This is a genomic window from Cytobacillus sp. FSL W8-0315, assembly GCF_038002905.1.
GTDB lineage: Bacteria > Bacillota > Bacilli > Bacillales > Cytobacillaceae > Cytobacillus > Cytobacillus pseudoceanisediminis.
Window position 1 is genome coordinate 3,916,560 of sequence record NZ_JBBOOC010000001.1, and the last position, 461,373, is coordinate 4,377,932.

General features: G+C 40.5%; 485 protein-coding genes, 1 tRNA gene, 2 pseudogenes, 2 riboswitches and 1 other annotated feature (2 of these 491 running past the window's edge). Of the genes and pseudogenes, 69 read left to right on the plus strand and 419 right to left on the minus strand.

Annotation, left to right across the window (positions count from 1 at the left end; all coding sequences use genetic code 11):
- The 27 genes from MKY20_RS20025 to MKY20_RS20155 all read right to left on the minus strand — a co-directional run.
- A protein-coding gene (locus MKY20_RS20025; protein WP_341002657.1) for a phage tail tape measure protein crosses the window boundary here: on the minus strand, nt 1-2,663 show its 5' portion. 367 nt of this gene lie to the left of the window's left edge; only the first 2,663 of its 3,030 coding nucleotides appear in the window; it begins with the start codon at nt 2,661-2,663; its stop codon lies off the left edge, out of view.
- A gap of 15 nt (nt 2,664-2,678) precedes the next feature.
- A complete protein-coding gene (locus tag MKY20_RS20030) occupies nt 2,679-2,975 on the minus strand; it encodes a hypothetical protein (protein WP_341002658.1) in 297 nt (98 codons plus the stop codon).
- A 26-nt stretch (nt 2,976-3,001) separates the two neighbouring features.
- Entirely contained in the window at nt 3,002-3,379 is a 378-nt protein-coding gene (locus MKY20_RS20035; protein WP_341002659.1) for a hypothetical protein, read from the minus strand.
- A 52-nt stretch (nt 3,380-3,431) separates the two neighbouring features.
- Nucleotides 3,432-3,968, minus strand: a complete 537-nt coding sequence (locus MKY20_RS20040; RefSeq protein WP_341002661.1) for a hypothetical protein — start codon at nt 3,966-3,968, stop codon at nt 3,432-3,434.
- Nucleotides 3,969-3,983: 15 nt separating this feature from the next.
- Nucleotides 3,984-4,388, minus strand: coding sequence for a minor capsid protein (locus MKY20_RS20045; RefSeq protein WP_341002662.1), 405 nt, complete (start codon nt 4,386-4,388; stop codon nt 3,984-3,986).
- Nucleotides 4,389-4,397: 9 nt separating this feature from the next.
- Complete coding sequence (locus MKY20_RS20050) at nt 4,398-4,850, minus strand: HK97 gp10 family phage protein (RefSeq protein WP_341002664.1); 453 nt, start codon at nt 4,848-4,850, stop codon at nt 4,398-4,400.
- Nucleotides 4,843-5,160 carry a hypothetical protein gene (locus tag MKY20_RS20055; protein ID WP_341002666.1) on the minus strand — a complete coding sequence of 106 codons (318 nt, stop codon included), beginning with the start codon at nt 5,158-5,160 and terminating at the stop codon, nt 4,843-4,845. The genes MKY20_RS20050 and MKY20_RS20055 overlap by 8 nt, the downstream gene beginning before the upstream one ends.
- Entirely contained in the window at nt 5,157-5,522 is a 366-nt protein-coding gene (locus MKY20_RS20060) for a hypothetical protein (protein ID WP_341002667.1), read from the minus strand. Before MKY20_RS20060 ends, MKY20_RS20055 begins: the two co-directional genes overlap by 4 nt.
- A gap of 9 nt (nt 5,523-5,531) precedes the next feature.
- Nucleotides 5,532-5,723, minus strand: a complete 192-nt coding sequence (locus MKY20_RS20065; protein ID WP_341002669.1) for a DUF7210 family protein — start codon at nt 5,721-5,723, stop codon at nt 5,532-5,534.
- 61 nt (nt 5,724-5,784) lie between these two features.
- Entirely contained in the window at nt 5,785-6,894 is a 1,110-nt protein-coding gene (locus tag MKY20_RS20070; RefSeq protein ID WP_341002672.1) for a major capsid protein, read from the minus strand.
- Between the two features lie 62 nt (nt 6,895-6,956).
- A complete protein-coding gene (locus MKY20_RS20075) occupies nt 6,957-7,331 on the minus strand; it encodes a head decoration protein (protein ID WP_341002674.1) in 375 nt (124 codons plus the stop codon).
- A 21-nt stretch (nt 7,332-7,352) separates the two neighbouring features.
- Nucleotides 7,353-8,114, minus strand: a complete 762-nt coding sequence (locus MKY20_RS20080; protein WP_341002677.1) for a scaffolding protein — start codon at nt 8,112-8,114, stop codon at nt 7,353-7,355.
- Between the two features lie 353 nt (nt 8,115-8,467).
- Complete coding sequence (locus MKY20_RS20085; RefSeq protein WP_341002679.1) at nt 8,468-9,511, minus strand: phage minor capsid protein; 1,044 nt, start codon at nt 9,509-9,511, stop codon at nt 8,468-8,470.
- A 29-nt stretch (nt 9,512-9,540) separates the two neighbouring features.
- Nucleotides 9,541-9,855, minus strand: a complete 315-nt coding sequence (locus tag MKY20_RS20090) for a hypothetical protein (RefSeq protein ID WP_341002681.1) — start codon at nt 9,853-9,855, stop codon at nt 9,541-9,543.
- A gap of 19 nt (nt 9,856-9,874) precedes the next feature.
- Nucleotides 9,875-11,371 carry a phage portal protein gene (locus MKY20_RS20095; protein WP_341002682.1) on the minus strand — a complete coding sequence of 499 codons (1,497 nt, stop codon included), beginning with the start codon at nt 11,369-11,371 and terminating at the stop codon, nt 9,875-9,877.
- Nucleotides 11,372-11,575: 204 nt separating this feature from the next.
- Complete coding sequence (locus tag MKY20_RS20100) at nt 11,576-12,907, minus strand: PBSX family phage terminase large subunit (RefSeq protein ID WP_341002684.1); 1,332 nt, start codon at nt 12,905-12,907, stop codon at nt 11,576-11,578.
- Nucleotides 12,879-13,787, minus strand: a complete 909-nt coding sequence (locus MKY20_RS20105; RefSeq protein ID WP_341002686.1) for a terminase small subunit — start codon at nt 13,785-13,787, stop codon at nt 12,879-12,881. Before MKY20_RS20105 ends, MKY20_RS20100 begins: the two co-directional genes overlap by 29 nt.
- A gap of 86 nt (nt 13,788-13,873) precedes the next feature.
- A complete protein-coding gene (locus MKY20_RS20110; protein ID WP_341002688.1) occupies nt 13,874-14,044 on the minus strand; it encodes a sporulation protein Cse60 in 171 nt (56 codons plus the stop codon).
- Between the two features lie 66 nt (nt 14,045-14,110).
- A complete protein-coding gene (locus MKY20_RS20115; RefSeq protein WP_341002689.1) occupies nt 14,111-14,443 on the minus strand; it encodes an ImmA/IrrE family metallo-endopeptidase in 333 nt (110 codons plus the stop codon).
- A 111-nt stretch (nt 14,444-14,554) separates the two neighbouring features.
- The gene (locus MKY20_RS20120; RefSeq protein ID WP_341002691.1) at nt 14,555-15,091 is read right to left on the minus strand and encodes a sigma-70 family RNA polymerase sigma factor; all 537 of its coding nucleotides are present in this window, start codon (nt 15,089-15,091) and stop codon (nt 14,555-14,557) included.
- A gap of 60 nt (nt 15,092-15,151) precedes the next feature.
- Nucleotides 15,152-15,370: a hypothetical protein gene (locus MKY20_RS20125; protein WP_341002693.1), complete on the minus strand. Its 219-nt coding sequence runs from the start codon at nt 15,368-15,370 to the stop codon at nt 15,152-15,154.
- Entirely contained in the window at nt 15,370-15,552 is a 183-nt protein-coding gene (locus MKY20_RS20130; protein ID WP_341002695.1) for a hypothetical protein, read from the minus strand. Before MKY20_RS20130 ends, MKY20_RS20125 begins: the two co-directional genes overlap by 1 nt.
- Before the next feature lie 16 nt (nt 15,553-15,568).
- A complete protein-coding gene (locus tag MKY20_RS20135; protein WP_341002697.1) occupies nt 15,569-15,931 on the minus strand; it encodes a hypothetical protein in 363 nt (120 codons plus the stop codon).
- Between the two features lie 22 nt (nt 15,932-15,953).
- On the minus strand, nt 15,954-16,232 hold the full coding sequence (locus MKY20_RS20140) for a hypothetical protein (RefSeq protein WP_341002699.1): 279 nt from the start codon (nt 16,230-16,232) through the stop codon (nt 15,954-15,956).
- Nucleotides 16,233-16,252: 20 nt separating this feature from the next.
- On the minus strand, nt 16,253-16,648 hold the full coding sequence (locus MKY20_RS20145) for a hypothetical protein (RefSeq protein ID WP_341002701.1): 396 nt from the start codon (nt 16,646-16,648) through the stop codon (nt 16,253-16,255).
- A 1,088-nt stretch (nt 16,649-17,736) separates the two neighbouring features.
- A complete protein-coding gene (locus tag MKY20_RS20150; RefSeq protein WP_341002703.1) occupies nt 17,737-18,252 on the minus strand; it encodes a DUF5651 domain-containing protein in 516 nt (171 codons plus the stop codon).
- Nucleotides 18,253-18,281: 29 nt separating this feature from the next.
- Entirely contained in the window at nt 18,282-18,551 is a 270-nt protein-coding gene (locus MKY20_RS20155; protein WP_341002705.1) for a hypothetical protein, read from the minus strand.
- A gap of 76 nt (nt 18,552-18,627) precedes the next feature.
- On the opposite strand from MKY20_RS20155, the gene MKY20_RS28725 reads away from it, so the two are divergent.
- Nucleotides 18,628-18,711, plus strand: a complete 84-nt coding sequence (locus MKY20_RS28725) for a type I toxin-antitoxin system Fst family toxin (RefSeq protein WP_445293103.1) — start codon at nt 18,628-18,630, stop codon at nt 18,709-18,711.
- A gap of 98 nt (nt 18,712-18,809) precedes the next feature.
- Here MKY20_RS28725 and MKY20_RS20160 read toward each other — a convergent pair whose 3' ends face one another.
- The 24 genes from MKY20_RS20160 to MKY20_RS20275 all read right to left on the minus strand — a co-directional run bounded on the left by MKY20_RS20160 (nt 18,810) and on the right by MKY20_RS20275 (nt 31,738).
- On the minus strand, nt 18,810-19,034 hold the full coding sequence (locus MKY20_RS20160; protein WP_341002707.1) for a hypothetical protein: 225 nt from the start codon (nt 19,032-19,034) through the stop codon (nt 18,810-18,812).
- Between the two features lie 14 nt (nt 19,035-19,048).
- Complete coding sequence (locus MKY20_RS20165) at nt 19,049-19,201, minus strand: DUF3983 domain-containing protein (protein ID WP_341002709.1); 153 nt, start codon at nt 19,199-19,201, stop codon at nt 19,049-19,051.
- A gap of 168 nt (nt 19,202-19,369) precedes the next feature.
- Nucleotides 19,370-20,077 carry a hypothetical protein gene (locus tag MKY20_RS20170; protein ID WP_341002711.1) on the minus strand — a complete coding sequence of 236 codons (708 nt, stop codon included), beginning with the start codon at nt 20,075-20,077 and terminating at the stop codon, nt 19,370-19,372.
- Between the two features lie 27 nt (nt 20,078-20,104).
- Nucleotides 20,105-20,476, minus strand: a complete 372-nt coding sequence (locus MKY20_RS20175; protein ID WP_053436357.1) for a hypothetical protein — start codon at nt 20,474-20,476, stop codon at nt 20,105-20,107.
- Nucleotides 20,473-20,898 (minus strand): RusA family crossover junction endodeoxyribonuclease, encoded by a 426-nt coding sequence (locus MKY20_RS20180; RefSeq protein WP_341002716.1) that lies wholly within the window; start codon nt 20,896-20,898, stop codon nt 20,473-20,475. Before MKY20_RS20180 ends, MKY20_RS20175 begins: the two co-directional genes overlap by 4 nt.
- Nucleotides 20,898-21,512, minus strand: coding sequence for a dUTP diphosphatase (locus tag MKY20_RS20185; RefSeq protein WP_341002719.1), 615 nt, complete (start codon nt 21,510-21,512; stop codon nt 20,898-20,900). The genes MKY20_RS20180 and MKY20_RS20185 overlap by 1 nt, the downstream gene beginning before the upstream one ends.
- Before the next feature lie 58 nt (nt 21,513-21,570).
- Nucleotides 21,571-21,828 carry a hypothetical protein gene (locus tag MKY20_RS20190; protein WP_341002721.1) on the minus strand — a complete coding sequence of 86 codons (258 nt, stop codon included), beginning with the start codon at nt 21,826-21,828 and terminating at the stop codon, nt 21,571-21,573.
- Nucleotides 21,800-22,030: a hypothetical protein gene (locus MKY20_RS20195; protein ID WP_341002723.1), complete on the minus strand. Its 231-nt coding sequence runs from the start codon at nt 22,028-22,030 to the stop codon at nt 21,800-21,802. The genes MKY20_RS20190 and MKY20_RS20195 overlap by 29 nt, the downstream gene beginning before the upstream one ends.
- Nucleotides 22,031-22,102: 72 nt before the next feature.
- Nucleotides 22,103-22,306, minus strand: coding sequence for a hypothetical protein (locus MKY20_RS20200; protein ID WP_341002726.1), 204 nt, complete (start codon nt 22,304-22,306; stop codon nt 22,103-22,105).
- Between the two features lie 12 nt (nt 22,307-22,318).
- Entirely contained in the window at nt 22,319-22,501 is a 183-nt protein-coding gene (locus MKY20_RS20205; protein ID WP_341002728.1) for a hypothetical protein, read from the minus strand.
- Nucleotides 22,502-22,684: 183 nt separating this feature from the next.
- Entirely contained in the window at nt 22,685-23,575 is an 891-nt protein-coding gene (locus MKY20_RS20210; RefSeq protein WP_341002729.1) for an ATP-binding protein, read from the minus strand.
- Nucleotides 23,463-24,347: a phage replisome organizer N-terminal domain-containing protein gene (locus tag MKY20_RS20215; RefSeq protein ID WP_341002731.1), complete on the minus strand. Its 885-nt coding sequence runs from the start codon at nt 24,345-24,347 to the stop codon at nt 23,463-23,465. The genes MKY20_RS20210 and MKY20_RS20215 overlap by 113 nt, the downstream gene beginning before the upstream one ends.
- A gap of 94 nt (nt 24,348-24,441) precedes the next feature.
- Nucleotides 24,442-24,711 (minus strand): AbrB/MazE/SpoVT family DNA-binding domain-containing protein, encoded by a 270-nt coding sequence (locus tag MKY20_RS20220; RefSeq protein ID WP_341002732.1) that lies wholly within the window; start codon nt 24,709-24,711, stop codon nt 24,442-24,444.
- A gap of 240 nt (nt 24,712-24,951) precedes the next feature.
- A complete protein-coding gene (locus MKY20_RS20225) occupies nt 24,952-25,653 on the minus strand; it encodes an MBL fold metallo-hydrolase (protein ID WP_341002734.1) in 702 nt (233 codons plus the stop codon).
- Nucleotides 25,653-26,786, minus strand: coding sequence for a hypothetical protein (locus MKY20_RS20230; protein ID WP_341002736.1), 1,134 nt, complete (start codon nt 26,784-26,786; stop codon nt 25,653-25,655). Before MKY20_RS20230 ends, MKY20_RS20225 begins: the two co-directional genes overlap by 1 nt.
- Before the next feature lie 108 nt (nt 26,787-26,894).
- Nucleotides 26,895-27,029 carry a hypothetical protein gene (locus MKY20_RS20235; RefSeq protein WP_341002737.1) on the minus strand — a complete coding sequence of 45 codons (135 nt, stop codon included), beginning with the start codon at nt 27,027-27,029 and terminating at the stop codon, nt 26,895-26,897.
- Nucleotides 27,029-29,032 (minus strand): hypothetical protein, encoded by a 2,004-nt coding sequence (locus tag MKY20_RS20240; protein ID WP_341002739.1) that lies wholly within the window; start codon nt 29,030-29,032, stop codon nt 27,029-27,031. The genes MKY20_RS20235 and MKY20_RS20240 overlap by 1 nt, the downstream gene beginning before the upstream one ends.
- On the minus strand, nt 29,016-29,339 hold the full coding sequence (locus MKY20_RS20245; protein WP_341002741.1) for a hypothetical protein: 324 nt from the start codon (nt 29,337-29,339) through the stop codon (nt 29,016-29,018). Before MKY20_RS20245 ends, MKY20_RS20240 begins: the two co-directional genes overlap by 17 nt.
- Nucleotides 29,340-29,450: 111 nt before the next feature.
- Nucleotides 29,451-29,603 (minus strand): hypothetical protein, encoded by a 153-nt coding sequence (locus tag MKY20_RS20250; protein WP_274577882.1) that lies wholly within the window; start codon nt 29,601-29,603, stop codon nt 29,451-29,453.
- A gap of 1 nt (nt 29,604) precedes the next feature.
- Entirely contained in the window at nt 29,605-29,808 is a 204-nt protein-coding gene (locus MKY20_RS20255; protein ID WP_341002744.1) for a hypothetical protein, read from the minus strand.
- Between the two features lie 85 nt (nt 29,809-29,893).
- Nucleotides 29,894-30,301 carry a hypothetical protein gene (locus tag MKY20_RS20260; RefSeq protein WP_341002746.1) on the minus strand — a complete coding sequence of 136 codons (408 nt, stop codon included), beginning with the start codon at nt 30,299-30,301 and terminating at the stop codon, nt 29,894-29,896.
- Nucleotides 30,302-31,153: an ORF6N domain-containing protein gene (locus MKY20_RS20265; protein WP_341002748.1), complete on the minus strand. Its 852-nt coding sequence runs from the start codon at nt 31,151-31,153 to the stop codon at nt 30,302-30,304.
- Nucleotides 31,154-31,173: 20 nt separating this feature from the next.
- Nucleotides 31,174-31,443, minus strand: coding sequence for a group-specific protein (locus MKY20_RS20270; protein WP_341002749.1), 270 nt, complete (start codon nt 31,441-31,443; stop codon nt 31,174-31,176).
- Between the two features lie 67 nt (nt 31,444-31,510).
- Nucleotides 31,511-31,738 (minus strand): helix-turn-helix domain-containing protein, encoded by a 228-nt coding sequence (locus MKY20_RS20275; protein ID WP_341002751.1) that lies wholly within the window; start codon nt 31,736-31,738, stop codon nt 31,511-31,513.
- Between the two features lie 167 nt (nt 31,739-31,905).
- On the opposite strand from MKY20_RS20275, the gene MKY20_RS20280 reads away from it, so the two are divergent.
- The 3 genes from MKY20_RS20280 to MKY20_RS20290 all read left to right on the plus strand — a co-directional run bounded on the left by MKY20_RS20280 (nt 31,906) and on the right by MKY20_RS20290 (nt 34,154).
- Nucleotides 31,906-32,298: a helix-turn-helix domain-containing protein gene (locus MKY20_RS20280; protein ID WP_341002753.1), complete on the plus strand. Its 393-nt coding sequence runs from the start codon at nt 31,906-31,908 to the stop codon at nt 32,296-32,298.
- Nucleotides 32,299-32,371: 73 nt separating this feature from the next.
- A complete protein-coding gene (locus tag MKY20_RS20285) occupies nt 32,372-32,971 on the plus strand; it encodes an ImmA/IrrE family metallo-endopeptidase (RefSeq protein ID WP_341002754.1) in 600 nt (199 codons plus the stop codon).
- Nucleotides 32,958-34,154, plus strand: a complete 1,197-nt coding sequence (locus tag MKY20_RS20290; RefSeq protein ID WP_341002755.1) for a tyrosine-type recombinase/integrase — start codon at nt 32,958-32,960, stop codon at nt 34,152-34,154. The genes MKY20_RS20285 and MKY20_RS20290 overlap by 14 nt, the downstream gene beginning before the upstream one ends.
- Before the next feature lie 65 nt (nt 34,155-34,219).
- Here MKY20_RS20290 and glnA read toward each other — a convergent pair whose 3' ends face one another.
- The 4 genes from glnA to hflX all read right to left on the minus strand — a co-directional run bounded on the left by glnA (nt 34,220) and on the right by hflX (nt 38,797).
- A complete protein-coding gene (gene glnA / locus MKY20_RS20295) occupies nt 34,220-35,554 on the minus strand; it encodes a type I glutamate--ammonia ligase (protein WP_009330568.1) in 1,335 nt (444 codons plus the stop codon).
- Nucleotides 35,555-35,659: 105 nt separating this feature from the next.
- Nucleotides 35,660-36,067: a MerR family transcriptional regulator gene (locus MKY20_RS20300; protein WP_009330569.1), complete on the minus strand. Its 408-nt coding sequence runs from the start codon at nt 36,065-36,067 to the stop codon at nt 35,660-35,662.
- Between the two features lie 188 nt (nt 36,068-36,255).
- Nucleotides 36,256-37,527, minus strand: coding sequence for a methionine gamma-lyase family protein (locus MKY20_RS20305; RefSeq protein ID WP_071156576.1), 1,272 nt, complete (start codon nt 37,525-37,527; stop codon nt 36,256-36,258).
- Nucleotides 37,528-37,540: 13 nt separating this feature from the next.
- Complete coding sequence (gene hflX, locus MKY20_RS20310) at nt 37,541-38,797, minus strand: GTPase HflX (protein ID WP_341002757.1); 1,257 nt, start codon at nt 38,795-38,797, stop codon at nt 37,541-37,543.
- Between the two features lie 238 nt (nt 38,798-39,035).
- Here hflX and MKY20_RS20315 point away from each other — a divergent pair, with 238 nt between their 5' ends.
- Nucleotides 39,036-39,653 carry a trimeric intracellular cation channel family protein gene (locus MKY20_RS20315; protein WP_009330572.1) on the plus strand — a complete coding sequence of 206 codons (618 nt, stop codon included), beginning with the start codon at nt 39,036-39,038 and terminating at the stop codon, nt 39,651-39,653.
- A gap of 17 nt (nt 39,654-39,670) precedes the next feature.
- On the opposite strand, the gene MKY20_RS20320 is transcribed toward MKY20_RS20315, so the two are convergent.
- From MKY20_RS20320 to MKY20_RS20330, 3 genes are read right to left on the minus strand one after another with little or no spacing between them, the layout of a single operon-like run.
- Nucleotides 39,671-40,951: a TRAP transporter large permease gene (locus MKY20_RS20320; protein WP_071156580.1), complete on the minus strand. Its 1,281-nt coding sequence runs from the start codon at nt 40,949-40,951 to the stop codon at nt 39,671-39,673.
- 19 nt (nt 40,952-40,970) lie between these two features.
- Nucleotides 40,971-41,543, minus strand: coding sequence for a TRAP transporter small permease (locus MKY20_RS20325; protein ID WP_009330574.1), 573 nt, complete (start codon nt 41,541-41,543; stop codon nt 40,971-40,973).
- A 19-nt stretch (nt 41,544-41,562) separates the two neighbouring features.
- Nucleotides 41,563-42,558, minus strand: a complete 996-nt coding sequence (locus MKY20_RS20330; RefSeq protein WP_019381823.1) for a TRAP transporter substrate-binding protein — start codon at nt 42,556-42,558, stop codon at nt 41,563-41,565.
- A gap of 413 nt (nt 42,559-42,971) precedes the next feature.
- Here MKY20_RS20330 and MKY20_RS20335 point away from each other — a divergent pair, with 413 nt between their 5' ends.
- Nucleotides 42,972-44,036, plus strand: coding sequence for a YeiH family protein (locus MKY20_RS20335; protein ID WP_009330576.1), 1,065 nt, complete (start codon nt 42,972-42,974; stop codon nt 44,034-44,036).
- A gap of 157 nt (nt 44,037-44,193) precedes the next feature.
- Nucleotides 44,194-44,889, plus strand: a complete 696-nt coding sequence (locus MKY20_RS20340; RefSeq protein ID WP_009330577.1) for a FadR/GntR family transcriptional regulator — start codon at nt 44,194-44,196, stop codon at nt 44,887-44,889.
- Between the two features lie 68 nt (nt 44,890-44,957).
- Here the strand turns inward: MKY20_RS20340 and MKY20_RS20345 are convergent, their stop codons facing one another.
- The 8 genes from MKY20_RS20345 to miaA all read right to left on the minus strand — a co-directional run bounded on the left by MKY20_RS20345 (nt 44,958) and on the right by miaA (nt 51,902).
- Nucleotides 44,958-46,043, minus strand: coding sequence for an Ldh family oxidoreductase (locus MKY20_RS20345; RefSeq protein WP_341002762.1), 1,086 nt, complete (start codon nt 46,041-46,043; stop codon nt 44,958-44,960).
- A gap of 74 nt (nt 46,044-46,117) precedes the next feature.
- Nucleotides 46,118-47,275, minus strand: coding sequence for a UxaA family hydrolase (locus tag MKY20_RS20350; RefSeq protein WP_009330580.1), 1,158 nt, complete (start codon nt 47,273-47,275; stop codon nt 46,118-46,120).
- 2 nt (nt 47,276-47,277) lie between these two features.
- Nucleotides 47,278-47,622, minus strand: a complete 345-nt coding sequence (locus MKY20_RS20355; RefSeq protein ID WP_251175376.1) for a UxaA family hydrolase — start codon at nt 47,620-47,622, stop codon at nt 47,278-47,280.
- Between the two features lie 111 nt (nt 47,623-47,733).
- Nucleotides 47,734-48,684 carry a hydroxyacid dehydrogenase gene (locus tag MKY20_RS20360; protein WP_251175375.1) on the minus strand — a complete coding sequence of 317 codons (951 nt, stop codon included), beginning with the start codon at nt 48,682-48,684 and terminating at the stop codon, nt 47,734-47,736.
- Between the two features lie 317 nt (nt 48,685-49,001).
- Complete coding sequence (locus MKY20_RS20365; protein WP_009330583.1) at nt 49,002-49,235, minus strand: glutaredoxin family protein; 234 nt, start codon at nt 49,233-49,235, stop codon at nt 49,002-49,004.
- Nucleotides 49,236-49,313: 78 nt separating this feature from the next.
- The gene (gene spoVK / locus MKY20_RS20370) at nt 49,314-50,264 is read right to left on the minus strand and encodes a stage V sporulation protein K (RefSeq protein WP_251175374.1); all 951 of its coding nucleotides are present in this window, start codon (nt 50,262-50,264) and stop codon (nt 49,314-49,316) included.
- A 414-nt stretch (nt 50,265-50,678) separates the two neighbouring features.
- Nucleotides 50,679-50,912, minus strand: coding sequence for an RNA chaperone Hfq (gene hfq / locus MKY20_RS20375; RefSeq protein ID WP_009330585.1), 234 nt, complete (start codon nt 50,910-50,912; stop codon nt 50,679-50,681).
- A 27-nt stretch (nt 50,913-50,939) separates the two neighbouring features.
- Nucleotides 50,940-51,902, minus strand: a complete 963-nt coding sequence (miaA, locus tag MKY20_RS20380) for a tRNA (adenosine(37)-N6)-dimethylallyltransferase MiaA (RefSeq protein ID WP_217025387.1) — start codon at nt 51,900-51,902, stop codon at nt 50,940-50,942.
- Between the two features lie 276 nt (nt 51,903-52,178).
- On the opposite strand from miaA, the gene mreBH reads away from it, so the two are divergent.
- Nucleotides 52,179-53,186 (plus strand): rod-share determining protein MreBH, encoded by a 1,008-nt coding sequence (mreBH, locus tag MKY20_RS20385; RefSeq protein WP_009330587.1) that lies wholly within the window; start codon nt 52,179-52,181, stop codon nt 53,184-53,186.
- Between the two features lie 474 nt (nt 53,187-53,660).
- Here mreBH and MKY20_RS20390 read toward each other — a convergent pair.
- Together MKY20_RS20390 and MKY20_RS20395 are read right to left on the minus strand one after the other, a co-directional pair.
- Nucleotides 53,661-54,343: pseudogene (locus MKY20_RS20390) on the minus strand (DUF421 domain-containing protein).
- 346 nt (nt 54,344-54,689) lie between these two features.
- Complete coding sequence (locus MKY20_RS20395; RefSeq protein WP_341002767.1) at nt 54,690-55,277, minus strand: CBO0543 family protein; 588 nt, start codon at nt 55,275-55,277, stop codon at nt 54,690-54,692.
- 192 nt (nt 55,278-55,469) lie between these two features.
- Between MKY20_RS20395 and MKY20_RS20400 the strand changes: the two genes are divergently transcribed.
- The 6 genes from MKY20_RS20400 to MKY20_RS20425 all read left to right on the plus strand — a co-directional run bounded on the left by MKY20_RS20400 (nt 55,470) and on the right by MKY20_RS20425 (nt 59,611).
- On the plus strand, nt 55,470-56,066 hold the full coding sequence (locus MKY20_RS20400; RefSeq protein WP_341002769.1) for a DUF421 domain-containing protein: 597 nt from the start codon (nt 55,470-55,472) through the stop codon (nt 56,064-56,066).
- 313 nt (nt 56,067-56,379) lie between these two features.
- On the plus strand, nt 56,380-57,435 hold the full coding sequence (locus tag MKY20_RS20405; RefSeq protein WP_341002771.1) for a Ger(x)C family spore germination protein: 1,056 nt from the start codon (nt 56,380-56,382) through the stop codon (nt 57,433-57,435).
- An 82-nt stretch (nt 57,436-57,517) separates the two neighbouring features.
- A complete protein-coding gene (locus MKY20_RS20410) occupies nt 57,518-57,781 on the plus strand; it encodes a hypothetical protein (protein ID WP_341002773.1) in 264 nt (87 codons plus the stop codon).
- A gap of 317 nt (nt 57,782-58,098) precedes the next feature.
- Nucleotides 58,099-58,332, plus strand: a complete 234-nt coding sequence (locus MKY20_RS20415; protein ID WP_341002774.1) for a hypothetical protein — start codon at nt 58,099-58,101, stop codon at nt 58,330-58,332.
- A gap of 92 nt (nt 58,333-58,424) precedes the next feature.
- Complete coding sequence (locus MKY20_RS20420; RefSeq protein ID WP_009330603.1) at nt 58,425-58,721, plus strand: helix-turn-helix domain-containing protein; 297 nt, start codon at nt 58,425-58,427, stop codon at nt 58,719-58,721.
- Between the two features lie 8 nt (nt 58,722-58,729).
- Complete coding sequence (locus tag MKY20_RS20425; RefSeq protein ID WP_009336806.1) at nt 58,730-59,611, plus strand: IS3 family transposase; 882 nt, start codon at nt 58,730-58,732, stop codon at nt 59,609-59,611.
- A 583-nt stretch (nt 59,612-60,194) separates the two neighbouring features.
- Here MKY20_RS20425 and MKY20_RS20430 read toward each other — a convergent pair.
- From MKY20_RS20430 to MKY20_RS20575, 30 genes are all read right to left on the minus strand, one after another.
- Nucleotides 60,195-60,923, minus strand: coding sequence for a hypothetical protein (locus MKY20_RS20430; protein WP_341002776.1), 729 nt, complete (start codon nt 60,921-60,923; stop codon nt 60,195-60,197).
- A 330-nt stretch (nt 60,924-61,253) separates the two neighbouring features.
- Entirely contained in the window at nt 61,254-61,943 is a 690-nt protein-coding gene (locus MKY20_RS20435; protein WP_341002777.1) for an N-acetylmuramoyl-L-alanine amidase family protein, read from the minus strand.
- A gap of 123 nt (nt 61,944-62,066) precedes the next feature.
- Nucleotides 62,067-62,333 (minus strand): phage holin, encoded by a 267-nt coding sequence (locus MKY20_RS20440; RefSeq protein ID WP_341002779.1) that lies wholly within the window; start codon nt 62,331-62,333, stop codon nt 62,067-62,069.
- A gap of 2 nt (nt 62,334-62,335) precedes the next feature.
- Complete coding sequence (locus tag MKY20_RS20445; protein ID WP_341002781.1) at nt 62,336-62,605, minus strand: hemolysin XhlA family protein; 270 nt, start codon at nt 62,603-62,605, stop codon at nt 62,336-62,338.
- 37 nt (nt 62,606-62,642) lie between these two features.
- Nucleotides 62,643-62,843 carry a hypothetical protein gene (locus MKY20_RS20450; protein WP_341002782.1) on the minus strand — a complete coding sequence of 67 codons (201 nt, stop codon included), beginning with the start codon at nt 62,841-62,843 and terminating at the stop codon, nt 62,643-62,645.
- Nucleotides 62,821-66,423, minus strand: coding sequence for a phage tail spike protein (locus MKY20_RS20455; RefSeq protein ID WP_341002784.1), 3,603 nt, complete (start codon nt 66,421-66,423; stop codon nt 62,821-62,823). The genes MKY20_RS20450 and MKY20_RS20455 overlap by 23 nt, the downstream gene beginning before the upstream one ends.
- Nucleotides 66,424-67,170: a distal tail protein Dit gene (locus tag MKY20_RS20460; protein ID WP_341002787.1), complete on the minus strand. Its 747-nt coding sequence runs from the start codon at nt 67,168-67,170 to the stop codon at nt 66,424-66,426.
- Nucleotides 67,167-69,506 (minus strand): phage tail tape measure protein, encoded by a 2,340-nt coding sequence (locus MKY20_RS20465; RefSeq protein ID WP_341002788.1) that lies wholly within the window; start codon nt 69,504-69,506, stop codon nt 67,167-67,169. The genes MKY20_RS20460 and MKY20_RS20465 overlap by 4 nt, the downstream gene beginning before the upstream one ends.
- Nucleotides 69,507-69,510: 4 nt before the next feature.
- Nucleotides 69,511-70,113 (minus strand): Gp15 family bacteriophage protein, encoded by a 603-nt coding sequence (locus tag MKY20_RS20470; protein ID WP_341002789.1) that lies wholly within the window; start codon nt 70,111-70,113, stop codon nt 69,511-69,513.
- 5 nt (nt 70,114-70,118) lie between these two features.
- Nucleotides 70,119-70,502 (minus strand): hypothetical protein, encoded by a 384-nt coding sequence (locus MKY20_RS20475; RefSeq protein ID WP_341002791.1) that lies wholly within the window; start codon nt 70,500-70,502, stop codon nt 70,119-70,121.
- Nucleotides 70,503-70,537: 35 nt separating this feature from the next.
- Nucleotides 70,538-70,990, minus strand: a complete 453-nt coding sequence (locus MKY20_RS20480; protein WP_341002792.1) for a phage tail tube protein — start codon at nt 70,988-70,990, stop codon at nt 70,538-70,540.
- A gap of 12 nt (nt 70,991-71,002) precedes the next feature.
- Nucleotides 71,003-71,401: a phage tail terminator protein gene (locus MKY20_RS20485; RefSeq protein WP_341002793.1), complete on the minus strand. Its 399-nt coding sequence runs from the start codon at nt 71,399-71,401 to the stop codon at nt 71,003-71,005.
- 20 nt (nt 71,402-71,421) lie between these two features.
- Entirely contained in the window at nt 71,422-71,772 is a 351-nt protein-coding gene (locus MKY20_RS20490) for a minor capsid protein (protein ID WP_341002796.1), read from the minus strand.
- Nucleotides 71,769-72,107 carry a putative minor capsid protein gene (locus tag MKY20_RS20495; protein ID WP_282171808.1) on the minus strand — a complete coding sequence of 113 codons (339 nt, stop codon included), beginning with the start codon at nt 72,105-72,107 and terminating at the stop codon, nt 71,769-71,771. The genes MKY20_RS20490 and MKY20_RS20495 overlap by 4 nt, the downstream gene beginning before the upstream one ends.
- Nucleotides 72,101-72,475 (minus strand): hypothetical protein, encoded by a 375-nt coding sequence (locus MKY20_RS20500; protein ID WP_341002803.1) that lies wholly within the window; start codon nt 72,473-72,475, stop codon nt 72,101-72,103. Before MKY20_RS20500 ends, MKY20_RS20495 begins: the two co-directional genes overlap by 7 nt.
- A gap of 2 nt (nt 72,476-72,477) precedes the next feature.
- On the minus strand, nt 72,478-72,681 hold the full coding sequence (locus tag MKY20_RS20505; RefSeq protein ID WP_341002806.1) for a hypothetical protein: 204 nt from the start codon (nt 72,679-72,681) through the stop codon (nt 72,478-72,480).
- 17 nt (nt 72,682-72,698) lie between these two features.
- Nucleotides 72,699-73,679, minus strand: a complete 981-nt coding sequence (locus MKY20_RS20510) for a major capsid protein (RefSeq protein WP_341002809.1) — start codon at nt 73,677-73,679, stop codon at nt 72,699-72,701.
- Nucleotides 73,680-73,692: 13 nt separating this feature from the next.
- The gene (locus MKY20_RS20515) at nt 73,693-74,277 is read right to left on the minus strand and encodes a phage scaffolding protein (RefSeq protein ID WP_341002811.1); all 585 of its coding nucleotides are present in this window, start codon (nt 74,275-74,277) and stop codon (nt 73,693-73,695) included.
- Between the two features lie 99 nt (nt 74,278-74,376).
- Nucleotides 74,377-75,477, minus strand: coding sequence for a phage minor capsid protein (locus MKY20_RS20520; protein WP_341002813.1), 1,101 nt, complete (start codon nt 75,475-75,477; stop codon nt 74,377-74,379).
- Complete coding sequence (locus MKY20_RS20525; RefSeq protein WP_341002815.1) at nt 75,477-76,979, minus strand: phage portal protein; 1,503 nt, start codon at nt 76,977-76,979, stop codon at nt 75,477-75,479. The genes MKY20_RS20520 and MKY20_RS20525 overlap by 1 nt, the downstream gene beginning before the upstream one ends.
- Nucleotides 76,980-76,992: 13 nt before the next feature.
- Nucleotides 76,993-78,294 carry a PBSX family phage terminase large subunit gene (locus MKY20_RS20530; RefSeq protein WP_341002816.1) on the minus strand — a complete coding sequence of 434 codons (1,302 nt, stop codon included), beginning with the start codon at nt 78,292-78,294 and terminating at the stop codon, nt 76,993-76,995.
- Complete coding sequence (gene terS, locus MKY20_RS20535; protein ID WP_341002818.1) at nt 78,275-79,009, minus strand: phage terminase small subunit; 735 nt, start codon at nt 79,007-79,009, stop codon at nt 78,275-78,277. The genes MKY20_RS20530 and terS overlap by 20 nt, the downstream gene beginning before the upstream one ends.
- Before the next feature lie 82 nt (nt 79,010-79,091).
- A complete protein-coding gene (locus MKY20_RS20540; RefSeq protein ID WP_341002820.1) occupies nt 79,092-79,418 on the minus strand; it encodes a hypothetical protein in 327 nt (108 codons plus the stop codon).
- A 327-nt stretch (nt 79,419-79,745) separates the two neighbouring features.
- Complete coding sequence (locus MKY20_RS20545; protein ID WP_341002821.1) at nt 79,746-79,940, minus strand: hypothetical protein; 195 nt, start codon at nt 79,938-79,940, stop codon at nt 79,746-79,748.
- 78 nt (nt 79,941-80,018) lie between these two features.
- The gene (locus MKY20_RS20550; protein WP_341002823.1) at nt 80,019-80,531 is read right to left on the minus strand and encodes a hypothetical protein; all 513 of its coding nucleotides are present in this window, start codon (nt 80,529-80,531) and stop codon (nt 80,019-80,021) included.
- Complete coding sequence (locus MKY20_RS20555; protein WP_341002825.1) at nt 80,532-80,912, minus strand: hypothetical protein; 381 nt, start codon at nt 80,910-80,912, stop codon at nt 80,532-80,534.
- Nucleotides 80,913-81,143: 231 nt separating this feature from the next.
- Nucleotides 81,144-81,614: a LuxR C-terminal-related transcriptional regulator gene (locus MKY20_RS20560; protein ID WP_341002827.1), complete on the minus strand. Its 471-nt coding sequence runs from the start codon at nt 81,612-81,614 to the stop codon at nt 81,144-81,146.
- 82 nt (nt 81,615-81,696) lie between these two features.
- Nucleotides 81,697-82,887: a spr1629 family repressor/antitoxin gene (locus MKY20_RS20565; RefSeq protein ID WP_341002830.1), complete on the minus strand. Its 1,191-nt coding sequence runs from the start codon at nt 82,885-82,887 to the stop codon at nt 81,697-81,699.
- 25 nt (nt 82,888-82,912) lie between these two features.
- Nucleotides 82,913-83,683: a spr1630 family ClpXP-sensitive toxin gene (locus MKY20_RS20570; RefSeq protein WP_341002833.1), complete on the minus strand. Its 771-nt coding sequence runs from the start codon at nt 83,681-83,683 to the stop codon at nt 82,913-82,915.
- 94 nt (nt 83,684-83,777) lie between these two features.
- On the minus strand, nt 83,778-83,990 hold the full coding sequence (locus MKY20_RS20575; RefSeq protein ID WP_341002836.1) for an XtrA/YqaO family protein: 213 nt from the start codon (nt 83,988-83,990) through the stop codon (nt 83,778-83,780).
- A gap of 330 nt (nt 83,991-84,320) precedes the next feature.
- Between MKY20_RS20575 and MKY20_RS20580 the strand changes: the two genes are divergently transcribed.
- Complete coding sequence (locus MKY20_RS20580) at nt 84,321-84,482, plus strand: aspartyl-phosphate phosphatase Spo0E family protein (RefSeq protein ID WP_341002838.1); 162 nt, start codon at nt 84,321-84,323, stop codon at nt 84,480-84,482.
- A 587-nt stretch (nt 84,483-85,069) separates the two neighbouring features.
- Here the strand turns inward: MKY20_RS20580 and MKY20_RS20585 are convergent.
- The 10 genes from MKY20_RS20585 to MKY20_RS20630 form a co-directional block, all read right to left on the minus strand.
- Nucleotides 85,070-85,267: a hypothetical protein gene (locus MKY20_RS20585; protein WP_341002841.1), complete on the minus strand. Its 198-nt coding sequence runs from the start codon at nt 85,265-85,267 to the stop codon at nt 85,070-85,072.
- A 170-nt stretch (nt 85,268-85,437) separates the two neighbouring features.
- Nucleotides 85,438-85,523, plus strand: a riboswitch (cyclic di-GMP riboswitch).
- A 523-nt stretch (nt 85,524-86,046) separates the two neighbouring features.
- Nucleotides 86,047-86,241 carry a hypothetical protein gene (locus MKY20_RS20590; protein ID WP_341002844.1) on the minus strand — a complete coding sequence of 65 codons (195 nt, stop codon included), beginning with the start codon at nt 86,239-86,241 and terminating at the stop codon, nt 86,047-86,049.
- Between the two features lie 4 nt (nt 86,242-86,245).
- Nucleotides 86,246-87,208 carry a hypothetical protein gene (locus tag MKY20_RS20595; RefSeq protein ID WP_341002846.1) on the minus strand — a complete coding sequence of 321 codons (963 nt, stop codon included), beginning with the start codon at nt 87,206-87,208 and terminating at the stop codon, nt 86,246-86,248.
- A 174-nt stretch (nt 87,209-87,382) separates the two neighbouring features.
- Nucleotides 87,383-88,312 carry a recombinase RecT gene (locus MKY20_RS20600; protein ID WP_341002848.1) on the minus strand — a complete coding sequence of 310 codons (930 nt, stop codon included), beginning with the start codon at nt 88,310-88,312 and terminating at the stop codon, nt 87,383-87,385.
- The gene (locus MKY20_RS20605) at nt 88,312-89,256 is read right to left on the minus strand and encodes a YqaJ viral recombinase family nuclease (RefSeq protein WP_341002851.1); all 945 of its coding nucleotides are present in this window, start codon (nt 89,254-89,256) and stop codon (nt 88,312-88,314) included. The genes MKY20_RS20600 and MKY20_RS20605 overlap by 1 nt, the downstream gene beginning before the upstream one ends.
- A 99-nt stretch (nt 89,257-89,355) precedes the next feature.
- Nucleotides 89,356-89,577, minus strand: coding sequence for a YqaI family protein (locus MKY20_RS20610; protein ID WP_341003398.1), 222 nt, complete (start codon nt 89,575-89,577; stop codon nt 89,356-89,358).
- 372 nt (nt 89,578-89,949) lie between these two features.
- The gene (locus MKY20_RS20615) at nt 89,950-90,213 is read right to left on the minus strand and encodes a helix-turn-helix domain-containing protein (protein WP_009330644.1); all 264 of its coding nucleotides are present in this window, start codon (nt 90,211-90,213) and stop codon (nt 89,950-89,952) included.
- A gap of 142 nt (nt 90,214-90,355) precedes the next feature.
- Nucleotides 90,356-91,057, minus strand: coding sequence for an ORF6N domain-containing protein (locus MKY20_RS20620; RefSeq protein WP_341002856.1), 702 nt, complete (start codon nt 91,055-91,057; stop codon nt 90,356-90,358).
- A gap of 14 nt (nt 91,058-91,071) precedes the next feature.
- Nucleotides 91,072-91,341 (minus strand): group-specific protein, encoded by a 270-nt coding sequence (locus MKY20_RS20625; protein WP_282140297.1) that lies wholly within the window; start codon nt 91,339-91,341, stop codon nt 91,072-91,074.
- Between the two features lie 13 nt (nt 91,342-91,354).
- A complete protein-coding gene (locus tag MKY20_RS20630) occupies nt 91,355-91,606 on the minus strand; it encodes a helix-turn-helix domain-containing protein (protein ID WP_341002863.1) in 252 nt (83 codons plus the stop codon).
- A gap of 157 nt (nt 91,607-91,763) precedes the next feature.
- Here MKY20_RS20630 and MKY20_RS20635 point away from each other — a divergent pair, with 157 nt between their 5' ends.
- The 4 genes from MKY20_RS20635 (at nt 91,764) to MKY20_RS20650 (ending at nt 94,414) form a co-directional block, all read left to right on the plus strand.
- The gene (locus MKY20_RS20635; protein ID WP_284522161.1) at nt 91,764-92,111 is read left to right on the plus strand and encodes a helix-turn-helix domain-containing protein; all 348 of its coding nucleotides are present in this window, start codon (nt 91,764-91,766) and stop codon (nt 92,109-92,111) included.
- Between the two features lie 85 nt (nt 92,112-92,196).
- Nucleotides 92,197-92,730, plus strand: coding sequence for a hypothetical protein (locus tag MKY20_RS20640; protein WP_341002869.1), 534 nt, complete (start codon nt 92,197-92,199; stop codon nt 92,728-92,730).
- Between the two features lie 65 nt (nt 92,731-92,795).
- On the plus strand, nt 92,796-93,287 hold the full coding sequence (locus tag MKY20_RS20645) for an ImmA/IrrE family metallo-endopeptidase (protein WP_284522163.1): 492 nt from the start codon (nt 92,796-92,798) through the stop codon (nt 93,285-93,287).
- A 14-nt stretch (nt 93,288-93,301) separates the two neighbouring features.
- On the plus strand, nt 93,302-94,414 hold the full coding sequence (locus MKY20_RS20650; RefSeq protein WP_341002871.1) for a site-specific integrase: 1,113 nt from the start codon (nt 93,302-93,304) through the stop codon (nt 94,412-94,414).
- 47 nt (nt 94,415-94,461) lie between these two features.
- Here the strand turns inward: MKY20_RS20650 and mutL are convergent, their stop codons facing one another.
- The 6 genes and pseudogenes from mutL to MKY20_RS20680 all read right to left on the minus strand — a co-directional run bounded on the left by mutL (nt 94,462) and on the right by MKY20_RS20680 (nt 101,874).
- Nucleotides 94,462-96,384, minus strand: coding sequence for a DNA mismatch repair endonuclease MutL (gene mutL, locus MKY20_RS20655; protein WP_252246200.1), 1,923 nt, complete (start codon nt 96,382-96,384; stop codon nt 94,462-94,464).
- Nucleotides 96,385-96,402: 18 nt separating this feature from the next.
- Complete coding sequence (gene mutS / locus MKY20_RS20660; RefSeq protein ID WP_341002876.1) at nt 96,403-99,003, minus strand: DNA mismatch repair protein MutS; 2,601 nt, start codon at nt 99,001-99,003, stop codon at nt 96,403-96,405.
- Nucleotides 99,004-99,380: 377 nt separating this feature from the next.
- Nucleotides 99,381-99,998, minus strand: a complete 618-nt coding sequence (locus tag MKY20_RS20665; RefSeq protein WP_341002878.1) for a PH domain-containing protein — start codon at nt 99,996-99,998, stop codon at nt 99,381-99,383.
- A gap of 117 nt (nt 99,999-100,115) precedes the next feature.
- Nucleotides 100,116-100,565: a VOC family protein gene (locus MKY20_RS20670; protein ID WP_372675451.1), complete on the minus strand. Its 450-nt coding sequence runs from the start codon at nt 100,563-100,565 to the stop codon at nt 100,116-100,118.
- A gap of 288 nt (nt 100,566-100,853) precedes the next feature.
- Nucleotides 100,854-101,165, minus strand: a pseudogene (locus MKY20_RS20675) (VOC family protein); the annotation flags it as partial.
- Between the two features lie 163 nt (nt 101,166-101,328).
- Nucleotides 101,329-101,874: an outer spore coat protein CotE gene (locus MKY20_RS20680; protein ID WP_019381802.1), complete on the minus strand. Its 546-nt coding sequence runs from the start codon at nt 101,872-101,874 to the stop codon at nt 101,329-101,331.
- A gap of 316 nt (nt 101,875-102,190) precedes the next feature.
- Here MKY20_RS20680 and MKY20_RS20685 point away from each other — a divergent pair, with 316 nt between their 5' ends.
- From MKY20_RS20685 to MKY20_RS20695, 3 genes are all read left to right on the plus strand, one after another.
- Entirely contained in the window at nt 102,191-102,565 is a 375-nt protein-coding gene (locus MKY20_RS20685) for a hypothetical protein (protein ID WP_009330658.1), read from the plus strand.
- Between the two features lie 44 nt (nt 102,566-102,609).
- Nucleotides 102,610-102,906 carry a hypothetical protein gene (locus tag MKY20_RS20690; protein ID WP_009330659.1) on the plus strand — a complete coding sequence of 99 codons (297 nt, stop codon included), beginning with the start codon at nt 102,610-102,612 and terminating at the stop codon, nt 102,904-102,906.
- A 65-nt stretch (nt 102,907-102,971) separates the two neighbouring features.
- Nucleotides 102,972-103,322, plus strand: coding sequence for a hypothetical protein (locus tag MKY20_RS20695; RefSeq protein WP_009330660.1), 351 nt, complete (start codon nt 102,972-102,974; stop codon nt 103,320-103,322).
- Between the two features lie 101 nt (nt 103,323-103,423).
- On the opposite strand, the gene MKY20_RS20700 is transcribed toward MKY20_RS20695, so the two are convergent.
- From MKY20_RS20700 to dpaA, 31 genes are all read right to left on the minus strand, one after another.
- Nucleotides 103,424-103,849, minus strand: a complete 426-nt coding sequence (locus MKY20_RS20700) for a RicAFT regulatory complex protein RicA family protein (RefSeq protein ID WP_009330661.1) — start codon at nt 103,847-103,849, stop codon at nt 103,424-103,426.
- On the minus strand, nt 103,849-105,399 hold the full coding sequence (miaB, locus tag MKY20_RS20705; protein WP_180321087.1) for a tRNA (N6-isopentenyl adenosine(37)-C2)-methylthiotransferase MiaB: 1,551 nt from the start codon (nt 105,397-105,399) through the stop codon (nt 103,849-103,851). Before miaB ends, MKY20_RS20700 begins: the two co-directional genes overlap by 1 nt.
- Nucleotides 105,400-105,859: 460 nt before the next feature.
- The gene (locus MKY20_RS20710; protein WP_009330663.1) at nt 105,860-106,726 is read right to left on the minus strand and encodes a 2-oxoacid:ferredoxin oxidoreductase subunit beta; all 867 of its coding nucleotides are present in this window, start codon (nt 106,724-106,726) and stop codon (nt 105,860-105,862) included.
- Nucleotides 106,727-108,463, minus strand: a complete 1,737-nt coding sequence (locus MKY20_RS20715) for a 2-oxoacid:acceptor oxidoreductase subunit alpha (RefSeq protein WP_341002886.1) — start codon at nt 108,461-108,463, stop codon at nt 106,727-106,729.
- 300 nt (nt 108,464-108,763) lie between these two features.
- Nucleotides 108,764-109,720: a dipeptidase gene (locus MKY20_RS20720; RefSeq protein ID WP_445293100.1), complete on the minus strand. Its 957-nt coding sequence runs from the start codon at nt 109,718-109,720 to the stop codon at nt 108,764-108,766.
- 121 nt (nt 109,721-109,841) lie between these two features.
- Entirely contained in the window at nt 109,842-110,102 is a 261-nt protein-coding gene (gene spoVS, locus MKY20_RS20725; RefSeq protein ID WP_009330666.1) for a stage V sporulation protein SpoVS, read from the minus strand.
- Nucleotides 110,103-110,382: 280 nt separating this feature from the next.
- Entirely contained in the window at nt 110,383-111,180 is a 798-nt protein-coding gene (locus MKY20_RS20730) for a TIGR00282 family metallophosphoesterase (RefSeq protein ID WP_009330667.1), read from the minus strand.
- A 129-nt stretch (nt 111,181-111,309) separates the two neighbouring features.
- On the minus strand, nt 111,310-112,872 hold the full coding sequence (gene rny / locus MKY20_RS20735) for a ribonuclease Y (RefSeq protein WP_019381799.1): 1,563 nt from the start codon (nt 112,870-112,872) through the stop codon (nt 111,310-111,312).
- Between the two features lie 774 nt (nt 112,873-113,646).
- Nucleotides 113,647-114,687, minus strand: a complete 1,041-nt coding sequence (gene recA / locus MKY20_RS20740) for a recombinase RecA (protein ID WP_009330669.1) — start codon at nt 114,685-114,687, stop codon at nt 113,647-113,649.
- A gap of 271 nt (nt 114,688-114,958) precedes the next feature.
- Nucleotides 114,959-116,209, minus strand: a complete 1,251-nt coding sequence (locus MKY20_RS20745; RefSeq protein ID WP_009330670.1) for a competence/damage-inducible protein A — start codon at nt 116,207-116,209, stop codon at nt 114,959-114,961.
- A 27-nt stretch (nt 116,210-116,236) separates the two neighbouring features.
- A complete protein-coding gene (gene pgsA, locus MKY20_RS20750; protein ID WP_009330671.1) occupies nt 116,237-116,815 on the minus strand; it encodes a CDP-diacylglycerol--glycerol-3-phosphate 3-phosphatidyltransferase in 579 nt (192 codons plus the stop codon).
- Between the two features lie 120 nt (nt 116,816-116,935).
- A complete protein-coding gene (locus MKY20_RS20755) occupies nt 116,936-117,856 on the minus strand; it encodes a helix-turn-helix domain-containing protein (protein WP_019381798.1) in 921 nt (306 codons plus the stop codon).
- A 21-nt stretch (nt 117,857-117,877) separates the two neighbouring features.
- Nucleotides 117,878-118,669, minus strand: coding sequence for a YmfK family protein (locus tag MKY20_RS20760; protein ID WP_009330674.1), 792 nt, complete (start codon nt 118,667-118,669; stop codon nt 117,878-117,880).
- Between the two features lie 233 nt (nt 118,670-118,902).
- On the minus strand, nt 118,903-119,160 hold the full coding sequence (locus tag MKY20_RS20765) for a DUF3243 domain-containing protein (RefSeq protein ID WP_009330675.1): 258 nt from the start codon (nt 119,158-119,160) through the stop codon (nt 118,903-118,905).
- A gap of 116 nt (nt 119,161-119,276) precedes the next feature.
- The gene (gene ymfI, locus MKY20_RS20770) at nt 119,277-119,999 is read right to left on the minus strand and encodes an elongation factor P 5-aminopentanone reductase (RefSeq protein ID WP_019381797.1); all 723 of its coding nucleotides are present in this window, start codon (nt 119,997-119,999) and stop codon (nt 119,277-119,279) included.
- A gap of 58 nt (nt 120,000-120,057) precedes the next feature.
- Entirely contained in the window at nt 120,058-121,347 is a 1,290-nt protein-coding gene (yfmH, locus tag MKY20_RS20775; protein WP_019381796.1) for an EF-P 5-aminopentanol modification-associated protein YfmH, read from the minus strand.
- Nucleotides 121,347-122,627: an EF-P 5-aminopentanol modification-associated protein YfmF gene (yfmF, locus tag MKY20_RS20780; protein WP_019381795.1), complete on the minus strand. Its 1,281-nt coding sequence runs from the start codon at nt 122,625-122,627 to the stop codon at nt 121,347-121,349. The genes yfmH and yfmF overlap by 1 nt, the downstream gene beginning before the upstream one ends.
- 589 nt (nt 122,628-123,216) lie before the next feature.
- The gene (locus MKY20_RS20785; RefSeq protein ID WP_009330679.1) at nt 123,217-124,176 is read right to left on the minus strand and encodes an ABC transporter permease; all 960 of its coding nucleotides are present in this window, start codon (nt 124,174-124,176) and stop codon (nt 123,217-123,219) included.
- A complete protein-coding gene (locus MKY20_RS20790) occupies nt 124,177-125,223 on the minus strand; it encodes an ABC transporter permease (protein WP_019381794.1) in 1,047 nt (348 codons plus the stop codon).
- Nucleotides 125,216-126,751, minus strand: a complete 1,536-nt coding sequence (locus tag MKY20_RS20795) for an ABC transporter ATP-binding protein (RefSeq protein WP_009330681.1) — start codon at nt 126,749-126,751, stop codon at nt 125,216-125,218. Before MKY20_RS20795 ends, MKY20_RS20790 begins: the two co-directional genes overlap by 8 nt.
- Nucleotides 126,752-126,989: 238 nt before the next feature.
- Entirely contained in the window at nt 126,990-128,096 is a 1,107-nt protein-coding gene (locus tag MKY20_RS20800; protein ID WP_009330682.1) for a BMP family lipoprotein, read from the minus strand.
- Nucleotides 128,097-128,164: 68 nt separating this feature from the next.
- Complete coding sequence (locus MKY20_RS20805; RefSeq protein WP_009330683.1) at nt 128,165-128,890, minus strand: GntR family transcriptional regulator; 726 nt, start codon at nt 128,888-128,890, stop codon at nt 128,165-128,167.
- A gap of 427 nt (nt 128,891-129,317) precedes the next feature.
- Nucleotides 129,318-131,645, minus strand: a complete 2,328-nt coding sequence (locus tag MKY20_RS20810) for a DNA translocase FtsK (protein WP_251266685.1) — start codon at nt 131,643-131,645, stop codon at nt 129,318-129,320.
- Between the two features lie 164 nt (nt 131,646-131,809).
- Nucleotides 131,810-132,031, minus strand: a complete 222-nt coding sequence (locus MKY20_RS20815; RefSeq protein ID WP_009330685.1) for a YlzJ-like family protein — start codon at nt 132,029-132,031, stop codon at nt 131,810-131,812.
- Nucleotides 132,028-132,780 (minus strand): ClpP family protease, encoded by a 753-nt coding sequence (locus tag MKY20_RS20820; RefSeq protein ID WP_019381791.1) that lies wholly within the window; start codon nt 132,778-132,780, stop codon nt 132,028-132,030. Before MKY20_RS20820 ends, MKY20_RS20815 begins: the two co-directional genes overlap by 4 nt.
- 127 nt (nt 132,781-132,907) lie before the next feature.
- Nucleotides 132,908-134,575 carry a ribonuclease J gene (locus tag MKY20_RS20825; protein ID WP_251266686.1) on the minus strand — a complete coding sequence of 556 codons (1,668 nt, stop codon included), beginning with the start codon at nt 134,573-134,575 and terminating at the stop codon, nt 132,908-132,910.
- Between the two features lie 461 nt (nt 134,576-135,036).
- Nucleotides 135,037-135,903, minus strand: coding sequence for a 4-hydroxy-tetrahydrodipicolinate synthase (gene dapA / locus MKY20_RS20830; protein ID WP_009330688.1), 867 nt, complete (start codon nt 135,901-135,903; stop codon nt 135,037-135,039).
- Nucleotides 135,904-136,029: 126 nt separating this feature from the next.
- Nucleotides 136,030-137,274, minus strand: a complete 1,245-nt coding sequence (dapG, locus tag MKY20_RS20835; protein ID WP_009330689.1) for an aspartate kinase — start codon at nt 137,272-137,274, stop codon at nt 136,030-136,032.
- 41 nt (nt 137,275-137,315) lie between these two features.
- Nucleotides 137,316-138,365, minus strand: a complete 1,050-nt coding sequence (gene asd, locus MKY20_RS20840) for an aspartate-semialdehyde dehydrogenase (RefSeq protein WP_019381789.1) — start codon at nt 138,363-138,365, stop codon at nt 137,316-137,318.
- Nucleotides 138,366-138,656: 291 nt separating this feature from the next.
- Nucleotides 138,657-139,256 carry a dipicolinate synthase subunit B gene (gene dpaB, locus MKY20_RS20845; protein ID WP_019381787.1) on the minus strand — a complete coding sequence of 200 codons (600 nt, stop codon included), beginning with the start codon at nt 139,254-139,256 and terminating at the stop codon, nt 138,657-138,659.
- Nucleotides 139,253-140,155 (minus strand): dipicolinic acid synthetase subunit A, encoded by a 903-nt coding sequence (dpaA, locus tag MKY20_RS20850; RefSeq protein ID WP_009330693.1) that lies wholly within the window; start codon nt 140,153-140,155, stop codon nt 139,253-139,255. The genes dpaB and dpaA overlap by 4 nt, the downstream gene beginning before the upstream one ends.
- Between dpaA and MKY20_RS20855 the strand changes: the two genes are divergently transcribed.
- Complete coding sequence (locus MKY20_RS20855) at nt 140,127-140,429, plus strand: hypothetical protein (protein ID WP_157380159.1); 303 nt, start codon at nt 140,127-140,129, stop codon at nt 140,427-140,429. The two genes, dpaA and MKY20_RS20855, sit on opposite strands and share 29 nt — an antisense overlap.
- 93 nt (nt 140,430-140,522) lie before the next feature.
- On the opposite strand, the gene MKY20_RS20860 is transcribed toward MKY20_RS20855, so the two are convergent.
- From MKY20_RS20860 to MKY20_RS21360, 101 genes are all read right to left on the minus strand, one after another.
- Nucleotides 140,523-140,777 (minus strand): YlmC/YmxH family sporulation protein, encoded by a 255-nt coding sequence (locus MKY20_RS20860; protein ID WP_009330694.1) that lies wholly within the window; start codon nt 140,775-140,777, stop codon nt 140,523-140,525.
- Nucleotides 140,778-140,925: 148 nt separating this feature from the next.
- Nucleotides 140,926-142,161, minus strand: coding sequence for a M16 family metallopeptidase (locus tag MKY20_RS20865; RefSeq protein ID WP_217025416.1), 1,236 nt, complete (start codon nt 142,159-142,161; stop codon nt 140,926-140,928).
- Between the two features lie 40 nt (nt 142,162-142,201).
- Complete coding sequence (locus MKY20_RS20870; RefSeq protein ID WP_251175175.1) at nt 142,202-143,218, minus strand: polysaccharide deacetylase family protein; 1,017 nt, start codon at nt 143,216-143,218, stop codon at nt 142,202-142,204.
- Nucleotides 143,219-143,398: 180 nt separating this feature from the next.
- On the minus strand, nt 143,399-145,519 hold the full coding sequence (pnp, locus tag MKY20_RS20875) for a polyribonucleotide nucleotidyltransferase (RefSeq protein WP_009330697.1): 2,121 nt from the start codon (nt 145,517-145,519) through the stop codon (nt 143,399-143,401).
- 317 nt (nt 145,520-145,836) lie between these two features.
- The gene (rpsO, locus tag MKY20_RS20880) at nt 145,837-146,106 is read right to left on the minus strand and encodes a 30S ribosomal protein S15 (protein WP_009330698.1); all 270 of its coding nucleotides are present in this window, start codon (nt 146,104-146,106) and stop codon (nt 145,837-145,839) included.
- A 122-nt stretch (nt 146,107-146,228) separates the two neighbouring features.
- Complete coding sequence (gene ribF, locus MKY20_RS20885; protein ID WP_019381782.1) at nt 146,229-147,179, minus strand: bifunctional riboflavin kinase/FAD synthetase; 951 nt, start codon at nt 147,177-147,179, stop codon at nt 146,229-146,231.
- Between the two features lie 65 nt (nt 147,180-147,244).
- Complete coding sequence (gene truB, locus MKY20_RS20890) at nt 147,245-148,162, minus strand: tRNA pseudouridine(55) synthase TruB (RefSeq protein WP_009330700.1); 918 nt, start codon at nt 148,160-148,162, stop codon at nt 147,245-147,247.
- 63 nt (nt 148,163-148,225) lie between these two features.
- Nucleotides 148,226-148,606 (minus strand): 30S ribosome-binding factor RbfA, encoded by a 381-nt coding sequence (gene rbfA / locus MKY20_RS20895; protein WP_009330701.1) that lies wholly within the window; start codon nt 148,604-148,606, stop codon nt 148,226-148,228.
- A 16-nt stretch (nt 148,607-148,622) separates the two neighbouring features.
- Nucleotides 148,623-148,904 (minus strand): DUF503 domain-containing protein, encoded by a 282-nt coding sequence (locus tag MKY20_RS20900; RefSeq protein ID WP_009330702.1) that lies wholly within the window; start codon nt 148,902-148,904, stop codon nt 148,623-148,625.
- Entirely contained in the window at nt 148,904-151,141 is a 2,238-nt protein-coding gene (infB, locus tag MKY20_RS20905; RefSeq protein WP_009330703.1) for a translation initiation factor IF-2, read from the minus strand. The genes MKY20_RS20900 and infB overlap by 1 nt, the downstream gene beginning before the upstream one ends.
- Nucleotides 151,142-151,160: 19 nt before the next feature.
- Nucleotides 151,161-151,463: a YlxQ family RNA-binding protein gene (locus tag MKY20_RS20910; protein WP_009330704.1), complete on the minus strand. Its 303-nt coding sequence runs from the start codon at nt 151,461-151,463 to the stop codon at nt 151,161-151,163.
- Nucleotides 151,460-151,744 (minus strand): RNase P modulator RnpM, encoded by a 285-nt coding sequence (rnpM, locus tag MKY20_RS20915; protein WP_009330705.1) that lies wholly within the window; start codon nt 151,742-151,744, stop codon nt 151,460-151,462. The genes MKY20_RS20910 and rnpM overlap by 4 nt, the downstream gene beginning before the upstream one ends.
- 17 nt (nt 151,745-151,761) lie before the next feature.
- Nucleotides 151,762-152,919, minus strand: a complete 1,158-nt coding sequence (gene nusA, locus MKY20_RS20920) for a transcription termination factor NusA (protein WP_251175174.1) — start codon at nt 152,917-152,919, stop codon at nt 151,762-151,764.
- Between the two features lie 259 nt (nt 152,920-153,178).
- Entirely contained in the window at nt 153,179-153,646 is a 468-nt protein-coding gene (rimP, locus tag MKY20_RS20925) for a ribosome maturation factor RimP (RefSeq protein ID WP_009330707.1), read from the minus strand.
- A gap of 412 nt (nt 153,647-154,058) precedes the next feature.
- Nucleotides 154,059-158,369 (minus strand): PolC-type DNA polymerase III, encoded by a 4,311-nt coding sequence (locus MKY20_RS20930; protein WP_019381779.1) that lies wholly within the window; start codon nt 158,367-158,369, stop codon nt 154,059-154,061.
- A gap of 440 nt (nt 158,370-158,809) precedes the next feature.
- Entirely contained in the window at nt 158,810-160,513 is a 1,704-nt protein-coding gene (locus MKY20_RS20935; RefSeq protein ID WP_019381778.1) for a proline--tRNA ligase, read from the minus strand.
- 139 nt (nt 160,514-160,652) lie between these two features.
- Nucleotides 160,653-161,915 carry an RIP metalloprotease RseP gene (gene rseP / locus MKY20_RS20940; RefSeq protein ID WP_019381777.1) on the minus strand — a complete coding sequence of 421 codons (1,263 nt, stop codon included), beginning with the start codon at nt 161,913-161,915 and terminating at the stop codon, nt 160,653-160,655.
- 81 nt (nt 161,916-161,996) lie between these two features.
- Nucleotides 161,997-163,139: a 1-deoxy-D-xylulose-5-phosphate reductoisomerase gene (locus MKY20_RS20945; protein WP_009330711.1), complete on the minus strand. Its 1,143-nt coding sequence runs from the start codon at nt 163,137-163,139 to the stop codon at nt 161,997-161,999.
- A 132-nt stretch (nt 163,140-163,271) separates the two neighbouring features.
- On the minus strand, nt 163,272-164,066 hold the full coding sequence (locus MKY20_RS20950) for a phosphatidate cytidylyltransferase (RefSeq protein WP_009330712.1): 795 nt from the start codon (nt 164,064-164,066) through the stop codon (nt 163,272-163,274).
- 17 nt (nt 164,067-164,083) lie between these two features.
- The gene (locus MKY20_RS20955; protein ID WP_009330713.1) at nt 164,084-164,863 is read right to left on the minus strand and encodes an isoprenyl transferase; all 780 of its coding nucleotides are present in this window, start codon (nt 164,861-164,863) and stop codon (nt 164,084-164,086) included.
- A 350-nt stretch (nt 164,864-165,213) separates the two neighbouring features.
- Nucleotides 165,214-165,771 carry a ribosome recycling factor gene (gene frr / locus MKY20_RS20960; RefSeq protein WP_009330715.1) on the minus strand — a complete coding sequence of 186 codons (558 nt, stop codon included), beginning with the start codon at nt 165,769-165,771 and terminating at the stop codon, nt 165,214-165,216.
- On the minus strand, nt 165,771-166,496 hold the full coding sequence (gene pyrH / locus MKY20_RS20965) for a UMP kinase (RefSeq protein WP_009330717.1): 726 nt from the start codon (nt 166,494-166,496) through the stop codon (nt 165,771-165,773). Before pyrH ends, frr begins: the two co-directional genes overlap by 1 nt.
- A 119-nt stretch (nt 166,497-166,615) precedes the next feature.
- On the minus strand, nt 166,616-167,497 hold the full coding sequence (gene tsf / locus MKY20_RS20970; RefSeq protein ID WP_009330719.1) for a translation elongation factor Ts: 882 nt from the start codon (nt 167,495-167,497) through the stop codon (nt 166,616-166,618).
- 190 nt (nt 167,498-167,687) lie between these two features.
- Entirely contained in the window at nt 167,688-168,389 is a 702-nt protein-coding gene (gene rpsB / locus MKY20_RS20975; RefSeq protein WP_009330721.1) for a 30S ribosomal protein S2, read from the minus strand.
- Between the two features lie 147 nt (nt 168,390-168,536).
- Complete coding sequence (locus tag MKY20_RS20980) at nt 168,537-169,136, minus strand: DUF6115 domain-containing protein (protein ID WP_009330724.1); 600 nt, start codon at nt 169,134-169,136, stop codon at nt 168,537-168,539.
- Nucleotides 169,137-169,145: 9 nt separating this feature from the next.
- Nucleotides 169,146-169,457, minus strand: a complete 312-nt coding sequence (locus MKY20_RS20985) for a hypothetical protein (RefSeq protein WP_019381776.1) — start codon at nt 169,455-169,457, stop codon at nt 169,146-169,148.
- 56 nt (nt 169,458-169,513) lie between these two features.
- Nucleotides 169,514-169,873 (minus strand): hypothetical protein, encoded by a 360-nt coding sequence (locus MKY20_RS20990; protein WP_236888016.1) that lies wholly within the window; start codon nt 169,871-169,873, stop codon nt 169,514-169,516.
- A 151-nt stretch (nt 169,874-170,024) separates the two neighbouring features.
- Nucleotides 170,025-170,186, minus strand: coding sequence for a hypothetical protein (locus MKY20_RS20995; protein WP_019381775.1), 162 nt, complete (start codon nt 170,184-170,186; stop codon nt 170,025-170,027).
- Nucleotides 170,187-170,223: 37 nt separating this feature from the next.
- The gene (locus tag MKY20_RS21000) at nt 170,224-170,979 is read right to left on the minus strand and encodes a FliA/WhiG family RNA polymerase sigma factor (protein ID WP_009330732.1); all 756 of its coding nucleotides are present in this window, start codon (nt 170,977-170,979) and stop codon (nt 170,224-170,226) included.
- 210 nt (nt 170,980-171,189) lie between these two features.
- Nucleotides 171,190-171,687, minus strand: a complete 498-nt coding sequence (locus MKY20_RS21005) for a chemotaxis protein CheD (RefSeq protein WP_009330734.1) — start codon at nt 171,685-171,687, stop codon at nt 171,190-171,192.
- The gene (locus MKY20_RS21010) at nt 171,680-172,321 is read right to left on the minus strand and encodes a chemotaxis protein CheC (protein WP_009330735.1); all 642 of its coding nucleotides are present in this window, start codon (nt 172,319-172,321) and stop codon (nt 171,680-171,682) included. Before MKY20_RS21010 ends, MKY20_RS21005 begins: the two co-directional genes overlap by 8 nt.
- Nucleotides 172,318-172,794, minus strand: a complete 477-nt coding sequence (locus MKY20_RS21015; RefSeq protein WP_009330736.1) for a chemotaxis protein CheW — start codon at nt 172,792-172,794, stop codon at nt 172,318-172,320. The genes MKY20_RS21010 and MKY20_RS21015 overlap by 4 nt, the downstream gene beginning before the upstream one ends.
- Before the next feature lie 32 nt (nt 172,795-172,826).
- Nucleotides 172,827-174,863: a chemotaxis protein CheA gene (locus MKY20_RS21020; protein ID WP_019381773.1), complete on the minus strand. Its 2,037-nt coding sequence runs from the start codon at nt 174,861-174,863 to the stop codon at nt 172,827-172,829.
- 19 nt (nt 174,864-174,882) lie between these two features.
- Nucleotides 174,883-175,980 carry a protein-glutamate methylesterase/protein-glutamine glutaminase gene (locus MKY20_RS21025; RefSeq protein WP_009330738.1) on the minus strand — a complete coding sequence of 366 codons (1,098 nt, stop codon included), beginning with the start codon at nt 175,978-175,980 and terminating at the stop codon, nt 174,883-174,885.
- Between the two features lie 6 nt (nt 175,981-175,986).
- On the minus strand, nt 175,987-176,859 hold the full coding sequence (locus tag MKY20_RS21030) for a MinD/ParA family protein (protein ID WP_251266688.1): 873 nt from the start codon (nt 176,857-176,859) through the stop codon (nt 175,987-175,989).
- Nucleotides 176,856-178,004, minus strand: coding sequence for a flagellar biosynthesis protein FlhF (gene flhF, locus MKY20_RS21035; protein ID WP_019381770.1), 1,149 nt, complete (start codon nt 178,002-178,004; stop codon nt 176,856-176,858). Before flhF ends, MKY20_RS21030 begins: the two co-directional genes overlap by 4 nt.
- Entirely contained in the window at nt 178,001-180,037 is a 2,037-nt protein-coding gene (flhA, locus tag MKY20_RS21040; RefSeq protein ID WP_009330741.1) for a flagellar biosynthesis protein FlhA, read from the minus strand. The genes flhF and flhA overlap by 4 nt, the downstream gene beginning before the upstream one ends.
- Before the next feature lie 192 nt (nt 180,038-180,229).
- Nucleotides 180,230-181,315 carry a flagellar biosynthesis protein FlhB gene (flhB, locus tag MKY20_RS21045; RefSeq protein WP_019381769.1) on the minus strand — a complete coding sequence of 362 codons (1,086 nt, stop codon included), beginning with the start codon at nt 181,313-181,315 and terminating at the stop codon, nt 180,230-180,232.
- Nucleotide 181,316: 1 nt separating this feature from the next.
- Entirely contained in the window at nt 181,317-182,093 is a 777-nt protein-coding gene (gene fliR / locus MKY20_RS21050) for a flagellar biosynthetic protein FliR (protein ID WP_019381768.1), read from the minus strand.
- 4 nt (nt 182,094-182,097) lie between these two features.
- Nucleotides 182,098-182,367 carry a flagellar biosynthesis protein FliQ gene (gene fliQ / locus MKY20_RS21055; protein WP_009330744.1) on the minus strand — a complete coding sequence of 90 codons (270 nt, stop codon included), beginning with the start codon at nt 182,365-182,367 and terminating at the stop codon, nt 182,098-182,100.
- 17 nt (nt 182,368-182,384) lie between these two features.
- On the minus strand, nt 182,385-183,050 hold the full coding sequence (fliP, locus tag MKY20_RS21060) for a flagellar type III secretion system pore protein FliP (RefSeq protein WP_009330745.1): 666 nt from the start codon (nt 183,048-183,050) through the stop codon (nt 182,385-182,387).
- Nucleotides 183,043-183,729, minus strand: a complete 687-nt coding sequence (locus MKY20_RS21065; protein WP_019381767.1) for a flagellar biosynthetic protein FliO — start codon at nt 183,727-183,729, stop codon at nt 183,043-183,045. Before MKY20_RS21065 ends, fliP begins: the two co-directional genes overlap by 8 nt.
- A 26-nt stretch (nt 183,730-183,755) precedes the next feature.
- Entirely contained in the window at nt 183,756-184,118 is a 363-nt protein-coding gene (locus tag MKY20_RS21070) for a response regulator (RefSeq protein ID WP_009330747.1), read from the minus strand.
- Nucleotides 184,119-184,136: 18 nt separating this feature from the next.
- A complete protein-coding gene (fliY, locus tag MKY20_RS21075; protein ID WP_009330748.1) occupies nt 184,137-185,435 on the minus strand; it encodes a flagellar motor switch phosphatase FliY in 1,299 nt (432 codons plus the stop codon).
- On the minus strand, nt 185,425-186,423 hold the full coding sequence (gene fliM / locus MKY20_RS21080) for a flagellar motor switch protein FliM (protein ID WP_009330749.1): 999 nt from the start codon (nt 186,421-186,423) through the stop codon (nt 185,425-185,427). Before fliM ends, fliY begins: the two co-directional genes overlap by 11 nt.
- A gap of 40 nt (nt 186,424-186,463) precedes the next feature.
- Nucleotides 186,464-186,892 (minus strand): flagellar basal body-associated protein FliL, encoded by a 429-nt coding sequence (gene fliL, locus MKY20_RS21085; protein ID WP_019381766.1) that lies wholly within the window; start codon nt 186,890-186,892, stop codon nt 186,464-186,466.
- A complete protein-coding gene (locus MKY20_RS21090) occupies nt 186,879-187,103 on the minus strand; it encodes a flagellar FlbD family protein (RefSeq protein ID WP_009330751.1) in 225 nt (74 codons plus the stop codon). Before MKY20_RS21090 ends, fliL begins: the two co-directional genes overlap by 14 nt.
- A gap of 54 nt (nt 187,104-187,157) precedes the next feature.
- Complete coding sequence (flgG, locus tag MKY20_RS21095; protein WP_009330752.1) at nt 187,158-187,964, minus strand: flagellar basal body rod protein FlgG; 807 nt, start codon at nt 187,962-187,964, stop codon at nt 187,158-187,160.
- Nucleotides 187,965-188,041: 77 nt separating this feature from the next.
- Nucleotides 188,042-188,431 (minus strand): TIGR02530 family flagellar biosynthesis protein, encoded by a 390-nt coding sequence (locus tag MKY20_RS21100; protein ID WP_019381765.1) that lies wholly within the window; start codon nt 188,429-188,431, stop codon nt 188,042-188,044.
- A gap of 14 nt (nt 188,432-188,445) precedes the next feature.
- Nucleotides 188,446-188,898 (minus strand): flagellar hook assembly protein FlgD, encoded by a 453-nt coding sequence (flgD, locus tag MKY20_RS21105; protein WP_251266689.1) that lies wholly within the window; start codon nt 188,896-188,898, stop codon nt 188,446-188,448.
- 12 nt (nt 188,899-188,910) lie between these two features.
- A complete protein-coding gene (locus tag MKY20_RS21110) occupies nt 188,911-190,164 on the minus strand; it encodes a flagellar hook-length control protein FliK (RefSeq protein WP_009330755.1) in 1,254 nt (417 codons plus the stop codon).
- A 29-nt stretch (nt 190,165-190,193) separates the two neighbouring features.
- On the minus strand, nt 190,194-190,805 hold the full coding sequence (locus MKY20_RS21115) for a MotE family protein (protein ID WP_009330756.1): 612 nt from the start codon (nt 190,803-190,805) through the stop codon (nt 190,194-190,196).
- Between the two features lie 8 nt (nt 190,806-190,813).
- Nucleotides 190,814-191,257: a flagellar export protein FliJ gene (fliJ, locus tag MKY20_RS21120; RefSeq protein WP_009330757.1), complete on the minus strand. Its 444-nt coding sequence runs from the start codon at nt 191,255-191,257 to the stop codon at nt 190,814-190,816.
- Nucleotides 191,258-191,260: 3 nt separating this feature from the next.
- Complete coding sequence (gene fliI / locus MKY20_RS21125) at nt 191,261-192,577, minus strand: flagellar protein export ATPase FliI (protein WP_251266690.1); 1,317 nt, start codon at nt 192,575-192,577, stop codon at nt 191,261-191,263.
- A complete protein-coding gene (gene fliH / locus MKY20_RS21130) occupies nt 192,574-193,359 on the minus strand; it encodes a flagellar assembly protein FliH (protein ID WP_009330759.1) in 786 nt (261 codons plus the stop codon). The genes fliI and fliH overlap by 4 nt, the downstream gene beginning before the upstream one ends.
- Nucleotides 193,343-194,359 (minus strand): flagellar motor switch protein FliG, encoded by a 1,017-nt coding sequence (fliG, locus tag MKY20_RS21135; protein WP_019381762.1) that lies wholly within the window; start codon nt 194,357-194,359, stop codon nt 193,343-193,345. The genes fliH and fliG overlap by 17 nt, the downstream gene beginning before the upstream one ends.
- 12 nt (nt 194,360-194,371) lie before the next feature.
- The gene (gene fliF / locus MKY20_RS21140; protein WP_251266691.1) at nt 194,372-195,973 is read right to left on the minus strand and encodes a flagellar basal-body MS-ring/collar protein FliF; all 1,602 of its coding nucleotides are present in this window, start codon (nt 195,971-195,973) and stop codon (nt 194,372-194,374) included.
- A 152-nt stretch (nt 195,974-196,125) separates the two neighbouring features.
- Nucleotides 196,126-196,431: a flagellar hook-basal body complex protein FliE gene (fliE, locus tag MKY20_RS21145; RefSeq protein ID WP_341002942.1), complete on the minus strand. Its 306-nt coding sequence runs from the start codon at nt 196,429-196,431 to the stop codon at nt 196,126-196,128.
- Nucleotides 196,432-196,443: 12 nt separating this feature from the next.
- Nucleotides 196,444-196,896: a flagellar basal body rod protein FlgC gene (gene flgC, locus MKY20_RS21150; protein WP_009330763.1), complete on the minus strand. Its 453-nt coding sequence runs from the start codon at nt 196,894-196,896 to the stop codon at nt 196,444-196,446.
- Between the two features lie 2 nt (nt 196,897-196,898).
- The gene (gene flgB / locus MKY20_RS21155; protein WP_009330764.1) at nt 196,899-197,294 is read right to left on the minus strand and encodes a flagellar basal body rod protein FlgB; all 396 of its coding nucleotides are present in this window, start codon (nt 197,292-197,294) and stop codon (nt 196,899-196,901) included.
- Nucleotides 197,295-197,724: 430 nt separating this feature from the next.
- The gene (gene codY, locus MKY20_RS21160) at nt 197,725-198,504 is read right to left on the minus strand and encodes a GTP-sensing pleiotropic transcriptional regulator CodY (RefSeq protein WP_009330765.1); all 780 of its coding nucleotides are present in this window, start codon (nt 198,502-198,504) and stop codon (nt 197,725-197,727) included.
- A gap of 136 nt (nt 198,505-198,640) precedes the next feature.
- A complete protein-coding gene (hslU, locus tag MKY20_RS21165) occupies nt 198,641-200,044 on the minus strand; it encodes an HslU--HslV peptidase ATPase subunit (RefSeq protein ID WP_009330766.1) in 1,404 nt (467 codons plus the stop codon).
- 18 nt (nt 200,045-200,062) lie between these two features.
- Nucleotides 200,063-200,605, minus strand: coding sequence for an ATP-dependent protease subunit HslV (gene hslV / locus MKY20_RS21170; protein ID WP_009330767.1), 543 nt, complete (start codon nt 200,603-200,605; stop codon nt 200,063-200,065).
- 72 nt (nt 200,606-200,677) lie between these two features.
- Nucleotides 200,678-201,580: a tyrosine recombinase XerC gene (gene xerC / locus MKY20_RS21175; RefSeq protein WP_019381760.1), complete on the minus strand. Its 903-nt coding sequence runs from the start codon at nt 201,578-201,580 to the stop codon at nt 200,678-200,680.
- A 64-nt stretch (nt 201,581-201,644) separates the two neighbouring features.
- Nucleotides 201,645-202,952, minus strand: coding sequence for an FADH(2)-oxidizing methylenetetrahydrofolate--tRNA-(uracil(54)-C(5))-methyltransferase TrmFO (gene trmFO / locus MKY20_RS21180; protein ID WP_251266692.1), 1,308 nt, complete (start codon nt 202,950-202,952; stop codon nt 201,645-201,647).
- Nucleotides 202,953-203,199: 247 nt separating this feature from the next.
- On the minus strand, nt 203,200-205,275 hold the full coding sequence (gene topA / locus MKY20_RS21185) for a type I DNA topoisomerase (RefSeq protein WP_009330770.1): 2,076 nt from the start codon (nt 205,273-205,275) through the stop codon (nt 203,200-203,202).
- 499 nt (nt 205,276-205,774) lie between these two features.
- Nucleotides 205,775-206,650, minus strand: coding sequence for a DNA-processing protein DprA (gene dprA, locus MKY20_RS21190; RefSeq protein WP_009330771.1), 876 nt, complete (start codon nt 206,648-206,650; stop codon nt 205,775-205,777).
- A 114-nt stretch (nt 206,651-206,764) separates the two neighbouring features.
- Complete coding sequence (gene sucD, locus MKY20_RS21195; protein ID WP_009330772.1) at nt 206,765-207,667, minus strand: succinate--CoA ligase subunit alpha; 903 nt, start codon at nt 207,665-207,667, stop codon at nt 206,765-206,767.
- A gap of 133 nt (nt 207,668-207,800) precedes the next feature.
- The gene (sucC, locus tag MKY20_RS21200; RefSeq protein ID WP_009330773.1) at nt 207,801-208,961 is read right to left on the minus strand and encodes an ADP-forming succinate--CoA ligase subunit beta; all 1,161 of its coding nucleotides are present in this window, start codon (nt 208,959-208,961) and stop codon (nt 207,801-207,803) included.
- A gap of 304 nt (nt 208,962-209,265) precedes the next feature.
- Entirely contained in the window at nt 209,266-209,562 is a 297-nt protein-coding gene (locus MKY20_RS21205; RefSeq protein WP_009330774.1) for an EscU/YscU/HrcU family type III secretion system export apparatus switch protein, read from the minus strand.
- The gene (locus tag MKY20_RS21210; protein WP_341002952.1) at nt 209,559-211,418 is read right to left on the minus strand and encodes a hypothetical protein; all 1,860 of its coding nucleotides are present in this window, start codon (nt 211,416-211,418) and stop codon (nt 209,559-209,561) included. Before MKY20_RS21210 ends, MKY20_RS21205 begins: the two co-directional genes overlap by 4 nt.
- Before the next feature lie 11 nt (nt 211,419-211,429).
- Nucleotides 211,430-212,209 carry a ribonuclease HII gene (locus tag MKY20_RS21215; RefSeq protein ID WP_251266693.1) on the minus strand — a complete coding sequence of 260 codons (780 nt, stop codon included), beginning with the start codon at nt 212,207-212,209 and terminating at the stop codon, nt 211,430-211,432.
- Between the two features lie 86 nt (nt 212,210-212,295).
- Nucleotides 212,296-213,168, minus strand: a complete 873-nt coding sequence (gene ylqF, locus MKY20_RS21220) for a ribosome biogenesis GTPase YlqF (RefSeq protein ID WP_009330777.1) — start codon at nt 213,166-213,168, stop codon at nt 212,296-212,298.
- A gap of 42 nt (nt 213,169-213,210) precedes the next feature.
- Nucleotides 213,211-213,762 carry a signal peptidase I gene (gene lepB / locus MKY20_RS21225; protein WP_009330778.1) on the minus strand — a complete coding sequence of 184 codons (552 nt, stop codon included), beginning with the start codon at nt 213,760-213,762 and terminating at the stop codon, nt 213,211-213,213.
- 199 nt (nt 213,763-213,961) lie between these two features.
- Nucleotides 213,962-214,306, minus strand: coding sequence for a 50S ribosomal protein L19 (rplS, locus tag MKY20_RS21230; protein ID WP_009330779.1), 345 nt, complete (start codon nt 214,304-214,306; stop codon nt 213,962-213,964).
- Nucleotides 214,307-214,443: 137 nt separating this feature from the next.
- Nucleotides 214,444-215,181, minus strand: a complete 738-nt coding sequence (gene trmD, locus MKY20_RS21235; RefSeq protein ID WP_026041703.1) for a tRNA (guanosine(37)-N1)-methyltransferase TrmD — start codon at nt 215,179-215,181, stop codon at nt 214,444-214,446.
- The gene (rimM, locus tag MKY20_RS21240; protein WP_009330781.1) at nt 215,181-215,702 is read right to left on the minus strand and encodes a ribosome maturation factor RimM; all 522 of its coding nucleotides are present in this window, start codon (nt 215,700-215,702) and stop codon (nt 215,181-215,183) included. Before rimM ends, trmD begins: the two co-directional genes overlap by 1 nt.
- Before the next feature lie 12 nt (nt 215,703-215,714).
- Nucleotides 215,715-216,101 carry a YlqD family protein gene (locus tag MKY20_RS21245; RefSeq protein WP_009330782.1) on the minus strand — a complete coding sequence of 129 codons (387 nt, stop codon included), beginning with the start codon at nt 216,099-216,101 and terminating at the stop codon, nt 215,715-215,717.
- A gap of 442 nt (nt 216,102-216,543) precedes the next feature.
- Nucleotides 216,544-216,774 (minus strand): KH domain-containing protein, encoded by a 231-nt coding sequence (locus MKY20_RS21250; RefSeq protein WP_009330783.1) that lies wholly within the window; start codon nt 216,772-216,774, stop codon nt 216,544-216,546.
- An 11-nt stretch (nt 216,775-216,785) separates the two neighbouring features.
- A complete protein-coding gene (gene rpsP / locus MKY20_RS21255; RefSeq protein ID WP_009330784.1) occupies nt 216,786-217,058 on the minus strand; it encodes a 30S ribosomal protein S16 in 273 nt (90 codons plus the stop codon).
- A 110-nt stretch (nt 217,059-217,168) separates the two neighbouring features.
- Entirely contained in the window at nt 217,169-218,521 is a 1,353-nt protein-coding gene (ffh, locus tag MKY20_RS21260; protein ID WP_009330785.1) for a signal recognition particle protein, read from the minus strand.
- 12 nt (nt 218,522-218,533) lie between these two features.
- Nucleotides 218,534-218,866, minus strand: coding sequence for a putative DNA-binding protein (locus MKY20_RS21265; protein ID WP_009330786.1), 333 nt, complete (start codon nt 218,864-218,866; stop codon nt 218,534-218,536).
- Nucleotides 218,867-219,129: 263 nt separating this feature from the next.
- A complete protein-coding gene (locus MKY20_RS21270) occupies nt 219,130-221,910 on the minus strand; it encodes a VWA domain-containing protein (protein WP_251175169.1) in 2,781 nt (926 codons plus the stop codon).
- Nucleotides 221,894-223,666: a vWA domain-containing protein gene (locus MKY20_RS21275; protein ID WP_251266694.1), complete on the minus strand. Its 1,773-nt coding sequence runs from the start codon at nt 223,664-223,666 to the stop codon at nt 221,894-221,896. The genes MKY20_RS21270 and MKY20_RS21275 overlap by 17 nt, the downstream gene beginning before the upstream one ends.
- 7 nt (nt 223,667-223,673) lie before the next feature.
- On the minus strand, nt 223,674-224,540 hold the full coding sequence (locus tag MKY20_RS21280; RefSeq protein WP_341002954.1) for a DUF58 domain-containing protein: 867 nt from the start codon (nt 224,538-224,540) through the stop codon (nt 223,674-223,676).
- A complete protein-coding gene (locus MKY20_RS21285; protein ID WP_251266696.1) occupies nt 224,540-225,544 on the minus strand; it encodes an AAA family ATPase in 1,005 nt (334 codons plus the stop codon). Before MKY20_RS21285 ends, MKY20_RS21280 begins: the two co-directional genes overlap by 1 nt.
- A 5-nt stretch (nt 225,545-225,549) precedes the next feature.
- Nucleotides 225,550-227,136: a hypothetical protein gene (locus MKY20_RS21290; protein ID WP_341003402.1), complete on the minus strand. Its 1,587-nt coding sequence runs from the start codon at nt 227,134-227,136 to the stop codon at nt 225,550-225,552.
- A gap of 56 nt (nt 227,137-227,192) precedes the next feature.
- Nucleotides 227,193-228,041 (minus strand): ABC transporter permease, encoded by an 849-nt coding sequence (locus tag MKY20_RS21295; RefSeq protein WP_009330793.1) that lies wholly within the window; start codon nt 228,039-228,041, stop codon nt 227,193-227,195.
- The gene (locus MKY20_RS21300; RefSeq protein WP_009330794.1) at nt 228,038-228,973 is read right to left on the minus strand and encodes an ABC transporter ATP-binding protein; all 936 of its coding nucleotides are present in this window, start codon (nt 228,971-228,973) and stop codon (nt 228,038-228,040) included. Before MKY20_RS21300 ends, MKY20_RS21295 begins: the two co-directional genes overlap by 4 nt.
- Complete coding sequence (locus MKY20_RS21305) at nt 228,970-231,345, minus strand: hypothetical protein (RefSeq protein ID WP_251175164.1); 2,376 nt, start codon at nt 231,343-231,345, stop codon at nt 228,970-228,972. The genes MKY20_RS21300 and MKY20_RS21305 overlap by 4 nt, the downstream gene beginning before the upstream one ends.
- Nucleotides 231,346-231,636: 291 nt before the next feature.
- The gene (ftsY, locus tag MKY20_RS21310) at nt 231,637-232,644 is read right to left on the minus strand and encodes a signal recognition particle-docking protein FtsY (RefSeq protein ID WP_251266698.1); all 1,008 of its coding nucleotides are present in this window, start codon (nt 232,642-232,644) and stop codon (nt 231,637-231,639) included.
- A gap of 71 nt (nt 232,645-232,715) precedes the next feature.
- Entirely contained in the window at nt 232,716-236,282 is a 3,567-nt protein-coding gene (smc, locus tag MKY20_RS21315) for a chromosome segregation protein SMC (RefSeq protein ID WP_341002957.1), read from the minus strand.
- 43 nt (nt 236,283-236,325) lie between these two features.
- Nucleotides 236,326-237,066, minus strand: coding sequence for a ribonuclease III (gene rnc / locus MKY20_RS21320; RefSeq protein WP_009330798.1), 741 nt, complete (start codon nt 237,064-237,066; stop codon nt 236,326-236,328).
- 615 nt (nt 237,067-237,681) lie between these two features.
- On the minus strand, nt 237,682-237,915 hold the full coding sequence (locus MKY20_RS21325; protein ID WP_009330799.1) for an acyl carrier protein: 234 nt from the start codon (nt 237,913-237,915) through the stop codon (nt 237,682-237,684).
- A gap of 90 nt (nt 237,916-238,005) precedes the next feature.
- Nucleotides 238,006-238,749: a 3-oxoacyl-[acyl-carrier-protein] reductase gene (gene fabG / locus MKY20_RS21330; protein ID WP_009330800.1), complete on the minus strand. Its 744-nt coding sequence runs from the start codon at nt 238,747-238,749 to the stop codon at nt 238,006-238,008.
- On the minus strand, nt 238,746-239,693 hold the full coding sequence (fabD, locus tag MKY20_RS21335) for an ACP S-malonyltransferase (RefSeq protein ID WP_217025452.1): 948 nt from the start codon (nt 239,691-239,693) through the stop codon (nt 238,746-238,748). Before fabD ends, fabG begins: the two co-directional genes overlap by 4 nt.
- Nucleotides 239,694-239,719: 26 nt before the next feature.
- Nucleotides 239,720-240,724, minus strand: a complete 1,005-nt coding sequence (gene plsX, locus MKY20_RS21340) for a phosphate acyltransferase PlsX (RefSeq protein ID WP_009330802.1) — start codon at nt 240,722-240,724, stop codon at nt 239,720-239,722.
- Between the two features lie 20 nt (nt 240,725-240,744).
- Entirely contained in the window at nt 240,745-241,305 is a 561-nt protein-coding gene (gene fapR, locus MKY20_RS21345; protein ID WP_019381743.1) for a transcription factor FapR, read from the minus strand.
- A gap of 263 nt (nt 241,306-241,568) precedes the next feature.
- On the minus strand, nt 241,569-243,617 hold the full coding sequence (gene recG, locus MKY20_RS21350; RefSeq protein WP_217025453.1) for an ATP-dependent DNA helicase RecG: 2,049 nt from the start codon (nt 243,615-243,617) through the stop codon (nt 241,569-241,571).
- 232 nt (nt 243,618-243,849) lie between these two features.
- Nucleotides 243,850-245,526 (minus strand): DAK2 domain-containing protein, encoded by a 1,677-nt coding sequence (locus MKY20_RS21355; RefSeq protein WP_251175161.1) that lies wholly within the window; start codon nt 245,524-245,526, stop codon nt 243,850-243,852.
- Nucleotides 245,527-245,542: 16 nt separating this feature from the next.
- Nucleotides 245,543-245,905 carry an Asp23/Gls24 family envelope stress response protein gene (locus MKY20_RS21360; RefSeq protein WP_009330806.1) on the minus strand — a complete coding sequence of 121 codons (363 nt, stop codon included), beginning with the start codon at nt 245,903-245,905 and terminating at the stop codon, nt 245,543-245,545.
- A gap of 448 nt (nt 245,906-246,353) precedes the next feature.
- Here MKY20_RS21360 and rpmB point away from each other — a divergent pair, with 448 nt between their 5' ends.
- Nucleotides 246,354-246,542 (plus strand): 50S ribosomal protein L28, encoded by a 189-nt coding sequence (gene rpmB, locus MKY20_RS21365; protein ID WP_019381740.1) that lies wholly within the window; start codon nt 246,354-246,356, stop codon nt 246,540-246,542.
- A gap of 146 nt (nt 246,543-246,688) precedes the next feature.
- On the opposite strand, the gene spoVM is transcribed toward rpmB, so the two are convergent.
- From spoVM to MKY20_RS21450, 17 genes are all read right to left on the minus strand, one after another.
- The gene (gene spoVM / locus MKY20_RS21370; protein WP_019381739.1) at nt 246,689-246,769 is read right to left on the minus strand and encodes a stage V sporulation protein SpoVM; all 81 of its coding nucleotides are present in this window, start codon (nt 246,767-246,769) and stop codon (nt 246,689-246,691) included.
- A 177-nt stretch (nt 246,770-246,946) separates the two neighbouring features.
- Nucleotides 246,947-247,594, minus strand: coding sequence for a thiamine diphosphokinase (locus MKY20_RS21375; protein WP_019381738.1), 648 nt, complete (start codon nt 247,592-247,594; stop codon nt 246,947-246,949).
- 70 nt (nt 247,595-247,664) lie between these two features.
- Nucleotides 247,665-248,315, minus strand: coding sequence for a ribulose-phosphate 3-epimerase (rpe, locus tag MKY20_RS21380; RefSeq protein WP_009330809.1), 651 nt, complete (start codon nt 248,313-248,315; stop codon nt 247,665-247,667).
- 3 nt (nt 248,316-248,318) lie between these two features.
- Entirely contained in the window at nt 248,319-249,200 is an 882-nt protein-coding gene (gene rsgA / locus MKY20_RS21385) for a ribosome small subunit-dependent GTPase A (protein ID WP_009330810.1), read from the minus strand.
- Between the two features lie 15 nt (nt 249,201-249,215).
- Nucleotides 249,216-251,210, minus strand: coding sequence for a Stk1 family PASTA domain-containing Ser/Thr kinase (gene pknB / locus MKY20_RS21390; RefSeq protein ID WP_251175181.1), 1,995 nt, complete (start codon nt 251,208-251,210; stop codon nt 249,216-249,218).
- Nucleotides 251,203-251,967 carry a Stp1/IreP family PP2C-type Ser/Thr phosphatase gene (locus tag MKY20_RS21395; RefSeq protein ID WP_019381735.1) on the minus strand — a complete coding sequence of 255 codons (765 nt, stop codon included), beginning with the start codon at nt 251,965-251,967 and terminating at the stop codon, nt 251,203-251,205. Before MKY20_RS21395 ends, pknB begins: the two co-directional genes overlap by 8 nt.
- A gap of 4 nt (nt 251,968-251,971) precedes the next feature.
- A complete protein-coding gene (gene rlmN / locus MKY20_RS21400) occupies nt 251,972-253,057 on the minus strand; it encodes a 23S rRNA (adenine(2503)-C(2))-methyltransferase RlmN (RefSeq protein WP_019381734.1) in 1,086 nt (361 codons plus the stop codon).
- Nucleotides 253,058-254,413: a 16S rRNA (cytosine(967)-C(5))-methyltransferase RsmB gene (gene rsmB, locus MKY20_RS21405; RefSeq protein ID WP_009330814.1), complete on the minus strand. Its 1,356-nt coding sequence runs from the start codon at nt 254,411-254,413 to the stop codon at nt 253,058-253,060. It lies immediately after the preceding gene.
- On the minus strand, nt 254,410-255,360 hold the full coding sequence (gene fmt / locus MKY20_RS21410; RefSeq protein ID WP_019381733.1) for a methionyl-tRNA formyltransferase: 951 nt from the start codon (nt 255,358-255,360) through the stop codon (nt 254,410-254,412). Before fmt ends, rsmB begins: the two co-directional genes overlap by 4 nt.
- Nucleotides 255,357-255,842, minus strand: coding sequence for a peptide deformylase (def, locus tag MKY20_RS21415; protein ID WP_009330816.1), 486 nt, complete (start codon nt 255,840-255,842; stop codon nt 255,357-255,359). Before def (MKY20_RS21415) ends, fmt begins: the two co-directional genes overlap by 4 nt.
- 187 nt (nt 255,843-256,029) lie before the next feature.
- Nucleotides 256,030-258,444 (minus strand): primosomal protein N', encoded by a 2,415-nt coding sequence (gene priA / locus MKY20_RS21420; RefSeq protein ID WP_251175160.1) that lies wholly within the window; start codon nt 258,442-258,444, stop codon nt 256,030-256,032.
- A complete protein-coding gene (gene coaBC / locus MKY20_RS21425; RefSeq protein ID WP_009330818.1) occupies nt 258,441-259,649 on the minus strand; it encodes a bifunctional phosphopantothenoylcysteine decarboxylase/phosphopantothenate--cysteine ligase CoaBC in 1,209 nt (402 codons plus the stop codon). The genes priA and coaBC overlap by 4 nt, the downstream gene beginning before the upstream one ends.
- 196 nt (nt 259,650-259,845) lie before the next feature.
- Nucleotides 259,846-260,067, minus strand: coding sequence for a DNA-directed RNA polymerase subunit omega (gene rpoZ, locus MKY20_RS21430; RefSeq protein WP_009330819.1), 222 nt, complete (start codon nt 260,065-260,067; stop codon nt 259,846-259,848).
- A gap of 2 nt (nt 260,068-260,069) precedes the next feature.
- Nucleotides 260,070-260,684 (minus strand): guanylate kinase, encoded by a 615-nt coding sequence (gmk, locus tag MKY20_RS21435; RefSeq protein WP_009330820.1) that lies wholly within the window; start codon nt 260,682-260,684, stop codon nt 260,070-260,072.
- A gap of 10 nt (nt 260,685-260,694) precedes the next feature.
- Nucleotides 260,695-260,958 carry an extracellular matrix/biofilm regulator RemA gene (remA, locus tag MKY20_RS21440; protein WP_009330821.1) on the minus strand — a complete coding sequence of 88 codons (264 nt, stop codon included), beginning with the start codon at nt 260,956-260,958 and terminating at the stop codon, nt 260,695-260,697.
- A gap of 60 nt (nt 260,959-261,018) precedes the next feature.
- The gene (locus tag MKY20_RS21445; RefSeq protein WP_009330822.1) at nt 261,019-261,891 is read right to left on the minus strand and encodes a YicC/YloC family endoribonuclease; all 873 of its coding nucleotides are present in this window, start codon (nt 261,889-261,891) and stop codon (nt 261,019-261,021) included.
- 178 nt (nt 261,892-262,069) lie between these two features.
- Nucleotides 262,070-264,748: a calcium-translocating P-type ATPase, SERCA-type gene (locus MKY20_RS21450; RefSeq protein ID WP_019381730.1), complete on the minus strand. Its 2,679-nt coding sequence runs from the start codon at nt 264,746-264,748 to the stop codon at nt 262,070-262,072.
- Nucleotides 264,749-265,207: 459 nt separating this feature from the next.
- On the opposite strand from MKY20_RS21450, the gene MKY20_RS21455 reads away from it, so the two are divergent.
- Nucleotides 265,208-266,923, plus strand: coding sequence for an Rqc2 family fibronectin-binding protein (locus MKY20_RS21455; RefSeq protein WP_019381729.1), 1,716 nt, complete (start codon nt 265,208-265,210; stop codon nt 266,921-266,923).
- A gap of 54 nt (nt 266,924-266,977) precedes the next feature.
- On the opposite strand, the gene pyrE is transcribed toward MKY20_RS21455, so the two are convergent.
- The 24 genes from pyrE to spoIIGA form a co-directional block, all read right to left on the minus strand.
- The gene (pyrE, locus tag MKY20_RS21460) at nt 266,978-267,610 is read right to left on the minus strand and encodes an orotate phosphoribosyltransferase (protein ID WP_019381728.1); all 633 of its coding nucleotides are present in this window, start codon (nt 267,608-267,610) and stop codon (nt 266,978-266,980) included.
- A complete protein-coding gene (gene pyrF / locus MKY20_RS21465; protein WP_009330826.1) occupies nt 267,600-268,316 on the minus strand; it encodes an orotidine-5'-phosphate decarboxylase in 717 nt (238 codons plus the stop codon). The genes pyrE and pyrF overlap by 11 nt, the downstream gene beginning before the upstream one ends.
- Entirely contained in the window at nt 268,288-269,229 is a 942-nt protein-coding gene (locus tag MKY20_RS21470; protein WP_251175159.1) for a dihydroorotate dehydrogenase, read from the minus strand. Before MKY20_RS21470 ends, pyrF begins: the two co-directional genes overlap by 29 nt.
- Nucleotides 269,226-270,002 carry a dihydroorotate dehydrogenase electron transfer subunit gene (locus MKY20_RS21475; protein WP_308937094.1) on the minus strand — a complete coding sequence of 259 codons (777 nt, stop codon included), beginning with the start codon at nt 270,000-270,002 and terminating at the stop codon, nt 269,226-269,228. The genes MKY20_RS21470 and MKY20_RS21475 overlap by 4 nt, the downstream gene beginning before the upstream one ends.
- Nucleotides 270,002-273,214 carry a carbamoyl-phosphate synthase large subunit gene (gene carB / locus MKY20_RS21480; protein WP_251175157.1) on the minus strand — a complete coding sequence of 1,071 codons (3,213 nt, stop codon included), beginning with the start codon at nt 273,212-273,214 and terminating at the stop codon, nt 270,002-270,004. The genes MKY20_RS21475 and carB overlap by 1 nt, the downstream gene beginning before the upstream one ends.
- The gene (locus MKY20_RS21485) at nt 273,193-274,299 is read right to left on the minus strand and encodes a carbamoyl phosphate synthase small subunit (protein ID WP_019381725.1); all 1,107 of its coding nucleotides are present in this window, start codon (nt 274,297-274,299) and stop codon (nt 273,193-273,195) included. Before MKY20_RS21485 ends, carB begins: the two co-directional genes overlap by 22 nt.
- Nucleotides 274,296-275,582: a dihydroorotase gene (locus tag MKY20_RS21490; protein ID WP_251175156.1), complete on the minus strand. Its 1,287-nt coding sequence runs from the start codon at nt 275,580-275,582 to the stop codon at nt 274,296-274,298. The genes MKY20_RS21485 and MKY20_RS21490 overlap by 4 nt, the downstream gene beginning before the upstream one ends.
- Nucleotides 275,545-276,483, minus strand: a complete 939-nt coding sequence (locus MKY20_RS21495; RefSeq protein ID WP_071156636.1) for an aspartate carbamoyltransferase catalytic subunit — start codon at nt 276,481-276,483, stop codon at nt 275,545-275,547. The genes MKY20_RS21490 and MKY20_RS21495 overlap by 38 nt, the downstream gene beginning before the upstream one ends.
- Before the next feature lie 150 nt (nt 276,484-276,633).
- The gene (locus MKY20_RS21500) at nt 276,634-277,938 is read right to left on the minus strand and encodes a solute carrier family 23 protein (RefSeq protein ID WP_009330833.1); all 1,305 of its coding nucleotides are present in this window, start codon (nt 277,936-277,938) and stop codon (nt 276,634-276,636) included.
- 139 nt (nt 277,939-278,077) lie between these two features.
- Nucleotides 278,078-278,623: a bifunctional pyr operon transcriptional regulator/uracil phosphoribosyltransferase PyrR gene (gene pyrR / locus MKY20_RS21505; RefSeq protein ID WP_009330834.1), complete on the minus strand. Its 546-nt coding sequence runs from the start codon at nt 278,621-278,623 to the stop codon at nt 278,078-278,080.
- Between the two features lie 209 nt (nt 278,624-278,832).
- Nucleotides 278,833-279,744, minus strand: a complete 912-nt coding sequence (locus MKY20_RS21510) for an RluA family pseudouridine synthase (RefSeq protein WP_019381722.1) — start codon at nt 279,742-279,744, stop codon at nt 278,833-278,835.
- A complete protein-coding gene (lspA, locus tag MKY20_RS21515; RefSeq protein ID WP_009330836.1) occupies nt 279,716-280,213 on the minus strand; it encodes a signal peptidase II in 498 nt (165 codons plus the stop codon). The genes MKY20_RS21510 and lspA overlap by 29 nt, the downstream gene beginning before the upstream one ends.
- Before the next feature lie 79 nt (nt 280,214-280,292).
- A complete protein-coding gene (locus tag MKY20_RS21520; RefSeq protein ID WP_009330838.1) occupies nt 280,293-280,580 on the minus strand; it encodes a hypothetical protein in 288 nt (95 codons plus the stop codon).
- A 201-nt stretch (nt 280,581-280,781) separates the two neighbouring features.
- The gene (ileS, locus tag MKY20_RS21525) at nt 280,782-283,553 is read right to left on the minus strand and encodes an isoleucine--tRNA ligase (RefSeq protein WP_009330839.1); all 2,772 of its coding nucleotides are present in this window, start codon (nt 283,551-283,553) and stop codon (nt 280,782-280,784) included.
- A gap of 95 nt (nt 283,554-283,648) precedes the next feature.
- Nucleotides 283,649-283,911 (minus strand) — a binding site (T-box leader).
- Nucleotides 283,912-283,962: 51 nt separating this feature from the next.
- On the minus strand, nt 283,963-284,481 hold the full coding sequence (locus MKY20_RS21530) for a DivIVA domain-containing protein (protein WP_009330841.1): 519 nt from the start codon (nt 284,479-284,481) through the stop codon (nt 283,963-283,965).
- A 252-nt stretch (nt 284,482-284,733) separates the two neighbouring features.
- Nucleotides 284,734-285,507: a YlmH family RNA-binding protein gene (locus tag MKY20_RS21535; RefSeq protein WP_009330844.1), complete on the minus strand. Its 774-nt coding sequence runs from the start codon at nt 285,505-285,507 to the stop codon at nt 284,734-284,736.
- 62 nt (nt 285,508-285,569) lie between these two features.
- Nucleotides 285,570-285,833, minus strand: coding sequence for a YggT family protein (locus tag MKY20_RS21540; protein WP_009330847.1), 264 nt, complete (start codon nt 285,831-285,833; stop codon nt 285,570-285,572).
- Nucleotides 285,834-285,839: 6 nt separating this feature from the next.
- Entirely contained in the window at nt 285,840-286,283 is a 444-nt protein-coding gene (locus MKY20_RS21545; RefSeq protein ID WP_009330849.1) for a cell division protein SepF, read from the minus strand.
- Between the two features lie 4 nt (nt 286,284-286,287).
- Complete coding sequence (locus tag MKY20_RS21550) at nt 286,288-286,974, minus strand: YggS family pyridoxal phosphate-dependent enzyme (protein WP_217025465.1); 687 nt, start codon at nt 286,972-286,974, stop codon at nt 286,288-286,290.
- Nucleotides 286,975-287,802 (minus strand): peptidoglycan editing factor PgeF, encoded by an 828-nt coding sequence (pgeF, locus tag MKY20_RS21555; RefSeq protein WP_251175155.1) that lies wholly within the window; start codon nt 287,800-287,802, stop codon nt 286,975-286,977. It lies immediately after the preceding gene.
- Between the two features lie 69 nt (nt 287,803-287,871).
- A complete protein-coding gene (locus MKY20_RS21560; protein WP_251175154.1) occupies nt 287,872-288,138 on the minus strand; it encodes a YlmC/YmxH family sporulation protein in 267 nt (88 codons plus the stop codon).
- 94 nt (nt 288,139-288,232) lie between these two features.
- Nucleotides 288,233-289,012: an RNA polymerase sporulation sigma factor SigG gene (gene sigG, locus MKY20_RS21565; protein ID WP_026041699.1), complete on the minus strand. Its 780-nt coding sequence runs from the start codon at nt 289,010-289,012 to the stop codon at nt 288,233-288,235.
- Nucleotides 289,013-289,179: 167 nt separating this feature from the next.
- Complete coding sequence (gene sigE / locus MKY20_RS21570; protein ID WP_009330857.1) at nt 289,180-289,899, minus strand: RNA polymerase sporulation sigma factor SigE; 720 nt, start codon at nt 289,897-289,899, stop codon at nt 289,180-289,182.
- Between the two features lie 44 nt (nt 289,900-289,943).
- Nucleotides 289,944-290,882, minus strand: coding sequence for a sigma-E processing peptidase SpoIIGA (spoIIGA, locus tag MKY20_RS21575; RefSeq protein ID WP_251175668.1), 939 nt, complete (start codon nt 290,880-290,882; stop codon nt 289,944-289,946).
- A gap of 392 nt (nt 290,883-291,274) precedes the next feature.
- On the opposite strand from spoIIGA, the gene hmpA reads away from it, so the two are divergent.
- Entirely contained in the window at nt 291,275-292,504 is a 1,230-nt protein-coding gene (hmpA, locus tag MKY20_RS21580; RefSeq protein ID WP_251175667.1) for an NO-inducible flavohemoprotein, read from the plus strand.
- 113 nt (nt 292,505-292,617) lie between these two features.
- Here the strand turns inward: hmpA and ftsZ are convergent, their stop codons facing one another.
- The 24 genes from ftsZ to MKY20_RS21700 all read right to left on the minus strand — a co-directional run bounded on the left by ftsZ (nt 292,618) and on the right by MKY20_RS21700 (nt 319,273).
- Entirely contained in the window at nt 292,618-293,763 is a 1,146-nt protein-coding gene (gene ftsZ, locus MKY20_RS21585; protein WP_009330863.1) for a cell division protein FtsZ, read from the minus strand.
- A gap of 151 nt (nt 293,764-293,914) precedes the next feature.
- Nucleotides 293,915-295,201 carry a cell division protein FtsA gene (gene ftsA / locus MKY20_RS21590; protein WP_009330865.1) on the minus strand — a complete coding sequence of 429 codons (1,287 nt, stop codon included), beginning with the start codon at nt 295,199-295,201 and terminating at the stop codon, nt 293,915-293,917.
- A 122-nt stretch (nt 295,202-295,323) separates the two neighbouring features.
- Nucleotides 295,324-295,692, minus strand: coding sequence for a small basic family protein (locus MKY20_RS21595; protein WP_019381715.1), 369 nt, complete (start codon nt 295,690-295,692; stop codon nt 295,324-295,326).
- On the minus strand, nt 295,692-296,423 hold the full coding sequence (locus MKY20_RS21600; RefSeq protein ID WP_251175666.1) for a DUF881 domain-containing protein: 732 nt from the start codon (nt 296,421-296,423) through the stop codon (nt 295,692-295,694). Before MKY20_RS21600 ends, MKY20_RS21595 begins: the two co-directional genes overlap by 1 nt.
- 74 nt (nt 296,424-296,497) lie before the next feature.
- Nucleotides 296,498-297,229: a DUF881 domain-containing protein gene (locus tag MKY20_RS21605; RefSeq protein WP_009330872.1), complete on the minus strand. Its 732-nt coding sequence runs from the start codon at nt 297,227-297,229 to the stop codon at nt 296,498-296,500.
- On the minus strand, nt 297,177-297,968 hold the full coding sequence (locus MKY20_RS21610) for a cell division protein FtsQ/DivIB (protein WP_009330874.1): 792 nt from the start codon (nt 297,966-297,968) through the stop codon (nt 297,177-297,179). Before MKY20_RS21610 ends, MKY20_RS21605 begins: the two co-directional genes overlap by 53 nt.
- 287 nt (nt 297,969-298,255) lie before the next feature.
- Nucleotides 298,256-299,164: a UDP-N-acetylmuramate dehydrogenase gene (murB, locus tag MKY20_RS21615; protein ID WP_251175665.1), complete on the minus strand. Its 909-nt coding sequence runs from the start codon at nt 299,162-299,164 to the stop codon at nt 298,256-298,258.
- A 66-nt stretch (nt 299,165-299,230) separates the two neighbouring features.
- Nucleotides 299,231-300,334, minus strand: coding sequence for an undecaprenyldiphospho-muramoylpentapeptide beta-N-acetylglucosaminyltransferase (gene murG, locus MKY20_RS21620; protein WP_251175664.1), 1,104 nt, complete (start codon nt 300,332-300,334; stop codon nt 299,231-299,233).
- A gap of 302 nt (nt 300,335-300,636) precedes the next feature.
- Nucleotides 300,637-301,737 carry a stage V sporulation protein E gene (gene spoVE, locus MKY20_RS21625; protein WP_009330880.1) on the minus strand — a complete coding sequence of 367 codons (1,101 nt, stop codon included), beginning with the start codon at nt 301,735-301,737 and terminating at the stop codon, nt 300,637-300,639.
- Between the two features lie 170 nt (nt 301,738-301,907).
- A complete protein-coding gene (murD, locus tag MKY20_RS21630) occupies nt 301,908-303,260 on the minus strand; it encodes a UDP-N-acetylmuramoyl-L-alanine--D-glutamate ligase (RefSeq protein ID WP_251175663.1) in 1,353 nt (450 codons plus the stop codon).
- The gene (gene mraY, locus MKY20_RS21635) at nt 303,261-304,235 is read right to left on the minus strand and encodes a phospho-N-acetylmuramoyl-pentapeptide-transferase (protein WP_009330885.1); all 975 of its coding nucleotides are present in this window, start codon (nt 304,233-304,235) and stop codon (nt 303,261-303,263) included.
- A gap of 2 nt (nt 304,236-304,237) precedes the next feature.
- Complete coding sequence (locus tag MKY20_RS21640; RefSeq protein ID WP_251175662.1) at nt 304,238-304,687, minus strand: hypothetical protein; 450 nt, start codon at nt 304,685-304,687, stop codon at nt 304,238-304,240.
- 1 nt (nt 304,688) lies between these two features.
- Nucleotides 304,689-306,149, minus strand: coding sequence for a UDP-N-acetylmuramoyl-L-alanyl-D-glutamate--2,6-diaminopimelate ligase (locus MKY20_RS21645; RefSeq protein WP_251175661.1), 1,461 nt, complete (start codon nt 306,147-306,149; stop codon nt 304,689-304,691).
- Between the two features lie 236 nt (nt 306,150-306,385).
- Nucleotides 306,386-308,302, minus strand: coding sequence for a stage V sporulation protein D (locus MKY20_RS21650; RefSeq protein ID WP_009330892.1), 1,917 nt, complete (start codon nt 308,300-308,302; stop codon nt 306,386-306,388).
- Nucleotides 308,303-308,399: 97 nt separating this feature from the next.
- A complete protein-coding gene (locus MKY20_RS21655) occupies nt 308,400-310,622 on the minus strand; it encodes a penicillin-binding protein (RefSeq protein WP_019381709.1) in 2,223 nt (740 codons plus the stop codon).
- The gene (ftsL, locus tag MKY20_RS21660) at nt 310,622-310,984 is read right to left on the minus strand and encodes a cell division protein FtsL (protein WP_217030328.1); all 363 of its coding nucleotides are present in this window, start codon (nt 310,982-310,984) and stop codon (nt 310,622-310,624) included. The genes MKY20_RS21655 and ftsL overlap by 1 nt, the downstream gene beginning before the upstream one ends.
- A gap of 54 nt (nt 310,985-311,038) precedes the next feature.
- Nucleotides 311,039-311,971, minus strand: a complete 933-nt coding sequence (gene rsmH / locus MKY20_RS21665; protein ID WP_009330901.1) for a 16S rRNA (cytosine(1402)-N(4))-methyltransferase RsmH — start codon at nt 311,969-311,971, stop codon at nt 311,039-311,041.
- A 111-nt stretch (nt 311,972-312,082) separates the two neighbouring features.
- On the minus strand, nt 312,083-312,514 hold the full coding sequence (mraZ, locus tag MKY20_RS21670; protein WP_009330903.1) for a division/cell wall cluster transcriptional repressor MraZ: 432 nt from the start codon (nt 312,512-312,514) through the stop codon (nt 312,083-312,085).
- A 277-nt stretch (nt 312,515-312,791) separates the two neighbouring features.
- Nucleotides 312,792-314,426: a bacillithiol biosynthesis cysteine-adding enzyme BshC gene (bshC, locus tag MKY20_RS21675; protein WP_251175660.1), complete on the minus strand. Its 1,635-nt coding sequence runs from the start codon at nt 314,424-314,426 to the stop codon at nt 312,792-312,794.
- Nucleotides 314,427-314,570: 144 nt separating this feature from the next.
- The gene (locus tag MKY20_RS21680) at nt 314,571-314,957 is read right to left on the minus strand and encodes a DUF3397 domain-containing protein (protein ID WP_009330907.1); all 387 of its coding nucleotides are present in this window, start codon (nt 314,955-314,957) and stop codon (nt 314,571-314,573) included.
- A gap of 24 nt (nt 314,958-314,981) precedes the next feature.
- A complete protein-coding gene (locus MKY20_RS21685) occupies nt 314,982-315,866 on the minus strand; it encodes a 2-dehydropantoate 2-reductase (RefSeq protein ID WP_009330908.1) in 885 nt (294 codons plus the stop codon).
- A 187-nt stretch (nt 315,867-316,053) separates the two neighbouring features.
- On the minus strand, nt 316,054-317,595 hold the full coding sequence (locus MKY20_RS21690; protein ID WP_251175659.1) for an acyl-CoA carboxylase subunit beta: 1,542 nt from the start codon (nt 317,593-317,595) through the stop codon (nt 316,054-316,056).
- A 106-nt stretch (nt 317,596-317,701) separates the two neighbouring features.
- Nucleotides 317,702-317,914 carry an acetyl-CoA carboxylase biotin carboxyl carrier protein subunit gene (locus MKY20_RS21695; RefSeq protein ID WP_009330910.1) on the minus strand — a complete coding sequence of 71 codons (213 nt, stop codon included), beginning with the start codon at nt 317,912-317,914 and terminating at the stop codon, nt 317,702-317,704.
- A gap of 15 nt (nt 317,915-317,929) precedes the next feature.
- Complete coding sequence (locus MKY20_RS21700) at nt 317,930-319,273, minus strand: acetyl-CoA carboxylase biotin carboxylase subunit (protein WP_251155915.1); 1,344 nt, start codon at nt 319,271-319,273, stop codon at nt 317,930-317,932.
- A gap of 263 nt (nt 319,274-319,536) precedes the next feature.
- Between MKY20_RS21700 and MKY20_RS21705 the strand changes: the two genes are divergently transcribed.
- The gene (locus tag MKY20_RS21705) at nt 319,537-320,010 is read left to right on the plus strand and encodes an N-acetyltransferase (RefSeq protein WP_009330912.1); all 474 of its coding nucleotides are present in this window, start codon (nt 319,537-319,539) and stop codon (nt 320,008-320,010) included.
- A gap of 77 nt (nt 320,011-320,087) precedes the next feature.
- Here the strand turns inward: MKY20_RS21705 and MKY20_RS21710 are convergent, their stop codons facing one another.
- The 4 genes from MKY20_RS21710 to MKY20_RS21725 all read right to left on the minus strand — a co-directional run bounded on the left by MKY20_RS21710 (nt 320,088) and on the right by MKY20_RS21725 (nt 322,571).
- Complete coding sequence (locus MKY20_RS21710; protein WP_217030318.1) at nt 320,088-320,720, minus strand: RsfA family transcriptional regulator; 633 nt, start codon at nt 320,718-320,720, stop codon at nt 320,088-320,090.
- Nucleotides 320,721-320,854: 134 nt separating this feature from the next.
- Entirely contained in the window at nt 320,855-321,613 is a 759-nt protein-coding gene (locus MKY20_RS21715; protein ID WP_251175658.1) for an enoyl-CoA hydratase/isomerase family protein, read from the minus strand.
- A 141-nt stretch (nt 321,614-321,754) separates the two neighbouring features.
- A complete protein-coding gene (rpmF, locus tag MKY20_RS21720; protein WP_009791160.1) occupies nt 321,755-321,928 on the minus strand; it encodes a 50S ribosomal protein L32 in 174 nt (57 codons plus the stop codon).
- Between the two features lie 118 nt (nt 321,929-322,046).
- Nucleotides 322,047-322,571: a YceD family protein gene (locus tag MKY20_RS21725; protein WP_009330916.1), complete on the minus strand. Its 525-nt coding sequence runs from the start codon at nt 322,569-322,571 to the stop codon at nt 322,047-322,049.
- Nucleotides 322,572-322,773: 202 nt separating this feature from the next.
- Between MKY20_RS21725 and MKY20_RS21730 the strand changes: the two genes are divergently transcribed.
- Nucleotides 322,774-323,988, plus strand: a complete 1,215-nt coding sequence (locus MKY20_RS21730; protein ID WP_251175657.1) for a nucleotidyltransferase — start codon at nt 322,774-322,776, stop codon at nt 323,986-323,988.
- A 115-nt stretch (nt 323,989-324,103) separates the two neighbouring features.
- Here the strand turns inward: MKY20_RS21730 and MKY20_RS21735 are convergent, their stop codons facing one another.
- Both MKY20_RS21735 and MKY20_RS21740 read right to left on the minus strand, forming a co-directional pair.
- Nucleotides 324,104-325,114: a SepM family pheromone-processing serine protease gene (locus MKY20_RS21735; protein WP_009330918.1), complete on the minus strand. Its 1,011-nt coding sequence runs from the start codon at nt 325,112-325,114 to the stop codon at nt 324,104-324,106.
- Nucleotides 325,111-325,902 carry a patatin-like phospholipase family protein gene (locus MKY20_RS21740; protein ID WP_019381699.1) on the minus strand — a complete coding sequence of 264 codons (792 nt, stop codon included), beginning with the start codon at nt 325,900-325,902 and terminating at the stop codon, nt 325,111-325,113. Before MKY20_RS21740 ends, MKY20_RS21735 begins: the two co-directional genes overlap by 4 nt.
- Nucleotides 325,903-326,240: 338 nt before the next feature.
- Between MKY20_RS21740 and ylbJ the strand changes: the two genes are divergently transcribed.
- Entirely contained in the window at nt 326,241-327,458 is a 1,218-nt protein-coding gene (gene ylbJ, locus MKY20_RS21745; protein ID WP_009330920.1) for a sporulation integral membrane protein YlbJ, read from the plus strand.
- Between the two features lie 82 nt (nt 327,459-327,540).
- Here the strand turns inward: ylbJ and coaD are convergent, their stop codons facing one another.
- The 4 genes from coaD to MKY20_RS21765 form a co-directional block, all read right to left on the minus strand.
- Complete coding sequence (gene coaD / locus MKY20_RS21750) at nt 327,541-328,020, minus strand: pantetheine-phosphate adenylyltransferase (RefSeq protein ID WP_009330921.1); 480 nt, start codon at nt 328,018-328,020, stop codon at nt 327,541-327,543.
- Nucleotides 328,021-328,080: 60 nt separating this feature from the next.
- Complete coding sequence (gene rsmD / locus MKY20_RS21755; RefSeq protein WP_251175656.1) at nt 328,081-328,635, minus strand: 16S rRNA (guanine(966)-N(2))-methyltransferase RsmD; 555 nt, start codon at nt 328,633-328,635, stop codon at nt 328,081-328,083.
- Nucleotides 328,636-328,980: 345 nt separating this feature from the next.
- The gene (locus MKY20_RS21760; protein WP_251155910.1) at nt 328,981-330,393 is read right to left on the minus strand and encodes a stalk domain-containing protein; all 1,413 of its coding nucleotides are present in this window, start codon (nt 330,391-330,393) and stop codon (nt 328,981-328,983) included.
- Nucleotides 330,394-330,571: 178 nt separating this feature from the next.
- Nucleotides 330,572-330,886 (minus strand): hypothetical protein, encoded by a 315-nt coding sequence (locus MKY20_RS21765; protein ID WP_226280704.1) that lies wholly within the window; start codon nt 330,884-330,886, stop codon nt 330,572-330,574.
- Between the two features lie 130 nt (nt 330,887-331,016).
- Between MKY20_RS21765 and MKY20_RS21770 the strand changes: the two genes are divergently transcribed.
- Nucleotides 331,017-331,406: a DUF7147 family protein gene (locus MKY20_RS21770; RefSeq protein ID WP_009330925.1), complete on the plus strand. Its 390-nt coding sequence runs from the start codon at nt 331,017-331,019 to the stop codon at nt 331,404-331,406.
- A gap of 40 nt (nt 331,407-331,446) precedes the next feature.
- Here the strand turns inward: MKY20_RS21770 and MKY20_RS21775 are convergent, their stop codons facing one another.
- The 5 genes from MKY20_RS21775 to MKY20_RS21795 all read right to left on the minus strand — a co-directional run bounded on the left by MKY20_RS21775 (nt 331,447) and on the right by MKY20_RS21795 (nt 333,614).
- On the minus strand, nt 331,447-331,722 hold the full coding sequence (locus MKY20_RS21775; protein ID WP_009330926.1) for a YlbG family protein: 276 nt from the start codon (nt 331,720-331,722) through the stop codon (nt 331,447-331,449).
- A gap of 122 nt (nt 331,723-331,844) precedes the next feature.
- Nucleotides 331,845-332,285 (minus strand): YlbF family regulator, encoded by a 441-nt coding sequence (locus tag MKY20_RS21780; protein WP_009330927.1) that lies wholly within the window; start codon nt 332,283-332,285, stop codon nt 331,845-331,847.
- Nucleotides 332,286-332,344: 59 nt separating this feature from the next.
- The gene (locus tag MKY20_RS21785; protein WP_019381695.1) at nt 332,345-332,773 is read right to left on the minus strand and encodes a hypothetical protein; all 429 of its coding nucleotides are present in this window, start codon (nt 332,771-332,773) and stop codon (nt 332,345-332,347) included.
- 178 nt (nt 332,774-332,951) lie between these two features.
- The gene (locus MKY20_RS21790) at nt 332,952-333,194 is read right to left on the minus strand and encodes a YlbE-like family protein (RefSeq protein ID WP_009330929.1); all 243 of its coding nucleotides are present in this window, start codon (nt 333,192-333,194) and stop codon (nt 332,952-332,954) included.
- 12 nt (nt 333,195-333,206) lie between these two features.
- Nucleotides 333,207-333,614, minus strand: coding sequence for a YlbD family protein (locus tag MKY20_RS21795; protein WP_009330930.1), 408 nt, complete (start codon nt 333,612-333,614; stop codon nt 333,207-333,209).
- Between the two features lie 162 nt (nt 333,615-333,776).
- On the opposite strand from MKY20_RS21795, the gene MKY20_RS21800 reads away from it, so the two are divergent.
- Both MKY20_RS21800 and MKY20_RS21805 read left to right on the plus strand, forming a co-directional pair.
- Complete coding sequence (locus tag MKY20_RS21800; protein ID WP_009330931.1) at nt 333,777-334,274, plus strand: PaaI family thioesterase; 498 nt, start codon at nt 333,777-333,779, stop codon at nt 334,272-334,274.
- Nucleotides 334,275-334,288: 14 nt separating this feature from the next.
- Nucleotides 334,289-334,669: a hypothetical protein gene (locus tag MKY20_RS21805; protein ID WP_217027496.1), complete on the plus strand. Its 381-nt coding sequence runs from the start codon at nt 334,289-334,291 to the stop codon at nt 334,667-334,669.
- A gap of 13 nt (nt 334,670-334,682) precedes the next feature.
- On the opposite strand, the gene MKY20_RS21810 is transcribed toward MKY20_RS21805, so the two are convergent.
- The 3 genes from MKY20_RS21810 to MKY20_RS21820 form a co-directional block, all read right to left on the minus strand.
- Entirely contained in the window at nt 334,683-335,780 is a 1,098-nt protein-coding gene (locus tag MKY20_RS21810) for a CAP domain-containing protein (RefSeq protein ID WP_374940712.1), read from the minus strand.
- 235 nt (nt 335,781-336,015) lie between these two features.
- The gene (locus MKY20_RS21815; RefSeq protein ID WP_009330934.1) at nt 336,016-336,447 is read right to left on the minus strand and encodes a CBS domain-containing protein; all 432 of its coding nucleotides are present in this window, start codon (nt 336,445-336,447) and stop codon (nt 336,016-336,018) included.
- Nucleotides 336,448-336,450: 3 nt separating this feature from the next.
- Nucleotides 336,451-337,092 carry a CAP domain-containing protein gene (locus tag MKY20_RS21820; RefSeq protein ID WP_009330935.1) on the minus strand — a complete coding sequence of 214 codons (642 nt, stop codon included), beginning with the start codon at nt 337,090-337,092 and terminating at the stop codon, nt 336,451-336,453.
- Between the two features lie 235 nt (nt 337,093-337,327).
- Between MKY20_RS21820 and MKY20_RS21825 the strand changes: the two genes are divergently transcribed.
- Nucleotides 337,328-337,687, plus strand: coding sequence for a YugN family protein (locus MKY20_RS21825; RefSeq protein ID WP_009330936.1), 360 nt, complete (start codon nt 337,328-337,330; stop codon nt 337,685-337,687).
- 100 nt (nt 337,688-337,787) lie between these two features.
- Here MKY20_RS21825 and MKY20_RS21830 read toward each other — a convergent pair whose 3' ends face one another.
- Nucleotides 337,788-338,138 carry an Asp23/Gls24 family envelope stress response protein gene (locus tag MKY20_RS21830; protein ID WP_019381692.1) on the minus strand — a complete coding sequence of 117 codons (351 nt, stop codon included), beginning with the start codon at nt 338,136-338,138 and terminating at the stop codon, nt 337,788-337,790.
- Between the two features lie 158 nt (nt 338,139-338,296).
- Between MKY20_RS21830 and ytvI the strand changes: the two genes are divergently transcribed.
- Complete coding sequence (gene ytvI, locus MKY20_RS21835) at nt 338,297-339,355, plus strand: sporulation integral membrane protein YtvI (protein ID WP_009330938.1); 1,059 nt, start codon at nt 338,297-338,299, stop codon at nt 339,353-339,355.
- Nucleotides 339,356-339,427: 72 nt separating this feature from the next.
- Here the strand turns inward: ytvI and MKY20_RS21840 are convergent, their stop codons facing one another.
- The 8 genes from MKY20_RS21840 to cyoE all read right to left on the minus strand — a co-directional run bounded on the left by MKY20_RS21840 (nt 339,428) and on the right by cyoE (nt 347,519).
- The gene (locus tag MKY20_RS21840) at nt 339,428-340,600 is read right to left on the minus strand and encodes a GNAT family N-acetyltransferase (RefSeq protein ID WP_019381691.1); all 1,173 of its coding nucleotides are present in this window, start codon (nt 340,598-340,600) and stop codon (nt 339,428-339,430) included.
- 130 nt (nt 340,601-340,730) lie between these two features.
- Nucleotides 340,731-341,198, minus strand: coding sequence for a DUF420 domain-containing protein (locus MKY20_RS21845; RefSeq protein WP_009330940.1), 468 nt, complete (start codon nt 341,196-341,198; stop codon nt 340,731-340,733).
- A 235-nt stretch (nt 341,199-341,433) separates the two neighbouring features.
- Complete coding sequence (gene ctaG / locus MKY20_RS21850) at nt 341,434-342,336, minus strand: cytochrome c oxidase assembly factor CtaG (RefSeq protein ID WP_009330941.1); 903 nt, start codon at nt 342,334-342,336, stop codon at nt 341,434-341,436.
- 191 nt (nt 342,337-342,527) lie between these two features.
- On the minus strand, nt 342,528-342,863 hold the full coding sequence (gene ctaF / locus MKY20_RS21855; RefSeq protein WP_009330942.1) for a cytochrome c oxidase subunit IVB: 336 nt from the start codon (nt 342,861-342,863) through the stop codon (nt 342,528-342,530).
- Nucleotides 342,864-342,867: 4 nt separating this feature from the next.
- Entirely contained in the window at nt 342,868-343,497 is a 630-nt protein-coding gene (locus MKY20_RS21860) for a cytochrome (ubi)quinol oxidase subunit III (protein ID WP_009330943.1), read from the minus strand.
- Nucleotides 343,497-345,365: a cytochrome c oxidase subunit I gene (ctaD, locus tag MKY20_RS21865; RefSeq protein ID WP_009330944.1), complete on the minus strand. Its 1,869-nt coding sequence runs from the start codon at nt 345,363-345,365 to the stop codon at nt 343,497-343,499. The genes MKY20_RS21860 and ctaD overlap by 1 nt, the downstream gene beginning before the upstream one ends.
- Nucleotides 345,366-345,392: 27 nt before the next feature.
- Entirely contained in the window at nt 345,393-346,469 is a 1,077-nt protein-coding gene (gene coxB / locus MKY20_RS21870; protein WP_019381689.1) for a cytochrome c oxidase subunit II, read from the minus strand.
- 111 nt (nt 346,470-346,580) lie between these two features.
- Nucleotides 346,581-347,519: a heme o synthase gene (gene cyoE / locus MKY20_RS21875; protein ID WP_251175651.1), complete on the minus strand. Its 939-nt coding sequence runs from the start codon at nt 347,517-347,519 to the stop codon at nt 346,581-346,583.
- Between the two features lie 648 nt (nt 347,520-348,167).
- On the opposite strand from cyoE, the gene MKY20_RS21880 reads away from it, so the two are divergent.
- Entirely contained in the window at nt 348,168-349,145 is a 978-nt protein-coding gene (locus MKY20_RS21880) for a COX15/CtaA family protein (protein ID WP_009330947.1), read from the plus strand.
- 193 nt (nt 349,146-349,338) lie between these two features.
- Here the strand turns inward: MKY20_RS21880 and pyc are convergent, their stop codons facing one another.
- The 4 genes from pyc to glsA form a co-directional block, all read right to left on the minus strand.
- Nucleotides 349,339-352,779 (minus strand): pyruvate carboxylase, encoded by a 3,441-nt coding sequence (pyc, locus tag MKY20_RS21885; protein WP_019381686.1) that lies wholly within the window; start codon nt 352,777-352,779, stop codon nt 349,339-349,341.
- A gap of 180 nt (nt 352,780-352,959) precedes the next feature.
- On the minus strand, nt 352,960-354,162 hold the full coding sequence (locus MKY20_RS21890) for an FtsW/RodA/SpoVE family cell cycle protein (RefSeq protein WP_009330949.1): 1,203 nt from the start codon (nt 354,160-354,162) through the stop codon (nt 352,960-352,962).
- A gap of 258 nt (nt 354,163-354,420) precedes the next feature.
- Nucleotides 354,421-354,702, minus strand: coding sequence for a YlaN family protein (locus MKY20_RS21895; protein WP_019381685.1), 282 nt, complete (start codon nt 354,700-354,702; stop codon nt 354,421-354,423).
- A 127-nt stretch (nt 354,703-354,829) separates the two neighbouring features.
- A complete protein-coding gene (glsA, locus tag MKY20_RS21900) occupies nt 354,830-355,762 on the minus strand; it encodes a glutaminase A (protein WP_019381684.1) in 933 nt (310 codons plus the stop codon).
- Nucleotides 355,763-355,900: 138 nt separating this feature from the next.
- On the opposite strand from glsA, the gene MKY20_RS21905 reads away from it, so the two are divergent.
- A complete protein-coding gene (locus tag MKY20_RS21905; protein ID WP_019381683.1) occupies nt 355,901-356,398 on the plus strand; it encodes a hypothetical protein in 498 nt (165 codons plus the stop codon).
- A 460-nt stretch (nt 356,399-356,858) separates the two neighbouring features.
- Here MKY20_RS21905 and MKY20_RS21910 read toward each other — a convergent pair whose 3' ends face one another.
- Nucleotides 356,859-358,190 (minus strand): PhoH family protein, encoded by a 1,332-nt coding sequence (locus tag MKY20_RS21910; protein ID WP_180321099.1) that lies wholly within the window; start codon nt 358,188-358,190, stop codon nt 356,859-356,861.
- A 337-nt stretch (nt 358,191-358,527) separates the two neighbouring features.
- Between MKY20_RS21910 and MKY20_RS21915 the strand changes: the two genes are divergently transcribed.
- A complete protein-coding gene (locus tag MKY20_RS21915) occupies nt 358,528-359,133 on the plus strand; it encodes a YhcN/YlaJ family sporulation lipoprotein (RefSeq protein WP_217027488.1) in 606 nt (201 codons plus the stop codon).
- Nucleotides 359,134-359,225: 92 nt separating this feature from the next.
- Here MKY20_RS21915 and MKY20_RS21920 read toward each other — a convergent pair whose 3' ends face one another.
- A complete protein-coding gene (locus MKY20_RS21920; RefSeq protein ID WP_019381680.1) occupies nt 359,226-359,681 on the minus strand; it encodes a pyridoxamine 5'-phosphate oxidase family protein in 456 nt (151 codons plus the stop codon).
- 237 nt (nt 359,682-359,918) lie between these two features.
- On the opposite strand from MKY20_RS21920, the gene MKY20_RS21925 reads away from it, so the two are divergent.
- The gene (locus tag MKY20_RS21925) at nt 359,919-360,119 is read left to right on the plus strand and encodes a YlaI family protein (protein WP_009330956.1); all 201 of its coding nucleotides are present in this window, start codon (nt 359,919-359,921) and stop codon (nt 360,117-360,119) included.
- A 140-nt stretch (nt 360,120-360,259) separates the two neighbouring features.
- Here the strand turns inward: MKY20_RS21925 and MKY20_RS21930 are convergent, their stop codons facing one another.
- Genes MKY20_RS21930 through typA form a run of 3 tightly spaced genes read right to left on the minus strand, consistent with a single transcriptional unit; the run spans nt 360,260 to nt 362,745 of the window.
- Nucleotides 360,260-360,550, minus strand: coding sequence for a hypothetical protein (locus tag MKY20_RS21930; protein WP_009330960.1), 291 nt, complete (start codon nt 360,548-360,550; stop codon nt 360,260-360,262).
- A 15-nt stretch (nt 360,551-360,565) separates the two neighbouring features.
- Nucleotides 360,566-360,880, minus strand: coding sequence for a YlaH-like family protein (locus MKY20_RS21935; protein ID WP_009330961.1), 315 nt, complete (start codon nt 360,878-360,880; stop codon nt 360,566-360,568).
- Between the two features lie 26 nt (nt 360,881-360,906).
- A complete protein-coding gene (gene typA, locus MKY20_RS21940; RefSeq protein ID WP_009330962.1) occupies nt 360,907-362,745 on the minus strand; it encodes a translational GTPase TypA in 1,839 nt (612 codons plus the stop codon).
- Between the two features lie 214 nt (nt 362,746-362,959).
- Between typA and MKY20_RS21945 the strand changes: the two genes are divergently transcribed.
- Nucleotides 362,960-363,145 (plus strand): YlaF family protein, encoded by a 186-nt coding sequence (locus MKY20_RS21945; protein ID WP_019381679.1) that lies wholly within the window; start codon nt 362,960-362,962, stop codon nt 363,143-363,145.
- A 38-nt stretch (nt 363,146-363,183) separates the two neighbouring features.
- On the opposite strand, the gene MKY20_RS21950 is transcribed toward MKY20_RS21945, so the two are convergent.
- From MKY20_RS21950 to MKY20_RS21960, 3 genes are all read right to left on the minus strand, one after another.
- The gene (locus MKY20_RS21950) at nt 363,184-363,654 is read right to left on the minus strand and encodes a GNAT family N-acetyltransferase (RefSeq protein ID WP_019381678.1); all 471 of its coding nucleotides are present in this window, start codon (nt 363,652-363,654) and stop codon (nt 363,184-363,186) included.
- A complete protein-coding gene (locus tag MKY20_RS21955; protein WP_009330965.1) occupies nt 363,641-364,441 on the minus strand; it encodes an inositol monophosphatase family protein in 801 nt (266 codons plus the stop codon). Before MKY20_RS21955 ends, MKY20_RS21950 begins: the two co-directional genes overlap by 14 nt.
- 225 nt (nt 364,442-364,666) lie before the next feature.
- Entirely contained in the window at nt 364,667-364,861 is a 195-nt protein-coding gene (locus MKY20_RS21960) for a hypothetical protein (protein ID WP_009330966.1), read from the minus strand.
- Between the two features lie 195 nt (nt 364,862-365,056).
- Here MKY20_RS21960 and MKY20_RS21965 point away from each other — a divergent pair, with 195 nt between their 5' ends.
- Nucleotides 365,057-365,677, plus strand: coding sequence for a YktB family protein (locus MKY20_RS21965; RefSeq protein WP_009330967.1), 621 nt, complete (start codon nt 365,057-365,059; stop codon nt 365,675-365,677).
- Between the two features lie 78 nt (nt 365,678-365,755).
- Here the strand turns inward: MKY20_RS21965 and MKY20_RS21970 are convergent, their stop codons facing one another.
- Both MKY20_RS21970 and MKY20_RS21975 read right to left on the minus strand, forming a co-directional pair.
- On the minus strand, nt 365,756-366,031 hold the full coding sequence (locus MKY20_RS21970) for a UPF0223 family protein (protein ID WP_019381677.1): 276 nt from the start codon (nt 366,029-366,031) through the stop codon (nt 365,756-365,758).
- Nucleotides 366,032-366,088: 57 nt separating this feature from the next.
- Entirely contained in the window at nt 366,089-367,048 is a 960-nt protein-coding gene (locus tag MKY20_RS21975) for an NAD(P)H-dependent flavin oxidoreductase (protein ID WP_009330969.1), read from the minus strand.
- Between the two features lie 329 nt (nt 367,049-367,377).
- On the opposite strand from MKY20_RS21975, the gene MKY20_RS21980 reads away from it, so the two are divergent.
- On the plus strand, nt 367,378-368,847 hold the full coding sequence (locus MKY20_RS21980; protein WP_009330971.1) for an aminotransferase class I/II-fold pyridoxal phosphate-dependent enzyme: 1,470 nt from the start codon (nt 367,378-367,380) through the stop codon (nt 368,845-368,847).
- Nucleotides 368,848-368,888: 41 nt separating this feature from the next.
- Here MKY20_RS21980 and MKY20_RS21985 read toward each other — a convergent pair whose 3' ends face one another.
- Both MKY20_RS21985 and MKY20_RS21990 read right to left on the minus strand, forming a co-directional pair.
- Nucleotides 368,889-369,023 (minus strand): GapA-binding peptide SR1P, encoded by a 135-nt coding sequence (locus MKY20_RS21985; protein WP_019381676.1) that lies wholly within the window; start codon nt 369,021-369,023, stop codon nt 368,889-368,891.
- 211 nt (nt 369,024-369,234) lie between these two features.
- A complete protein-coding gene (locus MKY20_RS21990) occupies nt 369,235-369,534 on the minus strand; it encodes a DUF3055 domain-containing protein (RefSeq protein ID WP_009330973.1) in 300 nt (99 codons plus the stop codon).
- 171 nt (nt 369,535-369,705) lie between these two features.
- Between MKY20_RS21990 and MKY20_RS21995 the strand changes: the two genes are divergently transcribed.
- The gene (locus MKY20_RS21995) at nt 369,706-370,143 is read left to right on the plus strand and encodes a DUF1885 family protein (protein WP_251175671.1); all 438 of its coding nucleotides are present in this window, start codon (nt 369,706-369,708) and stop codon (nt 370,141-370,143) included.
- A 38-nt stretch (nt 370,144-370,181) separates the two neighbouring features.
- Here MKY20_RS21995 and MKY20_RS22000 read toward each other — a convergent pair whose 3' ends face one another.
- Nucleotides 370,182-371,039 (minus strand): polysaccharide deacetylase family protein, encoded by an 858-nt coding sequence (locus tag MKY20_RS22000; protein ID WP_251266705.1) that lies wholly within the window; start codon nt 371,037-371,039, stop codon nt 370,182-370,184.
- Nucleotides 371,040-371,411: 372 nt separating this feature from the next.
- Between MKY20_RS22000 and MKY20_RS22005 the strand changes: the two genes are divergently transcribed.
- Nucleotides 371,412-372,938 carry a glycine betaine uptake BCCT transporter gene (locus tag MKY20_RS22005; protein ID WP_019381674.1) on the plus strand — a complete coding sequence of 509 codons (1,527 nt, stop codon included), beginning with the start codon at nt 371,412-371,414 and terminating at the stop codon, nt 372,936-372,938.
- 50 nt (nt 372,939-372,988) lie between these two features.
- Here MKY20_RS22005 and MKY20_RS22010 read toward each other — a convergent pair whose 3' ends face one another.
- Entirely contained in the window at nt 372,989-373,234 is a 246-nt protein-coding gene (locus MKY20_RS22010; protein WP_009330977.1) for a hypothetical protein, read from the minus strand.
- Between the two features lie 288 nt (nt 373,235-373,522).
- Here MKY20_RS22010 and MKY20_RS22015 point away from each other — a divergent pair, with 288 nt between their 5' ends.
- On the plus strand, nt 373,523-373,909 hold the full coding sequence (locus tag MKY20_RS22015) for a hypothetical protein (RefSeq protein ID WP_009330978.1): 387 nt from the start codon (nt 373,523-373,525) through the stop codon (nt 373,907-373,909).
- Between the two features lie 47 nt (nt 373,910-373,956).
- On the opposite strand, the gene lpdA is transcribed toward MKY20_RS22015, so the two are convergent.
- The 5 genes from lpdA to MKY20_RS22040 all read right to left on the minus strand — a co-directional run bounded on the left by lpdA (nt 373,957) and on the right by MKY20_RS22040 (nt 380,174).
- Nucleotides 373,957-375,366 (minus strand): dihydrolipoyl dehydrogenase, encoded by a 1,410-nt coding sequence (gene lpdA, locus MKY20_RS22020; RefSeq protein WP_009330979.1) that lies wholly within the window; start codon nt 375,364-375,366, stop codon nt 373,957-373,959.
- Nucleotides 375,367-375,372: 6 nt separating this feature from the next.
- Nucleotides 375,373-376,719: a dihydrolipoamide acetyltransferase family protein gene (locus MKY20_RS22025; RefSeq protein WP_009330980.1), complete on the minus strand. Its 1,347-nt coding sequence runs from the start codon at nt 376,717-376,719 to the stop codon at nt 375,373-375,375.
- Between the two features lie 87 nt (nt 376,720-376,806).
- A complete protein-coding gene (locus tag MKY20_RS22030) occupies nt 376,807-377,784 on the minus strand; it encodes an alpha-ketoacid dehydrogenase subunit beta (protein ID WP_341003000.1) in 978 nt (325 codons plus the stop codon).
- A 3-nt stretch (nt 377,785-377,787) separates the two neighbouring features.
- The gene (pdhA, locus tag MKY20_RS22035; RefSeq protein WP_009330982.1) at nt 377,788-378,903 is read right to left on the minus strand and encodes a pyruvate dehydrogenase (acetyl-transferring) E1 component subunit alpha; all 1,116 of its coding nucleotides are present in this window, start codon (nt 378,901-378,903) and stop codon (nt 377,788-377,790) included.
- 602 nt (nt 378,904-379,505) lie between these two features.
- On the minus strand, nt 379,506-380,174 hold the full coding sequence (locus MKY20_RS22040; RefSeq protein ID WP_019381672.1) for a YkyA family protein: 669 nt from the start codon (nt 380,172-380,174) through the stop codon (nt 379,506-379,508).
- A gap of 264 nt (nt 380,175-380,438) precedes the next feature.
- Between MKY20_RS22040 and MKY20_RS22045 the strand changes: the two genes are divergently transcribed.
- Nucleotides 380,439-380,573 (plus strand): YjcZ family sporulation protein, encoded by a 135-nt coding sequence (locus MKY20_RS22045; RefSeq protein ID WP_019381671.1) that lies wholly within the window; start codon nt 380,439-380,441, stop codon nt 380,571-380,573.
- Between the two features lie 169 nt (nt 380,574-380,742).
- Nucleotides 380,743-381,294 carry a peptide deformylase gene (gene def / locus MKY20_RS22050; RefSeq protein ID WP_009330984.1) on the plus strand — a complete coding sequence of 184 codons (552 nt, stop codon included), beginning with the start codon at nt 380,743-380,745 and terminating at the stop codon, nt 381,292-381,294.
- Nucleotides 381,295-381,361: 67 nt separating this feature from the next.
- Here def (MKY20_RS22050) and MKY20_RS22055 read toward each other — a convergent pair whose 3' ends face one another.
- Nucleotides 381,362-382,138: a Cof-type HAD-IIB family hydrolase gene (locus MKY20_RS22055; protein WP_009330985.1), complete on the minus strand. Its 777-nt coding sequence runs from the start codon at nt 382,136-382,138 to the stop codon at nt 381,362-381,364.
- A 614-nt stretch (nt 382,139-382,752) separates the two neighbouring features.
- Between MKY20_RS22055 and MKY20_RS22060 the strand changes: the two genes are divergently transcribed.
- The gene (locus MKY20_RS22060) at nt 382,753-382,965 is read left to right on the plus strand and encodes a DNA-dependent RNA polymerase subunit epsilon (RefSeq protein ID WP_009330986.1); all 213 of its coding nucleotides are present in this window, start codon (nt 382,753-382,755) and stop codon (nt 382,963-382,965) included.
- Nucleotides 382,966-382,968: 3 nt separating this feature from the next.
- On the plus strand, nt 382,969-384,636 hold the full coding sequence (gene rnjA, locus MKY20_RS22065; protein WP_009330987.1) for a ribonuclease J1: 1,668 nt from the start codon (nt 382,969-382,971) through the stop codon (nt 384,634-384,636).
- A gap of 91 nt (nt 384,637-384,727) precedes the next feature.
- On the opposite strand, the gene MKY20_RS22070 is transcribed toward rnjA, so the two are convergent.
- From MKY20_RS22070 to MKY20_RS22080, 3 genes are all read right to left on the minus strand, one after another.
- Entirely contained in the window at nt 384,728-385,387 is a 660-nt protein-coding gene (locus MKY20_RS22070; RefSeq protein WP_009330988.1) for a potassium channel family protein, read from the minus strand.
- Between the two features lie 133 nt (nt 385,388-385,520).
- The gene (locus tag MKY20_RS22075; protein WP_341003005.1) at nt 385,521-387,344 is read right to left on the minus strand and encodes an ABC transporter ATP-binding protein; all 1,824 of its coding nucleotides are present in this window, start codon (nt 387,342-387,344) and stop codon (nt 385,521-385,523) included.
- Nucleotides 387,345-387,355: 11 nt separating this feature from the next.
- Nucleotides 387,356-389,110: an ABC transporter ATP-binding protein gene (locus tag MKY20_RS22080; RefSeq protein WP_019381670.1), complete on the minus strand. Its 1,755-nt coding sequence runs from the start codon at nt 389,108-389,110 to the stop codon at nt 387,356-387,358.
- Nucleotides 389,111-389,447: 337 nt separating this feature from the next.
- Between MKY20_RS22080 and MKY20_RS22085 the strand changes: the two genes are divergently transcribed.
- Nucleotides 389,448-390,308: a mechanosensitive ion channel family protein gene (locus tag MKY20_RS22085; protein WP_019381669.1), complete on the plus strand. Its 861-nt coding sequence runs from the start codon at nt 389,448-389,450 to the stop codon at nt 390,306-390,308.
- Nucleotides 390,309-390,416: 108 nt separating this feature from the next.
- Here the strand turns inward: MKY20_RS22085 and MKY20_RS22090 are convergent, their stop codons facing one another.
- The 8 genes from MKY20_RS22090 to MKY20_RS22125 form a co-directional block, all read right to left on the minus strand.
- Nucleotides 390,417-391,541: an N-acetyldiaminopimelate deacetylase gene (locus MKY20_RS22090; protein ID WP_009330992.1), complete on the minus strand. Its 1,125-nt coding sequence runs from the start codon at nt 391,539-391,541 to the stop codon at nt 390,417-390,419.
- Between the two features lie 120 nt (nt 391,542-391,661).
- Nucleotides 391,662-392,372, minus strand: coding sequence for a 2,3,4,5-tetrahydropyridine-2,6-dicarboxylate N-acetyltransferase (dapD, locus tag MKY20_RS22095; RefSeq protein ID WP_009330993.1), 711 nt, complete (start codon nt 392,370-392,372; stop codon nt 391,662-391,664).
- A gap of 92 nt (nt 392,373-392,464) precedes the next feature.
- On the minus strand, nt 392,465-393,361 hold the full coding sequence (locus MKY20_RS22100) for a LysR family transcriptional regulator (RefSeq protein WP_019381667.1): 897 nt from the start codon (nt 393,359-393,361) through the stop codon (nt 392,465-392,467).
- 151 nt (nt 393,362-393,512) lie between these two features.
- Entirely contained in the window at nt 393,513-395,012 is a 1,500-nt protein-coding gene (locus MKY20_RS22105; protein ID WP_341003409.1) for an MDR family MFS transporter, read from the minus strand.
- A gap of 145 nt (nt 395,013-395,157) precedes the next feature.
- The gene (gene cbpB, locus MKY20_RS22110; protein ID WP_009330996.1) at nt 395,158-395,604 is read right to left on the minus strand and encodes a cyclic-di-AMP-binding protein CbpB; all 447 of its coding nucleotides are present in this window, start codon (nt 395,602-395,604) and stop codon (nt 395,158-395,160) included.
- Between the two features lie 71 nt (nt 395,605-395,675).
- Complete coding sequence (locus tag MKY20_RS22115) at nt 395,676-395,819, minus strand: hypothetical protein (protein ID WP_019381665.1); 144 nt, start codon at nt 395,817-395,819, stop codon at nt 395,676-395,678.
- Nucleotides 395,820-395,870: 51 nt separating this feature from the next.
- Nucleotides 395,871-396,020 (minus strand): hypothetical protein, encoded by a 150-nt coding sequence (locus MKY20_RS22120; RefSeq protein ID WP_019381664.1) that lies wholly within the window; start codon nt 396,018-396,020, stop codon nt 395,871-395,873.
- 104 nt (nt 396,021-396,124) lie between these two features.
- Complete coding sequence (locus MKY20_RS22125) at nt 396,125-396,361, minus strand: YkuJ family protein (protein WP_019381663.1); 237 nt, start codon at nt 396,359-396,361, stop codon at nt 396,125-396,127.
- 184 nt (nt 396,362-396,545) lie between these two features.
- On the opposite strand from MKY20_RS22125, the gene MKY20_RS22130 reads away from it, so the two are divergent.
- A complete protein-coding gene (locus MKY20_RS22130) occupies nt 396,546-397,496 on the plus strand; it encodes an MBL fold metallo-hydrolase (protein WP_019381662.1) in 951 nt (316 codons plus the stop codon).
- A 59-nt stretch (nt 397,497-397,555) separates the two neighbouring features.
- Nucleotides 397,556-397,798: a glutaredoxin family protein gene (locus tag MKY20_RS22135; RefSeq protein ID WP_009330999.1), complete on the plus strand. Its 243-nt coding sequence runs from the start codon at nt 397,556-397,558 to the stop codon at nt 397,796-397,798.
- 85 nt (nt 397,799-397,883) lie between these two features.
- Here the strand turns inward: MKY20_RS22135 and MKY20_RS22140 are convergent, their stop codons facing one another.
- The 3 genes from MKY20_RS22140 to MKY20_RS22150 all read right to left on the minus strand — a co-directional run bounded on the left by MKY20_RS22140 (nt 397,884) and on the right by MKY20_RS22150 (nt 400,382).
- Entirely contained in the window at nt 397,884-398,591 is a 708-nt protein-coding gene (locus MKY20_RS22140) for a DUF3993 domain-containing protein (protein ID WP_019381661.1), read from the minus strand.
- A 255-nt stretch (nt 398,592-398,846) separates the two neighbouring features.
- The gene (locus MKY20_RS22145) at nt 398,847-399,086 is read right to left on the minus strand and encodes a hypothetical protein (protein ID WP_019381660.1); all 240 of its coding nucleotides are present in this window, start codon (nt 399,084-399,086) and stop codon (nt 398,847-398,849) included.
- A 78-nt stretch (nt 399,087-399,164) separates the two neighbouring features.
- On the minus strand, nt 399,165-400,382 hold the full coding sequence (locus MKY20_RS22150) for an EAL domain-containing protein (protein ID WP_009331002.1): 1,218 nt from the start codon (nt 400,380-400,382) through the stop codon (nt 399,165-399,167).
- Nucleotides 400,383-400,562: 180 nt separating this feature from the next.
- Between MKY20_RS22150 and MKY20_RS22155 the strand changes: the two genes are divergently transcribed.
- Nucleotides 400,563-401,345, plus strand: coding sequence for a C39 family peptidase (locus MKY20_RS22155; protein ID WP_009331003.1), 783 nt, complete (start codon nt 400,563-400,565; stop codon nt 401,343-401,345).
- Nucleotides 401,346-401,390: 45 nt separating this feature from the next.
- Here the strand turns inward: MKY20_RS22155 and fadH are convergent, their stop codons facing one another.
- The gene (gene fadH / locus MKY20_RS22160) at nt 401,391-402,155 is read right to left on the minus strand and encodes a 2,4-dienoyl-CoA reductase (RefSeq protein WP_009331004.1); all 765 of its coding nucleotides are present in this window, start codon (nt 402,153-402,155) and stop codon (nt 401,391-401,393) included.
- 248 nt (nt 402,156-402,403) lie between these two features.
- Here fadH and MKY20_RS22165 point away from each other — a divergent pair, with 248 nt between their 5' ends.
- From MKY20_RS22165 to MKY20_RS22185, 5 genes are all read left to right on the plus strand, one after another.
- The gene (locus tag MKY20_RS22165) at nt 402,404-403,279 is read left to right on the plus strand and encodes a metallophosphoesterase (RefSeq protein WP_019381659.1); all 876 of its coding nucleotides are present in this window, start codon (nt 402,404-402,406) and stop codon (nt 403,277-403,279) included.
- Nucleotides 403,280-403,403: 124 nt separating this feature from the next.
- Nucleotides 403,404-403,901, plus strand: coding sequence for a L,D-transpeptidase family protein (locus tag MKY20_RS22170; RefSeq protein WP_009331006.1), 498 nt, complete (start codon nt 403,404-403,406; stop codon nt 403,899-403,901).
- 136 nt (nt 403,902-404,037) lie between these two features.
- On the plus strand, nt 404,038-404,652 hold the full coding sequence (locus MKY20_RS22175; RefSeq protein ID WP_009331007.1) for a helix-turn-helix transcriptional regulator: 615 nt from the start codon (nt 404,038-404,040) through the stop codon (nt 404,650-404,652).
- Nucleotides 404,649-405,923: an MFS transporter gene (locus MKY20_RS22180; RefSeq protein ID WP_009331008.1), complete on the plus strand. Its 1,275-nt coding sequence runs from the start codon at nt 404,649-404,651 to the stop codon at nt 405,921-405,923. The genes MKY20_RS22175 and MKY20_RS22180 overlap by 4 nt, the downstream gene beginning before the upstream one ends.
- A 96-nt stretch (nt 405,924-406,019) precedes the next feature.
- A complete protein-coding gene (locus tag MKY20_RS22185) occupies nt 406,020-406,487 on the plus strand; it encodes a YkyB family protein (protein WP_009331009.1) in 468 nt (155 codons plus the stop codon).
- Nucleotides 406,488-406,870: 383 nt separating this feature from the next.
- Here MKY20_RS22185 and MKY20_RS22190 read toward each other — a convergent pair whose 3' ends face one another.
- The 4 genes from MKY20_RS22190 to MKY20_RS22205 form a co-directional block, all read right to left on the minus strand.
- Nucleotides 406,871-407,776, minus strand: a complete 906-nt coding sequence (locus MKY20_RS22190) for a chemotaxis protein (RefSeq protein ID WP_009331010.1) — start codon at nt 407,774-407,776, stop codon at nt 406,871-406,873.
- A gap of 269 nt (nt 407,777-408,045) precedes the next feature.
- Nucleotides 408,046-409,365 carry an MFS transporter gene (locus tag MKY20_RS22195; protein ID WP_341003016.1) on the minus strand — a complete coding sequence of 440 codons (1,320 nt, stop codon included), beginning with the start codon at nt 409,363-409,365 and terminating at the stop codon, nt 408,046-408,048.
- A gap of 403 nt (nt 409,366-409,768) precedes the next feature.
- Nucleotides 409,769-410,233, minus strand: a complete 465-nt coding sequence (locus MKY20_RS22200; protein ID WP_019381656.1) for a DinB family protein — start codon at nt 410,231-410,233, stop codon at nt 409,769-409,771.
- A 395-nt stretch (nt 410,234-410,628) separates the two neighbouring features.
- On the minus strand, nt 410,629-411,168 hold the full coding sequence (locus MKY20_RS22205) for an RDD family protein (protein ID WP_019381654.1): 540 nt from the start codon (nt 411,166-411,168) through the stop codon (nt 410,629-410,631).
- 277 nt (nt 411,169-411,445) lie between these two features.
- On the opposite strand from MKY20_RS22205, the gene MKY20_RS22210 reads away from it, so the two are divergent.
- Both MKY20_RS22210 and MKY20_RS22215 read left to right on the plus strand, forming a co-directional pair.
- Nucleotides 411,446-411,649: a hypothetical protein gene (locus MKY20_RS22210; protein WP_009331014.1), complete on the plus strand. Its 204-nt coding sequence runs from the start codon at nt 411,446-411,448 to the stop codon at nt 411,647-411,649.
- A 109-nt stretch (nt 411,650-411,758) separates the two neighbouring features.
- A complete protein-coding gene (locus MKY20_RS22215) occupies nt 411,759-412,910 on the plus strand; it encodes an aminotransferase A (protein ID WP_009331015.1) in 1,152 nt (383 codons plus the stop codon).
- A gap of 120 nt (nt 412,911-413,030) precedes the next feature.
- Here the strand turns inward: MKY20_RS22215 and MKY20_RS22220 are convergent, their stop codons facing one another.
- The 13 genes from MKY20_RS22220 to MKY20_RS22280 all read right to left on the minus strand — a co-directional run bounded on the left by MKY20_RS22220 (nt 413,031) and on the right by MKY20_RS22280 (nt 424,849).
- Nucleotides 413,031-413,210 carry a hypothetical protein gene (locus MKY20_RS22220; protein ID WP_009331016.1) on the minus strand — a complete coding sequence of 60 codons (180 nt, stop codon included), beginning with the start codon at nt 413,208-413,210 and terminating at the stop codon, nt 413,031-413,033.
- A gap of 74 nt (nt 413,211-413,284) precedes the next feature.
- On the minus strand, nt 413,285-414,163 hold the full coding sequence (locus tag MKY20_RS22225) for an NAD(P)-dependent oxidoreductase (RefSeq protein WP_009331017.1): 879 nt from the start codon (nt 414,161-414,163) through the stop codon (nt 413,285-413,287).
- A gap of 196 nt (nt 414,164-414,359) precedes the next feature.
- A complete protein-coding gene (locus tag MKY20_RS22230) occupies nt 414,360-414,821 on the minus strand; it encodes a hypothetical protein (RefSeq protein WP_009331018.1) in 462 nt (153 codons plus the stop codon).
- A 501-nt stretch (nt 414,822-415,322) separates the two neighbouring features.
- Complete coding sequence (gene ptsP, locus MKY20_RS22235; protein WP_009331019.1) at nt 415,323-417,038, minus strand: phosphoenolpyruvate--protein phosphotransferase; 1,716 nt, start codon at nt 417,036-417,038, stop codon at nt 415,323-415,325.
- On the minus strand, nt 417,038-417,304 hold the full coding sequence (locus MKY20_RS22240; RefSeq protein ID WP_009331020.1) for a phosphocarrier protein HPr: 267 nt from the start codon (nt 417,302-417,304) through the stop codon (nt 417,038-417,040). The genes ptsP and MKY20_RS22240 overlap by 1 nt, the downstream gene beginning before the upstream one ends.
- 454 nt (nt 417,305-417,758) lie before the next feature.
- On the minus strand, nt 417,759-418,049 hold the full coding sequence (locus MKY20_RS22245; protein ID WP_009331021.1) for a hypothetical protein: 291 nt from the start codon (nt 418,047-418,049) through the stop codon (nt 417,759-417,761).
- 85 nt (nt 418,050-418,134) lie between these two features.
- Nucleotides 418,135-418,932, minus strand: coding sequence for an ABC transporter permease (locus MKY20_RS22250; RefSeq protein WP_009331022.1), 798 nt, complete (start codon nt 418,930-418,932; stop codon nt 418,135-418,137).
- A gap of 11 nt (nt 418,933-418,943) precedes the next feature.
- A complete protein-coding gene (locus MKY20_RS22255; RefSeq protein WP_009331023.1) occupies nt 418,944-419,603 on the minus strand; it encodes an ABC transporter ATP-binding protein in 660 nt (219 codons plus the stop codon).
- Nucleotides 419,604-419,717: 114 nt separating this feature from the next.
- A complete protein-coding gene (locus tag MKY20_RS22260) occupies nt 419,718-420,956 on the minus strand; it encodes a hypothetical protein (RefSeq protein WP_009331024.1) in 1,239 nt (412 codons plus the stop codon).
- The gene (locus MKY20_RS22265) at nt 420,953-422,149 is read right to left on the minus strand and encodes a DUF58 domain-containing protein (RefSeq protein ID WP_341003021.1); all 1,197 of its coding nucleotides are present in this window, start codon (nt 422,147-422,149) and stop codon (nt 420,953-420,955) included. Before MKY20_RS22265 ends, MKY20_RS22260 begins: the two co-directional genes overlap by 4 nt.
- A 1-nt stretch (nt 422,150) precedes the next feature.
- Nucleotides 422,151-423,089, minus strand: coding sequence for an AAA family ATPase (locus MKY20_RS22270; protein ID WP_009331026.1), 939 nt, complete (start codon nt 423,087-423,089; stop codon nt 422,151-422,153).
- A 673-nt stretch (nt 423,090-423,762) separates the two neighbouring features.
- Complete coding sequence (locus tag MKY20_RS22275; RefSeq protein WP_009331027.1) at nt 423,763-424,506, minus strand: SDR family oxidoreductase; 744 nt, start codon at nt 424,504-424,506, stop codon at nt 423,763-423,765.
- 148 nt (nt 424,507-424,654) lie between these two features.
- Nucleotides 424,655-424,849 carry a hypothetical protein gene (locus MKY20_RS22280; RefSeq protein WP_009331028.1) on the minus strand — a complete coding sequence of 65 codons (195 nt, stop codon included), beginning with the start codon at nt 424,847-424,849 and terminating at the stop codon, nt 424,655-424,657.
- A 275-nt stretch (nt 424,850-425,124) separates the two neighbouring features.
- Here MKY20_RS22280 and MKY20_RS22285 point away from each other — a divergent pair, with 275 nt between their 5' ends.
- On the plus strand, nt 425,125-425,313 hold the full coding sequence (locus tag MKY20_RS22285; protein WP_009331029.1) for a YkvS family protein: 189 nt from the start codon (nt 425,125-425,127) through the stop codon (nt 425,311-425,313).
- 200 nt (nt 425,314-425,513) lie between these two features.
- On the opposite strand, the gene MKY20_RS22290 is transcribed toward MKY20_RS22285, so the two are convergent.
- Nucleotides 425,514-425,624, minus strand: coding sequence for a DUF6254 family protein (locus MKY20_RS22290; protein WP_019381647.1), 111 nt, complete (start codon nt 425,622-425,624; stop codon nt 425,514-425,516).
- Nucleotides 425,625-425,876: 252 nt separating this feature from the next.
- Between MKY20_RS22290 and MKY20_RS22295 the strand changes: the two genes are divergently transcribed.
- Entirely contained in the window at nt 425,877-426,488 is a 612-nt protein-coding gene (locus MKY20_RS22295) for a CPBP family intramembrane glutamic endopeptidase (protein ID WP_019381646.1), read from the plus strand.
- Nucleotides 426,489-426,686: 198 nt separating this feature from the next.
- Nucleotides 426,687-427,370 carry a hypothetical protein gene (locus MKY20_RS22300; RefSeq protein ID WP_019381645.1) on the plus strand — a complete coding sequence of 228 codons (684 nt, stop codon included), beginning with the start codon at nt 426,687-426,689 and terminating at the stop codon, nt 427,368-427,370.
- A gap of 49 nt (nt 427,371-427,419) precedes the next feature.
- On the opposite strand, the gene MKY20_RS22305 is transcribed toward MKY20_RS22300, so the two are convergent.
- Entirely contained in the window at nt 427,420-428,478 is a 1,059-nt protein-coding gene (locus tag MKY20_RS22305) for a YkvI family membrane protein (RefSeq protein ID WP_009331032.1), read from the minus strand.
- Between the two features lie 197 nt (nt 428,479-428,675).
- On the opposite strand from MKY20_RS22305, the gene MKY20_RS22310 reads away from it, so the two are divergent.
- Nucleotides 428,676-430,820, plus strand: a complete 2,145-nt coding sequence (locus tag MKY20_RS22310; RefSeq protein ID WP_251175669.1) for an ATP-dependent Clp protease ATP-binding subunit — start codon at nt 428,676-428,678, stop codon at nt 430,818-430,820.
- Nucleotides 430,821-430,871: 51 nt separating this feature from the next.
- Here the strand turns inward: MKY20_RS22310 and MKY20_RS22315 are convergent, their stop codons facing one another.
- From MKY20_RS22315 to MKY20_RS22325, 3 genes are all read right to left on the minus strand, one after another.
- Complete coding sequence (locus MKY20_RS22315; protein WP_009331037.1) at nt 430,872-432,566, minus strand: M3 family oligoendopeptidase; 1,695 nt, start codon at nt 432,564-432,566, stop codon at nt 430,872-430,874.
- 135 nt (nt 432,567-432,701) lie between these two features.
- Nucleotides 432,702-433,157, minus strand: a complete 456-nt coding sequence (locus MKY20_RS22320) for a MarR family winged helix-turn-helix transcriptional regulator (protein ID WP_009331038.1) — start codon at nt 433,155-433,157, stop codon at nt 432,702-432,704.
- Between the two features lie 102 nt (nt 433,158-433,259).
- On the minus strand, nt 433,260-434,843 hold the full coding sequence (locus MKY20_RS22325) for a bifunctional metallophosphatase/5'-nucleotidase (RefSeq protein WP_251175749.1): 1,584 nt from the start codon (nt 434,841-434,843) through the stop codon (nt 433,260-433,262).
- 130 nt (nt 434,844-434,973) lie between these two features.
- Between MKY20_RS22325 and MKY20_RS22330 the strand changes: the two genes are divergently transcribed.
- On the plus strand, nt 434,974-436,476 hold the full coding sequence (locus tag MKY20_RS22330; protein ID WP_009331040.1) for a PAS domain-containing sensor histidine kinase: 1,503 nt from the start codon (nt 434,974-434,976) through the stop codon (nt 436,474-436,476).
- A gap of 37 nt (nt 436,477-436,513) precedes the next feature.
- Here MKY20_RS22330 and MKY20_RS22335 read toward each other — a convergent pair whose 3' ends face one another.
- Entirely contained in the window at nt 436,514-437,506 is a 993-nt protein-coding gene (locus tag MKY20_RS22335) for a phosphotransferase enzyme family protein (RefSeq protein ID WP_251175748.1), read from the minus strand.
- Nucleotides 437,507-437,652: 146 nt separating this feature from the next.
- On the opposite strand from MKY20_RS22335, the gene MKY20_RS22340 reads away from it, so the two are divergent.
- Nucleotides 437,653-438,888: an MFS transporter gene (locus MKY20_RS22340; protein WP_251175747.1), complete on the plus strand. Its 1,236-nt coding sequence runs from the start codon at nt 437,653-437,655 to the stop codon at nt 438,886-438,888.
- A 178-nt stretch (nt 438,889-439,066) separates the two neighbouring features.
- Nucleotides 439,067-439,387, plus strand: coding sequence for a hypothetical protein (locus MKY20_RS22345; RefSeq protein WP_009331043.1), 321 nt, complete (start codon nt 439,067-439,069; stop codon nt 439,385-439,387).
- Between the two features lie 445 nt (nt 439,388-439,832).
- Here the strand turns inward: MKY20_RS22345 and MKY20_RS22350 are convergent, their stop codons facing one another.
- From MKY20_RS22350 to MKY20_RS22395, 10 genes are all read right to left on the minus strand, one after another.
- Nucleotides 439,833-440,117 (minus strand): ferredoxin family protein, encoded by a 285-nt coding sequence (locus MKY20_RS22350; protein ID WP_019381639.1) that lies wholly within the window; start codon nt 440,115-440,117, stop codon nt 439,833-439,835.
- Nucleotides 440,117-441,412, minus strand: coding sequence for an FAD-dependent oxidoreductase (locus MKY20_RS22355; RefSeq protein ID WP_019381638.1), 1,296 nt, complete (start codon nt 441,410-441,412; stop codon nt 440,117-440,119). Before MKY20_RS22355 ends, MKY20_RS22350 begins: the two co-directional genes overlap by 1 nt.
- A complete protein-coding gene (locus MKY20_RS22360) occupies nt 441,405-442,430 on the minus strand; it encodes an electron transfer flavoprotein subunit alpha/FixB family protein (protein WP_251157591.1) in 1,026 nt (341 codons plus the stop codon). The genes MKY20_RS22355 and MKY20_RS22360 overlap by 8 nt, the downstream gene beginning before the upstream one ends.
- A 24-nt stretch (nt 442,431-442,454) precedes the next feature.
- The gene (locus MKY20_RS22365) at nt 442,455-443,273 is read right to left on the minus strand and encodes an electron transfer flavoprotein subunit beta/FixA family protein (protein ID WP_009331051.1); all 819 of its coding nucleotides are present in this window, start codon (nt 443,271-443,273) and stop codon (nt 442,455-442,457) included.
- Between the two features lie 250 nt (nt 443,274-443,523).
- Nucleotides 443,524-443,757 (minus strand): aspartyl-phosphate phosphatase Spo0E family protein, encoded by a 234-nt coding sequence (locus MKY20_RS22370; protein WP_009331053.1) that lies wholly within the window; start codon nt 443,755-443,757, stop codon nt 443,524-443,526.
- A gap of 304 nt (nt 443,758-444,061) precedes the next feature.
- Nucleotides 444,062-444,604, minus strand: coding sequence for a 1,2-dihydroxy-3-keto-5-methylthiopentene dioxygenase (locus MKY20_RS22375; protein ID WP_009331055.1), 543 nt, complete (start codon nt 444,602-444,604; stop codon nt 444,062-444,064).
- Between the two features lie 53 nt (nt 444,605-444,657).
- Nucleotides 444,658-445,293: a methylthioribulose 1-phosphate dehydratase gene (locus MKY20_RS22380; RefSeq protein ID WP_009331057.1), complete on the minus strand. Its 636-nt coding sequence runs from the start codon at nt 445,291-445,293 to the stop codon at nt 444,658-444,660.
- A complete protein-coding gene (locus tag MKY20_RS22385; RefSeq protein WP_009331059.1) occupies nt 445,290-445,952 on the minus strand; it encodes a 2-hydroxy-3-keto-5-methylthiopentenyl-1-phosphate phosphatase in 663 nt (220 codons plus the stop codon). Before MKY20_RS22385 ends, MKY20_RS22380 begins: the two co-directional genes overlap by 4 nt.
- Complete coding sequence (gene mtnW / locus MKY20_RS22390; protein WP_251157594.1) at nt 445,945-447,177, minus strand: 2,3-diketo-5-methylthiopentyl-1-phosphate enolase; 1,233 nt, start codon at nt 447,175-447,177, stop codon at nt 445,945-445,947. The genes MKY20_RS22385 and mtnW overlap by 8 nt, the downstream gene beginning before the upstream one ends.
- A gap of 86 nt (nt 447,178-447,263) precedes the next feature.
- Nucleotides 447,264-447,367: riboswitch (SAM riboswitch) on the minus strand.
- Between the two features lie 92 nt (nt 447,368-447,459).
- Entirely contained in the window at nt 447,460-448,632 is a 1,173-nt protein-coding gene (locus tag MKY20_RS22395; protein ID WP_341003036.1) for a pyridoxal phosphate-dependent aminotransferase, read from the minus strand.
- Between the two features lie 143 nt (nt 448,633-448,775).
- Here MKY20_RS22395 and MKY20_RS22400 point away from each other — a divergent pair, with 143 nt between their 5' ends.
- A complete protein-coding gene (locus tag MKY20_RS22400; protein WP_251157595.1) occupies nt 448,776-449,561 on the plus strand; it encodes a carbon-nitrogen family hydrolase in 786 nt (261 codons plus the stop codon).
- A gap of 36 nt (nt 449,562-449,597) precedes the next feature.
- Here the strand turns inward: MKY20_RS22400 and MKY20_RS22405 are convergent, their stop codons facing one another.
- The 4 genes from MKY20_RS22405 to MKY20_RS22420 form a co-directional block, all read right to left on the minus strand.
- Nucleotides 449,598-450,179: a DUF2087 domain-containing protein gene (locus MKY20_RS22405; RefSeq protein ID WP_009331068.1), complete on the minus strand. Its 582-nt coding sequence runs from the start codon at nt 450,177-450,179 to the stop codon at nt 449,598-449,600.
- A gap of 124 nt (nt 450,180-450,303) precedes the next feature.
- On the minus strand, nt 450,304-450,804 hold the full coding sequence (locus MKY20_RS22410; protein WP_217030177.1) for a methylated-DNA--[protein]-cysteine S-methyltransferase: 501 nt from the start codon (nt 450,802-450,804) through the stop codon (nt 450,304-450,306).
- On the minus strand, nt 450,801-452,636 hold the full coding sequence (locus MKY20_RS22415) for a PAS domain-containing sensor histidine kinase (protein WP_251157589.1): 1,836 nt from the start codon (nt 452,634-452,636) through the stop codon (nt 450,801-450,803). Before MKY20_RS22415 ends, MKY20_RS22410 begins: the two co-directional genes overlap by 4 nt.
- 165 nt (nt 452,637-452,801) lie before the next feature.
- A complete protein-coding gene (locus MKY20_RS22420) occupies nt 452,802-454,607 on the minus strand; it encodes a methyl-accepting chemotaxis protein (protein ID WP_251157583.1) in 1,806 nt (601 codons plus the stop codon).
- A gap of 507 nt (nt 454,608-455,114) precedes the next feature.
- On the opposite strand from MKY20_RS22420, the gene MKY20_RS22425 reads away from it, so the two are divergent.
- Entirely contained in the window at nt 455,115-456,155 is a 1,041-nt protein-coding gene (locus tag MKY20_RS22425) for an acyltransferase family protein (protein WP_251175745.1), read from the plus strand.
- A gap of 254 nt (nt 456,156-456,409) precedes the next feature.
- Nucleotides 456,410-456,483, plus strand: a tRNA-Arg gene (locus tag MKY20_RS22430).
- A gap of 407 nt (nt 456,484-456,890) precedes the next feature.
- Here the strand turns inward: MKY20_RS22430 and MKY20_RS22435 are convergent.
- The 5 genes from MKY20_RS22435 to MKY20_RS22455 all read right to left on the minus strand — a co-directional run.
- Nucleotides 456,891-458,147 (minus strand): amidohydrolase, encoded by a 1,257-nt coding sequence (locus MKY20_RS22435; RefSeq protein ID WP_019381627.1) that lies wholly within the window; start codon nt 458,145-458,147, stop codon nt 456,891-456,893.
- Between the two features lie 229 nt (nt 458,148-458,376).
- A complete protein-coding gene (locus tag MKY20_RS22440) occupies nt 458,377-459,372 on the minus strand; it encodes a type II asparaginase (protein ID WP_019381626.1) in 996 nt (331 codons plus the stop codon).
- 46 nt (nt 459,373-459,418) lie between these two features.
- Nucleotides 459,419-460,522, minus strand: coding sequence for a threonine synthase (locus tag MKY20_RS22445; protein ID WP_019381625.1), 1,104 nt, complete (start codon nt 460,520-460,522; stop codon nt 459,419-459,421).
- Nucleotides 460,523-460,586: 64 nt separating this feature from the next.
- On the minus strand, nt 460,587-460,961 hold the full coding sequence (locus tag MKY20_RS22450; RefSeq protein ID WP_019381624.1) for a RidA family protein: 375 nt from the start codon (nt 460,959-460,961) through the stop codon (nt 460,587-460,589).
- Nucleotides 460,962-461,108: 147 nt separating this feature from the next.
- A protein-coding gene (locus tag MKY20_RS22455) for an ornithine cyclodeaminase family protein (protein ID WP_251175744.1) crosses the window boundary here: on the minus strand, nt 461,109-461,373 show its 3' portion. 752 nt of this gene lie beyond the right edge of the window; the window shows 265 of its 1,017 coding nt (coding positions 753-1,017); its start codon lies beyond the right edge, outside the window — the gene reads right to left on this strand; it ends in the stop codon at nt 461,109-461,111.

Sequence of the window (461,373 nt, forward strand, 5' to 3'; positions counted from 1 at the left end):
ACAATCCCTCCTGTATGATAAAGCCCTTCTGGAACCCTTCCTGACTGTCCTGGTGTAGTCACAAGGGCATATCTTTTTTCTCTTATAACTATATCCTTGTAAATGGTCGATCCGATTGTCCGATTCATGCTTTGAGCCTGTCCGGTGATTTCCGAGATTCTACTCTTGACGGAATTCAAATTATCTATTTGTGATTGGATTGCTGAAACAGATCGACGATATTCCTCAGTGTTCCTTTGTGCAACAGGAGTGTTGTTTTGCAGTTTTTGTTTCTGGGTTTCCAGTTTAGAAATAGCCGAATCTAACGCTCTCATTTCTTCGCCTCGTTTAGCGTTGATCCCAACTTGTTTCAATTCGATATCAACCATCTTGCGTTTTACTTCATCCAGCTTGCCAATTTGAGATTGAATTTTATCAAGCTGTTTGGTTTTGCTCAGGATTATCTGAGCTTCATCAGCCTGCTGCTTCTTTATACCTTCAAGTTTCCTGTTTTCCATCTCGATGGTTTCAGTTAGCCTTTCCTGCTCAGCAATGTCGTTGTTAGCTTTTGCTGTTGCAAGCTCCTGCTGTAAACCTCTAAGTTTTTCCGACTGGTCTATTTCTTGTTGATTTAAGAGATTTATTTTTTCCTGTGTGCTATGGATTTTATCTTTAATTTTGCTCTCTTCTTCTAGATACTCAGCCATATTAGCTTCTGCTTTGGTCTTTTGAGCCTCAAGTTCCAGACGAATCATTTCCATTTGCTGCGCATTATATTCTTTTGCTTTGTTTGTATTTTCAGCAATAGCGTTACCTTGGTCTGTGAATGTCGCATTTGTCTCAGGAACTTTTTCTATTAGCTCCTGATTTAACTTCAGCATTTCATTAAATTCCTCATTGGACAGTCCGGATTTCTCTCTGAGCTTTTCTTGTTCATCCTTTAGCCTGGCAATCACATTTGGATCAGCAGTTTTAGCTATTTCTGAATTGATGTCAAGAAATCTTCCCAACTCATCAGTTGAAAGCTTAGATTTTTGACTAAGCTGATCGTATTTATCAATAGTGAGACTTAATGCATCAGCGTTTTCGATCATAGTATTTGCTGTCTCTAAAGTTACTTCTTTCATGTCTTCTTGGTGTACCTTTGCTGCTACAAGCGCACCGCCTAAAAGTGAAAGACCTGTTATTAACCAGCCTGCTGGCCCCATTGATGCCATTAATCCTTTTGTTGCAATTGCAAGCTTTCCAACTGTGGAGATGACGAGCGCAATAGCTGAAGCCGTTCCAGCAAATGCAACACCTGTTTTCACAGCAGAAGTGTCCATCTCCCCAATTGCGCTTAAAACTTCAGCACCTTTTTGGGTTACATCAGTTAGCATGGGCAGAAATTCATTCCCCACGTTAATACTAAGTGTCTCAAAGGCTCCAGTCAGTTCATCTACCGCACCTCTAAGATTATCCTTCATAATGTCTGCAGCTTCTTTGGATGCCCCGGCTGAATTCTGCAGGGACTTTGTAAACTCATTTAATTGGTTGACCCCGCCATCCATTACTGCCAGCATACCCGCTGAGGCTTCGGTACCCACAAGCTTAGCGACCGTTGCAACTTTTTCTGCTTGAGTCATGTCTTTTGTAGACTCTGCCAAATCTCCAAATATTTCAGCGAGACTTTTTGCCTCTCCATTACTGTCCTGCATAGAAAACCCAAGATTTTTCATCATTTTCTCTTGTTCCTTAGCAGGATTATTTAATGCAAGAAGTGCCGCTCTTAATGCAGTACCTGCATTGGAACCATCAAGTCCCGCATTTGTCATTATTCCAATTGCGGCTGATACTTCTTCTATGTTTAAACCTAAAGAGTTTGCTACAGGTCCGACATATTTAAATGCATAACCCATATCATCGACACTGGCTGCTGAAATGTTCGCTGCCGTAGCTAAGATATCTGCAACTTTTGAAGCCTCCGCTGCTTCCATTTGGAACCCATTCAAAGCAGAGGCGACAACATCAGCAGTAAGTGCCAAATCACTTCCTGATGCCTCAGCTGCAGCAATAACACCCGGCATAGCCTCGATAATTTGGTTAGCATTAAACCCTTTTGCGGCCATATCCTCGAATGCGATTGCTACTTCGCTTGCAGATTTGCTCGTAGACGCTCCTAACTCAAGTGCTGTTTCATTTAAACTTTGAAATTCTTCCTCGGTAGCACCAGAAATAGCTTTTACTCTGGTCATTTGGAATTCAAAATCAGCTGCTTGCTTAACACTAACACCCACACCAGCTACAATTGCTCCGCCGATGGCTAATGATGCCTTTTGTATTGTTGAAAGCATTTCCTCAATGCTGGCAGCTGCAGAGCCGGCTCCTTCTTCTGCTGCCGGTCCGAGTTCTTCTACAGCGCCGCCTAAATCTGAAACGGTATTTGCTGTCTCTCCTGATAATTCATTGACACTTCCAATTCGATCCTCTAAATCGCCGGCCAATTCAGTTGCGGGAACAATTCCATTTCGTGCAGCTTGACTTAAAGAAGAAGTGGAAGAACTTAGACTACTCATTGCGCGGCTCGTGGCTCTAGTGGAATTCGCCGTTGATAACAAGGAGGTTCTGGTTTGCTGTATCCCCCGCTGAAATTCTTGAGCCTGTAGTGTTAATTTGGCACGCAATTCACCCAGTTCAGTTGCCATTCAATTACCTCCTTTCTATTTGGTTTTGTTTGCTCCAAAATTGGTCATGATACGAAGCTCTTCCATTTTGTCTCTATTGAATTCTAATCCTGGCTGTTTCTTTAAGCCCTTGGTTAGGTTACTCATGAATTTCTTATAATCATCCTCGGCTAGAGTTCGATGGTTGGTAGCCAGCAGTATTAAAATCTGCTCCAGGATTTTTTCATTTTTCTCTTTGGCTTTTTCTTCGAGAAGCTGTGGCAAATCCTTAAAATAATATTGCGTCTCGAGCACCTTAGGAGGAACATCAAGGATAAAAGAAGCTCTATTCATAAATTCTTCAAATGGGATTTTGCCCTCTACACTTCCGTCTTTTGAGGTAGAAGGCTTTTGAGGTTTTTTGCCATTTCGTCTAATTTGTTTCTCTGAACCGTTTTAGTAAGGAATTCAATAATTTCGTGCAGAGCGACATTCTTTCGAATATAATCCACTTCTACCTCGCTTAATAAGGCAACAATTTCAGTCACTTCATCCAGCGCTAATTGGCAAGCCGAAACAACAACAGTGTAAAAATCTTTTTTGGGAGCAAGCAGCACTTGCACGATAAGACCTGGAAGCATATCCACTTTCTCAAATAATTTCTTCCAGCGATCAGGTGTTAACTTTGGTATTTCAACTTTTTTCTCATGTAGATACATCTCGTTTCCCGTTAAGGAATTCTTAAAGATATTTAGCATAGGGAACCTCCAAATAAATGAGAGAGTGCATTAGCACCCTCTCATTTCAAAATTATTCAGGAATGACAACAGACTCGTCTCCGAGGAAATACAGAAGGCCAGTGCTGTCCGGATAACCGACAAATGTGATATTACATACACGCTCATTATCAGAATTATAGGTCCATTCTACATCCGCAATTGGGGAGGCAAGGGGAATGGTAATATAATCATTTGCTGTTGTGCCTTCAGATGTAGGCTTAATAACCAGTTGATCTGCATCACCCAGAAGGTTATAGCCAGCATTTGCATAGACATTCAACCTCTTTTTAATCGCTTCTGGATTAGTGGCATCTTCGCCATATTTACTATCTGGAGTCACGATTCCAAGCTTTTTTAAATCATGTAAAGCAAACGGAACAACCGCCTGACATGTGCGGCCTTTAAGTATTGATTTCACGGGGGTATCGCCATATTGATCCACTGTAACATCCTGTTTTGAAGTATTAGCACTGAAGACAATACCTCCTTTAGTGATATCAAATACCGTAGGCGTTGTGGTGCCAAATTCAACCTCTGCAGGCCCGATAGGTACGTCAATTACTGGCATTTATAACTCTCCCTTCTAAGTTACAGGCTGAATTCTCAACCTGAAATTCGTTGAATAAACTGGTCTATCGAAAGTGTCCAGCCCAATTGGGATGGGATTACTCTGCATTGACCTGATGAAATAAACAAAATTAGCACCGATAATTTTGTGATTTATCTCGTGCATCCGATTAATCAGCTTCTTTGCTAGCTGCTCTGTCTCATCCATCTGGGATGAATCAGCTTTATAACTCTTTCCTTTGACAATCACCTGGAATGTTGGAAATTCCATCGGCAGTTCCTCATCCGGCTCACTTCCTCCAGAACCAAAAACAAAGAGAGCCGGCAATTGGCTCTCTTCAACATCAGGTATAAAGTTAGGATCAGGAAAAACATTAAATCCTTCTTTTGTGAGATAATCAATAAATTCCTTTGCCCTCACATTATCACCTCAAAATCTTAGAGCATTGCTCAATTCCTGGATGATAAGCCGTTCATTTATTTTGATGGCATTTTCTAAATACTTGGCGCCAGGCATATACCCTTTATGAGGTCCTTTGCTTCTAGTTTTCTCTCCAGGAGACAAGCTGACAACATTGCCGCCTTTTGTTCTTCGAAATCCTTCATGCTGAACGACTGCATAATCATCCACTTCTGGGCTGGTGCCCAATTCGATAAACATCCGTGAGATTCTCTTTTTGACTTCTCCAACCACTAAAGCCGCTTCAAGATCACCAGAATCCAGAGGTGCAAGCCTTTTAGCATCTTCAATTACTTTCTGAGCTAATTTGGTGAGTATCTGATCCATCTTTCGTTCCATTTCCTGTTCAATCCGGTCAAGTGTCAGTATCATGGCATCAATACCCTCAATATCAAAACTGTATACATTACGGCTGCTAGCCATAGACAATCACCTTCTTAACCTCATCTGTACCCATTTGCTTTTTTATTTCGATATGCTGCACATCATACCTGACAGTCCGGGCCAGTGCGTTTACATACTCAAAATAATCATTAGAAGTGATAAGATGAGCACCTTCCAAATGAATTTCGGCATTGGATTGAACCTCTTCACCCTGGCCGTTCTTGATTTCCTTTTGTTCCTCAACTACTTTTGCTGATTTAACTTCAGGAATATAACCGGTTACACGATTCCAGTTATCTGATTGAGCCTTGTAATGGGTAACGATTGCAGGGTAACCAAATAGACTCATATCAATCGGCCGCCTTCAAGAATCACAGGAGCTTCTTCTATCAACTCAAAGGCAGGAGGTCCAAGGATTTCCCTTACATCGGGAGAAACCTTATCCCTTGAAGCATAATCAATGCGATCGCTGCCTTCACTGACTGATTTGACACCCTGCTTTTGGAACTTAAGCGCGGGATCCATTCCCTGTAGTTCCCAAATGGACTGATATGCAACCGTCTCATCAGTTAATTCTGCATCAGGATACCAGCGAACAAGATTTCGTGATGCTTGAGTAACAGCAATTTCCTTCTCTTCGGAACCGACCCACGCTTTCCGGTCTAAAATGTTCCTGAGAATCCAAAGATCAACGTTTTCAAGAGTAGGCATTTATATCACCTACTCTTTTTCTTTTTTAGATTTCTTCTTATCGCCACCAGTGTCTTCGTCGCTTTTCTTTACCGACTCAATTTCTTCTGCTGCCCCCATCTTAACCAGGCGCTCGCCTTCTTCTTGCTTCACTTTAATTGTTGCATCCGCATCATACCATTTGCCGTTGTGCTTAACTTTTCCTTTTAATTTCAATTCCATTTGAATCATCCTTTCAGTTATTGTATTGGGCACCAGCTTCAAGCCGATGCCCTGTCTCCGATTAAAGAACAGTCGCAGTGACGATGGAGTCATTAAGTCCAAGAGAAGGGAAAGCAAGATTGACACCGATTGTTTCAACTCGGATCGGATGCTCATTCACCTTGCGGAAGACATAGATTCCATTGCTATCAGTCTTCTCTGCTTGAATATCGGCCATCATTTCTTCTGTCGTCTCTGCCCATAGATAATGTCCTAATGGACCTTCTGGCAACATAACGAAACGATTCTGAGGCGCCATCCGAACATTTGTAAAGGATAGATTGCCGTTATCTAAAGCTCTGTTTTCTACACGTGCCTGCGCATCGTACGCAATAACCTTCGGCAACCCCTGAGAAGTAAACAATTCATCCAACTGAGCCTTATTAAGCTGTGGCGGATTTGCAGAACCTGAAGGATCACCGTGGTAAGCAATGCGGATATTCTTATTCTGAAGAAGATAAGAAATAACCTGACGAGATGCAAGAGCACGTGGCAGAACAATGCCTTTATCAGCAAAAGTATTTGTCCAAGTCATGATGTCATCAAGTGGGTTTGAGTTTACTGTATCACTCCAAAGATCAGTGCCACTAAGAACTGGTTTTTGTTCGTTAGTAAATCCGAAATCGACTGTGAATTTAACTCCACCCTCAGCGTAAGTAACGCCGCCAGTAGTTACAGACTGGATTGCGATCCATTCTTTACGAGCTTTGATCGCATCCACTGCATAATCTGCATCATTCAGCTGCGTGCGGCGAATTTCTGCGACTTCATTGTTTCGAAGGCCGCCTTGAAGGAGGATTCGAACCAGCTTTTCATCCATAGCACGTCCTCGCTGAATTTTAGGAATTGTAATGCGCTGTCCTGTCATCCCCTCGCGGCTGCCGTATTCAACTTGCGACCCCAGTTCAGCGATTTGCGCCATCACCGGAAGACGGGAACCTTCACGAACTACATCCACTGTCAATTCAGACGTTTCACGTGCCGGGAACAGCAGCTCGTGTAAGTAGTTATTTGGTGTTGCCAGGTTTCGGGAATAAACAATCAGCTCTTCGCCGGATAATGCTTGCTCTAGCCCTAACAGTTCAGGACCGGCAAAGGTTTGGATATCGAGTTTTAACAAGAATTTAGACATTCATGGATCATCCTTTCAAATTGTGTTAAATAAAAAAGCCATCCCTAAAGAATAGAAATGACTTAAGCGAATTGAATTAATGGCATTTTATCTTTTAATGCTTGATCGACGGCTACTGGAATACGATCTGTAATGACTTTAGCCATTTCATATCCTCCAACAACATGATCTCCGTCAGAAACATCAACTGTTTGCTTCAGGATGACTGAAGGGCTCTCACTGCCATTAGTGCCAGCTGCGTTGTATGGAACGTATTTCCCATTTGCCAGCTTGCTTAAAGGCATGCCCTTTAAAATGACTTTCTTTCCATCACCACTAGCTGTCACGGCTGCTGAATCGATGGTAATTCCATTAACAACTTCCCTGATCGCTTCATAGGAAGCCAGGATTTCATAAGAATCTTGCACTTCAAAACTTGTAACTGGTTGTAAACGCATAAATGATTCCTCCTTTAAATTTTAAGCCCACGGGTTATTAGCTGCGGTTTGTTGAGTGCCGCGGTTTGTGGCCATTTTCTTAATGTTTTCCAGTGATTCCTTTTGACGCTGCTGGTTGTTCGGGATTGGAGCGCCGAACTGACCGTTCTTTGACTGTTTAAGAAGGTGTGGTTTCTTCTTGCTAAGAGCTTCCAGAGCTTCTTTGACCCCAACGATATTGCCTTTGTCATCTTCTTTTACTTCAGTAAGTTCAGCAAGGGCCAGGGCATCTTCCCAATCTGCGAACCCGAGTTCATTCGCTAATACTTTAACCTCGGCATTTACCAGGCGTTTAAATGTCTTGTCTCTCTCTTCCTTCAGCTTTGCTTCAACAACTGCATCTACATTGACTGGATCAGGATCTTTTTCTTTCCCCTGGCCAGTTTTTGTAGCTGGAGGTTCTTTTGTCTTTAGAGCCTCCTGCATTGCTTCTACTGACTCAAAACCAAGAGATGTGGCTAATTCCTTTTGACCTTTCTTTTCGGCACGGGAGAGACGCTTGTTTAAGTCTTCCTGCGTTTTAAAGGTGGCAAAAGCTTCTTCACCCGTTCCACCCTCTGCTCCAGCACCGGCGGCTCCTCCTGGATCAGCTCCGGAACCACCGGCACCACCAGGATCACCTGCAAAGGTTTGAAGACATCCAACAGATAACAGAAACGGCTTTTTAACTTCAACTTTCCTTACCTCTTTTTCCTTGGCAAAGAGTAGCCAGATCCAAGTAAATAATGTGTATAGATATTTCATAACTTCCTCCTAATTTTGAGCCTCAGTAGGCTTTTTCCGTGATGTTCTTTTACGCCTGCAGCACGTAAAAAGGCAAAGTAAAAAAGAGCCTATAAAAAAGCTCTTTTCCCAAGTAGTGTATCTATTTCATTGTCCTAGGGGCCTTCTCCTAAAAGTCTCCTTCATTTTAGAGATTCTCTATTCACCATGACTGTAGTAAATTTATCCATCCTTTAAAAGCCATTATTATAATTGCCCATGGGATGATTATCACGCCAGACCATGCCAATAAAGTTCTCATGATCAAAAAAGTACCTCCTAAAAATCTTCTTCAATAATAACTATTAGGGGTTTCCTGGAAATATCCTTACTTTTCAACTTCGCTTCTTGATTTCTCCGCCAATCTTACGGTAATCTTCTATCCATTCTTGATACAGCTTAGTGTTTCGGGATTTCTGGCCCGCAAATGTTTTTAAATCAGGAAGATCAGGCATCCTGGCTTTGTAGCGAATCCATTGTTTCCTGGCTTTATTCTTTTTGGATTTTTCATGCTGTATCTTTTCATACTTCCGGATATTAGCTTCAGTACGGCTGTCAATAAACGGCTTATTTGAATCCTTTAAAGCCTTTTTCACATCCAGTTCATCCTGATACTCTTCCACCCAAGCAGCTGTACTGTGAACACAATGCCCGTGATAGGGGGGCTTCACAGTTAGTTTTGGGAAACGTTCATCATTTCCGCTGATGCTATACACTCTGCCTTGGTATTTAGCGCAGATATCACAGGTTATCCCAACTGAATTGACATAAACCAAATCCTGGCCGGTCTCTGCAAGCCGATTCAGATTTCCTTCAACATGAGCCTGGCGCTGATGATACTGGATCACATTCGCCATGTACTTATCGATGGGAATCTGAGCTCCGTTCTTTGCAGTGATGCCGGTGATGCCCTTTGCAGTCATTTCAGCTATAGCATCCTTTGTTGCTTGTCGTCTAGAGACACCTTCAATCAATGATCTCCTGTTTGCCCGGAATACAACTTCCTCGATTCTTTCTTTCACATCAGCAGTCGCATTATCGTTTGCTTCCAGGATCCTATAAAAGGTTTCATCGACAATAGCCTGAACCGCTCTTACATGGATGACTGTTTTTAAAGTTGGTTCGATAGCTTCTTCAGCAATGCCTTGGGCTATCAACTGCCGAATAGCTTCAGTTGAACCAGCTTTATACGATTCCTCAATAATCTCCCTTGCCGTTTCAGCAGCATTCTCTGAAAGGTTCGCGATGATCTCACGTATCTGCCTGAGAAGCTGCTCCTTTCTCCTTTTGGTTGGTCCTTCTTCTAATGAACGGATAAGACCAAGCAAGTAAAAGTTGGCTTCTTGATACATTTGGATAAGCTTTTCATTTTTGTCCATTATTCATCATCACCAAAATAAAAAGCCGCTCATTTAGCGACTTCTTTTAGTTTCTGTATTTCCTGTTTGATATTTTTTTCTAACTCTTCAATTTTTGCATGCAGCTTATTGTGCTGTTTAACAGTAGTGGCAGACTGTAACTTTCTCCAAAGCATTTTCATTTCTGCTTGCTTTGTTCTAATACTTTGATTAATTATAAATGCAACATATTCTTTGCCGCAGTTCGGGCAAACAAAGAAGTTTTTCTCACTGCCATCCTCTGTTATTTTCATTTGCATGGAAACTTCAAATTCTTTATTACATTCATCGCAAACGGCATTAGTAGGTTGTGACATTTTTATCACCTCTCCCTATAAGTATATCTTATTCATCATCGCCGATTGAAGTCTTAGGTGGCTGATTAAGAACAGGAGATAAGCCGTCCACCGCTTGGAGCTCCAAAATCTTTTCGATTTCAGCAGTAATAGCCTCTTCAGACCAATCAGGATGGAGATTCCGAATAGTTGTCTCAAGCGACTGAACGCCGCCTTCAAATTTCTTGATTTCCTCTTCATCCTTTTCACTGTCTGCTTTCGGCAGCATATCCGCCCACTCTACTACAGGCTCAACGTCTTTAAAGGCTGTGCCGCCCAATGCATTCTCAAGAATGATACATTTTCTGATGGCTTCTTTAATAGCTGAGTCGAACTTATCCTGAATAGCTTCAGCTTTGATTACTGATTGAATCCATTCATAAAGAATCGCAATAGCAGAACGGCCTCCATTTTCAGTATCCATACCGGTAGCCTGGGCAGAGGTTTTAGATACAGAAAGCATTTTCTGTATGAGCCGCTCAACATGCTTAAAAGAGTGTTCTATCTTAGCATCCCATGTAATGTACATTGGAACTGCACCGTTCTTTTCATCATAGCTAACTACTTCAAGGTCAGCATTTCGAACAAAGCGTTCACCGTAATAGGTTTTATTTTGACCTGCAACAGAATCCCACAATCTGCTGGGTATCGCGAGTTTTGGCTTTCCGTGCTTTTCAAAGACTATAGAGTCTCGGGTGATTGTCCAGTTGATTTCCTCTTGAATACCATCGATATTCCGAAGACCTGAACGTCCCCGGGGGGTTAATAGAGTTTCATCATTTGGAATATAGCCACACATCAGCTCTGTGATTCCTTCGAGCCCCTGGTCGTCTGGGATAACGATGCTAAATTGCTGGGCGTATTCCTGAATATCCTTTTCCTCTTTGACCGTTTCCCCGTCCATTTTGAAAACCAGCTGCTTGATAATCAATTTGTTTTCCTCAAGCCTTTGACGTTCTACTCTCAGGAATTTTTCGTCCCCGTGTTCTTCAACCCAGGGGATGTCTGCGCCAAGATCATCATCATGTTCATAATACATGTCTGCAGGCTTCCATTCGAACCAGGTTCCTTTCGCATCTCTTCGGATACGGTAAGCTACTCCACCATCAACCTGGTGCTGAACAACTGCCGCCCAAATCTTTTGGTTTATCTTCGAAGTCTTTGCTACTTGCTGCACAAAATCCAGCAGCTGTTTATCCTTTTCAGTATCAGCAGAAATGTTTCCCAAGGATCTGTTTATCAAGTCTGCAGGAAGCTCTGCAATAACAGAAGAAAAATTCACAACCACATAATGGTGCTGTGCTGCTTTCTCCACCTGCTTTCTCAGATAAGCTTTTCTTGGCTTCCTGATGTACCTGGTGACTTGTGTTTCTTTTGCCAGCTCCTGAGCTCTCGGAAAAATGTTCTCGTGATTGCCGTCGTATAAATCCCGGAAGTATTGGATCTGCTGCACTTCCTCGTCAAATGGAGGAGGCGGGAACCTCTCCTTCAGATAAACAATTGTCATGATTTCACCTCGCTTTTATGCAGTTTTTTATTCAAGAAACTTGGGAAATTTAAGTCAGAGACAAAATAAAAACACCGTCAAATCAACGATGTATAAAATCCTACATATTCGATTATTTTAGAGTGTCGATATATCAATGTTTCTGAGTAATCTAACTTCCTGAAATTACTATTATGTTAACTGTGATTGTATAACGTATTCACATTACCAGCCTGATGGCCTTTCATTTGACCAAGCAAGGACTTTACCAAGACTAGAATGTACTGCATATCTCAATCCATCAAGGCAATGGTCATTCTCTTTTATCGGCTTGTCCTCTCCCCGCTGCTGGGCTTTTTCATCCCATACATACGAGGATAATTCCCTTAATGTTTCTACACAGCTCTCATGAACAAATAACCGTTTGTTCTCGAATAGATTACTAATGCTCTGGATTCCATCCAATACCGCATTATCTGCATGAACTGGATAAATGCCATCCTCTTCTAGCTGTGCAATTAAAGGGGTAGCCGACGGGTCAACGTATACCGTTACATAAAGGTTGCCGATAAACTCTTTTAAATCCTTAGAATATGCACTAACGGTTTTTTGCTTATTTTGTTTTCTCCCGTTGTAATAGTACTCCTTCAGTACATAGTAATTTTCACCTGAACGTCCAATGAGCAGGAAGGTTGTCGGGTTATTTGTACCAAAGTCAATGCCTATGAGATATTCATCAATTCGTTCTTGCAGCTCTTGAAATGTATGCTCATCACGATTAAACATATCATAAATAATGCCTTCAGCAAGAACCCACAATCCAAGTATAAAGCGCTGGTAGAAAATGCCCTTATACATTCTCTTATAACGTTCTTTTACTTTTTGAGATAAGGATAGATTATCATCCATTGTAAAATGGATATGCAGCATGTTCTTATCATTTAATTGATCCAGGTACTCAACTTTAAACCAATGGTGTGGCCCAGCAGGGTTACAGTTAAACCAAAACTTTGCACCCTCAACTGAACAACGCGCAGTTGCTTGGTTAACAAACGATTTCGGCATTAATGCCACTTCATCAAAGAACATACCAGCTAAAGTGATACCCTGAATTAGATCCTGTGAACCTTCATCCTTACCGCCAAAAACATAAAAGTAATTTGTTTTACCTTTATAGGTTATGGTCAGGAAGTTATCTGCCCTATGATCTTTAACTGCGTAGCCTCTTGCTTTCAGCATCCGCTTTAGTGGAGTAATAACATTCCTCCGGAAAGAACCAATTGTTTTACCGGCCATGCCAAGGTTCATTTCATGAAAGGTGTCCATCGCCCACATAACATAGGAAAGGGACATTACGACTGTTTTCCCACCACGGACTGAACCGTCGCAGATGATGCCATCCTTCTCCTTTACCGGCGAACCTTCTCGCCACCAAGTAAGAACCTTCTTTTGCTTTATAGAAAAAGGTTTGAAGGTAAAAGGAGCTGGCTTTTTTCTTTGGGGTTTAACAGACAGAAAAGAAAATTGCTTAACTTTCTTCTTCGGTAGAGTGATCATCTTTCCACACCTCCGAAGTTGTAGCATTTAAAGCAGCTTCAAAGCCATCATCTTCATACTCTTCCTCTTCATTGGCTCCAAATGCTTTATGATGAGCAATTTTGAGTTTTTCTTCCTCAACACGGCGTTTAAAATGATCAGGTAACAAATCAAAGTACCTATCCAATTTATCCAATGCCCACTTGCGATCTTCGAGCTTAATTGAAACACCATCTTTCCCTTGCTTAACCTCTGAAATAATGGTGCCATCAACAAAGCCTGAGTCCTTGAAATCAACGTAATTAACTTCCTTCATAACCTGGCTACCTTCTTCATCTTTCACTGGCCCAAATGGACCCATGACAGGCACTTCCCTTTGCCCAAAAGTTAGGTAGTCCGTGATATCGGAGAAGGCAATCTTAATGTACTTATTAAGCACGTCCACGGCATCAATAAAGAGCTCGTTTGTCATGTGCTTCTTAACCCGTTTGATTTCTTCCCGAACCTTAACATTTCCTAACAGCCTTGGACCTTGAACATGTGCAGTCACTTTTGAATATCCCGCATTAATGGCAGACTGTGTTGCATTGAAGCTTCTCACATAATAAAGACAGAAAAGCCTTTGTTTCTCAGTAAGTTCACTATCTTCGAGAAAGTTATCCAATGTTACTTCCGATGCAGCATACTCATTTAAAACTCTTTCTTTTTTGGTTGCATCTTTTTGTTTTGGGGTTGCAACCTTTTTCTTTTTGGTTGCATCCTTTTTAGTTGGATCCCTTGACCATCCTTCACGGCTTTTCCTGCTTTTTAAGGTACCGATCTTGACATCATATCTTTCAGCAAGTGCGTTTAATGTGATCTTAGAAGTCTCAAATTCTCTTCTTATTTCATCCCAGTTCATTACATGGCACCTACCCCCTGTCTAAATTACCCCAATAGAAAAAGCACCCTCGAAAGGATGCTAATATTTTTATCTAATATATTCATTTAGGTTTTATAGAGAATCATTGCTGTGTAGGTTTCCATTTCTGTTAATGGTTCATTATTTACAGCAAGTTTCACATCAATAATTTCATGATTACTTAAATCACTTAACGCTTTATTAAGACTTTCTTGGAATTCTTTACGATATTCTGAGACAACATGGGTTTGAATCATATAAAATACCTCCTTTCGTCTACTAAATTCGACACAAGGAGATATTCCCCTGCAAAAGAACAAAGCTCAATAATTCATAGTCATTTTCATACCAGAATCTGTTTCAATAATTGTTTTTCCAAAATGCAGCTGGTTATCCTTCATTACTTGGTAAAGTATTGCAGAGACACGATCGATCATATCCTCGTCTTGTTCATCGAATCCTGCTTCTTTAAAGCATGCATGCAGAAGTTCGTGGACAAAGGTTTGTTCTTTTCTATCTGCAGCCATGCTATCATCTATTTCGATTATTCCTTTAAAATAATTAATCTGTCCAAGATTGTTAAACTTTTCTAAATTCCCTTCAACCTCTTTGACCTGGTACTCTATGCCTGCCACTTTCACTTTGCTTGGAATCAAATTTCATACACCTCTTTTCTATAATTCAATAACTGAAACTTATGTAATTACCGATTCACAATAAGTACTCCTTATATATATAGGTGGCATTCGGAGGACAAAAAAGCCTCTTCAACATACACAGAAGAGGCTTTCGGTTATTTGCTGAGAAATTTTTGCTTCAGCTCTTTTTATATTTGTCTTTACAGTTCCTATCGTAATCCCTAAATATTTCGCAATTTGGCTATATGGTATACATTGTCCTCTAGACATGAGATATATTTCTTTTTCTCTTTTTGTAAGGACTGAGAGGGCATCTTCAATTCGTTCTTTATCCCAGCTGGTGATGCTGTCTTCTTGAATATGATCATCCCATTCAAATAACTGCTCATCCATGTTGCGAAAATACTTTTGCATGAGGACTGGATCAAAAGGCCTTTCACGCTGATATGCTGCTAATCTTTCTATTCCTCGCTTATTCCCTGGCCGTCGTCCTGTTTCCATCCACGAAATAGCAAACTCTAAATCTTCTATGATGCCTTCAATTATTTTTTTATCTGATTTTAATTGATCGTCTAAGGTGTAACAATCATCTGCACGTTCAAGGAGTTTGTGAGTATCTTTTAAAGTTTCTTTATATTGACTGAGTAAAAAAGCTAAATCCTCCAACAAGACCCCTCCCATGATATAATAATTGTAGGTTGGCCGGGAGAAGTCCTGGCTTTTTCTTTATTCATTTGCAGAGTATATAAAAGCCGACTTACAGTTCTCATGTTCAGTCCACTTAACACAGTCAATTTCTAAGCTGCCCACAATGCGTTCCATCGTTCCGTACTGTTTTGGATTATCGCATTGGACAATTGTTTGCAAGGTTAATCCTGGATAGTCATTCATATTTCCGCCCATTTGCCCTTTTCTTGTATCCGCTGGAGTAAAAATCTTTAACATTATTTATTTCCTCCCCAACGAGCTTCTGCACCTTTACTGCTTCTCCATCTATAATCCGTTCCAAGGTTTGCAAAGCTAGTATCTGACTTTTTCACATTCTTTGCGGGCTGGATAGGATGCTTCTCGATATATGCCAGGCGCTCTTCCTCTGTCATTTTCCATTCGTGCACTTTCCCGATCATCCTTAATTTACTCCCTCTATCTTGTATTTCCTAAAGCATTGTTTTCTTCTTTCCAGGCAGCGTATTCACGTTTTTGCTGTTCAAATTTCTTAAGGAGTTCATCAGAGTTTGATAATTGAGAAATCGCATCAAGTAAGCAAAGGTGACTTTCCTCGCATGCATTTAGTCTTTCAATTTCCTGTTGCTGTTCATAGATTTTATCTTTGAATGTCATAACGGCCCTGATATGATCCCAATCGGATAGGTTTCCTGTATCAAATTCAATTTCATATTGATAATCTGAAAGTTCTGCATCAGTCATTAACGTTAAATCAGCCACATCACGAGCAGAATATTGATCGGGATTCCCTGTTAATTTCATAAACTTTTTAAGATCCAAATTAACTCCTCCTACCTTGTGTTTAATAAACAGATGAAGCTATTACTCTTGGTAAGTTTTCGTTCTTACACTCTTGCAATATGTCATTCAAAGACACATATTTTTTATTGCTTTTTTGGTCCTCTGAATTATTAATAAATTCCCTGTTCAACTCTTCTTCTTTGCAAATATGGAAATCGTAATCCTCAGAGCTGTCATAGTCTGAATAATCCTTTTCAAAATACTGTTTTGCCTGCATTTCGCTTTCGGCAGCAATCCAGTGGTTTTCTCCATCATTAAAAAAGAATACTTGGCAATCCATCCTCTTTCCCTCCTAATCAATTAATTTATAACACCGTTCATTTCGCCAACTATCCAATCATCAAATTCTTCAATCGGTGGCATTTCACCTAATCGCTCGAATGCCAGCTGTTTCATACATGAGATATGATCATCAAAATCTTTTGCACGTTCTATAGCTTGTTTTAACTTTTGACCGACTTGTTTGAAATACTCGATTGAATCTTCTTTTGATACTGTTACCATCATGATTTCTAACGTCATTGGAATATTTAAAACTTTCGCTCCTGATGTTACTTCCGAAATATTGAGCACGCTGCTTAATGGAATGGCACAAAATCGGTATTTACCGACTTTAATCTCATGGCCGACAGCTGGCTGCCATTTATCAAATGCTAAATAAAATCGTTTCGCTTGCTCGGATACTGTAACTTCCAAATCTTCCCCTCCTAATTAACTGATCTATCATTTTGTTTCCTGCAGAACATGTTCGAATTGCGCAGTATCTTAATTGTAAAAAAACCTATACATCGTCAGATAAATAAACATTCCACCTACAAATAAATTATCAATCATTAGATTCAGACCAACGAATAAGAGACACAATACAATAAAACCTTTTAATATTTGTGTTAGATACATTTTGTAGGCTCCTTGTTCGAACTCTGAATTAGTTTTTCTCAATCCTTACAACAGTTTCACATGCAATACAATATCCACTTACATTATTTTTGTTTAGATAAACACCTTCGCAACGTTTACATAATTTACGCTTCATTCGTTGTTCTCCTTCGCAATTTATGTCAAGAATGCATAAAGCAATTTATCCAGGACATACTATCTGCACGAGCAAGGGCGCACTCCACCTTTTAAACTCCATTTTGATTACGCTCCTTGCTCGCACCCTTTTTAATTTATGGGCATATAATGCAGGGCACACATTCAAACACCTTATCAACATGCCGCTATTTTGCGGCTTTTTTTGCGTATTAGTTTTAATTTGCTGGGCAAATTATCTATGTGAGCAAGGGCTCTTCCACTTCAGACTCCATATTTCTGACCCTTGCTCAATCCAATATAGGTTCGTGCATTATAGAGTAAGGGCAAATCAATTTCTCCTGCAGCATTGAAAAAGTTTCAGCCCTTACTCGCAACATAATGCTTATTAAGTTTCTTTAAAAATCCTTTTGTGGCAATCCCGACAATAAGCACATTTTCCATCCTTATATGTTAGGGAGTCGTGTACATGACCGTTATCCTCTTCATCGTAACTGCCATCAAATTTATACCTAAAGTCAGTCGCCCCCCTTATTTGTGTTTTGACATAATAACCTGTTTCAGAATGACAATGAGGGCAACTGTCTAAATCCATATTCTCCAAATTAATCACCAGCCTTTAATTAATGTTTTTACTCTAATGTATATAACTGTAATTAAATGGAAATTCTATTTATACCGAGCAAGGACAACCTTATCAACTTACACCCACCAAAATTTGCTCCTTGCTCGCAACACACAACGCAGCTTCAGTCTAACTTGTATGCAAACTTGCAGTTCTTACAGTTAAACCCACTTTCCGGAATAAAGTTATCTTCAAAAACCTGATGCAAATTACAGGTCTTCCAGTCCTTTGTACAGCCATTGCACTTAACGTTCATTATCTCCTCGGACCAATTATTAAATTGTTCTCTAGGCACTGCTGCATTGACAAAACGATCAGCAATATTTCTATTTACCTGCTTTAATGTATAGTCATCCACAAGTTTGAAATCATAATTGGATATTTTTTTCTTAATAACATCTTGTTCTTTTTTACCTAATCGCTCATAAACGGATGCTAAATACTTTCTCAGATACGTTTCAGCTGTTTTTAAGCTTCGGTGCTCATCCTTTGTCATGTTTCCTCTTGCTGTCCATTCCTCCAGCATGCTTGTTAATTTTGGCCCATTTACTCCGGAATTCCTCAGCCCATCTATCATCTGGACAATGGATTGGAGTACCATAAACTGATTACGCTCATTTGCATTGAGATAGTCCCTCACATTACTCCCTCCTAACCTGATAAACTTATTTATTCTTTTGTTTCCTTCCAACCTCTACCAGCCAGCCACCGTTCAATACTTGCTGCAAAGATATCTAATCCACCAGATATACCTTTTTTATCAATGTGAAGGGCATAACCAGAGAAGTCTGGGCCCTGATAAAAACAAACACCCTTGTACTTGTCATGCTTCCGGAACAGCAGCCGTTCCTTCCCTCTGAAAAACTCCATCTCCTCGCCCTGTTTTAGATCGATGATTTGATCTTCCAGGGCGAAGGAGAATAAGTCTAACTGCTTCATTCCCTCACCACCTGAGGATTTTTGAATATTATAGTGATTGCAGGCTCCCATTCTATTTTGAAATGGGGAATGCCTAATGGAGATAATTCTTCAAATTCTTGTTGGTGTTTTTATTGGAATAACTGTTAATCTCTTTAGTCACTGGCTTAACAAACGGTAACTTTTCAAGGGGTCTGCCAGATCGTCGTTATTGGGGCGGTCTGCACCTCAAAGTTAAAAAATAAAACATTTTATTATTATCTTTAAACTCCAAATCAATTAAATACGTTTGATTTCCGCGCCTAAACCATTTCCCAAATGTTCTGTATGGTGTATTGAAATTGCCTTAGCTTTGAAATTCCCATACTTAGTGCCATGCCATCCAATTTCTTTTTCTAGTGCTTTCCAGGCTTTACTTTTTGAAGGCTCCTGTATGCCAAAAATGAAACGTTTCTGAGCAAAACTCCAAACCCCGTACATGCCTGTTTTGTTTTCAGACTTCAATATTTTTAGTCCTCCTATCTTTTTATTGTTGGAGGTTCATCATTCAAGATACCTGCCCTAACCCAATAATTGCGCCAATTCCTGGCTGCCCGTTCCTCTTCAACTTCCTTCCGCCGTTTAGAAAGAGCCTTTCCTAATCTTCGCTTTTGCTTTGCTTTATTCTTCAAGGAATCACCCTCTTATTTTAGGAATCTCAGATCCTCCGAGTTTTTTACAATCAGTCCCGAACTTGGATGAACATCTTTTGTATAAGGAGCAGTGTGCCGAGCACACTGCCCTCCTGTCCTCATCCTTCATCCACTTAGGGCGATCATCAGCAATGATGACATTTTCCATTAGGCGATAATGATTATCTTCCCTGCTTCAATTTCAGTGGACAAAGCTTCCTGAAGATAAGTTTTGATATTGTTCATCGCATTTAGCTTCCAGGCTCCTCCATCAGCTTCAAACAAGGCACACTGCGGGCCCTTTTGCATCCGGAAGATGAAATCTGATTCAGGCTGCTGAACTTCAACAAACGTTCTGTATGGGGCTAAAACAACTGGATTAGGAACAAGTACATTCCCAACGGATGCAACTCCTGTTTTAGCAACAACCGACTGACTTACACCATCATCTCCAACTGTCTGCACAGACTCCTCTTTGATATTGCCGACGACTTTTAGCATGATATCCCTATCCTCATTCTTTACAAAAGCTGATTGAAGCTTAATGTTGAAATTTTCCGAATCATAATAGCGATCAAAGGTGAAGGACGGCAGCATTGCTGTGGCCTGGATATATTCATTTCTGTTTTCATTTGAATTTAACGAGCTAAATGCTAAAACTTCTGTAGGACTGCTAACATGGACCATCATGGTTTCCTTGACATCAAAACCTGACTTTAGGTATTCAACCAATCCTGAAAGACTTCTTACTTCCAAAGCACGTGCAGTAGCTTCCTTAAGAAGGTGAAGTTGTTGACTTGAGTAAACCTGCCCGTTTTCTTTAAACGTAGTTACATTTCCTAGCCCGACAATATATTGGATTGCTTCTTTAATCATTTTCCATTCCTCCAATTTAATAATTTTTTAGTTTTTAAAGTTTACAATTTTTGTTCCGCGATCATCCTGAATTTCACCAGTTTCAGTATCGTAATAGGTCTGGCCCTTTACTCCTGATTTCAATTCAGCACCGGTGATTTTCCCTTGGCTATCCATATCCATAATCAGCTTGGCTTCAATTTGTTTGGCTGGAGCAAGCGTGCTTTTTGCTACCACGTTTGTTAAAACAACATCCCGCTTATCATCAGCAGATAATGTGATAGTGAGGGTTAATTTTCTGACTTTCTTTGCATCTGTATTTGGATCTGCAATGTTTTCTAGGATTTTTTGAAGCTCCACATTAGCTCTCTCAGCTAGAGCTCCTTCTGCAAATGTGTTTAGATCAATAATTTTATTCATTTTTGGCTTCCTCCAATTTCCTCAATAGTGATTTCAATTCGCGGATTCTCGCTGTACCACTTGCCAATATGTAGATCCACGACCTGGCTGTCGTCTTTCCATATGACTGACTTCAATGCATCTTTGACACCTTTGACGTAGTTATCAACATCCGGCTTGGTTAATGGCCTTAACTCACCCCTTTCAGCTGCTAATGCTTTTTTCTTACTAAAACTCTTCAGCGATGGTTTGAAGATTTCCACTTTCATAGATATTGGACCATCTATTAATTGGGGTGGTCGGTGCTGAGAAGCAACGAGCTTTACATATTTTTTAAAGTCCTTGGACTTTGCCGGGTCATACATCCTTACCTGTCCATTGATTGTTGAAGCACGAGGGCGACCTTGTGCGACTGGTTCACCATAAACAGTGAAAGTAATCATCAGTAGCCCTCCTCTTGCCGTTTTAGATTTATTTCACGCTTTGCGCTATATGCCTGCTCAATTTCTACCCAGTGGAAACCAAGCATTTTTCCAAGACCGAGATACTGTGATACCAATTCTGAGTAGGTCATAACATCATAATCCCGGGAAAAATCAGCAATCTCTCTATACACAGTTTGAAACTGCTCAATAATCGACTGTGCATCATCCGTGGTAATCCAGTAAGTGGGATAATTTTCATCGATCAGCCATTCCTCTGAAAGTTCTAATCCGATTTCTAGAATAAAGCTGAGCCCGTCCACATATTCTTCAAGGAGTGGGTTATCAGGACTTTCAATTCCTTCTCCATTGCAATGTGGACAAATGAATTGAATTCCATTGATAGGATGATATACTTCGCCGGTACCATTACATGCGATGCAAATTATCTTTGTTCTTGGCTTTTGGTCCTTACTCCAATGCTTCCAGCTGCGTTGTTCATTTGCCAGTTCTCCCAATTCCACTTGAAAGGCTAAGATTAATCCAGGCATGAGATCCTGCTCCTGCAAGTTGTGCTGATTTATGATTTTCTCCCGAAGTGGAAGTTGCTTCTCAAACAGATTACTTAGATTCAAACAGCTCAAGCCTCCTTATTAGTTTGCAATGAATAGCATCTTACCTAAGCCCGCTTTACTATTGTCCAAGCAGCAGGCCTCCTTTTCTTTGCGAAATGCGATCACTTCTCGCAAGATGCATAAGAGCCAAAATGATTTCATCCGGATCACGGTCAAAGTATTCGGAAATATCCTGAATGCCTTCTCCTTTCATCCACATATCAGCCACCTCAGCAAGCTCTGGGGCATCCCACAAAAAATTCAATTCCTCTAACACTATCACTCTCTTTTTTCTTGAATCCCGAAGTTTATACTCCATATAGGGTGAGTGACTCATTTTCATGTCCTCCAGTGTTCTTTACATGCTTTTGTATGACGGGGTTCTTAGCCATACCTTTGCTCCAAATAACACTTTCTACAAATCTTTTCTTCAGTAGAATGGTTAGGCTCTTTGCATTTATCGCAAATCTTCGAGATGGTTTTCCAGGTATATTTACAGGTGTTACAGCCCAGTGTGATAATCCCTTTATGATGTCCAATGGTTTCTCCTTTGGTATGACACTTCGGACAATCAGAGACTATTTTTGCATTGCTCAAAAATGCCACTCCTTTCAAAACCATTTTTCTGAATCACATTCTGAATCAATTTTCCTGAATTCAGATAAAACATATTCGTATTTGAGTTCATCGTAGCTAAGTTGGTCAAGAGGGATTCCTTGCTGACTGACTGTGATGCCCTTCTTTTGCAATTTTTCCAGGATAAAATTATGCTTTAATTGTTTTTTAGCTACCGCAGCTTTATAAAGAATCCCCAACCCCTACACTCCTTAAGTGGCTTTTAGCAAAGCCTCATATTTTTGTTTGGTTAAATCTAATTCTTTTTCCACTTCCAGTTTTTCTTTTTCCAGTTCGATCTTTTCTTTGGCCTGGCCAATCAGCCAGTTAATATCCTCAATCTCCATGCGACCTCTACCAAAAGCCTTTTCAATTTGCTGTAACCGCTCTTCCACGTTTCTTTCTCCTTTCATCTAGTTGATCACGAAGTTGTTGCATATCAGCTCTCCATTTTTCCTCTGGCATGGGGCCGCATTCAGGACAGCATTCGATGCTCACATAAAATGCTCCCTGGTGTGCAACCCGGTGTGTCCCTTTGCATAATTGGCACATATAAACCTCCCAAACTATGACTCTATTTATTTTTTTAATCGATAATCGGTACCTTCAGCCTCAACCAAGTACAGTCCGCATTGTCCGATTAAACGACTCGCTGCTGCATATCCAATCTTTTCTGCAAGAGTTCCGCGATCTTCGTTTGAACTGAATACAATAGGACGTTGTTTACGGTACCTCTCGTTAATGATTTGGTAGTACAGAGACTCTTTAGCCTCTGACCATTTTGACTTGCCTATGTCGTCCCAGAGAAGCACGTCAGCTGATATTGCATTCCTTAACAACCGGTTCAGCATTTCACCTTCATCATTCATCCTCTTGGCCTGGATAAGTTCATCCATTAGAACAACATCAGAAACCACTAACACATTAAATCCATCTTTTATGAGTCGTTTAGCCATCGCTATTTGCAAATGCGTTTTTCCAAGCCCAAAGCTATTATGCTTTTCCTTTAAGGCTGAACGTTTAGAGGATTCTAACTCCTTAAGGCGCTGTTCTCCGAAAACAGCTATGAATCCAAGGTTGCTATCGGGAATTGTTTTTTTAGGTCCCTCTTTTTTATAAAGAGCTAAGTAATTTACTGCAGTATCATAGAGCATGCTGTGAATCTCCTCAGTGCTGCTATAATTATCAAAAGTGGCATGGGTGAATTCATCTGGGATTAAAGCGTTTTTAAATCTGCGCTTCCAGGCTTTCCTCTCCCGGCATTCACACGGTCTACCGTACTCATATGAAAAACCATTTGTACTAACTTGGTTATAAGTTACAAGTTCAGTGTCTCTGCAAATTTCGCATTCATATTCAACTACCGCCCCATGCTCTTCTTGCTGCTTCTGCCTCTCGCTCAATCTCTTCGATTGTTTTGCTTGAAGATCGGCCATAACCTCGCCTATGCTGGAAAACCTTTTTCCCATCTTCACCCTCCTCCCCAGAATTATTTTCGTGATATTTATCTAGAATGTAGCCCACACAATAACTAAGACTGTTAATACGGTCTCTAGAGTGTTTAGGTGTATAACTCTGGAACTTTTCTTCAAGCCAATAAATGGCGTTTTCTAAAGGTATTTCAGAAGCAAGAAGTTCTTCTGCAGCTTGCTCATCCTTTGGAGAATGATCAAACCCATAACCTCGAAGTGAAACATATGTTTCGAGAAGAGACTTTTTATAAGCAGCTGCTGCTATTACTTCTTCTTTATCTTTATCTATATCTTTATCTACTTCTTTATCTATATCTTCTTCTACTTCTGTTGCGTGACTTGGTGTGACTGTCACGTGACTGTCTTTTTTTGGTGAGTTTAACTTTTTTTGCTTGCGCTCTTTTTGTTTTCTTAATCTGTTTTGCTCCCTGATCTTTTCAAGCCCATCAAGATTTTGATGCTTCTCCCAATTCGCAATGCTAATTAAATTGTTATCGTTTATTTCAATCATTCCAAACTGTTCAAATGTCTTAAGGGCTAGCCTTACTGTTCCTATTGGTCTATTAAAAATAGTTGCCAACATTTCATCTGTGAAAGGAATGTTCTCATTCAGATAAATGTATCCAGATGCATTAGTTTTTCCGGCTTGAGCAAGTAACTTAACCCATATGATTAGGATTGTGTCCGCTTCAGGCAACGCTTCTATTAAACGAATTTTTTCATCCTCGAACATACTGGTACTAAGTTTGATCCATTTAACTTCGGCCATTTTTTCACTTCCTTGGTATAAAACTTTTCTAAGGTGATAAAATATATACAAGTAGGATTCCTATGGAGCCTGATGGTGCGCATCAGGCTTTTTCCTATTGCTTTTTGATATACTCTATAGCCTCTTTAAGTGCATTCTTTTGTTCTTCATCCACCAAGCGAGTACCTAACCCGTATAAACCCTCCAGGACAACTAACTTGTTATTATCCATAGGCTTGTACTTACGAAGAAGGAGCCCTTCGTCCGTTTCCAGCATTTCAAGTGGATCTGCAGCCTTTAAGCCCATTGTTCTTCTGATTTCAATTGGAACTACAACTCTCCCTAAATCATCCAACTTCCTAACAATTCCAGTTGCTTTCGCCATTGTTTCCCTCTCCTATGCTAAATGTATTTTTTTATTCACTAATTCCTTCCTCAAATTTCGCCAAAGGGATAAATTTAAGGTAATTTTTCTAGCGCCCATCCAAGAAGTTGTGTGAATCCGACTATTGTGACAAACCCCATACATAGCAAGGCATATACAGCAAACCCACTACTCAAAGTCATTTCTAATTCACTTAAAAATTGGAGTATTTTCAATAAATTCATTCCTTCGCTATTTTTTCTAAGGAATAAAAACAAGCTTTCCAGTTACCTGCTGGATCTCTCTTTTGAACAGTTCCTCATTGCTATTGGTGTCAGATAGATGCAGCAGCCATATCTCCCGAATCTTTGATAAATCATTAGCCTTTAAGAATTCCTTCAAATTTTCGATGCTGAAATGTGACTTCAGTAATCTTTTTCGCATTACTTGAGGAACCCGACCAGTCAGGATGTTCTCATCAAGTATCTTTTCAGAGAAATTACACTCCACCATTAGGTGTGTAAGGCCTTTAAATTTATATTTGATGTAATATGTGTCTGTAGCGAATAGAAGCTTCTCTCCGGCCTGATTTGCAAGCAGATAGCCCATAGGTTCAGATACATCATGCTGCACATCAAAAGGTAATATCGTCCATGTCCCGATCTGCAATTGTTCTTTGGCCCTTACTGTTTTTATCCGGTGATGCTGAACATTTAATTCCTGGGCAGTGCCTGTAGACATGTAACAATTGATTCCCGCCTTCAAGACATCCTTAATACTTTTACAATGATCTTTATGCTCATGTGTGATTAGGCATCCAGCGACCTCAGACATCCGAAATTCAAAGCCTTTTTGAATGTCTCGATAGTTGATACCACATTCTAGAAGAAGGGTCGTATGACCATCTGTAACGCGGTAACAGTTCCCCTTGCTTCCAGTTGCTAAAGTGGTAATCTCAATCATTAGAAAACAGGTCCTTCTTGAGCCGTTACAGGTTCTGCATCAATAATCACTGGATCTTTATCCGGAACTGGCTTTTCTGTTTTGTTAACCTGCTCTTCATTTGAACCATCTTCCGAATAAGAATCGTTTTTGGATTCATCAGCATTGCTTTCAGGTTCTTCGAAATCAAGGATTTCTTGATTGGCATTCTCGTTTATTTCTTTTCGAATCCTGGAGTAGCTTTCATCCTCTGCCTGGTCATATGTCATCTCTACAAAAGCATGGCCGAAGTCTTTAGGAATCTTTTTGACAACGTTATTTCTCATCTTCCGGATAATCATAGATTCACGACTTTGTGAATCCTTCCAAGCAGGGCTGATGTAGGCATCCAGTGATTCATCATCTAATGCATTGAGACCCTGCTCCTCAATCTTTTTAATGATTTCTTTTTTCTTCGCATCAATTTCTGTTTTCTGCTTTGCAGTAGCTTTATATCTTGATTCAGCAATCCCAAAGGTTTCATTCATCAAGTTGTTTTTGACATGAGCGATTAAATTTTTCACTACATCCTCTCGCTCACCAATAAAGTACTCCACTCGGCCGCCTTTTTTTGTAATCGGATAGACAACTCTTACTACCTCACCTTTACCAGTCGGGGCCCATTCCGGAGGTGTCATTTCAATACCTTTATATTTTGGATATTCAAAATGATCTCCTGATCTAACCAGCCAATATTGATGAACTTCCTCGACTCCCCGGCCAAAATTCGAAAGAATGGCATCGTTTCCGTCTCCCTCAATGCCCATCTCAACTTGTTTCATCCAGACATCGTTTCCGTCTTTTTGCATTTTGATATTTCTTGTCTGGAAATACACTTCACGGGGGCTTGCAGCTGCATTGAGCTTTAGGGCAGCAGTTGTAAGTAAAATCTGTGTGATGTTATTTTTATCTAATCCTGCATCTGTCCACTTAATCCCCTTAACATCCAACACAGAGTTGATTGAGGAAATAGCATTCATGACGCACTGTTTTTGATAGTGATCCATGTCAATTCCATTACCGCTTAATTGCTTTTCGATCATCGGGAAAAATGTATTGCTAATCTTGGTTAAACCCGTTTGAAAATCCGCTTGAGTGGCTACTTGATTACTCATCTTCTTCCTCCTCTTCTTCATATACAAATTTCACTTTTTTTCCTTTATGCTCTAATAAAAAGGATTTTAAAAGGTCAGCAAAGTCTGATGGGCCATAAAGATCTCGTTCTAGAATGGCATCTTCAGGACACTCAGAAAGTGGCCCGGATACATTACTTCCTGTTCATTAATGTAAAGGGTCTCCCGGCGAAGACCTTCCCAACCTTCGCCAGCAACCACTTTCACAGTTACAAGTTCACTCATCAGACCACCTCGTTATCAACTGTGAGCAATTCAGCATATCGACCAGGATATTCAACTCTCAGTTGCTTATCTGGTTCAGAGACAACCAAGCTGACGGTCTGGGCAGTCGTATCGATTAATTTAGTTACAGCCTCACTGTTATCGATAAAGATCGGAGCCGAAAAACCATAGTGCTCAGAAAGCGTATTGATGATATCCAATCCAACATTGATTTTGGCAGCATTGTTTAGGCCGCTTGCATATGGAACGCCGTTATAGGTTGTGTCGCATATTTCTTCAAGACCACCGTTAATGTTCTGCTTGAAAAGATTGAATCGGGCATATTTAAACTGGCTATTGATTTTCTCTTCCAGAAGTTTTACTTTTGTACGAACAAACTGTTCTGTCAGATAAAGCTGGTGTTCAAGCTTTTCATATTCAGCAGCAAGATCCTTTTCTTGCTCTTCAAGTTCCGCAATCCTCTTTTCTGACTGATCAGCTAGGGCAAACTTACTGTGGTCAGCTTGAAACTGGTCTCGTTTTGACCTAAGCCCGACAATTTCACTTTGAATATCCTGAACCGCACTTTCTGACATATCTCGAAGGTTTTTAATTTCATTTTCAATAGATTGCTTTTCCTGAAGCTTAGAAACATAAGTAGGATTGTCCAAAATGTCTGTTACAAGGCTTTCTTGCTGTTGAAGCTGCCCTTGCAGTTTTACTAAACTTTCTTGTTTCTCTTGAATCTGTCCGTTTAATTTCTCGTATTCTTTAGCAAGATTTTCGTTATTTTGGATGAACTCTTGCTTACGCTCGGCACCCTCTTTACCTTTTTTATTGATTTCATCCAATTTGTTGGATTTGTTAAGGTTGAATTGAGAGAGCGCCTTTTCACGTGCTGATGTTACTTGCTCCTCTGGTAGCGATTGACCACATGTCGGACATTCGCATTGGTCGTTATGGCTAAACTCCTGATTATTGACCTCATGCCATTCTGTGCGTAATACAACCAGATTATCTTCAATAGATTTAATGCTCTGATCGTTGTAACGTTTTTGGTTTTTGACATTATCAAGCTTTGAATTAAGGATGGAGATATTGGATTGCTCTTCCTGAATTCTCGCTTTTATCTGATACAACTGATCTTTTGATTCAGAGTCATGGTCACGCCTAATTTGAATGAGCTCCATCTCAATTTCCTGAATAGCTTTTTGTTTGTCTGAAATGGCCTTCCCATTGCGAATACTGCTGATCTGAGTCATCTTTTCATCAATATCTGCATTTAATTGAGTGATTTCCTGCTCTAGACTGAATTTATTCAATCCTTCTAATTGAGGAAGGCCTCTCTTCACCTCGCTAATGCGTACGGGAATCTTATCGAGCTCTTTATTTATCTCTGCACGACGAGCAGTAATTGCCTTTTTAAGTTTTTCGATAGTTAGGCCATTCAAGATAGTAGGTAGTTTTGATAAGGCACTATCACTATCTATAACGTCTTCGTCGCTGATATCCCCGCAAACTTCCATGAGGATTTTCCGACGCTCTTCTTTCTTTAGTTGTTCATTGAAATACGAGGGTGAAGTAAGAAGTTTGAAAATGTCTTCCTGTACGATGGAATCTACCAAGTCCATATAGTCCTTTTTCTTTTCTGGAACGCCGTTAATAAAATAATTTGTAGTGTGGCCGGTGAATTCAGCAGTTGCTGATCCTCGCTTTTGTGTCCACTTTTCTGTATAAACTTTACGAAGAGATAGTTGATTTCCATCTAGTAAGAAAACCCCTTCAACCTCATGCTCCAGGTTATGAAGGACCTTTCCGTCCTTTAGCGTTTTTATCCCGAACTCTTGCTTGTTTTGGCTATCCTTATCAAATAGCAACCAGATAAACGAATCGAATAATGTTGTTTTTCCAGTGGCATTATCACCAAAGACTTTTACATTTTCACCGCGAGCATCCAATGTGAACTCCTCAACACCCTTGAAATTTCTCAACTTCAGTTCCAAAAGTTTAATTTGCTTTTTCAATTGCATCGTCCCCTTTCGCTAGTTCAGCATTCATGCGATTTAATTCCTGGAGAAGTCTTTCTTTTTCTTCTTCCATACTCAACTTGTAAAACACTGTGCAGTTGACTGGTGATTCAAAATAGTCAAGCTGGAAAGTAGTAGAGCCATCCTTAACAGCAGCTCCAGTAAGTGAGGACATTTCGTTAATGATCTTGAATCCTTCTTCACGTGAATTGATTCCATGAAAATTTAATGTGATGTCAGCACCCATTACTAAAGCTTCGCGAATAATTTCCAACTGTTGATCAATTGGCATATTGTTTTTCATCGTTATTTCCTCCTCAGTTTGATTTTTGGAGGGTTTCGCGCTACAATTTATGTAACTTCATTAGCAAAACCCCTGAAGATCCATGTTGCTGCATGGGTCTTTTTTTATTTTTCAAGGTAACTTAATAACCTGCTGATTTCTCAGCTCTTTCAGCTCAGATTCCACTTCACAGATGATCTGAGGAACTTCAGCATAGCTAACACTGTGATCAGCTAGTGTCTGGATGATTTTCTGAACAACTGCTGCCTTTTGTTTTTGATTCACTTCACTCACCTCCTTGAGATCGAAGTACACAAGGAGCAGGCATTTTCATTGCTGTAAAAGATTCTTTTAAATGAAGTTGCTTAATAAGATCAATTGCATTTAGCAGTTCGACATCATTCATGCCTTCCTTCTTTGCTAATTCGATAATTGAAGTTGCATTCGTTAAAGTATTTTTAATCTGAAGGCGCTTGTCTGACTGATTCACTTTGCTCCTCCTTTTTTTGCGTTCATGTCACCGACTATAACCCCGAATATAAAAGCTAGGTACACGTAACCAATGTAGGCAATAATCATTGGATATCCTCCTGATAAGTTGGAGAGAACTCTCCAACGATTTTCAGATAAAGTTCCTTTTGTTGAATCAATCCCATTTTTCTTTCTAAACCTTCCTTAGATAGGAATATGGCTGGATACTTCTGTTCTAATCGTTCTAATTTAGTAAAGAGGTTGTCATGAACTTTGCAGTATTGGTCAACTGCATTTTGATAACTTTCTACCGCTTCGCCATCAACTTTGAATAAACGATTACCACTTGGCTGCAAAGAATTTATTTCTTCTGCTGATAAGTTCGAAGTCAATTGCAATGATGCTTTTTGCACATTTTTTTCCGCTGCCACAATCTTATCTAGCCAGAACATAAAACGTTTGTAATCGGCTGACTTGCGAAGGTCTGTATATTCGTTTAATATAGCGTCCATTTAGGCAATCTCCATTTGCACGTTGTATTTGATTGCCATTTCTTTTACAACCGCAAGATAAATTTCAAGCAAACGCTTATCTTCATCGATTACATCAAGTTTGGATACTTTATCTATCTTTGATTTGGCAGCACCTTCTAAGGCCATCTTCTTCTGTTTGTTGGTAACTCGGATGCTTAACTTCGCATTTGCGCGTTGTTCTAAAATTTCATAGCTTTCATTCCGTATATTTCGGTATTGATCATATCCACCGGTTTTCATTGCTATTCTATTCAAGATAGTCGTTGTATCTTTGCGCCAATCGGCTGAATTCAGAGCGACAATCTCACTAATGTTGTCAACTTTCTGTTCAGTTGCTTCCACCTTCTTCGCAAGCCGTTTCTGCTCCAATTGCTGCTCTGCTACAGAGTTAAATATCTTTTGGAACATCTGCAATTCAGGACTTAATTGTGTGGTATCAAGTTTTTGCCGCATATCGAAGTAACCGTCTACTAATTGGTCATAAAGTTCCCAAGCTTTGTCATCTTCAAGGATTTTTAGTAACTTGGCGTAGCCTCTTTCAGATAAAATATAAATGTTATTGGCGTTTGCAACTGATTGTTTAGTAAAACCAAGTTGTTCTAAACTCAGTCCGTTTAACGGACCCACTTTTAAATCGATAATATCTACTCCATCAATAAATCTTTTTCGGTTTTCATTGATACGGAGGTTAATGTGCTTTTGCTCTTTACCGTGGATTTCTGCAATATCCTTAACCAGCATTGCTTTTTTACCTTCGCTAAACCCACCCTCTATTCCAGTAAATTCGATCCCCGCTACATTTTGTTTGCCGATTACTTTTAGTTCGTTCATTTCTCCATCTCCTTCTCTATTTAATTTTTGGGTTGTTCAGCCAGCCATAAGAGCAAAAACTTCTTAGTTTCCTCAGCTGGAAAAAGCCATTTTTTACCCACTCGGTATTTAGGAAACCTTGGATCAAAGAAAAATCTTTCCTGAATAAAATTCCATGACATGCATGTTCTTCTTATTAGTTCGTTACGATCCCAGAAAACTAAGCTCTTATCGATTTCTTTGAGCCTTTCTTCTAGCTTTTCAAGATATAGCTGCTTAACTTCTTGTTCATCGATTTGTACATTTAACATTTTTTCACTCCCTTCATGAATGAGCATCCAATTGGGAAAGGTAATAAAGCTGAAAAATTACATATCATTAGTTGATACATTTCGTATCAACATAGACCTGAAAAAGGTCAGGAAAAAGATTTTTAGAATCCTGATTGTATAACTTTTCAAACTTTAACATTGTTGTCCTTCCTGGATGTGCATCTGAATTTTCAATTTTTCTAACATACACTTCTGAAATCCCTAATGCTTCAGCTACTTGTCGTTGAGTTAAATTCAGCTTTTTACGTTGTTCTATAAGTTGAGTTCTTTTCATTTTTTTCACCTCACTTATTGATACATATCTTATCGATAATTAAACTATAAACGATAAGAATCGTATCGTCAATATATTTTGATACATTTTTTATCTTTTATTCAAATCGATACAAATTTTATCTATAATATAAAATAATTAAATACATATGGTAAGGATGAACTAATATGCTAGGTCCCAGATTAAAGGAGCTAAGAGGGAAAAGATCACAAGAAGAAATCGCTGAAAAGATTGGTATTTCGCGAGCTAGATTATCCCATTATGAAAATGAAAGAAGTCAACCTGACCACGAATTGCTTACTAAGTTAGCTGATTTTTATGAAGTAGGGATAGATTATCTTCTAGGAAGAACAGACAAAAAAGAACCAACCCAATCAAAAATAATCAAACATGATGATAAAGACAAAGAAATCGAAGAAATGCTTAATGATCCAGAATTCGGCTTATGGTTCAAGGAATTGAAAGGTTCACCTGAAGAGAATCGGGAAAAGGCGCTGGAGTTCCTTCGGTTCTTAAATGACAACGAAAAAGACCGTAAGCCAAGGGACAAACAAAAATAATCAAATAATGAGCCACAAAGGCTTATTATTTTTACCACTAAACAGAACATATGTTTCATCAGGAGGAATTGCAGTGACGTACAAACTAACGCCGCTCGAAAATGACATTAAAAATTTATACCTCTCTATGGGGATTCAAAGACCTGATCAAGTGGATATGGATGATATTGCATTTAAGCTAGATATCTGGATTCATGAATGGAAATTTAAAAGTCGTGCTCGATCTTTTAAAGGGATGCATTCTATCTTATTGGATTCAAGAATATCAGATCAGGAAAAGTGGCAGGATTTCGGCCATGAATTATGTCACATTCTTAATCATGAAGGAAACCAAATTTATATGCCCCCTGCCTTCTTGGAATTACAAGAAGTAAAAGCAAATAATTTTGCAAACCATTTTTGTGTTCCTACTTTTATGATCTTAGACGCCGGCATACCTTGCACCTGGAATGAAGCCACTCTTTTTGTAATGGAGACATTCAATGTAACTGAATCATTTGCGAGGAAACGACTGCTTCACTTCAACAACCAGGTAATAGGTTTTGAATTTTATGAAGCACTCAGGCGGCAATGGCGTGTAGAAGAGAATAAATTTACAGTAAATTACACAACAACTAATAAGGATTATGCAACTTCATTTTTTCGAAAGGGGTATCTCAATGGCGAGTTTTAAAAAAATTGGGAAAGATAATTGGATGTTTCGCTGGAAGTATAAAGATAAAACAACGGGGAAACAAAGGGAGGTTAAGAGACAGGGATTTAGAACAAAACCTGAGGCTACAGCTGCATACGAAGAACTTAAAAGGACCATAGAATTAGGCTATGATTCAGCCCAAAATGAAAAAATAGTGGAGTTTTTAGAGTTTTGGCTATCTGAATATAAAAAAGACAAAGTGGCTGTCAATACTTATCGACTCCACGAAAGGAATATTCAAAATCACATAGCTCCCTATTTCAAAAATATGCTGCTAAGGGATTTGACACATCCCCTTTATCAGAAATTTATTAATCATTTAATAGCCATAGGATATAGCAAAAGAACTGTAGAAATAATTCACGGTACCATGTTCAGTGCCATGAAAAAAGCAAAAACGGCAAAGAAAATTCAAACTAACCCATGCGAAGATATCACTATATATTCAACAAAGGAAAAGCGAGAAAAAGATAATTTAAGCTCAAGGGTTAAATTTATTCCATATGATAAAATTGGTGATTTTTTAGATGCCGCATTATTGGATAACCCTTTATACTATCTTTTCTTTCGGTTTTTAATTGAAACAGGAGTGAGGAAAGGTGAAGCTCTTGCTTTGCAATGGGGCCACTTGGATTTAATAAATCAACGGGTGAAGATTGAACAAACCATAGATTATGAAGCTAAAACTGATGACGAGCTCTTTGGTGAAACGAAAACCTATCATTCAAAACGGGAAATTCCAATTACCAAAAGATTGGCCGCAGAATTAAAAGCACATAAGGTCCGGCAAAACGATAATAAGCTGCGTTTTAAAGATGCTTATAAGCATGAACTTGATCTGGTGTTCTGCCGGCAAAACGGCACTACGATTCCAAAATCAACATTATTTAATGCTTTTCGACGTATTCTTAATCGTGTTGGATTGCCCAATTTAGATATCCATTCTCTGCGACACACTCATGCAGTTTTACTCCTGGAATCTAAGGCGGAAATGAAATACATTCAGGAAGCTCTGGGGCACAGCTCCATGAAAATTACTTCTGATGTTTATTCTCATGTAAGTAAAAAAATCGAAAGTGACGCGATTGCCAGTTTCGAAAAACATACTGAGGAAATTTTTAAAGAGGGGGCAGAATGGGGGCGTAATAAAAAACCCCAATAAAGCACCTCCCCTTTGCCCCCAAATAAAAAACCCTCAATACCAATGGTATCAAGGGTTCATCCTTCTTAGTACATGCTCAAGTACTGCTCGCGCTCCCATGGATGCACTTGCGTACGGAACATATCCCACTCAATTTCTTTCGCTTCAATGAAGTGTTCGAAGATATGGTCGCCTAGTGCGGATACGATGACTTCATCCTTCTTAAGCTCATCAAGGGCAGCAGCCAATGTAGCCGGAAGATCCTTGATGCCTTCTTCTTCACGTTCCTGCTTGTTCATTACATAGATGTTGCGGTCTACAGGTGCCGGTGGAGTCAATTTGTTCTTGATTCCGTCAAGACCAGCTTTTAGAAGTACAGCCATAGCAAGATATGGGTTAGCAGCAGGGTCAACGCTGCGAACTTCAACACGTGTGCTTACACCGCGTGAAGCCGGGATACGGATAAGCGGTGAACGGTTTTGAGCAGACCATGCAACATAGCAAGGTGCTTCATAACCAGGAACCAAGCGCTTATAAGAGTTAACGATTGGGTTTGTTACAGCAGTAAATGCTGTCGCATGGTTAATGATACCTGCGATAAAGTGGCGAGCATCTTCACTTAATTGAAGATCGCTTGTTTCGTTGAAGAATGCATTTTTGCCATCCTTAAATAATGAAACATTACAGTGCATACCTGATCCGTTAACACCGAACAGCGGTTTTGGCATGAATGTCGCGTGCAGGCCGTGCTTGCGGGCAATTGTTTTAACAACAAGCTTGAATGTCTGGATCTGGTCACAAGCTGTTAATGCATCCGCATATTTGAAGTCGATTTCGTGCTGTCCAGGTGCAACCTCATGGTGGGAAGCTTCAATTTCAAAGCCCATTTCTTCAAGCTCAAGCACGATATCGCGGCGGCAGTTTTCACCAAGGTCAGTTGGCGCAAGATCGAAGTATCCGCCATTATCGTTCAGTTCAAGAGTTGGCTCTCCAGCCTGGTCAAGCTTGAATAGGAAGAATTCCGGCTCAGGCCCTAAGTTGAAATCAGAGTATCCTAACTCTTCCATCTCTGCCAAAATACGTTTTAAGTTGCTGCGCGGATCGCCAAGGAAGGGAGTTCCATCCGGATTGTAAATATCACAGATCAGACGTGCAACTTTTCCTTTTTCTGCTGTCCAAGGGAATACCACCCATGTATCAAGGTCTGGATATAGATTCATGTCTGATTCTTCAATACGCACGAAACCTTCGATTGAAGATCCGTCAAACATCATTTTGTTATCAAGCGCTTTTTCAAGCTGGCTGATCGGAATTTCTACGTTCTTGATTGTTCCAAGAATATCCGTAAACTGTAAACGGACGAATTTTACATTTTCCTCTTCTGCAATACGCTTAATGTCTTCTTTAGTAAACTTTGCCACTGGTAGTTCCTCCCTTAAAAAATTACATGAGTGATTTATTTTTTGCTCTGTTAATGTTTCTCTCAGAAATCCAAGACAATATCAACGAGCTTAAAAACGGCGTTTTTAATGGAAAAAGCGGTGCATGTTGCCTTGCCTCAATGATGAGCGATTAAACCGGCCTGCCTGCACAATTTCCTTGCGAAGAAGTTTCCGGATTTCTTCATCTGATAGATCGCGTCTCGCTTTTTCTGCCTGCTTATTCAAGTTTTCAGTTATCGCTTGCTGTTCTTTCACGAAAAATAGCTGCTTGATCCCAGCCATGTTCACGCCTTGATCAATCAAATCTTTGATTTCCAAAAGGACATCGATGTCGTTTAAGGAAAAAAGCCTTCTATTTCCGTCAGTTCTAGCTGGAGAAATTAATTGGTGCTCTTCATAGTAGCGAATCTGCCTGGCGGTCAGGTCAGTCAGCTGCATGACAGTACCAATCGGGAAAAGCGGCATGGAACGTCGAATTTCGCTTCCAGTCAACTATTTCTCCCCCTTTTCAATTACTTCTTGAGATTATTATATGTAATGTCAGATAATCTGTCAACTATATGTTAGCTTTTATAACATGATTTTTTCAAAAAATTTTTGCCTTTCATATTTTCATATAATTCTCTGTAAAGCAACAGAAAAGGACAACTAACTATGTAGCTGTCCTTTTTAATATTCACCTAATTTATTTGGACTAAACCTTTTTCCAGCAATTGGTCCAGCGCGATGCATACAGCCATTTTCACATGTGAATAAGTCAGCCCGCCCTGAACATAAGCAACATAAGGCGGCCTGATAGGACCATCAGCGGTCAGTTCAATGCTTGCACCCTGAATAAAAGTCCCAGCTGCCATGATTACATCGTCTTCATATCCAGGCATATAAGCAGGATAGGCAGTTACATGTGAATTAACAGGAGATGCAAATTGAATTGCCTGGCAAAACGCCACCATTTTTTCTTTATCATCAAATTGAACAGATTGGATTAAATCAGTTCTATTACTGTCCCACTTTGGGTTGGAATTCATGCCAAGCCGTTCAAGAAGCGCTGCTGTAAAAACAGCCCCTTTCAGCGCCTGGCCGACAACATGGGGAGCCAGGAAAAAGCCCTGATACATTTCCTGAAGGCTGTAAAGGGACGCACCCGCTTCTGCACCAATTCCCGGTGAAGTCATTCGGTAGGAGCAGGCTTCCACCCATTCCTTCAACCCGACAATATAACCGCCCGTCTTTGCAATCCCGCCGCCAGGGTTCTTGATGAGCGACCCGGCCATCAAGTCTGCCCCAACATGGCAAGGCTCACGGTCTTCAACAAACTCACCATAGCAATTGTCAACAAACACAATCGTATCCGGCTTAACTTCTTTTACAAACTGGATCATTTCTTTAATTTGTTCAATTGTAAAAGAAGGTCTTGTCGCATATCCTTTGGAACGCTGGATACCAATCATTTTCGTGTTCGGCCTGATTGCTTTTTCAACGGCAGGATAGTCGATGCTTCCATCTTCGTTCAGCGGGATGCTATTGTATCCAATGCCGAACTCTCTCAGCGAACCGTTACCTGTTCCCCGAATCCCAACAATTTCTTCCAGTGTGTCATATGGCTTGCCGGTGATATACAGCAATTCATCACCTGGCCGCAGTACGCCAAAGAGTGCAATGGAAATGGCATGCGTGCCTGATATTATCTGCGGGCGGACCAATCCTGCTTCCCCGCCGAAAACTTCTGCATATATTCCCTCAAGCGTATCCCGGCCGATATCATCATAACCATAGCCGGTTGAAGGATTGAAATGCGAATCGCTGACTTTGAAATTTTGAAAGCTCTTTAAAACACGGAATTGATTCTCATCAATCCGCTCATCAATGCTCTTTAATACCTCTGAAATTTGCTGCTCCACTTCTTTTACAATCGGCTGGAGCTTTTCCCCTTGTGATAACTGTTGAAACATGATGTTCTCCTAACTATACGGTATATTTCATTAAAGGCCCTGAAATCTGATGGTCTTCGAGGTAATAGCCCTTGCAAACATAAAGTTCTTTGTCTTCGTTGAAAGTCAATTCCCGCAGGATGGTTTCGTTCTTGAGCTGCGACAGCAGCTTTCCTTCTGTTGACGGCACCTCCACATGGTAATGCTTCATCATTCCCAGAATCATCTGCTCGATTTTCCGTTTCAGCTCATTGCGGTCATCTTCTTCAAAGGCACTGATCTGAATCGTTTCTGTTCTGGCAGTCGGGACAAAATCAGGATGCTTTAAATCTCTTTTATTATATACCGTCAGCTGCGGTATTTTATCATTTTCCAAATCTTCTATCAGTTTATTGACTGTCTGCTCATGCTGGTAATAATCCGGATTGGACATATCGACCACATGAAGAAGAAGATCTGCTTCATTAACTTCTTCCAGAGTGGAACGGAAGGCTGCAATAAGAGTAGTCGGCAAATCCTGAATAAAACCGACCGTGTCTGTCACAAGTGTAATAAATCCGCTTGGCAAAATCAGTTTGCGGGTCATCGGATCAAGTGTGGCAAACAACTGGTTCTCTTCATAGGATTCCGCCTCAGACAGCCTGTTAAAAATGGTGGATTTACCTGCATTTGTGTAGCCGACAAGTGCAATTTGAAATGCTTTGTTTTTCTTCCTTCGTTCACGATACCTGTCACGGTGCTGCACAATGACGGAAAGCTGGGTTTTAATATCATCAATACGGCGGCGGATATGCCTGCGATCTGATTCAAGCTTGGTCTCACCTGGTCCCCTTGTGCCGATTCCCGCTCCAAGTCTTGAAAGCTGAACACCCTGGCCTGACAGGCGCGGCAGCAGATACTGCAGCTGTGCCAATTCGACCTGCAGCTTCCCTTCTTTAGAGCGCGCCCTCTGCGCAAAGATATCTAAAATCAGCTGTGTGCGGTCAATGATCCTGGCATCCAAATCTGCTGATAAGTTGCGCACCTGGCTTGGTGAGAGCTCATCGTTAAAAATGATAATATCTGCTTCCATTTCTTCCTGAAGTGCAGCCAGTTCCTCCACTTTCCCCTTTCCTATATATGTAGACGGATGAACTCGTTCCCTTTTTTGAGTAAGCGAAGCTAAAACTTTTCCGTTTGCCGTTTCAGTCAGCGATTCCAATTCTTCCATTGAATATTCAAACCGCTGGTCATCTTCATCAGTATGGCAGCCGACAAGAATGACTTTTTCATAATCTGGCTTACGTTCCAACCAGCATCCCTCTTTCATATGCTTATTTTAATTGATAACATCATAACAAAAATCATATTCAAATACTAATTTTTACCGCTAATCACAGGCCTTTGCACCGTCCATTTGAAATGATAAAAAAAATGGTTGTATTTCTTTTTTTCCGTGTTAAAATCATATTGTTTGGAAAGAATTTACGTTTTTAAATAACTTAAACTTAAATAGATTTATAGATCTGCGTCAAGAGGAGAAATGGCATATGACATGGGAAGTTTTAAGTATGATCGGCACTGTTGCTTTCGCTGTCAGCGGTGCAATTGTGGCGATGGAAGAAGAATATGATATTTTAGGTGTATATATCCTTGGGATTGTCACCGCTTTTGGCGGCGGAGCGATCCGAAACCTGCTAATCGGTGTTCCTGTCTCTGCCCTTTGGGAACAGGGTTTATTTTTTCAGATTGCCCTTTTATCAATCACAGCAGTAATGCTGTTCCCGAACAACCTGCTCAAACACTGGCAAAGATGGGGCAATTTCACTGACGCAATCGGGTTATCCGCCTTTGCCATCCAAGGAGCACTGTACGCAACGGAAATGAACCATCCTTTAAGCGCCGTAATTGTGGCTGCTGTATTGACTGGAAGCGGAGGGGGCATCATCCGTGACCTTCTTGCAAGAAGAAAACCGCTTGTATTGCGGTCTGAAATCTATGCGGTCTGGGCTATCCTTTGCGGTTTTGGAGTCGGACTCGGAATCGCCTCAGCACCATTTGAACTTTACACTTTGTTCATTATTATTACAGCTTTACGGGTTTTATCTTACACATATAATTGGAAGCTTCCGGTTAAGAGGCTGGGAACAAGTAAAAGCATCGGCTAGCCGATGCTTTTAAATATTTATAGGGTTGTTAAAAACATTGATATAGCAGGGAAATAAGTAATAATAAATAAATCAAAAACCATTACAGCAATAAAAGGAATTACAGCCTTTATTAATTTATCATAGGAAACTTCAGCTATTCCCTTCACTATAAACAAATCCAATCCAACTGGAGGTGTAATTAAACCGATTGATAAGTTAACAACCATGATTAATCCAAAGAAAACCGGGTCAATGCCTGCTCCGAGAGCAATCGGGAGAAGCAATGGCGTTAGGATTGTAATCGCTGCTGATGCGTTCAGGAAGCACCCTGCAATAAAGAAAATAATATTGAAGATAAATAGTATCAAATATTTATTTTCTGTTGCGTTCATGACAAGCTGTGCAAGCTGCTGCGGAATTTGTTCAGCCGTTAATAACCATCCGAATAAATTTGCCCCGGCTATAATAAAGACAACCATCGCAGACATTTTTCCTGCGTTTATAAACGCTTCGGGTATATCCTTCCAATCCATATCTTTATAAACAAACTTATTAATGATAAAAGCATATGCAGCTGCTACTGCACCGGCTTCAGTAGGAGTAAAGATCCCTCCCCTGATGCCGAAAATAATGATTAACGGCAAGAGCAAAGCCAATATCCCTTCATATAAAGTTTTCCGGAATGTTGTGAATTCGAATGTCCTTTTTTCTTCAGAATAATTGTTTTTCCTGGTTAACCAGTAATTTAACATCATTAAAGACAAGCCTATTAATATCCCGGGTATGATGCCTGCTGTGAACAGGTCTCCTATGGATACTCCTGCGGTTACACCGTATACAATCATGGGAATGGATGGAGGTATAACCACAGCTATTGTTCCTGCACTTGCAACAGTGGCAGCTGCAAACCCTTTATCATATCCCTTTGACTCCATCATCGGTATCATCATTTTACCTACAGCAGCTGTATCTGCAGCACCTGAACCGGATATCCCTGCAAAAAACATACTTGTTAAGGTTGAAACCTGTGCAAGACCTGCCCTTACCCAGCCCACAGCAGCAAAAGCAAATGCTGCTATTCTTTTCCCCATGCTTCCTGACATCATAAATTCCCCTGTAAGCATGAAGAATGGAATTGCCAGCAGCGGAAAGGAATCAACTGATGTAATCAAACGCTGTGGAACCACTTCAAGAGGAATATAATATATGCTTGATATAAATCCGGAAATGGAAGCTATAATTAAAGATATTGCAATTGGCACACCCAGAATCATTAATAAAAACAATACAACCAATACTATTATTGCTACCGTCATCAATTTCCCTCCCTTTCAACTAACCCATATTTGTATTTTGGGATTCTGCTTGAACGACCACTCTTTCATCTCTTTTTGCAGTGCGGAGCTCCAAAATATTGACCGATGAGTGAACAAAACAGACAATTGAACTGACTAGGACTGCTCCGTAAATAAAAGTCATATTCAGCCCAAGCGAAGGAGAAATCTGCTGAATGGAGAACTTCAATATTCTTGATCCATAAATAATGAGAAACAGAAAAAGTGCACTGTTAATACATTCAACCAGCAGCATTACTTTACTTTTCCATTTTTCAGATAAATAATGATGGAGAATTTCTACTTGTGCATGCCCTTTGCTTTTATATACGATTCCGATTCCTAAGAACACGATCCATACAAACATGTACCTGATAAGTTCTTCAATCCAGGTTAAGTTGAAAATACTGAAATCTGCAAAAGGGAGTATACTTTTTGCAAACGCACTTTGCAGGACGTATCTTGAAAATACTTGATACACTGTGGAGATAAAGGCAATGACAAAAAATAAGATAACAATTTTTTTCGATATCTTATCCGCTTTGTCACTCAATTTCCTGAAAAATTCACTCATTTTTCTACACCCCCGTCATTTATTTTAAGCTTTCTATCTTATCAAACAGTTCCTTTCCTATCGTTTCTTCATATTCCTCATAAACCGGCTTTACTGCTTCTCTAAATGAATCCAAATCTGGATTTTCTTCAATTTCTATCTCCGTCTTTTTAAGGTCCTCCAACAGTTTTTTCTCATCCTCCATTGCTACTTTGCGTTCATAATCAACTGCTTCTGCAGAGGCTTCAGATACTGCCTTTTGCAGTTCTTCAGGCAATGTGTCGAATGTTGTTTTACTCATAAGAAAAACAGCAGCATCATAGTTATGGGCAGTTAATGTCAAATAGCTCTGCACCTCTTGAAATTTATTTAAATAGATTTGCGCAAGGGGATTTTCCTGGCCGTCGACCACTTTCTGTTCCAAAGCAGTATATAGTTCACCGAATGGAACAGGAACAGGAGTTGAGCCAAGAGCTTTAATGAATGAGATGTATGGAGGTGACTCCTGGACCCTCAATTTTAATTTCGCTGCATCGGCACTTGTCTTAATGGGTTTCTTATTATTCGTCATATGCCTCCAGCCGTTCTCCATATAGCCGAGGTTGATAAGGCCCCTGTTCTCTAAATCAGAAGCTATCTCTTTGCCGATCTCCCCATCCAGGACCCGAAAAGCATGCTCCCGGCTTTCAAATAAATATGGAAGGTTAAGCAAATTAAATTTAGGGGCGAAATTGGTTACTGGTGCTACTGAGCCAATATGAAAATGGATGGAGCCAATTTGCGCTCCTTCTATTTGGTCTCTTCCATTTCCTAATTGGCTGCTTGGAAATATATCGATTCTTATCCGCCCGTTAGATTTTTCTTCCACCAGTTCTTTAAACTTCAATGCCCCTTTGTGGTAAGGGTGAGTTTCCGTTTGAAGATGGCCCAGTCTCAAAACATATTCTGCATCCCGCTCTTTGCCATTAACATTGCTGGAGCAGCCGCTCACAAATATTAACAATAGGATTGATAAGATAGACAGGTATACTCTCATATAATTCGCCTCCCGCACTATATTGTAAGCCCTTACAAATACATGATTGAAAAACTGCTAATATCCTCAGATTTACCGCCGCCAGGTCTACACAAATAAGTTGTTAATATTGTTAATTGATTAGACTAAATTGATTTTCACTTAAAATTCCTCCTTTTTATTCACTAGCCTGCTGATCTATTAAAATCTTTATGGACTGACTTTTCTTAAAGGAGAATACTTAAGTTATGGTACAGTCACCCAACCACTATCCATATTCTATTTATAATTTTCTAAAAAATCAATACTTTCTAAATTTTTTTGTTTAATTTTTATATTTTTCTTGATAACTCTTTTTAAAAATGCTTAAATGAGATTATATTGGTTGGGTCTCCTGACCATTGGACCAATTTTGCGGAAAAGGAGGCAGAAGATTGAGCAATGCTGGAGCAACAAAACTGCATAAAGCAAAAACAGTTCCCCTTCACACAAGAAAAAAAATTAAAACCCTAAAGCTGCAAAAGGGCTGGCTAAAAGGAGTCCTGCTAACTTTAATACTTGCTGTATTAGCTGGTTCCATAGCGAAATTGCCTGTTTTTTCAGTAATGGGAATTATGATTGTTTCCATACTGCTTGGCATGAGCTGGAAAGGAATAATGGATGTACCAGCCGATGCATCTGCAGGGATCACATTCAGCAGCAAGACTCTTCTTCGTGCGGGTATTATTCTGATGGGATTAAGACTGAATGTTGAACAAATCTTTGCCGCTGGTTTCTCTCTTATTATTGTCGATATCCTTGTAATCGCTTTCACTCTTGTCCTTATGATGTATATCGGAAAACTTCTCTCGATCGACCGCCATTTATCAGCACTGATTGCCGTTGGAACAGCAATATGCGGGGCTGCTGCCATAGTTGCTGTTGCCCCCCTGATCCGGGCTAAAAATGAGTTTACTGCAATCTCCGTAGCTTTTATTGCCATTGTGGGTACTATTGTGACAATCATTTATACTTTTTTGTTCCCCGTACTGGGCCTGAGCCCTTATGATTATGGAGTTTTAACAGGGGCAACCTTGCATGAGCTTGCGCATGTCATTGCAGCTTCTGCTCCAGGAGGAGATGTGAGCAGTGATACTGCCATTCTGGTAAAACTGGGACGTGTAGCATTATTAATTCCTGCAGCGATTATACTTGGAGTGATATTTAATAAGAACAGCTTAAAGAAACAAAAAACAAGATTCAGAGATTTGCCGGTCCCCTGGTTCATCTTCGGCTTTCTGATTATGTGCCTGGTTAATACGGCTGGCATATTATCTGATAGAATGACCCAAATGCTGATCGCACTAAGTATCTTCTTATTATCCATGGCCATGGCAGGCTTAGGTTTAGGAGTTAATTATACTGAATTTAAAAAGTTAAACAGCAAGGTGATTTTTACTGGAACTTTCGGAGCTGCCGCCTTAGCAGCCTTGGGATTTTTAATCGTTTATTTCATTTAAAGCTGCCTATGAAGGCAGCTCTATTTACCTTTTTGAGAAAATTAAGATAGCGGTGTTGATTACTTGACCCGTTAATGATTTAATAAAATAGGTTGGGCCATTGAACCATTTTTCCTATATAAAAAGCCCATCAGTAAATTTGCTTGGAGGGGTATATTTGGACATTAATAGAAAAGGAATTTCGGAGCAGGTAGCCGATAGTATAAAGAAAAAGATCCACAATGGCGAATACAGAGCAGGTGAAAAAATCCCCGGCGAAAGAGAAATGGGGATGGAGCTTTCTGTCAGCAGAAATACAGTAAGGGAAGCCTATAAAATACTCGAAGCATATGGTTATTTAACCGCCAAACATGGAACAGGGGTCTTCGTCGCTTCTCCTGAGCAGCAGATACAAAAAATGACTGAAGCTTTTTTTGTATCCTCTGATCAATTTAAGGATTTCTTCTCCGTCAGAAAAATTCTTGAGGAATGGACAGTAAAATGGTCCATAGAGAATTCAAGCCCGGATCTTATTCAGCAATTAGATCAAATCCTAAAGGAAGCAAACGAAATTGTAAGCGGTGACCAGGATTTTGACCGTCTGGCTGAGTTGGACCATAAATTTCATATGACGCTTGCTGATCATTCAAATAATGTGGTTCTAGTAAGGATTATGCACTTTTTAATCGATCTTCTGTCAGAGTCACGTACAAAATCAATTAACATTCCGGGCCGTGCTTTAAAATCTGTCCAGGAGCACGAAAGGATTCTTGAGGCAATAAAACAGAACAACATTGAGTTGGCTCAGGAACGTATGATTGACCATATTGAAAGTGTAGAATGTTCGATTTCTCAAAATACATTATCCAGCTAAAAAAAGCTGTTATGGTGTTTATATGCCTCATCCAATTGGATGGGTCAATAATCACCATACAGCTTTTATTAAAGAGAAAGGCTTTTACTGGAATGATCAAGTGACCTTGCCTCAGGAAACGGGATATTGAACTTCTCCCCCAAATCTTTTAATTCCTGTTCAACATTGCCTGATAATTCAATACCTGTTAATAGCCTGCTGGCACTTTCTCTTTTTCTTCTTTCTCCCGGATAGCGTATTTCACTTACATCTGGTTTCTTAGGAACTTCTTTCATTTCCTGCAGCAGATTTTGTATAGAGGTAAAGAACAGTGTTAAATCCATAAATTTTTTAATATCTAATAACAAAAAGAAGTGTCCAACATTCGCATTCTCTGTTTCATTGTCATCATAAAGATTTTTCACATGGGGGCCAAATGCTGCTCCTGAAAGTACACCAGTTAATATCTCAACAGCAAGCGCGAGTGCAGCCCCTTTTGCTCCTCCAAGCGGTAATACAGACCCTCTTAAGGCAGCCGCCGGATCCTTGGTGGAATTCCCATCTTCATCAATTGCCCAGTCACCCGGTATTTCATTCCCCTGCTTTGCGGCCAATATGATTTTCCCTCTGGCCACTATACTGGTTGATAAATCAATAATTACAGGCTGATCGTTGCCAGTTGGAAAGCCAAAGGCGATTGGGTTGGTGCCAAAGAAAGCTTCCTTCCCTCCCCAGGGTGCAATCCCTGGCGGGGAATTAGTAAAGCCTATACATGCGAGATTCTGCTCGCATGCCATTTGGCAAAAATACGCAGCAGTCCCAAAATGATTGCTATTACGAATTGCGATTGCTGCTGTGCCATTTTCTTTTGCAGCTTCCATGCCTTCTCTAATTGCCTTCCAGCTGACTACATGGCCCAGGCCATTATCGCCATCAATCTGGAGCACGGATGGGGCTTTTTTTGTTACTTTTATATCCGGATTTACATTTATTCTTTTATCCATAAATCGTTTGGCATAAATGGGAAGTCTACTGATCCCGTGGCTATCCGTGCCTTCTAGGTTTGCTTTTACCAGTGAATCCGCGACAACTTCATAATAATCTTTGGGCATTCCCATTTTTTCAAGAACTTTTTCACAGAATTCCTTTAGATCCGACTCATTATATGTGTTCATGTCTAAACTCCTTTTTTTGTACTCTCTTTAAAAAAGGATTCTCCCTGCTCAAAAATGTGCAGGGAGAAATTGAATCAGGCGCTTCGGTATAGTTTTGTCATGACAAATTCACGATGTCCCAAAGCTTCAGCACTGGTCAAGCGGCCATTTACCGTGCGGCAAATAACTTCCATTAATTTGTCGCCTGCTTCTTCCAGGGAAATCTGACGGGACAATAATCCCTGTACATCTACATCAATATGCTCGCTCATTGTTCCTGCAGTTATGGGATTTGCGGTAATTTTCACAACAGGCTCAATTGGATTTCCGATAATGTTCCCCTGCCCTGTTGGGAAAAGATGGAGTACTGCTCCGCCAGCTGCCATTAACGTAATGCATTCTGCGGCTGCAGAAGAAGTATCCATAAAATACAATCCATTGCCATTATCTGGATTTTCCGCCGGATCAAGGACCCCAATTACTTCCTTTGTACCTGTTTTGGCGATATTACCAAGAGCCTTTTCTTCTATAGTTGATAGGCCTCCTGCAATATTTCCCTGTGTTGGCTGTGAACCTAGCAAATCTACTCCTTTGGATTCGATTTCACCAACATAATCTTCATAAATAGCCATAAACTTTTCATGAAGTTCAGGAGTTGCCATTCTTTGTGCGATTAGATGCTCCCCACCAGTCAATTCAGATGTTTCCCCAAAGAATACCGTCGCACCGGCATCAACCAGGCGGTCAACTGCCTGAGATACTGTTGGGCATGATCCCAGTCCTGTAGTCGTATCCGATTCCCCGCACTTAATGCTGATCGTTAAATCTTTTAGTTCAATCGGTTCTCTCTGCAGTTCAGATGCCCATTGAACATACTCTTTTGCTTTCCATGATGCTTGACGGATGGTTTCAAAGTCGCCATTTCCCTCGATAGAAAAATAGGATACAGGTTTGCCAGTTTCTGCAATACCTTCCGCGATCTTCTTGGACCAGTTTTCTTCAATGCCGATGACAATAACCGCTGCCACATTTGGATTTGAGCCGGTTCCTATCATTGTTCTGAAATGAAGATCAAGGTCCGGTCCATACTGGAGTCTTCCATATGCGTGTGGAAGTGCCATCGTTCCTTGAACTTGTCTTGCAACAGCCTCACAGGCAGCATTTGAGATATCATCAACAGGCAAAATGATGACATGATTGCGTATTCCAACTTTTCCATTTTCTCTGCGGTAACCCATTAGTGTATTATTCATTTCTACCACCTCGCCGTTTTAATATTATGAGTATGGACATAATCTCCTACAGCCCATTCTGTTGTAGTTAAGCCAATTTGAATTCCGTATTTTAAGACTGGCTGATTACTCTTTAAGTCTACTAATGAAATTTTATGCCCTAAAGGAATATCCCCACGAGACTTTACAGACACCTCAGAATTATCATCCATAAAGATTCCGATAACCTGTTCTCCTTCTTTTATTGGACTAGTCGCTACCCCTACATGATCTCCCTTATGATGAATTAAAAACTTATGTGTGCTAACCTCTTTAGACTCAGGAGAATGCGTGTCTGCCAGAGTTGTAGTTTGACTGTTATTACTCATTCAATTGCCTCCTTTTGTATTTGGTTGGGTGACCCAACCACTATTTATAGGTTAATTAAACCACTCCCAAATGTTAAAGTCAATTATTTATTTAAATTTTCGGAAACTTTTTTAAATTACACATAATGACGGCTGATTTTTCATAACCTTTGCTACTTCTTTTGCCACCAATAAGGAAGTTCTAATTTGTGATTCTTCAGTTAAACCAGCAATGTGCGGAGTAATAACAGCATTCGAGCATGTCAATAGTTTGTTCGACGGAAGGATTGGTTCTGTCTCAAGCACATCCAGAAACGCTCCTGCAATCGCACCATTGGTTAAAGCAGCTGCAAGATCACGTTCATTTATAATACCGCCTCGGGAGGTATTAATAATATAGGAAGAAACCTTCATTGATTGAAGTTCTGACTCGGAGATTAAATACTTGGTTGAAGGTGTAAGCGGAACATGCAAGGAAATAAAATCAGATTCAGCAAGCAGATCTGCTAATGATTCTATTATTTGAACCCCTGTTTCAGAAACAATGTGATCATAATCCGCAATAAAGGGATCATAACCAGCCACTTTCATTCCAAACGATATTGCTCTTTTAGCAACGCGATGAGAGATTTCCCCTAATCCTATAAGGCCCAGCGTTTTACCCGCAAGTTCCATGCCGGTGTATGTTTTTCTATCCCAATTGCCGTTCCTGACATCATAATCAGCAAGATGAAGAGGCCGGGAAACACTTAACATGGCCATCATCACATACTCGGCCACCGAAGTAGCATTGGCATTTTTAGCATAAACCACTGGGATTCCCATTTTCTTTGCTGATGCTGTGTCTATATTATCAAGTCCAACTCCAAGCCTGCCTATAACCTTTAATTGAGGACCAGCTGCCATTAATTCCTGATCTGCAATTGTTTGATTTCTTACAATTAAACCATCGTAATTGTTAATTTTTCTTAATAATTCTTCACGGTTACTCCATAGATTCTCGTCATAATCCACTTGGAAGCCATTGTTTATTAACTCTTCAATTCCTTCTTTCCAGATTAATTCAGTAATTAGGATTTTCATTTTCTCAAGCTCCTTCCAGAATAAATGGTTAGGTGACCCAACCACTATAATTATTAAAACACCCCCGGGAAGTTCGGTCAATGTTTTTAGAAAATTCTTTCTTTAAAATCAAAAACATCAGATTATCCTGATGTTTTTTTAAAGATGTTTATTTGCCGGTTTAAGCTGTTTGTTTGCAAGTTCATGCACTTTCTTTGCAAAATTTCCTATTAGTTTGCGAATACAGCTGCTTTTTTTGCTAGTATGCAATTTTATTTGCAGAGTTCACAATTCAAAAAAAAAAGACCTGCTCAATCCACGAGCAGACCCCCTTTATATTATTGCTTCACATTCGCCATAATCGTATTTGGATCAAAGCCAATGACCCAATTGCCATTCACATTGATCTGCGGCACTCCCATTTGTCCGGTGGTTGCAACCAGTTTTTGTGCCTCTCGCTGGTCATTCTGCACATTAACCTCTTTATACTCCAGCCCTTTCTCATCCAGAAAATTCTTCACCATCGTACAGTAAGGACATGTATTGGTCGTATAAACCGTAATATTATTCATTTTATATTCCTCCTTCAGTAAAAAGACAATGCCAATGTTCTTTGACACTGTCTTTTTTATTACAATATCAATATCCCCTTAATCGGCTTCTTCAAACAACAAATCATTGCTTCTGATGGTCATCAGATCATGTTTGTCATAGCTGTTTTGCATTAATAGGCGCATGGCCTGTGCCCGGATTGATTTTTCAATGATATTCCGGATATAGCGCCCATTCGAAAAACTGTTTGGACTGAGATTATTTTTCACAAAGTGTAAGTGCTCTCTCAGCTTCTTTTCAGATTCGTGGCTTAATGTATATTCCCGTTCCTTCAGCATCCGCTCGCCGATTTCCATCAGCTGCTCAATCGAGTAGTCAGGGAAGTCAACAACCAGGGGGAACCGGGAATGAAGACCAGGATTCAGCGTCAAGAAGTGATTCATTTCTCTTGAGTAGCCCGCCAGTATCAGAATAAATTCATGCTGGCGGTCTTCCATATGCTTTACGAGAGTGTCAATGGCTTCCTTGCCAAAGTCTTTTTCTCCGCCTCTTCCTAAAGAGTATGCTTCATCGATGAACAGGATCCCGCCTATCGCTTTTTTCACCAGATCCCTTGTCTTCTGGGCAGTATGACCAATATATTCACCGACAAGATCAGCCCGCTCAGCTTCAATCAAATGGCCTTTTGACAGTACATTCATTTTTTGAAAAAGCTTGCCTATTAATCGGGCAACCGTTGTTTTACCGGTGCCGGGATTGCCTTTGAACATCATATGCAATGCCTGCTTTCCAGCTTTGAGACCGGCTTCCTCCCGCTTTTTATTCACATAAATCCACGCATAGATCTCCTTGATCATTTTCTTCATCTCTTCCATTCCCACAAGAGCGCCAAGTTCTTTTTCAATTTCTTTCAGAGCTGTATGCTCAGGCGGAATGGCTTTTGGAGCCGCTTGGGATTCGGGAAGCTCTTTTGTGTATGTTTTTCTCTTTTGTGAATTGAGCACGATGCTGATCTGTCCGTTATTCTTCAGGCGAATCGGCTGGTCCAAAAGCTATCACCTCACATTCTTAGCACAGTATACGCATAGAAGTAATCGTTGTGACAAAAGCCTATATGCATCCGCGAGATTACGGTTATTAGGCTAAAATCCGACAAGTTCCCGTGCGTTTCAGCAATCACTGATGCAGGAGTGTCGGTTCATGCGGTTTCCCGAGAAATAAGGTGAAATTTTCACCTCTTCGGGCTTTCCTCCGCTTTAGATGCTGCTGATACCTGGGAGCATACTGCCTGTTCATGGGAAACAAGGCCAGCAGTCAGGCTCCCTCATATCTACAATAAATTCTCATATCTATATGTATTCAGCCAACCTCCATTTCATTAAAAATATTTATGCTGTCTTTTCATAAGAAAATAGCCCGCTTCAATCAAAGCGGGCTTTTCTTCTGAATGTGCAACTTTTATATTATTGCTGGTTTTCCATATCCAGCTGAACATTGCGCTGTGGAACGAAGGTAGAAATGGCATGCTTATAAACGAGCTGCTGCTTGCCTTCTGACTCGAATAATACCGTGAAATTATCAAAGCCTTTGATTTGGCCTCTAATTTGGAATCCATTTAACAAAAATACAGTACAATTAATATTATCCTTGCGTAGCTGATTAAGAACCTGATCCTGAATATTGATTGCTGATTTCATTATAATCCTCCTCTTTTATCTCTATCATTATGTATTCGATTTTATTTTCAGCTTTCCTTCAATATGAGCAGAAATTTCAGCGAATTTTTTTTCAAACTCATGAGGGTCGGCTGTATCGGACATATCAAACCATTCCACATTCATCTTGTTTCGAAACCATGTTAGCTGCCTTTTTGCATATCTTCTTGAATTTTGCTTCAGATTTCCTACGGCATCCTCCAGTGATACACGTCCATTAAAGTATTCATACAGTTCTTTATATCCGATGGCCTGTATGGACTGGCAATCCTTTAATCCCAGATCATACAGGGCTCTCACCTCTTCAAGCAAGCCTTCCTTCATCATGATCTCAACCCGGAGATTGATGCGTTCATATAAGGTATCCCGGTCCATGGTCAACCCAATCAGCGCCGTATCATAAAGAAGTGCTGGATCCTGATTCTCCTGATACTGAGACATCGTTTTCCCTGTGCAATGGTAAATTTCCAATGCCCTGACCACTCTTCGAATGTTATTGGGGTGAATTTTTTCCGCACTTTCAGGGTCTATGGCCAAAAGCTCCTTGAAAAGGGCATCGTTCCCTTCACTTTCTGCGCGTTCCTCCAAAGTTTTTCTGAATTCTTCATCTGAAGGGGCATCAGAAAATTGGTAATCATAAATAACGGATTGAATATACAATCCAGTGCCTCCAACGATCATTGGAAGTTTGCCTCTTGAAGTGATCTCTGTGATTTTGCTGCGGACCAGTTCCTGAAATTCAGCTGCCGAAAAGGGATCTTCAGGATTTTTGATGTCAATTAGATGATGCGGAATTCCTTCCATTTCTTCTTCTTTAATTTTTGCCGTGCCGATATCCATGCTTTTATATATTTGCATAGAATCTCCGCTGATGATCTCAGCATTAAATCTTTTCGCCAGAAGAATGCTTAATTTTGTTTTTCCAACAGCTGTAGGGCCAATCAGCACTGCAAGCTTTTCTTTTTCACTCATCTGTTCACTGCCTTTACTGACATTCTAATTATTATCCCTACCATATAGCAGGAAAATTTTTCAGGTATCATCTTACCATTCTTTTTATAAAAACAGAACATTTATGCATTATGAACAAGTTTCACCTTTCCTATTCGACAAGTTTCCTAAAATTTTCTTATAAAATTACATTTTATTAACGATTCCATAACAAACAAAGGGTAACCCCCAAAATCATGTTAATTTATTAGAAGGTTATATTGTTACAATATAAATTTGAAATTGGGTGAAGAATTCATGTTAAATACATCTGAAATTGGAATTGACTTAGGAACTGCTAATATACTTGTATACAGCAAAACAAAAGGCATCATCCTTAATGAACCTTCTGTAGTAGCAATTGATACAGAAACGAAAAAAGTGTTAGCTGTTGGTAAAGAAGCAAAGGAAATGATCGGGAAAACACCAGGCCGCATCGTTGCCATCCGTCCGCTCAAAGACGGGGTTATTGCCGATTATGACACCACTACTGAAATGCTTCGCCAGGTTATGCGAAAAGCATCGAAAAAAGTAGGATTTGCAATCAGAAAGCCGAATGTCGTTGTTTGTACGCCATCTGGTTCGACAAGTGTTGAAAGAAGAGCCATCCATGATGCTGTCCGCAATGCGGGGGCGAAGAAAGTACATCTGATCGAAGAGCCTGTGGCAGCAGCAATTGGTTCAGGAATGCCTGTCGATGAGCCTGTCGCGAACGTGGTTGTTGACATTGGCGGCGGCTCAACAGAAGTAGCCATCATCTCTTTCGGCGGAGTGGTAGCCTGCAATTCCATCCGGATTGGCGGCGACAGACTTGACGATGATATTATTCAATATGTACGTAAAGAATACAACGTTCTGATCGGAGAGAGAACAGCCGAACATATTAAAATGGAAATCGGCTACGCGCTGGTTGACCATGAAGAACTGACAATGGAAGTGCGCGGCCGCGACCTTGTTACCGGCCTGCCTAAGACGATTACTCTAACTTCCTATGAAATCCGTGATGCAATCAAAGAATCATTGCTTCACATTCTTGAAGCAATCCGCGCAACATTAGAGGACAGCCCGGCTGAACTCAGCGGAGACATCGTAGACCGAGGTGTGATTCTTTCCGGCGGAGGTGCCCTTTTAAACGGCATGCAGGAATGGCTTTCACAGGAAATTGTAGTCCCTGTACACCTTGCACCTAGCCCGCTTGAATCTGTAGCGGTTGGAACAGGAAAAGCCCTGCAATTTATTGATAAGCTGCATACGGCAGTGAGATAAGCTATAAGAAAAGCATCCATTCCGCGAAATGGATGCTTTTTTGTTTTGTATATTGACATTTTGAGCGAAATAAAGTTTTATGAGCGAAAAAAGAAAAAATTATGGGCCAAACACCACTTAGTTTACATAATAAAATTATCGTCGTCTATGAATAAAAAAACGCCGAACCACTCTGGTTCAGCGTCGTTCTTTTCTACATTACCCTCTTAAACATTTTCTCCATCTCATAAGTGGAGTAATCAGTCTATATAATAGAAGAAAATAAAAAAAATCAAACTTTGATATATTGATATTTTTACATTCTATTCGAAATATGAAGAAGTGAAAATATGGGCAAAGATGGGCAAAAAGTGGGTAAGTTAAATCAGACTTTCCCATACCATATTGCTTCATGCTAGGATCGAACCAGCGACCTCTACCCTGTCAAAGTAGCAAACAATTATGGATTTAAAGTAGATGTTACTTTTTGAAAGTTTAATTCTTAAAAGGCTGTACAAAGAGACCGTCGCCTTCAAGCCATTCGGCTATAAAAACTTCTTTGTAGTCAGTAATATTTTGAGTATTTAATTCTGACTTTAACCAAGATTCATTAAAGCCCAAATCAATAATTTCATCCCATAAAACTTCACCGTCTCTTATTATAGTCACTGGAACTGAAACCATTTTTGAAGTCATATTAAAATCTTCCTGAGTAGTTTTTTGATACTTTGATTTCTTTAAAATGCTAATTGAACCATTTGCCTCTAAATAACAAAAGGCAACCTCACGAAGTGAAAAGGTTTCACTCTGTCGCAATAAACTTTGTAACTGGTTAATATTCATCCTATTTTTTCTTAATGCTTCTCGGTCTACAATTCCATTTTTAATTAGTGCAGAGGGTTTTCCTTCAACAACTCCTCTGAATGTAAGGGATTTTTGACCAAGATATTCAACTGAAAAGAGTAATGCTCCCCAAATGGTCATCGAAAAAACAATATAAAATACTCCTATATTATGATCGTATAAGGCATTTCCTAATAGTTCTCCCAATACAATAGCTGCGATAAAAGTAAACGGAGATATTTGATTAATGATTTTTTTGCCTAAAAACTTTACCATTATAAAAATAGAAAAAAAAAGCCAACTATTAATTCAATTGTTAAGTACAATAATTTCATTTATTTGTGAACCCCATTCATCTTTTAGGACTTAAAAGTATATTCTCAACTATTTTTTACTGTTTCAAAATGAGAACTCATTGAAATATTATCACCACTTATTTTGAAAATATAAAATGACTGCATCACACGGCGTTGTAACAGGAGTTAAGTAAGTAAAACGAATATTCATTAGGGGAATTAGATGAAATAACCTCATCTTCCAATAAATAAAAAAATATTGCCAAACATACTTAGATTAATCAAACTACCCTGCCTCTTTTATGGAATAAGAAAAGCTGCCTGATTAGCAGCTGACCTTAAACATAAACAGCTATTAGTTGAATTAAAGAACTTCTATCTATATTCATTTTTCGTATAAACTCCATTTTGTTGTTCTACTCAAAAAAATAAAAAAGTCGGTTAACCATTTAGAAATAATGGCGACAAACACATATCCCGCGAAAAGCAATAAAAAGTTCTCTTTCTCCCGAAAATGAAACAAGCCAATACCAACCATAAGCGGCTTAAGAACAAACGATAAAGCTAAACTGAGTAAGAACATCCAAATATAATAATTCTTCCCTTTGATAAGTATGTATTGGTAACAAAGCATATAAATTACAGGTATTAATGAAGCATCCAGAGTGAAATTAGAAGGAAGTAGCGGGAGAAGTTTATATGGATAATTCCAAATTCCCCTTTCTGTACCAATTATATCTGTATAGGCGAAGAACACATGCACACTGTACCCATAAAATCCAATATGAAATGCTTTCTTTCGATCAATGAAGAGAACCAATAAGATAAGAGGGATAACAAGCATTGCAAGGACAACCCAAACTTGCCAATTTGAGAAGTTAGAAAACTCTTGCCAATAGTTCATCAATCTGGTGTTTTGTTCAATTTCTGCTTCCATGATTTTTTTAATCATATCCAGTTGATTTTTTTCCACAGTTATCCTCCAGTTTTTTATTGTTAGTTTTAATTTATCCATGGTGTTTTATACGTTTAACGGTTTTGTTTTGAATCAAAAAGAAATTCATGGACCACTTCTTTCTCATGGAACCTTTTCCTAAAGCTGAATATAAGAATTTCACTCTGCAAATAATAGTTTCAACTAGGCTACTCATCGAGGTGAATAAATATGGATATAAATCTTATATGGCAAACCCTTCTTATTTTTTTGATTGGTAATATCCTCTTAAGAATTAGTGGGAGGAGATCGATCTCCCAAATGACTATACCTCAAACGGTTATAATGATTGGAATCGGGACACTTCTTATTCAGCCTGTTACCGGAAGGGGGCTTTGGGCGACCTTTGGTATTGCACTTTTACTAATCTTAAGCCTTATTGTCACCGAATACATCCAATTAAAGTTTGATGGCGGCGAGACCATAATTTCTGGAAAAGCAGTTCCTGTCATTGAAAACGGAACTTTAAACGAAAAGAACTTGAAAAAGTTACGCCTGCCTGTAGATAAGTTAGAGGCTCGGCTTCGTCAGTCGGGAATTACAGCTATCAGTGACGTAGAATTTGCAACTCTTGAATCCAGCGGACAATTGGGGTATTTATTAAAACAACAAAAACAGCCTGCCACCAAGGAAGATATTCAAAACCTTATTCAGCTAATCCAAAATGGTCAGCCCGTGAATCGAAGCAGTCAGCCACTACATCAAGATAACATTTTTATTGAAACAGTAACGAAAAATTCACCTAATGTACCTAATCACCTACAATAAAACCAACAAAAAAGTGGTCATGAATTATTTGTGACCATTTTTTATTTATGGCACCTACCCGATATTGGAATTTTTTTACTGATGGCATCAAATTAGGCGATAAAATAATCCGTACAGGTGACGAGGAAGTCATTGTTGCCGTTGGCATGGAATTTGTCTGTATTCCATTAGAATTACTTCTTGGCATTTTAAAAGGATTTTATCTTCCGTCAAAAAGTGGGAATATGGAAAAATACGGGTTAGCTTTACCTTTATCTATATTCCAATACTATTCGCTGCTTTCAAGATTCCAAGCAAGAAGAGGGTGAAAATAATGAAAAAGCTTATCATAATATGCCTGTCTTTGCTGCTTTCAGGCTGTTTGAACAAAGAAATAATTGATGATATCAATATTGAGGTAGGAGTCGGCTATGACTTCGCAGAAGGTGAGAAAGAAAAATATAGAGGAACCCTCTTATTCCATGAATTCCAGCCTGATCAAAGCGTAATTAACAGTACATTTTCTGGAAATGGAAACCTAATTCAGGACATTCGTCTAGATGGTACTAAACAATCATCAGAACCAATAGCCACTGGCGGATTAGAGCTGGCTATACTCGGTACTGAAATTTCCAGAAAAGGGATTTACGATATTATAGATTCATTTCAGAGAGATCCAAGTATTGGGTCACGCGTACTTGTTGCAACCGCGGAGGGAACTGCAGAAGACTTGGTAAAAGGCGAGTATGGAACCAGAGGAAATTCAACCTATATCCATAATCTTATACAGCATAATATTGACAATCGGGATATCCCCAAAACCAACTTACACATTTTTGTCCGTGATTACTTTCAAAAAGGCAAGGATCCCTTCCTGCCCCGCCTAAAGAAAATCGGGAACGATAAAGTGGAAATAGATGGAATTAGCCTTTTCCAAAATGATAAAGAAGTAGACATACTCCCTGTAAAGGATATGTTCTTTTTTAAATTGCTGGTAGATAAATATAGTGAAGGTAACTTCGATGTTAAGTTTCAAAAGGAAGAAAAAGCTGCTGTGAAGAGTATAAATTCAAGGCATAAAATCAGGATAACTGATAATCAGGCTTCCATATCCATTAAAATTGAAGGCATTATTCGTGAGTATACAGGCGATGCTTTAGCCCCTGTTGTGGGAGATATTGAAAAGAATCTGGAGAAAAAAATTGAAAAGGAGTGCACAAGATTATTAAAACAATTTCAGGATCTCGGAATAGATCCTGTTGGCTTGGGTCAAAAGAAAAAAACTCTGAATCGGAACTTTGACTTCAAAAAATGGAAAGATGAATATAAAACTTTAAGCTTTGATGTTAAATGCAATGTAGTAATAGAAGAAACGGGAGTTATTGAATAAGAGCAGGCATAAGGTCCTCTCTAAACTCGTAGACAAAGAACAAACGTTCGTGTACAGTGAAATTAAAAAGGAAAGTTATAAAATGAGAATAGTAATTGAAACAATGCTAAATATTGAAGGCAATAGAGGTTCAAGCCGCGGAGAGTTTTTCGTTCAAGACAGAGATTTTAAGGATGATCCAAACTTTGCGGTTGCTGTTGTAGCATACGAATGGATCCAACAACAATGGAGGGAATCTGGCTGTAGGGTTATGATAATTGAGAAGGTTACCTGGAATGAAGAGAATGATATTACTGAGGATGTAAAGCAGATTAGGCCGGTTGTGAAAGATGACCTTCCTTTTTAATAAAAAAAAGTCAATAATTAAATTGACTTCTTCAATCCACAATTACTGTACTCTCTAAGGAATTCACCATTTCCAACTTTTGACTTAAAATGAGAATTACCGCATTTGTCGCAACGTCCAGCTTGTTTATCAGGAAATTCTTTATAAATGTAGATTTTACCCAGATCAATATTGTCGTAATCGTATTCCATGTAGTCACCTCAGAAGATAAATATATCAAACATTGTGGGATAAAAGAAGGCTATTTATTTTTCACAAATTAGACACAAGGACTTTGAGCCTATTTGCGTAATATTTAGGTGAAAGGGAGTGTGGAAATGAAGGTTGGTGACAAATTTTCAGCTGTTTATGTGCCAAGATTAGGTTTTGTAAAGGCAGGCAGTACCATGGATGAAACCATGGAAAACATTAAACGCGCAGAGGTTGAGAAGGAGATCAAAGAAAAGAAAGAAAGAAAAAGATTAGAAAATCAGTATCCCGGATGTAAAATCACCAAAATAGGTGCCGGGTGGTTTATTGAGAATAAAGATGCTCCTTTGGATCATTTATGATTTATAAAGCCCCTCTCGATTGTTATGATCCCCTGATAGTAGACAGAAAAAAGAAAGCATACTAATCTGTCTACTATGGAGGGGATTTTTTTATGGGAAAAATACGTAAAACATATGATATGAACTTTAAGAAAAAAGTTGTTGATCTTCATCTCAAAGATGGGATGGGTTATAACATAATAGCTAAAGAATTGAGTATCGATAAAAATCAAGTAAGGAGATGGGTTAACTATTTTAATGCGGAGGGGATTAAAGGGCTAGAGGATAAAAGAGGTAAGAGGAAAGGACCTGGTAAAGGTAGACCAAGAACTCGACCTGAAGATCAGGAAGTCAAAATTAAACGTCTTGAAGCTGAGAACGAAATGCTAAAAAAGCTCTTAAAGATGTGAAAGGGGGAATGAAAGAAGTATCCACACAAAAGAAATACCAGGTAATCAAAGAAATGTCCCAGGGGGACTATTCTATTGTATTGTTATGTAAGATCGCAGAAGTATCTAAAAGTGGCTATTACAAGTGGTTAAAACGACAAGAGTCACCCACTGAAAAGCAGTTAGAGGATGAAGAAATCAAAGAAAAAATCATGGAGTGCCATGAAAAACTTAAAGGGATATATGGGTATCGGCGAGTACAGATATGGTTAGAAAAAAACTACGAAACACATATAAATCACAAGCGTGTCCAGCGTCTTATGGGGGAATTGGGGATCAGGGCAGTCATCCGAATGAAGAAACCATATTACGGGAAGAAAGAAGCATACGTTGTTTCAGACAACTATCTTAATCGAAACTTTGTCGCTTCTAAACCTAATAAAAAATGGGTAACGGATGTTACTTATTTAATTTTTAATGGCCAAAAGCTGTATTTGTCCGCCATTTTAGACTTATACAATAATGAAATTGTTGCTTATCATGTTAGTCGGAGAAATGACCTGAAACTGGTTATCGATACCCTCAAAAAGGCAAAGAAAAAACGGAATGTAAAAGGAATCCTCCTGCATAGCGACCAGGGTTTCCAATATACATCCCGCCAATATAACAACCTAATTAAAAAATATCAAATGAAAGCGAGCATGTCTAGAAAAGGTAACTGTTGGGACAATGCTTGCATGGAAAACTTCTTTAGTCATTTTAAGACTGAATGTTTTTATCTATATTCATTCAAAACAGCTCAAGAGGTTAAAGACGCATTAAATCAATACATGAGGTTCTATAATCATCAACGTTTTCAAAAGAAATTGAATTACCTGAGCCCATATCAATACAGGACTCAGGCTGCATAATTGTGCATTTTTATTACTGTCTACTTGACGGGGGTCACTACAAATTGAGAAGGGCTTTATAAATCATTTTTGAACTATTAGTTAAGAAGTAGTCCTTTTGTGGCTTTGAAAAGTTTAATCAAAGATCCTGTATGAGATGTAGAAATTCTTGTTCAGCAAACGGGCCAGTGGAACATCTTGGTTTGTCATTTATGCTTAAATTAAGATGATGATTTTTAAATAAACAAAGCAGAATTGCTGAACAAGTATGAAGAAAAAAATGCAAAAAGGAAAATTAAACATAGTGGTTTTACTTAATCTAGGAAGTTTCGTACTTGTACTAATTGCTTGGACACTTCTAGTTGTTGTTCCTTGATATGACACTTCCATTATTAGATCAAAATGAATTAAAGAGCGTGACTTATAAGCTTAATTAAAAAACCAGCAGTAATTAGCTGCTGGCCATGGAACACCTTTATTTATATCTATAAAGAGTTAACTGTTAATGCTCCTAGTATAACTGCTATTAGTAGGGCGATTAAGATTCCAACTATAATATTTCTTAGTCTCTTAGATTTAAACATTCTGTTTGCCCCTTCACTACTCATAGTTTAGTTACACTTCCTCCCGATTGGTTTTTGTAGTTACCCCACACTCTAACCTCATGGTTTGCATAAACAATTCCTAATCCACTATAAATTGCACTCCATTTTACCGAGGCAGTTGCCCAAGCTTGGGAGCTACTATGATTTCTGATACACCTTCCCCACTCATAATCTACAGTCGGGTTTAGATTGCGGGAAGTATAGGCATCACATCCATATGTAGATAGAACCTTACTTCCATTATGAGTATAATTTACTTGAGCGTATACTTCAAGGACTGTAAGTCCTAAAAAGCTTACCCCCCTTTTGTACCAAGCTTTTTTATAATAGGTAGTGGCTAAGGGTTGAATGTTCCCTTCTTCTAGGGCTGGTGCCTCAACGTCAGATTCTTCATATGTAGCCGATAACACAATGTCACCATTTTTTAGTGCCTTTGTTTCACCTGGTTCAACTTCAGATATTGATTCTGCAATGGTGCTTGTTACCTCTGGATCAAACATGTAACTAATAAACTTCTTTTTATCTTCTTTTGATAGTTTTTTGAATTTTGCTAAGTCAGTTTTAAGCTTTTCCTTTTCATCACCTTTAGCAGACTTAATTGAATAATTAAAGCTTTCTTCTACCATTTTTTCCTTCTCTTTGAACGATTGATTTGCAGCAGAGGCCATTGTCCCAAAGGAACTGAGAACAAGCAAAAGGGTCATAAATAAGGATACAAACTTTTTCATTTACTTCACTACCTTTCTTGGTATTATTCTGACAATTTTAATAATACTATATTTTTCAAAAAAAGTAAAATATAGTAAAATATTTATATGTAAACGTTTTTAACATTTTGCTCATTCTATGCTATATCCTGTTAGCTCGTAATTAGATTAAGTGAATTTTGTTTTACAATATAATTAGGTGACAGGTATGTATTTTGAACCAATTCTACTGAAATCAACGGAAAAGGGCGCTATTCTTGAATAAGAATTAGCGCTCATTTTTCATTTTTACGTCGTATTAGCTTAATAGAATTACTTAAGCCCCTCTTGTATGAGAAGGGCTAATTCAATTTATTTTACACGAAGCATTTGCCCTACATAAATCGTATAATTTTCATCAAGGTTGTTCCAATCCTTAATTTGCTGTACAGTGCTTCCGTAAGTTCTGCTCAGTGAATAAACAGTATCACCAGACACAACAGTATGATAAACAGCTGAACTTTTCCGTGGAAGATTGAAGCTTTTCACAATACCGTTAACATGGCCACGTGCCAAATTCTCAATAAAGCTGCTTGATTTTAGCTTTGCTGCATCATTGGCATTATCAATAAAACCATTTTCAGTTAGCAATGCCGGCATCCGTGTTTCACGGAGCACATGGAAGTTTGCCTGCTTTTTGCCACGATCATTAAAATCAACTAGCTTCAATACCTCTGAATGGATATTGTTTTGAAAAGTTGTAGTTGGTACCCCAACTCCTGGATAAACATAATCTTCATATCCTGTTCCCCCACCAGCGTTAATATGGACTGACAAAAAGAAATCAGCCCCCCATGCATTAGCAGCATTTGTGCGCTCAGATAAAGATACCGTTTGGTCACCAGTTCGGCTCATGCGGATTGAAACATTATCATATTCCAGGGTCAAAATGTCTTTAATACGTGTTGCGATTTGAAGTGTTAAATTCTTTTCCTGAAGACCATTTCCTACTGCACCTGGATCCGTGCCGCCGTGACCTGGATCAATAAAAAGTTTGACCATATTTAATCACCTCTACTAATATTTTTATTGACAAAATCTATTAATTGCTTGTACTGCTGTCCTTCCTTTCACATGAGAATCCCCCCTTTCAAAAAACAAGAAAAGCCACCCTCGGAGGGTAGCTTATTTTGGCCATTGATAACGTTTTGCTTGTTGACTATCCTCTATTCCTCTTGTTGTGGGATCATTTAAGGCATTCCACACACTTACCACTATCAGCAATAAAACATATGGATTAGATAAAGCTGAGATCAGCAAATTAAAAACAGAACCCCAAGTAGTGAGGTCCTGTGCAGTTAAGCCATAGTAACCTAGTATTGGTGCAAAAAAAGCCAGAAATAATTGTGCTAGAAATACAGAATTTTTAAAGCGAATCTTCCAGTTGATCATATTCATTGTCCCCCTCTTAAAACATTATAAAAAATAGCAATCGCTCCCCCAATGATTCCAGTACTGATTGCTGTAATAAGGGCAGCTGTAATTGTTCTTTTAATCCATGTTGTATTTTCGTCAATTTTATTGAGCTTTTCATTTATAGAAGTAATCTGCTGATCATGCCGATCTGTTATTCTTTCCAATTTGTTAACACGGAGCTCAATATCTTTTATATCACCCTTCAATTCAGCAAGTTCTTGATTAACTGGTATGGTCTCTTGCGTCACCTAAATTCCCTCCTTTGAAGGCAATAAAAAAGAACCCTTAATTTTTAGGTTCTTCTACATCCTTGACTTCCTTGGATTCAATAAGTTTGTTTTCAAGTTCTTGAACTTTTTGCAATAACTCCTGATTCATTTTCGTTGCATAATCAAGCCGAGCTTTTAAAAGTATATTTTCATAGTTGAGCCGTCCCATTTCATTTTGAATAAACGGATTTATGTTAATTTGTTGGTTTTGCTCCACTTAAATTCATCCCTTCATAAATTGCTTTTAGTTCATTAATTCCTGCTTTAGCATCCACAAGCATTGCATGAAGTTCCTGAATGGCTTTAAAAGACATTACGTCCATTGCATACCCGTCCAATGACTTTTGTGGTGTAACAATGTCCACAGGCGCTTCTTGATACATGATACCTAGACGCTTTTGATCAACTCCTGGAACATCACCTTGTAAGTAATACTGTTTAATAGGAGTTGCAAGGATTTCTTTTAGTGCAGATTTGGTATACAATTCAATTTCACTTTTTAGTTCTTCATCAGAAGTATAAGTGGTTGAACGTACTTTCAAGTCATTGCTCGGAATATTAACAATCCCACCAGATCCGGCTACAAGGGTCAGTTCCCCGCCTGATATTTGATTTCTGAGCGTGAAACCGTTGCTTGAAGCACTTCCGAATCCCATATATGCGCTTCTTGAAAAGTGATCTTCTTTAAAAAATTCAATATAACAATGCGTACTTCCGACAAGCTGCAATAAATCGGAATCAGCATTTATAACAGTTTTATTGTGCATTTCAATGTATTTCTGATTAGTCCCAATCAACCTGAAGTGCATCGAGTTTTGTCCTGATATCACAACATCGCTCATGTTTGCACTTGAAGCTCCTCTTATGTCAAGCAAAAGTTCACTATTTGGATCTAATGGGCTTAGATCTCCTATGCCCACCCTGTCAGCTCTTAAATATAACGGGTATGCCATGTAGGTTTCATCGTGTGATCCGTTCAATCTCGGAACCGTTTCCGCTGCAATTCCTGAAAAATCAACTCCCGAATTATCAATCAATCCGGGCATTATCTTTGTCTCTTTCGGATAATACTTGTATTCATATGGTAAATCTCCAAATATCACTGTATCTCTCAAAGTCGCTTCTAAATCTGGAGAAATCTTTGAATTAATGTATCCATTGAACATTGTTGTTTCTCTGTATGAAGATCTATCCCCGGCTGTATAGTAATTTGACTGCCTAATATACCCATTGTTTACTACAGCTTCTTCTTCTACATTTACCCCATCGGTACATTCAAGCCTTGAATACATTCCAACAAGTTTTATCTTCCCTGAATTGATATTTGGGGAATTGATTTCAACCCCGGCAGTCAAAGAACCTGAAAAACTAACATTTCCGTTTATATCGACAATAAACTGATTATTGACGTTCAAACCTTCCCAGGCTGTCAGGTTCTTGGCTTCTATATCACCTTGAACAATTAAGTTCCCTCTAAGCCTGATTCTTACGTCTGTTTCCCGGACATATAGCTTAGTGGCAGAAGTAGAAGTGTAAAAATAAACTTCCCAATAGGTAGGTTTTTTACCTGAGTAAGCATTTTCAGGAATCTTTCTTGAAAATTGACACCGTTTTGCTGTATTAGCTGGAACAGAAACAATACTGCTTAGTGAGAAAGTTTGTATATATGAAGTTCCATCTTCAAAATAAACTCTGATTGTCATTGTTAGGCTTGGCGCTGTTCCTGAGTTTTGTGCATATAACATGAAATCAAATGCAACTTCATCCCCATCATTTGGAACCGGCCTGTTATATTGGGCTTCATCCGTATTTTCCATAAGATAAATCCAAGTATTTAAAGCGCTCCATTGGAACCACGTTTCCCCATTTAATGTGACGGGCCTCATATACCCATATAATCCTTCTTCTGCTGTTGAAATGTTGGCCCCAAGTTGCGCCCTAACATCAATTCTTGCAACGTTTAAATAATCTGAAGTGATTTTAGATGCGCTTATATCGCCAATTTTTGCATTTGTAACGGCCAAATCCGCTATTTTGGCAGTATCAATAGCTAAATTTGCAATTTTCCCATTCGTTACAGCAAGATTCTGTATATGCCCGGTTCCGACGGCTAAATCTGCAATGGCCGCTGATCCAACTGCAGCTTTCTTAATATCTGCTGAATCAATGACAATCTTGTTTGCTGAAGTTCTATCAAGCTTGTTATTTCCAACCGCCCCTTCTGCTAACTTTTCGGCTGTCACAAGTAAGTCAGCAAGATCAGAAGAACCAATCCGGGCTGTTGTCGCTGACTTTTCGTCAGAGAATGGCCCTTTTGCATCTGCCCTGTTTACCCCTCTAACTCTCACATAATATTGCTGATTTGGTGCGCCTTCATATGTGAATACACTGGCGACAGTCCGGGCCACAAGGTTTGAATCATCAGGAGTAAAGCCAGGAACAGTTGAAACAAAAACCTCATATTCTTTGATATAGCTTCTAAACTCTGCATCCCATTCAATAATGACTTTAGAAAATGCTCCCGTTGCTGTTACGACAGGTTTTTTTGGTGTAATATCGGCAAAGTCAGAATCATTAATTTCCCCGACACCATCATCCCAAACCCCGGTTCTCCCATCTACCTTGCTTTCTATGCTTTTCAATCTTGAAGCAAGATCAGTAAACAACGGAAGGAAGTTCCCAAGGATAATTTCTGTGTTTTCAGGGTTTACTAAATCCCGTTTGATTTCTATCACTCTGGATTCAACCCTTAAAGCTGGCGTGAATTCTTTATCAATAACAAGGACAGTATCACCCAAGCGCACTTTCTCATGTGAAAGTCCTGTGATTTGCTCCAAATCTAAAACATTCATTTCATAAGTGATTCTTGGTGTATTTGTGCCTTGAAGGGCATTCCATGTTTTATCCAATAAAGCTTCAGGATCTGTTTCTTCTCCATCCTCAAAGACTCCGAACCTGTGCACTTTCTTGCCTGTGTCTGGATCAATGCGCCCAAATTGTTCAAGGGCCACCGGATCCCCAACCCATTGTTGGCCTAAAGGTTTATCAACAGGATCAAGCCCGGAACCGTTCCAAACAACATCTGCAAAGGTTAAACGCCTTGTATAGCCTCCTGTTTCTGTCTGTTCGCCTTTCCCACGCCCATATAAGGCCGTTTTAATGTTAGAAGCATCAACAGTCCTTTTTACAGAAACCAAGTCTTTTGTGAAATCAAACCGTTTCCCGGTATCAGCTCCCCGCCTTGCAAGGAGATCCACAAAACGCCCTATAATGGCTGAACCGTCAAAGTTTATGCGTTTCTTTAGTTCCCCGCCCCATGTACTGATGATCTTCTGAATTGAAGAAATGGCAGATTCATAGTAAAAATTTGTTGTTCTTAGGCCGAGATCCGCAACAGTTCCTTTTTTGAACCGGCTCTTAGAAAGGGCATCAGTCATAGCGCTGTCTGCTGTTCCGTCAACGGTTCGCAAGTCCTCGATAATATCATCATTCATTTCAAAGAAAGCATGTTCAGCATAAGCTTTTGTGACAATTTCAATTCCGTTGTGTTCTTCTTCGATTTTGTAAATCTGGAATAACTGAAAATCTCCATCTTCGTCTTTGAATGTGACAAGATTGTTTTCTTTCACGTGTGCAGTCGCTTCATGATCTGCGGGAACTGAAAACTCAAAAGTATGATCTTTATTTAATTGCTCTGTGTGAATGGCATCAAAAAAAGGGCATTTGTTGCTGTTGTCATTTTGTAACACAGCAAGAAGCCCTTCAGATTGTCCATCCAATATAAAAAGTTTGTTCATTTATAGCCACCTTCTTACATAAACAAGGCTTACTGTACTAACCCCAGCAGGCGTAACAGTTAATGTTGTATCTCCTGGATCCAAAGAGAAAAAATCTGAATTAATATCAAGTGCAGTAATTAAGTTTGTTTTGCCGTTATAAGTAATTGTGCCAACTTGACAATCAATCACAACTTCATCGCCAGCCACAAAATTACGCACAATCCGTAGAAATTCATTAAAATTCTTTTCAATCTTTAATTCAGTAGCTGAAGCTGAAAAATCGACAGTGATTATAGGAAATGCTTCTGCCGTTCCTGTATTATTTATTGTTGCAGAATCGTTTGAAATCGTTGCAGAACTTTCTGTTATGGAATAAGCAAATGGATCCGGGCAAAGGAATTCAATTTCTGCCACCCGCTTTGCAAATATCCCTTCAAAATCTGTATTTTCGGTTACAACCGCATAATATTTCTTATCAGTTTCATCATCGAAAATCAGTTCTTGTGGTCCATTTTTGGGATTCAGCCACGAAGCCAAATCCCTTATTTTTGTTCTGAAATCAAAAAGAGAAGCACCGAAAAGGTTAATTTCAACCGTTATTCTCCGCTCCATAAACCGAAAACCAAAGTAATGAACCCCATTTTTTGATGGAGCTTGTGCCGTTCGGCTTTCAATCTCAGGGAGTGTATCACGACCTTGTATATTCGAGATTCTTATCCCTTTTGATGTTGAATGAATCCCATTAAAGGAAAATCCCCAACTCATGGGCTAACACCCCCTACACGTAAAGACCTGCTTTCTAAGCTTGCTAGTTTTTGAGAAATGCACCTTGCATCATTTTCAGTTCGGACATTAGGCATAATTAGCTGAATGGTTTTATTGACCACTCCTGTTGCAGCACTTGAAGCAGTTTGTGCAGAATGAACTTTCTGCTTGGAAATGTCTAACCTGGCATCTTGCAAAGGTTTCCTTGTGCCGATTGCAACAGTTTCCCCTACTTGGGTTGCTGCTTTCATCAGCTGTTTTGCCCTTGCTAAAAGCCCATCCTCTAAACCTTCCGTAAAGAATGAACCTAATTCAATAGCTACCCTTGAAGGGCTATGAATATCTAGAGCACTCTGGATCTTGTTTGCTATGCTTTTCGCAATGCTTCTGGCTGTGTCCATTAGGCTTCCAAACATGCCCCACAATCCACGAATAAGACCGCTTATGATGTTTCGCCCTATCCATTCAAGATCAACACCTTCTAGCCAATCTTGGGCCTGATTCCATATGTCCATGATCTTCTGTTTGACTTCATAAAGCTTTTCTTGAACCCCTTGCCTTAAAGCAACAAATTTTTCAATAGCAGTTCTGCGTATGGCTTCAGCTGTGTTTTGGACAATTCCCTTTGCTTCATTCCAAGTATTTTGTATTTTGGTTTTTATGGAATTGTATATTTCATTTGTTTTGTCCTTTAACGCTTGCCATTTTCCAGAAACATAGCTCCTTATATTCTCAGCTACATTATTTGCAGTGTTTTTCATGGCCAGCCAAGTATTGGAGAAAAATGTTTTTATTCCTTTCCACGTATTTTCTGTTACTGTTTTAATAGCTTTCCAAGTTTTATCTATGAAATCAGATATGAACTTTAGGGATTGCTCAAATAAAATCTTGGTTAAACTCCACATGTTAGAAAGGAAGTTTTTTACCTGTCCCCATTTTTCAGTTGTCCATTTGCTTATAGAATCCCAATTTTCATAGATTAAGAGTGCTAAAGCTACAACGATTCCCGAAATAATACCAACCGGGCCTGTGAGTGCAAGCATTGCTGTTCTGATTAACGGGAATATCGCCTTTACTTTAGATAACCATTGCCAGGCTGTTGTTAGTGGACCAATCATTGCCCCTAATACGGTTAAAAACGGGCCTATTGCAGCTGCTATTAGTCCGATTCCAACAGTTATTGCCTGCATAACAGGATCCATTTTTGCAAAGGCATCAGAAACAAATTGGATTGCTTGGGAGACATACGGGAGAACTGCCATGGCAAAGTCTAAAAGAACTTTCCCTAAAGGCTCCAGGGCAATCAAAGCTTCCCTTGTGAATTGCTTCCACTTGGTTCCAAAGGATTCTTCAGTTACCCGGTTCATTTCATCCATGGAACCTTTGACTCCTTTGACCCCTCCATCAATATTCCCAAGGGCATACATGGCATCTGCTTCAAGATCTTCCCACTTAGTCCCGTACAAGCCAACCCCTATTTCATTGGCCTTAACCTGATCATCCATTCCTTTTAATTCCGCTATGACTGCATTGTGAACGTCTTTAACCGTACCCTTACCGGCTAGGAAATCCTTCCATACCTTCTGTGTACTTTTGGACATTTGGCCCATAGCATCAGAAGTTGATTTGGATCCGTCTTTAATTTTGATTTGAAATTCCTTCATTGCATCATTGATGTAATCGAGGTTATACACTCCAGCTTTACTGCCTTGTTCTAACAGCTGAAAGTATTCAGAAGCAGAAAAGCCCATTTCAGCAAACAAAGGCGCATATTCGCTGAGATTATCGAACATTTCATTAGAGAAGTTCAGTCCGTTCTGCGCCCCATGTGCCATGAGATCAAATGCCTCTTCTGCAGAAATTCCAAACCCTTTTATCAGGTTTCCTCCAGCCCTTGTAACCTCATTTACATCTGCATCAAAGGTTTGGGCCAAGTTCATGGCTGATTTTGTTACGGTTTCAAGTTCTTCTTGATCTAATCCCTTGATATTTTGCCGGGTTTGAATCAAGGCGTTTGAAACATCATCAAGGCTTTCACCAAATCCCGCTGTATAAATGTTTTTGGCTGTTTGGGTTAGTTTTTCAGCCTCTCCTTTGGTAAGTCCCAAACTATTTCTTATTTTCGCTTGTGCATCACTAACGGAAGTTGCAGCAGCAATCCCAGCAGCTCCCATTGCAGTAAGAGGAACCGTTACGGCCTTGGACATGGTTTCCCCAATGGATCCCATTCTGTCAGCTACATCTTGTACCCGGTTTTCAATCTGCTGAAGCCCTGATTCCACGTTATTAGTGTTTATTTCTGTATTGATGACAATGCGCCCATCACTCGAAGCCATGTTTTCACCTACCCTTTTTGTAGGATTTCTTTAACGCGTTACCTATCGCTGTTAAAGTTGCATCAGCTTCTTCAAGGGAAGGCCTTTCATTTTTGAGCCTATAGATCCGCTTCAATTCAATAATCCTGTTCCGTTCTTCCTGGTTGTATTTAGTAGGTGCAGGGATATTCTGCGCTCTAATTGCCACAACCTCTTTAAATTTCGTATTATCAGATAAGCTATCTAATAATGCCAAAAACTTCTGCCAATGCAGTTTGCCTTGCATTTCAAAAAGGTCAATCTTGTAATCTTGGAGGAACGAAGCATAAATAAAGGCAGCATCTTGTTCAAAATCAAAATAGCTTTTACCACCGTTTTCAGTTTTCTTAGGAAATAGAATTTCGTCAAAAAGAAAGCCTATCAATTGACTTATCTCGAAAATAGAGAGTTCCAATTCATAGGCATTTTTCACAAGCATTTCAAATAGAATTTCAAGCTTTTCTATTTCATAAAACGTTTCATCAGATAGGAGTTCAGAAACCCGTAGAACATTATCAAAGGCAAGATTTAGCTTAATTATTTGGCCTTGAAATTCTGTTTCATCTATAAATCTTTCCGTAAGTTTCATAAGCTTTATTTCCCTGTGTAATAGGCTTTTTCTCTCTTTTTAAAGGCCTGCATTCTCTTTCCGACTACTTCCATCAGCTGCATGATTATATCAGCCATAACAAGCAATGATTTCCCGGTATCTGCATACACCTTTTCAAAGGATCCTTCACCCAAAAGAAGTTCCACAACTCTAAACATAATTTCGTAATTCTCTTTTTCTGCTGCTTTTTGTTCTTTATCCGTCATTTTGGAATAATCCCTTTCGCTCATTTTCAGGGACTCTTTACGGAACTTTCTAAAGACCTTGTCATATTCCCTCAGTTTCTCATCATTGAGATACATTCTATAAATCTTGTCTGCAATCTCAACTTCTTCATATGTTTTTTGAACATCAATTTTGATTGCCATTGTTTTGCTCCCTTTTGTCAGGTAGTTTTGATTAATTAAGCACCTGTTGTTGGAGGCATGTAAGTTGGTTTTCCATTGAAATGCACCTCAAAGCTGAATGTACTTTTTTCATTAGCAGCTCCTGATCCTGCAACTATATTTGCAATAGTTGCCCAACCTTCAAAGGATCCCCCGTCAGGTTCAGTCCAACGGAAATTAGTTTTTCGTGCTTCTCCCATTTCAATTTGAAGGCCAGCAATAAAATCTTGTGCAGCATCACCATATTTTCTGTGGCCCTCAAAGGCAATTACTAATTGTGCGCTTGTTACATCAGAAGAACCGAACCCATCACCATCAAAATAAGGAGTTTGGTCAATTTCTTCATTCCATTGTGGATCGAATGTGTTGATACCAGCTGCAACCCGCTCATAAGTTGAAGCAGTTCCGCTTATATCCTGTGCTGTATCAATTTCAAATTTGTGTGCTGAATTGAGTTCAAAACCCGCCATTCATAATCCCCCCTAATTTTTAGTTATAGTGGCATTAAATAATGCTGAATAGATATAACTGCCCCGGCTGTCTTTCTCAACCAAAATAGGCATTGTATAAATCTCTGACTTAATAAATTGATAGGATCCATCAGCAGGAATAATTGCATTTGGCACTAATTCATCGAGATATACGGTTAATTCGGTTATGGTATCAATGGCTTGCCCCTGGTTTTGGTGCTTCACCAATATTTGAAAGGCAATTACCCATTCTCTTGAACTGTCCAGATATCGCCCAATTGGTGAAGAAGGCGTTCGCCTAATGGTAATTGCATTCAGTTCTTCTGGCAGAACATCAACAGTCAAAGAATCGAACAAGGTAAATTTTGATTCTATATGATTTGCCATGTCATCAATGAAATCTGAAGGCATAGGGGAAATCCACCCCTTTCTTACAAGTGCCGATTAACGGCCTGCTGTGTCAAGTGCACCCAATCACTAAAGAACCTGGCTTTTGCAGCTTCAAACCAAAGGCCCTGTGCATTTGGGTTTGCATCTTTGGAAAAGTTATATTGTGGATTGTAATAAATCTTTCTGGCATATGGCTGATCCCAAATAATCTTCCCTTTTCCGATTTGTGAAGCCCGAACCCCTGAACGTTCAAGTTCGCCGGTATCTTTAGGAATGAAATAGTTTGAACCCTTTAAAACTTCTTGATCCAGCTGTTTCTGCCCAGCACCTACCGCTTCTTCAACCCGTTGTTGGATATTCCCCAAGTCCAAATTCACGCTGAAACTGATCATATTAACTCCACCTCATAATGATGAAGGGTGTCGGTATATAGAGGATTAACCCGCTGAACTTGCATTGTTTCGCCCTGGAATATCACCTTTGATTTTTCCTTAAATTCGAATTCACCTGTTGCGCTTGAATTTCTTCGGTCAAAAAACATTAAGGCTTTAACATTTTTGCTTTCAGTATCAGTTGAACGGTTAAAACTCTTTTCAAAGTTGATTCTAATGTTTTTTAGGGTAACGGCAGGCAAATAGGTTTCACCATACCGCCCATTTGCTTCAAACTGTTCATAAATAGCTTCATGAATTAAGAGATTCCTGGGAATCGGTCGGATTCTTAGCATCTAACCTCAACTCCCATGTACAGCAATCCCGTTGGCCTTAAATAGCTGCGGGCCATTTCAGAAACTACTTTCACACCGGATCCTTCTGTATAACTAAAACCGCCTATACTAACTGAAGAAGGGGAACCGCCATGAACTGACAATTCCCCACCTTCTGAATACATATATTCAATTTGGGCTGCAACCGCCTTTTTAATATTGGTTCGAATTAGTTCTGGCTTATGTGAAAGGTCTACCCCGGCTAAGCGATAATTTGTTAGCACATCAACGACATCTGAAGCCCTTTTTTCTAGCATTGTGAAGGTTTCAGTATCCATTGGAATACCTTTGTATATATCATTATAAAAATCCTGATCAATATAAGGCACGACTACTCATCCTTCTTACCATCAGGCTTTTTAGCTTCCGTTTTTCCGGAGTTCTTTTTAGGCTCTTTAGATTCCTCAACCGTATAACCTTTATTCTTAAACCACTCGATCAACCAATTATTATCGGTTTCAGTTTCTCCATTAATAAATAGAAGGGAAGCGCTATTCCCGTTGTAATTAGGATTCGGGCTTTTAATTTTAGCCATAAAAAAAGCTCCCTTCTTTATTGAACTTTAATGTTACGAAGAACACCGGCTTTTCGAGTAGCCTTAAGGGCAACAGCTGCCACCATTTCAACCTCGCCAGTCTTAACCGCTCCTGGAGAGTTAAAATCAGGCAAGAAAGTACGAATCACTTTATTACCAGTAGGTGAAACTCCATGGAATCCATCCATTCCAAGAGAAACAGCATAAAGATCTGTTAACCCTGTTTGCTCAGTACCAACCGTACGGTTAACGATTGGAACAACTGGAATGGTTGAAGTACCGTCATAGAAATACTCAAGATCAATCAGTGGGATTCCATCATACCCTGTTACTGTGCGTCCAAAGCCATCCTCTGTCTTAGTCGCGTAACCAGCCCGGCGAGCCACCGATTTGATTTTGGTGATTAATTTGCTGTTCCCCATCAGAATAGTTGGCCGGCCATCAAGTTCAGCTAAGAAATTATCGATTTCATCCAATAAAGCAAACTTCTTGCTGTCTAAGCCTGCTTCATCTGAAAGATCAATAACAGACTCAGTATTTAATTCTGTATTAGAACCAGTAAGCGCCTTGTCTAATCCATCAAATGCTTTGGAATCGACAGCTGAATCTCCATTAATTACAGTGTAATGAAACAGATTGGCAGCCCCTTTAATCTTTTGCTGCATTTGGAAGTTCATTTCGTTGATTTGACCACTTGTATCTTGAATTACACGGTCAATTTTAAACGCTCCCCCAAAGATTTTAAGATTTACGTAGTGATTCTCGCGGTCTGCTTCGTTTGCTGTGTATTCGCTGTTAATCTCACGGAATCCAGCAGTTGAAGGCGTTTTTAAACGGGTGTAACCGTATGTTAAAGTTGATCCACCTGTACCAGGTGAAACAGCATTATCGAATGTTAGCTGATCTAAAAGGAAGGAAGCACGACGAAATTCATCGATAACCTGTTGGTCAATATGGTCTGCCATTCCAACCTTTGCTTGCTCTAAAGTAATTGGCATGAACAATCATCTCCTAATCTTTATTATTCGTTGTTGAAAACCTTTGATTTAATGCATCTAAAAGGGTGCTAGGCTCACCAGCTGGAGTCGTTTGGTGCTGGCCATGAGAAAATGTTGGCTTACTTGGCTGCTGCTCTGTTTCAAATAAATAAGCATCGCTTTTCTGCAATGCTTTCAACTGATCTTCCAAGCCCAAGAGCTTATCTCCATCCAGCTTGATAGAATCCTTATTTAAAAGAGCTTCAACTGCTTTAGGGTTCTTGGCCTTAGCACCCGTTAATGCCGTTTTAAGGGCAAAATTAAAAGCCTGATCTTGGATCTTGGCTTCATAGTCTTGAACAGTCTTTTTATTTAAGTCGGTAAGTTCTTGAATCTTGGCTGTTAATTCCTCATTGCCTGTAGCTTTGGCTTTAAGATCTTCAAGCTGAGAGTCGCGATCTTTTAGCTGTTTTTTAAGATCCTTTGCGTTACCAAGGGCATCATCAAACTTGCTTTTCGGGATCCAATTTCCATCAGAAACAATCGCAATCTTGTTATCTCCCACTTTTTCCATGACTTTCTTATAAAGTTCTTCACCAAGTAATTCTTTTAAATCCATCTATATTAATCTCCTTTTTAATGTTTTTTAACGTGTCACACCTCACGCAAAAGGTTCCGTTTCTTTATGGCGTCTAACCTTTAAAAAGACGCACTACTATTAATAAGCCTTTTCTCGCTCATACCGCCTTGTTCGGCCAGTATCGTCAATAAAATCTCTCATGTTAGCTTGTCGCTGCCGTACTTTCTTTTTAGCAGCATCAATGGCTTCAGATTCACCCAGGGCTTCAGCAACGGCTAATTGTCTTTTAGCTTTCCTGATTTTCCTCTCCAAGTGCCTCTGTCTCTGGCTTTCTTCGTAGATCTTCCTGTTTTCTGCAGCTGGGTAAGGCCTATAGACACGCTTTGAAAAACCTTCAATATAGGGATAAAAAACATGTCGGCAATTAATCCCCTTTAGTCCATCGGGTTCGCCATAGCTAGTAGATGAAAGAGGAGGGTATTTATTACTGCTCCCTGATCTTGAAAAGATTTTCCCCTGGTACTTTGCACATTTTGGCCTTGCTCCCATATGGGAACTGACTTCAACTAAATCTGCCCCGTATTCATCCATTCGAGCAAATTGCATTTCATTGGCAACACTGTTTGACATAGACCTAGTAACCATTGATACATAGGCTTCGGTTGACATCTTGGCCCCATCTTTTCGAATAAGAGCAGGAACCCCGTGTTCTGCCCACCTTGCAGCTGTCTCTGCTAGCGCTTGTCTTGGCGTCTTTGTGCCTGCCAGGATTTTTCCTGTTGTTTCATTCAAGATATTTAAATATATTTGCTGTGATTGATCTAACATGGTTGTATTGATCAGGTTGAAAGTTTCCCTTGCTTGCCTTTGAAAAGACACTAAGACCGCTTCAAGAACAGGGCTTTCTTTTGGTAAAGGAGGTTGCAGCAAAATTCCTTGGGCAACAGCTTCAATCAGTTCCATTTCTGAATCAGTGACAGAATCGTATCCGGCTTCTTCAAGCATAGCTGTCACTGTTTCAATCGATAGTTCCGCATATTTAGCTATAGTTATAATATTTTGTTGTGTTAATTTTCCTAATTGACCAAGCTTCTCGGTTTGCCACCTTTCTACATCTTCTTCCAGCAGGCTTTTTCCTTGTTTTAGGATTTTGGCAATGTTTATGAGAATTTCTTCCTCGATGGATAGAAAGACTTCGATAACAGGCATTGTTAATTGCTGTTGCCTTAGTGGTTCCATTAAGTCTCACCCTGGTCTTTTCTATTTTTATTAAGACCAAAGAAATCAATTGCTTCAGCCGTTGCTGTTGCATTTTCTTCTGCAATTTCCTTCAGTAGCTGCTCAGCTTCTTCTTCTGAAAAGCCATGGATTTTCATAATCGCCTTTTTCTTAGAAGTCAGCTGATTGGTAACCAACTGAACTTGCTTTGCAATCTCTGCATTCAGGTCTTCAGCTATAGAATCATCAAAAGCAACTGTAACTTCATATTCTCCTTCTGGCCGACTAAATAACTGATATAGCTCAGCGACCTGAATGATACATTCGACTAGTTCCTGAATGCCTGCTTCAATGAGGTTTTCATGACTTTGCTTCGTACGGAAAGTCTTAGAGTTTTCCGAAACAACCTCTGTTGCTGTCTTAACTCCCTGGCCATCAAAAGTGAATGCACCTGAAGAGAAGCCTATTTGCATTGCCAAGACATTGAGCAAGGAATTGATAGCTGAAATATGTTCCTCTACTCGAAGTGTTGCTGAAATGTCTGCTATTTTATTGGCGTCCATATCGCCAAGAGCCATTGCCTGGTAAACTTCATCTTCGGCATCAAAATAACGGTGCATCTGACCAGTTAGTGGGTCAATAACGGTTTGAATAGCTGTATCCGGTACTAAGATCCTCTTTTTCCCAAGCTTGAATTCCCGTTGATAGGAGTCAAAAGCGATATCCAAGGAGTGCAGCGTATCAAGTGCATTAGCGAAAATAGATATTCCCAATGGGCTTGCAGTATCCAAGTTATTGGCTATGTTTGGCTTAAAGTAGACAAAACCCGGTCGCTTGTAATTGGATATCCTAATCTCCTCTTCAAGATTCGGGAAAAATTGCTTCAGTGGAACCTTAACCCCTAATTCCTCACCTGGATTATTTTCATAGACTTCATTCCGGATTAGATAGGTCTCCCCATCCCACAGGTGCCATTCCAGGTGAGTGTATTTCTTTCCTTTCTTAGAGAATTCATTTATGAAAACAGCCTCTCGAATGGTGTTATGGTCCCAGCTAATCGGGATAAAACAATCAGCTGTTACATAGGAGAGCTTTAATTTTCCATCCTCTACATAAGGCTTGATCAGCATGCCACCCATAGCAAACTGGTATTCTAAGTAATCCTGAAATTTCTTAACGAAATTATTATTCTTAAAGACATCATGAATGTTCTCAGACAAAGTCTTGTCTGAAATATTTATCTCGCAGCGCTCATTAAAGATTAATGTGGCTAGCTCCTGTGAAACCACCTTCGGCATGTTCAAGGAAGCCATACGGCGTTTTTTCTGCCCAGAAATCGTTGTATATTTGATATCATGCCATTCGCTAAAATACCCTTTATAGAGAGCTTTCCAATTCCCAATATTTTTATAGAAATCCTCATTAATCTGGATGTCCTTGTGATCAGCCAGCTTTTTAATGCCTTTAATTAATCCCACTCTGTACATCACCTGCCTTATGCGGGCCAGCATGTTTTTAAACATTGGTCTCACCGCCTTAATATTTCAATCCAAGCTTCCTTAAATTATCCTGAACATAGTACTGGAAGGCATCGCATGTATGATCATCAATCTTTATGACCTTAGGATCATCGCTCTGCAAGGTATCAGCATCCCATTGATATTTCTTATGTTCAGTAAGGAAAATCTCATTGGCTGCTGTTTTAAGCACAAAAAAACGCCCCTGAGCTAATAAGTCTTGGACGTTATCAATCATATCTATTTTCTTTTTCTTGGCTACTGGGTGAAGCCTAATGCCATAGTCTTTATAGAACTGGTTCCTCAGAGCTCCCTCAGCAGAATCAATGGTTTGTTGATCAAAGTGCCGATTATAGGTTTGCTGGATTTTATCCATCCATTCTTTTAAATCCTTTGAAAGCTCGCTTGGAGCCTTTTTTTCGACTTTGTTTTCCGGGCTATAGTAAAAGGTATCAAGTAAAATTACATTTCGTTTTTTCGTAAATCCGAAGGCCAGGTATGTTGTAGCAGAGACCTGATGCCCGGTATCAATAGCAATATCGATAAGAACAATATCATCATCTTTCGGCAGCTCATCAATCTCTTTAAAATGAGCCATGTTATAAACCATGTCACCAAGACCAATAACCTCACCGGCATACATCCAACGCCAGTAATCCTCATCATTTTCTTTGTACTTCTCAATCTTCCGGATCATCTGCTCGGATAAGAAACCTTTTTTATCATCCAGATAGGTTGAATGATGAATGAAATAATCATCATCCCCGGCTTTAGTATCCAACCACTCATTAATCCAGCTGTATGGATTTCTGGGAGGGTTGTAGGAGAAATAGACCTTAACCTCTTTTCCTTCAATCTCTTGCCTGATAAATGTATCTTCTACAATATCAATATCTTCCACACCAGCAAATTCTGCTGCTTCCTCAAACCACAGTGCCATGACATAGCCTTTTGCTATTTTGGCTGACTTAATCTTCATTGGATCGTCAACACCATAAAAATAAAAGGCTGTATTCGTGGCCTTATGACGAATTATGAGAGGAGACTTTCCGAAATAGAACTCATCCTCAGCACCCAACATGTATATGGCCCATTTAATTTGCTCGTAAATAGATGTAGAAAGATATTTTCCTACTTTCCTTAAACAAACTACATTGCCTAAGTCATCTTCCAAAAAATCGACTACAAGCTTTAGACTAATTACTGAGGATTTCATGGAGGAACGGCCGCCTTTAGCGACTATATGGGACTGTTCAGCAATCCATAGGGAAAAGAAATTGACGTTCATTAATTCCATGACATTAATTGTTTTGACTGTCATTTTCTAACGCCTTCCTCATTGCCTCTTTGTCATTAACGATAACGACCTTGCTGGCATCTCCGCCCTCTTGTTTGATTTCAGCTTTTGTTTTCTCAATATTAGCCCTCATAAGTTCAAGTTTCAGCCTGCGCTCATCATGCATGTGTGCCATCTCATCAAATTGCTTAATAAGGGATCGCAGCTCTCCCATTGCCCTGGACTGAGCATTTAAAAAGTTAGCATGTTTATCCCAAGCAAATTGATACTCCCATTCTCTTTCTTCACAAAAATTTGAGTCCTTTTTCTTTTTTAAGACCTTTGTTATATCTTCTTTATTTTCAACAAACATAATTCTCTGTGCTCGAATAATGGCAGCATATTGAATCTGTATTTGATCCCAGATTAAATCAGCTGGAGAATACTCCTGCATATGGTTCATGATTTCTAATGATTCTTCTGGAAGGAACTTAGAGAACAAACCATGTGTAACTGCATTTGAATTCCCTTTTGGTGCAGCTCCTCCTCTATTTCCTTTTGCATTAATATTACCTTTAGGAGCACCCCTCTTTTTTGTGTGCACACCTTTTTCTTTGGGTGCACCCCTATCACGATTCCATCCATATCGTTTTTTCCAGGACTTTACGGTATTCAGTGATACTTGATATTTATCAGCAATATCCTTGTACTTCATGCCTTTGACATAATCTTTCTCTGCTTGGATATATTTCTCAGCCATGCTACATCACCTGCCACCTCCATGTAATTGTGTTTGATTTGGAGCAAATAAAAAGAGCACCCCGAAGGATGCTTGATGTTCCTTATAACCAATCCAATAATGCCTGAGCTGTATTGTCAGGTTCTTGGGACTCGTTATTCGTCTTAACTTTATTCCTATCAGGATGATTCTCTTCTACAAAATCAATACCTGACACAGTTGGTTTAATAAAGAGTTGAGACCCTTGACGATCTACATGTATCAAATTTTTGTTCTCTAAATATTGGTAAGCTAAATCCACTTCTTTATTTTCCTGGAGATTTTCTCTTGTAAGCTTTTTAGATACTCCATTATTTTGATAGTAATATTCGTATAGATTAAATAAAAGCTGTATTCTTAATTCTTTCCGTTCCCTTATAGTAATTGTCATTTACACCCACCTCCTTTTAAACAATCATTCGACAAAAGGAGATATTTTCCTGCTTAGTATACCATTTATTAACTTTTTATGTTACTATTTTACTAACCTCAGATATACCACGTAGTGTGTGCCTAGCACTCGCATGGGTGACTTTTATTTGAGGTGATGCTATATGTTTACGTTACAGTTAACTATGGAAGTCGTTGTAAATTTGGAAGTTCAGTTGACAGTTGCCGCTGGTCTGACTATATCATTTTTATATACGGCGAAGAAAAATCCTCCTGCAAAGTGAGGGTTTTTCTCTTTGTTCATAAAAATGAGTATTCTAAAGGACGATTAATCAAAGTATGTTATCTCTCTTTCCCATTCCCATCCGCAATGTTTACATTTCAATAATACCTCAGCATGAAATTCACTTGTGTAGCTAATCTTATGAGTTCCCATTGAATAACTTCCACAATCAGCACAAACATATTCTTTCTCTTCTTTTTTAATATACAAATGAAAGTTTCTCTTGTGTTCTGTATCCATACAATCATCTCCTATAATGATATTTCGACAAAAGGAGATATTTTCCTGCAAATAAAAAAGCATCCAATTGGGATGCTTTTAATGAGCGTATCGTTTAAGAATAGTCTCATATTCTGCATGATCTTTCATTAGGTCACTAATAGAATTGAAAGTTTTCTTAAAAATACCAATCATTCCTATCTTATCAATAAGACTTTCCTTACTTATTATGTGTTTACGAACCATTTTACGGTCGTATTCCACTGCAAATTTAACAAGAATAAGTATATTATCCTTTGGGGTGAGAATATCAAGAATTCCTCCACCAATTACAATAAACTTAAAATATCTACTGTTAATTTGCTTTTTTAAGTAAGCATATTGTTTTTCGCTTAGCTTTAAGTCCTTTTTAGATTTTTCCAACAAGGAATAACGCTCTCTATATAATTTATAATGCGCCAAAAACAAAATAAAAGGCATTAAATAAAGAATGAAGGAATAAGATATCGCTCTATTTGAGGCTATACCTTTGTTTTTAAGTACAGCAACAACACCCATTTGCATTCCGACTATGGAAGCAATACTTATAACAATTAAAAATGATAGCATCATTTAAGCCCCCTTCTTCTTTGGGAATTTTTTAACATTATTAGCACTATCTTCCTCTTCTATACTAAAAACCCATTCTAATCCAGCAAATAGCGCAGCTTTTACTGCCATAATGCCAAACAACAAATGCACGTTTATAATCCCTGCAGATCCTAATCTCATTGAATCAGAGAACGATACAAAAAATTGATTCTCGATTTCTCGGATTGTAAAAAAATCCATTATTCCTAAAATACTAATTCCCGAAAATAGCATCATCATAAACCTTGCAAATCTCAAGAAGGAGTTAGTGAATTTATAAGCTTGATTGTAATAATCCAATAACAACATGGCATAGAATACCCCAGTTGAACTGAACAACCCTTTTGGATCACCAGTATCCATAACTCCTTTATACATTATACATAAGCTAATCAATATTAAGAACAATTTCAACTTGTACACCGCCACGTTATTAAAATCCACTAAATAATACCATATTATATGGCGTTTTCGATTTTTTGTTATATTCTGATATTAATAACATTCGTCAAAACAATGTAAATATCCTTCTAATATTAAGGTTTATTGTAGTGGATATATATGTTTACCCGCCTCCCCGTCCTGCCTTCAATTTTAGCAAGCAGATTTATGCTTTAGCAATTTCGTATCATTTGTCCCGATTGTCCCATTTGGAACATATTCACTCATTTTCTTAACAATCGAATCTTTAATACGTCCGATTTGGGTATGAGACAGTCCCATATGCATAGCAATCCATCGATAACTTTTCCCCTCAAGTAACCAATGAAGTACCTCTCCTTCCCTTTCATCAGTAATAACGTGCATCCTATCTTGAATGACCGAAATCTTATCCTCGTACTTCCGAATAATCGAGTATCTTCTTTCCCTCCGTACAACCTCTCTATATACAGGATCACTTGTGCTTCCTTGAGCCTTAGGCATCCCAGCTGCATCTCCATATTGGGCTGTGAGCCCATTTCCTCCATCTTTCATTGAGTGTCGAAGTACTTTAATTGATTTTATCATCCAATGATAATCCTTAAGAATGGATTCAATTTGTTCTTTGCTGGCAGCTTCTTTCATTGAAAACACTCCTTTTAATAAAAAAAGGACACCAAACAAACGCCAAAGCGTTCATTCAGTGTCCTCCAGATGACTGGTAGGATTATTTAACATTTTTTAGTCCTAACTCACTTACAGAAAATCTTTTGGTTTCCTGCTTTCGATGGTTGTAAAAGAAGTTTTCTTCGATTCCAGTTAAATCAGAGAAAAAACTTATGTCTACTTTTAATTCATCCATTAAGCCTGAAACTGAATAAATATTTTTATCGAAAAGTAATTGCAGAATGCTTTTTATCTTCATTGGATGCTCTATTGGTATTTCGTTATCTAAAGGCTCCTGAAACTTATAACCTTTCCTATTAATAGACATAAAAAAATAACGATATTGTTGATAATCAATAATTTCTAACCTAAAGGCTCTAATTGCAATAGCTTGCAAAGAAACCTGCCATTTCTGCTTAATATCTATATAAGCATCTGGATTTGAGACCTTGGCTATACCTTTACAGTCTTCTTTAAATTGTTTCTCCGGTAACAAAAATTCTGAAGCAAATAAATTTGCTTCATCTTCAAGGGTTTTATAGGATTTCTTATCCTGCCTTAAAAACTCAACTTTATAATGCAAAAGTAAATGACCTAATTCATGTGCTAAATCAAAATTCCTTCTTACAGCAGATTTTTTTAAAGACCCCAACATAATATATGGTCTATCATCTTCAGTCCATAAACTATAAGCATCAATTGTATTACTAATTTCTTTTTCTAATACAAAAGCCCCGGCCTTTTCAAGTAAAAAAAGTAAGTTTTTATTCGAATCTTCGTCTAAACCAATTCTAATTCGTGCTATTTTTGCAATATTTTTAATCTGAATATCCCTATCCATTTCAGAATTTTCTTTTATGAATGAGATAATGTCATTTCGCAATCCTACAAGATAATTTTTGGGGTAAGCAATTTTTTCTTCAACTTTTTTTAAGAAAACGTCAATAAATCTTATATGCATTAATTCACTTTGAGTTTTATTTAAGGAATTAATTGCCTCTGAACGATACGCAATATTTTCCACATTTATATTGGTTAAGTCAGCTTTAGATACAAGATCAGAGTTATAAAAATAAGACGACTTTACGTTAAAAATTGTTTTTAATTTATTTACCACTTCTAGTTTCGGAGACATATATCCATTCTCATATTGCCAAATAGCCTGCTCAGTTACACCAAGCTTTTCTGCCAATTGATTCCTACTTAAATCATTGAGGACTCGAATATTGGTCAAACTTTTACCGATAAACACAGGCTATACCTCCTTATTTAAAGACCTAATTATCCTTCTCCTTTACATCATCTAATACAATACCAAATGCATGTGCATCTGGATAAGATTCTGACTCCCCAGAATTTGATAAAACAGTTTTTAAATCACTATCAATTTCAATTGTATGTGACACATTAATATAGGTCGTTAAATCTTCGATTAGATATGCTTTATTATTAACAGGATTAGGCATCCATAGTCGTATTTCTTCAATTTGTTGACCTTCATCGATTTTATATGTAATGATATAAAATCTATCATAATTAGATTTAATTTTTGATATTTCTTTATTCTCACTTTCATTTAGGCGAACATCTTCTATTAATTCCAACTCAAGCTGTGTAGAAGTTTCATATAAATCAGATGGAATATAATTAAAATCAACTTCAGAATTAATTTGCATTAATTCCTCCATATAAGAAATTTTTTTAGTACGAGTTCTCCCCATTGCATCTCTGCCATGATCTACTTGTTCTGCATTAAAATATCGAGCGTTTTTTACAATGAACAATACATTCTCGTCTTCATGTATGAATTGAAGGTATTGCCAGGTTAGTCCTGCTTTTGCTAGAATACTTTCTACCCCATAGGACTCACAAGAAAGGGCTACATGGTGATCTATATGGTTCCCTTTAACCCAAGCATATGCACCACTAACCTTTAAAGTTTTAGCTTTTTCACGACGAACATCTAAGTATTCGCGGTAGCCGTCGAAAATGCCATCCACCAGTTTTTGATTTAATTCCTTTGCTAATTTATATTCCATCATGTTCATATACACCTCCATATTTTCTAAGGATAATCCTTTTTATAATTTTATTAAAGAAAATATGATTTGTATATGTTTTTTTTAAAGTAATTGTAATTATTTAGTACTCTTCACCTTCTTCTTTTCTCATTCTTTTAACCTTACCTTGGTGAGTAATTATTTTATATTCTCCGTAATTTGGTAATTTTCGCACTTTAGCTTTACCTTCACTAATAATTACAACGTAGCTTCCTGGACAGTTCGTTATATCTATTTCTAGTCTGTTTGTCTTAGGGTTTATTTCAATTGTTTTTAGCCTAGCAGCTTCTTTCATTCAGATTCCCTCCCATAATATAATTTAAGCTGGGAGAAATCCTGGCTTTTGTCATTTCTCCTCTACTTCTGTTATTAAAAATTCACTGAAAGTTCACTGTTTTCACCTCGAGAGGCATCTTATAATTAAATAGATGGTTTACTCCATCTCGCTGGACCCATGAGTTAACCGCCGGGACCGAACTCATGGGTTTTACTATTTTTACTGAATCTTTATTTTGTCCCACTAATGATTTGTCGTTTTTTGAGAACTTTTGTCGAAATCATTCTTTTTTCATCCATAATTTGTAATAATTATTCTAGGTCTTTTATCATATAAAGGAGCAAGTTAATGTGTCATTACTGTCATGGACTTAGAAAAAAGATTCAATTTTATAGAAAAGCACTTATTGAAACCGGTATTAATAAAGGATTGAAACATCCAGAGACAATTAAACATAGTCAGATACTGGACGAGCTAATTTTTAGGTTCCAGTCCAAATGTAAGAAGTAATATTTAAAGAACTTAATTTATCTGACCCCAATTAGGGGTTTATTTTATTTCTTAACACATCTATCATTTTGTTTCTCAACATTTTTCGCGTTTCAATATTACACTGATTAATATTCATGCAATATTTCTTACATATTGGTTAAGATAACTATAAATTGACTAATAAAAGGAGTTTTTTATTATGAGATTTTCCAAAACCACAGGGAATATTACATATTTAGGATATACAGCTATCGCATTAACCACAGTTTATACATTGATTATTACAATATTGGGGTTAAGAACTATGCAAATGGTTAAGTACATTTACAATTCTAATTCAAACAGAAATAAATCTTAGGAGTACAATTTATTTTGGGTTTTTTATTGAAAAGAGCAAGGCCAATCCTCCACATCCAAAAATCCTTAGATTAGGCCCTTGCTCGCATGTAAATGAGGTGACCCCGTGCTTCACTGGATTGACCAATATACTTTAAAAAATGTATATTTCGTAACGCTTGGAGTTCCAAGCATTTTGATAGCTTTTTGGCTTATAGTAATTGCTTGGACTTTTCGAGCTGAGAAAAAAGGTAAATGAAACTACCTGCTTATTTGGTTTCATTCCAACTTCCGTTTTCCAGCCAACTATCGATTTTTGATACAAAGGTATCTAATCCACCAAATAAACCCTCTTCATCAACATGAAGCACGTAACCGGAGAAGTCAGGTCCCTGGTAAATGCAAACGCCCTTATATTTCTCATGCTTACGGATCCACAGCCGTTCCTTCCCTCTGAAAAACTCCATCTCTTCACCCTGTTTTAGTTCAAAGATTTGATCTTCAAGGGTGATGGAGAATAAGTCTAATTGCTTAATACTCTCACCACCTAATAATGCTATCTTCCCTTTTGTAAATATCGTTTCATTATTATTACAAATTCCAACAAATTACGACATTGCACCTAAATTATGGTAGTATTTCCTCTGGGCAAATTTTACGAAAGTAAAAGACGCACAGCTACGGGCCTAAAACATGATTTGTCATGGCAGCCGGGTTGCAAAAGTATTTTTTATCAATACATACCTTTCTAGTTTGCCTGTATTTTAGCTAAGAAGGGTTGGAAGTCATGATTTTCCCAACAGTTTACAGTAAAGGGACCGGTATAAGACATGTAGTTAAGGACCGAAACACATGTATATGTGGTTTTAGGTATCATGTGTTTTCTACTTTTACAAAAAGTGATTTTAAGAAGATTCAATTTAAAAAAGTAGATAATGTCACCTGCCCTAAGTGTAAAGCCATTATATCTGCTCATCACTCTAAAACTTCTGCATACCGATTTTATTAACTTCAAACGGCATTGTGTTTTTCTGAATAACATTTAACGCAGGGACCTTCAACGTAGAAATAATTTGGCTTTCCACAAACCTTGCAGGTTTTTGAGTAAGTATTCCAACGTTTGTTGCAGTCCCTGCATTCAAGTAATAAGAGATTATTTCGATGTCCTATCACTGTCCCCTTGGCCAGACATTTAGGGCAACGGGTAACCGGCTTAACATTAGTAATGCTCATGTTTATTCTCCTTTCAAAACCAGGTGTTTTCGGTAGCCTCTGAGTCAATATCACGAAAAGATGCAAGTACAAGTTCATATTTCAGTTCCTCGTAATCACATTCATCAATGCTTTTTCCGGATTGAGCTCTAGAAATATTCAATTCTGCTAATCTCCTGATGAGGATATTCCTTTTCTGCTGCATAACGGATTCATAAAGGATCCCCATAGTATCAACTCCCCGATCTTAATAGTTTTAGTTTTTCCTTCAAAGCTGCTTTCTTCTTAGCAAATTCCTGCTGCTCATTCTTTAAAAGTTTAGGCTTTTCATGCTGTTGGTCCTCATCCTCAAACCAATCTGGCAGCATTTCCGTACGTATCGGCTTGGCTCGGATACCCTTTGACTTAAAAGAATTATTATTTTTAAAAGGCTTAACGTTTTTAGCTACTTCTTTTGCCTGTTCTCTTGCTACTAAGGCTTCATAATGATCCATGATGTATTTTTCGCAGTACCCAAATGCTTTAATGGCTCCATTTGGCTGACGTTCTTTGTATTCAGCAAAACACTGTTCAAGCAATTTGATTGTTTGTGGCAACGGCATACCACGGGCGACAATCCGGGCGATTGCTTCATAATCTTTTGTTGTTGGGTAAACAGAACGTCCTTCAGCAGCTGTTCGTAAATCAATAAATTTTTCTGCAATGACATCCACTGGATCCTTAGTAGAAGTATTAAATTCTTTAATTCTTAAATTCTTTAATTCTTGTTCTTGTTTCGATAACGTTTCGATAACGTTTCGATTTCGTTCGGATAAAGGTTCATTATCCGTTTCGATTGGCGTTTCGCTATCATCGTCAAACCCTTGGTATTCGTGGTATTTAAGGATGGTGAACACCGTTCCGTAATCCGTTTCGTTAACGGACACTATTCCTTCATCAACTAATTTCTTAACCGAACGTAAAACCGTGCTTTTTGAAACTTTTTTAAACCCTCTTTTTTCTTTGTATTCGAGATCTTCGGCTAACTTTGAATAGGAACGGAGGTACTGACCTCTCTTTAACTCAATGCCTTTTACTTTAACTCCATCCTTATGAACAGCTTGCAAAAGCAGCAATGTAAAAAGTCGAAAAGTGGTGACATCATGCCATATCTCGTTCTCAAGTATCTTCCTGTGAAGCTTTATCCAGCCTTGCACCTTTGTACCTCCTCCCCATTAAATTAACTTCTCTCACAAACGGCAAATCCGTTCTTTACACCTTTTACTTTGTAATCCGGATACCGCCGCATATACTCTAAAACAAGCATTTTCAAGTGTTCTTTATCTTTAGCCTCCTCCCAGATCCATGCTGGAAGGAGGATATTTGTTTCGTTACTCTGCATCTTCAAAATCTACGTCCAATGATTCCTGGGCGGACATATTTTTGCTAGTTTTTTTCTTCTTTTGATCCGTATCAATAATTTCAGGATCTTCATCTGATACATGGTCTTCCTTGCTTGGAGAGTCGTACTGAATTGGCTCATCATACTCATTGGCCTCATCCGTAATATCTTTTACCTCACGCTCCTGCTCGTCTTCTGAGAATGCTTTTTGCATATCGATGGACAAGATACCCCATTTGCCTAACATGTTCCTCAGAACTGTTTTCATTGCCATGGCATCGTAATCAGAACGCCAAACATTATTAAGAGATTTCTTGTCTTTTGCCTTGTTGTGCTTTATCCTGTGTGCCTCTACTTCATCTCGGGTCCAATAGACCGTTTTTTCAAAGCCATTGACCAACCTAAAGTAGCCACAATAACCGATAACCTTATCAATTTTCCTGGCATTCAAATCAAGGTCAATTTCCTCCGTTAGACGATTCCACTTTAGGAGTTCTCCTTCGTAGACCGGTATTACATTTATGGCCTTGTACTGGCCACTTCTTAGTGCCAGCTGAATGTATCCTTTGTATCCCAGCTGGAACTGTGCTGCCTTATACCCCTTTTTAGAATCATAAAAAGCAACAATCCAGGCGTAGCCTAAGTTTTTATCAACTGGTAAATCGAGAGATGCAGCAACCATTGCACTGGACACTATGGACATAGGCTCAGCTTCTCTTAGGCCAGGATCTCCGTTATACAAATTAAGAACAGAAGCCATAAATTGCGGAGCTTTATTGGCCAATACCTGCTCAAATTTCTTTTGCATTGTTGGCGTATTTAGTAGACTTTTAAGTCCAAGTGATTGAGCTGATACTTGCTTTGCTGCTGTCTCCTGTCTATTAGCTAATTGATTTTTCAATTCTATATTGGTCGCCATCAATTAATCTCCTTTACAGCAAATTTTCGGAACGAGGATTCTTTCAAAACTTTTTTGAAAATGTCCGGAAACTTTTCTTTCAGTGCTTTCGAATCCACACTTTTTCTACTCTGATTCTTCCATGTGACTATAAATTGATCAGTAATACCTGTTTCAGCATCCTTCAATACTTCTTTTAATTTGTTTTCAATTTCAGTTTTAGCTGATTTAATCAGTTTTTCATCGGACTTCACTTTCTCATATTGCACAAGCAAATCTTTATAATCAGATGGAAGGACAATTTCTTTATCCTTCACAGCGCGATCGTATTTCTCTTTCAAATACTTCTCAGCTGCACTTGATCCATCTAACTCAGGAGCTCGCCCTTGAAGAACGTGGTATTCCCAAAAGTGCTTCTCAGCATTGAAAATCATATCAATAAGCTCCTGGTCTCGCTCTACTTCCTTCCAGATGAACTTGTTACCACCGACAAGAACAGCGATATAACCCTTTTCCTTGTCAGTTACTCCGAGATAATGCTGGAGCTGTACAAGGTAGCTTGCCGGAACTTCTTCACCTTCCCACTCTTTAGTGAGATACGCACTGGCTGTCTTACATTCCAAAACAGCTGATTCTCCAACAACTAAACGGTCTACGTTTGCTTTTATAAAAGGATACTTGGAATGGCTGTACATGAAATTTGTTCGGCGGACTTTTTTACCTGTACGCTTTTCAAACTCCTTGGCAACCACATTTTCCATTTGATTTCCCCAGTAAATTGCTTCATTATCGGTTTCCTGTGGTTCGACCTGTCCTGTTTTTTCTAGCCAAAGTTCAAAAGGTGTACGAAATTGATTAACTCCAAGTATGATTCCAGCATCACTCCCACCGATTCCTTTAGCCCGTTCTTGCAGCCATTCATAACGGCTCATATCTTTTGTAGGAACTGCATTATTTAATGCCATTTCTAGTCCCCCCTTTACCGTCAAGAGCCTATATGCTAAAATGACGGTACAAAATAATTAGCCAAAATTACCGACTCCTGCGCCAACAGGAGTCATTTTTTATGCTGTTCTAAATTCAAATTCCATGACTTCTGTTAAGAACCGATCCAAGTTGTCCTTCAAAATGATTTCACCGTCATATTCCACTATGTCGTCACCATCAAGGATCTCGTCACCAAAATAATCAATTCCTACATGTTCAGGCTGTGCTACCATATTCGGATATCCGGATCGCTCTATTTGGTCAATCATAGGGTGATTCATTTTTATCCTCCTCTCTATGTATTAGGTGCTTTATTCACACCGCGATAAGCCGAAACGTAGATGATGGGGGAATGGTAGATATTTGTTCCGACTTATCGCGGCAGGAACAAAGATTCTTGCCGCCCTATTCTAGTGGTGGTAGAATAAGCTTATCGATATTTAGTGGCAGTGAGCTGTGGTGAGCTTACTGCTTTTCTTTTTGATTTGAAGTAAAATCTCCAATTAAAATTCCCATGATAAAAATAAAATAGGTTCCAAAAATCATAGCTAGGACATAACCCAAGTCCACTTATGAGCCCTCCTTTGAAGTACGGATTCTAACTGCCCACTCAATCTTGACTCCTTTGCTCTTTAATTTCTTAATTAATTGTTCCAGCTTCTCTTTTCTGGTTAAAACCATTGGATTATTCCTCCTATCAACGGCATTAACTGCTGTAAAATCATCACTGGATCTACCCCTGTCACAATGGCACATGCCACATCTTTAGCTGAGGTAACATCTGCCCACTTAATTAAAGTAGCAACATCCAGTGTTTTTTTATCTGTTTCAAATTTTGAAATACAACTCCGTGAACGATGAAGCTTTTCTGCGATTTCCTCCTGTGTAAGACCTGCTCGCTCCCGGCATGCTTTCAATACCGCGCCGAAAGTCAATCCATTCTCCCTCCCTTCTTTGTTCCAATTTGGAAACGTTCCAGTATGGAACCGACAAATTAATAGATTGCTATTAAAATTAATAGATGAAAGGAAGTGCACCGAATTTTTTGAGCCTGGCAGCTTCGTTCGGTGCCTTCGCTCATGAAACTTTTCTAGGAAACCAGTTTTCTATGTAGCTGAGAGCTAATTGAAGTTCCTTTCTCTTAATATCTTTGTAGCTTGCTACACCAAAACGGTCCTTGATTTCTCGATGTAGTTCCCTGAATAACCTTGACCGGAACTCTGGATTACTTTCGAGCTCATAAACCTTTTGAGCGATTCCTTTTTGCACACGTCTTTGTTCGTCACTGGTTAAAGTGATATGCTCTTCGACTTTATGGTCAATCTCATAGACTAGCTTTCTGATTTTATGTTGTTCAGCTTTAATGGTTTGAGTATCCTCCATAAGATCTGCAGTTGTTCTCAGCACCGTGACAAGAGCCTGATCTTTTGAAAGAGGAACAATGTCTTCTTTAATGGAGTAGTATTCATCGACCAGCCTTTCGTAAGCACCCCATGCCTGTTCAGTATTAAGTGATTTAGCGTGAAGCCAGGCTCCTTTTTCGGTCCAAAGATATAGGATAGAAGTAAATTTAAGGCTGTCGTCAAATTGACGTGACCCTTTGAATTCCCTTAATTCTTCTCCGGATAAGGCAAAATAATGTTTGCCTTGAACATACCGATCAGCATTTCTCTGGAAGTTTCGGTTTATGATTTTTGCTTCTGTTCCAAAAACTTCAGCCAATTGGATAGTAGTTAAAACTCGCTTTCCTCCCTGGCTAATTGGTTGAAGATGATTCATAACATCAGCTCCTTTTAATAGTGAGGTTGTTCTTTTAACCATTTGATTAAAAAATCTTCTGTTTCCTTTGCTGGGAATAACCATTTCCGTCCAACCCTGAATTTTGGGAAACGAGGATCGAAAAAGAATTGCTCTTTAATGAATGGTTCACTCATGCATGTCTGTTGACATAGCATTTTCATGTCCCAAAAAACTGTACGATATTGAATTTCATTTAGGTGCTTGCGTAACTCTTCATGAAACTGCTGTTCAATTGTTTGTTTATCAACCTGCACACTTAACATTTGAAATACCTCCTTATGCACTTTGATTTTTTGCCATTTCGGCAATTTTATCTTCAAAAAAAAGTTCTGTTATAGGGACTTTTAAGATTTCCGAAACTCTGGCTAATGTCTCGGCTGGGAACTTGCCACGACCAATTTCAAGATAATAGTATCCATTTGGGCTCTCGTACCCCAAAAGCTTTGCCATTTCTTCAAGTGACAAATTATGTTCTTTTCTTAATTTTTTTATTTTTACTAGATCCACTTTCAACACTTTCTGTTTCATTGTTTCACCTCCGATTTTGCCATATCGGTAACTCATGTTTATAATATATTACCATTACGGCAAAGTCAATCAGAAAATTACCTTTTTGGCAAAAATATTTATTACCATATTGGTAAATGATATGATTTAATCAGTTGATAATTAGAGGGGTTTTTTAATGTCATCTTTTGGAAATCGAATTAGGAAATTAAGAGAGAAAAGTGGAATTAATCAAAAAGATATGGCGAAAAAATTGGAACTTTCCAATGTCCAACTATCGCGATATGAATCAGATGAACGTAGACCTGACTTCGAGACATTAAAAAAAATCTCGGAAATATTTGATGTTTCAATTGATTATTTGATTACTGGTAATGAAAAAAACAGCTCTAGCGATGAAATGTGGAGAGAGATACTTAATCCTAAAACACAAATCTTTTTTAAAGATTTAATGGATGCTCCAGAGGAAAAGATAGAAGAACTCATCAAGTTCTGGGAGATTATCAGAGATAGAGATAAAAAATAACACGCGCTTGCGTGTTTTTATTTGAGGATATAATGGGTTATTTACCCATAAATACATAAATTTATTAAAAGGGAGATTAGATAAGATGAAGTACAAATTTTTACTAGTTATCTCTGTTCTATCTCTAAGCTTTATCTTAGGGGGATGTTCAGGTACAGAGGAAACTAAAGAGCCGGTAGACAAGCCTGTTGAAGAAAATACAAAATCAGAAGAACCGAATGAAACTGAAAAACAAATATCCGATCAACAACAGAAAACTATTGATTCTTTAAATAATTTTCCAGAGTTCATTAACAATTATAAAGAACTTGGTGAAGACAAAACACCAACTTGGGATAATTATCTATACGGACAAGAGGTAACTTGGTCAGGAACTATACTGGAAATAGGTTCTTCACAAATATGGGTATTAGGTGCAGGAGAGTACACCGGTCAAACGTGGGATGATGTTAATACATCAGGTAATGAAGCTTACAATGTTTTTGTTGCAGATTTTACGAGTAATCTTCTAACCGATCTAAAACCAGGTGATAGTGTTACAGTCAAGGGTACTTTAGAATCACGCGGGGACTTCGATTTGAATTACCATTGGAAAATTTATAATTCAGAGATTCAATGATTAGCCCTTTTGGGCTTTTCTTTTCAAATTAAAACAGAACATACATTCCCATCCGGAGGTTCAAAATGAATTACCGCACAACTTTGCTAGAAGATTGGATAAAAGACTTTTATTACGATATTGGAATCTTACATCCCCATCAAATTGATATGCACGATATCATTTATCGCTTAGGGATGTCCGTGAAATATATGAATATATCAAGTCGTATCTATGAAGATGAAGTAATCATTGATGAAAGACTTAGTAAGGAAGAACAGTGGGAAGAATTTGGACACGAATTTTGCCATTTTAAAAGGCACTTTGGAAATCAACTAATTATGCCTGAAGAATTTTTAAAACTTCAAGAATTCCAAGCCAACTATTTTTCTTACCATTTCTGTGTCCCAACTTTTATGTTAATACAACTGACATTTCCTCCCACAAGAGGAGAGGTTATTAAACAAGTTGCACAAATGTTCAAGGTAACTTATAAGTTTGCTGAAAAGAGATTTGTAATGTTTGAGAATAGAATCAATTCAATGATATTTTTCAAAAAATTACATACTTACATATAGAGGTGAAGGTATTCATGGCTAGTTTCAGAAAAAGGGGTAATTCATGGCAATACAGAATTAAATATATAGACCCTGCTACAGGAAAACCAAAAGAAAAAAGTAAAAGTGGATTTAGAACTAAAAAAGAGGCACAGATTGAAGCAGCTGAAGTGGAGAAAAAGTTTTATCTCCGGCAACATTCTGTTATTGCAAATAGCGAAACTATACTAAAGGATTGGCTTACCGAATGGTTAGAAATTTATGGAGCCCAATGCGCAGAAAGAACATTATTTAATCGATTTTGGTATATCAATAATCATATTATCCCAAGTCTCGGAAATTATAAAATGAATCAGTTAACACGGATGGAATATCAAAAATTTATTAATACATTAGTTGAAAAAGGATACGCTAAAAAAACCATCCAGACGATTCATTCTATTTTTTGTACTGCAATCAATAAAGCTGTTGAACTAGAAATGGTTACACATAATAAGTATCAAGGGATATCTATAAAAGTTGAGGAAGAAGAAAAAATTAATTATTTATCAAGAGATGAAGTAGAAATCTTCATGGATGCAGCTAAAAAATCTCCATATCATCATTATATTATCGCATCAATTTTACTCCGAACAGGAATTAGAAAAGGTGAAATGTTAGCCTTAAAATGGGAGGATATTGATTTTGAAAATAAAACTATTTCCATCACAAAAACGAGAAGTGACAAAGGTGTAAAAAAACCAAAAACCAAATCAAGTAACCGCACAATTGGAATTGATAATACTTTAATTGCTGATTTAAAACAGTATCAGTTATGGCAAAAGAAAAATAAAATGAAACATGGTGCCGATTACCATAAATCAGAGTTCTTAGTAAGGTGCCCAAACGGAAAAGAAATTGGAGAATATGGAGTCAACAAGACGATTGATTCTATTTTAAAAAAAGCTAAAACAAACCTCCCCCACATTTCCCCGCATGGATTGCGTCATACTCACGCAATTATGCTGCTGGAAAGTGGTGCAGATATAAAGTTTGTTAGTGAACGATTGGGGCATTCAACTGTCAATATGACAGCCGATGTCTATGTTCATATTACAAAAAAATATGAAACTGAAAATTTACTAAAATTAGAGTCATATTTAAGATAAATGGGCAAAAAGTGGGCAAGGAGAAATTCCCCTTGCCACAAATCCCACTACATCACACGTTTGAACATCTTTTCCATTTCATAAGTGGAGTAATGTATGATGATCGGCCGTCCATGCGGGCATGTGAACGGATCGGAAGACCTCCGCAATTCATCAAGCAGCGCCTGGATTTCATCATTGCGGAGATGGTGATTCGCTTTAATGGAAGCTTTACAGCTCATCATAATGGCAGCTTCCTCACGCAGCTTTTTAATATCGACTCTCTTCATGGCTAAGAGCTGTTCAATCATATCCTCAATAATTTCCTGTTCTTCGCCTTTAGGCAGCCATTGCGGATGAGAACGGACAATAAAGCTGTTATGTCCGAACTGCTCCAGAAATACCCCCACTTTTTCAAGCTCGCCTTTGTATTCATCAATTTTAATATAATCATCCGTTGAGTATTCAAATGTCAGCGGTATAAGCATTTCCTGCAATTCACTTTCAACCTGGCCGACTTTCTCCCTGAAATACTCGTACTTGATCCGCTCCTGGGCGGCGTGCTGATCAATGATATAAAGGCCCCGGTCATTTTGGGCAAAAATATATGTCCCATGCATTTGCCCAATCGGATAGAGCGGCGGCACCCGGGATGGCTCCTCCACTGTGGCGGTCTCTGCCAAAAACTGTTCCAGTCCTGCAGCTCTCGGCTCTTCGGGCTGGAATATGTGCTGATCTGCTTCAGGCAATTCTTCAGCTGAGGGGCTTAAATCTATGAGAGGAGCATCCTGCAAATCAGGATATTCAGCTGCTGCCGGTTCACCTGGTAGACTTTGCGGGCTTTGCGGATCTGCCCCATTCGGGTACTGCCGGATAGCATCCTCCCTCGCTTCACGAACAAAAGAAGGCACATGCTCCCGATGCTCAGGCAAATGATCCAGTTCAAGAGCCGTCTGTTCTGACTTAGGCTTCATGGTCTTCGGCTGTGTAAATCCGGATGGGATCAGTTCCTCTTTTTTAAATGCAGCCTTCAAAGCACCTGATACAAGCTCATTCAATTCATGTTCCTTGCTTAAGCGTACCTCCATTTTCGACGGATGGACGTTCACATCGACAAGGAGCGGATCCATTTCAATGTTCAGGAGCACAATCGGGTAGCGGCCGATTGGCAGCAGAGTATGATACCCCTCCTGAATGGCTTTGGCCAAAGAATAATTCTTGATGAAGCGGCCGTTGATCATGGTAGAAATGTAGTTTCTTGATGCTCTTGTAATCTCCGGCATTGCTGCATATCCGCTGATTTTAAAATCAAGTGAGCTTGCTTCAATCCGAACCATCTTCTTCACAATATTGAGCCCATAAATAGCTGCAAGCACCTGCCGGACATCCCCGTTTCCGTTCGTCTGCAGGAGCTTTCGCTCATTATGGATCAGGCGGATGGCGACCTCCGGATGGGCGAGCGCCAGCCTGTTAACCACATCTGTAATATTGCCAAGTTCTGTGTGAATCGTCTTCATATACTTAAGCCTTGCCGGCGTGTTGAAAAATAAATCCGTCACGGTCAGGTCAGTCCCTTTTCTGCCGGGTGCCTTTTCCATCACTTCCACTTTTCCGCCTTCTATGACAACACGTGTGCCGTCATCCCCAGTTGAGGTTTTCATTTCAATCCTCGATACCGACGCAATACTTGGCAATGCCTCGCCGCGGAATCCGAGCGTACGGATGCGGAAAAGGTCATTTTCGTCTTTAATTTTACTGGTGGCATGGCGATGAAAGGCATTCAGGACATCATCTTCCTCAATGCCATCGCCATTATCGATAATGCGGATTTTGGCCAGGCCGGCTTCTTCCGCTTCAATTTCAATAATAGTACTTCCGGCATCGATCGAATTCTCCATCAATTCTTTTACCACCGATGCTGGCCGCTCCACCACCTCGCCGGCAGCAATTTTATTAGAAAGCGCATCATCCAGCTGAATGATTTTCCCCATCTCGTCACCCCCTGTTTATTAATTCTTTAATTTTCTGTGCAGTTCATATAATGTATTTAATGCCTGCATTGGCGTCATATCAAGGATATCGAGCGCTTTGACTTTATCAATAATCTTTTTTTCCTTAGAGCTTATTGAAGGTTTCTTCACATCTTCAGAATCCTCAAAGAAAGATAATTGGGCAGCAGGCTCTGCCATTTTTTCTGCGGCAGGAATCTCTTTTTTCACAGGAGCGGGATCGTTCGATTCCAGTCCCGTTAAAATTTCATATGCCCTTACAATTAGTTCATTAGGGAGCTCTGCAAGCTGGGCAACATGGATTCCGTAACTCTTATCTGCCGCTCCTTCCTTAATTTTATGAAGGAACACAACCCGTCCATTTTGCTCGACTGCGCTGACATGGATGTTTTTCACCTTCTGCAGTTCTTCTTCAAGCACCGTCAATTCATGATAGTGCGTGGAAAATAAAGTCTTCGCACCAATCCGGTTGTGAATATACTCAATGATTGCCTGCGCCAATGCCATCCCATCATAGGTGGATGTTCCGCGCCCGATTTCATCGAACAGAATCAAACTGTTTTGAGTGGCATTCACAATAGCATTTCGCGCTTCAAGCATCTCGACCATGAATGTACTCTGGCCGGAAATAAGGTCATCGGCGGCTCCGATTCTCGTAAATACCTGGTCAAAAATCGGCAGCACGGCTTCAGAAGCAGGTACATAGCAGCCGATTTGGGCTAAAATCGCAGTCAGGGCGATTTGCCGCATATACGTACTTTTACCGGACATATTCGGCCCTGTAATCAGCAGCACTTCCCGGTCCGCATCCATATAACAGTCATTCGGCACATATTCTTGTGCGTTCAGCACTTTTTCAACGACTGGATGGCGGCCGTCTTTGATATAAACCCGTCTTTCATTTGAAAAACTTGGCTTTATATAATGCCTTTGCTCGCTGACAGCGGAGAAGCACTGAAGAACATCTAGCTCACTTACCGTTTTCGCCAGCTTTTGCAATCTCGGAATAAATTCTTTTACATGTTCGCGGACATTCGTAAATAATTCATACTCGAGCTCCACACACTTTTCCTGTGCTTCCAGTATGAGTGATTCTTTTTCCTTTAATTCAGGCGTAATAAATCGTTCGGCATTGGTCAGGGTCTGTTTGCGCTCATATTGCCCTTCTTTTAGAAGATGAAGGTTAGCGCGAGTAACTTCAATATAATAGCCAAACACACGGTTAAAACCGATTTTCAATGATTTAATGCCTGTTTTTTCACGTTCCTGCTTCTCAAGCTGGGCAATCCAGGTTTTCCCGTTGCGGCTGGCATCACGGTATTTATCCAGCTCTTCATGATAGCCGTCCTGAATGATGTTTCCATCCTTCAATGACAGCGGCGGATTTTCCATTATCGCGCTTTCCAAAGTATCCGTGACTTCTTCACACGCATCCAGGCGCTCAGCAAGCCTCACTGCTTCCTCATTCGGCAGATTTGAGACCATTTCTTTTAGAACAGGTATCTGCTGAAGAGATTTCTTAAGCTGCACAAGGTCGCGGGCATTTACATTTCCAAACGCCACTCTTCCTGCAAGGCGTTCCAGATCATAGACTTCCTTCAGTTTTTCCCGGATTTCTTCCCGTTCAAAGAAAGAGTGAATAAGCGTTTCAACCAGCGAATGGCGGCGTTTGATTTCCTGTTCATCAATAAGCGGCCTGTCAATCCATTGCTTTAAAAGCCTGCCGCCCATGGCAGTCTTCGTTTCATCCAGGAGCCATAACAGCGAGCCCTTCTTGCCTTTGCTGCGGATGGTTTCTGTCAGCTCAAGATTCTTTTTTGAAAAATAATCGATTTTCATGTATTGATTAATCTGATAAGTAGCCACCTTTTGAAGGTGATCCAGGCTCCTCTTCTGCGTACGGTACAGGTAATTAATCAGTCTGCAAGAAGTTGTCCTGAGCTTGTCCTGATTTAAATCAGCCAGAAGTCCCTCGAAAGAGTCCCGGACTCCGCAATCATCCTCGAATGAAATCGCCATGACGGAGCGTTCTTTCATTCTCCTCTGCCATTCTCCATCAAAGTCGGAAGAGATGACTACTTCCTTTGCACCTGACATAGACAGCTCGTTTAAGACCTCATCAAACCCGCTGCTTAACATCGTTACCTTCGTCTCACCTGTTGATAAATCATTGGTGGCAAATCCAAAGGTTTCATCTTCAAAGACCGAAATCGATGCAATATAGTTGTTTTCTTTTTCCTGAAGGCCTTTGCCTTCCATCATTGTTCCAGGTGTGATAAGCTGAACGACTTCCCGCTTCACAACTCCTTTTGCCTGTTTCGGATCTTCTGTTTGCTCGCAGATTGCGACTTTGTATCCTTTTTCAATCAATTGTTCAATATAAACCGGTGCTGAATGATACGGCACCCCGCACATGGGAATCCTTTCTTCCGTGCCTCCCTCGCGGCTGGTTAATGTGATTTCAAGCTCCTGTGATGCTTTAAGTGCATCATCGAAAAACATTTCGTAAAAGTCTCCAAGGCGAAAAAATAAAAAGGCATCCTGATATTCTGCCTTTACCCTTAAATATTGCTGTATCATAGGCGTGTATGCTGCTGCCATAACTTCCTCCAACGATCCATAATCTATTATTTTATAATCCTTTTTTAGAGATTTCCTCTAAAAACGTCTTTTTCATTATATCATAGATTATTGGCTGACTCAGAGGTGCAATATTTGCCTTGGCTATTCTCTTATATTGATAGGCTTATATATTATGCCGTTGATTTCAGCACGGGACACTTGCTTTCCGCGGGGAGGTTCCCGAGCCTCCTTGGCTTTGCCTGCGGGGTCTTCCACTTCCCTCTCCTCCCGCTTGAGTCAAATATCCTCCGCTGCAATCAAAGCAGTGGTTAAACTATACTTGCGTTTAATGAGCAGTAGAAAGTCTTGCCACAAAAAAAAACAGCAGCCCCCAAATGGAGAGCTGCCAGGATTTCTTAGTTATTTATGTATTTTTCAAACACATATCCGAAGTCTTTCACATTATATTTCTTGCGGCTGTTCATCAGCCAGTTGAAGGCTGTTTCATTTAGTACACGGAAATTGTCCACCACATTGGCGTCCTGATTGGACACTGAACGTCCAAGAGTGCTTGATGCCAAATTCAGGCTTTTTTCAGCATACTCCATGGACACTTCATTTTCGCGGCAGATTTCGGAAATGCGGATCAGTGCTTTATATAAATCTTTCAATTCTTCGAGATGCTTTTTATGTACGTCAATAGAGAATGCCTGAGATCCAATCACGAATTTGATTTCCACATCCAAATCGACTGTACCAGCTGTTTCCAGCATCACATTTGAAATGCTGTATTCGCGGTAGCTGTAGCGCTTTAGAGTTCGTTTTTTGCTGACAGCACTTGTACCATCCAGATGAATTAGCGCCTTATTCGTAAAGCAGTATTCATCCGATTTGGACTTAATCAGGAAGTAAATTTTCTCATTATCTTCGTGAAGGACGTAATCGTCAGCATCAACTTTGTCATAGTCAGCCGGCTGGATGACGCTTCCCACATCGCTTAATCCCAGCACATCAGAGGCAACCTTTTTAAACATAACCCCTCAACCTTTCTGCATTCATTTTACTACTTTGCTATTTTAACATATTTAGGAAAACGATGGCTTATTCAATTAAAAATTTACGCTGGAAAAGCTCCCGGCAAACCGGAAGCTTCATATTCCTGGCGTATTCATTAATACAATCGGCCATCCATCTGGATCTTCTATTGTCACTCCGCCTCTGCCCCAATATGGATTTTCCGGTTCTGTTTCCATATACCCATAAGCAGCAAGCCTTTCGGCAATGTTATCACGCTCCAGGCGGTCTCCCACATAAAAAACTAATAGATGCTCCTTTGTCGGCTGCGGAAGCTCCATTTTTTCCTTAGATTGAGTAAATTCAAGATGGTATTGGCTATCAGGCAGACCAATCATAATACCATCATAGCCTTCATGATTCCAAAACTCGCCAACTCTCTTCAGACCCAGTCCTTTTTCATAAAAGGAAATGAGTTTATCAAGCTGGTTTGTCGGACGTGCAATGCGAAATTGCACAGCCGGGATGCTCCCTTCCCATTCCTTCCTCACAATCACTTCATAAGGATATTCCTGATGCTGAAACATAACATCCCTTGGTCCTGATGCAAATACTTTAATTGGTGAAATAACGGAAGCCCTTTCTGTTGGATACCAGTTCCGCCCTTCCTTTACAAGCACAAAAACCCCTTTCCTGTCTCCGTAAAAAGCAAACGTCTCACTGGAATCCATCTGTTCATTGTACAGATACTGATCTAATTCCTGCTCCATTGCAGCTACATCATTGACTGGCAAGCCAACTTCCCCAACATCATGCCAGCGGAGACCATCCTTTTTCACACCATCCAAAGGCCGCTCGAGCATCTCCATAATATTTCCGTCCGGATCGATAAAATATGCCTGCTTTCCTTTCCAAAACATACTGTACTCGCCGCTCTCATTTGGCAGCAGCACACTTTCAGCACCTAATTTCTGATACATATGTTCAAAGTATTCAGCATTAGTCCGGAAACACACATGATAAAAGGGGATTGCTGCATCTTTCTCAAAAAGAATCTTTGTTGAACCGGCCATAATCGTAAAATAACTCTGAGTCTCCGTCAACAGTTCCATCTCCAGCACATTTGTATAAAATTCTTTCATCCTGTCTAAATCATGGCACTTCAAATTCAATTGAAATATTTTCATCCTCGCCTCTCCCCTTTACATCTTATACCTCCATTCTAAGGTAAGGCTCTGCAGATGCATTCAGACTAAAGGCGGAAGGTGCTGTCATTAATTCGCTTGAATTTGGCTGACATTATGAAAATATAAAAAGAAAAACTAGGAAGCAAAACCTCCTAGTTTGTCATTACTCTTCTTCAGTTCCCACCAAGAAATCCGGATTTAAATCCTCGAATTCTTCATCCTCCACATCAAGTCCCCAAGCGTCATCATCGCACTCGCACTTGTCTGGATGAACAGCTACACAAACTTTTGTTTCGCCGATCACCTCGACCATGAACTCTCTTTCCACAGTGACGATGATTTTGTTGCCATTTGGAGAAATGACTGCTTCACAGCAGCTCGGCTGCTGCAGAACACGGGCGATGACATCATGATCATCCAAACAGTCCGGATCACGGTACTTCAATTTAATGACATCTTTATACTCAACCCGTTCGGTAACAACTTCGGTTTTTGTATTATTGTTGAAAGAGTACCAAACGTTAATGTCATAATGGCCGCAGATTTCCACTGTTTTTCCAGCTTTTTTCGCCTCGTACGTATGGTTTATGATCCAGCAGCCAAGTATGCTTGACGGATGGTGTGACGGGCAGATCGTATGATTGGACTGTGTGAATTTACGTCCTTTCGCAACGACCGCTTTCGTTATAATCTCTCTGTAATCTCCCATTGCGAGCGAACCCTCCTCATTCATTTTCAATTCATCCTATGCGGGATATTAGACTAGTGTGCGATAATTTTTATGAATGTTAGGCAAAAGTATTGGCATGATTTATAGTATGCCGGGAGCGGGCGAATGTTCCGGTCTGAACAAATCCAGCAGGAGAATTCTCTATATAAATAAGGAAACTGCCTGCCTATGGTAAGGACTTAAAACTCACTAATAGGTATGTAATTGAAAAATGCACGTTTGTCCTACTGCATTTGCGGAGACAGCTTGGCTCTTGAATCAATATAATAAACTATCGATAAGGAGGTGAACAGGAATGGCAGACAAGGAGAACTCCAACTATAAAGTTTCAATCAATGGCAAAGAGATGACAGGGGAAGAAGCAAAACAATATGCAGAAGAAATGGTGGCCAAGTTTACGGAAACATTGGGCGGATTCTATACAAAAGGATTAGAAAAAATTCAGTCTGAAGAGTTAAAAGGAAATCTTATGGAATCTCTTAAGCCGTTGAGAAACTTAGAAGGGCTCTTCACAAAAAATTCCTCCGGGATCGGGAATATGATTCCTGCATTAAAAAATCTGCTGCCTGTTGTGGAAACATCCGAGGATTATAAACAGGTGAAACTATCTGTAAACGGTAAGAAACTTCTGGATCTGGATCTTTCAGACATGATGAAGAAAGACTCATAATCTGGAAAACAGCCACTTCAATCAATTGAAGGAGGTGAAAAAATATGCTATCAAGATGCTATGATGATTACGAAAAAGACAATGGCGTATTGCCGAGCGGCGGAGCAGTAAATGGAGCAGACAGCGGCAATGAAGCGGAAGCTTTTACTTTCGCTGCACAAGCAAACCTTCCTCAAACAAACCTAAACGGCCAATTGCCGATTTCTGGTGGAGGATTTGCTGTTAACGCTGCACTGATCAACATTCCAATTCTTTCAGCCCAATACAATATTGCAAATGGAGGAGACTCCACAGCCATTTCTGTGAACACTACAACTCAGCAGCAAAGCAACAAAGCGTAATTAAAGATAAAGCAATTCTTTCTATGCAGAGTCTAAAAATGTCCAAAAAGAAGGGAGGGAGTACCATGCTAAGTCAAAATATGCAAAAGCTGGATCTGGATCCGGAAGTCCTCAAGCAGCTGGGTATTCCAAAGGAGTTTATTGATATGGCTGCAGAAGCCGGAATACCGTCGATTAATAACCATGCTGCCGGCGGAAAGGGCGGACGGGCCATCAATCTCACATATGTGGATAATTACTCGACATTGCTTCTTGTGTATACTTTTCTCCTCAACTTTTTGGACAAAAAATCTGATGATGCAGGGACTAAAATGCTGAATCAATCCCTGCTGTCAACGTTAAATGCAGCAATCATCGAACAGCAGGAGTACAGAAAAGAATTTTTAAAGGCAGTAGAACTATTGCGAAACCAATAAAAGGCCCCCCACAACCCATGGCCAATACCAATTCCTCCCTTAAATATAGAACGTAAAAACACCCTGCACCAATTGGTGCAGGGTGTTTCACTATCTGTTTATTAATGTGTACAGCTGCTGTTGCTGATTTTTGATCCTGTTTCGCCGCTCAGGAGATTTCCGCCTGTAGAAGTAATGACTTCGTCTGTTACAGTGTTGGAAATCGTATTAGCCACAATCTGCAGCAATTCATTAACATCCACCTGGGATTGCTTGAATTCCTGAACAACCGGGATTTCATCCAGCTGCTGTTCCAATTGGGCAATTTTTTCTTCCGTTTTCTTTAATGCTTCAGCTTTACCATAGTGCTGAAGATTCACAGCCTGCTTTTGCAAGCCTTTGATTGTTGTAATGGTAGCACTAACCTTATCGTTTTCATTAATCTGTGCTTCAGCACGCTTGAAGAAATCCACTTCTTCTGTCTCTGCAATCATGCGTGCCAATTCCTTAGCACGTTCTACAATCTCATCTTTTGTGTATTTAGCCATTACTGCTTCACCTCAACCGCGTCTAGTTCTTCTACCATTTCTCCGTTTAGGGACCAAGTCTTCGCATCAGTTACTTTGACATTCACAATTTTGCCGATCGCTGTTTTCGGTCCCTTAAAGTTTACCAGCTTGTTCTTTCTTGTGTACCCTGCAAGAATTTCAGGATTGTTCTTGCTTTCCCCTTCCACAAGAACTTCGACAGTCTGGCCTTTATATTTTTTCATTGCTTCTGCCGATAATTCATTAACAACTGCATTCAGGCGCTGAAGACGTTCTTTCTTCACTTCCATTGGCACATTATCCACCATTTTGGCCGCTGGTGTGCCTTCACGAGGTGAGTAAATGAATGTATAAGCAGCTTCAAAGCCTACCTCCCGATACAGGGATATTGTTTCTTCGAATTGCTCTTCTGTCTCATTAGGATAGCCGACGATGATATCAGTTGTGAAAGTAGCCTCTGGAATAGCCGCTTTAATCTTGCGAACAAGTTCCAAGTATTGTTCCCTTGTATATTTACGGGCCATGATTTTCAGTACATCTGTTGAACCCGATTGAACTGGAAGGTGAATATGCTCTACCAGATTGCCGCCTTTGGCCAGCACTTCAATCAGATGATCATCAAAGTCGCGCGGATGACTTGTTGTAAAGCGGACTCGCGGAATGTCTATTTTGCGCATTTCATCCATTAAATCGCCAAGACCGTAATTCATATCCTCAAAGTCTTTTCCATACGCGTTTACGTTTTGCCCAAGCAGGGTAATTTCCTGGTAGCCCTGTGCCGCTAACTGGCGCACTTCCTGAATGATATCCTCAGGACGTCTGCTCCGCTCTTTTCCTCGTGTATAAGGTACGATGCAGTACGTACAGAACTTATCACAGCCATACATAATGTTGACCCATGCTTTAATATTGCCGCGGCGCACTTTTGGAAGGTTTTCAATAACATCCCCTTCCTTAGACCATACTTCTATAACCATTTCCTTCGACATATACGCTTCTTGAAGAATGTTAGGAAGACGGTGGATGTTGTGTGTTCCAAATATCATATCTACCTGGTTATATGTTTTAAGAATCTTGTTAACAACAGATTCTTCCTGTGACATACATCCGCAGACACCAATTAGAAGATCGGGATTTTCCTTTTTTAAATGTTTAAGATGGCCAAGTTCGCCAAATACTTTATTCTCCGCATTTTCACGGATGGCACATGTATTAAGCAAAATGACATTTGCATCTTCCACTGATTCTGTATGCTCATAGCCAAGACCAAGGAAAATACCAGCCATAACTTCGGTATCATGCTCATTCATCTGGCAGCCGTAAGTGCGGATATAGAATTTGCGGCCATTCCCCATTCCATGAAATTCTTCTGGAATGTTAAAGTCTTTATGATATTTCACTTCTTCTTTACCGCGTTTTTTCGCTTCCTTTAAGGAAGGTGCAGTATAAACAGTTTCAAAGTATTTGCTGTAATCCTTGACGGATTTTTTGTCCGAAGGATTTGCTGTTTGCACTTGCTGGCTTTCTAAACGCTGTTTTTCGTTCATCATGTATCCCCTTTCTCTTTCTCCTGAGCAGCATCTATCATTTAAACTCATTTTTCAGCTATTATTGGTGTGCATTTTATATATGTGCACATTATTATAGTATAAGGCTTTCTTATAGTTAAAACAATAGAAAACCGCACTCAGCCTCTTATCAGCAGCTATTACTTGTATGTACGTTCTGGTAAAGTTTTAACCCTTCACAACCACTAATACTAGACTAAAATTAACATTTTGTGTGTGATAAGTGTCACATTATATTCAATCTCCCTAAGCTTCGTCTCTGGTGGAATGCTTTCCCCATTTTGCAGATTTTTATCCCGGATTACTCTAAACTTTCCCTATTTTTCTGATTGCTACTTCAATCCTGCTTTCATATCCCCAGTTTTTACATATTATTCGCCAAATTCACAATAGCCGTATCTGCCTCAAAAAAAGAAGCCCGGGAGCCCCGAGCTTCTTTCCATTACATAAATTCAGCTGCAAGTTTATCAAAGTGAGCTTGATCTAGTTCAAGATCTGCTTGTGATAAAGGAGTTTCAGAGTAACCTGAAAGCAATTCCTGATAAGACTTCCGCTCTGTGTCCTGATAGATTAATCCAGTTACAAGGCCGCTGTGCTTCATAAGAGTCTGCATGGCCATTTCACGGCTTGAATTATCATAGCCTTCCACATCGCTAAGCTTTGTCAGATTTTCTTTAAACCAGTCATATGTGTTTACTTTATTGTATGTAACACATGGGCTGAACACATTAATTAAAGAGAAGCCATCATGCTTAATGCCAGCTTCGATTAACGCAGTCAGATCTTTAAGGTCAGTTGAGAAGCTTTGTGCCACGAAAGTCGCACCAGCAGTTAATGCCATTTCCATTGGAGAAATCGCCTGCTCAATAGAACCTTGAGGAGTGGACTTAGTTTTGAAGCCAGCCGCAGAACGCGGTGAAGTCTGTCCTTTTGTTAAACCATAGATTTGGTTATCCATGACGATATAAGTGATGTTCACATTACGGCGGATCGCATGGATCGTATGGCCCATACCGATCGCGAATCCATCTCCGTCACCACCGGATGCGATAACTGTTAAATCGCGGTTTGCCATTTTCACACCCTGGGCGATTGGAAGTGAACGCCCATGAATGCCGTGGAAACCGTAAGAATTGATATAGCCGGAAATACGTCCGGAACATCCGATGCCTGATACAACAGCTAAGTTCTCAGGCTCTAAACCAACATTTGCTGCCGCACGCTGAATCGCAGCCTGCACGGAGAAGTCTCCACAACCTGGGCACCAGTTTGGTTTTACATTATTACGAAAATCTTTAAATGTGGCCATTTAGAACAACTCCTTGCATTTTGTGTGAATTTCATGCGGCAAGAATGGATTTCCGTCGTACTTTAATAGCTTATGTACTTTCTCAGCATGTCCGACGTTCATCTTCATGATGTTCGCTAATTGTCCTGTAGCGTTGTTTTCAACTACAGCGATTTTCTTAGCTGATTTCACAAGCGGCAATAACTCATCAGTTGGGAAAGGATGAATCAGGCGAACTTGTGCATGGTTCACTTTAATACCGTCCTGTTCCAGTCTGCTCATTGACTCCTCAATTGCACCGCGTGTTGAGTTGAAGCCGACAATCAGCAAGTCTGCTTCTTCATGAGGAGCATGCTTGTGAACAGGTGTATTGAATTTAATATTTTCAATCTTGCGGAAACGCTTATCCATTTGCGCATTCCGGTTTGCAGCTGATTCTGAAGGTTTTCCAGTTTCATCATGTTCCACACCTGTCACATGGTGAATTCCGTTCTTCATACCTGGGATTACGCGAGGTGAAACTCCATCTTCTGTAACCTCAAAGCGCTTGAAGTAGCCTTTGTTTTCAATTTCAGGAAGATCTTCTGTAACAAGCTTTCCACGGCGGATTTCCACTTTGCTGAAATCAAGCGGCTCCACTGTCTGCTTTCCAAGGGAAAGCTGCAAATCTGAGAGAACAATAACCGGGCACTGATATTCTTCCGCAAGGTTGAAAGCTTCAGCCGTATCATAGAATGCTTCCTGTACCGTACTTGGAGCAAGCACGATTTTTGGAATTTCGCCATGAGTTCCGTAAATCATTGCCATTAAGTCAGATTGCTCCTGCTTTGTCGGAAGTCCTGTAGAAGGGCCGCCACGCTGCGTATCAACGATAACAAGCGGTGTTTCAGTAATCCCTGAAAGGCCTATCGCTTCCATTTTAAGGGAAAGTCCCGGACCAGCAGATGCTGTAAGTGAGCGGACACCTGCGTAGTTTGCACCTATTGCCATAGTAACTGCGGCAATTTCATCTTCTGTCTGGATGACAGATCCGCCAAGTGCCGGAAGCTTTTTAATCAGATATTCCATGATTTCGGATGCAGGTGTTATTGGGTAAGCGGCCATGAAGCGGCATCCGCCTGCCAGCGCACCAAGAGCGATTGCATCGTTTCCAATCATGAATAAACGCTTCAGCCCGTCAGCTTTTTCAAGCTCCATTAATTCCACATCATCACTAAGCTTTACTTTCATGAAATCAAAGCCAGCCTGAATGGCTTCCATGTTCTTATCGACAACCTGCTGTCCTTTTCGCCCAAAAATCTCTTGAACTACTTCTTCAAATACTTTAATATCTAAATTTAGAACCGCACATGTTGCACCAACAGCAACCATGTTTTTCATCAGGGATGTTCCAAGCTCTGTAGCAATCTCTGTAAAAGGGACTGCAAACAAAGCTGCATTCGTATCTTCTGGCTGTTTAGGATCAAACTTTGCATCTGCAATCATGATCCCTTTATCGTGTAGTTCTTTGTAGTTTAAATCGATTGTTTCCTGGTCAAAAGCTACCAGAATATCTAAATCGTCCGAAATAGAACGAATTTGTGACGTGCTGACGCGAATCTTGTTGTTCGTGTGCCCGCCCTTAATACGTGATGAAAAGTGGCGGTAACCGTACAGGTAGTAGCCTAAACGATTTAGCGCAATGGAAAAAATCTCCCCGGTACTTTCAATACCTTCCCCTTGCTGTCCTCCAACTTTCCATGAAAGTTGATTGATCATGTCTTACACCCCTTTAGATACGTTAAGAAATTATGTAAAAACGTTTATTTAATATAAGTGTAGTACTTGTCCAGTCAAACCGGTCATTCAACATGCCTTTAAGGCTATATTTTTGGAAGATGGATGGGTACTAAACGCTTTCAATTCTAGACCTATGCGTCTAAAAAAGCAACCCTTTCTGAATATTTATTGGCTAAAAGATGAATATTTTTTTATTTTTTGAAAAATACTAAAAAGATCATTCTATTTTGGATTCAATAGGTCTCTAACAACCCTTGATATACAGTTTTTTCACCATTTTCACCTTGGAAATCTGCTATAAAAACTCCGAAATAGAAAATTTTCAGCTTGTATATCAGAATAATATTTTATTAGTTCATTTATCAGGCTGTCGTATTTTCTTGCATCCTCCAAACCTGTAACTCTTCCATCGGTGCCGTCAAAATCCGAACCAAATCCAACATGATTTTCTCCTCCAAGTGAACAAACATGTTCAAGATGTCTTAGGATATCAGTAATTGTGGCTGATTGTTTTCCTGATAAAAACTCCGTCACAAATGTAATGCCCATAACACTGTCCCGGTCAATCAGGGCTTCAATCTGTTCGTTTGATAAATTGCGGGGATTTGGGCACAGCGAATAGCAGTTCGAGTGAGAGGCAAAAGGATAATCCGCCCATTCCATCACATCCCAGAACCCGCGTTCAGAGAGATGGGATACATCGCACCATGCTTTGCTGGCATTTAATTCATAAACCACTTGTTTGCCAAACGAGGAAAGCCCTGCCCCCCTCTCTTCAAGCACTCCATCAGCAGCACAGTTTGCATAATTCCAGGTCAGTCCCACTGAAGACACCCCCAGCCTGAGAAGCGTCTTTAATTTAAGCAGATCGCAGCCAACGGCATCACATCCCTCCAGTGTCAGCACTGCCCCTATTTCATCATCCTGCAGCAGGTCGATGTCCCGGCTGCTTCTAATGAGCTTTAATTGAGGGCTGGGCTTAAGCACTTTGTCGTAAAACAGATCGGCCATATATAGGGCCGCGTTGAACTTCATTTCCGGATGTACAGTTTCAGGAACATATATGGCAAAGCACTGAACTTTGAAACGGGAGGCCTGCAGACCTTCCATGTTTACCTGAAGACTTCCTGAATTTTTAAAATCAACCTCTCTGTTCAAAAACATTTTATATAGGACATCACAATGTGCATCAAATATTTTCACGCTGTCTTCCTCCCTTTTTCTGTATAGCTTCATCTTATTAAAAAAAGAACCTGTTTGCCTATGATGCAAACAGGTTTTAATATTTTTTCACGAATTTATATTTTGCTGACTTATGCATATGACAATGGATGATTTCCCATTCTGAAGCTTTTGGCTAACGCGGCTCCACAATCAGCTTAATGGCAGTCCGCTCTTCGCCGTCAATCAGAATATCCGTGAATGCAGGGATACAAATTAAATCCACTCCGCTAGGCGCTACGAATCCTCTTGCGATCGCTACTGCCTTAACAGCCTGGTTCAATGCACCCGCACCAATTGCCTGGATTTCTGCATTTCCTCTTTCGCGAAGAACTCCAGCAAGCGCACCAGCTACAGAATTAGGATTAGATTTTGCTGAAACTTTTAATATTTCCATTCCTAGCTCCTCCTCGTTTTACCCCTCCTGTATGCATTGCTCAAAGCGCTGATTCGCCTTCTGCAAAGGCCGAATGCCTTCAGAGAGGCAATTACTTTCCGTTCATGTCATACTGCTTTGATGGAATTTAGCACCAGGTCTATATATCATTCCATTGCTACTATATTCAGCTTGGAATTCACATATTCCGGCTTGGACAAAAAAAGCAGGGTTTCAGGCTGATTTTCATGAAAAAAACTAAAAACTGCATTCGGACATCCGAATGCAGTTTTTTATCTGTTTATGTGTAAAAAGGGTGGTCATCGTTAATTAAGATCCGGTCAATTTTTTTTGCGAGCCCCGTTTTTGGGTTCAGCTCAATGAATGCTGCACTTAATTGGGTCCTGCCTTCTTTCGGAACCTCAAATCGAACCGGTAATCCAGTCAAAAACCTTTTGATCACAGCTTCTTTTTCAACACCAAGGATACCGTCATAAGGGCCTGTCATTCCTACATCAGACATAAAAGCTGTCCCGCCAGGCAAAACACGGTTATCGGCTGTCTGCACGTGCGTATGCGTACCTACTACTGCTGATACTTTTCCATCCAAATACCAGCCCATTGCCTGTTTTTCACTTGTTGCTTCCGCATGAAAATCAACAAAAATGAACGGAGTCCTTTCACGGGCTTCCTTTATCAGTTCATCCGCCTTTTGGAAAGGACAATCACTTGTATTCATAAAAGTCCTGCCCTGAAGGCTGATAACCGCTACTTCCTCTGTATTGAATTTTAAAAACACCATGCCTTTGCCAGGATTATTTGAAGGAAAATTGGCCGGACGGACCATGTATTTAGCGCGGTCAATGAATTCAAAAATCTCCCGGTTATCCCATGTATGATTACCGAGCGTTACCGCCTGAGCACCGGCCTCCAGAAATCCCCGGTATATCTTTTCTGTTATTCCCTTTCCCCCTGCTGCATTTTCCCCATTAATAATCGTGATATGCGGGCGGTATTTTTCTTTTAGCTTCGGTACATATTCAGTGATCATATCACGCCCCTGGGATCCCACTACATCTCCGACAAACAATATATTCATGTCATATCCCTTTCTGTTTTTAAAGATATATGTATGCTTTTCCAGTCTTTTTTATTAGTTTAACACAGTTTCCTGCATCAATATAAAGCACACCCCGAAAAAGAAATAAAGCGATGCATGTGCATCGCTTTATTTTGCATATTCAACGGCCCTCGTTTCACGGATAACCGTGACCTTGATGTGGCCCGGGTAATCAAGTTCCTCTTCAATCTTCTTACGGATATCCCTTGCCAAACGATGAGATTCAAGGTCATCAATTTGTTCAGGCTTAACCATAATGCGAATTTCCCGTCCTGCCTGAATGGCAAATGATTTTTCAACGCCATCATAGGATTCTGAAATCTCTTCAAGCTTTTCCAGACGTCGAATATAATTTTCAAGAGTCTCTCTTCTTGCTCCAGGTCTTGCTGCTGATAAAGCATCAGCTGCAGCGACAAGCACGGCAATGATCGAAGTAGGCTCTGTGTCACCATGGTGGGAAGCAATACTGTTGATGACAACAGGATGCTCCTTATACTTAGTGGCAAGTTCCACACCGATTTCAACATGGCTTCCTTCCACCTCATGGTCGATTGCTTTTCCAATATCATGAAGCAATCCAGCACGGCGTGCCAATGTTTCGTCCTGTCCTAATTCGGCCGCCAGCAAACCTGAAAGCTGAGCCACTTCCATTGAATGCTTTAACACATTCTGACCGTAGCTTGTACGGAATTTTAAACGGCCAAGAATTTTGATTAAATCTGGATGCAGACCGTGAACACCAACTTCGAAAGTAGTTTGTTCACCAATTTCGCGGATGTGTTCATCCACTTCACGGCGGGCCTTATCAACCATCTCCTCAATCCGAGCTGGATGGATGCGTCCGTCCTGAACCAGTTTGTCTAAAGCTAAGCGTGCAGTCTCACGGCGAATCGGATCAAAACCGGATAAAATAACCGCTTCCGGCGTATCATCGATTATGAGATCAATTCCAGTCAGAGTTTCAAGAGTACGGATATTACGGCCTTCACGGCCAATAATGCGCCCTTTCATCTCATCATTTGGCAGGTTGACAACTGATACTGTAGTTTCTGCTACATGATCAGCTGCACATCTTTGGATAGCCAGTGACAAGATTTCCTTCGCTTTCTTATCTGCGTCCTCTTTCGCTCTAGTCTCGCTCTCTTTTACCATAATAGCGACATCGTGAGCCACTTCCTGCTCCGTGCGCTCTAAAATGATGGACTTTGCCTCTTCACGAGTCAAGCCTGAGATGCGTTCCAGCTCAGCTTGCTGCTCTTTAATCATCTCGTCCACTTTGCTTTCCATCTCTTCAATATGCTGTTGTCTTTTGCTAAGAGAATCGTCCCTCTTTTCTAAAAGCGCTTCACGTTTATCTAACGTTTCATCTTTGCGATCAAGGTTCTCTTCTTTTTGCATTAAGCGATTTTCTTGTTTTTGCAGTTCATTTCTTCGATCACGAATTTCACTTTCCGCATCTGTGCGAAGCTTGTGAATTTCATCTTTCGCTTCAAGCAGGGCTTCTTTCTTCGTAGCCTCAGCTTCTCGCTTTGCGTCTTCCAAAATCTGCTCAGCAGCATCTTTAGCTCCTGCAATTTTTGCTTCGGCAATAGATTTGCGAACAAAATAGCCAACAATAGCACCGACGATTAGGCCAAGCAAAATGGAGATGATTGCTGTTACTAGATCCATCATTTCACCTCCTCTTGCTATGAACTTGTTTGTGTTACGTTTTTTAAAGTGTCGGCATGTACATTGTCCAATTCAACATACAGCACTAAGGCTTTTAAACGTTTCAATCTCAATAAAGCACTGGGCATCCATTTGAGGGCTGGCATAATATTAACGTATGAATAGCCAATGGAGCCTGGAGAAAGACAAAGTCTAACTCAGTAAGAATTTCTTTACATATAAAATGTAAAATATACATTTTTAATTGTAAAGCTGTGGAATTTCATTGTCAAGGGTTTGTCCTATAGGCTTTTCTTAATATTTCGATTGGTTTGAACACTTTTGATCATTTAGTCAATTCATTTTTTTATGTCTTAAGATTACAACTGGTTACAATTAAGATTTTGTTTAGCGTCCGTTGAATATGGGTGTTGATTTCTGATGCAGTCACTCAGCGGCCGAGGGCGGTCCGGGAGCCTCCTCAGCGCATTCGCGCCAACGGGGTCTCCCGTTTACCGCACTCCCGCAGGACATTGAGTAAGCTCCTCTGTTAAACACCGCACGAAGAAAATGCGTTAGCATTTTCGAGGATCTCGCGCCTTCCACTACAATCAGCATGTACTAATTAAGTAATTTTAGTTATCAAAACCCTTAAACCGATATTTCAAAGGATATTTTCAATACTACTGATGAACTGTCGTACCATGAGCTCAAATCCACATGTAACCTTCCCGTTTACATAATTTCATACCTATAAGAAAAGCAAAGCCGCCCGGGCTTTGCTTTTGCTTTGTATTAATCGATCAGCTCGAATTCTTCCTGCTCTTCGTCTCCGCTGATTACTTTATCTCCATCAAGTCCATAGTGTTCACGGATTTGTTTTTGGATAGTGAGGCGGATTTCAGGGTTTTCTTTTAGGAATACTTTGGCGTTTTCACGGCCTTGGCCAAGGCGCTCTTCATTGTATGAGTACCATGAGCCGCTCTTTTGGACAATATCCAGTTCAGAGCCAAGATCGATGATTTCGCCTTCCTTAGAGATTCCTTCACCGTACATGATATCTACTTCCGCCACTCTGAACGGAGGAGCGACTTTGTTTTTGACAACTTTGATCTTTGTCTTATTACCAACCATTTCATTGCCCTGCTTAAGAGTTTCTGCACGGCGCACTTCAAGACGGACAGAAGAGTAGAATTTCAAAGCGCGTCCGCCAGGAGTGGTTTCAGGGTTTCCGAACATAACTCCGACTTTTTCACGGATCTGGTTAATGAAAATCGCAATGGTTTTAGATTTGTTGATTGCGCCTGATAGTTTACGAAGTGCCTGGGACATAAGGCGGGCCTGCAAACCAACATGGGAATCACCCATTTCCCCTTCAATTTCAGCCTTTGGCACAAGGGCTGCAACAGAGTCAATTACCAGAATATCAACAGCTCCGCTTCGAACAAGTGCTTCTGCAATTTCAAGCGCCTGCTCTCCTGTATCCGGCTGGGAAAGTAAAAGCTCATCAATATTCACACCAAGATTTTGTGCATAAACAGGGTCTAGAGCATGTTCAGCATCGATAAAAGCAGCTTGTCCGCCGCTTGCCTGAACCTCTGCAATTGCATGCAGGGCTACAGTTGTTTTACCTGAGCTCTCAGGTCCATAAATTTCAATAATGCGTCCTCTTGGATAGCCCCCTACCCCAAGAGCTGCATCAAGGGCAAGGGATCCGCTTGGTGCAGTGGAAATTTTCCGGTCAGTCTGTTCACCAAGCTTCATAATAGAACCTTTACCAAATTGCTTTTCTATTTGTTTTAACGCCATTTCAAGAGCTGCTTGACGATCACTCACTAATAGTTCCTCCTTTTATATAGACGAATCTATCTTTTGATTAGATTCGTTTTGTCTCATCTCAAAACCTAACTCTACTATAAACCTTTTCAATGCATTTGTCGAGCAAAAAGTCGAACATCCATTCGATTTTTTTCACCAGGACATTTTGCCCGAAAATATCAATTCATGCTGTGGAAAATGTAATTTTCAGATGTGAATCAATAGAAGAAATGGCATTTCGATAAGAATTCTGTCTATTTTTCAGGCTATTAAAAAATCAGAACGCTTTTCAGGCGCTCTGACATTCTTTTAATGCTTTTATAAGAAAATGGCAGCCATATTTTACCGTACGGACACGGTTTGCCGCCCTGGTTCCCCCAAGGTTCAGCTTTTCAGTCTGGACAGGCTTACCTTTTATCCAGATGCCTATATATACGGTTCCCACCGGGTTGCCTTCCAGTTCGTCAGGACCAGCAACACCTGTGAAGCTGATTCCGATATCTGAGTTAGTCAGACTGGCGACATTCTCAGCAAGCTCTGCTGCACACTGAGCACTGACGACCCCCTCGTTATCAATCGTTTCTTTGCGAACTTTTAAAACCTCAGCCTTAACTTCGTTTGTATAGCAAACCACTCCGCCTTTTAGAAGTCCGCCTGCTCCCGGAATGGATGTAAACTCCTGCTGAAACATGCCGCCTGTTAAACTCTCAGCAGCGGAAATAGTCATATTGTTTTCCTTGATCAGCTTGGTGAGCTCATGCATCAAGGAAGTGTCATCGTAGCCATAGAAGAATTCGCCGACACGGCCGAGGATTTTAGCTTCAGTTTCATCCATCAGCATCATTGCCGTGTTAGGCTGGCTATGCTTTGCCGTAAGCCTTAGCGTGACTTCTCCGTCAGAGGCAAGCGGAGCAATTGTTGGATTACTCTGCGCATCGATAATATCTTCAATCTCAGTTTCAAGCATGGCTTCTCCAATCCCGAAAAAGTGCAATACCCGGGAAACAATCACATCATCTGTGCCCAGCTTGGATTGCAGGGCCGGAAAAGCATGTTTCAGGAACATAGGCTCCATTTCATTTGGAGGTCCCGGAAGTAGCATAAAAACATGCCCGCCATTATCGGAAATCATTCCAGGAGCCATTCCATGCTCGTTAGGAAGTACTTGTGCATCCTCAAGTACAAGTGCCTGTTTTTTATTATTCTCAGTCATCTCTCTGTTGGTCCGTTTAAAATACATCTGTATGGATTCAAGCGCCTGCTCATCCATGACAAGCTCTTTGCCTAGATGGCGGGCAATCGTTTCTTTCGTCAAATCATCCTTTGTCGGCCCCAGCCCGCCAGTGAAAACGATCAGATCTGATCGATCTTCCGCAATTTTGATCACAGACTTCAGGCGCTCAGGGTTATCGCCAACCACTGAATGGTAAAAAACATTAATGCCCAGTTCAGCAAGCTGCCGGGAAAGAAAGCGGGCATTTGTATTAACGATTTGTCCAAGTAAAAGCTCAGACCCGACAGCTATAATTTCTGCATTCATTCAAAAGCCCCTTTCTGGCTAAAAAAATTATTTTGAGTTAATGAAGGCCTGCTTGTTTTTTGCAAAATAGTCCCAGCCGGACCAGATGGTAAAGAACATCGCAACCCAAAGGGCAATCAGATCAAACGGAATTGAAACCATTTCAAAAATAATATTATGTAAAAGCAGTGAAGAAATGGCCACAATTTGAGCCCATGTTTTGATTTTGCCTAGCTGATTCGCTGCGACTACTTCTCCTTCCCCCGCCAGAACAAGCCTTAAACCTGTTACGGCAAATTCACGGCTAATGATAATAATCACAATCCAGGATGGAGCCAGCTCAAGATCAACAAGGACAATCAATGCTGCAGAGACAAGGAGCTTGTCTGCAAGCGGATCAAGAAACTTACCTAAATTTGTAACCAGATTGTATTTGCGGGCAAAATAGCCATCAACCCAATCGGTAACTGAAGCAATGATAAAGATAAGAGCTCCAATCAGGTGGGTTACCGGCATTTCCGCTCCAAGGAATTCTATATTTCCCCACGAAAAAGGAACAAGCATTACGAGCAGAAATACGGGTATCATCATGATACGTGACACTGTAATTTTATTTGGCAGATTCATGTTTTACCTCCAAGTATAGTAAATGAAGCTTCTTGCAGAAAAAGGTGTCAGACATTCGCTGCAAACCTTTTAATGATAATTTTTACATAAAAAGCGAAAATAGTCATCTAAAGAAGATGACTATTCGGTCTTCGGCGCGTACTTAATGGTTATATCCTGCTTGACGGATTGTGAAGGCGGCACCTTATACTCAATTTTTTCGCCGTTTACATAGATTTCAGTTTGAGTCGAATTTCCGACTACAATAGAAGCTTCCGTTTCCTTTGAAAAGTCTACCTTCTGGCTTTTCGTGCCATCAGCTGTCAGCATTCCCTGGTAGAAGGAATTTCCTTTGCCGTTTTTGATATTCACCCAAGTTTCTCCTGTAGACACAACTTCCAGTTCAAACTTGTCCGCATTTTTCAATTCATAAACCGTTCCATTTCCGCTGGATTGCACCACAGCAACCTCCTGCTTTGGCGCTTCCTCGGCTTCTTGATCCTCGGCAGTTTCCTCAGCAGAGTCTTTGTCAGCAGATTCTTCTTTCTCTCCTGCTGATTCATCTTTATCATTTTCATCTTTTTTACTATCTGAAAGGTTTTCAGACTCTTCTATGACCGTCTGCCCATCTGTCCGATCAGATGGCTGCTCTTCATTATCCGCCTGATCTTTGGCACCCAGGAAATTATAAAGGACTGCGATGAGACCAATTATAAAGACACCAATAAGTACCTTTGGGAGAATATCGAATACCTTTGAAGTCCTGCCAGAAAGATCTTTTCTGGATTGAACACGGGATAGCTTTTCCGGAATATCATCATTCATCTGTGCCGGAATGTCATTTTTATACTGCTCGAAAATTTCTTCAGGCTCAATTCCCACCGCTTCAGCATACTGCTTTATAAATGCCCTGACATAAAACTTCCCGGGCATCATGCTATAATCGCCCTCTTCAATACCCATCAAATAGCGCTTTTGTATTTTTGTGACCTTTTGCAGATCGTCAAGGCTCATATCCTTAGCCAGCCGCGCTTCTTTTAAACGATTTCCTAGTTCTGTCAATTTACAACACCTTCCAACTTACTAAAAATCAAAGCCTCCAAAATCAGATTCAGAGAACATACTGTTTTTCTCTACTACATCATAAGTAATCTCTTCCTCAGGATCGTGTCGGAGCTCAATAATATAATCGAAATCATTAAGGGAGTATTCAGTGTTTTGCACAAAGATATCCGGATGCTCTACTACTTTTACTGCAGGAAGGCGCATAATTTCCCGCACAAGCTGCCAGTGACGTTCATTTGCACGTCGGGTTGAGACAATTCCGTCTATTATGAACAAATTGTTTTCATTATATTCATCCTCGATCAGCTGGTTGCGTATCGTCTGCTTTAGCAGAGTGGATGAAACAAATAGCCATCGTTTGTTGGCACAAACACTTGAGGCCACAATGGATTCAGTTTTTCCAACCCTTGGCATTCCCCTGATCCCTATAAGCTTGTGCCCTTCCTGTTTAAATAATTCCGCCATGAAGTCGACTAATAAACCAAGCTCGTCCCTGACGAACCTGAACGTTTTCTTGTCGTCGGCATCCCTTTGAATGTATCTTCCATGGCGCACAGCAAGACGGTCTCTAAGTTTAGGCTCCCGGAGCTTAATCACTTTAATTGTATCCATAGTATTTAAAATCGATTTTAAGCGTTCAATCTGTTCGTGGTCTTTAGCCAGAATCAGCAATCCTCTTCGGCCTTCATCCACACCATTGATGGTAACGATATTTATGGAAAGCATACCCAGCAGGGAAGAAATGTCACCAAGCAAGCCGGGACGATTCTTTTGGATTTCATATTCCAAATACCATTCTGTTTTCTCCACCGGAAAACCTCCTCCTGCATGATGCGCGGCTCATTGCGCATTTTATATGTATATGTATATCTTTTATTAATGTAAATTTTTATTAAACCTACCCTGAATTTTCATCTAGATTCTATAATATATGATTTTTTACCAATATGAAAGGAAAAACCCGTCTGGCTGTGGAGGAAATTCTTTTTGGGGAAAACGAAAAGAGAGGATTTCCTCTCTTTTCGCTGATTTACATTAAATTCTTATTGAGAGCCGTCGTTTTGAACAAGCTTTACCATCATATTTGCAATGGCATGCTGCTCATCCGGGCTTGCTACAGACCAAAGATCAGCCAGGATTTTTTCCTGGTCATTCTTCGGCTCCACTTGCTTGGCTAAATAATCGCCGATTTGGTAAGCAAGGTCATTTACAGTTTCCTTATTCATCCCCTGGTTCTGTCCCTGATGAAGACGATCTCCAAGGAAGTCTTTCCACTGCTGCCAGTTATCTAGTACAGACATAATTATTGCCTCCTTTAAATGTTGTACAATTATATTGTGCTTAGGGGCTGAATAAAATATGCATGCACTAATACACATGAACAAAAAATATGTGAAACTTCAATGAACGATAGGAGTTACGTATACCAGCCGCCATTTACAGCCAAGACCTGTCCGGTAATATACGAGGCCCTTTCTGAAAGAAGGAAGGAAACGGAGTTGGCAATGTCAGCAGGCAAGGCAAGCCTGCCCATAGGAATATCGCTTTTTACGGCATCCAGCTCCTCTTCAGTAAAATCATTCAGCATAGCTGTCTCGACTGCACCTGGGGCAACCGCATTAACCCTCACTCCGCTTAGGGCAACTTCCTTGCTTAAAGCTTTTGCAAAAGCAATTTGGGCGCCCTTAGCTGCCGAGTAAGCAACTTCACAAGCAGCACCCGTCTGGCCCCATATAGAGGAAATAACGATGACATTCCCGCTGCCCTTTGAAATAAGTTTTGGCAGAAGCTCTTTGGTCAGCAGAAGAGGTGAGGTCACATGAAGGTTCATCAGCGCCTCAGTTTCCGCTTCCGGCAATTCCGTCAGAAGTCCGTATTGTGCTGACCCGCTATTATGGATAATGGCATCAAGCGAAAAGATATTTGGTATAATTTTTTTATAGCCGCCTTGTACAGACAGGTCTGCCTGGATTGGAATATATTCTCCATCAAAGGCCTGCAGGCGGTCCAGCAGACTGTTTATACTTCGCTTATTTTGATTGTAATGCAAATAGAGCGAATAGCCTTCCTCCGCCAGTTTAATGCTGATTTCCTGGCCGATTCCTCCGCTGGCTCCAGTTATTAACGCAAATTTCCTCATTTCATACACTCCCGAAAAAAGCAAAGCGCCTTTTATGGCGCTCTGCTGAAACAGCTTTTTATTTTTTAGGCACAACCTGACAAACCGTAAATCGTTCTTCGCTAATCAAATGACCAGCCGCATTTTCCACATCCTCAAGTGTGATGCTTTCAAGCGTCGGCACAACATCAAACAAATCCATCTCATTAAAAGCATACCGGGTAAATTGATTGGCTATATACTCAGGTGAATTGACAGCACGCAGGAATGCACCTATTTTCTTCTTTTTTGTCCGATCAAGTGTTTCCTGTGAAATAGCTCCCTTTTCCCTTGCATCCAGCAGCATCTTTTGCAATGTATCAGCTAAACGGTCAGGATCATTTGTGTCCCCGCCGACCATGGCAAATCCAAAGCCCTGTTCCTGTGTATAATCAAAGGAGAATGTGTCATCAATTAACCCTTCATTATACAGTGAGCTGTAGTGCTCAGAGCTTTTACCGAATAAGATATCCAGCAGCACATTCAGACTCAGTTCATTTTTGAGCATTTCTTTGCCGGACTGATTTGCATTACTGCTCTTTATCCCAACAAGGCACTTTGAGGTCTGAACATTCATCTCAAGAACCTTTTTCTTTTCGGCCGCTTCAGCAGGCTCTTCTTCGAATTGGCGTTTAATTTCCTGCATCTCTTTATAATCCTTCTTGCTTTGATTCGTTCGAACCTGAGACATAATCTGATCCGGATCAACGGGTCCAACGATGAACAGCAGCATGTTGCTTGGGTGGTAGAAGGTTTCATAGCATTCATACAGCATATCTTTTGTAATATGGGAAATGGACTCGATCGTACCTGCTATATCGATTTTAACCGGGTGGTTTTTATACATATTTTCGATCAGTCCAAAATATAAGCGCCAGTCAGGATTGTCATCATACATGGTGATTTCCTGGCCGATGATGCCTTTCTCTTTTTCAACAGTCTTTTCTGTAAAATAAGGGTCCTGCACAAAATCAATCAGAGTCTCAAGGTTCAACTCTACGTTCGATGTGCTGGAGAATAAATAAGCAGTCCTCGTAAAAGAAGTAAATGCATTGGCTGATGCTCCCTGCTTGCTGAATTGCTGGAATACATCTCCGTCTTCTTTTTCAAAAAGCTTGTGCTCCAAAAAATGGGCAATCCCATCAGGAACATTTACAAAATCATCTTTCCCGGGGGGCAGGAAATGATTGTCGATCGAACCATATTTCGTTGTAAACGTGGCATAGGTCTTGTTAAATCCCTTTTTCGGCAAAACATATACATCCAGCCCATTTTCAAGGTTTTCATAATACAGCTCTTCCTGAAGCTGGTCAAAAGTGATTTTTTCCATTACTTGCCCGCCTCCTTTCCTGTCAGGAAATACACTGTATCCAAACTGACCTTCTTAGCTGTTTCGGCAATTTCCTCTTTAGTTACCTTATTCATTTCATCCATCCAGGTTTGAAGCGTAATTTCTTTGCCTGACACAACATTATGATAGAGGACTTCGACAATCCCGCGGGCTGTATCAACAGTCTCCAAAAGCTGATTTTTTATGACAGCTTTGGTCTGCTCCATTTCCTGTTCCGTAAAGTCCCCGTTTTTCATGGCTTCCAGCTGTTCTTTAATAATATTAACTGCCTGGTCATAATTACTATTATCGATCCCCGACATAACCATCATTAAGCCTTTATGGCTTTCAAGGCGGCTGGCTACATAGTATGCGAGACTGGCTTTTTCGCGGACATTCAAGAACAATTTTGAGTGTGAAAAGCCTCCAAAAATTCCATTGAATACCTGCAGGGCATAATAATCAGAATCACCGTAAACGACTTTTGTCCGATAGCCGATATTTAGTTTCCCCTGCTTCACATCCTGTTCTTCCCTGACTTCGTTAACAGATTCTCTGATTCTTCCTCTAGATGCCGGCGCTGCCTGCGGGGTTCTTTCCTCTAAAGATAAAAGCTCCCTTGCGTAGGATTCGGCATCTGCCTCGTCCACATCACCTATTACATATAAATCAAGTTCATCCTGCGCCATTGCCTGCTGATAATATTCATATAGACTTTCAGGCGTAATTTTATCCACATCTTCTTTCTCGCCATGCACATGGAGCGCATATGGCTCATCCTTGCACATTTCCTGTACCAGCCGAAAATTGGAATAGCGCATTTTATCATCATAAACGGATTGAATCCGCTGTTTCAGCGTCCTTTTTTCTTTTTCAACCGTATCCTGGTCAAAAGCCCCGCCTTGCACATTTGGCTTAGTCAGGATCTCCGATAAAAATTGGAACGCTTTTTTCAATAGAGGCGTTGGGTCTGAAAGAAACTTCTCATTTGCAATTTCAACAGAAATGGTAATGACATGATACTCACCCTTTTTCGCCAAATCGACAAAAAGAGTTGCACCATATAATTCATCTAGATAAGAGCGCAGCTTTCCGGTTGCAGGGTATGACGAACTGCTGCTTTGCAGGACATGCGGCAATAAAGATCTTAATGTAACAGTATCCTTTTCAAGCGGAGCTTTCATTTTCCAGACCAGTGTATTGGTTTTATATTTCTCTGTTTTAACTACATGAAGCTTAAAGCCATTCATGGCTTTTACGGATTCAGAGATTACAGCCATTTCTTTTCCTCCTGTCGGTAGATTGATGAGTCCAAAGTACGGTCAGTATTAAGAATAGGGATCAACACCTATATGTAAACACTTTGCTGCTATCTTCTATAATATCCTTTGTATTAAATCATATTCTTACTATACCTTGCCCTATTTCTTTATTTCAAGTTATTGGCTGTCTTGGAAGGTTATAGAACAAAATAAAAACCCCTTTTAGGGGTTAGCTTACAAAGACTGACTTAAGTTTAGTATCATGATTTTTCATCACTTTTCCGCATTCAAAATGCACCTGGTTTTTCCCGGTATTCTTCGCCTGATACAGATACTAAACGATTCACTATTCCATCGTAAAGTGCCGGAAAGTACCGGCAAATAAAACAACAAAGCCGCAGCGGCCAAAAAAAGCCAGCGCAAATAGGAAAAAATCTTTTCTGTTTCATAATCATCTATATATAAGGAAAAACGCATAATCAAACCTCTAATCTCTTATCTAATTAACAAAATATTAACACATTTGCCTCAATGAATCACAAATTAAAATAGGATAAGATTTGCGCTGAAAAAAGCCCCATTTCTAAATGAAATGAGGCTTTGCTGTTTAGCGCTTTCCTTTTATATATGGAGTACCAGATGCTTTTGGAGCATCGGCGCGTCCTATGAAACCAGTCAATGCCAGAATCGTTAAAACATATGGTGCTATGAGAAGATATACATTTGGAATATTCTCAAGGAATGGAAGGCTCGAGCCGATGATACTCAAGCTTTGCGCAAACCCAAAGAATAAAGCCGCCCCCATAACACCAAGCGGATGCCATTTACCAAAGATCAATGCTGCCAATGCCATAAATCCCTGGCCGCTGATCGTTGCATGGCCGAAATCTGAAGAAATGGATTGTGCATACACACCGCCGCCGATTCCTGCTAGGGCACCGGAGATTAATACCCCAATGTATCTCATTCGGGTAACATTAATACCCATTGTATCTGCAGCCATTGGGTGTTCACCAACCGCTCTCAGCCTTAGCCCGAATGGAGTTTTAAACATCACAAACCAGGCAAGAAATGCCACGGCAATCGCTGCAAATGAAGTATAGTATGTGTTTGAGAAAAACAGTTTTCCTATTACGGGTATATCGCTCAAAAATGGTATATCCACCTTGCTGAACCCTTTTTGAATAATATCCGTCTGGCCTTTTCCATAAATGAATTTAACCAGGAACAGTGCAGCTCCAATTGCCAGAAGGTTAATCGCAACACCTGAGACTACCTGGTCTGCTCTAAACGTAATGGAAGCAACAGCATGCAGGATGGATAAAAGTGCTCCTACAACCATAGCTGCCAATAATGCTACCCATGGGGTCATGCTGCCAAATACATCTACGAACGTAAGGTTAAAGACTATGGCAGTGAATGCTCCAATTACCATCAATCCTTCTAAACCAATATTTACAACACCGGAGCTTTCTGAAAAGTTTCCGCCCAAACCAGTGAAAATAAGCGGGGCTGCCCAAAGCAATGTTGATGGAATAATAATTAATAGGATCTCCATTAAGCCCACTTACTTCACCCCCTTTTTGCTGATACGGTCAATAAAGATGCGAATCATATAGCTTGCTGCAACAAAGAACACAATAAGAGCAATGATAATATCCACCAGTTCATTTGGAACTCCAGCTTCAAGCGGCATGTTTAAGGCGCCGACCTTCAAGCTTCCGAATAGCAATGCTGCAAAAATAATTCCGATTGGACCGTTACCGCCCAGAAGGGCAACCGCAATACCATCAAACCCTACTCCGGTAAATCCGCCTTTGATGGCTGCGTATCCGAATGTACCCAAAGCTTCCATCGCACCTGCAAGACCAGCAAATGCTCCTGAGATTACCATTGAAAGAATAATGTTTTTGCTGACGCTCATGCCTGCATATTCAGATGCATGCTGGTTAAAGCCTACAGAGCGCAATTCGTATCCCTTTGATGTTTTTTCTAATAGGAACCACATTATAAACACACAAGCTAAAGCAATTAAAATTCCCCAGTGCAGACGGGAATAGTCAGTTAAGCCCTCAAGAAATGGGGAACGCAGTGATGCAGAGTCTGCAATCATCTCCGTACGGTCACTTTTGTCTGAAAGGACCGTACGGATTATATAGTTCGTTACATGCAATGCCACATAGTTCATCATGATCGTGACAATTACTTCATGGACTTTAAACTTGGCTTTCAGCAATCCCGGAATAAATGCCCATAGTGCACCCGCTGCTGCAGCTGCAAGAACAGCCAGCGGCAGATGGATGAACTTTGGAAGTTCAAATGCAACCCCTACCCAAACAGCAGCAAGCCATCCGACGATTAGCTGCCCTTCAACACCGATGTTAAATAAGCCTGTACGGAAAGCAAATGCAACTGCCAATCCGGCAAGAATATAAGGTGTGACCTGTCTGACGACTTCACCAGTGTAGTAGATTTCTCCAAAAGCACCGTTCCATAGGGCATTAAATGCAGATCCGGCATTATACCCTGTTGCTATCATTATGATTGTACCTACTAATACGCCGAGCAGAACGGCAACTAGAGGCACGACAATATTCTTCATGCGATTAGACATGGTTTTCGCCACCCGCTTCCTTCCGTTTAGAACCGGCCATCAATAAACCTAATTCTTGTTCAGTTGTTTGTTTCGGGTCAACTACTGCTACAATTTCACCCTCATAAATAACAGCAATACGGTCGCTGACATTCATGATTTCATCCAATTCAAATGAAATAAGCAGCACAGCTTTCCCCTGGTCACGCTGTTCAATCAGACGCTTGTGAATGTATTCAATTGCTCCGACATCCAATCCGCGTGTCGGCTGAGCAGCGATCAGGAGATCTGGATTGCGGTCAATTTCACGTCCGATTATGGCTTTCTGCTGGTTACCTCCGGAAAGTGCCCTAGCAAGTGTATATTCACTTGGGGTTCTGACGTCGAATTCTTTAATCAGCTTTGTTGCTTTGCTGTAGATTTCTTTAAAGTTCAGAACACCTTTTTTAGAGAATGGAGCTTTGTAATAGGTTTGCAGAACCATATTCTCTCCAATTGGAAAATCAAGTACAAGTCCATGCTTATGACGGTCCTGAGGGATATGCCCTACGCCCGTCTCCGTTACTTTCCGCGGTGACATATTAATAATTTCTTTGCCATTCAATTTAATTGAACCGCTTTCAGACTTCCTCAAACCTGTAATAGCTTCTATTAACTCAGACTGTCCATTTCCATCTACACCGGCAATACCGACAATTTCCCCGGCCCGTACATTAAGGTTAAGCTTATTAACCACGCCAAGCCCCCGGGAATCTTTTACATTTAAATCCTGAATTTCAAGCACTTGCTCCTGTGGCTTCGATACTGTTTTATCCGTTTTAAAAGTAACTTCCCTTCCCACCATTAAACTGGCAAGTTCATTAGGATTCGTCTCGCTGACATTAACCGTACCGATGCCGACCCCTTTGCGGATGACCGTTACTCGATCACAAACTTCCATTATTTCCTTCAGCTTGTGGGTGATTAAAATAATAGATTTGCCTTCCTGGATTAAGGTTTTCATGATCTGAATAAGCTCTTTAATTTCCTGTGGAGTAAGAACTGCAGTAGGCTCATCAAAAATAAGGATTTCTGCTCCCCGATAAAGGGTCTTTAAAATCTCTACCCTCTGCTGCATTCCTACAGAAATATCTGAAATTTTCGCCTGCGGGTCAACAGCAAGTCCATATCGCTCAGAAATTTCCCTGACTTCCTTCTCAGCCTTTTTAATATCTATTTTTCCGCCTTTAGTCGTTTCTTTTCCTAGAATAATATTTTCAGTGACGGTGAAACGGTCTACTAGCATGAAATGCTGGTGGACCATCCCGATGCCCAAGTCGTTTGCTATATTTGGATCGGTGATGCGCACCGGCTTTCCTTTAACTTTTATTTCACCCTTTTCAGGCTGATATAAGCCAAAAAGGACGTTCATTAATGTTGATTTGCCCGCACCATTTTCGCCAAGCAGCGCATGAATTTCACCTGGTTTCAGCTGAAGCGTGATATTATCATTTGCTACGATTCCAGGAAACTCCTTGCGGATGTTGAGCATTTCAATAACATAATCCATTTGTTTCACTCCTTGCTCAAAATATATGGAAATCATTAGTAGTAAGAGGTCAGACCTTGGCAATTCTTAGAAAAACCTGGCCAAAATGCCAAGCTCATCTTAATGAATAGAAAAATATGATTATTGCATTAAAAATCTAAGTGAAATACAGAATTTTTTCTGTCCTTCAATTAAACTTTTAATTTTAAAAAAAGGAATAAGAGGCCGCAGTGCAACCTGCTTATTCCTTGTAAGTAAATTATTCAGCTGAAAAAGAAGCCAGTTCATCTTTTGTAGATGGAACAGTCAGGTCACCATTCTTGATCTTTTCCTGCCATTCTTTAACTGCACCTTCGATTTCTGCTTTAGTAGATACTTCCGGATTGATAGTAGCAAGGCCTACACCGTCTTCAGCCAATCCGTAAGTAGTCGTTTCTCCGCCAGGGAAGCTGCCGTCTTTTGCCTTTGTAGAAAGGTCCTTAACAGCATTGTCTACACGCTTAAGTGCAGATGTAAGGATTACATTGTGCTCTTTGCCATCGATTTCAACTACACCTTCAGCTGTCTGGTCTGAGTCAACACCAATTGCCCAAAGTTCTCTTGCCGGGTCTTTCTTTTTAAGGTCACGAGCTTCCTTGAATAGACCGTTGCCTGTTCCGCCAGCAGCGTGGAAGATTACGTCTACGCCAGAAGAGTACATTTTAGAAGCAATTGTCTGACCTAATTCAGCTTTATCAAATGCTCCAGCATATTGAACTTCTACTTTAATATCAGGGTTTACCGCTTGAACACCAGCAAGGAATCCAGATTCGAATCGCTCGATAACCGGAATCTCCATTCCGCCGATGAAACCAATTTTGTTTTCTTTAGTTGCTTTTGCTGCAGCAACACCTGCAAGGAATGCAGCTTCCTGCTCTTTGAACATGATGCTTGCTACGTTTGGCTGATCAACAACCGCGTCAACGATTCCGAAATGCGCATCCTTTTGCTGCTGGGCAATCTCATTGATTGCACCTTCCATTAAGAATCCGATACCGAAAACAAGATCAAAATCTTGACGAGCTAATGTATTAAGGTTTGTAGAATAGTCAGCATCTGACTGTGATTGAAGATAGTCAAATCCGCCTTTTCCTTTTTCAAGTCCATTCTCTTCACCAAATGCCTGTAATCCTTCCCAGGCAGATTGGTTAAATGATTTATCATCTACACCGCCGACATCTGTTACCATCGCTACAGAGAATGCTTTTTCTTTTTCGTCTCCGCCAGCTGTTTCTCCGCCTTTTTCTTCGCTTTTGCCGCAAGCACCCAGAATCGTTCCAGCAGCAAGAACTAAAGATAGCGCCAATCCGAATTTACGCTTTTTCAAGGTTGGTACCCCCTAAGAAATTGTTTTTGCATTAGCGGAATAATTGTGTTTTCGTATATCCCCAAAAGCTAGATTCTCTTTCTGAGGACATGGAAACTGAACTTATCAGCTCTGAAATAATTGACCGAATAGAGAATCGGTGTATCCGCTTCATCGAAATGCATCTGCTTTAATACCAGCAATGCAGTTTCAGGGTCACATTCCAGAATAGGTGAAATTTTCTCGTGATAGCCAATAGGCTCGATTTGGGCAACAGCATAGGTGATTTTCCGGTTTGCCTCTTCTTCAAGCATGTTGAGGAGCGACTCTTGTTCGTGGGAAAATGTGTCCGGGAGAATATCCTCAGGAACTTTATCCACACAATAAACGACCGGTTCACCATTTGCAGTTCTCACCCGCTCAATCACGGCAATCTCCTGGTCTAACGAACATGAGAATCTGCGGATATCATCTTCAGTCGGTCCCATAGTTACAGAACTTAAGAAAACGGTTCCCGGCTTCATCCCTGCCTGCAAAATCATATTTGTGACACTATTAAGCTGTTCGATGCCTGATGTGAAAAGCGGCTTTGCATTGACAAAGGTGCCTACACCATGACGGCGGATAATTACGTTTTCTTCTTCAAGAATGCGCAATGCCTCCCTCAGTGTAGCTCTGCTAACACCAAGCTGTTTGGCAAGATCAAATTCAGACGGAAGTTTTTCTTTTTCTTTATAAACTCCATCTTCAATGTCTTGTTTTAATCGATCGATGACTTGCAAATATAAATGCCGGTTATCTGACTTAATAGACATGCAGGGTTCCTCCAACTTCAGTTCTCAAGACATCAGACCTCTGATGTTCAATCATTCCTACTAATCGAAAATACTATAACACTTTTTACCCAATAAAGAAATAGAAATTTATCAATTTGTCGAAAAAAGGTGAAAAGAACAAAATGTTTGTGAATCCCTCTGTACCAATTCCTTTTTTCTGGTATAATACTACTTTGAAAACGATTACATTTAAGATTTCTGCTAAAAAAGTAACTGACAATGAATCCTATTTTGTGATGAGTTGAAAGTACCATACCTCTTCATTTTATGTAAGCGTTTTTAGTAGTATGGCATATTCCCATACCTTTTTTTATTGACGTCATTTTTTTGCCCTATATCTCTCAAATACATTAAAAAATGGCCGTCCGAAGACTGGCCATTTTTTAATGTGTCATTCTTATAAAGTTTAGGAACTTGCTTCTTCCGAAGGCTTGCCCTGCAGCACAGCTCTTGGCTTGCTGCCTTCATATGGACCGACAATGCCCCTTGCTTCCATTTCATCAATCAGCCTTGCAGCTCTGGTATAGCCGATCCTGAATCTCCTTTGAAGCATGGATACAGAAGCAGTCTGCATTTCCAGAATCAATTCAACAGCTTCTTCATAAAGATCATCATCCACTTCTCCTGACGCTTCAGGGATATCCTCTGGAATCATCTCTTCCTGATATTGTGCCTTCTGCTGACCAATGACGAAATCCACGATCTCTTCTACTTCTTCATCAGACAGGAATGCACCCTGTACACGGACTGGCTTGGAAGCACCTACAGGCAGGAAGAGCATATCGCCTCTTCCCAGAAGTTTTTCAGCACCGCCCATATCTAAAATGGTTCTGGAATCCGTCATGGATGAAACGGCAAATGCAATCCTTGATGGTATATTCGCTTTGATCACACCTGTGATAACATCTACTGACGGACGCTGGGTTGCGATGATTAAATGGATGCCCGCTGCCCTTGCCATTTGAGCAAGGCGCGTGATGGCATCTTCGACATCGGAGGACGCTACCATCATTAAATCTGCAAGCTCGTCCACTATAACTACAATGTACGGCAGAAGGGGCTGCTGTGCTTCCTCTTCGGCATTATGCCTTTTTACATACTCATTATAGCCTTCGATATTTCTTGTCCCGGTATGGGAGAAAAGCTCATAGCGCCTTTCCATCTCATTGACGACTTTTTGCAGCGCCTGAGCTGCTTTCTTCGGATTTGTCACTACCGGCGCCAGCAAATGCGGCACCCCGTTATATACATTCAATTCCACCATTTTTGGATCGATCATCATTAATTTTACTTCATGCGGTTTTGCCCTCATCAAAATGCTGGTAATGATTCCGTTAATGCACACACTCTTCCCGCTTCCTGTTGCACCGGCAACAAGAAGATGGGGCATTTTGTTGAGTTCTGCAAGGACAGCCTCTCCGGTAATATCACGGCCAAGCCCGATTAATAGCTTCGAGTCCGGTTTGTCGTTTTGCTTGGATTCAATAACTTCCCTAAGAGAAACCATGGCTACTTCAGAGTTAGGAACTTCTATTCCTATGGCGGATTTTCCGGGAATTGGTGCTTCTATCCGGATATCCTTGGCTGCCAGTGCCAGTGCCAAATCATCATTCAGACTAACGATTTTGCTTACCTTTACCCCAACATCGGGATGAACCTCATATTTTGTAACAGCGGGTCCTAAATGAACCTGTGTCACTCTCGCTTTTACCCCAAAACTCTGAAATGTTCTTTCGAGCTTAGCAGCATTCGCATGGATAAGCTCATACTCACCACTTTGATCCGTCTGCCTTGGCAATTTCAATAGTCTGATTGGCGGCAGCTCATAGTCTTTGTTTTCCACTTCAGTAAACGTAATTGGCGGCGCATTCTCATCCTCCGGTTCAGTCTCTGCTGCTTCCTGAACCTGATTAGAAGCCGCTTCCTGAGGATCCTCCTGATAAGCTCTTTCGGCAAAGCTTGAAATAATCGGTTCTGGCGCCGGTTCAGCAGTATTATTGATGGTAATAACAGTCTCTGGTTCTTCTTCGTGCTGGAGAGCCTGCTGTTCTTCTTCTCTTCTTGACTGTCTTTCTTCTCGTCTTGCTCTGCTATTTTGTTTCCATTCTTTCATATCATCTATAAAAGCAGCCCATTGTTTTTTACAGAAATTCAGCATTGCGGCCATCATTTTTCCGGCAGCATCTCCGAACGTTTTTCCTGTAATGAGAACGAAACCGATAATAATTAATAAAAAGGCCACAATCTTTGAACCTGCTTCATCAAAAAGATAATAAAACAGTGCGAAAAAAATTGCCCCCAGCATTCCGCCGCCTAAATCGGTTGTGCTTGTTTCTCCCCGGACCTCCATCCGGAATAGTTCCCATGTATTGGCTATCACACTTGGATCATCAAACTTCCCGCCATTTGAGAGAAGCTGAAATAATGTGACATGGCTTAACAGCAGCAGGGAGCTGATAATGAGATAAATGCCAATTAATTTTGTGTGGAATAGATAGGGAAGAGATCTCTTCCACATCAGGTAACCTGAAAATATGACTAATCCTATCAGGCTGAGCATGTACCATTCTCCCATAAAGAAACGGAAAAAAAGCACGGTTGCTTTGCCGACCGCTCCCAGTTTAGCAATTGATATTACAGCAAGTGCCAGTATGATCAGCGCAATAAGTTCAAATTTCATTGTCCGTTTCAGTGTTTCGCTCTTTTTAGATTTTCTTTTCTTTCTTTTGGCCATTTTATCACCTTATCATTGTTCTTATTAACAGCATCATCAAAAATCCATTATGTAATACATCATGTCTGCTATGAAAGAAGAAGCAGCCATTTTTTGGCTGCTTCTAAAGTTACTTTTATTATATCATATCAATTCTTAATTAAGTTGTTTTTTGAATGTATTTCTCAGCTTAACTGCGTCAAGGTGATCATGGACCCGGGAGTATATCTTTCATCCATATAATGGGTGGGGTCGCTGCTCATGATTCTTAAGATTCGGCATTCCTGTCCTGCGTTCATTTCAACTAAGAGCGGGATTCCTTCATAAGACACAATTTTCTGTTTGCCAAAATCATCCTGCTCATTTTGGTAAATGAGCTCTTGGGGCATCATTGTATAAAGGATCATTGAACCATCACTTCTTCTTTAGGTTTATTCATATCTATCAGCTCATTCAGCTTTGCCAGCGCAGGCCCTACCCCGCCAACTTCATCAATCAGGCCATATTCAACAGCATCCCTGCCGACCACGTTTGTCCCAATATCCCTGGTTAGGTTGCCTTTATCAAACATCAGGTCTTTAAATTTCTGTTCGGAAATATTTGAATGCTTTGTTACAAAATTAATGACCCGATCCTGCATTTTATCCATATACTCAAAAGTTTGCGGCACACCGATTACCAGGCCGGTCAGTCTGATAGGGTGGATGGTCATCGTAGCCGTCTCTGCAATAAATGAATAATCGCATGAAACAGCAATAGGCACACCAATGGAATGGCCTCCTCCAAGGACAATGGAGACGGTTGGCTTTGATAAAGATGCCAGCATTTCTGATATTGCCAGTCCGGCTTCCACATCACCGCCTACTGTATTCAAAATGACCAAAAGACCTTCTATCTTTGGGTTTTGCTCAATCGCTACAATTTGAGGAATTAAGTGTTCATATTTTGTTGTTTTATTTTGCGGCGGCAGCTGAAGATGTCCTTCTACTTGTCCGACAATGGTCAGGCAATGAATTTTGGAATCCTGAGACAGCTGAGGCACATTCGTTTGTCCAAGCTGCTGAATCTTCTCCATAAGAGCAGATGGTTTATCCTCTTTTGGCTGTTCTTGCCCTTCCCCGCCCTCATTGCGGTTATTTTTCATATCGTTTTCCATCCTTATTTCTCCCTTCAAGCAATATATTGTTAGTATGAACGCGGGATTCTTTTTCATGCGTTTTATTGCTGAAGACAGAAGGCAAAAAACACAGCCTGGCATTGAATTCCAGGCTGTGTTTTATTTGTTATCCCTCCATCAGAATTGGAAGGATCATTGGTCTGCGTTTTGTTTTTTCATACAGATACTGATTCAGGCTGTCACGCATATCCTGCTTAATGCCGGACCAGTCAAAGGATTCTCTGGCAAGGTTTTGCTCTACCGCTTCCTTTACTATTTTTACAGCTTCCTCCAGAAGCTTTTCTGATTCCCTGACATATACAAAACCTCTTGTAATGATTTCAGGGCCAGCTGATATTTTCTTTTCCTTTTTATTAAGAGTGACCACCACTAATAAGATTCCATCCTGCGAAAGCAGCTTTCGATCCCTTAATACGATATTTCCGACGTCGCCGACACCGATTCCATCAATCAGCACATTTCCTGAAGGGATTTTTCCTCCGGGAACGATTACACCATCTTTAATTTCTGCTACATCGCCTTTATCAGGGATGAAAATTTGTCCGCTTGATATTCCGCAGTCCTTGGCAATTTTAGCATGCGCTTTCAGCATACGGTATTCCCCATGAACTGGAATGAAGAATTTCGGACTCATCAGATTAATCATAAATTTAAGTTCTTCCTGGCTGCCATGGCTGGAGGTATTAAAAGTTCCCTTTCCAGGGATGACTTCAGCACCAGCTCTAAACAGCATATCAATCGTTTTAAAAATTAATACCTCTGTTCCCCTTAATGGAGATGCGGCCAGTAAAACGGTATCATCCTTCTTGATATTCACCTGTCTATGAGACTGCTTCGCCATTTTTTGAAGGGCTTCAATCGGCTCCCCCTGATTACCTGTGGTAAGAACAACGATCTGGTCATCACTGTATTTGCTGATTTCAGCGACAGGTATTATCACATCTTCTCCGACCTGCAAGTATCCAAGCTGCATGGCAATATCAAAGATCTTTTGCAGACTTCTCCCGACCACTGCCACTTTTCTGCCCGTTTCCATGGCCGCATCAAAAATATGCTGTATGCGGATTAAGTCAGAAGCAAAGGAAGCTGCAATGACTCTCCCCTTAGCAGCATAGAATGCAGCTGTCATCTCTTTGGCCACTTTCGATTCTGAGTTGGTGTACCCCGGCTTTTCTGCTTCTGTACTGTCAGATAGCAGGCAAAGAACCCCCTCTTCCCCTAAGCGCGCCATTTTGCCGATTTCAGGTTTGTATAAGGCAGTCGCTGCCTGATCAAATTTGAAGTCTCCTGTATATACAATCGCACCTTCGGAAGTATGGATAGCCACTCCGACACTATCCGGTATGCTATGGCCAGTCCTGAAAAAAGTTACATCTGCCGAATCAAATTCAACCTTGGTATCTGAATTTATTTCAATAAACTTTGCTTTGCCTCTGTATTCCTGTTCCTTCATTTTGGCTTTGGCCAGCGCCAGAGTCAGCTTTGTCCCATAAACAGGAACATTGACCTTTGTCAGCACATAAGACAGGCCGCCAATATGATCCTCATGCCCATGTGTCAGAAAAATTCCTTTCACTCTTTCCTTGTTTTGAACTAAATATGTAATATCCGGTATCACGATGTCAATTCCGAGCATTTCATTTTCAGGGAACATTAATCCGGCATCGATTACATATATGTCCTCGTCCACCTCTGCCAAATACATATTCTTCCCAAGTTCTCCGACTCCTCCGAGTGCTGCTAGCTTGATGCTTTCATTCTGTCTCTTTTTCAATGTACGTATCCTCCCATGCATGTTCAGCCGATCAAGATCAGTTATCCATATTATACTTGAAGTCATAAAACCATGACAACCAAATTTATACATAGGGCTTAATAGGGCGGGCAAGATACTTTTGCCTTCTCATAAACTTACAGAGTTTCATTGTAGAAAAATGTTGGCTCTGGTTTAGGGTACTTGGAAGACCCATGACGACCATTTCCACTTTCAGCTTTTGATTTTGGGCTTTATGCGGGCTCACTGGCGACCGTTTCCTCTCAACGCTTTTGGTTTTGGGCTTCATGCGGGCTCCATGACGATCGTTTTCTCTCAAGGCTTTTGATTTTAAAGCTTCATGCGAGCTCCATGGCCATTCATCTCAAGGCATTATATTTCTGGTTTCATGGAAGCTCGAAAGACGGCTTATTGACAAAAATAAAAACCAACCAGCAAAACACTGGTTGGCAAGCACGGAATTATTTAAATAGGGCAGCAACTGCGCTGCGTTCCTGTTCTGTTAACGGAACCATAGGAAGACGGACGGATCCGACATCCAGCCCTCTAAGCTGCAGCGCTGTTTTTACAGGCACTGGGCTTGGGGCAGCAAAAAGGCCTTCCATGATCGGAAGAATTTTCTGATGGATTTTTGCAGCCTTTTCATTTTCACCATTCAGGTAAGCTGTGATCATTTCCTGCATTTCATTGCCAATCACATGGGAAGCCACAGACACGATTCCAGTTCCCCCAATTGCCATGCATGGAAGAGTAAGCCCGTCATCACCGCTATAAAGCATAAAGTCCTCATCCGTATTGGCAATGATTTTTGCCATAGCATTCAGATCTCCGCTTGCTTCTTTAACTGCCGCAATGTTTGGAATTTCCGAAAGGCGGATGATCGTTTCAGGCAGAATATTGACCGAAGAGCGGCCAGGAATATTGTAAACCATTACTGGGAGGCTCGTGTTTTCTGCAATTGCCTTGAAATGCTGATAAAGCCCTTCCTGATTTGGCTTATTGTAATAAGGTGCAACGATCATGATGGCATCTACACCAATTTGCTCTGCTTTTTTCGTTAATTCAATGGATTCGTACGTATTATTGCTCCCAGTGCCTGCAATTACAGGCACACGTTTGTCAGCCACTTTCACTGCGTGTTTGAATAATGCCAGCTTTTCCTCTTTGGTCAATGTTGGCGACTCGCCGGTAGTTCCGGCAATTACCAATGAATCTGTACCGTTTTCAATAAGATGATTGATAAGCTGTGTTGTTTTAGGGAAATCAATATGTCCCTTATGATCGAATGGCGTTACCATTGCTGTTGATACTCGGCCAAATAGAACCATGTTTACACTCCTTGCAGATGTTTAAAAGACCGGAAGAAACGGGCGGATCTGCCGAATAGGATGCAAATCCGTCGTTAACCGCTGAAGGGCTTTCTTCCCCTTTTTAAACATGATATTTTTCTTAGATTAAATGTCTGTTCTCTCATATTCTGCCAAATCTTCTTCCAGGCGAAAAGCATCGTGCAATGCATTAACAGACTTTATCAAATCTGCCTGCTTCACCAGAACCCATATTGTTGTATGGCTGTCTGCAGATTGCAAGATACGAATTCCCTGCTCGGACAATGCTGTCACAATTCGTGAAGCCACACCAGGAACACCCTGCATTCCTGCACCTACAACCGAAACCTTTGCGCACTCTCTTTCAACCAGTGGATCGTGACCCAGGCCCTTTAGAATACTAATCGCTTTATCAGTCATTTCTTCCGTAACCGTGTAGTTGACGCCATTTGGATATATATTGATAAAGTCGACGCTTATCCCCTGGTTTGCCATCGCTTTAAAGACCTCAGACTGAAGATCATATTGATCTTTCTTCGCAAGAACCTTTATTTGAGTCACATTGGATACGTGGGCAATTCCTGTTACGGAGCGCTCTTTAATATCTGTCCCGCGCCTGTTCTTATTCAAAGTTGTGACAAGTGTTCCGAGACTATCGGAGTATGTTGAGCGGATTCTGATCGGAATCTTGGCCTGCATGGCAATTTCGACAGCACGAGGGTGAATAACCTTAGCACCCTGATACGCCATATTGCAGACTTCCGTATAAGTGACAACTGATAATGGGCGTGCATTTTCGGCTATGCGCGGATCAGCAGTCATGATGCCTTCCACATCAGTAAAGATATCAATCCACTCGGCATTTAGGGCTGCGCCAAGAGCCGCTGCGGAGGTATCACTGCCGCCCCTTCCGATCGTTGTGACATCACCGGTTTTAGAAGAACCCTGAAAACCTGCAACGACGATGACATCTTGATTCTCAAGCTCTTTCAATAGTCTGTCGCACTTCATATCGATAATTTTTGCATTTGTATGATCATTATTTGTTCTAAATCCTGCCTGTGCCCCTGTTAAAGCTGCTGCTGTGATTCCATGTTCATTCAGCATGTTTGAAAAAACGACACTTGAGATGACTTCACCGCAGGATAAAAGCAGATCCGTTTCGCGTTTGCTGATCTTGCTGTTATTGCCTTCTACAAGCGAAAGCAGTGTGTCTGTTGCATAAGGATCGCCTTTTCGGCCCATCGCTGAAACAACAACAACAACCTTATATCCGTCAGCCAGCGCTTTTTTTATGTGCTTAAGCGCATGTTCGCGGCTATTTTCATCGCGAACTGATGTGCCTCCATATTTTTGAACGATGATATTCATTAAAACACCTCTAACCTCTCAACATAAAGAGAATACGTTAACTATTTCACTATTCCAAGTTTAATTAAGCTTTCGGCGATCTGCACGGAATTCCATGCAGCCCCTTTAAGAAGATTATCAGAAACCACCCACATATGGAAGCCTTTATCCTCATCCAAATCTTTGCGGATACGGCCGACAAACACATCATTTTTACCGACACAATCAGCAGGCATTGGGTAAATCTGATTATCCGGATCATCCTGCAGGACAACACCTGGTGCACTTTCAAGAAGGCTCTTTATTTCATTTGCAGCAACGCCGTCTGTATCCACTTCAAAATAAAGGGACTCTGAGTGTCCGGTTGCCACCGGGAGACGCACACATGTAGCAGCCACTTGCAGCCCTGGCATATGCATGATTTTCTTTGTCTCATTGATCATTTTCATTTCTTCAAAAGTGTAGCCATTATCCTGAAACTTATCAATTTGCGGAATCGCATTGAAAGCAATCTGATAGTGTTTTTTATCGCTCTTAACAGGAAGAATTGCAGGCTCATACTCTTCATTATTTATAATGGCTTTTGTCTGCTCATTCAGCTCTTGAACTGCAGCTGCTCCTGAACCTGAAACAGCCTGGTAAGTAGAAACAATCACTTTTTTCAAACCGTATTTTTCTTTAACCGGCTTTAGTGCTACAACCATTTGAATCGTAGAACAGTTTGGATTGGCGATAATGCCATTATGTGTATGAAGGTCGTCTTCATTTACTTCAGGTACGACAAGAGGCACATTTGGATCCATACGGAATGCACTTGTGTTGTCTACCACAATGGCACCATGTTCAACCGCATGTGGAGCAAGTTCCTTGGATACGCTTCCGCCGGCACTGAATAATGCGATGTCCACGCCTTTAAAGCTCTCTGGCTTTGCTTCCTGAACCGTATACTCCTGTCCATTGAATGTTACCTTCGAGCCTGCAGAACGGGCTGATGATAAAAGTGTTAATTCAGAGATTGGAAATTCTCTATTTTCAAGTGTTTGAATCATTTGCTGACCAACTGCACCTGTTGCTCCAACTACCGCGACATGAAATCCTTTTTTCTGTTCCAAATTTCTTTTCCCCTTCCAGTACCATTATATTTTTCTAGCAAAATTAGTTTTTTAGTGAAAAAGCAATATGCCCAAAATTCAATAGAACGGCAGCCAAATACAATTGGCAGCCGTTTTCCTGCCTGATTTTGAAGATGGCAGGCTTCCATTTATATTATCAGCATATTGTCATTACTCCAAGGTGTTAATATTAAATTAAACACAGCTTGGAGGTTGGTTATCTTAATAACCTTTATTCTAACATATTCGTTCACTAAAGGACTAAAAATTTTTGCTAGAAAAAATAGGGGGCTAACTTTCGTCTTTATATCTTTCCACTAAAACAGGCTGCAGCTGCTTGCCTTCCATGGCATGAATCACTGTGTCAGATAATGCTGTCATTCTTGCCACCATTGAATTTGGCTTCTTTACAGGATCGTCCTGGCCATATGGAATAAAATAAATATTTTTCGTAGCCATTAGTCTCATTAAGTTTACCCCGTTTAAACCCAATGCATCATTGGTGGATATTCCGAGCACAACTGGTTTGCCGTTTCTTAAAGTTGCCTTTGCTGCCATCAGGACGGGCGAATCGGTCATGGCATTGGCAAATTTGCTCATGGTATTTCCAGTTAGCGGGGCAATCACCATACAATCCAGAGGTATCTTAGGTCCCAGCGGTTCCGCTTTCACAATTGAATCGATCACTTTATTTCCAGTCAGATCTTCAATTCTTTGAACCCAGTCTTCCCCTTTCCCGAATCTAGTCTCAGTGCTCTTTACCGTAAAGGTTACAACCGGAAGCACTTCAGCCCCTGCAAGAACGAGCCTTTCTATTTCCGGAAACACTGCATCGTATGTGCAATGTGATCCTGTTAAACCAAATCCGATTCTTTTTCCTTTCAAACTCATTTTGTATTCCCCTTTCTCTTTTGCAAATCTTCCATAATCAATTGAGAAAGAACATTCGCCAGTATCTGCCCCGCTGTTTTCGGAGCAACGATTCCAGGCAGGCCTGGTGCGAGCAGCGCTTTCACTCCCCGTTTTTCCGCATAGCGAAAATCGGTTCCTCCGGGCTTTGAAGCCAGGTCAATGATAAGCGTATGTGTAGGCATTTTCGAAATGACGGACGCTGTTACAACTAAATGAGGAGCAGTATTTATGCAAATATCAACATCTTTTACAGCATCTTCAATCTCTTTCAGGTTGAATGGGGTAAGACCCATTTCTGTTATCCGGGCAATGTGTTCACTTTTTCTCGCGCCTACCTTTACTTTTGCACCCAGTGCACGAAAGGTTCTTGCTACACTCATTCCAACTCTGCCAAGGCCGATTACGGCTATATTAGATCCATGAATGGTGAAATCAGTATGCTGGATCGCCATCATGATAGTTCCTTCTACTGTTGGAATTGAATTGTAAATGGCTACATCATCTCTTTCAAATAATTGAACAAGACGGCGGTCTGCCGACTTGGTAACTCCTGTTAAATACGAGTTGGTTATGCCGGAATAAACTGTACAGTGTGCTGGAGTCTGCGAGAGAATTTCCTCTTCAAGAGTCACCTTTTCATTGGAAAAAATTGTTTCAATCTGCCCCTCAAGGCCCGTGCCGGGAACAGGCAAAATAATCGCGTCTATATGGGAAAAATCCACTTCATCTATTTTTTCTTTTACCGCACCAGAGAACGCATGATCCAGCTGCTCAAATCCGATTAATGAGAGCTTTGCATCAAGCTCAGTCAGTTTCCGGATGATTTCGAGCTGCCTTGCATCACCGCCGATGACTGCTATTTGGGTTCCTGTCAGCATGCAACACTCACCTTCTTTTTTCTTTCTTTTTAAGAAAGCATTTATTTTTGAAGCCAATGACCGCATGACTCCTGGTAAAAAATATCCTCGCACCGGCATCGCCACTATACAACAGCTGCGGCACGAGACAGCAATTGCACAAGCAGATTTATCTTATACGAAATGTGGCGTTTTTTTGGCCGGCAATTCATCTAATAACCATAAGGGAATTGTTGTATTGAACTACTTCAACATCTTATGTATGAAGGGGGCAATAGGTGAGTTTTCCATTTAAAAGAAAATGGATCAGCGTGGAAAGAAATTTTTAGACATTAAGGAGATGAGATTCCAAAAAACAAAAAGGACCTAATCGGCCCTTCTTTCAAGATTATTCCTGCTGACCATCATTTTCCGGAATATCAATAATGATCATGTCATTGCCTATCTTTCTTATATGCTGCCATGATACCCGAATTTCGTCTCCTTGCCGCTTGAAGCCGAACCACTTTAATGAAGGAATGAGCAATGCCTGGATCTGTCCACTTTTTTCATTTATTTCAAGATCTGTCTGCCCAAGCACCCCAAGCCGTTCCGCACGCTTCACATCCACGATTTCCTTTCCGCTCAGCTCACTTAATCTCATCCTCTGCCCTCCTCTTTTCTCTTTCTCTATATTTTTATCGTTCTGGGAGAAGTTTTAGAAGTCCAAGACAAAAGAAAACAGCCTGCAGAATACAGGCTGTTTCTCTCATGTTGATTTCCGGTTTTGCAATCGGGACACAACAAACTTATTAAAGGTTTTTCGGAAGTTCTCCCTCCGGGCTGATTAAAGCCACAGAGTAATGCTCTGTGAAAATGGACTTCGCCATGTCATTCACGCCTTGCATGGAAACTGCATCGATTTCTTCTACAATTTCATCCATAGAACGATGGCGGCCCAGCAGCAGTTCGTTTTTGCCATTCCGGCTCATTCTGCTGTTTGTACTTTCAAGGCTAAGCATCAAACTTCCTTTAAGCTGTTCTTTACTGTTATTCAGCTCTTTATCTGTGATGCCTTCTTTTTTAAGAGTGGCAAGAGTTTCCTGAATCGTATCAAACAGTACATCCAGCTGTTTAGCGCCTGTTCCGCCGTATAGCGTCACTATACCGCTATCCTGGAAGGCAGAATGATAAGAGAAAACAGAATATGCCAATCCTTTTTGTTCCCTGACATCCTGGAATAAGCGGCTGCTCATGCTTCCGCCCAAAATATTATTTAAAACAATCAGATTGTATATATCCTCATGCCCTACCTGCAGCCCCTCGAACCCCAAGCAAAGATGTGCCTGCTCGGTATCCTTTTTACGGGCAAGATGGTTTGAATGGAATTCTGGCTTCTGCTCTGAGCGTTCTCTATTTCCGCCTTCATAGGATCCAAAATATTTTTCTACTTCTTTGATGAAAGACTCATCGATATTTCCGGCAATGGAAATCACAACGTTTTCAGGTGTATAGGTTTCATGCATATACTGCTTTAATGTTTCACCATTAAACGTGGCTAGCGTTCCCTCAGTGCCAAGGATCGGATAGCCAAGAGAGTGGTTCTCATAGATTGCCTTACTCAAAAGATCATGTACAATATCATCAGGCGTGTCTTCATACATTTTGATTTCTTCATAAACAACATTCTTTTCTTTGTTCAGTTCCTCATCCACAAACGTGGAGTTAAAAAACATATCAGAAAGGACTTCAAGAGCAAAGTCAGAATGGGTATCGAGTACTTTTGCGTAATAACATGTATATTCTTTTGAGGTGAATGCGTTCACCTGGCCGCCAATGCTATCAAAGCTCTCGGCAATTTCCCGGGCTGATCTTGTTTTCGTTCCCTTAAAAAACATGTGCTCGAGGAAATGAGAGATTCCATTATTTTCGGGAATCTCGTTTCGTGAACCTGTTCCGATCCATACTCCGATCGCAACAGAACGGACGGTTGGAATGTTTTCTAGTACGACTCTTACTCCGTTTTGGCATGTATATTTCTTGATCAAGTAAATTCCTCCTGTTCTGAAACCCAAAGACATACGTCCATTAGTTTATATTATTATTGTTATTTTTTCCAAAATCCTGATTATTATTTTCCCGATTCTGGATTCTCTTCTCGCTTAACAATTCGGATACAGTTCCAATCTGAAGGTTCTTTTGCTTAAGCCCCGTAATAAGTCTATCGAGTGCTTTTTCGGTGGAGTCAGTAGGGTGCATCAGAATCAGTGCTCCATTATGAACCTTTGATAACACCCTATTTATCAGCACATCCGGGGATGGCTTTTTCCAATCCACTGTATCAACAGTCCACATAACAGTGCCGAGGTTCTTCTCAGCAGCAATCTTCACTGTTTCATCTCTATAGCTGCCACTTGGAGGAGCAAACCATGTAATGGGCTTACTCAGTTTTTCATCCATCGTGGCTTCAATCACATCATTTGTCTTTTGGATTTCTTCCCTTGTTTTAGCAGAAGAGATCACCTTCATATCCGGATGAGTGTACGAGTGGTTGCCCACTTCATGTCCTGCATCCATAATCATTCTGGCAAGTTCCGGATTATTCTTTACCCATCTTCCTTCAAGAAAGAAACTTGCTGACACATTATGTTCCTTTAAAGTTGCCAGCATACCGGACAAATATTCATTTCCCCATGCCACATTGATAATGAAACTGACCATCGGTTTATCGGGATGGCCTTTATATACAGGTGACGGAGGGAGGTCCTTTAGCTTCACCTTCGGTTCAATTTGTTTAAATACAAGCTTATCTTCATTGAACCTCTTCTCTGATTTCATCTTTTTATAAGATGCCTCAACATCTACTTCAATTCCGTTAAGCCCTGGAATGGCTTTCCATACACGGTCTATTTTTGCATCCTGTGCAGGAATGCTGTATTCATCTTTTTTTGCTGTAATCTCTTCATAAAGTAAATCCTTAGACTTGGAAACAGGTACGGCTCCCGTCTCCTGTTTGAGGCCAGATACATACTGATCAGTAAAAGGATTATTGATAAAAGCAAGTGCCATAACAAACATGATGGCGATATGGATAAACTTTCTCATTCTTCATGCCTCCTTCAATTCATAGTATGATTCAAAGGGACAAGGTAGAACGGAAGCAAATTACAAAGGTATAGGGCAAACGCCCCCATGGATATTCGTATATGTAAAAAGCCAGGGTTTCCCCTGGCTTCTAGGAAATTCAGCCCAGCAAAATGCTTCTCTTCTAAATAGAGGTTAGTATTATTGCTGTGCTTTTTCCTTTTGCTCACGCTGTTCACGCAATACGGCTTTGCGGGAAAGGTTTACGCGGCCTTGCTTATCGATTTCAGTAACTTTTACGAGAAGTTCGTCACCGATGGATACAACATCTTCCACTTTTCCTACACGCTCTTCAGCAAGTTCAGAAATGTGAACCAAACCATCTTTACCGGAGAAGATTTCAACAAATGCACCGAATTTTTCAATTCGTTTCACCTTGCCAAGATACATTTGTCCAACTTCCACTTCACGTACGATATCTTCAATAATCTTCTTCGCTTTTTGATTCATCTCTTCATCTACAGATGAGATGAATACTGTGCCATCTTGTTCGATATCAATCTTAACGCCTGTTTCTTCAATGATCTTATTGATCTGCTTTCCGCTTGGCCCAATGACATCACGGATTTTATCAGGGTTAATTGACATCATCAGAATCTTAGGAGCATATTCAGACAGCTCTTTTCTTGGCTGCCCAATAGTGCTCAGCATGGAATCAAGAATCTGCATGCGGCCTTTTTTCGCCTGCTGCAATGCTTCCTCAAGAATCTCACGAGACAAACCTTCAATTTTAATATCCATTTGCAGGGCAGTAACACCCTTGGATGTACCCGCCACTTTGAAGTCCATGTCACCCAGGTGGTCTTCCATACCCTGAATGTCTGTCAGGATTGAATAATGCTCGCCTGATTTAATAAGACCCATTGCTATACCGGCAACTGGCGCTTTAATAGGCACACCTGCATCCATCATTGCCAATGTACTTGCACAAATACTTGCCTGTGATGTTGAACCATTGGACTCTAATACCTCTGATACTAGACGGATTGTATAAGGGAAATCCTTTTCAGATGGAATGATCGGCTCAAGAGCGCGTTCTCCAAGAGCTCCATGTCCGATTTCGCGGCGTCCTGGCCCTCTAATTGGCCCAGTTTCACCTACACTGAAGTTAGGGAAATTGTAGTGGTGCATGAATCTCTTTTCTTCTTCAATGCCCAGACCATCAAGAATCTGTACATCTCCAAGAGCTCCTAATGTACAAATGCTCAGAGCCTGAGTTTGTCCGCGTGTAAACAAACCGGAACCATGTGTGCGCGGCAGAAGGCCTACCTCTGATGATAGCGGGCGGATAACATCCAATCCGCGTCCATCCGGGCGAACTTTATCTTCTGTGATTAGACGCCTCACTTCAGCTTTAACAATTTTATCAAGAATCTGCCTGATTTGCTTCAGCTTGTCATCGTCTGCTTCTTCACCTTCATATTTAGCTGTAATTTGTTCTTTAACGGCTTTAATGGCAGCTTCTCGGGCATGCTTCTCCTGCACCTGGATAGCTTGAATCATATCTTTCTCACAGATGCCGCGTACTTCAGCCTCAAGGTCCTGATCAACCTGGTATAGAACAATTTCCATTTTCTCTTTGCCGATTTCAGACGCAATTTCTTCCTGGAAAGCAATAAGGCGTTTGATTTCCTCATGGCCAAACATAATCGCCTCAAGCATTGTTTCTTCAGGCACTTCATCTGCACCTGCTTCTACCATGTTAATTGCATCCTTTGTACCGGCTACAACCAGGCTGATATCGCTCTTTTCAGCCTGATCCACAGATGGATTAATGATGAATTCTCCATCGATGCGCCCTACGCTGACTCCTGCAATCGGTCCGCCGAAGGGAATATCCGACACAGAAAGAGCTAATGATGACCCAAACATTGCAGCCATTTCAGATGAGCAGTTTTGATCCACACTCATCACCATGCTTACAACCTGTACATCATTTCTGAAACCGTCAGCGAATAATGGACGGATTGGCCTGTCAATCAAGCGGCTGGCCAAAATCGCTTTTTCACTTGGACGTCCCTCTCTCTTAATAAACCCGCCGGGAATCTTACCAACAGCATATAAACGTTCTTCATAGTTAACTGTCAGCGGAAAGAAATCCAGATTTTTCGGTTCTTTTGATGCTGTAGCAGTACTTAATACTACAGTATCGCCATAGCGCACTAAAACCGCACCGTTAGCCTGTTTTGCAAGCTGGCCAATCTCAACGGTCAATTTGCGCCCAGCCCACTCAAGGCTGTAGACATGTTTATCTTGTCCCATATTTGTACCCCTCTCTGCTTTCACTTAAGGACAGGCGTCTATTCTGCCTGGTCCGTTCAATTGTTATTTATCCTGCATTAGCTGCAGATAATCCTGCCATGACATCAGCATAGACTGATATCCTCTGCATTGCCAGCAGTCCAGTTTTATATAAAAGCATGAAATGCTCTTTAATCATAATAAAATTAGGCATCTTATAGTATGCACAATTTTTCCGTTTGCTAAAATAAGAATAACTTATGTATGTACATGATTAGGAACAAAATTCAAGTTTTTAAAGCTAATAAAAAAGCGGGAAAAAATCCCGCTTCTGTTGATTATCGACGTAAGCCAAGCTTATTAATTAACTCACGGTAACGAGCAACGTCTTTGTTGCGAAGGTAAGTTAATAGGTTACGGCGCTTACCAACCATTTTCAAAAGACCGCGACGTGAATGGTGGTCTTTCTTGTGAGTACGTAAATGGTCGTTCAAATTGTTGATTTCTTCAGTAAGGACAGCGATTTGAACTTCTGGAGATCCAGTGTCGCTTTCATGAGTTTTGAACTCATTGATTAGCTCATTTTTACGTTCTTTAGTGATTGCCATCCGGTTCACCTCCTAAATTTTCAATCCCCTGTTACTGAGCAAGCGTCGGTGACTCGACTTGCCAAGCAAAGGTTCATTTGGTACGTTACTTAGAATACAACTTTTTATGACAAAAAGCAAGGCTAAACCCTGTTTTTCTCAAAATATTGCTCAGTCTGCTGTTTATCCTTCGCAATTTGGGCGATTAATTCCTGAACGCCAGCAAATTTCCTTTCGTTTCTAAGATGTTTATGCCATTCAACCGTAACTTTCCTGCTATAAATATCTGAAGAGAAATCAAAAATATGGACTTCAACCGATGGCCTGTCCCCCTTTTCCTTATTAAAGGTAGGTTTGTAGCCAACATTGCATACCCCTTCATACCAGCTGCCATCTACTAAGAATCTCACAGCATATACACCTGGCGGTGGGATGATACAGTCATCCGAAACATCCACGTTCGCAGTAGGAAAGCCGATTGTACGGCCCCTCTTATCGCCATGGATAACGGTACCTGATGTTTTATAATATCTTCCTAAAAGGTCGGGAAGCTCAGCTGTTTTCCCTTCCCGGATGTATTTCCTTATAAGCGTAGAGCTGATTTTTTCGTCTTCTTTTGCAAGCTTTGCAACGACCGAATAATCAAATTGATCCCTTGAATGGAACAATAGTGTTTCCATTGTACCGCGCCCCATTCTCCCATAGGAATAATCAAAGCCTGCTACAACATGCTTTGCATTAAGACCAATCAGGTATTGATCAACAAACTCCTGCGGCAGGAGATTTGCAAACTCCCTTGTAAAATTGATGATAAACAAATAATCTATGCCCAAATCAGCCATGATAGCAATTTTATCCTCAAGAGGCGTAATATACTCCACATGCTGAACGCTTTTCCCCAAAACAACCGATGGATGCGGGTCAAATGTCATAACAGCACTTTTTAATCCTTTTTGTTCCGCTATTGATTTTGCTTCACGGATGACTTTCTGGTGACCCAGATGAACACCATCAAAATATCCAAGTGCTATTGCCATTTCAGGCAATACGGTTCTATCCATTCGATGGGGATGATTTATATGAATAACTTCCATATTATTGATTCACCTTTTTCTACAGAGCCTGGACCTATAAAAATGCACAGCTTTTTAACGAGTGCTTATTGATCATTTCTTAACACCTTTACTGGCTTCATCATCCCAGGTTTGCGCGGATGATGCTCATAGATAGCCAGCACGAGGCCTGCCTCTGTTTCCACTGCAATTGGCCCTTTAGTGTTATGCAAATGATCAGGGATAGTTAATACAGCCCCATTTTTTACTTTCTCTGCTACTTTATCACTTATTTGAAATTTCGGCAAATGAGAAAGCGCGGCTTCCATAGGACGAAGAACCTCGTCCATTGTCCCCTTCTCCACTCTTTCTTCTATTTCTTCAAAAGTCAGGCAATCATCAAGTGTCAATGAGGCAGACTGGATTCTGACCAGCTCAGACATATGAGCAGGGTATCCAAGTTCACTTCCAATCATGACAGCAAGAGTACGTATATATGTTCCTTTGCTGCAGGCTACACGGAAACGGAAGGTAATATTCTCACCCTCAAACATTTTTCTGCCATCGAGCAGTTCGATAGAGTAAATAGTAACTTTCCTGGACGGTCGTTCTACTTCTATTCCCTGTCTTGCATATTCATAGAGGCGTTTCCCATTCACTTTTACTGCTGAAAACATAGGAGGTGTCTGAGTAATTTCCCCGGTCAGACTTTGAAGTGCATCCATTATTTGATTTCTGGCAATAGGTGCTGTAACATCTTTTCTCTCCACGACTTCTCCTGATGCATCTTCTGTTGTCGTAGAAAAGCCTATTGTGACTTCTCCCTCATATGACTTTCCAGCATCTGTTATGTATTCAGCCACCTTTGTTGCCCTCCCAAGGCAGATTGGGAGTACACCAGTTACGTCTGGATCGAGTGTGCCAGTGTGGCCGATTTTTTTCATCCGCAAAATCTTCCGAAGCTTAAAGACACAATCATGGGATGTCATTCCTTTAGGTTTAAAAAGCGGCAAAATTCCTTCCATATCATGTACCACCTTGTCTTGTAATTAGAAAAAAATGGATAGACAAAATGTCTATCCATTCCATTATTCTTCTTCATTGGAGCGATCCTCATCTTTGGAACGGCCTTCGTCCTGAATTTGATGGAGCAATGATTCTATACGGTTTCCGTAGTCGATTGATTCATCAAATTCGAAAAGAATTTCCGGCGTTTTTCTCAGCCGGATTCGCTGGCCAATTTCAGATCGGATAAAGCCTTTTGCTTTAGCCAGACCCCGAAGCGTATTTTCCCTTTGTTCCTCATCACCCAGAACTGAGATAAATACGGTTGCCTGCTGGAGATCCCCAGTAACTTGAACATCGGTGACTGTTACAAATCCAACCCGCGGGTCCTTTATTTTCCTGCCGATGATTTCGCCCAGTTCTTTTTTCATTTGTTCTCCAACTCGATTTGCTCTAAGGCTCATTCTATATCACCTCTTCTTAAAGCCACTCTAAATCTGTAATTGTCCGTTCTATTTCCGGGAACGAATCAATCATCTTAAGCGCATTTTGCAGCTCGTGTTCCGTTGAAACCTGGGTGGACGAAACGGCCACAATGGCAATTTTTGTCCGCTGCCATAGGTCCTGATAGTCCACCTCAGATACAGATACATTGTATCTTTGCTTCAGCCGGGTGAGAATCCGCTGCAAAACAGCCCGTTTCTCTTTCAAAGAATGTGTGTCATAAATGATACATTCACAGGCTGCAAGCCCAATTATCATTAACGTTCCACTTCTTCCATAATATATGCTTCGATAACGTCGCCTTCTTTAACGTCATTGAAGTTTTTGATGGTAATACCGCATTCATAGCCTTGAGCTACTTCTTTAGCGTCATCTTTGAATCGCTTAAGAGCATCAACTTCCCCTTCAAAAATAACAACTCCATCGCGGATTAAGCGGACACCGCTGTCACGAGTGATTTTTCCGTCTGTGACATACGAACCTGCAATGGTACCGATTTTTGAAACTTTGAATGTCTGGCGTACTTCGGCCTGGCCGATGATTTTTTCTTCGAACTCAGGGTCAAGCATACCCTGCATCGCCAGTTCAATTTCCTCAATTACTTTGTAGATGATGCGGTGCAGACGGATATCCACATCTTCAGCTTCTGCTGCACGTTTTGCATTATTGTCAGGACGTACATTAAATCCGATGACAATAGCATTGAAAGCTGCAGCTAAAGTGATGTCAGACTCATTAATGGCACCGACACCTGTATGAAGGATACGAACATTAACACCCTCTACATCTATTTTATGAAGCGCAGCAGTTAATGCTTCCGCTGAACCTTGAACATCCGCTTTAACAACGATGTTTAAGTCTTTCATTTCCCCTTGTTTCATATGTTCAAACAAGTTATCAAGACTTACGCGTGTTTTTTCGTTTCTTTGGGCCTGTAATGCCTGCTGGGCACGAGCTTCACCAATCTGGCGGGCTGTCTTTTCATCATCAAGTACAGCAAAGCGGTCACCAGCTTGAGGAACATCGTTAAGACCTGTAATTTCAACAGGTGTTGAAGGTCCGGCAGTTTTCACCCGGCGGCCAAGATCATTAACCATTGCACGGACACGTCCAAATGTGTTGCCGACAACGATTGGATCTCCTACTTTCAATGTACCGTTTTGCACAAGCAGAGTCGCAACTGAACCGCGTCCTTTGTCAAGCTGTGCTTCGATAACTGTACCAACGGCATTGCGGTCAGGATTAGCCTTGTATTCTTCCACTTCACCTACAAGAAGAATCATTTCAAGCAGTTCATCAATTCCATCGCCTTTTATAGCAGAGATTGGAACAAAAATTGTGTCTCCGCCCCATGCCTCAGGAACTAGGTTATGTTCAGTCAGTTCCTGCATGACACGGTCAGGATTTGCTGCTTCCTTATCCATTTTGTTAACAGCCACAATGATTGGCACTTCTGCTGCTTTTGCATGGTTGATTGCTTCAACCGTTTGCGGCATAACACCATCATCTGCTGCAACAACGAGAATTGTAATATCGGTAATTTTCGCACCGCGGGCACGCATAGTCGTAAACGCTGCGTGTCCAGGAGTATCAAGGAAGGTTATCTTTTTGCCGTTCTCTTCAACTTGATAAGCTCCGATATGCTGTGTGATCCCGCCAGCTTCTCCCGCTGTTACTTTCGTGTTGCGGATGGAGTCTAGCAATGTTGTTTTACCATGGTCAACGTGTCCCATGATGGTTACAACAGATGGACGTTCCACTAGTTCGGCATTTTCATCTTCTGTGAAGTATACTTCAAGATCGGTTGTATCAACCAGCACCTCTTCTTCTACTTCTACACCATATTCACCTGCAATCAGCTCAATGGCATCTTTGTCAAGATCCTGGTTAATGGTTGCCATAACACCCAGCATGAATAACTTTTTAATGATTTCAGAAGGTTCGCGGTGAAGCTTCTTTGCCAGTTCCGCTACAGTCAGTGATTCGCTGAAAGTAATTTTTGAAGGAAGCTCCTTCACTTTTTTAGGAGCTGGGGCCACAAAAGTCTGCTGCTGTTTGCCTTTGTTGTTTTTATTCTTATTGTTGTTTCGGTTATTGTTTCGGTTGTTGTTATTGTTGCTTCTATTGTTGTTATTATTGTTTCTATTGTTGTTGTTATTGCCCCGGTTATTGCTGGACTGGCTGCCCTGCCCCTGGTTTCTGTTTTCACCTGGTTTATTCTGGGGCTTGCCTTTAACAGCTGTTGAACTGGCAGCACTATTATTTGAAGCTGGTTTTTGATTCCCTTGCGGTTTTTGCTGGTTTTGAGGTTTGCTCTGTTTTTGAGACTGGCTGTCATTCTTGATAAAGATGCCGTCAAGTTTCTGGACTGCAGCCGGCTCAATCGTAGTCATATGATTGGAAACCTCAATATTCATGTCTTTTAATTTTGTAATAACATCCTTGCTTGAAATGTTATGTTTTTTCGCATATTCATATACGCGCATTTTACTCATACTTTCACCCCCGCTAGTATTAATCGAGCAACGTTAACAGCTTTTTTGCAAATCCGGCATCTAACACTGCCACAACAACGCGGGCTTCCTTCCCTATAGCCTTACCAAGCATTTCCCGGTTTTGAATCAGCTTATAAGGAACCCCGAATGATTTACATTTATCTGTAACTTTTTTTGCCGTATTTGCGGATGCATCTGCAGACAGCAAAACAAGCTTTGCTTTGCCATTTCTGATCTCTTTAACAGCAAGCTCTTCTCCCGAAGTAATTTTCCGTGCCCGATTGGCTAAGCCAAGCAATGACATCCATTGATTTGAGTTCATTTGGATTGCCGTTTCTCCTTCTCTATTAACTCCAAGAGTTCTTCATAGATAGCATCATCTATGGAAACTTCTAAATGATTGGCTAAGATATTCTTTTTCTTTGCTAATAAAACTGCTTCCTTTTCTTTGGAAAGATAAGCCCCGCGCCCTGATTTTTTTCCGGTCGGGTCTACAGATACTTCCCCTTCTTTGGAGCGAACGATGCGAACGAGTTCTTTTTTCGGCCTCATTTCACCGGTAGCGACACATTTTCGCAAAGGAACTTTTTTACGATTGTTCACGATCATTCACCTCTTCCCTATTCTTTTCCCTCTAAAAGATTATCCTGAAAATCGAAGTCTGCATCATTTTCGTAGTCTTCGTTTTCGTAACCATCATTATCAAAGTTCAACAGTGTTTCATCCCGCGGATAAATTCCGGCTTCACGGGCATCTGTTTCTGATTTGATATCAATTTTCCAGCCTGTAAGCTTGGCTGCAAGTCTTGCATTCTGGCCGCGCTTTCCGATTGCCAGGGATAGCTGATAATCCGGGACTACAACTGTTGTTGCTTTGTCAACTTCATTTACGATTACGTCAAGCACCTTTGAAGGACTAAGTGCATTTGCAACGAAAACTACCGGATCTGAAGACCACTTTACAATATCAATTTTTTCGCCCTTAAGCTCATTTACTACCGCCTGTACACGTGTTCCCTTAGGGCCTACACATGAACCTACCGGATCTACTTCTTCATTGTCTGAATGTACGGAGATCTTAGAACGGTCCCCTGCTTCACGCGCAACAGATTTGATTTCAACAGTTCCATCATAAATTTCTGGAACTTCAATTTCAAATAATCTCTTCAGCAGACCAGGATGCGTTCTGCTAACAAAGATTTGTGGTCCTTTTGTTGTCTTTTCTACTTTTGTAATAAAGACTTTAATGCGGTCATGGGGCTGATAACGCTCATTTGGCATTTGTTCGTTCGCCGGAAGGATTGCTTCAATCTTTCCAAGGCTCACATAGATGAACTTAGGATCTGTACGCTGAACAATTCCCGTCATGATATCTTCTTCACGGTCGATAAATTCAGAATAAATGATGCCTCTCTCCGCTTCACGGACACGCTGTGTAACAACCTGTTTGGCCGTTTGGGCAGCAATGCGCCCAAAGTCCTTAGGAGTTACTTCCATTTCGACGACATCTTCCACCTGGTAGTTCGGGTTGATCTTTTGAGCATCTTCAACTGAAATTTCAAGACGCGGATCAAATACTTCATCCACTACCTCTTTGCGTGCAAAGACTCTCATCGTTCCGTTTCCTAGGTTTAAATCAATGCGCACATTCTGTGCCTGGTTAAAGTTTCTGCGGTAGGCTGACACCAATGCAGCTTCAATTGCTTCGATAATCACATCGCGAGAAATGCCTTTTTCTTTCTCAAGCAATGTCAGAGCATCCAAAAGTTCACTGCTCATGAGATTTATATCCCCCTTTATTTCTCTTATAAAAATGATCAACTCTAAAGTAGCAATTTGCTTTAATTAATAAGACAAGTAAGTATTGGTTTTTGAACGTCAATAACTGTCTAGCTCAAGCTGCCTCCCCCCTCGAGGTGAGGCCCCAGGATGAGGGTCATGCAGACGTTGCCACAGGACACGGCGCTCTTAGTCTGCGTTCCTTCGTGGGCAAGACGCTTCCGCTTTTCTTAATAAGCAAGCCCGCAATCAGCCGTCATTAGAAAACAACGGCTAAACGGGCATTCGCTACCTTCTCATAAGGAATTTCGATCCTTTTCTTCCTTGTTTTGATTGTCACTTCAACCGTAACGGTCTCCCCGTCAAATTGGGTTAATACACCTTCGAACGTCTTTTCTCCATCAATCGGCTCGTATGTTTTTATGAAAACATTCTTGCCGACTGCCTTAACAAAATCACTGTCTTTCTTTAGAGGGCGTTCAGCTCCCGGCGATGAAACTTCCAAGAAATAGTTGTAAGGAATCGGATCTTCAGCATCAAGCTTTTCACTAAGCCTTTCACTGACCGTTCCGCATTCCTCGATATCAACACCAGTTTCTTTATCAATAAATACGCGAAGGAACCAGTCTTTCCCTTCTTTTACATATTCAATGTCGACTAATTCTAAATTAAGTTCATCCACAATAGGGGTGACCAGTTGTTCCACCGTTTCAGTCACTTTGCTCATTCATTTCCCTCCTTTTTACTGGATTCTTAGCTCTTGTTTTACAAAAGTTTTATTTTGATATACAGGAAGACTTTTTCGGATATATTGTTGTTTTTCATCTATCTATATTGTCCTTTGATTTTCGCTCCAGGCTGCTCAGCGAACCGCGTGGCGGGCGGTGAGCCTCTCCCGCATAAGTCTTCGCACCTTCCGCTACAATCAACTCAGCAAATAATATACAAAAAGCAACAAAACTTACGAAAACAATCTTCAGGAAAAAACCGTACACAACACGAAAGAGTGGGTTGCCCCACTCTTCCTTTTGCGAGAGTTATTCTTAGTATTTCCAATAAAACTATACCATAACCAATTTTTTTATGCAAATGGAATAGCTGTCAGCAGAAGGGGGCGGACCATTTGCCTGCCCTCTTTTTTAGAATAGTGAAAGCTGATTTTGTTCAGGAAGAGATTCAAGGCAGCCGTGATTATCCAGATACTCGATAATCGTCTTGGACACTTTTCCGCGCTGCTGCAAATCTTCTTTGGATAGGAATTCTCCTTCTTCCCTTGCTTTAACAATATTGAATGCTGCGTTTGTACCCAATCCTGGAATGGAATTAAACGGCGGTATCAAAGAATTTCCATCAATGATAAACTCATTTGCGCTAGAGCGGTATAAGTCCACCTTTTGGAAGTTAAAGCCCCTTTCGTTCATTTCCAAAGCCAGCTCCATTACAGTTAATAGATTTTTTTCTTTCGTAGAAGCATCAAGTCCCTTTGCATTGATTTCTTCGATGCGGGAACGTATCGCCTGGGATCCTTTAACCATGGCATCAACGTCAAAGTCCTCTGCACGAACAGTGAAGTATGCTGCATAGTAAAGAAGCGGATGGTGCACTTTAAAATATGCAATCCGGACTGCCATTAATACGTAGGCTGCCGCATGGGCTTTAGGGAACATGTATTTAATCTTTTTACAGGAATCAATATACCATTCCGGCACTTCATTCTTTCTCATTTCAGCTTCCATTTCATCGCTCAGGCCTTTACCCTTACGAACCGATTCCATAATTTTAAAAGCAAAAGCAGGCTCAAGCCCCTGATAGATTAAATAAACCATAATATCATCGCGGCACCCGATTACTTCACTTAAGTTACAAATATTATTATGGATCAATTCCTGGGCATTCCCGAGCCAAACATCTGTACCATGAGAAAGACCCGAAATCTGGACAAGTTCTGAGAAAGTGGTCGGCTTTGTATCTTCAAGCATCTGGCGGACAAATCGTGTACCAAATTCCGGTATGCCTAGTGTTCCAGTTTTACACATGATTTGCTCTTCTGTCACACCAAGTGATTCCGGCCCGCTAAAAATTTTCATTACTTCAGGATCATCTGTCGGAATCGTTTTTGGATCAATACCGCTAAGATCCTGAAGCATCCTTATGACGGTTGGGTCGTCGTGCCCCAGTATATCGAGTTTTAATAGATTATCGTGAATTGAATGGAAGTCAAAATGAGTCGTTTTCCATTCAGATGTCCGGTCGTCAGCAGGGAACTGAATAGGCGAAAAATCATAAATATCCATGTAATCCGGCACAACAATAATACCGCCAGGGTGCTGTCCAGTTGTCCGCTTTACTCCTGTGCAGCCGGAAGCAAGCCTGTCAATTTCGGCACCCCTGATTTGAAGATTATTATCCTGCTGGTATGCTTTGACATAACCATAAGCTGTTTTGTCTGCCACAGTACCGATTGTTCCTGCACGGTATACATATTCCTCCCCGAATAGCACCTTTGTATAGTTATGTGCCCTCGGCTGGTATTCCCCCGAAAAGTTCAAGTCAATATCGGGAACCTTATCTCCCTTGAAACCAAGGAACGTTTCGAACGGGATATCATGTCCATCTTTTTTATATTTTGCTCCACAGTTCGGGCAGTCTTTATCAGGCAGGTCAAAACCGGAGCCAACTGACCCGTCATTGAAAAACTCGGATGTCTTGCATTCCGGGCAAACGTAATGGGGAGGCAGCGGATTTACTTCAGTTATTTCGGTCATCGTCGCAACAAAAGAGGAGCCGACTGATCCACGGGAACCAACAAGATAGCCATCATCCAGTGATCTTTTTACAAGCTTATGTGAGATCAGATAGATAACCGCGAACCCATGCCCGATAATACTCTTAAGTTCTTTTTCAAGGCGGGCTTCAACGATCTCAGGTAGCGGATCACCATAGATTTTCCTAGCCATTCCGTAACTCATGCTGCGCATTTCTTCATCTGCGCCTTCAATTTTTGGTGTATACAAATCATCTTTAATCGGCTTAATTTCTTCAATCATATCCGCTATTCTGTTCGTATTCTCTACCACAATTTCCTTCGCTTTGTCTTTGCCAAGGAATGAAAAAGCATCAAGCATTTCATTAGTAGTCCTGAAGTGAACATCCGGGAGCTGATGGCGATTCAAAGGATTTGCTCCTCCCTGTGAATTAACAAGGATTTTCCGATAGATTTTATCATTTGGATTCAAGTAGTGTACATTGCCTGTCGCGACAACCGGCAGATCAAGCTTTTCTCCCAGCTTTACAATATTGCCGATAATCTCTTCCAGCGCTTTTTCATCTCTTACAAGTTCAAGCTCCAAAAGGTGTGCATAGACAGCTTTCGGGTGCACTTCAAGATAATCGTAGAATTGCGCTGTATCTTCCACTTCATCTGGAGATTTCTGCATCATGCCTTCAAAAACTTCGCCTTTGTCACATCCCGATCCAACCAGAATTCCTGCACGATGTTTTTGCAGGACTGACCTCGGAATGCGGGGCACTCTGTAAAAATATTCAAGATGCGAGATGGATACGAGTTTAAAGATATTTTTCAAGCCTTCTTCTGTCTGAGCAAGCAGGGTGCAGTGCGCTGGTCTTGCACGCTGATAGGCATTTCCCTGACCCATATTATCATTGAATTGATCATGATATTCGATCCCTTTTTCATCTGCATGCTTAAGCATCTTAAGAAGCAGATAACCTGTGGCTTCCGCGTCATATATAGCACGGTGATGCTGGGTGAGTTCAACGTCGAACTTTTTGGCAAGCGTGTTCAGACGATGATTTTTCATGTCCGGATATAGAAAGCGTGCAAGTTCAAGAGTATCTATTACAGGATTAGACGCTTTGCCTATGCCCATTTTTTTATAGCCTACATTTAGGAAGCCCATGTCGAAGGATGCATTATGAGCTACTAAAACAGCATCTCCTGCCCATTCATGGAACTTCTTCAGTACCTCTTCCACTTCCGGTGCATTCTCCACCAGATCATCGGTGATTCCAGTCAGATTGATCGTTGTTGCCGACAAAGGGTGATGAGGGTTTGCAAAGGATTCAAACCGATCAATGATTTCACCATCATGAATCTTAACCGCGGCAAGCTCAATGATCGTATCATATACAGCTGATAAGCCTGTTGTCTCAACGTCAAATACAACATACGTATCTTCAGTAAGCTTGCGATGCGCATCATTATAGGCAATCGGCACACCATCATCCACAAGGTTCGCTTCAATTCCGTATAAGATCTTTATATCATTCTTTTTCCCGGCACCATAGGCTTCAGGGAATGATTGAGCAACAGCATGATCAGTAATGGCAATAGCTTTGTGTCCCCACTTTTTCGCCTGTGAAACAAGTGCACTGACAGATGAAACTGCATCCATTTGGCTCATCGGTGTATGAAGATGAAGTTCAACCCTTTTTTCTTCAGCAGGTGATGTATCCTGTCTTTGAATAGGTTTAATTTCATTGATATCGTTCCCGATCATTACCAGGTCACGTACAAATGTATCGTTTTGTATGCTGCCTCGGACCTTTAGCCACATACCTTTTTGCACATGCTGAAATAAAGCAGCATCCTCTTTGTCCCGCGAGAACATTTTTACAAGAATGGAGCTGGTATAATCAGTAATTTTGAAAGTTAAGAGTGTCCGGCCGCTGCGGAGTTCTCTCGTTTCAGCAGCAAACACATAGCCTTCAACGGCTACTCTGCGCTCTTCATCAACTATATCAATCAATTTGCGGTAATCTGCATCATCCTTAATGGTAAGACCGATTGTAAGCGGCCCCTGAGGTGCTGAAGGATCTGCTGATTCAGCTTCTGCTTCTTTCTTCTGCATCTCGATTGCTGCCTGGAGACCGCGCTCCTGATCTTCTTTGCGTTTGGCCTCCATGAATTTTTCATATTCTTCATTGGATCCTTCAGAAGATACTTCTGTATCAACTGTTAAGGCCGGAAAGCCAAAAACTTGAAAAACATCTGAAATAGTGCCGGCATACTTTTTCTTGATAGACAATCCTTCCAATTCATTTCGGACCTTAATGATAAGTTTGTTGCCCTGAACAGAAGGAACCTGTTCATTCAGAAGCTTTATGAGCGGGGGCGCCATGCCATCCATTTCTTTGATGCAGTTGTGCCAGTATTCAAGAACAAGCTGTTCAGTAAAATCCTGATTTTTCACAGATATGCTGTAGGAAATTTCTGCAATATGGGAAAATGTCTTTTCCAGCTGATCTGTGAAGCGGCTATATACACTGCAAGGCACAATCTTTGGAAAAGCAAAATAAAAATGCCATTTCCGTGACTGTCTTTCGACTATGACCCTTTCGATCTGGGCATCATGAAAGTGCTGCACAAAGGCATCTTCAGTTAGCTGCATCTGCTGGAGCAAGAGCTGAAATCTAGAAGGTTCGCTCATCTTTCTCTCTCCCATCTAATAAACTTGGTTTCTATGTTTTACACTTTTGTTATAATCCTTGTTTTAATTCAATATTCTGCCCGTTGATTTCATCACGTGGCACTTGTTTCCCGCGGGGAGGAACAGGGCTCCTCGGCTCCGCCTGTGGGGTCTCCCACTCCCTCTCCTGCCGCAGGACTTTGAATAATCATCCTGACTTAGCACCGCACGAAGAAAATGCGAAAGCATTTTCGAGGATCAAGTACCCTCCACTCCAATCAACTCAGCATTAGAAATATTGTTATAATGTTAGAAAACTGAAAATAAATAAGCACCGCCATATTTAGAAATGGACAGACGGACTTAATTATAACATATCGAATCAGATAGTGAATGAAAAAACGGATTCCATTTTGGAACCCGTTTTTTCGTCTAAATCAAAATGAACACTGCCCATATTTTTATATTGCAGACATCATTTCAGCAATTTTATCTGCAAGCTGATCTTTGTGAATTTCCTGCATTTCACCTGTTTTTCTAACTTTCACTTCGACGATGCCTTCAGAAGCTTTTTTGCCCACAGTTATGCGGATTGGCAAACCGATAAGGTCGGAATCTGCAAATTTGACACCGGGACGTTCCTGGCGGTCATCCATTAATACTTCATAGCGATCACGCTTTAGCATTGTATATAATTCCTCAGCAACTGCAGACTGAGTTTCGTCCTTCATGTTAATAGGGATGAGATGCAAGTCGAATGGAGCCAGGGAGCGCGGCCAGATAAAGCCGTTCTCATCGCTGAACTGTTCGGCAACTGCAGCCATAGTACGGGAAACTCCGATGCCATAGCAGCCCATAATCATTGGCTGTGTTCTCCCATTTTCATCTAAAAAAGTCGCTTCCATTGCCTCACTATAGCGGGTGCCCAGCTTAAAGATATGTCCAACTTCAATTCCTTTGGCAAATTGAATCGTTCCTTGTCCATCTGGTGAAGGGTCGCCCTCTTGAATGAAACGGAGATCTGCATATCGGGTTACATAGAAATCACGATCTGGATTAGCATTGACATAATGAATTCCTTCTTCATTTGCGCCACATACACCATTCACAATGGCTTCCACTGCATGATCTGCAATGATCTCAATATCCTTCACTCCAATAGGTCCCAAAGAACCAACAGCACAGCCAAGAATTTGCTTAGTCTCTTCGGCATCAGCTAGCTCAACGGCAGCGGCTTCAAGCAGATTTTTAAGCTTGATGTCATTTACTTCATGGTCACCGCGGACAAGAACAAGAACATATTTTTCATCAGCTTTAAAAAGAAGCGTCTTTATGCACTGCTCTTTAGCCACGTTTAGGAAAGTTGAAACTTCTTCAATTGTTTTTTTGTTTTCTGTTGCTGCCTTTTCCAGTTCCTGAGGCTCCTCATTGCTCTTTGAGTATTGTGCAAGAACCGGAGCCATTTCAATATTGGCAGCGTATTCGGAAGTATCTGAGTATGCGATAGTATCTTCTCCAACTTCTGAAAGAACCATAAACTCATGTGTGTCTTTACCGCCCATTGCACCCGAGTCAGCAATGACAGCTCTGAAATTCAGGCCGCAGCGTCTGAACACATTAGAATAAGCTGTAAAAAGTTTATCATACATTTCATCAAGGCTTTCTTGATTTGAGTGAAAGGAATAGGCATCCTTCATGATAAACTCACGCCCGCGAAGAAGCCCAAAGCGAGGACGCTTCTCATCACGGAACTTTGTCTGAATCTGATAAAGAGCCAATGGTAATTTCTTATATGATTTTACTGCATCACGAACCAGGCTGGTAATCACTTCTTCATGAGTGGCACCCAAAGCGAACTCTCGCTCATGGCGATCCTTCATTCTCATCAGTTCAGGTCCGTATGTATACCAGCGCCCGGATTCCTGCCATAGTTCAGCCTGCTGAAGGGCTGGCATCAGAAGCTCGACAGCCCCTGCATTATCCATTTCTTCTCTGATAATAGCTTCAACCTTTTGCAGAACTTTTTTCGCTAAAGGCATATAGCTATAAATTCCGCTTGCGTTCTGGCGGATAAAACCAGCCCTCAGCAATAATTGGTGGCTTCTGGTTTCCGCATCTGCAGGCACTTCTTTTAATGTAGGAATAAGCGTCATGCTCTGTTTCATTTATTTGCACCTCAATTAAAAATATGTAATGAATCTGCTTCCTCAACAAAAGAAGGGTCTCCCGGTCTTCAGAAAAAGCTAATAGCTTCCTAAAGACCAGAGCCCTCATCCTTCTTCTGCATGCAGCTCTGCTAAGTTTTTACAGGAAAAATCTCTGAATATCATTCCAAGTGACCACGAGCATTAATAGCATTAAAAGGGCAAACCCAATAAAGTGGACCATTCCCTCTTTATGGCGGTCAATTGGCTTCCCTCTTACAGCTTCAACAGCAAAGAACATTAATCTTCCGCCATCGAGAGCCGGAATTGGAAGCAGGTTCATAATTCCCAGATTTATGCTTAGGATACCTGCCCATTTCATTAAGTAATAGATACCTGATTTGGCTACTGTATCTGTTGAAACATAGATACCTACCGGGCCTGATAATGCATCAATTGAGAACTGTCCAGTGACAAGCTTGCCTAGCATGACAAAAATCTCTTTAGTCCAGAAATAGGTTTCCTTAGCTCCATAGGTAATGGCCTTTAAAGGTGATTTCTCCATTGGACTATATACTCCAATGATTCCAATCTTTTCGCCTTCAACATCCTGAACCTTCGGAGTAACCGGTATTGTATGTTCCTGGCCGTTTCTTTCCACCAAAAACTCCAATTCTTCACTTGGGTTTTGTCTAATGATTTCTACTACATCTGACCAGCTTGAAATTTCTGCTCCATCGACACTTTGAACCAAATCGCCTTCCTTAAGCCCAGCTTCATAAGCTGCACCATCAGGGGTCAGCTTGCCTAGTGCAGGTTCATTAGTCGGAATACCCTGCAATAAGGCTATTAGTACAAAAACAATAAAAGCCAGAACAAAATTCATCATCGGGCCTGCGAAAATCGCCATTGTTCTCTGGCCCAATGTCTTTGATGCAAATTGACGGTCATACGGGGCAATGAGCGTCTCTGTTCCATCCTCAACCAGCACAGCTGAACGGCTGATTTTAAAAACTTGGATTGACTCTTCCTCTTCACCCTCAACATACCCTTTTATTTCAAGGGCATGCTCAATGTCAGCATCTTCAACTTCAACTATTCTTGCATCTGGATATTTATCCTTATTGTTTAAAATAATTTTGCTTACTTCCTCGTTATCATCAAGGATCAGGCCGATGCGGTAGCCAGGTTTAATTTCCACCATCTCGGGATCTTCACCGGCCATGCGCACAAACCCGCCTATTGGCAATAGACGAATCGTATAAACTGTTTCATCTTTTTTAAAGGAAAACACTTTAGGGCCGAATCCAATAGCGAATTCGCGGCAGAGAATTCCTGCTCTTTTTGCAAAAATTAAGTGTCCCAGTTCATGGAAAAATACCAGTGCCCCGAAAATAACAATAAAGGCTATTACTGTACTCAAGTTTTAACCACCTTTTTTTAGAGGTTGTTCAAATGTGCTGGTGAGTGTTAATAAATTTATTGCAGCCATTTGAACGCAAGCTTATAGAAGCGAGTTAACATATTTCCTCGTTTCCAAATCTGTTGCCTGGATCTCATCAAGACTTGGATTTGAGATAATATTATGGCTGGCCAGTGCTCTTTCGATGAAATCTTCTATTTGCAGGAAGGTAATCTTTCCATCTAAGAATGCAGCAACAGCAGCTTCATTTGCAGCATTTAATACAGCTGGCATTGATCCGCCAGCTTTTCCGGCTTCATAGGCAAACTTCAGGCAGCGAAAGCGCTCAAAGTCCATTTCTGCAAAATGGAGCTTGCCAATTTCAGCAAGATTCAGCCGGTTTGCTGTTCGGAGCGGGAGCCTGTCAGGATAAGTTAAAGCATACTGAATCGGTACTCTCATATCCGGGGTGCCAAGCTGTGCGATTACACTGCTGTCATGAAATTCAACCATGGAATGGATAATACTTTCTTTATGAAGAAGGACGTCAATTTTACTGTAATCCATGGAGAAAAGCCAATGTGCTTCAATTACTTCAAGTCCCTTATTCATCATGGTAGCAGAATCGATGGTGATTTTTGCTCCCATTGACCAATTCGGATGATTAAGTGCCTCTTCAACTGTCACATTTTCTAATTCCTTGCGTGAGCGGTCTCTGAAGCTTCCTCCAGAAGCTGTCAAAATGAGCCTTTCAATATTTTTCTCTTTTTCCCCCTGAAGGGATTGAAAAATAGCCGAATGTTCACTGTCTACAGGAAGAAGCATAACACCGTTTCGCTTTGCTGCTTCCATGACCAGATGGCCGGCAGTCACAAGGGTTTCCTTATTTGCGATGGCGATTGTCTTTTTTTCCTCAATCGCCTGCAATGTGGAATCAAGTCCTACGCTGCCTAAAACTGCATTAACCAGTATTTCAGATTTTGGATAAACAGCTACTTCTATCAAACCTTCATGTCCATATGTAAATGTTATGCCGGGAAACTCAGCTTTAAGAATATCTGCAGAACTTTTTTCTGATAGTGAGACAAGTTCCGGCTGAAAGTCAGAGATAATTTTCCGGGCAAGGTCTATATTTCTGCCTGCAGACATGGCTGCTAGCTTAAATTCTTCTGGGTGTTCCTTAATGATATCAAGGGTCTGTGTCCCAATCGACCCTGTTGCACCCATTAAACTGATATGTTTCATAGTCTCCTCCTAAAAGAAAAGCGGAAGCGCCTTGCCCACCTCCGAATATTGGTTTGACACCATTAGGGGGCAGGCGCTGGAGCTAGACAGTTATCTATTAATCAAATGCGGACTGCTCCCTGGCCACCAGCTTTAGAGCAAGTGAAAAAAGTGCAGCAATGGCAGGACGAATAATAAGCTGTCAAAGCGGTCCAGAATTCCGCCATGGCCAGGCAGAATATTTCCTGAGTCTTTTACATTATAATGACGCTTTAATGCTGATTCCACTAAATCCCCTATTTGCCCGAACACTGACAAGATTGCTGTAATCACTAATAATCCCAGCATGGACTCATCAATATCTGTGAAGATAATAAATAATACCGCAACGGCAAGAGCACAGACCACACCACCAAGTGACCCTTCCACAGTCTTATTCGGGCTGATTTCAGGCCAAAGCTTCTTCTTTCCCATTGCTTTTCCTATAAAGTAGGCACCTGAATCTGTTGCCCAAATAAGAAATAATGCAAAAAAGAGATATGTCAAACCCTGATCTGCGAAGCGGGTCTCAATAAAATAGAAAAACCCAATGCCAACATATAAAGTAGACATAATCGAAAAAGCCACATCATCAAAAGTAAATTTATTTTTTGTTGCAACAGTATACGTTAGGAAAAGAAGCACCCCAAAAAGAGCTACCTCAATTTTTGTATAATTCAAATCATCCAGGATTGACTGAAATTCTTTAGGCAATAGGAAAACCCACAATAATAGTAAAGAAATAATGCCTGGAATCGAGAATAAACTTAAATTTCTCATTTTCAATAGTTCATATAGTGCAATGGATGCCAGCAAGTATGCCAGGATGATTATTGGCATGCCTCCAAAGATAATGACTGGCAGGAGGACTGCACCGAATATAATTGCTGTGATAATACGCTGCTTCATTCAATTTTTCAACACCTTTATTGTACTCCCCCAAAACGCCTTTGGCGGCTTTGGAATACTTCGATTGCTTCGAGCATTTGCTCTTCATTGAAATCCGGCCACAATACATCTGTAAACCAGAATTCCGTATACGCAAGCTGCCAAAGCATAAAATTGCTTAATCTGATTTCACCGCTTGTACGAATCAGCAGATCAGGATCCTGCAGTCCGCCCGTCATGAGGTAGGATGAGAATTTTTCTTCATTCAATTCATTTTCATCCATTATACCACTTTTGCAATCATTTAAGACATGCTTGACGGCTTCGAGTATTTCGGCTCTGCTTCCATAATTAAGTGCAAAGTTCAACACTAGGCCTGTGTTATTTTTTGTCTCTTCCATCGCTTTGGAAACTGCATTTCGGGTATGGGCAGGCAGGTGGTCAAAATAACCAATCATTCTTACTTGCACATTCTCTTCTACCAGCTCTGGCAGGAAAGTTCCCAGAAATTCCTCAGGCAGTTTCATAAGAAAGTCCACTTCCATTTTAGGCCTTTTCCAATTTTCAGTAGAGAATGCATATAGAGTTAAGGTCTTTACTCCAATATCGCTTGCAAATCTGGTAATTTTTCGGACAACTTTCATTCCCTCATGATGGCCGGCAACTCTTGGAAGAGCTCTTTTCTTCGCCCATCTTCCATTTCCATCCATAATGATGGCAACATGCTCAGGGATTTGCAATTCTTTTATTTTTTCAACTCTCTCTCGGAGATCGGAAGAACTGTTTTGGGACTTCCATAACTTCATTTTATCAAACATAAGTCTGCTCCTTTAAAATAGGTTAATCCTCCGATAAAAGATAAGTGAAACTTCAATCAGCAGGGGCTTGATCCCGGATGATTGATAGCTGATATTCATTCATAGTATCTTTTAGAGATTATTCTAATGGTAAATTATGATATTGCCTCTTTCCGCATGATAATATCATACCAAAAATAAAAAAATATATCTCTATAAAAGAGTATGTTACCAGAAACTAAATTCAGGATAGGAATACTGGCTTCTATACATATTCCAGCGAAGTCAGCATGCAAATACACAAACTGATTATGTAGCTCCCAAAGAGTAAAAGAACCCCCTATTGATAGAGGGTTCTCAGTATAGAGTCATTAGACTGCAAGAATTTCTTTTTCTTTTTCTTTTGTTAATTCGTCAATCTTACTGATGTGATCATCAGTAAGTTTTTGAATGTCATCAGAAAAACCGCGAAGATCATCTTCTGTGATATCTCCATTTTTTTCAAGCTTTTTAAGGTCATCATTGGCATCGCGGCGAACATTGCGGATAGCAACTTTTGCGTCTTCCGATTCTTTTTTGACAACCTTCACGAGGTCTTTGCGGCGTTCCTCAGTAAGCTGAGGAATAGCCAGTCTGATAACACTGCCGTCATTAGACGGATTTAAGCCGATATCAGATTTAAGGATGGCTTTTTCAATTTCTCCAAGAATGGATTTGTCATAAGGAGTAATGACTAAAAGGCGCGCTTCTGGAGCAGATACCCCGGCTAGCTGATTTACAGGAGTCGGTGCACCATAGTAATCAACAGTAATGCGATCAAGCAATGAAGCATTTGCTTTACCTGCTCGGATGCTCGCAAGCTCCCTTGTATAAGCTGAAATTGCTTTAGTCATTCTTTCTTTTGCATCTGCAATAACTTGTTTTGGCATTATTTTTTCCCCCTAACGATTGTTCCGATTGTTTCACCCATTACGGCGCGGTTAATATTGCCTTTTTCCATAATCGAGAACACAATTAATGGAATGTTGTTATCCATGCATAAAGATGAAGCTGTAGAATCCATAACAGCCAATCCTTCTTTCAAAACATCAAGATAGGAAAGCTCATCATATTTTTTAGCATTTTTATCAATGCGAGGGTCAGCTGAATAGACGCCATCCACATTGTTTTTCGCCATTAGAATTACTTCTGCTTCAATTTCTGCAGCTCGCAATGCTGCTGTTGTATCAGTAGAGAAGTAAGGATTTCCGGTTCCTGCAGCAAAGATCACAACCCGCTTTTTCTCAAGATGGCGGATGGCTCTTCTGCGGATGTACGGCTCAGCGACCTGCCTCATCTCGATTGAGGTTTGAACTCTCGTCTCCACTCCGAGATTCTCGAGGCTATCCTGCAGCGCCAATGAGTTCATGACAGTAGCAAGCATTCCCATATAGTCGGCATTTGCCCTGTCCATACCCATTTCTTCTCCAATCTTTCCGCGCCAGATGTTTCCTCCGCCGACAACAACGGCAACCTCAACACCTAATGCAGCCAGATCCTTAACCTGTGCAGCAATTGATTTAATCACTGAAGGATTAATTCCAAATCCTTGCTCCCCTGCTAAAGCTTCTCCACTTAATTTCAAGACCACGCGTTTGTATTTAGGGCTGCTCATAAGAACCTCCATATGTAGTATAAAAACTCACCATTGCTTTTTAATTTTATCTCATTCTTGAAAAACAGGGAACACAAAGTGTTCCCTGAATCATAGCTGAATTAATTAATATTAAAAAATTACTTCTTAACTTGGTTCATTACTTCTTCAGCGAAGTTGTCTTCACGCTTTTCAATACCTTCTCCAACTTCGTAGCGAACGAACTCACGGATTTTTCCGCCTTTAGATTCAACGAATTTCCCTACTTTTTGATCAGGGTTTTTAACAAAAGCCTGGTCATTTACGCAAACATCTTCGAAATATTTGCCAAGGCGTCCTTCTACCATCTTAGCAACGATGTTCTCAGGCTTGCCTTCGTTAAGAGCTTGCTGAGTCAATACTTGACGCTCGCGCTCTACTTCGTCCTGTGATACTTCATCACGAGATACATATTTTGGGTTTAGGGCAGCAATATGCATTGCAACATCTTTCGCTGCATCCTCGTCAGTTGTTCCTTCAAGAACTGTTAGCACACCAATGCGTCCGCCCATGTGAAGGTACGCACCGAAAGCATCGCTGTCAGTTTTTGTTTTGATTTCGAAGCGGCGAAGAGAAAGCTTTTCTCCGATTTTAGCAATCGCACTGTTGATGTGAGATTCTAATGTTGCACCGTTAGCCATTGTCTGGCCAGCTGCTTCTTCAACAGAAGCAGGCTTTACAGAAAGCAAATGCTCTGCGATTTCTTTAACAAGAGTTTGGAACCCTTCGTTTTTGGCAACGAAATCTGTTTCAGAGTTTACTTCAAGGATAACAGCTTCGTTTCCGTCTACTTTAACAGAAGTAAGACCTTCTGCAGCAATACGGTCACCTTTCTTAGCAGCTTTAGCGATTCCTTTTTCACGAAGGAAGTCGATTGCTTTTTCCATATCACCTTCAGTTTCCTGAAGTGCTTTTTTGCAGTCCATCATGCCTGCGCCTGTTTTTTCACGAAGTTCTTTAACCATTTGAGCAGTAATTGCCATTATGAGATCCTCCTTAATGAGTTATGTAATAATATCTTTACCATTTATAGCTGTATGGAAAACTAAACTTTGCCTTTTCTTTAAAAAAAGGTGATAAAGGGTGCTCCCTCTTATCACCTTCTTTTAAATCAAGAAAAAAGCACCTTAGAGCAGTTCAGCTCCAGCGCTCCAAGGCGCCTCCGCTTTTCTATTAAGCAGTTGTAACTTCTTCACCTTGTTTAGCTTCAAGGATAGCATCTGCCATTTTGCCTGTTAACAATTTAACAGCGCGGATAGCATCATCGTTTGCAGGAATGACAACATCAATTTCATCCGGATCACAGTTAGTGTCAACGATACCAACGATAGGGATGTTTAATTTATGTGCTTCTGCAACAGCGATGCGCTCTTTGCGTGGGTCAATGATGAATAGAGCATCCGGAAGGCTCTTCATATCTTTGATTCCGCCTAAGAACTTCTCTAAGCGCTCTTGCTCTTTCTTCAATTGAACAACTTCTTTTTTAGGAAGAACTTCGAAAGTTCCGTCTTCAGACATTCTTTCGATATCCTTTAAACGCGCAATACGCTTTTGAATTGTTTCAAAGTTTGTTAAAGTTCCACCCAACCAGCGCTGGTTCACATAGAACATACCAGAACGGATTGCTTCTTCTTTAACAGAATCTTGAGCTTGTTTCTTAGTTCCTACGAAAAGGATTGTGCCGCCGTTACCAGCAAGCTCCTTAACGAAGTTATAAGCTTCTTCTACCTTCTTAACAGTCTTTTGAAGGTCGATGATGTAGATGCCGTTACGCTCAGTGAAGATATATTTCTTCATCTTAGGGTTCCAGCGGCGAGTCTGGTGTCCGAAGTGTACACCAGCTTCAAGCAATTGCTTCATTGAAATTACTGACATTTGTGTTTCCTCCTAATGGTTTTTAGTTCCTCCGCCCATATCATTTTCAGCCGGCAACTGCATTTGAACAGCACCATCCGGCTAAATCCATAAGCGTGTGTATTAACACCATTTGTTAATATAGCATAAGTGTTTTTCACAATCAAGCTATTCTTGCTGATTTTGACGAAATTTAAGCATTAACTCGATTTCTGTCTTCCCTTTTCCTAATTTCTTTGCAATATCTTCCACATTCAGTCCCTGTTTTTTCATCATAAGCACTTGATCTTCCATTGATGAAGGAATCTCTTCTTTAACCCGCTGACTGTTATCTGACTGCATTACAGATTCAGGTACCTTTAAAGATGCTAAACCTTCTGATTCATTCGATTCTTCCTCCGCAGCCCTCAAGTTCTTTTTGTAGGCTTTAGATGCCTGATATACGGATGCTCTGGCTAATCGCAATGATTTCTCAGCAGCTTTAGCTATATTTTCATCACTTTTTCTTTCGGGATTTACCCTGATGCTTTTTTCTTTTACAAATGATTGGTTTTTAGCATTTATCTGCGAAAATTTGTTAATAAAGTCATCGTTTTCTTCCTTCATTTGAATTAGGTAAGAAGATATGACTTCTTCCATTTCAACAAGCATTTTTTCCTGTTTTTTCTCTGTTTCCATTAATTTGTTCTGACGCAGAAACAGCAAGATAATGGCTAATAACGCTACAATATTCAGCAGCAGGCTAATAGCTAATAGAAAAGCTGTCATGATATCCCTCTATCCGCTGTAGTCAATAACCTTCCCTTTGTATGGATGGTTCTGTATGTCATTGCTGTCTTTTTTCTGATTATCTTTCCGTTCATGTCCCCCGGCATCATTTTGGCTTTCGCTGTCATCATTGCCAAGATTGACATTTTGTTTTTGCTCATGTTTGATCACGGTCTTCCGCTGCTTCTCAGCATTTTCCCGTATACTCTCGGCAGCAAACCCGCTTATTGTCTGTCCCCTCTGCTGAAGCTGTTCCTGGATTTTACCTGCGTCAAACGTTCTCGGCAGTGCTATCTGCATTTCTATTGATTTTAAACTCATCCCGGATCACTTCCTTAATAAAGGATCGTTTCTCCCTGTTTCTAAAGGATTACTTCTTATTTCTCCCTTTGAAAAATGGAACTTTGAAGATTTGAACTGTCTGGCGAATCACTTTTGAATATTTTCCAAAATGCATAGAAGTGTTTGGATAGACCTTCCCATAAATAACAATCGAAGCTTTCATTTTTCATCTTTATCTTTTTCCAGTTCGGTAGCTCTTCATTTATTTTGGTCAATTTAACCTGCAAATGAGCTTTGGTTGCCCTTTGTTTGAGAATAATGATTCTATGTTCTTCCGACAGCTTTCCTGTAAGCCTTGCCATTTCTGTCAGTCTTCCATCAATACTATCCAGCTTTTTGATTGCTTCCTGCAGTTTGGCTGATTCGTTTAGGAGAGCTTTATCGGCCTTATCCAAATCGGTGTCCATCCCTGTAAAAAGCTCCGTTTTAGTAAATAGGTGATTGCCCAGCTTTTAATTTTAACAGATATGCATCACTGCCGTTTTCTGCAGGAATTCCTTTTGATAATAGAATGGGGTATTCCACTGAGAAAGGATTTCTGCAGATTCACTGGATTACTTCTTCGCTCATACCAAATGTGATTTTTTCGTCAGCAAGCAGTTTGTACAAATCTTCAGGGTGGACGGCTCTATCAAGTTTAATATCTGACGGCTGAATCAATGCAGCTAAACGTTGAGCATCAACTAAAATTTGAAATTGGCTTTTCATGCTGATTCCTTCCTTTGCAGAAAGAAATGACACAAGATTATATTGCTTTTTCCAGCAGCTGCCTCAGCTTAAAAATTGACTTTGAATGAATTTGAGATATACGGGAGGTAGATAGGCCCATCACTTCGCCAATTTCTGTCAGTGTTAATTCCTCTTTATAAAATAAACTTAGCACCATCTGCTCTTTTTCATTTAATTGTAAGATTTTTTCAGCCATTTCTTCCAAAAGTTCATTCTTTAATACCTTTTCTTCTGGAATAATTGCTTTTTCATCCTTAATGGAGTAGCTGCCATCCTTTTCGTCAGCATCGGGCTGTTCATCAATTGAAAGGATGTTTGCGTAAAAATGTTCATTCATAACAGAATACACTTCATCTTCCTGCATCTCTGCTTCTTCAGCAATTTCATGCACAGTTGCATTGCGCATCAGCCGCTGCTCCAGCTTCTCAATGGCAGCATCTATTTTTTTCGCTTTATCCCTCGTACTTCGCGGAAGCCAATCTTCCTTCCTTAATCCATCCAGAATTGCACCGCGAATGCGAAAAGAAGCATATGTATCAAATTTCAAATCTCTTGCAGGATCAAATTTTTCCAGAGCGTCATATAACCCCATTAGCCCCAGGCTACGAATATCATCTCTTGAAACATTCTTCGGCAGGGTAGCGGATATCCGCTGTACATGATAGCTTACAAGAGGCAAATATTTTTTCACAAGAAAATTCCCCGCTTGAGCATCACGAGAGTCGACCCATTTAGCCCAGTATGTGCTTTCTTCGGTTATCAGGTCTGTCATGGCCATCCTCCTCAAACGTTTCCATTTCTATTAACTATTGTTAGTATATCAAAATGTTTCCTATAAAAATATTAACTTCAGCCTTCACCGCTCGCTTTTAACCCATAAAGAGGGGACGTGTTCTTCGGAGAGGTTATTGGAGAGATTTATAAAAAAGCCGGAAAAAAAAAGCTGATTCTCTAAAAACTGCACATAATTAAAAACAGGAACTTAAATAATCATTTGGCCTTTGTTTACAGTCCGAATCATCAATTCACCTGATTGAGGGTTGAATTCGATTGTTCTGCCGCTGTGGCCCCCAACATCTTCACCTAAAATGGCAATTTTCAAGAATGAAAGTTCCTGTTTTACTGCCTCTACGTTCCTGGGACCAATCCTCATTAAATCACTTCCGGAGGAGTACTTAAACATTTGGGCTCCACCGGCAATCTTCGCTTTTAATCCTGAAGGCCTTGCCCCGCCTTTCGCCAGAAGGCTCACTAAGTCCCTGATTGCAGTATCAGCATATTTAGCTGAATTAAAGCTTGCACCTTTGGCAAGAGAGGAGTCAGGCAGCATAATATGTGCAAGTCCGGCAATTTCTGCGCTAAGGTCATAAAGAACCACACCTACACAGGAACCAAGTCCTGATGTCCTGATTAAGCTGGGGGTTTTAACAATATTCATATCTGCGATGCCTACTTTTACAACTTCAAGAAGATTATTCATGATCCGGGACTCCCAAGGCCTTAAAAATGATTTGAAATGATTCAGGATCGGGAAGCAAAAAAAAGTGGCCATTTACAGCATCCGTATTTTGAAATTCTTCATTTAAAGCTGTATCAATTACAATCGCGTAATCGCTCAACTGTGAAATTTCCAGCAGCCCCGTGCCAATTATTGCTCCCACCATATCAATGCTCAGCATTGGCACAGAGGGGAAAAGTGATAGTTTGGTAAAATCAGATAAAGAAGATAAATAAGAGCCTGAGAGAATGTTTCCAAGCTCCTGCAGTGCCGATAGGGCAAGCTCATCATATGGCAATTCATCTGCACAGAAAGGTATGTTTCCAGGCAGTTCCCGAATGAAGATTTCAGCCTGTTCAAGAGGCAGTACAAAAAACATGCTGCCTGGGGCGTCTCCGTCTATCCTCAGAAACACCCCGGCCACTACATTGTCTGCCCCTCCAGCCATATCGATCATTTCATCAAAAGAAACAATTTTCACATCCGGCACAGACATATCAATTTTTTTATTGAGAAGCGTTGATAATGCAGTCGCCGCATGCCCAGCTCCAATATTCCCGATTTCTTTAAGAATATCCAATTTCAAGCTGCTGATATTCTTGTCTAGAAAACTCATCCCGCTATCCCTTGTCCATCATGGGCTGTCAACTCTTCAGGATTCAGGACTCTTTCCAAATCTATCAGAATAAATAATCGCTTATCGATTTTCGTTACACCTTTGATAAAATCGGCCTCTTCAGTACCGATTACCTCCGGCGGGGGTTCAATAGATTCAAGGTCCACATCAATGACATCATTTGCAGAATCTACAATCAGGCCAACTTCCATATCATCCAATACCGCGATAATTACTCGTGAATGCTCATTATATTCAGCCTCTTCCAGATTAAATCTGCTTCTGAGACTAATAATCGGCGTTACAACCCCCCGTAAATTGATTACTCCTTTTACAAAGCCTGCTGTTCGTGGAACCCGGGTTATATGCTCAACCTTTTCAATTGAACGCACCTGATTCACCGGAATTGCATACTCTTTCTCTTTCAGCTGGAATACAATCAATTTTAAATCTGCGGCTGCCGTTTCACTCATCCTGTTCACTCCTTTATAAACGTCAATCTTAATTATTTAATCAATGCATTGCAGTCCACTATCAGGGCGACCTGTCCATCACCTAAAATGGTTGCACCGGAAATGGCAAATACGCTGGTTAAGTAGTTTCCAAGGGATTTTAAAACCACTTCCTGCTGTCCAATAAAGGAATCTACAACAAGCCCTGCCATCTTTTCCCCTTTTCTGACGATGACAACGGAAATGAATTCTTCTTCATGATTCTCAGATGGCACTTCAAAGATTTCCTTCAAAGATAGGAGCGGAACCACTTTTCCTCTGAAATCAATCACCTTTTGATTATGCGCACTTAAGATGTCTTCTTTTCTGATAATAGCTGTTTCAATAATAGACGATAGAGGGATTGCATATTTTTCCTTCTCAATCTCAACGAGCATGACTGAAATAATGGATAAAGTTAATGGCAGCTGTATGGAGAAAATGGAACCCTGCCCCATTTTTGAATCAATTGAAACTGATCCTCCCAATGACTCGATTGTATTCTTTACAACATCAAGCCCCACACCCCGTCCGGAAACATCTGAGATTTTATCCGCAGTCGAGAAGCCAGAAGCAAAAATCAGTTCATAAGCCTGTTTGTCCGTTAGAGCAGAAGCTGTTTGCTCTGTAATGATGCCGTTTTTCAGTGCTTTCTTTATAACCTTATCTTTGTTTATACCTGCACCATCGTCCTCTATTTCAATGAACACATGATTGCCGCTGTGATATGCCTTTAATACGACATTTCCTTCTTCACTCTTTCCGTTTTCTTTGCGGACTTCCGGCGTTTCAACCCCATGGTCCAGTGCATTTCGAATTAAATGAACAAGCGGATCGCCAATTTCATCAATAACAGTCCGGTCTAGTTCGGTTTCTGCCCCGACTATTTCGAGATTGATCTTTTTATTTAAATCTCTTGCCAATTGTCTGACCATTCTTGGGAAACGATTAAATACCGTTTCTATTGGGACCATGCGCATATTCAGAATAATATTCTGAAGGTCTCCTGAGATCCTTGACATATGCTCAACCGTTTCATGCAGTTCCTGATTGTTTAATTCCTTGGATATTTGTTCAAGCCGTCCCCTGTCAATCACCAATTCTTCAAACAAATTCATAAGGATATCCAATCTCTCGATATTTACCCTAATCGTTTTATTGCTAACCTGCTTTACTGTTGGGGCTTTTTTGTCCTCTTTTGGCATATCTGAAGCAGCCTCTGCGGCCACTTCCGCGGCAGGCGGTGCAGCTTCTGCCTCTTTCAAAGCTTCCTGAGTGCTGTAGTTCTCCATAGATAGCCGCAGCACTTCAATTCTTTCCACTTCCGATACCTTCAAAAGTTTTTGACGGATATCTTCAGGCGTTTCTTTGGTAACAATTGTTACAGAAAATTCCTGATCAAATTGCTCTTCTTCAAGCTGCTCAACTGAAGGTGTGGCTTTGATCACTTCCCCGCTCTTCTCAAGTACTTCAAAAACCATAAATACTCTGGCGGCTTTCAGCAGACAATCTGCCCGCAATGCTATTGATATTTCATAGGATTCAAAGCCCTGCTCCTTGGATTGCTGAATAACTGTCCATTCAAAATCATCATATGTACTCTTGATCATTCCTTGCGGTTCTGCAATTGCTGCTGCCGTTTCGGCTCTTGCTGCAGACTGCACCGGACTTTCCCCTTTTTCGATCAGCATTAATTTTTCTACAGCTTCGGAAACATCCCTTTTGCCGTCACCGCCTTCTGCAATTGACTGGACCATTGCTTCAAGATCATCAACAGCCAGAAAAACGACATCCAGAATTTCAGCATTCACTTTTATTTTCTGATTTCTGATTGCATCAAGCACATTTTCCATTTGATGGGTTAGATTTGCGAGATCTTCATACCCCATAGTGGCTGACATGCCTTTTAGCGTATGCGCTGATCTGAAGATCTCATTAACTATTTTGATATCCTCAGGATTTTTCTCTAATTCCAGAAGCTGCTCATTGCACGCCTGCAAATGCTCCTTGCTTTCTTCAATAAATACCTCTAAATATTGATTCATCTCCATGTGCCTGCACCCCTCGGCTTTAAACAAATTTCAATATGGATTCTGCTATATGTTCAATATTCTGCACATCATCTGCCAGACCGGATTCAATCACTGCTCTTGGCATTCCAAATACTATCGATGTTTCTTTTGATTCAGCAATAGCCTTTACTTCACCGTTTTTCTTCATTTCCATCAGGCCATTTTTTCCATCTGCACCCATTCCTGTCATGATGACAGCAATTTTTTGAATCCCTTTGATTTCACCTAAGGACTCAAACATCACATCAACTGAAGGCCTGTGTCCGTTCCTTGGCGGTGAATCATCCAGATGGACAACAAGATCCTTGCCTAATCTTGCAGCTGTCAGATGAAAGCCTCCTGGAGCTATATATGCCGTGCCGTTCTGAAGAATATCACCATCCTCGGCTTCCTTTACCGATAAATCTGATAAACCATTAAGTCTGCTGGCCAGCGATTTCGTAAATCCGGCAGGCATATGCTGAACAATGAGTACCGGCGCATTCAGATTTCCAGGGAGGTCACACAGCACTTTTTGAAGAGCCCGCGGTCCGCCTGTGGAAGTACCTATGCAAATTAACTTTCTGAGATTTGAACTCGATACGGAAGAAGAACGGCCGATCTGCATAAATTGACATGGTTCTATTTTACTAAATTTTTGCTGTAATACAGCAGTTTTTTTTCCTTTAGCCGGAAATTTAACCAGCCCTTTCATATTTGCATTGCTCGCCTGCACTATTTTTTCTGTTAATTCAGTTTTTATTTTATGCAGGTCCAGTGAAATGGGACCTGATGGCTTGGCAATAAAATCTACTGCACCATATTCCATAGCTGTGAAGGTGTTTTCAGCACCTTCCTTCGTGGTGCTTGAAAGCATCACTACAGGGACCGGCATGGTCTTCATAATAATTTTTAGAGCTTCCAGGCCATTTAGAACCGGCATTTCAACATCCATGGTTACTACATCAGGATTTAATTCTTTTATCTTCCTTAGTCCCTCTTCCCCATTTCTGGCTGTCCCGACAACTTGAATTCTGTCATCTTCAGAAAGGAAATCCCCAATCAGTTTTCTCATAAAGGCTGAATCATCTACTACAAGCACTTTGACTGTCTTCATGCTGGTTCACCCCCTATTAAAAAGAAATTCTTTCAGTTTTGATATAAATTGGACAGAATGGTGTTCACCAGTATGTCCGATAGGCCTGCCGCCAACTTTCTCAGTCATATTCCGAATTGCTTTTGAAGCAGCTGAATTCCCTTGATGCAAAATGAAAGGGATTTGCCGTTTAACAGCCTGCTGTACGCTGCGATCATCCGGAATGATTCCTAAGAGGTCAGCCTTTCTCCCTAAAAATCTTGATAAGACAGCTGAAATCCTCTTATACGTTTCCTTCCCTTCTCTCTCTCCTTCAGATCGATTAATGACCAAATGAAATGGGATTGTCCCATCCAAAAGATGTATATGTTTCATTACAGAGTATGCATCAGTGATAGACGTTGGTTCAGGTGTCGTAATAACTGCAACTTCCTGGACCGAGAGTATGAACTTAGCCGATTCCTCTGTAATGCCTGCACCCATATCAAAGATGATATAATCATAGTTTTGGATGAGATCAGCAAGTTCGTCTGTGAATCTTGAAATTTGCCCAGCATCCAGTTTCACAAAATGCGAAAGGCCAGTCCCTCCGCCAATATAGTCAAGTCCAAAAGGACCCTCAGAAATAATATTTTTCAATGGGATATTCTTTTCTAAAAAGTCAGCAATCGAATATTTAGCCGACCTTCCCATTAGAATTTCAAGATTCCCCATACCAATATCCAAATCGAATAACAATACCCTGTGGCCAGTTCTGCATAGGGAAATGGAAAAATTTAATGAGAAATTGGATTTGCCTACTCCCCCTTTTCCGCTTACAACTGCTATTGTTTTAACTTGATGATTTCGGCTGTCTTCTTCTTTCAGCCTGGTTCTTAGCCTTTCTGCCTGATCGTTCATTTCTTATTCCCCATTAGTTGTTTTACAATAGCCTCTGGCCCTGCCATCAGAATATCATCAGGAACATCCTGTCCATTTGTAATATACGCAGCACCTTTTTTATATTTATGAATTATGTTGTACATGGAACCATAAGTTGACGTTTCATCTGCCTTTGTAAAGATAAGCTTATCAATGTCTATAATTGAAAATTGATTATAGATCTCTTCCATATCCTTTTGTTTCGAGGTTAGTGAAAGCACTAAAAAGGTTTCCATTTCATTTTCAAAATCAATGACATTCTTTAAATCTTCTACATACTGTTTGTTTCTGAAATTCCGCCCTGCTGTATCAATTAAAACCACGTCAAATTCTTTCAGTTTATCGGCAGCCTGTCTGAAATCTTCTATTGTATAGCAAACTTCCAAAGGCATGTTCAGGATACTTGCATAGGTTTTTAATTGATCGATCGCTGCTATCCTGTAAGTGTCGGCTGTGATAAATGCAGCCTTTTTTCTATGTTTAATAACACACTCTGCTGCCATTTTCGCCAATGTAGTGGTTTTTCCAACTCCTGTTGGGCCTGCTACATTGATATATTTTTTGCTGAAAGAAATCCCTTCGAATGGAATATCCTCTATTTGCTTTATAAGTTCTTCGTGCAGCCAGGCCTCTATTTCAGAATCCTTAGCATTCGCACCGCGCAGGTACCATTTTTCCAGCAATGCTTGAAGAACATGATCCTGAACGGACTTATCAATTTCCTGTTCATCAAGAATGAACTGGGCTTTTCTTATCGCTTCGGGATGAACAGGAATTGCCTGGTTTGAACTGGCCAAAGAGGACATCATCTGTTTCAGGCTGCTTATCTCCCTAATCAGCTCATCTGAAGTTTTCAAGCTGGAAAATTGAGCATCTTCTGTATTCCCCTTGTAATCGTCTGAATGATCTTGGACAGCTGCCGGCTTTACCGAAGGCTTTTGTTCTGATTCCTGATTTGCATCCAGCGCGGCCATTACTTCAATATTCCTTTTTTTAAAAAAGCCCAGAACTCCGCCGGTATATACTACTCTTGAATTTAGAATTACAGCATCCTTGCCTAGCTCCGTCCGGATTTGTTTCATCGCATCAGGCATCGATGCTGCCATAAACTTTTTTACCTTCAATCAATATTCACCACCCCGACACTCTGAACTTCCGCATTTGCTTCCAGTTCGTTATAGGAAAGAATCGGTATTTGCGGAAAATACCTTTCTGTTAATTGCCTGACGTACATTCTGACTGCTGGAGAACAAAGGACAATTGGCGTCTGCTCCATCAGTGAAAGCTGTTCCACCTGCGAAGCAATGGATTCCAGGATATTCTGCGATACTGTTGGGTCCATGGATAAATAATTGCCATGCTCTGTCTGCTGAACACCTTCTGCAACCAATTTCTCGACTTTCCCTGATAGGGTTACGACTTTTATGGAGTCACCCTGCTGTGAAAACTGGTTAGTAATTTGTCTGGCCAAAGCCTGACGGGCATACTCGGTAAGCAGGTCTGTATCACTTGTAGATTTTGCGAAATCAGCAAGTGTTTCAAAAATAACCGGCAAATTCCGGATTGAAACGTTTTCCCTTAATAATTTCGCAAGCACCTTTTGAACTTCCCCCACTGACAATGGGTTTGGGGTCACCTCTTCAACAAGGATTGGATAGCTTTCCTTGACATGGTCAATCAGCTGTTTTGTTTCCTGGCGGCCTAATAGCTCATGGGCATTGCTTTTTATTACTTCTGTAATATGAGTAGAAACAACAGATGGAGGGTCAACGACTGTATAGCCAAATATTTCTGCCTGCTCTTTCATTTCTTCTGTTATCCATTTTGCCGGCAGACCAAATGATGGCTCAATCGTATCAATACCTTCTATGCTATCATCTTCAATACCAGGACTCATGGCTAAATAATGATCGAGCAGAAGCTCGCCGCGTGCCATTTCATTTCCTTTTATCTTCAGCCTATATTCATTCGGCTGCAGCTGAATATTGTCACGTATCCTTACCACAGGTATGACAAGTCCCAATTCGATCGCCAGCTGTCTCCTGATCATAACAATCCTGTCCAGAAGGTCACCGCCCTGATTCGTATCGGCAAGAGGAATCAGCCCATAGCCAAACTCGAATTCAATTGGATCTACATTTAAAAGATTAACCACACTCTCAGGACTTTTCATTTCATCGGTTTCAATTTCTTCTTCCATCTCCAGCAATTGTTCCTTATCAGGCTGGGGAGTCTTTGCAATCGTGTAACCTCCGAAAATCATTAAGCCGCCAATCGGCAAAGTTAGCACTAGCCCTATTGGTGTCAGTAAACCTAAAAGAATAATAGTACCGCCAGTAACATATAACATTTTCGGATAAGCAAACAGCTGGGAAGTAATATCTTTACCAATATTTCCATCAGATGCTGCCCTTGTAACCACAATACCTGTTGCAGTGGAAATTAACAGTGCCGGGATTTGGCTGACAATTCCGTCACCAACCGTAAGCGTCGAATATTTCATGGCTGCCTCTCCAAACGGAAGCCCAAGCTGCATCATCCCGATGACCACTCCGAACAGAAGGTTTATTAGAGTTATGATGATCCCAGCAATGGCGTCACCTTTAACAAATTTGCTCGCACCATCCATTGAACCGTAAAAATCAGATTCACGGCTGATTTTTTCGCGGCGTTCCCGGGCTTCATGCTCTGAGATCATACCTGCATTCAAGTCTGCATCGATACTCATTTGTTTACCCGGCATCGCATCAAGTGTAAAACGCGCAGCTACTTCGGAGACCCTCTCAGATCCCTTCGTAATAACGATAAACTGGATAATGATGAGTATTAAGAAAACTACAAGACCAACAATGACGTTTCCTCCGGTTACGAAAGAGCCAAAAGTTTCAACAACTTTACCGGCTTCCCCTTCTGATAGAATGGATCTGGTCGTAGAAACATTTAACCCCAGCCTGAATAATGTCATTAACAATATTAACGAAGGAAAAATGGAAAATTCGAGCGCTTCCTTCATATTCATGGCTGTCAGCAAAACCATAAGTGCAAGCGCAATATTAATGATGATCAGTACACTTAAAAGCCATGGCGGAAAAGGTATAATAAGCATGGCTACTATTAAAATTACACTCATCAATACTGATAAGTCTCTTACTTGCATCGAAACTCTCTCCTTACAAGAAAAGCGCAAGCGCCTTGCTCACCCCCGACACCTCGAGGGGCTAGGCGCTGGAGCTAGACAGTTATCGCAGTTCAAAGATCAATACTTTCTTATTTTACAAAAAGCGGAAACGCCTTGGCAGCCATTCAACAGCTTCCTAAGACCAGCTATTTCTAATAAATATTTATCTGGTTAAATTTTGTTTTTGGTTCTGTACACATAAGCTAAAATCTCTGCAACAGCTTTAAAAAATTCTTCAGGGATGGCCTGGCCAATTTCCGCCTGGCTGTATAGAGCCCTTGCAAGCGGCCTGTTTTCAACAGCAATCACATCATGTTCCTTTGCGATTAATTTAATCTTTTGGGCAACAAAGTCAACACCTTTTGCCACTACGATGGGGGCATCACTCTTGGTTTCATCATAGCTCAGAGCTATCGCGAAATGAGTTGGATTGGTGATGACCACATCCGCTTTAGGAACTTCCTGCATCATCCTTCTCATCGCCATTTCCCTCTGCCTCTGCTTCATCTTGGATTTTATTAATGGATCCCCTTCAATATTTTTGTACTCATCTTTAATATCCTGTTTTGACATTCGGATGTTCTTTTCAAAATCATATTTTTGATATAGATAATCCAGGACGGATAAAAACAGGAGTGCCGCTGAAGCAATTAAACCCATTTGAACGGTCAGGCTGGCAAGTGTGGCCATCGCTGTTCCAACCGATTTTTGAGAAAGAATTAATATTTCATCTATCCTTAACCATAAAACAGCAAACGCAGCGACACCTACGAAAGCAATTTTGAGCATCGACTTCAGCAGCTCCACAATCGCTCTCATGGAAAAAATCCGCTTGAATCCTTTTATTGGATCCATTTTCTCCAATTTAGGCTGTATAGCTTCTGTTGAAAAAAGAGTGCCCACCTGCATAAAGTTTGCAGTAATCCCCGCCAGCATAGCAACCAGCATAATTGGACCTAAAAAAAGAACCAATTCTTTTAAGACATCGAGAAAGATTACCTGTATATTCGCCTCTGTCAGCGGCATCAACATATAATCATTAAATGAGTGCGTAAAAATATATAAGATGATATTCTTCAAATACGATCCCGCAAACAGCAGAAACAGAAACACTGCAAGAAGGACGATGGCTGTATTAACATCCTGGCTTTTTGCTACTTGTCCTTTTTTTCTGGAATCCTGCCTCTTTTTCGGTGTGGCTTTTTCTGTTTTTTCTCCGGAAAAAAGCTGAAGATCTAAAGAGAGCAATAACTTCATTCTATGACCCCCCCATAAGTTCCATGAGCCCTCTCATTGTCTGCAGCATCGTTTCAAACGCAAGGGAAACAGCATACATTAATACGCTCATAACAATGACTAGAACAATAAAACTAACGCCAATTTTCAAAGGAAGGCCGACGACAAAGACATTTAGCTGCGGAACTGTCCTGGCAACAATCCCTAATGCGACATCTACAAGAAATAGACTGCCGACAACAGGAATGGACATCTGAAAGGCAATAACGAACATTGTATTCAGGGCTTTTATGACATATTCAGCCATATCCTCATCTCCAAAAGAAATCCATGCCTGATCCAGAGGAATAAAATCGTAGCTGTAGAACACTCCATCAAGCATTAAATGATGCCCATTGACAGTTAATAGAAAAAAGAGCGCTATCGTATACAAATACTGTCCCATTAATGGACTTTGTGCGCCTGTTTGAGGATCAATCACATTTGCAATGGCAAAACCCATCTGGAAATCAATGAATCCCCCCGCAATTTGAATCGCAGAAAGAATCAAATACGCTATAAATCCGACCATCAGCCCTACTAATGCTTCTTTAATTATTAAAAGAAAATATGTGCCGTCAATTTCTAGCATTGGCACATCCATTCCCAGGAACATTATCCATGCCAGAAAGAAGCCAAGGCCAATTTTATGTGCGGCCGGGATGGATCTGTATGAAAAAAGGGGCATCATTAAAAAGAAAGATGTCACCCTTACAAAAATAAGTAAAAAGGCAGGAAAAGAAGGCAGAAAATCTAACATGTCATCAGCCAACAAACCTGGTCAAATTAGAAAATATTTCATTTGCATAAGAGAGCATATGACTAAGCATCCATGGCCCAAAGAAAACAACACCTACAAGGACCGCTACAATCTTAGGAATAAATGCCAGAGTTTGTTCCTGAATTTGTGTTGTTGCCTGAAAGATACTGACAACCAAGCCTACTACTAGAGCCAGAATTAGCAAGGGACCGCAAATCATAAGTACGGTGATAATCCCTCTTTCTGCAATGGATATAACTGTTTCTGGAGTCATTCTGAATGTTCACCTGCTTAAAAGCTTTGTAAAAGGGATTTAACTACTAAATACCAGCCGTCTACAAGTACAAATAATAATATTTTAAACGGCAAAGAAATCATAACCGGAGGAAGCATCATCATCCCCATGGACATTAATACACTGGCTACAACCATGTCGATAACGAGAAATGGAATAAAAATCATAAAGCCAATTTGGAAAGCTGTTTTGATCTCACTTATGGCAAATGCTGGAACAAGACTTGTAAGCGGAATATCTTCAATGGAAGATGGCGCTTCCGCTCCGGAATATTGAAGAAATAAAGCCAAATCTTTCTGTCTTGTGTGGGCACTCATAAACTCTTTAAAAGGGATTGAAGCTTTTTCATAAGCTTCTTCCAGATTAATTTCTTCATTAAATAAAGGTGTTAAAGCCTGTTCGTTCACTTCTTGCATCGTCGGTGCCATTATAAAAAATGTCAGGAACAAGGACAAGCCGATTAAAACTTGATTCGGCGGCATTTGCTGAGTAGCCAGCGCCGTTCTGACAAAGGAAAGAACGATGATAATCCTTGTGAAGCACGTCATTAAAATTAGAATACTGGGCGCGAGAGAAAGTACCGTCAGCAATAAAAAAAGCTTCACAGATGTAGATACATTTTCAGGAGAACTGCTATTAAAAAACTCCATGAATTCATTCATCTTTCTTCTGGCCCTTTCTTTCTAACTCATCAAACAGTTTCTTTCTGCCCTTTTTGATATCGTCCAGCTGCATCCCGAGCAGCGAGCTGAAGTTTGGGCTGCTTTGCTTGCTTCCTTCTGTTTGCTGTGTTCTTTTCATCACCTTTGTCACAATATCGCTTGGACGGATAAGCTGTTCCAGTTTGTCATTATGCTCTTTGATGATTTGACTGTATTCTTCCGAATCGTCTATTTCTTTTAACAGCTGAATATTTTCTCCTACCCCTACTACAAAAATGCGATTCCCCACTTTTATCAGCTGAACTGATCTGTTCGCACCCAAAGCTGTACCCCCGAGGTTTTCAACTAACTGCGACCTGTTATATACCTTACTTTTTTTGTTAATGAACTTTAGAAGAGCGTACAAAAGTCCGATAGTAAAGCCTGTTGCTAAAATCATCTTTATAAAGTCCCAAAAAGTAAGACCAATTTTGCCGCTTTTATCCTGCTGAATCTGCCCTTCGTCTGTCTTTAAATCTTTTGATTCCTTTGTTTCCTGCTTCTCGCATTCCTTAGGATTTTCCATACATTCTTTAACACTATTATTCAATTGCTCTGCCTGGGCCAGCGGCTGCAAGCCCAGCAGAACAATTGAAAACAACAGCAGCAAAGAAATCACTTTCTTTACATTCAACACCATTTTGCACCCTCTAAAAAGAATAATCACTAGCCCAAAGTTTTGCCGATTGCCTCAAGCACTCTATCAGCCTGGAAAGGTTTTACGATAAAATCCTTGGCGCCAGCCTGAATGGCATCTATGACCATTGCCTGCTGGCCCATAGCAGAACACATAATGACTTTTGCACTCGGGTTTAATTTTTTGATTTCTTTTAGAGCTGTAATTCCATCCATTTCCGGCATGGTAATATCCATTGTGACAAGATCAGGCTGAGTTTCCTTATATTTTTCAACTGCTTGTGCACCGTCAGCAGCTTCACCCACTATCTCATAGCCATTCTTGGATAAAATATCTTTTATCATCATTCGCATAAAAGCTGCATCATCAACTATTAAAATTTTATGTGCCATTTTAATAACCCCCGCTTATCATCTTAGTTTTTTTATTCGGTCGCTCTGGCTGATAATATCTGTAACCCTCACACCAAAGTTTTCATCAATGACAACCACTTCACCCTGGGCGATTAATCGATTATTCACCAGAATGTCAACAGGTTCACCTGCCAGTTTATCCAGTTCAATAATCGATCCTGAAGACAGTTCAAGAATTTCCTTAACGGAACGTTTGGTCCTTCCAAGTTCGACCGTTACCTGAAGAGGTATATCCAAAAGCATATCTAAATTCTTTGTTTCATGATCCTGCATGTGGTATGGTTCAAAGCTCGAAAAGGCTGCCGGCTGCACATTCGGCTGTACTCCATTTGCATAAGAGCCTCCGAAATGCTGTGGACCGGATTGCTGAGCCTGGTTTTGAGCCGGTATATAGTTTTGAGGGCTTGATGCCTGATTCATAACCGGCTGTGAATATGCCGGCTGCTCTCCGGAAAAACCTGTTTGAGTGTAAGACTTGTCTAATCCGCCTGTTTGTACTTCAGGTTTCTTATCAAACGGAAGCTGGCTTTCCTGATAATCGGGCTGTCCTTGCGCTGCTTGATTCTCTCCTGAAACAGCGCTATCTGCCGGAAGATCCTGACCCGGATTCAATAATTCATTTACTAGGCTTTTGCCAAATTCCAGAGGAAGCAGCTGCATAATATTCGAGTCGATCAGACTTCCTATTTTTAGTCGGAATGAAATCCTTATAAGCATGTCATCAGCAGGAACCCGATCAGCCCCTTCTCCCTGCGGCAAATCAAGTATATCAATTGCCGGCGGTGAAATATCAACCTTTTTTCCAAAGATGGTTGACATCGAAGTTGCTGCAGAACCCATCATCTGGTTCATTGCCTCCTGAACCGCGCTTAACTGAATTTCACCCATTAGTTCAGCCGGGTTGGTTCCATCTCCCCCAAGCATCAAGTCAGCAATGATGGCTGCATCCGATTGCTGAATTACAAGCAGGTTGCTTCCGAAGAAACCTTCCGTATAATTCACTTGAATTGCTACATAAGGATGCGGGAATTCCTCAGCTAATTTCTGACGCAAAACAACTGAAACAGCTGGAGTTGTGATATCAACTTTCTGATTCAATAATGTAGACAATGCTGTTGCAGAGCTCCCAAATGAGATATTGCCGATTTCCCCTAACGCATCCTGCTCCATATGGGACAGATAATCTTCAGTTTGAAAAAATGCCTCATTATAACTTTCTGTTTCATCGCTGTCGTCAGCTGCTCCCCTTAATAGAGCATCAATTTCATCTTGCGAAAGCATATCATCACTCATCATCCTCATCTCCCCCTTTCACAGTGTCTAAAATTTGCACGGCCATTTTTTTATTCATTTTCCCAGGCTGTCCGATGAATTTAGGAATATTACCGACTTTTATTATGAGCGCCTGGTCAATTCCCTGATTTAACTCAATGACATCACCAATATCAAGAGATAAGAAATCCTGAATGGCTATGTCAGAACTGCCGAGTTCACATATGACTGGAACTTCCGCCTTATGAATATTTCGTTCTAGCCGGGCAATGACCTCCGGCTCCCTTTCCTTTTTGTCCGTCTGCATCCAATAATGTACAGACAGCTTTGGAATAATGGGCTCGAGAACGACGTGAGGTATACATATATTAATCATCCCGCTTGTTTCCCCGATAGTCGTGTTTAATGAAATAACGACGACTGTTTCATTTGGAGAGACCATTTGCAGAAATTGCGGATTCACCTCAAAATCAGCCAAAAGCGGATCAATATCCGCGATTGTGCTCCAGGCTTCCCTTAGGTTTTCAAATGCCCTTTCAAATGTAGCAGACATGATTTTTGTTTCAATTTCTGTTAAATTGTCAACCTTATTTATGCTTGTCCCCCTGCCGCCCATCAGTCTGTCCATCATGGCATAGGCGACATTTGGATTCACTTCCATAAGAATTCTTCCATCCAGAGGCGGCACTTCAATTACATTAAGTATTGTCATTTTCGGGATGGACCGGATAAATTCCTCATATGGTATCTGATCCGCAGAAGCAACCGATATCTGCACATAGGTCCTCAGCTGGGCAGAAAAAAAGGTGGTTAAGAGCCTGGCAAAATTCTCATGTATTCTTGTTAAGCTGCGAATCTGATCTTTAGAGAATCTTAATGCTCTCTTAAAATCATAAACTTTTACTTTTTTCTCTGTTTGTTCTTTTTTCAGCTCATCTGCATCCATTTCTCCTGTAGAGAGAGCGGAAAGCAGTGCATCAATCTCGCTTTGCGATAAAACCTCACCTGACATGAATCCTCACCTCCATCTATTGCAGTTAGTTATTTGGTTATCACTGGAGGAGAGATTCAGTAATGTACACCTGAACGATCTTTCCTTCTTGCATTAAACCGTTAATCTTGGTTTTCAAATCTTCCTGCAGCTTGATTTGGCCTTCTTTTCCCTGTATATCCTCTGCTTTCATTTCAGACAATTCCTGAATGATGAGGTTTTTCACCTGAAAATCTCTTTTCTGCAATTCCTCTTTAGCTTTTTTGTTTTCAGTCTGGATTTTAAAGGAAATCCTTATATAATCATCACTCGCTAAATTGGCTGTAATTTGCGGGATATCAACAGAGGCTTCCAGTACATCATCAATGGTCGGCTCTTTTGTTTCATCCTCACCCGAAAATTTCATCACAATCACCAGAGCAATAGCTCCTACAAGTGTGATCGCTACAAGCATCATCAACATTATCATTAACAGCTTATTGTTCTTCATTTTCATTTCCCTCCGCCAGCTGCTGCCCCAGAAGATTAACAGATTGATAGAATCCTAGTATCGATTGCATGACTTGATCTTCAGATTCCTTTACAACATACTTCTTTCCATTTGTGAGCGTTATCGTCGTATCTGGAAAAGATTCCACTGTTTCTATGTACAAAGCATTTAATATAAAAGTTTTGCCGTTCAGACGAGATACTTTAATCAATGTTTATTCTCAGGGCTAAAGATTCTTTGCCTTCAGCCCTGACCCTCCTTTAGATTATCGTTTTAAATTAACAAGCTCCTGCAGAATTTCATCTGATGTTGTAATAATGCGAGTATTTGCCTGGAACCCGCGCTGAGCTGTAATCATTTCAGTGAATTCTTCTGAAAGGTCTACGTTGGACATTTCCAGGGTTCCGGAAACGAGTATTCCTGCACCGTCTTCTCCTGGGGTTAATGGGACTGCATCACCTGAGTTTACAGTGTCCTTATATAGATTGTCTCCAATTTTTTCAAGACCGCCATTATTATTAAAGCGTGCTATTCCAATTGGTCCGGCAGCCTGCAATGTATCGTTACCATCTATTAAGAAGTTTATAGTTCCGTCATTCGATATACTTAAGCTTTTAATTACGGTAGCATCCCCTCCATTTAATTGGATAGCTGCCCCATCAGCTCCTTTTATTTTATCTCCTGATGCCGTAACAAGGTTTGCATCATCATCAAGATACAAATTTCCAGCGCGGGTATAATAGGTGTTATTCCCTCGCTGAACCATCAAGTAGCCATCACCTTGAATCCCTATATCCAATACACGGCCAGTGGTTTGCAGGCTCCCCTGTGTATCAATTGTATCTATAGATGATAATTGCGAACCAAGACCTACCTGCTTAGGATTGATACCGCCCGAATTTTCTCCGCTTCCTGTTGCACCTGAAATAGTCTGACTCACCATATCTTTAAAATTCACGCGACCTTTTTTATATCCAAATGTATTAACATTCGCAATATTATTCCCAATAACATCCAGCTTCGTCTGAAAGTTTTTCATCCCGCTTATACCTGAATACATTGAACGTAGCATTAATTTTTGCTCCTCTCTTTAATGCTGCTTCTGTCAGTCGGCAGCATAGGCTTCCTTAAAAGGTCCAGCCCTTATTTTTATTGATCCAGAATTATGGTTCCGTCAATATTAGTGAATATTTGTGTTCGAGTTTCCTTACGATCCATCGCAGTGATTACTTTATTATTCTTAGCACTGACTACAAGTGCTGCGTTATCGAGCAATACCAAGGATTCTTTAACACCCATTGCCTTGGCTTCCTTTACCTTTTCTTCAATTTGCTTCCACCGCTCTGCACTTATATGTATACCTCTCTGTTCAAGTCTCTGCTTTGCATGTTTGCTGACAATTAAATCGCCCTCAGTCTGCAAGGCTGTTTGGAGGTGGTCAGAGAATTTATTATGTGATTGCTTAGAAGTTTGAACAGCATTCCCCTTTGGTGTTATTACCGGCTGGGTGTGGATCGGACGAAAAATAAGTTTATCCACCCACTCACTTCCTTTTATTCATTTAGTTGAGAAATATTTGCAGGTTCAAGCTTTGTTCCATCATCCAAAATAAATACTGCTGTATTATTCTTATACTGGATAGAAACTACTCTTCCAGTTCCCTCTTCAATAATTGGCTCCTCGTTTGGTTCACTTGATTCAGTCAATTTATGCCAGGTGACATTTTTGCCTAAAAAGTTATTGTAAGTCATTAGCTGGTTCTGTTCCTGAAAAGCCACTAACTTCTCCATCGTCTTATTCATATTAGTCATCTGCTCCAATGATGAAAAGGTTGCCATCTGTGCAATAAAGTCCTTGTCCTGCATAGGGTTCATTGGATCCTGGTTTTGCAGCTGTGTCATTAGAATTTTTAGAAAATCATCTTTGCCTAATATATCTGAGCCCGTTTTTCGGGGTTGGCTTTGGTAGTTTGATAGCATTAGGGAAGAATCTATTGTGTTTGCCAATTACTATCACTCCTATGCTTCTGTATTAAGAAGTGCTTCTTCAAAAGAGCTGTTAAATTCGCTCTCAGGCTGCAGATCATTCTCATCCTTGTTCTGCTGCTGCCTCTGTTCCTGCTGCTGGGGGTCCCTGTTAAAGGAGCGATCCTGCTGCGTCATTTGCTGAGAGATTTCAATTCTCTCAATCTGAATGTTTTGTGAACTGAAGGCCTGCTTTAGACCATTAATATGTGAATCAAGAATTTCTTTGGCGGAGCCAGTTGATGTAAGTATCCTGGCAATCATTGCAGAGTCCTTTTGAATAAGCTCTATGCGCAGCGCTCCAAGATGTTCAGGATTCAGCTTGATAAATAACTTTTGTGTTCCTCCCGTTTTGAGAAAGCTGCTCTTGGATAATATGTTTTCAAATTGCTGCATAAGCTGATCTGGACTTACTGTCCTTCCCTGCGGATTCAGCAGAGCCATCTGTTCCGGTTTTGAAAATGATTGGACCTGAACGAATCCCTGCAAAGCAGTTTCCGGTCTGTTAATGATTTTATAGGCTCCCTTACCCAAATTTTCATTAGCAGAGCTATTTTGTTGTTTTGCAGTGTTTAATTCGTTTGCAAGCGGGGTAAAAACCTTTTGTATCATACTGCCTTTATCAACAGAAGTACTGTTTATTAACCCATCAATTTTTACTTGGACATGATTTAGAAATTCCTTCAGATTGATTTTGCTGCTGAAAAAATCCTTCTTTGCAGACAGAATATCAAACAATTTCAAAGCTTTTAATGCTCCGCTAAAATCTTTTCCCTGCAGGATCATGCCTTCTTTCTGATCAAAATTTGAGATTGCTGAAATTAATAATTGGATTTTGCTGACACCATCTAAATCTTCTACAGAATATACATCTTCAAGCTTTACACCCGGCAGAACCTGGTCCATAAAACCCTCCAGCATCTGCACCAATTCTTCCTGTGAAAGATTTAGCTGCTCTGAAATGACCACTATAATGTCAGATTCTGTTTGCAGGGAAATCTTCTCCAAAAGCCCACTTCCGTTTTCTAATTCGGTGATCTCACTCACTTTAAGAAACTCCATTAATTCTTTTAACTGTTCGATCTTCTCCTCATCAGCTGCTGCAGGTAAGCTTTCTGCTTGCGGTTTGGCAGTTCCGGTTAAAGAAAAGAAAAGACTCCCAAAACCAGTGCTGCTCATATCTTGAAGAGATCTTTTATCTTCCGATGAATATTGTGCCTGAATAAATCCTAATCCTCCGATTTGCACTTAAATTCACCTCCTCTTAAGACTTTTTGTTAATTATTCGAACCGCTTTTTTCTTTGGCAGCGGTCAGGAGTGCTGTATACCGTGCTGCATCCTCCGGGTTCATCTTCTCCATAATGGCAGCCAGCGTGTCAGAATTAACATTTGATAATATTTTTACAGCTTCTTCATCCTTCATCTCTGTTAAAATGGGTGCTGCTTTTTTAGCGGAAATATTTTCATAGGTCTTTACGATATCTTTAAATGCTCGCTTGTTTTCTTCCTTTATTGCCGTAAGCTCGTTGATTTCTTCTTCCAGCCTCTGCTTTTCGAGCCCTGCTCTTTCTAATTCCAGGTCTTTGCTGTCAAGCTGGCTTTCCAGTTGAGATATCCTTGCTTCTCGATCCTTAACTTCTGCCTGCAGTCCGATGAGCTCCTCCTCCATCACTTCCTGTGAATGGGATTTCTTGTCATCAAAAACGGAAGCTAAAAATGGCACCTTTTGGCTATATTCTCTGGCTGTTTCAAAAATATTGTTTCCTGATAATGTAAAAACCAGCAGGGCTACAGTTATTCCGAAAAGGATCGGAATCAAGAAAACGAATATAAACCATTGAAACCTGCTTGTTTTGGGTGTCTCTTGTTCTTCTGGCATTCTTTCCATTTAACCACCTAATTTCCTCGATTCATATACAGCTGAATCGAGATATCATCCATTTGCCTTCCTTCTGCTTGTTTCATGCTTTCCAAAAAGCCAGTTAAATCTTTTTCCTGCATTTTTTCATATTTCTTTACTTCAATATTCTTTTCCATTAGTTTTTCCTGCTGGAAATTCATTTGGGTTCGCGCATTGGCGACCATTTTTTGATAATGGTCAATGGTTTTTTCAAGGCTGCTCACAAAATGCTGGTGATGCCTGATTTCCTGAACCGGAAGACCTTCAGCCAGTCTTGATTGCTGATATTCCTCCAGATCCTCTTTCTTTTTCAGAAGATCGTACAGTTTCCTGGCAGTTTCTTCAAATCGTTTGACAGCCTGATTGTATACATCAAACGCCTGATCTTTTTCTCTTTCTTTTATCTTCAAGATTTTATTGAACTTAAATTGATACTGCAATTTTTATTCCCCTTTTCCAGCTAATCCTTTTAATTGGCCAATGCTTTCCAAGATAGAAATTTTTTCATTCGTTTCTTGTTTCAAGAAAGAGATAATCGAAGGATATAATCGAATGGCTTCGTCTATTTCCATCGATGATCCGCGCTTGTAGGCTCCAATATTAATCAAATCCTCTGCATTTATATATGTGCTAAGCAGTTCCCTTACTTTTTCTGCTGATTTAATATGGGAGGCATCTGCAATATGGTTCAGAACCCGGCTTACACTTTTCAGGACATTAATAGCCGGATATTGCCCTTTGTTCGCTAACGCCCGATCCAGAACAAAGTGTCCATCCAGGATTCCCCTGACTGTATCAGCGATTGGTTCATTCATGTCGTCACCGTCGACCAATACGGTATAAAATGCAGTTATAGAGCCATATTCATTTGTTCCTGTTCTTTCAAGCAGCTTAGGAAGAACAGCGAAAACCGAAGGTGTATATCCTTTTGTTGTTGGCGGTTCACCGACTGCGAGGCCGACTTCACGCTGCGCCATAGCCACCCTGGTTACTGAATCCATCATTAACATGACATTTAAGCCTTTGTCCCTGAAATACTCAGCAATTGCTGTGGCAGTGTATGCACCTTTAATTCTCATGAGTGCCGGCTGGTCTGACGTAGCTGCCACCACGATGGACCTTTTTAATCCTTCCGGGCCGAGATCCCTCTCAATAAACTCCCTAACCTCTCTGCCCCTCTCACCAATAAGTGCTATCACATTTAAATCTGCATTAGTATTGCGGGCTATCATTCCAAGAAGTGTACTTTTTCCGACACCGCTTCCGGCAAATATCCCGACCCGCTGCCCGTTTCCAACTGTCAGCATGCTATCGATCATCCTTACTCCTACTTCAATAGGTTCAGAGATTGGCGGTCTTTTCAAAGGATTAGGAGGCGTTTGTTCGGTTAGTACTGGCGTTAAACCCTTTGGCAAATTCCCCCCATCAAGAGGCTGTCCCAGTGAGTCTATTGCCTTTCCTATAAGAGCAGGACCAATTTTCACCTCAAGAGGTCTCGAGGTTGTCTCGACAAGAGAGCCTGGTGAAATATCCTGTACGTCTGTATAAGGCATAAGAATCACATTCTCATTCTTGAAACCGACTACTTCAGCCTGGATCCTTCTTGTCCGTCCTTTGCCAATATGAATAATGCATACATCCCCTATTGAACTTTCCGGACCTTGAGACTCAATCATCAAACCGACTACTCTTTTTACTCTGCCAAAACGCTTAAAGCTATCAATTTTATCCACCTCGTGGATCAGCTGTTCAAGTTTCAATTGAGTTCACTCTCCAGCATCTCAAAGAGTTTTCTTTTTATTTCTTCTAACTGGCTGTCAACACTGGCCTCAATTCGTCCATTTGCTGATTCAATAATGCAGCTTGTGTTGCTTAGTTCCTCATTTGGATATATATATAAATCTGTCTCTTTTGGAAATACCCTGGTTAGTTCATCCTTATGGGATAGAATCATATCATAATGCATAGGGTGTACATGGAGCTGAATCTCAGTGTATTCTCTCGCTTCCTTTATTGCTCTTTTTACAATGGAAAGGAATTTGTCACTATTTTGTTCAAGAACTTCTCCAAGAATTCTTTCTGCAACCTTTAACCCCAAATTTAGAATGGTCTGTTCTGATGATTCGATATGCTGCTGATAATCATGTTTGGCTGAGTTTACAACTTCTCTTGCCATATGAATCAGTTCGCTGTATTCCCGGAGACCGCTTTGTCTGCCTTCATCAGCTCCAGCAGCAAATCCCTCAGAGCGGGCTTCCTCAAGAACCTTTTGTTTTTCCTTTTCTAGCGCTCCTAGCTGCTCCTCAATTTGCCGTGTCATATTTTCTGAATCTACTCTCGCAGTATTCACAATCCTTTCAGCTTCCTCACGGGCACTTTTCAGCATGGCCTGAAGTTCTTCGTCAGTTCTAACCGCGTTTTGCTCCATTGCATCAGCAATTTGATTTGAATTGCTTTGCAGAAGTCTAATAGAAATGACTTTCTTTTCTTCTTTCGGCACTGCGGAAGAATATGATTTAATAAGCCTAGACAATAATATCATCCCCTCCGCCGCGAGCGACGATGATCTCTCCTGATTCTTCTAGTCTTCGGATAATGCCGACTATTCTTGATTGAGCTTCCTCAACATCTCTTAATCTTACAGGACCCATATATTCCATCTCGTCCTTAAAGGTTTCAACCATTCTGGATGACATATTTTTAAAGACGATTTCCTTAACTTCATCACTGGACACCTTCAATGAAAGCATGAGGTCCTCACTTTCACAGTCGCGGATAACACGCTGGATGGCGCGGCTATCAAGCGTTACGATGTCCTCAAATACAAACATTCTCTTCTTAATTTCCTCAGCAAGCTCTGGATCCTGAATCTCCAGTGCATCCAGAATAGTCCTTTCTGTCGCCCGGTCAACCCCATTAAGAACATCGACAACTGATTCAATTCCGCCAGTCTGAGTATAATCCTGTGTTACAGTAGAAGACAGCTTTCTCTCGAGAATCTGTTCAACTTCATTGATAATTTCCGGAGATGTACTATCCATAACGGCAATCCTTCTTGCAATATCCGCCTGCATTTCCTGCGGCAGCTCTGACAGGATTTGCCCGGCCTGCGCTGGATCCAGATAGGACAAGATCAATGAGATTGTTTGCGGATGTTCATTTTGTATGAAATTCAAAATTTGTGCCGGATCTGCCTTTCTGGCAAAATCGAATGGCCTTACCTGAAGGGAAGACGTCAATCTGTTAATAATGGCTGAAGCCTGCTCGGTGCCAAGTGCTTTCTCGAGAACTGTTTTCGCATAACCAATACCGCCCTGAGAGATATAGTCCTGTGCCAGTGCAATTTGATGGAATTCTTCAAGTATTTCTTCTTTAGCAAACGAATCAACTTTTCTGACCCCGGAGATTTCCAGTGTAAGCTTCTCAATTTCATCCTCGCTTAAATGTTTATAAACAGAGGATGCAACATCAGGACCAAGTGAAATAAGAAGAATTGCCGCTTTTTGTTTACCTGTTAGTTCTCTTTGCTCTTTTTTTGGCATTTTTCATCCTCCTTAGTCTTCTGCGATCCAAGTGCGAAGCAGTTTTGCAAAGTCTTCAGGCTTTTCCTTCGCCATTTTTTCCAGCTGCTTGCGTCTCACTGTACTTTCTGTTTCATGCTCTTCATTTACATCCGGAAGATTGAATGTCTCTGCAGTTTGTACTTCCATCTCTTCTTCTTGCTTCTGCCTCTTTCTCGCTTTAACAAAAAGGAAGATTAATAGAACAATGATTAAAAGCAGTACTCCTCCGATTGCATAAATCCACCAAGGAATGCTGGTGCTTGTCTCATTTGTGAACTCAACTTTACCATTGAAAGGCTGTACTGAGACGACAATCTTATCCTGAATTGCCTCATCTGTTAATTCTGCATCAGCTGCAGCATCCTTATTAATGGTTGTACGAACAACAGTCCCAAGTATCTGGGTAATATCATTAATTCTTTCCTGCGGAAGTGATGCAGGATCATCTGCCGTCGGCGGCTCCACCATTACCTGAATGCCTAGGTCTCTGACTTTATACGGGCTTTCGACAATTTCCCTGCGGATTTTATTTACTTCATTATTAATAGTCTCTTCTATCCGTTCATAATCACCGCTTGAATCCCCGGTCGCTACATATGAATCTGTCCCAACTGGTTCATCGTTTCCTCCCAGCGCCGGAGTTCCTCCTGCCCCTTCGCCATTGCCGGTAAAAGTCTCCGTAATCTTTTGAGCACTGATAGCTATACCTTCCATATTTTCTTCATCAACAGGCGTAACCAGGTTTTCTTCCCTGTTTTCCTGTGTGAAGTCAATATCAGCGGTTACAGATACAACAACCTTATCCTGCCCCATTAAAGTGCCCAGCATATTTTGCACCTGGCGCTGTACATCGCGTTCTATTTCTTTTTTAATTTCGTGCTGTGCTGCAAAAGTGCTTTCTGATGAAGAATTTTGTTTATTTTTTAAGTCAAAATACTCAAAAAACTGATTGGTAATGACGATATTATCAGTGGGAAGATTTGGTATACTTTTCGCAGCCAGGTGATAAAGCGACTGGATTTGCGATTCTTCAAATTGATAGCCTGGCTTGGTGTTAAGAACAATAGAGGCAGATGCTTCCTCCGAAGAATCATTTACAAAGATGCCTTTCTCCGGAAGGTTAATCATTACCTTGGCATCGTTTACTCCATCGATCCCTTTCATCAAATTCGCAAGCTCAGTCTGCATTGCTTCAAGCTTTAGAACATTAAATTCGTTTTCAGTCATACCGATGCCGGCATTCTGGCTGAAAAATGAGTAATCAATGCTTCCGGATTTCGGAATTCCTTCAGCTGCCAGTTCTACCTTCAGAGTATCCACTACCTCTTCAGGTACTTTGATCGTTGTTCCCCCATCTGCAATTTCAGATACAACGCCCCTGGTATCGAGACTTTCTTTGATCGTCCCAGTCTCCGAGGGAGTTAAATTGCTATAAAGAGGAACTAGAGTAGTCCTAGTACTTAGGAATGCGGCAGCCGCAATCAGCAATATACATATCGCAGCGGCACCAATCATAACCGTCTTTTGTTTTTTTGTCCTGCTGCTCCAGTATTCTTTCACTTTACCTATATATCTCTGTAGTGTCTCATTCATTACAATCCTCCGGTTATTCTGTCTAAGCTAATAACCGCCATAACTAGTTTTTAGCTTTAATCATTTTCATTCATGAAAAAATTGAAAAAATCTCACCATAAGTGGATCCTTTCAATTTTTTTAATTTTTATTCCAAGGGAACAGCTGTAAAATTAAACTTGCATTCTCATCGCTTCCTGATAAGCTTCAATTACTTTATTTCTGATTTCCAGTGCAGCCTGCATTGTAATGCCCGCTTTCTGTGATGTAATCATCACCTGGTGAAGATCGACATTTTCTCCCTTTGCTAGCTTTTCAGTCATAACATCTGACTGAATCTGTGCATTATTAATTTTTTCAATTGATTGCTTTAAAACGGACGAAAAACTTTGCTGAGCATCGAATGCTGTATATGTATGAGTCTTTTGATTTTCAGCAGGCTTTAAAGCATTCACTGGCATAAAAGTTACATTATTCATTTAACGTTCTCCTTATTTGCCGATTTCCAAGGCTTTCATCATCATGCCTTTAGAGGCATTAAAAACAGTTACATTGGCTTCATAAGATCTTGTCGCACTAATTAGATCCGTCATTTCTCTTAAAGGGTCCACATTTGGCATTTCAACATATCCATCCTCATTAGCATCGGCATGGGTGGGATCATAAACCATTTTAGTTGGCGTCTCCCGATCTTCTACAATTCTTGATACCTTTACACCGTTTCCTGCAGAGCTTTCGCCTCTTCGGCTCATTGCCATATTTAAAAAAGATGAAAATTGTCCTTCTTTCGGTTCCAATACTACTGATTTCCTTCTGTAGGGTCCATCTCCATTCACACTTCTGGTAGAGTCCGCATTGGCCATATTAGAAGAAATTACATCCATGCGGAGCCTTTGGGCAGTAAGTGCCGATGCTGTGTTATTCATACTATGAAACATAGACATTACTATTTTCCTCCCCGCAATACATTCTGCAGACTAGAAAACTTGCCGCTAACCCGTTCAATCACTGCATTATAGTAAATCTGATTTGTAGCTAATTCCGCCATTTCCTTATCTACATCTACACTATTGCCATTATGATTGTAAGAAGCATTGCGTTTTGTAATTACACCTTGCGCTGAGGATAATCCATTCTTAAAATCGTAATGCCTGATGTCACTTTTGTTTGCTTCCATTGATCCTTCTAGAGCGCTCTGAAAAGCTTCTTTAAAGCTTGCATCTTTTGCTTTATAGTTTGGAGTGTCTGCATTTGCAATATTTTGAGATATTACCTTTTGCTTCAGCGAAGAGTAATCCAATGCTTTTTCTAAAGTTGATATAGTGCCTGAAAACAGTTTCAATCATAACACCTCATATAAAAACAATTTTTATCATGGTAATTATTGTAGAAATTTGGTGATAATGGACAAATTATGTCATCATAAACATTATTGTAATGAATATGAAATAATATGTCTATGAACATAAGGTTAATTTTAATGATTCTTTTGTCCTATTTTCCGCAAATCCTTTAAATATGCTGAAAGTTATATTGATTTATTTCTATTAATTACCAATGGCACATGATTCTTTCTCCCAACTGAAATTCACCTACATCCTCTTCGTGGTTCTTTTGAACTATTTATTTTAAACATGGCAAATGCTTATAATGTAAAATAAGTCTAAAATCCTTATAAAAAATGATAAAAATGCATAAATTTACCAACAGCTTATGTAATCTATTTGTAATAAAAAAACCCGTCATTTAAGGACGGGTTTTAGAGGACTATATTAGTTAGATTTAAGTTTTTCTAATTCAACCAGAAACTTATCGTTTAGAACTTTGATATAAGTACCTTTCATACCTAAAGAGCGGGATTCAATAACCCCTGCACTTTCCAGTTTTCTTAGAGCATTTACGATTACTGAACGCGTAATGCCTACACGATCAGCAATTTTTGATGCTACAAGAAGCCCTTCGTTGCCATTAAGCTCTTCAAAGATATGCTCGATCGCTTCCAGCTCACTGTATGAAAGTGAACTGATTGCCATTTGTACAACAGCCTTGCTGCGTGCTTCTTCTTCAATTTCTTCAGCTTTTTCACGAAGGATTTCCATACCAACTACAGTAGCACCATATTCAGCAAGAATTAAATCATCATCATGGAACTGTTCCTGTAATCTGGCAAGAATTAATGTACCCAGACGCTCACCGCCGCCGATGATTGGAACAATAGTAGTCAAACCGCTTGCGAAAAGATCCTTGTTTTCAACCGGGAATGCAGTATATTCGCTTTCTACACCCAGATTTGATGAAGTTTCCTGGATGTTAAATAAATTTTTAGTATATTCTTCAGGGAATTGACGATCTGCAAGCATTTGCTTCATACGCTCATTTTCAATTTGCTGGTTTACAGCAAATCCAAGCAGTTTGCCTCTTCGGCTCACTACGAAGATATTTGCTTCGATTACATCACTTAGTGTTTCTGACATTTCTTTGAAGTTAACCGGTTTTCCGGCCGCTCTTTGGAGCATTGCATTAATTTTTCTTGTTTTTGTTAATAAATCCATTGTATTTCCTCCTATTTGCTACAACCATAAACATATATTTTGTTAAGATTAAATAACTTATTACTTCTTGAAGATTCGTAAAAAATTTAAGATTCATTCCTCGTGTACCCTATGACATGGTTCTTTAAACAATGGGTCATAGAATAAACTGGCTTAAATCCTTATTGCGGGAAATGGCTCCCAGTTTCTCCTCAACATACTGAGGGGTAATTGTGATTTTTTCCATTGTGACATCCGGTGCTTCAAATGATAGATCCTCAAGCAGTTTTTCCATGATCGTATGAAGACGCCTAGCACCAATATTATCTGTATTTTGGTTAACTTCGAAAGCAAATTGAGCAATCCTACGAATAGCATCGTCAGAAAATTCAATTTGTATACCTTCAGTTACCAATAATGCTTCATATTGTTTTATTAATGCATTATCGGGCTCAACGAGTATTTTGTAGAAATCTTCAACGGTTAGTTTCGTGAGCTCCACACGGATCGGAAAACGTCCCTGTAATTCAGGAATCAGGTCGGAAGGCTTAGCCATATGGAATGCCCCGGCAGCAATAAACAATACATGGTCTGTCTTTACAGAACCGTATTTGGTTACTACTGTTGAACCTTCTACCACCGGCAAAATGTCTCTTTGAACCCCTTCCCTTGAAACATCAGCTGAAGAACCTCCGCTGTTTTTGCTAGCTATTTTATCGATTTCATCAATGAAAATAATTCCTGACTGTTCAGCGCGGAATACAGCCTCCTGGCCGACTTCGTCCATATCAATCAGCTTTTGGGCTTCTTCATTTGTTAAGATCTTTCTTGCTTCCCGTACAGTCAGTTTCCTTTTCTTCCTTTTTTTCGGCATAAGGCTGCTGAGAGCATCCTGCATATTCATGCCCATTTGCTCCATACCAGAGCCCTGCAGCATATCAAACATGGAAGGCTGCTGCTCCTCTACTTCAACGGTAATTACTTCATTTTCCAATTCGCCAAGAGCAAGCTTCTCTTTTACAATCTTGCGTTTTTCCTGGAGGTTTAAATCTTCTGTCTGATACGTATCCTGCTGCTGATCATTACCTCCGCCAAATAGCATTTCGAGAGGATTTTTATAGTTAGCTGCCTTTTTGGCACCCGGTACAAGCAGTTCAAGTATGCGGCGGTTGGCACTTTCTTCTGCTCTTTCCTTTACACTGGCCATCTTCTCTTCTTTAACCAAACGGACTGATGTTTCTACAAGGTCCCTGACCATGGATTCAACATCCCTGCCCACATATCCGACCTCGGTGAATTTGGTTGCCTCCACTTTAACAAATGGTGCACCGACCAATTTAGCCATTCTGCGCGCAATTTCAGTCTTTCCTACACCAGTCGGGCCAATCATCAGTATATTTTTAGGATTTACTTCATCCCGTAATTTTTCTTCAAGCAAGCTGCGGCGATAGCGATTTCTAAGTGCAACAGCGACTGCTTTTTTTGCATCTTTTTGACCGATGATAAATTGATCCAAACGCTCAACAATTTGGCGGGGAGTTAAATTTGTTCCTTTACCCATGCAACAGCACTCCTTTTATTAGAGTTCTTCCACAATGATGTTGTGGTTTGTATATACACATATTTCCGCAGCCATTTCAAGCGAGGCCTTCGCAATTTCTCTTGCTGACAGGTGTTCGCCTGCAAATCTCTTTAAAGATCTTCCAGCTGCGAGGGCATAGTTGCCTCCTGATCCAATAGCCAGAATTCCATCATCCGGCTCAATCACTTCACCTGTACCGGAGATAAGCAGCAGACTATCCGTATTCATAACAATAAGCATTGCTTCGAGCTTGCGCAAAACCTTATCGCTTCTCCACTCTTTTGCAAGCTCAACAGCTGCTCTCTCAAGGTTTCCATTATACTCTTCAAGTTTTCCTTCAAACATTTCGAATAATGTAAATGCATCGGCTACTGAGCCTGCAAATCCAGCCAGCACCTTACCATTAAATAGCTTTCTGACTTTTCTTGCAGTGTGTTTCATCACAACTGCATTTCCAAAGGTAACCTGGCCGTCGCCGGACATTGCACATTCTCCATTATGATGCACAGCAAATATTGTTGTAGCATGAAATTCGGACATGAAAGACTCCTCCTTTGGAGCATATTGCCTTTGATTTTTTTCTGCAGACTAGTTGGTATTGACTTTCTTTTGCTAAGCCCGCGGATGATGGGCCATATAAGTTTTTTTCAAGTATTCATTCGTAACATGTGTATATACCTGGGTTGATGATAGAAATGCGTGTCCAAGTAATTCCTGAACTGTTCTCATATCAGCCCCATTTGCCATTAAATGCGTCGCAAATGTGTGGCGAAGCATATGGGGATGAATTTTGCCTGTTAAGGAGGATTTCTCGATTATTCTATCCAGTATAGTCCTGATTCCCCTTGCTGTAAGCGGACCACCCCGGGCATTCAGAAACAAATTTTCCTGCACGTTCCCATTGGCAAGCAATTTTTTACGTCCATGGTTTATGTATGTGTCAAGTGCATCCTGGGCAAAGCTTCCGAAAGGGACATACCGCTCTTTACTGCCCTTGCCGCGGACTAGAACCGTTGATAGATACATATCCAGGTCTTTTAAGCGGATTTGGCTGCACTCGCTGACGCGGATGCCGGTTGCATACAATAGTTCAAGAAGTGCCTTATTTCTTTGCCCTAGAGGAGTGCTGGCTTCACAAGCATTGAAAAGCTGCATCATTTCCGCCTCATAGAAAAATTCCGGCAGCTTTTTCTGCGCTTTCGGAATCGAAACAAGTGCAAAAGGATTTTCAGCGACTTTTTCTTCTCTGAGCAAAAATTTAAAAAAGCTCCTTAAGCTTGATATTTTCCTGGCAACTGACTTACGGGACATTTTTTTATCGTAAAGTTCAGTAAGATATATCCTGACATCCTGATATGCGACTTTGGTTAAATCAGCAATGGCTTGTTCAGCCATGAACATAAAAAATTCACTAATATCATGCTGGTAATGCTCAATAGTATATTGTGAATAATTTTTCTCAATTTGTAAATATTCAATAAACAACTTTAAAGAAACGTTCACATTTTCAGACATTAAATGTTCACCTCGCAAGGGCTACTAAATAGTATCACAACTCAGCAGCCCAACGCAACATAATTTACAAATTTTTCACAAAGTTCTGAATTGTTCCTAATGCTCTCTCCGCATGCTTCTCATTTCTTTCTTTTTTTCCTCTGATTTTTTCAGGAAGTTCAGGAAACAAACCAAAATTAGCGTTCATTGGCTGGAAACTTTTCGGGTTAGCAGTGGTAATATAACGCGCCATGCTTCCAATCGCTGTCTCATGAGGAAACTCTATAGGATCTTCTCCTTTAACAAGCCTTGCAGCATTGATGCCTGCCACAAGTCCGCTGGCAGCAGATTCAACATACCCTTCAACCCCTGTCATTTGCCCTGCAAAGAACAAATCATCCCGGTTCTTGAATTGATATGTTGCGCGCAGAACTTTTGGAGAGTTGATAAATGTATTCCGGTGCATAACGCCATACCTTACTATTTCAGCATTTTCGAGACCAGGAATCAAGCGTATTACTTCTTTTTGCGGCCCCCATTTCAAATGTGTCTGGAAACCTACAATATTATAAAGAGTTCCGGCAGCATCATCCTGTCGAAGCTGAACAACTGCATATGGCCTTTTTCCTGTTTTCGGATCTTCTAAACCTACTGGCTTCATCGGGCCAAAGAGCATTGTTTTCTTTCCCCTGTTTGCCATGACCTCTATTGGCATACAGCCCTCGAAAAAGATTTCCTTTTCAAATTCCTTTAATGGAACTGTTTCGGCCGTGGTAAGAGCCTCATAAAAACGGTCGAATTCTTCTTCTGTCATAGGGCAATTCAAATATGCCGCTTCTCCCTTATCATACCGTGATTTCAAATAAACTTTATTCATATCGATTGAGTCTTTTTCTAATATTGGAGCAGCCGCATCATAAAAATATAAATAATCTTCTCCGGACAGCTCTTTTAATTTTCCGGATAGGTCTTCACTTGTCAGCGGTCCAGTAGCAATTACAGTTGGCCCTTCCGGAATATCTGTCACTTCTTCGTTGATTACCGTTACATTCGGATGATTTTTGACTTGCTCTGTAACACGAGCGGCAAAATCATGCCGGTCAACTGCCAATGCGCCCCCAGCAGGAACGGCACTGCTGTCAGCTGAATGAATGATAACAGAATTCAGCTTCCGCATTTCTTCTTTTAATACACCAACTGCATTTGTTAAAGTATTTGCACGCAGAGAGTTGCTGCAGACAAGTTCTGCAAATTTATCTGTGTGGTGGGCAGGAGTCTGCCTTACTGGCCTCATTTCATAGAGCTTTACTTTTATTCCCCTGCTGGCCAGCTGCCACGCGGCCTCACTGCCTGCTAATCCCGCTCCTATTACATTTACTGCTGTATCTTTCATAAAATGAACCTCCATATATACTTATGATGACGATGTCATGATTAATTTATATTTTTTAAAAACAGTCTCTCTTACTTTACCCTGTTCTTATTCATTTTGCCATTTTACAATACGATTTAAAAATAAAAAAGTTTCGTGAACGATTTGAAGCTAATATACTTTGAAACAAACCAAAAGGAATACACCGGCTGGAAGTATTCTGGATACACATCCCGCAATAGAAAAGAGTGAGCATTTAAGCCCACCCTTAACTTTGCTTTTCTTCCTTATAGTCGCATTCAACACACTGAACCTGGACACCTTTTTTGAGTTTTTTCTCAACTAGAAGGTTATCGCATTTAGGACAGCTTCTTGGCAGCGGCTTATCCCATGAAATAAAGTCACATTCAGGGAATCTGTCACAGCCGTAGAAGATCCTGCGTTTTTTGCTTTTTCTTTCTATAATATTTCCTTCTTTGCACTTCGGACACTTCACACCAATATCCTTTACAATTGGTTTGGTATTGCGGCAGTCAGGGAAATTGCTGCATGCCATGAATTTTCCATAGCGCCCCATCTTGAACACCATTGGATTTCCGCATTGCTCACAATCTTCACCTGCAGGTTCATCCTTAATTTCTACTTCCTGCATTTCTTTTTCCGCTATCTCAAGATTCTTTTCAAAATCTTTATAGAATTCATCAATGATCTGTACCCAATTGACCTTGCCTTCTTCAACATAGTCCAGGTCCTTTTCCATCTTTGCTGTAAACTCGATATCAAGGATTTCAGGGAAGAATTCCATGATCAGCTCAAGAACAATTTCCCCCAGTTCAGTCGGAATAAAACGTTTGTTGTCCAGAGCAACATAACCCCGTTTTTGAATTGTGTCAAGAGTCGGAGCAAAAGTGGATGGCCGCCCAATTCCCTGTTCTTCAAGTGTTTTTACCAGCCTCGCCTCAGTATACCTTGGAGGAGGCTGAGTGAAGTGCTGTTTGGGTTCGATGTCTTTTTTAAGGACTTCATCCCCTTCTCTCAGGTCTGGGAGCATATTATCTTTTTCCTCTGACTGATCATCTGTACCTTCAACATAGACTTTCATAAATCCAGGGAACTTCACTTTTGAGCCTGTTGCCCTGAAGATCACTTCTCCATTCTTTAAATCTACACTCATTGTGTCCATAACAGCTGGTGCCATTTGGCTTGCAACAAAGCGTTCCCAAATGAGCCTGTATAATCGAAGCTGATCACGCGACAAGTATTCTTTTAAACTTGCAGGCGACCTTAGTGTGCTTGTCGGGCGGATGGCCTCATGGGCATCCTGGGCGTTGCTGTTTTTCTTTTCTTTTTTCTTTTCACCCTGCAGGAATTCTTTTCCGTAAGAATTTTGAATATAATCTGCTGCTTCATTTTGCGCAATTTCAGATATGCGTGTTGAATCAGTTCTCATATAAGTAATTAAACCAACAGTTCCTTCTTTGCCGAGGTCAATTCCCTCATAAAGCTGCTGTGCAAGCATCATGGTTTTCTTGGCACGGAAATTTAATTTCCTTGCAGCTTCCTGCTGAAGTGAGGACGTAGTAAAAGGGGCGGCAGGATTCCGCTTTCTTTCCTTCTTGGTAACCGATGCCACCTTAAATTTATTGCCCTTCATTTTACTTAATATATTTTGAACATCGCTTTCAGACTTCAATTCCACTTTTTCATTCTCCAGCCCGTAAAAAGCTGCATCAAAGGCTGTTTTTCCTTTTAGGAACTCTCCGTCAATGGACCAGTACTCTTCTGGTATAAAGTCCTTAATTTCCTTTTCGCGGTCGATAATCAAACGGACTGCAACAGACTGTACTCTGCCCGCACTTAATCCTTTTTTCACTTTCTTCCATAATAATGGGCTGATATTATAACCGACTAACCGATCAAGCATCCGTCTTGCCTGCTGGGCATCAACAAGATCCATGTTGATTGGCCTTGGATGCTTAAAGGATTCTTTAATGGCATCTTTCGTAATTTCATTAAAAACAACACGGCAGTCCGAAGTAACGTCCATATCCAGGCTATGTGCCAGATGCCATGCAATTGCTTCCCCTTCTCTGTCGGGGTCAGCCGCGAGATAAATTTTCTTGGCTTTTTTGGCCGCTGACTTAAGTTCCTTTAAAACTGGGCCCTTTCCACGAATGGTTATGTATTTTGGTTCAAAATTATTTTCCACATCTATGCCCATTTGGCTTTTAGGAAGATCCCTGACATGTCCCATGGAAGCTTTAACTTTATATTTTTTTCCTAAATAACGCTCAATCGTTTTTGCCTTTGCAGGTGACTCAACGATTACAAGAAACTCTGACATCAGTAGTCCTCCTTGAGAGGGATTTTTAAACATTCAGGCAAAATCATCTTTGAATGCTGCATTTTTTACATGCTAAACTTGCCTGCTTTCATTTATCACTAACCTATATTAAACAGCCTCTGGGTTGGATATTTACATCCTGAGGAGCGGCTTAAGTGTCTTATAGCATAATTGAAGTAATATTGCTTATTCTTCGCCAGCTTGCTGATATCATCAGCTTTACTGCTTGAGTATTGAAATATTCATTATTATTCTACATTCTATTCAAGTTTGTCAAACTTAAGCGGATTATTTCCGCAACCGTTTCCAAGAAAATATTCTAAAGCGAATAAAGAAGCAGACTTTTTCTTTCCATAATACCTGTTGCAAAATGTATAACAGTTTTAATAGAATTTCAACCTTTTTGTAAAAAATCCTTTAAATTAACACATTTAAAATGAGCTGAAGTAAGAAAAAGGAGCACTTAATCTATAGCAAGGCTCCTATTTCATTTTCCTGATTAGTAAAGGAATTCTTCTAAGATCTCCTCAGCTGATTTTACCAATTTAGCGCCTTGCTGAATTAATTCATTAGTTCCCCCAGAGAATGGGCTAAAGATATTTCCAGGGACTGCAAAGACTTCTCTTCCTTCATGAACCGCATAATTTGCTGTAATAAGGGAGCCGCTTTTGCTTTTAGCCTGGATTATCAATGTGCCTCTGCTAATGCCGCTGATGATTCGGTTTCTCATTGGAAACTGCCATCTCGAGGGTCTTGTGGCTGGCGGATATTCAGAAATAACCAGCTGATTTTTCATCATTTCATATGCTAGCCTTTGATTAGCCTGAGGATAAATATGGAACAGCCCGCCAGCTATGACACCAATTGTTTTCCCTTTATTTTTGATTGCTTCCTTATGTGCAATGGCATCAATACCAGCTGCCAGCCCGCTTACAATAATAACCCCTTTTTCGATAAGCTTTGGAAACATGTATTGAATTGCTTTTTCTCCATACTCTGTTGCCTGTCTGGAACCGACAACGGCCAGGTGAGTTCCGCTATTCAGAAGACTGATATCACCTCTTGCATAAATAACCCATGGCGGCTGATACGTTTCTTTTAATAGAATCGGATATTCCTTATCAAAAATTGTAATGGTTTTAATGCCATTTGGTGAATATTGGCGAATTTGTTCCTGGATTTGATCTGAATGAAGATCTTGGAGTACATTTGAAAGAGAATCTTTGGTGGTGAATAACTGGGGTATTATTCGGAAAAGGGTATGATTATACATACAATTTAATTGGGGATCTTTCTTAAGAATGTTATAAATCATCTTCCAGCTCATTCCTCTGCAATGATGGAGATGGGTGAGCCTCATATTAAATTCATTCATGGGGAGCCTCCTGAATTTTTTTATAAAGCGGGGTATGTGCGGGGATAAACGGATTTGGCAATGCAGAAATAGTCCCTCAAACAGAGGGACTACTCTTAAGTTATTTAAATAGGATTAATGAGTTTTACACTGATCATAAAGGCCTTTTTCTTTTAAAACCTTTATCAGGGTTTCACCCATTACGGATGGAGTATCTGCTACTTGAATACCGCATTCATTCATAACACGGATTTTTTCATCAGCTGTTCCTTTGCCTCCTGAAATAATTGCACCGGCATGGCCCATACGCTTACCTGGAGGTGCAGTGCGACCGCCGATGAAGCCTACAACAGGCTTAGTCATGTTTGCTTTAACCCACTCTGCAGCTTCTTCTTCAGCTGTTCCGCCGATTTCACCAATCATGATTACAGCATAAGTTTCTGGATCTTCATTAAATGCTTTTAATACATCAATGAAGTTTGTTCCGTTAACCGGGTCTCCGCCGATACCAACAGCAGTGGACTGGCCGATTCCAGCCTGTGACAGCTGGTGTACCGCTTCATATGTCAATGTTCCAGAACGGGAAACAACCCCAACATGACCTTTAGTATGGATATATCCAGGCATAATGCCGATCTTACACTCATCAGGAGTAATAACACCAGGGCAGTTAGGACCTACAAGGCGAGTCTTCTTGCCTTCCATATAACGCTTAACTTTAACCATATCCAATACAGGAATATGCTCGGTGATACAAATGGCAAGATCCAATTCTGCATCTACCGCCTCAAGAATAGCATCTGCAGCAAATGGAGCTGGAACATAGATAACGGAGGCATTGGCACCTGTAGCCTTAACTGCTTCCTCCACAGTATTGAAGACAGGAACACCTTCTACTTCAGTACCGCCTTTACCAGGAGTTACACCGCCGACAATTTGCGTTCCGTATTCAAGCATTTGCTTAGTATGGAAAAGGGCTGTTGAACCAGTAATCCCTTGAACTATAACTTTAGTATCTTTATTAATAAATACGCTCACGTTAATTCTCCTTTCTGGTCTAAAGAGTGCCATTCTGTACTCAAAGGTCATAAGCAAAAGCTCTTTCAGGCAAACAAGCCTTTCGGATTCCGCCAAATGCCTTAGACACTGAACGGCCGCTCAATTTTGATTCCTAGCCTACTAAAGAAACGATTTTTTGTGCGCCGTCGGCCATTGATTCAGCCGCAATGATATCGATATCGGATTCAGCAAGGATCTTCTTGCCCAATTCAACATTTGTACCTTCCAGACGTACAACTAAAGGCACAGTCAAGCCTACTTGCTTCGCTGCTTCCACTACGCCAGTGGCGATGACGTCGCACTTCATGATTCCGCCAAAGATATTAACAAAAATACCTTTTACGTTTTTATCAGAAAGGATGATTTTGAAAGCTTCAGTAACCTTTTCAGCAGTTGCACCGCCCCCAACATCAAGGAAATTGGCCGGGTCTCCGCCATAGTGTTTGACGATATCCATAGTAGCCATCGCCAATCCTGCACCGTTAACCATGCAGCCGATATTTCCATCAAGGGAAATATAGCTCAGGTCATATTTGGATGCTTCGATTTCCTTTGCATCCTCTTCTTCAAGGTCACGAAGAGCCATGATGTCCTTTTGACGGTAAAGAGCATTTCCATCAAAGTTCAGCTTTGCATCCAGAGCCATTACCTTGCCGTCTCCAGTTACTACTAATGGATTGATTTCAGCGATAGAGCAATCTTTTTCAATGTAAGCTCTGTATAAGCCCATCATGAATTTAACAGCTTGTCCGACAAGCTTTGATGGGATATTGATATTAAAAGCGATTCTGCGCGCCTGGAATGCTGTTAAACCAAGCACAGGATCAATTTCTTCCTTGAAGATTTTTTCAGGCGTCTGTTCAGCTACTTCTTCGATTTCTGTGCCGCCCTCTTCAGAAGCCATTAAAACTACGCGTGACGTTGCGCGGTCCAAGACTAGACCAACATAATATTCCTTCTTAATGTCACAGCCCTCTTCAATCAGTAAACGCTTTACTTCCTTGCCTTCCGGGCCTGTTTGATGTGTAACAAGTGTTTTCCCCAGGATTTCACTTGCATATGTACGAACTTCGTCAAGATTTTTGGCAACTTTTACACCGCCAGCTTTACCGCGTCCTCCGGCGTGGATTTGTGCTTTTACCACACATACCTCAGTGCCAAGTTCTTTAGCAGCTTCAACAGCTTCTTCTACTGTAAATGCCACTTTTCCGTTCGGAACTGCGACCCCGTATTGTCTGAGGACTTCTTTACCTTGATACTCATGTATATTCATTTCCCATCCTCCTATCTAACTCTTCAAAAAAATAACTGCGCTTTCATTTTATAAAATGACACAACCCTTGTCTACCATTTACTCTAAAATATTATATTTCTTTAAAAATTAAAAATATTAAAAAGTGCAGAAACCCTGTCATAATAGATGTTTTACACTTATTTTATTTTAAAATTATTTTTTTAAAATAAAGAAAAACTGCCTTTTCGACAGTTTTCTTTTTTATTAGACTCAAGTAAAATCCCGCTGTCATCCCTTCGAATTGAATTACTGAGAATAAACCATATTGGTTTACCAGAATAGATTATTCTTCATTTTCCCTCTTCCCGGCTTCCTGATCAGCCCTGTAGATAAAAACAAACACCTCAGCAACAGCCTGATATAGTTCTTCCGGTATACCCTCATTGATGTTAAGCTTGCCAAGAAGCTCTACAAGAGCAGGATCTTCCTGCACCGGAATATCATGTTCCTTAGCCTTCACAAGGATATTTTCAGCAACCAGTCCCTTCCCCTTTGCGGATATCCTTGGTGCTCCCTGATTCACAGGATCATAGGTTAATGCTACCGCTTCTTTCCTTTTTTGATCATGAACTTTTTTCATATCCTTATATCTACTCCGCTGAATTGATTTGATTGCACAATCGATGTCATTGTATCTTTTCCAATAGGTGAATCCCCTGCAGACTCCGGCTTTTGGACTGAAACAGAGGACAGCTTATAATTTAATTTTAATAGATTTTCTTTTAGTTCAGCGGCAAATGGAGCTGTTAAATCCTTTATTTCTTTGTGCTCATTAATAACTGAAATTTTAATAATTCTGTTTTGAACTTGAAGATCGACAATAGTTTCATTCAGATGCTCTAAATTCAAATAAAATATAACCCGGCAATGGCTGGGATCAATTTTCCCCTCTTCCGTTTTGCGGCCGCTCCATTGCATTGTCAAATCGGAGATTTTCCCCCATAAAGAAACAGGAAGCTGAAAAATATAGTGCTGCAATGGGCCGGATTCCTGCGAGAGAGCCTGAAAGCCGGTTAATTTATGCAGAAGCCGTTCAGCTGCATCTTTAGCTATGTGCGAAGTTTCTTCATTTATAAAGCCCATCAGGAGCGGTTTAAGGGTATCCAGCTTTTTGGAAGCTCCTTCATCGGAATGTTTTAATAAATTTATGAAGTCATGTTCATAAGAAAGCCCCAATGTTCTGATTATTCTCTTCAATTCACTATGAATATTCCGCTGGTCATATGTAAGGTTAACCTCTGTTTGCAGGCTATTTTTCAGTTCTTCCATCATTGTCTTTTCCCGCAGATTGAGAGCCGCTGCTGCCAAAGGTTTCTCACCTGCCAGTAATCTCCCCGCCTGAACAGCAGCCTGCTTTATCCCATAAGCATCTGACAATAATTGGTCCAAATCATCATTTAATGTGTGGGAAAGAACTGATTTGAAAAAGGTGTTAAGCAAATTCTTTTCTGCTGGAAAAGAATTCTTTCCATTTCGAATATCATTGAATAAGATTTCCAGAGTTTGAGATAGTCCACTGCTTTCCGATCTTTGTGCAATAAATCCATTTAGCTTTGCCAAGTTCAATATAAATTCCTGCCTGTTCCCGGAATCGTTTGCTTTCATAATTTCCGTCAGGACATGACTAATCGGTTTATTTTGGATGCTTACCTCCATAAGCTGCTGTAAAGCCGCATCCTCGGCCGTTTCACCCGGCATCAGCCCCAATACTTTCAGGAGCTGGAAAGCAGTGTGTGAACTTGCCTGGTTTTTTGTATTCAGCCATTCAGAAAACAATCTGTATATTGCCTGCTGACCCCATTTTTCTCTTGAAGGCTTTGTCAGATCACCAAGCAGCGAATATATTTGCTGCCCTTTAGTTGATAAACCACCACCCTTTAATTCATCCAGCAATTCCCCCATAAGGGATGAAAGAGAGTCCCCATGCAAGACTGAGGATATCGCTGAAAAAACATCCTTTGAAAAGGGAAGCTGCCTTATAAACAGCTCTTTTACTGTCCGCAGTCCATCTTCAGCTGATCGGCTTTCCTTGATCCATTCAGATGCCATCTTCAGAGTTTCACCTGTAATCGGAAGCTGTTCTCTAAGAAAAAATTGAATAACCATCTTATTTTCTCTGGATAACTGCATTCCCAGCTGTCTTAGAAGGCTTTCAGCCGGGGCTTCCGCACCTGGTCTGTCTGCTGATTCCATTACCTTTAAGCGCAGCATTCCCTCACCTGGCTCAACTTTAAACCAATATCTGATGTTGGCTGATAAAGGGATTTCCAGCTGCGCTATCGCTTTATGTGACCCAATTTGCACCTCTGCCGTCTGGTTTGGAAATAGCTTTACTATCTTTCCGCTGACAATTTGGCCAGGTATAAATGCAGCCGTTTTTACTGCATTGTTCTGGTCATGCCTTATTATTCTTTGGATAATATCAGACGGCTTCATGCCTTCACCTTCTATTCTATTTCACTAATAAGATTTTTTATTGGTGCAAAGCTTTTCCGATGATAAGGAGATATTCCATGCAGTGTGATGGCTTCAAGATGCTCCTTCGTCCCATAGCCCATATTTTTCTCGAATCCATATTGAGGAAACTCTTTACCTATTTCAGCCATCATTCTGTCTCTCGTGACTTTAGCTATGATAGAGGCTGCAGCAATCGATATGCTTTTGCCATCTCCCTTAATGATAGCTTCCATTGGGTAAGGAGTTAATAGTTTTACGGCATCTGCAAGCAGGAAGTCCGGTTTTGGGCTCAGCCCTTCAATTGCTGAAAGCATTGCTTTTTTTGTCGCTTCAAATATATTGATGCGGTCGATTTCTTCCGGATCAATGATTCCAACGCTGAACGCTGCAGCCTTAGCCTTAATTATCTCAGAAAATTCTTCTCTTTTGCTCTCCGGCACCTTTTTTGAATCATCTAAACCCGGGAGGAAGAAGTCTTCTGGCAAAATAACTGCTGCAGCTACCACTGGTCCTGCAAGCGGGCCCCTGCCTACTTCATCAATTCCGGCAATAAACTGAAAACCCTGGCTCCGGTAACGAACTTCATACTGACTCATTTCTTTATGCTTTTCATATATCTTTCTTTGCTGCAGATTTCGGGAATGCCATCTTTCTAATAGCTGCTGTACTCCTTTTCTTTCATCATGCTTTATGGAATAAAGGAAAGGGTCATCCTCTGACTTAATTGTTTTGATTTTTTCTTCTATTTGACGAATAGTTAATTTTTCCATAGACTTCTCCATTTCAATCTAATGTATGTATCGGCATTTCCGCAAAAAAATAAAGGCCTCCTGTGAACAGAAGGTCTTCATCTAAATTATTCAGCTTCACTCCGAACTCCCATCTCTTCGGGCAATTCCAAAGTGATTGGCCCCAATTTTTCAGAACGGAATTCTCTGATTACCAGCTCTGTTACCTTATCATAATCAATTTCGCCGCCGCCCATCAGGCAGCCGCGCAGCCTGCCGATTTTATCAAATACTTCCACAATATCCTCCGGAATTTCATCAAGCTGATATCTCTCATGCAGGCGATCTGGATACCTGAGGCCGAGAAAGCGCAGAGCATATACTGCAACATCCTGAAGATTTAATATAGTATCTTTTATTGCTCCAGTCAGAGCAAGCTTAAGACCTACTTCCTGATCTTCAAATTTTGGCCATAGAATCCCAGGGGTATCGAGAAGCTCCAGCTCTTTCCCTACCTTTATCCATTGCTGGGCTTTCGTAACGCCGGGGGTATTTCCTGTCCTGGCTATATTCTTTTTGGCCAGGCGATTGATAAGGGTGGACTTTCCAGCGTTTGGAATACCTACTATCATTGCCCGGATTGCTCTAGGCTTAACACCCTTCGCCTTCATTCGATCGAACTTTTCCTGAAGAATACTCTGAGATGCGGAGACGATTTCCTTCATGCCTTGTCCCGCCTGCGAGTTTATCGCAAGAGCTCTTATACCCTTATCTTCAAAATGTTTGATCCACTTTTTTGTCGCTTCTTTATCAGCCATGTCAGCTTTATTCAATAAAACAAGCCGCGGTTTGTGCTGAATAATTTCATCGATCATCGGATTTCGTGATGAATAAGGGATCCTTGCATCAACGAGCTCAAAGATGATATCGACCAGTTTTAATTTTTCTGTAACCTGCCTGCGGGCTTTCGCCATATGGCCGGGAAACCACTGGATCGTCACAGCTGGTCACCTCCATCCAATATGTATTTATTAAAGAAAGAATCAATCAACGATTCGAATGTCCTCTATAGGCCAGTATATTACTCCGGCATCACCCAGTACTTCTTCCATCGGAACAGGGCCAATGTGACGGCTGTCCTTGCTGAAGCGGCGGTTGTCACCCATTACAAATAAGTGGCCTTCAGGCACTGTTTCCTGTCCTATCTTTTCTTTTAAAGTAAACGGCTCTGTCAGCGGCCCATCGATTACCTGTTTTTTATATTCCTCCAGGTAAGGCTCTTCATAAGCTTTCCCATTTACATAAAGAGTATCATCTTTGTATTCAATCTTATCTCCAGGAAGGCCTATTACCCTTTTGATGTAATCTTTGTTTTCAGGTGCATGGAAAACAATGATGTCGAAGCGCTCGGGCTCGCCAATCTTATAACTGAACTTATTAACAATCATTCGATCCTGATCATGCAATGTTGGCATCATGGACAAGCCGTCAACCACAATCGGAGCAAATAAAAAATATCTGATGACTGCTGCTAACAGGACTGCGATTACAAGTGCTTTTGTCCATTCCCATAATTCATTTTTCTTTTTCGCCATTAAATCCCCCACCATTCTTCTAAGCCATTAATTAATCTGCATGGAAAGTGTTGTCTTTTTTATTTTACAAAAATTCTTCTTAATAAACACGATGGGAACCTTATTTATATATTATTTAACATTTATGTAATATTATTTATATTCTGCTGTTTCATGAAAGAAAAAGGAGCTTGATTTAACAAGCTCCTTCTTTTCTTTATTATCGAATTTCTTTGATACGAGCTTTTTTACCGCGAAGGTTACGCAGGTAGTAAAGTTTCGCACGGCGGACTTTACCGCGGCGGATAACTTCAAGCTTCGCAATCTTAGGTGTGTGTACAGGGAATGTACGCTCAACGCCTACACCGTAAGAAATCTTACGAACTGTGAAAGTTTCGCTGATTCCACCACCACGACGCTTAATCACAACACCTTCATATACCTGAACACGCTCACGAGTTCCCTCAACAATACTTACGTGTACACGTACAGTATCACCAGGACGGAAAGACGGAAGGTCAGTACGAAGCTGTTCTTTTGTGATTTCTTCAATTAGTTTTTGCATCGTTTTCAACTCCTCTCAGCAGACGCTCTTGCACAACCTATATGTTTGCAGCGGAACATCTTTATCAGACGAAAACTGAACAAGTTCAGCCTAAGTCACAAAAAGTATCATACCATACTTGGACGGCAACTTCAATGTTATTTATCTTCTTTTTTAATTTCATCCAGCCACTTTTGCTGTTCTTTTGTTAATTCTGCACCCTCAAGAAGATCAGGACGCCTTAAATACGTCCTTCTTAAGGATTCTTTGGCTCGCCACTCGTCGACAAGGCGATGATTCCCTGACATGAGGACATCCGGCACTTTAATGCCCCTGAATTCCGCTGGACGGGTGTAATGAGGGTGTTCAAGAAAACCTGTGCTGAAAGAGTCCTTTATGTGTGATTCTTCGTTGCCCAATACACCTGGCAGCAAACGGACAACACTATCGATTACGACCATGGCTCCAAGCTCTCCTCCAGTCAGCACAAAATCACCAATCGAAATTTCATCGGTTACCACATGTTCACGTATTCTTTCATCATACCCCTCGTAATGTCCGCAAACAAAAATCAGGTGATCCATTTCAGCAAGCTCTTCAGCTTTCTTCTGTGTAAAGCGTTCTCCTTGAGGACACAGGAGAATAACCCTCGGGGACGCCCCGCTTTTACTGCGAAGATCATCTACAGCATCAAATATGGGCTGGGGTTTTAAAACCATTCCCGCCCCTCCGCCATATGGATAATCATCTACGGTTTTGTGCTTATTGTCGGCATATTCCCTAAAGTTGACCACGTTGTAATTCACTGCTTCATTTTCAGCCGCTTTTTTTAGGATGGAATGTCCAAAAACGCCTTCAAACATTTCAGGAAACAGAGTGAGCACATCAATATTCATCATGAAAGCAATCCTTCTATCGCATTAATTTTCACAAGTTTGTCTTTCACATTAACTTCCTTAACAACATCTTCAATATACGGGATCAGTATTTCCTTCCCGCCTTTTGCTTTGATTACCCATACATCATTTGCTCCAGGAGAAAGAATTTCCTTGATTTTACCTACTTCCGCTCCATCAAGCGTTTCAACAGTACACCCTATGATTTCATGGTAGTAAAACTCATCTTCTTCAAGATCGCCTAGCTGATCTTCCGAAATTTTCAGGATGCCGCCCTTCATTTTTTCAATCCCATTAATATTTTCGTATCCTTCAAAGGTAAGCAAATCGAATGTTTTATGGGTACGGTGAGTTTTCACTGTCAGCTCAATTGGATCACCTTTTGTATCAGGCATGAACAAATAAAGTTTATTTCCCGGCTTATACCTTTCCTCTGCAAAGTCTGTTTTGGAAATGACCCTTGCTTCCCCTTTTATGCCATGGGTGTTCACGATTTTTCCTACGTTGAACCATTTCTGCATGTACTATCACCTCTAGCGTATTTCATCAACAATTCCATCTCTTATGATGATGGTTTTCCCTTTTTCTATGTCTTCCCAGCGGGTACCCTTTTGAACCTCAATAATCGCCTGGACTTCTTTTTCTTTCAATTCGCTTCCTAACGGTAGCATATGTAATTGTTCTATTTGAAAATCGAGCAGCTGGACTTTTTCCTGCCTCATTTGAATTTCCTTTTCAAAATGCTTTTTTAGACTGGCCGGATGCAGTTTTTTGGTTTTTTCCTGTTTTTTCAGTTCAAACCTCAGCTGATCACTTTCTTTCTGCAGCTGCTTTTTTTTGGCCATATAGCCTTCCAGCAGTTCTTTCTTGCTGTTCTCTGTCAGCACCTGCTTAACTGTAACCGATTGAATGATGTTCACGTACAGCGCCTCCCAAATTGATCCGATTAAAAAAACGGCTTTACTGACTGCTGTCAAATTCTTAGTTGGCGATGTTTATATTTTAACTTTTCTGGTGTAATGCTGTGTTACTTTATATATTCTGCCCGCTGATTTCAGAACGGGTCACTTGCTTTCCGCTGGGAGAGATGAGAGCCTCCTCGGCTTCGCCTGCCTGTGAGGTCTTTCACTTTCCTTACTTCCCGCAGGAAATTTGATAAGCTTCCACGAAATTACACCGCACAAAGGAAATGCGTCAGCATTTTCGAGGATCAAATGCCCCTCCACTCCAATCAACTCAGCAGATTGAATAATATTTTAAATCAGAGGACAATAAAGTTCAAACAGCAGGATTTTTTAGATTGTAAAAAAAGGAGGGGAAGCCCCTCCTTTTTTTGGTAATACCCTGCTCAATGCAGGATAATTATTCTATGATCTCTAAAAAGATCTTCTTTTGTTCTGATGAACCTGCTGCATAGACAACGGTCCGTATTGCTTTCGCAACGCGCCCTTGCTTCCCAATTACTTTCCCCATGTCATTCTTGTTGACGGAAAGCTGATAGGTTACGCGCTGATCCTCTTCTTGGACATTCACTTGAACATCTTCCGGAAAATCAACTAGGGGCTTAACAATCGTTTCGATAAGCTCTTTCATCTTATAATGAATTACTTACCGTTTTTAGCGTTATGGAATTTCTCCATAATGCCTTGCTTAGAGAAAAGGTTGCGTACTGTATCAGATGGCTTAGCACCTGTCTGAAGCCATTTAAGAGCCAACTCTTCATTGATTTCAACGATCGCTGGTTGAGCAACCGGGTTGTAAGTTCCTACTGTTTCAATGAAACGTCCGTCACGAGGAGAACGAGAATCAGCTACAACAATACGATAGAAAGGGTTTTTGTGAGCACCCATACGCTTTAAACGAATTTTTACTGCCATTTTAAATAAGCACCTCCGAATAGTTTCACACAAGATAGTATAATATCAGATTGTTAATTAGTTTGTAAAGGTTTTTTTCTTTACATCTTATGAAAAGCTTTGCTGACAGCTTAAAAAGGGTTAAAAGGAAGCTTAAATCCGCCTTTTTTCTTGCCTTTTTGCTGCATGCCAGCCATTTGCTTCATCATCTTTTTCATGTCTTCAAATTGCTTCAGCAGACGGTTAACTTCAGGCACGGTTCTTCCGCTTCCCTTGGCAATCCGTTTGCGGCGGCTTGCATTGATGATTTCAGGGTGAGTTTTCTCTTCCTTCGTCATCGATTTAATAATCGCTTCAACATGAGTGATTTGCTTCTCGTCGATTTGGATATTATTCAAGCCTTTGATTTTGTTTGCACCAGGCATCATTTTCAGCAGCTCATCGAGCGGTCCCATGCTGCGGACCTGACCAAGCTGATCCAAAAAATCATCGAATGTGAAAGAAGCCGTGCGCATCTTCTGCTCAAGCTCTTTTGCCTTTTCTTCATCCACATTGGCCTGTGCTTTTTCAATTAGGGATAGGACATCTCCCATACCTAATATACGGGACGCCATCCGTTCTGGATGGAACGCTTCAAGCGCATCCAGTTTTTCCCCAAGACCGACGAATTTAATCGGCGTGTTTGTTACGGATCTAATGGATAGAGCGGCACCGCCTCGAGTATCGCCATCCAGCTTCGTCAGGACAACCCCAGTAAGACCCAGCAGATCATTGAAGCTTTGCGCTACATTAACCGCATCTTGACCAGTCATGGCGTCTACAACAAGGAAGATTTCATCTGGATTGGAAAGCTCTTTGATTTGCTTTAGCTCATCCATTAAGGCTTCATCCACATGCAGCCTTCCTGCTGTATCGATCAGAACATAATCATGATGATCCTCTTTTGCCTTTGCGATTGCCTGTTTTGCAATTTCAACAGGACTGACTTGATCACCAAGGGAGAAGACCGGCATATTAAGCTGTTTGCCAAGTGTTTCGAGCTGTTTAATCGCCGCAGGGCGGTAAATATCTGCAGCAACCAGCATCGGATTGCGGTTATACTTTTTGCGGAGCAGGTTTGCAAGCTTTCCGGTTGTAGTCGTTTTACCGGCACCCTGAAGACCGACCATCATAATGACTGTCGGGGGACGATTGGAGACAGCAATTTTGCTTTGCTCTCCGCCCATCAGTTCCGTTAATTCTTCTTTAACAACCTTAATGACTTGCTGTCCTGGCGTCAGGCTCTTTAATACTTCCTGTCCGACAGCACGTTCGCTGACTTTTTTGACAAACTCTTTGACGACTTTGAAGTTTACGTCCGCTTCCAAAAGGGCGAGACGGACTTCACGCATCATTTCTTTTACATCCGCTTCATTGATTTTGCCTTTTCCGCGGATCTTCTGAATTGTATTTTGCAGTCGGTCGGCCAATCCTTCAAATGCCATATATGCCGCCTCCTAATCTAATTTCTCAAGCTCTGCCACTGCTTCTTCCAATGCTTCTCGGGAAGGGGAGCCTTCCTGAAGCATCACTTTTATTTCTGCAATCAGCTTGCTGCGCTCTTGAAATTTATGAAATAATAATAGCTTTTCTTCATACTCTTCAAGCATTGCTTCTGTTCTTTTAATGTTGTCATATACCGCTTGCCGGCTAACATCATATTCCTCGGCAATCTCTCCAAGCGAAAAATCATCCAGGTAGTACAGGGACATATAGCTTCTCTGCTTAGGAGTTAACAACGATTGATAGAAATCATATAGGTAGTTCATCCTCGTTGTTTTTTCGAGCATTCCCTATTCCCCCTTGTTAAGTGAAAAGCCTTTACAAAGTAAGTTTACATAGAAGTTCATAGCATGTCAAGAAAATATCTTTACAGGGTTAATTATTCATTTTATTTTCACTTTATAATTTAGCCCGTTGATTTCAGCACGGGGCACTTGGCTTTCCGCGGGGAGGAACGGGAGCCTCTGAGCAGGAGTCAAGTGCGCTGCAATCAGCTCAGCGATCTATAATACTTTTCTAAATCCAGCATACGTTATTGAAAAATCCCCACTTACTTTTTCCTGTTTTTTGCATCCAGCAGCCTTTTCATGCGTTCTTCTCTTTCTTTCGGCGAGGATTCTGCTGGAGGTTTTGGCCGGTTTGTTTTTTTCTTTTCTTTTGTTTTTTCCGGTGTTTCTTTTACAGTAGTTCCCCCTTGAAGTTTATCAGGCATCTGCACGGAAGGAGATTTTTTTTCCCTGGAAGCTTTAAGGTTTTGAATTTTAATAGGAGCCTCTGGCTTTTCCTTTTTATTTCTGTTTTTCTTCAAAATTCCCGCAGCGATAGCAGTCAAGCCAAAGCGCCTTAAAGCGATTTCTGAAAAAAAGATCAGGAATGCAGCGAGAAGCAGCCATTCGCTGATTGGCTGTTTGGTGCTGGCTGGTTTTTTGAGCGGTCGGAAAGCTTCTTCTCCGCTTTCCAGCTCCTTGCCGCCAGTCATTTTTGAGAGTGTCTCCAAATGCTCTTTATTTGTACCCTTTTGCAAATACTCTTCTGAATAGGGAATAGTAAAACCAGTCTGATGAACCTGTATATTCCCATTTTGATCTGTCTGTTTAATATTTAAAAAATACATTCCTGCACTTTCAGGCATTGCCGCCTCATATTTACCTGGAGCAGTAAGCCTAATATTGGCTTCTATCTGATCGCCCGTTTCCGATACAATGGATGCCTCAATTGGCAAAGATCTGCTTGCCGCAGACTCCAGGCTGAGCACTGTATTGCCATCCTTATTCTCAACAGCAACCCTGTATGGTTCACTTTCATATTGCGGCAGGGTTTTGGTGACAAGCTGATTAATAAATGATGGCCACTTTTCCCATCTGGCCCAATCTCCTGACCATTTGCCCGAGGAGTCGGATGTAAAGGCAGCTGCCCGCCCCATTCCGTATTGCCATTCAGCAAGTACAGGATCCTCTATTTCGCTTAACAGCGGCACCTGTGCTCGCGGCTTGGCCGTAGCAGCTATATAGGCATTCATTTCCGGAACACCTTTTTCAAAGAGTGAGGACCAGTCCGGGTAGGGCTGAACACTTGGAAAGAATGGATTGTCTTCGATATAGGTTCTCGTAGCCATTACGGTTTCACGTGATAAAATGCTCGGAATGACGGAAGAGTCTGTAACATCATAAAAACGCCCTGATCCCATTCCCGCAAGATCTTCAAGAAGCCCTCTATCAGCATCCTGACCAAGTGCAACAGTTGATAGAGTGATATTTTTCTCTTTCCCGTCTTCGATTAAAAGCTCATAGTCTCCATTTGTGGCAGATTGGCCATCTGTCAGCAAAATAATATGCTTTCTCTGAAGCTGCAATTCTTCAAGCTCACTGTAGGCTTGTTCCAGAGAAGTAAAGATTTCTGTCCCCCCGCCTGGAGTTATAGATCTGATTTTTTCAATTGCCTTCTTTTTATCTTTGAGAGGCTCGGTTTCAAGGATTTCCCATGGCCGGTCATCAAATGCAATGAATCCGAGTGTATCTTCTTCACGCAGCAGTTCCACTGATCGGACAGCCGCTTCTTTTGCCAATTCAATTTTATTCCCGGCCATGCTTCCAGAGCGGTCCATAACTAATACCAGGCCTAAGGAAGGCATTTCTTTCTTGCCCTTGATATCCATATCCACCGGCAGCAATTTCTCAATCGGAGTTTTAAAATAGCCCCCCAGCCCGAAGCTTTCTTCACCGCCGAACATAATAAAACCAGTGCCGAATTCCTTAACTGCCTTCTCCATCAGCGTCATTTGATGCTCTGAGATAACTGTTGCAGGAACATTATTAAAAATAATCGACTGATATTGCAAATACCCTGAGAGAACGGTTGGAAGCTTCTCTGGGAGAACCGTGTCTGTCTCGAGGCCTGAACCTTTTAACAGATTCGCAATATCACCCGCGTCCTTCCCTTGTACGATCAGGACCTTAGGAGTTCCTTTAACATTAACAACCGAGTGCAGTGTATTGTTTTCAGAGAAGGTGTCCTGGTCAGCAGCTATCTCTGCCTTATATACCGTTAACCCTGCAGTATCTGCCTTGTGAGTAAAGGTATATACATTTTTCCCTTCATTCACTTGAACGCTTTCCTTTAAAACCTCTTTATGATTTACAGATAATCTGATATCAGCTTCTTTGGCAATATTGCTGGTAACTTCTATTGTAATCGGAGCCTCTTCTCCTAAATAAAGTGATGGAGGCATCTTTAATTCTGAAATTGATACATCGTCACCTGCTGCTGTTCTTAATGGCACATGGTCAATCTCGATATTTCGATTCTTTAAAACTGAGGCAGCCTCCAGGCTTTTGCCTGCCGTTTCATTTCCGTCCGTCATCAAGACAATTCTGCCAGAAGAATCCCTCGGAATGAGTGAAGCGGCAAATTGCAGGCCTGCTTCCAGATTCGATTGAGAATCATCTGCTTTCCCGTTAAATTCGGTAATAGCTTCACGGTTCCTGCCCAAATTCTGTTCAAGCACCACATTTTTGCCAAAAGCCGCCACCGCAAATTGATCCTCACTTTTCCTTTTGCTGGCACTGTTTTCTATCCAGGCAAGTGCTTCATCATTTGAACCGATGCTTGCAGAGCGGTCTGCAAGATATACGACGGTCTGCCCCTTAACCGGAAGGAGGACCTGCGGGACGGTTAGTGCAAAAATTAACAATGAGAAAATGACCAGTCTTAGACTGGCAATCCAAAATTTTTCGTTGCCTTTTCCTCTGTGATTTCGAATAAACAAAAAAACCATAATGACAGCAGGAATCAGGAACAGAAACAGGAAGGGATATTTAACCTCGATGCCCACGGCGATATACCTCCCATTCGATAGCAATCAGTATAAAAGCAATTAAAGCCAGCCAGAACCAGAGGCTTTCGTTGGGCCTTTGGATCATGCTGTTTTTTTCAGATGATTTGTCATTCACTGTAAAAGATTCTGCTATTTCTGCATTTTTCTCCCTTTCATCCAGAAGGACAGAAAAATAATAAATTTGATTTCCTGATACCGCCTGGTAAGTTCCGGGAATCACAGGAGCTTTAAAGTTTTCTTTGTTTAGATCAAGGGAGTAGAGATTTTCGTCTTTATTATTGAAAATCTCCCATCTTCCATTTCCTTTGCCAATATTTATCCATCTCTCTTCTCCGGCGCTGAAATATCCAAGGAAATCTGATTGCTGGGATAACCAATGGTAAGAGTTATACAAAAAGATCGGAAAACCTGGCAGGAGCGGCCAATCTGTGTCGGATAGATCGAAATTGACAATAATAATTGGCTGTCCATTCTGCATTCCCCTCTGTATTAAAGGAATGTCTCCACTTTTCAAAACAGTCTCCCATTCTCCTTTCAATGCAGCGGAAGCGGAACTGATATACACACGCCCAAAGTCTGCATATTCAAATAAAGGATCCTCATCCCCCGAAATTGCCTCTTTTAGTTTTGTTTTTTCCTTGCCTGTGTTAAAAAAGATCATTGGCAGCTCTGGAAGTTCCGATAATGTGCTTCCTTCTGCTACAACCACACCCTTCATTTCAAAACCTTTGAGAGCAGCTGGATCCGTCTGCAGCAATTCGGCTCCTATGGTTTGAAAGCCCTTCACCGCAAACGGATTTACATCCCCCATTGTGTATACCTTTGGTTTTGGGTCTGTGTAAATAGAGGCTGCGAAATTATCTGCTCTGTAGCCGTCATTAATGGAAACGGATGCCTCATAATAAGGTTTTTCAGGCAGGTTTTTAATTTGGACGGTTGTTTGTTCATTTGCTTTCAATGATAAATTTTGTTCAAACAAGACTTCATCCTCAAATTGGACGGTAAAACCTGTTTCTATATTTTCGGAAGACTGGTTTTCTATCACGGCAATGGCTGAGATACCATCACCAGCTGCAGCTGTCCCAAACGATTGCAGCGAGACGTTCCTTGCATACTCTCCGATATTATGTGCAACAGTGTATAGGCCAGCCAGTTCCTCCATTAAATCATTCTTTACAGCCGAATCTGAAAAAATATGAAGAGCTGTGTCTTTTCCAGAAGATAAGGAACCTGCCAAAAGAATGGCTTTATCCATATTTTCATGTTCATAAGTAAGTTTCAGCCCATCAATGGTTCTGCGAATGGCATTTGGATCATCTTCACGGCTTAATAGGATCTCATTTTTCTCTCCTGCTTTAATCAGGGTTACCTGATGGCCATTAAGTTTGCCGGCAAGGTCAAGCATTTCCTCTTTTGCCATCTCAAAACGGCTCTTTCCTCCGTGTTCAGCCGACATAGAGGCGGATGGGTCTATAATGATGATTAAATGTTCTCCTTTTAAAGAATCTTCAAGCCAAAATGGGCGCACAAGGGCCAGCATCAATAAGATCAAAGCCAATAATTGCAGCCAAAATAATAGATTCTGCTGAAGATTTTTCAGCCAAGGGGAAGCCTGCCATTCGTTCAGCACCTGCTCCCAGAGCAGATTGGATGAAACGGTCTTTTCAGTGTACTGCTTCCGAAAGAAATAAAATAAGATAACAGCCCCTATGAAAATGGCTAATACAAAATAGATAGGATTTAAGAATTGCATTGTGTCCTCACCTGACCAGCCCCTTCGCATACAGATCCCTGAAAAGAACGGACTGAAGATCTCTTGTTTCCGGAGCAAAGATATACTGGCCGCCATACCGTTTGCATAAAATCTCAAGCTGTTCATTATGTTCTTTTAGGCGCTTTTCATATTCAGCTAATATGGAAGGGCTCATGCTGACATTTACAGCAGTCCCAATTTCACTATCAATCAACTTTATATCTCCAGAATATGCAGGAGTAAGCTCTTCATCTGCCTGCACCTGAAATAGCCAGAACTCCTGTTTTAACCCCTTGAGCTTCCTAAAAAGGCTTTCCCAATCCTGAAGGGGCTCAAAGCCATCCGCTATTATTACAGCAAGCTGCTGATGTTTAGAAAGAGTTTCTTTCAGACAGCCCAGAAAGTTTGTGGACTGAGCTGCAGGTTCAATTTTTTGGATTTCCATGAACGTTCGCCTGCTGTAAACAGAGCCTTTCCTTTTGATAGGCTGTACGCCTGCAGAAGAAACTGCTGAAAAGAAAAGCCGGTCTTCACTTGAAAGCACCATAAAGCTTAAAGCTGATGCCAGCGCTTTGGCATATTCCCATTTCTGCTGGATTTTTGTCATTGAAGACGTTGCATCCAGGTAAACTGCAATAGAAAGCTCCTGCTCATCCAGGAAGCGTTTAATATAATGTTTTTGTGTTCTGCCATAGACATTCCAATCTATTTGCCGAATATCGTCACCAGGCTGATAGGCCCTGAAATCAGAGAATTCCATGGAAGATCCGAATTTATGGGATTTCCTGGACCCTGAATGATATCCTCTTTTCCTTGTCTTTGCAGCAATCTTTCGTTTTTGAAGCTTTCCAAGAATAGCTTGATGGCTGTTCATCAGCTCTTAGCTCCCCAGGAAGTTTCTTTTAACAAAACTTCAATAATTGAATCCGCTGAAATACCCGCTGCTTCTCCCTCAAAGTTCAAAATAAGACGATGCCGCAAAACCGGATAGGCAACGTTTTTAATGTCCCCTATTGATACATGGAATCGTCCGGAGCACATGGCTCTTGCTTTTGCCATACTTATCAGACTCTGAAGGCCGCGTGGACCGCTCCCATATTGGACGTGCTTTTTCACTGTTTCTGGTGCCCCCTCTGAATCCGGGTGCGTTGCAGTGACCATCCAAACGGCATAATCCAGGATTTCATCTGATAGGAGAATTTCTCTCGAAAGCTCCTGAAGAGCAATGACATCCTTCAATCCGGCAGCTTTATTTAAATGGATTTTTTGCGACCCCGTTGTCCTCCTGGCAATTTCTTTTAATTCTTCTTTAGTCGGATACACAACATTCACCTTGCATAAAAACCGGTCCGTTTGTGCTTCCGGCAAGGGATAAGTCCCTTCCATATCAATCGGGTTTTGAGTTGCGAGTACAAAAAATGGCTTTTCCATCTTTTGGGTTTCGCCCATAATCGTGACCGTTTTTTCTCCCATTGCCTCGAGCAGGGCACTTTGTGTTTTTGGTGTTGCCCTGTTAATTTCATCTGCCAGAATGATGTTGGCGAAAATGGGCCCTTTATGAAAACTGAATGTTTGCCTGCCAGCTTCATCAGGCTGAAGCAGCATGGTTCCAGTTATATCTGAAGGCATAATATCAGGGGTGAATTGAATGCGTGAAAATTTAAGATCAAGTACTTCAGCAATGGTTTTAATGAGCATAGTTTTACCCAGCCCTGGCAAACCTTCAAGCAAAACATGCCCTCCTGAGAATATGCTCCATAGTACATGTTCGACCACTTCTTCCTGGCCGACTATAAATGATTGAATTTCATCTTTTACTCTTGCAATGATATCTGCCGCTTGTGCGAATTGCTGTTCTTTTTCCTGTGTTACCGACATTGCAGTCACTCCTTGTCAGGATCTATACTAGTAAAATAACTTTTAACGATTTCCTCTAAATCAGCCGGAAGCTTGTACCGGTCCGTACTTTGCCTGTATGCCTTTTCATAATTCCCAAAAACTTCACTGTATGGTCTGATATTCCCTTTTAAGACAGGGCCTTCCCCTTCAAACTGTTGTCCTGGATTCCCCTGTCCAAGGCTGCCGTTGTCATTTTCAATATTCGTCTTCCCTTCCATGCCAGATGGGATGGTGAGCAGCTCCCTAGACCCCTGTCCGAGCCCGGCACCTCCTCCAAGACCGCTGCCTGAACCATTCCCTGAGCCAGCCCCGGTACCAGATCCCGAACCATTTCCTGAGCCGGCTCCATTTCCTGAGCCGCTGCCTGAACCCGCTCCGCTGCCATTGCTGCTGTTTGAGCTATTGCCAGCTTGATTTTGATTATTTTGCTGATTTGAATTATTCTGCTGCCCCTGCTGAGGCGTATTGGAGGCGTTTCCTGAACTGCCAGGCTGGCCAGGCGGCGAAAACGCTAGCTGTCCCGAGGGCATTCCATTCGCAGCCATCTGCTGCTGTAAAGAAACCCCTGAACTCTGCAGAGCTTCCTGTGCTGCAGCCAGCTGTTTTAAAAGCTCTTCTGATTGCAATGCCTTTTCGAGCTGATCCAGGAGACTTGTCAGCTCTTCTTCAGACAACTGTGCATCACTTCCAGTAAGCTCTTTCAAGGCATTTCTTTGATATTCATTAAGTTCCTTTCTCTGCTTATCAAGCTTTGAAAACTCTTCCCTAAAGGAAGCCAGATCTTTTTCTTTCAGCATTCGGCTTAATTGTTCTAACCCGCTCTTATCAAGATTATTTTTAATATTATCCAGGGCTATTGATTTTTCTTTTTCTTTAATTGCTTTCAACTCAAAGCTTTTTGTTTGTTTCTCTAATTCCTTCAAAGCTTCCTCAGCTGACTTTTTTTCTGCAATCTTGTCTTTTGCTTCTTCTAATGCTTTTTTCACTTCAGGATTCTTTTCTTTCTCAGCTTTTTTCTCAAGTTTCTCTTTAGCTTCTTCAATTATCTTGATTTCTTTTTCCTGTTTTAGCGCCAATTCCATTTTCTCGCCGGGAATCATGTACAAAAGCACTGCCAGACCTAGGAAAGACAAAAACATTAGAAAAGGTTTAGGAAGAATGAAAGTTTTCTTCCTGCCTAAAACCTGATGATGCACCTTTTTCATATGCTTTACTGCATCTGCCAGCTGCAATCTTGCAAGAATGCCATCATCGTGAAGGAAAGAATGGGCTGTAATGACCCTGTCTTCAGCTACAAACGTGTTATACAATGATGCAGTCTGGATCATGTCAGGACGCTTCTTCCAAATTCGAAAAGCTGCATAAATAGCAGACAGAAATAAAATCAGCAGGAGATAATTTTGGAGAAATGGGATAACAAAAAATCTTGCAGCCATCATAAGAAAAAAGGCCAAGACAGCAGCCGATAAAAGGAACACCTGGAATTCCTTAACGATCAGCTGAAATAGGAGCTGTCTTTTTACCGGTTTTAAAAGTCTAAGATATTGATTGCGGTTTTCCACCGATATCATTCCCTTATTAAAATTTACGGGCAATCCCGTCTCCCAGGGATTTGCCCGAATAAATACTAGCCCTTTTTCATATTGGGACGGAGTTTTTTTATGCTCAGCAGAATAGCTCCAATGAAAATCAATGTGTACGAAATTAAGTATGAAATCCATAAAGGAAATTCAATGCCTGTTGATCTAGTAATTTCATTGGTCATTTCCGGCTCAAAGGTGCTCATTAGAATAATGACCGGGTTAAGCATAGCCGGGAAGTATGCAAGAGGATTTGTTGGCTGAGTCCCTGTATAGCCATATGCATTGGTTAATTGCATAAAAATCAAAGTCAGGAATGCCGTTCCTCCAGCTAGAAATAAAGTAACCCCATAGGTGGTAACCATCGAGACAATTGTTTTTCTAATGAGCGTTGAAAATAAGACCCCGAGACTTCCATAAACCAGGATGGTAAATAAATAAAATCCCATTGTCGTAAGCAGCTGACCTGGGGAAATACCTCCAAATAAAAACACAAAGCTATAGAGAGGCAAACTTGCCGCAATAAGCAAAATCAAATATGAAATGGAAGAAATCAGCTTGCTCAAAATAATGCTAGAAGAGCTTTGGGTCGTCGTGAGCATGATATTTAAGGTCTGCCTCTCTCTTTCACTGCTGATAACCCCAGCTGTTAAACCGGGAGTAATAAACAGAATTAAGCCAAGCTGCAATATAGATAGGACCATAAACATTGTCCGGCTCTGATCAGGTTTAAAAAAGCCCTGCATATTATTTGACAATGATTCTATAAAGATAAAACCAACAATGATCAGCCCTAATGCCAAGAGGTAAAAGAGTACCCCCAGGTAGCTTTTAAAGCTGCGGAAGCGGAGCTTAAACTCTTTATTCAGAACAGGATTTACGACTAAATTCTTCATGTCAGCTCAACTCCCTTTGTAATTTCCATAAAGACATCTTCCAGATCCGTTTCTGCTTCTGCAAAGCTGGTGATCGCTAAATTATTTAAAATGGCTCTTTTCAGCAGTTCTGTTTGTTCTTCAGCTGTCCCTTTATAAATAAACTGAAAAGATGCTCCGTCTTCCAGTAAAGCCAATTTAAATATATTAGGATCATCCTCAAAGAAAGAAACGGCCTTTTCTGAACTTCCATGAACTTTTACAATGATCAGCCTTTCTCCCCTCAGCTGTGACTGAATATCAGCAACAGACCCCTGAGCCACCAGTTTTCCCTGGTCAATAATGCCGATGGTATCGCACATTTCTGCAAGTTCAGGCAGTATATGTGAAGATATTAAAATTGTTTTGCCCATGCTTTTCAATTCTTTTAATATTTCCCTCATTTCAACCCTTGCTCTTGGGTCAAGTCCTGATGCAGGTTCATCCAGAATCAGCACTTCAGGATCATGGATAAGACACCTGGCCAGGCAGAGACGCTGCTTCATGCCTCTTGATAATAGGTCTACATATGACTCTCTTTTATTTGACAAGTTGACTAGGTCGAGAAGCTGCGGTATCAGCTTCTCGCGTTCTGCGAATGGTATGCCGTAACTCGCACCGTAGAAGTGCAGATATTCATCAGCCTTAAGCTGGTCATAAACCCCGAAGAAATCCGGCATATAGCCTATCTGCTTCCTCACGAGTTTTGAATCCTTTTGAACATCATACCCGTTTACGTACGCAGAGCCCGAAGTGGGGGCAAGTAAGGTTGCCAAAATGGAGAAGGTTGTGGATTTTCCTGCACCATTCTGTCCGACAAAACCAAATACACTGCCTTTTTCTATATTTAAATTTAAAGAATCAAGTGCTGTAAATTTTCCGTATCTTTTCGATAAATCCATAATTTCGATCATTTTGCCACCTCCCCTTTGATCGTAACAGCCGGCAATTGAACGAAAGGATCACCCTGAGCTGATTTATTCAGCTTCATAATAAAACGGCCTTCTTTCGAAACGTACTGGGTTAAGTCATCTTTACTTGTCAGCTTTATGCTCCTTTGATCTGGTTCAATCGGCAGCCACTCACCCGTTTTATGGTTTTTTATCGAATACTGTACGTTTTGGCTATTGATCCTTACCGAAATTTCTTCTAATCTATATGTTTTCTCTTTTAGCTGCTTCGGGAGGCTGAGAATATATTCATATTCTCCGTCTTCAAGCATCATTTCTGCATTCGTGCTGCCCATGCCTTTTTCATAAATCTGACCCTGGATCACATTCCAATCAGCTGCCATCATTCCATCCTTCAATGTAAAGGATCCGGAGAACTCATTTATGGCCTCAAATGGCTGAAGGATCAGATTTGTGTTATTCTGTTTTTCCTTCTTCCCTCTCATGGCTACATCAATAATTGATTCTTTTGTAATCCCCGCAAGGACTGGCTGAGCAACATCCCCAAGCAGAAATGTAGTGGAGGCATATTCAAGCTTTTCTCTTCTTAACCTATTTATATCATTTTGGCCATTGGCAGGATATGCCCCATTAAAAGTTCCTCCATATGGTCTGCTCAGCAGGGACTGCTTTATGGTTTTATCCACTTTAATTGCCTCATCTTTCTTGATTGGCCCTAATTTGATTGCTTCATTGCCTGACCAAATATATAATTCTTCAAAATCATACTCACTTTCGTTTTTGATTGTTCCAGTTAATCTCTTTTCCTTAAGGGTGAGGTCCGCTTTAAACTTCCCATTGATATCGGTCTGGGCCTTTCCGTAAATTGTTTTGGATGACCAATATTCTACCTCAGGGAAAATAATCTCATTGTTTTTTACCTTTTCAGCCATGATTCCGCCTCTAAGGGGATCTGATGTATTGGAATTGTTTGAATAAACCACTGCATTAAATTCACCTTTGGGCATTGAGAGGGTATATTCACCGCTTTTATTTGAAAGCAGGGTTGATGCCTGATATCCGGTAAGCAGATTGTTATTCACTTTATAGATCCCCATCTGGTTCAGCTGCGGCTGAGAAATTCTATCTTTTGCTCCCATTCCAAAGACAGCTGTCCCCATTAATATGGCGATGGAAGGAATGATCCACCAGGAATGCTCCCGTTTATCAAGCTTTCTTAATACAAAATAAAGAACAGGCACTATCAGAATAATATAACCGGCAAAAAGGCCAATAAGCTGCCCGATTGAAAAATTGGATGCAGGAAAGAATTCATTCACTTCTGCAAATTCCCAATACAGCTGGTCCAGGTAATCCTGAGAATATGGGCTGGATCCAATGCCGGCACCTGTTGCCTGATTAATAAAGTCTGCAAACCATGTGTCGTATCCCTGCCATGAAGATAAAGGCTCATCTCCCAGTGAAAAAGCTGTCTGCAGAATTGTCCCGCTTCCATACTCCTTTTTCACTGCTGCTGGAAGATCCCCGCTTTCAGCGATAACTTCTGCACCCGCTTCAATGGGACCAGTAAAGAAGTTGAGTTCTTTAAAATCCGGCTCCTCGCTCTTTGCTGACTGCAGGAATTTTACTGTACCGGCGGCCTCGTTTTCAGATTTCATTGGCAGCAAAGAATATAGTTCTCCATAGGCACCGCTTGCATCAGGTCCTCCTCCGGCAATCAATGCTCCACCGTTGTAAACCCAGTTCCTTATAGCTTGTTGCTGTTTGTCACTAAGCTGGGATATCTTGAATTCATCAATCAGCAAATAATCGAGTGTTTCCAATCCTGTCGCTTCATCCGGCAAATCTTCCTTATTAAGTTCAATCATCGATTTTGAAGGAAGCGTCCTCAATTCTTTTACACGGTCATAGTTTTCACTGAGAACACCAATTACTTCAGTTGCCGTATCTATAAATTTCGGCTTTAATGTATTTTCGCCTTTAAAACTAACCTTTTTTCCGTCTTTCCAATCACCTTCATAAAGAGTCAGTAAAGGAATGTTCTGATACATGGAAGGGTGGTCCTCTGTCATGCCAGGGATGGAAACCAGGTATTCCTTAGCTGTTCCGGCAGGAAGCTCTACTTTTACAGTAACCGCACCGCTCGTATTGTAGGATGGATGGTAACTTATCAGCAAATCCCCGCTAAAAGCCTCTCCTGTATTTTCCATCTTAATCCGCAGAGGAAACCCCTCTCCTCTTTTCACTTTTCCGCCAAAGCCCTCATCTATAGAAACTTTGATGTCTGTGCTGGCAGCTTCTGCTGTTTGGAATGGATGAAACATTAATACAAAACAGAATAAAGCCATGATGAACACTTTTAATTTTCCGTGCAACCCAATCTCCCCCATTAAAAATCTTAAGTATCTGCCTTATGTTTTTTTTAGGCAGTCTTTAAAAATATAAATTATTGCCAGCCTGATGACTTCTTCCTTAGTATAGACGCTGCCGGCTGACAAAAAGTTCCTGCGGATATTTATTTAATTTGTTTGTCAGACCAAACTTGAAAGACATTTATTAACACAGTGTAATTTTACACTAAAAAATATAAATTTCAAACTATTTTTTATATTGTAAATTTCATAAAAAAACAGCCGGAGAACTCGCTCTCCGGCTGTGTAACAATTTTATTCTTCCTCTTCTTCTTCTTCTGCTTCTCTTTCGACTATGTCGGCAAAGAGTCCATAGACATACTGTTCTGCATTGAATTCCTGCAGGTCATCCATTTTTTCACCTAAACCTACAAATTTCACCGGGATTTCAAGTTCATTTCTGATTGCAAGAACGATGCCGCCCTTTGCAGTTCCATCCAGTTTTGTAAGAACAATACCAGAAACATCAGTAGCTTCCTTGAAGGTCTTAGCCTGAATCATGGCATTTTGTCCAGTTGTAGCATCAAGTACTAGCAATACTTCATGCGGGGCCCCCGGTACTTCCCTTTCTATTACACGCTTTACTTTCTCTAATTCTCTCATCAGATTGACTTTATTCTGCAGGCGTCCCGCAGTGTCACAGATTAAAATATCAGCTTTGCGGGACTTGGCAGATTGAACGGCATCATACATGACAGCTGCAGGGTCAGAGCCAGCTCCCTGCTTAATGACATCAACGCCGACACGTTCTCCCCACACCTCAAGCTGTTCAATCGCTCCTGCACGGAAGGTATCTCCTGCTGCAAGCAGGACATTTTTTCCTTCATTTTTGAACTTATGGGCAAGTTTTCCGATCGTGGTCGTTTTACCGACTCCGTTAACACCAACAAATAGGATAACAGTTAGTCCCTCAGATTGAATATTTAATTCTGTGGAGGTTTCGCCTGCACTGTCATAAATTTCTACAAGCTTTTCTGAGATGACAGCCTGCACATCGCGAGGATCCTGAATATTCTTGCGTTTTACTTCCCTTCTCAGCTCTTCGACCAATTCCATGACAGTATCAAATCCAACATCCGCCCCAATTAAGATTTCTTCCAGTTCCTCAAAAAATTCCTCATCCACTTTACGGTACCTGGATACAAGGTCATTTACCTTATTTGAAAAATTATCGCGCGTTTTGGTTAATCCGTCTTTAAACTTTTCAGTAACACTATCTGTCTGCTTAGTGATTTTTTCTTTTAGTTTTTTAAAGAAACTCATGTTTTCACTTCCTTATAAAAGCAATATGTATTAGTGCGGAACAGGTTGTAAACTGTCCCGCATTAAAGCTGCTATTGAGTAATTAGTTCCCTGGTTTCTTCCAGACGTACAGATACCAGTTTGGAAACACCGGATTCCTGCATGGTTACACCGTAAAGGACATCCGCTTCTTCCATTGTTCCTTTTCTGTGGGTAATAACGATGAACTGGGTGACGTCGCTGTATCTCTTTAAGTATTGGCTGAACCTTTGCACGTTTGCTTCATCCAAGGCTGCCTCTACTTCATCAAGGATACAGAATGGAACAGGACGTACTTTCAAAATGGAAAACAGCAATGCAATTGCTGTAAGTGCCCTTTCTCCTCCAGATAATAATCCGAGGTTCTGCAGTTTCTTGCCTGGAGGCTGTGCGACAATTTCCACACCTGTATTCAATAAATCATCAGGCTGGGTCAAGCGTAAATCGGCTCTGCCGCCGCCGAATAAAGATTGGAAAACCGACTCAAAATGGAAACGGATCCCTTCGAAGGTTTCTTCAAATCGCCTTTTCATTTCAACATCCATTTCATCGATAACCTGGAATAACGTATCTTTCGCTTCCTGAAGGTCTGTTTTTTGTTCAAGCAGGAATTCATATCGTTCAGATACTCTGTCATATTCTTCGATTGCCCCGAGGTTCACAGCCCCAAGCTCTTCGATTGCCAGCTTTATGAGTTTTACTTTTTTTCGTGCTTCATCAATCTCAATCTCCAGCGGATATTCCTCTTTAGCTCCTTCAAAAGAAAGCAGATATTCTTCCCTTAAATGATTCAGCCTATTTTCCAGCTCAACATCAAGCCGGTTCTGCTTAACTTCCTCATCTTTCAAAACTTCTACCAGCCCTTTATGCTGGCGTTTTAATTCTTTTGCCTCAAGTTCCAAGTCCTCTAAAGATGTTTGGAGCTTTAAGCGCTCATCCCTTCTTGAAGCAATCAACTCAAGCGTTTCATTCTTTTCCTTTAATTTTTGCTGTGCTGCCTCTTCCAGATGCTGCTCACCTGAAGAGCTATTCGTCATTTCAGATGATAGCAGTTCTAAATCCTCTTTTACTGTTTTCAGCTTAACCCTGTTAGCAGCAAGCTCAGAAATTAGTGCGGCTAGTTTGTCCTCAGCATGATTCAGCTGTTCACTTTTGGAAGCGAAGCTGATTTTCAGCTCATTTATTTCAGATACAAGAGTTTCCTTTGAAGTCTGCTGGGTGTTTTTTCTTTCTGTTAATGCTTTAATCTCATTATCAAGATCAGCTATTTGTTTTTGCTGCTGCTCCAATAGATCTGCAAGCTCACTCTTTCTGGTCAGCAGTCTTTCTCTATCTTCCGAAAACTGTGCTTTGTCCATATCATAAAGAGATAAGCGCTCATTAATGCTTTTCTCCTCAAACTCTACTTCTAGAAGCTCTCCTTTTACCCTCTGTTCCATCAAACGAAGCTCTTCACCTGTTTTTCTAAGCTGTTCAATGCGTGTTTCCTGTTTTTGAATTTCGCTTTTTTGCAGTTTCACTTGTTTTTCGAGGTTAGCTGTTTTGGATTCCATGTCCAAAATTCGTGATTTCAGCTCTTCAAGTTCACCTTTGCGTGAAAGAATGGAAGTGCTTTTCTGTTTCAGGGCTCCTCCCGTCATGGACCCGCCGGGATTAACCACATCTCCATCAATAGTAACGAGTCTCACACGGTATTGAAGAAGCTTCGCCAGTTCATTGGCTCCTTTAAGGTCACGTGCAATAACAACATTGCCAAGCAGGTTTTCAATAGCAGACTGATGCCTTCCTTCAAACCGGATCAGCGTAGCAGCTTCACCAATAAAGGCGGGATGGCCTTGAACCGATTGCAGTTGCCCGGCATTAAGCCTTTTCCCCTTCACTACGCTTAACGGCAGGAAAGTTGCTCTTCCGTATGAATTCTTTTTCAGGAATTGGATGGCACTTCTCCCATCCTGCTCATTTTGTACGATGATATGCTGCATGGCACCGCCAAGAGCAGTTTCAATCGCCGTTTCGTACTCTTTTGGCACCTGAATTAATTCCGCTACGGCTCCTTCAATTCCCTGCAGCTTGCTGCCCCTTGCTTTCAATATTTCCTTTACACCTTGGAAAAAGCCCGAAAAGTCTTCTTCCATTTCTTCAAGCATTTCCTGCCTGGATTTTGCCTGCTGCAAATACTGATAAGCCTGATACAATGTTTTTTCCTGCTTTTGATAATTATTCTTTAATGATTCAAGCTTGCGGTCTTCCGTTCGAAAAACATGTACCTGACTCTCTATTTCTTTTTGCAGGCTTTCAAGTTCTGATTGTATCTTTTGCTTTTTCTCTTCATTTTTCTTGCGGTCGGCAATATACTTTTCGTTATCCATCTCAAGCTTAGAACTGCGCTGACCCTGCTGGCTGAGCTGCTGATCAATATTCTGCAGTTCGTTTCTTGAAGCCGCCTGGCTATTCAGCACTTCAATATAATCACTTTTCAGCGATTCAATTTTCTCTTCCGTATTTTCACTGAAGAGTTTGAGCTGTTCCTGCTTTTCCTTTAATGCTTTCTGAAGTTTAACTGCTTCTTCCTTTATTTTTCCTTTGAGAGCCGACTGCTTTTCTTCTTGCTCTTTTAATTCAGTTATCTTCGAAGAAAGTTCCTCCATGTTTCGATGAAGCTGGTCTTTATTCTGGCTGGCATTTTTCTTTCGCTCTTTTAGGACTTCTTTTCTGCCTTCCAGTTTTTCAAGCTCTTCACTGGCATGAAGGAGTACGTCCTGTAAATCATTTACTGATTCATCGATTGCAGCAATATGATCCTTTAACTCTTCCATTTTGGCTTCTTTGTTCTGAATAACTGCCGATAGCTTCATTTCATCTTCTGTATGCCGTTCAAGCTGACGTGAAAGCTGCTCCCATTTTGAATGCAGGTCTTCTATCTCATAGACTGTAAGGGCAACTTCAATTTTCTCAAGCTCTTCCTTCTGCTGCAGATAATCTTTTGCAATCGAAGCCTGAATTTTCAAAGGCTCTACCTGGCTTTCAAGTTCATGAAGAATATCATTCACCCTGTTTAAATTATCCTGGGTTTCAGAAAGTTTGCCTTCCGCCTTTTTCTTTCTTGTCTTATATTTAAGCACACCAGCCGCTTCCTCGAATATCGTCCGGCGTTCTTCAGCTTTGCTGTTTAGAATTTCCTCTACCCTGCCCTGGCTTATTATTGAAAAAGCTTCCCTGCCAAGGCCTGAATCCATAAATAAATCTACGATATCTTTTAATCTGCATGTTTGCTTATTGATTAGGTATTCACTGTCTCCAGATCGGTAAACCCTTCTTGTAACACTGACTTCACTGTATTCAATCGGCAGACCCTGATCGCCGTTATCAAGGGTCAGTGTAACCTCAGCAAAATTCTGCGCTCTCCGGGAATCACTGCCAGCAAAAATGACATCCTCCATTTTCGCGCCGCGAAGGGACTTAGCTGATTGTTCCCCCAATACCCAGCGTATGGCATCTGTTATATTGCTTTTTCCGCTTCCATTTGGACCTACAACTGCCGTAACGCCTGGAACAAAATCAACCGTGATCCGCTCAGCAAATGACTTAAAACCAATAACATCAAGCCTTTTTAAAAACAACCTTGCTCCCCCTCTGTCTCCTCCAAGTTTCTATTCTTCGATGTCACTTGATATGATTCTTCAATACTTCAAGGGCCATTTGGGCTGCATGCTGTTCCGCTTCTTTCTTTGATCGGCCGGTGCCTGTCCCAAGCTCCCTGCCATTTAGGGAAACAGTGGAAACAAATTCTCGATTGTGGGCAGGCCCTTTTTCCTGAAGGATTTTATATTCAATTGTACCTGCACCATCCCGCTGCACAAGTTCCTGCAGCTGGCTCTTGAAATCCATCACATGCGAAAAAGCACCTGAATCAATCTTCGGAAAAACAACTTTCTCCAAAAAACCGACAACCGTATCTAATCCTTTATCCAGGTATAGTGCACCTATAAAGGCTTCAAATACGTCTGCAAGCAGGGCCGGACGGGTTCTTCCTCCTGTCATTTCCTCCCCTTTTCCAAGCAGTACCAGGCTGCCGAAGGACAATGCATGGGCAAATGAGACCAGGGATGGTTCGCAAACAACCGCTGCCCTCAGCTTAGTTAATTCCCCCTCGCTCATCATGGGATATTTTAGGTAAAGGAACTTCGAAACAGTCAGTTCAAGTACAGCGTCACCCAAAAATTCCAGTCTTTCATTGTCTTCATAGGGCTTTCTCCGATGCTCATTCACATAAGATGAATGGGTAAAAGCTTGCTTTAATAATTTTTCATTTTCAAATTGGATTCCGATTTCCGTCTGGAATTCTTTAAATTGTTTTTCGATTGCGCGAAATGATTTTCTTTCCTTATCCTTATTGCTGCGCATAATGCATCCACCTTGCTAATATTAATATTCTTTTTATTATTAGGGACATCTCAAAATGATGTTCTAGTTTTAACTAAGCCTGTTGATTGCCGCTGCATGTACTCAAGCTTCCGTGTGGGCTGCCTGGACTCCTCGACGCTCTGCGTCTGCGGGTCTCCCTTGGTATGCTGCTCCCGAAGGAAAGCTTCCTCGAACAACTGCGCACCAAGAAAATGCGGTAGCCTTTTCGGAGATCTCGCATCTTCCGCTCCAATCGCTCAATGTAAATATAGATAACTGCTCAAAACCCGCAAAAATTAAGTAAACTGAAATTCATATAAAGCTTAAATGGTCTTTTCTAAGTTTACGTAATAAAAATCAAAAACGCAAAAAAATTTCTATTTACAAAACACTTTTAAGTTTCATTCGGATACAGCCATCTTCACAGAAGAAAGCCCCGTTATTCAACGGAGCTTTTGCCTAACATATTTACTGTCCACAGCCACCTGCTGCCGTGCGACAGCTTTATCCATGCTGTCCTCTATGCCACAGGTAACACCGGACAGTAAACATCTGCTGATAAAAAATTGCTGCAGCGAGGGGTATACCCTCACTGCAGAGTGGTCCAACTAACGATTATTGGCTAGCTTTTATGTAATTTACAGCGTCACCGACTGTTGCGATTTTTTCAGCATCATCGTCAGAAATTTCCATGTCGAACTCGTCTTCTAATTCCATTACTAATTCTACTACGTCAAGGGAATCAGCACCCAGATCATCTTTGAAAGAAGCTTCCAATTTCACTTCAGACTCTTCTACACCAAGACGGTCCACGATGATCTTTGTTACACGTTCTAATACTTCTGCCATGCTTGTCACCTCCCCTCAAGTATTATAGATTATTTTTAGCCTTTATTGAAAGGTTTTATAAAAAATTTTGCATTACAAGCCTGTTACAAACTACATGACCATACCGCCATCAACATGAAGGGTTTGTCCTGTCATATAGCGGCTGTCCTCTGAAGCAAGAAATACTGCCACATTCGCAATATCTGCAGGGTCGCCAAAACGCGCCAAAGGAATTTGCTTAAGCATCTGCTCTTTTACATCCTCGTTCAGCTTATCAGTCATATCAGTTGTGATAAAGCCTGGTGCAATAGCATTGACCGTTATGCCTCTTGTTGCAAGTTCCTTTGCAGAGGTCTTTGTCAGGCCAATAACACCTGATTTGGCAGCGACATAATTAGCCTGGCCAGGATTGCCGCTGACACCAACGATGGATGAAATATTGATAATGCGGCCGCTGCGCTGTTTCATCATCTGCCTTGTAACAGCTTTTGTACAAAGGAATACACCTTTCAGGTTAATGTTAATAACATCATCCCATTCGTCTTCCTTCATTCTCATAAGCAGGTTGTCCCTCGTAATTCCAGCATTATTAACCAAAATATCAAGCTTGCCAAACTTTTCTACTGTTTCTTTAACCATGCTTGCCACGGAATCACTATTTGACACATCGCATTGGATAGCAAAAGCATTTCTGCCTAATGCTTTTATTTCATCAACGACTTCGTTCGCCCTTGCCTCACTTCCGGAATAGTTAACCGCGATATCTGCACCTTGCTTAGCAAGACCCAAAGCAATTTCTCTTCCGATTCCGCGGGAAGCTCCCGTTACTAATGCGGCTTTTCCCTCTAGCTTCATCTCAATTCCTCCTTCAAGGATTCTGTAACTGCCTGGCAGGATTCAGCATCGGAAACGGCATACGTTTTAAGGGAACGATCTACCTTTTTCACTAAGCCTGACAGTACTTTCCCTGGTCCAATTTCAATAAATGTATCTACTCCTAGCTCTATCATCCTGCGGATTGAATCCTCCCAGAGTACAGGTGAATACAGCTGTTCAATTAATCTGCTGTTTATTTCTGCTGCAGAAGTCATTTCAGAAGCCGTTACATTTGCAATGACAGGAACAACTGCATCTTTGATCTCAATATCGTCCAGGACTTGCCTGAACTTCTCCGCAGCAGGCTTCATTAATTCAGAATGGAAAGGACCGCTTACCTCCAGTGGAAGCACTCGCTTGGCACCTTCCTCTTTAGCCTTTGCAGAAGCTTGTTCAACACCTGCCCTTGAACCTGAAATAACAATCTGTCCAGGACAGTTCAAATTTGCGAGCTGAACCGGATTGCCGCCTGCAGTAACCTCTTCTGTGACAGCAGTAAGCTTGTCCCTGTCCAGTCCCAGTACCGCTGCCATTGTTCCCTCACCGTTAGGAACTGCTTCTTCCATGAACTCTCCTCTTTTACGGACAGCATAAACACCGTCCTCAAAGGATAGTGCTTCCGCTGCAACGAGTGCAGTATACTCTCCAAGGCTGTGGCCAGCCACAAAATCAGGTGCTACGCCAGATCTTTTAAAATAATCGAGTATGGCAATGCTAGTAGTCAACAATGCCGGCTGGGCATTTGTTGTTAACGTCAATTTTTCCTGAGGCCCTTCAAAAATAAGTTGTGATAGTGAAAACCCAAGTTTTTGATCAGCACTCTCGAAAAATGATTTTACTTTCTCATCCTGTTCGGCTAATGCTTTTCCCATTCCCGCAGCCTGTGATCCCTGCCCAGGAAATAAAAAGGCGATTTTACCCATCGTGATTCCCCCCAAATAAAATAAGTTTATTTAACGGCTGTTTTTTCTGCTTCTTTTTCAACAGCTTCCTTAATCGTTTGAGCGACATTGTTTTCTACCATAACCCTGGTCTGTCTGACTGCACTGAATAAAGCAGTCGCATCTGAGGAACCATGAGCCTTAATAACAGGCGCCTTTAATCCGAATAATCCAGCACCGCCGTATTCCGAATAATCCATCTTAGATTTAAGCTGGTATAAATCAGGCTTTAAGGCAGCTGCTGCCAATTTCGTTTTAAAGCTGCTGGTCAGAGCTGTTTTTAGCATTTTAAACACAGAAAGAGCAGTACCCTCAATTGTCTTTAGGACCATATTTCCGGTAAAGCCATCTGTCACTACAACATCTGCAGCTCCCTCAAGCAAATCGCGTGCTTCCACATTACCGATAAAATTGATATCAGCATTCTTCAGCAGGTCAAATGTATTTTTCGCCAGTTCATTGCCTTTTTTCTCTTCAGTTCCTATATTTAGAAGGCCCACTCTAGGATTGGAAACACCCCGGACTTTTTCTGTATATATCGATCCCATGATCGCATATTGAAGAAGATGCTCAGGTTTCGCGTCAACATTCGCCCCTACATCCAGCAAAAGGAACCCTTCCCCGCCTATCGTTGGAAGCGTAGGTGATAATGCCGGGCGTTCAATGCCATCAATCCTTCCTACCACAAAAAGGCCTGCTGCCATAAGAGCACCCGTGTTTCCTGCAGAAATGCATGCATCCGCTTTACCGTCTGAGACAAGCTGCGCTGCAAGCACCATTGATGCATTTTTCTTTCTGCGCACAGCCCTCACTGGTTCATCATCCGGCAAGATGACTTCATCTGTATGTAAGATCTCAATCCGCTCGTTTGAAGTAAGGTATTCCTTTATTTTTGACTCATCGCCAACAAGAGTAATGTGTATATCCTTAAACTCTGCGGCAGCTTTCATTGCGCCAAGGACAATTTCCTTCGGGGCATTGTCGCCTCCCATTGCGTCTATGGAAATTTTCATGATGCTTCATCCTTTAGTGATTATTTTTTTCTGAACATGTCGAATTCGCCCTTAAATACCTGTTCGTTATTCACAAAGCTATTGACTTCAACAATCGTCCTCCCGCTGTCAACATCAATTGTAAGGACCTTGGCTTTAGCTATAACACGTTCATTTAATCGCACTGGCCTTGTGAATTGAATATTGGCTTTCGCTGTCAATGCCAGTTCATCATTTATTACAGCAACTGCCAGTGAGTTGGCCTGTGCAAACAAGTGATGCCCCCGGGCTATTCCATTCCGCTTGAATACATGTTCATTTTTTACATCGAAAATGGAAATTGCCGTTTTATCCAATTCTATATCTATTATTTCACCGATTATTTCTTCTATGGGTAAAGATCGGACTTCATCCTCGAAAGTTTTTTCAGCAACATGCTTGATTCTTTCCCGCAATTCCGGAATAGATAATTCCAGGCGGTCGAGCCTTATTGTCTGGACGCTGACAGTGAACTTTTCTGCAAGTTCCTCGTCCGTGACAAAAGGATTTTCTTTTATTGTGTCCGTTAATAAATGCTGGCGTTCTTTTTTATTTCTTTTCATTAAAAATCCCACCGTCCGAGATATTAAGACTAGGTACTAATAGTAGTATATAATCAAAAAAAGCAGATTGCAAGGAAGAACTTTTCTGCAATCTGCTTTAAGTGTGATTGAATATTTGTTTAGCTTACATATTCTGTCCGTTGATTTCCGCTGGGAGGAACAGGAGCCTCCTCAGCCAGCACCGCACGAAGGAAATGCGAGAACATTTTTCGAAGATCAAGCTCCCTCCACTCCAATCAGCTCAGCGTGTGACATTCGATCCTTTAGTCCAGTTTTTCCCCTTCCAGCACTCCTGTTTCCTTTAAATAATTTCTCAAAGGCAGGTACTCATCTGAATGCCAGAATTCATGGGATTCAACAAGAGAAGCTGCATCGTTTCTGGCGGTTTCGAGAGCGCGGTAATCATGGACCATATCGGCGACTTTAAATTCCGGGAGCCCGCTTTGTTTTTTTCCGAAAAAGTCCCCAGGTCCCCTCAGCTCAAGGTCCTTTTCACTTAGTGCAAATCCGTCATTGGTTTCCGTCATGATTTTCATTCGTTCTTTTCCAACTTCCGATTTGGGGTCTGCTAAAAGAACACAATAAGATTGTTTATCTCCTCTCCCTACCCTGCCCCTTAATTGGTGCAGCTGTGCAAGTCCAAAGCGCTCAGCATCATAGATCACCATCATCGTTGCATTTGGGACATTTACACCCACCTCGACAACTGTAGTAGAAACAAGAATTTGAGTTTCATTTCGGCTAAAAGCCTTCATTACATTTTCTTTTTCATCTGGGTGAAGCCTGCCATGCATGAGGCCCACATCATAGCGGCCATGAAAATGATGCATCAATGTTGCATGGACATCTATAGCATTCTGAACATCCAGCTTGTCCGACTCCTCAATTAGGGGACATATCACATATACTTGCTGGCCTGCTGAAAGCTCCTTTTCCATAAAACCAAGTACTCTATCAAGCATTTCAGGTTTTGCCCAATAAGTTTCAATCGCTTTTCGCCCTGCCGGCATTTCATCTATGATGGAAACATCCATTTCCCCAAAAACAGTAATGGCCAATGTTCTCGGGATTGGCGTGGCAGTCATAAACAGAACATCCGGACTCTCGCCTTTTTCCCTGAGGATGCGCCGCTGCCCGACACCAAATCTATGCTGTTCATCAGTAATAACAAGCCCCAGTTTATTAAATTCCACTTCTTCCTGGATAAGTGCATGTGTGCCTATAAGAACATCAATTTCTCCATCCTTTAAATGCTGAAGAATTTCTCTTCTGCGCTTTCCTTTGACGGAGCTTGTCAGGAGTTCACATCGCAGGCCAAATGGCTCAAGCATCGTTTTTAAAGATTCCGCATGCTGCTCTGCAAGGATTTCGGTCGGCACCATTAAAGCTCCCTGGAAATCTGCTGTCCTGCTGGCAAATAGGGCGATCGCCGCAACAGCCGTTTTGCCGGAACCAACATCCCCCTGTAATAGCCTGTTCATCCGATAAGGCGATTTCATGTCAGTCAGAATCTCATTAACCACCCTTTTCTGGGCATTGGTTAAGGCAAATGGCAGAGAGTCTATAAACTCCATCAGCCTCGAAAGATCATAAGCTTGCGCAATCCCTTTAGACTGCTCTCTTTCAATCTTTCTTAGTGCCTGCATTTTTAATTGAAAATAGAAGAATTCTTCATAAACAAATCGCCGTCTTCCCTGTTTAAGTTCCTGATCATTGGCAGGAAAATGGAGCGATCTCATAGCATCTCGCCTATCCAAAAGCCTATATTGCAAAAGATATTTTTCAGGCAAAGTTTCTGATATCTCATTTCCATACTGTGAAAAAGCCAGTTTTATAAAACGTCTGATTCCCTTGACAGTGATATTTCCTTTCACAGCGTAAACAGGCTCAAAATCCTTGTTACTGGAGGCACTCCCTATTTTTAATTCATTGGCTGTTATGATCTGGCGGTGCTGGTCCCATTTGCCTGTCACTGTCACAGTTTCGTTCAATGTAATTTTATTCTTTAAATATGGCTGATTAAACATGACCACTTGTATCAGATATCTGCCTACAAGAACTCTCACAGTCAGCCTGGACCGTTTCCTTCCATAATAGGCGAGTGAAGGTTCACTGTGGATCTTTCCTTCCACAGTTACTCTTTCATCATGCTTAATCTCTTCCAGATCCTTGAGCCTGTAATCCTCATATCTATATGGGAAATATTCAAGCAAATCTTTTACAGTGTTTATGTTCATTTCAGCAAGTGATACTGCTGTTTCCTCCCCGATGCCTTTAACAGCTGTAACAGACTGATTATAATTTGGATTCACGTTTATTGAACGGCTGCCAAATATATTTTCTCAAGGCAGTCCGCCACCCCTCCCTGCTCAATTACTTTTAACTGCAGGCTTATACAGCGCCTGCTTTATAACTAGCACACTATAATCTAAATAGGCAAGTAAGCAATCTTTAACCAAATAAATTAATATTTCCGAAGTTCACTAAAATGTAATCGTTTTAAATGGACAAAAGCGAAGGCTGGGCCCTCGCTTTTTTTATTGTTTATTCGATTGAAAATATAAAAGAGTATAGCGGCTGTTTGCCATCATGCACTTCGACTTCAACATCTTCATACTTATCTTCAATATAGCTGATAAGTGAATCCACTTCCTCTTCTGCCGCATCTTCACCTTTTAATACGGTTAGGATCTCAGAGTCTTCATCAATCATTCCATCGAGAAGATCTTTGGCAGCCTGCACTCTATCCTTGTTCTTGACAACAATTTTCCCATCTGAGATGCCCATAAAATCATCTTTTTCAATTTCGAGGCCATCGATGCTTGTATCACGGACAGCAAATGTAATTTGGCCTGTCTTCACATGCTGAAGGGCATCTGTCATGCCTTCTTCATTTTCTGCGAGTCCGGCACTTGGATTAAAAGCAAGCAGGGCAGCCATTCCCTGAGGGACGGTCTTGGAAGGAACAACTACTGCTTCTTCTTCAGTCACTTCTGCAGCCTGCTGTGCAGCCATGATGATATTTTTATTGTTTGGCAAAATGATTACTTTCTTGGCATTCACTTCTTTGATGGCCTTTACAATATCTTCCGTACTAGGATTCATCGTCTGGCCGCCCTCAATGACTGCATGTGCTCCGATGCTTCGGAAAAGATCCGCAATCCCGCTGCCCATTGATACTGTAACGATTCCGTATTCCTGCTTTTCCTTTGGCTTAGCTTCAGCTGCCAATGGTGTAGGAACGTCATCAATCAAATTGGTGTGCTGCTGGCGCATGTTTTCAATCTTCATATTGATTAAGCTCCCATAGCGCTGTCCGTATGTCAGGCAATCTCCTGGCTGTTCAGAGTGGATATGTACTTTTACAAGCTGTTCATCCGCAATCACAAGAAGCGAGTCGCCATATTTGCTTAAGTCCTGGCGGAACTTGTCTTCTGAAAAAGGATTAGCAGATAGCTTTTCAGTTTCGAACTTGACCATAAACTCTGTGCAATAACCAAATTCAATATCTTCAGTGTTCATAAAACTATGAACATTTTTATGGTGTTCTGCGTTAACCAGGTCATCCATCTTTGGAAGGGCTGCTGGTGTATCAGGAAGTTTTTCGCCCTTGAGCTCTGCAAGGAATCCTTCATATACAAAAACAAGACCCTGCCCGCCGCTGTCTACAACCCCAACTTCTTTTAAGACAGGAAGAAGATCCGGAGTCCGGTTTAAAGAAGCCCGTGCTTCTTTTAACACTTCCTCCATAATCACTACGATATCATCTTCATTTTTTGCAGCCTGCACCGCTTTTTTAGCGGAATCTTTAGCAACGGTTAAAATTGTTCCTTCAACCGGCTTCATAACAGCTTTATAAGCAGTTTCTACACCTGAATTCAAAGCATCAGCAAACTCTTTGCCATTGATGGAAGATTTCTGTTCAATATGCTTTGAGAAGCCTCGGAACAGCTGGGAGAGAATTACTCCAGAGTTCCCGCGGGCCCCCATCAGCAAACCTTTAGAAAGAGCAGAGCCCACCTTCCCAATATGTTCCTGAATATTAGCTTTTACTTCCTTTGCACCGGAAGTCATTGACAAATTCATGTTCGTTCCTGTGTCTCCATCAGGAACAGGGAAAACATTTAACGCATCCACTAATTTTGCATTAGCAGATAAATGGTTCGCTCCTTGTATGACCATTTCGGCAAAAAGCTTCCCATCTAAATCTCTTTTTGACACAAGTCTTTCCTCCTCACTACGGGTTCGTTACACGAACTCCCTGAACGTAAATATTAACCGAGTCCGTACTTAGCCCAACTGTTTTATCAAGGGTGTATTTCACTTTAGATTGCACATTGTGGGCAACCTCGGAAATTTTCGTTCCGTAACTTACAATAATATACATATCGATATGTACTTCATCTTCTTCCTGGCGTACAATAACACCGCGGGTAAAATTCTCTTTTCGAAGTATATCTGTAAGGCCATCTTTAATTTGATTTTTAGAGGCCATCCCTACGATGCCGTAGCAGTCAACTGCTGCTCCGCCTGCGATTGTTGCAATTACGTCATTAGAGATATCAATTTGCCCGAAATTCGTTTTTAATTCGATGGACATGGTTCGTTCCCCCTTTGGAAATTGCTTTTAATAAAAGCTTCTTCAAGCGCTCCCGCTTTACGGAAACGCTGGCGTTCCCCCTTAATTGTAAAATGGAGGCAAGCTTGCTGTTAAAGGAGAATGCATCCTTTTCAGCTGGGCAGCGATCTTTCTAACTCCAAAGCTTTATGCATACCTTATGATATTTTACTATATGGGCTGTAATATTGAAAGCCATACTTCCCCATCCCTATTATAGCTCATGTTCCATACCCCTATGTCAAGGAAATTTTCTTGAAAGCAAACTATTGCAATCAGAAGGGTTGTATGATAAATTATTAAAGTATCTTTTAATGTCGAGATCCGAAACGGAGTTCCTCATTAATTCAGATGGATGAATCTGACTATTGCAAATGAAAGCATTGAAAAATAGTTTCAGCTTATGCTTTTAGTAAGGAGGGAAACATACATGCCACGCAAATGTGTTGTAACTGGTAAAAAAACAACTTCAGGTAACGCACGTTCTCACGCGATGAACGCTAACAAGCGTACTTGGGGTGCTAACCTTCAAAAGGTACGTATTCTTGTAGACGGTAAACCTAAACGTGTTTGGGTATCTGCAAGAGCACTTAAATCAGGTAAAGTTGAGCGCGTTTAATCTGCTCAGGGACATCCTTTTAGGATGTCCTTTTTATTTTCCTTTTTATAATCCACTATTCATTCTCCCCCATTGAATCAAAAAATAAAAGCACCCCAGAGAGGTGCCCAGTTTTTAATGCTATTTTCTTTTTCATTTATGGGAGTTTACCCCTTTTTGAAGGTCCCTAACATGGCACGCACAATGCCCCCTAAAAATTTAGGAAGTTTGATTGTATAAAATCTCATTACTCGTGTCCCTCCTCACGATCTTACGCATCCATTCTGTCCTTAAATCGTCTTTACCATCTTATTCAAATAACGAAAGATGAGTACTCATGATTACAAAAAATGATCAGAAAGCAATTCATGCCAGCACTCATATCCAGATTCCCAGCACCTTGCAGGGCAGTACTGGCCCGGCTCTTAATCCTTGCTTCTTACAACCATTAATATGCCTTCAGTAAAAGAAAAAGTACCACAATCATCAATAAGTTCATTGCTGATACAAAGAGTAGAACCGGCAGAGACGGTCCGATCTGTGAGCGGATACTTGAAATTTCTTAATGTGAGGCCCTTAATTTCCATTGTGATCGGGACAAAAGAAATGTATTTGAAATTTGGATTTTGCTTTATGGTGTATTCACCTGGAGCTTTAATATTAATCTTATTTTTTTTGTCAATAATTTCGACAGGAACAAAGTTTCCTTCAAGTACAGGCTTTATTAACAGCTGAATATTTGCAAATAAGTGGTCAAGCCGGCCGCCTGTGGCGCCAAACAGACGGATTTTCTCAGGATTTTGTTCCAGTGCCCAATTCAGGGCAAGCTCCATGTCGGTTTCGTCTTTCTCCGGCTTGAACCTGTTCAGCTCTTTTACTTTTTCTTCAATGATTAATAGTTCTTCATTTGACACAGAATCAAAATCGCCAAATGCCATTTTCGGCTGCATGCCATTTTGAATGAGTGTAAGCACTCCTCTATCTACCCCGACCCAATTGTCACCGGCATTACTGAATGAAGACAGTTCAGGCAGCAAATCCTCAGGGCCGCCAGCTAAAATATTTATAATCATTTCATATTGCTCCAATCATGATATATATCTTATATTATAAAAAGCCAGCTCTATTCAAGCTGGCTCTTTTTTATTTCGAACCTTTTAAAGCAGCAATCGCCACGGCTCTGTCTTTCTGATTATAAATTGCCGACCCGGCAACAAGCACATTCGCTCCAGCTTCAATGCACAATTGTGCTGTTTCTTCATTCACTCCGCCGTCCACTTCAATTTCAATATTTAGACCTTTTGCGTCAGCCATTTCCTTAACCGCCTTAATCTTAGGAAGAACGCCAGGGATGAACTTTTGTCCTCCAAAACCAGGATTAACAGTCATAAGCAATACCATATCAATATCATCAATAATATGCTCAATCATATTAACTGGTGTAGCCGGGTTAAGAACCACTCCTGCCTTGACCCCGAATGATTTAATAAAATGAATCGTTCTGTGAAGGTGTTTGCATGCTTCTGCATGTACAGTGATATAATCTGCCCCCGCATTAGCAAATGCCTCAATGTAGTTATCCGGATTTTCTATCATCAAATGAACATCCAGGGGCAGCTTTGTCACAGGACGGATTGCATCAACAATTAATGGACCAATTGTAATATTCGGTACAAAATGGCCGTCCATTACATCGACATGAATATAATCAGCTCCGCCGCGCTCTACATCTTTAATCTCTTCTCCCAATTTAGAAAAATCTGCCGATAAAATCGAAGGTGCGATTTTTACCATGAATTAATACCTCGGCTTTCTATCTTTTATTTCCTGCAGAAAGGTTTTGTAGTGTTCGTATCTGTAGGAAGGAATTTCACCGTTTTCACTGGCGGCCTTTACAGCGCATTTCGGTTCTGCCATGTGCAGGCAGCCTCTAAATTTGCATTGATCGCTTTTCTCCTGAATTTCCGGAAAGCAATAATTCAGATCCTCCAATTCGATATCTGTAAATTCAAGGGAGCTGAATCCCGGGGTATCAGCAACAAGCCCTTTCCCAACCTCTATCAGTTCTACATGCCTGGTTGTATGCTTTCCCCTGCCCAAATGTGAAGAAATATCATTTGTTTTCAGCTCTAAATCTGGTCTTAATACATTTAACAAAGATGATTTCCCCACACCTGACTGTCCTGCAAAAACGGAGATCTCGCCTTCCAGATATGGCATTAAGTCTTTAACGCCTTCTTCTGTTTCGGAGGAAGTCAGCAAAACATCATAGCCGGCTTTGCGGTAATCTGATGCATATTGCTGGATTTCCTTATACCCATGTTCGTCTGTCAGATCTATTTTAGTAATGCAGATGATTGGCTTTATACGATTGAATTCAACCAGCACCAGGAAACGATCTAATAGAGAGGTGCTGAAGCCCGGTTCAACAGCTGAAAACACTAGAATGGCCTGATCAACATTTGCAATTGGCGGACGGATCAACTCATTTTTCCGTTCTTTTACTTCTAAGATGTATCCTTCTGTAATACTTTCTGCCTGAAACACGACTTCATCACCGACCAGCGGGTTAACCTTATTTTTCCGGAAAACTCCGCGGCCTCGGCACTGAATGATTTCATCTCCGCTAAAAACATAATAAAACCCGGCTAAGGCTTTAATAATTTTGCCCTCAGGCATAGCAACACTCCTTGCTTATGATTCTTCTTCCGGATAAGGGATTTCCTTTTCTTCAAAAACCTGGCCATCCCGCAGAACCTTATAAGTGGCATTCTGTCCGGGAGCAATTGTTATATCAATTGGGATTACCGTATCTTCATAAATCAGCTCTGTATGAACTGGTTCAGAACCAGGATTATTCATATCCTTAATGATAATCTGAACTTCATTTGGCTCACCTTCGGCTGCAGGCTCATAGGGAACGCTGATCTCAATATTTTCTGTCTTAGGAAGAAGTTCTTTTTTCCCTTTTGAAAGAACCACCGTCACTTTCTGTCCGCTTGCCAGGTTTGTGCCTGGTGCCGGATCCTGATTGATGACTAGTCCTTCTGGGACTTCCTCATGAAATTCTTCTTCTCCATATTCTACTTTTAATCCCGACGATTCTTCGTACTCCTGCAGCCCCTTTTCGTTATAGCCGCGCAGGTCTTTTAAGGCAATTGGCGCCGGACCTTTGCTGACAGTAAAAATCAATTCTGTATCCTCGGGAACGACAAGATCGCCTTCTGAGAAGTTTTGGTCCAGGATTGTCCCAGCCGGCTCACTCTCATTATTTTCTTCTGTTTTTTCAATGCTTTTAAAATTTTTGCTTTCAAGCAAGCGGACTACATCGTCGTATTGCCTGCCCTGGTAATCAGCTAATTCAAATTTTTCCTTGCCAGTGCTTTCATAGATATCAATGGAAGTTCCTTCTTTTACGGTTCTGCCTGCTTTCGGATCTGTTTTTACTACCAGACCTTCTTCCACATCAGGGTCACTTATCGGCTTTGTATCCCTAACCGTAAACCCAGCGGCAATAAGCTCTGCTACTGCGTCTTCCACCTCTTTTCCTGACACATCAGGAACCTGGACATCCTTGGGCGCAATAAGATCAGGTAAAACAGTTATGGCCAGGATGCCTAACACAGCCAGAAACAAAAAGACGGATACCAGAATAATTGGCCATTTCTTTTTCTTCTTTTTTTTCTTTTTTTCCTTCTTCTTCTTTTCAGGAAGAGGTTTTGCCACAGGCTGCGTGTCTCCCTTTGGATCCTTAGCATGTACAAGTGTTTCGTCCATGCTTTGGTATGGGCGGTCATCCGTAATAACAGGGATTGCCTTTGTAGCATCATCGTCAATCGGGACCATAAACTTTCCTTCATGAAGCCTTTCGGGTTCAAGCGCTGTACTGATATCCTCTTCCATATCTTCAACAGAATCATACCTGTGAAAAGGATCTTTAGCTGTCGCTTTTAAAACGATATTTTCAACACTTTGCGGTATTGAAGGATTCCATCTCTTAAGGGAAGGCGTCTCTGACTGCAGATGTTTGAGAGCTATTGATACAGCGGATTCACCTGAGAAAGGAAGCCTGCCTGTCAAAAGCTCAAACATAACAATGCCAAGGGAGTAGATATCAGACTTTCTGTTGGCCATCCCCCCCCTGGCCTGTTCCGGAGAAAGATAATGAACAGAGCCTAAAACAGAATTGGTCTGAGTTATACTGGTAGCGCTTAATGCCATGGCAATTCCGAAATCAGTAATCTTTACATTACCATGCCTATCTATCAAAATATTATGCGGTTTAATATCCCGGTGTATGATATGGTTTTGATGTGCATGAGATATGGCTGAGGTGAGCTGTTTCATAATTTCCAGCGAATCATCTATGCGAATCGGGCTGTTTTGCTGTATGTATTGCTTTAACGTTTGTCCATCTACATATTCCATCACAATATAATAGATTGAATCCTCTTCGCCAACATCATAGATACTGACGATGTTCGGGTGGGCTAAGCTGGTAGCTGATTGGGCTTCACGATGAAAACGGCGGATAAATTCTTCATCTTCGGCAAAATCCATCCGAAGCACTTTCACCGCTACATCTCGATCCAGAATCATGTCATGGGCCAGGTAGACATTTGCCATGCCGCCTCCGCCAATCATATCAAGAATCTTATAGCGGCCGCTTAATCTTCTTCCCTTAATCATCATTTATCATCCCGCTCTCATTGCTTTCAAAATACTCAGCAATCACGAGCGTAATATTGTCTTCGCCGCCATTATTATTGGCCTGTTCAATCAGCACTGAGGCTTTTTCCTCCAGAGTTCGTCCGCTTTTGAGGATTTCAATCATTTCAGCCACATCTACCTTGTTGGACAAACCGTCAGAGCATAATAATAATAAATCGCCCTCTTCAAACGTTATGGTTTTGATATCCATCTCAACCGCTGCTTCAGTTCCCAATGCCCGGAGGAGCACATTTTTTCTTGGATGATGCTCAGCATCTTCCTTGGTAATCTGCCCGGACCTTACAAGTTCATTCACTAGGGAATGATCTTCCGTCAGCTGCTGAAAACCCGATTCATTCAAGATATAACATCTGCTGTCGCCGATATTGGCAATTGTCGCAAAACGATCAGTACAGATTGCAGCCACAACAGTTGTTCCCATGCCTTCACATTGTTCATTTTCTTTCGAATGTTCATAAAGAATGGTGTTGACCTCTGCAATATACTTCCGCAGCCATCCTTCCGCCTCTTCGGCAGTCTGAAAGTCATCTGTCTGATCCCAGAATCCTTTTAAACTTGTTAGCGTCATTTCGCTTGCCACATCGCCAGCCCGGTGGCCGCCCATGCCATCTGCTACGATGGCAAGGCGCTGCCCCTTGCTGTTCACATAGATGCCGCCATTATCTTCGTTATGCTGCCTGACTTTGCCTTGATCTGTCATAAAAACAGCTTTCATTCTGTCACCTCGTCTCCTCTTTTCGCTCCTTTGCACGAAGTTGTCCGCATGCTGCATCTATATCATGACCGTGCTCCCTGCGAATGGTTACATTAATGCCGTGGTTCTTCAGTGTCTTTTCAAAAGCAAAAATTTGATCCTTGGGTGTCCTCACATAATCTCGTTCAGGCACATAGTTTACTGGAATCAGGTTAACATGGCACTTCACATTTTTTATTAGCTTTGCCAGCTCTTCGGCATGTTCCACCTGGTCATTGACCCCTCCGAATAATCCATATTCGAAACTCACTCGTCTGCCTGTTTTATTTATATAGTACCTGATTGAATCCATAAGGTCCGGCAGCTTATAAGCTCTATTTATTGGCATCAGGCGGCTTCTGATTTCTGTGTTTGGAGCATGTAATGAGATCGCGAAATTGATCTGCATATTTTCATCTGCAAATTTATAGATTTTTGGGATGATTCCGCTAGTCGAAACAGTGATATGGCGCGCACCGATATTCAGCCCTTTATCATGGTTGATTATCTTCAGGAATGACAGCATACTGTCATAATTATCAAATGGCTCACCGATCCCCATAATAACAACCGAGCTGACCCGTTCATCTGTCTCATCTAGTGCCTGTTGTACTTTTACGACCTGAGCAACGATTTCTCCTGCTTCAAGATTCCGTTTTAATCCGCCTAAAGTTGAAGCACAGAATGTACAGCCGATTCGGCAGCCCACTTGAGTAGTTACACATACTGAATTACCATAGTCATGCCTCATCAGTACGGTTTCAATGGAATAGCCATCATGAAGTTCAAATAAAAATTTTATTGTCCCATCAGCTGACTCCTGCTGAATGATCGTTTTAAGAGTTGTCAGCGAAAAATTTGCTGATAGCGTATCTCTTAACCCTTTTGACAGGTTCGTCATATCCTCAAATGATGTGATTCTTTTTGTGTAAAGCCAATCAAAAATTTGCTCAGCCCTGAAAGCTTTCTCATTATTTTCTTTAAGCCAATCCTTCAGCTCATTCAGCTGTAAAGTATAAACGGATGGTTTTTGTTCTGCTTCTGTTATTTTCTCTGCTGCTGTTTGTTCCATTTATTGCACCTTCTTTCTCAGACAGGCTATATAAAACCCGTCCGAACCAATATCCTGCGGTAAAATCTGCAGTTCAAAATTATCTATAAACGGAGCAATTGCTTTAGGCATTCGCTCACGAACTGATATATCTCCCTCAAATTCCGCATTATTCTTTAAAAACGACTGGACAACATGCTGATTCTCTTCCTTGTCCACTGTACATGTACTATAAACAAGAATACCACCTTTTTTCAGCAAAGGTGAAACGGCATCCAAAAGATTTCTTTGAATCTTATGAAGATGATATAAATCATCTTCTTTTTTTGTGTATTTCATATCAGGCTTTCTTCTCATAACTCCAAGGCCTGAGCATGGGGCATCCACTAAAATACGGTCAAATGATTCTTTTTCATAATGCTCCTGCACTTTCCTGCTGTCAAGGGCATTTGTCTTAATATTCGATAGTCCCAGTCTATCGGCATTATCATTAATCAGCTTTACTTTATGCTCGTGAAGGTCCAGCGAAATGACTTGTCCAGTATTTTGCATTTTTTCTGCAATATGTGTGGTTTTTCCTCCGGGTGCTGCGCAGGCATCCAGAATCTTTTCATTTGGATTTCCTCCAAGGGCATAAGCAGCGAGCATGGAGCTTTCGTCCTGAATAGTAATCAGGCCATCTTTGAAGACACGCGAATTGGCAAGGTTTCCTCTTAAACATTTAATGGCAACTGGTATAAACTGACTTGGTTCCACTTCAAATCCTTCTTCCTTAAGAAGTGACAAGCATTCTTCCCTCGAGGCCTTTACCTCATTTACCCTTGCAGTCTGAAGTGGAGCAGTCAAGTTAATTTCACACATTTTCTTTGTTTCTTCAAACCCAAGCTGATCGGCCCATCTTTTTACAAGCCACGCGGGATGACTAGTCTCAATGGAAAGGCGTTCAACACTGTCTTCAATTTGCTCAAGATCAGGAAGCCCCTTTCTTTGAACGTTCCTGAGCACGCCATTGACCATGCCGGAAATCCCTTTATGCCCCCATCGTTTTGCTATTTCTACTGCCTCGAAAATAGCTGCGCGATCTGGAATTTTATCAAGAAAAACCATCTGATACAGTGTAAGCCTTAAGAGCTGGTTTACCCAGCTTTCAATTTTTTTATTGCCTGCTAAAAAAGGCTGCAGGTAAAAATCGAGTGTCATCCGGCGTTGAAGGGTACCATAAGTCAGTTCAGTAAGAAGACCGATGTCCTTCTGGTCAATTTCGTTCTTTTTTATGGCGTTATTAAGTAATAGATTGCTGTAGGACTGATTTTTTTCAATGGCTTCGAGAAGTTCCAGTGCAGTTTCTCTTACATTTTTCTTTTTTAGCTTTTTCATTCGGAGTCTCCCAAACGGCCGCCGGGAGTTAGATGGGATCCTGAGCCTCTTAAAAATTGTTCTGCTGGCATCTTTTTCTTTCCGGAAGGCTGCAGTTCTGTAATTTTAATGGCTGTCTCATTCCCTGCTGCCACAACGATTCCATCTTCCTCAAGCCTGATAATTGTTCCCGGTTCTTTGTTTTCAGCAGATTTAACCTTCTCCGAATTCCAGATTTTAATCACTTTGCCGTCAAAAGTTGTATAGGCAACCGGCCATGGATTTAACCCTCTAATGTGGTTATAGATTTCTTCACCAGTTTTGCCCCAGTCGATTTTTTCCTGTTCTCTTTTAATGTTATAAGCAAAAGTGGCTTCTTCATCATTTTGCCTGATGGGAGTGAGTTCACTATTCAGGAGCTTTGGCAGTGTTTCAGACAAAAGCTTTGACCCAGCAGCGCTAAGTTTATCGTGAAGAGTGCCAACTGTATCTCTTTCCGTAATCGGCACTTCCACTTGTGTTAAAATATCGCCGGCATCAAGCTTCTCAGCCATGTACATAATGGTGATTCCCGTTTTTTCTTTCCCCTGCAGAATGGAGTAGTGAATAGGTGCACCGCCGCGCAATTCAGGAAGCAATGATGCATGTACATTTATGCAGCCGAACTTGGGTGCATCCAAAAGCTCCTTCGGCAAAATTTGTCCAAATGCAGCCGTGACAACCAGGTCAGGCTTAAGAGCAAGAACTTTCTCCAGCTCTTCTGGCTGGCGGATTTTTTCGGGCTGATACACAGGGATGCCCTGTTTTTCAGCTTCGACTTTTACAGGCGGGGGAGTAAGAACCTTTTTCCTTCCAACAGGCCTGTCGGGCTGAGTAACCACTCCGATTACTTCATATCCGTCCTCTATTATTTGCTTCAGTACAGGCACTGAAAAATCGGGTGTGCCCATAAATACGATTTTTGTCATTCAGCTTCCAATCCTTCCAACTCTTCTTCGTTCAAGTATCTTGTAACTTTTGAGGTAAATAGCACCCCATGCAAATGATCAATTTCATGGAGGATCGCTCTTGCCAGGAAATCCTCAGCCTCGAGGGTAAAATATTTCCCTTTTCGATCCTGCGCCTTGATTTTTACATATTCAGGCCTTGTTACTTCACCATATAACCCAGGAAAGCTCAGGCACCCTTCAGGGCCTGTCTGTTCCCCATTCGTTTCAAGGATTTCCGGATTAATTATTTCAATTGTTCCAAATTCATCATCTATATCAACAATGGCAATTTGCCTGCTAAGCCCGATTTGCGGAGCAGCAAGCCCGACACCATCGAATTCGATCATCGTATCATACATATCATTTAACAGCTTGCCCAGTTTTTTATCAAACACCTTAACGGGTTCGCATTCTGCCTCCAGAACCTCAGCCGGATAAGATACAATTTTTTTTACTGCCAAAACATTTCCTCCATTTTTATCTATTTTCAACCAAATTGAGTTTATTCATAACCACAAAAACAGAAGCTCCTGAGAAGCTCCTCCTAAATAGCTAACGCTTTTAGACGTATGATTTGATGCTGTAAAACGTTCTTAGTAAGGCCAACAGTTCTGTAAGTTCAAACAAACTAACCTTATGGTTAAGAAATTACATTAAAATATAAGGATTCAGGTCAATTGAGACGGATAGGCCCCCAGTAGCAATATCCTGCTGATAATTATCCAGGACTTTCTTCAGCGCCAGGCCAAGTTCCGGCTCCCGCTTGTATTTTATCAGACATTGATACCGATATCTATTATTGATCCGCGGTATCGGCGATGCAACTGGACCAAGGACTTTACTCTCTGCAGATAATTTTGACTGAATATACTGCGTGATCTTCTCAGTTACCGAAACAGCCTTCATTAATTCCTCGTGGCTGACGGTGACAAGGGATATATAGTAGAAAGGGGGATATCTATGAATTTTGCGGACCATCATTTCTCTTTCATAAAATTTATCGTAATCCTGCTCCCCCGCCAGTTCAATACTATAATGTTCAGGAGTGTAGGTCTGAATAATTACCTCCCCTTCCAATTCATGCCTCCCTGCACGCCCGCTTACCTGAGTCAGAAGCTGAAAGGTTTTTTCAGAAGATCGGAAATCAGGCAGGTGCAGCATCGTGTCTGCCGATAGTACGCCTACTAAGGTAATATTGGGGAAATCAAGACCCTTAGCAATCATCTGAGTCCCAAGAAGAATATCTGCATGCCCTTCCTGGAATTGATCAAGGAGCTTTTCATGTGCTCCCTTCCTGCTGGTTGTATCGACATCCATCCGGATTACCTTCGCTTCCGGCAAAATTTTCGCCAATTCCTCTTCCACTTTTTGAGTGCCTGTTCCAAAATAACGAATATGCTCACTTTCGCATTCCGGACATGCATTTGGAACTGGTGCCTCATAGCCGCAGTAATGGCATTTCATCTGCTGGTTATACCGATGATAAGTCAAAGATATATCACAATGAGGACAATTAATAACATATCCGCAGTCCCTGCACATAACAAATGAGGAATGTCCTCTTTTATTTAAAAATAATACGATCTGCTCTTTTTTCCCGAGACGGTCTTTAATTTTTTCGAGGAGTTTCCTTGAGAACATCGAGCGGTTCCCTTCACGCAGCTCTTCCCGCATATCAATGATATCAACGGAAGGGAGAGCCTGATTGTTCATTCTATTTTCGAGAGTGAGGAGATGGTAAACTCCTTTATGTGCTCGCGCAAAAGATTCCAATGAGGGAGTTGCACTTCCAAGCACCACAGGACATTTATGATTTCCCGCTCTTTCGATGGCGACATCCTTTGCATGGTATCTTGGGTTCTCTTCCTGCTTATAGCTGGTTTCGTGCTCTTCATCAATGATAATGATTCCGAGGTTTTCAAAAGGGGCAAAGATAGCCGATCGCGCTCCCACAACAACCTTGACTTCCTTCCGCTGAATCTTTCTCCATTCATCATACTTTTCTCCAGCTGAAAGGCCGCTGTGCATTACGGCAACCTGATTGCCAAATCTGCCCTTGAAGCGTTTGACCATCTGCGGAGTTAAAGAAATCTCAGGAACAAGGACAATGGCTTCTTTGCCATTCTCAAGCACTCGCTGAATGGATTGCAGATACACCTCAGTTTTTCCGCTTCCTGTTACCCCATAAAGCAAAAATGTTTCATGCCGGTTATTTTCAATAGAATTAAGGATCGGGATTATAGCCTTTCTCTGTCCATCGGTCAAAAAGAGCGGTTCAGTTCTTTCGAATTCACGGTCTCCAAATGGATTTCGATAAATTTCCACGTCCCTCTGCCCAAGCAGCCCTTTTTGCATAAGCCCTTTTATGGTGGACGATGTTATTCCAAACAAGGAAAATAACTCTTTCTGATCGACCGGTCCTTCCTCATGAAGAAAATACTCAAGCACTTCTTTCTGCTTGGTTGCGTTGCCCGGAAGCTGTTGAAGATAATCAGCAAGCTTATTAGGGTCAGCAGCCGCGAATACCTGCTTTACTTTTTTCTTTTTCACTCGTTCTTTTACTTGGTAGATAATTTCGATATTTCCATTGGATGCTTCCTTTTGAAGAAGCGGCAAAGCTCCGCTCTTTACTGCATCATCCCATAAAATTTCTTCAGTTTTCTGGAAGAGAGCAGATACTCTTTCAGGAAGCAGTTTACGATCTGCATTTTTTGCCATTACAAGCTTCTTTTCGTATTTTGCCTTCAATGCTGCAGGCAGCATTGCCTGAAAGGCAGAGATTTTGTAGCATAATGTTTTTTCTGTCAGCCATTCACCTAGAGTCAAGAGCTCCTGATTAAGGACTGGATTTAAGTCCATCGGCTCTGAAATGGATTTAAGCTGCTGAAAATCGGACTCTGCTTGTAATGCTGTTACAAACCCCTGGATCTTCCTAGGTCCAAATGGAACAACAACCCTCATGCCGGGGAGAATGACACCTTCCAGATGAGAGGGTATTTTGTAGTCAAATGCCCGGTCTGTCTGTTTGGCAGGTACATCGACAATGACTCTCGCAATATTCATTCATGCTCATCCTTTAGCAAGATCGCAGCTTCTTCAAGAATTTTTACTGCAACATCCTTTTTTGCCATAAGCGGAAGCTTTTCCGAAGACCCATCTTTTTTAAAAAATGTAACAATATTGGTGTCTGTTCCAAAGCCTGCTCCTTCTGCAGTTACATTATTGGCTACGATCAGATCGGCATTTTTCCTCTTTAGCTTGCCCTGTGCATACTCATCAACCTGTTCAGTTTCAGCCGCAAACCCTATAAGGATTTGCTTCTTCTTTTTTTGTCCCAATTCGAATAATATATCTTTTGTTCTTTCAAGTTCCAATAATTCATCCCCGGGCTGTTTTTTCATTTTTTGCGCAGAAGTCACCTTTGGACGATAATCGGAGACTGCAGCGGTCTTAATGACAACATCCGCATGATCAAATTCGCTTATTGCCGCTTGATACATTTCCTCAGCAGATTCTACCTTTATCAGTTTTAAGCCAGCAGGAGCATTAATTGTAACCGGACCGGATATCAATACAACTTCAGCTCCTGCAGATACAGCTGCTTCCGCAATTGCATAGCCCATTTTACCTGAAGAATGGTTTGTAATATAACGGACAGGATCAATTTTTTCCCTTGTTGGGCCGGCAGTTATGACCACTTTCCGGCCAGATAGCTCCAATCTGGAAGGCTTAAAAAATTCTTCAATTGTATCTATAATTTTCTCTGGTTCTTCCAGCCTGCCTTTTCCAACATAGCCGCATGCAAGATACCCTTCTGAAGGCTCTATGAATCTGCATCCAAAACGATATAAGGTTTCAATATTTTTCTGGACAGCAGGATGGCTGTACATATGTACATTCATTGCAGGCGCAATCCAGATTGGTGATGAGGCCGCCAAAAGGGTTGTTGTGATCATATTGTCTGCAATTCCATTGGCCAGCTTTCCGATTACATTTGCTGTAGCAGGAGCAACTAGAATCAAATCGGCCCAATCAGCCAGGTCGATATGAGCAATTACTTTCGAATCTTTTTCATCGAAAGTGTCGGTGTAAACATCATGTCTTGAAAGAGCCTGAAAGGTTAATGGTGCTACAAACTTAGCAGCCGATTCACTTAGGATAACTTTCACCTGCGCTCCAGCCTGAGTAAGCTTGCTCGTTAAGGCTGCAGCTTTATAAACAGCAATTCCGCCGGTTACACATAATAATATCTTCTTTCCAGTCAGCATTATATGACCCCACCAATCTAAAAAAATAATTCATCTCTATGAAAAACGGCCTGCTATATATTTCTATAAGCAGCACTGGCCGTTAATGGCTTAGTTTTCATGATAGTTTTATTATGCAAGAAGAGCAGTGAATTTTCATCTAATAAAACCTTTAAACAAAAATAACAACCTTTTAAAAGGTTGTTATTCAGCGATTTTACTCGTATGATTCATTCGCAGTCTTTTCACCAAGCCGATAATGAAGCTGGTCCGCATGGATTTCCTCAAGTGCTTTTCCCACATTTTTATGTGATTTATAGCTCTCAAGCTGTGGTCTGGCATTAAGCTGAAGCTTACGGGCACGCTTGGCAGCAACAGAAACAAGTGAATATTTGGAATCAATCTTTGTCATTAGAGAATCAATAGAAGGATAAAGCATATTTATTCTACCTCCAGCATCTTTTTGTATTTAGGTTCTACACGTTCCCTGCGGCAGTGTTCTGCTACTACAATGGATTTAATTCTTTCGCAGGCAAGATCGATTTGATCATTCTCTACAACATAATCATATAAGTTCATCATTTCGATCTCTTCTTTCGCTGCACTCATGCGATTGTTAATTATATCTTCTGTCTCTGTTCCCCTGGTTACGATACGGTTCTTAAGCTCGGATAAACTAGGTGGAACCAGGAAGATGAACAAGCCGTCAGGGAATTTCTCACGCACTTGGCGGGCACCCTGAACTTCGATTTCAAGAAAAACATCTTTGCCCCGGTCCAGTGTTTCTCTTACATAATCAACTGGCGTTCCGTAGTAGTTACCGACGAACTCTGCATATTCAAGCAGCTTATCCTGCCTGATCAGCTCTTCAAACTCTTCACGCGTTTTGAAAAAATAATCAACTCCATTGACTTCTCCTGCTCTCGGAGATCTCGTTGTCATTGATATGGAGTATTCAAACGCAGTATCAGGCTGAGCAAATATCTCTTTTCTTACTGTTCCTTTTCCTACACCTGAGGGTCCGGATAGAACAATCAATAACCCTTTTTCTTTCATTTATAAAATCCTACCCTTCCTCAACAATTTCATCACGGTCATTTAATCGGTGCGCAACAGTTTCCGGCTGGACCGCAGACAAAATGACATGGTCACTGTCCATAACGATAACAGCCCGGGTGCGCCTTCCATATGTAGCATCTATTAAAGAGCCCCGGTCACGTGCGTCCTGAATGATCCGTTTAATCGGGGCAGATTCTGGACTGACTATTGATATTATCCGGTTGGCAGAGACAATATTGCCAAATCCGATATTGATCAGTTTAATTGACATTTGGGTCCTCCAATCATCAGTTATTTATTTTGACCCCCAGAGCCGGAATCTAAACAACTGCTATTCAATATTTTGAACTTGTTCCTTCATTTTTTCCAGTAAACTCTTTATTTCAACCACTTCGGCAGCTATCTCTGCACTGTTTGCCTTGGAGCCGATTGTATTGGCCTCCCGGTTCATTTCCTGCAGAATAAAGTCAAGTTTTCTTCCAGCCGGTTCTGAAAGCTGAAGGGTCTTTTCAAATTGGCTAATATGACTTTGAAGTCTTGTCAGTTCTTCACTGATATCCGCTTTATCAGCGAACATCGCTACCTCTGTTAAAATTCTCGGTTCATCCACCTGGCCATCAAGAAATTCTCTCATACGCTTTTCCAATCTCTCCCGGTAAAGCTGCACGACTTTTGGAGTGTACTCTCTCAGCTTGAGGACCCTGCTGCTTAAAAGACTAAGATGGCTTCGTAGATCTTTTTCCAGCTCATCCCCCTCAAGCCTCCTCATCTCAGTTAACTGCAGGCATGCTTCTTCAGCAGCAGAAAGGACCAGCTGGCTCAATTCTTCATTGCCGGACTCCTTTTCTTCTATACCAATCAGTTCTTCCCGTATGATATTCCCGATGGATAGATCCGTTGAGATTTGGTACTTTGTTTGAATTGCAGTTATGTATTGATAATATTCATCCAATAGTTCCCAATCAACATTAACTTTCCTGCTGGACAGGCCATCGCCGTCAATGGTGATATAAACCTCGATTCTGCCTCTTTTGATATGCCCGTTAAGCTTTTTCTTAATCTTGTCTTCGATATGCATCAGCTGTCTGGGCATTCTGATCTGAAACTCGGAAAAACGATGGTTTACAGTCTTTATTTCAACCGTAATGGAACATTGCCCGGATTCTTTCTTGCTTCTGCCATAACCAGTCATGCTTACTGCCATTTCTCACACTTCCTTTTGGGAAAAGCACAGCTTATAAAAAGCACTATTACTTTCAGTTAGCGGCATGATGCCTGTGCAGTTATGTATAAAAATCAAGTAATGATGTAGATTTATATGTTTGCGCAAAAAAGAAAGGTAATAGAGTTCTTCTCTACTACCTAAAGGATTATAACATATTTCATTTTGTTTTTCTTGCCAAAAATGTGCCTGCCAGTAAAAATGTTGGTACGGCTGAGAGTCCTGTGATCATAAACCAGTCGCGCAATTCAATTGGGACGGTGTGAAAAATTGGCTGAAGCGGCGGATAGTATATGACAACCAGCACTAAAGCAAGGGACGAGATGACTGCCCAGACTAAATATTTATTGCCGAAAGGATTTCTCGAGAATACAGATTTTTCACTGCGGCAATCAAATACATGAATCAGCTGTGCCATTACCAATGTAGCAAATGCTACTGTCTGTGCATACGCAAGATGTTCCGGATTTGCCCTATAGGCAAAAATGAACGCCAGCAATGTCACAAGGCCAATTAAAAAACCTCTGGAAACTACTTTCCAGCCAAGCCCTCTTGAAAATACACCTTCCTTTGGACTCCTCGGCTTCCGCTTCATCACATTTTCCTCTGGCTGGTCAAGGCCAAGAGCCATTGCAGGAAGTCCATCCGTTACAAGGTTCACCCAGAGAATCTGGATTGGCACTAAGGGCAGCGGAAGGGCAAGAAGCATAGCAAACAGCATAACCAGAATTTCACCAACATTGGATGCAAGCAGATATCTGATAAACTTTCGAATATTCTCGTAAATATTTCTTCCTTCTTTTATCGCGGCTTTTATGGTAGCAAAATTGTCATCGAGCAGAACCAGAGCGGAGGCCTCTTTGGCAACATCGGTCCCTGTTATGCCCATCGATATTCCGATATCTGCTGCTTTAATGGCCGGGGCATCATTGACACCATCCCCTGTCATGGCAACAATATGGCCTCTGTTCTGGAGAGCCTTTACAATTTTCAATTTATGCTCAGGTGATACTCTGGCAAATACTGCGACATCCTCAACCACATCTTCAAGATCTTCAACCGCCATCTCTGCCAGGTCTTTGCCCTGAAGGACTTTAGAGCCTTGTGTTAAAATGCCTAACTGCTTGGCAATTGCCTGTGCAGTAATCACATGATCTCCTGTAATCATGATCGTTTTAATTCCTGCTTCCTTGCATTCCTTGACTGCTTCCCTTACCTCAGGCCTTGGCGGATCAATCATCCCCTGCAGCCCGATAAATGTTAATCCCTTCTCCGCCTCTTTCTCATCAAGAATGACATTTTTTGAGGGGATTTCCTTAAAGCCAATCGCTATCGTTCTCAAGGCTTGAGAAGCTAGATCTTCTATCGCTCCCTGAATTTCACCTGTGAGCTCCCTCGAAAGAATCTGACGCTTCCCCTCCCAAAGAACCGATTCACTCTTTCCGACTAATACATCGGGTGCTCCTTTGGTTACTATAAATTGCCTTCCGTTATGATCCTTTACCACAACACTCATCATTTTTCGGGCTGAGTCAAACGGAAACTCATTGATAATCTGGAATTGGTTTAACAGACTGCTCCTGTTATAGCCCGCCTTCATGGCCGCTACTAGCAGAGCCCCTTCTGTCGGATCTCCATCAATCACAAACTCATTATTTTTCTGCTGTATTTCAGCATGGTTGCATAACATGCCAAACATCAGCATTTGCTGGAGTGCTTTATCACTTTTCGGTTCAATTTGATTCTCATTTCTATAAAAATGGCCTTGCGGCTCATAGCCGATACCATCTACTCTCCACTCTTTCCCGCCGCTCCAGAGATGCGTAACTGTCATTTTGTTTTGAGTCATAGTGCCAGTTTTGTCTGAACATATCACAGATGCACAGCCCAGTGTTTCAACCGCTGGAAGCTTCCGGACGATTGCTTTTTTTCTTATCATTCTTTGTACCCCAAGCGACAGAGCTACCGTCACGATGGCCGGGAGCCCTTCTGGAATGGCTGCTACTGCCAAGGAAACACCGGCAAGGAACATTGTATATAATTCCTGCCCCTGCACCACACCAGCCACAACAACAAGGACAGTCAGTAAAATCGCTGCCGTAATGAGGATTTTGCCCAGCTGTTCCAATCTTCTCTGAAGCGGAGTCGTCATTGTTTCAGCATTCTGCAGAAGATCAGCAATCTGCCCCATGGCAGTATTCATCCCTGTTCCGACAACTACGCCCAGTCCATTGCCACGGGTTACCATAGTCCCCATAAAAGCCATGTTCTCCATATCTCCAATAGCCAGATTAGCAGTTTTCAAGGAACCGGTCCTTTTTTGGACAGGAAGAGATTCTCCAGTCAAAGCGGATTCCTCAATTTCCAGGCTATTGGACTCTACGATTCTCATATCTGCTCCAATTCTGTCACCTGTCGCAAATTTCAATAGGTCCCCTGCCACCACTTCTTTGGAAGGGATCTTCTTCCATTGTCCATCACGCAATGCAATAACTTGAGGAGCTGATAATTCCTTAAGTGCGTGCAAAGACTTTTCCGCTTTTCTCTCCTGAAAGAAACCCAAAAAGCCATTTATGACTACAATTGCAATAATGGCAATTGCATCAATATATTCACCAAGCAGCCCTGATATTAAGGTTGCTGCTAACAGGACAAGAACCATGAAATCTTTAAATTGACTAAAAAATAAGAGTAAAGCTGACTGCTTTTCTCCCTCTTTCAACTCATTATAACCATATTGTTTATGCCGTTTTTTTACATCATCCTCTGTTAAGCCCGCCTTAATATCTGTATTTAAGGCTTGCTCAACCTCCCTTTCATTCATTTCATGGAACTTCATCCGGACATCACACTTCCTCCTTTGTGGTTTGAGAAAAGCCATGAGCTGCATGGAGAAGGGATACAATAGTAAAGAAATTCATCAGCACTCACAGCCAGACTTTAAGAGAATCCGCCAGATGGCAGACCGTCCTGCTTCTTCTGGTCAATCAAGTGAAGCAGAGTTGTCCAATCTCACTCTAAAGAAAGCATATTCAGCCCTGTCCAAAAAAATGCTATTATTAAAAAGAAAAGCGGAAGCGCCTTGCCCACCCCCGGTATCTCGAGGGGGTAGGCTGCTTGCGCCAGACAGTTATCGAAGTACGAAGATATATATTCTGATATTATAGAAAAGCGGAACCCCCTAGCGAAGACATTAAGCCAAGTCTTAAAACTTGATTTTTATTATTTAAATGAAAGAATAATGTATATCTGCAGCAAGTGATAGGCTGTTATTTTTAATAGAAGAGGATGTTCCAATATGTCATTTGATGGTTTGTTTACAAGAGCAATGACGAAAGAGCTTATAGATACTTTAAAGGGCGGCAGAATCAATAAGATTCAGCAGCCTTATAAGAATGAAATTATTTTAGTTGTGCGGGCAAATGGGAGGAATCACAGGCTCTTGCTGTCAGCCCATCCAAGCTATGCGAGAGTCCAGCTTACCAATGAAGCACATGAAAATCCATCAGAGCCTCCGATGTTCTGCATGCTTTTAAGAAAGCATCTGGAAGGATACATACTTGAAGATGTCCATCAAATCGGGCTTGACCGTATAATCGTGTTTGAAGTTAAAGGCAGGAATGAGATTGGTGATACATCCTATAAACAGCTGATTGTTGAGATAATGGGCAGACACAGTAATATTACATTGGTGGATAAATCCCGCAATATTATTCTAGATAGCGTCAAACATGTATCTTATGCAGTTAATAGCCATCGTGCGATTTTGCCTGGACAGGAGTATATTCTCCCTCCGTCCCAGGATAAAATGAATCCTTTCGAAGCAGACAAAGACGATATACTTCGTAAGATCGACTTTAACAGCGGGAAAGTGGATAAACAGCTCGTAGCGAGCTTCGCTGGAATTTCACCGCTTTTTGCAAAAGAAGTCATACACCAAGCTGGTCTTATAAACAGAACAACTGTTCCAAACAGCTTCCAGCAATTAATAGGCTCCCTAAAGGACCATTCCATAAGGCCAGCCATTACAGCAGGTGAACAAAAGGAAAGCTTTTATTTATTGCCTCTCCAGCATATAAAAGGGGAAAGCAGGGAATTTAATTCCTTGAGCGAAATGCTGGACCGCTTTTATTTTGGAAAAGCGGAAAGAGACCGGGTCAAACAGCAATCCAATGACCTTGAACGATTTATAGTAAATGAGAAAGAAAAGAATGAGAAAAAAATTGAAAAGCTAAAAAGAACCCTCCATGAAGCAGAAAATGCCGATAAACATCAATTATATGGAGAATTAATCACAGCCAATATTTATGCGATCCAAAAAGGGATGAAGGAAGCGGAAGTCATCAATTATTACGATGAAAATGGCGGAGCGGTTATCATTCCGCTGGATCCACAGAAGACTCCTTCAGAGAATGCACAAAAATATTTTACAAAATACCAAAAAGCAAAAAATGCAGTAATTGCCGTAAAAGAGCAAATTAAGAAGGCGGAAGAGGAAGCGTCATACTTCGATTCTCTTCTGCAGCAAGTAGAAACTGCATCAACAAGAGACATTGCCGAAATTAGAGAAGAGCTTGTTGAAGGCGGTTATATTAGAGAAAGGCAAAGACGGGGCAATAAAAAACAGCAGAGCCTTAAGCCTGTTCTTGACCGCTATACTTCCACAGACGGAACCGAAATATTGGTTGGAAAAAACAACAAGCAGAATGATTATTTAACGAACAAGTTGGCCGCAAGGGATGAGATCTGGCTGCATACAAAGGATATCCCTGGTTCACATGTGGTTATCCGAAGCAAGGAACCGGCAGAAAATACAATTCTTGAAGCTGCATCTCTCGCAGCATACTTCAGCAAAGCCCGTAATTCCAGTTCAGTACCAGTTGACTTCACCCAAGTCCGGCATGTTAAAAAACCAAGTGGAGCGAAACCTGGATTTGTCATATATGACCATCAGCAGACAGTTTACGTTACGCCTGATGAAGAAACGGTGCTGTCATTAAAGCAAAGTCTGTAAATAAATGAAAAAAGCAAGCTCAGATGCTTGCTTTTTCATTTATCAAAAACTGCTTTATTGTGTTACTTTTCCCCACTCTGCAGGATCTTTTCGCCATTCTACCAGCTTCTTCATATCCTTTTCCTGAATATAGCCATTTTCAACGGCTACTTCTGTCAGAGCTTCAATATCGGTCAGGGTATATGCTTCAATTTTCTCTTTGTCCAGCATTTCCTTTCCTTTTTCCAGCTGGTATGTAAAGATAGCTGCAACACCCAGCACTTCACAGCCCGCTTCTCTTAAAGCCTTGACAGCAGTGATAGCACTTCCTCCTGTTGAAATCAGATCTTCAACAACAACAACCTTCTGGCCTTTGTCAGCTTTTCCTTCAATTTGCTTGCCTTTCCCATGGCCCTTAGCCTTTGAGCGGACATAGCACATAGGCAGTTCCATAATGTCACTTACCCAGGCAGCATGCGGAATGCCTGCTGTTGCTGTACCTGCAATTAGTTCTGCTTCAGGAAATTTGTCCAGAATGATTGATTTAAGGCCAGCAGCTATTTCTTTTCTAACTTCAGGGTATGACAATGTAAGACGGTTATCGCAATAGATTGGAGCACGTAATCCTGAAGACCATATAAATGGATCGTTTGGGTTTAATGCAACTGCTTTTATATCTAATAATTTTTCTGCTATTTTACGCTTCATTTAGAACGCCCTCCCAAGATTGCTTGCATTGAATATATTTTTCAAATGGATTTTCCGCTCTTGTAATCGATCGGCCTACTACAATTGCGGAAGCCCCTTCCTTTCTGGCGAATTCAGGTGTTGCCACTCTTTTCTGATCTCCGGAGTCGTCAGATAACAGTCGTATTCCCGGTGTTACAGTCAAAAAGGAAGATCCTATTCGCGAACTTATCTCCCTTGCCTCAAGACTTGAACATACTACCCCATCAAGTCCTGCTTCTTTGGCAAGCTTGGCATAATGAAGAACAGATTCGTTTAATGAAGCAGGAATTAACTGCTCTGATTTCATTTGCTGTTCGGATGTGCTTGTCAGCTGCGTCACAGCAATACAAGATGGCCTTTTCCCTGAACTACCGGCTTCAAGTCCTTCACGTGCTGCTTCCATCATGGCTTTTCCTCCTGCGGCATGGACATTAACCATATCGCAGCCAAGCCCGGCAAGCCTCTTCATTGCACTTTTAACAGTATTAGGAATATCATGAAGCTTGAGATCAAGGAAGATCTCATGCCCTTGTTCTTTTAGTTCGTGAACGATGGAAGGACCCTCCTGATAAAATAACTCCATGCCGACCTTTAGAAATAATTTTTCATTTTCAAAGTTTTTCAGAAAATGATTAACTTCCATTTTCCCTGAAAAATCAAGAGCAATAATGAGCGGCTTTTTCATTCTTCTTCCAGCTCCTTCCTATACATTCTGAAATATGTTCATATCCAAGGTTTTCAATAAGTTCGGGCAGCCTATCGATAATTTTCGGACACACAAAAGGATCTACGAAGTTAGCTGTTCCAACCGCTACTGCACTTGCACCCGCATAGAAGTATTCGATTACATCCTCTGCAGATTCAATGCCGCCCATTCCGATTATAGGAAGGGACACCTGCTGGCTCACTTCATAAATCATCCTTAGCGCGACAGGCTTAATGGCTGGCCCTGAAAGTCCCCCTGTTCTATTTGCCAAAATCGGATTGCCTGTTTTTAGATCGATTCTCATGCCAACAAGCGTGTTGATCATTGTTAAACCGTCAGCTCCGCCATCTTCCACTGCTTTCGCCATTTCTACAATATTTGTGACATTTGGTGAAAGCTTTACATAGACAGGAACCTCTGAAACCTCTTTTACTTTTTTCGTTAGGTTTTTAGCAATTTCCGGTATAGTCCCAAAGGCAATTCCGCCTGTTTTTACATTCGGACAGGAGATGTTGAGCTCAAGCGCATGTACATTCGGGCTTTCAGAAATTCTTTTGGCAACCGCAACATAATCCTCTTCCTGCGAACCAGCTACATTGGCAATGATCGGTACATCATATTGTTCAAGCCAGATCAGTTCTTCATTCACCACTTTTTCCAGTCCTGGATTCTGCAGTCCTATTGCATTCAGCATTCCTGCTGAGGTCTCAGCCACTCTTGGTGTTGGATTTCCAAAACGGGGCTCAAAGGTTGTCGCCTTAATCATGATCGCACCCAATTGGCTCAAATCATACATTTGGCTGAATTCTCTTCCGAAGCCAAAGCATCCTGATGCAGGCATGATTGGATTTTTTAATTCCAGTCCAGGCAGATTGACATTTAATGAGTTCATAGAACTACCTCCCCTGCTTTAAAGACCGGTCCGTCACTGCAGACTTTTTTATAACTGTATCCATCAGGATCATCCCCTGTATGGCAAACGCATGCAAAGCACGCTCCGATGCCGCAGCCCATTCGTTCTTCCAATGAAAGGTATACCGTTTTATGAGAGTATTGATTTTCAAGCGCCTTCAGCATCGGCGTTGGGCCGCATGAATATAAAACATCGAAATTAATATTAAATTTATTAATAACATCTGTAACAAAGCCTTTCGTTCCTGCACTTCCATCAGCTGTAGCCAGATAGGTCTCGCCCAGCTGAGCAAACTTTTCTTCATAGAAAACCGCACTTGCTGACTGAAAGCCAAGGACATGTATCACCTTAACACCATGGCTTACAAGCTGTTTGGACAACTCATATAAAGGGGGGACTCCAATTCCGCCTCCCACAAGAAGTGCTGTATCCCCCCGGCCAGCTTCACTGATAGGAAACCCATTTCCCAGCGGCCCCAATACATCTGTGTAATCGCCAGGTTTTTTTTCTGAAAGCATCACCGTTCCCCTGCCTTCAGCACGATATATCATCTTAAACTGGCTTTCATCAGGTAAAATCTCTGCAATGCTGATCGGCCTTCTTAGCATCGGGTCATAACCCCCGGATATTTTCAAATGCACAAATTGCCCGGGCACTTTCATTTCATGAACAAGCTCACCTTGAAGGGTGAGCTCGTAAATGTTTTCGGCAAGTTTATTTTGCGATATTACAGTGCAGTGTTCCTGTCTGATCAAGATAAAACCGCCTCCCGGACTTGTTCTGGCTTATCCATCGCATCTGCTGAGAAATTCATTGATTCGATTACTTGAAGGATTGCTTCTGCCGTATCCAGGGAAGTAAGGCATGGCACGCCATTTTCCACCGATTCACGGCGGATGCGGAAGCCATCTCTGGCAGGCTGCTTTCCTTTTGTTAGAGTATTTATAACAAATTGCGCTTCGCCATTTCTGATGACATCCAGAAGGTTTGGCCCTTCTGAGCCGATCTTTCCAGTCACCTTTACAGGAATGCCGGCAGATTTAAGGAATAACGCTGTTCCGCTCGTTGCCATTAGCCTGTAGCCGATGGATACAAATCTCTTTGCCAGCTGCAGCGCCTCATCCTTATCCTTATCTGCGACAGTCATTAGTACGGTTCCAAACGGCTGGATTTTCATGCCGGAAGCAACAAGGCCTTTATAAAGGGCTTTTTCAAGCGTTGAATCTTTTCCCATAACTTCTCCAGTTGACTTCATTTCAGGCCCTAAAGTGATGTCTACTCTTCTTAATTTTGCAAAAGAGAACACTGGGACTTTTACAAACACGCCTTTTCTCTCCGGCAGGAGGCCAGATCCGCAGCCCTGCTGAGCCAATGTTTGGCCCATGATAACTTTCGTGGCGATTTTGGCCATTGGCACGTTTGTAATCTTGCTCAAGAAAGGAACCGTCCGGCTTGAACGCGGGTTGACTTCCAGGACATATACTTTCCCTTTTGCCACTACATACTGGATATTCAGGAGACCTATAATGCCAAGGCCCTTAGCCATCTTCTCGGTATACTCAACAAGCTTGTCTTTGATTGCTTCTGATATATTTTGCGGAGGATAGACGGCAATGGAATCTCCTGAGTGTACTCCAGCTCTTTCAATATGCTCCATGATGCCTGGAATAAGCACATTTTCTCCATCCGAAATGGCGTCCACTTCTATCTCCTTCCCAGTCAGATACCGGTCGATCAATACTGGATGCTCTGGATTTACTTTAACAGCGTTTTCCATATAATGAAGAAGCTCGGCTTCTTTATATACTATCTCCATGGCCCTTCCGCCAAGTACATATGATGGTCGGACAACTACGGGATAACCGATTTCACCAGCAACCGCTACTGCCTGCTCCACTGATAAGGCAGTCTTTCCTTTTGGCATCGGAATGCCAAGCTCTGCAAGAGCTTGCTCAAATTTATCCCGGTCCTCTGCCCGGTCTACATTTTCAAGAGAAGTTCCGAGAATTTTCACGCCTCTCTTTACCAGATCTGCTGCAAGGTTAATCGCTGTTTGTCCGCCAAATTGCACAACTACACCTTCTGGCTTCTCAAGATCAATGATGTGCATAACATCTTCAATCGTCAGCGGCTCAAAATATAGCTTATCGGAGATGCTAAAGTCAGTAGAAACAGTTTCCGGATTATTATTAATGATGATTGCTTCATAACCTGCTTCCTTGATGGCCCATACTGCGTGGACAGTTGAATAGTCAAACTCCACTCCCTGGCCAATTCGAATAGGACCTGAGCCGAGAACAACAACACTTTTGCGGCCGGTTACATCCGATTCGTTCTCATCTTCGTAAGTTCCATAGAAATACGGTGTTTCAGATTCAAATTCTGCTGCACATGTATCAACCATTTTATAAACCGGTACAATATCTTGTTCTTTTCTCCAGCTGTATACTTCCATTTCACTTGAATCCCACAGCCTGGCAATCACCAGATCGGCAAATCCCATTTCCTTTGCAGCTTTCCCTGTTTCAGGGTCAAAAGGATTTTCTGTTAATACACTCTCAAAATCTATGATTTTCTTAATCTTATGAAGGAAGAATAGATCAATCATACTCCATTCATGGATCGTCTCGATGGTGACTCCCCTTCTAATGGCTTCTCCGATATAAAACAAACGTTCATCGCCTGCTTTTCGAATCCGCTTTTCGATCAATTCATTCGAAATTTGGTCAGCGTCCTTCAGCTCAAGATGATAAATGTTGGCTTCAAGTGAACGGACTGCTTTCAGAAGAGATTCTTCAAATGTGCGGCCTATTGCCATCACTTCACCTGTAGCCTTCATTTGGGTCCCAAGCGAACGGTTCGCAGATTCAAATTTATCGAACGGCCAGCGTGGAATTTTAGAGACAATATAATCCAATGCCGGTTCAAAGCAGGCATATGTTTTTCCTGTCACAGGATTCATCATTTCATCAAGTGTCAGCCCCACCGCTATCTTGGCTGCCAGTTTGGCAATCGGATATCCTGTTGCCTTGGATGCAAGTGCTGATGAACGGCTGACACGCGGGTTAACTTCAATGATGTAATAATTGAAGCTATCCGGATCAAGTGCCAGCTGGACATTGCATCCTCCTTCAATCTCAAGGGCGCGGATAATTTTTAATGAAGTGTTTCTAAGCAGCTGATATTCACGATCACTTAAAGTTTGGCTTGGAGCTACAACAATGGAATCACCTGTGTGGACACCTACAGGATCGAAGTTTTCCATATTGCAGACAACAATCGCATTGTCATTGGAGTCTCGCATCACTTCATACTCAATTTCTTTGAAGCCCGCAATGCTCTTTTCAAGCAGGCACTGTGTTACAGGGCTGTTCTTCAAGCCGCTTGTCACAATTTCGATTAACTCTTCTTCATCGTGGCAGATTCCCCCGCCTGTCCCCCCTAATGTAAAAGCAGGGCGTACGATGACCGGATAGCCAATCCTATTTACAAACTTATAGGCTTCTTCAAGATTATGGATAATTTCACTTTCAGGCACCGGCTCGCCTAGTTCATTCATCAGATTTCTGAAAAGATCCCGGTCTTCCGCTTTTTGAATAGCAGATAATTTTGTACCGAGGATTTCAACCCCACATTCTTCCAACACACCTGATTCAGCAAGTTCTACTGCCAGGTTTAATCCTGTCTGTCCCCCAAGAGTAGGTACAAGGGCATCAGGGCGTTCTTTTCGGATGATGCGGCTGACGAATTCCAGCGTAAGCGGCTCAATATATACTGCGTCAGCAATTTCAGTATCTGTCATGATGGTAGCAGGATTGGAATTTACTAGAATGACACGATAACCTTCTTCTTTCAATGCAATGCAGGCCTGTGTTCCAGCATAATCAAACTCTGCTGCCTGTCCGATGACAATTGGTCCTGATCCGATAACTAAAATGCTTTTTATATCTGTACGCTTTGGCATGCTGCAGCACCTTCCTCTTTATGTGATTCAATCATTTGCAGGAATTGTTCAAATAATCCATTTGCATCCTCCGGTCCCGGTGAAGCCTCAGGGTGATATTGCACAGTGAACGCCGGGACTTCTTTATGTTTCAAACCTTCAATCGTTCCATCGTTTAATGCAATATGTGTTACTTCCAGAAGACTACCCGAGATGGAGTTTTCTTCCACTGAATATCCATGGTTTTGAGATGTTAATGCGACTTTTCCGGTTTGCAAATCTTTTACCGGATGGTTTGAACCGCGATGGCCGAATTTCATTTTTTCTGTATTGGCACCGCATGCGAGGGCAAAAAGCTGATGTCCCAGGCAAATCCCAAAAATCGGCACGTTTCCTAACAGACCTTTAATCATTGTGATGGCTTCCGGAACATCTTTCGGGTCTCCCGGCCCATTTGAAAGCATAACCCCATCCGGGCTCATGCTGAGTATTTCTTCAGCTGTTGTATTATATGGTACAACAATCACATCACAATCCCGTTTGTTTAATTCTCTTAAGATACCGTGTTTCATGCCGAAATCTACAAGGACTACCCTTCTGCCGCGTCCGGGGCTTGGATAAGGTGTCTTAGTTGAAACTTGCTTAACCTGATCGTTTCGCAGCTTGGTTGCCCGCAGTTTTTCTAAGATTAATTCCGGGTTTTCACTTATGCTGCAAATAGCACCTTTCAGCGTACCATGCTGCCTGATAATCCTTGTTAATTTTCTAGTATCAATCCCAGCGATCCCAGGGATGTTTTTCATCTCAAAGTATTCAGCAATTGACTGTTCATTTCTCCAGTTTGATGGAAACTCGCTTGCTTCTTTTACAATGAACCCGGAGATGGCAGGGGAGATGGATTCAAAATCATCTCGATTAATTCCATAATTTCCTATTAAAGGGTATGTCAATGTTACAATTTGTCCACAGTAGGAAGGGTCAGAGAGGATTTCCTGATAACCCGTCATTCCTGTATTGAATACTACCTCTCCAATCGAATTCGTATCGCTTCCAAAGCCTTTTCCAATAAAAATTGTTCCGTCTTCCAGAATCAGCTGTTTTTTCATGCTTTTACACTCCCTCTGTTCCAAACAATTTTTCCTTCAGCTATTGTCATGACTGGCCAGCCTTTACAATCCCAGCCAGTAAATGGCGTGTTTTTCCCTTTTGATAAGAACTGAACAGGGTCAATCTTTTCCTGGCGGTTTAGATCTAGCAGGACAAGATCAGCGATTTCACCTGCTTCCAATTTTCCTGATTGAATGCCGAACGCCTTTGCTGGCTTGATCGTTAAATAATCAATCACCTGTTTTAGCGTGAATATCCCCTTCTCGACAAAGTGTGTGTATAGAAGCGGGAAGGCTGTCTCAAGTCCAACAATCCCAAAAGGCGCCAGCTCCATCCCCTCTTCTTTTTCCGCTGCTGTGTGAGGTGCATGGTCGGTCGCGATAAAATCAATCGTGCCGTCCAATAATCCTTCTATTAAGGCAGATCGGTCATCTGCCCCTCTTAATGGAGGATTCATTTTAAAGTTTGCATCCAGACCTGGGATATCCTCTTCACATAGAAGGAGGTGATGAGGTGTCACTTCGGCCGTTACCTTGATGCCTGCCCGCTTTGCATCTCTTACCACCCTGACAGACTCTTTCGTGCTGATATGGCAGACATGATAATGGCAGCCAGCAGCTTCGGCAAGGAGTACATCCCTTGCGATTTGCACTGATTCACAGACGGAAGGAATACCATTTAAACCATTCTCTTTAGCAAAAACTCCATCATGTACGGAACCTTTGTTAATGAGGGTATTTTCTTCGCAGTGCGCAACAATCGGCATGCTTATCTCTGCGGCATTCCTCATTGCCTGCAGCATCATGGCTGCTGATTGAACCCCAACTCCGTCATCTGTAAAAGCAAACGCTCCAGCTTCTTTCAGTGCTTTAAAATCTGTTAATTCCTGGCCAAGCTCACGGATCGTAATCGATGCATATGGCAAAACCTTGACCGACGCAGTCTCTTCAATACGGCAGTTCAATTTATCAAGCTGTTCTTTCGTATCAGGTACAGGCCGGGTATTCGGCATGGCAGCAACCGTTGTGAAACCGCCTTTGGCTGCTGCTTTAGTGCCAGTTTCAATGGTCTCTTTCTTTTCACCGCCAGGTTCACGCAAGTGTACATGGAGATCTATAAAGCCTGGTGCAATCAATAAGCCTTCAGCATCAATCACTTCCTGTGCCTTTTCCTCGATACCTGCACCTATCCCGGCAATTTTTCCTGACTTTATGTAAATGTCAGTTTTTACAAAGTTCCCTTCTTTAGTAAGCAACTGGCCATTTTTGATTAATATTGACATGATTAGCTCCCCCTTCAATATGTTCAATCGATCTTTTTAGTACAGCCATTCGGATGTACACACCATTTTGCATTTGTTTGAAGATTCTGGAACGCTCACATTCCACCAGGCAATCTGCTATTTCCACACCCCGATTTACAGGGGCCGGATGCATGATAATGCTGTTTGGCTTCATTTTTGTTTCACGCTCTTCTGTAAGGCCGTATGCCAGGTGGTATTCTTCAGCCGTTTGATTGGCTTTGGATTCATGCCGCTCATGCTGGATTCTCAGCAGCATGACAGCATCAGCGGTTTCAATAGCTGTATCAACATCTTCATACATGCCATTTTCAAGCAATTCTTCATTGAACCATTCTTTTGGTCCGGAGAAAACAACCTTCGCACCGAGCCGGACAAGTGCATCTGCATTGGATCTTGCGACACGGCTATGGGCAATATCACCGATGATGGCTACTTTTAATCCTTCAAAGGAACCGAATTCCTGTTTAATTGTCAGCAGGTCTAGCAGGGATTGTGTTGGATGGTGGCCGCAGCCATCCCCTGCATTAAGGATAGAAACACCGCTTTTATCTGTTAATTCGTCAAAGTAGCGGTCCTGGCTATGGCGAATGACTACTGCATGCACTCCGATTGCTTCAAGTGTTTTTACCGTATCGTATAGTGACTCACCCTTCGATACACTTGACGTACTGACTTCAAATGGGATTATGTCCAATCCAAGCCGCCTTTCCGCAACTTCAAAGCTGCACTTTGTCCTTGTGCTATTCTCAAAAAAGAGGTTGGCGACAAAAACCTTTTGTTCAGGAGTCCATGTTCCGCCGTTTAAAAAGTATTGTGCATCATTAAGTATTTTATTGATTTCTTTAATCTCTAGCTCTGAGGTAGTGAGCAAATGTTTCAATTTTTTTCCTCCTCTTCAAAAAAAGCACCCTGCCGATTTGGTCAGGGTGCTGCAAAGTTGAGGCAGCCAGATATACGGATACACTGATCCCCGTATAGCAGGTTTGCCGCCAACACCCTTATAAGCCTCTCGGGACTTAGTTAAAAAGCGTTAAGCTACATTATTTTTTTTTTCATTTTCAGCTTCAAACATATCTTCCTTAGCCTCTTCTCTTCCAGGGAGAATCAGGTTCAGGAGAACGCCGCTGATCGCTGCCAGAGCCATTCCTTCCAGTTTGAATGCCCAAATTTCGATATGGGCTCCGCCAATTCCGAGTACAAGGATGACGGATGCGATAACCAGGTTACGGTTGTTTCCAAAATCCACCTTGCTGTCAACAAGCATTCTTAATCCTGATGAAGCGATGATCCCGAACAGCAGGATCGACACGCCGCCCATTACTGGAGTAGGGATCGAGCTGATCAGTGCTGTTACCTTGCCAATGAATCCGAAGATGATGGCGATGACTGCAGCACCTGCCAGTACATAGACACTGTATATTTTTGTGATGGCCAGTACGCCAATGTTTTCACCGTAAGTTGTCTTTGGCGGACCCCCGATTAATGCCGAGATCATTGTTCCTGTTCCATCAGCAAGGATGGAGCGGTGAAGACCCGGTTCTTTAATATAGTCTCTCCCAACTACTTTTCCAAGGACAAGCTGATGCCCGATATGTTCAGAGATTGTCACAACAGCCACCGGAATCATTAGAAGTGCCAGATCCAGGGTTATCCTCACTTCATAATCAGCGAACGGAATTATGAACTCCGGCATTTCGAACCAGGCTGCCTGCTGTACAAGTGAGAAGTCTATAAGGCCCACAGCCAGTGAGTAAACATACCCGATGATGATACCTGCAAGAATCGGCACCATGCTGAGCATTCCTTTTGCATAGATGGAGAAGATAATTGTTGCACCTAAAGTGATGAGCGCCGCTGAAAAATGCAGCATGCTGTATTCACCCGTTTCAGGGTTGTTCATGGCCATACCGACTGCTGTGCCTGCTAATGCCAAACCGATTACGATGATAACCGGGCCGACCACGATGGGTGGAAGCAGATTCATAATCCAGCGGTAGCCAGCTTTTTTGATGATTAATGCTACGGCTCCATATACTAGTCCTGCCATAAAGCTTCCGATCATGGCAGCACCTGGTCCGCCAGCTGCTTTTGCTGCGATGATCGGAGCAATGAAAGCGAAAGATGACCCTAAGTATGCCGGTACCTGCCATTTTGTTATGATGAGGAAAGCGATTGTTGCCAGTCCGCTTGAGATTAAAGCTATGGCAGGATTTAATCCTACTAAGAAAGGTACAAGTATAGTGGCTCCAAACATTGCGAATAAGTGCTGTAAACTTAATGTCAGCCAATGGGCTGGTTTTGGAACATCTTTTATATCTAGAATAGGCTTATGCATCCCAATCTCTCCTCTTCATTTTATTAAAAAACCCTCCTTGCCAGATCCGCAAAGAGGGTAAAAGAGCACAGCAAAAGACAGACTGCTTCTGCTGAGTTCCCCTTTGCCAGCCTCTCTGGACTGCATTTAAAAGGGCTATTTAATTTTCAAAAATGCTTACTTGATCGTTTTCATCCACTTCCTTCAGCTCAACAACAATTTTCTCCGAACTGGAGGTTGGAATGTTTTTTCCTACATAATCAGCTCTTATCGGAAGCTCTCTATGGCCCCGGTCCACGAGTACTGCCAGCTGAATCTGCGATGGCCTTCCGATGTCAATCAGCGCATCAAGAGCGGCTCTGACCGTTCTTCCTGTATAAAGAACATCATCGACCAAGATCACTTTCTGATCATTTATATCTTTTGGAACATCTGAGCCTTTGACTAGCGGCTCCTGATTATCAGTCTTTTTTGTAAGATCATCTCTATAGAGAGTGATATCAAGTTCGCCTACATCAATTTTGGCACCTTCTATTTGTTCGATCCGCTCGGCCAGGCGGTTCGCCAGGTAAATCCCCCTTGTGCGGATTCCAATCAGGATGCAATGTTCGATCCCTTTATTTTTCTCTATGATTTCATGAGCTATCCTTGTCAGCGCTCTCCTGATTGCCTGGTCATCCAAAACAATTGCTTTTTGCTGCGGCATTCTGACTCACCTCTATTATCTGATTCTCTTCTGTTAATGTTATATATAAAAAAACCCTCTCACCGATCGGGCGAGAGGGTAAACGATTCTGATGCTGCAGAATAAGGGATACAAATTTCCTTATTCAATCCGTTTCCTTCCCAGCCTCACGGGACTGTTTTAAAGGACTTATTCAACTATTGTCATCTTAAAGCACAATTAGACAATTGTCAACGATTATTTGCCAGTTTATCTAATAGCTCCTCGAAATAAGCAGGTATAGATGCCTCAAATTCCAGGTACTCTCCTGTTCTTGGATGTTCAAATCCAAGAACACCTGCATGCAGTGCCTGTCCGCCAATATCAAGAGTCTTTCTTGGACCGTATTTAGGATCTCCTGCCAGAGGATAGCCAATATATTTCATATGAACACGGATTTGATGAGTTCTTCCCGTTTCCAGCTGGCATTCCACCAGTGTGAAATCCCTGAAACGCTCCAGGACCTGAAAATGAGTAACCGCATGTTTTCCATTGTCAACAACGGTCATGCTTTGACGGTCTTTGGGATCGCGGGCAATAGGCGCATCAATCGTACCATAATCATGGGGAATAACTCCATGAACAACGGCACGGTACTTACGTGTAACCGTTTTATTCATCAGCTGGTTCACAAGACTTTCATGTGCCATATCATTCTTAGCAACCATAAGAAGTCCTGATGTATCTTTATCGATTCTATGAACGATTCCTGGCCTCATAACCCCATTAATTCCTGAAAGATCTGTGCAATGTGCCATAAGTCCATTAACAAGAGTGCCAGTACCATGCCCGGCTGCCGGATGGACCACCATTCCTTTTGGTTTGTTTACCACCAGGACATCTTTATCTTCATAATAAATATCCAGATCCATTTTTTCCGGCACGACATCTAATTCCTCAGGTTCAGGAATTGATATTTCAATTTTATCATTTGCCGTACATTTGTAATTGGTTTTCGGCTTCTGCCCATTTACAAGGACATTGCCGTCTTTGATCCATTGCTGAACCTGCGTTCTTGACCAATCCGCATTCAGTGTGGATAACACTTTATCTATTCTTTCTCCTGCCTGTTCATCAGGAATGATGTGTTCCATTTTCTCCATAAGATTTCTCCTTTTTCTTTGCTTCTCTCTCTTCAAGCAGCATCTGAATCATCAATAATCCTACACCAATGACCAGTGCCGAGTCAGCAATATTGAAAACGGGAAAGTCATAGCCAAAAATATAAGTGTTTACAAAATCCACCACTTCTTTTCGAAATACCCTGTCAATAAAGTTTCCAATCGCTCCGCCCAGCATCAGGCCCAAAGAGACTCCAAGAAGCAATTTGCCTTTGGCTGCTTTTTGAATGTAATAAATGATACCAATTATGACAATAACGGTTATTACGTAGAAAAACCACATTTGCCCCTGCAGGATGCCCCAGGCAGCGCCACGGTTGCGGTGCGATGTAATATAAAGAAAGTCCTCAATAACTTTAACACTTTCCCCTAATTCAAAGTTCTTAACAATCAGCCATTTCGTAAACTGATCAAGTGCTATCACGAACAATGCAATTATGTAATAAAACACAAAGGCAACCCCCAAATCTCATATCATTACCTTTGCATTTTAGCACAAACTGAATAAAAAACACAGCACGCGCCTAAACTCAGTGGAAAATAGATTTTCTGTAGAATTTCCCAAGCCTGCTGCAATCCTCCATTGTTTTTAAAGTAGGGATCATATGAAGCAAATCTGACGGGAGCAGCTCACCTGAAATTTCACATATGCCAAAGCTTCCAGTTTCAATTTTGCTGAGTGTTTGCTCGATATCATGCAGTTCTTCCAATAAAATAGGTTTTATCAAAGCGGAACTATTGCCTTCCATTAGTCTTTCCAATATTTCCTGTCTTGTATTACGGAGTTCTGTATATAGCCCTTCTGCCTTTGCATCCATGCCGTTTCCTCCGTTCTATGATGTTTACTTTATTATCTTCTCGGATCGGATTTCAGACACGGGCAAACTTTTAGCAAACGGCACAACATTTAGTGAAGGTGGAATTATTTATAAAATGGATTTCGCATTCGCCTTAGGATAAAAAAGAACGTCATTTATCAAAAAAAACAGTCCCCCAAATATTTGAGGGACTGCAGGTATTTAAGCCAAGTGGCTATAATTATTCTTTACAACCTCAGCACAGCGGGGGCAAAGAGTGTCATAGCCTTCTGTCTGGCCGACTTCTGGAGTAACTGTCCAGCAGCGATCACATGTTTCGCCTTCTGCTTTGGAAACCACAATTGCAGTATTTTCAAATTTCACGGCATTTTCAGGTGCATCTGACAGGCTGCCTGCAACCTCAAATCCAGAAACGATAAAGATTTGCTGAAGATTTTCCTGAATTGAATCCAGCAGGCTCTTTGCTTGATCATTTACATAAAGTGTCACTTTAGCAGTCAGAGATTTGCCGATCACCTTTTCATTACGCGCTTCCTCCAATGCTTTAAGAACATCATTGCGAAGCTTCATAAATGCAGTCCACTTTTCTTCCAGCTGTTTCGCGTTCGGAAGCTCTTGATATTCAGGCATATCCGTCAATTGTACACTTACTTCCTTCACATTCGGAATAAAGCTCCAAACTTCATCTGAAGTATGGGAAAGGATAGGTGCAACAAGTTTTGTCAAAGCAATAAGGCTCTCATATAAAACAGTTTGGATAGCACGGCGTTCTGCATTATCTTTCGCTTCAATGTATAGGACATCTTTAGCAAAATCAAGATAGAATGCACTTAGATCCAATGTACAGAAATTATTGACAGCATGGTAGATGCTGGCAAATTCATAGCGGTCATAAGACTCGCGAACATTCTTGATCAGTTTATTCAGCTTAACAAGCATAAACTGGTCAACTTCACGCAGGTTTTCAAATGAAACCGAGTCTGTTGCCGGGTTAAAATCATCCAGATTTCCAAGCAAGAAGCGGAACGTATTGCGGATCTTTCTATATACTTCTGCAACCTGCTTCAGAATAGCATCAGATACCCGGACATCTGCCTGATAATCAACTGACGCCACCCATAAACGCAGAATGTCAGCACCAAGCTGATTCATGACTTTTGCCGGAACAACTACGTTTCCGATGGATTTACTCATTTTTCTTCCTTCGCCATCAAGTGTGAACCCGTGGCTCAGGACACCTTTATAAGGAGCTTTGCCTGTTACTGCTACAGCAGTTGAAAGTGAAGAGTTAAACCAGCCTCGGTATTGATCAGAGCCTTCAAGGTATAAATCTGCAGGACGCTGTAAATCGTCGCGCTCTAAAAGAACTGCCTGATGGGAAGAACCGGAATCAAACCACACGTCCATGATATCCGTTTCTTTTGTAAACTGGCCATTCGGGCTTCCTGGATGTGTAAATCCTTCAGGCAGCAGTTCTTTCGCTTCTCTCTCGAACCAGATGTTCGAACCATGTTCACGGAAAAGATTAGACACATGTTCAATTGTTTCATCTGTGATAATTTCTTCTCCATTTTCCGCATAAAAGACAGGAATTGGCACGCCCCATACACGCTGTCGGGAGATGCACCAATCACCGCGGTCCCTGACCATGTTAAATAGTCTTGTCTCGCCCCATGCAGGATACCAATTTGTTTCCTTAACAGCTTCCAGAAGTTCATTGCGGAAATCTTTAATGGATGCAAACCATTGGGCAGTAGCACGGAAAATAACTGGTTTTTTCGTTCTCCAGTCATGCGGATAAGAGTGAGTAATAAAAGTAAGTTTTAATAAAGCCCCGGCTTCCTCAAGTTTTTCAGTAATCGGCTTATTGGCTGCATCATAGAATAAACCTTCAAAGCCAGGAGCTTCACTAGTCATGTTTCCTTTATCATCAACCGGGCATAATACGTCTAACCCGTATTTCATGCCTACATGGAAATCGTCTTCCCCATGGCCAGGAGCAGTGTGAACACACCCAGTACCAGCATCAGTTGTAACATGCTCACCCAGCATGACAAGGGAATCACGGCCATAAAGGGGATGCTCGGCAACTACATTTTCGAGGTCGGTCCCTTTTACTGATTGGACAACTTTATAGTCTTCCCATTCAAATTCTTTAGCCACTGAAGCCAGTAAATCTTCAGCAACCATAAACTTTTTGCTGTTTGCCTCAACTACACTATAGGTAAGGTCCGGATGAATTGAAATTCCAAGGTTTGCCGGAATAGTCCATGGAGTAGTAGTCCAGATGACAATATGAGTGTCCTGATCTAATACGTTCTTGCCATCTTTTACTTTAAAAGCAACATAGATGGACGGTGAACGCTTATCTTTATACTCAATTTCAGCTTCAGCCAGAGCTGATTCAGATGATGGTGACCAATATACAGGCTTTTTACCTTTGTAGATATAGCCTTTTTTCGCCATTTCCCCAAATACTTTTATTTGCTGGGCTTCGTACTCAGGCTTTAGAGTGATGTATGGATTCTCCCAGTCACCGCGGACGCCTAAGCGCTTAAATTGACCGCGCTGGCTGTCAATCTGCTCGTATGCATACTCTTCACAAAGCTTGCGGAACTCAGCAATACTCATTTCTTTACGCTTTACGCCTTTGTTTGTCAAGGCCTGCTCAATTGGCAAACCATGTGTATCCCAGCCAGGAACATATGGAGCATTATAGCCAGTCATTGACTTAGAGCGTACGATGAAATCCTTTAAGATTTTATTCAGCGCATGGCCGATGTGGATGTCGCCATTCGCATATGGAGGACCATCATGCAGAACAAACATTGGACGGCCTTTGGTCCGTTCCTGGACCTTCTCATAAATATTCATCTCTTCCCATTTTGCCTGAATTTCTGGTTCGCGCTTTGGAAGATTGCCGCGCATTGGGAATTCGGTTTTTGGCATTAATAAACTATCTTTGTAATCCATTCCTTTGCCTCCTGTTTATAACTCATTAAATACCATGATAGCCAATGAGAGCTGATAAAAACCACAGTAAAATACAAAAAAACCTTCCCATCCCAAAAAGGGACGAGAAGGTTGTATTCTCCCGCGGTACCACCCTTGTAGATGAAAAATGATTATGTTTCATCCGCTCAAAGAATTCTTAACGTGAATGAACCGCCTTGGCCTACTGATGGTTATACGTTCGGCAAGGAACTCAAGGGTGATTTTCCAGCTTTTGCTTATACCCGGGCTTCCACCATCCCCGGCTCGCTTACAGAGTAAGAATGCCATTCTGTACATAAGCTTTGAAAGACTGTACTGTCCCTCTCATTGTTGATAAACATCGTATTTTACTTTGTTTTAAAATTATATGCGATATTTCCAGCTTTCGTCAAGCCAGTGATTCTTCTTCTTCTCTTAATGACTTAAGTTCAGTGGAATCCAGCTTATATTCCATTAAATGATCCCAATCATCGTTGTTTAGCATATCCAGCTGTGCTTCAACAAGCATCTTGAAACGTGTTCGGAATACTTTGGACTGTTTCTTTAAATCTTCAATATCCAGTGCGATTTTTCTCGCTTTAGACAGGGATTCGTTCACAATTCTGTCAGCATTCTTTTCAGCTTCTTTAATGATTAGCTTCGCTTCTTTATGGGCATTGCGCTTTACTTCCTCTGCTGCTTCCTGTGCAACCACAATAGATTTATTAAGTGTTTCTTCAATTGTAGTAAAGTGGCCTATGCGTTCGTTTGTATCATTGAGCTTTTCTTCAAGCTCCTTTTTTTCCCTGATCAGGATTTCGTAGTCCTTTATGATCTGGTCGAGGAATTCGTTTACTTCATCTTCGTCATAACCGCGGAATCCTTTGCTGAATTCCTTGTTATGAATATCTAACGGTGTTAATGGCATGTGTGCCACCTCCCAGGTCTGTTGATCTTATGTAAATTGGTTTGAGCCTGCTGGTTCATTTTAATTATAGCAGACTCCGTAGTCTTTTGATTATTTATTCGACAGGTTGTTTCAAATTCCTTCAAGATTATAAAAAATTTTATCTGTTTGCTTAAGTGTTGACTTCCGCTGCAGGCACTCAGCCCGGCGGGCTTCCGGCAGCCTCCTGAGTGCGCTGACCCCAGTAGTCTCGCTCCATACATCGCATATAGGCTATCTCTGCCTCCCAGCAATAATCCTCCATTTGTCCTTCTTTGTTTTCCCATCTATATCTATGATTTTGGAACGGCCTTGACCCCTGACTGAGATGATGTCGCTTTGCTGGCATTCAAATGAGGGGTTTTCTATTTGCGTCCAATTGACTTTGACTAATCCCTGCTGGATATAGAGCTGGGATTTTTGCCTGGAGATATTGTAGATGGCTGAGATGACTGTATCCAATCTCAGGGATGAAGAGGTGATGGAGCTTTCTTTCCACACTTCTGCTGATTGGATTGCCTCTGAAAAGGGCAGTTTTTTCAGGGACACGGAAGCTCTGCCAATTGACTGCAGCTGCAGGCTGATGTAATCTTCAATTTCTTGTGCTGCAAAAAACTGGATTCTGTCGTCTTCAAAAAGGATATCACCGAATTTCCCTCTTTTTAGCCCTAGAGACATTAGACTGCCCAGGACTTGCGGGTGTTCTATGGTGACAAACTTTTTTGGGTATTCCAGTTCAAACAGCCGAATTTGAAAATCTCCCTCATCGCTTTCATAGTAATCCGGAAATATGAGGGCTCTCTTTCTCTCAGCATTTGGAGTTCCGCCAAATAAAGCAAATAAGATTCCGGCATGCTGCCCTATGACGCTTTTAAGGATTTGCTGCTCCCTTGGGTCAAGAAAATCAGTAAGCTTTGGTGCATATGTATTTTCTACAAGGTCTTTCCAGTTAAGAACCTGATCGATAAATTCTTTTTCTTCCGGCCGGAAGTGCTGATAAATGGTCATCTTTAAGGAACCTCCTTTTTACACAAATAAAAAAGGGCCATTTGATAGCCCTGTTTGTAGTCTTATGAAATCCAATAAAAAAGCTGCTGCAAACCTCCAGTGGCAAATCGCAAAACTAAGATAGCCACAATAGGAGAGATATCAATCATTCCAAGCGGAGGTATGATTTTGCGGAATGGCTCAAGGTACGGTTCACAAATCCTTGCAAGAAACTGGCCAAAAGCTGATTCCCTGGCATTAGGGAACCAGGACAGCAAAATATAAATAATCAGTGCCCACGAGTAATAATAAATTGCAGATGACAATATCCCAAATACTAATTCCATTAAATGCTACCACCTCGTATTTTCTAATTCTTGTTCTTTCATCAGCTGAGAGATGTTTCCTGATACCTCAACATTGTCAGGGGTACATAGAAAAATATCAGTTCCAATCTTTTGAATATCTCCGCCGATGGCATAAACGGTTCCGCTAAGGAAGTCAACAATCCGCTTTGCCTGATCTTTTTCTATTCTCTGCAGATTGACAACAACAGCTCTTCTGTTTTTCAGCTGATCCGCAATATCCTGTGCTTCTGCATAAACACGCGGTTCAACAAGAACTACTTTAGAAGATTTCTGCACACTTTGGAGGCTGACGATGTTTTGTTTTTGAACTGGCTGCTGCTTCTGCACCTGCTTCACCGGCTCTCTTTCTTCTTCGATGATTTCCTCTTCCTTATAGTCATATTCATCATCCAGGAAGAAAAATGTTTTAAATTTTGATTTTATACTCATTTTATCAAACCTCCTGACTCTTTTGACCTACTAAAGCAGTACCAATCCTCACCATTGTGGCACCTTCTTCAATTGCCAGGGAAAAATCATTAGACATGCCCATTGAAAGCTCAGTACAAGGAGCAAAATCAAATCCCAGATCTTTCACCTTTGTTTGCAGGTTCTTTAGCTTCCGGAAACAGGAACGAAGCAATTCCTCGTCATCTGAAAGAGGTGCCATTGTCATAAGGCCGATAACATTGAGATTTTTATAATCAGCCAGGCATGAAATAAAGTCAGCTACCTCTTCAGGATTTATTCCCTGTTTCGACTCTTCCCCTGAGACATTAACCTGAACAAAACAATTTATCTTTCGATCAGCCCGCTTGTCGATTTCCTTTGCGAGGGAAAGCCTGTCCAGTGAATGGATATAATCAACTTTATCAATTATATTTTTCACTTTGCGCGTTTGCAGCGTTCCAATAAAGTGCCATGTCGGCTTGTCCTTTAACACATCCCACTTGGCAAGCAATCCTTCATCCCTATTTTCACCTAAATGAACAATTCCTGCTTCAAGTGCTTCTTGTGCCCGTTCGGCTGATACGTACTTAGTAACAGCAATGAGGGTAATTTCTTCTGGCTTACGGTTGGCCTTTATGCACGCTTCCTTTATAGCTGACTCAATTTGCTTTAAATTATCTTCTACTCTCATTTAGCTTCCGACTTCCTCCTTCCAGCCAATAAAGCTCATCATTCTGCCCGTCTTTCCCCTATCTCTTCTGTGGGAGAAAAAATAGTTTTCATGACAGCTTGTGCAATAATCAGTAATCATAATATTTTCATGAGGAATTCCTGCATTTGTCAGAATTGTCCGGTTTAGTTCTTTCAAATCAAGCTGGAATTGATTGTCACTAATTTGATTATATGGCTTAATATCGACATCTTCTAGTATTTTTTGCACTTTTGAAATAACATGGTCATCAACTATATAACAATTACCGCAAATGGAAGGGCCAATCACGGTTTGGACCTCACTTAAGTCAATGCCTTCTTTGGCAAATAGCTCGGCCATCTTCCTGCCAATCCCCCCGACAGTACCTTTCCAGCCTGCATGGGCCATGCCTATGGCTCCTGTCTTTTCATGCAAAAAGTAAAGCGGCACACAATCCGCAAAACAGAGAGTCAGCATGACACCTTTAGAATAAGTGAAAAACCCGTCAGTACCAGGAAAGGAATCCTCGTAAACAAGAGCACCTTTCCCTTTATCTATTCTGGTAACTTTTTTTATGTTGATTTCATGAGTTTGTTCAGCACCAACCCATTTTTCATGAGAAAACTCAAGCAAGTCAGCCACATGCTGCCGATTTCTGCTGACTGCTTCATTGCTGTCGTTTACGTGCAATCCTACATTAAGCGTTTTGTATTCATTACAACTGCAGCCGCCATTTTTAGTTGTAAAACCGGCAGTTATATTAGGAAAACGATCTGCCCACGCTTTTATGACAAAATACTCTTCCGTTTTTAAAGAAAATGGTTCCATGCGATTAACCCCATCTTATTTTTCTATAGTTTACCACAAGGCAGGCAGTGATGACACCATTAACAACTCTTATGCTTCCTCAATATATTTTGGCTCAATCGCATCCTGATAGCGGACCAGTATGACATCCTCACCAATTTTTATAATATTTTTCCACGGTATGACAATATCAGCATCTCTCCCAAAAAAACCTAACACTTTTCCCGTTCCCCCGATAATGACAGCTTCAATTTTTCCTGTATTTATATTAATATCTATATCCCCAATATTTCCAAGCTTTTTGCCGTCAGCTACATTTACAACATCCTTCATTTGAAATTCAGATATTTTCACCATCGACATTTCACTCCCAATTTATGTTCTTATTCAATATATGTTTGCCCCTATAGGAAAAATGTTTGGTAAATATAAAAAGCAGCCAAATTGGCTGCTAGCTTTGAATATTTTTATTCATTTGTTTGATTGCCGCTTTTTCAAGCCTTGAAACTTGAGCCTGGGAAATGCCGATTTCCTCTGCCACTTCCATTTGAGTTTTGCCCTGGAAGAAGCGTTTTCTAAGAATCAGTTTTTCCCGTTCATTCAGTCTTCTCATTCCCTCTTTTAAGGCTATCTCTTCAATCCATTGAATATCTTTGTTCCGTTCATCACTCAGCTGATCCATCACATAGATCGGATCTCCGCCATCATTATAAATGGGTTCAAATAAGGAGACAGGATCCTGAATTGCATCTAATGCAAAAACGATTTCTTCATGAGGCACATCCAGCTCTTTTGCTATTTCTTCCGCCGTAGGCTCTCTGGATGTTTTGCTCATTAAACGTTCTCTTACCTGCAGAGCTTTATAAGCAATGTCCCTTAATGAACGCGAGACGCGGATCGGGTTATTATCACGCAGATACCTGCGTATTTCCCCAATGATCATCGGAACTGCATAGGTGGAAAACTTAACGTTTTGACTTAGATCAAAATTATCAATAGATTTCATTAGACCGATACAGCCGACCTGGAAAAGGTCATCAACAAATTCGCCTCTGTTATTAAAACGCTGAATCACACTTAATACGAGACGCAAATTGCCGTTGACGAGTTTTTCCCGTGCGGTTATATCCCCCTTATGCATTTGCTTGAAGAGCTCTCTCATTTCTTCGTTTTTTAAAACTGGAAGCTTTGAAGTATCAACACCGCAAATTTCTACTTTATTTCGAGTCAATCCATTTCCCTCCTCACAGGAGCTGCTGTACAAAAAACAGTATCTCCTTGGAAAGGAAAAATATGCACCGGCTAATCTGACTGCCGGATGGGGAAACGGTCAAAGCATCATAAACACTAGGTTTTCTCCTTGCAAAATTTTGTAAAAAAATATTCCTGTTTAAAGTTTCAAACCATCTTATTAAATTCTTTTTTTAATCTTTTTATTATTCGTTTTTCCAGACGTGAAATGTAGGACTGAGAAATACCCAGCATATCTGCCACGTCCTTCTGAGTTTTTTCTTCACCCGATCCAAGGCCAAATCTAAGCTCCATTATCTGTTTTTCCCGATCTGAAAGCTGATGCAATGCCTTTAGCAAGAGCTTTTTATCAACATTTGCTTCAAGGTCTTTTGTGATGATGTCATCCTCAGTGCCAAGCACATCGGAAAGAAGGAGTTCATTGCCATCCCAATCAATATTGAGGGGTTCATCAAAGGAAACTTCAGAACGGATTTTATTGTTCCTTCTTAAATACATTAGAATTTCATTCTCAATACAGCGGGATGCATATGTAGCCAGCTTGATTTTTTTCTCTGGATTAAACGTATTTACAGCTTTGATAAGCCCAATGGTTCCAATGCTGATCAAGTCCTCTATATTGATGCCTGTATTCTCAAACTTTCTGGCGATATATACAACAAGACGCAGATTTCTTTCAATTAAAATGGATCTTGCAGCTTTATCTCCTTTCGGAAGCTTGATCAGGAGCATTTCTTCTTCTTCCTTACTAAGTGGAGGAGGTAGTGCTTCGCTGCCGCCTATATAATATACTTCATCTGTTTTGATCCCCAGCTTAATCAATAATTTATACCAATAGTAGGATAAGCGAAGTTTTAACTTTTTCATGATTTGTCCTCCTTCTAAATTAGGTTTTTGCAGAGTATAGTATATTAACTTACTTTTGCATCCTGCTTCATTGTACTTGTACCTGTAAGCATCTTAGGATGAATAATGCACTGGAACGCATCGTCCGCAGATAGCTGCTGCATGGAAAAGGAAACTAATCCTCGCTCTGATTCTATTATTTCATTCTCTTTTTCAAGGAGAATGCGGTCAGGCTTGAATCCTATAATCAACTGGTGTTCTTGTCCAACAACCTTACATGGAATAACCCTCATTTTATGCTCCCAATTCCCGCCAATTGAATCACTGCCCATAATGATATCTTCCGGGTTCCCTGCCATTTTAATTATTTCAGGCGGGAACTCGTCAAGCCTGTCTTTAATGGATATAAACATCACTGGCATTTTCGAAATGGGATCGTATAACTGGTTGCCGCTGTCAATCAGGCCTCTGAAACGGAATTCTGTTTCATTGATAACAACACGCACCATAATTAAAGAGTCATATTGTATTTTTGTCATCTCAATTCCTTCAACGTTTCTCTTAGAGAAATGCCAGGCAAGAGGAAACCCAAGAAGTACAAACAGCCAGCTGATTGGATCACCAAAGCCTTTAACACTGGCGAGCATGACAGATGAAGAAAGCTGAAAATCAAAATTAATAAAATAATGAATGCCTATTAATGAGCCTCCAACTAAAAAAGTAGCAAAATAAAAAGTCATGAGCCCTTTTAGAAAGTAACGCAAACGCTTAAAGCCAAAAACAGCCAATACCATTGCAACCGAGAATAATAATTTAGTGACTGGGTGACCTGAAAATTCATTAAATGGTGTAAATACTAATAAAATGATGATCGATCCTATTAAGCCGCCTGCAAAAATCCTCCAAAGCCTGATTTCCCTTTTTAGTATTATGGCTGTTAGATAAAGGAGAAGGCTGTCAAACATAAAATTCAGCGCCCAGATAATATCCAAATAGACTGTCAATTATCTTCCCCCTTAGAAAAGCGCAAGCGCCTTGCACCTCCGACACCCCGAGAGGTTAGGCGCTAGAGCTAGACAGTTATAAAGATTATAGTTATACTTCTTGCTTCCTCTTCAAAATCAGCATCTGGCAGATTGACTTTAGCAGTCAAATTCTCTCATATATTTATTGTGCTATGATTCTGTTAGAAAAAAGTATAGCGCATTTCAGTAAAGGAAGTGTGTCGCTTTCTGTATGCAAAAAGATAGAAATTTTCCCTATTCCCAACGGATTTTGTCATTATTTTTCTATTTAATGCTCCTTCATTTTTCACTGGGTGTGATTTATATCACATTTATTATTTTCAATATCAACTATAATGACAGTGAAAATAATAAAAAGGAGTTTTGCTGATATGCTGGACACAAAAACAATTGAAATTATTAAAAGCACTGTACCTGTACTTGAAAAACATGGCGAAGATATTACGAAAACCTTTTATAAGTTAATGTTTACAAATCACCCTGAACTGCTGAACATCTTTAATCATGCTAATCAGAAACAGGGACGACAGCAAAAAGCACTGGCAAATTCAGTATATGCTGCTGCAAAATATATCGATAACCTGGAAGCTATTCTCCCGGTTGTCACACAAATCGCTCATAAGCACCGATCCTTAGGCATTAAGCCTGAACATTATCCGATTGTTGGAGAGCATTTAATTCTTGCAATCAAGGAAGTGCTGAAAGAGGCTGCTACTGAAGAAATTATTGGTGCATGGACTAAAGCTTATGGTGTGATTACGGATGCATTCATCGGATTAGAAAAGAGCCTTTATGAGGATGCCGCTGATAAGCCAGGAGGCTGGGATGACTTCAGAACATTCACTGTTGCAAAAAAGGTGAAAGAAAGTGATGTAATTACTTCCTTCTATTTTACACCTGACGATAGGGGGAATATTTCCAGTTATCTTCCTGGCCAGTATATTAGTGTGAAATTAAATATTCCAGGAGAAGATTATACACATATCCGCCAATACAGCCTTTCTGACTCTCCGGAAAAGTCATATTACAGAATTTCTGTTAAGAAAGAAGAAGGCCATTCTGAAAAACCGGACGGAAAGGTTTCCAGCTATCTTCACAATGATCTGAAAGAGGGCGATCATATAGAAATAAGTGCTCCTGCCGGAGAATTTGTTCTGGATAAAATGAATAATCCTGTCGTTCTGCTTAGCGGCGGAGCAGGCATTACACCAATGCACAGCATGCTGCGTCATCTTGATGCAACAGGAGTAAATCATGAAACTATTTTTGTTCATGCTGCACTAAACGGGAATGTACATGCATTTTTAGGAGAAGTACATGAAATTGAAAAAAGGAATTCATTGGTAAAAACATATTTCTGCTATGAAAGTCCAACAGAACAAGATATAGCCGAAAAGACCTTCAGCAAAGAAGGCTATATTACTTCAGACTGGTTAAACACCATAGTGCCAAATAAAGATAGTATGGTTTATATGTGCGGGCCAGTACCATTTATGCAGGCTATGTACGAGGCATTGCTTGAAGCAGGCTTTCAGAAGGAAAATATCCGATATGAATTCTTTGGACCTTCTATGCAGCTAAAGGAAACTCAGATGGTTTAAAAATAATTTTGCATGGCTCATAGAGCCATGCTTATCTGTGTAAAAAACCTTCAATAACAATTCTAAAAAACCCCTGGAATCAAATTGATTACAGGGGTTTTTTCAATCAAATTTTATCTTCTGCGGTTACGGTTGCGTAAGAACGTCGGGATATCCAAAGTTTCTTCCGGCTGTTGAGATTGGCTGCTTCTTACAGGTTCTTGCGGAGCTTCCTCTCTCTTTGGTTCACGCTTCATAGACGTTCCCATGCCTGGGGAAGATTTAGGCTGTCCGAATGTTGGCCTCATAGGCTTAGGCTGGATCACCTCTTCATTAAATCCAGTTGCAATAACCGTTACAACAATTTCATCTTTAAGGTTTTCATTAATTACGGAACCGAAGATCATATTCACGTCCTGATCTGAAGCTGAAGCAACAATATCAGCTGCTTCCTGTACTTCATATAGGCTTAGATTTGATCCGCCAGTAATATTCATTAAGACGCCTTGTGCACCATCAATTGATGTTTCAAGCAATGGTGATGAAATCGCCTTTTTCGCCGCTTCTGCTGCACGGTTCTCTCCTGCAGCGACACCAATACCCATTAGTGCAGAACCTTTATTGGACATGATTGTCTTCACATCTGCAAAGTCGAGGTTAATTAATCCTGGAACAGCAATCAAGTCGGAAATACCTTGAACACCCTGGCGCAGAACATTATCCGCTTCGCGGAATGCTTCAAGCATCGGAGTGCTTTTATCAACGATTTCCAACAGTCTGTCATTAGGAATGACGATCAGCGTATCAACCGCTTCCTTCATAGCAGCAATACCGCCGGCTGCTTGAGTGGAACGCTTGCGGCCTTCAAAAGTAAATGGGCGGGTTACAACACCAACAGTCAGCGCTCCTAAATCACGTGCAATCTGGGCGATAACTGGAGCCGCTCCTGTTCCTGTACCACCACCCATACCAGCAGTGACGAATACCATATCAGCACCTTTCAGTGCTTCTTCTACCTGCTCTTTACTTTCTTCTGCTGCTTTTTTACCTACCTCAGGGTTGGCACCTGCTCCAAGTCCCCTTGTAAGTTTGCCTCCGATTTGCATTTTCACTTCTGCTTTTGATAAGTTCAGCGCCTGAGCATCCGTGTTAACAGCAATAAACTCGACACCTTGAACACCATGCTCAATCATTCTGTTTACTGCATTGTTACCGCCGCCTCCAACGCCGATGACTTTTATAGTTGCTAATGAATCCAAATTTGTATCAAATTCCAACATGACTAATCCTCCTAATTCGTCGATATTCCTAAGAACACCTTTTTTGATTCGCTTTTTTATACGCACTCCCAAAATGGCTTTTCAGTGCATTTTTCTATCCGCCGTATGGCTTTTGATTTCCGTTTCCCTAACCCTTGCGAATCAAATCAAGTTATTCGAAAAAGTATCCGAGGAACTTTTTAACTCTTGATGTGATTTTTTCTTCCGGCTGTTTTTCCGGCTTTGTTTTCGGTTGCGGTTGCGGTTTTTGCACTCGTTTTTCTTTAGCTTCAGGGACAGTCACTGGCTGCTCCATTTTTCTGCCCTGTATTTTAGCATTCTTATATGCGAACTTAATCAATCCAACAGCAGTCGTATACTGCGGTTCCCTCACGCCAATATAATCAGGGATTGCGATACGCACTCTATTTTGGAATATATCCTGTGCCAGTTCAAGAATTCCCTGGGTATTAGCTACGCCTCCAGATAGTACATAGCCCCCTGGAAGATCTTTTGCTCCAAGACGTTTCACTTCGTGCTGGATAAGATCAAAAATCTCTTCCATCCGGGCTTCAATAATATCTGAAATTTCCAATTGATTAAATTGCTGATGCTGATCGCTTCCGATGATGGGAACACTGAATACCTCATCTTCAGATGCATGGTCATAGAACGCGTAGCCATATTTTGTTTTGATTTTTTCTGCATCTTCTGTAGATGTGCGGAGTCCGATAGATAAGTCTTTTGTGATATGGTCTCCCCCTACAGGAAGCACACTGGTTGCCTTTAATGATCCATTTTCAAATATGGCAATAGTTGTGGAGCCGCCGCCAATATCAACAAGTGCAACTCCCAGATTTTTCTCATCCTTTGAAAGAGCGAATGCACCTGCTGCCAGAGGCTGAAGCGAAATATCCATGATTTCAAGGCCAGCGCGTTCAACACAGCGCAGGGTGTTATGTAAAATCGTTTTCGATCCTGTAATAATGGTGCCTTCCATTTCCAGCCGCACACCAATCATTCCGCGGGGATCACTGATCTCGTCCAATCCGTCAACGATAAACTGTTTTGGAATGACATCAATAATATCTCTTTCCGGCGGGATCGATACAACTTGTGCCGCGTCTATGACTCTAGCAACATCTTCGTCTGTAATTTCCCTATTTTCACTCGAGACTGCAACAACACCATGGGATGGCTGAAGCATAACATGATTGCCGGTAATTCCTACAATCACATTCTTTATCTCCATTCCTATCATTCTCTCAGCCTGTTCGATTGCCTTTTTAATAGAATGAACGGTTTCGTCTATGTCAACAATGGAACCCTTGCGTAACCCTTCTGACTGTACATTGCCAACACCAATAATATTTAAAGAGTCATTGACCATTTCCCCAATGATTACTTTTACACTGGATGTACCGATGTCAAGACTAACATATATTTCATTGCTGTTCATTCTCTGGCACCTCCTTTTTTTGCAATTCCGATTATTGAACAACAATCTTTTCTTGCTGTTGTTTGTTTTAGTAAGTTAGTTTATCTATAAAATTATTCGTCAAAACTAATACTTTCCCTTTTTTAAATATCATTTTTTTCTGTTTTTTCTCTGTTTTGGGACCATTTTGCGATTAAAATTCTTCTGATGACCGCAATATTTTGGAAAAGCCTGACCCCAAAAGCAAATACTGCTGCTAAGTACAAGTCTACACCAAGATGGACACCCAGAAAAGCTAAACTTGCTGCCAGCAGGATGTTAAAAAAGAAACCGGAAACGAAAACTTTTTCATCATAAATATTTTGAAGCTGCGCCCTGATCCCTCCGAATAGAGTATCCAATGCAGCAAGAACAGCAATGGAAAGATAATTCGAGTATTCATCCGGCACTTTTATATCTGTCATAAGTCCAAGTATCACACCAATGATCAATCCTAAAACAGGAAGCCACATTATGATTTGCCTCCTTCGTCAGGTTTCACAGGCTCCATATGTCTGATTCTCAATGCCTCATCATATGCAGGAATCGTGACAGGCTCTGCAGACTTTTCCACCTTAACCCTCAGATTGTCAATGAAAAATTCTTCGGCAGTATTTGATACTTGCATGCGATTAAAAAGCTTCTCGGCAGATTGGGCATTCTCAGTTATTACTTTCACTTCTATAGGCAGGCGATTTAAGGAAAATCCATCTATCATGGTCTCACTGTTGATATCCCTTATGACTGTCGTGTTGATGATCCTTCTGCCTCCAATGGAAATGTGCTTGGCATCATACATATTTAACTCATTGACAAGCCTCTTGAGCAAATCCGGGGAAACAGAATCAGCCTGTTTGCCCAGAAGAAGCTCCTCATGCACCGGTTCAATGCTTATGATTATGCCTGGTCCCGTCACTTCACTTAGTCCGGCTTCCATTTTTAATTCTTCCAGCGTATCACGAAGCACTTGCTCTTTGCTTTGTTTGCGCTTTGTTTCATATTGGGCAATTTTTTCTTCATTTGAACTAATTTCCCGCAAAAGTTTTAATTGCAGTTCTTTTTCTTTAAGGATGTCACCTCTAAGCTGCCAGGTATCCCTTGTATCCCGGACAGCCGGTTCCTTAACTGTTTGAAACTGTATGGCAATCATAAAGCCAATTATTACGGTTATAAAGGTAAAGCTGAATTTCTTCTTGCTGTCCACTTTAATTCCACCTTGCTTTCCCGAATAAATTATTCTGTGGACAAATTAATACTGCTTACAATGCTGGATTGGCTTTACGAACCCAGTAATGGTTCCATGATGATTTCGCCCTTTTTTTCTAATGTGAAATGGATGTTTTCATCCACCAATGTGTCTTTTACTCCGCCTGTCAGATTCAGAGCAGAGGAAAGCACCTCGGCATCACCAATGGCAGTGATGACAAAAGGGGCGGGATGCTGGTAGCCGTCAACTTCTATAACAGGCCCATTGCAAACAATATAGGAACTGTGTGATAATCTTTGGCCATTTATAGCTACTGCGGAAGCTCCGGAAATATAGAGTTCATTAATAACCTTAAAAACATGGTGTTCATGGACGATATAATTGTTAATATTATCTTCATCCGGATCGTAGTCACCGTCTGCCAGAGTTACTTCCACTCCTGTACCTTTTACTTTTACTTTACCAAGATGCATCCTGTACTTCTCAGCATCCTCGGCAAGATTAAAATAAACCTGGGCTTCCTGTGAAAGCTCTTTTTCAATGTCAAGAACGTTTTCCTGTTTTGTATTTAATTCTTTTTGAAGAGCTCTGTTTTTTTCCTCCAATTCGACAAGCTGATTACGAAGTTCCAAATCTCTTTCCCACTGTTTTCCGCTTAATGCCGGCTTTTCATCTTCTCCCTGTGTAAGGTGATAGGAAAAAGCCATCATGTAACCCAGTACGAGAAACACCAGGGAGAATATTACATGATTACCCTTCACCTTCATTTTCTTTTTCAACTTCTTCAGCTCCCTCTGTTTCATAAGCTTTAAAATAAGATCCTACTTCCAAGTCGATGATTCCTTTTTTCTCAGGATCCAGCTGGCTTATGATAGAAGGGTAGTGTGCCATTTTTTCTGAAAAGCTTCTTAAAGTAGCACTTACTTCAAAACCATCATTCATATACAAAGTAATATGGTTGGAATCTGTCTTTTTGGGAGAATGATGGATTTCGGAAATCGAATTTAACACCTCTTCAGGCAGTGATTCAAGCTCCCCAATCATCATGTTAAGGATGTCGCCCTCAGAAAAGTCATTAAGGATGGGAGCGTTGACAGGGATTTCCGCAACCTTTTCATCCTTTAATATGCTCCCATTCTCCATAACAGGAAGGTAATGCTTCTCTTTCGCTATGTAGGCAATGCGCTTCAGTTCATCTACCTGTATATTAATTGTGCTTGGCAGCTGAATTTTAACAGTTGAAGATTTTATTTCAGGCAGTTCTTTAAGCTTACCCTCAATAGCCTCTTCGTCAACCTTCCAAATATTTGTTTTTTCAGTAACACCGCTAATTTGAATAATTTCTTCTTTATCGTAAATTGAATTGCCGGATACCTTAATTTGTTTAATATGGCTTAAGGGCGATTGAAAGTAAATAACTAAAACAATCAGCGAGAAAAAAAGCAGCAGCAAAAAGATCAGTCTTCTGTTCGCTTTCTTCTTTCTTTGCTGTTTAAGCTTCGGTATTCGATCCTCAAGCGAGACAACCTTACTTTTCTCCACTTTTATCACCCCATTAAGAAAAGCACAAGCGCCTTGCCCACCCCCGACAATTCGAGGGGATAGGCGCTGGAGCTAGACAGTTATAGAAGTTTAGAGTATACCTTCATATTTTTTCAGAATAGCGCAAGGACAATAAATTAAAACAAAGCAGCTTGTCCAGCAAAATTTATGCAATACTGAATTAGGGAAGAGAACGGCATGTAAACCATGCCGTTTTTACTACATTTACTGTTATCTAATAAATTATTATATCACAATAAATGGTATACGTAAGGTATTATTCCCCGTTACTTTCGACCGATTATTTCCACTTCTGTCTCCATCTTTACTCCATACAAATCAAAGATTGTATCCTTAATATGCTGAATTAATGCAAGTACATCTTCCGCTTTGGCATCTCCCGCATTCACGATGAAATTCCCATGCATATTGGAAATTTGCGCACCGCCGATGCTATGGCCCTTCATTCCGGCTTTTTCTATCAGCTGGCCAGCATATTCCGGAAGCGGGTTACGGAAAATACTGCCTGCACATGGGTAGTTCCAAGGCTGGGTTTCCTTTCTGTAATCCTTATTTTTTTGCATTGCAGAGGAAATTTTTTCCCTGTCTCCCTCTGTAAGCCGGAAAACGGCCTCCAGAACAATACCCGGACGTTTCTTTTGAAGGACGGATGTTCTATAAGAGAATTCCATTTCTTCGTTCGTGAGCCATTCCATCTTCCCATCTTCGAAAAGAACATGTGCTCTGGTCAGGATCTGCGAAATATCAGAACCGTGAGCACCAGCGTTCATATAAACTGCTCCGCCTACAGACCCGGGAATTCCGCTGGCAAATTCAAGACCTGACAAGCCTTTTTTGCTGATAATTGTGGAGAGGGCAACCAATGAATAACCCCCGCCTGCTCTTAATTCCGCACCATTAAGATCCAGTTGATCCATGCCGCGGCCCAACTTAATGACCACTCCTTCTATGCCTCCATCAGATACGAGCAAATTAGATCCTCTTCCAATTGCTCTCCATTTCATTTTATAGCTCTGGATCAGTTCCATCGCTTTTGCCAGGTTTTCTATGGAAGAAGGCTCAATAAACAAATCGGCGGGTCCGCCAATTTTCATTGTTGTATGATTAGCCATCGGCTCATTTTCTTTAACTGTTCCGATGTTTAATTCTCTAAGCTTGCTGATAAATTCGTCCATATTTACCTCCCTTTCTATTGATCTGTGCCTAAATTTATTTATTCTATGCAAATTTACTATTTGGGGCTACTTCACCTTATTGGAGACCAATTCGGCCATTAATGTGTATAGCCTATTTGATGCATCACGGATTCCAAGTTTTTTTGAAGCTTCCTTCATGTTACTCATCTTATCTTTATCGAGAATGATTCGGTCGATGCTGTCAATAAGCTTTTTCCCTGTTAACTCTTTTTCAAGCAATAGTTCTGCAGCACCATGGTCGCTTAGCGCCCTTGCATTTTTCTCCTGGTGGTTATTTGTTACATATGGGCTTGGGATTAAAATGCTCGGGATTCCTAAAGAGGTAATCTCTGCCAAAGTTGTGGCTCCAGCACGTGACACGACCAGGTCTGCTCCGGCCAGCACTTCTGGCATATTGTGAATAAATGGTTTAATCATTACATTTTCAGGGCTTCCGACCAGTTCTATTTCTTTTTGTACATCCTCATAATGGACGTCCCCTGTGATATATAAAACCTGATATGACTTTTCACCCAGCTCAGCCAGAGTTTTTAGAACTGCATCATTGATTGGCCTTGCCCCTCTGCTGCCTCCAAAGATTAACACAGCAGGGACACCCGTTTTTAATCCTGCTGATAGTCTCCCCCTGATCCCATCCTGTCCCAGCACCTCTGAAGCACGAGGATTTCCTGTCATGACTGTTTTAGTATCCGGAAAAAAAGCCTTTGCTTCTTCAAAGCAGACTGCGATTTTATCAACATATCTGCTTAAAAACTTATTGGTTAATCCCGGGACGCTGTTTTGCTCATGGATTATGGTTGGGATGCCAAGCTTTGATGCAGCATATACAACAGGACCACAAACATAACCGCCGGTGCCGATCACGACATCCGCATTAAATTCCTTAAGCATCTTTTTACTTTCACGAACGCCTTTCAGGAACCTTAAAACAGTTTTAACATTTTCCAAAGAAAGTTTTCTTTTAAAACCCGTTATATGTATTGATTTAAAAGGGATATTTTCACGATTGACAATCGTATTTTCAAGCCCTTTTTCAGTTCCAATATATAAAAATTCGGCATCTTTATGTTCTTTCTTTATTTGTCTTATAAGCGCAAGTGCCGGATATATATGTCCGCCAGTTCCTCCGCCGCTAACAGCAATTTTCATTCTTTCACCTCAAAAAAGAGTCTAATTATCAAAGAAATCTAAGCTTTATTTTATGAACAAATATAAAGCTTACAGATTTAGTGAAGGTCATCCAGCGTTCGAGCGGAAAACACTCCCCCTCTTTTCCCTATTCTACTATATTCAAAACAAATAGATAGGAACGTACATCATAATGTTAAAGAAATGTAATAATGTGCAAAATTGCAAAGAAGTTTGATAATTCTTCTATGCTGGATAAATTATTTCTTCCAAAAAAGAAACCCTGCTTCACAGGGTTTCCGAATAGCATGTTATAAAATGCGCTAGTACCTTGCATATCTGCTTATATTAAGCAGAACCCCTATAGCCATGAGCATCAGTGTCAAAGACGATCCCCCGTAGCTCAGAAACGGAAGTGTGATGCCAGTAACAGGCATCAGTCCTGTTACTACTCCAATATTTATCATTACCTGAATAGCGACCATTGCTATGATCCCAACAGCCAAGAAACTCCCATATAAATCAGGGGCGCCCAGTGCTATGCGGATGCCGCGCCATAAAAGAAGTGCAAATAATAAAATGACAAAGGATCCCCCTATAAATCCCAGTTCCTCAGCTAAAATAGCAAAGATAAAATCTGTCTGCGGCTCAGGAAGATAAAAAAACTTCTGTCTGCTTTGTCCAAGACCAAGGCCAAACAACCCTCCAGGCCCTATTGCATATAAGGACTGGATAATCTGAAATCCGCTGCCCAGAGGATCTTCCCATGGGTCTAGAAATGAAGTAATCCGCTTTATCCTGTATGGGGCCGACAGAACAAGTGCGACAAATCCGGCTAAACCTGCAACGCCAAACCAGACAAAGTGGCTGATCCTCGCTCCCGCGATAAAAATCATGACGACGCAAGTACCCACCATTACAGTTCCAGTGCCTAAATCAGGCTGCAGCATTATTAATCCAAATGCTAAAAATACAAGCCCTAAAGATGGAACAAGACCTTTTCTGAAAGAGGTGATCAGCTTTTGTTTTTCGGAGAGGAATTTTGCCATAAACACAATCATGGCAAGCTTCATAAACTCGGAAGGCTGAACAGAAAATGCTCCTACACCAATCCAGCTCCGCGAGCCATTTCGCACATTGCCGATTCCCGGAATGAGCACCAGGAGCAAAAGTACAAAACAGACAATGATTAAAACCTTTGCCCATGTTCTCCAGGTCCAATAATCCACATTCATGATAAAAAACATCGCAATAATTCCAACTCCGGCAAAAAGCATTTGCCTTTTCGCAAAAAAGAAAGAATCATCAAATTTATAATCTGCCCAAATTGCACTTGCACTATATACCATAGTCAATCCTACAGCAAGCAGCATAAAAGTGACGATCATTAATATAACATCGGGAGTGGTTTTTTTGGTCGGCAACGAAAACACCTCGAATGCAAGTTTTAGGGCTATCAAGGAACTTTTTTCCTGCCGCAAATAAACTTACCTGTTTTCCGGAAGTCTTATTGCGTTCCTTATTAAAGCTCTAAATGTCACGCGAAGCAGATGTATGCCTTTGCTGAAGTTCCCATAGTCCCGCAGACAAGCCCTTAATTAAGCTTATGCACCGCATCTATAAACATGTCTCCCCGAACCTCAAAAGTTTTATATTGGTCCCAGCTTGCACAAGCAGGAGAAAGCAGAATCACATCTCCTGGCTCTGAAAGCTTAAAGGCGGCAGGTACGGCTTTTTCAACATTATCGACACGCTCAATTATTTTTATTCCCGCTTCCATCGCTGCATTTTCAATCTTTTCAGCTGTTTGTCCAAAGGTTACAAGAGCTTTTACCCTTTTGAGAGATGGGATGAGTTCATCAAAGCCATTTCCGCGGTCAAGACCGCCTGCAAGAAGAATGACAGGCTGATCAAATGCTGACACTGCATTCTTCGTTGCTAAAATGTTCGTTGCTTTAGAGTCATTATAAAATTTCCTGCTCTGGTATTCGCCTACATACTGCAGGCGGTGTTTGACTCCGGTAAACGAACTTAGAACTTGGCTAATGGCTTCATTCCCGACACCTGTCAGCTTGGCAGCAGCCACTGAGGACAGGATATTCTCAAGATTGTGCTCTCCCGGCAATGAAACATCTTTTCTTTTCATCACTTGTTCATCATTAAAATAAATCCAGCCATCTTTGACATATGTCCCTTCAGACAGGACTCTGGAGGTTGAAAAAGGTATTATTTTCGCCTCTGACCGTGCAGCGGCTTCCATTACTTTATCTTGATCGGCATTGACTATGAAATAATCCTTTTCAGTCTGATTCATCGTAATATTGGCTTTGGCTGCATGATACTCTTCTCTAGTGCCATGATAATCCAAATGGGCATCATATAAATTTGTTAAAATGGCGATTCTCGGCCTGAAATCCTGAATACCCATCAGCTGAAACGATGAAAGCTCAATCACGATATTATTTTCTTCTGCAGCATTCTGGGCAACCTCGGAAGCTACTGTTCCAATATTTCCTGCTATCAGCGGCATTTTGCTTCCTGCCTGAAGCATTTCAAACACAAGAGTAGTTGTGGTGGTTTTTCCATTGGTACCTGTAATCGCAATAAAAGGAGCTTCAGAGACCTGAAAGGCAAGCTCCACCTCTGTAATGACCGGTATGCCCTTTTCAAGAGCTCCTTTTATCATTGGATTATGGTAAGGAATACCCGGATTTTTTACAATCAGCTCGAACCCCTCTTCCAGAAGTTCAATTGGATGGCCCCCGCATATAACCGTAATCCCTTGTTCAAGCAGTCCTTGAGCTTCAGGATTTTCCGCAAGAGGCTTAAAATCGTTAACAGTTACAAATGCTCCGAGCTTATGTAAAAGAGAAGCTGCACTCACTCCGCTTTTGGCCAGACCCAGTACTAATATTTTTTTATGTCGATAGCGATTGACTTCTTTCACTTACACCCACACCTCAATATAGATTCCTAAGATTGCAAATAATAGGCCTACGGTCCAGAATGTAACGACAACACGCCATTCTGACCAGCCCACCAATTCATAATGATGATGGAGCGGGCTCATACGGAAGATCCGCTTCCCGGTGGTCTTAAAAGATGCCACCTGTAAAATAACAGATAATGTTTCAATAACAAAAACACCGCCGATAATAATCAGGATGATTTCAAGTTTTGTCAAGATGGCTATGGTCGCAATAGCCCCTCCCAAAGCCAGTGATCCTGTATCTCCCATAAACACCTTTGCAGGGTGGGCATTAAAGACAAGGAAACCCAATACCGCTCCCACTACAGCTACAGAAAAAATGGAAACTTCAAATTGGGATTGATTCCATGCCAGTACTGCAAATGCTCCAAAAGCGATTGCAGCAGTTCCTGAAACAAGACCATCAAGTCCATCTGTCAGATTGACAGCATTCGAGAATCCGACCAGCCAGAAAATAATAAATAAAACATACCACCAGCCCAAATCAATCGAAATGTCTGTCAGCGGAATATGCACTTCTGTTGAAAAATCATTTTGCTTGAAAACAAAATAAAAAATAACAGAAATAATGATTTGGCCCAGAAGCTTCTGCTTTGAAGTCAGACCTAAGTTGCGCTTTAATACTACTTTAATAAAGTCATCAAGAAAACCGAGGAGTCCAAAGCCCAGGGTAACCAGCAGCAGCAAATAAGTTTCTACAGTAGGCCCTGAAAATTTCCCGGTCATAAGCAAAGTGGTCACCGTAACAGAAAGAAGAATCATGATTCCGCCCATTGTCGGGGTACCTGTCTTTTTCTGATGGGATTTAGGGCCTTCTTCACGGATGCTCTGCCCGAATTTTAGTCTTCTCAGGAAGGGAATAAAAATGGGAGACAGCAAAACAGTTATTAAAAAGCCTGCCAATATTGTGAAAAAAATAACTTGCTCCATCATACTTATCCCCTCCTTTCCCGCTTGGCATTTCCTGCAGCTTCCGCTAATCTTTCAGCCATCACAGCAATATCATATGTTGCTTCGTTTTCTTTAAGACTTTTTTCACCTGAAATAAGGAAATTAGTTGTGTTCATCTTTTCTTCTGATTTGTTTAATTTTTCTATATATAATTTCATGATGTCCTTTAAGCCTTTCGTTAAGTCGTTAGTATAAAAAATAGGGAAATGATTTGGGGTATATGCCGGCGTCTCTGCATTCTCATGCCAGAGAGCAGCAACAGCCCCCTTTTCTATAGCTTCTTTCAGATTTCCGGCCTCTCCAAAAGGAATATAAATTCCTTTTGGCTGCAGAGCGGAAGAGGAGGAAGCGACCGTATGAAATTCAAGCTCATTATCCTTTATCCCTTTTACGGACGGAAACAATACCGCTAAATCCCGATACATCAAATACATTTTATCGCTCCTCTATAGCCTCTTTTGCGACAAGACGGTCATCAAAGTCGAAAACCTGGTTCCCTACCTGCTGATATGTCTCATGGCCCTTGCCAGCTATTAAAATAACGTCTCCTTTACTGGCATTTTTCACGGCATAGTGAATGGCCTCTTTTCGATCGGCGATTGTTTTATAACTTTCACCTTTTACTCCCTCTTCCATATCCCTAAGGATTTGGATTGGGTCTTCACTTCGGGGATTATCAGAAGTAAAGATCGGGTCTGTACTGTACTGGCATGCAATTTCAGCCATTAGCGGCCGCTTGGATCTGTCCCTGTCTCCTCCGCATCCCACGATGGTAAAAATGCGTTTCAGGGCAAATTGCTTTACCGTTTCCAAAGCATTTTTCAGGCTGTCAGGAGTATGTGAATAATCAACAATCACAGAAAAATCCTGACCTGCATCTACGGTTTCAAATCTGCCTGCTACGCCTTTAACTTCTTCAGCAGATTTGATGATTTGCGAGATTGATATCCCTGAAGCGATCCCTGCACCTATGCTGGCAAGGACATTATAGATGCTGAATTTGCCTATCATTTTCAGAGATACTTTATGCTTTCCAAATGGAGAGATTAAGTCAAATTCTGTCCCGCCAGAAGTCATCTGAATATTAATTGCCCGAAGGTCAGCTTCCTGATCAATTCCATAGGAAATGACATGAGCTGCCGTCGATTTTTCATATTCTGCAGAAGCAGGGTCATCTGAGTTTAAAATGGCATATTTCGGCTCTTCATGATTATAGGAGCTTCCGAGCTGGGCAAAAAGCAGCCCTTTTGCTCTCCTGTATTCATCCATTGTTTTGTGATAATCCAGATGATCCTGAGTCAGGTTTGTAAATACGGCTATATTAAAATCACACCCATGAATGCGTCCTTCATCAAGTGCATGTGAAGACACTTCCATTACGGCTGAATCTACACCTGCATCTGCCATTTTTCTAAATGTGCTTTGCAGAGTCAAACTTTCAGGAGTGGTATTTTTCACTTCAAAGGTTTCATCGGCAATCTTCGTATACATCGTGCCAATTAAGCCGGTTTTCCTTCCTGCATCAGCAAGGATTTTCTCTATTAAATGGCTTGTTGTTGTTTTGCCATTGGTTCCTGTTATGCCAATTAAATGAAGCTGCTTGCTCGGCTGTCCATAAAAAGCATCAGCCAGCACAGCCATGGCCCGTTTTGTATTCTTTACCACTATAACCGGAATATCCAAATCCAATTCTCTTTGGGCAATGACTGCTGCTGCACCTTTTTCGGCAGCAGAGGCCGCAAAATCGTGGCCATCCACCGTATAGCCCTCAATACAAACAAACAGACTTCCAGGTGTAACTTTCCGGTTATCGTTAACAATCGCTGTAATTTCCGGGTTTTCCCCTTTAAAAGTCATATATGGCTGCAAAAATCGCAGCAATTTATGTAATTCCATGTCTACCAATCCTCTCGTGTTAAACAGAACAATTTAATCCTTTTTTACTGCCTCTTGTCATATTCATTTCTAAGTTCTCAAACTAACATTCTATATGATGGCGATATATATTGTACATGATAATTGCTTTTTTAGCTATTTAATATATAGAACCCAAACCCTGAAAGTATGTTGCAGTTTCCTTACAAACAAAAAAATTCAGGCGGCGCAGGATAATGCCGCCCTCAGTTCTATTCTTATTTGTCGTCAAAATACAGCCGGATCGTTGAACCTTCCTTTAACTTGATGCCAGGCTGAGGCGTTTGCTTGACCACTGTATTTCCTGTGCCGCTCGCATCAATTTTCAGGTTAAGGTAGAGCTCACCCAGATCCTTCTTTGTCAGGCCGACCATATCAGGAACTTCAATCATTGGTGAATCCATCCATGTCAGTTCTTTTTCAATTTGATTTTTCCGCGGCTTTACACCCATCGCCCGCAAGCTGTCCCCCATGATCTCTCCGACAATTGGAGCAGCAACTACGCCGCCAAATTGAATAGTTCCTTTTGGATTATCCACAGCCACATAAACAACAAGCTGCGGATCATCTGCAGGTGCGAATCCTATAAATGATACAATATGGTTATTTTCCAGGTAACGGCCGTTTTGCGCTTTTTGTGCAGTTCCAGTTTTACCGCCTACACGGTACCCGTCTACAAAGGCCTTTTTTCCCGACCCTTTTGCCACAACTGATTCAAGCGCTTTTCGGATTTCATCTGATGTTTCCTTTGATATTACTTTTCTCTTTGCATCAGGTGATTTTTTCATCAATATTTCCCCGGTAGCCGGATTAATAAGCTCTTTGGCTATATAAGGGGTATATAATGTTCCCCCATTAACGGCAGCCGAAATGGCTGCTACCTGCTGAATCGGAGTCACAGAAACTCCCTGTCCAAAAGCAGTAGTTGCCTGCTCAACTGGGCCAACCCGGTCGAGATTAAATAGAATCCCTTTCCCTTCGCCCTGCAGGTCGATACCGGTCTTTTCTCCGAATCCAAAGTCGCGGATGTATTTAAACAGTTTATCTTTGCCTAATCGCTCACCGAGCTCTACAAAACCAGGGTTACAGGAATTCTGAACTACTTCCAAATAAGTCTGGCTGCCATGGCCGCCCTTTTTCCAGCATCTTAGTCTTGCACCGCCAACTTCAACAGATCCCGGATCATGAAAATGATCCTTTTCCAAGTCTACCTTGCCCTCTTCTAACGCAGCTGCCAGAGTGATGATTTTGAATGTAGAACCAGGCTCGTATGTACTCCAGATTGGCAGGTTGCGGTTGTAAATTTCCGGGGGTACATTCCTAAAATTCGCAGGGTCAAAATCAGGCCTGCTGGCCATGGCAAGAACTTCCCCGTTATTTGGATTCATGGCAATTGCTATTATTCCATCAGGGTTGTATTCAGCCTGAGCAATATCAAGCTCCCTTTCTACGATTGTCTGAATCTTGGAATCGATAGTGAGCTTTAAATCCATACCATCAACCGGCGGCTTGTAGTCATCCGCCATATCGTTCATCCGTTCTCCCTTTGCATTCGCATAAAACTTAACAGATCCTTTTTTTCCTTTTAGTTCTTCATCATAATATAATTCCAGCCCCATAAGACCCTGATTATCAATTCCCGAAAACCCCAAAACATGTGAGAGATAATTCCCGAAAGGGTAATGGCGTTTTGAATCTTCACCAATGTATATGCCTTCAATTTCCAGTGCACGGATTTCTTTCGCTTTTTCATGGGAAATTTTTCGGCCTTCAGGGATTTTCACACTTGATTCTCTTTTGGTGATCAGCTGGTAAGCTTTTTCTTTTGACATATTCAGCACTGCAGCCAATTTCTCTGCAGCATCAGCAGGATCTTTTATTTGCCTGGGTACAACATAGACAGTTGGAGCACTGACATTCGTAGCCAGTGGAATACCGTTGCGGTCGACGATTTCTCCTCTTTCCGGTTCGAAAGGGATGTCTCTGCTCCATAGTTCCTTTGCGCCATCTGTAAGCAAATTCCCCAGAAAGAATTGAACATATCCAAGACGCAAATCAATAATAAAAAAAACGAGAATACCAACAAACAACGCTACAGTCAGCCGTTTTCGAACGGTTACATTTGAAACACGCATGTACGGACGAACCTCCTTAGATTATGGCTCGTTCCAATATATGCTTGTACATAAATGAATAGAACGCACTGCCGCTCATCCGGCAGTACGTTCTAATTTAATCCAGCACTGCTTCCTCTTCTTCCTGCTGCTCTTCTGATTGTGCATTTTCCTCATTATATTTCTCTGCAGGCGGCTCAAGTTCGACGATTAAATAGTCACCTTCCCTGAGTGCAGAACCAGCCTTCAGATTTTGCTTCACCACATATCCGCTTCCTACAGTATTCAGCTTTAAGTCAGCAAGCTTTGCCACCTTCATAACGTCCCTCAGCGACCATCCATTCATATCGGGCACTGTTAAATCGCCTTCAGTCTTTAAGATTACTCGTTCTCCTTCCAGCAAATTGTACATATTTCCAGGGACCTGTCTTTCAACCTTGCTTCCCTTTCCCAGTACAATAGCTTCAAAACCGGACTTTTTCAATTCTGCTTTTGCTTCCTCAACTGTTTTCCCTTCCACTTCAGGTGCCTGTTCAGAGTTCGCCTTCAGTTCCTTTGCCGGCTCGATATTTAAATATTGAAGACTGCTTTTCATAACCGGTGTAAAAATCTTGGAAACCGGCTCTGCACCGTTTGTACTCAGGTCAATATCCGGCTGCTGGACAGCTACATAGATGATCAGTTCAGGATCATCTTTTGGCGCCATGCCTAAAAAGGAGAAGATAAAATTTTCATGCCCAGTTAAATATCCTCCGCCATTTGGGTCAGGGATTTGGGCAGTCCCCGTTTTTCCGGCAACCTTGTAGCCCTCAATATTATACCTTTTGTAACCCGTCCCGTTTTCAGAAGACACAACCGTTTCCAGGATATCCCTTGTTTTCTTGGCCGTTTCTGCTGAAACTGGATTCCCCTTCACTTCCGGCTTTGTTTTTTTTAATACTTCATTTTTATCACCATCAACAATACTGCTGATCACATGAGGCTTCATCATTTTGCCGTCATTTGCAATGGCAGTAGCTGCCTGTACCTGCTGAATCGGCGTAATGGCAGAACCTTGCCCGAATCCGGTAGTTACCTTATCAAGCGGCCACTCGTAAGCTATTTTTCCGCCTGTTTCATTCGGCAGGTCAATTCCAGTTGGATTTTCAAATCCAAACTTTGTTATATATTCCCTGTATTTTTCATAACCAAGCTTCTCTTTAACTATTTTCGCGAAAGCCACGTTCGACGAACGCTGAACGCCTTCAAGGTAAGTAATGGACCCCCAGCCCCGTCCCTGGTTATGGTCGCGTATAGCCGGTGAATTTTCTGTTACTTTATAACTTCCTGATTTATACCATTCATTCGGATCAAATTCTCCCTCCTCAATGGCTGCAGCCAAAGTAAAGATCTTCATAGTTGAGCCGGGCTCAAATGAGTTTTCGATCACTTCATTATGCCACGTCTCTTCAATGCCTTCCTTTGTTTTCGGGTGGAAGGATGGCCTCTGTCCCATTGCCAAAATCTCACCCGTTTTGGCATCCGCGACTACAGCAACCATCTTTTTCGGCTTATACTCTTCGTCTACTTTATTCATGGAATCTTCGAGGAAAGTCTGGATTTTCTTATCGATTGTCAAATACACATCTTTGCCATTTTGAGCCGGCTGGATTTTTTGATCTCCATTTGGAAGGAGATAGCCCCATATATCGCTTTCATAGCTGAACTTTCCATCTTTTCCTGTAAGCACATCATTCAAACTCTGTTCAAGACCCAGCATCCCTACTGTATCGGTCTTATTCGTCTTCGATTTTTTCTTTTCAACATATCCGACTAAATGCGAGGCGAAGACGCCATTTGGGTAGAACCGTTTGGAATCAGTTATGAATGTAATTCCCGGTAAATTCATATCTTCAATTTCTCTTTTTGTCTTTAACGGAAGATCGCGCCCTTCTTTACCAAATTCAACCTGGAATGGCGGGTCCCCTTTTTCTGTTTTCTTCGTTAAGATTCTATATATCTCCGACTCTTCCAGATCGATTGCTTTCGAAAGCGCCGCTGCTGTTTTTTCAGGGTCTTTCACATAATCCGGCTTCATACTTTTGTCAAGGATTGCTACAAGCTTGTAGGAAATAGTATCCTCGGCAATGACTTCACCATTGCGGTCATAGATAGTACCCCTTTTGGCTTGAATTGTCTTTTCACGTTCATATTTTTGCTGAGCTTTTGCCGCAAGTGCATGTCCCGCTGCTTCCCCTGTAACCTGAATGGAAACAAAGCGGAAAATTAATACAAAAAAGAGCAGGCTGAATATTAAAAATAATATCGCTGCTCCAAAATTGATATTTGGCTGTTTCTTCATTAATCTTCCACTACCTTGACATTATTTCCGCTGAATTTAAGTCCCATTTCCTCAGCTTTTGCTTTAATGCGCTCGTATGTACTTAATTCGCCCACTTGCATTTTGAGATCTGTATTCACTTTATTCTGCGTTTGGATTGCTTCTTCTGTTTGCTGAATTTCTTTATTCACTTCGTATATGGCTGCCTGGTTTGAAACCATTTGTACAGCACCAAAACAAACAATGCCAGTGAAAGCAAGTCCCAGTATTTTTTCCCCGGGGGAAAGCCATGACTTTTTTGATAATTTCTTGGGAGCCTGGACGGGCTGGGTTTGGATATCAAATTGTTTTTCTTCTTGAATTTTCCGGGCTAAATTGCTCATAATTCCCCTCCTGTAAATTTTTTATTTATTCTCTACATGAGTATTCGTAATCCCTTAAAGCTTCTCTGCTATTCTCAGTTTAGCGGACCTTGCCCGATTATTGTGTTCCAGCTCTTCTTCTGAAGGCAGAATCGGCTTTCTGTTAATGAGCTTTAAGATTGGTTTATATTCATCTGGAATAATCGGGAGGCCGGGAGGAAGATTTGGTGTTTCACTGGCTTTTTTAAATGCCGCTTTACAAATCCGATCCTCCAGTGAATGAAACGTGATCACGCTGATTCTTCCATTGGGATTTAATATGTCAATAGCCTGGTGAAGAGAATCCTCAAATACACCAAGTTCATCATTAACAGCTATTCTAATGGCCTGAAATACACGCTTGGCGGGATGCCCGCCTTTTCGTCTGGCAGGAGCAGGTATTGCCTCTTTAATCAGCTCAACCAGCTGGCCTGTTGTTTCTATCGGGGAAACTTCCCTGGCCGCTTCAATCTTCCTCGCAATTTGCTTCGAGAATTTCTCTTCTCCGTATCTGAAGAAGATTTTCACAAGTTCACCATATTCCCATCTGTTTACTACGTCATAAGCGGAAATGTCAGCGCCTGTATCCATTCTCATATCAAGCGGGGCATCATTATGATAGCTGAAACCTCTTTCAGGTGTATCCAATTGAGGTGATGAAACGCCAAGGTCATATAAAACACCATCTACTTTTGACACACCCAGGTTTGCAAGCTCTTCCTGAAGATACTTGAAATTACTTTTGATGATCGTAATTCTGTCACCATATTCAGCCAGTTTTTCTTTTGCGTGAGCAATCGCTGTGTCATCCTGGTCAAATGCATACAGCTTTCCCTTTTCAGACAGCTGGGAAAGAATTAATTCGCTGTGGCCTGCACCGCCCAGCGTACAATCCACATACACTCCATCAGGATGGATATTTAAGCCTTCTACTGTTTCTTTTAATAGTACTGTTGTATGTTCAAACATTGTTGTATGAATCCACCTTTCCAATCCGAGAAGCACGAGATGCATTAATGGCACCTGGAGCTAAACAAATATCTTTGTATCATGGGAAATTATATTACTAAAACATTCCCATTATATATCAAACCCAATCATGTTTTCCGCAATATCAGCAAAAGATTCCTCTGATTCTGCAAAATAATCTTCCCAAAGATTTTTGCTCCATATCTCGATCCGATTGGAAACGCCCAGCACTACACATTCTTTTTCCAATTTTGCATATTGCAGAAGAGGGGAAGCAATATTTATTCTTCCTTGTTTATCAATTTCACATTCAGTGGCACCTGAAAAGAAAAAACGGGTAAATGCACGGGCATCTTTTTTGGTAAGCGGAAGGCCCTTTAATTTTTCTTCAAGCTGCCTCCACTCATCCATGGGGTAGCCAAACAAACATTGATCAAGTCCGCGTGTCAAAACAAATGTTTCACCCAAGTTATCACGAAATTTGGATGGCACGATGAGACGGCCTTTATTATCAACGTTGTGATGGAACTCACCCATGAACATACCCACTGCACCCACTTTCTAACTCAAATGTACCACAATCCCCCACTTTCCTCCACATGTTTTTAATTATTCTACCACTTCATATAAAATCCTGCTTCCCATAAGGTATTCCCCCATTTTCCGTTCGTCTTTTTATTACATTTTCTTTAAATTCTTTACTATGCTTTTCACAGATTTTCACGCTGGGGAATAGTCAGGATATAAAGGGATTTCATCTTTTTTCATCAAAAAAAAGACCTCATCCGTATGGAAAAGGTCCGAAGAATAATGGCGAATATTAAATTTTTATGACTTTGTGTGTCCCATCGAAATGAAAGGAGTACTCAATCAATTCTTCAAGGAAATTCATCCCATATTTATTAAGGTAATAGAGAACATTCCAAACTCTCTCCTGAGGAACTCCACCCGGCCTCAGTGAGTTTTCAGCTTTTTCATATTTCATAATGATTACTTCATGTTTTTGCTGGATGGACTTCTGGATTTTATTCTCCATGAAATCTATCTGCCTTATTAAAAGATCTTCATTTTTCTTTAACATAGGAAGAAGGGCGTGAACCTCTTTCATTGTAAGTTCTTCGATTAGCTCATAGTTTTGTTTTACTTGAGCTTTTGTTTTTTGGAATTGGGCTTCTATGCTTTCATTTTTAATACTCCTCAGATACTCATCTTTCTCTGCTTTCGTTCCTGATACAAGCACGCCCTGCAAATCAAGTCCTAATTCTCTCAAATCACTTTCCACAGAACGTTCTAAGATAGTGATATTTAAACGGGGCATAATCGGAGGCATTTTCATTCCAAACCATTCAAATGCCATTTTTAGTTCAGCCCAATAGGCAATTTCGCCAGGACCGGCTATAAAGGAAAGAACCGGAAACAGGCATTCCTGTGTGATAGGCCTTGTCACCACATTATTGCTTAGTCGTTCGGGATGATTTTCTGAAATCTCCAGGAGCTCATTCATTGAGAACTCGTGAGTTTGTTCCCTACCGGTAAATACCTTTTTTTCCTGATTGAACTCCAAAAGTATTCTTTCTTTATGCTTTTCATCATAATAAAATAGGTTTGCAGCATTTTCACTTAAGTCAATAGCATTTGGAAACCCGGCATTCTCCAAGTTTTGCTGCTGGCTTTTCACACGCTTTGTGATATCTTCAAAACCTTTGATCTGTTTGCCAAAAATGCTGCTTTCAAGTCTGCGAAGCTTTTGGTCACCTGAATCAACCAGAAGAAGCCCTGTTTCTTTAAATAAATGCATAATAATGCCGGCAAAGAACTCCACATAGGTTTGTGAATGCATAATAATTCCTTCTAAACTCAAAAGAAGGTCTTTTGTATGTTCCGTCTCTCCGAAAGTCTCAATGATGTCTTCCACCCATGCCCTGCATTTTTCACGGTTCAAAGGGATATTTGAAACCATCTTCTTCTCTAAAACTTTTTCAGGATAAGTCATTTTTTCAATTTTATTATTCTTCTCGATGAAAATATGATTTACTTCCTGATAGTCATGATCCTCCCCCGCAATCCAGAATACCGGAACAACAGGGATTCCCAGCTTACTTTCCTGCTGTTTTGCAAGATTTATGATTGAGATGATTTTATGTATAGTATATAGGGGTCCCGTCAAAATACCGGCCTGCTGCCCTCCGATAATCACTGCACTATTTTCTTGCTTCAGCTTATTTAGTGAGTCATGAACAGCCGGGGAAGCAGGGAATTGATCCATAAACTCTCCAATATATTCAGAAAGTTCATTTCTCATAAACGACCGGCCCTTCAGTTCAGCTAACCGTGCTTTATAATCAGAGTCGGAATTATAACGATAGTGAAAAAACTGCATAATTTCTTCTGTTTGTGCAATATAATCTGTTGCAAACCGGTTTGTTGCCGGCAATGAGAGATTAAGAATCTCCATTAATGAACTTCCTTTCTCATAGCTGATCAATTTTAATTTTCATCTTATGAGTATAGCATTGTCTTAAATGAAAAGAAAAAAACTTTGCTTACCTAAATGCTTTAATTCTAGATGTAAAATAATTATATTCCGGACCTGCTTTACTTATGGAATGAAGACAACAGAAGTTACCCTTTGAACAAGCCCAATTAACATTAGAACTATATAAGCGGTGAAATAAAGTAAAAAATTGAATCTCCAGAACCCTTTGAATAAGGCACGCAGATTGATTTCCTGCTTAATTCTCCAATGCATGATAATAAAAGTGACCGCTGTAATCAGCAGTGATAGGACTATCATCCATAGATAGGATTTATCCCAGATTACGACAATTAAATAGTGAACCGCCAGAATAAAAAATAATGTGCTGACATCCAGGGCAATATGTACAGATCTTTTGTGTTTTTTAGTGATTTGTTTGCTGATAATAAAAACAGCCAGATATCCGAGCAGCGGTATGGTCACCAATGTTGCAATTAGGCTTGAGAACACAGTATTCAACTCATTTCCCCCTTTTTACTCCCTGCCTTTGATCTGACAATAAAGACTTTCAGAATATGGAGCAGACATCTTCTTCTTTTCAGCTTCCTCAAGGATATATCCTAAAATAGCATCTATCTCTGTTTCTCTGCCTTCTTCGATATCCTTAAGCATTGAAGATCTGTTCATCCCTGTTTCCTCACAGACACTTTTTACATGGGTTAATGCACCTGCTTTATCAGGAATGCCTAATATGCCACTTACCTCGTCAAACAACCTCAAAAATAACTGATAATAATATTTATTAGCTAAGAGTTCACCATTTCTCACACGGAGAACTGCTGTAAGCGGATTTATAACACAGTTTACGATTAATTTTTCAATTAGCATTTCTATGTGATTCTCGGCAAATTTAAAAGGAAAATAACAAGATGCTGAATCGGATATTTTCGATAAAAGTTCCACATCTCCCTTTAAAGCAGCCACTTTGGTTACCCCAATTCCAGTATGCAGCACTGTGTCAGGCTCTGACTTTAAAGCACCATGCTCTACACTGCCCACATAAATATTTTCCGCTTCAAGCATTTCAGCCCATTTCAAATGCCCCATGCCATTTTGCAAAAACAAATATGATCCACACTTGCCAGTATTCATTTCCATTAAGTCCTTTACAACTTCAGGAATGCTGTATTGCTTAACAGCAATGATTGTTAAATCCTCTTCTCCCTTCCATTCTTTGAAATGGAATGCCTTTAAGGGGGCATTGCTGCGAATGCCTTTTCTCTCAGTTGTAAGTCCTTTTTTGCGCAGCTTTTGCAATTGAGTACTGTTTCTAATATAAACACGCACTTCATGATTTTCATTTAAATAATGGGCAAACAGAAGGCCAATGGCGCCTCCACCGATAATAGCTATTTTCATAACAGACTCCACCATTTTTACTTTTTAAGCATATTTTAACAAAATAAGATAAATTCATGGGTAAAATGGAATGTTTTAATTACTAATTCCAATATTTATTTTCTTTATTCCATTTTTCATCAGCTAAATCCTTTAAAAAAATCCCTTTTTCGAAGATCGAAAAAGGGATTTTTAAAAGGATAAAGTATTAAACTGGATAAACCGGATGTTTGCGGATGCTGAATGTCAATTCTTTAGTCTCATACAGGTTAAAACGGTTAATTAAAACATTTCTTAATTCTGAAGGTGCAACAATATCGTCAACAATTAATTCAGAGGCAAGTTTGTAGATATCAATTGTTTCTTTATATTCCTGCTGTTTTTCCTGAACATATTTAATCTTTTCTTTCGGATCTTCAATCGCATTGATTTTATTGGAATAAACCGCATTTACTGCTGCTTCAGGACCCATAACTGCGATTTGTGCTGTAGGCAGGGCAATACAGCAATCAGGTTCAAAAGCTGGTCCAGCCATTGCATACAACCCGGCTCCATATGCTTTTCTGACGACAACTGAAATTTTCGGCACTGTTGCAGAACTCATCGCAGCAATAAGCTTTGCACCATGCCGGATAATCCCTGCTCTCTCCACCTTAGTCCCAATCATAAATCCAGGGACATCTGCAAGGAATAATAGCGGAATATGGAAAGCATCACAAAGCTGAATAAATTTCGCTGCTTTATCAGCAGAATCCACAAATAATACCCCGCCTTTAACCTTTGGCTGGTTGGCAATAATCCCTACAGGATTCCCCCCAATCCGTGCAAGTCCCGTAATGAGTTCCCCTGCAAAAAGTTTCTTAATTTCAAAAAAGCTGCCTTCATCAATTAAGGAATCAATACACTCATACATATCAAATGGGGCATTTTGATTTTTAGGGATAATTTCTTCGAGGCTGCGGCCGGATTTGGGCATTACCGCCTCGAGCTTCACTGATTTTTCTTTAAAACTTGCAGGAAAGTAAGCCAAATATCTTCTTGCTGAATCAATGGCCTCTTCCTCACTATGTGCAAGCAAATCGCCACAGCCGCTGACAGAACAATGCATGCGGGCACCGCCCATTTCTTCAAGGGTAACCTTCTCCCCAATAACCTTTTCTGCCATTCTTGGTGAACCCAGATACATAGATGCATTTTGATCTACCATAATAACAATATCACAAAACGCAGGTATATAAGCTCCGCCAGCAGCAGAAGGTCCAAAAAGCAGACATATCTGAGGTACCATGCCTGAAAGTTTTACCTGGTTATAAAAAATTCTCCCTGCTCCTCGTCTATTCGGAAACATATCAAGCTGATCGGTAATACGGGCACCGGCAGAGTCAACCAGGTAAAGGATCGGAACTTTTAATTTCTCAGCCGTTTCCTGTATACGGATAATCTTTTCAACCGTCCTCGCACCCCAGGAACCGGCTTTTACTGTGGAATCATTAGCCATTACACAAACGGTCTGGCCATTTACCCTGCCAACTGCTGTTACAACCCCGTCTGCCGGAAGATCACTTTCCTGACAGTTCGCAAACTTGCCATCTTCCTCATAGAATCCGTCATCAAACAGGAGTTCAAGCCGTCTTCTGACAAAGAGCTTATTTTGGGCTTCATTCTTTTCATGATATTTTGGATGTCCGCCAGCTTCTATTACCCTGCTTCTTTCCTGCAGCGTCTCTGTTAATGTCTTTGCAGTGGTCATTCCCATCCTCCTAAAATATAAATTTTCCATTCTTCGTTATACTTGCTTATTGCTGCACGGTACTCAGCATCAGCCACCTGTATTGGATATCCGTGTCTCAGCCTTCTTATTCGAATACGATTAGCACATCGCCTTCGTTAACAAAATCTCCTATGCTTACCTTCACTTCAGCTACTTTTCCAGCAGCTTCGCTTTCAACTGGAATCTCCATTTTCATGGATTCAAGCATTAATACTTCCTGGCCTGCATTAACCTCCTGACCCGCTTCAACCAAAACATTTAATACAGTACCTGCCATTGATGATGTAATTTCTTTCATTGTATTTTCCTCCTTTTAGTTAACAGCAAAAGCCTTCTTTGCTAGAAATGATGTAGAATAATTCCCTTTACGGAAATCTTCGTCTTTTAATATTTCTTTAAATAACGGTGCATTTGTTTTAATGCCTTCAATTCCCAGTCCCTCAAAGAATTGTAAGGCATTTTCTATCGCTTCATCCCTTGATTGGCCATATATAATGCATTTTGCAATCATTGGATCATAAAATGGGCTGACTGCCGTATTTGAAGCATATCCATAATCAACGCGTATTCCTGGGGTATCTTTCCACTCAAATTTGGACAATTTGCCTGGAGAAGGCATAAAGCTTACAGGATCCTCAGCATACAGCCTAAATTCAATTGAATGGCCAGCCTGCTTGATGCTATTTTGCTGCAGCGGCAGCTTTTCTCCTCTTGCTGCAAGCAGCTGCCATTCTACAAGATCCAGCCCAGTTACTTGTTCAGTTACGGGATGTTCAACCTGAAGTCTTGTGTTCATTTCAAGAAAATAAAAGTTCTCCTGCTCATCCACAATAAATTCAATTGTTCCGGCATTTTTATAATTGACTGCTTTGGCAGCAGTCAAAGCCGTTTCATACATCTTCTGTTTTGTTTGCTCTGAAAGGAAAGGTGACGGTGATTCCTCTACTACTTTCTGATGTCTCCTCTGAATAGAGCAATCTCTTTCAAATAGATGTACGATATTCCCATGATGGTCACCAAACACTTGTATTTCGACATGTCTGGCATTTTCTATATATTTTTCAATAAATACTTCATCAGATCCAAAATAGGCTTTTGCACGGGCTTTTGTGGAGTCGAAAGACTTAGCGAGCGCTTGCTCATTTTCACAGCGCACCATTCCAATACCTCCGCCTCCTCCACTGGCCTTCAGCATGACTGGATAGCCCATAGAATCCGCAAGCCTGCATGCTTCCTCAAGAGTGGATGTTCCCTCTCCGCTTCCTGGGACAACCGGCACTCCCGCTTCCTTCATAGTATTGCGGGATACAATTTTATCCCCCATCAATTCAATGGTTTCAGGATCTGGTCCAATAAAAACAATACCCGCATTAATTACGGATCTTGCAAAGACGGCGTTTTCTGATAAAAAACCATATCCCGGATGAATTCCATCTACATTTTCCCTCTTTGCAATTTCCAAAATGGCCTCTGTCTTTAAATAAGATTTATTAACAGGCGGTTCACCAATACGGAAAGCATATGTAGCTTCTTTAACAAATGGCAGATCTTTGTCTGCATCAGAATATATGGCAACAGTCTCAATTTCCATTTCACGGCAGGTTTTAATTATCCTTAAAGCAATTTCTCCCCTGTTGGCAATCAGAATTTTTCGCACAATCGGTCCCCTTTCTCATTGTAGTAATCCTGCAATAATATATATTTCTACAATCTTCTGCCTATTTCCTTCTGTTTTTGTAAACGCTTTCTGATTTTTATAAAAAAACTAAAAATATATTAAGTTTTTCATATGTGCAGAATTTTTTGTTTACTTGTTATATAATAATAGACATAGAAAAAACCTTTCAACTATTAGGAAGGCATTATAAAGCGGTTACATCTGCAGAATTCCTATACATCGATGGCTAAGGGGGAGATTTTATGAACTATAAAGTTGAAAAATTAAAAGTAAATTATAAAACACTGGAAGAGTTTAAGAAATTCAAAGAGTATGGACTGCAGGAGCTATCCATGCTTGAAGACCTTGAAGCTAATATTATTGAAAATGACAGCGAGTCGCCTTTCTACGGCATTTATTTCGGGGATAAACTTGTAGCACGTATGAGCCTTTACCAGATAGAAGCAAGATTCGATCGATATTTCGATCCCGCACAGGATTATCTGGAGTTATGGAAGCTTGAAGTCCTGCCTGACTATCAAAACAAAGGCTACGGCCAGAAACTTGTAGAATTCGCCAAAGGATTTGGACTTCCTATTAAAACAAATCCACGAGTAAAATCGAAAGTCTTCTGGGAGAAAATGGGATTTGAACCCGTTAATTATGATATGGAACGCGACCTGGGAGAGAATCCGCTGGCCTGGTTCCCGGCAGGAGTTAAAGAACAAACCCATTAAGATGCTGTCTACTACTACTAAGTCATTAAATAAGCGGACTATTGCAGTCCGCTTATTTCTATTTAATTACGCTACATCTATTTCTCCACCTTCTCAGGCTTTATATCGGGATTCACAGTAAAATTCAAGTTTTTGTGGCGGGTGCCGTCTTTGAGCCCGACAAGCTTTCTTGCACTTTCCATAATTTCTACCAGAGCTTTGTAATCCTGCTCCATTGTATTCAATTCTTTAATTAATTTTTCATTTTCCGCTGCCAGGTAGTACATTTGCTTCTCAAGCTCCTGAATGCGTTTTTTAGGATAAGGATCTTCTGAGACAGCAGGCTTCTGAGCTTTTTCATATAACTCTTTCAGGAAAGAGGCTAATTCCTCAAACTCGATAGTCCTTTTAATTGACTGAACTGAGTTTTCATTTCTTTTTTCCGCATTTTCCTCTGGAACAGCTGGAAGCTCTTGTTCCACTTCCACAGCCTGCGGACTTTTCTTCATTTCTTTCCTCTGCTTTTTTGCCAGTTCAATTCCTGATTTATATTGTTTTCTTACAAAGGAATTCCAGCGAAATCCGCAGGCAGCCGCGGTTCTGCTTAACTGTTTGCCAACTTCTTCAAATGCCTGAAGCTGAGTTCCTCCTTCACGAATATGACGGAGTACGATTTCTGCAAGCAGTAAATCCTCATCTTGAGACCAAGCATCCTGACGGGTTGAAGACATCAGTGTATCCCTCCTAGTGTTTTTCTTTATACATATGCCAATGCTAGAAAAGATAGACTGATATCGTATTATAAAGTGTAACTTTATTCATCCCCAGGAAATTAATGGTTTTTTCTAATTTCGGAAGGATATGCTTAAGGCTTATTCAGGAAACTGTCAACTTTATTATGGTGCGCTTCTCCCTCCCATAAAACCGAACAGCGACGCACTTCTTGATCAATTCTCTCTTCTAAGCCAGCTGCAGCCCACTTTTTTACAAGAAGGTCTTTATAAGCTTCCAAAACCTCACTCTCAAGCTTAAGCATTCTTTCCAGAAAGCTCTTGCACCCGTCGATTGGATTCCCTTCAAAGACAGAATGTATGAAACCTAATTCTTTTAATTCTTCATCAGAATATAATTTTGCTTCCATCAGCATTCTCATGGCATTGGCAGGAAGCATCTTTTCCATAATGATGGAACCGCCGCCCCAGCCGGTTGTTATGGCTAAAGTTCCCTGGATAAAACCGGCTTTAATTCCTGCATTGGCAATCCGGTAATCACATGCAGCAGCAAGCTCACAGCCACCGCCGACAGCTGTTCCATTCAATATGGCAATAGTTGGTTTTGGCAAGAATAGTATTTCTTTTAAAAGACCAGCCATTCTGCTTAGCATTCCAAAAGCTTCATCTTCTGTTTTTAAGCTGTGAAAGGAAGATAGATCACCTCCTGAGCAAAAAGCCTGGTCTCCCTCTCCTGTAATCGCAAGTGCCTTAACTGATTTCTTACCTGCTTTATGAAGTGCGATCTCCAGGCCATCCATAACTTCATAGCTTATGGCATTCCTTTTTTCAGGCCTGTTAATCTTAAATACTAAAAGTCCATTCTCGAATTCTTCAATTATGTAAGGGTTCATGGCTGCCTCCTTGTAATTGGTTAAACTATTTATAATATTAGCAAAAATATACATAGACAGTTACTTATTGATGAGGCAAAATCACTGCCTAAAAACGACAAAAGCACAAGAACTAAGTTCTTGTGCTTTATATCTAAAGGATTAGTCGTTTACTACTTCTTTTCCTTTGTAAGTTCCGCAAGCTTTGCAAACGCGGTGAGCAAGTTTCATTTCACCACAGTTTGGGCATTCTACCATACCAGGAACCTGTAATTTAAAATGGGTACGACGTTTTCTCTTCGCAGTTTTAGATGTTCTTCTAAAAGGTACAGCCATTCTTCCCACCTCCTTAAAGAGTATTAGAGGATGTCCATAGGAATTGGACACACCCATTAAGAAAGTTATGAAGGCCAGAGCAAGCTGGTGTCTTCAAGTGCTTCTTGTTTTTCTTCCGTTATGAATCGGAAGAAGGATCATTCTGATCAAAAAATTGAGCAAGTCCGGCAAGACGAGGATCTACTTTATCCTGTTTATCCTGCTCCTGAATGACCTCCCAATCCTTACCGGATTGAGGAGCTCCTTCTTCACTGCTGTCTTCGCAGAAAACTTGCATTGGGACTTCGAGTAAAAGGATCTCATGAAGGATCGGATTTAAATCAATCACATCCCCTTTTACCTGGTGAACCTCCTCTTCAGTCTCATAATCAAGACCTTTTAAAAGGAAAGTTTCAGTTGTTTCAACATTAATTGGATAATTTACGTCAACTAAAGTACGAGAACAAGGTAATATTAAATGACCCTTTATATTTAAATGAAAAGTCACTTTGGCAGAATCAATATCCGTACGGCCCGTCACATGCATTGGTGATGCACCGCGTATTTCCGGATTCAATTTCATGACCTCATCAACATTGACAGTTTCATCAATGGGAAAATCCTTGCTTCGATATTTTTGTAACTGACTTAAAGTCCATTTCATACGAATCACCCCAAGGCAACAAAGGTAATTATAGCCTTCCTATAATTATTTGTCAATATTTTTTCTTTACACTATAATGTAGCTAATATCCTACTATTGAAGGCTTCTTCAGTAAAAAAAATTTTGCAGGATTTAAAGATTTTGTTTCTTAATACTTTTTCCATTACATATCTTTTTAAACCTTTTCGAGGAGTATGTCAATATGAATGCAACAGGTGTAATTGTAGAATATAATCCTTTTCATAACGGCCATGCTTTTCATTTGGAGCAGGCAAAAAAAGTTTCAGGTGCAGAAACCATTATAGCTGTCATGAGCGGCAACTTTCTCCAGAGGGGGGAACCTGCATTAGTTTCCAAATGGAAACGTGCTGAAATGGCATTAAGAGCGGGTGCAGATATTGTATTTGAGCTTCCATACCAGTTTGCTGTTCAGCAGGCAGATATTTTTGCAAGCGGAGCTGTATCCATTCTGGAAGCAGCCGGCTGCAGGAGCCTTTGCTTCGGAAGCGAATCCGGCAGTATGGAAAGCTTTCACCAAACTTTATCTTTTCTTGAGGAACATAATTCTGCCTATCAAGAAAGGGTCAGAGTGCATCTGGATGCTGGCTTCAGCTATCCCAAAGCAACATCGATGGCATTCCTCGATCTGAACCCTGAAGGTGAATTGGTAGACCTTTCAAAACCTAATAATATTCTTGGCTTTCAGTATTTAAAGTCAGCCCGAAGGCAATATTCATCCATGGAACTTTTTACAGTTGCAAGAAAAAGCGCAGGATACCACGATGAACAATTTGCTTCTGATTCCATAGCAAGTGCCACAAGCATAAGAAAAGCACTTTTTTCCAAGAATGGAGAGATTGAATCCATTCGCCAATATGTTCCGGAAACTACATATCAAGGTTTACTTCAGTATAAAAAAGAGTTTGGCGGGTTTCACCAATGGGAACAATATTGGCCCTTCTTAAAATTCCGACTGGTTCATCTACAGCCGGAAAAGTTACGGGACATTTATGAAATGGAAGAAGGCTTGGAGCATAGGTTTTTATCAGCAGCACTCCAGGCTCAAACTTTTCAGCAGTTTATGGAGAAGATTAAAACTAAGCGTTACACCTGGACAAGACTTCAGCGGGCATGTGTGCATATCCTTACAAATACAGAAAAGTCAGAGATGCCCAACAAACCATTAAAAGCAGATTATCTGCATCTTCTGGGGATGTCCAAGAACGGCAGGAAGTATTTAAACAGGCATAAATTCGAATTAAAACTGCCGCTGATTTCAAGAATTTCTTCACACGCTGCACAGCAGCTGCAGCTGGATATTAAAGCTTCCCGGGTATATGCAATGGGTATAGATGGTGGTCGGGACCGTACTCTAATGCAGAAGGAATTTAATCAGCCTCCTATTATGGTTGATTAAATTATGAACTCCTTAATTCTATAAACTGAAAGCTGCAGTTTGCCAGCAGATAATAATGAACAGCCAGCGGTTTCTTGATTGCCGCTGGCTGTTCAATGCTTGGTGCAAGCTCCTGTTAATCCAGGCTCCTTAAATATTCAACCGCATCATCAAAGGTTTCCACAGGAACGATTTTCATATCAGTCTTGATATCCCTGGCTGTTGCAACAGCGGCTTTGTAATTGGAGTCTTCTGCTCCTTTTTCATTCGGGGCAAGGAAGATTTCTGCTCCGGCTTTGTCAGCGGCCACAATTTTTTGCTCGATGCCGCCTATTCTTCCGACTGTACCTTCCGAATTAATAGTTCCGGTTCCAGCTATTTTATAGCCTCCAGTCAAATCTTCTTTTATAAGCTGATTGTAAATTTCAAGTGAAAACATCAGCCCGGCGGAAGGGCCGCCAATTTCTTCACTGTCAATATTCACTGCCGGTTCAACCTCTATTTCTTTGTCATCAACCAGGGTAATTCCCACTCCCGGCTTTCCTGTTTCTTTGAGTGTCTTTAAAGGAATCGAGGTTTCCTTAGTCTTATCCTGGCGTTCAAAGGTTAATGTTATTTCACTGCCCTCCTGTTTATTGGAGACCATGCTGATAAATTCATCAGAGGATTTGAACTCCTTGCCATCCACTTTAAAGATGCGGTCACCAGCCTGCAGTTTGCCGTGAGCAGGCATATCAGGGAGCACATTAAGGACATATACGCCATTATAATGATAATGAATAGGTATGCCAGCTTTTTTATAGGCAGTTTCAATAGCAGCCAATTTGGATGTTGCCATCAGATGCAGCTGCCGTACATTATATTCTTCTTCTGTTTCATTTTCGGAACGTATTTCTTCTACAGGGTATAGTTCCTGATACTTGCTGAATTTAGCAGCTGCGTATGCATATATATTAGCCCGGCCCATTCTTACAGTCGTAAGCATAAAGCTGCCTTGTTCTTCATTGCCGTTTTCGACCTCAATAATTGGTTCCAGTTCTTTAGCCATACCTGGCTTTGATACATAATAAGGCAGATAATAAAACGAACTAACCAGAAGAATAACTGCCAAAACCAAGAAGGAACGGGTATAAAACTTGCTTCTCATCTGTCGGGATGCTCCTTCCACTTTGTTATGTAATGATGAACACTGTCAATATGCTTTTTTGCTTCTTCTTCGCCGATTTTGATGATTTCTTCTATATTGGTAAATGCACGGGAGCTATACATTTCCACCCGGGGCCTGATCATAAAATCGGAAGCTATCTCCCGGTGAGTAACCAGCTCCATCTGCATGATATCCAGACTTTGCATAATAACATCATAGATTGAAGTGATTTCCGCATTCGTTTTGACATGTGAGACATCGATGGCGATGATAATATCAGCCCCCATTTCTTTAACAACAGACACAGGAACCCTGTCCACTACTCCTCCGTCCACTAAAAGGCGCCCGTTTAATTTTTCAGGCACAAAAATGCCTGGGATGGAAATGCTTGCCCTTACAGCATCAGAAATGGGGCCGCTTTTAAAAACAACCTTTTCTCCAGTCATTAAATCAGTAGCCACAACATTGACAGGAATATCGAGGTCCTCAAGATTTTTTCCATGAGTAAATATACGGATCAGTTCCTTTACTCGTTTCCCTGCAACAAAACCCATTTTAGGAACCGTGAAATCTAAATAATACTTCCTTTTAAATGCTTTGGAAAGTTTATATAAACGATCAACATCAAGTCCGGCCCCATAAAAGCAGCCTACCATGGCACCCATGCTGCTGCCGGCAATATAATCAATCGGTATGCCGGCTTCCTTCAAGACCTTGATGGCACCCAGGTGAGCGAATCCCCGAGCTCCTCCCGAACCAAGTGCCAATCCTATTTTCGGTCGCTGCAAAAGACTCCCCCCTCAAACGCCAATGGCCGATTAGAACTTTTGCCTTCAAGTTATTCTATTCTATTTATTTCCAAAAGGAGCATACAATAAAAATCTTCAGCTGAAAAATACAATATGCCTGTACCTAATTCTATGGTCTATTTTAAAGTTCTATGAGTATATTGGGTTATATGGGGACAAGACTTGACAGCAAAAGTTTGACCCTTGTATACCTGCATTTCGTTCATTCAAGTAAAATAAATGAAAAAGTCATGAGAAAATATATATTTAAACGCTTCTTTATTTTACCATTGTTTAAAATCATTGCACAGTCAGTACAACTTGAGGGAGGCTTGTCCGTGTTTCGTTCCAAATTAAAAACGGTTACTCTTGCACTCTCTGTAACCTTAATAGCCATCTCATTAATTTCCTTTCCCCAGGAATCGGTTGATGCATCAATCAGGGGATTAAATATGTGGTGGGAAATTGTGTTCCCCTCATTGCTGCCTTTCTTCATTGTATCGGAAATGCTGATCGGCTTCGGTGTAGTAAAGTTCATCGGGGTACTCCTTGAACCTTTGATGAGACCTTTATTCAGAGTACCTGGAGTCGGAGGATTTGTATGGGCAATGGGGATGGCTTCAGGCTATCCAGCCGGTGCCAAACTGACCGCAAGACTTCGGCAGGAAGGACAGCTATCAAAAACAGAAGCAGAGCGCCTGGTTTCTTTCACTAATTGTTCAAATCCTTTGTTTATCTTTGGCGCAGTATCTGTTGGTTTTTTTAATAACGCCAAGCTTGGTGTTATATTAGCCCTGGCTCATTATCTCGGCAATATTACTGTCGGTTTATTAATGAGGTTCTACGGAAAAAAAACCAGGCAGCCTCCACCTGGTTCAGAGACGTCAAAACCATCGTTACGGGCAGCCTTATCAGCTCTTCATCGGACAAGAATAAAAGATAATCGCCCTATAGGCAAGCTTCTTGGGGATGCAGTCATGTCATCCATCCAAACACTTTTAATGATTGGCGGATTTATCATATTATTCTCTGTTATTAACAAACTTCTATTTCATCTGGGAATCACGGCATTCCTTGCTAAAGGCTTAGAGGCGGTACTGTCAATATTTAGTCTGCCAACCGAATTGAGCATCCCATTCATTTCAGGGTTATTTGAAATAACACTTGGCAGCCAGATGACAAGCCAGGTTCAGCAGGCAACATTAATGCAGCAGGTCATTATTGTCAGCTTCATACTCGCATTCAGCGGATTCAGCGTGCAGGCTCAGGTAGCAAGCATCCTTGCCCAAACTGATATTAATTTCAAGCCATTCTTTTTCGCAAGAATCCTTCACGGCTTTGCTGCTGCCTTTTATGCATACATCCTTTGGCAGCCTATTTATGAACGGTTTTACAATACAGAACAGCCATCCAATGCCATTCCGGTCGGATTTTTTGAGAAATATTCATTTTTCGGCAAATTATTTGATGGAATAGCTGCTTCAGGACCGCTTATAACCATACTTGCACTTTCTGTTTATACCTTTATGCTCGCAAGGCGCTTGGATAAGAGATAACAAAAAACGGGTACCTATCAATCGGGCACCCGTTTTATATTATTCCAGTACAATCAGCAGGAAAGACACCACGCTCTAGTGTTTAGCTAAACTTGGTCTTAAGAGCCTTTTCTACAGTGTCAGGAACGAGTTCTGATATGTTCCCGTTATATTTTGCCACTTCTTTCACAATACTTGAACTTAAGAACGAGTACTGATTATTAGTCATGATAAAAAAGGTTTCCACTTCATCATTCAAGACTCTGTTCATGGATGTTATCTGCATTTCATATTCAAAATCAGAAACAGCCCGCAAGCCCCGAATGACAGCACTCGCATTAACCGATTTTGCATAATCCATCAGTAGCCCCTGAAACGAATCTACTTTAACATTTTTAAGATCCTTTGTTACTTCTTCTATCAGCTGAATTCTTTCTTCAACAGTAAAAAGAGGTTTTTTTGAAGAGTTATTCAATACAACTACATAAACCTGTTCAAATACCTTTGCCGCCCTCTTAATAATATCCAAATGGCCATAAGTTATTGGATCGAAGCTGCCTGGACAAACCGCGATGCCTCCCATTGATATCCCCCTGTCATGTTCTTATTATGTATCGTTTTCCATAAGCATTCTAAGTATGTATTATTCAGCCCAGCTGTAGATTGAGATAGAAATTATCCCGTAATTTTCATGTTTCCGCTGAACCAGTCTTCCGATTGAATCAGGGAGCTCTACATCAGAACCATGTTCGCATAGAATCGTTCCCTGAACCGAAAGCAGATCATTCTCATCAATTAACTTCAGAAGCTTAAGAAGCTGCTGCTTGCGGTAAGGCGGATCGAGAAATATATAATCGAAAACCAGATCCCTTTTTAATATTGCCTTAATGGCACGATCTGCATCATTTCGATATACTTCCGCCTTTTCTTCAAAACCGCATGTCCGAATATTTTCATGGATGGTTTGAATGGCCTTCCCATCCCGATCCACAAAAATAACCTTATCTGCTCCTCTGCTGAGGGCTTCAATGCCAAGACCGCCGCTGCCCGCAAATAGATCAAGCCCAAGGCCCCCTTCGAAATACGGCCCAATTATATTAAAAATAGCTTCTTTAACTTTATCAGTAGTCGGACGGGTTGAACTGCCCGGAACAGCTTTCAATATCTTCCCTTTTCTTGTTCCTGATACCACTCGCATACTATCACCGCTAACCTGCAAATTGTCAATTTTCCTGTCTGCTGAGATCGGAAAACTGCTTTTTTCTATCCTATCCTACCATATCTTACAATTGGTAGCCACCCGGCAAATTGTAAGCGGAATCATCAGCTGAAAAAATTTATAGCATGAAGTGTATATCCGTGAGGATTGTGGAAATAATGTAATTAACAGCATCTATTCGAGGATGTTGTTGCCAACCGCGGAGAAGACTTACGTTTCCCCATAAGTTCTTCCTCCGGTTTCTCCTCTCCCTTTGCCTTCTATCCTGAAAAGGATATAGAAGGACCCTGCAGTTATCTGCAGGGCTTTTTATTTTGGATTCATTTAGTCTGGATCGGACGTCAGATGAATCTCGTCTTCTCTTTCTTCAGCAGTCACTCCAAACAGTGATTTAAACCATTGGATTTCTATAAATACGGTTCCGTTTTGATTGGTTAATGGATTTTCAAGCAGTCCATAATCTTCTTCATTATAAATGAAAACATTTTTATTTAAGTAAAATCGATAGCTGTTATTCCCTTTTGACAAAAGCATCGTTTCCTCACCGGATAGGATCTTAACTTCATATCCTAATGACTTCATCGTCTCTGCAAATGGAAGAAGCCTCTTTCCATCCCTATAGATTAAATCAATGTTTGCTTTCTCAGCACCAGATACCAAAAGCTTTTTTTCTTCCTGGAAATACAGAGGAACAAACGGAGCATCGCTTTTTGTATTCATCGTGAAAAACTGTGTGCTAAGACCTTTCACATCACTTAAGAGCTTGTCCAGCTTTTCTGGAGTCAGAGAATTCACCTTGTTTACTATCATAAAGAAAGCTTTCAGCTCATCATCGGTTAACTCTCCCTGCAGCTCCTGCAGTACTATGCTTCCTTTTTTTGAACTGGGTTTCAGATCTAATAAGCCTGAGGATAAAACATCGATTATCCACACTTGAGTGCTGTCTGCAAGCTTTCTTCGAAACTGCAATGTAATAATATCTTTTTCCAGCATTTTGGCCTCAGTGCGGGGAGATGCAATAAGGATATTTTCATCCTTATATTCAGGATATTGATCAGTAAAGATAATCGTCAAGAATGGGAAATTTCCAATCTCATTTAGTTTTTGGAAATTTAAGCTGGCTGCCTGTATGTCTTCTGAGTATACTTCTGCGTTGTTAACAGCTTTCTTTAACAGTGGTTTTTGCTGCCAGTAAAGTGGTGGAACATTCCCTTTGCCCTCGAAATAATAATAATCGATAAGTTCTAATTTCTTTCGGGCTTTTAGGGGGATTCCCGCTGCCCACGAACCCTCTCTTTTGAAAGAATCCGAAATAGTAATAGACAAGCTTTCAGCCTTAATGCCGGGAATTTCCACAAACCAATCAGTTAACAAAAATGCCTTATTTCTTTCATTTATCGGTACAGCATACTCAAATACCATCTGATCATCAGAAGAAAAAAAGGTAAAAGGATTTTCATCTGCTGAATCACAGGCTTCTCCGGCTCCATTCTTGCATTTCCATTTGAACAGAGCTTCGGGGATAACAAGCCTATATTCTTCCTGTGCCATAAGTCCGTGTATCTTTTGAGTGATTTTAAGTTCATTTAGACGTGTGTCAACTGTGATATCCTGTGTAATCGCCCCGGAACTCTCCAAGGCAATCGCATGCTCAGAATAAGCCTGCCACTGCCACAACAGCATGCCTGAAATGATTCCAGACAAAATTATAAAAATAAATAAAGATGCCTTCCACATTGCTATTCCCTCTTAGTCAATTTTCTTCTAACCTAACAATACCAAAGGGAAGGTCATCCGTCACAATTTTTTTGTATAATTTGTATGAAATTTCATATTTTATGCCCGGGAATTTTTTCATGAACAGAGATCATAAAAAGGACCATAAAAACTTCTCCGCCGGTTACGTTACTTTAACTTATGCAAAATCAAAGTCCACACCATGATCTAAAATACCGCTCACATCCCCAATGCTCATGCAGGTAATTGCCCAATCATCAAACGATACACCTTGTGACGACGTAAATTCTTCAAGTTCACCAAGTGTCAGAGAAAAGACATCCATATTATAAGCTGCTGTCAGCATCCCCTTTGCACTGAGTGCTGCAATGATAGAGACCACAATAAAACCATTCATATGATGAATATGCTTTTTTTCAATTGCAGAAATATCCCTCTTTACCAAATATGCTGCCCACAGAAAAAATGTCATCGAAAAAAAAAGGTAAAGCATACATACACTCTCCCCTCTGCTTTTTAGGTGCTACTTCTATTTTTATGCTGAAAATGATAAAGTATGGATGGACAAAAGGCATTTTATTTTTAAGAAGTGAATGCTATGAGTTTTAAGGGGGGCTTTAATTTTGATACAGCGTTTTATAGAAATTGGTGAAGGTTACTCTGATATTTATGAATTAATTGAAATTGCCCAGGCAAATAAGCATCGATTGTCCCACATGGCTGCTTTCCATACGAGCATTAATAATAAAGAAGTGACATCCCTGGCAGTGATACTGAAGCCGACAGACCCTGGCGGATTTCAGCCTTTATATATTTGCCGGGAAGGGATACCTAATCCAAAGACATCACCAAATAAACGATATGATTTATTTGCGGATGCTGCGAAAGCACTTAATAAGGAAATTATTCAGCTGGCAGTAAAGCCTTCTGCTATTTTTAATGAAAAGGAATTATATTATCAGTATTTGATTGGGATTTTAAGGCTTAATCACTATATTGCACCGCTGCAGTAAAAGATTTCACAAAAAGGCATGAGCTTATGCTCACGCCTTTTTAGATTCCCATCTTATAATCATATTCTTTAGCCTTGTCCGGTTTGGAATTTTCAAATTCCGTTTTTAGGAACGGCTTATAGGATGGTTCCACTTTTTTAACAAAAGAATATGAATTTATCTTCTCCATAATTGTTTCCGTATCAGCAAGATCACAATATAGCACAACATATTTCAGCCGCTTTGAAACATAATGCACATTTCCAAATCTTCTTAACATTTTCGCCTGCTTTAATGAATAAAGCCAGACAATTATTCCTTGCCTTTGACCAAGCATATAGTTTTCCCCTTCAGCGATCGTTTGTTTTATTTAGTCTAGCATAGAAAAATGTCAGTTTTCAATGGGAAGGTTCAAACTGTGTACTAATCCAAAACAAAAAACCAGCATTTGCTGGTTTTTTAAGCAGAGCAGCCACAGCTGCCTCCAGAACCGCAGCCCCCTCCGCAGCTTGATTCAAAGAAGGGATTGCCGGCAGGAACTTTAATATGTTCAGAAACAGAACGCCCTATCATCATGCTTATCTCATCCAGCAGATTTTGCAGGCCCGTTTCAGCTCTTCTGAATTCTGCCACATGGTCATCCATATCCATGTCGCGCTTTAGCTCTCTAATAGACATCATTACCCTTTTGTATTCGGGATGATATTTGCCAAATCGCTGAACTTCTTCATACAGTTCTTTCATTTTGACAAAATCCTGTATCTTCCTTTGTGTTTCACTGCTGTTCTTTAATTTATATAAACTTTTGCGGTAATGTTCCGCTTCTTCAGATTCTGTAATCATAGCTGCAAGTTCGTCAGCTTTGTCCAAAATAGCCATTCTTTCTAATGTAGCAAGCAAAACAGCTCACCTCCGTTTCTTATTTTATCATGAAACGGTTTAAAGCTAAAGCAAGTAAACTAAGGGATCACCACAATAAACTCTCTTTTTGAAGATGCTTCAGCACTTTTGCCTTTTATGAGCTCCAATCCAATTCGATGTTTGCCTGATGGAAGTCCTTTGACTATAAAAGCAGCAGAATGGATTTCATCCTTTTTCTTTCCGTTTACATACAGAAGAATTTTGCCCTTTTCTTTGCTGCTTTGTTTCCTAAAGGAAACATCCTGCACAATACATTCAACGAAAATGTCTCTTCCTTTCACCTGGTGTCTGACATAAAAAGGATCTTTAGCTGCGCTTTCAACACCTGAAGGACCCATAAGCGATGCTGCTTCAACTTCTTTTACCGGACTGGCTTCCAATTTTGTTTCTGGTTCTGGCAGATCTTTCTGGCATGCTGCAAGTACAAAAATAACCAGCAATAATAAAATGCATTTTTGCCTCTTCATTATTTTACACTCCTTAATGATGTCATCCGTAACCATCTGATAAAGATAGTGTTTGCCCAGCAGCTTATTTTTACTCTGTAATTATTAAAGTGACAGCTCCTTGCCTGCCTCTGACAAAAGTCAGGCGGGGAGCAGGACAGAACAAATAAAAAGCTCTCTCGGGTAACGAGAAAGCTTCCTAACTGGATTGAGAATTCATAGCCTGAAACATGCTCATCATCATGGAAGCCATTTGCACTCCATTAGTAAATTTTTCAACTTGGTGGGGAATCGTTTTTTTGTAATAATGCAGTGCGGCCACTTCAAGAGATTGAATTTCATTTGGATTTCTGCTCAGTGTTCTATACCAATGAGGCTGCTCACGGATAAATTGCTTTAGTTCCTTTTTTTGTTCTAGATACTCGACAATATCTTTTCTCATCTGTTTAACCCCTTAATCCTTTTTAAATGTAAAAGGGCTGCTTGGTTTAGACACACTTGATTTTGAGCCTCCTGATGGTTTCTGGCCGCCGCCCTGGAATTGGGAAATGACACCCTGTACTGCTGAAAGGGCCTGGCTGAGATTACTGATGTACCCCTGCATTTGATTCGCATCCATTTGCTTAAGAGTACCCATGATACTTCCCATCCAGTCATTTTTTTTCTCTTCTGGCTTTTGTGCTTCATCTTTGTTTTCTTTATAGGAATCCCACCTTGAATCTTCTTCCCCAAGCAAATACCAATCCTCATATAATTCCTGCCAAGTTGTATTTCCAGCCCTGACTTCCTTGATGATTTGCGGATTCTGTTTTACAAACTCTTTAAACTTTTCGACTGAGGGATGAAGTTTCGTTTTAGTCATGCCATATCACCTCGTTCTGATGCAAATGCCTATAATACCATATGAATAGGAATGGAAAAGGTGAATGAAATGCCTGCTATATTCAGCCATTAAAATAAATTCAAAAATTCTGCCATTAATGATAATATATGAATGCAGAAAGTTATCGAAAGGTGAATTAGAATGAACAGAGAACTTATGGAATTATTTGATCAGTGCACCAAGAATGCAACTGAGGAAGAATTGAGCGCCTTAGAGTCCCTTCTATTAGGTTTTCATAAAAGACAGACCGGTCAAAACAGTTCCTATATCGGCGGACTTCTTCATATGGAACGGCAAATAACCGCGGATGAATGCATTCTGACTGTTCCTTTAAGTCAGATAGTCAATAATCCGCTGGGCATTCTCCATGGAGGAATAACCGCAACCATTATTGACTCTGCCATGGGAACACTTGCAGCATCACTTCTTCCTGAAGGCTTTGGGGCTGTTACGACACAGTTGAACATTCATTATCTTGCAGTTGGTAAAGGAGAATACGTGACATGCAGAGCGACGATTGACCATAAGGGAACAAAAAGCATGGTATTATCTGCAGATGTACTCCGCTCGGATGGAAGAAAAATTGCTCAGGCAACAGGCAGCTTTTTTATCATTGAAAAGAAGAACGTTAATAATTAAAAGCAGGTGGGAAAATGGTCACCGCTATCGTTATACCAATTATTTGCCTTTATTTTTTTTGGCTGACAAAAAAGGAAATGCGTGAGGGTTATGAGAAGTGGGCAAGCTTAAAAAATGTCCCTGAAGAGGCCATAATGTCCGGCGAAGTCGTCCAGATCAGCGAGCGCAGGCAGCGCTATAATTACAGCCGCTATGTTCATGTTCTTGAGCTGACCATCCAAACAAAGAGCAACAAACATTCCAATATTAAAAAAATCACCCCTTTAATGAAAAATACCAGAGTCCCTTCTGTAAAGATTGGCGATTCTGTTCACCTATATGGAAATTGGAAGGATGACTTTTTTCAGGTTGGCCGTATTCAAAATGCAAAAACTGAAAAAGAGCCTCATACTTAGGCTCTTTTTAATTTTAGGTTTCTTCATCAGTTTTTTTTATGAAATTTTGCGTATAATGCTTTTTATAAACTCCAACTCCAAGATGTGTAAATTCTTCGTTCAGCAGACTATCCCGATGGCCTTTGCTGTTAAGCCATCCTTCAACGACGGCGAGGGCATCCGTATAATTTGCAGCTATATTTTCCCCTGCAGCCTCATATGAGACTCCCCCAGCTTCAAGGCGGTCCGACAAATCTCCATAAGTTTTAGAAGTATGAGAAAAGTCATTGCTTTCATACATATCTTTACTATGGGCAAAAGCTGCAGCTGCAGTCATATCATCCCATTTCAACGGCTGTAAATGATGTCTGACCCTTATTACATTTGTAAGGTCAAGAATTTGCTTTTCTTTCGCTCTCTCTACATCTTCCTCAAAGGCAGGAGAAGCCAGGGGGGGCTCCAATAATTCACCACGGTAAACCATTTCATACGGGCGAAGCTTAATTAAGGTGGCTGCATCCATTACTCTCACACTGGAGAGTGTCCCTGTAAATCTATCTATATTCAGCTGTGCATAATACTCTCCAACCATAACCAGCGGCCTTGTATTCAGGTCATCTTCGGACAATTCGAAACGATATGAGCTATCTTTTACTTTAAGGTTGAAATCTGTTTCAAAAAAGACGGATGCATATAATTCACCAATGGGCTGCCCTATTTTGAAAGGATAAATGTCTGCATCTTCACCTGTCGCAAACAAACTAACCACTTTATTTTTGCTTACCCCAGCCTGAATGTACTCAGTACCGCTTTTATTATATATCCACCATTCGTAGCCATAGAAAGAAGGATCTATTCTTGAGGGTGCTCCTAAACTTTCTTTAAGCTCCGCAGCGGATTTCCCTATAAAGGATACCATGCCTTTTTCAGGGAACCCTGTATTGGAAGATAAATTATTGTCATCGTTACTTATATCCTTAATTGCACCAGGCTGTGTATTTTCCTGATTGACAAGTATTTCCCCTTTCTCATTACGTCCAATATCTATGTAAAAGCCCGCTGCCAGAAAAATGGAAATCAAAACTAAAATTCGAAAAAGTGCCCTCAGAGAACCGTCCCTCCCTTCTCTCATTCATTGTATTTAATGTATGTAAAAAGTATAACTTGCAGTGTGTTCTGCATAATGGAACCTAATTAAAATCATGCAATCTATACTATTAATCATACCATTAGGTGTATTGTTTATCTATTCTTTTCACTGAGTTCCCCATGTAAAATAATCTATGTATACAAAGAGCGGTTTCCTTATTAGATTGCTGTTTTGGTCTAGGCAGATAATAAAAAAAGAACACCCTAATGGTGTCCTCTTAATGCTGTGCTTCAGTTCCGTGTTTTGAAATATCAGTAAGCGCTTCTCCAGCCTGGTCATCCGTTAAATGACGGACAGCAAAGTCCCCGAGAGATACTATTCCAACAAGCTTGTCACCTTCCACAACAGGAAGCCTGCGAATTTGATGTTCAGCCATCAAGCGTGCAGCTTCCCGAGCCTCTGTATCCCTGGTAACGGTTACTAAATGGCTGCTCATAATATCTTCTACTTTGGATGAAGCAGGGTGTTTTTCTGCCACACAGCGAAGAACTATATCCCGGTCTGTTATCATTCCTACTAGCTTCTCATTATCCACAATTGGGATAGCCCCTACGTTTAATTCTTTCATCTTAACTGCCACTTCATACACATTGTCCAGTAGAGAACAGCTTTCAACATGGCCGGTCATAATATCACGAATCATTTCCATTTTTTATCCTCCTTGTTTTTTCTCAACAATAAATATGGTCCAATAGTGACCGTGCAGGCCTCCTTGAATATAGCCAACACCAATATGTGTTGCCTTTTTGCTTAGAATATTTTCCCGGTGGACTGAGGAATTCATCCAGGCAGCAAACATTTCATCAGCTGTTTTATAGCCCGCCCCAATATTCTCCTTTACGGTCAGGAAAGAAATCCGCTGATTCCTTAACATTTCAATAGGATTTCCATATGTAGGAGAATTATGTGAAACATATTCTAATTTCATCATGTCCAAAGACTTTTTCTTGGCTGCACCATTCAGATGCAAATCGGCAGATAATGGTTTAAGCCTTAATTCTTTTCGTTTTTGGTTGGCAAGCTTGATAAGCTCAATTTCATTCACATCCATTTTGGGAATAGCAATTTCCCTTCCATCACCGGGAATGATAATAATTTCACCAGGAAAAATTAAATCAGGGTTTTCTATTTGGGGGTTGCTATTAATAATTTCTTGTAAATCCTGCTGGAATCTTAGCGCAATTTCCCAAAGAGTGTCCTTTTGCTCAACCCTGTAATCTGTTGCTGCGCCCGCATGATCTGCTGTGAAAAAAATAAGAAAAAAGAAGATAATAATGGTTTTGAATTTCCGCAATTGACGCTTCCCCTTTCACAGTTTGGCAGCACCGAGTTTATATTTGCTAATGTTAAGGCAGCCAGTCATTCAATTATGGCATTTCAACTAACGTTCTTTCAGAGATCGATGTTTTCTTGCATGAATCCGTTGCAAGTTATCCTTTTTTCTACTATTATTAAATTTGAGATAAACTTGTTAAAATTATGCATGGATCGTTCATCTGAACCATGGATTGTTTTCAGGAGGGACAATTATGAAATTTGAAAACACAGGTCTGGAAAATAAAAAAGCAGACTTAACCCGCTTAGATGAAGTAATGCTTTCACACGGCCTGGTCCGTGAAGGGCAATGGGATTATGAAAGAGTTACATATGACCGTAAGTTCGAATTAAAAGAGGGTGTATTTTACCTTCGTGTGTTTGGATATGCTGCTGAAGGAGATGTAGGTGCACATAGAGCAAATATCCAGCTTATGACTCCCCTGCTTGGCAAACATTATTATCCGCATGGGGTAGAATACGGTGAAGGAGAAACCTTCCCTAAATCATTAGTAAGTCAATGCGAAAAAATTCTAAGTGAGATCAAAGCAGAGATTGACCAATTCGCTGAGTAATTTTTGCTTTTTCATTATGATTTATGAATTTATTTTTAACATGGAAAAGACGCATGAACATCATGCGTCTTTTTACATTAGCTGTATGACCTTCAAAAAATCATCGTTCCGGAAGACTGTTTCCCGCAGGTATAATTTTTTGAATGGAGAGATCAACTCTTTTAACTTCCAGTCCGGTTAAATGAACAATTTCATCTTTGATTTCTTCCTGAATCTGGAGAGTTTCTTCCAAAATATTTTTTCCCTTTATAAAGTTAAGCTTAATCTTCAGATATACTTCAGTGTTTTTAAAAGATATTGAGATCGGGTCTTTTATTTTCTTAAAGAATGTGAATCTTTCATGATTAAGAGGAATGACGCTTTCTCTTTCCTGCAGGGTCGATTCTACGATTGCGGAGATTATATCACTGGCTGCCTGAATCGTCTCGAAGTCAAGATGATCATTATGCATCTTTCTTTCACTTCTTTCTGTACGATTTATTATATATCGGGCAATAATCTCTCAGTTTTAAACCAAATTACTTTCAGTTTTTATAATATTTAATGCATACTATAATCAAAGTGTTACGATCTTTTGATGGTTAACAAAATTGGGGAAGGGGACTTATTTTGTCTGCGATATTCACAAAACGTTTTTTATTAATATTGATTGCTGTAATTCTTATAACTGCCGTTTTTTATTTCATTTTGCCTGTTTCTGTTCCGCTGATTGTTGCATTTATTACCGCATTAATCCTGGAGCCGGTTGTGAAACTGCTGCAAAATAAAATAAAAATAAACCGAAGAGTATCCGTGCTGATTACTTTTCTAGGATTTGTCCTCTTCATTGGCTTATCAGGCTATTTTATTACGACAAAAGTGATAACTGAAGCCATTAAACTTGTTGAGAATGCTCCTATGTACATTAATGAAATCACAAAAGCATGGCTCAGGGCAGAAGCGGACTTTTCCAATGCCGCCAAAGACCTTCCTAAAGACCTTGTTGATGAAATAAGCAACCAGATTCAATCCTTCTTGAATAAAACGAAGAATGACCTTGTCGCTTACGTAAATATTGATAGCTTAAAAGCACTTCTGACAAACATCCCGAATTATCTTGTCAGTTTCATCGTATATTTGATTGCATTATTTTTGTTTTTAATAGATCTTCCCCGATTAAGGAAAGGCTTATATAATCACCTTACAGAAAAAACAGCAGATAAAGTCAAGTTTATGACTTCACGGCTGTCCTATGTCGGATTTGGCTTTTTTAAGGCCCAATTTCTAGTAAGTGTGATTATCTTTATCGTTTCCCTGATTGGATTATTATTCATCAATCCAGAAATGGCATTGATCATGTCTATAATCATTTGGATTATTGACTTTATCCCTATTATTGGCTCGATTGTCATTCTTGGCCCATGGGCATTGTTCCACCTGCTGACAGGAGATTTAGCTATGGGTACACAATTAGCAATTCTTGCAGCCGTCCTGTTAATTATCCGCAGAACAGTAGAGCCAAAGGTAATGGGCACCCATATAGGGCTATCTCCGCTTGCTACGCTAATAGCCATGTATCTAGGCCTGAAACTCATTGGAATACTGGGATTCATTATTGGCCCATTACTGGTCATTGCGTTTAATTCCGCAAAAGAAGCAGGACTTATTAGGATGAATTTCAAAATATAAACTCAATGAATAAGTAAAAAAGCGTCCGCTAGGACGCTTTTTCTTTCCTGCATATATCTCTACTGAGTTTTCTTAAAAAAAGTCATAGAAAAAGGATTGTTGAACAGGAATTTTTCTTTCCAGTATCTCAGCATCATTTCTTGGTCCTTTAATTTCGCCTAAATCATATAACTCCATTGGCCTCTTATAGCCAATTATAATCGCTGAAAGGGCATTGATAGACAAGCGCAGACCTCGAGCTGGAGGTTTTGTGCATTGGCTTCCTTCTTTCTCTTTAAACACCCTGACACCATCGCCTGCAATTAAGTAGCTTCCATTATTCCATGGTGCATGGTGATCCTCAATATGCAGAAAGACATTTTCACTATTTTCATTGAATGAATATTGGCTGAGACACTTATCAGCATTGACGATTCTCCCCATAAAGTAAGGGAAAACCTCCATTTTTAAATGTGGCTGATTCAGGTAATAAGGAAATGGATCGTGTACTGATGTAATGATCTTTACTTCCTCAACCATCGAATCATGCTGACAGATAAAATTCCATAAATTCACTCTGGCTTCCTGATTTAAAGCTGCAAATTCTTCGACCTCCATTTTATTGTCTTTTACTTTGAATAAAATATAGCCCTGTCCTTCACCTGCTTCGTCAAAGTACACCGCAACCTGATAGTCTGAATAAACAAAGTTCTCCCACCAATATGCGTCTCTTACAAGCCCGCCTGAATACCGCAGCATATATTCTTTATAAATTTTTTCTATGGTTTTTGTGTGCTGGTTCTTAGTATATCGTTTAATGGTCCCTGAAGGTTTTCCGGCCATTTGTAAATCTTTTTTGTTAATAAGGGTTTTCTTATATTCGGTGAATATCTCCCATCCGAATTTCCGATAGAAAGAAATATTAAAAGGATGCAAAAATGAAAAAAGCTGATCCTTTTTGTCCATCTCGATCAAAGCGTGCTTTATCAGGCTGCTTACATACCCTTTTCTCCTGAATTCAGGATATGTTGCCACACCTGCAACACCTCCCATGTTCCATTCAAATCCATTAATATGAACTTTAAGTGGGATGATGTGGAGCTTCGCAGCCAGGCTTCCCTCTTCCCAGATACCAAAAATGGAATGATTATTTAATCGGTCCTTCCTGGCTGGGATGTCAGCTTCAGGCACATTGTACTGAAAAGCATACATGGAAAGCTTCATGGCCTCTATATATTCATTCTCTGATAATTTTCTTACAGACACAAAATTCACTCCCAATTAAATATCCTTATAATATTCGCCATAAACTTAATAAGTCCTTTTAAAACAGGAAGTGGATATAATTATGAGCATAAAAAAATACCGCTGAATAGATAGCGGCATCTTTAACCTGTTACGTACCCAAAATCGCCTTAATGACAGAGGTTGTTTCTCCGCCGTGATAGAAAACATACAGCAGCAAATAGACTGCAACACCTGTTATGCCAGTAAAGAACCAGACTACACTAGTAACCGGGCCTAATTTTCTATGTGCTGCCAATTTATTTTTATAGCCTGTATATAATGAGATAATTCCTAATACTGCTCCTACAGTTGCAAGCGTAATATGAAAAATCAAGAAAATTGTATAATAAATTTTTATATCATCAGGGCCCCCAAAAGCAGTATTTCCTATAAATACTGTTCTGCTGGCATATATGATAAAGAAAATAACAGCAAACACAGCAGCCAAGGTCATTGTTTTTTTATGAGCTTCAAGCTTCTTTTGGCTAATTTGGACCCATCCAATCGCAACCGTTATTGCACTGAGTACAATAAAAGTAGTGCTGATGGTAGGCAGTATAGGCAATGAGTATTCCATAGATTCTTCCTCTCTCCAATATCGGTTTGAAATTCAGCAGTATGTTGTTGATTAGTACAAAGTTAATTTTAGTAGAGTGCACTGTTTTTTTCAACAAACTGTAAGGGCTTTTCATAAAAGTTCCTTAATTGTTCAATATTTATCAATTAGTAAGTGATAGATTTCATTGCTGGTTTAAGAAAAAGGAAAAATAAGTATTTTATAAAAAAAACTCCAGCCGCTGACTGGAGTTTCATTATTTTACTAAATGCGGATTTAGCATTGTTTCTTCCTCTGAAGGTGTAATTTCCTGTTCTTTTTTATACCATGCATAGAAGATTTGCGCGAGGATGATGCCATAGACAATTTCCTGGATGATCTTCATAATTACGCCGCCAAGCTGCTGGTCGTGTATAAGTGACATTGAATTAAACATTTCGGGTCCGCTGAGGTTCAGGCTTGCCAGTGTTGCAGAAGGGACACACAACTGAAGCGCCTGCGCCCAGGCATTCGGATCAGAATATGTGTTGTACATTGGAGTATCTGCAAATATGATCAGTGCACACGCTGGTGTCAATAAAACACCATTGGCAAAAACATATCCTACCTTTTTCAGACCGTCAAGGGATTCCATTTCAGGGAGCTCATTAATCGTCGGCCACCACATAAAGATTGCAAGCAGGAACAGAGCAGATGTATACACAGTATGGAACATCATATCTGTTTTGACTACATCAAAAACATCCGGTATGTGGTAAATGGAAAATACTCCATTAAACAGGATTATGGCTATTAATGGCTTTGTAAAAAGACGGAATACAGGTTTAATAGCTTTGTGATTAATCACTGCTCTCCATAACCATTGAGGGACTCCCATGACAACAAGGGGAGGAACAACTAAATACAGGATAGCCATTTGAATCATATGTGCATAGAACATTAAATGGCCCATCAAATCCACAGGGGAGCCCTTAATTACATATAACACGATCATCGCGACAGTAAAATAAACACCCTGCCTTCTAGTTAAAGGCTCGCTATTCTTGAACTTTCCGCGGTACTTTATTGTAATCATATAGTAGCCTGTAAGTATCAATAGTACAAATAAAAAGAAATATGGACTCCAAAGTGCACGAAAACCGAATATGTCTAAAGACATGCTTTCACCTCATTCAATATTGCTCAACTGCCATAAACGCATCCTGCCATGAATATTCTGCTTTCCATATTGACAAGTATCATTATACTCTTTTCAGCCTGCAATCTCAATAAATCAATAAATGCTTATTAATTTGCTAAAGCTGCGTTACATAAAAAGAAAATCGGCCATCAGCCGATTTTCTCTTATACTTACCACCAAATAACAGTCAAGAAAGCAATGATTGTGATAAATCCGACTAATGCTCCGGAATATAAGAACAATGCAGGTGCTTCATGACCTTTGTGACTCATATGCATGAAATAATATAATTGAAAGATTACTTGCACAATTGCAAGAATCAGGATGAATGGAACAATAAACCATCCAGAGAAACCTTCATAACCTGCTGCTACGAACGCAACAATTGTCAGGAAGATCATAAGTGCAAAGGTGATAACTTGATGTTTCATCTCTTCTGCACTTTTTTTGCGTCTATATTCAATGTCTACTCTTGGGTTACCTGAGTTTGGTTGTTGATTGGCCATCAGTTTATCCCACCATTCCCATTAAATATACTACAGTGAAGATGAATACCCAAACAACGTCGATGAAGTGCCAGTACAGGCTGGCAACATAGAACTTAGGAGCATTGTAAAGGCTTAATCCCCTCTTGCTGTTGCGGATCATTAAAGTAGTGATCCACAGTAAACCAAATGCAACGTGACCACCATGGAAGCCGACTAATGTATAGAAAGCTGAACCAAAGGCGCTGCTTGTAAAGCTATGATGGAATTCATGCACATAGTGATTGAACTCGTAAATTTCCAATCCTAGGAATCCAAGTCCAAGCAAAACAGTAATTCCAAGCCATAGCTGCATCTTTTTAAAGTTAAAATTCTTCATGTGGTACATAGCGTACACGCTTGTTAACGAGCTTGTTAATAATAGCATCGTCATAATGAATGCCAATGGAATTTCAAACAAGTCCTTCGCTAAAGCCATATCACTGCTAGGTACTTTATCTTTTAAAGCAAGGTATGTTGCGAAGAGGGATGCGAATAGAACCGTCTCTCCCCCAAGGAAAAACCAGAAACCTAAGAATTTGTTCTTGGCTTCGAGGGTTTGCTTTTCAGGCGACGCCGGCCAAGTTTCATAAGTCATTTTTTGTTCAGCAGCCATTATGCCTTAACCCCCTTATCATTATTATCTTCCAAATCTTCTTTATGAATGTGGTATCCATGATCATCCTTAACAGAACGAACAAACATAGAACCTAAGGTAATAAGCATACCAGCGATTAGGACTGGAATACCCCAGCTATGCTCCGCTCGGTACATTGCACCAAATGCAGCAACAAATAGACCTAAAGAAATTACAAATGGAATGAAAGAGTTGTTTGGCATATGAATATCACCAAGCGGTTCAGCAGGTGACATGCCTTTTTTGCCTTCCATTTTTTCAAGCCAATATGCATCAAGACCGCGAACCAGCGGAAGCTGCTTAAAGTTGTAGAATGGTGGCGGTGATGGAATGGCCCATTCTAAAGTACGGCCATCTCCCCAAGGATCATTGCCAACTTTTTCATTTTTAACACTTGTAATGACAATATTAATTAACATAATGATTACTGCAGCTGCCATGAAGAAGGCACCGACAGTACTAACCATATTTGCCGTTTCAAGTCCCTGTCCAGGAAGGAAAGTGAAGATACGGCGAGGCATTCCCCAAAGGCCGAGGAAATGCTGGATAAAGAATGTTAAATGGAATCCAATAAAGAATAATACGAATGTAATTTTTCCAAGGAACTCGTTTAGCATTGTTCCGAACATCTTTGGCCAGTATAGATGTGCACCTGCAAATAATGCAAACACAACACCGCCGACAATAACGTAATGGAAGTGAGCAACTACAAAGTAGCTATCATGGTACTGATAATCCTGTGCAGCAGATGCAAGCATTACACCAGTTACACCGCCGGCTACGAAGGAAGGAATAAAGGCAACAGCCCAAAGCATTGGAGTTGTGAACGTTATGCTTCCGCCCCACATTGTAAATAGCCAGTTAAAGATCTTAATACCAGTCGGTACTGCAATCGCCATAGTGGCAACAGCAAAAATTGCGTTAGCAATCGGCCCCATACCAGTTGTAAACATATGGTGAGCCCAAACCATGAATCCTAAGAAACCAATAAGAACCGTTGCGAATACCATGGAAGAGTATCCGAAAAGACGCTTTCTTGAAAAAATCGCAAATATCTCAGAGAAAATACCGAAAGCCGGCAATACCAAGATATAAACTTCAGGGTGACCAAAAATCCAGAAGAAATGCTCCCAGATAATTGTATTACCGCCCATTGCCGGATCAAAGAAGTTAGATCCAAACATACGGTCGAAAATTAACAGGAATAATCCTACTGTTAAAGCAGGGAATGCAAACAAAATCAATGCAGATGTAACAAAAGTTGCCCATGTGAACATCGGCATACGCATGTATGTCATACCAGGAGCACGCATGTTAATGATGGTAACAAGGAAGTTAATACCCCCGATTAACGTACCAGCCCCTGATATCTGCAGCCCAAGTGCATAGAAGTCGATCCCATGCCCTTCAGAAGCAATTGATAAAGAAGCATAAGAAGTCCAGCCGGCATCAGGAGCTCCGCCTAAGAACCATGATAGGTTCAAGAAAACTCCGCCAAAGAAAAACAGCCAGAATCCTAAAGAATTCAAGAATGGGAACGCAACGTCACGCGCACCGATTTGAAGTGGCATAACTGCATTCATAAAAGCAAAAATTAGTGGCATAGCCGCCAAGAAGATCATCGTTGTACCGTGCATTGTTAATATCTCATTATACAATCCGGCACTTACAAAGTCATTATTTGGTACTGCTAGCTGGATACGGATGAACATGGCTTCCAATCCGCCAAGCAAGAAGAAAAATCCGCCAGCTATAAGATAAAGGATTGCGATTTTTTTATGGTCAACTGTTGTTAAGTAATCCCATAAAACCGCTCCGAAACCTTTTTTTTGTGCTAAGGTACTCACAATTTTACCTCCCTTTTCAAAAATCCCCTATTGTTCGGTAACTTTCAAGCCCATTAAGTATTCTGTAAGGGCATCAAGCTGTTCTTCAGTCAATTCGCCATACGTACCTGTCATTTTATTTCCAGGCTTGAATGTCTCTGGATCTCTTAACCAATCCTTAAGATCTTCCTCAGTATGGTCAAGGATACCAGCAATACGGTCACGATCACCGAAGTTCGTTAAGTTAGGAGCTAGACGAGCTGCTTCAGGAGCAGTGTTAGCCGGTGTAACAGCATGACAGCCGATACAGCTGTTATTGAAGACTTCCTGACCAGCTTGAGCCAGATCTGTCTCTGCCTTTTTAGGTTCTTTAACGTCCTGCATGGCAGTTACCCATTGATCGAATTGATCTCGTGGAACCGCTTTAACTTTGAAATCCATTAGAGCGTGGGAAGGACCACAAAGCTCAGCACATTTTCCATAGAAGAAATTATCAGCCTCAGCAGCCTTTTCACCATCAAATTTCAGCCAGAATTTGTTCACATTGTCAGTGTTCGTATCCAGCTTACCGCCTACAGCAGGGATCCAGAAGGAGTGCTTAACATCTGAAGCAATAAGATTGAAATAAACTTTTTCATCAGTTGGCACAACCAATTCCTGGCCAGTGATAATTTCCTGGTTTGGATATTCAAATTCCCACCAGTATAAGTTTGCACGCACATTAACAACAAGTGCGTCTGTTTTGCCTTCTTCATTCTTCTTTTCCATTGGGCTTACATCTGCAAGCTTAAAGGTAGCAGAAACTGTAGGTACAGCAAGAATTAGAAGCAAAAGAATAGGAATAACAGTCCAAATGATTTCCAGTTTGTGGCTTCCTTCAACTTGTTTTGGAATTCTGTCGTCCTTGCGGCGGAATTTAAAAACAACAATAAAGAAGATTACTGTTACGACCGCAATTACTCCTACCATAATTGCAGTACTTAACACCATCAAATCAAATTGTGTTTGCGCCACTTCACCGGCAGGATTCAGCGTAGATAAATACGGTTTGCCGGAGCAAGCGGAAAGAATGAGCGCCATCATTGCAAACAGAGAAAAAAGACGCCACTTTGCAAGCCTTTTCATAGCTTAATCAAACCCCTCTTTCGTAAAAATTTCATTTTTTGAATTGTTTGATCAAAAAATATGGATAAATCCTCTCTCGTTACTAGCGAAAGAAAGAATTTCCTAACTAAGTTAGATAAGTGTGATGATCACCATAGCTACAAACATGATGGTCAGATATTGCAGGGAGTATACAAACATTAATGTAGCCCATTTTATATCATTGTTAAATCTCCTTGCATATAATCCCGTCAATAACCATCCAATATTCAATACTGTGGCCAGGATTAAAAAAGGCAATCCAAGTGATGGCATAAGAAATGGCAGCGGCAATAAAGCTGCAACCCATATGTAAATATGCCTTTTGGTAGCTTTAAACCCTTTTACAACTGGAAGCATGGGAACTCCCGCAGCCCGGTATTCCTCCACCCTTCTCATTGCTAAAGCATAAAAATGAGGAGGCTGCCAGATAAAAACGATAGCGAACAGCACCCAAGCCATTGGGTCGAGATTGCCATCGGCAGCTGCCCACCCGATCAGCGGGGGAACTGCTCCTGAAATGCTGCCTACAATCGTATTGGATACAAATCTGCGTTTCGTCCACATTGTATATAAAACAACATAGCTGAAAACGCCAATTAATCCAATTACAACTGCTGCTGCTGTTGTAAACATTAAAAAGGCCGTACCAAGGCCAATAAGCAGAAAGCTCAAAAGTGCAACCTTGCCCGGGTTTACTTTCCCAGTAACAGTTGGCCTCCCTTTTGTTCTTTCCATTAATGGATCAATGTCGCGGTCAATATAATTATTTAGGCTGCAGGAGCCTGCAATAATCAATGAGGAGCCAATGACTGTATAAAGAACCAGATCAAGATTATTGAAAAATCCCTTTCCGGAAAAATGCAGTGCAAGCCAAAGTCCGGTGAAGGTTGTAATCAGATTGGAGTTCACAATGCCTATTTTGATTAGGGCAAGAAAATCCTTCCAAACTGTAGTTTCAGGTATATCTTTGTGAAGGCTTCGCTTACTGTCCTCAATAGCAGCATCACTCAAAGCCCGTGAGTTAGACATATCTTTTCCTCCTTTATCTCTTATCGCAGACAAAAGCTATCTTTGCACAACACTTACTATAAAGCATAAATGCCTGCAAAGCTATGTACGCGATAAAAAACGAGGGGTAAACCCTGGATGAATAATAATAATCCTAATAGTTTTCTTCCATTAATAATGTATTAAAACTGTTTATTATCTAAATGAAACTAAACCATTTCTCTGTATATTAAATCACACTTTAAAACTCTTTTGTGAATTTTTTTAGAATAATTTATGACTAATTTGTGTCAAAAAATAAATTCACTTAAAGAATGGTTGCTTTTTTGAGATAATAAAACTGCTTCAGAAAACTACAGAAGAAAAAATATACTCACTTTTATGTATTTTGTGATACTTTCCGCGACAGGGGTTATCCATTTTATACCCCCTTTATATTTCTAGCAAACTCCATTACAAGTTTCAACCTTTTTTACTATAATTAACTTTATAAATTTTATAACTGTTGTAAAAAAAGCTTTATTCCTGTACTATCGAAAAAGTAAAATGACGCACATTACTATATGGCTTTTTATAGAATCTTTGATAAGATAGATAACGGACAAATACTTAGTAATTCAATTGTTTTCCCATTGATAGACATAGAATATTTAAAGAAGGTGAAAGGCTTTGCAACGATCTTTAAAATGGTTTGCCGTTCTTACAACTATCGGCATGCTCTTAATTTTGCTCGGCGGTGCCCTGGTAACTAAAACTGAATCAGGAATGGGATGCGGAAAATCCTGGCCGCTTTGCAATGGCGAATTTGTTCCAAGCGACATTACTCCTGAATTGATTATCGAACTGGCGCACAGACTTGTTTCAGGCTCAGTTGGTTTTATGGTCCTGATATTATCGATTTGGACATGGAGAAAATTGGGACATATAAGGGAGACAAAGTTTTTATCACTCACTTCATTCTTCTTCCTTGTCCTCCAGGCTTTAATTGGAGCGGCCGCAGTAGTATGGGGGCAATCTGATTTTGTACTTGCCCTTCATTTCGGGATTTCCTTAATATCATTTGCTGCAGTACTGCTTTTGACTTTGCTTATCTTTGAAGTAGATAAGAAATTCGAAGCCGAGAAGCTCATTATTGATAAAAGAATGAGGAAACATATTATTGGAGTTTCTATATACAGCTATGCTGTTGTATACACTGGTGCACTTGTGCGCCATGTTAATGCAAGTCTTGTCTGCCGTGACTGGCCGCTTTGCTTTAACGGTTCTTTCGCTCTTCCGGAAAATATGTATGAATGGGTGCAAATGGGCCACCGAGCTGCTGCCGGATTAATTTTCATATGGATCGGTTACATTACTTATCTTGCAATTAAGCATTACAAGGAGCAGAAAGTTGTTTATTGGGGCTGGATTATTTCATTTATCTTAGTAACCCTGCAGGTTGCTGCTGGTGCATTAGTTGTTTTAACACGACTTAACCTGTATATAGCTCTTGCCCACGCCTTCTTTATTTCCTGCTTATTTGGGGTATTAAGCTATTTTATTCTTCTGTCCTCACGGAGCAGGAAGAATGAGCTTGCTGTTTCAGCTGTTAGGGAAAATGAGAAAAATGATGAAGCTGCTATCCCGACCATTACTTCCATTCCATAATTGCTTTAAACAAAAGAGCTTCGGCAAACTGCCGAAGCTCTTTTGTTAATTTTCGCAGTCTAATGGGAGTAAGACCCCCACTTCATGACACAGTGGAATTAAGAAGGATAGAAGGGCCCAAAAAGAAGAACACTATGGGCCTCCTCAACTAACAACCAGTGGGGATAAGATCCACACTGATTGCAGTTTCACTTTATTTTGACAGCTCTATCAATAAGTCTCCTGTTTGAATTGCTTCACCGTTCGAGACGTGGATGTCTTTAACTGTTCCAGAAAATGGCGCTTGTACAGTTGTTTCCATTTTCATAGCTTCTGTAATCATTAAGTGATCGCCCTTTTCGACTTTTTCACCTTTTTCCACAAGCACCTTGATTACAGTTCCCGGCATGCTGGCAGCAATATGACTTTCATTATGCGGATCAGCTTTTGCCTTGGAGGCTACAGTTGCTTTAATGCTTTCATCTTTTATGCTTACTTCGCGAGGCTGGCCATTCAGCTCAAAATACACAATTCTTGTGCCATCAGCTTGAGGCTGGCCAATAGAAACTAATTTTACTATCAATGTTTTACCTGTTTCAATTTCAATTTCGACTTCCTCACCAAGCCTTAAACCATATAGGAATGTTGGGGTGTCAAGAACAGAAATATCACCAAATTGTTCACTGGTCTTAATATAGTCCATAAACACTTTTGGATACAATGCATAGGCAATCGCATCAAAGCTTGTAACTTGCCTGCCCAGTTCTTTAAAGAGTTTTTCTTTTAAAGCTTCGAAATCCACATCTTCAAGAAGCTCACCCGGGCGGACAGTGATTGGCTCTCTGTCTTTCAATATGACCTTTTGCAGTTCTGCCGGGAATCCTCCATACGGCTGTCCTAAATAGCCTTCAAACAATTCTACAACTGAGTCTGGAAAATCCAGAGATTTGCCTTTATTCAAAACATCCTGCTCTGTCAGCTGATTCTGGACCATAAATAACGCCATATCACCAACGACCTTGGAAGAAGGTGTAACTTTAACGATATCACCAAACATTTGATTCACACGGGAATACATGTCCTTAACTTCATCCCACTTATCTCCAAGGCCAACAGCTTTAGCCTGCTGCTGAAGATTACTGTATTGTCCGCCAGGCATCTCATGCTGGTAGACTTCTGAATGAGGGGCCTTCATGCCGCTTTCGAAGTCCTGGTAATATTTGCGTACATCTTCCCAATAGTAAGATAATTGCTCAAGCGACTGGATATCAATTTTTGGCTGTCTGTCATTCCCCTGCAGTGCGTAATATAAAGAATTAGCACTTGGCTGGGATGTTAAACCTGCCATTGTGCTTAGGGCCGTATCCACAATATCCACTCCAGCTTCAATAGCTTTTGCATATGTGAAAATTCCATTTCCGCTCGTATCATGAGTATGAAGATGAATTGGAATATCAACAGTCTCTTTCAATTCAGATATAAGGGTGTATGCTGATTGCGGCTTCAATAAACCAGCCATATCTTTGATTGCCAGTATATGGGCTCCCTGATTCTCTAACTCTTTTGCCAGGTCTTTATAGTATTTAAGATTGTACTTTGTTCTGGCAGGATCCAAAATATCACCTGTATAGCACATGGAGGCTTCTGCAATTTTCCCTGTCTGGCGGACAGCGTCAATTGCTACTTCCATCCCTTTAACCCAGTTAAGGCTATCGAAAATCCGGAAGACATCAATGCCAGCGTAGGCTGATTTTTCAACAAACTCTCTTATTACATTATCCGGATAGTTTTTATATCCCACTGCATTTGAAGCACGAAGAAGCATCTGGAATAAAACATTTGGCATTTTTGCGCGCAATGTCAGCAGTCTTTCCCAAGGATCTTCTTTCAGGAATCTATACGCGACATCAAAAGTTGCACCGCCCCACATTTCAAAGGAAAACATATCAGGAAGCAATTTTGCTGTCGGTTCTGCGATATGCTTCAGGTCATTCGTCCTTACTCTTGTCGCCAGCAATGATTGATGGGCATCACGGAAGGTCGTATCAGTAATTAAAACTTCTTTTTGCTCTTTAATCCATTTAACAAGTCCTTCAGGACCGTGATTATCTAATATTTGTTTTGTGCCGTCCTGGTAATCTGTGCTGTATTTTAATTTTGGCACCCGCGGCTCATCAAATACCGGACGTTTCTTCTTTTCAATTCCCGGGAATCCATTAACAGTTACATTCCCGATATAACTCAGCATCTTTGTTCCGCGGTCTTTCCTTTTTGGGAACAGGAATAGTTCAGGTGTTTCATCAATAAATGATGTATCATATTCCCCTCTTAAGAATTTCTCATGTTTTACTACATTCTCAAGGAAAGGAATATTTGTTTTAATGCCCCTGATTCGGAACTCTTGCAGGTTCCGCACCATTTTTGATGCTGCCTGCTGGAAAGTCATAGCGTGCGTTGAGAGTTTAACAAGCAGTGAATCATAATAAGGGGTGATTACTGCCCCCTGGAAACCGTTCCCCGCATCAAGCCGCACGCCGAAACCGCCGCCTGATCTGTAAGCCATTAAACGCCCAGTATCAGGCATGAAGTTATTTAAAGGATCTTCTGTTGTAACACGTGATTGAATGGCAAATCCATGAATGTGAATATTTTCCTGTTCCGGAACACCCACTTCTTTACTGTGCAGCGAGTAGCCTTCAGCCACTAAAATTTGTGTTTGTACAATATCTACTCCTGTTACCATTTCGGTGATCGTATGCTCAACTTGCACACGCGGATTTACTTCTATGAAATAAAACTGATCACCTGATACAAGGAATTCCACAGTTCCTGCATTAATATAATCTACATTCTTCATAAGATTGACAGCAGCCTGGCATATATCATCTCTTAATTTTTTGGAAAGAGATACGCAAGGTGCTACTTCTACAACCTTCTGGTGACGCCTCTGGACTGAACAATCTCTTTCATACAGGTGGACAATATTCCCTTCATTGTCACCAATAATTTGTACCTCTATATGTTTTGGCCTTTCTATGAATCTTTCAACATAAACTTCATCATTTCCAAAAGCAGCTTTAGCTTCCGACTTTGCACGCTCATATGATTCTTTAACATCTTCCAGGCTCCTTACGATGCGCATGCCTCTTCCGCCGCCGCCAAGTGAAGCTTTAATGATAATGGGGAATCCGTGATTTTTGCCAAAGCTAATCACTTCATCCAGGCTTTCTACAGGGCCATCACTGCCTGGAATAACCGGAATTTCTGCAAGCTGTGCCTGGGTTCTTGCTTTAACTTTATCCCCAAACATGTCCAGATGCTTAGAAGTAGGACCGATAAATATGATGCCCTCTTCCTCGCAGCGTTTTGCGAATTCAATATTTTCCGACAGAAATCCGTATCCCGGATGAATGGCATCAACATCACTGCTTTTCGCAATGTCAATGATTCCTTCAATATCCAGATAGGCATCAATCGGTTTTTTTCCCTTCCCTACCAGGTAAGCTTCATCTGCTTTATAGCGGTGATAGGATCCGGAGTCCTCTTTGGAATAGATGGCTACCGTGCGGATATCCAGCTCTGTGCAGGCACGGAACACTCGAATGGCAATTTCTCCTCTATTGGCTACTAATACCTTGTTAATTCTTCTGCTCAACCAAAACACCTCGTCTTTATGTATTTTTTGGCAATATTCTGCCAAATCCAAGTTGAGGCCGGGTGGGTTTCCCGCTGGCCGGCCTTAGTAACTTTGAATTGGCTGCTCCCTGATGGAAGCAATTATGTAATCAGCTTCTGCTGATTGATGTATAAATAAAGCACTGAAAAGTTTCTGTGCCTATTTACGAATGGAAAATGTTTTTTCGGAAGCCAGTTCCATGGATTCCGGTTTTGTCTGTTCATTTTTATTTTTGTATTTTTGTTCATAATTTACAAACATAGATACATTGACTAAAATCCCCATTGCAATCGAAAGCTGAAGCAGAGATGAACCTCCATAGCTGATAAATGGAAGTGTGACACCTGTCAGCGGCATAACACCGGAAATCCCTGCAAGATTGATGAATGCCTGAATACCTATCATAGCTGATATGCCAATAGCCAATAAGCTGCCAAAAGCATCTTTACACTTTAAACTGATAAAGATTCCCCTCAGGACAATATACCCGAGAAGCAAAATTACAAAACCTACTCCAAATGCCCCAAGCTCTTCAGCAATTACAGCCATAATGAAGTCTGTATGCGCTTCAGGAAGATAACCAAGCTTTTGTATGCTTTCGCCAAGACCCAGCCCTTTTAATCCGCCTGCACCAAGGGCAATATAGGAATTCGATAGCTGATACCCGAATTCTGATCCAAAGGGATCCCTAAATGCTTCGACCCTGCCCAATCGATAAGGTGCGAAAATCTTATCTTTTAACAGAAGGATAAAAGGCGCAGCTAATATTACCCCGAATAGTCCTAGCCTAAATATGTTTTTGAAATTCATGCCTGAAGTAAAAATGACGGCAGCTGCTACCAGAAAAATAATCATCGCAGAACCAAAGTCAGGCTGAACTGCAACAAGCAAAGCAGCTAGAATCAGATAAGCAAGCGGGGGAAGAACCCCTTTATTAAACTCATTAATATAGGGCTGCTTTTTTGCATAGACAGCTGCTAAATATATGATGACTGAAAGCTTGACAAATTCTGCAGGCTGAAGGCTTCTGCTCCCGATTTCAAACCAGCTCATCGCCCCGCCGGCTACTTTACCAAAAATAAATAGCGCAATCAGGCCGAATAACGAAATGAACACCATCGGAACAAGAAATTTATTGCTTTGCATTGCTTTGTAAGGAAATAGAGCGACAATAATAAAAACAATTGCACAGATAATTAAATGCATTTTTTGCTTATTATAAAAATAGTCGCTTTCCTGATCATAGATCTGCACCGCTGTTACCATGCTTGCACTGAATACCATAATGAGTCCAAAAACAGATAACAGGGCAACTGCAATAATCAGGGTATAATCATATGATTTTAATATTTTTTTAAACATCCAGCCCTCTTCCCTTATCTTCTAAAGTTTATTACTTATTCTACTATAGTATTGAATATCCTGCTTTGAAGAAAAGAAAAGTTAATTTAAATGTAACACAGCAAAGAAAAAAATTCTATAATTATGCCATACTAATTTAAAAATAAGTTATACAACTTAGGGATTTCTTTTCTTGTGGATATACTATTTCATTTCTTTTAAAATTCATGCAGTTATAAAAAAACTCAAACAATCTTTAAAAGATGTTTGAGTTTTTTTTTATTTTTTTACTGAGGCTTCGTGGAGCATGGATAGCTCCCTTTCCAATTCATCTAAAATAGCCTTGCCTTCAGCCTCTTCAATTAATCCAAGACGGACAGCAAAATCTATTTCTCTGGATAAGCCAAACATCTGGGTATCAAGAACCTCTTCATATAGAGGACATTGAGGCATAGTCAGATTATCCATTTGCACCTTAATTAATTTTAATATTTTAGCAGCGTCTGCCTTTAATAGAGCATTTGCTTTTTCTTTGTGATCAATAATCATGTCAGAAGCCAACTTTCAATCCCTCCATTTCCGAGCGATCATCCTATCTATAAATTTTATACTTAAGCTTGGAAAAAAGCAAGGATAATAAGGGATTCGACCAGGAATTCCTTCATAATATACTCACTTTCCATATATTTCAAAATATACTGTAGTCATTTCGATTTGAAAGCATTTCAAGCACTTTTACACCAGCGATGCTATTTCCTCTCTTGTCCAGGGAAGGGCCGAATATGCCAATTCCGCATTTATTTGGCACCACAGCTAGTATTCCACCGGATACCCCGCTCTTTGCTGGTATGCCAACTTTAATAGCAAACTCTCCAGAAGCATTATACATCCCGCATGTCACCATTAACGTCTTGCAAACCCGGGCAATATCAGACGGAATAACCTCTTCATATGTTTCAGGATCTTTTCCATCCAACGCCAGTACTGCACCTGCCCTGGCAAGATCAAAGCAGTTCATTTCGATTGCACACTGTTTTGTATAAATGTCTATTAGTTCCTCTACATCACCATTAATTACACCATGCTGTTTCATAAAATAGCATAAAGCCCTATTAAGCCATGAGGTTTCAAATTCAGATTTTGCAACTATTTCGTTACAAGATACATTTTTATCATTTACGAGCCTCCCCACAAACTCTATTATACGATGCCATTTTTCATCGGAGCTCTCACCTTTTATCATATTAGTTACTGCTAAAGCTCCTGCATTAATCATTGGATTTAATGGTTTAGAAGGGATTGAAGTTTCCAGTTTGGAAATAGAATTGAACGGGTCACCAGTTGGTTCCATTCCCACTTTTCCGAAAACATATTCGTATCCCATATCCTGGATCGCCAAAGCCAAAACAAGAACTTTGGATATGCTTTGAAGAGTGAATTTATTTTGATAATCACCCGCGTAAATACAGCTTTTTTCTTGGATATTATATACAGCAGCTGAGAGGTCATGCCTATTTACCTCTGCAAGTGCGGGAATATAGCCTGCCACCTCTCCATAAACAGTATGCAGGGCTGCCTCATTAACAATCTTCTGAAGATCAGCGTTTGTATGACATGTCATCTGTGAACCTCCCGGATTCGTTCTTTTCATATTGATATCTTGTCCCAACTCACTGCGGGGAATGCCTGTATGACAAGCCGCACAAAAATCTGTATACTTACCCTATACATACATTAATGCGCCGACAGGAGGATCAATATGGAAAATATAATTGCCTTTAAAGGAAACGTTAAATACCAAATCACCTTAGATCCAGGAGTCTGGATATTCGATGATCGGAGACTCGATTTGACAACATACTTTATTCAAGATGGCATCAGGAAAAATGAACTTGAGGAATATACCAAGGCAGTCTCAAAGCACTGGGATAGAGAAATCATGGAAGGCGCAGTATTTCCTCCAACACTTAAAACAGAAAAGAAATTTGAAAAAGAAAAGGTTCTGACAGGCACTTTCGGTATACCTTTTAAGCCATTTCTTAGGAATGCAGAACCAAAGGAGAATGCTGAAACTGTTATCATTGAAAGTGAAGATGGGGAAACTCGATTAACTTTATCTCAAGCCGACGATTTGATATTAGGGTTCTCAAAGGATGGAAAACCTTTAAAAGAAGATGGGCCAGTTCATGTCTATTACGGGGATGGAAGCAATCAAAACTCACCCATAAAAAGAGTGAAGGCATTTAGAGTGGAATGACCGGAGAGGGCGATTGTGCATCGCCCTTTTATTTAATATATAAAATATTTGAACGCCCAAAAATATCTAGCGAATGAAGCCTGCCCCCCTCGAGGTCACATGCTTGTCTAGCTGAGGCTCCTAGGGACGAAAGACTAGCCAATCCCTTTCCAGAAGGAAAAAACACCTTCATGCAGGACTTTCTTATGCTTGTCGTCCCTGGGCAGTCGCCTGCACATTTCGGGCAATCCTCCCAAAAAGGCAAAGGACGCCTTTCCGGGAGGCTCGTCTTGTGCTTGAGGCCCCAGGACAAGGAAAGGAAAGCTTCGGCTGCATAAAATTCGCACCACCTAAAGCGGTAGCTTTTGGGAGGACGTGTTGTTCTTAATCTGGTTTATTCGTGGGCAAGGCGCTTGCGCTTTTCTTTCGGGAGCCAAACGGGCATAAAGACTGCAGATTCCAGAGCCACTTTCATTGCAGGCTATAATAGGTCAGCAGCAAGTTGGGCAAGGCCAGATCTCTCACCTTTAACAAGCTTAACATGCCCTGAGATAACCTGATCTTTAAATCTCTCCACCACATAGGTGAGCCCGTTGTTATAAGCATCCAAGTAGGGATGATCTATTTGCTCAGGGTCTCCCATCAGGACAATCTTACTTCCTTCCCCCACCCTGGTTAAAATAGTTTTAACTTCATGTTTTGTCAGGTTCTGTGCTTCATCAATAATAATAAATTGATCTGGTATGCTTCTCCCCCTAATATATGTCAGAGCTTCAACCTCAATAGAGCCCATACCAGCCAATATCGCATCCAATTCACCTGGTTTTTTGACATTAAACAGGTACTCTAAATTATCATATATCGGCTGCATCCACGGCCTTAACTTTTCCTCTTTTTCTCCGGGAAGGAATCCCAAATCTTTTCCTACCGGCACAATGGGGCGAGCCACCAGTAATTTTTTGTACTGGCCATAATCTTCTGTCTGCATTAATCCGGATGCCAGCGCCATAAGAGTTTTCCCAGTCCCTGCCTTTCCGATAAGAGTAACAAGCGGCAGATCATCTCTCAGCAAGAGCTCAAGAGCCATTGTTTGCTGGACGTTCCTTGGCTTGATCCCCCAAATATGATCATGGTCAAAAATAAGCTTTTTCACTTTTTTTCCACCTTTGTCCACAATACCAAGCGCAGACGAAGATGAACCCAGCGCATCCTTCATCACCAGAAACTGATTAGGGTAGAAAGGATGGTTCGCTATTTCTGATAACGGCAGTTCTCCTTTTTCATAAAAGCGGTTCATAATATCGAGTCCGATATAGACTTCCAGAAACCCAGGATATAAATGATCATTTTCAACCACACGGTCACTTAAGAAATCTTCTGATATTAGCCCGATAGCATCCGCTTTAACTCTGACAAGGGCATCTTTGCTTACAAGAATAACCGTTCGTCCATTTTCTTTTGTCTCTTCCTCAAGTGATAGGTTTTTTGCAACTGCCAAAATCCGATTATCATTTGTTTTTTCTACAAAAATCTCTTGAAGTTCATGAAAAGACCTATGATTTAACTCAATTCGCAGGCTTCCGCCATTTTCAAGAGGTATTTTCTCATGCAGCTTACCCGTCTCCCTCATGCTGTCAATCAGCCGGGATACTTGCCTTGCGTTCCTCCCAATTTCATCCATATACCTTTTCTTAGAATCAACTTCTTCTAGTACTACAGCCGGAATGACTACTTCATTTTCTTCAAATGAAAATATGGAATTAGGATCCTGCAACAAGACATTGGTATCTAATACGTAAATTTTACTCAATATGATGCCTCCTGCTCCTCTTGTGTCTTTATTTAGCAAATTACAAAAGCGAGGTCCCCTGCTTGCGGATTTGCAGCTTCATGAAAGAATCACCTTCAATCTTGATGGATATTCTCCTGTTGTTTTATATTATTCATTCTTTTACAGATGTTGATTAATCAGGAATAAAGCTACCTAATGAAGTGGACAAATCTATCTTGGTAAAAATATATGTAATGCCGAATAAAGATAGAAGAAATTTTGCACAATAACATTAAAGAATCTCATTATTCCTGAACCTGAAAAGTCAAGTGACCAATTTCAATTTCAGGGAAATTTTGATCGCCCGGAGGTGTCAAATATGAATAGATGGCTGCTGATATGCATGACAGGATTGCTATTATCAGGGTGCGGTATGAACGGCAATCAGGCGCTAGACCATCAGGAACAGCAAAATACCAACACGATAAATGTTAAAAATAGTACAATACAGGAAGTTGACAGGGAGACTGGACAGCAAGTTTCCAGGCATCTTGTCAATTTGGCTACCAGAGTTCCTAATGTGAATGATGCCACTGCTGTTGTCCTTGGACGTTTTGCTATAGTCGGAGTAGATGTGAACAAAAACCTCGACCGTTCTGAGGTTGGAACAATTAAATATTCAGTTGCCGAAAGCCTCAAAAATGATCCTCATGGTGCAAGAGCAATTGTAGTGGCTGATCCGGATATTAACGCAAGGCTGCGGGAAATAGCTGATGACATCCAAAACGGTGAACCCTTGCAAGGAATCATGAATGAACTGGCAGATATCGCAGGCCGGCTTATGCCTGAAGTTCCAGCCGATTTAGTTGATCCCAAAAAGAAAAATGAGAAAAACGCAACCGAAGATCCAAAGAAAAAGCTCGACAATGATCAGGAAAAACAGCTCGAACAAAAACAGGAAGAACAATCGAATTATCATAAATAAAAGGGTGACAGGCATCTATAGCTTTTTAGCTAATCGGTATAGGTGCCTGCCGCTTTTTAGCCCCCCAAAAAAAGCTTAGTTCCAAGAGGGAACTAAGCTTTTTTCATCGCTTCCATAACCTGTTTATCCAAACGGGCTGCTGCGTCTTTATCATATGTTTTATCATATTGCGGCTCTACAGTGATCTTAGACCCGTAAAACATAACATCACGGACTTCTTTCACAGTGATTTCCATAAGGGCAAGCTTAAGAGGTACTCCTTCCATCTTTTCTGCCTTAACAGAAGCTTTACCAGCGATGGAATATGTAGATTCATTCGCAATAATATTCAGAACAACCATGTTATTGCTATTTATATTTTGAACAATCCTGGAACGGTTATCGACTGCAAAATACAATGTTTCCTCATTTTTTGCCAAAACCCATGAAATCGCATTGACATTAGGACCGCCGGTTTCAAAATCAACAGTAGCAAGTGTAACAAAACGTTCCTTTTGCAGTTCGTCATATAATGGTTTAATTAATTTCGGTTCTACCTGATTTGCCATTCTTTTCCCTCCTTTATTAACTTCATCATAGTATGATAACGCTTTTCTTTCAACCAATAACATCCTATCCTTAAGTTTGGTTGAAGCCTTTGCACTTTCTATACTAATATGAACTAACACAATAAACCCGATACGGTCTGACCGTAAAAATTTTAATTTGCCGTTAAAGCATTCGAATCAATCCTTAACTTATACTATAATGGTATTAACAACAGCAAAAACAATATGAGGTGTCCTATGCGAGTAAAATGTGTACTTTGTGATAAAATCGAATCAATTGAAAACGAGTCCTTACAGGCTAAACGGCTTCGAAACCGCCCTATTCACACATATATGTGCAAACCATGTGAAACAAGAATTACCGAAAAAACTCAAGAAAGAGCAGATACCGGAAACTTTAAGCTCTACCGAAGCAAAGTCCAGGAGGAAGAATGGTAAATCGGGCAACACCGATCATGAAGAGCAGAATAAAAGCGGAAGCGCCTTGATCAGCTGAAGTTCAACTAAAACCGCCACGTCCTGTATATTTTATAAATTCCTAAACTATAAAAAAGCCGTCCCTATAGGGACGGCTTTTCTTAATCCTCTGGATAATTCACATACTTTTCTGGTTCATTTTGAATCTGATTAAGCATCACTTCTATTAATTCACGGGGAAAACGGCTCTTTTTCCGTTCTTTATCCTTAGAATAATGCACAAAGTACATTAGATCATCTTTCTCAACTTCGATATCAGAAATCTTATGCTCTTCTGAAAGAATGTCAAAAAACATTTTTTCTGTGTCTGCTGCTGCTGTATCATCCGGACGTTTATCACAGACAATTTTTATCGTTAACCAGTTATACAGTGAATCCTGCAAAGATTTCATCTCAGCCTCTCCCGGTTATTCCGCCTTTGCCTGTTCTTTCTTTTCCTGGTGAAGGCGGATTTTATAGATAATCAAGATTAACGCAGCCACAACAAGACCTTCTGCTACAGGAAGGAATACCCCAAGAAATGTAAGCACGGTACATCCTAAAATCAAGAAGGTATATATAACAGCTGATTTTATTATAGGAAGTTTCTTGGCAAAACCTAATTTAAAAACCAGTATGGATAGTAGAACAATTGTTATATATAGAAGCCACATTCCAGTTGTGGGATTCTCATGGACTTTGAACAAAGCAGCGAAAAAAGAAAGGCGCTGTGAAACATCCATATCCTTCTCTCCTCCCCTTCTTAGCCTTAGTTAGTTTCAGCGTATTTCTTCTTTTTGGCCATTCTTTCACGTTCATTTTTATCAAGAATTTTTTTGCGCAGTCTGATTGACTCAGGTGTTACTTCAAGCAGCTCATCATCATTCAAATATTCAAGAGCTTCTTCAAGAGTCAAAATGCGCGGCTTTTTAATTACATTCGTTTGATCCTTATTAGCAGAACGGATGTTGGTTGCATGCTTCACTTTAGTGATATTGACAGTAAGGTCATTTTCGCGAGTATGCTCTCCAACTATCATTCCTTCATAGATTTCAGTACCTGGTTCAACGAAAATGGTACCTCTATCCTCTACTTGCATAATACCATATGTGGATGACTTTCCGCTTTCCATGGAAACAAGCACACCCTTGCTTCTGCCTCCGATTTGTCCTTTAATTTCAGGCTGGTAGCTGTCAAATGTGTGATTGATAATACCATATCCGCGAGTAAGCGTCATAAATTCTGTGGAGTAGCCAATTAGTCCGCGGGCTGGGACGTTGAATGTTAGTCGCACTTGGCCATTTCCGTTATTGACCATATCAAGCATTTCACCTTTACGTGTACCCATTGATTCAATGATTGAGCCGGTATTATCCTCTGGCACATCAATTTGAACACGTTCTACCGGTTCGCAGCGAACACCATCAATCTCTCTAATAATTACTTCAGGCTTGGAAACCTGTAATTCAAAACCTTCACGGCGCATATTTTCAATGAGGATTGATAAATGAAGTTCTCCACGTCCAGATACAACCCAAGCGTCAGGTGAATCTGTATTTTCGACACGAAGACTCACATCTGTCTCAAGCTGGGCACGCAATCTTTCTTCAACTTTTCTGGCTGTAATATACTTTCCTTCTCTTCCTGCAAATGGGCTGTTATTTACAACGAAAGTCATTTGCAATGTTGGCTCATCTATTCTTAGAACAGGAAGTGCTTCCTGATGCTCGACAGGACAGATGGTTTCTCCAACGTTGATGTCCTCCATTCCGGAAACAGCGATCAGATCTCCAGGAAATGCTTCTTGAATTTCCTCGCGCTTAAGCCCGAAGAATCCAAAGATTTTTGTAACGCGGAATTGCTTGACCGAACCATCAAGCTTCATTAAAGCAACTTGCTGGCCGACCTTGATTGTTCCACGGAATACACGGCCAATACCGATTCTTCCCACATAATCATTGTAATCTAAAAGGGCAACCTGGAATTGGAGCGGCTCTTCACGATTATCAGCAGGTGCTGGTATGTGGTCAATAATTGCTTCATAAACCGAATGCATATCATCATCCTGTTTATCAGGAGTAGTACTTGCAGTCCCAGCAATAGCTGAAGCGTATATGACCGGAAATTCAAGCTGGTCTTCGTCTGCACCAAGTTCGATAAATAAATCGATAACCTCATCAACAACTTCTGTTGGGCGGGCAGATTCCTTGTCAATTTTATTTACTACTACGATTGGTGTTAATTTTTGCTCCAAAGCCTTTTTGAGTACGAAACGCGTTTGAGGCATACACCCTTCATATGCATCAACTACTAATAAGACACCATCAACCATTTTCATGATACGTTCTACTTCACCGCCAAAATCTGCGTGGCCAGGCGTATCCAGAATGTTAATCCTTGTATCTTTATATTTAACTGCAGTGTTTTTAGCTAAGATCGTAATACCGCGTTCTCTTTCCAGATCATTTGAATCCATCGCGCGCTCTTCCACATGCTCATTTGAACGGAAAGTCCCGGACTGTTTTAAAAGCTCGTCAACCAATGTTGTTTTACCATGGTCAACGTGGGCTATAATTGCAATATTTCGAATATCTTCTCTTAATTTCAAAAGATTTCCTCCTATTTATAAAAACTGAATCACTTTTTAACATTTTTCACAACTGATACATTATATCACAATTACTATAGAAACCTAAAAGCTTTTTGTGTAAAATAATGTAGAAAAGGATTTATTCCTCATGTATGCTTTTTATTTTTATTCTCTTTACATATTTTTCGCCAGTATTTACTTAAAATAATCCGCTTGGGAGTGGAAAAAATTTATGGACAAAATCAAGTGGCCTTTATTAGCCTTTGCGATTGGCGCAGCTCTATGCATGATGGGCATAGGCGTTGCTGTAGCTGAAAGAAGCATTATAGGCATGATTATTGCCATCATTGCTTTAATTTTTGTAATGGGATACGGTTTTAAAACAAAGAAGAAAATGAGGGAAGACGGTTTATTATAGAAACGGCATAAAAGCTGCAGCTCTGCGCTGCAGCTTTTTCAAATTAATGGACAGACCATTATTAAGAATTCTTTTTCATCAGGAGAAGCCTCCATTTTGAATTGCTCAAAACCGGCGTCAGCTAAAAAATATATCCAATTTTGCCGGTTTTCAGGAACACCCGCAAAGAAAGACTTTTCTCCTTTTTCCTTTAATTCTGCGGCCAACTGCTCGATAATCTTAGTACCGATTCCTTTCCTGCGAATACTGTTCTTAACCAGAATCGTACCGAGCCATGGTTTCCCGTTAGAAGGAGATGAATTCACATGGAATGTGACGGCTATCCGTTCTCCATCAAGCCTCCAAATTCTCCACTCACCATTCAATTTCTGATACCTGGCCATATATTCCATTAGGTTATGCCCGCTTTTCTCTTCTTCTTCCCAAGCAGCACTATCCTTGATGATCTCTAAAAAAAATGTCAAGTCTGCATGTGTGACGCTGCTGCTCGATAAATTACCAATTGCCATTTTTTAAGTATTCTTTCATAATTTCCTGATGAAGCCCTGGCTTAGAGACAAAAACAGAATTGTTTTCAAGATAGTTCAGCGGATCACCTTTAACGGTTGTTGCAATTCCTCCCAATTCCTCGATCATGATCACACCTGCGGCGAAATCCCATGGAGCCAGACGCATTGTTATGTATGCATCAACCCTCCCGGATGCAATATATGCCATTTCAATTGCAGCTGAACCATAGGATCGAGTTCCTCTTGCATTTCTAACAAGAGGAGCCAGGAGTGATGGATCAATTCTTCTATTTTCCGTAACCCATGTAGCATTCAGTCCGATTATTGCCTTTGATACTTCCGTTTCCTTTAATGGCGGAAGTTCCAAATCATTCATGAAAACACCCTGTCCCTTCATGCAATGATATAACTCATCATGGACTACATCGTAAATTAATCCAATTTTCCCTTTTCCATTTTCATAAATGCCTACTGATATGGCAAAGTTTCTTTGCTGATGGACAAAATTCATCGTTCCGTCAATTGGATCAATAATCCAGACAATTCCTTCCATATCACTTAGCTTATCCCCGAAACCCTCTTCACCAAGGATTCGATGGCCGGGATATTTTTCATTAATTTTTTTTATGAAGAATTGTTCTGTTTCCTGATCTATATCTGTCACTAAATCGTTTGCATTTGACTTGGTGGTGATGGTCAACGTTTTGCTGAAAGAATTTTTAATATTCTCGCCGGCCTCTCTAATCAAGGCTTTGGCATATGTATGAATTTCACTCCAATTTGTCATTGGTCAGCCCTCCGCTTAGTATATCATTAAAATATAACTAGCTTAAATGAATTAGCAAGGTTCTTCAAGTTATATACTCTCCTATGATGCGGGTTATCATTTGCAGTAAAAAACAATTGCCAAAATAATAAACGAACTCCTCATGTAATCAGGGAGTCCGTTTCTAATTATTCTTTCTTTTCTTTTGCATTTTTTCTGCCTTATCTCCTTTAGTCACAATTAATCTTAAAGTGCTTTTAATCTGAGAAGTTCCTGCCTGATTTTTTCAAGCTTTAGTTTTGATTGTTTCTGGAGATCTTCATTCCTTTCTGACATGGCATCAAACAAAGTAGCTAACTCATAATCCATTTCCAGCCTTAAGACCGCTGTTCTTTCCCTATCACCATTTTTCTTCTTCACTGTATTCATAAGTTGTTTCATTAGACAGTACACCCCTTCCAATAGTGTTTAATTTTCTGATTATTTTTACTATTATCATATGAAGGACAATTCTCAGTTGCAACTAATTTGTGCGATAACCTAAAACTTTATTTAGCCTCTTCTTTAAAGCTTAAAATTTTTCGATTGTTCGAGGTTATGCTACAATATTTGACAAAGCATATAGGAGGTTAGCTTATGTCTTTTCCTGGTTTCACAAACGATGATTTCGATGTCTTTAAAATAGATGGACTTGATGAAAGAATGGACAGGTTAAAATCTGTTATTAGGCCTAAGTTAGAAGAGTTGGGACGCCATTTTGCACCCTCTCTCTCAAACCTGTCCGGAGATGAAATGTTCCCTCATGTTGCTAAGCATGCCAGAAGAACAAAGAATCCGCCAAATGATACTTGGGTCGCATTTGCAGGCAATGCAAGGGGATACAAAATGCTTCCTCATTTCCAGATAGGTTTATGGGAAACGCATGTATTCATCTGGTTTGCCATCATCTATGAAGCACCGAATAAAGCTGCCGCAGGCAAGTCTTTTGAGAACAGCCTGGATAAATTTTATAAAGAAATACCCAAAGATTATGTCTGGTCCGGCGATCACACAAAACCAGATGCTGTTATGCATAATGAACTTTCCAAAGAAGAATTGAGATCCATGTTTCAGCGCCTGCAAAATGTTAAAAAAGCTGAAATTCTTTGCGGCTATCAAATTTCTCGAGAAGATGCCGTTCTCATGTCACCTGATCAGTTTATTGAAAAAGCTGAATCTGTATTTAGAAATTTATTACCCTTATACAAAATGGCATAAACATGTTTCGCATAACGTGGATCAGGCAGCTCAAAAAAAAACAAACCTTCAATTTGAAGGTTTGTTTTTTTACCAAGTCTATTTCTGCATTCTTACTTTATCCCCAGGTGAAAGTTCTTTGGCCAATTTAACTGTCCGGTAAGAGGAATAGCCGCTTTGTTCTTCAAATTCATCACAGATGTTTTTCTCCTGGGCTTTTCCCGGAACAATTTCCTTAAAGCGTCTATATGCATTCATGAATTGTTCTCGCTCAATTCCTTTTTCGTATGCCATTTCAATGCTTTCAAAATATTTGATGACGTCAACTATTTCTTCTGTTGACCAATCCAGGTCAATCGGGTATTGATATTCCATTTCACTTCACCTCATTTATGATAATTCATGGTGCTTTGTCACATTATTTTATCATAATTATTTAATCCATTTCCCTCTGATTGATTCTCCATCTGCAATGATCCGCTGGAATAATTCCTCAACAGACGGGATATCCTTAATTAATCCCATAACTTGTCCAGCCCATGCAAATCCTTCATGGTCTTTCCCTTCATATATATATTTTTTATTAGCATTCCCGCTAATGTAGTCTTTTAACTGCTCATAGCCGCCGTTTTGTTTTTCGATATCGAGTATTTTTTCCGACCATGAGTTAGCGATAACCCTTGCGGGTGCTCCTATAGTTCTTTTTATGACTACTGTGTCATTTTCTGTGCCTTCGACTAAACGATTTTTATATAATTCAGAAGCATGTACGCATTCTTTTGTTGCAACAAATCTTGTCCCCATCTCAATACCCTCTGCGCCAAGACTTAATGCTGCCATCAGGCCCCTGCCGTCTCCGATTCCTCCTGAGGCTATAACAGGAATTGATACAGCATCAGCCACCTGAGGTACAAGAACGAAGGTTCCAATATCATCCCTGCCTAAATGTCCGCCGCCTTCCTGACCGACAACCATCACAGCATCGGCCCCAAGTTCCTCCGCCTTTACCGCCTGCCGTTTTGCCGCCACAAGTACAAGTTTCTTAACATTTACACCCTTTAATTGATCAAATATAGGAGCAGGATTTCCCCCTGTCATAGAAATAACAGGGACTTCTTCTTCAATCGCAACATCCAGGTAGTGAGAAAATGGCCTTCCATGCTGTCCAATAGCAAAATTAACCCCGAACGGCTTGTCTGTCAATTTCTTCACCTTTTGTATCTCATCTCTAAGTTTTTCCGGGCTGCTGAGAGACATTGCGGTAACCTGCCCTAATCCTCCGGCATTTGAAACAGCTGCAGCCAAATCTGAATAGGCAAGATGGGCAAGACCGCCCTGTATAATTGGATATTTAATTTTCAATAATTCTGTCACACGTGTGTTCCAGTTCATTTATATAACCTCCATTTCTTCCTAACTTTTATTTCTATTTGCAAGGTTTAAATTCCTGTTAACTTCTAAAACTAATGGCAAACCGAAATAGCAGGCGACTGCTCAGGGACGGACGGCAATCACAAGACGAGCCATGCGAGGAGGTATTCTTTCCTTCCGGAAGGAATTGGCAGGTCTTTCCTCCCTAGGGACGGAAACTAGACAGGCATTAACAGAATCAGTATGCAATAAAACTTTCTATGCAAAGGGATTGAATAATGCTATAATGCAAATGTTTTATAACAGCATGAGTATATTGAAATATTATTTTAAAGAGGTGTGGGAATAAGTTGTCTCAATACAAAACACCGCTGTTCAGCGGTTTGCTTGCACACGCAAAAAAGGATCCGGTACAATTTCATATACCCGGCCACAAAAAAGGTGCCGGGATTGATCCGGAATTCAGGGAATATATAGGTGATAATGCACTCGCTATTGACCTGATTAACATTGGTCCTCTTGATGATCTTCATCAGCCCAAAGGCATTATAAAAGAAGCACAGGATCTTGCAGCAGAGGCCTTTGGGGCGGATAGAACATTCTTCTCTGTACAAGGAACGAGCGGAGCCATCATGACCATGGTTATGGCTGTCTGCGGGCCAGGGGATAAAATCATTGTTCCGAGGAATGTTCATAAGTCCGTCATGTCTGCAATTGTGTTTTCAGGGGCAACCCCTATTTTTATACATCCTGAAATTGATGAAAACTTGGGAATATCTCACGGAATAACAACTGAATCCGTCTCGAAAGCCCTGGAACTTCATCCGGATGCCAAAGGGGTATTAGTAATTAATCCTACCTATTTCGGTATTTCTGCCGATCTAAAAAAAATTGTTGAAATAGCCCATTCATACAATGTGCCTGTCCTTGTGGACGAAGCCCATGGTGTGCATATTCACTTCCATGACGAGCTTCCATTATCCGCCATGCAGGCCGGAGCTGATTTAGCAGCAACATCAGTCCACAAACTGGGCGGGTCCATGACACAAAGTTCAATCTTAAATATGAAAGGGAATCTTGTTTCTGCCAAAAGGGTACAATCCATTTTAAGCATGCTGACAACAACTTCCACTTCTTATTTACTGCTTGCCTCATTGGATGTTGCCAGAAAACGTCTTGCCACTGAAGGAAAGGAACTCATTCAAAAGACTATTGATTTGGCCCAGTCCATTCGCCGCCGCATCAATGAAATTGACCGGCTATATTGTGTCGGTGAAGAAATACTGGAAACAAAAGCGGCGCATGACTACGATCCGACCAAATTGATTATTTCTGTCAAAGAACTTGGCATGAATGGTTTCGATGTGGAAAATTGGCTTCGGGAACATCATAATATTGAAGTAGAAATGTCCGATTTATATAATATCCTTTGCATTGTTACCCCCGGTGACACGGAAAGAGAAGCTGATATTTTAGTTTCCGCTCTTGCCGAACTCGCTAATGAGCGTAAAGGAAATACTGAAAAGCTTGAAACTCAAGTGCTGCTGCCTGATATTCCCGTTTTATCGCTTACTCCCCGTGACGCATTTTATGCTGACACAGAACTGGTTCCATTTGACGAATCAGAAGGAAGAATTATCGCCGAATTCATTATGGTTTATCCTCCCGGAATACCTATATTTATTCCAGGAGAAATCATTACTAAGGAAAACCTGCGTTATATTAAAACGAATATGGAAGCGGGACTTCCAGTTCAAGGGCCGGAAGATTACGACTTCAAGTATCTTCGTGTCATTGAAGAGCACCGGGCCATCAGATAATGCAAAAGAGCCTTCCATTTTAGGAAAGGCTCTTTTTATTATTAACGATTATTTTTTGTATTTTCTGTTTTTTCTCCATCACAGCAATTGCATTTTTTTGAATATAGTACTGTTACTTTTTCATCCTCAAAGTGATCAATAGTTGAATTGCAAGCCTGGCATACGATTGTACCCATCTTTTCATTCTCCTTTTCAATGAGTTTTAGAATCATTTGAAAGCGCTTTATCTATAAATCAATAATAATATAACATTATTAAATTATCAAGCCTAATTGTATAACATAATTATTGTTTTTTATTGGTATTTACGTTGACAACATTTATAAACCTTTATTAATAGTATGACATAATAAAAAAAAACAGACCAATTCGGCCTGTTTTTTTTGTTTAATCGTATTGTTCTTCGAAACGTGCACCAGGGATCGCTTCTATGAAAAACTCGCTTAAATCAGCTGCCTGTTCATATAAATCAAGCTTAAATGCCTTTTGCAAGTATTCGATGTCTTCGAGATCTTTTGGGTCAAGGAGAGTGGAGCGGCCGGTCTGCATACAAATAACCAGAGGCTTAGAAAAGAAGAGGTTTGTATAAACAATTCCAAAATCATACCGTGTTGACTCGGTGGTAAATCCAACAAAACGGACATTCACGTTTTCATGCTCATCATAGAGCTTCTCAAAATAATCCATAAAATACCTCCCTTTTAAATAAATATTTAGAATATTATTATAATTTATTTTAGGCGCTTTGACAAGTAATTTAAATTTACCTTACTATTTTAAGTTGTCATAAGATTTTATCTAATGCTAGAATGAAGGAAGATGTTCATTACCATAATTATGGGGATAATGGGGGGAAAGATGTTGGCGGCTAATTCTTTTATCAAGCTGGTTCCTTCATCAGCTAAGGAAAATATTTCAACAGAAGAGCTTAAAGAACTTTTCTTATATTATAAGGATATTACAGGCAAAACAGGCAGACAGATTAAATGGGAATATAATGATGCCGCTTTTCCTTATGAGATTAAAGAGAAGCCTGAAGCAAAAGGAACCTGGTTTTACCTATATTCAGACCATGACCGATATAATGCCATATTGCTTGGCATTGATAAAGAAAAAGTTATTGAGGAAGACGGCTCTGAACGGGAGCAGGCCTACATACAGGTTACATTGCCGGAAACTGCAACTTTTGGAGATAAAGGTAAAGCTAATGAATTTTGCAAATTTCTTGCTAAAAAGCTGCAAGGTGAATTGCATCTCTTCAATGGAAGAATCATGTACTATTATAAAAGAAAATAATTATTTATAAAAAACGTTGAGAACAGCAGCTGCTGTTCTCATTCTATTTCCTGGCTGATCTGAGCAGGATCGACAGGTGTAAATCCTTTATTCCGCAACCCTTTCACAATATCCTCTAATGCTTCTTTTGTCCATTGCCTATCATGCATCAATAAGTTTGCACCATTCACTAAAAAGGGTGAATTAATCATTATATCTGCCAAAGCTTCTTTTGATTGATATTCCTTTTCCCAGTCATATCCGTATGTCCAATTCATGAGAATCATGTTTTCATCCTTAGCAACCTTTCGGCTGTAGTCTGAAATGGATCCAAATGGTGCCCGGAAGAATTTTGGCCTCTCTCCGATAATCTCTTCTACTCGATCATTAAGACTAACAATCTCATTATATTGCTGTGCCTCGGATAAGGTTTTTAAGTTGTAGTGGCTGTATGTGTGATTACCGATAGCAAAACCAAGTTCGTGAATTGCCTTCAAAACTTCTGCTTCTTCCGGAGTATCAATGAAGTGTCCATTAACAAAGAAGATTGCAGGTGCTGAAAGTTTTTTTAAGATCCTGGCCATCTCCAATGCATTTTTATCTGGAGCATCGTCAATAGTCAGTAATACAACCTTTGAGTTTGCATGATTCATTGGTTCTACTGTCCAATTACTTGCATTTATCTTGTATTGCGGCTCTGATAAGGATACTGCCTCTTCTTTAGGCTCTCTTTCGTCATCTCCCTTGTTCTTCTGCAATTTTGATTCATGAACTTTGGAATGGTCATCCGAATTATTTTCTTCTTGCTTATACTCTTCTTTTTCCAATTCTGATGGCTTTTCAACCGCAGTAAGATCCGTGCAAGAAGACAAAATCATTAGAAAAAAAACACCTATGATAAGCCCCGTTATTTTCATATTGCCCCCCCTACAGTGCATATCCCTTTAATCTCACTCCAATTAGTGTTAGTATGTGAAATGGCCTTTTAAAGGAGTTGTCCCCCTTTTTGACACCTTACCATTACCTACTGATTTTACCCGAAATAGATCCGTTTTGAACATTCAAAAAGTAAAATTTAGAATTTCTGTGAGGATCTATACATCCTTTAGATTTTACATAGTCGATCTTTTTCGGGAAGCTGCTCTCCCCTGCTGAGCTTCAAAATGCTTTAAAAATCAAGCTATAACTGTCAGGAATGCGGAATTCTTATTTTCCTGCATTTTTTAGGATTGGGAGTTTTACGGAATTATTTTATTTACGTTCATTATAATAAGATTTGGAGGGATTTGATGAAGAAACTGACACCAGTATTTACGGTTTCAGTCATATTCACAGCAATTTTTATTTTATGGGGACTTGTCCCAAAGACTATACTGCCAAAAGGCAATCTTGATTCTGTTACAGCATCTGTTCAAGGATTCATATTGGAGAAGTTCGGCTGGTTTTACCTTTTATCAGCTTCTATCTTTTTAATTTTTTCTATCCTATTAGCATTCAGCAAATACGGCAATATTCGTCTGGGCAAGGATGCAGATAGGCCCGAATATAGCTATTTATCATGGTTTGCCATGCTCTTTAGTGCCGGGATGGGAATAGGCCTGGTTTTTTGGGGAGTGTCGGAACCTATGTATCACTTTTATGCCCCCCCTTTTCTCGAAGGACAGACACCTGAAGCAGCCAGGGCTGCCATGAGGTACTCCTTTTTCCATTGGGGTCTTCATCCATGGGCTATTTATACTGTCATTGGGCTTGCATTGGCGTATTTCCAGTTCAGAAAAGGAGCACCGGGAGTTATCAGCTCCATTTTGAGGCCAATTTTAGGAAGCAAAGTGGACGGGCCGCTGGGCGTATTAATTGATTTTATTGCCGTCTTTGCTACTGTTTTCGGAGTTGCAACATCATTAGGTCTGGGTGCCATTCAGATTTCCGGAGGACTTTCTGGAATATTCGACAGTATCGGTAATAATTTCAACACTCAATTAATTATTATTGTCGTTGTGACGGTCTTGTTTATGTTTTCAGCCCAAACCGGATTAAACAAGGGAATAAAGTATTTAAGTAACTTAAATATTATCTTAGCAATATCCTTATTATTATTTCTGCTGTTTGTAGGTCCATCTAACTTTATTATGGACCTGTTCACAACGACAATTGGGTCTTATATTCAAAACCTTCCATCCATGAGCTTCAGGCTCAGCCCTTTTGATCAGGAGCTGACATGGTTTCAGGATTGGACCATTTTTTATTGGGCATGGTGGATTGCCTGGGCGCCATTTGTCGGTACGTTCATAGCAAGAATATCCCGTGGAAGGACAATAAGAGAATTCGTCATTGGTGTGCTTGCTGTTCCAACCCTATTTGGAGCCCTTTGGTTCTCTGTTTTTGGAGGAACAGGTATATACCTTGAATTCTTCGAGGCGAAGCCTATCTTTGAAACAATCGAGCAGCAGGGAATGGAGGTAGCACTATTTACTGTGTTTGATAACTTCCCTTTCAGCACTGTTCTTAGCTCAATGGCTATTTTCTTAATCAGTACATTCTTTATTACTTCTGCAGACTCAGCTACTTTTGTTCTTGGCATGCAGACGACTAACGGAAGCCTGAACCCTCCGGGAAAAGTGAAATTTGTCTGGGGCATTATTCAATCAGCATCTGCAGCCATCCTTTTATGGACAGGAGGTCTTGAAGCTCTCCAAAGAGCTTCCATTATAGCTGCACTCCCTTTTACCATCATTATGCTTCTAATTGTGGCATCGCTGGTTAAATCGTTTAAAGAAGAGGACATCCTGAAAAAAACAGCTGATAAAGCCAAATAAAAAATCGGCACCTAAAAAAGGTGCCGATTTTTTTATCCTTATACTTATCTTTACCAATGGGACAGGTAGGACATTGCAAAATGGAAAGATGCATATAAGCTTAAGCTCATAACAGTTACCATAAATGTTTTTTTTGCAGACTTAATTACCCAATTTCCAATGTTTATTGCCAAATAAAAAAAAACAAAAAACATAATGACTTTATATATGAGCTGGTCATATTTTGACAGCCATTCAATAAAAGTATATCCGCTCCAAATTAACATCTGCAGCAAAAGAGCTGTATAAATCTTCATGCACTCCACCACCAAATTTTTTAATCCTTACCCGCTTTTTTAATAGAAGAAACACTTGTGTATGTAATATATGTTGAAAAGGATATTCTTATTTTTCATTTCTGTAACATTTGAATGACAAGCCAAAATTTTCTTTCACTATATGATAAAATACTCATAAATATTAGGAGATTATTATGAATTGCTCATCAACTGTCAGAAGACTGGAAAATCACCGAGACTTCTATACTGCTTTAGATAAAACAATCTTATGTCATACGGTGGAATTTATAATAAAGTGAGGGCAAAATGATGAAAGGTCTGCCGCTGATCTTAATTACTGCACTCTTGTTTGTAACCTCTTCATGCAATCATAAGGAAGTAAAAAAAGAGCTGAAGATAGACGATAGTGTTAAACAGCTCATTTTTTTCACGGATAAAAAACAATATGAACAGGAAATATCCTATTATGATGCCATCATCGAATTAAAGAGAAGCTATCCGGATCTGATCAAGAATATGAAAATCATAACAGCATCTGAATCCAGCCATATAAGCAATTATAATGTAGAAAACTGCCCTGCCATGCTGCTGGTCTATCAAGATAAAGTGATTGTAGAAATTAATGGCACGGTACCTAAAGAGAAGATCATTCATCCGCTTGCTGATGCAATGGATGAAAAAGACGAAAAATAGTCATCATATACAAAAAAATCCTCCCCTGGCAGGGAGGATTTTTTTAATTATTTTACAATGTGAATTGGGCTTCCAATAGCAACTTCTGCTGCTTCCATTGTGATTTCACCCAATGTTGGATGAGCATGAATAGTCATGGCAAGATCTTCTGCAGTCATACCTGCTTCAATAGCCAATCCAAGCTCAGCAATCATATCAGATGCACTTGCACCAGCGATTTGCGCACCGATTACAAGGCCATCCTCTTTGCGTGTCACTAGCTTTAAAAAGCCGTCAGTGGAATCAAGTGCAAGGGCACGGCCATTTGCTGCGAATGGGAACTTCGCTGTCGTTACTTCGATTCCTTCTTCTTTAGCCTGCTGCTCAGTATATCCTACAGAAGCCAATTCAGGTTCAGAGAATACCACAGCCGGGATTGCTAAGTAATCAATTTCTGCGTTATGGCCTGCAATTGCTTCTGCAGCAATCTTGCCTTCGTAAGAAGCTTTATGAGCCAATTGAGGACCTGCAACAATATCACCAATTGCATAAATATTGCTTACATTCGTACGGCATTGTTTATCGATTTCAATAACACCGCGTTCAGTCATCTTAATGCCGGCTTGTTCTAAGCCCAGTTCGTCTGTATTTGGACGTCTTCCAACCATTACAAATACATAATCTGCATCAAGAGATTTCTCTTCGCCTTTTTCTTCAAACTTAACGGTAACTCCATTTTCATTCTCTTCAACACCTTTAGCAAGTGCCTTCGTAATGAATTCAACGCCTTTTTTCTTTAAGTTCCGTTTAACAAGTGATGTCATTTGCTTCTCAAAACCGACAAGGATATCATCCGCACCCTCAAGAACCGTTACTTGAGAACCAAAATTCGCATAAGCTCCGCCAAGTTCGATTCCAATAACACCGCCGCCAATAACGACGATTTTCTCTGGAATCTCTTGAAGTGCCAGTGCACCTGTTGAATCAAGAACTCGTTTAGAGAATTTAAACGTTGGCAATTCTATTGGACGCGATCCTGTAGCAATGATTGCATTTTTAAATGTATAAGTTTGTGCCGAATTATCATCCATTACACGAAGGGTATTCGCATCAACGAAATAAGCTTCCCCGCGTACGATGTCAACTTTATTGCCCTTTAAAAGACCTTCTACTCCTCCAGTAAGCTTATTAACTACACCGGATTTAAATTCTTGTACTTTTGTAAAGTCAACTTTTACATTTTCAGCTGTAATACCCATTACATCTGAGTGCTTTGCATTTTCATAGCGGTGGCCTGCTGCGATTAAAGCCTTTGAAGGAATACATCCAACGTTTAAGCAAACACCGCCCATATTAGCTTTTTCTACGATTGTTACTTTCTGTCCAAGCTGTGCTGCACGAATCGCTGCAACATATCCACCAGGACCCGCACCAATGACTATAGTATCTGTTTCGATTGGGAAATCTCCTACTACCATTTGTTATTACGCCTCCATTAACAATAGTTCTGGATCGTTCAGTAAACGCTTGATGTGATTTAATGCATTTTGTGCAGTTGCTCCATCAATAATTCTGTGGTCAAAGCTTAGTGACAATGCCAATACTGGAGCAGCAACAATTTCTCCGTCCTTCACTACTGGCTTTTCAGCAATACGGCCAATTCCAAGAATGGCAACCTCTGGATGATTGATAACCGGAGTAAACCATTGACCGCCGGCAGAACCAATATTTGTAATTGTGCATGAAGCCCCCTTCATTTCATCTGGAGCAAGCTTGCCATCACGGGCTTTACCAGCCAGCTCATTGATTTCATTAGAAATGGCAAATGTCGACTTGCGGTCTGCATCCTTAACAACTGGCACAAGAAGACCTTTTTCAGTATCCGCTGCAATACCGATATTGTAGTAATGCTTATGGATGATTTCACCTGCTGCATCATCGATTGAAGTGTTTAGTGCTGGGAATTCACGCAATGCACTTGTTAATGCTTTTACCACATAAGGAAGGAATGTAAGCTTAATTCCTTTATTAGCTGCAACTTCTTTAAACTTCTTGCGGTGTGCAACAAGTTTCGTAACATCAATTTCATCCATTAATGTTACGTGTGGAGCTGTATGCTTAGAGTTTACCATAGCTTTTGCAATTGCTTTACGGATTCCGCTCATTTTCTCGCGAGTTTCTGGATATTGTCCAGCAGGAATCGCCTGTGCAGCTGCAGGTGCAGTTTCTCTTGCTTCAGCTTTTGGTGCGTCTTCTTTAGCAGTGGCTTCAGCAGCTTTTGCTCCGCCATTCAGGAATGCATCAATATCATCTTTCTGAATGCGTCCATTTTTGCCGCTTCCAGCTACCTGGCGAATATCTACACCTTTGTCACGAGCGTATTTTCTAACAGACGGCATAGCAATAATACGGCGATTAGGATCTACTTCCGTCTCAGAAATAACTACTCCTTCTTTTGGTGCATCTTGAGCAGGAGCTTCTTCCTTCTTCAAATCCTGGCCAGCTTCAGCAGTTGCCTGAACTTGCGCTTCTGTTTTTTCTTCTTTAGGAGCCTCATCTTCATGATCTCCCTTGAATTTAAGGTCTTCATAACCAGGAGCATCAAAAGTAATCAATACTTGACCTACAGTTGCAACTGTACCTTCTTCAACAAGGATTTCTTCAACTTTACCTTTAACTGGGGAAGGAATCTCAACAACCGCTTTATCGTTTTGAACTTCACAAAGCACGTCATCTTCTTGTACTTCGTCACCTGGCTTTACAAACCACTTGACGATTTCACCTTCATGGATACCTTCACCGATATCAGGCAATCTAAATTGGAATGCCAATGGAATTCACCCTCCTATTATTTCGATCGTTCATTATAAAACACGTCAGGGGGATATTTCCCCCCTTGTGTCATCAGTTAAATGCGATTAAAATTCAAGAACTTTTTTAGCTGTTTCAATAACATCTTTATAGTTTGGAAGCCAAACAGTTTCAGCTTGCGGGAAAGCAAAAACAGTATCTGGAGCAGCTACACGCAGAACTGGTGCTTCCAGGCTGAGAATAGCACGATCATTGATTTCTGCAACGACACTTGCTGCAATACCAGCCTGCTTTTGTGCTTCTTGAACAACAATTGCTCTTCCTGTCTTTTCAACAGAAGCAATAATTGTTTCAATATCAATAGGAGCAACTGTACGCAAGTCGATAACTTCTGCAGATTTTCCTTCTTTTTCAAGCTCTTCAGCCGCTTTTAGAGATTCATGAACCATTGCTCCGTAAGTCACAATAGTCAGGTCGGAACCTTCACGTTTAACTTCTGCTTTACCAAGAGGAATTGTATATTCTTCTTCAGGCACTTCCTGACGGAAAGAACGGTACAATTTCATATGCTCAAGGAAGATAACAGGATCGTTATCGCGAATTGCACAGATAAGCAGTCCCTTTGCATCATAAGGAGTTGACGGAATCACAACCTTTAGCCCAGGCTGTTGAGCCATTAAGCCTTCCAGGCTGTCAGCATGCATTTCAGGAGTATGTACCCCTCCCCCGAATGGTGAACGGATTGTAACTGGTGAATTATATCTTCCGCCGGAACGGTAACGCATGCGTGCCAGCTGGCCGGAAATAGAATCCATTACTTCATAGACGAATCCAAAGAATTGGATTTCAGGCACCGGACGGTAGCCTTGTAAACCAAGACCGACTGCCAGACCGCCGATTCCGGATTCAGCTAGAGGTGTATCAAATACACGCTCTTCGCCGAACTCTTTTTGAAGGCCTTCGGTAGCACGGAAAACGCCGCCGTTTACGCCCACATCTTCACCGAATACCAATACATTCGGATCGTTGCGCAATTCTGTGCGAAGAGCATCAGTAATTGCCTGAATCATTGTCATTTGCGCCATGGCTTACTTCGACTCCTTTTCTTTGTATATTTCATACTGTTCTTTTAGGTTATAAGGCATTTCTTCATACATAATGTTCATAAGGTCAGTAACCTTTTGTTTAGGTGTATCATCAGCCTTTTTAATAGCTTCTTTAATATCTTCTTTTGCTTGTTCTATTACTTCGTTTTCCATGTCTTCATTCCAGATGCCCTTATCCTCAAGGAACTTGCGGAAACGAACAAGCGGATCTTTCTTTTCCCATTCATTATCCAGGTCAGAAGTACGGTAACGCGTTGGATCGTCACCGGCCATTGTGTGTGGTCCGTAGCGGTAAGTCAAAGTTTCGATTAGTGTAGGACCTTCACCATTCAATGCACGTTCACGCGCTTCGCGAACAGCTGCATAGACAGCAAGAGGATCCATACCATCAACCTGAATTCCAGGAATTCCGGCAGCCACTGCTTTTTGTGCAATTGTTTTTGCTGCTGATTGTTTTTCTACTGGAGTAGAGATTGCAAAGCGGTTATTCTGAACAATGAAGATAGCAGGTGCTTTGAATGCTCCTGCAAAGTTGATGCCTTCATAGAAGTCACCTTGTGAAGCACCGCCGTCTCCAGTATAAGTGATGGCAACCTTCTTTTCGCCGCGCTTCTTCATTCCAAGGGCAACCCCTGCAGTCTGAATATATTGAGCTCCAATGATAATCTGAGGTGAAATGACATTTACACCTTCAGGGATGTTTCCGCCTTCAAAGTGTCCGCGGGACCATAGGAAAGCCTGGTATAACGGAAGGCCGTGCCAAATGATTTGAGGAACATCACGATATCCTGGAAGAATGAAATCTTCTTTCTCCAATGCAAAATGAGATGCTAGCTGAGAAGCTTCCTGTCCGGCAGTAGGAGCATAGAAGCCCAAGCGGCCTTGTCTGTTAAGTGAAATGGATCGCTGATCAAGAATGCGAGTATAAACCATACGGCGCATTAATTCCTGAAGCTGCTCGTCGCTTAAGTCAGGCATTGCTGATTCATTAACAACCTTGCCTTCTTCGTTTAAAATTTGTAGAGTTTGGAACTGTTCTTCAACTGTTTCGAGCTGTTTTTTAGCATCGAATTGTGCCTTCTTTGTTTTAGAAGCCATATCAGTCACCCTTTCCTTTCATAAAAAGACGTTTATAGAGTTTTATACACAAAAATTAGGTTACCCAAAACGAAGCCATATTAGATACTCTTTCCAAAGGCAAAAAGTTTTCTCTTTCCGGCATGTTTTATTAAGCATCTCTAAAAAGCAGAACATTCGTTTCTGCCATATGCATACTTTTAAATAGTGTTCCACAGATCACTTCTAAAAAAACGTCTTTCTGTTCATCTTTAACTATCATATTCTGTATCAATTTATTTTGCAACATAATTGATACAGAATTAATTACGAGATTTAGTTTAATACACCTCCAAGACCTTAGTCAATTACCTTGCTTTTTGTTTTTCACAGTTTCCATACTTTTTATATTTTTTATTGATAATCAAAACTGTATTATCGACTGAATCGCATCTGTACTATAAAAAACTATTATATTTCGATGTGTTATAGTAAAGAAAACCCTCCCGTCATTATTTTAAAATAAAAAGTACCGCCCTCAAAAAGAAAGCGGATTCATCCCGAGCGGCATTTCCTCTCATTCAATTGCTTTTAAGAATAGCAAAAGCAAAAAAATGCCGGGCATTAATATGCCGGCATTAATATTATCCTTCTGTTTTTATTTCAAGTCCTGCTTCTTTATAGAAATCCAGTTTGGCTTCGTTATACTCTTTTGTTTTTTCATTGAACTGTTTATTTGAAGCCAGTATCTTTTCATACATATCATTTATTTTGCTCACTTGGCCTTCCAGCTGTTCTAGAGTAAGATCCTCCTTTTTAAACATGGCATACAACTCTTCATCTAATTGAGTCGCTTTAGAATAATCCTTGTAAAGAGCATCATGGATTTTATACCTTTCCATCATGATCTCATACAGCTCTTTAGCTTTATCTTTCAATTTTTGATCCTCTATCTCCTCTATGGTCGGAGATAATGTCTCAAATTCTTTTTTCGACGCCTGGATGCTTTCCTGCTCTTTCTCCATGTGAGCTACCCGCTGATCCACAATGGCGGAAGCTTCATCAGACAGCTTTTTAATTTCCTCGAAATCCTTCATTCCCAGGTTGATAATTTTATCGTATAATTCCTTTTCTCTTTTCTCCAGCTTCACGAGCGGTTCCTGCTGCTTTTCAAAATCCTTTTCTTTAGCTACAACACTCTCCAGCACATCATATATTTTTTCCTCGGGATCCGGACTGTTCATACAGCCTGTGAGGATGAAAGCCCCTATGATAAAAACAAGCAGCAGTCTACTTTTGTTCAAAATCAACACCTTGAAACCTCCTTACTTATAACATTTTTAACTATAAAGGTACCTGCCCGGTTTGACAATAGCCCTTTGGTTTGACACTCTTCGCATCATTGCAGAAGCTTGTCCTCATTACAAGTATAATTTAAATCTATTCACTCCATTTTTCCTTTATGACTTGGGCATAGGCCTACACCAAACATCATTAAAAACATAGGCTATATTAATCGTCCGATGCGGCAATTCAAAAAAATGGACGATAATCTTACTTTAGGGAGGTTATCCTTCATGTACGGATATGGCGGTTACGGTTTTGGATGCGGATATCCAGTAGCAGGAGCCGGCTGCGGCAGAGGTTTTGCGTTAATAGTAGTATTATTCATTCTCTTAATCATAGTTGGCTGCGCTTGCTGGAAGTTTTAATTATTTGGGAAGGTGCCAAAGGCGCCTTCTCTTATTAACTTTTTTGCCCCGCTCTGATAGACTGAATATAATTAAATAGACTCATGGTTTTTTTGGCTATGTCATTTGATCTTCTTGCCAATAATTTAGCCATTTTTCTATTCTTTATTACTTAGCGGGAGTGATAATCATGCTGAGCATGAAAGATATTATTCGCGACGGCCACCCAACTTTAAGGAAAATTGCCGCGGAAGTGAACATGCCACCATCTGCAGAAGAAATACAAATCTTAAAAGAAATGATGGAATATGTAAAAAACAGCCAGGATCCAGAGCTTTCTGCAAAATATGGCTTAAGGGCAGGCATTGGTTTAGCTGCTCCTCAAATTAATGTTTCCAGGCGGATGATCGCTGTTCATGTAACCTATAACCAGGATCTATACAGTTATGCTCTCTTCAACCCTAAGATCATTAGTCATTCTGTGCAGCTTTCTTATCTGGCTGAAGGAGAAGGCTGTTTATCTGTTGATGAATCCATACCCGGTTTTGTACCCAGATATGCAAAAGTGACAGTAAAAGGTACTGATTTGCAGGGCAATGAAGTAAAACTCAAGCTCAAAGGGCTGCCAGCCATTGTATTTCAGCACGAAATTGATCATCTGAACGGAATCATGTTTTACGATCACATTAATAAACAAAATCCGTTTCATCCAATTGAAAATGCAATTGCTATAGAGCGGTAGCTTGCTGATCCATAGCATGACAAAAGGAAAGCCTCCAGCTAATTACTCGGATGCTTTCCTTCATTTCCTATATTAATTGATGTTCCTTTAGCCCCTTCCAAATTCCTTCATCGTCAACACCGGAGGTTACATGGTCTGCAGCCTTCTTAACCACATCTTCTGCGTTGCCCATTGCTATTCCGGTTCCTACAGCGTTTAGCATCTCTATATCATTTAGTCCATCTCCAAACGCGTATACATCCTTCAAATCAAACCCAAGCCTTTTAATCATTTGTTTTATTCCCTCAGCTTTAGAACCGCCTGCAGGCAAAACATCAACAGAGTATGGATGCCATCTGATAAAGCCAAAATCAGGATATATAGAAGAAGAAATATACTTTTCCTCATCTTTTTCCTCGCAGAACAGGAGCGATTGATACAATTCCCTTCCGCTGTAAAACTCACGATCTTCCTCAGGATGCGGAAACTTTAAGCTGCCCATGCTTTTTTCAATAAATGCATGGTGGTGTACTGTGGATTTCATCGTTTTCTCATTCATAAACACCAATGGATGCCCATTTGACTGTGCATGAAGATATAGCTTTTCAATCTCAGATGATTTAAGAGGATTACGATAAATGGGTTCGTTTTCGAATACTACATATTGGCCATTAAAGCTGACAAATGAATCAATATCAAGTTCTCTGCGAAGACTTTCAAACATGAAAGGCGCCCTGCCAGTGGCAATTGCCACGAAAGTTCCGTTCTTTTTCAGCTTGCCGATTGCCTCTCTCGTACTGTCCGGCAAGTTTTTATCGTGATCCAATAAGGTCCCATCTATATCAAAGAAAACAATCTTTTTCATTTTAAAATTAACTTCCTTTCAAGCGTTTTTTTACTGGCTGCTATGACATGATTTATCGTAATAAAACACTAAACCCATAAAGTTAAAAAGTCAATTTCCATGCTATTAACAGACAACATTTCCATTTTTACCCATGAGAGATTTAACTATTTTACCATATAATATAATTAAGAAAAGCAGATGCGCCTGCCCCGCCCCTTGACAACTCAAGGCGGTAGGCTCCCTGCGCTAGACAGTTATTAAAAGAGACCTCATTATTTACAAAAATCTGTTTAAAACGTCCTTGCTGCCTTTACTTTGGACAAGGATCGTTTAAAATAGAAAGTAAGGAGTTGATCCACTATGTTAAAGAAGCTGAGAAAGAAGCTTTTAAAACAGTGGAATGAAATGCTTCGAAAAAAATCAATTGCCTGACAAATTTGAGCCCTTCAAACTTGCGAAGGGCTCCTTCCTTATTGTAAATTGGTTATCAGTATACTTTTTTACATAGATTCGGGAGCATATTAGCACTGAGAAGAATTTATTATTCATATCCGGCAGGAAAAAACATGTAATACATGTTATTATTTTATATATTAGATAAAAGTTTTTTATCGGATTAAGGAGAGATAGAAATGATTTTCAAGGTATATTATCAGGATTCTAAGACAGAGGTACCGGTTAGAGAAAAAACAAAAACCATTTTTGTGGAAGGCGATTCTGAGAGAGACGTTCGCTTAAAGCTGGCTGACCGCAACTATAATATTGAATTTGTAACATCTGTCCAAGGAGAATTCCTGGAATACGAAAGACAAAATGAAGACTTTAAAGTATTGGAGATTGAGTAATTTATGAAATTTGTTAAAAATGATCAAACAGCCGTTTTTGCCCTGGGCGGACTGGGTGAAATCGGAAAAAATACTTACGCTGTCCAATTCCAGGATGAAATTATCCTGATTGATGCTGGAATTAAATTCCCTGAGGACGAGCTACTTGGAATCGATTATGTTATTCCTGATTACACTTACTTAGTGAAAAATGAAGATAAGATTAAGGGATTATTTATCACTCATGGGCACGAAGACCATATCGGTGGAATTCCATATCTCCTAAGAGAAGTTAACATCCCTGTCTACGGCGGAAAGCTGGCCCTTGGCCTACTAAGAAACAAACTTGAAGAACACGGACTCTTGAGACAAACCACTCTTCATGAAATCAAGGAAGACGATATCATTAAATTCCGGAAAACTTCTGTGACTTTTTTCCGGACGACTCACAGTATCCCTGATTCATATGGCATCGTTGTTAAAACGCCGCCTGGACAAGTTGTTCACACTGGGGACTTCAAATTCGACTTCACTCCTGTGGGAGAGCCGGCCAACTTGACAAAAATGGCTGAAATCGGAAAGGAAGGCGTCCTTTGTCTGCTTTCTGACAGCACAAACAGTGAAATACCTGAATTCACCATGTCTGAACGCCGAGTTGGCGACAGCATACATGACATCTTCCGCAAAGTTGAAGGACGGATTATCTTTGCCACTTTCGCTTCTAATATTCACCGTCTTCAGCAGGTGACTGAAGCGGCCGTCACGAATGGCCGAAAGATTGCTGTTTTTGGAAGAAGCATGGAAGCAGCTATAAATATCGGACAGGAATTGGGTTATATTCAGGCACCAAAAGACACCTTTATTGATGCCCATCAAATTAATAGACTTCCAGCCAACCAGGTGACAATCCTATGTACAGGAAGCCAGGGAGAGCCAATGGCAGCCCTATCAAGAATTGCTAACGGAACGCATCGCCAGATCCAAATCATTCCTGGCGACACTGTTGTATTCTCTTCCTCACCCATTCCCGGGAACACAATTAGTGTCAGTAGAACTATTGACAGACTTTCCCGTGCAGGTGCAGAAGTCATTTATGGCAAATTAAGCGATATTCATACATCCGGTCATGGCGGCCAGGAAGAACAAAAACTAATGCTTCGTTTAATTAAGCCAAAATTCTTCATGCCGATTCATGGTGAATACAGAATGCAGAAAATGCATGCCAAATTAGCTGTGGATTGTGGAGTAGATGAAGAAAACTGCTTCATCATGGATAATGGTGAAGTCCTGGCCCTGAGCGAAGATTCTGCTCAAGTAGCAGGTAAAATACCGTCTGGTTCTGTTTATATTGACGGAAGCGGAATTGGTGATATCGGAAATATCGTTTTACGGGACCGCCGCATTCTATCTGAAGAAGGTTTAGTGGTTGTCGTAGTGAGCATCAATATGAAGGATTTCAAAATTGCTGCTGGCCCTGACTTAATTTCCCGCGGATTCGTCTACATGAGGGAATCCGGAGATTTAATCAATGATGCACAGGCACTCATTACAAAACACTTAAGCAAAGTTATGGAACGCAGAACAACTCAATGGTCAGAAATCAAGAATGAAATCACTGACACACTTGCACCCTTCCTTTATGAAAAAACAAAGCGCCGTCCAATGATTTTACCGATTATCATGGAAGTTTAATAACCTTCATGGGCTCGTGTGGATCTATAATGTATTTAGTATAAGAAAAAAAGGCTGTATCTCTCTAGTAAGAGATACAGCCTTTTTCAAATTAAGACATCACTTTCTTTTCAAAACGGTTGATATCTACGTCTGCTCCAATAACTATAAGGATGTCGTCAAATTGTATTTTTTCATTCGCCTGCGGAGACACAATAATTTCATTTTTTCTTTTGATGGCAACAATGTTGATTCCGTACTTTGCACGGATATCAAGATCAATAATGCTATGGCCAGCAAGTTTTTCATTAGCAACAATTTCTACTATGCTATGCTCATCTGATAGTTCCAGATAATCCAGAACATTATTTGAAACGATACTATGGGCTATTCTTCTGCCCATATCCCGTTCAGGATGAACAACATGATCTGCCCCTATTTTCCTCAATACCTTTGCATGATAATCATTTTGAGCTTTAACCGTAATTTTTTTAACTCCTACCTCTTTTAAAATTAAAGTCGTCAGGATGGAGGCTTGAATATTATCGCCAATTGCTACGATAACATGGTCAAAATTGCGTATTCCCAAACTCTTGATAACGGATTCATCCGTGGTATCGCCAACCACTGCGTGTGAAGCGATTTTCGCGAATTCGTTCACCCGGTCTTCATTTACATCAATCGCCATTACTTCCATTCCTTCTTCAGCCAGAGCATGGCAGATGCTTCCTCCAAAACGTCCAAGTCCGATAACAGCAAATTCTTTCTTCATCCTATCTTCCCCCAGAATAGTTAGCAATATAGACAATAATACCATATTAGCATAAACAGAAGTATAGCTATTAGATATTCCTTCCTGATAAAATAAAACCTCCGCTCGGACGCTCGGAGGTTTTTTTGTTCATTCACATTGCATCAAGCATATTGAATTGTGCTTTTACCAAATGATAATATTCACCTTTTGCATTCATTAATTCTTCATGATTTCCTTTTTCTAAAATATTTCCATGATCAAGCACAAAGATTTGATCGGATTCACGGATTGTGGATAGCCTATGGGCAATAATAATTGCCGTTCTTCCCTTTAAGAGTGTTTTTAAAGCCTGCTGGATTTTGACCTCTGTCTCAGTGTCAATACTGGCAGTAGCTTCATCTAGTATAAGAATACGAGGGTCTGCAAGTAAAGCACGGGCAAAGGAGAGGAGTTGCCTCTCACCCACCGATAATATATTTCCTCTTTCCTCCACTTCAGTCTCGTATCCCTTTGAAAGTTTTGCAATAAACCCATGTGCACCAACGGCTTTGGCTGCTTCCACTACTTCTTCATCAGTTGCATCAGGTCTGCCAAAACGGATGTTATCATAGATTGTTCCGGAAAATATGAAAGTGTCCTGCAGCACCACACTGATTTGCTTGCGCAAACTTGATAAAGATACATCCTTCAGGTCATAGCCATCTATTTTTACAGAACCTCCCGAAGGATCATAAAAGCGGCTGATTAAATTTGCTATGGTCGTTTTACCTGATCCTGTATGCCCCACAAGCGCCGCGGTTTGCCCTGCTTTTATCTCAAGGCAAACCCCATTTAAGGCTGTTCTTTTTTCATCATAGGAAAATGTGACATTCTCAAATTCAATCTTCCCTTTTATCTCCTGTAAATGAAATGCATCGTTCCTTTCTGATACGATTGGTTTCTCATCAAGAAACTCAAAGATTCGTTCAGAGGAAGCCATTCCCATGAGAAGCTGGTTATAAACCATTCCAAGACGGGAAATAGGCTCCCAGAACATCCCTAAATAAAAGGCAAAAGAAACAAATACACCGATTGAGATTGACCCATCCTGAATCAGATGTGCCCCAAACCAAATCAGTACAGCGGTACCCAGGGCATTGGTCAATTCAACCAGCGGCCTGAACATTGCATTTTTCTGAGATGCATTTCTCCAGCTTTCAAAGTTCTCAGTATTCACACCATCAAAGAATGCCATATTCTCTTTTTCCTGTGTAAAAGACTGGGTAATCCTTATCCCCTGAATGCTTTCATTTAAGTGAGAATTCAATTTGGATTGTTTTAACCGGACCGTTTGCCACGATCTGCGGATATTTCTGCGCAAGCTGGTCGAGATAATAAACATGATGGGCAAAATGACCATGATTGCCAGAGTCAGTTCTGGGCTTAGTGTAAATAAAATAATAAAAATCCCTGCCAGCATAATCAGATCCATCAGCAGATTTATGACCCCATTGGTAAACAGCTCCTGAAGCGAATTTATGTCATTCATAATCCTTACCAGTATGGATCCTGCTGAACGCTGATCAAAAAAACGATGCGAAAGCGTCTGTACGTGTGTAAATAAATGTTTCCGAAGATCATAAATTACACTTTGGCCAAGCTTATTCATCCATTTTATCCTGTAATAGTTTGCAGCATATGAAATGGTATAGAGTACTGCAATCACTGAAACCAGAATGGCGAGCAGCCTGCCGTCCTTTTCAATCAAAGCTTTATCTAACGTATACACACCGATTAAGATGGGAATTATAAGCCTGACTGCTGTATTTATTAATACCATAATAATTGAGAGCGGAAGTAAATTTTTTCTGTATGGCTCCATATAACTGAATAAGCGCAGCATTTGCTTCCAGTTAAAAGGCTTCTCAATAATTTCGTCGGCTGAGTATTGAAATCTATTTAACACATTTTCATTTTTTGTTTTATTTTTTTTCAAGGAGGCACCTCCTAGCCTGCATTTGATTGGAGAACCTTATCGCGGTCCTGATATTGAATATCGTAAATCCGCTGATATGGGCCATTATTTTTAAGAAGCTTTTCATGTGTTCCCCGTTCTGCCACTCTCCCGTTCTCTAGTACAAGTATTTCATCTGCATGCTTCAGGGAAGAAATCCGGTGGGCAATGATAAAGGTAGTTCGATCAGCCATTACTTCTTTCAAGGCTTTTTGTATTCTGAATTCTGTTTCCATATCCACAGCACTTGTTGCATCATCCAATACTAAAATACTGGGATCTGCACAGATGGCCCTTGCTATCGCAATCCTTTGCTTCTGGCCGCCTGAAAGCCCCATGCCCCTTTCGCCAAGAACGGTATCGTATTGATCAGGAAGCTCCATGATAAATTCATGTGCCTGTGCACGTTTGGCAGCTTCAATGATTTCCTCCATAGTGGATTCAGGCTTTCCGAATGCAATATTTGCTTTAATCGAAGAAGAAAACAAAAAGGATTCCTGGAGAACAAAGCCGATATTTCTTCTCAGAGATTGAAGAGAGTATTCCTGCACATTTACACCATCTATAATCACATGACCTTCAACTGGCTCATAAAATCTTGTCATAAGCTGTGTTAAGCTCGTTTTTCCTGATCCTGTCGAGCCTATTAACCCAATTACCTTTCCTGGCTCAGCATGAAAAGAGATGTTGGATAAAGCGTCATTATCATCCTGGGTATATTTCAGCGTAACATTGCGAAATTCCACCTCACCCAGCAAACGTTCTGCTTTAACACATGATTCTATATCCTCAATTTCATTATCTGCCTCAAGGATCTCAATAAGCCGCTCTCCGGAAGCTTTGGACTGAGAAAAGAGATTAACGATGAATCCAAGGTTCATAATAGGCCACATAATATACCAGAGAAGGCTGTAAAAAGCGACAAGCTCCCCTGGCTTCAGACTGCCAGCCATAACAAGATAACCTCCGTAAGCCAGGAGCAATACAACACTTAAATTGCCCAGAAACTCCATTAAAGGAAAATACTTAGCCCAAATATCCGATGTAAAGAGATATTTATCTTTATAGTCACTGTTAGAGTCATTGAATTTATTTATCTCAAAATCTTCCCGTGATAATGACTTCACTGTATTAATTCCGCTTATATTCTCCTGAACTTTTGTATTCAGCCGTCCGAATGATTTGCGGATGCTCCGGAATGCCGGATGCACAGCTTTATCGAATTTAAAGGTGACTACCGCAAGAAAAGGCAGCGTAATAAGAGTGACAATCGCCAGTGGAATAGAATAATAAAACATGACCGAAACACTGATAAAGATCAGTAAAACAAAACGTATGAGTTCAGAAAATCCGAATGAAAGAAAAAAACGGAACCCCTCAACATCAGCAGTAAGCCGAGACATTAAATCGCCTGTTTTTGCATTGTCATAATATCGAAACGGCAAGAACTGCAGCTTTTCATAAAGTACATTTCTAAGTTTATAGACCGATGTGATCCCAAACAAATCACCAGTGTACTGATGGATATATGTCGCTGCCCCTTTTACACCCATTATGGCAATGAAGCCTAAAGCCAAATAAGGTATCCACCCATAATTTCCCCCAATGACAACCTCATCAATTGTCAGCTGAAGGATCATTGGATACACAACCGTAATCGCTGTCACAATAAACAGAAAGAATATGGACCAGAGAAAGTAATGTTTATATGGCCAGTAATATTGCTTTAACTTTTTAAATGTTTCCATCTGCATGCCCCCTTTAATTTGCGGAAAAATTAGAAAAGTTAGAACGTAATATTAAATATATCGAGTTTCGAAGTATTTTTCCACCCCTTTTTGTTTGATTTTTCCACTTTTTTTAAGCTTATCTTCTTAATGAGTCTATTCAAACTCCTAATCTTTATTAATACCCTTTGAAATCGCTAAAAGGCTTTCGATCTAAAATCCTGCATATCAGTAATTTAGTTTTTCACATCCAGCCAGTATATAGAGCTGCCCGAATGATAGAAAGGCTAACCGTTTGCATATAAAGTGCTGTTGCGATAAAATGATGACTTTAATCATACTGAAAGGAAGCGTTAGAATGGAGAATCTAAATTTATCGCAAATAAATTGGGAAGCCCTGCTGATTGATGCCGGACTTATTCTATTAAAGCTGGCAGCTATCTATTTTGCATTTTTAATCGTTAAGTCTGCGGGGAATAAAATAATACATAAAAGTTTTGAGGGAATCGGGAGGAAGGAAAGAATATCTCCGGGAAGATCGAAGACACTGCAAAGTCTTGCTAAAAACATTTTCTCTTACGTACTTATTTTTATTTTTGCTGTTACGATTCTTCAGATTTTCGGTATAAAAGCAACTGCCATTCTTGCCGGTGCCGGGGTAGTCGGATTGGCGGTCGGCTTTGGAGCTCAAGGCCTTGTCAGCGATGTAGTAACAGGATTTTTTATATTGCTGGAAAGGCAAATTGATGTCGGTGATTATGTTACTACCGGAAGCTACTCAGGAATAGTGGAGCAAATTGGATTAAAAACTACTCAAATCCGCGGTTTTGACGGTACATTGCATTATATCCCGAACCGGGAGATTACCAGTCTGAGCAATCATTCCCGCGGCAATATGCGCGCACTGGTTGATATAGGAATCTCCTATGATGACAATATTGATGAAGCTATCACAGTACTTCAGGAAACCTGCGACAAAATCGCCGAAGTAAACCAGGCGATTGTGGAAGGACCTAATGTCATTGGCGTACAAACATTAGGCTCATCGGATGTTGTATTAAGAATTATTGCAAAGACAGAAAACATGGAACAGTGGGCTGTCGAACGGCAGCTGAGAAAAGCACTGAAGGAAGCCCTGGAAGCTAACGGAATCGAAATTCCATTCCCTCATCAGGTGCTCATTCAAAAACACGCAGGATCAGAAAGTGCTGCCGGATAAAACCGTAAGCAAAAAGCTGATTTCGCAGAACCTAAAAAGGTGCTGCGAAATCAGCTTTTTTAACATTTCCACTTTATTTAGTAAATACTTATTGCAAAATGAGCTGACTTATCCTTTATACCTTAAATATGCTGCAATCAATTCAATCGCTTTTTCGATTGCCGCTTCATTTGGATTCAGCCTGGCATGATGAAGTCCGTATTCTGAATCGACCCCAAGCCAAAACATGAAGCCTGGAATTTCTTCAAGCATATATCCGAAGTCCTCACCTGTCATGGCTTCCCGGCATTCAACAACGTTTATGTCTGTGTTGGAACGCGCAAACTCCATGAATTCCTTCGTTAAGGCTGTCTCATTGTAAACCTGATGATACATGCTTCCATAGTCGATTGAAGCTTCACATTCATACCCAACTTCAATTCCTTTTACTAGCGCCTGAATCCTGCTTTTTACCTTTTTCATTGATTCAGGGGATAACGTTCGGATGGTACCTTCAAGCCTCGCTTTTTCAGCTATGATGTTTTGAACGGTGCCACCTGTAATTTTTCCGATTGTAACGACTGCACTGTCCAAAGGATCAATGTTCCTTGAAATGATGGACTGAAGCTGGCTGACCAAAGTACATGCTGCCACAACCATATCATTGGTATTATGCGGATATGCTGCATGTCCCCCTTTTCCTTTTAAATCAATGAAAAGTTCTGAGGTATTTGCAAACAGCAGCCCTTCTCTCAATGCGATTGTTCCGACGGGATATTCTGGAGCAATATGGAGAGCCAATATCATATCCGGCTTCCATTCTTTCATTATTTCAGATTTAAGCATGGGTTCTGCTCCGCCAGGCCCTTCTTCTGCTGGCTGAAATATAAACAGTAAATCATCGTTAATGCGTTCTTCTATAAATTTTGCTATTAGGCCAAGTGCAATCGACATATGAAAATCATGTCCGCAGGCATGCATTTGTTCACTATGCACGGATTTGAACGGCAGGCCTGTTTCCTCAATGATTGGGAGGCCGTCTATATCAGCACGATACCCAATCATCTTGGACGGATTCCTGCCGCTGATTTTCACAAGAATACCTGTTTTCCAAGTTTTAATTTCCATGCTGTCCTGAGGAAGAGAATACAGGTAATCTAATAGAAACTGCTGTGTTTTAAATTCACGGAACCCTAACTCCGGTATTTTGTGCAGCTCCCGCCGTAATGCAACGAATGGATTGTTTGTGTCCAAACTTTCTTCCCCCTTGTTAAAAATGCCCCTTATATTTCATTAACGCTATAGCAGTCTTGGGTAACCAAAAGGCTTTCACCTTTAGAAAAAGCGCGGATCGCAATCCACGCTTTCAAACTCTTATAATTGGCGAAGCTCCTGCTTAATTTCTGTTTTAGACTTAGTCTTTTCATCAATCTCTTTAATTACACGAGCTGGTGTTCCTGCCACCACAGTGTAAGGAGGCACATCATCAATGACAATCGCACCTGCCGCAACTACTGCACCCTTACCAACAGTTACACCTTCCAGAACCACTGCATTGGCTCCTATAACTACATCATCTTCTACAACAACAGGTTTTGCTGAAGGAGGCTCAATAACTCCAGCCAACACAGTTCCTGCTCCAATATGGCAATTCTTGCCGACTGTTGCTCTTCCGCCAAGGACAACATTCATGTCAATCATTGTACCTTCTCCGATCACTGAACCAATATTAATGGATGCCCCCATCATGATTACAGCGTTATCACCGATTTCAACCTGGTCGCGGATGATTGCCCCCGGCTCAATGCGGGCTTTAATATTTTTCATATCAAGCAGTGGAATCGCTGAGTTTCTGCGGTCATTCTCAATAACATAATCTTCAATTTGTGACTGATTTGCTTCAATTGCCTGGCTAATTTCAGACCATTCACCAAAAACCACACCGGTACTGCCATTTATAAAGGCCTTTGCTGAATCACCGAAGTCGATTCCTTCTAATTCACCTTTAATATAAACCTTTACAGGTGTTGATTTTGTGCTGTTCTGGATAAATGAAATAATCTCATTGGCATCCATCATTTTCATATTAAAAATCCTCCTCTATGTATAACATTGCAACTAGCATTACTTTAACAAACAAAAGCGCTGAAAACAAGAAAAATAAATGAAAATAGAAGTCATGGGTGATATCCTTTTCCTTCTTCTTCAATATGCTCCTTAATTAACTCAACAAATGCCTGAACTTGCTTGAGCTGAAAGGCGGATTCATATCCCAGCAGCCATGTATCACGCTTAATCGGCAAATTATTTTCATCCAGCAGCGGGATTTTAAAAATATTTTTCTCCGCACCATTCAGTGTAATGGCTGGAAGAATGGCATATCCTATTCCATTGAAAGTCATTTGCTTGCACGTCTCAATTTGATCAACTACTATTGTCCGTTTTGGAGACGTTTTGAACTGCCGCAGCCACCAGTCCTGAATTTCCTGATAATAGTTGGAATCACTCTTAAACTGAATGAAGGGCCTGTCTGTTTCAAGGACCTGCTCCGGCCTTGTAATCTCTGTATCCACTAGATAAAGACTGTCCTTAAATAAAGGGATTTTAATCCCCTTCCAGTCCGGAGTCCCTCTAATAATTCCAATGTGAACCTGATCATCATAGAGCGATTTTAATATTTCACTGCTCCAGCCGGTGATCAGTGAAATTTTTGCCTGGGGATAGCGGCTGACAAACTTCTTAAGAACTTGAGGCAGCCAATTCTGCCCTACGATTGAAGCAACTGCAATTTTTAAGGTGCCATGGACCTCTGAATTCAAGGCTGTAATTGACTCCCTGACCTTTTCTTCCTTCGCAAGAACTTCATTAATGAATTGTAATACGATTTCTCCAGCGGGCGTCAGTGACAAACCCTTTTGTGAGCGGAGGAATAGTTTGCTGCCCCATTCCTTTTCAATATTTACAAGACGCTGTGAAAGGGCTGGCTGCGAAACAAATAAACGTTCAGCCGCTTTTCTCATATTCATTTCCTGTGCCAGCACTGATAAAAGGTGAAATTCCGTAAGTGAAGACATAAACATCTTCCCCTCATAACTTTTTCTTATAGTATATCTTAATTGAATTAGAGTTTCATTATCATTAGAAAGGACATCAGCACCTTAAAAGCTTACAGTTCTTTAAGAATATAAAAATCTCTGCAAATTAAATGCAGAGATCTCTTGCCGTTTAATCGGCATCTTCCTTTTCATGCTTTGGCAGAGCAATTACCAGTAAGAAACTTATAACAGCAAATAATAGTACCGCATAATACACTGAATGAAGTGAAATGGTGAGACCATTTTGCAGGATGTCCTTCACTCCCGTATTCAGGCTGTTTCTCGCTTCTTCATTTAAAAGTACATTTGCTGAATCTAAAGATAGGCTGGAATCTATGCCTTCACCATTATTCTGTATATATGATTTTATCTGGCTGTTCAGAATCCCGCCCAGCAAGGCTGCTCCTATAGTGTTGCCAAGATTTCTCATAAACATATTGGCAGCAGTAGCTATTCCTCTTTGCTTCCATTCCACTGTACTCTGAATGGATACAATAAAAGCAGTGCTAGTTAATCCCATGCCGGCCCCGACCAGAAAGCTTCCAGCCGCCGCCCATACAGGTCCTGCTTCAGGAGTGAGTGTGACAAATAATATGCTCCCTGCAATTAAGAATACTCCCCCTATTACAGAGGTGCTTCTAAAACCAATTTTCAAAAGAAGCTTGCCTGCAGCTGCAGAAGCTATTGGCCAACCTATCGACATGGTCGTAAGTGTAAAACCTGCAACAATCGGCGACCTTTCCATCACACCCTGGACAAATGCCGGCAGAAAACTGGAAATCCCTATCAGCATCACACCAGTTGTCAGTGAAGCTAAATTAGCAATTAAAATCGGTTTTTCCTTCCAAATATTAAAAGGCATCATCGGCTCTGCAGCTTTTTGTTCCTGCAGGATAAATAAAATAAAGGAAATCACACTAACCGCTATAAGGCTGATTGCTTCGATGGAATTCCATGCCCAATTTGTTCCTCCCTCAACAAGCACAAACATCAGAGATGAGATGGAAACCGTTAATAGCACAGCCCCTGCATAATCGATCTGATGCTTTTTTCTTTCCACATTCTCATGAAGGAAGAGCCATAAGCCTGCTATAGCCATAATGCCAAGCGGAATGTTCACCCAAAAAACATATCGCCAGCTGACGAATTCAACTAGAAGCCCTCCTATTGCAGGACCCATTATGGCTGAAATACCCCATACGCTTGATAAATAACCCTGAACCTGTGCCCTTTCCTCTTTTGTATAGATATCCCCGACTATGGTGGTTGCTATCGGCATGACTGCTCCAGCTCCAACCCCCTGGATTAATCGGAAAATGATCAGTGCTGTCATCGATTCAGCAAAACCGCATAAAATGGAACCAATTAAAAATATGATAATCCCGAATGTCAAAACGGGCTTCCGCCCAAATAAGTCTGAGAGCTTGCCATAAATTAAAACAGTCACAGCATTCATTAACAGATAAGCTGAAAACACCCAGCTATATAAAGCAAATCCGCCTAAATCCCCTACAATGGCAGGCATTGCGGTTGAAACAATGGTTGCCTCTATAGCTCCCATAAACATGGCAAGCATAACTGAAGCAAGCACAAAAGGCTTTTTCGTAACTTTTCTCTTTCCTTCCGGCATTTTTTTATGTAAAGTCTGACTCAAGCATTTCCCCTCCAAAATGAATAAAAACATGAATAACGCCTGCAAGTAGCGGAAATAAATACACCGGTACTCTCATCATTGAAAATAAAGCAAGCTCCCACTGCTGGGAGCTGAATGATGTTTATCGCTTATTTAATCGTCTGATGTGCTTATTTAATTGATCCAAAACTGTTCTGCGAGTCAGTATTCCCTCAAAGTAGCCTTCCTTGTTTTCTATACATATAAAGGGATGGTCAACTAAAAGCTCGATCGATTGCTGTATAGAGGACTCAGCATCAAGCCGCGGGATATTTCTGTTCATAGCCTCTTCAACCCTTTTTTGCTCCAGCTGCTCAAATTCGATCCGCTCTAGCCCGAGAATAGAATCCATGATTATGGGTGTGCTGATTAAGCCCTGCAGCTTATATTGCGGGTCTAGTACAGGTATTGCTGTATATCCGCTTTTTGTTAACACTAAGAGGGCATGCTCCAGGTTATTGCCAACCTGTACATGTGCTACCCGTTCAGAAGGAATCATGAAATCACTTATGTTAAATTCTAAAAATTCCTCGCTATGGAGACTGATCATCGCCGAAAACTCCTCAAAAATTAGTTATACTTCTTACCCATTTTATCATAGTCTCCGGCATTTTGCCCCTATTAACCTTTGCTCGTTTGAATGTCTTTTACTTCATAGCCGCAGTCAGGACAGCGAAAAATAACATTTTGATTGGACTGTGCGGTTAAAACGGCATCGATGTCTTTTTCAGCCATGCATCCTGGACATGTTACAATTGGCATCATTCTGCTTCACCTCAAATCAAAGGGTCCTTTATTACTTATTGTTCTCAATACCTATTTTTTCGAGTCCTTATTATCTTTTAAAATTTCTTTCATTTCTTCAAGAGTTTTCCTGATCCGGATTACTTCTTTTTTTGTATTAATTAAATCTGCAAGCAAAAGAAGAACTGTAAAAAACAGCAAAATCATGAGCAGATAATACATTTCACACCTCTGGAAGATTGATATTTCATATTATAGCACGCTTTTTCTTCAAGCTGTTTTTAATAAGAAAAGAGGCCCAAAAGGCCCCTTATGTATATGGTGGATTATTGAATCAAATCGAAAATTTCGATCGTAATCATATCAATGTTGTCGAATTGATATCTTTTTGGCTTTTCTTTATCGTAATATACTTCCAGTTCAAATGTTTCATTTTTCGGATGAAAAGTTACCTGGCATTTCCTTTCACCATTCACCTCAAAAAATCTTTGCATTGGCTCTCCGCCTGTTGCTTGTTCCTGTAAGCTCTTTAAGCGTGTTAATATACCTTGAAGCTGTGACATGCTCTCTCTCCTTTCCAAAACAAAACCCATAATTCTACATTTAGGTTTCTCTTTTGGCATGTTTCTATCCTAAAGAAATAAATTCAGAATATTCAAGCTCGATGCTTTACATACCAATATTAACAGAATAAAATATTGTCAGGTGTTTGTACAAGCAAAAGCTTTATAAAGGATGTGATTTTTTTTGGCAAAACCTGAAAAATTAGCGGAAAATCTATATTTAATTGACGATTTTGATCTTTCACTGGAAAAACGTACCGGTACATATGTCTTAACAGAGGAAAAGCTGACTTTGATTGAAACTTCCGCAAGCCCTTCAATTCCCTACATACTGGAAGGGCTAAGCCAGCTTCACATTCGGCCTGAGGAAGTTGAGTATATCATCGTTACCCATATTCATCTTGACCATGCAGGCGGCACAGGCCTTTTACTAACCCATTGTCCGAATGCAAAGGTTATTGTCCACCCGAAAGGCGGCAGGCACTTAGCAGATCCTTCACGCTTAATTGCTGGTGCAAAAGCTGTTTACGGAGATAAATTTGATGGACTGTTTAATCCTATTTTGCCTGTTCGAGAGGATAAAATTATCACAAAAGAACATGAAGAAGAGCTTAAAATAGGACCAAATTGCACTCTGAAATTTTTTCATTCACCTGGGCACGCTAATCACCACTTCAGTATCTTTCATCCTGCTTTAAATGGAATGTTCACAGGAGACACGGCTGGTGTGTCTTATCCTCAATTAAAAGAAAATGGAATTGAAATGTATCTGCCCTCAACTTCACCAAACCAATTCGATCCAGGCAAAATGCTCGAATCCATTGGCATGTATGAAAAAATGGATCTTGATTTTATTTTCTTTGGCCATTATGGAATGAGTACAAACCCAAAAGAGGTCTACAGGCAAATTAAGGATTGGCTTAAGATATTCCTCCATACAGGCAGAATTGCCGTATCTGAAGGCGGTTCTATTGATCAGCAGACACAGGCAGCGCAAGCCATGCTTGAAGAAAAAATTAAAGCCAATCTAAATGGCAGAGGCATCCCATCTGACCACCCTGTATATAAGATCCTTTCTGTGGATATCGCTGTCTGCTCTATGGGATTGATAGATTATATGCAAAAAACAAACTGATTGCTTACTTTAATATCCTGCATTATGATGGAATAACAAAAAACTCAGGGGGAAGCACTTTGAAAGAAATTGTTTTATACACACAGCCGGATTGTCCGCCCTGTGAGATTACGAAGATGTTTTTGAATGAAAAAGGATATATTTATACGATAAAAGATATTAAAAAAGATGCAGCAGCCCACAAAGAGCTGACCAGACAATATAAATCTTTTTCCACTCCAACAATTGTCATCGGAGATACTGTCATTAGGGGATTTGACCTGGAAAGACTGCAATCTGTATTAGATGATGGCATAAAGTGAAACTTCAATTGCATGGATCTCCTGCCTGTCAGGCTGCAATAATAAAAATAGGAGCTTAAAAGCTAAGCTTTTAAGCTCCTATCATCTAATTGGATGCCAGCTGCCCGTTTAATTCCTGATGTTCAAATAAAGCAATTATACCTTGTTTATTATCTGTTAAAACCATACTTCCGGAACGAAACAAAGCGTCGAATGGATTCAGCAGGAAACCGAATTGATACGACGGTTTGTTAATCCAATTTGGATTTTCAGGTGTTTTAAATGAGCTTTGTGTTGCTGCTTCTTCATTACTCTCGGCTTTCTTTAAAATTTTCTCGGGTATATTTTCACCCAGGAATTTGGCGACTTTAAATTCCCCTTCTTGTTCCACAAGTAAAAGTCCCTCATAGTGACCTTCGTATTCTACTGGGCCTTCATTATTTTCCGGAAAGTATTCATACACATAAATTTTGCTTCCTTCTTTAACTACTTTTGTACTATCTGAATACGTAAAGAAGGGAATGTAATATGCAGCAGCATCAGATCCAAGGGTAAAATACTTGCCATTCTCTGAAACAAGGTTTTCATTCAGAAATTCAGCTTTAGGCTCTTCAGAAAAATATGGGTCAAGCAATTCATCGACTTCCTTCATGCTTCGCTCTTCCTCGCTCAGCGAAACCTGTGTATGAAATGCATTTTGCAAGAATTTGTATACCTCTTGGTTATTGTTAAGGCTCTCGGCATTTGTATGGGAAGGAATCGCTGCTGCCATGACTGCAATTGTTATAATAATTCCTGCTAAGTGCTTGTACATTCCACTCTCCCTTTCTTAATCGTTTACTATTGTGTACCATCAATTTTACCAGCAAATAAAGCTGCTGTTGCCGGTTTTCGCACCCGAAATTCTCTTACGTTTTGACATAATAATTCTTTTCTTGTTATGAATCTACCCGAATTGACAAAGAATTAACGCAATAAGCGGAAAAGTGTATATAAATAATGATGTAAATATTGTTAATCAGCAGCATGTACCCATTTCAATAAAAAAAGACCCTGCCTATGAGGGTCTTTACCAATTCCATGTAAGTGCAAAATAGATAATCATAACAAGAACAATTCCAAAGAAAATCACATACGTTAGAAAAATCGGATTTCTAATATATGCATGCTTCTGAACATTATCCGGCAATTCTGCATCAATATCGCCCTTTACGGCTTTTCGCTCTTTTGCAACAAACAAAGTGTAAACTAAGGAGTATCCAAGGATACCCACTCCAATTAGTAAAATGATCAATGTGTACATGCTCATGTCTAATCTCTCCTCAAGGAAAGTTCTACACTTACATTTCCTCAAATTAAGATTGTTTATACTTTTAAAATTTTATGCTTATAATAACCCATCATGGTTGTATAAAAATTCATACGATAGATCCACAAATAAGTAATCATTGGTATTAAGCGGAAAGGAAAACGTCCTGATTGTTTCACCTGTCTCAATATCAGTATACAAATCAGAGAGGATACCTTTTTTATTTATTCGCATTTTCATGATATTTTCAAGAAAGTATGGCCGCCAGCTCCAGTTTTTGTGAAGATATTCTTCCTGGGTTATCCATTCCCCATCCCGTTTGAAGTAATTCGCAGATTTCTGGAATCCATCTTCATCGCAAATATACAGGCGAAAAGCTGCACCATCCAGAAGAACCGCAATCTGCTCCAAGGTTTCTTCATATACAAAAACCTTTTTATTTTTATTTGCAAAATCAATCATCTTTTCGTTGAACTCAAGTGTAACCTGATACAAGGACTCCAGTTTTTTCTTTTCATGTACAATAAACCGATGGCATTCACTTCGAAATTTTTCCTTTAAAATATCTCTATCAGTGAAATTTTCAGCCGGTTTTTGCAAATAATAACCTTGATAATAACGGCCTCCATTTTTCCAGGCAAACTGAAGCTGGTAAACCATTTCAATATTTTCAAAAAGCATGCTCGCTCCTATTTTCCTGGCAAGCATGGATAAAGAATAGAGGATATCATTAAAATTATAAGCAGAAGCATTTGATTTCATGGACTCCAGATCCACCTTTAAAATGTCGGGAGCCAATTGCCCGATCCTATCGAGATGACTGCTTTCATTTCCAAGTTTATCTATTGCTAATTTAATTCCATAAGTCCTGTAATAATTCAATAGATGGTCCAGATGGTCAATATCTCCCTTATAATTCCGTTCTGTAATTTCCAATACAATCCTGTCAAGGCTTATTCCTTGTTTTTCATATTCCTGGAGGGTATTTAAAAATTGTTCCCCGTCATTATACATGAGCAAGTCAGCATCCCTGTTGACAAAAAGCAAAATATCCTTATCCAGGTCCCGGGCCTTATCCAAAGCCTTTTTTAATACTTCATAATCTACTTCAATCCGGTATTCTTCAGGAATATTCTCATCCTGGAAGAACGGCCCCAGACTACTTATAACTCCATCAGATCCTCTATATCGGCCTAAAACCTCATAACCAATGACACGATGCTCATCTGCACTGAATATTGGCTGGAAATAAGGAAATACATTATCCAAATCTGTAAGGATATCCAATGCATCCATGTCCTAGCCTCCCTATGTATATTAATGAGTTATTATACCATATTCGCTTAAAACTTTTACTATTCAAAATATAGATTCCACTTTTTGATAAAACAGCATTGTTTGGCAAAAGCTTTGCATCATATTGCCGCGCCTTCTCTCACAAGCTAATATCAGGACATCAAAGAAAGAGGGTATTTCATGAGAAATCTCCTATTTATATCCCTTCTTATTCCTTTGCTTGGCTGCGGCCATTCAGAACCTGCCAGTCCTTTGCAAAAGCCTGACATGGCCTCAAAAGATCTGGATGCACAAATACCAGTAAAGGCAAAGAAGGTACAGCAGAAAGCAACAGCCCAATCTCCGAAAACTCCTGCGGCTGTGAAAAAGGAATCTGTCATCATTGATGTTCCACTAATCAGACAAAACCCCGAATTGAAGTATGGATGCGAAGTAACCAGCCTGACAATGGTCCTGCGGCATGCAGGTGTGCAAGTAGGGAAAATGGATTTGTATAATGCAGTAAAGAAAGATAATGATCCGCTGATACGTTCAAAAGGCGATATTTTAAAATGGGGTAATCCAGCAGAAGGATTTGTAGGAGATATGACCGGGACAAGTGCAGGCTACGCTGTTTTTGATAAACCAATTGAAGAATTAGTGAATAAATATCTTCCCGGAAGAGCCGTAAATTTATCCGGCCAAAATTTTGAAGCGATTCTTATGCATGTATCCAAGGGATATCCTGCTGTGGTCTGGACAACAGGAGATTATAGGCTTCCTGACCGCTGGGAGTCCTGGACTCACTCCGGCAAAACCATTAAAACTCCTTTAGATCTTCATGCAGTCGTATTGGTAGGCTATGATGAACAGTTTGTTATTCTAAACGATCCCCTCTCAGGGAAAAAACAGGTGAAGGTTTCTAAAGAACGATTCATCTCATCATGGAAAGCATTGCAATCCAGAGCAGTAAGTTACCAATAGATAATGGCAACCGGCTGAAATTAATTCAGCCGGTATTCATAAGCATTAAAATGGAAATTGATTCAGCCACTGTCCTCCATCCATAGTGATGCACTCCCCATTAATATAACCTGCATGCTCAGAGAAAAGGAAGAATGCCAATTCTGCGATTTCTTCCGGCTTACCGAGCCTGCCAAGGGGCACACTTTGGAGTGTCCTGTTTGCAGCTTCTTCTGATTCCCAAAGCCTGTCAGCCCCTCCTGTCCTTTCAATCGGACCTGGGGCTATTGCATTCACTCTAATTCCGTATTTTCTTCCCCATTCTACAGCCAAGGTTCTTGTCATGGATAATACACCTGCTTTTGCTGCTGCCGAGTGTATAACACCCGCTCCAGCATCCCATGCATATGTAGCCACCATATTAATGATGCTTCCCTTAACTCCTTTTTCAATCCAGTGTTTACCGACTTCACTCGAACAATAAAAGGTTCCATTCAAGACAATATTAATAACAGAATTCCATCCATTTGCACTCAAGCTCTCTGCAGGGCATATAAAATTTCCCGCTGCATTATTAACAAGGAAATCAACTTGTCCAAATACATTTAGTGTTTCGTTGAGCATATGTTTAACATGTTCAATTTCACGGACATCCATTTGAATTGTCAAAACTTGACCCTGGAAGGTTTGAATTTCAGCTTTTGCTGTCTCGAGGCGTTCCGGATTCCTTCCTGTTATCACCACATTCGCTCCGGCTTCAGCAAACCTCTTTGCCATATATTTTCCCATACCGCTGGAACCGCCAGTAACAATGACTGTTTTATTCTTCATTCTAATTCCCCTCTCAAAAAATGAATGATCATTCATTTATATTTTACCATTTAATATAGAATTTTCGAATTATTATTTACAAATTAATTAATAATTTTAAGGAAAATGAAGGATAAAAAACAAGCATAGTTATTTCTTCTTTTTAATAGGATAGTTTGATAGTATTAAAGATACTGCTATGAGAAGCATTGCCTTTACTCATGCTCAATACTTCAAAAAAAATTTTAATAGATAGGTTGGTATGCTAAATGCCGGAAAAAGTGTCCAGAAGATCTTTTTTAAAAAGAGCTCTCGGCTTTTTTGCTGCTGTTTTTGGTATTAGTGCAGGCGGCTATTATTATGCACGGGATATTGAGCCGCGGCTCTTGGAAATCACAAACTACAAAATTTCTGACAACGCTATTCCACAAGCGTTCCATAATAAAAAAATCATCCAATTCAGCGATACCCATTTAGGATTTCATTATGACCTGAAACAGCTTGAAAAATTGATTGAAAAGATAAACAGCTTGAAGCCTGATATTGTCTTCTTTACAGGTGATCTGATGGATGAACCCAACAAATATAAAGAGGCAAACCAAATCGCCCCCCTCCTGAAAAGGATTCAGGCGCCGCTTGGAAGGTTTGCTATTTATGGAAACCATGATCACGGGGGCTATGGTTCTGATATCTATAAATCTATTATGGAAGAATCCGGGTTTATTCTTTTGCTGAATGAAAATCGGAAAATCGAGTTTTCCGGAAGCAGCATCCAGATTATCGGCATTGACGATGCCATGCTCGGCAAACCGGACATAAAGCTTGCCAGCGGAAGTCTGGACGATTCTTCCTATAACATTTTATTGTCCCATGCACCGGATTTAGCAGATGAAGCCTCAGCTTTCAACATCAATCTGCAGTTGAGCGGCCATAGTCATGGAGGACAAATAAAACTGCCGTTCATTGGAGCGTTAGTTAAACCGCCGCATGCTGAAAGATACTATGAAGGCTTCTATGAAATCGGCAGCCAACGCCCTTTAACTCTTTATGTAAACAGAGGGCTTGGTACAACCCGGCTGCCCTTCCGGTTTTTATCCAAACCTGAACTGACGGTATTTACCCTACAATCAAACAGCGGGAATTAAAGGAAAGCACACCTTTGCAGCTTTCCTTTTTTTGCTGCCTTCGTGACACAATTTATTCAATAAGTTACAAGATCATTTTTGCAGGCATATATTTGAATAGACCTTTCAGAAAGAGGTGATTGTTATGTACCATATAGTAAAACCTGGTGAGACATTGTCTGTCATCGCAAAGAATTACCGCCGCCCTTTAAGCGAGCTTCTGGGGGCAAACCCTTCCATTGTAAACCCAGGCCTGATCTATCCCGGCCAGCGATTAGTAATACCAGGGCTGCCGGAACCAGATTCCATTCCGTATACCATCATTGTTTCAAGAGGTAAAAGAAGCTTAACTCTTTTATATAACGGTGCCATTCAAAAAGTGTACCCCATTGCCGTCGGAAAAATGCTGACACAGACCCCAATTGGAGAGTTTGTTATTGTGAACAGAGAACCTAATCCCGGCGGCCCATATGGTGTCATGTGGCTTTCCCTGTCGAAAGCCGGCTATGGAATTCACGGAACTAATAATCCTTCCTCAATTGGCCAATCTGTTTCCCAAGGCTGTATACGCATGTATAACCAGGATGTGCTCGAATTGTCACGCATAGTGCCAAATGGCACCAGGGTACGGATACAGCCTTAGCTGTTACTTACAATCGTCCTTTCAACAAAACTTTCGCTGAAAAATTGCGAAAGTTTTTATTTTTTAGTTGATATTTTTTTAAACACAACATATCATATTGATATATCAGCATGATACATTGAAAGGAGTTTTATAATTGTCTATAGAACATACCATTCTTGCTGTGCTAAGCTTTTGGCCCAGCACAGGATATAATATTAAATCTGAATTTGAACACAAAGCTGCTGGCCTTTATTGGGGAATGAGCTATGGGAGCATTTACCCGAAATTAAAAAAGCTGGAGGAAGAAGGATTTATCTATGCAATCGAGCAGGAAGATGAAGGAAGAAAGAAAAAAATGTATGAGCTCACTGCAAAAGGCTGGAAAGAGTTTGAGAACTGGCTGAAGATTCCTCCTTCTTTCCCGGTTATTAAAGATGAATTGCTAATGAAAATGTCAACATGGCATGAAGATATGGATAATGAAGTGTTAATTAGCCATTTATTAAAAAGAAAAGAAGAAACCTCTGATATTCTAAAATTTGTACAAGAATGGCCGCGAAATGGATACTCCTATGTCAGCAAGCTTGGCTGCCTCTCTATTCGATATGCAGAAATGAAGCTGGAAACAGAAATTAAATGGATTGAAGAATCAATTGAAGCGCTGCAAAATAATAATCTGCCAGATGGCCAGGACCCTCATGGCAATACTGAAAAGCTGCTAAACAGGCGAAGGAGGGCCATTGGCGGGGATAAGGGGAATTGCCAATGAAACCCGGCATTTTTAAACCACTCAAGCTGAAATCCTTTCGCTCTCTATTTGGTGCCCAGTTATTTTCCGATTTGGGTAACTGGCTCGATTTTATTGCTTTGCAGGTTATTGTCGCTTATCACTGGGGGCTTGATGAAACGGCAATTGCCTCTGTTATTATTGTTCTCGGCCTTCCCTGGGTCATTATCGGTCCATTTGCAAGTGTATTTGTGGATAGATTACCGAAAAAAGCTGTTATGATCGTTTGCCTCCTTTTAAGAATTGTCTTTGTCGGAGGCTTGTTTTACGCTCCCAACCTATACATTCTGCTATTATTTGTCTTTTTAAAGGGAACCGTATCAGCCCTTTACGACCCGGCAAGGCAGAGTGCTATCCGGATGATTGTACCTGACAGCATGCTGCCTGAAGCAGTAACTCTAAGCCAGCTTTCAGTCAATACCATGAAAATTGCCGGGCCAGCATTAGGCGGAGGGATAATAGCAGTTTTCGGACCAAAAAGCCCCTTTCTATTTGAAGCAGCAGGATTCATTGCAGCCATTGTTTTCCTTCTATTTCTTCCCAGCTTAACTTCTTTTGAGGAATCAGATAAAAGAATGGCAGAAGACTATACTGTCAAAACAAGTTATTGGAAAGAATTTTCAGAGGGCATAAAACATATTTTCCACACTCCCCTTTTAAGGGTCTCAATTATTCTTTCTTCTGCAGCATTTTTCATCATTTTCCTTTATGATGGGTTATTTATTTTTATTGCAAAGCAGATTGGATTTAATGAGGGCAATTTTGGATTACTGATCAGTGCAGTGGGAGCAGGCAGTGTTGCTGGCTCACTTTTGCTGGGCCATTGGACAGGGTGGAACCGAAAACCCGTCCATTTAATGAGTTCTTCGGCCATATTAAGCGGCACTTTTATTGTAGCTGTTGGACTTGGAGGCTTAGGTCTTCTTAATTTCCCTCCACTGGTCTGGATAATCGGTGCATGTCTATTAGGTCTTTTAGGAGCTGGAGAATCTGTTCCTTACGGCTATGTGCTCCAATCTGAAACACCAAAGCAAATGATGGGCAGAGTTTCGGCTGCCGCCATGTCCCTGCAGACTTTTTCCATGCTTATTGCACCTGCTGCAGGAGCTCTTCTTGCAAAACAGCTAGGTGCCTCTTTTGTTATGATTGGCGCTGGCTTGGCAACAACATTATTAGGTTCATCAATGCTGATGGTTATATGGAAAAAGTCAGGATCCTTACAACCTATAAGCAGAAAGCAGCTGGATGGATAAGCTTTTGTATTAAAAGCCTTATCCAAGTTGGTTTTATTGACTAAAAAGGGTATAATATTGTTTATACCCCTTTATAATTTGAAAGGAGATTGGAAATTGAATTCTGATAAGAAACAATATCCCCATCTGCAACCAACGGTTGAAAACCTCTCTCAAGCCATCTTCACCGTTAACCGCCATGCAAAGACAGCACCAAACCCTAAATTTTTGTATAAATTAAAGCACGATGCACTTCAAAAGTTAATTAGAGAAGGAAAAGCCCAGAAAGCAGGCCTTCACTATTCTGGCAATCCAAAAAACAGCCAGCAGCAGTCAGATGTTCTCGTAAAATGCGGGAATTATTCTTTCCATCTTCCGCCTTCTAAAGAGGATTTCTCAGAGCTTCCCCATTTGGGCAAACTCGATTCCTTCGTCAGAAATCCAAAATCTTCTCTATCTCTTAATGCGGCGAAAAAATTGCTTATGTCATATACAGGGCTAAAAGAGCTTAATAGCAAGCCAAATGCAAAAAAGCACCGCTATGAAAAACCTGTATTTAAGAAATTAGGAGAAAGTTACTTTTAATCAAGAAAAGCGCAAGCGCCTTCGGAACAAGCCGAAACCGCTTGTTCCTGCGAAGAACATCCAAGGAAGCTTTCCCTAGGTGCTCACCCCCGAAAAGCCTAAGACGGGCCTCATGGAAAGGCGTCCTTTGCCTTTTTAGGAGGATTGCCGAAATGTGGAGGCGGCTGCACAGGGACGACAAGCATGAGACGAGCCATGCAAGAAGGTGTTCTTTCCTTCTGGAAGGGTTTGGCTAGGCTTTCGTCCCTAGGAGCCGCAACTAGACAGGCTTGTGACCTCGAGGGGGCAGGCGCTGGAGCTAGACAATTATCAAAGTTCAAAGTTATACTTTCTTACCTAACAAGAAAAAGCTGGAGTATTCCAGCTTTTTCTTTGTGGTGGTTCTATAATGCATACTGATCTATCAAAAGCACCAATTCTGCAATTTCAGGCTTGCTCACCTGCGCATTGGCTCCAACCATCTGACCCTTGTGGCGAAGATCTTCGGTAATCAATGAAGAAAAAATAATAACTGGAATTTTTGCAAGCACAGGATGATCTTTAACTTTTTTAGTAAGGTGATGCCCATCCATTTGCGGCATTTCGATATCAGTGATCATGATTTGCACTTCCTCAGTGACATCACGCCCCGACTCGGCTAAGGAATGCAAATATCTATAAGCATCGTATCCATTTTCAAAGAATTCAATTTGACAAAAGCCAGCTTCATTTAAAGTATCATTCAAAAGCTTTCTTAGGAGTGGAGAGTCTTCAGCAATAAGCAGCTTCTTGTCAGACCTTTCACGCTTTCCAAGTTTCTGCACCTTCTGGATGCTAATCCCTGAATCAGGATTTATCTCAGTGACCATTTTTTCAAAATCAAGGAGCAGCACCATCTCATCCTCAAGCTTTATGATTCCGATAATCTGGCTTTCCTGACCCTGATACATTTCAGAAGGCTTCTCAATTTGGTTCCAGGAAATGCGGTGAATTTTTGAAACATTATGAACATGAAAAACAATTTTCTGCTGATTAAACTCTGTCACAATAAACTTATCCTGCTGAGGGCTTTCTGAGGCCGGCATATTTAATGATGATGCTACATCCACTACTGGAAGAACCTCTCCCCTCAGTTCAATGATCCCTTCAATATTACGATGAGAATGCGGGACAGGAATGACAGGGACAGGATTAATAATTTCCTTCACTTTAATAACATTAATCCCAAATTTATTCCTTCCTATTGAGAATTCAACAATCTCCAGTTCATTCGTTCCGCTTTCCAGTAAAATGCCTTTTTTCTGTTCCACTTTTTTCGCCCTTCCTTTTTCATATGCTTATATCTAAGTTCGCGGCTCCTGTTTGTATGACACTTGTTTTATGAGCAGCAAGACACCGAATATGAATTATGAATCTTTTTCTCTATTAATATACCATGAATGGATAAAATTTCTTATAAAAATTTCAGTTCATTATGAAAAAAGTCCTTATTTCTGAGACTGGAAGTCAGCTGCTTTGCTAAAACAAGAAAAAGCAAGCCATTGGCGGCTTGCTTCTTACATGCGATACAGATGCATACCTATTCAGGAATGCTGTCATCCTTAATTTTTGAATGAACAAGCAGTCCAATTATAGTTAATATCATCAATGAACCTAAAGCAAGTCTGCTTGCCAGGTTTCCATAGCTGGCAAAGATCAAAGTAATGCTTCCATAAATAACGGGTCCGATTATGGAAGATACTTTCCCTGAAAATGCAAACAAACCAAAAAACTGCCCTCTTTTATCTTCTGGAGTCAATTCCACAATATAAGTCCTTGTGGTAACCCACATGGACCCCAGAGCGACGCCAAACATGCTGCCCGCAATCCAAAACATGATTTCATTGACAGCCCCAACAGCAATTGCCAGAGCAACAAGAAGAAGGATCCCAACGTATTTAACCGCTTTGTTGGGCCCTTTCGCCTTGGTAATATATCCAAATACAAAAGAACCAATTATACTGGACACCGTTGAAGCAAGATATAGCAAAATGAATTGGCCAGTTGAAAAGCCGACAATGGTTTTTGCGTAAACAGCCATCATGGCAATCGTTGTGGCAATTGCATCATTAAAAAAAAAATAGGCAATCATGAAAGTGAAAATCGCCTTATAATGTTTCATATCTTTAAAGGTCTGCCAAATTTCCTTATAGCCTGATAAAAATTTTTGTTTTTCTTTTGCCTGGTAAGGCTTATCTTTTACAAAGAAAAACAGCGGCAAAGAAAACAGCAGAAATAATATGGCAGTTGGTATAAAAGATTCGTGAAAACCGTCATCTCCTACAAATAAATAAACTGTCAGCCCTACAAGGGTTCCGATATAGCCAACAGCCACTCCAAAGCCTGAAATCAGCGGTATATCCTGCTTTGTTCCCAAATCGGAAATCATGGCATCGTAAAAAACCAGACTGGAATGGAAAAAAAACTTTGCAATAATAAAACATATAATAACGAGTGCAAGATAAACTGGAAGCCCAAATATTTTCCCGCTAATCTGGCTTGATGCAAAAACCCCCATTAAAATGGTCGCCATTACAGTAATAAGCGTAAAGATTACTATATATTTCTTTTTTCTTCCTGTCCTGTCTATCATAACCCCAAACAATGGAGAGAACAGGACAAGAAAAAAGCTTGCCAGCGCATTTGAATAAGAAATAAAGGTGCTCGCTATCTGATTCAAAACTTCATTCTCTCCTATTACTTCCTGCAGGTAAAAAGGAAAGAAAATGGTATTAATATTTGAGGAAAAAATAGTATTCGCAAAATCGTAAAGTGCCCATGATACAACGGGCAGTGTCATATACAGCCGCCAGGAATTGAAATTCCCCTGTTTCTGCAGCTCCGTTTTTTCTATTTCCATGTCATCAGCTCCTTCAGGTAAAAAATACCTTAATCCTTATTCAAGACCTTTCTTTAAAACCCTTTTATTTTACCAAATTTTATTCAATGCAACATTTTTGAAATTTTTATGAATATTCAGATAAGTTTGTTATGCAATAATGGCAGAAATTAATTTAAAGAGGGGAAAAGCGAAAAGAAATGAACAAAAAGCAATTAATCTACTTGTCTGATTTGTGAAGGCCAAAACAGGGGAGGAGTTAAATGAACAGGCAGAATCTTCCCGTATTGCCGCAATGATGGTGCCTTCTTTTTTGGGCATTTTGTTTTATTGAGTGCATCATCCCGATCAGGAGCCTCTGCCTGTTTTGCTGCATGACGTTATAGCATCTTACTTTACAGTAAAATCGGACTGCCAGCCTGTGTTATACACTGATGCCGGCTGCATGCATTATTTGCTTTTTATGGTGAATGTCATGTTCTATAAAGTCTGCAAAATAATCGCGCACAGTTAAGCTGGTGCCGCCGATTTTAAAAGCTGTATCCAGTTTTTCTTCTGACATGCCTTGAAGCATCTGAAGAAATTGACTCCGTACTGATAAAAGTTCTTCAATAATCTCTAATTGTGCATGCTTTTTAGCGTATTCTCCTGCAGCGTCATTCACACTTTGAAAATCAGGATAGTTCTCAAGTACTGCACCCTCTTTAAAAAATGGAAAACGCTGTTCAAGAGAATATTTATCCCAAAATAACAGATGGGCAACTACTGCCGCAACCGGCCATTTTCCATCCGAGACAGGCTTTACCCAATTTTCACGGCCAAGATCTTTTATCGACTCAAGCCATACAGAATATGATTCGTAGTGAGTAACAATATCTTGCTTCTTCATTTTCATCCTCCCTTCCTAAAAATATATTCTGCATGCAGATAATAAATCCTTCCTATTGCTGACCCCAAAAAAAGCTGCGTTGCAACTCAGTTGCCCAGCAGCTTAATTAAGAATTATTATTGGTCTATCTGCATAGAATACCGTTTTGCTTATGAATACTGCCCGTTGATTTCAGCATGGGACATTCAGCGAACCCGAGGGGAGGAATGAGAGCCTCCTTGGCTCCGTCTGCGGGGATTCCCTCACTTCCCGCAGGACCTTGATTAAGCTTCATTGTATGAATCCCGCACGAAGGTAATGCGTCAGCATTTTCGAGGATCAAGTGCCCACAGCGAAGATCAACTCGTTTTTTAAACTTATTATTCAGTAATAAAGTAACTACTTTACCAAATACCTTATTTTTTTAATACGACTGTGCTTGCAATTAAATCATGCAATGCCTGTTTTTTCTCTGTAAAGGCCGCAATGATATAGCCGATAAGGAAAATTCCAGACAGAATGGCCATGGCCAAATATCTTCCAAGCGCCCTCCAGAAAGAAATACGGTTACCATTTAAGTCAGTCACTTTTAATCCCAGCAGCTTTTTGCCCACAGTTCCCTGCCATTTGGATGCGTGCAGGCCTGCAAAATAGGCAACAGCAACGACAAGATTGACAAGAAAGGTTACTCCAAGTGCGCCAAAATAAGATCCCATGAATGCAAAAGCTTCTTCATTGGTCATTTCTGTTTCCATATAAGATGGGTCGCTTATCATCGTATTAAAAGCGTCAGAAGTGCCAAAGAAAATCATAAAGATAACAATGCTTAGAATTGTAAGCGGAATTCCAACAATAATAGAATCGATTAAATAGGCCGCAAATCGGAGCCAGAACCCGCCATACTCCTCATATTCCTTAGTGCTTTCATAAGGCTGCTTCTCTAAAGATGTCTCCACTTTAAAACCTCCTTTATTTATTCAGCTGGAAAACTAACAAACTAAAAATGCAGTTTCCACTATCTACTAATGTTAATCTCTAAATGAATTATATTCAACTATTTGTAAATTTTTACACTCATTTATTTTTTACAAAAATTCCTCTAAAACGTTTTCATCTTGACTTTTTTGTGAACAGTCTTATAACAGTGTAGACACTGTTTTTACCAAGTCATAAAATAAGTTTGTAAAGCTGAAAGTAAGTTTTACATAAATTAAAAAAGAGGTGCGATCAGGCATGAAAGGTACAGCAATCCTTTACCATGATGAACATAAAGTTACAATCCTGGAAAATGTGGAGCATTCTGTGTTTGAGGAAATGAAAGATCAATGCGGCGACAAACATTGCCGATGCCATATAGAAAATAAAGTAATCGATTTTGGTGCTGTATCCCCGGTATTATGGCATGAAGACGAAGTCGATTGGGATTACGGATACTAATTTTATTTTTGGAGGCTCTGAATAGAATTCAGAGCCTGTTTTATTTTTTTCTGTTTGCTCCCGCATCAAAGTGATAGAATATACATTATGATTATGCGAGGTGAACACATTGGAACATTTAATTAACCAAAGAGTGAAGGACATTGAAATTTCCGGAATCAGAAAGTTTTTCAATATGGTTGCCGGCACCAGGGACATGATTTCTCTTACAATTGGACAGCCTGATTTCCCGACGCCATTACATGTTAAAGAAGCAGCTAAACAGGCAATCGACGAGAACTTTACCTCCTATACACACAATGCGGGCGATATTCGATTGCGGGAAGCTGCAGCTTCTTTTGTAAAAACAAAATATAACCTTACATATAACCCTGAACTAGAAGTCATTGTGACATCGGGGGCAAGTGAAGCTATCGATATTGCATTCCGTACAATTCTGGATGAAGGATCGGAAGTAATTCTGCCTGGTCCTGTTTATCCCGGTTATGAGCCAATCATAAAGCTTTGCGGTTCAGTTCCGGTACATACTGATATTTCCAGAAACAAGTTTAGATTTACTGCGGATTTAATTGCAAAACATATGAGTGATAAAACAAGGTGTATTGTTCTTCCATATCCTTCGAACCCGACAGGTGTCAGTCTGAGTTTGGAGGAGCTTGAGGAAATTGCTGCTCTTGTTAAAGGCAAAGATATCTTTATCCTTGCTGATGAAATTTACAGCGAACTGATCTATGATCAAACACACCACTCAATCGCCTCCCTTTTGCGGGAGCAAACTATAGTAATTAATGGACTTTCAAAATCCCATTCAATGACAGGCTGGCGCATTGGTCTTTTATTCGCACCGGAAAACCTGGCTAAACATATCTTGAAGGTGCATCAGTATAATGTGACATGTGCAGCTTCTGTCTCCCAAATGGCAGCTCTTGATGCGCTGACAACAGGAATCAACGACGCCCTGCCAATGAGGAATGAATATGCCAAACGCCGTGATTATGTATATGAACGATTAATACAAATGAACCTGGATGTAGTCAAACCGGATGGTGCATTTTATTTTTTCATAAAAATACCAGATGTATCAATGAACTCCTTTGAATTTGCCCTTTCTCTCGTTAAACAAGCAGGAGTTGCAGTAGTTCCAGGCAGTGCATTCTCCTCATATGGAGAAGGTTATTTCCGGATTTCCTTTGCATATTCCATGGATACATTAAAAGAAGGGCTTGACCGGATTGAAAAGTATCTGGAGGGTATATTGTAGCGAATCACTCAGTCAATAGCGCCATTTTCCTTTTTAGTAGGAATGGCGCTGTTTGTATATTCATTGCTTCTAATTTCAATCAAAGCAAAAAGGCAGGCTTCCTGCCTGCCTTTATCACCCTTACTGCCCCTGATAGTGCCCGTTGTTTTTTGATGCTTTTTCCTTTTTGGCTTTATCCTTATGAATTTTATTTGTGTCAGCACTTCCAAATTCGTGGGAGAATTCAGAATCAATGACAGCGGAATCGAAGCCTTTTTTGTTCTTTTGCTGAGGATCGTTTTTCTTATTTTTTTTAGCCACCTGTCTAACCCCCTTTTCACTTTCATTATTAGTTTGAAGTGAAAAAAGGGGCTTTATTCATTAACGGGCGCAAATTACTTATCCCAATATTTATATAACGCCTGTGTACCGCTGTTTTCTTCCCCTTTTTCAGAAAGCTCGGCATACATTTTTTTTGCAAGAGCAAGCCCTGGAGTCATCATGTCCATTGCTTCTGCTTCATCTAAGGCGATATTCATGTCCTTAATAAAATGTTTTATATAAAAGCCGGGTTCAAAGTTGCCATCAATTATTCTAGGTGCAAGGTTTGATAGTGACCAGCTGCCTGCTGCACCAGATGATATGCTTTGAAGCACCGTCCTTGGATCTAAACCTGCTTTTTCAGCATAAACTACCGCTTCACACACCCCGATCATATTTGATGCAATCGCAATTTGATTACACATTTTCGTATGTTGTCCGGCTCCTGCTTTTCCTTGATAAACGATATTTGTTCCGAGAAGGTTGAAAATCGGCTCCACAGCCAGAAATGCGTCCCTGTCTCCTCCGGCCATTATTGAAAGCTTTGCATCCCTGGCGCCGATATCTCCCCCTGAAACAGGGGCATCTATTGCATGCATTCCTTTTTTGCCTGCTTCTTCGTATATCTTTTTGGCCAATGTAGGTGTCGAGGTGGTCATGTCAATTACATATGTATTTTCTCTGCCATTTGTGATAATGCCATTTTCCCCAAGATACACTTCCTCTACATCTGCCGGATAACCAACAATCGTAATTATGACATTTGCCTTCTTTGCAACTTCCAACGGCGTCTCAGCCCACTCTGCCCCATGTTTTATTAGTTCAGAAGCTTTTTCTTTGGTTCTTGTATAAACAACTAATGGATAACCTGCTTTCAGCAGATGTCCCGCCATGCTCTTGCCCATAACCCCTGTTCCCACAAAACCGATAACTGTATTTTCAGGTGAAATCAATGTACCCGCTCCCTTTAAATATCTGAATTTTTTATATTAATTCTACCATTCCTTTTCTCATATTAAAAATATTAGATGTCCCAATAAAGACAAAAGACCAGGCAAATACCTGGTCCATCCCCAATTTTATGCGCGTAATTAATATTACCCAATTTAGATAAAACCAAAACTATCCTGTCATCACATTTGATTCTATTTAAAGCTGTGATGAAAAATTATTTAAGAATGCTCTAGCGATCACTACCTCTTCATTTAAGATTTCTACAGATACCGCATCTTCATTCACGATCATTTCTTCTATTTCGAAAACATGCAGGTCCTGTGTAAGAGGAATGGGATTCATAAAAATAAAGTTTCCCTTTTCATTATTGACTTCTATATATTCCCCGTCGATTATCGTGTCCTCCCCATATACAAACTCATCCGTACCCAGGGCAGCTGCCAGTTTTTCATTATGTATGGAAACTTTTACTTTGTATAATTCTTCTTCTGAAAGGATTTTATCATTAATTTTAAACCGGAACTGCAGCTCATTGTTTTTAGTCAGCAAGGCTTCAGCATGACTATTAACGATTGAGTCCTGGGGACCCTGCATGCAGCCTGACAAAGACAGGGCTAATATGGCGGTAAGGATTAGGCAAATGAGCTTTTTATTCATAAGAATTCCTCCTTTTTCATCACCTTTTCCATTCTCGCCTTAAGATAAACCCCAATTATAAAACTAAAACGTTACCTTAATTTAAGCTCACAAAATACAAAAGAAACCCTTCCGGGCTTCTTTAGTGGAGGACACGGCTTAAAAATGAGCTCTGCTTCTCATATAAGTCGTTTTTCTGCTTATCTTTAATACATCTATATCGGTCATGAAAGAGAAAGCTGATTATCATGGTAACCATTTTCCATCTCTCCTTTTTATGTTGTAGCTTTATTATAGGAGAGTTTCAGATTCCGGATAACAATCATAAGATGTGATTGCCGTCATCCTTAAGGCTGAATGGCAGTTTCGACTGGAGAAGGATAAAAAATAAACCGGCCATTATTGGCCGGCTTAAAAAGGGGGGAAAATGAGAATGATCAGCTTACTTAAGACTGACCTAAGTGCTTACTTCTTATTTACCCGGGAAATTATATTTAAAACTCTTTAATTATTTCAATTTAATTACAGTTTCGCTGCTTCTTTTACAGCTTGGACTACTTCTTCTGCTGTATTCATATGAAGCGCTTTTTCAGCCAGTGCTTCCATGTCTTTTTTGTTTAGGTGACTGATTTGAGAACGAGCTTTAAGGATCGACGTAGCGCTCATGGAGAACTCATCAAGTCCTAATCCCAGCAGCAATGGAATTGCAGTTTCATCCCCAGCCATTTCACCGCACATGCCTGCCCACTTTCCTTCCTTGTGTGCTGCGTCAATAACCATTTTAACTAAACGCAAGATTGCAGGATTATACGGCTGGTAAAGATAAGAAACACGCTCATTCATTCGGTCTGCAGCCATTGTGTACTGAATTAAATCGTTTGTGCCTACGCTGAAGAAATCAACTTCTTTAGCAAATTGCTCAGCCATAACAGCAGTTGAAGGAATTTCAACCATAATACCAATTTCAATGTTGTCAGCAACCTGTGAGCCTTCGCTTATAAGCTTTTGTTTTTCTTCTTCAAGGATTGCTTTGCCCTGACGGAATTCATCGAGAGTTGCAATCATAGGGAACATGATTTTCAGGTTTCCATAAGTGCTTGCTCTTAACAAAGCCCTTAATTGTGTCCTGAACATATCCTGTTCTTCCAGACATAGGCGAATCGCCCTGAAGCCCAGGAATGGGTTCATTTCCTTAGGAAGATTTAGATAAGGAAGCTCTTTATCCCCGCCAATATCAAGCGTACGGACTACAACCGGTTTTCCGCCCATTCCTTCCAGGACAGCTTTGTAGGATTCAAACTGCTCCTCTTCAGTTGGAAGCTGGTCTCTTCCCATATATAAAAATTCCGTGCGGTAAAGGCCAATTCCTTCTCCGCCATTTTCAACTACGCCCTTCAGATCTTTTGGAGTGCCGATATTGGCAGCCAATTCAACATGATGGCCATCAGCAGTAACTGATTTTTCGTTTACTAGCTTTGCCCACTCAGCTTTTTGATCCTCGAATTTGCGGTGTTCTTCTTTGTATTCGGCGATGGCCTCTGGGGTCGGATTAATATGTACCAGACCTTTTAATCCATCCACGATAACCAGGTCACCATTTTTAATTTGCTTTGTGGATTCCTTTGTCCCCACTACTGCTGGAATTTCCATGGAACGGGCCATAATGGCAGAGTGAGATGTCCTGCCTCCAATGTCAGTTGTAAAACCTTTTACGAACTGGCGGTTCAGCTGAGCAGTATCGGAAGGGGTCAGGTCTTCAGCAATAATGATTACTTCTTCTGCAATCATGCTGGGATTCGCAATTTGCACTCCAAGCAAATGAGAAAGTACGCGTTTTGTTACGTCACGGATATCCGCTGCACGCTCTTTCATGTATTCATTGTCCATTTGTTCGAACATTGTAATGAACATATCTGCTGTCTCTTTTAAAGCAGATTCAGCATTTACTTTATCTGTTTTGATTTTATCTTCAATTGGCGAAATTAATTCCGGATCACTTAATACAAGAAGATGAGCATCGAAAATAGCAGCTTTATCAGCCCCAAGTTCTTTATGGGCATTATCGCGGATGACTTCCAATTCACCTTTAGATTCAGCTAATGCCGACTGAAAGCGTTCCACTTCTTGTTCCGCATTTTCTACTGTCTTTCTATCAAAAGAGAGATCCGGCTCAACCAAACGGTATGCTTTCGCTATTGCGATACCGCTTGACGCCGCAATTCCATTTAAAAAGCTCATTATTCAGCCAAACCTTCTTTTTTCAGTGTTTCTTCAAGGCTGTTAAGGGCATCCTGTTCATCACTGCCTTCAGCAATAATAGTTATATCTGCACCTTGTCCAACACCTAAAGACATAACACCCATGATTGATTTTAGGTTTACCTTCTTTTCCTTGTACTCAAGGTGAATTTCTGAGTCAAATTTGCTGGCAGCTTGTACAAGCATTGTAGCTGGACGAGCGTGAATTCCTGTTTCTGCAATTACTTTAAATTGTTTTTGAACCATATGGGATCAATCTCCTTCTTATTAATGATTGTATTAAGATGTGCAAGGCGTTGCCTCACGAACTTAAAGACGGGAACTGGAACTTATTCTGCAAATCAGCAGCAGGATGAAACAGTAATGATGCCGGATATTTCGTCCTATATGCTGTTTTATTTTTTCCAACGCCCTATTATTCATGTATATAGTTGTTCAAAAAGGCTGAGAAAAATTAATAAAATCACTTCGTCTCGAAGCTTCTCTGCACTTTGAAAACTTCCATAAAATCAGGAAATATTACCTGGCTGCAATTAAGTCATCGGACAACTTACATCTCAGACAAAAGAATAGCATTTCACATTCATTTAGACAATGAAAAACCCTTAATTTTTCACGTTTGTTCACACTTTTTTGAGTAAAACGCTTTCATTTGCCAATGATTTCTACTTAATGTTTCAGATCCAATATTCCTTTTGATTTATGGCTGTGGATGATACTTATCTTGTTTTCTAACCAGTTTTGAAGTTTCTTTGTATTGAAGTACATTATAGCTGATTCGCATTTTTGAAATGGTTCCCTTTAGAGCCGTTTCATGATCGCATTCCCGGTCCGTATACAATGTGGCAAGATCCGATACGGATCGCGAAAGCATTTCTATGACATGTTTCAAGTCTTCATGATTATAAGAAGTGCTGTCTTCCATCAGATGCTCTAAAATATCTTGAGATAAACTTTTCACTCTTAATGCTTTTTCGGATTCAACTTTCATTATTTTATCCCGCCTTTTTGATTGATTTTTTCATTATATGCGGGCCAGAAGAGTGAAATGCTGTGAGCTTAGGCTATTAAGCAATCTAGTTCTTTCCTTCCGGAAAAAATTGGGCATCCAGATTGAAAAAATTCCTATGAGCCAGAAGGATGAATAAGATTACCGATAAACCTACGCTTCCCAATATCCCCAGCAGAATAACAATCTGATATTCAATCGCAAGCAATGGGCTGACTCCTGATAGAATCTGCCCTGTCATCATCCCAGGCAAAAATATGATGCCCATTCCCAGCATATTATTGATAGTCGGCAGAACAGCAGAATCAAAAGCATGATTAACATATGGCTTAACTGCAGCTTTTGGATCAGCGCCAAGCATTAGTGCACCCTCAATCATATCTTTTTGAGTTGTAAAGGAATTTAGAAGCTCCTTTACACTTAAAGTAATGCCTGTCATGGAGTTGCCAATTATCATCCCTGCTATTGGAATAAAGTAGCGTGGATCATACCACGGCTCAAAATGAATAACTACAAAATTAAAAAACACAAGACAAAAGGATGTACCGGCTATCATGGATATCGCAATGGTTTTCTTAAGGTTTACTGAAAGCCTGGTTCCAGCCTGTTTATATATTGTATAAATAGCAAAACCTTCCATAATCAAGATAACACCTAATGTCAACAGCGGATTGGAAAATTCAAACAAGCAAGTTAATACATAGCCTGCAATTACGAGCTGAAGTGTCATTCTGAAAGCTGCAATAGTCAGCTTTTTCTCACGGGCGATTCCTCTCACTTTAAAGATAATGATAAGAAGAAGCACAAATAAATAAGCTGATATTAGCCGCCAAAATTCAATATCAATAATGGAGCTATTTTCCATCATAATCCCCCTTAGATATTCTTCTCCATCTCCTCCCTGAACGGCAGCTGGGATAAATCAATCCTTTCATCTGCATATTGCTCATTGACTTTCCTGGAGTGAGTAATCATGATTAATGAAGCATGCTTCTTTTTAATTTCCGCGATAAAATGACCCAAAACCATCATTTCGGTGTCTTCGTCCAATGCAGCAGTCGGTTCATCCAGCAGATAGACATCAGCTGCAAGAAGCAGAATTCTTGCCAATGCCAGCCGCTGTTTTTCCCCGCCGGAAAGAGTCCCTGCATCTTCATCAAGCTCCTTAGTCATTTGCATATTATGTAGTGCCTGCTTAAGTACTTCATCACCATCAGGTTTAGATCCGTTGAGCATATAACCCATCATCAAGTTATCTTTTATTGTGCCAGGAAATATTAATGGAACCTGCGAAAGCATGACTGCCTTTCTTCTGTGCTGGACAGAATCTATATCTTTTAGCGGGGCGCCTTCATAGAAGATTTCACCAGAATCCGGGGAAATCATTTTGTTCAGCAATTTCATGAGAGTTGACTTTCCAGCGCCGCTTTCACCCGTAATACAAGTTACTTTTTCTTTTCTTATGTCAAGATGATCCACATTCAAAATATTATTAACCCTTACTCCTCTTATTGCGAATAGCAAATCTGTTGTCATATGCAGCTCCTTTTCCAGTTTCCGTATACCCTCTAGCTTATCCCTTTAAACGCAATAGCTTGTATTGGTTTTAAAAAAGCCCTTTCCCATATGAGAAAAGACTATACACATTATTTATTTAGAGTTTTTCTTTGCCTGTTTCCTTTTCAAATTTTCCTTATGAATCCTTTTTATTTCTTTTTTTATTTGATCCACTGCATGTTTATATTTCTCAACGCTTTGAGTGGACATGTTATTGCTGTATCGGACTATTTCATAGGCATCTACAATCTTTTCGGGGTCCTTGAGCCCTATTCTATCAAACCATTCAGGCAAGCTTTCGGACTCTTTTCTTCCCAGGTCAAATTTAGCTGCATGTCTTTCCAGGTGAAAAATCTCTTTACGGATTTGATTTTCAGGAGCAATATGCTGAAACCTCCTTGACAGCAATGTTCCTTCATCTTCAATCTGCTGACTATAAGAGGCAAATACAGCTCCATTTTTCACGAATCTTACCTTTATAGTTTTTTTATAAATATAAATGAACAGAAAAATGATAACTATAATAAACAGGATAGATATTAAGGCAGCAGGATCTATGTATTGCCCGCTTTCCCCCAAATCAGCAGGTTCCTTGAAGAGTACATCGTTATCACGGCTTTCATTCTCAGATAAGAACTTCATATGCACTGCCCAATCCTGTTTCTCTGCCCAATTAAACAGCGGTGAAGCAATGATGGCAGCTGCAGAAGCAATTAATTTTAGGATACCAAAGAATAGGAACTTGACAGTTCCCATACCGAAGGAAACTACCATGCCAACTGCAAGAATTGAAGCAGTCAGTGACAAGAAATAAATTAAAAACCTTTTCTTTTCTTTCGCATTTGCATCCGATTCAATTATACGTTTTATAAACCCTCCAGAGATGATAAAAAACAGTTCAAATATCATTAATCCCACAATTTCTCCAGTATAAGCACCGTCCTTTATGGCCGAAAAGATAACCAGGAAAGTTCCGAAAAAAACCGTAAGCAGAATCCACCAGCCCTCAGGCCGGTTATTATGTTCATTGAAATGAACATAAGTTCTCCAAAAAACCAAAAAACTCATCAGTACTATAAAAAACCAGGAAAAAGATAGAAAATTTCCGATTACATATAATAAAGGAAGCTCTAAAAGAAAAAAAAGAACCTTCCCTTTTTCTCTAAATCTGATGAGCAGAATTATAAAGGCCATTCCTGCAGGAAAAACAAGCACAAAATATTCAGTGAGAGGAACAGCCGCTTCATTAGCCATATAAAAAGGGAATAACACTAGTGCTCCAAAAATGATTTCAATGCCAAGAAGAAAACTCACTTCAAACATTTTTTTCATTGTATTGCCACTTCCTTCGCTTTCACTTGAAGCGGCCTCAATTCGGCTTCTTCATTAAGCAGTTGCAGTTCAAATAAAAATGCTCCTTTTCGGCTGATATTAGTTATTGAGCTGGAAGCCGCTGGATTCAATTCTCCTGCATGAAGGAAATAAGGCTGACTAGTCAAATGTCTTTCATAAAAGGAAAGCATTTTTTCATAAGGGTAAATAGAATAATGATTATCTACAACAGCCAGCATTTCAAGCACCTTTTGCAGATGATCTTTTCCAGATGCAGCAGATATAAAATAAAAGGGAGTGCTGCCAGCAGTCCGGATATTTATACACATGGAAAAAGGGATATTTTCCTTAACACAAATATAGGCAATTTCTGCTGCGCTGCTGATGCGTTCTTCCAGTTGTGCAGATATTGAATGTCCAGCTGAAACATTAAGCGAAATATTCCAGCCTGTTTCCGCAGCTTTTTCAAAGACCTTTGTTTGCAAACTCTGTTTCCTCGCACTTGCCTTCCAATTGATCCGATTAAAACTATCAGATGAAACATACTGCCTTGTTCCGGCTGGCGAAAAATGATCCTCAAAAAGTGAATAGGCGGAAAGAAAAGTGCCTGGGCGGTCTGTAAAGAGTGACAGGATATTTTTAACTGGCAGACGACTTGGATAGACCAATGCATCCTGCAGCAGTTGAGCACGATATTCAAGAATGGTTTCTCCAAAACCTATAAAGTTAGGAATATATAACTCCAATTTTCTTATTTTTGAAACTCCCCTTTTCCTTGCAGAAATGGGGATTGTTATTATTTTTCTTTCATTATGATTTAATGAAAAAGGGATAGAAAGCTCAAATTTCCCCAGCCTGGGCTCCAGATTTTGATCCACCGGACAAATACAATCGTCAAATAAAATCCTTAATTCTCCTTTTAAAATGGGAAGCCCTTTATTATCAAATTCCAAAATCCATTTTGCTTCTTGTCCGGCAAACAATTTGTATCTGACCTTCGTGTTTTGCAGACTCAGCTTTTCCCCCAGGTGCTTCATATAATATGTATTGGCAGATATTATAAGCAGAAAAAGGATTGATGCCAGAAATACTTCCCATGATTTTAAATAAAAGCTTGCTATTAATAAAAATACGGAGAATACACTTGAAAGGGACAAATACCCGTCTTCAGCATGATACTTTTTCCACTCCATACTAGAGAGCACCTGACTCTACAGGAACTGGCACAGATTCCAGCACTTCTTTCAGAACCGACTCAGGGCTTTTTGTCATAGAAGCTTCAGTGGAAAGGAAAATCCTATGACCAAGCACAAATGGAACCATTTCTTTAATATCATTAGGTATCACATAGTTTCTTCCCTCCATAAGCGCTTTGCCTTGGGAAGCTTTCATTAAGGCAAGCATTCCTCTGGGACTTACCCCCAATACAATATCCGCATGTTCACGTGTCTTCCTTACAATATCCAGCAAATAAGCTTCAACAGGCTCATTTAGAATAATTTTGCCGGCATCCTTCTTTAAATTAATGATTTGATCTAAGATGAAAATGGCATTGACTTCCGAAGGAGCGGCACCGCTTCGATACATTTGAAGCATCGCCTTTTCCTCTTCCCTGCTAGGATAATCCATTTTAAGTTTCATAAAAAAACGGTCAAGCTGAGCAACAGGTAGCGGAAATGTCCCCTGCTGAGATTCAGCCGGATTCTGTGTAGCTATAACCATAAAAGGTGGGTCAAGTCTAATTGTGTGTCCATCAATGGTGACCTGGCGCTCCTCCATAACTTCGAGAAGACTTGACTGCGTTCTTGGTGCTGCACGATTAATTTCATCAGCAAGTACAACATTCGAGATAATTGGCCCAGGATGAAATTCAAATTCCTGATTTTTCGGATTGAAGAAACGTATGCCCGTGACATCACTCGGCAAAACATCCGGTGTAAATTGAATGCGTGAGAAATCCCCATTAATAGTGCGGGCAAATGCTTTGGCAAGCATTGTTTTTCCAGTTCCAGGCACACTTTCCAATAAGATATGGCCATTGAATATTAAGGAAATGGCCATCAATTCAATTTCCAGGTCTTTCCCTGATATTACTTTCCCAATTTCTGTTTTAAGCTTGTCCATATATTTCATTTTTGCCCTCCTGTTCACTTCCATGCTGCTCTCTGCGTTTTAGATTGACTGGTATAATTTTACTAAAAAATATTATTATTTACAATTATCTGATAGTTCGCCTAACAAAAAGAAAAACGCATGAATAATAAATCCAATACGCTAATTCCTGACTAATCAGCTTATAAAGTTTTCAGTTTGTTCATACGAAAATTAAAATTCCGGCAGCAGTAATAGCGGCTCCAATAGCAGTACCAGGAAGAAAGGCATTAATCTCCGTTACCAGGACCAAGGATGATTGGAAGCTCTATATAATAAAGCCAGAAATGCCACAAGTAAACCTATATGGACATGGACAGGCGTTAATAGGTATGAATGAGTACTTGACATACAATACCCAAGCAAAATTCCCACCGCAAATTAAACGGATGAAATCATAATCATAGTAATTCCCACTAGAATCACTCGCTCTAATTGTTCTAAAGCATTTAAAGGATATGAGCCTGTTCGTGTTTATAACTTATTTATCATTTTTCACAGTAAATTTACAAAGAACTCACCGCGATTTAACGAGGCTATTTTACAATGTCTTTAAGACAGGAGGCGAGAATAATGATTAACATCCTGCTATGCCTTATTTTCATTGGTGCAGTTTTTGTGCTGAATATCGTATTATTAAGAAAATAGACAGTTATTATGGTTCATAAATCATTTTCCTTGTCATGCCTCCATCTACCGTTATGTTTTCTCCTGTTATAAAATCATTTTCTGGATCGGCTAAAAATAGGCAGGTCCTTGCAATGTCCCCGGGTTTTCCAACCCTGTTGGCAAAATGCTGTTTATGATCAATCTTCCTGAGACTTTCATAATCTCCTGTTTCAATCCAGCCGGGACTTATACAATTAACTCTGATCCCTTTTTCAGCGAGCGTGCTGGCCAAAGCATGGGTGATCGCCATAATTCCTCCTTTTGATGCTGAATATGCTTCTGTATTGCTTTCAGACATTACAGCTCTCGTAGATGAGAGATTAATAATACAGGATCCTTGTTTCATCAATTTGGCAGCTTCCCTGCTGCACAGGAAGACACTTCGAAGGTTCGTATTGATCACTTCATCCCACAATTCCACAGTCAGCTCAAAAAATGAATGAAACTTTGAGATGCCAGCGTTATTTATTAGAACATCAATTGCTCCAAATGAATCATAAACCTTTGTTATAAGTCCCTTGATTTCTGCTTCATTCTTAACATCTGTTCTGATAAACATGCTTATAAGTCCATTTTTGTTCAAGCTTTCTTCTAAATTTTTCCCCTTCATCTCATCTAAGTCTGCGATGACTACATTGGCCCCGTTCGCTGCGAACGTCTCGGCAATTCCCTTGCCAATTCCGCTGGCTCCTCCGGTAACGATGACTGTTTTTCCTTTAAATTTGCTCATACCTTTTCATTCCCTTCAAACTTGCAATATTGCTTTTATACCCTGCTTGCTTATCTTTCTATTCAATTTTTCATAAAGGCTTGCAGGAAAGACACCTGAGACACTCAGGTGTCTTTCCTATGCTTTATATTTCAGTGTCATTCCTTTTTTAGCTCCGGGGCGAATCTAAATATTGATATATAACGTGTCCGCCTCTTTGGGCAACTCCGCGGAAGTGTTTAAAATCCTCCCTGTTCACTATGACACTCCGAAATGGAAGAAAGTCATCTTTTGACACATGATATTCAGAAATGATTCCATTTTTTAATTGATCGAGCACTTCCTGGATTTGTTCATGATTCATTACTCAGAACTCCTTTTATTTCTATTCTTTCCTTATCATAAATAAAGTGCTGTCAATTTTGAAGTATCTAATATTATATTTGCATACCAATCATTTTTTCTGAATATTAAATAATTTGAATGTACAAATTTTTTTTATCTGGTATAATATTACCAACCTAATGCTGTAATAAATTACCTAAGCATCAGTGGAATTGCAAAATTCTTTACGCATTTCATAATATAGTGCAAACTGTTATTACCAGCGAAAGAAATGGACAAAAGGAGAGATGCTTTTTGAAGAAAGCAGAGGTTGGCAATATTATTGAGTTTCGTGACGGATTACAGGGAATTGTAGAAAAAGTAAATGAGAATTCTGTTATTGTTGATTTAACGTATATGGATAACTACCGTGATTTGGAATTAGATCAAAGAACAGTTGTCAATCATAAAAATTATAAGGTAGTAAGAGAATCAGCAGTATAAAAGAAAAAATGAAAGCGTATTCTTTCGGAGTCTAAAAAAAGCAGCTCTCTTGCTGCTTTTTTTTATTTTTTTATTTTATCTTTGCCATTCAAGCCTTTTGATGCTTTTTGCTCCACCGTCCTCTTTTTAGTTTGCAAATTAAACAGGCGCAGCCTTGGAATTCTGCACATACGCGGCCTCCTGAATAGGAGGCCAAGATATTATTCCTTTTCCCCTGACAGTTCTTTTAAGGATTTCACTTTGCCATGAGGATGCTGATCCTGCTTTCTTACCGTCCAGGCACGCTCTTTTTCTCTTTTTGATTTCGTCATTATACATACCTCCCTTCTCATGGGTTTATGATTAGCATTTCTGCATTATTTTATCTTATCGTTTCCAAAGAAATCTTTTCCTTACTTTTTAGGATTGTTTTTTGTTAGAATAGTGTTTGGTTATTTTTAATAGATAAGAAAGTTTTTTTGCTTTGAGAACTGTCCAGCTGCAGCGCCTGCTCCCTCGAGTTCATAAGCTTGTTGGGGGTGGGCAGGGCGCTTCCGCTTTTCTTATTGAAAGGAGATTAAAAATTGAAGAGTGTTGCCGCAGATCTCCGCTTTATTGGCGGGATATTACTCGCTCATCTGCTTATGTATTTTACATTTCAGGATAAATCAATTTTTTGGTATATCTTTTCTGCCTCTTTACTGCTTCTAATCAGTTATTCCATCATAATGGAGGAAGTGGAAGACAAGGCCTCATTTGGGATATTTATTACCTATGGGGCCCTTTCAGGTTTTCTATTGTACGGTCTTTTTTGGGCCGGCTACAGTTTATTTGAAATACTCAATCTTCCCCTTGTTAATCAGGTTGAAAAACTATATGGCCGTTTTTCGCCTTCCTTTATCTGGCACTATATTGTGCTGATTTTAATCATTGTTCCAGGAGAAGAAGTCTTTTGGAGAGGGTTCGTTCAAAAGAGATTGATGAAACTTACGACTGTTAAGTTATCCATCATCCTATCGTCTCTCCTCTATTCTTCAGTTCATTTTTATTCAGGATACTGGATGCTGGCCTTTGCAGCGTTAATCGCAGGCCTCTTCTGGGGATGGCTTTACGCATGGAAAAGAAGCATTCCGCTAGTAATCGTTTCCCACCTGATTTTTGATTTATTGATGTTTGTCCTGCTCCCTTTTTATTAAAATGGCCACGTGCAGATTCAATGTTGATTAGACAATCCTTAATGGATTGTCTTTTTTTAAAGTTTTTGTTGAGTCTTGTCGATGTTTTACATAAATGGTAATGTACTAATTAATAGGAATTTATATGTAACTCTTTTATTCCACTTACGTCTAATTATGCAAAAGCGCTAGAAGTAACAACGGGAGGATGGAACATTAATGAAATTCATGGCGAAATTTATGTTAATTCTGGGTTTATTTGCTGTTATCCTGGCAGGCTGCGGCACGTCTCAGAATGATTCCGGCAATGGATCAGATCCTGGGCAAAATGAAGAAGAAACAGCTTCAGATGGACAGGATGGACAAGAGCAAACTGAAGAACAGGATCCAGCAGAAGAGGGCACTGTGGATGAAGGACAGAGCGTAATCAGAATCCTTGAACAGAACATGACTTATACGGTTGAGGGTGAAGCCAAGGAAGAGACTGCCTTCCTGAAACATAGTGATAATCAGAATTATTCTATGTACGTTCTGCCCGCCTATGAACTAACTGCCGAGGAGCCTAATAAGGATGTTTTATACCTTTCAGAAAATGATCAGGTATTCATGCGTATTGAACTTCTTCCGAATGATGCAGATTGGAACATGATCGAAGAAAACACAAAAGCACAATTAGGAGCTGTTAGCGAAAATGTGCAGACAGCTGATGCTCCTTCAGATGATTTTTACAAAGATGCTAATGTTATGAAGGCTGAAGGAAACGGCGAGAAGGTTTCAGCCTATCTAGTGAAAAACGAAGATCTTTCACTGAAGCTTACCCTATTCAATAAGGAAGAAGCTGATCATGAAGAGGCTTTCCTTCAGATGGCGAAAACCATTATGAAAGAGGAGCCGCAAAAATAATGGAGTGAATAAGAGATCCGTGCAATACGGATCTCTTTATTTAGCTTTTTTAAGCTTTCTTGCCTTTACTTCCATTATCAAATGGTTTCATCCACAGAAGAATAATAAATGTCAAACTTACATATCCGAAAACCGGATATAAATAGGAAAGCAAGGTTCCGTAATTGATCAAACTGATAAAGTAACAAACTATAAAGATAAAGCCCACAATTATAATACTCGGCACGGAAATATATTTTTTTACCTGCCTCTCGATCCCAAACACATTCCCAATAACAGAAGTGAAAATTTCACCATAGATGACAAAAACAAATATCCAATAGAAAGATGATGCCAATGTCTTCACAATTGCGGCCATTGGGATATCATAAGCCTGCAGATTTGGGAGCATCATCAGTGTCAAATGGCTGGAAAGCAGGATAAGAGTCAGTGCGGCTCCACCAAGGTATCCACCCCACTTTATTGTCCGATCATCATTTATTTCTGAAGCCACAGGCACTAAGACTGCTTGTGCTAATGTCAAATTCAGAGCCGTATATGAAAACGGAGCCACAACTGCTTTCCATCCATCTTCAGCATATGGGATAAATAGAACCTGATCTGCAAAACTAGGAAGCTTCATGCTTATGAACAATAAAATAAAGCTAAATGCAATCATCATTGGAACAACAAACGTATTCACAGCGAATAATCCGCGAATGCCCACTATCATTGTGATAATCGTTAACCCTATCGTTATGAGCAACCCTGCAGTTTTGCTGATGCCGATCTGTTCTTCAAACACTGCACCAGCTCCCGACAGCATGACGGCGCAAACGCCCAGCAGCATAAACAGCATCAATATATTAATGGCAGAACCAAAAAATCTTCCAAATAAATATTCATTCAATTCCTGATATGATGCAGCCTTTATTCGTGCAGAGATTCTCATTAATTTGGAACCGAGAAAAATAAAGATATAGCCGCTCATTATAATCCCAATTAATCCGATAAAACCAAATCGGGAAAAAAACTCCACAATCTCTCTGCCAGTGGCAAAGCCCGCTCCCACCACGGTTCCCACATAAACGGCAGCGATCTGGAAAGCTGCCCCCCAATTTGTCTTCACTTAATCTCCTCCTTCCTTTCCAATATATGTAGGCTAGTACAAACAAAGACGAGCTTTTTTGCATTATGGCTAAACTTAAGTTTTGGTTAAAAATAACAATACAAATCACTTGAAAGTCAAAGAAGGTCAAATTATAATGTGGATATTAGGTCAAATATAGTCAAAGTCAGACCAAACTATTAATGGAGGGATGCAAAATGCTTTGTCAAAAATGTCAAACAAAACAAGCAAATGTACAATTAAGACTGAATGTGAATGGAAATGAGCGTAATCTACACCTATGCCATAACTGTTATGAAAAGCAAAATAGCCTTACTTCCTTTGGGCCTGCTTTGAGCAGTTTTTCAGGTTTTGGCCAAATGCCATTAGAGGATTTCTTCAAGAAAATGGCTGCATCCCAAGGGAATGAAAACTATGCTCTAAACGAAGCACCGGGATACAGTCATGGCAACGGCGGTTTTATAGATCAATTCGGACAAAATCTTACACAGCTTGCCAAAGCTGGTTTAATCGACCCAGTCATCGGACGGGACGATGAAGTATATCGTGTGATTGAAATATTAAATAGAAGAAGCAAAAATAATCCGGTCTTAATCGGTGAACCAGGAGTAGGAAAAACAGCTATTGCCGAAGGGCTAGCCATTAAGATTGCCGAGGGAAATGCACCAAAGAAACTTCAAAATAAAGAAGTCTATTTGCTTGATGTGGTGTCTCTGGTTGCAAACACAGGCATCCGCGGCCAATTCGAGGAACGCATGAAGCAGCTGATCTCTGAGCTTCAGTCACGGAAGAACATTATTCTCTTTATAGATGAAATTCATCTTCTTGTCGGAGCAGGATCAGCTGAGGGGTCAATGGATGCAGGCAATATTCTGAAGCCAGCCCTTGCAAGAGGAGAGCTTCAAGTGGTCGGAGCAACCACTTTGAAAGAATACCGCCAAATTGAAAAAGATCCTGCACTAGAACGCAGATTCCAGCCTGTACATGTAGATGAGCCGACACCTGATGAGGCAATTAATATCCTGTTTGGACTGAAACAAAAATATGAAGACTATCATGATGTTTCTTTTACAGAAGATGCCATCAAGGCATGTGTGCAGCTGTCAAGCCGCTATATTCAGGATCGGTTCCTGCCTGACAAAGCCATTGATTTAATGGATGAAGCAGGTTCTAAAATGAATCTTCAATCAGGATATATACCTGCAGATGATATTGAAAATCAGCTGAAAGAAATCAGCAGGCAGAAAGAACTTGTATTAAATGAAGAAAAATATGAAGAGGCTGCAAAACTCCGTGAAAAGGAACTAAAACTCCAGCAGGCACTAAACGGGGACAACAAGGCAGAACGGCCAGTTATTGACGTTAGCCATATTCAGGAGATTATCGAAAAGAAAACCGGGATTCCTGTCGGCAAATTAGCAGAAGATGAACAGGAAAAAATGCAGAACCTTGAGGAAAGCCTTGCTGAAAAAGTAATCGGACAGGCAGAAGCCGTGCAAAAAGTTGCAAAGGCAATTCGCCGAAGCCGTGCAGGACTTAAATCAAAGGACCGCCCAATTGGATCATTTCTATTTGTCGGGCCAACAGGGGTCGGAAAGACTGAGTTAACCAAAACACTTGCCCAAGAGCTATTCGGCTCAAAAGAAAGCATGATAAGGCTTGATATGAGTGAATATATGGAAAAACACAGCGTATCAAAAATTATCGGTTCCCCTCCAGGATATGTGGGTCATGAAGAAGCCGGACAGCTTACTGAGAAGGTGCGCAGAAACCCGTACAGCATCATTCTGCTTGATGAGATAGAAAAAGCACATCCGGATGTACAGCACATGTTCCTTCAAATTCTGGAGGATGGACGCCTGACAGATAGCCAAGGCCGCACTGTCAGCTTTAAAGATACAGTCATTATCATGACCAGCAATGCAGGAGCTGGGCAAAAGGAAATCCATGTTGGATTTGGCACAGCTGACGCCGTCATGGAGTCAAACATTCTTGAATCACTCGGCAGCTTCTTTAAGCCTGAATTCCTGAACCGTTTTGATAGCATTATTGAATTTAAAGCTTTGGAAAAAGAGCATTTATTGAAAATTGTCGACTTAATGCTCAATGACCTTCAGGAAACATTAAATGAGCAGGATATAGAATTGACTGTTACCCAGGAAGCCAAGGAGAAATTAGCAGCAGAAGGATATCATCCTGCTTTTGGCGCACGGCCATTAAGAAGGATCATCCAGGATGAACTTGAAGACAAGATTGCTGATTTCATCATTGATCATGGCGGAAATAGCCAATTACAGGCCAATCTCGAAGACGAAGCAATTGTTATTAAACCCATCCGCTAAAAAGAACGAAAAGAGCCGGAATTAAATAACTTCCGGCTCTTTTTTATTTGTTTATAAACTTTTATCATCCACTGAATTCAGCCAATTCTCAATTTCCCCGATAACTGACTCGACACATCCCTCTTCAAAAGGAGAAATCAACCCAGCTTCTTTTACCAGTCCGGTAAAAGGTTTGCTGCCGCCAAGCTGGCACAGTTTCAAATAATCTTTCCATGCTGCTTCCTGATTCTCCCGGGACCGTTTCCAGAATTGGAATGCACAGATCTGTGCCAATGTATAATCGATATAATAGAAAGGTGAATTGTAGATATGGCCCTGCCGCTGCCAGAATCCGCCGTTCTCCAAATACTCATTGCCATCATAATCTTTATGCGGCAAGTATTTCTTCTCAATTTCTCTCCAAGCCTGTTTTCTTTCCTGAGGTGATGCATCCGGGTTTTCATATACCCAATGCTGGAATTCATCAACTGATACGCCATAAGGCAAGAATAGCAGTCCTCCACTCAAATGGGAAAACTTGTATTTCTCAGTATCATCTTTAAAGAAGCCCTCCATCCATGGCCATGTGAAAAATTCCATACTCATGGAATGAATTTCTGCAGCTTCATAAGTTGGCCAGTTATATTCAGGTATCTCATAATGACTGCTTGAATACACCTGGAATGCATGGCCTGCTTCATGAGTAAGAACATCAATATCTCCTGACGTTCCATTGAAGTTTGAGAAAATGAATGGGGATTTATAGTTCTCAATATAAGTGCAATAGCCGCCCCCTGCTTTTCCCTTTTTGGCCACCAGGTCCATAAGATTATTTTCTCTCATATAAGAGAAAAATTCACTGGTTTCTCTGGAAAGCTCATCATACATTTTTTGTCCGTTTTCAATAATCCATTCAGGATTGCCTTTGGGTACAGCATTTCCTGTTTTAAATTCAAATCCTTCATCGTAAAATTTCAGCTTGTCAACGCCAATCCTCTCTCTTTGCCGTTCCTTTAGCCTTGTGGCGATTGGGACGATGAAATCCTTCACCTGCTTGCGGAAATTTGCAACCATTTCGGCGTTATAATCAGTTCGATACATACGGAAATAAGCCAGTTCAACAAAATTCGAATATCCAAGTTTATGGGCAATCTCTGTTCTAACCTTGACAAGCTCATCATAAATACGGTCCAGCTCTTTCTCATTATCTGCCAGGAAACCAAAGCGTGCCTCGCTTGCTTTTTTGCGCATTTCCCGATCTGTAGATTCAGTAAATGGCTCCAATTGGGCAAGAGTGCGTTCTTCACCTTCAAAATGAATTTTGGCTGAAGCAATTAACTTAGTATACTCTGATGAGAGCTTATTTTCTTTTTGCAAAAGCGGAACAATCTCTGGCGAGAACACCTTCAATTGGGCTTCCGCAAGTGCAAAAAGCTGATTCCCCCATTTTTCTTCGAGCTCTGCCCTGAACCTGGAATTAACCAAAGCCTGATAATACTTTGTAACAAACCCTTCTACTTCAGGCTGAATCTCATCCATATAATCCTGCTCTGCTTTGTAAAATTCATCATTCGTATCGACTGAATGACGGATATAACAAAGGTTGAACATAGTGCCGACATCATTGCGAATATCATTAATTTCTTTCATAGCTTGATTTTGCTGGTCTGCAGAAGCTGCGTTTTCAAATTTCTCAAGCGCTGCTTCGAATTTCCCCTGTACTGTATCAAGATCCGGACGAACGTATGTATAGTCTTCAAATCTCACATTATTGCCCCCTCGTGTATATGTAAATCGATTTTAATTAAACCACTAAACTATTTCGACAATATTTGGTTAATTCCTCCCCTGAACATATCTATAAAGCACAAAATAAAAAACAGCCGGTCAAGGCTGTTTTAGTTATTGTAAGCTATTTTTATCATTGGAGATAGATAGTCCAAGCTTCTTTAATAACTCAATGGCTGTTCCTTTTTCTTCTGGAGTAAGCTCGGACATTAAAGAATGGATATGCTTTTCATGGTCAGGGAATATGTTTTCGATAAAGTCTTTACCCTTATCTGTTATTTGCGCAAAGGTAACTCTTCTGTCATTAGGGCATGCGACCCTTTTCAACAAGCCTTTCTGCTCAAGCTTGTCCACTACATAAGTGATGCTTCCGCTGGCCAATAGTATTTTCCCGCCGATTTGCTGCAAAGGCTGGTCACCCTTATGGTATAGCAGTTCCAGAACAGCAAATTCAGTTGGATTCACTCCATATGTTTGTATTAGTTTATTTACATTTTCATTTATTGCCCTATAAGCCCTGGACAGGACAATAAACAATTTCAACGATTGGTCAATTTGTTCAGACCCCATTTTATCCAATCCCTTTTCCTTTTAATTAGTAGCGTATACATAAATTCAATTCTCAATCATTATAGAAAACAGGAAGAAAGCTGTCAATTTAACACATCCGGATCATTTGCCCGAAACAACCTCCCAATTGTGATTAAGAGTTGGAATTACCTTTTTCTTTTCCAAAAAATAGTCTGCAATCAATTCGGTCATATCGGTTAAAATCTCTTTCACCACTGGCTTATCCTTGAACATGTTGTAGCCTCCCCCGCCTGCAGCGCGGTAATTGTTCATTACTACATGATACTCTTCATCTTCCCTGATTGGATGCCCTTTATACAAAACCTTTGTAATCCGGCTGCCCTTTTGTCGTGAAACATCTATTTTATACTCAATACCTTCCCACATATCGTAATTATAATGCTGTGGCTTTGGATTTGAAAAATCAGGATTCACTATAATTTTTCCGTCACTGTTCAATTCAAAATAAGCTGCAGACCGCTCCAATGCATCTTTAATGTCCTTTCCTGCAACTCTGAGGACACATAATGAATTTGGATAAATATAGTTAGAAACAATTTCTCTCATCGTTACTTTAGACTTGAATCCTGGTGCCCCCTCATGAAATAAGGCAGTGCAGGAAATATCAGCACCTGAGGCTTCCATCTGCACTTTATTAATAAATTCAATCAGCGGATGCTCCCCTGTACGTGCCTCAAATATATCATCAATCAGCATATCACCATCAATTTCACCGATCTCCGTATCCAGCCATTTCTGGGTTTTGGATTCATAATACCCAGCCAGCTGCAGAACCTCATTATCAGACGGTATTCCGTCGGGATAGATTAACGCAGAGTGTTTATCATCAATCAGCCAATCATTATGTTTCTTTCTGAATTTAACGGTGACCTTTGCAAGCGCTTGACCATTAAATCCCGGCTGAACAACAGCCACACCATTTACTTGTTCTCCTTCAATAAAACGGTGCTGATGCCCGGTAATCAGAACATCGATTCCAGGAACTTCTGTACAGATCCGGTATGCTTCATTTTCTCCTGTTTGTTCTTCCGTCTCTTCACCAGTTCTGATATCCTTTTCAAAGCCGCCATGATAAGAGACAATAATCACATCCGGCTTTTCTTCCTCCTGAATATATGAAACCCACCTTTTTAAGCTGATCACCGCAGATTCAAAAACAAGATGTTCAATATGCTGCCTTTTCTCCCAATTGGGAATATACTGGGTTGTAACACCTATAACTGCTGCTTTCAAGCCATTTGGGAAGGATTTTATTTTATAGGGAAGCCCGAAATACGTTTCTTTTGTTGAATTAAATAATATATTGGCTGACAGCCATGGGAAATTGGATTCACTGACAGCTCTTGCAAGTGTGTTCTTTCCATAGTTGAATTCATGGTTTCCGATTACAGCTGCATCGTATTCAAGTTCATTTAATATTTGAATCATGGGATTTTTTTGGTTATTTAAGTATCTGGAATAATAATAAGTTAGAGGAGTTCCCTGGATCAGATCCCCGTTATCAATAAGTATAGAGATCTCAGATTGTTCCTTTTCTTTCTTTATTATTGCTGCAAGCTTGCCCAGCCCATGACCAGCATGCTCACCAGTTCCATAATAATATGGATAAACATGTCCATGGACATCACTTGTAGCCAAAACCGTGAGAAAAACTTCTGATTTCATCAAACCCCTCCTTACATATAAAATATCATTCCTTTGTTAGAAATAAACCTCTTTTAACACAAAATGGTATAATATTGATAATGTCAGTTAGATATGAATAAATTAACCTAATTATGCTGGAGTTAACCTGATGAAAAGTAGAAAACGAAATTTACTACTATATTTAATCGCAGTAATTATTCCCACTTTGGCCGGCAGCATCTTTTTCTTTATGGATTCTGTTAAACAAAATGATGAGGAAAGGCTGGAAGAAGCAAAATGGATTGGCTCCATACACCAAAGAAGCTGGGACCAGTTTATTTCCGAAACTGTGACCACACTTGATATGTTATCACTGACTGCTGGAAGTGCTGACACTCCCTCTGATAAACTGGAGCCTCTGCTCCAAAAAGCCAATCAGCTGGATCCGCGATATGGCGGAATTTACCTTCTTAATCCCAGCGGAAAGGTTCTTACAGGGTCCAATCAATTCTTAGCGAACTCCGATTTATCTAATAAGAAATATCTTAAAGAGGTTTCGCGCACGAAAGATATTGTAATCTCTAACTCCCCTGAAACACTAACCAATGGGCAAACAGTCGTTGGGATAGGAAAACCCGTGTTCAATGACAATGGAGATGTAATCTCTATTATTGTGGCACATATGAGGGTGGATTACGTACAAAATATCATGAGACTTCTTACTCCAGAAGCAAGACTTTCTGTCCTTAATTCTGAAAGGGAAACGATTATGGATATCAACATGAATGGTGACTCATCATTTTCCAGCCAGAATAGCATCTCAATTCCAATTGACAGGCTTCCCTGGAGTGTAAAAGTAGAATTGCCGCCAAGAGATATGCTGGCAATTGTCAAAGATGCTTTTAAGGCTATCCTTGTATTAATGATTATAAGCCATATTCTATTTCTCTTTATTAAGTATTTAAGGCTTAAAAAGCAGAATGAAGAGGAAAAAAAGGAAAATGAGCTCCAAAAACTGGAACTGGTGGGTACTCTGGCTGCCAGCACAGCCCATGAAATCAGGAACCCTTTAACAGGAATAAAAGGTCTTATACAGCTATTAAGTGAAAAATATACGAATACACATGACCAGTATTACTTTTCAGTTATAAATGATGAGATCAGCAGAATTAATGAAATTGTAAGTGAATTTTTAATTCTGGGTAAACCTGCAGCTCAAAAGATGGAAACCCTGGATTTGAGAAACATCATAAAGGAATTGGAACCGTTGATATTCTCCGAAGCCAATTTACACAATGTCACTTTTGAATCTGCTATTTCAGATGAACCTGTCATGGTCGAATGTACGAAAGACCAGATGAAACAGGTTATCCTGAATTTAACGAAAAACGCTTTTGAATCGATGGAGGGCGGAGGAAAGCTGACAATTAAACTAAATAAAATGCATTCTAAGTGTCAGCTTAAAATTGCGGACACAGGTTCAGGCATCTCTGAAGATGAAATTGAAAAGATTTTCCATCCATTCTACACTTCAAAGGAAACGGGCACGGGCCTTGGCCTCGTAGTCTGCAGGCGCATTCTGCATTCTTTCGGCGGTGAAATTTTTATTACAAGCAAAGAAACTAAAGGAACGCATGTAGATATTTTTCTGCCCATCAAAAACGACGCATAAAAGAAGGAAGGTGCTCGCTCGGAGGCACCTTCTTTTTTTAACTCACATAGATTGGAGCATTTCTTTCAATTCTTTTCTTGATCGTCTCCATCATAAATAATAGCTGCGAATTCCTTTCCTCAGGTGCGATTTTTTTATGCAGGACAGAATAAAGTGTGATATCTCTCAGTCTCAGAAATAAGGGCAGCTGCCTTCCCAAATCTTCGGGAATTTCATTTTCCAGCCGATAGCCATCCAAAAAGGAGTCAAGGAATTGCTTGCCGAATATTTCCATTTCCGCTTGATCTGCCTCTTTAAACTTATATAAAAGTGAGTAATACAGCGGTATGGCTATATCTGATGCAAACCAATGATAGCAGCAGTCATCGAAATCAAATACTTGTATATCTTTCCCATTATAAAAGAAGTTTCCGGAATGGAGATCAGTATGAATAAGGCCATAATTGTTTATATGTTTTGGCAAATTTTGAAGCAGATTCAACAAATCTTCTGTATGCTTAATGACCAATTGATCCTCTTCAGGTATATATTTCTCAACTTTAAGCAATTCTTCGTCATCCCATTGCATCCGCGGTACAATTCCAGCTGATGGCATATATGATTTAGTGGCTGCATGCATTTTCCCTACCGCACTTCCCCACGCATGAAATAACTCCTTATTGAATTCCGGTGCCCGAACACTTATTGGTTTTCCCTCTGCTTTTGAAAACAGGCAGGCGTAAAAGGCAGAATCGTCCCCAGCTGTTAACCGCTCAACCAAATTCCCATTCTGTGATGGAAAAACTTCTGGAACCTTTAAACTCTTCGATATCAGATAACTCATCCAGTCTGCTTCTGATAAAAGCTCCTCAAGCATGCGGTGAGATGAGTGGGTAATCCTCAAAATATATGCTTTTTCATCTTTATAAACCTCATAAACATAGTTTTCAAAGTCACCCAGCTTTTTATAATTTCCTATATTTAAAGAATAGATTCTAAGGAAATTAGTGAGAATATCGTCCGTCATTAAAGCATCAACTGCTTTTTCCATTGGCTTCCCTGCCCTCTTATTTAATCTGAATAATGTAAATTATATAATATTTAATAGATTTCCAAAATAACTATTTTGAAAGGCTAATGAATAAGGTAAACTATATTTAGTTTTACGAAATGTTCAGTGAAAAAGGAGACTATACCATGAGTACTACCGCTGCTTCAGTCAGTTCAAGATATGAGCCACATCAAAAAACGGCCTATCGGATCTTATTCATTATTGGCCTTTGCCACCTATTAAATGACTCTATTCAATCTGTCATTCCAGCCATGTTTCCCATTTTAGAAAAATCTATGGGGCTTTCATACTCACAGCTGGGTATGATTGCCTTTTCACTTAATATCGTGTCTTCAATCATGCAGCCGGTTGTTGGAATGGCCACTGATAAAAAGCCGTTCCCTTTCGCCTTGCCAATCGGTCTGACTTCAACTTTATTTGGCATATTAGGATTGGCTTTTGCCCCGGATTATAAATGGATTATTATATCAGTATTGTTCATTGGTCTCGGTTCAGCTGTATTCCACCCGGAAGGATCTAGGGTGGCTTATATGGCAGCTGGCCAGCGCAGAGGTCTGGCCCAATCAATCTATCAGGTAGGGGGAAACACTGGACAGGCACTTGCTCCTATCATTACGGCCCTTATTCTTGTTCCGCTAGGTCAAATGGGTGCTGCCTGGTTTACTGCAGTTGCTGCTATTGCAGTCGGGCTGCTGATTTATATAGCGTTTTGGTATACTGGACGCCTTCAGGAGGAATTGATTGCCGGCAGAGCAAAAAAACAAGCTGGTGGCCATAATAATAAAAGGATATCAAAAAAAATATGGAGTGCACTGATCCTGGTTCTCTTTTTGATATTTGCCCGTTCATGGTATATTTCGGGTATGACAAATTTCTATGCCTTTTATGCAATAGAAAAATACTCTTTCTCCATTAGTCAGGCACAGCTCTTCTTATTTGCATTTTTAGTATCAGGTGCATTGGGCACATTTTTTGGCGGGCCGCTCGCAGATCGGTTTGGAAAGAAAAGAATTATTTTTCTGTCCATGATCCTGACTGTTCCGCTATCCGCCATGATCCCTTTCGTTCCATCTCCTATTGCATTTATAATGCTGGTGGCAAGCGGATTCATATTGATGTCAAGCTTTTCGGTGACGGTAGTATACGCTCAGGAATTAGTTCCCGGCAAAATCGGCACTATGGCGGGACTTACAGTGGGTCTGGCTTTTGGTATGGGGGCAATAGGCTCAATCGCTCTGGGCTATATAGCGGACACCGTTGGTCTGGTAAATATGATCATATTTACCGGTTTTCTTCCCGTACTGGGGTTGCTGACATTATTACTCCCACCGGATGAAACTGTTTCAGAATGGAATAAATAGGTAAGGAGGAGGGGGCGTCCCTCCTTTTTATAAAGGATATAGATTATTTTTATTAAAATTTTCTAAAAATTTTAATAATTGTGTGCAATCTTCTTCTTTTTTGCCATATAATAAAGGTAAGATATTAGCTCTCTTTGGCGCAGCTAAATACCCTGTAAAATGTTAGGAGGGATTAAATATGCATCTGCCAAACTACTTTGATTTTTATCAAAAATGCCTTATTCCTGCAAATGGAGCTGATACATTCCTTCCGGCCGGGCAAACCCATTGGCTAATTGCTCTGGAAGGACAGCTTAAGGAACAGGAAAAAGAATATTACCTCTGGAAAGTAACCTTATATCCATCCAATTCAGAAGGAAGTTTTATATGGAATAAGGCGCTTTATTCTTCATCTCTGTACGAATGCATCCATAAAGCTTTTGAACATGCTAAAGAACTTGAAGCCAATGTAAAGGACTCCCAGTTCAATTTTTTAAAGAGACAAGAGAAAATCAGCTAACCTCAAAATCCATTCCCCTATGCGTTACTCTTTTTTTACCCTCGAATGTGAAATAACATACATATAGGTAATTTCTACTTTTAAACAAAATCCCAAAAAAGTGAATTCTTAATTCAGATCAAAAAAAGAGCCTAGACTTCTCTAAGCTCTCCAGATTATAGGGGGTCAACTATAATAGTCCGACCACATTTAGTTTAACAAATCCTGCCTAAAAAATTAAGATACTAAAGTACTATTACTTAAAAGCTTTAACGCGGTAATTTATAATAAAAAAAACAGAATGATATGTATGCTGCAGGATTAATAGTTTTGATATATGTTGTTAACAATTTGTTAATATTTCTTAACTATAATATAAATGTACCGAAAGATAAAACCTTTTTCATTACCCCCCTTTTCAAACCGGCCAAATGCGGCCGGTTTTTGTATGAAATAGGGGTTAACTTTATGCAAGTCTGAATACTATACCATGGCCGCCTTTTGGGTATTCCCATTTAATATTCTGATATGGGCATCCAATCCTGCAGCTGCCGCACTCATGGCATCCTTCATAACCCACCTGCATTCTCAATCCTTCCCACTTATACACCTCAGCCGGGCAGAAAATAGTGCATATTTTATCGGGGCATTTTGTCATACAGATATCATGATCCAATACGGTAAGATGTGATTTGGTGTCTGCCTTAAAACGAACTAAATATTGCTTTTCTTCGATCGTTTTCGTTGACATTATTTCACCGCCTTCCATGCCCTGTACATGTCTTGAAGCACACGAATGGTCCCGCGTTCACTGGTAAAGCTCTTCATAATTTCTTTTTGCTTTTCTTTCTTAGGAGTTCCATCAACTGTAAAAAATTTGCTCGCTGCCCTGTTAAGCATCGGAACATATTCTTTAAAATACTGAGGGTAGTGTTCAAACGTGTGAGTTGCATCTTTATATTTTTCCAGGTCTTTTATAATAAAGCTTTGATAAAGTGTTTCCCTGTACTGATTCAAGCTTGTTTCGCTGAAGTCACCCCGTTTTTTGGCATCAATGATGGTTTCTGCAGCCATTGTTCCGGAAGCCATTGCCATATTGGAGCCTTCGCGGTGTATGGCATTAACCAGCTGTGCAGCATCACCTGCAAGAAGGACACCATCCCCAGCCACTTTAGGCACTGAATGGTAGCCCCCTTCAGGAATCAAGTGAGCCAGATACTCGGCAGATTCTCCTCCTTCTATTAAGGGTCTTACCATAGGGTGTGTTTTTAAATAATCCAGCAGGTCATAAGGCTTAAGCTTCGCCTTAATCATACTTGACAGCGTGGTTCCCACACCAATATTAATACTATCTTTATTGGTGTAAATAAAGGCAGTTCCCAGATTGCCTTTCGTGGAGTCCCCGAATATTTCAATCGTACAGCCCTGGTTGTCTTCCAGGTTAAAGCGGTCATTAATTTTGTCTTTAGAAAGATTAATGACTTCCATTACCGTCAGTGCCACTTCATCAGGGCGAAATTCTTTATGGTAGCCCAGCTGTTTTGCCAGCAGTGAATTTACACCATCTGCCAAAACCACTACATCTGCATATACCTCCCCATCCGGCCGGTCAGTTCTTACACCAACCACTTTTCCATTTTCAGTCAGGCACTCAAGTACGACTGTTTCATTTATTAATAGAACGCCCTGTTCAACCCCTTTTTTTGCAAACCATTGGTCAAATGGCGCCCGGAGTACTGTAAAATTATTATATGGTTCCTTCCCCCACTCAAGACCTTTATAGCCAAAACTCACTGTCGATTCTTTATCCATCATCCAAAACCGCTGCTCTACGACAGGCCGCTCCAGCGGTGCTTCTTTCCAAAACTCTGGAATGATTTCCTCCATTTGCTTACGGTATAAAACTCCACCCATTACATTTTTGCTGCCGGGATATTCTCCTCTTTCAATTTGAAGGACTTTTAGACCGTTTTTGGCGCATGTGTAAGCACAGGAAGTTCCTGCAGGCCCTGCCCCCACCACGATGACATCAAACTTTTCAGACATAACTCATTTCACCCCCTCTTTCCCTTGCTTCCTTTAACTCTTTAATCAGCTTCGGCACAATTTCAAGTGCATCACCCACGATTCCGTAGGTTGCTACATCAAATATAGGTGCGTCTGGATCCTTGTTAATCGCAATAATGAACTCTGAATTCTTCATGCCTACGACATGCTGGATTGCCCCTGAAATCCCAATAGCAAAATAGACCTTTGGGGTAATGGTTTCTCCGGTCTGCCCTACCTGCTGTTCATGCGGCAGCCATCCTGCCTCCACTACATCCCTTGTGCCCCCTACAGTTGCTCCAATTGCATCAGCCAGGTCATGGATCAGCTGGAAATTCTGAAAATCCCCCATTCCTTTTCCGCCCGCAACAACAACATGCGCATCTGCTAAATTCACTTTTTTTGTGACATCTTTCACAATTTTAATTACCTTTGTGCGCATATCATCTTCACTTAGGGTAATCGCTTCTTCTATAACCTCGCCCTGTCTATCTGGATCTGGCTCCAAGGCTTTCATAACCTTAGGACGGACAGTAGCCATCTGCGGCCGGTGCTTTTTACAAAGGATGGTTGCCATTATATTTCCCCCAAACGCCGGGCGGCTAGCTTCAAGCAGCCTTTTATCCACTTCGACATCCAGCATGGTTGTATCAGCAGTCAATCCAGTGCTAAGATCTGTAGCAACAGCACTGGCCAAATCTTTACCATTGGAAGTGGCCCCATAGAGAAATATCTCAGGTTTATACTTTTCTGCAAGATTGATTACTGCCTTCATATAAGACTCCGTCCGATAATCTTTCATCACTTCATGGTCAATAACATATACCTGATCAGCTCCATAAGCGATCACTTCCTGGCATAAAGACTTTATTTCATATCCAAGCAGAACACCGGAAAGAGGCACATCCAGCTTATCTGCCAGCTTTCTGCCTGCACCGAGCAATTCAAGGGAAACCCCTTCTATTTTCCCATCATTTTGTTCTATGAATACCCACACTCCCCGGTACTCATCCATCATGTAAATCCCCCCTAATTATTCCCATTATCGGCTTACAAACAGCTCTTTCTTATCATTAAGCAGCTCCATCAGCTGCTTAACCTGTTCTTCCGCATTCCCTTCAAGCCTCTTTCCGCCTTCCGGCTTGGGAGGAGTAAACATTTTTCCCACTATCGTAGGAGACCCTTTCAACCCGAGCTGTGTACGATCTACTTCCTCAAGATCATTTACAGACCAGATAACCGGCTCATACCTGGCAGCTTTTATCATGTTTGGCATAGGGGAGTATTCTATGCTATTAATCTCTTTTTCAACGGTCAGCAGGCAAGGGACTTGAGCTTGTATTAATTCATATCCGTTTGTAATTTTCCTTTTGATCAGTATCGTTTTTTCACCTTCATTAAGTTCGGATACCTCTATAACATTTGTAACAGGCGGAATATCCAGCCTTCTTGCTATTCCTGGTCCCACCTGGCCGGTATCTCCATCAATGGCATGTTTTCCGCATATGATTAAATCCACAGGCATATCTTTTGAAATACGCTCCAATGCTTTAGACAGAGCATAGCTTGTTGCCAGTGTATCTGCGCCGGCAAATGCACGGTCTGAGATTAAAAAGCCGCGGTCTGCTCCTATTTCGATGCTTTTCTTAATAACAGCAACAGCCTGTGGAGGTCCCATGGATAAAACCGAAATGGTGCCTTTTCCTATGGTCTTTGTTATTTTCACTGCTTCCTGTACTGCATGGGCATCATAAGGATTTAAAATGGCAGGTGCACTGCGCCGGTCAAGAGTGTTGGTTTTGGGATTGATTTTAATAATTTTTGTATCAGGCACTTGCTTGACACACACTACTATGTGCATTTTTTACTTTCCCCCCTCTAAACTTAAAGCTTCTATAAGTATAGTTCGCTTTAAGAGATAGATAAAAAAGCTTTGTATTACGATATGATTCTCGATACATGCATAGTACTGCTATGAAGAATTAATAAGAATTGTGCAGTTCATTACTAAGAAAAGCGAGAACTGGCGCCAACTAAAAAAAAGAATCCTCAACGGATCCTTTTTTTTCTTCCCTATTATATGTTCAATCTATGTGCTTGGAATTTTAAAATTATACAACAGCTTTCTTCCATAAGAGAATCATTTCCCGGAAGGAAATCCTCATTCTTTTCTTTTGTTCCTTCTCTCTTTTAACGACGCATTGATATTCAAAAATTAATTGATCAAGTTCCTGGCTGCAGCGAACCGTTTCCTGGCTCGCCATTCCATTTTTCTTGGCCGTTTCTATCATTGTTTCCCTTTTTTGCTGAATTTCAGTCAGCAGCTGTATTCTTTTATAGCGCAACTTTCTTCCTCCTACTCCTATCCCTTTATCCGATATAAATGTGTCTACTTGAAGCATTATTACAAGAATTTCTATAAATGTAAATAGATTCGCAATATTAGACAATCTTTTTCCGAATTTATTTTTATCGACATCAATTTCAATTCGCCCTCATGGGGTTTCGACACATTCTGCTAAATTTATTATGTGGCATCAACGGGATTTGATAAAAAAATCGCAAGACCATAATATGTTAAAAAAATATCCAATTGTTATAGCAGGAAAATAAAAACCCAATGCCGGGGGCAATGGGTGGGTCATTAAATTATTGATGAACTTCCTTTTTTTCATAAATTGGCACCCATCCTTCTGCGGTAACAAAAATCCGGATGGCTACTACTTTTCGATCCTCCTGAAGAGTAAAATAATGACGGATGTTTTCGGGTACGGATATTAAATCGCCAGGATTCAGGAATACTTCAAAGAACTCTCCATCTTTTCCTTGTATAATAAAGACTCCATGACCGCTGACAATAAATCTCACCTCATCATCTGTATGATGATGCTCCTGCTGGAAATTCTGAAGAAGCTGTTCTAAATTCGGCGTATTCTCTGAAAGGGAAATTACATCCTGTGCCTTATATCCTCTTCGATCAGAAATATCCTTAATTTCTTCAGCAAATGCAGCCAGAATTTCTTGTTTCTCATCATCGGAAAGTAAATATTTTTCCTGCAGATTTTCAGGCAATTTATCTATTGCCCATTGCTCATAGATAACCTCCTGCTTTTCCAGAAAAGCAGCAACCTCTTCCTGATTCCTAATTTCTTTTTTTGAATTTTTCAGTACGATATATGCCAATCTAATCATTCCTCTCTATTATAATTTTTTTCTCGCATGATTTAATAACAGCAGTTCATATATTAAACTACTTTAATTAGCTGATCGGGCTTATATGCCAGGAGCCTTAACTGATAACGGAACAGAAACTCTGAAGCCTCAAGGATCTTTTTAGCCTCAAAGGAGGTTCTGCCCCATACTGTAATTCCATGATTTCTTATCAAGACGGCACCTGAATCTTCATGTACATGGGAAGAAAAACACTTTGCCAGCGTTGGAATATGCGCATGATTCGGAATAATCGGAATCTCGAGAACAGCATCTTCCTCCCACTTATCAAATGCTTTAATCAGCTCTTGCCCTTTAAATGTAACCGCCGCCTGATCACCATAAATTTCTGAAATGACATTATTGTCAATCGTATGTACATGAAGACTGCATTCAGCTTTCGTTCTTCGATATATCTCAGAATGCAGAAGTGTTTCAGCAGAAGGCTTTAAATGTGTTTCCCCTGCCGGGTGTCCATATTCATCAACAAGGAGAAAGTCTTCATCAGTGCGTTTCCTTTTATCCTTTCCGCTTGCTGTTACGAGGAATTGAAGGGGATGTGAGCTGACCTTAATGGCCAGATTTCCGCTTGTTCCCATAAACCAGTCCCTTTCTGCAAGCTCTTCCTTAATATCTGCAAGCTCATTCCATTTTTCCCCAACTCTGCTCATACCCTCACCTCATTTAATCTTTTTAAAAGCTCAATGCAATCATAGAATGTTTCAAAGGCAGAATGATTTAGGTTCATCTCTTTGCTTTTCTCCAGGAGCAGATCTCTGGCAATGACAAAGTCTGCCTGTTTGGCAGCCTCCAGATCGGTTACTGAATCTCCGATCACCACTTTAAAGGTGTTCTCATCCACCAGTTTCCTCATAATAGAAGGCTTGCAGCAGCCGCAATTCTTATTGCATTTTTCATCGCAGCTATGGGGCCATAAGATATTAATTGTATCGCCGCTAAAATCAGAACTATTGCAGAACACCTCTTCAAAGGGTCCATACTTATCCAGTACAGGAGCCACAAAAAAATCTATTCCTCCGCTGACTATATAAAGCGGTATTTTTTCTTTTTCCAGATAATCGATAAATGGCTGAAATCCCTCTCTTACTCTTGCATTTTCTAAGATGAAATCGGTGATAGCATCTTTCAGACTGCTTGGCAGAAGGGAAAACATCTTTCCTACTCCTTCTTGAATGGTAATTTCCTGTCCCAGAACTTGATTTTTTATCCCCTCCCATTGAGAAGGAGCAAAGTGCTTCATGATATGAATGATGTTATCGTTTTCGGTAATAGTTCCATCAAAATCACAAAATACCGCCACTTTAGCCATTCTTTACAGCCACCTCTTTGTACCCCCACAGATCAATCGCTTTTTTTAATTCAGGGAAGTTTGATGGAGCATCTGTTAAAGAAGCCCCATTTAAAATTAAATCTATTGCCTGGCGGAATGCCAAACCGCCTCCTCTTGCCCCATCCGGATGCCCATGTACGCCACCTCCGGCATTAATTACACTGTCTATTCCGAAGTCTTCGAAAAGCAAAGGTACAAGACCCGGATGGATGCCGGCTGATGGAACCGGAAAGGTTCTTTTGCAGAAATCATTCCTAGTCAGGGTATCCCCAATTGATAAGGCCAGAGTTTTTTCAAGGGCAACCGATCCATAAGGTGAAGGGAATAGAGAAAAGTCTGCGCCTGCATACCTGAGGAGTTTGCCTAAAAGCAAAGGATAGGAAATCCCATAAACACTTGAAGCAGAAAGAGCTCCACTAACTGCAGGATGTGCCATGATAGGCAGCCCTATCTCATCATCTTCTCTTAATGACTGCAAAACATCGAGCCCATACGAGAATACGTTGAAGAGAAGAAGATCTGCACCAAGTCTGGATGCTTTCCTTGCCTTATCTTTTAAATCAAAAGACCTGCCTGTTAAATTCACAGCATATAGGGTACGGTGGCCTGTTTCCTCATAAACCTGCCTTAGCACTTCTTTGCCTTCGGTTATCCGGGCTTCAAAAGGTGTAAGGCGGTTTTCAAATAGAATTTCATCATCTTTTACAAGGTCGATGCCGCCAAGGGCCTGTTCCCTCAGCTGCGAAGTTAAAAAATCCATGTCTTTGCCCAGCACCCCTTTGAAGATGCTCATCAGAAGGGGTCTATCATATACATTCAGTTTTTCCCTCAGTCCGTCAATCCCGAATCGTGGCCCAGGAAAAAAGCTTTTAAGTTCATTGGAAAACTGTAAATCTAACAATTTAATCTTTCCATCCAATGATAGTTTTCCAAAGACTGTTGTTAATATTGCCGGTAAATCAGGACTGAAATTAACAGTTGGATAGGCAATCTTAATGACTGCGGCTGTTTCCTTTTTTTCTTCATCTTTAGTATAGTCTTCAACAGAAACGACCCTGCCTTTATGCTTTTCCAGCTGCTGTTTTTCTAGTTCCGGCAAATGGGTCCATGACCCGACCGTTAAGCCTAAAGCGATCTCCTCGGCCTTTTTCTCCGGGTTATGTTTTTCATCATGAACCAGATACGTTGCAATAATTTCACTCATGTATATTCTTCCTTTCAAAAATCAAAGAATGAAAACAATAAAAAACCTCTTCAAATAAGAAGAGGTTAGGATAGCAATCTAACATCTTCTTATCTTTCAGCTATAAGCTGCAAGATTTAGCACCGTGCTCATGTATAAGTCGGTTGCCGGGCTTCATAGGGCTAGTCCCTCCGCCTGCTCTTGATAAGAAAACGAAACGAGTATTCAGTTAATTTAGAATTAAAATTTAATTAGAATTATGACAGTGCTTAATATTTTTGTCAATTGAATTATGAGAAAAATTTAAAATAAATTTAATTTTTTTATTCTGCCCACTGCTTCTTTAAGTCTCTCCTCAGATGTCAGTAAACCCGCTCTCACATACCCTTCTCCAAAATCACCAAATCCGATGCCTGGTGCAACCGCAATATGCGCTTTATCCAAGAGATAGTCAGCAAACTCTTCCGATGTAAATTGTTCAGGGACCTTGAGCCATGCAAAAAAAGAGCCTTTAGGAGCTTGAACATTCCAGCCGATTTCCCTGAGGCCAGAGATGAATGTATTACGTCTGGATTCGTATATGGAATTCAATTCTTTAACACAATCCTGTGGTCCTGACAGAGCAACTGCTGCAGCTTCCTGAACAGCACCAAACAAGCTGACGTATAGATGATCCTGCATAAGGTTCAGTGCTGCGATGACACTTGCATTTCCAGCTGCAAATCCAACTCTCCAGCCTGCCATATTAAATGTTTTTGAAAGTGTATAAATTTCAATTCCGACCTCTTTTGCCCCTTCTGCCTGAAGAAAGCTTTCAGGCTTTATGCCGTCAAAACCAATTCCTCCATATGCAAAATCATGGACGATGCAAATACCATGGCTTCTGCTCAAATCAACTGTTTCTTGAAAAAAGTCCTTGTTTGCCACTGCTCCAGTGGGATTATTTGGATAATTAAGGAACATCAGTTTGGCTGCATTAAGCTGGTCTGCTGACAATTCACTGTATACTGGCAGGAAGTTATTTTCTTCTCTTAGAGACATTGTCACCATTTTTGCTTTGGCAAGTGCAACACCTGACCAATAATCAGGATATCCCGGGTCCGGAACCAATACGCTGTCCCCAGGGTTTAAAAGGCATTGAGGGATTTCAACCAATCCTGCTTTACCACCAAAAAGGATGGCTATTTCGGTTTCAGGATCCAATTCAACATTAAATTCCCTTTTATAAAAGTCAGCAGCTGCCTTTTTTAAATACGGGAAGCCCTGGAAAGGGGAATATTTATGGTTTTGCGGATTATCGGCTGCACTTTGAAGACTCTTGACAATATGCTCTGGTGTAGGCATGTCAGGATTGCCCTGTCCAAGATTGATGACATCATGCCCTTGTTGGAGTTTTCTCCCCACTTTGGCTGTCAAAGATGCAAAAAACTGTTTAGGCAGACTTTTCAAAAGATCTGATTGCGGATAATTTACCAAATTGTTCACCTGCTTAAAAAAAAGATTGAAAATATAGTCACAAATGATATAACGTAAATGGTAAGATGTAAAGTAAAATTTTGAAAATTTCCATCTATCGGACTAATTTTACCATAAGGATATGATGATTGCGGGGGAGTTTTATGAAATTAAAGATTGCCTGTTTGCAAATGGATATTGCATTTGGAAAACCTGAGGATAATTTTAAAGCAGCCGAAATCATGATTAAAAAGGCGCTTAGGGATAAACCGGATGTTATTGTGCTGCCGGAACTTTGGACGACTGGTTATGACTTGACCAGATTGGGTGAAATTGCAGACCAGGATGCAGAATCATCGCTAGTCTTTTTGAAAGAGGCCGCACAGAGCAATCGGGTTCATATGATTGGCGGATCTGTTGCAAAGAAAACACCCGATGGCATTTACAACACTCTGCTGATTGTAGATAACCAAGGTGACCTTATACATGAATACAGCAAGCTGCACTTGTTCAAGCTGATGAATGAACATCTCTATCTGAACGGAGGGACAGCCAAGGGAGTTTTTTCACTGGAAAATAGGAAGTTTGCAGGGATGATTTGTTATGATATCCGTTTTCCTGAGTGGGTGCGGACCCATACAGCGGAAGGTGCTGAAGCTTTATTTGTAGTAGCTGAATGGCCATTGGCCCGGCTGGCACATTGGCGGGCACTTTTGATTGCGCGTGCCATTGAAAACCAGTGCTACGTAATTGCATGCAACCGCTCCGGGTCTGATCCTGACAATGTCTTTGCTGGCCATTCGATGATTATAGATCCTTGGGGAGAAGTGCTTGCAGAAGGTTCTGAAACGGAAGAAATCCTATATGCTGAGATAGACCTGGAAAAAGTGAAAGAAGTCCGCAGCATGATTCCGATTTTTACCGACCGCAAACCGGATTATTACTATTGAAGGCATGCATGGCCCTAACTGGGGCCCTGCCTTGCTTTACCCTTCTATTTTCGCCCACATTTCCGGAGGGTTTAATTCATAAATGCCATTTTCCCTGTACATATAATGATTTATAATAAATTCTCTGCGTATCGTAGCATAGTCTTCATGATACTGTTGAATATATTCGTTGAGCTCTTTTTCTTCATATTTTTTCCCCATTTTCAATCCTTTGATTAGATGCTCAAAAACCATGAGTCTCTTCTTCCTCTGTGCAGGAATATTCTTCAGCTTTCCATCTTTGGTAAAGAAATTTTCAATAACCTTCTGGCTTTCTATATTTTGTTCTTCCATTTTCTTAACCTCCTCTTTATCTGCCAATTTTGCAAGAACACCTGATTGGTGTTTCAGTACGGATTCATTTAAATAAAAATAAACAGTATTTTTATCTCTTCTCTGATAAACAAGGTTTATTTCCCTCAGTTTATTTAAATGATGAGTAATGGTTGGCGGAGTTAAACCAAGCTTCCCCGCTATCGCCTGTCCATGCAAAGGCCCTTTGGCAAGGAGAAAAACAATCCTGATTCTGGTTGGGTCTCCCATTGTCTTATAAAAAGCTACTAAACGATTTAATTGCATATTTTCAGCGCCCTCATTTCGATTGATATCTAATTAGATGATAATCGAATCCCGCTCGTTCAGTCAACCATATATATAATACCCCCATAAAAAAATCACCTAAGAGGTGATTGTTAAGATTGAGCTATTTTATATAATTAGACCCTTCGAGTGCTAGCAGTACTTCTTTAATTTCAGTCCTGTTTCCTGCATAACCCGTTAACGATTTATTTTTTCCAATCACGCGATGGCATGGAATAATGATCGGAAGGCGATTGGCCTTGTTTGCCTGACCAATGGCACGCACTGCTTTTTCTTTCCCTATTTTAAAAGCAATGTCCTGATAACTTCTTGTCTCTCCAAATGGGATTAGGCACAGCTCTTTCCAGACTGCCTTTTGAAATTCAGTGCCATGAGGTTCAATGGGGATGTCAAACTCTTTCCTATGCCCTTCAAAGTATTCCTCAAGCTGATTTGTACACCTTTTAATTAAAGAGTCGGAGGGATCCAATTTCAATGATAAAACGTCTTCCCCTTCGAGAAAATCTTCTTCCCCAATGTATAAAGCCGAAAGGATTCCATTCTCAATGACAATGTAAATGTCTCCTGCCGGTGTGTATGTTTTAGAATAAACTCTGCCTTTCATTTCATTCCCGCCTTTAAAGAATAGGGCAAATGGATGTGGAATACAGTTCCTTCCCCCAATTTGCTTTCCACCTCAATTGTTCCCTTGTGTTCTTCAATAATTTTATATGTAACCATTAAGCCAAGTCCAGTGCCTCTTTCCTTTGTAGTATAAAAAGGTTCACCAAGCTTTTTTATTTTATGTGCAGGAATTCCTGTCCCTTCGTCCCTAATGGATATGTGAACTTTATGGTCAAACCCTTTCTGAATGGATACAGTAATATATCCACCTTTAGGCATGACTTCAATGGCATTTTTTATAATATTGATAAAGACCTTTTTCATTTGATTGGATTCACAGAAAACATTGGGCAAATTCTTTTCATAATAAGTCCTGAATTGAACATTATGGAGCACAGCCTGAGCACTAAGGAGATCGACTGTTTCCTTCATGATTTGAGATATGTCTTTTTCCACAAATTTGACAGCTTGAGGCTTAGCAAGTATGAGAAATTCATTAATAATTGAATCAATCCTGCTAAGCTCAGTGGTAATCACATTGAAATACATAGTATGATCTTCCTTCACACTGTCCTCAAGCAGCTGTATAAAGCCTTTAAGTGCTGTCATGGGGTTTCTTATCTCGTGGGCAATCCCTGCTGCCAATTCTCCAATCACATGCAAAGTGTCTGATTTCCGAAGCTGTTCTTCCATTTCCAGCTTCTCAGTAATGTCTTTAAATGTTGTCATACTGATATTAGAAAAAATATTCAGCTTGTTGGAAAACTCAAAAAATTTCTTTCTGCCTGATTTCAGAGTAATGGAAAGGTTACCGTCTGATTGCCCCGCAGAGTGTATGTTTTTTATCTGCTCCTTTAATTCATCATCGGTTATATTGCAGTCATTTAAAATACTATGCAGCGAAACACCAATAAGCTCCTTTTTTGTCATCTGGAGCATTCTCTGACCTGATTGATTAATATCGACTATTTCAAACTGATTGTTCCAGAGCAGAATCCCTTCAAGGGCACCTTCAAATATCATGCGAAATTTTTGTTCGCTTTCCCTCAAGCTTTTTTCCATAGCGTGACGCTCACTGACATTTCTGAAGATTGTCATATGGTAGCCTTCAACGGAGTTCAATTTCACTGTAAACTCCAAAGATTTGAACTGGCCATTTGGCATAAGAAAAACTAGCTCATCCCGTATGCTTCCCTTAACGAACATCTCTTTAACAATGCTTTTGTATCTTTCCGATTTTTCATATACAAAATCTTTGATCTTTTTATTGAGAAGCTCATCATGAGTACATTCAAAAATTCGGCAAGCAGCTTCATTCGCATCAATGATCTCACCATTTCCACGCCAAAAAATGATTCCATCCAGGGCTTCAATAAATAGGTCAGCATACAGCTCTTCATTCTTTTTCACTTTTCGTTCGAGGAGCCGCTTACTCGTTACATCTCTTAATATACACATATAAAGACCGTCCTCATTAAGGATGCTGGTAGTAAAATCAAACTCTATTATCGTTCTGCCGTTATATATTGGCAGAATGCCCCTGACACTTTCCTTCTTCTTTAATAATTCCCTTTGCTTTTCAAGCTTGAAATGTCTATTTTTCGGCACGATATCAGACAGTCTCCTGCCGATCAGGTGTTGTTTATCAGTCTTTATACTTTCAGCAAATGATGGATTGACATCAACAATTCTCTCCTGGCTATCAAAAATTAAAATTCCATCATTTGAGCGTGAGAATATATTATATTTAAGTGAATTATTATTGGCCAAAATATTATTTTCCTTTTCCAAAGTCTCAATCCTGGCATAGAGTCTCCTGATTTCCTGATTCATAATGACCACTCTATTTCCTCCTATTGGGATATGCAATTAATTAAATATTTCTACAATATCTGACTAAAACCTTTAAATCTCCGAGAAAACTGTCTTATTAATTTTTCATCTCAAATGTCTGGAGAAAGGACAAGGCATACCCTGTGTAGAGAGTATGCCTGGATTTTACAATTTGAATTTTGCAATCATCTCATTTAATTGTTCTGCCAATTCCGACAAGGACTGTGCATTGTCTGAGATTTCCTCCATTGAATGGTTAGTCTGAGCCATTGATGCACTCGTTTGTTCGATGCCTGCCGCAGATTCCTCAGACACTGCGGCAATACTGCCAATGGACTGGTTCATATGGGCAGAATTAATGGATACCTGCTCGAGGCTGCGGGAAATGTCACTGACATTATTGGACATTGAGTTAACTGCCTCATAAATTTTCTGAAATGTTTGTCCTGTCAATTGAATTTGCCCGGTTCCCTTTTCAACTTGAACATAGCCTGTTTGAAGGGATGTGGCCACACTGTTTGACTCCGTTTGAATACCCCCGACAATCTTAGTGATATCTGAAACCGAGAATGATACCTGCTCAGCCAGTTTCCTCACCTCATCTGCCACTACTGCAAAGCCTCTTCCATGCTCACCGGCTCTGGCAGCTTCAATTGCTGCATTTAATGCCAGAAGGTTGGTCTGGTCTGCAATTTCCTTTATAACCTTAACTAATCTGGTGATTTGTTTTGTCTGATCATCAAGTCCATTTACCTTGTCAACAGAAGACTTCATTATTTGGTTAATTAATCTCATTTGTTCCTGGGATTCTTTCATTAGCTTGTTTCCATTCTCAGTAAGTGATAGCACCTCTGTGGAAGCACTTTTTATTTCATTACCGCTGTATGAAGCTTCTTTTACTTTTTCCAGGTACTCGTCCATCATTAAAGATAAACGCGTTGCAGAACCCGCCTGATCCTCGGCTCCTCCGGACAGTTCCTGCATGGTTGAAGCCACCTGCTGACTGGCTGCTTTTACTTCATTTGCAGCAATATTCAGTTCTCCGCTTCTTTCTGTCACATACCCAGAAACTGCATTAATTTCCTGAATCATGGTCTGCAGCTTTATTTTCATTGAGTTCATGGCTCTGCTAAGCTGTGCTACTTCATCATCACCTTCATATTCCACTGAATTTGCATTGAGGTTTCCTCCTGCAATTTCATTTGAGAATTGGACAATGGCAGTTAGTTTTTTAGAAATTATACTTCCAATAAAAAGGATGCTCGCGATTCCCAGGATAGCAGAAATGATGATTGAAATACCAAGTACTATTAAAGTAAGGATAAGACCATATTTGGCAGAAGACACAGCCTTTTGCTGATCCTCCTTCATCATTCTGCCAAGGGTATTTAACTTATCAACCGTTTCAGAAATAATATTATCTGCCTGCAATTTCCCCAGCCTATATTCTCTTGCATGCTGCAGTTTTACTTCTGGCTCGATGACATCATGAAATAAACTGGTGATTTTTTGATCATTTTCATCGATTTGCCTAAAAAGGGTTTTTGATTTTGAATCGCTCAGTTCCGGAGAAATTTCCTCTTTCAATTTATTAAAATCCTCTGTCAGCTCATCAAATGTTTTTAAATGTTTGGGGTTGGAGTCAATGATAAAGTTTCCAATCGTGCTCCCTTTATGATGAAAAGTGGCCGCTGATTCTGTAATCTTAATGGCTTTTTCCCCAGAATCCTTAACAGTCTCCAGTTTTGAATTGGCAATTGTCAGCAAGAAGAAGGTTAGAACGGTGGAAACCGTGAATAGTCCAATGGTCACAAAAAGCGCAACCCCATATTTCTGGCCAAGCTTCAGGTTCCTCCACCATTTCGTGCTCGCCATTTTATTAAAATACTTGCCTATTTTAAACTTTTTTGACCTGGACGATTCTTTTCTTTCCTTATTGCCAGGTATAAATTTTCTTACCCCTTTCAACATAACTTCCCCCTTTATGATTGAACCAGATGCGAACAATTGAACTAGTATGTACCTAATTCTTTTTTACTATTCTTTCAATTCATTATAATAGAACAAATAAGACATTTGAAGATTATTTTTCCAATTTTTCATTTTAATAAAGCCTTCCCTGCACCTATTCCCTTTAAAATCTTACCTTAAAAAACCTGATTTTCTCACGTCAGCATCAATCATGACATACTAATCGGACTACTCCCTTTTATCTGCGACAAAAATGATTTTCTTTAAATAAAATTTGAAACAGATTTAAATTAAATCCATTCAAGCCATATAATATATGAAGTAACAAGCAATATTTATTTGTATAACAGTAATTTCTAATTAGTATGACAGCATTTTCAGAGTTAGAAGTTTTTACTTTTTCTGTAAATTAAACCTTCTATTTACACGAGAAAAGAAGTTTGCTTCATGTTAAAGTGGGTAAAGAAAGAAAGAGTATTTATGGGGGTCTTTAATAGAGGAGGACTTATGAAACAACGTGACTATTACTTCGACAACACGAAGTTTATTTTAATCTTCTTTGTCGTTTTCGGACATTTACTCCGCTCTTTTATTGAAGATAATGAAACAATCTATACTTTATATAAGGTAATCTACACGTTCCATATGCCAGCATTTATACTGGTATCCGGTTTTTTTGCAAAAGGCTTTTATAAAAAAGGCTATATAAAGAAAATTGCAAAAAAGCTCATACTGCCATATATTATTTTTCAGGTTATTTATTCGATCTTCTATTATTTTTTATATAATAAAGGCACCTTTGAGTTGGATCCTTTTAACCCGCATTGGTCTTTATGGTTCCTGATCAGTATGTTTTGCTGGAATATCATGCTTTTATTCTTTGCAAAGTATAAAGCGGTTTATTCCCTGGCAGCTGCTTTTATCATTGGGCTTGCTGTCGGATATGCCGATTGGATTTCAAACTATTTAAGTTTATCGAGAACATTTGTGTTCTTTCCTTTATTCCTATTGGGTTATTATTTAAAGAAGGAGCATTTCTATGCGCTATTCCAGCCAAAGTTCAGAATTAGTGCATTAGCAATCTTTGCTGTAGTCTTTATAGGCTTTTACCTCTATCCTGAAGTGGACTATAAGTGGCTGCTTGGCTCAAAGCCATATACTGAAATGGGGGCAGCTTCAATTGGGGCAGTCTTAACGAGATTGGGCTTTTATGTCCTAAGTTTAATAATGGTATTTAGCTTCTTTGCTTTTGTGCCCAGCAAACAATATTTCTTTACTGATTTAGGAAAAAATACACTTTATGTCTATCTGCTTCACGGATTCTTTGTACGGGTATTCAGGGAAAGTGATGTACAGGGCTTTTTCAGCAAACCGGAAAACTTCCTGCTGCTTGCCGGAATATCGCTGCTGCTGACTTTGCTTCTCTCAAGCAAACTGATTACTTCATTTGCGCAGCCTATTATAGAACTGAGAACATCACAGCTAAAGAAGCTAAAAGATAGATCAAAGGCATATGCCAGATTTTATCGTAAAAAACTTACAAGTTAGAACAGAAACCGGTCATGTATTAATGGCCGGTTTTTACTTTAGTCATAACTATTGACCATTTTTGATTATGGGATTATAATAAATAACTGTGTTATATTATTTTGTCCCAGTAGCACAGCTAAGCATAAACATCCCTGAATTACATCCCTGTAGCTTTGTTTCGACGCATTTGCTCCCTTGTATTGGGCTTGCAGAGGAAAAAACAGGATATACCAGTCTTATCTGCACTACAAAAAATATACTTACGCCAATATGTCCCAGTAGCTCAGCTGGATAGAGCGACAGCCTCCTAAGCTGTAGGTCGTGAGTTCGAATCTCGCCTGGGACGCTACAATAGAAAAGCGCGAAACCCATGTATATCAATGGTTTCGCGCTTTTTATTTTATTCAATTTGTTTATTCATAAACATTAATAATCTAAGGTTGGGGTCGGTTTGGGGTCGGAACGATTTTTATTTATGATTTCATACCTCTAATCGGCCACTAAAGCCCCTGTTGTTGGTTAAGACATCAGTGTTGTTTAAAAAGAAAAAGCTGCCTGATTAGCAGCTAATGTTGAAGTTAAGAATCCGTTAGTTAATTACATTCATCTTCAATAACACATGAATATATTAAACATAAAAAAGTGTAATAGAGGAATCACATTAATCGGGACTTCTCAAATTTATGCTGATAAACACTTCAAATAAGTTATGATTATTCACTTTGTGACCGATAACCTAAATCCAAATAATAATTATTTTAATATTCGACGTGCAATTCGGTTAAACAATTCAACTGCATGCGGAAGAATTTCTTCTTCAATATCAAACTTTGGATTATGATGCGGTGCGGGTATAGTGGAACCTACAATCATATAAGTCCCTTTTCCCCCTAAATCTTGGACTCGTTTTATCATAAAGCTAGCATCTTCACTCCCGAGTCCTTTACCTTCACCATTTCCAAATGATGTAAATCCTTCTGCTTGCTTTGCCTCTTCTATAGTTAACTCAACCAGTTCATTGTCACAGGTAATTGGGATAGCGGCACCAATAACTTCAATTTGATGATCAAGCTCATGCATAGATGCACTGTGAGTAATGATATTTCTAACTCTCTCCTCCAAATCTTTATTCTCCTCTTCGGTAAGAGCCCTAGTCTCAATATTCATTTTTGCATATTGGGGAATGATATTAGTTGCTGTTCCACCCTCTAAGATTCCTACGTTAACTCGGGTGGGTCCTGTACTAAAGCGCGGGATAGCATGTATATTTAATAAGGCGGTACTAGCACCCAACAAAGCATTTCTACCCATTTCCGGATTACCGCCTGCGTGAGCAGCAACACCATAGTAGTGAGCTATCATTTTCGTGGAGGAAAGGAAGTGCGTTGAACCACCATGGAACTCACCAGTCGGAACATCTGCACCTAGATGATGACAAAACATATAATCCACATCATCTAATAACCCCTTCTGTACAATTGCATATGCTCCGCGAACTCCTTCCTCTGCTGCCTGAAATATCAGCTTTATTGTCCCAGCAAACTGACCATCCGCCAGTTTTTCAGCGAGCCCCAAGCCTATGGCAGTATGGCCATCATGCCCACAAGCATGCATATTCCCTTCATATTTTGAACGGAAACCATTTACTTTAGGATAATGGTTCTCATCCTGACTCTCTGCAATTGGCAAGGCATCCATATCAAAACGAAATGCAACGGTAGGACCCGGTTTTATACCTTTTAAAACTCCAATTACAGTAGTATAGCCACCTTTCATTTTCTGAAGTATATTCGGATTAGCACCATCCAGTAATGCCCTTTGATATGCCATCTCTAAAACCGCATTGGATGGAACTCCTCTCATAAAATCTCCGTCCATTGCATCTCTCCCATAGATTAAATGATATCCAAGCGAGTTTAACAGCTCCACTATCTTTGAAGCCGTTCGAAATTCAGTAAATCCAACCTCAGGGTGCATATGAAACTCTCGCCTTAAAGCTATAATATCCATTTTTGATCTCCTCTACTAAATTTTTTAGAACTCTAGCATTTCCCCTCTCCTATAAAACTGGAGTTGGTCTCTTAAACCAAACTTTTTATAATAATCCACCTTATTCTTTCTGGCATTACACCATTTTTTTCACACCGTGAATCTTCGCTTCCTTCAAAAATCATTCGTTGAATGAAATCGTGAAAAATCAAATCTTTTTTTTTCATTCTTCTAAGGGACACTCAAAAAATTAGTATATATGAAAATACTGTTGAATCTCATTTTTATCATTTGTTAAGTTTAATGCTAGCATAAGAAGAATCCTTGCTTTTGGAGGATTTAATGATTCAGATACGATATATGCGTGTTGATTATCCATATCAGTACGGCTAACAATTCCCGTATTGAGTCGAGATGATCGTATGACGATAACCCCTTTGTTTATCGCATCATGAATTCCAGCCTCTGCTTCTTTAGAGATTGTATAGCCCCCAGCAGTAGTTACAATGATTCCCTTTGTATCTGCTTGAACGGCTGCGTCGTATAAATATCGTTCATCTCCTTGATGAGTATATATAATTGAAACCTTAGGCAGCTTACTAATGGAGCTAACATCAAATATGGTTTCAGTCGTATGAAGATAGGTGATATCTTTATAATAAAAATAAACTTTCCCACCAACAATTGATCCGATATAACCTTGTTCGAGAGCTTTAAACGAATCGACTGCTGTAGCATTCATTTTAGTGATATAACGTGCAGAACCAATTCGGTCATTAAGGACAACTAATACACCTTTTCCATGAGCTTCTTGATTACAAGCAACTTTTACACCATTGTAGATATTCAACGGACCATCTGCACTTATCGCTGTTGCAGGTCTTACTGCTCCAACAATCACGACTGGTTTATGGCTTTTAATCACTAAATGTAAAAAATAGGCGGTTTCTTCCAGTGTATCTGTACCATGTGTGATCACAACACCATCTATTTCTTCATCTAATAATATGTCATTGATATATTTACTCAGTGTCAATAGTCGTTCTGTTGTCATATCAACACTATCAATATTAAACAATTGTTCAACTTTTAAATTTGCAATGTTGACTAAATCCGGTACTTCTTTTAATAAGTCATCAATAGACAAAGCTCCTGGTTGATAGCCTGTGGTCATTGTACTCGAAGTTCCAGCCCCTGCAATTGTTCCACCGGTTCCAATAATTTTTATCGTTGGCTTACTTTTCATGCTTCTCTCCTATATTCTCTATTACATCCAACTAGCTCCTCTTGGTTTATTTCGATTTTATACCTGCACCACAAAGAGGTATTATTATTTTTTCATCCGATTTTTTTCCATATTTTAAATAACCGGCATAGTTGGTCGCTGATGTCACTTCAACATAAAAACCTTTTTCACTAAGCTTCTCCCGTGCTCTTAGAATCTCATCTTCTTGAATCTCAATAAATGTACCATTTGTTTCCCCTACAGCTTCTAAAATTTGTTTTGAACGTGCTGGAGCTGCAATGGCGATCCCTTCCGCTAAAGTACCTTCGTTCATAATAGGTTTCGCTGTTACCTCACCATGTTTGTAGGCATTTACAAGAGGCGCACAATTCGCTGCTTGGATAGCAATGATTTTCGGCATTCTTTCTATTAATCCATTTCCCAATAACTCTTTAAAACCATAATATGCACCAAGTAAAAGTGTACCGTTACCAACTGGAATTATTAATGCATCAGGCGCACCTTTTAATTGTTCAAAAACTTCATAAGCATATGTTTTTGTTCCTTCATAAAAGTATGGATTATACACATGACTTGCGTAAAATACATTTTCATTTTTTACTGCTTTTTGGGCAGCAGCTGCAATGTCCTCTCGTGTACCACGAATTTCTTTAATCGTTGCACCATGAGCTTTTACTTGAGCAATTTTTTTCGGGGATGTTTCGTCGCTTAAATAAATATCACAGGCAATATTACAACGTGCTGCATAAGCTGCAATCGCCGTACCTGCATTACCACTACTATCAGCAATGACCTTTGATACCCCTAATTCTTTAGCCTTCGTCATCAAAACAACGGCCCCTCGATCTTTAAAGGATAATGTAGGCATCATATAATCAACTTTTACATACGTATTTGGCTCCATAGGATCTAGAACGATTAATGGTGATTGACCTTCACCCATTGTCACGGATTCCCATGTCTTAGAATCTTTTGCGAATGGCATAGTTTCAAAATAACGCCATAATGAGTTTGGATAGTTATTCCAAGCTTTAATATCAACTTTCGGGGTATCTTTTACTATGTTTAAGACTCCTCCACATTCACATTTCCATATAGTTGGTGTAATATCATGCTTTTTCCCACAACTGTTACAAATAAATTGTTTCATCGTTAATCAACCCTTTAAATGATATTAACTAGATTTTTTCATACAAAACAGGAAAAAAATATGACTAAATATATGCAATGGCATCAATTTCAATTTTGAAGCCAAAATGTAATTGATTAGTTGGTACAACGGTACGTGCTGGTTTATGTTCACCGAAAAATTCCTTATAAACAGCATCTACTTTATCCCATAATTTCACGTCCGGAGTATATAATGTCATACGCAAAATCTTCTCTTTTTTACTTCCAGCTGCTTCTACAATCATTTCCACATTCTTAAGTGCTTGTAATGTTTCTTCTTCGATTGTGCCAAATTTCTTTTCACCGGTTTCTGGATTAATGGCAAATTGCCCTGATACATAGACAGTGTTCTGATGAACTGTTGCTAATGCATAGTGTCCATTAGATTTTAAATTTCCTACTTCAAAGATGCTTTTCATTTGATTCCCCTTAACTTGACTTATTTTTGATTTCATCAAAATAACTACTTTGGAAATGCCTAACTTAGATGCGACCTTCTCAACAGATCCTTCTTATAAACAGTTTTAATGTTGGAAACTACTAAAGCTCTTATTTTCCATTAAATATTATTCGTAAATATTTAAAAGTTTTCCTCTGCCAAGTGATATAGCTTTTTCATATACAGCGACTGCAGCAGCTGTATCTTGAATCGCACTACCTGTGGTATCAAAAATAATAATTTCCTCAGAATTTGTTCGTCCATCAATTTTACCAGTAACAATATCCCCAAATTCTCCATAAACATCCCCAGTAGACATTAGATTTGCATCCATAGCATGATGGAGCTCTCCTACATGTGCACATTGTTCTAGAATATCCACAACTAGTTTT

What these genes read in the sequence shown, in the direction of transcription:
- MKY20_RS20030 (WP_341002658.1), bottom strand. Translation starts at nt 2,975, where the DNA reads ATGAATAGAGCTTCTTTTATCCTTGATGTTCCTCCTAAGGTGCTCGAG.
- MKY20_RS20035 (WP_341002659.1), bottom strand. Translation starts at nt 3,379, where the DNA reads ATGCTAAATATCTTTAAGAATTCCTTAACGGGAAACGAGATGTATCTA.
- MKY20_RS20040 (WP_341002661.1), bottom strand. Translation starts at nt 3,968, where the DNA reads ATGCCAGTAATTGACGTACCTATCGGGCCTGCAGAGGTTGAATTTGGC.
- MKY20_RS20050 (WP_341002664.1), bottom strand. Translation starts at nt 4,850, where the DNA reads ATGGCTAGCAGCCGTAATGTATACAGTTTTGATATTGAGGGTATTGAT.
- MKY20_RS20055 (WP_341002666.1), bottom strand. Translation starts at nt 5,160, where the DNA reads ATGAGTCTATTTGGTTACCCTGCAATCGTTACCCATTACAAGGCTCAA.
- MKY20_RS20060 (WP_341002667.1), bottom strand. Translation starts at nt 5,522, where the DNA reads ATGCCTACTCTTGAAAACGTTGATCTTTGGATTCTCAGGAACATTTTA.
- MKY20_RS20065 (WP_341002669.1), bottom strand. Translation starts at nt 5,723, where the DNA reads ATGGAATTGAAATTAAAAGGAAAAGTTAAGCACAACGGCAAATGGTAT.
- MKY20_RS20070 (WP_341002672.1), bottom strand. Translation starts at nt 6,894, where the DNA reads ATGTCTAAATTCTTGTTAAAACTCGATATCCAAACCTTTGCCGGTCCT.
- MKY20_RS20075 (WP_341002674.1), bottom strand. Translation starts at nt 7,331, where the DNA reads ATGCGTTTACAACCAGTTACAAGTTTTGAAGTGCAAGATTCTTATGAA.
- MKY20_RS20080 (WP_341002677.1), bottom strand. Translation starts at nt 8,114, where the DNA reads ATGAAATATCTATACACATTATTTACTTGGATCTGGCTACTCTTTGCC.
- MKY20_RS20085 (WP_341002679.1), bottom strand. Translation starts at nt 9,511, where the DNA reads ATGGACAAAAATGAAAAGCTTATCCAAATGTATCAAGAAGCCAACTTT.
- MKY20_RS20095 (WP_341002682.1), bottom strand. Translation starts at nt 11,371, where the DNA reads ATGACAATTGTTTATCTGAAGGAGAGGTTCCCGCCTCCTCCATTTGAC.
- MKY20_RS20100 (WP_341002684.1), bottom strand. Translation starts at nt 12,907, where the DNA reads ATGATCACTCTACCGAAGAAGAAAGTTAAGCAATTTTCTTTTCTGTCT.
- MKY20_RS20105 (WP_341002686.1), bottom strand. Translation starts at nt 13,787, where the DNA reads ATGAACTGGGATGAAATAAGAAGAGAATTTGAGACTTCTAAGATCACA.
- MKY20_RS20110 (WP_341002688.1), bottom strand. Translation starts at nt 14,044, where the DNA reads ATGATTCAAACCCATGTTGTCTCAGAATATCGTAAAGAATTCCAAGAA.
- MKY20_RS20125 (WP_341002693.1), bottom strand. Translation starts at nt 15,370, where the DNA reads ATGTTAAAGATTTTTACTCCAGCGGATACAAGAAAAGGGCAAATGGGC.
- MKY20_RS20130 (WP_341002695.1), bottom strand. Translation starts at nt 15,552, where the DNA reads ATGATCGGGAAAGTGCACGAATGGAAAATGACAGAGGAAGAGCGCCTG.
- MKY20_RS20140 (WP_341002699.1), bottom strand. Translation starts at nt 16,232, where the DNA reads ATGGATTGCCAAGTATTCTTTTTTAATGATGGAGAAAACCACTGGATT.
- MKY20_RS20155 (WP_341002705.1), bottom strand. Translation starts at nt 18,551, where the DNA reads ATGAAGCAGTTAGACTTATTCTCCTTCGCCCTGGAAGATCAAATCATC.
- MKY20_RS28725 (WP_445293103.1), top strand. Translation starts at nt 18,628, where the DNA reads ATGGAGATAATTCTTCAAATTCTTGTTGGTGTTTTTATTGGAATAACT.
- MKY20_RS20170 (WP_341002711.1), bottom strand. Translation starts at nt 20,077, where the DNA reads ATGATTAAAGAAGCAATCCAATATATTGTCGGGCTAGGAAATGTAACT.
- MKY20_RS20175 (WP_053436357.1), bottom strand. Translation starts at nt 20,476, where the DNA reads ATGAATAAAATTATTGATCTAAACACATTTGCAGAAGGAGCTCTAGCT.
- MKY20_RS20180 (WP_341002716.1), bottom strand. Translation starts at nt 20,898, where the DNA reads ATGATTACTTTCACTGTTTATGGTGAACCAGTCGCACAAGGTCGCCCT.
- MKY20_RS20190 (WP_341002721.1), bottom strand. Translation starts at nt 21,828, where the DNA reads ATGAGTCACTCACCCTATATGGAGTATAAACTTCGGGATTCAAGAAAA.
- MKY20_RS20210 (WP_341002729.1), bottom strand. Translation starts at nt 23,575, where the DNA reads ATGGGAAAAAGGTTTTCCAGCATAGGCGAGGTTATGGCCGATCTTCAA.
- MKY20_RS20215 (WP_341002731.1), bottom strand. Translation starts at nt 24,347, where the DNA reads ATGGCCGAAGTTAAATGGATCAAACTTAGTACCAGTATGTTCGAGGAT.
- MKY20_RS20220 (WP_341002732.1), bottom strand. Translation starts at nt 24,711, where the DNA reads ATGGCGAAAGCAACTGGAATTGTTAGGAAGTTGGATGATTTAGGGAGA.
- MKY20_RS20225 (WP_341002734.1), bottom strand. Translation starts at nt 25,653, where the DNA reads ATGATTGAGATTACCACTTTAGCAACTGGAAGCAAGGGGAACTGTTAC.
- MKY20_RS20230 (WP_341002736.1), bottom strand. Translation starts at nt 26,786, where the DNA reads ATGAGTAATCAAGTAGCCACTCAAGCGGATTTTCAAACGGGTTTAACC.
- MKY20_RS20235 (WP_341002737.1), bottom strand. Translation starts at nt 27,029, where the DNA reads ATGAGTGAACTTGTAACTGTGAAAGTGGTTGCTGGCGAAGGTTGGGAA.
- MKY20_RS20245 (WP_341002741.1), bottom strand. Translation starts at nt 29,339, where the DNA reads ATGAAAAACAATATGCCAATTGATCAACAGTTGGAAATTATTCGCGAA.
- MKY20_RS20260 (WP_341002746.1), bottom strand. Translation starts at nt 30,301, where the DNA reads ATGGACGCTATATTAAACGAATATACAGACCTTCGCAAGTCAGCCGAT.
- MKY20_RS20265 (WP_341002748.1), bottom strand. Translation starts at nt 31,153, where the DNA reads ATGAACGAACTAAAAGTAATCGGCAAACAAAATGTAGCGGGGATCGAA.
- MKY20_RS20270 (WP_341002749.1), bottom strand. Translation starts at nt 31,443, where the DNA reads ATGTTAAATGTACAAATCGATGAACAAGAAGTTAAGCAGCTATATCTT.
- MKY20_RS20275 (WP_341002751.1), bottom strand. Translation starts at nt 31,738, where the DNA reads ATGAAAAGAACTCAACTTATAGAACAACGTAAAAAGCTGAATTTAACT.
- MKY20_RS20280 (WP_341002753.1), top strand. Translation starts at nt 31,906, where the DNA reads ATGCTAGGTCCCAGATTAAAGGAGCTAAGAGGGAAAAGATCACAAGAA.
- MKY20_RS20290 (WP_341002755.1), top strand. Translation starts at nt 32,958, where the DNA reads ATGGCGAGTTTTAAAAAAATTGGGAAAGATAATTGGATGTTTCGCTGG.
- MKY20_RS20305 (WP_071156576.1), bottom strand. Translation starts at nt 37,527, where the DNA reads ATGTTTCAACAGTTATCACAAGGGGAAAAGCTCCAGCCGATTGTAAAA.
- MKY20_RS20315 (WP_009330572.1), top strand. Translation starts at nt 39,036, where the DNA reads ATGACATGGGAAGTTTTAAGTATGATCGGCACTGTTGCTTTCGCTGTC.
- MKY20_RS20320 (WP_071156580.1), bottom strand. Translation starts at nt 40,951, where the DNA reads ATGACGGTAGCAATAATAGTATTGGTTGTATTGTTTTTATTAATGATT.
- MKY20_RS20325 (WP_009330574.1), bottom strand. Translation starts at nt 41,543, where the DNA reads ATGAGTGAATTTTTCAGGAAATTGAGTGACAAAGCGGATAAGATATCG.
- MKY20_RS20330 (WP_019381823.1), bottom strand. Translation starts at nt 42,558, where the DNA reads ATGAGAGTATACCTGTCTATCTTATCAATCCTATTGTTAATATTTGTG.
- MKY20_RS20345 (WP_341002762.1), bottom strand. Translation starts at nt 46,043, where the DNA reads ATGAACACATATAATGAGTCGGATCTAAAGGAATTCTGTGAAAAAGTT.
- MKY20_RS20350 (WP_009330580.1), bottom strand. Translation starts at nt 47,275, where the DNA reads ATGAATAATACACTAATGGGTTACCGCAGAGAAAATGGAAAAGTTGGA.
- MKY20_RS20355 (WP_251175376.1), bottom strand. Translation starts at nt 47,622, where the DNA reads ATGAGTAATAACAGTCAAACTACAACTCTGGCAGACACGCATTCTCCT.
- MKY20_RS20360 (WP_251175375.1), bottom strand. Translation starts at nt 48,684, where the DNA reads ATGAAAATCCTAATTACTGAATTAATCTGGAAAGAAGGAATTGAAGAG.
- MKY20_RS20365 (WP_009330583.1), bottom strand. Translation starts at nt 49,235, where the DNA reads ATGAATAATATTACGGTTTATACGACCAATACATGTCCTTACTGTACG.
- hfq (WP_009330585.1), bottom strand. Translation starts at nt 50,912, where the DNA reads ATGAAATCAGCAATCAATATTCAGGATCAGGTTCTTAATCAGCTACGC.
- miaA (WP_217025387.1), bottom strand. Translation starts at nt 51,902, where the DNA reads ATGAGTGAAAAAGAAAAGCTTGCAGTGCTGATTGGCCCTACAGCTGTT.
- mreBH (WP_009330587.1), top strand. Translation starts at nt 52,179, where the DNA reads ATGTTAAATACATCTGAAATTGGAATTGACTTAGGAACTGCTAATATA.
- MKY20_RS20400 (WP_341002769.1), top strand. Translation starts at nt 55,470, where the DNA reads ATGGATATAAATCTTATATGGCAAACCCTTCTTATTTTTTTGATTGGT.
- MKY20_RS20405 (WP_341002771.1), top strand. Translation starts at nt 56,380, where the DNA reads ATGAAAAAGCTTATCATAATATGCCTGTCTTTGCTGCTTTCAGGCTGT.
- MKY20_RS20410 (WP_341002773.1), top strand. Translation starts at nt 57,518, where the DNA reads ATGAGAATAGTAATTGAAACAATGCTAAATATTGAAGGCAATAGAGGT.
- MKY20_RS20415 (WP_341002774.1), top strand. Translation starts at nt 58,099, where the DNA reads ATGAAGGTTGGTGACAAATTTTCAGCTGTTTATGTGCCAAGATTAGGT.
- MKY20_RS20420 (WP_009330603.1), top strand. Translation starts at nt 58,425, where the DNA reads ATGGGAAAAATACGTAAAACATATGATATGAACTTTAAGAAAAAAGTT.
- MKY20_RS20425 (WP_009336806.1), top strand. Translation starts at nt 58,730, where the DNA reads ATGAAAGAAGTATCCACACAAAAGAAATACCAGGTAATCAAAGAAATG.
- MKY20_RS20430 (WP_341002776.1), bottom strand. Translation starts at nt 60,923, where the DNA reads ATGAAAAAGTTTGTATCCTTATTTATGACCCTTTTGCTTGTTCTCAGT.
- MKY20_RS20435 (WP_341002777.1), bottom strand. Translation starts at nt 61,943, where the DNA reads ATGGTCAAACTTTTTATTGATCCAGGTCACGGCGGCACGGATCCAGGT.
- MKY20_RS20440 (WP_341002779.1), bottom strand. Translation starts at nt 62,333, where the DNA reads ATGATCAACTGGAAGATTCGCTTTAAAAATTCTGTATTTCTAGCACAA.
- MKY20_RS20455 (WP_341002784.1), bottom strand. Translation starts at nt 66,423, where the DNA reads ATGAACAAACTTTTTATATTGGATGGACAATCTGAAGGGCTTCTTGCT.
- MKY20_RS20460 (WP_341002787.1), bottom strand. Translation starts at nt 67,170, where the DNA reads ATGAGTTGGGGATTTTCCTTTAATGGGATTCATTCAACATCAAAAGGG.
- MKY20_RS20465 (WP_341002788.1), bottom strand. Translation starts at nt 69,506, where the DNA reads ATGGCTTCGAGTGATGGGCGCATTGTCATCAATACAGAAATAAACACT.
- MKY20_RS20470 (WP_341002789.1), bottom strand. Translation starts at nt 70,113, where the DNA reads ATGAAACTTACGGAAAGATTTATAGATGAAACAGAATTTCAAGGCCAA.
- MKY20_RS20475 (WP_341002791.1), bottom strand. Translation starts at nt 70,502, where the DNA reads ATGGCAATCAAAATTGATGTTCAAAAAACATATGAAGAAGTTGAGATT.
- MKY20_RS20480 (WP_341002792.1), bottom strand. Translation starts at nt 70,990, where the DNA reads ATGGCGGGTTTTGAACTCAATTCAGCACACAAATTTGAAATTGATACA.
- MKY20_RS20485 (WP_341002793.1), bottom strand. Translation starts at nt 71,401, where the DNA reads ATGCCTTCAGATTTCATTGATGACATGGCAAATCATATAGAATCAAAA.
- MKY20_RS20490 (WP_341002796.1), bottom strand. Translation starts at nt 71,772, where the DNA reads ATGATCAGTTTCAGCGTGAATTTGGACTTGGGGAATATCCAACAACGG.
- MKY20_RS20495 (WP_282171808.1), bottom strand. Translation starts at nt 72,107, where the DNA reads ATGCTAAGAATCCGACCGATTCCCAGGAATCTCTTAATTCATGAAGCT.
- MKY20_RS20505 (WP_341002806.1), bottom strand. Translation starts at nt 72,681, where the DNA reads ATGGCTAAAATTAAAAGCCCGAATCCTAATTACAACGGGAATAGCGCT.
- MKY20_RS20510 (WP_341002809.1), bottom strand. Translation starts at nt 73,679, where the DNA reads ATGCCAATTACTTTAGAGCAAGCAAAGGTTGGAATGGCAGACCATATT.
- MKY20_RS20515 (WP_341002811.1), bottom strand. Translation starts at nt 74,277, where the DNA reads ATGGATTTAAAAGAATTACTTGGTGAAGAACTTTATAAGAAAGTCATG.
- MKY20_RS20520 (WP_341002813.1), bottom strand. Translation starts at nt 75,477, where the DNA reads ATGGAACCACTAAGGCAACAGCAATTAACAATGCCTGTTATCGAAGTC.
- MKY20_RS20525 (WP_341002815.1), bottom strand. Translation starts at nt 76,979, where the DNA reads ATGTTTAAAAACATGCTGGCCCGCATAAGGCAGGTGATGTACAGAGTG.
- MKY20_RS20530 (WP_341002816.1), bottom strand. Translation starts at nt 78,294, where the DNA reads ATGACAGTCAAAACAATTAATGTCATGGAATTAATGAACGTCAATTTC.
- terS (WP_341002818.1), bottom strand. Translation starts at nt 79,009, where the DNA reads ATGGCTGAGAAATATATCCAAGCAGAGAAAGATTATGTCAAAGGCATG.
- MKY20_RS20540 (WP_341002820.1), bottom strand. Translation starts at nt 79,418, where the DNA reads ATGACAATTACTATAAGGGAACGGAAAGAATTAAGAATACAGCTTTTA.
- MKY20_RS20545 (WP_341002821.1), bottom strand. Translation starts at nt 79,940, where the DNA reads ATGGATACAGAACACAAGAGAAACTTTCATTTGTATATTAAAAAAGAA.
- MKY20_RS20550 (WP_341002823.1), bottom strand. Translation starts at nt 80,531, where the DNA reads ATGATGCTATCATTTTTAATTGTTATAAGTATTGCTTCCATAGTCGGA.
- MKY20_RS20555 (WP_341002825.1), bottom strand. Translation starts at nt 80,912, where the DNA reads ATGGATACTGGTGATCCAAAAGGGTTGTTCAGTTCAACTGGGGTATTC.
- MKY20_RS20560 (WP_341002827.1), bottom strand. Translation starts at nt 81,614, where the DNA reads ATGAAAGAAGCTGCCAGCAAAGAACAAATTGAATCCATTCTTAAGGAT.
- MKY20_RS20570 (WP_341002833.1), bottom strand. Translation starts at nt 83,683, where the DNA reads ATGAACATGATGGAATATAAATTAGCAAAGGAATTAAATCAAAAACTG.
- MKY20_RS20575 (WP_341002836.1), bottom strand. Translation starts at nt 83,990, where the DNA reads ATGAAAGAAGCTGCTAGGCTAAAAACAATTGAAATAAACCCTAAGACA.
- MKY20_RS20580 (WP_341002838.1), top strand. Translation starts at nt 84,321, where the DNA reads ATGTGTCATTACTGTCATGGACTTAGAAAAAAGATTCAATTTTATAGA.
- MKY20_RS20585 (WP_341002841.1), bottom strand. Translation starts at nt 85,267, where the DNA reads ATGGAGTTTTTCAGAGGGAAGGAACGGCTGTGGATCCGTAAGCATGAG.
- MKY20_RS20590 (WP_341002844.1), bottom strand. Translation starts at nt 86,241, where the DNA reads ATGGGGATCCTTTATGAATCCGTTATGCAGCAGAAAAGGAATATCCTC.
- MKY20_RS20600 (WP_341002848.1), bottom strand. Translation starts at nt 88,312, where the DNA reads ATGGCGACCAATATAGAATTGAAAAATCAATTAGCTAATAGACAGGAG.
- MKY20_RS20605 (WP_341002851.1), bottom strand. Translation starts at nt 89,256, where the DNA reads ATGGCATTAAATAATGCAGTTCCTACAAAAGATATGAGCCGTTATGAA.
- MKY20_RS20620 (WP_341002856.1), bottom strand. Translation starts at nt 91,057, where the DNA reads ATGAATCATCTTCAACCAATTAGCCAGGGAGGAAAGCGAGTTTTAACT.
- MKY20_RS20625 (WP_282140297.1), bottom strand. Translation starts at nt 91,341, where the DNA reads ATGTTAAGTGTGCAGGTTGATAAACAAACAATTGAACAGCAGTTTCAT.
- MKY20_RS20630 (WP_341002863.1), bottom strand. Translation starts at nt 91,606, where the DNA reads ATGAAACAGAAAGTGTTGAAAGTGGATCTAGTAAAAATAAAAAAATTA.
- MKY20_RS20635 (WP_284522161.1), top strand. Translation starts at nt 91,764, where the DNA reads ATGTCATCTTTTGGAAATCGAATTAGGAAATTAAGAGAGAAAAGTGGA.
- MKY20_RS20640 (WP_341002869.1), top strand. Translation starts at nt 92,197, where the DNA reads ATGAAGTACAAATTTTTACTAGTTATCTCTGTTCTATCTCTAAGCTTT.
- MKY20_RS20645 (WP_284522163.1), top strand. Translation starts at nt 92,796, where the DNA reads ATGAATTACCGCACAACTTTGCTAGAAGATTGGATAAAAGACTTTTAT.
- MKY20_RS20650 (WP_341002871.1), top strand. Translation starts at nt 93,302, where the DNA reads ATGGCTAGTTTCAGAAAAAGGGGTAATTCATGGCAATACAGAATTAAA.
- mutL (WP_252246200.1), bottom strand. Translation starts at nt 96,384, where the DNA reads ATGGGGAAAATCATTCAGCTGGATGATGCGCTTTCTAATAAAATTGCT.
- mutS (WP_341002876.1), bottom strand. Translation starts at nt 99,003, where the DNA reads ATGGCAGCAGCATACACGCCTATGATACAGCAATATTTAAGGGTAAAG.
- MKY20_RS20665 (WP_341002878.1), bottom strand. Translation starts at nt 99,998, where the DNA reads ATGTTTAAAAAGGTTGCCTCTGATGTGCTGGGATTAAGCGATGTGGGA.
- MKY20_RS20670 (WP_372675451.1), bottom strand. Translation starts at nt 100,565, where the DNA reads ATGTTTCAGCATCAGGAATATCCTTATGAAGTGATTGTGAGGAAGGAA.
- MKY20_RS20680 (WP_019381802.1), bottom strand. Translation starts at nt 101,874, where the DNA reads ATGGGAGATTACAGAGAGATTATAACGAAAGCGGTCGTTGCGAAAGGA.
- MKY20_RS20685 (WP_009330658.1), top strand. Translation starts at nt 102,191, where the DNA reads ATGGCAGACAAGGAGAACTCCAACTATAAAGTTTCAATCAATGGCAAA.
- MKY20_RS20690 (WP_009330659.1), top strand. Translation starts at nt 102,610, where the DNA reads ATGCTATCAAGATGCTATGATGATTACGAAAAAGACAATGGCGTATTG.
- MKY20_RS20695 (WP_009330660.1), top strand. Translation starts at nt 102,972, where the DNA reads ATGCTAAGTCAAAATATGCAAAAGCTGGATCTGGATCCGGAAGTCCTC.
- MKY20_RS20700 (WP_009330661.1), bottom strand. Translation starts at nt 103,849, where the DNA reads ATGGCTAAATACACAAAAGATGAGATTGTAGAACGTGCTAAGGAATTG.
- miaB (WP_180321087.1), bottom strand. Translation starts at nt 105,399, where the DNA reads ATGATGAACGAAAAACAGCGTTTAGAAAGCCAGCAAGTGCAAACAGCA.
- MKY20_RS20710 (WP_009330663.1), bottom strand. Translation starts at nt 106,726, where the DNA reads ATGGCCACATTTAAAGATTTTCGTAATAATGTAAAACCAAACTGGTGC.
- MKY20_RS20715 (WP_341002886.1), bottom strand. Translation starts at nt 108,463, where the DNA reads ATGATCAATCAACTTTCATGGAAAGTTGGAGGACAGCAAGGGGAAGGT.
- MKY20_RS20720 (WP_445293100.1), bottom strand. Translation starts at nt 109,720, where the DNA reads ATGAAGCTATACAGAAAAAGGGAGGAAGACAGCGTGAAAATATTTGAT.
- spoVS (WP_009330666.1), bottom strand. Translation starts at nt 110,102, where the DNA reads ATGGAAATATTAAAAGTTTCAGCAAAATCTAATCCTAATTCTGTAGCT.
- MKY20_RS20730 (WP_009330667.1), bottom strand. Translation starts at nt 111,180, where the DNA reads ATGAATATATTGTTTGTCGGAGATGTAGTGGGATCCCAGGGGCGTGAT.
- rny (WP_019381799.1), bottom strand. Translation starts at nt 112,872, where the DNA reads ATGGATCTAGTAACAGCAATCATCTCCATTTTGCTTGGCCTAATCGTC.
- MKY20_RS20745 (WP_009330670.1), bottom strand. Translation starts at nt 116,209, where the DNA reads ATGAATGCAGAAATTATAGCTGTCGGGTCTGAGCTTTTACTTGGACAA.
- pgsA (WP_009330671.1), bottom strand. Translation starts at nt 116,815, where the DNA reads ATGAATCTGCCAAATAAAATTACAGTGTCACGTATCATGATGATACCC.
- MKY20_RS20765 (WP_009330675.1), bottom strand. Translation starts at nt 119,160, where the DNA reads ATGTCTGTACTAGATAACTGGCAGCAGTGGAAAGACTTCCTTGGAGAT.
- ymfI (WP_019381797.1), bottom strand. Translation starts at nt 119,999, where the DNA reads ATGAGGAAATTTGCGTTAATAACTGGAGCCAGCGGAGGAATCGGCCAG.
- yfmH (WP_019381796.1), bottom strand. Translation starts at nt 121,347, where the DNA reads ATGGAAAAAATCACTTTTGACCAGCTTCAGGAAGAGCTGTATTATGAA.
- yfmF (WP_019381795.1), bottom strand. Translation starts at nt 122,627, where the DNA reads ATGGCTGTAATCTCTGAATCCGTAAAAGCCATGAATGGCTTTAAGCTT.
- MKY20_RS20790 (WP_019381794.1), bottom strand. Translation starts at nt 125,223, where the DNA reads ATGTCTAATCGCATGAAGAATATTGTCGTGCCTCTAGTTGCCGTTCTG.
- MKY20_RS20795 (WP_009330681.1), bottom strand. Translation starts at nt 126,751, where the DNA reads ATGGATTATGTTATTGAAATGCTCAACATCCGCAAGGAGTTTCCTGGA.
- MKY20_RS20805 (WP_009330683.1), bottom strand. Translation starts at nt 128,890, where the DNA reads ATGTCTATTAAGTCAGATAACCGGCATTTATATTTGCAAGTCATCGAT.
- MKY20_RS20810 (WP_251266685.1), bottom strand. Translation starts at nt 131,645, where the DNA reads ATGGCCAAAAGAAAGAAAAGAAAATCTAAAAAGAGCGAAACACTGAAA.
- MKY20_RS20815 (WP_009330685.1), bottom strand. Translation starts at nt 132,031, where the DNA reads ATGATCCTTTATACAATGATGCCCCAAGAGCTCATTTACCAAAATGAG.
- MKY20_RS20820 (WP_019381791.1), bottom strand. Translation starts at nt 132,780, where the DNA reads ATGGAAAACGATATGAAAAATAACCGCAATGAGGGCGGGGAAGGGCAA.
- dapA (WP_009330688.1), bottom strand. Translation starts at nt 135,903, where the DNA reads ATGGTTCTATTTGGCCGAGTATCAACAGCAATGGTAACGCCATTCGAT.
- dapG (WP_009330689.1), bottom strand. Translation starts at nt 137,274, where the DNA reads ATGAATATCATCGTTCAAAAATATGGAGGCACATCAGTTCGCGATGAA.
- dpaB (WP_019381787.1), bottom strand. Translation starts at nt 139,256, where the DNA reads ATGAGTTTGAAAGGAAAAAGAATCGGATTTGGTTTAACAGGATCACAT.
- MKY20_RS20855 (WP_157380159.1), top strand. Translation starts at nt 140,127, where the DNA reads ATGACTGCTATTTGGGTTCCTGTCAGCATGCAACACTCACCTTCTTTT.
- dpaA (WP_009330693.1), bottom strand. Translation starts at nt 140,155, where the DNA reads ATGCTGACAGGAACCCAAATAGCAGTCATCGGCGGTGATGCAAGGCAG.
- MKY20_RS20860 (WP_009330694.1), bottom strand. Translation starts at nt 140,777, where the DNA reads ATGAGATTAAGTGAGCTGAGCGGAAAGGAAATCGTGGATGTGAAGCGT.
- MKY20_RS20870 (WP_251175175.1), bottom strand. Translation starts at nt 143,218, where the DNA reads ATGAGAAAGTTTATCCATATCGCCATCATGTTTGTTATGGCACTTGCT.
- pnp (WP_009330697.1), bottom strand. Translation starts at nt 145,519, where the DNA reads ATGGGACAAGATAAACATGTCTACAGCCTTGAGTGGGCTGGGCGCAAA.
- rpsO (WP_009330698.1), bottom strand. Translation starts at nt 146,106, where the DNA reads ATGGCAATCACTAAAGAACGTAAAAATGAGCTAATCAATGAGTTCAAA.
- ribF (WP_019381782.1), bottom strand. Translation starts at nt 147,179, where the DNA reads ATGGAAGTTATTCATATAAATCATCCCCATCGAATGGATAGAACCGTA.
- truB (WP_009330700.1), bottom strand. Translation starts at nt 148,162, where the DNA reads ATGGAAGGAATTTTGCCGCTTTTTAAACCTAAAGGAATGACATCCCAT.
- rbfA (WP_009330701.1), bottom strand. Translation starts at nt 148,606, where the DNA reads ATGAGCCTTAGAGCAAATCGAGTTGGAGAACAAATGAAAAAAGAACTG.
- MKY20_RS20900 (WP_009330702.1), bottom strand. Translation starts at nt 148,904, where the DNA reads ATGATAATTGGGCTTGCAGCCTGTGAATGTATCATTTATGACACACAT.
- infB (WP_009330703.1), bottom strand. Translation starts at nt 151,141, where the DNA reads ATGAGTAAAATGCGCGTATATGAATATGCGAAAAAACATAACATTTCA.
- MKY20_RS20910 (WP_009330704.1), bottom strand. Translation starts at nt 151,463, where the DNA reads ATGAACTCAAATCAATGGATGTCATTGCTTGGCTTAGCCAATCGGGCA.
- nusA (WP_251175174.1), bottom strand. Translation starts at nt 152,919, where the DNA reads ATGAGCAGTGAACTTTTGGATGCTCTGACATTGCTTGAGAAAGAAAAA.
- rimP (WP_009330707.1), bottom strand. Translation starts at nt 153,646, where the DNA reads ATGAGCAAAGTGACTGAAACGGTGGAACAACTGGTCACCCCTATTGTG.
- MKY20_RS20930 (WP_019381779.1), bottom strand. Translation starts at nt 158,369, where the DNA reads ATGAGCGAACCTTCTAGATTTCAGCTCTTGCTCCAGCAGATGCAGCTA.
- MKY20_RS20935 (WP_019381778.1), bottom strand. Translation starts at nt 160,513, where the DNA reads ATGAAACAGAGCATGACGCTTATTCCTACATTAAAAGAAGTGCCTGCA.
- MKY20_RS20945 (WP_009330711.1), bottom strand. Translation starts at nt 163,139, where the DNA reads ATGAAACATATCAGTTTAATGGGTGCAACAGGGTCGATTGGGACACAG.
- MKY20_RS20950 (WP_009330712.1), bottom strand. Translation starts at nt 164,066, where the DNA reads ATGAAGCAGCGTATTATCACAGCAATTATATTCGGTGCAGTCCTCCTG.
- MKY20_RS20955 (WP_009330713.1), bottom strand. Translation starts at nt 164,863, where the DNA reads ATGTTTGATAAAATGAAGTTATGGAAGTCCCAAAACAGTTCTTCCGAT.
- frr (WP_009330715.1), bottom strand. Translation starts at nt 165,771, where the DNA reads ATGCCAAAACAAGTTATTGCAGATGCAAAAGAAAGAATGACTAAAGCA.
- pyrH (WP_009330717.1), bottom strand. Translation starts at nt 166,496, where the DNA reads ATGAGCAGCCCTAAATACAAACGCGTGGTCTTGAAATTAAGTGGAGAA.
- tsf (WP_009330719.1), bottom strand. Translation starts at nt 167,497, where the DNA reads ATGGCAATTACTGCTCAAATGGTTAAAGAACTTCGTGAAAAAACAGGC.
- rpsB (WP_009330721.1), bottom strand. Translation starts at nt 168,389, where the DNA reads ATGTCAGTAATTTCAATGAAGCAATTGCTTGAAGCTGGTGTACACTTC.
- MKY20_RS20980 (WP_009330724.1), bottom strand. Translation starts at nt 169,136, where the DNA reads ATGACAGCTTTTCTATTAGCTATTAGCCTGCTGCTGAATATTGTAGCG.
- MKY20_RS20985 (WP_019381776.1), bottom strand. Translation starts at nt 169,457, where the DNA reads ATGAGTTTAAAATCAATAGAAATGCAGATAGCACTGCCGAGAACGTTT.
- MKY20_RS20995 (WP_019381775.1), bottom strand. Translation starts at nt 170,186, where the DNA reads ATGAAAAGCCAATTTCAAATTTTAGTTGATGCTCAACGTTTAGCTGCA.
- MKY20_RS21000 (WP_009330732.1), bottom strand. Translation starts at nt 170,979, where the DNA reads ATGACAGACCTGATAACCGAAGAAAGCACATACTGGGCTAAATGGGTC.
- MKY20_RS21005 (WP_009330734.1), bottom strand. Translation starts at nt 171,687, where the DNA reads ATGAATAATCTTCTTGAAGTTGTAAAAGTAGGCATCGCAGATATGAAT.
- MKY20_RS21010 (WP_009330735.1), bottom strand. Translation starts at nt 172,321, where the DNA reads ATGAGTTTTCTAGACAAGAATATCAGCAGCTTGAAATTGGATATTCTT.
- MKY20_RS21015 (WP_009330736.1), bottom strand. Translation starts at nt 172,794, where the DNA reads ATGAGTGAAACGGCAGCCGCAGATTTAAAATTGATTGTATTCCAGCTG.
- MKY20_RS21020 (WP_019381773.1), bottom strand. Translation starts at nt 174,863, where the DNA reads ATGGAGATGAATCAATATTTAGAGGTATTTATTGAAGAAAGCAAGGAG.
- MKY20_RS21025 (WP_009330738.1), bottom strand. Translation starts at nt 175,980, where the DNA reads ATGAAGACAGTCAAAGTGCTTGTAGTAGATGATTCAGCCTTTATGAGA.
- MKY20_RS21030 (WP_251266688.1), bottom strand. Translation starts at nt 176,859, where the DNA reads ATGAACGATCAGGCAGAAAGGCTAAGAACCAGGCTGAAAGAAGAAGAC.
- flhA (WP_009330741.1), bottom strand. Translation starts at nt 180,037, where the DNA reads ATGCAAGTAAGAGACTTATCAGTATTGATGAGTGTAATTTTAATAGTA.
- flhB (WP_019381769.1), bottom strand. Translation starts at nt 181,315, where the DNA reads ATGAAGTTATTGCTCTCTTTAGATCTTCAGCTTTTTTCCGGAGAAAAA.
- fliR (WP_019381768.1), bottom strand. Translation starts at nt 182,093, where the DNA reads ATGTTAGATTTTCTGCCTTCTTTTCCTGCCTTTTTACTTATTTTTGTA.
- fliQ (WP_009330744.1), bottom strand. Translation starts at nt 182,367, where the DNA reads ATGACTCCAGAAACAGTTATATCCATTGCAGAAAGAGGGATTATCACC.
- fliP (WP_009330745.1), bottom strand. Translation starts at nt 183,050, where the DNA reads ATGAATGAATTCATGGAGTTTTTTAATAGCAGTTCTCCTGAAAATGTA.
- MKY20_RS21065 (WP_019381767.1), bottom strand. Translation starts at nt 183,729, where the DNA reads ATGGTGTTGAATGTAAAGAAAGTGATTTCTTTGCTGCTGTTGTTTTCA.
- MKY20_RS21070 (WP_009330747.1), bottom strand. Translation starts at nt 184,118, where the DNA reads ATGGCACATAAAATTTTAATAGTTGATGATGCAGCTTTTATGCGAATG.
- fliY (WP_009330748.1), bottom strand. Translation starts at nt 185,435, where the DNA reads ATGATGAGTGATGATATGCTTTCGCAAGATGAAATTGATGCTCTATTA.
- fliM (WP_009330749.1), bottom strand. Translation starts at nt 186,423, where the DNA reads ATGTCAGGTGAGGTTTTATCGCAAAGCGAGATTGATGCACTGCTTTCC.
- fliL (WP_019381766.1), bottom strand. Translation starts at nt 186,892, where the DNA reads ATGAAGAACAATAAGCTGTTAATGATAATGTTGATGATGCTTGTAGCG.
- flgG (WP_009330752.1), bottom strand. Translation starts at nt 187,964, where the DNA reads ATGCTACGTTCAATGTATTCAGGTATAAGCGGGATGAAAAACTTTCAG.
- MKY20_RS21115 (WP_009330756.1), bottom strand. Translation starts at nt 190,805, where the DNA reads ATGGAAAGAATGCCAGAAGAACAAGAGACACCCAAAACAAGCAGGTTT.
- fliH (WP_009330759.1), bottom strand. Translation starts at nt 193,359, where the DNA reads ATGATATTATTGTCTAGGCTTATTAAATCATATTCTTCCGCAGTGCCG.
- fliG (WP_019381762.1), bottom strand. Translation starts at nt 194,359, where the DNA reads ATGCCAAAAAAAGAGCAAAGAGAACTAACAGGTAAACAAAAAGCGGCA.
- fliF (WP_251266691.1), bottom strand. Translation starts at nt 195,973, where the DNA reads ATGAATGAGACACTACAGAGATATATAGGTAAAGTGAAAGAATACTGG.
- fliE (WP_341002942.1), bottom strand. Translation starts at nt 196,431, where the DNA reads ATGAATAATGTAACTTTTATGCCAGTGAATGCTTTAAAGCCTGCTGAA.
- flgC (WP_009330763.1), bottom strand. Translation starts at nt 196,896, where the DNA reads ATGTCTATGTTTCATAGTATGAATAACACAGCATCGGCACTTACTGCC.
- codY (WP_009330765.1), bottom strand. Translation starts at nt 198,504, where the DNA reads ATGGATTTATTAACAAAAACAAGAAAAATTAATGCAATGCTCCAAAGA.
- hslU (WP_009330766.1), bottom strand. Translation starts at nt 200,044, where the DNA reads ATGGGTAAAGGAACAAATTTAACTCCCCGCCAAATTGTTGAGCGTTTG.
- hslV (WP_009330767.1), bottom strand. Translation starts at nt 200,605, where the DNA reads ATGTCCGAATTTCATGCTACAACAATATTTGCTGTGCATCATAATGGA.
- xerC (WP_019381760.1), bottom strand. Translation starts at nt 201,580, where the DNA reads ATGTCTGAAAATGTGAACGTTTCTTTAAAGTTGTTTATTGAATATTTA.
- trmFO (WP_251266692.1), bottom strand. Translation starts at nt 202,952, where the DNA reads ATGAAAGATACAGCAGTAAATGTAATAGGAGCGGGATTAGCAGGCAGT.
- topA (WP_009330770.1), bottom strand. Translation starts at nt 205,275, where the DNA reads ATGTCAGAGTTTCTTGTAATCGTTGAGTCACCTGCAAAGGCAAAAACG.
- dprA (WP_009330771.1), bottom strand. Translation starts at nt 206,650, where the DNA reads ATGAATGAATTTAATATGAGGCTCACCCATCTCCATCATTGCAGAGGA.
- sucC (WP_009330773.1), bottom strand. Translation starts at nt 208,961, where the DNA reads ATGAATATACATGAGTATCAAGGTAAAGAAGTCCTCAGACAATACGGG.
- MKY20_RS21205 (WP_009330774.1), bottom strand. Translation starts at nt 209,562, where the DNA reads ATGAAAAAAGTTCATGATCAAAAAAGGAAAGAAGCGGTAGCATTAACC.
- MKY20_RS21210 (WP_341002952.1), bottom strand. Translation starts at nt 211,418, where the DNA reads ATGAAGCCGTCTGATATTATCCAAAGAATAATAAGGCATGACCAGAAC.
- MKY20_RS21215 (WP_251266693.1), bottom strand. Translation starts at nt 212,209, where the DNA reads ATGGAAAAATTAACTATTCGTCAAATAGAAGAAAAAATCAAAACAATT.
- lepB (WP_009330778.1), bottom strand. Translation starts at nt 213,762, where the DNA reads ATGGCGAAAAAGAAAAATGAATTATGGGAATGGACAAAAGCACTTGTA.
- rplS (WP_009330779.1), bottom strand. Translation starts at nt 214,306, where the DNA reads ATGCAAAAACTAATTGAAGAAATCACAAAAGAACAGCTTCGTACTGAC.
- trmD (WP_026041703.1), bottom strand. Translation starts at nt 215,181, where the DNA reads ATGAATATTGATGTGCTCACTCTGTTTCCTGAAATGTTTGAAGGCGTT.
- rimM (WP_009330781.1), bottom strand. Translation starts at nt 215,702, where the DNA reads ATGCAGAAATGGTTCAACGTAGGAAAAATCGTGAACACCCATGGCATA.
- MKY20_RS21250 (WP_009330783.1), bottom strand. Translation starts at nt 216,774, where the DNA reads ATGAAAGAGCTTATCGAAACGATTGTTAAGCCCCTAGTTGATTTTCCG.
- rpsP (WP_009330784.1), bottom strand. Translation starts at nt 217,058, where the DNA reads ATGGCAGTAAAAATTCGTTTAAAGCGTATGGGTGCTCACAAAAACCCT.
- ffh (WP_009330785.1), bottom strand. Translation starts at nt 218,521, where the DNA reads ATGGCATTTGAAGGATTGGCCGACCGACTGCAAAATACAATTCAGAAG.
- MKY20_RS21265 (WP_009330786.1), bottom strand. Translation starts at nt 218,866, where the DNA reads ATGCTCGAAAAAACAACGAGGATGAACTACCTATATGATTTCTATCAA.
- MKY20_RS21275 (WP_251266694.1), bottom strand. Translation starts at nt 223,666, where the DNA reads ATGCAATTCTTAAATCCTATCTATTTTGTATTAGCCATTTTCATAGGG.
- MKY20_RS21280 (WP_341002954.1), bottom strand. Translation starts at nt 224,540, where the DNA reads ATGAACAGCCATCAAGCTATTCTTGGAAAGCTTCAAAAACGAAAGATT.
- MKY20_RS21285 (WP_251266696.1), bottom strand. Translation starts at nt 225,544, where the DNA reads ATGTCGGTAACACAGGAAAAAGAACAGCAATTCGCACAAGCGGCAGAT.
- MKY20_RS21290 (WP_341003402.1), bottom strand. Translation starts at nt 227,136, where the DNA reads ATGATATCGGTGGAAAACCGCAATCAATATCTTAGACTTTTAAAACCG.
- MKY20_RS21295 (WP_009330793.1), bottom strand. Translation starts at nt 228,041, where the DNA reads ATGAAGAATTTAGTCGTAAATCCTGTTCTGAATAAAGAGTTTAAGCTC.
- MKY20_RS21300 (WP_009330794.1), bottom strand. Translation starts at nt 228,973, where the DNA reads ATGATCGAAATTATGGATTTATCGAAAAGATACGGAAAATTTACAGCA.
- ftsY (WP_251266698.1), bottom strand. Translation starts at nt 232,644, where the DNA reads ATGAGTTTCTTTAAAAAACTAAAAGAAAAAATCACTAAGCAGACAGAT.
- rnc (WP_009330798.1), bottom strand. Translation starts at nt 237,066, where the DNA reads ATGCGCAGCAATAAGGATAAGGAAAGAAAATCATTTCGCGCAATCGAA.
- MKY20_RS21325 (WP_009330799.1), bottom strand. Translation starts at nt 237,915, where the DNA reads ATGGCAGAAGTATTAGAACGTGTAACAAAGATCATCGTGGACCGTCTT.
- fabG (WP_009330800.1), bottom strand. Translation starts at nt 238,749, where the DNA reads ATGAAGCTAGAGGGAAAAGCCGCATTAGTAACGGGAGCTTCCCGCGGA.
- fabD (WP_217025452.1), bottom strand. Translation starts at nt 239,693, where the DNA reads ATGGGTAAAATCGCCTTTTTATTTCCTGGGCAGGGATCACAGGCTGCG.
- plsX (WP_009330802.1), bottom strand. Translation starts at nt 240,724, where the DNA reads ATGAAAATTTCCATAGACGCAATGGGAGGCGACAATGCCCCGAAGGAA.
- fapR (WP_019381743.1), bottom strand. Translation starts at nt 241,305, where the DNA reads ATGAAAAGAAATAAAAAAGAACGCCAGCATTTATTAACGGACACAATA.
- MKY20_RS21360 (WP_009330806.1), bottom strand. Translation starts at nt 245,905, where the DNA reads ATGTCCATCGAATTAAAAACGAATTTCGGGCAAATTGATATCTCTAAT.
- rpmB (WP_019381740.1), top strand. Translation starts at nt 246,354, where the DNA reads ATGCCACGCAAATGTGTTGTAACTGGTAAAAAAACAACTTCAGGTAAC.
- spoVM (WP_019381739.1), bottom strand. Translation starts at nt 246,769, where the DNA reads ATGAGATTTTATACAATCAAACTTCCTAAATTTTTAGGGGGCATTGTG.
- MKY20_RS21375 (WP_019381738.1), bottom strand. Translation starts at nt 247,594, where the DNA reads ATGATTATAAATATTTTAGCTGGCGGCCCTGAGGATTTGCTGCCTGAA.
- rpe (WP_009330809.1), bottom strand. Translation starts at nt 248,315, where the DNA reads ATGGTAAAAATCGCACCTTCGATTTTATCGGCAGATTTTTCTAAATTG.
- rsgA (WP_009330810.1), bottom strand. Translation starts at nt 249,200, where the DNA reads ATGCCTGAGGGCAAAATTATTAAAGCCTTAGCCGGGTTTTATTATGTT.
- pknB (WP_251175181.1), bottom strand. Translation starts at nt 251,210, where the DNA reads ATGATTAAGGGAAGAAGATTAAGCGGCCGCTATAAGATTCTTGATATG.
- MKY20_RS21395 (WP_019381735.1), bottom strand. Translation starts at nt 251,967, where the DNA reads ATGAAAGCTGTTTTTATGACAGATCAAGGCAAAGTCAGGCAGCATAAC.
- rlmN (WP_019381734.1), bottom strand. Translation starts at nt 253,057, where the DNA reads ATGGAACAAACAGCAGCAGAGAAAATAACAGAAGCAGAACAAAAACCA.
- rsmB (WP_009330814.1), bottom strand. Translation starts at nt 254,413, where the DNA reads ATGAAAAAGCTAAAAAAGAAAAATGTAAGAGAAACTGCACTGGAACTT.
- fmt (WP_019381733.1), bottom strand. Translation starts at nt 255,360, where the DNA reads ATGACAAAAATCGTATTTATGGGCACACCCGATTTTTCAGTGCCTGTA.
- priA (WP_251175160.1), bottom strand. Translation starts at nt 258,444, where the DNA reads ATGAATATTGCGAGAGTCATTGTCGATGTACCTGCCAAACAGACAGAC.
- coaBC (WP_009330818.1), bottom strand. Translation starts at nt 259,649, where the DNA reads ATGCTGACTGGAAAGAAGATATTATTATGTGTAACCGGCGGAATTGCT.
- rpoZ (WP_009330819.1), bottom strand. Translation starts at nt 260,067, where the DNA reads ATGCTTTATCCTTCTATTGATTCTCTAATGACAAAGATTGATTCCAAA.
- gmk (WP_009330820.1), bottom strand. Translation starts at nt 260,684, where the DNA reads ATGAAAGAAAAAGGGTTATTGATTGTTCTATCCGGACCCTCAGGTGTA.
- remA (WP_009330821.1), bottom strand. Translation starts at nt 260,958, where the DNA reads ATGTCAATTAAACTGATCAATATCGGATTTGGCAATATTGTCTCTGCC.
- MKY20_RS21445 (WP_009330822.1), bottom strand. Translation starts at nt 261,891, where the DNA reads ATGGCAGTAAGCATGACTGGTTATGGCAGAAGCAAGAAAGAATCCGGG.
- MKY20_RS21450 (WP_019381730.1), bottom strand. Translation starts at nt 264,748, where the DNA reads ATGAAGTTCCATGAAATGAATGAAAGGGAGGTTGAGCAAGCCTTAAAT.
- MKY20_RS21455 (WP_019381729.1), top strand. Translation starts at nt 265,208, where the DNA reads ATGTCATTTGATGGTTTGTTTACAAGAGCAATGACGAAAGAGCTTATA.
- pyrE (WP_019381728.1), bottom strand. Translation starts at nt 267,610, where the DNA reads ATGAAGCGTAAAATAGCAGAAAAATTATTAGATATAAAAGCAGTTGCA.
- pyrF (WP_009330826.1), bottom strand. Translation starts at nt 268,316, where the DNA reads ATGAAAAAGCCGCTCATTATTGCTCTTGATTTTTCAGGGAAAATGGAA.
- MKY20_RS21470 (WP_251175159.1), bottom strand. Translation starts at nt 269,229, where the DNA reads ATGAACTCATTAAATGTCAATCTGCCTGGACTGGAATTAAAAAATCCA.
- carB (WP_251175157.1), bottom strand. Translation starts at nt 273,214, where the DNA reads ATGCCAAAGCGTACAGATATAAAAAGCATTTTAGTTATCGGATCAGGA.
- MKY20_RS21485 (WP_019381725.1), bottom strand. Translation starts at nt 274,299, where the DNA reads ATGAAAAAACAGCTGATTCTGGAAGACGGAACAATTTTTATTGGAAAA.
- MKY20_RS21490 (WP_251175156.1), bottom strand. Translation starts at nt 275,582, where the DNA reads ATGTCAATATTAATCAAAAATGGCCAGTTGCTTACTAAAGAAGGGAAC.
- MKY20_RS21500 (WP_009330833.1), bottom strand. Translation starts at nt 277,938, where the DNA reads ATGCATAAGCCTATTCTAGATATAAAAGATGTTCCAAAACCAGCCCAT.
- pyrR (WP_009330834.1), bottom strand. Translation starts at nt 278,623, where the DNA reads ATGCCGCAGCAAAAAGCAATTGTTTTGGATGACCAGGCAATCAGGAGA.
- MKY20_RS21510 (WP_019381722.1), bottom strand. Translation starts at nt 279,744, where the DNA reads ATGGAGAAAATGGAACACATCATTCCTGATGAACAGGCAGGAGAAAGA.
- MKY20_RS21520 (WP_009330838.1), bottom strand. Translation starts at nt 280,580, where the DNA reads ATGGATGCAAAGGCAGAAGGGCTATATACAGAACTCCGTAATACAAGA.
- ileS (WP_009330839.1), bottom strand. Translation starts at nt 283,553, where the DNA reads ATGGATTACAAAGATAGTTTATTAATGCCAAAAACCGAATTCCCAATG.
- MKY20_RS21530 (WP_009330841.1), bottom strand. Translation starts at nt 284,481, where the DNA reads ATGCCATTAACACCGTTAGATATTCATAACAAGGAATTCAGCAAAGGA.
- MKY20_RS21535 (WP_009330844.1), bottom strand. Translation starts at nt 285,507, where the DNA reads ATGACCATTTATCAGCACTTCCGGCCGGAAGAAAAAGAATTTATCGAT.
- MKY20_RS21540 (WP_009330847.1), bottom strand. Translation starts at nt 285,833, where the DNA reads ATGGAATTAGTATTTGGGATATTGTCATCTGCAATTTATTATTACTCG.
- MKY20_RS21545 (WP_009330849.1), bottom strand. Translation starts at nt 286,283, where the DNA reads ATGAGTATAAAATCAAAATTTAAAACATTTTTCTTCCTGGATGATGAA.
- MKY20_RS21550 (WP_217025465.1), bottom strand. Translation starts at nt 286,974, where the DNA reads ATGAGAGTAGAAGATAATTTAAAGCAAATTGAGTCAGCTATAAAGGAA.
- pgeF (WP_251175155.1), bottom strand. Translation starts at nt 287,802, where the DNA reads ATGGAACCATTTTCTTTAAAAACGGAAGAGTATTTTGTCATAAAAGCG.
- MKY20_RS21560 (WP_251175154.1), bottom strand. Translation starts at nt 288,138, where the DNA reads ATGGTGAAAATATCTGAATTTCAAATGAAGGATGTTGTAAATGTAGCT.
- sigE (WP_009330857.1), bottom strand. Translation starts at nt 289,899, where the DNA reads ATGAAAAAGTTAAAACTTCGCTTATCCTACTATTGGTATAAATTATTG.
- hmpA (WP_251175667.1), top strand. Translation starts at nt 291,275, where the DNA reads ATGCTGGACACAAAAACAATTGAAATTATTAAAAGCACTGTACCTGTA.
- ftsZ (WP_009330863.1), bottom strand. Translation starts at nt 293,763, where the DNA reads ATGTTGGAATTTGATACAAATTTGGATTCATTAGCAACTATAAAAGTC.
- ftsA (WP_009330865.1), bottom strand. Translation starts at nt 295,201, where the DNA reads ATGAACAGCAATGAAATATATGTTAGTCTTGACATCGGTACATCCAGT.
- MKY20_RS21595 (WP_019381715.1), bottom strand. Translation starts at nt 295,692, where the DNA reads ATGTGGCTTCCTGTTTTAGGATTGATCATTGGTGTGATACTTGGACTT.
- MKY20_RS21605 (WP_009330872.1), bottom strand. Translation starts at nt 297,229, where the DNA reads ATGAAACAGAGGGAGCTGAAGAAGTTGAAAAAGAAAATGAAGGTGAAG.
- murB (WP_251175665.1), bottom strand. Translation starts at nt 299,164, where the DNA reads ATGGACGAATTTATCAGCAAGCTTAGAGAATTAAACATCGGAACAGTT.
- murG (WP_251175664.1), bottom strand. Translation starts at nt 300,334, where the DNA reads ATGAAAATTGCTGTTAGCGGCGGAGGAACTGGCGGACATATATATCCG.
- mraY (WP_009330885.1), bottom strand. Translation starts at nt 304,235, where the DNA reads ATGATGGAGCAAGTTATTTTTTTCACAATATTGGCAGGCTTTTTAATA.
- MKY20_RS21640 (WP_251175662.1), bottom strand. Translation starts at nt 304,687, where the DNA reads ATGTATTTGATGTATCGGGATTTAGCGGTATTGTTTCCGTCCGTAAAA.
- MKY20_RS21645 (WP_251175661.1), bottom strand. Translation starts at nt 306,149, where the DNA reads ATGGAATTACATAAATTGCTGCGATTTTTGCAGCCATATATGACTTTT.
- MKY20_RS21650 (WP_009330892.1), bottom strand. Translation starts at nt 308,302, where the DNA reads ATGCGTGTTTCAAATGTAACCGTTCGAAAACGGCTGACTGTAGCGTTG.
- MKY20_RS21655 (WP_019381709.1), bottom strand. Translation starts at nt 310,622, where the DNA reads ATGAAGAAACAGCCAAATATCAATTTTGGAGCAGCGATATTATTTTTA.
- ftsL (WP_217030328.1), bottom strand. Translation starts at nt 310,984, where the DNA reads ATGAGCAATTTAGCCCGGAAAATTCAAGAAGAAAAACAATTTGATATC.
- rsmH (WP_009330901.1), bottom strand. Translation starts at nt 311,971, where the DNA reads ATGTTTGAACATACAACAGTACTATTAAAAGAAACAGTAGAAGGCTTA.
- mraZ (WP_009330903.1), bottom strand. Translation starts at nt 312,514, where the DNA reads ATGTTCATGGGTGAGTTCCATCACAACGTTGATAATAAAGGCCGTCTC.
- bshC (WP_251175660.1), bottom strand. Translation starts at nt 314,426, where the DNA reads ATGGAGATTCTTAATCTCTCATTGCCGGCAACAAACCGGTTTGCAACA.
- MKY20_RS21685 (WP_009330908.1), bottom strand. Translation starts at nt 315,866, where the DNA reads ATGAAAATAGCTATTATCGGTGGAGGCGCCATTGGCCTTCTGTTTGCC.
- MKY20_RS21690 (WP_251175659.1), bottom strand. Translation starts at nt 317,595, where the DNA reads ATGACCACTGCAAAGACATTAACAGAGACGCTGCAGGAAAGAAGCAGG.
- MKY20_RS21695 (WP_009330910.1), bottom strand. Translation starts at nt 317,914, where the DNA reads ATGAAAGAAATTACATCATCAATGGCAGGTACTGTATTAAATGTTTTG.
- MKY20_RS21705 (WP_009330912.1), top strand. Translation starts at nt 319,537, where the DNA reads ATGAACTATAAAGTTGAAAAATTAAAAGTAAATTATAAAACACTGGAA.
- MKY20_RS21710 (WP_217030318.1), bottom strand. Translation starts at nt 320,720, where the DNA reads ATGTCTTCAACCCGTCAGGATGCTTGGTCTCAAGATGAGGATTTACTG.
- MKY20_RS21715 (WP_251175658.1), bottom strand. Translation starts at nt 321,613, where the DNA reads ATGAACCCTTACATAATTGAAGAATTCGAGAATGGACTTTTAGTATTT.
- rpmF (WP_009791160.1), bottom strand. Translation starts at nt 321,928, where the DNA reads ATGGCTGTACCTTTTAGAAGAACATCTAAAACTGCGAAGAGAAAACGT.
- MKY20_RS21725 (WP_009330916.1), bottom strand. Translation starts at nt 322,571, where the DNA reads ATGAAATGGACTTTAAGTCAGTTACAAAAATATCGAAGCAAGGATTTT.
- MKY20_RS21730 (WP_251175657.1), top strand. Translation starts at nt 322,774, where the DNA reads ATGAATGCAACAGGTGTAATTGTAGAATATAATCCTTTTCATAACGGC.
- MKY20_RS21735 (WP_009330918.1), bottom strand. Translation starts at nt 325,114, where the DNA reads ATGAGAAGCAAGTTTTATACCCGTTCCTTCTTGGTTTTGGCAGTTATT.
- coaD (WP_009330921.1), bottom strand. Translation starts at nt 328,020, where the DNA reads ATGGGAGGCATCGCGGTTTGTCCAGGCAGCTTCGATCCAATAACTTAT.
- rsmD (WP_251175656.1), bottom strand. Translation starts at nt 328,635, where the DNA reads ATGCGAGTGGTATCAGGAACAAGAAAAGGGAAGATATTGAAAGCTGTT.
- MKY20_RS21760 (WP_251155910.1), bottom strand. Translation starts at nt 330,393, where the DNA reads ATGTGGAAGGCATCTTTATTTATTTTTATAATTTTGTCTGGAATCATT.
- MKY20_RS21765 (WP_226280704.1), bottom strand. Translation starts at nt 330,886, where the DNA reads ATGCTTTACCTTTTTTTTTCGATGACATTTTTTCTGTGGGCAGCATAT.
- MKY20_RS21775 (WP_009330926.1), bottom strand. Translation starts at nt 331,722, where the DNA reads ATGCTTGGTCAAAGGCAAGGAATAATTGTCTGGCTTTATTCATTAAAG.
- MKY20_RS21785 (WP_019381695.1), bottom strand. Translation starts at nt 332,773, where the DNA reads ATGAAGAGGCAAAAATGCATTTTATTATTGCTGGTTATTTTTGTACTT.
- MKY20_RS21790 (WP_009330929.1), bottom strand. Translation starts at nt 333,194, where the DNA reads ATGAGAAAAGATATTGTCGAGTATCTAGAACAAAAAAAGGAACTAAAG.
- MKY20_RS21795 (WP_009330930.1), bottom strand. Translation starts at nt 333,614, where the DNA reads ATGACTAAAACGAAACTTCATCCCTCAGTCGAAAAGTTTAAAGAGTTT.
- MKY20_RS21800 (WP_009330931.1), top strand. Translation starts at nt 333,777, where the DNA reads ATGAACAGAGAACTTATGGAATTATTTGATCAGTGCACCAAGAATGCA.
- MKY20_RS21805 (WP_217027496.1), top strand. Translation starts at nt 334,289, where the DNA reads ATGGTCACCGCTATCGTTATACCAATTATTTGCCTTTATTTTTTTTGG.
- MKY20_RS21810 (WP_374940712.1), bottom strand. Translation starts at nt 335,780, where the DNA reads ATGAGAGAAGGGAGGGACGGTTCTCTGAGGGCACTTTTTCGAATTTTA.
- MKY20_RS21815 (WP_009330934.1), bottom strand. Translation starts at nt 336,447, where the DNA reads ATGGAAATGATTCGTGATATTATGACCGGCCATGTTGAAAGCTGTTCT.
- MKY20_RS21825 (WP_009330936.1), top strand. Translation starts at nt 337,328, where the DNA reads ATGAAATTTGAAAACACAGGTCTGGAAAATAAAAAAGCAGACTTAACC.
- MKY20_RS21830 (WP_019381692.1), bottom strand. Translation starts at nt 338,138, where the DNA reads ATGCATAATGATCATCTTGACTTCGAGACGATTCAGGCAGCCAGTGAT.
- MKY20_RS21845 (WP_009330940.1), bottom strand. Translation starts at nt 341,198, where the DNA reads ATGGAATACTCATTGCCTATACTGCCTACCATCAGCACTACTTTTATT.
- ctaG (WP_009330941.1), bottom strand. Translation starts at nt 342,336, where the DNA reads ATGTCTTTAGACATATTCGGTTTTCGTGCACTTTGGAGTCCATATTTC.
- ctaF (WP_009330942.1), bottom strand. Translation starts at nt 342,863, where the DNA reads ATGGCCAATCAACAACCAAACTCAGGTAACCCAAGAGTAGACATTGAA.
- MKY20_RS21860 (WP_009330943.1), bottom strand. Translation starts at nt 343,497, where the DNA reads ATGGCTGCTGAACAAAAAATGACTTATGAAACTTGGCCGGCGTCGCCT.
- coxB (WP_019381689.1), bottom strand. Translation starts at nt 346,469, where the DNA reads ATGAAAAGGCTTGCAAAGTGGCGTCTTTTTTCTCTGTTTGCAATGATG.
- cyoE (WP_251175651.1), bottom strand. Translation starts at nt 347,519, where the DNA reads ATGTCTAACTCACGGGCTTTGAGTGATGCTGCTATTGAGGACAGTAAG.
- MKY20_RS21890 (WP_009330949.1), bottom strand. Translation starts at nt 354,162, where the DNA reads ATGTTTAAAAAAATATTAAAATCATATGATTATACCCTGATTATTGCA.
- glsA (WP_019381684.1), bottom strand. Translation starts at nt 355,762, where the DNA reads ATGACATGTCATACAAACGCTGATCTTCAGAAGATTGTTAATGAGGCA.
- MKY20_RS21905 (WP_019381683.1), top strand. Translation starts at nt 355,901, where the DNA reads ATGGAAAATATAATTGCCTTTAAAGGAAACGTTAAATACCAAATCACC.
- MKY20_RS21915 (WP_217027488.1), top strand. Translation starts at nt 358,528, where the DNA reads ATGAATAGATGGCTGCTGATATGCATGACAGGATTGCTATTATCAGGG.
- MKY20_RS21920 (WP_019381680.1), bottom strand. Translation starts at nt 359,681, where the DNA reads ATGGCAAATCAGGTAGAACCGAAATTAATTAAACCATTATATGACGAA.
- MKY20_RS21925 (WP_009330956.1), top strand. Translation starts at nt 359,919, where the DNA reads ATGCGAGTAAAATGTGTACTTTGTGATAAAATCGAATCAATTGAAAAC.
- MKY20_RS21930 (WP_009330960.1), bottom strand. Translation starts at nt 360,550, where the DNA reads ATGAAATCTTTGCAGGATTCACTGTATAACTGGTTAACGATAAAAATT.
- MKY20_RS21935 (WP_009330961.1), bottom strand. Translation starts at nt 360,880, where the DNA reads ATGGATGTTTCACAGCGCCTTTCTTTTTTCGCTGCTTTGTTCAAAGTC.
- MKY20_RS21945 (WP_019381679.1), top strand. Translation starts at nt 362,960, where the DNA reads ATGGACAAAATCAAGTGGCCTTTATTAGCCTTTGCGATTGGCGCAGCT.
- MKY20_RS21950 (WP_019381678.1), bottom strand. Translation starts at nt 363,654, where the DNA reads ATGGCAATTGGTAATTTATCGAGCAGCAGCGTCACACATGCAGACTTG.
- MKY20_RS21955 (WP_009330965.1), bottom strand. Translation starts at nt 364,441, where the DNA reads ATGACAAATTGGAGTGAAATTCATACATATGCCAAAGCCTTGATTAGA.
- MKY20_RS21960 (WP_009330966.1), bottom strand. Translation starts at nt 364,861, where the DNA reads ATGAAACAACTTATGAATACAGTGAAGAAGAAAAATGGTGATAGGGAA.
- MKY20_RS21965 (WP_009330967.1), top strand. Translation starts at nt 365,057, where the DNA reads ATGTCTTTTCCTGGTTTCACAAACGATGATTTCGATGTCTTTAAAATA.
- MKY20_RS21970 (WP_019381677.1), bottom strand. Translation starts at nt 366,031, where the DNA reads ATGGAATATCAATACCCGATTGACCTGGATTGGTCAACAGAAGAAATA.
- MKY20_RS21975 (WP_009330969.1), bottom strand. Translation starts at nt 367,048, where the DNA reads ATGAACTGGAACACACGTGTGACAGAATTATTGAAAATTAAATATCCA.
- MKY20_RS21985 (WP_019381676.1), bottom strand. Translation starts at nt 369,023, where the DNA reads ATGGGTACAATCGTATGCCAGGCTTGCAATTCAACTATTGATCACTTT.
- MKY20_RS21990 (WP_009330973.1), bottom strand. Translation starts at nt 369,534, where the DNA reads ATGGATTATTTTGAGAAGCTCTATGATGAGCATGAAAACGTGAATGTC.
- MKY20_RS21995 (WP_251175671.1), top strand. Translation starts at nt 369,706, where the DNA reads ATGTTGGCGGCTAATTCTTTTATCAAGCTGGTTCCTTCATCAGCTAAG.
- MKY20_RS22000 (WP_251266705.1), bottom strand. Translation starts at nt 371,039, where the DNA reads ATGAAAATAACGGGGCTTATCATAGGTGTTTTTTTTCTAATGATTTTG.
- MKY20_RS22005 (WP_019381674.1), top strand. Translation starts at nt 371,412, where the DNA reads ATGAAGAAACTGACACCAGTATTTACGGTTTCAGTCATATTCACAGCA.
- MKY20_RS22010 (WP_009330977.1), bottom strand. Translation starts at nt 373,234, where the DNA reads ATGAAGATTTATACAGCTCTTTTGCTGCAGATGTTAATTTGGAGCGGA.
- MKY20_RS22015 (WP_009330978.1), top strand. Translation starts at nt 373,523, where the DNA reads ATGATGAAAGGTCTGCCGCTGATCTTAATTACTGCACTCTTGTTTGTA.
- lpdA (WP_009330979.1), bottom strand. Translation starts at nt 375,366, where the DNA reads ATGGTAGTAGGAGATTTCCCAATCGAAACAGATACTATAGTCATTGGT.
- MKY20_RS22030 (WP_341003000.1), bottom strand. Translation starts at nt 377,784, where the DNA reads ATGGCGCAAATGACAATGATTCAGGCAATTACTGATGCTCTTCGCACA.
- pdhA (WP_009330982.1), bottom strand. Translation starts at nt 378,903, where the DNA reads ATGGCTTCTAAAACAAAGAAGGCACAATTCGATGCTAAAAAACAGCTC.
- MKY20_RS22045 (WP_019381671.1), top strand. Translation starts at nt 380,439, where the DNA reads ATGTACGGATATGGCGGTTACGGTTTTGGATGCGGATATCCAGTAGCA.
- def (WP_009330984.1), top strand. Translation starts at nt 380,743, where the DNA reads ATGCTGAGCATGAAAGATATTATTCGCGACGGCCACCCAACTTTAAGG.
- MKY20_RS22055 (WP_009330985.1), bottom strand. Translation starts at nt 382,138, where the DNA reads ATGAAAAAGATTGTTTTCTTTGATATAGATGGGACCTTATTGGATCAC.
- MKY20_RS22060 (WP_009330986.1), top strand. Translation starts at nt 382,753, where the DNA reads ATGATTTTCAAGGTATATTATCAGGATTCTAAGACAGAGGTACCGGTT.
- rnjA (WP_009330987.1), top strand. Translation starts at nt 382,969, where the DNA reads ATGAAATTTGTTAAAAATGATCAAACAGCCGTTTTTGCCCTGGGCGGA.
- MKY20_RS22070 (WP_009330988.1), bottom strand. Translation starts at nt 385,387, where the DNA reads ATGAAGAAAGAATTTGCTGTTATCGGACTTGGACGTTTTGGAGGAAGC.
- MKY20_RS22080 (WP_019381670.1), bottom strand. Translation starts at nt 389,110, where the DNA reads ATGGAAACATTTAAAAAGTTAAAGCAATATTACTGGCCATATAAACAT.
- MKY20_RS22085 (WP_019381669.1), top strand. Translation starts at nt 389,448, where the DNA reads ATGGAGAATCTAAATTTATCGCAAATAAATTGGGAAGCCCTGCTGATT.
- dapD (WP_009330993.1), bottom strand. Translation starts at nt 392,372, where the DNA reads ATGAAAATGATGGATGCCAATGAGATTATTTCATTTATCCAGAACAGC.
- MKY20_RS22100 (WP_019381667.1), bottom strand. Translation starts at nt 393,361, where the DNA reads ATGTCTTCACTTACGGAATTTCACCTTTTATCAGTGCTGGCACAGGAA.
- MKY20_RS22105 (WP_341003409.1), bottom strand. Translation starts at nt 395,012, where the DNA reads ATGCCGGAAGGAAAGAGAAAAGTTACGAAAAAGCCTTTTGTGCTTGCT.
- cbpB (WP_009330996.1), bottom strand. Translation starts at nt 395,604, where the DNA reads ATGATCAGTCTCCATAGCGAGGAATTTTTAGAATTTAACATAAGTGAT.
- MKY20_RS22115 (WP_019381665.1), bottom strand. Translation starts at nt 395,819, where the DNA reads ATGATGCCAATTGTAACATGTCCAGGATGCATGGCTGAAAAAGACATC.
- MKY20_RS22120 (WP_019381664.1), bottom strand. Translation starts at nt 396,020, where the DNA reads ATGTATTATCTGCTCATGATTTTGCTGTTTTTTACAGTTCTTCTTTTG.
- MKY20_RS22125 (WP_019381663.1), bottom strand. Translation starts at nt 396,361, where the DNA reads ATGTCACAGCTTCAAGGTATATTAACACGCTTAAAGAGCTTACAGGAA.
- MKY20_RS22140 (WP_019381661.1), bottom strand. Translation starts at nt 398,591, where the DNA reads ATGTACAAGCACTTAGCAGGAATTATTATAACAATTGCAGTCATGGCA.
- MKY20_RS22145 (WP_019381660.1), bottom strand. Translation starts at nt 399,086, where the DNA reads ATGAGCATGTACACATTGATCATTTTACTAATTGGAGTGGGTATCCTT.
- MKY20_RS22150 (WP_009331002.1), bottom strand. Translation starts at nt 400,382, where the DNA reads ATGGATGCATTGGATATCCTTACAGATTTGGATAATGTATTTCCTTAT.
- MKY20_RS22155 (WP_009331003.1), top strand. Translation starts at nt 400,563, where the DNA reads ATGAGAAATCTCCTATTTATATCCCTTCTTATTCCTTTGCTTGGCTGC.
- fadH (WP_009331004.1), bottom strand. Translation starts at nt 402,155, where the DNA reads ATGAAGAATAAAACAGTCATTGTTACTGGCGGTTCCAGCGGTATGGGA.
- MKY20_RS22165 (WP_019381659.1), top strand. Translation starts at nt 402,404, where the DNA reads ATGCCGGAAAAAGTGTCCAGAAGATCTTTTTTAAAAAGAGCTCTCGGC.
- MKY20_RS22170 (WP_009331006.1), top strand. Translation starts at nt 403,404, where the DNA reads ATGTACCATATAGTAAAACCTGGTGAGACATTGTCTGTCATCGCAAAG.
- MKY20_RS22180 (WP_009331008.1), top strand. Translation starts at nt 404,649, where the DNA reads ATGAAACCCGGCATTTTTAAACCACTCAAGCTGAAATCCTTTCGCTCT.
- MKY20_RS22195 (WP_341003016.1), bottom strand. Translation starts at nt 409,365, where the DNA reads ATGGAAATAGAAAAAACGGAGCTGCAGAAACAGGGGAATTTCAATTCC.
- MKY20_RS22200 (WP_019381656.1), bottom strand. Translation starts at nt 410,233, where the DNA reads ATGAAGAAGCAAGATATTGTTACTCACTACGAATCATATTCTGTATGG.
- MKY20_RS22210 (WP_009331014.1), top strand. Translation starts at nt 411,446, where the DNA reads ATGAAAGGTACAGCAATCCTTTACCATGATGAACATAAAGTTACAATC.
- MKY20_RS22230 (WP_009331018.1), bottom strand. Translation starts at nt 414,821, where the DNA reads ATGAATAAAAAGCTCATTTGCCTAATCCTTACCGCCATATTAGCCCTG.
- ptsP (WP_009331019.1), bottom strand. Translation starts at nt 417,038, where the DNA reads ATGAGCTTTTTAAATGGAATTGCGGCGTCAAGCGGTATCGCAATAGCG.
- MKY20_RS22240 (WP_009331020.1), bottom strand. Translation starts at nt 417,304, where the DNA reads ATGGTTCAAAAACAATTTAAAGTAATTGCAGAAACAGGAATTCACGCT.
- MKY20_RS22245 (WP_009331021.1), bottom strand. Translation starts at nt 418,049, where the DNA reads ATGAAAGTTGAATCCGAAAAAGCATTAAGAGTGAAAAGTTTATCTCAA.
- MKY20_RS22250 (WP_009331022.1), bottom strand. Translation starts at nt 418,932, where the DNA reads ATGGAAAATAGCTCCATTATTGATATTGAATTTTGGCGGCTAATATCA.
- MKY20_RS22255 (WP_009331023.1), bottom strand. Translation starts at nt 419,603, where the DNA reads ATGACAACAGATTTGCTATTCGCAATAAGAGGAGTAAGGGTTAATAAT.
- MKY20_RS22260 (WP_009331024.1), bottom strand. Translation starts at nt 420,956, where the DNA reads ATGAAAAAAATGTTTGAAGTGAGTTTTCTTCTTGGCATTGAAATCATT.
- MKY20_RS22265 (WP_341003021.1), bottom strand. Translation starts at nt 422,149, where the DNA reads ATGGAGTGGAAAAAGTATCATGCTGAAGACGGGTATTTGTCCCTTTCA.
- MKY20_RS22270 (WP_009331026.1), bottom strand. Translation starts at nt 423,089, where the DNA reads ATGAAATATATGGACAAGCTTAAAACAGAAATTGGGAAAGTAATATCA.
- MKY20_RS22275 (WP_009331027.1), bottom strand. Translation starts at nt 424,506, where the DNA reads ATGAGCAAATTTAAAGGAAAAACAGTCATCGTTACCGGAGGAGCCAGC.
- MKY20_RS22280 (WP_009331028.1), bottom strand. Translation starts at nt 424,849, where the DNA reads ATGAATCATGAACAAATCCAGGAAGTGCTCGATCAATTAAAAAATGGA.
- MKY20_RS22290 (WP_019381647.1), bottom strand. Translation starts at nt 425,624, where the DNA reads ATGACGAAATCAAAAAGAGAAAAAGAGCGTGCCTGGACGGTAAGAAAG.
- MKY20_RS22300 (WP_019381645.1), top strand. Translation starts at nt 426,687, where the DNA reads ATGAAATTCATGGCGAAATTTATGTTAATTCTGGGTTTATTTGCTGTT.
- MKY20_RS22310 (WP_251175669.1), top strand. Translation starts at nt 428,676, where the DNA reads ATGCTTTGTCAAAAATGTCAAACAAAACAAGCAAATGTACAATTAAGA.
- MKY20_RS22320 (WP_009331038.1), bottom strand. Translation starts at nt 433,157, where the DNA reads ATGGGGTCTGAACAAATTGACCAATCGTTGAAATTGTTTATTGTCCTG.
- MKY20_RS22325 (WP_251175749.1), bottom strand. Translation starts at nt 434,843, where the DNA reads ATGAAATCAGAAGTTTTTCTCACGGTTTTGGCTACAAGTGATGTCCAT.
- MKY20_RS22330 (WP_009331040.1), top strand. Translation starts at nt 434,974, where the DNA reads ATGAAAAGTAGAAAACGAAATTTACTACTATATTTAATCGCAGTAATT.
- MKY20_RS22335 (WP_251175748.1), bottom strand. Translation starts at nt 437,506, where the DNA reads ATGGAAAAAGCAGTTGATGCTTTAATGACGGACGATATTCTCACTAAT.
- MKY20_RS22340 (WP_251175747.1), top strand. Translation starts at nt 437,653, where the DNA reads ATGAGTACTACCGCTGCTTCAGTCAGTTCAAGATATGAGCCACATCAA.
- MKY20_RS22345 (WP_009331043.1), top strand. Translation starts at nt 439,067, where the DNA reads ATGCATCTGCCAAACTACTTTGATTTTTATCAAAAATGCCTTATTCCT.
- MKY20_RS22350 (WP_019381639.1), bottom strand. Translation starts at nt 440,117, where the DNA reads ATGTCAACGAAAACGATCGAAGAAAAGCAATATTTAGTTCGTTTTAAG.
- MKY20_RS22355 (WP_019381638.1), bottom strand. Translation starts at nt 441,412, where the DNA reads ATGTCTGAAAAGTTTGATGTCATCGTGGTGGGGGCAGGGCCTGCAGGA.
- MKY20_RS22360 (WP_251157591.1), bottom strand. Translation starts at nt 442,430, where the DNA reads ATGATGGATGAGTACCGGGGAGTGTGGGTATTCATAGAACAAAATGAT.
- MKY20_RS22365 (WP_009331051.1), bottom strand. Translation starts at nt 443,273, where the DNA reads ATGCACATAGTAGTGTGTGTCAAGCAAGTGCCTGATACAAAAATTATT.
- MKY20_RS22375 (WP_009331055.1), bottom strand. Translation starts at nt 444,604, where the DNA reads ATGATTAGATTGGCATATATCGTACTGAAAAATTCAAAAAAAGAAATT.
- MKY20_RS22380 (WP_009331057.1), bottom strand. Translation starts at nt 445,293, where the DNA reads ATGAGCAGAGTTGGGGAAAAATGGAATGAGCTTGCAGATATTAAGGAA.
- MKY20_RS22385 (WP_009331059.1), bottom strand. Translation starts at nt 445,952, where the DNA reads ATGGCTAAAGTGGCGGTATTTTGTGATTTTGATGGAACTATTACCGAA.
- mtnW (WP_251157594.1), bottom strand. Translation starts at nt 447,177, where the DNA reads ATGAGTGAAATTATTGCAACGTATCTGGTTCATGATGAAAAACATAAC.
- MKY20_RS22400 (WP_251157595.1), top strand. Translation starts at nt 448,776, where the DNA reads ATGAAATTAAAGATTGCCTGTTTGCAAATGGATATTGCATTTGGAAAA.
- MKY20_RS22405 (WP_009331068.1), bottom strand. Translation starts at nt 450,179, where the DNA reads ATGCAATTAAATCGTTTAGTAGCTTTTTATAAGACAATGGGAGACCCA.
- MKY20_RS22410 (WP_217030177.1), bottom strand. Translation starts at nt 450,804, where the DNA reads ATGAAAGGCAGAGTTTATTCTAAAACATACACACCGGCAGGAGACATT.
- MKY20_RS22415 (WP_251157589.1), bottom strand. Translation starts at nt 452,636, where the DNA reads ATGAATCAGGAAATCAGGAGACTCTATGCCAGGATTGAGACTTTGGAA.
- MKY20_RS22420 (WP_251157583.1), bottom strand. Translation starts at nt 454,607, where the DNA reads ATGTTGAAAGGGGTAAGAAAATTTATACCTGGCAATAAGGAAAGAAAA.
- MKY20_RS22425 (WP_251175745.1), top strand. Translation starts at nt 455,115, where the DNA reads ATGAAACAACGTGACTATTACTTCGACAACACGAAGTTTATTTTAATC.
- MKY20_RS22435 (WP_019381627.1), bottom strand. Translation starts at nt 458,147, where the DNA reads ATGGATATTATAGCTTTAAGGCGAGAGTTTCATATGCACCCTGAGGTT.
- MKY20_RS22440 (WP_019381626.1), bottom strand. Translation starts at nt 459,372, where the DNA reads ATGAAAAGTAAGCCAACGATAAAAATTATTGGAACCGGTGGAACAATT.
- MKY20_RS22445 (WP_019381625.1), bottom strand. Translation starts at nt 460,522, where the DNA reads ATGAAACAATTTATTTGTAACAGTTGTGGGAAAAAGCATGATATTACA.
- MKY20_RS22450 (WP_019381624.1), bottom strand. Translation starts at nt 460,961, where the DNA reads ATGAAAAGCATCTTTGAAGTAGGAAATTTAAAATCTAATGGACACTAT.